We start from the raw sequence: 461,373 nt of genomic DNA on the forward strand, positions 1-461,373 counted from the left end.
GAGTTCGCGAGCATATGAAAAAAGGTTTAGTTGAATTCAGGTCCCGTCATCGTGTAGATCAACTATTAACACAAGATGGAGCTGTAGTTGGAGTAAGTGGTTCTTTATTAGAACCAAGTAAATCAGAGCGAGGAGAGGATAGCTCTCGTGAAGTAATTGGTGACTTTCAATATGGGGCAAAGGCTGTTTTAGTATCAAGTGGAGGTATTGGAGCGAACTTTGATTTAATACGCCAAAATTGGCCAAGTCGACTAGGTACCCCGCCGAAAAGGATGATATCTGGAGTACCAGCACATGTTGATGGTCGAATGCTTGCCATTACTGAAAATGCCGGTGGTCGAATTGTTAATCGTGATCGAATGTGGCACTATACTGAAGGGATAAAAAATTGGAATCCGGTATGGAGCAATCATGGAATCCGTATTCTTCCTGGACCTTCATCAATTTGGTTAGATGCACGTGGACAACGCTTTTCTGCACCAAATTTTCCTGGTTTTGATACTTTAGGTACATTACAAGCCATTCAACAAACTGGTTATGATTACTCTTGGTTTATTTTAACGAAAAAAATTATTCAAAAAGAGTTTGCACTTTCTGGATCGGAACAAAATCCTGATTTAACTGGAAAAAGCATAAAACAAGTGATGAAAAGGGCAACTTCAGGAATACCAGCACCTGTAAAAGCTTTTATGGAAAAAGGAGAGGACTTTGTCGTTGCAGACACGTTAGAAGAGCTTGTTGAAGGCATGAATAAGATAACCGGGGAAAATTTACTAAACTATGATAAAATCGAACGTCAACTGATCGCCCGTGATCGAGAGATGGATAATAAATTTACGAAAGATTTACAAATCACTGCCTTAAGAGGAGCGCGAAATTATATTGGTGATAAATTAATTCGTGTTGCATCTCCTCATAAAATTTTAGACCCAAAAAACGGTCCGTTAATTGCTGTTCGTTTAAATATTGTAAGTCGTAAAACACTTGGTGGACTTCAAACAAATTTAGATGGTAATGTATTAAATTCTTCGGGTGATGCAATTCCTGGACTATATGCAGCAGGTGAAGTTGCTGGATTCGGAGGCGGCGGTGTACACGGTTATCGTGCAATGGAAGGAACATTTTTAGGTGGTTGTTTATTTTCGGGTAGACAAGCAGGAAGAGCGATTAGTAGAGAATTAGATTAAACTATTGGAGAACTCTCGGTCATTAACTCAAATAGTAATAATGATACATTGATTAAGGTAGGGAAAAGCAAGAGGTTTAATTAGGCTTCTTGTTTTTCCTTATTTTTTTTCTATTGTTGACTTAAACCATAGTTTAAGTCGTATTATATTTTTGTCGGCAATAAATGATATATTTTGGGGGTATTCCAATGAAATATTGCTCAATTAGTGAAGCTGCAGCAAAGTTCAATATTTCTGAATCAACGTTACGTTATAATGAAAAAAAAGGATTATTACCATTGATTGAGCGTGATAAAGCAGGTAGAAGACCATCTATTTCAACAGTATAATTGATGAAAATAAAAAATGGGCAAATTCGTTAATTCGAATTTGTCCTTTTGTTGCTTTGTATTGGCTTTACATTATTCCTTATTCCAAACAACAGTATAGCCTGTTCAATGAAAGGGTACGAATAAAAAGGGTACTGGAAAATTGAACAAGCTATAGACTTTGGAAAAGGAGTGAGTGTGTAATGGATAAAATGAAGAATTCAGTCGGTTTCGATACACATGCTGGAATGGCCCAAAAAACAGTTGGGCAGTTTTTGTTTGATTGCTTGAAGCTAGAGGGCATTACAGAAATTTTCGGCGTCGCAGGGGACTATAATTTTTCACTACTTGATACGTTGGAGCGATATAACGGAATCCAGTTTATAGAAGGACGGAACGAACTAAACGCGGGTTATGCTTCAGATGGTTACGCAAGAATCAAGGGGATTTCTGCTCTTATTACTACGTTTGGAGTTGGGGAGTTGAATGCATGTAATCCGATAGCTGGAGCCTATAGTGAACACGTTCCGATAATCCACATTGTTGGTTCGCCGAAAGAAAAAGATCAAAAAGAGCACAAGCTGATGCACCACACTCTAATGGATGGGGATTTTAATAGATTTCGTAATATGTATAAACAGATAACTGCTTATAGTGCGGTACTCACACCTGAAAACGCCATGATTGAAATTCCAGCTGCTATTCGCATTGCAAAAGAAAAGAAACAGCCTGTTTACCTCGTTGTGGCTGATGATTTAGTGGATCAGCCGATTATGGAGCGGATAGAGCCAATACCACAACTAAAAACGTCAAACTTAAAATCTCTTCGGGCTGCGGCAGATCATGTCCGTCAGCTGCTAGAAGGTGCAAAGCGGCCGGTTATCCTAGTGGATGTAAAAACCATACGTTTTGGCCTTCAGGCTGCAGTTCTCCAACTGGCAGATGCTATGAATATTCCTGTTGCGTCCATGATGTTCGGTAAAGGGGCATTCGATGAAACCCATCCTAATTATATCGGAATGTACTTAGGCTCGTTTGGATGTTCTGAAGTCCAAAGTACGGTAGAAAATGCAGACTGTATCATTGCAATTGGCTTGGTATTGGCGGACACCAACACAGCGAATTTTACCGCAAAACTGAATTCAATGGTGACCATCAATATCCAATATGACCTAGTCAAGATTGCTGAGGCGGTATATCCGAACGTTTTTGCTACGGACATGCTTCAAGCAGTACAAAGTGTGGATTATAAAGGCCAAGAATTGCTCAAACAAGTTTCATTTCCATACAATCAATACATTGAAAGTACTGATGAACCAATTAAGGCGGTCGGCTATTATCCACTTTTTCAACGTATGCTGGAAAAGAACGACATTTTGATCGTCGAGATTGGTACACTCTACAATGGCATGGCAGAGGTGAAACTGCCTAGTAATGTTACATATATTGGACAAGGAGGTTGGGGGTCCATCGGATATGCAACCCCCTCGACGTTCGGTGCCTGTATCGCAGCCCCAGAACGTCGGGTGTTGCTGTTTACCGGAGATGGCTCACTACAGCTAACTGCACAAGAAATCAGCTCTATGCTCTATTATGGCTGTAAACCAATAATTTTCGTCTTAAACAATGATGGTTATACCATCGAAAAATATTTAAATGTTAAAACCAAAAATCAAAAATACAACAAAATTCCTAGGTGGTCTTACACTAAATTAGCTGAAGCCTTTGGAGGCAATGCGTTTACTGCTATTGTTCGTACCTATGGAGAGCTTGAACAGGCAATAAACCAAGCTGATATTGAATGTTCCGAAAGACTCTGTATTATCGAAATGATTTCCGAAGACCCATTGGACGCACCAGAAAATATGAAAAAGATGTACAAGTATTTGGAGAAACAGGCAAAGCAACGCAGCCAAAAATAGTCAGTATAAACAAAAAAAGTTGGAATCAATTAAAACGATGATCCCAACTTTTTTTGATTGTCATTGCTCTATATTTCTTATTACCATTTGTTCAACATACCGAGTGAAGAAAACCTTATTCTGCTAATTGTAGCATGTAGAAATTTATTTTGATTTTTCTCTTGACTTGAAATCCATTTCATAAATTAGATTGAAAGTAAGCGGACTTTCAACGAAATGTGAAAAAGATGAACTAAAAAAATTATTTTCAACACGATGAACATCCATTGTTGGAAATCTTTAAAGATTTGTTTTTAACTTATAAAAGATACAATAAACTATTAAATATGGAAAAATCTTTTTGGTTTGAAGGGGAAAAGAAAGATATTGAACTCTTTGTAGGAGAACACAGGATTACGATAAGATGGCCATGCAGTGGAAGCAAACTTTACTCTATAAACGGTTTTTAAGAAATTTTAATGTAAATGGGTAAAATTCCTTGAAAATTTTAATCTAGGTTGGAGGTGTAAGATGACAAATATTAACGATATTGCAAGATTAGCAGGTGTATCCGTCTCTACTGTTTCTAGAGTACTTAATAATTATAAATATGTTGCTAGTGATAAACGAGAGGCTGTTCTTAAAGTCATTGAAGAAATGAACTACACACCTAATAAAAATGCAATTGATTTAATACGAGGAGAAACAAGGGCAATAGGTGTTATTCTTCCATATAACAACAATCCAGCATTTGATCAAATATTAAACGGTATACTGAACAAGGCATTAGAGAAAGATTTTTTGATAACGGTACTTCCTTCAAATTATAGTAAAGAAAAAGAAGTGGAGTATTTGCAAAAATTAAAAAGCAAGCTGTATGATGGCATCATTATCACTTCACGAGCAAATGATTGGGAAACAATTATTCCGTTTAGCGAATATGGTTCAATCGTTGCTTGTGAATATACACAACACAAGGAAATTGGCTGTTCCTATATGGACCGCTATTCTTCGTATCTAGATACCTTCCAACTATTAAAAAACAAAGGGCATGATGTGGTAGCCTTCACAACTGCTAGGCTAGAAAGCAATAGCACGAATCAAATGATTGATGCTTATACTGAAATATTTGGTGAACTTCAACCTGAATACCATCTATCAGAATGTCATTGCTTAGAAGACGGATATGAAGCAGCAAAGAAATTCCTGCATTTACAAAAAAAGCCAACCGCTATCTATGCAAATGGGGATGAAGTGGCTGGTGGAATGTATTTATACGCAAAGTCGCAACAATTGAAAATCCCTACTGATTTAGCAATCATTGGTCAAGAAAATCAACCAATTGGTATCGGCATGGGAATTTCTACAGTGGATCACCAATTAACGAAAGTCGGTGAACAGGCTTGTAGCCTTGTAATAAAGAAATCTAGAGAAAAAGTAAAAATATCTTATCGCATTGTGGAAAGAGATTCTATTTAAAGCATAATCAAAGATAAAAAAAATAGAGAAAAATGTGGGGAAAGAAAATGAGTAAAAAATTTATTGTTTTTGACATTGATGGTACATTACTAACGACAGAAATGAAGTTTTTAGATAGTACGAAACAAGCTTTGGCTTCTCTTAAAGAAAATGGACATGAAATCGTAATCGCGACAGGAAGAGACTACACTTCTGCAATATCCATTGTCGACGAACTCGAAATTGATACGTATGTTTTATGCAATGGGTCAGTAGGGTATGTCCTTCATGAAATAGCTCATGAGGAAATATTTTCAAAAGAATCTATTATGAAACTAATTAAAATTGCGATGGAAAACAATGACCAGATTGTGTTCCAGACATTGAAAGGGGTAAAAAGACATTTTGAAGAACCAGGAGAGTCATTAACTAATGCCTATGAAAGTCTAGGATTGATTATCCCTGACTATGATGAAATGTATTGGAAAGAAAATTCCATTATTCAAGCTATGCTTTTTTGCAAGACTGAAGATCTTCACAAATATGATATCAACGAATTCCGATATGTGAGTTGGCACCAATTTGGCTCAGATGTCATCCCTAAAGAAGGTTCGAAAGCAAAAACTATATTGAAAATTGCTAAAGAAAACGGATTTAAGCAAGAAGATATCGTCTTTTTCGGAGATGGAATGAATGACATAGAACTAATGGAACTTTCAGGAATTGGCGTTGCAATGGGAAATGCTGAAACTGCGGTTAAAGAGAAAGCCAATCTAATCACAGATAGTTGCAATGAACATGGAATTTATAATGCTCTTAAGAAAATGTTATTAATCTAATACTTGAAAGAATTAAATCAACGTTGAAAATAGGGACCACTTTGTGAACTCGACTTTAATATTGATAATACTCAAATTTATAATGTCTTAATGTATGATAATTTTGGATAATCGAATAATAAGCTTCAGTTAGCTCTTTATCTGGAGGACAAATATGAAGCGCACTTTTAAAGTAATTGGAATATGTTTACTTTTAATGATCATAGTTGGTATTGGATCGATATTTCTATCCCCAAGACCTGTAACGTGGATTTTGAAAAAGTCTTTTGCCGGTGGTATGGAAGTAGAGGCAGCTAATTATGGTATAGCAAAACAAAAAACAACAATGGATACTGATATTGAGTATTCATCAAAATATAAAAGCAGTACGTTTGATTTGATTAAATATAAAGGTGACTTGAAATATGTCCCCACCATTTTTTGGATACATGGTGGTGCTTTTGTAGCGGGAGATAAAAATGATGTTCGGAAATATGCTACATATATAGCGAGTCATGGGTATAATGTAGTGAATATAAATTACCCTTTATCTCCGAGTGTTGCTTATCCAATACCTTTACAACAAATTGATCAAGCATACCGATTTGTCAAAAAAAAATGCTAGTAAATATGGACTGGATTTAAATAATATATATATAGCTGGAGATTCAGCTGGAGCTCAGCTTACGGCTCAATACGTCAGTATTCAAATGAATAAAAACTATTCAAATACAGCTAAATTAGGTCAAAGTATCGATCCAAATACAATTCGTGGTGCGATTCTTTTTTGTGGTCCTTATGATATGAAAGAAGTTCAGACACACGCTTCATCAAGGTTGAATAAATTTGTATTTAAGCGTGTTGGTTGGGCCTATTTTGGAAAATACAAGTGGGAAGATGAAAAGATGACAAAGGAATCATCCCTCTTAAGAAACGTACCAGAAAAATTTGTTTCAACATTTATAACTGACGGAAATACAGGTTCCTTTGAATCACAAGGTAAAAAATTTGCAACAATACTAGAAAAAAGAACAGGTGTTAAACAAGTCTTTTATAGTAAATCAGAAGGGAAATTAGGTCATGAATACCAGTTCCAGATGAATACGAAGGCTGCTCAAAATACATTTAATGAATTACTCAACTTCTTGAATGGTACGAAAGTTTCTCAATAAATAAGCGATGGAATTTATAAAGTTTAAAGTAAAAGAGATTTTAATTTTTTTAAGTCTCTTTTTTTTATGTTCTGTGTATTTCTAGGATCATTATCAACTAGGAAGAACGAGGGGGTTGCTGCTTCCATTAAAATCACAAAGAAAAGCCTCATAAGTACTTATACTTATGAGGCAATGTAATTTTATTTTACACCAACTGCATCAAATGCATTATTAACAGTTGTTACTTCAGCAGAACTTGCACCATATAGGTCAGCAGCAGATTGTACAAGTGCTGCACGAGCTTGACTAAATGTTGCTGAAGAAGTTAAGTAAACTGTATTTGCTCGATAGAAAATTTTAGCTAGTTTATCATTACCGATGCCTGTTACAGATACACCGTAATGTGTTCCACCTACTGCAATTAAGTAAGCAGCTTTATTGATAATACTGCTATTTGTATGAACGCCTCCATTATCAGAAGTTCCAGTGTAACGTTTTGAGTAGTGATCTGGATCACCATATTTAGTTGGATCACTCATTGAACGAAGTGAGTCACCAGCAATACCTGGTGTGTAGATATCCTCACCAATCTCGTAATCTGGATTGTTATTATTATAGAACTCAATAACAGTTCCAAAAATATCCGAAATAGCTTCGTTTAATGCACCAGATTCATTTTGATAAATTAAGTTCGAACTTCTTTCTGTAACAGCGTGAGTTAGCTCATGCGCTACTACGTCAAGTCCACCTGATAAGTAAGTGAATGTTGATCCATCACCATCACCATAAACCATTTGAGAACCGTTCCAAAATGCGTTGTTATAACTACGGCTATAATGGACAGTTGATTTTAAAGCAGCACCATTACCATCATATGAATTACGTCCAAAAACAGTTTTATAATAGTCAAATGTTTTTCCAGCATAATAATGAGCATCAACTGCTGCAGCTTCACTTGTGCTATTTAGTAGTGTGTCAGAGCTTGTCCAAAGCGTACCAGGAAGAGTAGTACGATTAGCCCCATTATATGTGAAAATACCGTTTCCTCTAGTATTGTCTTGTAAATAATATGTTGAACCAGATTGAGTCATATTTATTGTTTTTGTATCACCAAGTACACCTTTTCCTGTTGCAGTAACATTTGTACCAGTAACTGTTGGTTTAGCAACTGATGCTCCAACAGATTTACTAGCAGCATGGATACTGTCCATTGTATCAATACTATTGTATTTATTTAAAATTTTTCCTGTTGAAGCTTCAATGAAATAATTATAGTTTCCAGGTTTTGGAGATAGGAAGTTTAAGTTTACTAGATAAGCATACGTTGCATCATCACCATTTGTATAAACTACTAGTTGAGCTGTAGGGTCTTTTTCATAGTTAGGAGTATATCCGAGGTCTGCTTCTGCGATTTTGATAGATTTATTAGCGTTAACTTTTTTAGTAGATTTTAACCCTTTTTTAGTTTCTAAGTTTGGAATTACAGTACCAGAGAAAACTGATAGAACACCATTATCTCCAACTACTGCCGTTTGAGTTGATCCCCATACAGGAACACCGTTATAAACTTGTTGTAGATGAAGTGCGGTACCATAAGTATCTTTTTTGCTTGACTGAACTGTGAATGATTCTTCTGAAGACTTCGAACCGAGTTTGAACTTATCCTTGTTAGCATTTACATAAGAATATACAACGCTCTTTGCACTCTTAGCTGATGGTTTTGTCAGCTGTCCTGAAACGAACTCAGGTGATCCCACCGATTTGTTGTACTTGTATTTAGACAATACATTTTTTGGTGCAGCATATGTATTAGTTACTGATAAACTACTTGCCGCCAAACCTACAGATAATCCAACCGCTAAAACTTTTTTGTTCATTAAAAATTCCTCCCCTTGGTTAACAATGTGGTATTGAGGAATTCATCGTATCATCTAAAAAACTAGTTTATCAAACTACAAAATTCGGCAATTTTTGCATTTTGTGAAGAAAAAATAAGCAGAAATATCGAAGAAAAATAGATTTAGAATTTTTGAAATAGTTAAAAAGTATTAATTTTAGTTAAAAAATGGTAAATAAACAATCGAATTTTATTAAGAATATTTATGTTTTTGGTTAATTTTAACTCAAATAACTGGAGATTAATGAGAGGAAAAGTAATGAATATATTATTTTAGTAAATCATTTATATCGTTTTAAAATAAGAGGTACGCACAAACTTCAGGAAATTTTAACTTCGACAAAGTCTTCAATGCAAAAGATATGAATTACAATGGGAGAAACTATGGAGTAAGAAAGGCAGGAGTGACCTAGAACCTGCCCTTTCTTAAATACTGTTCTTAATTCTTGGCCTACTTTTTTCTCTTAACCCTTACATTGATAATCCTTTATCGACAATTATTACTTTTGCTTTCACATGTATTTTTGAGTTTTTAAAATCTTTGGGCCAGTTGGATTTTACCTTTTTCCAATGTTCATGTTGGTAAGAACTCGCTAAAATTCCTAAACCTAATGGATCGATTTCGTTCGTTTGAAATTTATGGACTAAGCCATTTAGTTCCTTCTCTAAAGATGATTCGATTTCTTTTCTTAATAGGCCGACTGTTTTGTTATCTAATTTAATCGGTGATTGTGAAATCGTTACAGGGACTTTTAAAGAAATTTCAAAATCGAATTGGTTATGATTGAATTTACAGTCTACTTTTCTTTTAATATTTCTTATAGAATAGCTAGATGTTTGAATGTTAAACAATTGGTTATTATCTTTTATTCCTTTTATAGAAGCTGTCAAACCTAATTGACCTTTTAATTTTCCTTGAAGCAGGCTAAATAACTGCGTTTCTTTTATAGAGAGTATTTGTTTAACGGAAAAATTTTTGTCTAATAAGACAATTCCGCTAACTTCAAGTTCTTCATTATTGATCGACATTTTAGGTAAATAGGGTGTCACTCCTTTTTCATATGTCATTAGATGAAACGTTCTAATCGATGTACGAAGCGTTACATTTCGAAAATCAGCTGTTTCTATTAGTTGCGGAATAAAAATTGATAATCTTGGTTTATCTTCTTCTTTTAGTTCGAGTAGCTCAGAAATATTGCCATCAAAAAAAAACAAGATCTGCATTTTGCCGTAGTTTCGGTTCTCGATATAAAAAATCTAAGAGAGACGCCCAGTTCTTTTGTTCAGCTAATTTACTACCGACTAATAAAGTTTGTAACTTTCCTGCAGTTGTAACACCGCTTAGCTTCGAATCAAATAAAGTACGAGCTTCTCGAATGGTTGAAGCATCAACCATACTTTGTTCATTTTTTTCTTTTGCCTCTTCACTGAAAACGGGACTAGACATGAAAACTTGGAGCTTTTTTTGTTTTGGATTATTTGTGTCAATTCCCAATACTAATCCCATTGTAATATCTTCAATATTGATTGTTTTTTTACAGCCTGATAAAAGAATTATAATAAAAAAACTAATGGTAGCAATTTTTAAACTTTTCATCTTATCACCTTATTTCCAATTGAGCGAAACCAAATGAAAACTAATAAAATAAAAATGACGATTACGCCATACATAGTTAGAAATTGTATTTGTTGATCATTTTGCTTGAATGTTGGTATGAAAAAGCTTGTAAGAAATAGAAAAACACAGGAAAATCCGATAAATAAATAATCAACTCGTTTAAGCCGAAACATTTCTGCTAAATTTGTTACACCAATCCATAAGTACATAATCCATGTTTTAGAAATGACTATTAGAAACAATGAAAAAAGAATGAAATCTAACCTTTCAACATATTGGAATTCAATCACGCTTAAAATATCTAAAACTGGTTCAAAGATTACGCCGATTTCATCAGGACTATAAATAACAAAACAGATAATTGACACGTATACATAAACAAATGTTGTTAGACTATTTGCAACTAAAACGCCTTTTAAAGCTTTTTCTTTTTGATCTAAATATGGATAAATAATAAAGATTATTTCAATTCCTAAAAAGGAACTAGTGGTAGTAGGAATGGCTTTAAAAATCGGTAACCATCCATCCTTTATTAAAGGTAAAATAAAATGAATATTACTTTGTTTTAATGTGAAGAGTAGCATAATTAACATAAAGATAATGATTGGAAAAATAATTTCAATATACTTTCCAAGCACTTGAATACCACCTGTCACGAATTGATAAGTTGGAATTAAAAACAATACTAACAAAATAAAAAGGGAAGCATCAGGTAGAATGTAAGATTGAATAAATAAAATGGAACGTAATATAATTGCGAAGCCGGTTCCAAGACAGTAAAGGGTAAAGAACAGTGAAAAAAATGTCCCAAGCACTTTGCCAAAGCAATGTGTAAAATACATGTTAAATGAACAAGAAGGATCTTTTTCCCTTAGTTTCACAATTGCAACACTAATTAGAAAAGAAAGTAATCCTCCAAACAAAAGAGAAACCCAACCACTCGTTCCAGCTTTATCTTCTAATATTCTTGGCAAAGAAATGACACCGATTCCAACTTGTACACCAAATATTAATAATACAAATTGAACATATGTAATTTTAGGTGAAATTTGTCTCATATCATTTCCTCTTCTTTTGACTCGTTATATGATGATTCCAAAGAATGGATAGAGCACTATTTTGATATTTTTGTTTTAATTTTTTTAAGTTTAAAGGAGAAAATGGCTGACTATAAGATTCATTATAGCTAGATAATTTTAAACCGTGGGCAATGATAATCATAGTACTCGCAATAATTCCTATAATCCCGAAAATTGAAGCCATTATCATAATGGGAAATCGTAATATACGTAAACTTGAAGCCATGTCGTAATTTGGAATAATAAAAGAAGAAATGGCAGTTAGAGCTACGACAATTACCATAATGTTGCTTACGATACCAGCGGAAACTGCAGCTTGACCAATAACAATCCCACCTACAACTCCTACGGTTGTACTAATTGGAGTTGGAAGGCGTATAGCTGCCTCCCTCAACATTTCAAGTGTTAACTCCATAATAACTGCTTCAACAAGCGGATCGAAGGGAACTTTTGCCCGTGATTCACCGATTGATATAATTAATTTTAATGGGACAACATCATAATTAAACGAGACAACAGAAATATATAACCCAGGTAAATACAGAGTAATGAATAGAGCGATTGTACGTAAAAATATATTAAAAAATGCGATGACAGGTCTTGTAGATGAGTCATCAATACTTTTAAAAAAAGAAACAAAAGATCCAGGCATAATAACGACTTCTGATGAACGGTCTAACAAAATTACAACTTTTCCTTTTTCAATAGACTGTGATGCAAGATCAGGTCGTTCAGTTGTGACAATTTGTGGAAAGAGAGAAAAAGGGTATTTTTCCAAAATGTGAGCTAATTGATTAGCGTTGAGTAAAGAGTCAATCGTAATAGCATTAAGCTTTGACTCGATCTCTTCAACTATCTCAGGTTTAGCAACACCTTCTAAGTAAGCTAGCGTTACATTGGTTTTATTTTCTTTTCCTATTTTAGTTTCTTTGAAAAGTAAATCTTTACTTTGAATATAGCGACGAAGTAAAGACAAATTGGCTTGTACCGTCTCGACAAATGAAATTCTTGAACCTTTGATTGAATTATCGATACTTGGTGGAGAATAGGCCCGCTTCGGATAATCTGCAACTGAGTAAAGAAATGCATTTGGTTCTCCGTCGATTAAACACACACATTTCCCTTCGAGGATTGATTGTTCTATATCCTCAATTTTCTTTGTTGCTGTTGTATGGTTATAAAGAAATTGAAATAATCCATCTTTATATTCGAGAATATTCGTCGTAAACTGATCTATTTTATCCTCATTTACTAAGCTATTAAAATATACGATGACACCTTTTTTCTCACTAAATAACACCTTTTTTATTACTAAATCTGAGGTTGGAAACAATGTAAGTAATAATTGAATATTCGAATCTAAGTCGCCTTCCTGATGAATAACGAATGATGGTTTTGATGTTTTATTCAATGTTTCTCACCTCTTTCCAATTTACATTTTTTACTAGTCTTAATGTGCACTTTATACGTGGATACTATTCTAATTTGGAAGTTTATAGTAATAAACCATAGCTATTTCAACATATTGAAGCTAACATGGAGTGTTTATGAGGAAAAATAAGTAATTTTTAAAACAAAGTACATATTTTGTTCGTATTTCAAACTAATTACTGTTTAAAAAAATAACAATCTAAAAAGAGAAGGCAGTAGTTTTGAAGGCTAAAAATAGATTGAATTTCGACAAAAATAGAATTTACAAGCTTACAATAAACTACAAACTTCAATTAAATACTTTTGTTATAATCTTTTTAATTAGTTTCAGTTTATATATAAGTAATACAGGAAAGTACTATTACTAATTGTATTATTTAGATAATAAGTTGTAGTTTTGTGTATAAAACTTGCAGTTTAGTTGCAGTTAATTATAAGATGGAGGTAAGAGGTGATGATTTTGTTTACTACATATGAAAAAAATAAATTTGTAGGGAAAAGTATCGAATCCTTAACCAATCATATTTTTTTGGACGATGAAGATAAGATTTTGTTTTTTAAAGTGCTGGTAAACTATTTGGATAAAAGAGAAGGAAACAAGCTGCAGTATAGTAAGCTTAGTGAACAAATTTTATCTGACTCAGAGTTGTTAAAAACTTATTACCGAGAAATATTAAATTTATTAGCAGATGTAGCTTCAAATCAAGATGAGTCCGTAAGTGAATATACTACAGGACAATTATCTACTTATTTTGGTGTAAGTATTACTACTATAAATAACTGGATTAATGACGGACGATTTATTGGCTATAAGAGAAAAGAAACAAACGAACAAGCTAGGATAAAAGGAAATACTCTTTGGAAATCAAGGACTGGTAAAGTCTATCCAGTTCAAGAAATTGTGGATGAATGGGTAAAAGACAATCCAGAATCGAATAATATGGCCAATGATGAAAAAGTATTCTTGATAAACCAAAACGCAGCTTTTGAAATTAAATATAAGGGTCCATATCGAGAAACATTAGGATCAAAGCCACTTTCAGAAATGACATCAATGGAAGAATCAGATGCTTCTGTTTGGAGGTATTTTATAAAGAGGTTGCAAGATGAGTACGGGTTATAAACCGACTAGCTGGGCTCGTATCGAAAGAGATTATGATGATATTATTCTAGAAATAAGAGGTTCACTGAACTCTGAACCTGGTTTTGTAGAAAAAGTAGTAATATTAGATGATTACTCTCGGTTAAAATGTCGTGAATTTATCAAATTAGGAATTATTGAATTTTTTCAATATGATTATTATGATGCTAACGGAAATATTATTATCAAGTATCATTCTGAACCACACTATGATTCAAAATACCAAACTGAAACTGAGCCTTTTCGTATGCACGTCAAAGTGAATGAAATGGATTTAGCCGCATCCAAAAGACTGCCACTACCAAAACAATTAAGAACAATTGATGATATTTTAATCAATATCGTTAATGGAAGGCATTTAAAATACGTTTTTATTAAGGAATAAAAAGATTTGTTTGAAAAATAATATAGAGTTAAATTAAGTGATCATTCATACCGAGTATAAGATCACCCTAAAATTACCAAAATAAATAGAAAAAGCTAGTAAAAGGGTGATTAATTTGAGTATCGAATTCCAAGTCGGAAAAGATTACGAAAATGGTTCAATTAAAGACGTTTTACACGATTTAGGTTTTCAAGAAGATGGTAGAGAATTTAAAAAAGACGGAAAGAGATTTAGGTATGAAGGCTGCGATAAATATCAAAGCTATATCTTTTCTGTGACGATGAATCAAATAAATTAAAGTATTTTCCAAAGACCTATCCATATAGATAAGGTCTTTTGTTTTGTCCTAAAAATTTATGAAATTTAATTTTAGTTTTAAGTAAAAAATACCGAAATTTATCTAATTAAAATAAGTAAGTATGTCTCAAGCGTAAATGATTAGGAACAGATAGAGTTAGCCAACACAATCGGATATTCAGGTGCACTTCCTAAAGTAGTTGCTGTCGCGGCCTTTAGTGCATTGTACTTTACTTTTTTCTCATAGTACCAATGAATCTTGAAGGATCAAATAAATAAAACTTTAGAGGTATAATTAGTAAACATGCTAAATAGAATGATACAAAGAACTAGTCCTAAGTAGGTTTTAATAATAGGACTAGTTCTTTTTACTAAAAATCGTTGTTCTATACAAGTAGGAGGGGCAATTATGAACTTTACAGATTATCTAATAAATGTAAAAAAACTAAATGAAGTAAAAGCGAGTCAATATAATCATAGACTTTCAACTTTAAAAAAATATAGAATTTATAACAATGAAAAAGTTTTAAGTGTTCATATGCTAAAGAGGATTAAAAGTCTTTCCAAAGATACAACAAAGCAATATTTAAGGACTATTAATTATCATATTGAATTTTTGAATGATCATTATAGGATGTAACAAATGTACATTACTTCAATACTTTGTTTATCTATGCAAAATAATGTTTGAAAGGACACTCTAAAGGATAAAATCCTGATAGATTGTCTTTTTTTATTAAACAGTTCTTGAAGGGGATGAGAGTAAATTTGAAGAATTTTTATAGAGGAAGTATTTTATTTATTTTAATGATTTTTATCATGACCGGATGTAATGGAAATACACTTAATACAACTAAAAATTCAGATGAGACAAAGGTGGCGAAGATTACAATGAACCCTTCTTTTTATGTAGATCCATCAATTGATTTTTCAACTAATCAAATGACTTCGATTATTATTGAATTTAAAACGAAGCCTGCTGTGGTAGCCGTAAAGGAAGCAGAGGCAGCGGGAAAACAACTTACTTTGGAAGAAGCGACTAAGCAAGTAGAAGAAAGTCATGCAAAATTTCAAGAAGAATTAAAAACTCTGCTAGAGGATCAACATGTACCGTATAAGATTAGGCATGTTTATAAGACTGCACTGAATGGCGTATCGATGGAAATACCTGGGAAGGATATTAAACGATTATCACAATCAACAGTGATTGCAAGAATCTATCCAAATAAAAAAGTACATATTATGCCTCCTGTTACACCGTATAATCAAAAGTAAATCAAAACAAGGTAGAGAAAAAAAGGACTTGGAGGGAGATTTATTAAAAAAAGAGTAATTGGTCAAAATGGTCCATTCGTTTCTGAGATAGGTCTTGGGTGTATGGGAATGTCTTGGCTCTACGGGGAAGTAGATCGTAAGGAGAGTATAGCGACAATTCAAGAAGCACTTGAAAGTGGAATTACACTTCTTGATACAGGAGATTTTTACGGTGATGGTCATAATGAATCGTTAATTAGAGAAGCTCTTCAAGGGTTTCGTAGAGAAAATATGTTTATATCAGTAAAATTCGATGGTATACATCGCTCACCGGATGACAAATATGGAGTAGAAGATAATAAACCTGAGGCTATTAGAGATTTTCTTAAATATACTTTGCAACGTCTCGGTGTAGAATATATTGATTTATATCAACCAGCCAGGATCGATCCAAAAATACCGGTTGAAGAAACGATTGGAGCAATTAGTGATTTAATTAAGGAAGGCTATGTACGACATGTTGGTCTTTCTGAAGTAGGAGCTAAAACAATCCGTCGTGCACACGCGACTCATCCGCTAAGTTGGGTACAGTCTGAATACTCACTATTTAATCGAGAAATCGAGCTAGAAATTTTACCGACTTTACAAGAATTGGGAATAACATTATCAGCATACGGAGTACTCTCAAGAGGATTATTGAGTGGGTCTTGGACTAAAGAGCGAATATTAAGTCCAAATGATAAGAGAATGAAGGCTCCAAGATTTACGAACGAAAATCTTGGAAGGAATTTAATGCTCGTAGAAGCTTTGCGAGAAATTGCACTTGAGAAACAAGTACCTGTTTCTAATCTTGCTATTGGTTGGGTACTCTCCAAACATGAAAACGTAATTCCTTTAGTAGGAGCTAGAAAAAGAACTCAGCTTAAAGAAACATTGGGTGTGACTAATCTAAATTTGAGTGCCGAGGATCTAGGACGAATTGAAAAAGCTGTACCACAAGAGTTTGTCGCCGGGGAATATTATGCTGTCCCGCGTAAAAAGTGGTTTTTTTAAAAATATTATTCTCTTTTTTAGACTATTACTTTTGTATAGTCTATTTTTTTGTATAAAACTCCAAAAACTATTCAGTGATTCTTTTATTAAAATTTGGTTATTAAGCGTTTTTAGTCTACAAAAACAAAATAAATTTGCTATTATGATATAAAAAAGCTAGAAGTGAAGGTGAAACAACACGATGGAAATTCATTTAGTTGCAAAAGATGAGTTAGAAGCTTCAGGAATTCGGTGGGTCGTGGAATCGCACTTTACTGGTATTAACCTTGTTTCTTGGGAAACGATGGGAGAATTTGAAAAGGCTATTCAAAAGCAGCAGCCCGACCTTGTAATATTTGATATGGACCATTGGAAAAATGAGAGTGAAAGATTTGGTGATTTAATCCAAAAATTTTCAATTCGTTGGTTAGGTATTTCATCCGAGCGAATTTTTCAAACTGCCTATCTAGCATTACAATATCGAGCGGAGGATGTATTGTTTCGCCCATTTTCTCCTACTGATTTAATTAAGCATATTCAACAATTACGCTATCAAATTCGTAATAAAGAACGATACTTTACTAGAAACATTAATGAAGAAATAAGCTCATTTAATATAGATTATCCTGACCTTTTTTTGAATGAACGAATGTATGATGGTCCGATTACGATGGTTGCATTTTTGACACCAAATTCAGGGACACTTCCTCTTGTCTATAAAGCATTAGAACGAAATCCCTTTACCGGGAAAAATCGTTTATTCGTAGGATCTGACTTTATTTTATGTGTCCATGAAGTTGATGAAGTGTTATTGCAGGACGAATATAATGCATTTCTTGCTCGTTGGAAAGAAATGATGGATGAGCCTCTTGCAATCGTAATGAAATTCGGAGCCGAGGAAGAAACATTAAAAGATATTTTCGAACAAACACTTCAGTTAACACGGAGAATCTTCTTTGAAGGTTATGATATTATTTTGGCAGAAAACGAACCAATGCCATATCAAGAGAAGGATCCATTCCTTACACCTCTAGAGCAACGTCACTGGATTGAAATGCTAGAAAGAAGAGATGCAAAAGCGATTCGAGACTGGATGGAACAAGAATTTTTAACCTTTCAGCAGCCTTACCCAGATCCAGAAATTGTTCGAATCCGATTAACGAGTGTACTTGCACAAATAAGAAGATATATGAAATCAAATAATCTTCAGAATGCATCATGGGAAGGTACCTATTATGATATTTTCCAAAAAATTGTACATGGACCGATCATCTATCAAATTGTTCAAGAATTGCTTGATTTTACAACAAGTTTATTGCTACAAGGATATGATTCTTCCCAAGAAGGCCATCGTACATTAGTTGAGAAAACAAGGGAGTTAATTGAATCGAATTATTGGGATGCCGGATGGAGCTTAACGGATTGCGCTGATGCACTACGGATTAATAAAAGTACACTTAGCCGTCGCTTTGCAGCCGAATCAAATCATTCGTTTAGAGAGACGCTTCATGAAGTGCGAATTAGAGAAGCAAAACGATTATTAGATGAAACAGACTTACCACTAGATGAAATTTCAAGATTAATTGGCTATTCTCACCAATCATATTTTAATGCAAAGTTTAAACAGCTTGAGGGGTGTACTCCTTTAGTTTATCGATCTGGATTGTAGGAAGTAGTTTAAAGCACTTTAATATTCCCCAAATTGACTGCTATTGCTATAGTAGTCTTTTTTTGTCATATTAGTATATTGTAACCGTAATAAAATTAAGATCGATAAATAACAGAGAATAGGCGGTAAAAATTAGTGAAACTACCAATTTTTAGTGTAATTGCTGTAAAAAGCATCGTCTTCATGCTGATGTATCATAATTAACTTTTTTCTATTAATTAATTAATTATTATAAAATTAAATTTTATGTAGAAAAAAATGAAAGGGGTTGCAACTATGTACGAATGGAACAAATTACTATTAGTTGGAGAACAAGATGGCGTAAAAGGAGATTTTAATACATTAATTTCTATGATGAATTATGTAAGATATACAACTTTGGAAGCTATTAAAGATATTACAGTGGAGGAGTTAGATTATTTGCACACCCCAACAGGTAATACAATTGGGATGTTGTTAACCCATATGGCAGGAGTTGAGTATTGGTATCAACTTAATACATTTGAAAATCGAGATTTAAATTCAGAAGAAGAAGAGAAATGGTTACCTGGTTTAGATTTAGATGATCATGCTAGAAAGACAATTAAAGGTAATGATGCAGACTATTATATTAATCTTTTAAACTCGGTTCGAGAAGAAACTTATGCAAAATTTAATACACTTTCAGATGAGTGGTTGTATGAGCAGACAGAGTTTGGTAGAGCAAAAGCTACAAATTACTTTAAATGGTTTCATGTATTTGAGGACGAAATCAATCACCGTGGACAAATCAGAATGATCCGTAAATTATTTAAAAATGCTTAAAAATAGCCTGTATCATCGAATTATATAAATCGATGATACAGGCTTATAATTTAGATTTTCCTCGACTATTCTCTCATATTAACTAGTACAGATCATTAATACATTCCCATCCAAATCTTCAAAGTTAAAATATGCAAATTCACCAATGCGTTCAATTTCTTTTACGATTGTAATATTATTTTTTTTCATAAAGTTATAAGCAGCGTCTATATCTTCAGTGTAGAAATTAAATAACACATTTTTTGAAGGTTCGAACTTAAAATTAGGATCAAAAGTATGGTCATCTAATGTAAGTCCAGTAGTACCTGTTACTGGGATGTTGAAAACTGGGGATTTAATCTGGCTACTATCGAACGTAATACCAAGGAGTTTACAATACCAATTAACTGATTTTTTTAGATCCTTAACATGGATAAAAACATAGTTAACTTTATTAACAATTGGAGAAACAGTTGATTTCATGACGATTCCACCTTTCGATTTAATCAATTAATGAATTCAACATCACATATTTTAAACCTCTTTTATATTCATAGTTTTCTTTTAAGATAGACTAATTAATTAATAGAAAATGAGATAGTTTATAAAAATACAAATTAAAGTTAAGTAATGTGAAATAAAATATAAAATAATCATTATTTTATAATAAAATATCGGAAAATTCGTGTTAGACTGAAAATATCACATCAAGGGGGTATTAAATTATGAATACGGTTACAGTTGATAAAGTAGTTAGATATAGAGGTACGGAATTAAATACAAAAGGTTGGCAACAAGAAGCAGTTCTTCGTATGTTAATGAATAATTTAGATCCAGATGTAGCAGAGCGTCCAGAGGATCTTGTTGTATATGGTGGAATTGGTAAAGCAGCTCGTAACTGGGAGTGCTTCGATGCGATTGTTGATTCATTAAAGAATTTAGAAAACGATGAAACATTATTAGTTCAATCTGGTAAACCAGTAGCAATTTTTAAATCTCATACGGATGCACCACGTGTTTTAATTGCTAACTCAAATCTAGTACCTGCTTTTGCTAATTGGGATACTTTCCACGAATTAGATAAAAAAGGTTTAATGATGTACGGTCAAATGACAGCTGGTAGCTGGATTTATATCGGTTCTCAAGGTATTGTTCAAGGAACTTACGAAACATTTGCTGAATTAGCAAAACAACATTTCAATGGCACGCTTGCTGGTACAATTACTGTTACTGCTGGTCTTGGTGGAATGGGTGGGGCTCAACCACTTGCTGTTACAATGAATGGCGGAGTTTGTATCGGGATCGATGTAGATGAAACTAGAATCGATCGTCGTATCGAAACTAGATATACGGATGTAAAAACAGATTCATTAGATGAAGCAATTCGTCTTGCTGAAGAAGCGAAAAAAGAAGGAAAAGCATTATCAATCGGTCTAATCGGAAATGCATCTGATATTTTACCAGAAATGATTGCTAGAAACTTTATTCCAGAAGTATTAACTGACCAAACATCAGCGCACGATCCATTAAACGGTTATACTCCATCGGGAATGTCTTTAGAAGAAGCTGCAGAATTAAGAGCCTCAAACCCAGAATTATATGTTGCTCGTTCTAAAGCTTCAATGGCAACTCACGTAAAAGCAATGCTTGAAATGATGGAAAAAGGATCTGTGACATTTGATTACGGTAATAATATCCGTCAAGTTGCGAAGGATGAAGGTGTAGAAAATGCATTTGACTTCCCAGGATTCGTTCCAGCATATATCCGTCCACAATTCTGTGAAGGTAAAGGTCCTTTCCGTTGGGTAGCATTATCAGGTGATCCTGAGGATATTTACAAAACTGACCAAGCTATTTTACGTGAATTTGCTGATAATGAGCATTTATGTAACTGGATTCGCATGGCTCAGGAAAAAGTTGAATTCCAAGGCTTACCTTCTCGTATTTGCTGGTTAGGTTATGGCGAGCGCGCTCGTTTCGGTAAAATCTTAAATGACATGGTTGCAAGTGGCGAATTAAAAGCTCCAATTGTGATTGGACGAGACCATTTAGATTCAGGTTCTGTAGCATCTCCAAATCGTGAAACAGAAAGCATGATGGATGGATCAGATGCAGTAGCAGACTGGCCGATCTTAAATGCAATGATTAATGCAGTTGGTGGAGCTACTTGGGTATCAGTTCACCACGGTGGTGGAGTAGGAATGGGTTATTCATTACATGCTGGTGTCGTAATTGTTGCAGATGGAACAAAAGAAGCGGAAGCACGTATTGAGCGCGTATTAACAACGGATCCTGGAATGGGTGTAGTTCGTCACGCTGATGCGGGTTATGAGCTAGCTAAACAAACTGCTCGTGAAAGAGGAGTAAATATTCCAATGCTTGATAAAGGGACTGATAAGTAATGACAAAACCAATTTGGATTAAAAATGCAGCTCAATTAGCAACGCTTGATTCTGAAGTTAAAGGCCCACGCTCAAAGGAAGCAATGTCAGTTCTTGGTTTAATTGAAGACGGAAGCTTATGGATTGAAGATGGAGTAATCAAAGCCGTTGGTACAACAAAAGAAATTCAAGATCGCTATGCAGAAGAAATTCATGAAGTAGAAGTAGTTGATGCAACAAACCATTTAGTAACTCCTGGACTAGTGGATCCACATACACATGTAGTGTATGGTGGAAGCCGAGAACGTGAATTTGAAATGCGTCTTGAAGGTGCAACATATATGGATATTATGAATTCGGGTGGCGGAATTCATGCGACTGCCCGTATGACTCGTGAAGCGACTGAAGAAGAATTAATGGAACAAACTATGCGTCGTCTAGATTCATTCATTGCACACGGTGTGACAACTGTAGAAAGTAAAAGCGGTTATGGAATGGATTTAGAAACCGAGTTGAAACAGTTAAGAGTGATGAAAAAATTAAAAGAAAAGCATGCAGTTGAATTAGTTCCTACTTTTATGGGTGCTCATGCAGTACCGAAAGAATTTAAAGGACGAGAAGATGAATTTGTTGATCACCTAATTAACGACATGCTACCAATCATAGCAGAAGAAAAATTAGCTGAATTTAATGACGTATTCTGCGAAAAAGGTGTATTTACGCCAGAACAATCAGAGCGAATTTTAGAAGCAGGAAAAAAATATGATCTAATTCCAAAAATTCATGCTGATGAAATTGAACCATATGGCGGAGCGGAATTAGCTGCAAAAGTTGGTGCTATTTCAGCCGAGCATTTATTAAAAGCTTCTGATGAGGGTATTTCTGCAATGGCTAAATCAGGTACAATTGCTTGTCTTCTACCTGCAACTGCGCTTTATTTACGTGAAGATGCTGCAAAAGGTAGAAAAATGATTGATGAAGGAGTAGCTGTGGCAATTTCAACTGACTGTAATCCAGGTTCTTCACCAACAACTTCGATGCCACTTGTAATGAATTTAGCTTGTATTTCAATGAGACTTACTCCTGCTGAAAGCTTAACGGCAGCAACATATAACGCTGCGTGTGCTATTAATCGCGAGGATAAAATTGGTTCTCTTGAAGTTGGAAAGCAAGCAGACATTGTATTATGGAATGTAAAAAACTATCAAGAATTACAATATTTATTTGGTGTTAACCATGTGAAATCTGTTTGGAAAAAAGGTATTAAGATTGTGTAATTAGTCGCAGAAAATGATAAAACAATGGGGGTCCCTTCTGATAAAAATTAAATAGGAGGAACTAGCTTTAATGAAAAATAATTATAGATTCTTTATCATTTTTATGATCATTATGATCACAATTGTTAATTATATCGACCGAGGTGCAATTGCATATGCACAGGCAGAGATAATTAAAGAGTTTGGTTTAAGTCCTATAAGTTGGGGTAAAATCCTAGGTTACTTCGGATATGGCTATATATTTGGAGCATTATTTGGTGGAGCTTTCGCCGATAAAAAAGGACCTAAATTTATGTGGATACTTGCCGCAACTGCCTGGTCAATTTTTGAATTAGGCACTGTATTTGCTGGTAATTTAGGTGCAACTTTATTTGGTGGATCAGCTTTAGCTGGATTTGCAGTTTTCCGAGTATTATTTGGATTTGCAGAAGGTCCTACCCTCTCAACAATGAATAAAACTATGGCCAACTGGGTTTCTCCGAAAGAAAGAGGGTTTGCAGTTGCGCTTGGTTTAGTAGGTACACCGGTAGGAGCACTTATTACTGCACCAATCGTAGTTGCTCTATTATCAGTTGCAAATTGGAAAGTGACATTTATTATTCTTGGGGTAGTTGGTTTAATTTGGGCATTTATTTGGTCTAAAGTATTTACAAACCTACCAGAAGAAAATCCAAACGTCACAAAACAAGAACTTGAGTTAATCCGTTTGAATAATCCGGTTAGTGGAAAAAGTGAACAAGAATCTACACCATGGTACTATTTTTTCAAAAATCCTACTCTAGTAATGAATGCAATTGGTTATTTCGCCTTTTTATATGTAAATATATTATTACTTACTTGGACGCCAAAATATTTACAAGATGAATTCGGTTTTTCATTAGCATCACTCGGATTCGTTGGAATGATTCCATGGATTGGAGCTATTTTTACAGGTTTACTAGGCGGAAAAATATCAGATTCACTTCTTAGAAAAACAGGAAATTTACGTATTGCTAGATCTTGGTTCACAGTTATTTCATTATTCTTTACAGCAATTTGTTTCATGCTAATTCCAACAGTTCACAGTGCTACAGCAGTCTTAATCTTAATGTGTATTGGTAATGCATTTAACTATTTACCAAACTCGATTTATTGGACAGTAGTATTAGATACAGAACCTAAAAAAGCTGGAACATTTGGTGGAGTAACACATTTCATCGCAAATCTTGCTACAATTATTGCACCAACCTTAACAGGGAGCCTAGTAGCAAAACACGGATATAGTGCAATGTTTATCGCAGCATCAATCGCAGTAACATTAGGAATGGTTGCAATGATATTTGTTAAACCAGGTAAACGAGAAAATACAGCTAGACCTTCGAATGATCTTGCTGGTTAATAACTTTTAAAAAGAGAAATTGTTTCGGCAATTTCTCTTTTTTCTATATTAAGGATAATTAAACCACCATAAATGATAAACCCTTTTTTCTATTGATGAAAGGGTTTTTAGTGTGGAGACAAGGTCCTATAAATCTGAGTACACAATATTACTTTATCAATGTTAATTTTAAAAAGAAAAAACTTGACGTAATTTTCGGAATATTAAAAATACATAAACTGCAAATATACTAAAAATGTAGTATTGAAAATGACAGGTTGTGATAAATGATTAAACAAATTTTCGTAATGGTGAGCTAATAGAAAGACGTACAAAACAAAAAGCAAATTTGAAACAAGGGAACATCATCTTAGCAGTTTTACACGAAAGGGAGAGGGAAATTGAAAAAATATATTGTAATGAAAGTCTCTACACTTACGCTCGGAGCAGGATTACTAACTAGCAGTTTGTATATCCCAAATAGTACAATACCAGCAAAAGCTGTTGGACCTACTTCCGCAGAGTCCATTTTAGCCAAAATGACTCTTGAACAAAAACAAGCAATCAACAAACTGCAAACAATGGAAGAAAGTGGGCTCATGTTGTCACAAGACACAAATTTAGACAGTGATGCAGAGCTATCCGTCATTGTCCAATTCAAGTCTGAGCCTGCTAAAACTGCGGTTGTAATGGAAGAACTGAAAGGGAAAACCCTCTCTTCTTCTGAAGCACAAACGAATGTGGAAAATGAGCATAAAAAATTTCAAACGGATTTACAAAATGTGTTTAAAAAAGAACTGGCTCAAAAGAAATCCCCATTCAAAATCACGAAATCTTACAAACGAGTATTTAATGGGGTTGCGATGACGCTACCTGCCAATAAGGTAAAAGAATTACTTCAATCAGATGCAGTAAAAGCAGTTTGGAGTAATGCGCAAATGCAAGCAGAGCCGCCAATCGAAGATCAAGTAACTAACGGTACATTCACAACAAAAGTATCCGAAAGCAGCGCAGTAATGGGTGTGGACAAGCTTCATCAGGAAGGATATACCGGCAAAGGAATCAAAGTAGGTGTGATTGATACAGGGATCGACTATAATCACCCTGATTTAAAGGCTGCTTATAAAGGCGGATATGATTTTGTGGATAATGATAATGACCCAATGGAAACCACATATGATGATTGGAATAAATCAGGGCAACCAGAAGATTCTAACGGCAGCAAGTACTATACAGTGCATGGCACTCACGTAGCAGGTATCATTGCAGGACAAGGAACGAATAAATCTGATTATGCCGTAACCGGAATTGCGCCTGAGGCAGATCTCTATTCGTACCGGGTTCTAGGTGCCTATGGAAGAGGGACGACAGATAACATTATCGCCGCAATTGATAAGGCAGTAACTGACGGAATGGATGTCATTAATTTATCTCTTGGTAGTTCAATTAACGATTCATTAGATCCCGCGAGTATCGCTATTAACAACTCTGTATTAGCTGGGGTCGTGGCAGTAGTTGCAGCTGGCAATAGCGGAAATGGTCTTTATACTCTCGGAACTCCTGGTTCGGCAGCACTAGCTTTAACCGTAGGGGCAAGTAGCGCACCTATTACATTCCCTACCTTTAAAGGTTCGTTGCAAGTAGGAAATGAGTCTACACCAGCTGATTTACGTTTTATGGGAAAAGGATTCCCAGATCACATCGAAAGTTTGAAAGGGAAATCCCTTCCAATTATGGACGTAAACTATGGATTTGAGCAAGACTATATTAATCAAGATGTAACGGGGAAAATCGTTCTGATGCGTCGTAATGATGGGACTCTTACCCAGAACATTAAAATTGCGATTGCAAAAGGAGCAGCCGCTATTTTCATTTGGAACGATAATCCAACAGAAGGACAAATTCCTATCCTTTTACCAGATAGCTACGATCTTGTTCCTGTCTTTTCAGTGAACAATGAACAAGGTCTGCAACTTAAAGAAAAAGCAGCAAGCAACAATGCGGTATTTTCCTTTAATGAAATGGGAAGCGTTAAGTCTATAGGTGATCTTCTTGCTGATTTCAGCTCTCGTGGTCCAGCCCGTCCATCATTCGATATAAAACCGGAAGTCACTGCTCCAGGTGTAGCAATCATGTCAACAGTCCCATCATATAACAATGGTCCGTCCCATATTGGCGATTACCAATATTCCTATGCAAGACTCTCTGGAACATCAATGGCAACGCCTAATGTAACCGGGGTTGCCGCGCTCATGTTGCAAGCGAATCCCAACTTACAGCCAGAAGATGTAAAAACAACACTTATGAATACTGCGGACCCATTAGCACAGTCATATAGTGTGTATGAAGAGGGTGCAGGCCGAGTAGATGCTTACGAAGCGGTACACGCTGATACACAAATCCAGGTGGAAGATAAAACCACAACATTGATCGATGGAAAATATAAGAAAATCAAAGAAGAAACAGGCGAGATCAGTTTTGGGCTGCTTACATACAATGGAGAGGACATACTAGATTCTCGTTCCGTGACCTTGCAAAATAATGGAAAACAGCAAAAAACTTTTAATGTAGATGTGCATTTCCAAACTAATGAAAGAGGATCAAAGGATGCTGTGAAGAATGGTGTGAAAATCTTGACAGATTCTACTGTTAAAGTGAAAGGAAATAGCCAAAAGAAAGCGACGTTATCACTCTTCATTCCTAAATCAGCTGAAAAAGGTCCATATGAAGGATATATTGTGTATACCAACCAAAACAACCCAGCTGAAACATACCAAGTTCCTTTTGCAGTTCGTTATGTGGAAGAAGGTATCGAAATTGATAATAGTGATCCAATCAATCCAATGTTTAGAACCCTTGATGGTATAACGGAATCTTTTGCACCAATAACCTTTAATGGAACTGGAGCATCGGTAATACTTAAATCACCTATGAAATCCATTGATTTGGTACTTGTTGATGCCAAAACAAATAAAGAGATTGGATATGTAGGTACTTTGGATGGCACAAAGATTGAGGAGAATGTAGTCCATGGAATAGGTCCTTTCATGGGTGCTGTTCCAGGGCAGTATGGTAAAGGGTACTATTATCCATTTACAAATAATCCAGATGAACCAATCTTATCGGAACCAACATTGGCAGAATCAGGACAGTATTACCTGAAATTCATCGCAACTAGTGAAAGTGGCAAAACGTACACTGCTAACAGAAATTTTTTAATTGATAATACACCTGTTCAATACAATCTAAATCAAAAACCTGGCATCATTGAAGTGGATCCGGAACAAACCAGTTATACATTCTCTGGCAAGGTATTTGACAAAGAGACGGAAGAGATGTTCGCAGCTGGCTTACTAGGAACAAAAAGGCAGTATTTGTATAATATACAAGAAAATACAATAGCTTCAAACGATGTTTATCCTTGGATACCGGGTGCATTTATTTATGCAGATGATAATGGATATTTTCAATACGAAACGCCGATTGATGGAAAAACTATTAAACGAGTTTCCTTATATTTAGGTGATTATGTAGGGACTGGGGACTATTGGTTCAATTCATTCACCTTTATTCCAAAGGGTACTTCTTATATCAAAGCATCTACTGACAAGCAAACTATTAATACAAATGATTCTACAATAGTCACGCTTACTTCAAAACATATGAAAAATTTTACTGGTAGTGAGTTTACAGTTCGTGTTCCAAAACAATTGAACGTGGAAGACATAAAAGTAAATACTGCTTTTGCCGATAAGGGACAAGTGAACGTAACATCACAAACAAGTGACAGTAGCTATAACTATATAACAATTACGGTCAAGCGTGATGGAAGTCAAATGATGTCTGATGATGAGCTTCCTTTAGTGGACTTAAAGGTGAAGGTTCCTACTGACATACCTATGAGTAATCTTTCAAGACCATTCGTAGTCAATGTGACAGCGGCGTACGGATTAGATAGCGATGGGAAGAAAGTACCGGTAACTAGAGATTTAGGTGCTGCAGGTGCCGCACAGTTTCTTGTACACCTAAGCTACTCCAAGCAGACGTTTTATAACCTAGTTCCAGAAGGGTTAGTTCCAGGGGTAGAAAACTACAATACGATTGGAGCAAACGTTAAATTAATTGATGCTTTTGGTAAAGAGTATCGAGGTTCATTCGATGCGAATGGAGCTCAAAGAAATGTTACATTCAATTATCTGCCATTAACTGAGAAACCATTCACCTTTGTAGAAGACATTCCAGGGCACTTTACAGTAACCAAACAAATCAAAGCAGGAAGATCTATCGACGATAAGTACGTGGGTACCAACCGTCCTGGTTTTGTTCGACCTATTGTTGCAGGGGATGTAAACAAGGACAACGTGATAGATATCCTAGATGCAATCTATATTCAAACTTATTGGGGAACAAATAAACGTAGCGCAGATATTAACTTTGACGGAACTGTAGATACAAAAGATCTAGCATTTGTGCAAAAAAACTTTTTACGTCAAAATGTAAGTGTGAATAATCCACCGACACCTAAGAAAAAGTATAAAGGCATTACATTAGAAAAGATTTTAAAAGAGTTACAACCTTAAAATCTGAAGCTAGAAAACTAGGCCGAATAGTCTAGTTCTAATTTCAGTAAAAGTATGAAGAGTTGAGTCTTAACAAAAAGGGTAAATTCAAAATATATGAATTTACCCTTTTTACTATTTAATTAGGATTTTTAAAAAGCTAAAACCTTTACTTATAAAAATCGAGTTAATATCCTGGTATACTTGACATGCAACTTATTTGTTGCATAATATATAAATAATGAGGAGGTTGAATGAGATCGATCAGGTTTTTAAAGCACTTGCCGATTCAAGTCGTAGAAAACTCCTTGACGAGCTTTTTATGAATAACGGCCAAACATTAAGTGAATTATGTCAACATCTTGAAATGAGTAGACAAGCAGTTACAAAACACCTAGTGATACTAGAAGAAGCGAATCTTGTTGTAGTACAGTGGCACGGGCGAAATAAACTTCATTATCTTAATTCGGTACCAATTAATGAAATTTCTAAACGATGGATTAACAAGTACGAAAAAAGTCAATTAGAAGCACTGAGTGAATTAAAAAATGAACTTGAGGAGGGCAATAAGAAATGAATAGACCACAATTTGTTTATGTTACATACATTGCAACTACACCTGAAAAACTTTGGGAAGCATTAACAAATACCAAATTTACTGAAAAATACTTTTTCGGAACTGCAATTGAATCTGATTGGAAAGTAGGGTCAACTGTTTCCTATTTACGAAATGGAGAGGTTACAGATTACGGAACGATATTAAAATGTGAACCAAATCGTTTACTTTCTTTTACTTGGAATCACACAGATGATCCGACGAACCGTACAGAACCTTCAATCGTCACATTTACTTTAAAAGAATTAGAGTCCACAGTTAGATTAACGCTAAAACATGAAAATCTAGAACCGACTGATTTAGTAGATCGTGATGACACATTTGAAGGATTAAACAATGGCTGGCCAGCAATTTTAAGTAACTTAAAAAGCTTGCTTGAAACAGGGGAAACACTGCCACCTATTTCTATTTAATTAAATATCAGTGACCCATAAGCGATCAGTACCACGAGGAATAAAATGCCTTGTGGTTTTTTGTCTTTATTTAATGAGTTCTGGGCTTTATCGATATATCAACGAAAAGCCGTATTTTATCAACGAGTTTAATTAATATCTCAACCAATTTCTGTATTATTTCAAAGTAGTTCATAATTTTATCAATACTGTTCAAAAGTGTTCGTTTGATTGGGAATAGCACCCATCTAAAGACAGCGATAACTTTTTAATCAATTCAATTTACATATATCTTATTATAAGATATATTCTATATATAAGATATAATCGTATTATACGATATAAGGAGAATCAACATGGATAAAGAAATTAAACAATTGAATCAACTATGGACCGATATTTACTATCTTTTACGATATAAGCATAAAGAAAATATTACGCACCAAAGCGTTCGGATTTTACAAATGATTGATAAAGAAGATGAGGTCGGGATAAAGGATATTGCTGAAGGGATTAAAGTCTCTCACAATACAGCATCAGAACATGTTAAACGTTTACTAGAAAAAGAATATGTTTATAAAACCCGTGGTGAGATGGATCAACGAAAAGTAATCCTAATGCTTACTGATTTAGGGAAACAAGTTTTGTTACAAAATTCAAGTTTAAATGAAGAAAAACTTCAACAGCTTCTTTTTGAACAGATGACAGAACAAGAAAGAGAAACGATTTTAATAGCCTTTAATTTAATGAAAGAGAGGGCTCAAAATGTACGCGATTATTAAAATATTAATTTCAGCAATTATAATCGGAGTTATTACCGAAATCGCACGTCGATTCCCTACACAAGGTGGATTAATTGCGGCATTACCTATTGTTAGTCTATTAAGTCTAATATGGCTTAATGTTCAAGGTGAACAAGTGCAAACATTAAGTAAATTTGCATATGGAGTTGTATTTGGCATTCCGGGTACGGTGGTTATGTTATTAATTATCGGAGTAGCGCTTCAGCACTCATTGCATTTAGTTGCTTCAATCGGACTTGGTATTATAGGATGGCTTGTTTATATTTTTGCCCAAGACTTAGTCGTAAAACATTTGTTTTAATTAAGAGACACTTTTGCGACTTAAATCAAAACTTCATAAATAAGTTTTAATTAAAATAAGTTGTAATTAAAGGAGAAAAAATGCTTAAAAAACTAAAATTATGGGCGAAGAAATTAAAGCGACAAGTCTTCACACTTTATTATGCATGCAAGGATGAACGTGTTCCATGGTATGCAAAAGTTTTCATTGCTAGTGTAGTTGCTTATGCTTTTAGTCCAATTGATTTGATCCCAGATTTTATTCCAATTTTGGGATATTTAGATGATGTTATACTTGTTCCTTTAGGTATTATTATTTCTTTAAAGTTGATTCCGAAAAATGTAAAAGTGGACTGTGAAATAAAAGCGGAAGAAATGATGAAAAATGGGAAACCAAAAAACTGGATAGTCGGATCATTCATATTGTTGGTTTGGGTAGTGATTTTTATTTGGGTCATTTTAAAGGTTTATCAATTATATAGTTAAAATTAATATGAGATTTAGTTTAAATGGAAAAAGTTATTTTACTAAAACGACTGTCCTGTTGGGAAGGCAGTCGTTTTAGTTTTTTTAAGGTATGTTTCAAAAAAATTAATTGACTTTAGGCTTCTGTGATTAATGTCACTCGTATAAATCACATTAGTCCATAAGCCACCTTGACAGTTTTTCATTAGAGCTTTCTAATTAATAGAGAAGAAATTTAATAATATGAAATTTACGGCAACTTTAAATAGATTTTCAAAATAAATGATGGAAGGAGGGTAAGTAAGTTGAATTTAAAATTGTTTCACAGGATTATGGATCATATGCACGAAAAAGACTGGAATATAACTCAGCTCGCTAAAAATTCTAATATTCATTTGACTGAAATAAGCCGAATTCTAAATCATAAACAATCCCTTTCATTACGTAATTTGGATGCTATTACTGAAGGCCTCAATCTGGAGGAAGGTACTTTTTATTCAGATTATATTGAAGAATGTTTTAATGAAAACAAGTATATGGATAAACGAAGAAGTATGGAATTTTTATATAAATGCGCATCACTTGGATACGAAGACTTGCTTCAAAATATGTTTAATAGAGTTTTAGATGAAAGGTCGAAACAAATTCTTAAGAAAAATTTACATTATATTTTTTTAGTTGCAGAAAGGCTTTTTGAGGAGAAAAAAGAGTTGCTTGCATTACCTCTATATGAGTGCGTAATTGAGAGTATGCCCGATTATCATTCCAGTCAATTAGCAAAAAGTATCTATAGGAAATATTTCATAGTTCGGTTGACTGAGCAGGGACTTGATACTGAAGTACATCTTTTAAGGCACTTACATAATTTGCCACGGGAAATGCAATTATCTACATATTTGTGGATTATGGCTACTTGTTATATTCGTCAGGATTGGCAAAAGGTAATGGATTATGCAAAGATTTTAGAGAAATTAGCTAAAGAAGGAGAATATTATGGTAGAGCACTTCTTTATCAAGGTTTCGCATTGCTTCGATTAGGTGGTTCATTGGAAGAAGTTTTATGTATAATAGACCGTTACTCAAAAGTAAATGATTACTATAGTGACTTAGCTGTTGGGAACAGATTTGTTGCGTACTTAGAATTTGGACATTTTGAACATGTAGATGCATACCTTAATTGGCTGGAAGATAGAGATGACATGTTAGTTGGTTTACCCAGAATTTTAGAAGTATATATAAAACTTGGTCGTTTAAATGATGTTGAAATATTGTTAAATCGAAATTTTCATCTTTTTGAGGAAATGGCTCTTAGTAAAGAGCCTTTCAAGCAACAAATATATTTACAATTCCGTTATTCACATGCTTTATACCAGTGTACTAGAAATAAAATTACTGAGGGCATACATGAAATTTTAGATGTTGCAATTACAGCAATAGAACTTGGTATTGCTAAAGGATATAAAAAATGTCTCTTGATGTACTGGAATTATAGACATAAAATTGATTCGGAGCATGAACGAAAATATTTAAAAATTCTAGATAGGTAACTTATTTCAATGAAATGAGAACGATGACAATTTTTGTTATCGTTCTTTTTTTATAAAAAAATAAATTTGACAGAATTTTCGAAATAGTAAAATTCCATAAAGTCTTTTTATAATAAAACGCGTAGGACTATTTAATTGAAGGGAAGAGAAGGATGAGAAAGATTAAAAATCATATCACTCCATTGACGCTAAGTATGGGGCTAATTTGTAGTACATTTGCACCAATATCTACTGTATCAAATGTACATGCTCAAACTAATTCATCAGTTGAGCAAGTACTATCAAAGCTTACTCCAGCTCAGAGACAAGCATTAAAGCAACTTCAAACAAGTGATCAAACTGGATTGCAAATTTCATCGGATGTCAATCTAGAAATTGATAAACCAATCTCAGTCATCGTTGAATTTAAAACAAAACCATCCAAGATTGCGATGCTTGAGTCTCAGCTTCAAGGTGAAAGCTTATCTTCATCTAGTGCTAATCATTTAGTTGAAGCCTCACATGAAAACTTTAGAAATGATGCAAGTAAGATCTTAAAACAAAAGCAATATAAAATTAAGCGTACATACAAAACAGCCTTTAACGGTGTTTCGATGACTCTCCCAGCAAATCAAGTTAAATCATTGCTGAAATCAAATACTGTAAAAGCAGTTTGGAGCGACAGTGAAGTACATATAGATCCACCTGTAGAAATGAAAGCTAATGCTACTAATGTTTCTAATGATTCTTCAAATATGCCAAGTAGTATGCCATTTTTAGGAATTGATAAGCTTCATGAAGAAGGCTACACAGGTAAAGGAGTTAAGGTAGGAATAATTGATACAGGTATCGATTATAATCACCCTGACTTAAAAGATGCTTATAAAGGCGGCTATGATTTTGTAGATAACGATTCAGATCCAATGGAAACTACGTACGATGATTGGGTTAAAGCAGGGAAACCGGCATCAGGTGGTAATACTTTTTACACTGAACATGGTACGCATGTTTCTGGGACAATTGCGGCAAGAGGGAAAAATAACTCGCCGAATGCGCTCGTAGGAGTAGCACCTGATGCAGATTTATATATGTATCGTGCTTTAGGTCCATATGGTTCAGGAACTTTGGATGCCATTATGGCAGGGATTGACAAAGCGGTTCAAGATGGAATGGATGTCATTAATCTATCGCTAGGAACAAATTACAACGATCCTCTTTTTGTGACAAGTGTTGCAATTAATAATGCAGTTCTTCAAGGTGTGACAGCAGTAGTTGCTGCAGGAAATGCAGGTCCAAATTCATATACAGTCGGTTCTCCAGGAGCGGCAGCTCTTGCCTTGACAGTTGGAGCAAGTGATGTTCGTACAACAGTATTGCAACCTAAAGGAACATTTCATACTAGTACAGGTGATTTGCCTGCATCTCAGATGGAAATAAACGCAGAGAACTTTGACAATCCTATATCTGGTTTTAAAGGACAATCCCTACCAATTGTTGATGTTGGTAAAGGCCTTGAAGCAGATTTTGCTAACAAAAGTGTTGCTGGAAAGATCGTCTTGACGAATATTTATTATGCAAATGTAAGTACAAAAATCGCTACCGCAAAAAAATACGGTGCAAAAGCTGTTATTCTTTATGATCCTGATAAAACTTATACTTCTTTAGGTTCTTTAGGGAAAAGTCCTAATTATCTACCTACATTTTTCATACCAAAACAGGAAGGGAATGCAATTTATAATCAATTAAAACAAAGTGGAGAGGCATCATTTACTTTTGATGATGTAAAGGAAGTGGTTTCTTCAGAAGGAGATCATTTAGCATCTTTCAGCTCAAAAGGCCCAACGAAAGTAACATATGATATTAAGCCAGAAATAACTGCACCAGGAGTACAAATTCTTTCCACAGTACCATCGTATATTAATGGCCCAAATTATATTGGAAACTATAATTACGCATACCAACAACTATCAGGAACATCAATGGCAACACCGCATGTCTCAGGTATTGCTGCTTTATTACTTCAAAAAAATCCTGACTATACACCAGCTGATATCAAAACAATTTTAATGAATACAGCAGATCCATTAAAAGATCCATACAGTGTTTATGAAGTTGGTTCTGGTCGAGTGGATCCTTATGAAGCAATTCATTCTGATGTTGAAGTTCAAGTTTCAGATGAAACACCAATGATTCGAAGCGGTAAGGAAAAGCAAATTAAAGAAAAGACCGGGGCAATTAGCTTTGGAACAGTGGCACCTAGTGGACAAAATGTAGGGGATAAGCGAACACTTACAATCTATAACAATAGCAAACAAGCTAAAACATTTGATGTAAAAGTAACGTTTCAAAAGGATCGATTAGGTTCAAAGGATGCTGATGCAAATGGAGTAGGAATTGTAACTGATAAAACGATTAAAGTAAATGCAGCTTCCAAAAAGCAATCTGTCGTTTCTATTTTTATCCCAAAAAGCGCCTCATTAGGAACATATGAAGGCTATATTACTTACACGAATCAATCGAATCCAGAGGAAGTCTATCAAGTACCTTTCGCAGTGCGTCTTGTTGAAAAAGGAGTATATGGGATGATTGTATCACCTAATGTCTTTACAACAGAAACTGATAGCTTCCACTTAGCACAAATTAATAATGCGAGCGTGATGTTCGAATTTAAATCTCATATGAGATATGTCGATTTAGTTTTAGAGGATTCTAAAACAAATAAAGAAATAGGATATATTGGTCAAATTGACGGTATCCCTTTAATGGATAATGTAACTTATTATTTACAAAAAGCATTTGATGGATCGTACTACCCGCTTACTGGTGACGAGAAAAATCCAATTGCAGATGAAAAAGTAGTGGCACCTCAAGGAGCATATAAAATTAAGTTAATAGCAACTGAAGATGATGGAACAACGTACGTAACTGAAAGCCCAGTCTATATCGATAATGAAAAGCCAACAGTCAAATTGGATAAGCCAGATGGAGTTTACGAATACGAACCTGGCCAGCAGACAGTTCAGTTAAAAGGGTCAATAGTTGATGGAGAGTATGCTGATATGAATGCAAATGGTATTAATCTTACTCAATCTTCTAACAAGCTGATGTACAGCTACAATGGAGGAACTAATCAGTCTAAGCCAGTAGCAGAAGATGGAACCTTCTCAGTTGATGTTCCTATGATTGAATCGAATCCTCTTTTAGCGGTGCAAATGTACGGACTAGATGCAGCTACAAATAAGGATTTCCGTAGCGTTAAGCAATTCTTCTTTGCGAAAAAAGGTACATCATATGCAATATCGAAACCGGATAAACAAGATGTCAAAATGGGTGAAACATTTAAATACACATTATCTTTAAATAATGTAAAAGATCTTCGCAAGGCTGACTTTGCTATTAAATATTTAAAAACTTATTTTGATTTAATTGATGTTAAACCAAACCCAGAAGCAAGTAAGTACGGGGAAGTTAACATTAATCAAGAAATAGCAGATAGTGGTACATTGAGAAATATGAAAATCACAGCAACTATACCTGAACAAGCAAACGTGTCGGGTAATATTCCATTAGTGGATATCACTTTAAAAGTTCGTGATGACAAATTCATGAAAGAACCTACTGCGCTTATTAGTACAAGTACATCTTATACAAATACTGCAAATAATGTAGTACAAGTAAAGTCTGCAGATTTTTATGTATCGATGATTCCAACTTATTCTGAAACGTTTGGCGATGTATTAGCAGAAGGGTTAATGAGAAATGGCGCAGCGTACTTTGGAATTGACCATACTGCAGTTGGTGGAACAATTAAAGCAGTTGATGTGAATGGAATTTCTTATAATGGGGTAATTTCAAAACAGCCATCTTTTACTTTAACGAAACTATCAATCACGAATAAGCCTTTAACATTCGTTATGGATATTCCTGGACATTTTACAGTAAGAAAACCATTTTTGATTAGTGATAACGATAATGGAAGTTTAATAGGGCAACGCATGAAGCTTAACTATAATCCTGCTATTGCTGGAGATGTAAATAAAGATGATGCAATCGATGTTCTTGATGCACTTTACATCCAAACTTATTGGGGTACAAGTAAGCGTGAAGCAGACATTAACTTTGATGGAAAAGTGGATGCTGCGGACATGGGATTTGTAAAGAAAAATTATTTAATGCAAAATCCGACAGCTACAAATGCTCCTAAACCTAAAAAGACTTATAAAGGTCAAACATTAGAGAGTGTACTAGACTCGCTTAATATTCAGTAATAAATTAGCAATCTATAGAAGATAATTCGTAGCAAATTTACTTACTTAAATGGAAAGGGAGAAAGAGAATGAGAAAAAACATTACGAAATCAGTTACTGCGCTTGCTATAGGAACAAGTTTACTTGCTGGGGGCTTTGTATCATCATCTGGAATTAAGCCAGTAAATGTACAAGCTGCCATGAATACAGAATCGATTTTAGCAAAGCTTACACCAGAGCAAAGAAAAGCTTTAACCCAATTAAAAATGAGCGATCAATCTGGTCTGCAAATTAGTCCTGACGTGAATTTGAACAGTGATGAAAACATCACGGTAATCGTTCAATTTAAAACTTTACCTTCTAAAACTGCAGTCCTGTCTGCAAAGGCTGAAGGAAAGACTTTAAGCGTGTCACAGGCTGATCAACAAGTTGAAGATTCTCATACAAATTTTCAAAAGGATTTAACATCAATTTTTAAAAATGATAAAGATAAAACGCCTTACACAATTAAGCGAAAGTACAAGCATGCTTTTAATGGCGTATCTATGCAAATTCCAGCTAATAAAGTTGAAGCTTTAATGCAATCAAAAGCTGTTAAAGCGGTGTGGGAAAGTAAAGAAATAACAGTTGATCCTCCGGTTGAACAAGAAAGTACTGAAACTGGTGCAGACTTACCCGAAGGAGATGTGAATCCATTTTTAGGAGTGGACAAGCTTCATGAAGAAGGTTATACAGGTAAAGGAATCAAAGTAGGGGTAATTGATACAGGTGTTGACTACAATCATCCTGATATTAAAGCAGCATATAAAGGTGGCTATGATTTCGTCGATAATGATAATGATCCGATGGAAGCAACGTATGATGATTGGAAAAAATCCAAACAATTAGAGTTTGTTTCAGGCGCATCATATTATACTGTACACGGAACTCACGTTTCTGGGACAATAGTTGGACAGGGCACAGCTGACTCTGAATACTCGGTGACAGGTATAGCTCCAGATGCTGATTTATATGTGTATCGCGTACTTGGTCCATACGGTAGAGGTTCATCAGATGCAATCATCGCTGGAATTGACAAGGCTGTAAGTGACGGAATGGACGTTATTAATCTATCACTTGGATCGGATTACAATGACCCGATGAATCCACTTGCTTTTGCAATTAACAATGCTGTGCTATCAGGCGTAACAGCGGTACTAGCTGCAGGAAATGCTGGAAATGGTATGTATACGGTTGGAACTCCGGGAAATGCACCATTAGGACTAGCAGTTGGAGCGAGCAGTGTACCGACTACAATCGCAGAGTTAAAGGGATCAGTTCAATCTGGTAGCGGCAAAACCGCTACGGATATTCGCCTAATGGCTAAGAGCTTTACAGATCAGATTCAAAACTTTGTTGGTCAAAATTTACCGGTAGTAAATGTAGGCTATGGAGCTTTTGCAGACTACAGTGGTAAGGACGTTAAAGGCAAAATCGCTTTAGTTCAACGTGGTAGCATTACTTTAAACGATAAAATTAAGTTTGCTAAACAAAAAGGAGCAGCGGCTTTATTCATCTACAATTCTGATCCAAAAGAAGGGTATGTGCCGAATTATTTTGGAGAAGGAGTTGCCAATATTCCAACCTTCTCTTTAACTAATGCTCAAGGATTGGATTTATTACAAAAAGTTAATGCAGGCGATACATCCTACTCATTTGAAAAATTAGGAGAAGTAAAAACAGAAGGTGACAAGCTTGCTCCGTTTAGTTCACGTGGTCCTGCACGTGTAACATATGATATTAAACCTGAAGTTACAGCACCTGGTGTAGATATTCTTTCTACTGTGCCTACGGACTTCGCTGGTAGTGCATCACTTGGTGACTATAAACACGCATATGCACGCTTGTCTGGTACATCAATGGCAAGTCCGCATGTAGCTGGTATTGCGGCATTATTATTACAGGCTCATCCGGATTACACCCCATTAGATGTGAAGGCTACCTTAATGAATACTGCAGACCCACTAAGTGATAAATATAGTGTTTATGAAGTAGGAGCAGGGCGTGTAGATGCATATGAAGCAGTACATGCAGGAGCAAATTTAGAGGTGCTTGATACTACTGACACAATGATTGGCAATAAAATGAAAACGATTAAAGAAACTACAGGCGCAATTAGCTTCGGTACATTTACTTCAACAGGAGTAAATAGAGAAGATTATCGTAATTTAGTATTAAGAAACGATAGTAAAGAAACGAAAACTTTTGATGTAAAAGTAGTTTACCAAACTTCTAGAATCTCAAAAGATGCCGTTGCGAATAATGTAAAGATAACAGTAGATTCAGAGTTGAAGGTAAAACCAGGTCAACAAAAGAAACATGCAGTATTTATTGATATTCCAGCAAATGCTGAAAAAGGGACATATGAGGGGTATATTATTTACACAAATAAAAAAAATCCTGATGAAACTTATCAAATTCCGTTTGCAGCACGTTTCGTTGAAGAAGGTATTGAAGAGCTAGGGGCATTTCCATATGCAATGACAAGTAATAGTTACGACAATCATCCTTTTACGAGATTAAATACGGATTTATACTTCCAGTTAAAATCTCATATGCGTTATATCGACGTAGTACTTACGGATGCGAAAACGAATGAAGACCTTGGGATTATTGGAACATTAGATGGAATTCAAGCCGATGAAAATGTATTGTATCGAGTGGCAAATGGATTTAGAGGAACTTATATTCCATTTTCTGCTGATCCAAATAGTCCACTAGTTTACAAGTATGTACAAGCAAAACCAGGCTTATATAAAATTAAATTTATCGGACGAAACGATCAAGGTAAAACTTTCAGTTCTGAAACAAAAGTCTATATTGAAGACAATAATCCTACCGTTCAGCATAGTTTACCGTTTGGCGTTTACGAATATGAAGATGCTCAGCAATCAATTCCGTTTTCTGGAAGAGTATTCGATAAAGATATCGAGGATATGAAAACAATGGGATTTGACATCGATCAATCATTTAACTCAGTTGTAGGTTATTATGATACATTTATGGGGCCTTATGGATGGTTAGCATCACCTTCAGAAGAGCTAACTGTTGATCAAAATGGACAGTATAAAGGTGAAGTTAAGTTAAATCCAGACGCTAACTTTACTCGTTATTACTCATTCGCAATGGATTCGGCGTCGAATGGTGATTTCGGTAGAATGAATGAAACACTTTTTGTTAAAAAGGGAAGTCCTTATGTAACAGGAAGCTTAAATAAAGAACAAATTAAGATGGGAGAAACTGTTTCAGCTACTCTATCTGGTCATAACTTAAATAAAACAAATAAAGTCGTATTCGAGTTTGATTATGCACCATATAATTTTGAAATCGTGGATATATTGAAAAATTCACAAACGAAAAGTCAAATTAGCGCGGTAACAACTGAAGAATCAAATTCAACGAGTGGAAAACATATGAAAGTGACAGTTGAGTTAACAAAGCCTGTATCTGGTGAAGTACCACTTCTTGATATTCAAGTAAAAGCTAAAAGTGATAATTATAATAAAGGCTGGTATGAACTACAGGACTTAAAGGCTAGTGTTACAAATAAATCTGGTACAACAGAAAGTGCGCCTGGATTTATGAAGTCATTCAACGTCATACCGACTTATTCACAAATGGCTGCCAAAATGAATCCAGAAGCTTACTTTACACCACAAGGAGTGCAGATTGCTCCTTACGATTACTCGAAAATCGGTGCTAAAATTAAAGTAATGGATGATCAAAACAATGTTTATACGAATGTAACAGTTCATCCCGAGGGTTTCTTTGAAGTATTCAATCTTCCATTAACTGATAAACCATTTACATTTGAAGTAGCTGTACCAGGTCACTTCACAACGAAAGGTACATTCACAATTGGAAAGTCAACCGGGAATGGTGTACTTGGAGAAGCAAAATTAATTGGTGGAATTAGTATCATCGCAGGAGACGTCAATAATGATGACGTTATTGATGTAAAGGATGTAATCATGATGAAATCAAACTGGGGTACAACAAATCGAGCAACTGATCTTAATTTCGACGGTACGACGGATGAAAAAGATTTTGCCTTCATTGAGCAAAACTATATGATGAAAAATCCAACCGTAACAGATGCTCCAAAACCAGTTAAGAAGTATCAAGGTACAACAATTGATCTTGTTAAAACTCAATTAGGAATTAACTAGAATCATATTTTTAAAAGACAATCAAATGGGAGAAATCCTAGTTGATTGTCTTTTTTTGTATACAGAACACTGAATTCGATATTCACTAAAGTCCACAAAGTGTTCGACTTAATCCAATTCTCTACAAAAAATAAAAAAATTGAAAAAAAGAATTAGTTATGAGATGAGAGCTTGCATGAATATAAATTTAATAAAACCTGTCTATGGAGGACTAATCATGGCTTACGTTGCAATCTATACAGTTGGTAGGCTAAAACACCCATATGACCACTCTGCCTCTCGTCAATTTTTTTCTGTAGGAAATGATATATTTCGTCAGGCTACGAAATCAGGACACATGATTGATGCGTTTTCATCTGATGGAATCTCTCTCCCAAAAGAAGCTAGTGAGGGGGACGGTTATCCTATACTTACACTAACGATATGGAGGAACCTAGAATCCTTATATCGTTTTACGTACACAGGTCACCATAAGCAAGCGTTGAGAGAGCGAAGCAAATGGATGGAACCTTATGAAGAGAAGCACCTTTCATATGTTGTGTGGTGGACCGAGAAGCAAAGTGATGTTTCGTGGGAAGAGGCCTTTAAAAGATATGACTATTACATTCAAAATGGAGCAACTCCTACTGCATTTGATTTTAAGCATGCATTTGATCAATATGGTGAAGCGCTAATAATTAAGTAGTAATAGATTGCTAGATAAATTGTATCTTAATGATAAAAAAGTAGGAATTTTACAAAAATATAACAATTCCTACTTGATTTATAGGAATACTTGTATTAGTATTTTCGTAAATTATATTATTAAAAGAAAAGGGGGAGAAAAATGAATAACTTTCTGATCTGCGTAAATGTCGCTATATTATTAGTACTTATGTATGGCTTGTATTTTATGCAAAAGAAGCATGTATCTTTTTCAAAACGTGTATTCACAGGTTTAGGTTTAGGTCTTATTTTTGGTTATATTATTCATTTAATTTATGGAACTGAACATGACGTTACAGTTGGAACAATTGACTGGTTTAGCATTGTTGGTAGTGGCTATGTAAAACTATTACAAATGATTGTCATGCCACTAGTATTCGTTTCAATTGTCGGAGCGTTTACAAAATTAAAATTAACTAAAAATATCGGTAAAATTAGTTTCTTAGTTATTGGAATTCTGCTAGGCACGACTGCTATCTCGGCGGCAATAGGAATTGGTTCTGCGTTAGGTTTCGGACTTGATGGCGTAAAGCTATCTGCTGGTGCCGCAGAGACTGCTAGAATCACAGAATTGCAAGGACGTGTACCAACTGTAGAAGCGATGACAATTCCAAAACAAATTCTTGAGTTAATTCCAAGTAATCCATTTTTAGATTTAACTGGTGCTCGTGAAACATCTACAATTGCAGTTGTAATTTTTGCAGCAATTGTGGGAATTGCCTACCTTGGCGTAAAACGTAAAGAGCCCGAGACTGCAGAGTTTTTTGCTAAAATAATTGATACGCTTTATACAGTAACGATGAGAGTCGTATCGTTAATTCTTCGTTTAACACCTTATGGAATCTTAGCAATCATTACAAAAGTAGCAGCAACAAGTGATTATGATGCAATTGTAAAATTAGGTAAGTTCGTAATAGCGTCTTATGTCGCTTTAATCGTAATGTTTATTGTGCATTTATTATTATTATCATTTGCAAAACTAAGCCCAGTAAGATATGTGAAAAAAGCCTTACCAACTTTATCATTTGCATTTACCTCACGTACAAGTGCTGGAACATTACCAATGACAATCAAAACACAAACAAAGGATTTTGGTGTTTCAGAAGGGATTGCAAACTTCGCTGGTTCGTTTGGACTTTCAATCGGTCAAAATGGATGTGCTGGTATTTATCCAGCAATGTTAGCGGTTATGGTAGCGCCAACAGCTGGTGTTGATCCTACAAGTGCATCATTTATTATCTCTCTAATATTAGTAGTAGCAATCAGTTCATTCGGTGTAGCTGGTGTCGGTGGAGGAGCAACTTTTGCAGCTCTTATCGTACTATCAGTTATGAATCTTCCAATTGCAATCGTTGGACTACTAATCTCAGTTGAACCTCTAATTGACATGGGCCGTACAGCTCTAAACGTTAGTGGAGCAATGACATCAGGTATTCTGACAAGTAAGGCTACAGGAGAATTCGAAAAAGAAGTTTATCAGCAAGCTAATGTTGTAGATGTTGTAGAAGCATAAAGTTAATTAGTTAAAATGGATAGCCCGAATTGGCTATCCATTTTTTTTTGAATAAGCCAAGATTTAAATTTGAGACCAATTTAAGAAAATAAAAGAAGATTGAAAGAAGTATCCTAGCCATAGTAGAAGAATATCAAACTTTACAAACTACGAATCTTACCTTTATACTTAAAGTAATTGGAATTTTCTTTCAATTATAAGTAATGTAATTTTGAATTTAATTTTCAAAAAACGAAACGATTAGGCCTAAGCAAGTTTGGATATTTTATCTTAATGGGAGGAGATTTAAATTGGCTCGAATGACTCGTAGTATTGTAACGTCAACACTATCACTTGCTTTGGTTATTACAACAGATTCTGTCAGCTATGCTCAAACAAATGTAGAGAAAACCTCAATCCAGGCAGAGGTGAATGGAATGAAACAAATCAAACATAGTGATAACTTTCCCGTGTTGAACAAAGTAAAATGTCCTGAGGAAGTTGGATTTTCATCTGAGAAATTAAAACAAGTAGATGAATTGATCCAGCAGGATGTAAACAATGGTTTTCCGGGTGCAGTTCTAATAATTATCAAAGATGGGAAAATTGTAAAAAACACTGCTTATGGATACTCGAAAAAATACGATGGGCTGTCACCACTGAAACATCCTCAGAAAATGAAGACTAATACAATGTTTGATTTGGCATCAAATACTAAAATGTATGCAGTTAACTTCGCTTTGCAACATCTTGTTAGTATAGGAAAAATAGACTTGAATTCAACTGTACAATCATACTTTCCAAATTTTAAAGACAAAACAACTGATATGATTAAAGGGAAGGATACCCTACGCTTAATTGACATTTTACACCACACTGCTGGTTTTCCAGCTGATCCGCAATATCACAATCCTACTGTAGCAGGTTCCTTGTATACACAAGACCGTAATGAAACATTTGAGAAAATCGCTGAAACACCTTTAGAATACGTACCTGGTACGAAAAACATTTATAGTGACGTAGACTATATGATCCTTGGTTTTATTATTGAGAAAGTAACTGGAAAGCGGCTAGACGACTATGTAGAAAATACGATTTATAAGCCGTTAGGTCTAAAACACACAATGTTTAACCCTTTGCAAAAAGGATTCAAACCGAAAGATTTCGCGGCAACCGAGTTAATGGGGAATTCACGTGACGGTGTCATCACCTTCCCAAATATTCGTACATACACAATACAGGGAGAAGTGCACGATGAGAAGGCTTACTACTCTATGGGTGGCGTATCTGGTCATGCGGGGCTTTTCTCTACGACAAGCGATTTGGCGGTTCTATTGCAAGTAATGTTAAACGGAGGTGGATATGGCAAAGTAAAACTATTTGATCAAAAGACGGTCAATCAGTTTTCAGCACCTTCCGATTTAAACCCAACATACGGCTTAGGGTGGAGAAGAAATGGCTCCCCAAGTATGTCGTCTACGTTTGGATTGTACGCAAGTCCAAATGCGATTGGACATACCGGTTGGGTAGGCACGCTGACCATTATAGATCCAGATAATAATTTAGGGATTGTCTTATTGACCAATAAAAAGCATTCACCTGTAATTGATCCACTAACAAATCCAAACAAATTTGAAGGTGATGACTTTGCTACGGGACAATATAAAGCTGTGGCGACTGCTGTATATGAAGCATTGATTAAGTAAATTTGGAATGCTTTGTTGATTTATTCTTGAACTAGGAAAGAGATTAGAGCACTTATCTTTAAAGGAAAGCAAGAAGCAATAAAATATGGTTTTAAAAAATGAAATTGAACTAGTACATTTCATTAACTGCATATAAATTATTAAAAGCTGTCTTTTTAGATAGCTTTTTTTGCTTCAAAAACAATTAGGTATGACAAAGAATTATCATATAAGGGATGTGAAAGTAGATGTTGATTTTGTTATTTACGATACCAATCATTTTATTAGGATTATTTTGTTTATGGGTTTCCATTTTCAATAAAAAAAAGCTTTTAAAAAGGATAATTTATTTCTTATTAGGAATAACACTGGTAATTATCGCGATTTATCTATTAGATTTCTATTTGTTTTTTCGCCTTTAGTGGGACCTTCGTTTTGTTTAAGAAAATGAGTTTCTATTCAACTCCTCAAATTATTTTAGACGAACAGAAATAGAACCTATGGTAATATTAAATTACATATCTTTCCAAATAAGTAAAAAATGAACTGTTTTTACTTCGGATCTAATGAACTTTCTTGAGGTAGCTAATAAAAAATATAAAAATACATAATATAAAAATACTAGTGAAGAGGAGTATAGAATGAAAGAATTTTTACAGCTTTTAAAAAAAGGTAATAAATCTGCATTATTAGCAGCAATTGTTAACGCTGTAATAGCGATAATAAAAGGAATAGGGTTTAGTATGACGGGAAGCGTTGCACTTTTTGCTGAGATGATGCATAGCGCCGCCGATACTGCAAACCAACTCTTTGTATTTAGCGGTTCAGCTTTAAGTAAAAAGGCACCAACAGATCGGTTTCCAAATGGATTTGGTAGACTTGTTAATTTAGTTTTGCTAGGAGCAGTATTAATAGTAGGAATAATGGCGTATGAAACGATTGTCGAAGGAATCCAGCATATCATACATCCAACTCACTCTTCAGGACTGGCTATTACCCTTGCTATTTTAGGTGCTTCAGTAGTGCTTGAAGCATTTGTCCTTTACAAAGCAATGAAAGAAATTAGTCATGAATTAGGAATAACAACAAGTGGTTTTGGAGTGGTTACCGAGGCAATTTCTAATTTAGGAAAAGCGAAACCAGCTACAAAATTAGTTTTCTTAGAAGATACAGTAGCAACTCTAGGTGGATTATTAGCGATGATTGCTGTAATCATTGCTTACTTTACACCACTTCATCAAGCGGAAGGTATTGCTTCTGTCATCATCGGTATTTTGATGTTCCTTGTTGTTGGAAAAGTATTTCTTGATAATGCTGCAGGGGTAATTGGTGAATCAGATGAAGAAATGGAAGACAAAATCGGTGAGATAGTAATGGAAGATCCAGATGTCAAAGATATTCAAGCTCTTACGGTTGTTAAAGAGGGTGAGGATTTACATGTTGAATTAGAAATTGAACTTGACCCTAATTTAACAGTAGCTCAAGCAGATGACATAAAAGACCGATTAGAAGAAAAAATTATGAAAGAAAAAGGTGTAACTGACGTAATTATTGAATTAGACGAAGATGACGGAATTCAGAATTGGACTGAAGATAATAAAACAGAATTAATCGAAAAATAGTAAAGTTTGAAACGGCAAATATCTTTTTTGTCGTTTCTTTTGTTAATTGGAGATGCTTGTTTAAATCTATTGAAAAATTGTCTAAGGGGATAAAACATAATGAATTTAGAAGAATTCAAAAAGCGTTCGTTAGAAGAAGATGATTGGGCACTGGGATGGGAAGCAATCGATGAAGTTTATATGAGGAAGGAATCCTAATTTGGTTACAGATATACATAGGATAAAATCATATTTGTAGATCCTTTTGAAGTGAGATTTATATAGAATGAAAAGGACCTGTAATTTCAAAGTCCTTTTCATTCTAGAATAACTAGACTCTAAAGTTACCCTTCTAGATCATCACTTAAATCAGAAACATCGTTATTTATTTCTAATTCTTTTTCTCTCTCCTTATTAGTTACCTGGTAAGGTTCGCCTCTTTTGTATTTTTTGGTTCTTTGATCATAAGTAAATCGACCTTTATACTCTCCTATAAATGAATAAAACTTGAAACCTGTACCCATAGAGTCCTTATCATCTGTTAAAAAAGCGACAATACTTTGTCCAGCTTTTGAATTTGATATACCTTCAATTGATATTTCAAGTTTTTCTTGTAATTCTAATTCTGTTAAATTATTAAACTTTTTATCTAGGCCAAAATCTTTTTTTGAGATTTCTCCACCATATTCTAATATTGTTATTGTTTTTCCTTTCATTTTTTTGTCACCAGATAGAACATTCCTTATTTTAAATGTTAATTTTGTATACGGTGTACCATGGCTCTCCTCATCCATATGCACATATGGTTCCGTTGCGATAACAGTACCTTTAACGACTAAATTAGAATCTTTCATTAATGCATTAGTACTATCAAAATCACCAAAAAGTAATGCACTTGAAATTACTTTATTATTACTTTTATTATTATCATTTTTGTTAATAGATATGTTATTTGATTGTAGTTTTGTATCCTTACTCGATATTGTAGTATTTTTATTATCAAAATCTTTTTTTATATCATTATTTTCTACTAAACCCTGAGTTGACTCAACTACTTTATTAGACTTCTGATTTTGATAAAAATAGAAAATTATCAAGCATATTGAAAACATAACAAAAATCTTAAAAATTATTTTTTTCTTAAACAAATTATTTTCCTCCTTATCGATAAATATAATTTATTCCATTGAATTGATCATTTAGGGGAATATTCGTAGTTGAAGAGTTACCATTAGCGTGCATTAAATTACCGGAGATATTTGTGTGATCTAAACCGAATGCATGTCCAATTTCATGGGCATGAACGAGTCTTTTTTGCCAATCGCTTAATTTATTATAGGTCAGAGATTGAATATCAATTTTTACCCAGTATCAATCAGTTTTTGAAGCATCCACGTTTTTATTGCCATACATAAAATATGTGTAGGCAGCTACTGTATTATTTACTGATGTTTTTTTATATACATCTATAACGGAAGACGATTGAGTAGTTGTTTCTCTAAAAGAAATAGGTGTTGTAATAGTTCCATAGATCCATTTATTCATAGCATCTTTAAATTTTTGTTTTTCTGAACCTAATGAACTATCTAGAAAATAATATTGTCTATTTTGTCCATAATGACCTACACCATTAACTAGTTTGTGGCCATAAGTATTATAGGCATACGACGTTTTGATCGGGATAGAGAAACTTGTTAATATACAAACTATAACAATTAAACTTGTAAATAATTTTTTCATACTCTCTCCACTTTATAAATTTATTTTCAAAATAGATGTGGAATTTATTTACTGTACATATATATATTACCAAATCATACTTGTAGCATCGTGCGAATAAATGAATTGTTTGTGAATGTTTTAACAAAAAAATGTGTAGTGTTTGTTTTCTCATAAATCAATAGATTCTTAAAGGATTCAATCAAAAAGGAAAGAATTATATTAATTGAACAAACTTTTTTGATGAAAGTTTGTTACGAAGTTGATAGAGATATTACATTAAGATGTTAAAATACATGTTTTAGTTAAAGGTATATTAAGGAAAAATTATCAAAAAGATAATAAGTAGTTTTCTTGTATAGTAGTGTTAGGGGAATTAGGACAATTCTATGTCTTAAAGTGAATTGGATAATTCTAATCTACTAAAACGTACATAAAAAGATAAATCTTAGAATGAAAATGAAGGGTTCTTTGAAAAACGTGAAATTATGTAATCGGTATGACGAGGAGGAATGATCATGTTTGAATTTGAGAATATAGAACAGTTTGCAAGAATAAAAGTTATTGGTGTTGGTGGTGGAGGAAATAACGCCGTCAACCGAATGATTGAAGACGGAGTAGAAGGCGTTGAATTCATTGCTTTTAATACAGATGCACAAGCACTAAAACAATCAAAAGCTGAAATTACAATGCAAATCGGTGCAACGTTGACGCGTGGTTTAGGAGCAGGTGCAAATCCTGAAATTGGAAAAAGAGCTGTAGAAGAAAGTAAGTCGCAAATTGAGGAAGTACTAAAAGGAGCAGACATGGTTTTCGTTACAGCTGGAATGGGCGGCGGAACAGGTACAGGGGCAGCACCTGAAGTCGCAAAAATTGCTCGAAAGCTAGGTGCTTTAACAATTGGAGTAGTAACTCGCCCTTTCAAATTTGAAGGGAAAAAGCGTGCAACAAATGCTGAAGGTGGAATTAAGGAACTTAGAGAAGCGGTTGATACATTAATTATCATTCCAAACGATCGGTTATTGGAGCTAGTTGACAAAAAAACACCGATGCTCGAAGCATTCCGTGAAGCGGATAATGTACTTCGACAAGGGGTTCAAGGGATTTCCGACTTAATAGCAGTACCTGGATTAATCAATCTTGACTTTGCTGATGTTAAAACCGTCATGTCTCATAAAGGGACAGCCCTAATGGGAATCGGTATTGCAAAAGGTAAAGATCGCGCTACGATTGCTGCTCAGAAGGCATTAAATTCTCCTTTACTTGAAACTTCAATTAATGGAGCTCATGGTGTAATTATGAATATTACAGGTGGACGTAACTTAAGTCTGTTTGAAGTACAAGAAGCTGCAGATATAGTTGCTTCTGCATCTCATGAAGAATTAAATATGATTTTCGGTTCGGTAATCGACGAAAACTTAAAAGATGAAATTATTGTAACAGTAATTGCTACAGGATTTGCGGATAAAGAAGAGAAAATGGTAAGAACTCCTTCTAGACCAATCGAAGAAGCACCTAGCTTATACAATAGAGAGCAACGATTCCAACAAGATCAGAGGTATCGTGTAGACCAACAGCAAGATTACGGCCGCTATAATGATCAACAAGACTCCGGTCGATACACAGAACAGCAAAATTATGGACGTTACAATGAACAAAAAGATCCTAATCGATATAATGATCAACAAGATTATGGGCGATATAATGATCAAACTGATTACGGCCGCTATAATGAACAGCAAGATTATAACCGTTACACAGAGCGACAAGATAATAATCGTTACACAGAACAACAGGATTACGGCCGCTATAATGAGCAACAAGAATATGGTCGATACAATGAGAAGGAAGATTCAACTTCATATATTCCGGCTTTCTTACGTAATCGAAAAAACAGAAATAGATAGATTTATAGATGTAAAGAAGGACATGAGTTTGTTGCTCATGTCTTTTTAATTTGGCTCTTTTGGTAGGAAAAGAGATGATATTTAAATTCTCATTCAACTCCATGGCTCTACAAACGTAAAACCATTCCATTTTACTCCGATTTACTGTTGATTTTTGCCCTATCTTTATTTCTTTTTTTCTTCCAATCTATAAATACTAATAATAATGGACCTGTACAAAAAAATAATACCTGTAACAAAAGAACATACAATTTATACTTATGAAACTCCGGTCCAACTATAATCAATACCGTAAACATTATGTAAGAAATTATAATTACTATTTTTTTGCTAATTTCATAATATTATCCTCCTGTTTCAAATTGGTTGTTGCTATGACACTCCCTACACCAGTTACCGTAGAAGTTAAAATTGAATTAATCTTTTTCAAAACTATCTCCTAATTTTTTTAGTAAACGTTTACGAAAATATGTTAACATCTAAAAAGGTAAAATTCACCAATACTCATTGTCATTTTTGTTAACTTTTTCACATTTTTCAGCAGTCATTCTGGAGATGTAAGCTTAGTAAAAAATGCATTATGAAATCGATTCAAAAAAATTAAAATTATTAAAACTTTTTTAGCTCTCAGGAGTCTAATGTATAGAACATCGAGATGGAGGGATTGAAATTGCAGAATCATAGTCTAGTGAAAAGGGCTATCAAAGGAGATGAGCAAGCATTTTTGGCAATTATGCATGAGCATAAATTGTCATTATATAAAACTGCATTAGCTTACTTGAAGAATAAAGATGAGGCAATTGAAGCAATTCAAGAAGTAACCTTTAGAGCTTATCAAAACATAAAAACATTGAGAGAACCAAATTATGTAAAAACATGGCTTATTCGGATTATGATTAATTACTGTCAGGATTATATAAAGAAGAATAATAGAGTAACCTTCGACGATGAATATATTTCACAGCTAGGTACGAATGAAGACTATAACTATATTGAAATAGAAGAAGCAATGTCACAGCTTGATGATACACAGCGGCAGTTATTACATTTAAAATATTTTCACGATGTCAAAATCAAAGATATTGCAATTATGTGGAATCGCCCGGAAGGTACGGTAAAGACTTGGTTAAATAAAGCATTGAGATCATTACGAGGAATTCTTGAAGAGAAAGGAGAAAATGGCAATGTTTGAAAAAGAAGAAAGAGAATTAAAAAATTTGAAAGAAAAATACGAAAACGTCGATATACCTTTTGATGAAATTGACGAGGCTATACAAATTGGTTTTCAAAATGCGAAAGAAGTTAAGATGATCACAGAACCGAAACAGAAATTTAGAATTTGGTCAATAGTTGCAGCAGCCATTTTTCTTTTTGGAATTCTAGCCAGTATACGTGTATCTCCTACGTTTGCTGATTATTTAACAAAAGTACCGGGAATGGAGAAAATTGTTGAAATGGTTCGTGTGCGTCAAGATAAGGGATTAATTTCAGCAGTAGAAAATAAATATATCCAAAAGATTGGCACATCACAAGAAAAGAATGGTATTAAAGTTACAATCGATTCTGTAATTGCTGATGAACAAGACATCGTTTTATTTTATACGATTGATAGTAAGTCAAAGCAGAAAAATTTCGTAATAAATGCAGCATATCTTAAACCGAGTAATGGAGAAAAATTACCAGAACACTCATTATCTTTTGGAGGTACTGTCGATAAAGTTAGAGGACAATATACAAGCACAGTTGAATACGATTTTAATAAACCATATGAACAACAAGATTTTAATTTAGTTTTAAATATTAAGAATGAAAAGCAATCAGCACAATTTTCGATTCCACTTTCAATAAAAAAGCATGAAAAAACGAATCAAATATATGAACTTAATAAAACGGTAATGATTGAAAATCAAAGGATTAAAATTAAAAAAGTTACAATCTATCCTCTTCGTGTAGCAGTGCAAGTTGAAATGGATCCAAGTAATTCAAAGAAAATACTAGATTTCACTGATATAAAACTTGTTGATCAAAATGGTGAGGTATGGTCTAAAATAACAAATGGTACTACTGCTAAAATTATTAGCGATAATGAAAGAATTGTCTTTTTACAGAGTAATTACTTTAAGGATCCAAAAGAATTATATTTTGTCATAAATAAACTTCAGGCAATTGATAAGGAAGATGAATACCTTATAGTTGATACAGAGAAACAAAAAATTCTGAAACAGCCAAAGGGTAATTATTTATCTGACCTAAAAAAAGAAGGAGATACTATATTTTTTACTTTGAATACAAAAAAGGAATTTAATTACGACATGATTGGATCAATCTTTGATGCAAACGGAAAAGAGATTGAAATTAATGAATCCTATATGGAAGGCAATGTTAGTAATAAGCAAAGAATAGGTTTCAAGATTTCATCTCGTCAAAAGTATATGAATCCGATAAAAATTAATCTTGTATCTTTTCCTTCATATATCGAAGGAGATGCTAAAATAAAGGTTAAATGATTTAACTTAACAGACCGATATAGGAAAAACAAAAACGCAATCTTTTCTATGAATATTTAGAAAAGATTGCGTTTTTAAGTTACTACAGACTATTCACCTTACAGTACGGTTCAGGTGGATAGTTATGTTTAAACTTTTCAAAATCCCAAGTTCCAAGGAATTTTTTTGCGGCTTGGTATCCATTTGTGAAAAGTGCTTCTTTTTCTTTTTTAGTTAAATTGAAATCTGTACTTGATATTTCAACAGTTGGGATTTTTATTGTTCGTTCATTTACTTCTTTAGTTAGATGTCGGATGTCGTGTGCTTGTCTCATCGTTATAAATATTGATTTGTAAAATGAAATTGGGTTATGACCATCCAGCGGTTTCCCAATTATTTCTTCATCTATTAATCGAAAACCAAAAGTCGGCCATTCTTGATGGTCATCGAAAATCCATATTGGAAAATTACTTAGAATTCCACCATCAACAATTAATATTGGATTATCATAAATAGGAGATTTTAGTTTAATTGGTTGAAAGAAAAAGGGAATTGTACCGCTCATTCTAACTGCTTGGGAAATTGTTATATCTTTTGCTGATAAGCCGTAATCAGGTAAATCGTCAGGTAAAACGACCATTTTACCATTACTAATATCTGAAATAATGATTTTTAATTTTCCTTCTTCTAAATCATCGAAATAGCGAATTCCTTTTTTGGATAATAAAGCTTCTAACCATTTTTCCTCAAAGTCATTTTTATATAACCCATTTTTAAATAAGATATTTAATCCTAATCCGATTAAAGGAATAAAGTGCAACCATGTTTTTGTAATAAATTTCTTATAATCTAGATGATCCATAATTTCCTTTAATTCTTTCCCTGTATAGCCACATGCTAGAAGAGTAGCAACAATAGCCCCAGCTGAAGTACCTGCCAAACGTGCCCATTCATAACCTTCTTCTTCTAAAGCACAAATAGCACCAACATGCCCAATTCCTCGAACTCCTCCTCCTTCAAAAATACCATCTACTTTCATTTTGTTACACCTACCTTTCAGGAAAATGAATTATACTAATATAATATATGGGAGTTCTGTTTAAGTGTGATTAGCTATTGATGCAGTCATATTTATCAATTAATTTATTTTTTGGGAAATAATCTGACAATCTTTGCAGATGAATTAATATTTCAAATAGCTAAGGAAACTTCATTTGATATAAAATTACGGATGAAACATTCAAAAAGTTGTAGAAATATTTATATGATGAATATTTTAAATTCAATATGAAATACTAACAGCAATCTGATAGTTTATATCAGAAAATTTTATTAAAAGGGGCTACATATCATGGCAAACAGATCTTCAAATCAATATGTTTCACCAAATGCTGAATCTGCAATCGATCAGATGAAGTATGAAATTGCAACAGAATTTGGAGTACATTTAGGTCCAGATTCAACAGCTCGTGCAAATGGTTCTGTAGGTGGAGAGATTACAAAGCGTTTAGTTCAAATGGCTGAACAAAGTCTCGGTGGCTATTCAAGATAAAAGGTTTAAGTAGAGAGATGAGTTAATTAAAGGTAATTCGTTACCGATTGATTAACTCATCTCTTTTTGAATCTTTTAAAAAATTTTATATAATTTAACTAACACTAAAACAAAAGATAGGGTAAAAAGGATGTTAACTAAAAAATATCAATAGAATTTTTTTAATTTGTATTAATATAAGTAAAAATGAGTCGATATAAGTAGAGAGAAAATTAAAATAATTTGGTATTATTAAACTAAACTCAATATAGCTATAGAGAGAATTATATTGAGTATATAAAGAGATAGAAATAAATGGGGAGTTGCAAGTATGAAATCAACTGGAATTATTAGAAAACTAGACGATCTTGGAAGAATTGTTCTACCGAAAGAGCTAAGAAATACAATGAATTTAGAGAACAATGCTCCATTTGAAATTCATTTTGAAGAAGGTATGATTATTCTTACAAAATATGATGAAAATTCCGGTCTAAGTGGAATTGTCAGAAGACTAGATGACTTAGGAAGAATTGTTTTACCAAAGGAATTAAGAAAAATGTTAAATCTAAATAAATATGAACCATTTGAAGTATTTATTGAGGAGCAAAGAATTATCCTTAAACAATTTGTTTCGAGTAATGCTTGTATGGTAACAGGAGTTATTGATGAAAATAATTTCTCGTTTGATGGAAAGATTGTAGTAAGTAAAAACGGTGCTGAAATTCTTATTAAGGAATTACAGGAATACATAGCTAAATAAAAAATCTCTAAAAGTGCTCTTTTATTTTTAAACAAAGTAGAAGAGCACTTTTTTGTTTGAATTTAGTTTTAAGGAATAAGAGTTTATCATTTCTAGAGTAATATAAAGAATCTCTTTTTTGTGTTCTCAACGATTTACTACAAATTTGTTAAAACCCTCTAAAATACACCAAGATAATAAGACACTACATAAAATGATAATTTCCATTTTTCACATCTCCTTATATTTGTTCTACTTTCGTTCTACTTTTTTAGCTTTCTAAGTTTTTAACTATTAAATATTAAGATTGTATGTTCTGTTTTGTTTGGATATTTTTATTATACACGAACACTTATTCTAATGTAAGTAGTTTTTTTAGAAATTATAAAGATTTTTTTGCGAACGTATAATCAGAGTAGGTCGTTTGTTCGTATCAGTGACAATCTACTTTAGCAGATAGCTTAGGATAAACCCCAAAAATACTCCTTTAATGCAAAATAACTAGTGATTTTTTGTGCTCATTTCTGAATTGAAAAAGTATGTTTCTTCCATAAATATGGTAGGATATGGTTATGGAAATGTTAGAAGGAGAAATCGTATGGGCCTAATAGAGAATCAAAAGCACTTCTTTGAAAAATATAAAATAGATGAACAGGATTTTGAAAAATACTGTTTAGACTGGTCGAAATATATTGAAATTTATAATGAATACATATCAGAAATACCGAATCTTGAAACGGTAGCCACTTTTATTTCGGAAATACTACGTAAAAATCCTGAAATTCATACAGTGAAATCGCGAATAAAATATCCTGACCATTTAATTGAAAAGATTATTCGAAAGACAATAAAAGGCAAAAAATCAGACTCATCATATGAAATCAATGTTTCGAATTATAAATCAGAAATCACAGATCTAATTGGTATAAGAGCATTACATTTATATAAATACCAAGCTGCAGATATAGACAAAACAATTAGACAAAATTGGAATTTACATGAAAAAGCGACTATTTACCATCGCTTAGGAGATATGACAAGTGAACAGCATATTGAAGAAGAAAAGTTCCAATTTTTAGTTCATGATGCTGGATATCGATCATGGCATTATGTGATTAAGTCGCAAATGACAAAAGTTAATTATTTAGCTGAAATTCAAGTAAGAACGATATTTGAGGAAGGCTGGAGCGAAATAGATCATCAACTAAGGTATCCTTATGATTTAGATAATGAGATATTAAATGAACAGCTTTTAATCTTAAATAGGCTTTCGGGTGGGGCAGACGAATTGGTCAATTCAATCCTTCATACTAAGATGACGATTTATCAACAAAACGAAGAAAAAGAATTTCGTGATGAAAGAATTCAGGAATTATTAGATGAAATTTCTAGTTTGTCAGAGGATGGAAAATTAACCTTAGCGGATAAGAAGTCATTAGAAGAAAAAATTAAGCAATTAGAAGTTAAAAAGATTAAAGTAAATTATAGTAATCTGTTTAATAATCGATCAGTTGAATATCACTTTAAAAGAAGAATATTTCCTAGCGATTTTTAAATAATTGTTATTAGAGGCCAAGGCTATATGCTTTGGTTTTTTTTGTATTTTTTTCCAAAAAAATTTCCTGATTTTATAGGTGCCATTTCTTTTTTCCTAACATTAAATGTAATAACAGATCTAGTTTAGATTTTAAAAAATATGAAACTAGGTGGAATCATGGTTAAAAGGCCGATTTATAAGCAGGAATTTCTAAACACATTTAATTATGCAGACAAGAATTTTGATATTGCTTCGCTTAAGAATCTAATTGAACAATCTTTTGGAGAAAATAATGCATTGGATTTTAAGGAAACATTCGTTAGAGAGGATCAAATTGCAAAATTAATAATTGCAATGGCAAATTCTGGTGGAGGATCAATTATTTTTGGCGTAAATGATGATAATCACCCAGTAGGAATCCTCAAAGAAGAGCTAAAGGATCCAACCGATTTTCAAAGAAAATTAAATGGCTATTTACCTTCTATTCTAATTTATCATCTTCAACAAATTGATTACGATGAGAATGAAATGTACGGATATTTCAGTGGTAAAACCTTCTTCATCATTTATATCCCCGAGCAAAATCGATATATCCCTTTTATTGCTAAAAGAGGCTCCGATAAATTATTTACAGATAAAATTTATATTAGAAAAAATACTTCAAATGAAACCGCCACAAACGATGACTTAGAAATTATTTTTAGAAAAAGGCTCATTGAACAATATGAGGACTTATCAAATATGAGTCTAAATGAGCATATGGAACAATTAAAGATCCTTTATCGAATAGCTGCAATTAGTGGTGATACTAATAAAAACCAAAAGAGCCATAAAGATGATTTTAGTGAATTTATTGCCAGAATGATTGAGAAGAAGAAGCGGAAGATTGAGATTGTTTTGGAGGTAAGTAATATTGAGTGATAGTGGTTAAGAAAAGGATAAAAATATTAAAATTATAGGAATGAAGATAAAACAAGGAGTACTGGATTATCTTGCATTCCTTTTTTGTGCCTTTATCAAAGTGAAGATAAGATGATGAGTTCAATAGGATTTAAGTTTGGGTCAATAGTTTCTATAGTTGCACTTATTTCACGTTTAATAACAGGTATTATAAAAGAAAGTTAAAATAAGTAGTCTAGTTGAGATTTAGAATTTATATATAAGTCTAATAAGCCATGGAGAAATTTGGGCTGTCCTTACGTCCGATAAGTTGATATAAGGAAAGCTCTTTTGATATTTTTAAACAATTGCTTATTTAAATAACAAAGACTAAAACATTTCCAGAATACATATATTAGAGAAGGTCTCGTAGTTTAATGACTTTTTTTATGAAACACCATAACGAGTTTTTACAATTTTTTTTAGATTACTAAAGTATAATTTCCTGTTAAAGAATAGCATGAGCTACTTAAGCTAATTAATATTGAATCTGTTGGACTTAAAGAAAGGATTGATTTCTATCCAACAAGTAACACTCGAGTTTCTAAATCAAACGGATAAAGCTACTTTTACTGAAACTGTTGGCTGGGTTTTTGAGCACTCACCTTGGGTGGCTGAACAAGCCTGGATCGAGCGACCATTTTCTTCTTTAGTTGAACTCCATGAAAAAATGAAGACAGAAGTCGAGAAATCATCTATGGAAGCAAAACTAGATTTGTTACGGAAGCATCCAGATTTAGCTGCTAGAGTTAAGATGGCTAATGCTTCTATTAAGGAGCAGGCTGATATTGGATTGAACAGACTTTCTCAAGAAGAGTATGAGGTTTTTTTATTGCTAAATCGAACCTATACACTGAAATTCGGATTTCCTTTTATTATCGCCATACGTGGTCATAGTAAAGATAGTATTCGGAATGCAATGTTAGAACGAGTTGAATACTCCTATAATCAAGAGCTGGAAGAAGCTTTGTGTCAGGTGTATAAAATTGCTCTTTTCCGATTAAGTGATTTAATTAGGAATGCTTGAGGAGGTAATTGTTATGAGCGGAGATAGAATCTTGTTTTACGGTAAAGGAGATGTATATGTTTACCGTACTTACGTAAAACCTCTTACTGGAGTTAAAATAATTCCAGAGTCTGGATTTAAAGGACGAGACAACATCATTTTCGGAATGAATGCTAAAATTGCTCTTAAAGGTGAAGCATTCTTAACTTCTTTTAGTGAAGGTGACAATAGCCTTGTAATTGCTACAGACTCTATGAAAAATTTTATCCAACAACTTTTGGCAAAATATGAAGGTGCGACGATGGAAGGATTTCTTGAATATGTTTGTAATAGTTTTCTAGAAAAATATTCTCATATAAGTGCTGTAGAGATTACAGGCAATGAGATTCCGTTTGATTCTTCACTTGTTCCTACACAAAATGGAATAGATGAGAGTAGACTTGTTTTCCGACGCTCTCGTAATGAATATGCAACAGCTACAATTGAAGTAGCCCGTATAAATAATGAAAATTCTTTAGTAAAACATAGTAGCGGAATGAACGATATACAATTGATTAAGGTACGTGGAAATTCTTTCTATGGGTTTATTCGTGACGAGTATACTACATTACCTGAAGCACATGACCGTCCTTTATTTATCTATCTAAATCTAAGTTGGCGATACAATGAAAAAGATGATTTCATTGGAACGGATGGGTCTCGTTATGTAGCAGCAGAACAAGTAAGAGACATTGCACAAACAGTATTTCATGAATTAGAAAACAGATCAATTCAACATTTAGTATGGGAAATAGGACTCCGTGTTTTACAGCGATTTCCTCAATTGTCTGAAATTCAATTTGAGTCTAACAACCGTACTTGGGAAACAGTAGTACAGTCGATTCCAAACTCAAAAGGATCAGTGTTCACAGAGCCACGACCACCCTATGGCTTTCAATGTATTGTTATAACTCGTAAAGACTTAGAAGGGGATGGAACGGTATGAAATGTTCTGATAAATTATAATGGGAGCTCTCACTACGCATGTTTTGGACATAAGTTGTGGACTGCCAGCAATTGGTATGAAGCTTGAGCTGTGGCGTTTAGGACCTGGAGACACTCGTATCTTAATTCAAACAATGCATACTAATAGTAACGGCCGGGTTGACTCTCCTATTATTTCTGGTGAAGAGTTTCATTCAGGAGTATATGAATTAGTTTTTTTTGTTGCTAGTTACTTTCGAACGCAAGGAGTAGAACTGGCTGAACCACCTTTTTTGGATCAAGTACCGTTGCGCTTTAGTATTGCAAATACTAATATGAACTACCATGTACCGCTTTTGATTACGCCATGGGGATACAGTACATATCGTGGAAGTTAAATCATTTTAAAATTTATTAACTAGACTTCTTTAGGTCGATTGTTAGTATAACAAGTACACACAAGATAAAAAAGACTCGTTTTTTAGGGCTAAAAATAAACACTTTAGGGTTTGGAAAGTTTCAAAAACATTTAATTGATAAGGTAACCACTCTTTTTTGGGTGGTTATTTTGTCATGACCACTATTTATTATCAAGTTGGGTTATTTTCAACTTAATTTGCAAGGGAAATTTGAAGGCTAATGAAAAACCATTAATATATCAGAGGTTAATTAACCCAATTGACCAAAAAATGAATATTCTTTATATTTTGATAATGTATAGAGCGTTTAATGAAGTGGTTTAAATATGATTATTAAAAATCGATTTTAATAGATTCATATGAGAAGTCGCTTTTTTTTATTTTATCAGAATTGGAGAGTGTAAGATGACAGGGAAGCCTAGGTTAAATAAGTATGTTACTGCGATGATGACGACAGCTCTTATTGCTGTTCCTACTTTTCAAGCGTTAGCTGCAGGGACAAGCAATAATGTTTCAAATTTAACAAATAGCAATGCTGTAGAAACGAATCTTCAAGGAATTAACGCAAAAGCAAGTACAGGGAAGCATGTGATTACTCTTATTACAGGTGATGTTGTTACTGTAACAGAGTTTGCAGATGGACAAAGTGTGATCAGTGTAGAGCCAGCGGATAAAGCTGAAGGCGGTTCACATATCATGACTGTCAATAAGGATACATATGTTATTCCAAAACAAGCGATGCCTTACTTAGCTTCTGGTGCATTAGATCGAGATCTATTCAATATCACTGCACTTATAGCGGATGGATATGATGATGCTTCTCAAAAGACGTTACCTGTTATCGTACAATATTCAGAGTCAAAAACTCGTTCAAGCGTGAAGCCTACATTAAAAGCTTCAAAGAAAACACATGAACTTGAAAGTATAAATGGGGCAGCGCTTTCTGCAGATAAGAAGGATTCGAAAGAGTTTTGGCAAGATATTAAGAAAAATATACAATCTGCGGATACTACAAAATCTACAAAATCATTAGTTTCACCTGGAATTGAAAAGATTTGGTTAGATGGACGTGTTAAAGCTACGCTTGAGCAAAGTGTTCCACAAATTGGTGCACCTACTGCTTGGAATGCTGGCTATAACGGAAGTGGCGTAAAAGTAGCGGTTCTTGACACAGGTATCGATGCACAACATCCAGATGTTGCTGGTCAAATAAAAGAAACAAAAAGCTTTGTTCCAGATCAAGATGTACGCGATTTACATGCACATGGTACTCATGTTGCATCTACTGTACTAGGAACAGGGGCAGCATCAGGTGGAAAATATAAAGGTGTAGCACCGGGAGCAAGTCTACTAGTAGGAAAAGTGCTAAGCAATGAAGGCTTTGGACTTGATTCATGGATTATTGATGGTATGGAATGGGCTGCACATAATGCCAAGATTGTAAGCATGAGTTTAGGAAGCGATGAGTCAAGTGATGGTACGGATCCAATGTCACAAGCGGTTAATAATTTAAGTGCTGAGACAGGCTCTCTGTTCGTTATTGCAGCTGGTAATACAGGGCGTGAAGGAATCGGTTCTCCTGGAGCAGCAGATGCGGCACTTACAGTTGGTGCAGTTGACAAAGCTGATAATCTTGCTTATTTCTCTTCCAAAGGCCCACGTTTTGGAAGCGAAGGGTTAAAACCGGATTTGACAGCACCAGGTGCAAATATAACTGCTGCACGATCTCAATATTCAACTCAAGGTAGTGGATCTTATCTTTCAATGAGTGGTACGTCGATGGCTACGCCACACGTGGCAGGAGCGGCTGCGATTCTTTCACAACGCCATCCTGATTGGTCAGGCGCACAGCTGAAAGATGCATTAATGAGTACGACTAAAAAATTAGATGATATTAAGCCGTTAGAAGGTGGTACTGGACGACTTGATGTTGCAGCAGCGACTCTTGGTGATTTGCGTGCGACAGGTTCACTTGATTTTGGTTTCTATGATTGGCCTCATGATAATGATGTATTGAAAGAGAAAACAATTACGTACACTAACGACAGTGATAAGCCTGTGACATTAGATCTATCAGCGAAAATTACTGATAATAGCAATGCAGATGCACCTGCTGGTTTGTTTAAACTTTCAACGAATAAGGTAACTGTACCGGCAAAAGGTAGTGCAAAAGTTACTGTTACACTTGATCCGAACGCAGGTGCTAATGGACAACGTTACCAAGGTCAGATTTCTGCAAATGTTGATGGTAAAACAGTTGTGCATACTGCATTAGCTATGATTAAAGAAGAGGAAAGATATCCATTAACTTTAAAAGCAATTGGACGCGACGGTAACCCTACTTTAGCGTATATCAATTTACTTGGTCCAGATGGTGTTCCAGAGTTTATTGCAATTAACGGTACAACAGAATTACGTCTAAAACCAGGAACTTATTCTGCAATGTCTATGATGGATGTTGATACTGATACTGACCACGCTGGCGTTGCACTTGTAGGAAATCCTGAAATCAATTTAAATGGTCCACAAACTGTTACATTGGATGCACGTAAAGCGAATGAAATTACAGCAAACGTACCGAATAAAACAGAAGCAAGTTTTAGAAAAATGGAATATTACCGTGAAATTGATGGCAACAATGTTGGTGACATCTATGTGATGCCGGTTACTGTTGATAAGATGTATGCTGAGCCAACTAAGAAAGTTAAAAATGGAAAGTTTACATTTAACACTCGTTGGAGATTGATTGAACCATTCATGTCAATTAATTTCAAAGGTAAAGAATTAGATGATATTCCACAAGCTGGAAGTACGTTACTAGATGGAAAATACAACTTAGACGCAGTTTATGTAGGTAAAGGGGCGCAAGCAGACTATAAAGGATTAAATGTTAAAGGTAAGGCAGTTATTGTTGATCGAAGTGATGAAGTAACAGGTATGGAGCGCTCTGCAGCAGCATATGCAGCAGGTGCAAAACTAGTTATTACTGTAAACGATGGACCAGAAGAGATTAGTGAATATGTTGGAGTTGAGAATGATGATTATACACTTTCAGATTCTCCAATCGCGGTTGTAGCAATCAGTCAAACAGAAGGTAAAAAACTGATTGATGCTGCGAAGTCTAAAAAGACAACACTTGACGTAAAAGGTACTCCTAATACGAAATACGTTTATGATCTTGTTGATAACCATGATAATGCAATTCCAAAAGATGTAACTTACTCACCTAAAGCGAACGACCTTGTAAAAATTAATGCTGAATACAAATCAGATCAGCCTACAGCAGGTGGTGAATTCCGTTGGGATATTCCTTCATATCGACCAAATGGAGTAGGTTTCCAATTTAAATTAAATCTTCCATCAGTTCGAACTGAATGGGTTTCTGCTCAAAAAGGCACTTCATGGTATCATCAAGCTAGTGTGCTAGATGCTGCTTGGGAAGTACGCCAACCAAAAGCAACATACAAACCAGGACAAACATTAGATGAAGAGTGGTTCTCACCAGTTGCTCGTCCTCGTTTAGGTGAGGGCTTCTGGAAACCTTATCGTACAGGAAACAACTTAGTGATAAACATACCTGCATGGGCTGATTCTGGAGTAGGAAGCACAGGTTCAGAATCTAATTATCCAGGTTCACAAACATTAAAACTATACCAAGGATCTAAACTAGTAAAAGAAGCGCAAGGACAAGCAATCTACTCATTTAACGAATACCCAACTGCAAATACGCAGTATAAAGTAGTTAGTGATGCTTGGCGCGACCCACAACGCTTCGATAATTCTGTAAAAACACATACAGAGTGGACATTCTGGTCTAAAGAACAAGAAGAATATAAAACAGAACTTCCATTAATCTCGCTTGATTATAATGTAGAAACTGACATGAATGGTAATGCCAAATCAGGCCGTTGGATCGACTTAGAAATGAAAGCTATCCAAGTAGCTGGTGCACCAGGAAACGGTAAAATGAAAGGTGCAACATTAGAAGTTTCATATGATGAAGGCAAGTCTTGGGAACTAGTCGATTTAAATCGTGAAAAAGATGGCTGGAAAGCTAGAATTGAAAACCGTAAGAAAGCATCTTCTGTATCATTAAGAGCAAGTGCTTGGGATGATGCGGGTAATAGTATTAATCAAGACATTATTAAGGCTTTTGGTTTGAAATAAATAAAGATTGAGAGGGCACCTTCCTTTTGGGAGGTGCCTCTTTATGTGCCAATTTTAGTGCCTTTGGTTAAAAAAGGAAGTCTTTAATAATGATTTTCTAAAAAAATAGGAAAAAAGTATCGGGTTGTAATGGTCGATACAAATATGTCAAAACCTGCTGCAAGTGGAACTGAATTCTTTGCAAACTGCACAGAGTTACGTAAAAAGTATCCGTCTGGTGTGCCAAAGAGCCATCCAGCATATCAAGCGAAAATGGATAGAGATCATGATAATTACGCTAGTGAGCGATAAATAAACTATTTTTAGTCCTTATAACTTATTTATTTAAATAAGTTTATAAGGGCTTTTTTATGTATGTACGAAATGATCAAACTATCCTAAAGATCAAAATTGAGAATAATCAATTCTTAGCGTCAAAAAAGGCATCTTCCATTTAGAAGATGCCTCTCAATTATTAACTATTTTGTTCAGCTTTTTCAGCGTCCAATAATTCTTGCATGAATTTAAGATTATATGTATGGCTTTCTTTAAGTCTACTATGTCTTGTTAGTTTAATTAGGTTTTGATAGTGAGCAATTTCTTCCTCTAATGATGAAATGACATTTGTACGATATTCTTTTAATTCTTGTTCGTTCATTTTGCATTCCTCCTATAATAGGGATTTAATAATTTAAGTATATCACTAATATGGAAAAATAAATCAAATTTCATTGTGAAAGGAGCACGATTACACAAAATTTACAAAAAATAGGTAAATCAATCAACTCATGGGTAGGCAAGAATAAGCAAGCATCTAAATTAGAAACAAACGATTAATTAAAGCGGGGGCAGATCCTAATAATCTTATCATTGTTGATATTGAGGATGTGCCATTAGCTTATTTGCCAGGTAATGCGACTCGTGTAGGAGTAAAAGCTGCTGGGAATTTGGCGCAGGTTGAAGATAATGAATTAGTTTAAAGAATGAGGCACTTTCCTTATTGGAGGTGCCTTTTTAGCATCTTGAGGAATGTACGTCTTATGGTTATGCGAATAAGAAGCCCAACTGTGCAAGTAAGAGGTGAACTGCAAAATTGCCCTAATTTTTCTAAGTAGATATCAGAATTGATGCAGAACGGCCAAACTCTACAAATGAGAAGTGTCTCCGAGATACCCACCTCTATGTTTCAAGAATACCTTTCACGAAATTCGTTCAAATATCGCTTAATAAATTCCTTAGTAATTAAAGAATGGCTCTTATTTTCAGTTTGAATCCAACCAACGGATTTGGACTCTTGAACAAAATCTTCTATTTCAAGGATGGCTAGATCGTGATTTTCATCGTTAGTTAATCCAAGGAAAGAAAGGTCATATCCTGCTGAGATTGCTAAATCATTTTTCAATGCTCTTACTAAAGCTCTAGTATTATTCGTTTTAAACCAAACATCAATTTTACCGATTGATTGATTAAAATGATTAACGAATTCATGAACATAATCCTCGTTATACAGCACAAATGGATACTTTAATAACTCCTTTGCAGAAACCTTTTTAAATGATGATAAAGGAGAGTTTTTTCCAACAAAAACTACAATGCGGCCTTCAAATATTTTAGTGAAAATAAGGCCTGAATTTTTTTTCAACAGATTATCATTTAATCCAATTAATCCTATATCAACTTTTTTGGCACTTATATCATTTAAAATATCTCCTGAACCTTTTTCAGAAATTTGAAATTGAACATTTGGATAATCTTTTTTAAACTTTGAGATTGTATTGATTAAAATGTCCATTCCAATGGGTATTGAAGCAATACTTAGTTCACCGACAATTACATCATTTTGACTATTGGCTTCTTCTTTAATTTCATCTAGTTTTGAAACTACGTCCAACATCTTTAATATGATATTTTGCCCTTCCGATGTTGGAATTGCACCGTGTCTTGATCTTGTAAATAGTTTTATCTTTAATTCAGATTCTAAATTAGAAATCGCTTGGCTAATAGCAGACTGGGTTACATGAAGATTATTTGAAGCTGTAGTAATTGATTTTGTTTTTGCAACTTCTACTACATATTGGATTTGTTCGATATTCATTTTGTCTCCTTTCCATTAGTATAGCTAATGGATACATAAGAATGTTTAAATATATCTTAACAAAAATTATTGATAAAATAAAAACGAAATAAGAATGAAGGGGGATGCATTAAATGAGGTTATTAAATAAAACAGCAATTGTAACTGGTGGAGCGAACGGTATTGGTAAAGCTACAGTTCAAAAATTTTTAGAACAAGGTGCTAAAGTCGTATTTACTGATATTAATGAAGAAGCTGGCCAAAAAACATTAGATGAAATGAAAGTGATTTCTGATACTGTTGTCTTCATTCAGCATAATGTTCAGCTGGAAGCAGATTGGATTAAAGTAGTAAACGAAACAAAGAAGCAATTCGGCACAATTGATATTTTATTCAATAATGCTGGTATTTTTAGTTCAAAGCCGGTAACTGAATATGAAACAGAAGAATGGAATCGCTTACTAAGTATAAATGTAACTGGTGTTTTCCTAGGAATGAAGCACACAGTGCCTTTTATGCGTGAACAAAAAGGTGGTTCAATTATTAATACTTCTTCAGTAGCAGGGTTAAAAGGTTCTCCAAATGCAACTCTTTACGGTGCAAGTAAAGGTGCTGTTCGTATTATGACAAAGGATTTAGCAAAAGAAGTTGCTGCTGATCAAATCCGTGTCAATTCAATTCATCCAGGTATCATTGAAACAGCGATGGGGGCTGAAGTTGGTACAAGCGTAAAGGCTTCGAAAGAACAATTAGCCATGTCAATTCCATTAAAAAGATTAGGTAAACCAGAAGAAATCGCGAACCTTGTTGTATTCTTAGCATCTGATGAATCTAGTTTTATAACTGGAACTGAAATGGTCGCAGATGGCGGAATGACTGCATAATAGGATGCTTCTATTTTAGTAAAAATATTAGGAGGTATTTACCATGTTATTAAAAGATAAAGTTGCAATTATTACAGGTGGAGCTTCAGGTATTGGTAGAGCCACTGCATTGAAATATGCAAAAGAAGGAGCAAAAGTAGTAGTAGCGGATTTTAACGAGGCTGGTGCTACTGAAACAGTTGAACAAATTAAGGTATTTGGTGGCGAAAGCGTAGTTTTTAAAGTAGATGCTTCAAAGTTTGCAGAAGTTGAATCATTAGTAGAATTTGCAGTACAAACTTACGGAACAATTGACGTAATGTTTAATAATGCAGGTATCGGCGGAACAAATCGAATTAATGAATTTAATGAAGAAATTTACCAAAAAGTAATTGCCGTCAATCAACATGGAGTTGCTTATGGAATTGCTAGTGCAAGCAAAAAAATGATTGAGCTTGGAGTAAAAGGTGTGATTATCAACACTGCTTCTGTATATGGTTACTTAGCAAACGTTGGTACATTTGCTTATAATGCTTCAAAAGGTGCAGTTGTCATGATGACGAAAACTGCAGCTCTTGATCTTGCTCCTTATGGAATTCGTGTTGTTGGTGTAGCACCCGGTTTTGTAAGAACACCAATAATTGATGGACTAAAAGATCGAGGATTGGAAGAGCTATATCGTAATTTCCAAATGAGAAAAGAATTTATTGAACCAGATGAAATTGCAGGAATGGTTTGCTTATTAGCGATGGAAGAAGCCAATGTTGTCAATGGTAGTACTGTCATGTTGGATGACGGGCTTGCTGGTTTTAAAGCGCATACTATATAAAATAATAGGTTTTCACCCTTAATAATAAACAACATTTTCTAACAATGCCCAAAATATCATGCAAATATATAAAAGTTAGCTAGTTTATTGAACAAGCAGCCAATACATTGTGGCTGCTTGTTCTTTTTATTTTTTAGCTAAATTTTTGAACTGTTGCATAAGGAAACCAATTTTCCCCATAAAAAAATCCCCTCCATAGAAAAGAACAATCTTTTCTTTAGACTGTCTCCTATAAGGGGATTCACACTATAAATATTCTTTTATATCGTTATTTTTTTTGCTTAAGTAAATCTCTAATTTCTGATAATTGATTTTCTATATTAGTTAGACGGCTTTGCATGTCACCAATCTCTTGTTCGGCTTTATAATTAATTGCAAAATCAATAACGGATTCATGCTTATCGCGTACTGCTTGACGGTTTTGACTCATCATAATAACTGGTGCTTGAAATGCCGCAATAAAAGATAGACATAAGTTCAACAAGATAAAAGGAGCAGAGTCAAAATGAAAAGCTTTCGTGAATGATAAGCTATTCCAAATCATCCAGGCAGCAAGTGTACAACTAAACCAAATAATAAATTTCCAACTACCACCAAATTGCGCAATTATATCTGCGATTCTATCAGACAATTTTGTTTTTTGAGTGTAATCACTATCTAAGTGATGTAGAATTTCTGACTCATAACGATCCACAAGTCGGTCAATTCGTGATAAGTTTTCTTGGTTTAAATCAATATCAAACCCCTGAATTTTTTGGGGTTTCTCAATTTGTTTTTTAAAATTAATTTGCTTCCAAATGTTGTGTACCATATTTCCAACCTCCTCTTTTCTAGAGGAAGCCTTCAAAAGCTTATTAAAGTTGGACTACATTTTTATGATGTAATCCTCCTCGGATATTCAATTGTATGACTTCCTCTGATGTCGGTAAATTATCCGACTCACCTATACTGGGACTACCCATAAAAATGTTCCACCTCACTTTTTTCGTATAAATAATATCTTTACTATTATATGATGACTTATCCGATAGGACTATACTATTTTTCAAATAATTTATTATTTTCCTTTATATAATCTTATGTATAATTCATATTCCATAAAAAAAGCCGTATCTACGATTAGGGAATTTGTTGAACTAATGTGTGTTAGTTGCATAAGATTTTAGTCTATTTTAGTGCTGAACTCTTCATGATTTTTAAGCTTGATACTTGATGACTAAAGTTACCTAATTCATTTACATCATTTGTAAGTACAATCGACGTTCCTTTATAATTTGCATCGGAAAATAAAGTGACTTGATAACCTGGTGCAATATGAATAGAAGAAATGGTATCATTGCCAATACCTTTTACAAGCTGGTCATAATCATAATTACCTGATCCTAGTAATTCTGATGCACCGCCAAAAGCATTTTCCTTGTATACCGTCACAGGCATTTCTACTCCGTTTACGCGAAAAAACATATCTATGAATCCAGCAGTCTCTCGTTCTGCTTGATTCAACTGAGCAAGAGTCGGATTTTTAACCTCGTTTTTCCACATGGCAGAATAATAATTACTGTAAGCTGCTTGCCAGAACCAATTAATGATCGTATCATTCCAAACTTGAGGTAAAACAGATTTTGCTTGTACCGCAGCTTGATGAATCCATGCTTCAGGATCAGTTGAACCGATCCAATTATATAAGCCTGAATCTGGCACTGTCATTTCATTTTGAATACTTTCGGCATAAGTTTCAAACTTCGAATGATAGCCAGGTGCGTGATGATCTAGATTGGAAATATTTGAAGCATGTAGAGGCTGTGTTACATCTGTAAAATAGTGCAAAGATACTCCTAAGTAGTAGAATGCATTGTTAAAATCACCTTTTTTATAGTAATCCGATGCTAGATTAAAATACTTCGCTCCTGATTGACGAGCTGTTGGATAAGAAGCCCCTGTATAATTTGTTTGTGTGTCTGGATCATAAAAGTGAGACATAAATGTGCCCGTATCATAGAAAGGATTAATGTGATCTGCATCGTATAAGCCCTGCTCCCAACGATCGCGAAACTGGTTAAGTAGAGTTGTAGGCTTGTTTATTGCAGGATTTGTATTATCGGCTATAAGTTTGACACTGCCATTTACGATAAAATGATGTGTACTATGATCTTGATTATGAACATCCTCGTCAGACCATGCGAATGCCTTCTGATCATTGCTGAATAACGATGTAATTGCAAGTGCACTTCCAGCAACTAATGATAATAGCTTTTTTGATTGAATACGTTTTTTCATGATACACCTTCTTTTTTGTTTTTTGTTGTCTTACAAGCAACAATGCTTAAGTATAATAAGTTTTTGTTAACGAGATGTTTCTGTTATGTGAAAATTTGTTAAATTTTGGAAACTATTTACCAATCATGGAAGTACTTAGTACTACATAGTTTTTTTAACAGAGCCAAATTTTAAGAATTAAAATAGAAAAAGTACATAATCCTGCTTGTGTTCCATATTAATTTAAAGACCTGCAAATTCATTCATGAATCTTTTCGGTGGTGATAAAAATATGGAGATTAGTACTAGTGCTAGAGTATCCCTTTCAAAAAAACTGTCCGAGGATGCAATGGTAGTAAACAACGAAATAAATGTATACGGGGTTTTTGATGGAGCAACACCTATTACTCCATTTAAGAATGCTGATGGCATGAATGGTGCATATATTGCTTCAAATTTATTTAGAAAGTTTTTTAAAAATCATTTTATGGCTGACATGACTTTATCAGAAGGAATTATTTTAGCAAATAGAAGACTGATGGAAGAAATGAAGTTAAATAATATAGATATAAACCGTTCAGAAGAACTGTGGTCAACATGCGTTGCCATTATAAAAATCGATAAACTTAAAGTGTCATTTGCTCAACTGGGGGATTGTATGATTTTAGCAGAATATCATAATGGAGAAATTAAAATCCTGACTAAAGATACAGTAAAGGATATTAGTATTAGGGCAAAAATGCGACGGGAAAAGGAGCGGAAGCAAGGAGTGATTTTACCAGATGAATCCTACTACCATTCTTTTAAAAATCAACTAATTTATAATCGAAGCATGGCTAATACAGTTGATGGTTATTCGGTTGCAAACGGAACGGAAGCTGTCGGGAAATATATTCAATCGGGATCTATAAATACAAAAAATTTAAAATCAATTTTATTAATCAGTGATGGTTTGTTTCATCCGAAGTTTGATTTGAAACATTCTTTCAAAGTAATTAAAGAGATTGGATTGGACGAATATTCAAAATGGTTAGAAAGGGAAGAGTTGAAAAGTAGGGTTCATTGTGATGATAAGACTGGGATACTTGTTCGCTTTTAATTTTAGATGCCATATTGGGTATCTTTTTTTATGTATAAATATTGTAACAAATATAAAAGCAATACTCATCAAACTAATGTTAGGGTACAGGTGATAGAAGGTTGCACGAATTATGATTCGAAACGGTTATGAGGAATTGAATAATAATTGATCATTCTCATTTAGTGGACGAGGGGTGATATCAAATGGATATTAAAAAGTACGTAATAGTAATGTTTCCGACATTTTTAATTGTTTTTGGTTTGTTTTTTATAATAGATAATCAATATAGGTATCTCTTGTACATACTCGTTATTATTGCATGGGTCATTTAGTATGTTTGGAAATTTAAAGATGAAAAAAGTATTAAGAATAAAGAAAACCTAAAGTCGTAAGTAAATTTAACTAATAAAGGATGAGATATAAGTATGGATGAAAGGGTGAATAAGTTTAAAGAAATCGCTAAGAAAAGGTGGGAATACCTTAAAAAGGATGATAGCAAAACGGGAAATAAATGTTACGATGAACTTCTATCTATTGCGATAGAATTACGTAATGAAAACCAACTTCACGAACTATGTGTACTTTTGGAAGACGAAAATGATGGAGTCCGATTTGAGGCTGCCTCCAAATTATTAACAATAAACATTGATAAAGCAGTCAACACATTAGAGAAATTAACTGAGAAAAAAGGGACATTGCCTTTTTCAGCTAAAATGACTCTGAGACAGTGGAGAGCGGGAAATCTAAAATTTTAGTTATTTGAATTTACAATAGGTAACCTTGTTTGTTTTTTTAGCCTTTCAAGGTTTTTTACATATTTTATTTTTGTATTTCTGTTTTGTAAACATATATCGATAAAAACACTCTTACTTAAATTGCGGTACAAAACAAACGATTCCAAAAGAAATTAATAGCCTTAACCCTTTAAAATACAGGGCTAAGGCTGCTTAATAAATACCTTTTTATTTACTATCTACTTAACTAATCTTTCTTTATATAATTAACATAGTCTTTTAATTAGTCAAAATATGGTTTTTATTTTATTAATCTCTTGCATCAATAACAGTACAACGCATTGCACCTCTTCTTATTGCACGTTCTGCTTCTTCTAATGAAATTCTTACAAAAACAGCTTGATCTATATCATTTTCCACATCAAAAAGAGCAAAAGCCTGACGGTTCGTTATAAAGATACACTTGAATTCTGCCGTTACGCCATCTTCATTTCTAGGAGCAGTGTTTCTTATTTCACAAAAATCAAGTCCTGCATTTTTAAGTCTTTTTGCTGTTTCCATATTAATACGAATGATAACAAATACCTCTAAATCTATTCCAGGAACTTCTGATTCTATTTCAACAACTGCAAAAAAACGGTTCCCTACTCTTAGAAGACAATTGGCACCTATTTCGAAAATTTCTTCTTCATTCATATATCCACGACCTTTTTTGAAGTTTTATCTAGTTCTTATAACTGATGTGAGGAGTAACTAAGTAACTAGTCTCTTTTCATCATATTCATTAGTGGATAGTAGGTTACGGATAGACAAACTGTGATATTACCCAATTTTATACAAGTAATGATAAGTCTATTGTTTCAATAAAAAGAATTATTGCACAAACTGGCAGGATTGATGAATAAGGAATGATATAATGGTGATAAAATCATTATTGTTTGAGTAGAATGAAATGTTAAAAAAATGAAGGATTGGGCGAGGGATTTAAAACGACAGATTTTTGTTCATTACCTTGCTTGTAAAGATGAAAGAGTACCTTGGTATGTGAAAGGATTTACAGCTTGTGTTGTAGCGTATGAATTTAAGTCTGATTGATCTCATTCCTGATTTTATACCCATTTTGGGCTACTTAGATGATGTAATGCTCATTCCATTAGGGATAATGCTTGCATTAAAGATGATACCAAAGAATGTAATAACTGACTGCGAAATGAAAGCAGAAGAAATGATGAATAACGGTAAGCCAAAGAACTGGATTGTAGGTTCAATTATCGTATTTATATGGGTCTTAATTCTAATATGGCTTTGTTTGATTAATTAAGAAGTTTAAAAAAATAGCCTGTATATATTTAAACGAAAAATAATGAACCTATTTTCTTGAATAATAAACACTATCATCAATTGAAAAAACAACTTCGAATAAGAAAAACATAGGGAGATTTTAGTCTACCTATGTTTTCGTTCATATTATTTATCTGTTGGTTTTTGCTTCTTTTTTAAATACTCCGCACGCAGTTTTTCAAGTTGCTGTTTTTTATCAAATTTGGCAGGCGTCTGTTTTTCATGAAACTTTGTCACAGCTTGCTGACCTTTGGTATCCAATTGATATTTTCCCACTTTGTTCACCTACTTTTCTTGTCTTTAAAGAGAGTCTATTCAACAAATAAAATATACATTATTTTACTGTAATGCTCTTTTCATGCGTTTATTTAATTGGGGATAATTTCTAAATTGTTCTTCAAGAAAATGCTTTTTCAGCTTTCGATAACTCAAACAATATAAATAACCTCAAATACATGGTAGTGTCATTATATCATTTTTGGCCATTAAGTTCCCATTTTTAAAGGAACTTTGAAATGATTGTTACTAATTGTAGAATAATTGTAAGAAATAATAAAACCTTTGTGACTCTTAATTGTTTAATTTGATTGTCTATTATCATATAGTATACCTCATGGAAAAATAAATATTTTATCAAGAAAACCACCTACTATAATAATGATCGGATAAATGCAGAAATATTTTATATCTTAATAATAAATAGTATTTAAGGGGAGAATTAATGAGTTGGTCAAATTATGAAAAAGCTTTAGCGCTCTTAGAAGAAAATAAAGTTAATTGTGATTATATTGGTGAATGTTCAGACCTATTAATTGAGAAAGCAGAAATAGCTTTAGGTTTAAAATTTCCAAACATCTATCGTCATTTTATTAGAAAATATGGTGCAGGTGTTTTTGCAACGTGGGATATATTAGGTATTACTAATGAAAACATTTACGAATCATACAATCCAGATTATCCAGATGCCATTAAGTTCACATTATTAAAAAGAAAAGAGAATAATTTACCTAAAAACTTCATTTCTATTATTGATTATGATTATGACATCTTATATTGTTTGGATTTTAATAAGCTCAATGACAAAAGTGAGCCAGCAGTTGTAAACTTTAATATAGGTGAAGAATTTGGTGAGCAAGAATTGATTGCTGAGGATTTTGGTGATTTTCTTTTAGATATTATTCAAGCTGAGATAGAAGCATTAAAATTATCTCCAATTAAAATTATTTATGATGTAGAGACACTAAAAGGTACATGTTATGTAGAAATTAAACCTGGAAAAGATACAGGTAGGCATTGGAATAAAGACTCTATTTATTTTACAGATGAAACTTTTACCTATTTGACTCGTGCCATTGAAAAGGAATTTAAAGATTATAGCAATTGGGGATTATGGGGAGTTTGTGAAATAGATAAATCTACTTGGAGTTTAATTTTAAAACAATTAGAAAATGTGAAGCTCTTTTTAAAGGACGATCCAAAAGTAGAAGAGATAAAAACTATGGTCGGTTTTTTGTGGGAAGATACAGAATCAAAATTTCAAGAAAATATTAATCAAAATATTATTAACTTAATAAACCTAATCTCTGAATTTCAATTATGGATTAGCGATCAATGCAAGAAGCATGAGTTTATCACAATTTTAGGAATTTAGACTTTAATTAAATGAATAATCTTGGCCTGTTTTCTTATTAAGATAGATGAAGTAAATGGCAGGATAGTTCAATAACGAATTCGCATTTTAGTAGTCTAAATTCCCTCTAGGCGCACACAAATGATTCGATTTTGAATTGTACCACTTTTTCGTGCTAGAATGTATACAACTTCAATTGAAAGAAAATATAAGTGTGTATACTCTTAGTCGAGGAGAATTTATGAATTTCGAGCAAATGGAATATATCGTAAAAGTTGCAAGCGAGAAATCAATCATTAAGGCTGCAGAAAAATTGCATATTACAAGTTCAGGTCTAAGTCAATCGATCTCCCAATTAGAGCATGAAATGGGAATAAGTATTTTTAACCGTTCAAGAAAAGGAACATTTCCAACAGAAGAAGGAAAGATTTTAATAAATAGAGCTAGTGAAGTATTAGAAATTATTAGTAAGTTAAATGAAGAGCTGTTTGATTATAAAAATAATAAAAAGGTTCATTTGAAAATAGTAGCTGCTCCTACTTTCGCAGCTGTACTTTTACGAGCATTGAACAGATTTAAAGATGAACATCCGAATGTAACGATTGAAATCGAGGAAAAAGATCCACCACTAATTATGGAAACAATTAAACACACTGAATATGATTTTTGCTTTTTCCCTCAAGATTTAGAGATACTAAAGAGTGAAAAAAATATTAGCTATGAATTAATTCGGACTGATCGTGTTCACGTTATTGTAGGAAAAAACTCCCCTTTATATCATCTAGACTACGTAACAAAAGCTGATGTATTAGATATGGATACAGCGTGCTATTCAATCTATTCTGATTATTATTATTCTAAGTTAATTAAAGAAAATAAAAATAAAATAAGAGTAACTACAAACAGTATGAATATTCTTACAGAGGCAGTTAGAGAGCATAATGTATTTGTATATTCTCATGAGTCAGGCGCTAAATTTCACCCGTACATTCTAAGTGGAAACTTAAGATCAATTCCTTACAAAGAAAATAATGAGTACGTTGTTAAGGATTTATGGGTAATCTATCCAAAAAACAAAAAGCTTTCTAATATAAGTAAAAAATTTATCGAAATCGTTAAAGAAATAGCCACTCAATGATGAGAGGTTATTTTTTTGCCACTAATATCAAGTTCAATAAACGTAAAGAAGGGATAGCAATTAAGCTACCCCTTAAATTTTCGATTGACTCTCGTTGACTGTTATTATTGAGTGTCTTCGTCGATTTTGTACTCCAAAATATCACCTGGCTGACAATCCAATGTCTTACAGATTGCTTCTAATGTTGAAAAGCGAACCGCTTTTGCTTTACCGTTTTTCAGAATGGAAAGGTTCGCCATCGTAATTCCAACTCTTTCTGAAAGCTCCGTTACGCTCATTTTTCGTTTTGCTAACATCACATCAATATTAATAATTATTGCCATACCATCCACCTCAGACCGTTAAATCATTTTCTGATTTTATGTTAATCGCTTCTTGTAGAAGCTGTTGGAGGATAGCAGCAAAAACGGCGATAACCAACGAAGCAAAAATGATGATCAGTCCCAAAAATCCAATAGGAGGATCAACTTTCTTCGCTATAAAATGAAAGAGTGGCATACCTAATACATACAAAGCACTGATTGTAATCGCACAGTACTTTATGTTCTTTAACGCCTTTACAGATAATTCCGAGAACGCTGTGTTATTGTCAATATACCGTAAAAGATTGAAAGCCTGATAGAGAGCAATATAAAAAGGCACAGCAGCTCCATACAACACGATGAAAACGAGATATTTCATTGAAGCAATATTTGGATACAATTTTGATGCAAAATTACCTATATTTGGTACCAAAAATATACATAAAGCAAGCACTGCAATTCCAGCGAGAAAAATAATTGCCTTTAAGAAAGTAGTTGAACCTCTTTTACCATTCATATTAAGTACCTCACTTATTTAATGACAATATGAATTTAACATATTATTTATCGTTTTACAATAAAATTGTATTGTTTTTTATTATATTATTATTGTTAAAGAAATATCCTTTTTGACAAAAATAAAAAGCATTTCTCATTACAAGAAATGCTTACTTTAAAAAGGTTAACAAACCCATTCTTTTAAGTTTTTTTATTTATTCACAGCGTTTATTACATTAAGAGAATGATTAATTGCTGATTTACATTTATTTGCATCTGGGGTTGATGTACGAGCTGCTGCTAAAACGACGTCAATCGTACCATCAATTTTAGTCCATGAAGTACTATCTATTTTTCTAAGTTTAGCCTCTGATGTATCCCATTGATGTTCCAAACTGTCAGCATCTTTTTTAGCTAAAATAAAGTTCTTCGAGTTCACATCTGACAACATTTTATTTTCTATTGTTACAAAATCTGTTAATTGACCAGATAATGTTGTTTCAGTAGAAGTTGCATTTGATGATAATTTAATATAACCGCCAATACTAACTGCTAAGAAAATACACAGTGCTAAAATAGTTTGTGTCATTATGTTATTCTTATTTCTATTTTCATCTATTCTTTCAATATATAATGAAATATCAATTTTTGTAACAGCAAGGAAAACAATAATGACTAAAATTGCGACTAGAAAAATAATACTTGTACTTGTTGTTCCTAAACCTAAACCACCATTCACTTTTGGTTGAGATAAGTAATCTCCTAGTGATGCCCCAAGTGGACGTGTAAGAATGTACACAATCCAGAACCCTAACATTCCATCTAGTTTTAAAAACTTCCACGCTAAAAATACACAAAGTATGATAACAATAACTGTTACACCAGTTTTAAAATACCCTAGTCCAAGTTGTTCAGAATATAAATCCCCAACAGCAGTACCTAGTGCAAAAGTGAAAAGAATCGCTAACCAATAAAATATTTCTCTTTTTCTTGTGAAAATTGAATGAATAGAAAGTGTTTTTTCACTAAGAAACCAAAAAAGAAACGTTAATGCTAGTAGCACTGAGAATACAATCGTACTTGTTTCAAGAGGTACTCCAATTGCGTCAGTCAAATTATCAGTTACCAATGTTCCGAATACACTTATTAGTACAACAGTGATCCAATAAATACTTGGAACATATTTCTTTGCCTTGAATTGAAAAAATAATGAGATAAAAAAAGCAACACCCATAAGGACCGTTGTAAGTCCTAAACCCAAACCAAGGTTAAAATTCAAGAAATCAGCAAATGTTTCACCAACAGTTGTACATAGAACTTTAATAATCCAAAAATAGATTGTAACTTCTGGTACCTTGTTAAGTAGACCATTTATTTTCATTTGTTTTGTCTCCATAAATTAATTCCTTTCATCGATTTATAGTACATTTGTATATTCACACATAATAATGAAAGGAAAATGAAAAACAGGAGAATTGAACAATTTATTTTTATAGATTGATAATTTCTTTACATTATTGATTTTGGTTTATTTAATAAAAAGTACAAAAAAACTGAGAACAAAGTAAAGGAGTAGGTCAAATTCCCACTCCTTTTTTATTGAATAAATAAAGATTACTTTGCTTTGTTAAAATCCTGTGTCGCTTCTTTGTTCATGCCTTTTTTAAGGTAAGCATTTCCGCGATCACTGTAAGCAAGTTTAAATTGGGGATTCAATTCAATTGACTTGCTGAAATCGGCAATGGCTTGATCATACATCTGCTTATAGTAATAGGCAAGCCCTCGGTCGTCATATACGAGGTAATCTTTTGAATTCAAATCAATGGCCTTGTTGTAATCGGCAATGGCCTGGTCATACATCTGCTTGCTGTGATAGGCAAGCCCACGGTTGTCATATACTAGATAATCTTTTGAGTTCAAATCAATGGCTTTGTTATAATCAGAAATGGCCAGGTCATACATCTGCTTATAGTAATAGGCAAGCCCGCGGTCGTTATATACAAGATAATCTTTTTGATTCAAATCGATGGCCTTATTGTAATCGGCAATGGCCTGGTCGAACATCTGCATATAATAATAGGCAAGCCCCCGGTTGTCATATGCCTGGTAATCATTTTGATATAAATCAATGGCCTTGTTGTAATCAGATATGGCCTCTTTATACTTTTGCTTTTCGTAAAAGATAAGTCCGCGGTTGTTATAGGCCAGGTAAAATTTTGAATTCAAATCAATAGCCTTGTTATAATCGGCAATGGCTTGATCATACATCTGCTTATAGTAATAGGCAAGCCCACGGTTGTTATATGCCTTATAATGTTTCGGATCTAATTCAATTGCTTTGTCAAAATCAGAAATAGCCACATCGTACATTTGTTCTTCCAGATAGACAAGCCCGCGGTTACTATATGATGTTGCATAATCAGGTTTTAATTTTATAGACTCGTTTAAGTCAGAAATGGCTTGATCATACATCTGCTTATCGTAATAGGTATATCCGCGATTGTTATATGACAAATAATCTTTCGGATTTAATTCAATAGCCTTGTTGTAATCAGAAATAGCCTGATCATACATCTGCTTATTGTAGTAGGCAAGCCCCCGGTTGTAATATAAAATGTAATCTTTTGAATTCAAATCAATGGCCTTGTTGAAATCGGCAATGGCTTTATCGTACATTTTCTTATGATTATACGATAGCCCCCGATTGTTATAAGCTTCCCATAAATTAGGATCATTTTTTATTGCCTTGTTTAAATGAGAAATCGCCGCGTCATACTTCCCTTGTTGTTCTTCTTTATAGCCTTTATTATTGTAATAAACTGCCAAAGAGCTACATCCGCCTAAAACCAGGCCAAAAGTTAATATTAAGATTAGTTTTAAAAATGATTTTATTGCACTCACCCTTTCATTGAATTTATAAATTCAAACAAAAGAATAGCTTATAAATGCCAAGATAATTTCCTCAAGAATAAACAGCCTTCTCCTTTTTAACTTTGTATCCATCAGAATCGCCGTTTTGATTATATGCTTATTATTGCATCACTAGGCTAGTTACATAGTCTCAAATACGAATTGGATTTTCGTATAAAAGAGAATGATAGGATAATATGGATTTTCAACTCTTTAAGTCTTAGAAATGATCCATTGGCAATGGTATTATTAGGAGAAGATACTCCGAAGGGATGAGCTTTATGAAGCGTTATTTCAGCTGGGAAGATGAATATACTAAAGGCACTACATATATTGAAGTAGAAAATGGCTATGCAATCAAACAAATTGCAGTTACACAAAACAAGTACATAGCGTCAAACCGTAAAGACAAAGAACATCATTATTTTTTAGCTGAAGGATTATTAGATGTAAATGAAATAATCGATGATGGTGGTAGTGAGATTAGCGAGAAAGAATTTTATGTAATATGGAATAAACATAGTGAGGTTCTAATAAATACTTGGAACATTACAAAAGAAAAATATCCAATTGGATTAGAGGTTGAAGGTAAAATCGAAGTCTTTTATCCACAAGGTGTAATAGTTAATTTTGCCGAAAATGTAATTGGTGTCGTTGACTATATTAAATGTAAAGAAAGTACGCAACCCGAAAATCTTTATCCCCATCACAAAATAACAGGAAAAGTTAATGGGTATGATGAAGAAAATATGTGGTTAATTATAGATAATCCAAAGGTATTTTAAAATACTCTTCATCCATTAGTTCAACTGCAATTAGGTCTGTTTCGGCAGACCATTTTTTATTGTTAAACTTGTTTTGGAATAAAAAGGAATAAATTAATGCATATCGAAATGTATTAATGAATTGCTTTCAAAAAAGTCTATATTGAGTAATTTGAGAAACCGTAAAAAGGTGGAATGAATTTGAGGAATCTTGTGTGTGCTTTGTATATTTTAGTTGGACTTTTATTTGTCTATATGACATATTTTAATACTTTTATTGGTCCTCATTTTTTTAGGGTTTTAGGATGGGGTTTATTTAGTGTAGGTGTGCTTTATCAATTATTTCCTAATTTCTATAAAAATTTTATTTCATTTATCGATTCTTTTAATATTGATGAGAGTAAAGAAATAGGGGAAGAGAAGCCTGTTACTAAAAATTAATTAACAATATTTGTAGGTGATTTTTTTGAAAAAGGTCATTGTTTCTTGCATACTTCTTGTCTTTTTAGTCGCTATTGGATTTGGTGTTCATTATTTCATTCCAAAAATTTTAAATGAGTCAATAAAGGGTGTTGAATATCAATTGGGTTCAGGTCATGATCAGGTAAATTCTGTGATGATAAAAATAAAGGGCAAACTTCATCACTCTTTATTAGGGAAAAGAAGGTTTATAGGGTCAATTGATGTAAAAGGTGCTAGTTATCCTAATCCAAATAAAGATCGTAAATTAGAAATAGCATTTGATCAAAATGGCATGGGGACAATAGTATATGGTTAATTTAAAAATGGAAAACCAAAAACCGATAGCTATGGTATTCTCTTTGCCAACAAGGATTTTACCAAAATGACGATCGCAGAACTTAGAAAAGATGATAATGGGAAAGGTTGGACAGGTAACTGAAGGATGGATGGTTACAGGTCCAGCGAATACCAAAAGTGAAGCTTTAATCATTTCAAATGAGTTAATGAAAAAATTTTTACACAACAAATTAAAATAATTACATCACAGATTCAACAAATTATTACTCTGTAGTTGAAGATCATGAGTCACATTTGTGGCTCTACTTTTACTTAAATAGCTTTGTTAATGTAGATTGTTGATTTTCTTATACAACCAACTGACAGAATAGTTGAACAAGGGAAGGGATTTTTTAAAGCATAAAAAGAATATTGTTTTAAGAGAATAAACATATTCGTGTTTCTCATTTGGAACTTTTTGGAGGGAATTTAAATGTCTTTTTGGATTTCAACAGTCGGTGGTATTTTAGCGTTGGGTGCATGGATTTGGTATTATGCATCTTTAGGAAAAAGAATTCACCAAGAAGAAAAAGAGGCTGGCAGAGATCTAACTTATGAAATTAATCCTTACAGGTTCAGCTAAATGCCTTCAAATGAAAAAAAGTAACTGCAAACTTACTATTTAACTAACTCAATAAACCATAAAACAGTTAGTAATTCCTTGTTTATATAAATATAAGAAAACAACTATAACTTAGTAAATAGGAGGATTTTATGAGAAATGTTATTTTATTTTTACATTCTTCTTTAGATGGCTTTGTAGAAGGACCAAAGGGTGAAATGGATATTGGATGGGTATCTTACAATGAAGAATTAGAAAAGCATGCTAAAGAAATTTTAAGTACTGTAGACACAGTGTTATGGGGAAGAGGAACATATCAAATGATGGAAAATTATTGGACTTCAGTACCTTCTAACCCTGCAGCATCAGAATATGAAATTGAACATGCTAAATGGATAGAAGAGACATCAAAGGTTGTTTTTTCTACGACACTTGAAAAAGCTGAATGGAATAATTCAAAATTAATAAAAGAAAATATTGAAGAAGAAATTAAAAACATAAAAAAACAGCCAGGTAAAGATATTATTATTTTAGGTAGCCCAAGGTTTGCACATTGTCTTATGGAACTCGATTTAATTGATGTAATTAAAATTACTATTTCACCAGTTATTATTGGAAGTGGTCTACCTTTATTTAAGGTCTCGGAATATAAACGCAACCTCTCACTTGTTGAAAACAAAACATTTAATTCTGGTGTAATTGGCCTTACGTATAATATTGTAAAATCGTAACTAAATCGGCTGAGAAGTCGATTTTTTTTTGAGCTATTTTAGTTATTTTCAATAAATATATTTAATTATTTTTGGTCACTTTTACTACCGATCGTTGTTAAGAAAGCAGAACATCTAGTAGGTCCAAAAATACTTAATATTTTTTCTTTTATTGCAGCTATTATTTTTCTTTACTTTGCAGGTCATGTATTCATGGATGGATACAAAAATTTATTAAATTAAATGAGACCAATTAAAATGTGAGGTGGAGTTTGGATATTAGATTTTAAAATTATTCCTAGATAAAATGAATGAGCCCCTAGTTTCCAAAACAATTGAACACTAGGGGCTTAGTTTTAAAGCTTGAGAAAGGCTTAATTACTATACTTGGGGTAAGAAAAATAACTTTTCAGAGGAGTTATTTAGAGTGTAATTAATTAACAGAATACACTTTCAGAAAATCTATTTTTTCTTATTATTTTTTTCATTTCTTTGAAAATTTATAACTAAATTCTTATTATTTTTATTAATCTCAACCAGTTCAGATTTTATTTGGTTAAGCTCATTGTATATTTTATCTAATAGCTCACTGGTCAGTGGCAACTCTATATTTTCTTTTTTTGGAGCGGATTTTGGAAATGAAATTGAATTAGCCTGATTGGTCTTTCCAAGATCCTGTACAGATTTCATTAGCGAATCATCTTTAAAAAGGTTTTGTGCCATCCTCATAATTGAACTCATATCTATAGTAGTTTCATTCGCCTTAAGATTATTTGCTAGTTTCATAATACTTTCTTTATTTAAATCATTAATATTACTTGATTGAGCGAGTTTTTGCTCATTATTCGCTTTATTATTATTCATTTAAAAAGCCCACCTTTATATAAATTTGAAAAAATTTGATTTTCCAAAAAATAACCTAGAAGATTATTAAAATTTATAAAAATCTTCTAGGTGTTTGCCCTCATTTAGAGGGGCTTGTCCTTACTTTTTGTACAATTGATTAACTGCATCCAAGTGTTGCACAGATAGCAGCTAAAATTGGTGCTTGGTCAATTCCTAGTAATGATGCTAAAAGTAATGCAACCAAAAGCACTACTACAACAAGAAAAGTTGCAAGATTGAATGACATTTCTTTTCCCCCTTTTATCGAAATATGAATTAAATGATCTCCCTAACAGGACTATCATATTTTATAAATATGCTTAATAGGATAAGCTTGTCTATGTCTAAAACCTATTTTAAATTTTGGTAATTTTTTACATTATTTTTTAACAAATCTATCTTTATAGTGAAAGTTCTTTGATTGTTTTAGAACTAATCCATGCATTCGTTGAAAAGTAAAATCGGAATAAAAATAGCGAGAAAAGTATAATGGGAATGGTAATTGGGATGAGGTTTGGATCATTTTGCAAATATATTTCGGATATTTAGAATGATAGTAAAACATTCGAAAGCAATTCTTTAGAAGAAATTAAATTTGATATAAATAGATTGCTTGATTAAGAGAATCCCTATCTTAAGGCCGATTTATATGATAGTTTAACTGACCGAATTGTAGAATGGAGTATTGCTCATAATGGTCCAATTAAAAGGGGAAAGGAACTGGTACAGTATAGATAGCTTATCTAAAAAGGGCTCCCCTTCCCCCTAAATCTTCTAAGGGCAAATGAAAATAATATCGTTTAATTTCTTTCTATTTTTCTTTTTAGCCAAAACGGACTGTACAGAAGATAAAAACTCACAATCATCACCAATTCCGACGAGAGAAGATACCATGGCCATGGTCCAAGATAATCTAATAGAGAAGCAGTTTTGGGCTTTTTCATGAGGTACATATAGTTTGCTCCCAACGTCTTATTAATGAAAAATATGCAAGCTGCATAAAGGTTAACAATAAGTATGGTCACCCACATGGAACGTATGGTTGGTCGATATTTGCTGGCAAACACCATAAATAAACAGGCAAGCACCACTCCTCCATGAGATACAAAAAACTCGAAATATCGAAAATGTGGAAACGAAAAATGGTCAAGATCAGGTGTCACGATGGCTTGAATAGAACTGCCTAACCCAGCAAAATACATGAATTGAAATAATCTGTAGCTATTTGTCAGTAACATTACAATAGCCAGAATAACAGCAATATCACTTAGTTCAAGTGGTAAAGCCGATTTAAGTGACCAAGAATTCTCATACACAAGCCATATATGATAAAAAGACTCAGAAGCCAATAATAGAAATGCTAAAGAAAAACGAAAAAGCCTTTCTTTTCCCGACTTTTGAATCTGCTTTCTAAAGACAAATAGAAGTACACCGAGAATCAAAATGATTCCGATCGTTAATAGGTGATCTAATGAAAAAAGGCGAAACGGCCCCAATTTTGAATGAAATTGAAAATATCTTTCCAAAATAATACCCCATTATCTGATTTGATTTTATAAGCGAGTATTGTTAGTTTGGGGCAAATTCTGCTAGTTCTATACAGGGTAAACGTTTCATATTTAACTTTGATGATTCCTTAGAAGAAAGGGTAAAATTAAAGGAGTATATTGAAGAATTATAAAATGATGAAAAAACGAGGTATTTATTTATGACAAGACAAAAGAAACTTCGAGGTGAACGAAGACGAATTCGTAACCTCAAAAGGGAAATAGCTGAACTTTCTAAAAAACTACCAACCCCTCGTTCAACAAGTAGTACTTATAAGGGATACGATGCTTTTCATTTTCGAATGTTCGAATTGATTGGTGAGTTTGATTTAATTCCTAGACGTAAAAAAAGAGATTTTTTACAAGAGATTATTAACTTAGTTAGTAATTTACATAATCTGAAAACAGCAAAAGAAAGTGAATATCGAGTAAAGTGTTTCTTCTTTCTTCCTCATATGGAGTATATTGTTGTATCCATTGGTTATACCAAAGCAGGGTTAGATGATTTCTATCGAGGACTTTATTATAATGGTAGATTCAAAAAAGAAATGATTCCAATTGTTGACCCTAATTACTTACAAAGAGAATGGCAAATAAATGTTCCACCTTACTTAGAAGTAAAGGGCTATCATTGCAATTTTAAAGCAAGAGAAAATGAAACGATGTGGCTTATTGGAAATTTATCATAAGAATAGATATAATGAGAAAACCCTTCAGCGAAAATGGAAATAAATGAAGTGAATCTCTTAATAATGGTTGGCTACGCAGTTGTATTGATTGACTGTTTAGTCAACTTTTTTTATTACGTAAAATGGAATTTAATACAATTAAATAGGATAATTTGCTTTGGAAACTTAAAGGAAATTATTGTTAAAATTAGTTGGAAACTAGATAACTTTTAGGGGGACTTAATAGTGAATAAAGCTCAATTAGCACAAGAAATTTATAATATTACCCATCTAACAGGTAAGTTTACATTAAGATCGGAATTAGTATCAAATGAGTATTTCGATAAATATTTGTTTGAATCAAATCCAACACTTTTAAGAGAAATAGCTGAGCAACTATCAAAGTTTATACCAAAAGAAACTGAAGTATTAGCAGGTCTAGAAATGGGAGGCATCCCGATTGCCACAGCTTTATCATTGAAAACAGGAATACCAGTAGTATTTGTTCGAAAAGAAGCGAAAGCCTATGGAACTTGCAAACTTGCAGAAGGAATCGATATTCAAAATAAGAATGTCTGTATTATTGAGGACGTAGTGACGGCCGGCGGACAGATTAAACTTAGTGCTGAAGATTTAATACAAGTTGGAGCCAACGTAAAAGATGTTTTATGTGTAATTGATCGTCAACAAAATGGTAAGGAAAACCTATACGAAGCCGGACTAGTTTTGCACTCATTACTTACAATGGATGAATTAGTAGCGGTCACGAAATAAATTAATTCGTCTTATTTATTTCATATAAAGTAGGATAAGTAGATAAATGAAACATTACTTAGAATTTACTGTAAATATAAAGCCAGTTCAAGCAACTCAACTTATTTTAGAGGATGCAGAATTAAAATCTAATTTGATTTTTCAGGATTATAAAGTTGCTGATGAAAAAGAAATTACTATTCTAGTGTTTGAAAAATTCTTTTTTAGAAACAATAGCACAGCAACATTGACAGTTACAATAGATAGCTTTAGTGGTGTGACTTATGTTAAGTGCATTTCCTCAGGTAATGGAGAAGGACTATTTGATTTTGGTTGGGGAGCAGGGAAAAGTTTTATTAGACCAATAAGAGAAAAGTTGGCAGCTAATATATTGGAAATAATTGAAGATAATTAATTTTAAGCACCCTTTCATTTATAAAATCTTTATAATAAAGATTGGAAAGGGTGTTATATTTATGAAAAAGGTAATTCTAGCAGTTGTTGTTTCTATTACACTACTTTTGTAAATTTTAATACCAACTGAAGTGAAAAGCACATTAATTCATACAAGATTAGGGGAAAGATTATGCTAGAAAAACCGATTTATTTAATTAAGCCTAGTATATTTACCTCAGATAAGTATTATAAGGTATATGTAAAAGGATCTAGTTTTATTTTTGTAAAATTAGGTGGACAATTTTATGTAGAAAATGCAGTTGAAGAACAGTACTTTATATTAGGGCTGGTATTTTCCTTTTTTAGGAAGAAAGTTTTTGCAAAAAAACGTTCAGTATTTGAAGCCAATATGGATAAAGAAATAGAAGTTAATCCAGATTCCTTATTAGCTAAAAAATCTAATTTTAAAATTGATCTAAATAGTTTAAAGTCTATTCAGGTCAACAAACATCCAACATTTCATTCAGGCTGGGATGATAATGGAAGTGTTAAAATGACATTAAACAACGGAAAAAATCTTAAATTTAATATTCCTAAGTCTGTTTCAACTAAGTCAATTAACGAGATGTTTGAATCTAAAAATTTACCAATACAAAATGTTTTTTAAAACTGATGTTGAACAAGTATCAAGGTATAAATATTTAAACAACTAAGAGGTGGAGAAACGTGGAGATTTCGATCCGAATTGCCAATCAAGAAGACTACGAGTCATTAATACCATTATTTAGACAAGTTCACGATTTGCACGTTTTTGAACGACCAGATCTATACAAAGAAAACCCAACTCCAGTAGGTGAAGAGGAGTTCAATAACCAACTAAAAGATGATAAACAACATATTCTAGTGGCTACTCTAGGTACTGAAATAGTAGGCGCTGCAGTTTTGATGGAAGAAGAAATACCTGAGAACTCTTTTGTTAATGCAAGGAAGATCTTACTGGTAAATAGTTTATGTGTTGATGATGCAAGTAGAAAAAAGGGTATAGGAAGAAAACTCATGCAATCTGTTATTGATTTCGCGAAAGAATTAGACGTTGATAGTATTGAGTTGGGAGTTTCGGAGAGTAATCAAAATGCAATCTATTTTTATGAGTCTATTGGAATGACGACAAAAAATAGAAAAATGGAGTTTCGTTTAAGTTAAGCAACTTCTGCATTTTGTACATATAACGTAGCAAGGATTGGATTCTGAACAAACAGAACTCAATCCTTTTTTATTTATCAAAAATCTACTGAAGGAGTCTCATTAGAGATTTCCCCTGTTTTATTTTAGGCAATGATATAATTATGGAAGCAATCTTTGAAAGGGAAGAAAACTAAATGCCTACTAAAAAAGCAGATATTACTACATTGGCTAGAATACTTTACTACATTTAATTTGTGACTATCCAAATCTTGACGTTGCAAGAGATTCTTTCAATATATAATTCACCTCGCATATTATTTTGTGAAATCTGTATGATTTACTGAAATCTTTACTAATCCTATTTAAAGTATAGCATGAAATAATTACCAATTTTTCCGTATTCTGTTTAGACACTAAAAGTTCAATTAATTCATGAATTGCAACATTCTAATCGTTGAATCAGTATCATTAAAACTTCAATAGTAGAAAAAATTTTTGAAAACGATGAATGACATCAAATAAAAATGGTGATAGGAACTTGCGCCAATTAAACTTAGGAGCCTAAAAGAGCGGTAAATCGTAAACTAAGATATAAAATAAAAAACCTTTATCATTGATTACTTGGTAATCGTGGATACAGGCTATTTTTTGTTTATTAAATCATTGTGGTTGAATATGTGGTTGTTCTTTTAAATGATCCGTCAGTTCATCTATTACGAATGCGAATTCATCGTAAGATACACATTCCAATGGGAATTCTAGTGTAACTTTGTTTTGTTTGTTGTAAATGGCTACAACTTTAGAACGGCGGTCAAGAAGTCTTGTTTTCATGTTAGACTTTTGAATTGTTATTTTTTTTATGTCTTCTAGTAAAATTTGAGAGTGAGCATCCTTTTCGGTATATCGGACAACATTGCCGACGATTTCGATTTTATTTTTTAATAGTTTGGTTTTATAGATTTGATATGAAACAATTAAAACTGCAAATAAAGTTGTTAAAGTGATGTATACTGGGTCCATTGTGGTAAATGCTCGGTATCCTCGTAAAGCTAGTAAGAGGTACCAAGTATAGAACCATTTACTTAATTTAGGCTTACTTTCGTAGTATTACGCACGATACCGAGCAGTTCAAAGGTAGTAGGTTTAATTTAATTTACCAGACTAAATGAACAACTAAAACCAAAAATGCAAAAAAAATTTTAACTTTAAAATAATTAAAAAATAGAAAAATTTTCTAATTTCCCCCAAATCAAACCTTAATATTAATCTAATAATTTATTAATAAAAAAATTTTTATATAAATTACAATAAAATATGTCAAATTCTAACATAAAAATATTAAGCTTTTTGGTCCTTTTTGTAGAAAAACAAGTCGAATTCTCTCGCGAAATTACCCCAATATGTCTCCAGTATTAATATGCTAGATTAAAAAGTAGATACAGTTTGAGGTATAGTTTTACGGTATTCATTATCTTGTTGGGTTAACCCAACAAATGCACTGCTGAAAATCTGTGACTATTTTCTTGATGTAGTAAAAATAAGCTTCTTTAAGTAGTATGTTTTATTCAAATCTATCTAAAAGCACTTATTCTAAAATGGATAGCGTGTATTAAATGTGAAGTTTAGAAATAAAACTACGCCTCACATTTTTACAAATATAATAAACTATTAATAGGAGAGGTTAAATGAAGAAGAATAGTAACAAAAAAATATTAAAAGTACTGTCAGCCGGGGTATTAACCACAAGTATCTTTTCACCTTATTTAATAGCTACTAACAAGTCCTTTGCTGCAACAAATTCCTTTGAATTGAATTCAAACAAAATTGATGATTTAGACAGTTATTTAAAAAATATTTCAGACACTGACAGAGATACAATCCACAGTATGCAGGAGATGAACTTCGAAGGGCTCAAGATCTCACCCGATGTAAACCTAAACGTGGACACTCCTTTAAATGTCATTGTCCAGTTTAAGCAGGATCCAACAGAGGCTGATTTAAATGCAAAGAGATCAAAAGGAATTAACGCCTCACTTGATGAGTCATTGAAAATAGTAAATGAATCCCATAAAAATTTTAAAGACGAGCTTAATAAAGATTCGAAAATAATCAATTCCTTTAAAATCAAAAGAGAATTTAAGCATGCGTTTAATGGGGTATCAATGACCTTACCTGCAAGTCAGGTAAAAGATTTATTAAATTTAGATACGGTACAAGCAGTTTGGGAAAATAAAGAAGTTTCTATCGATCCAGAGCAAGCTGTGGAAAAGGAAGTCGAATCTACTAATAGCTCAACCTTGACACAAGACAATATAGAGCAAATTGGTGCAAATAAATTACATAAAGAAGGAATAACTGGAAAAGGAATAAAGGTTGGTGTCATTGATACAGGGATCGATTATACTCACCCCGACCTAAAAGGTGTTTTTAAAGGAGGATATGACTTCGTAAATAACGATTCAGATCCTATGGAAACAACCTATCAGGATTTCTTGAATTCAGGATTGCCTCAGTTTAGTAAATTAACAGGCGGATCATACTGGACGGAACATGGAACTCACGTTTCTGGAATAATTGCTGGTACTGGAAAGAATAATTCTGAATTCGCAATAACAGGTGTTGCTCCAGAAGTAGAACTTTTTGGATATAAAGTACTTGGTCCGTATGGTGCTGGGTTCACTGACAGCATTTTGGCAGGAATCGAGCAGGCTGTAAAAGATAAGATGGACGTAATTAATTTATCACTTGGAAATGATATTACAGATCCACTAAATCCAATGTCAGTTGCAATAAACAATGCAACCCTAGCAGGAACAGTATGTGTTCTCGCGGCTGGAAATTTTGGAGCTCCATACTCGGTTGGAAATCCAGCGGCATCACCATTAGGTATTTCAGTTGGAGCTACTAGTTCTCCAGTTACAGCCGAAACGAGTAATGGTGTGATTCAATCATCAAATGAAACGCTTAATCTTAACAATATGAGGGTTATGGCACTAGACTTTCAAACTGATATTAAATCATTAAAAGGAACGTCTCTTCCAATCGTATATGTTGGAAAGGGAGATATTAAAGATTATTTTGGTAAAAATGTCAGAGATAAAGTTGTACTGATTGAACGTGGTACAACAACATTAAATGCTAAAATTTCATTAGCAAAGGCAAATGGTGCAAAAGCAGTTATGATGTACAATAATGTTCCAAATGAAGACTATATGCCATTCTATTTTGGCTACTCTTTTGAGTTCATCCCTACCTTCAGTATCTTAAATGAACAAGGTACCAAAATTGTAGACATGTTAAAAAATGGTGAAGTTAATTTAACGGTTAATGATTTTGGGAAAATGACGTTAGAAGGAGACAAACTGGCAGATTTTAGCTCAAGAGGACCATCAAGAAGAACCTATGATATTAAGCCAGAAGTTACTGCTCCAGGTGTAGGAGTGTTCTCATCAATACCAGCATATGCAAACGGACCAGGTCATAAAGAAGACTATCAACATGCTTATGCAAGATTTTCCGGAACTTCGATGGCATCTCCTCATGTTGCAGGATCTGTAGCTTTGATTTTACAAAGTCATCCGGAATATACTCCTGAAGACGTCAAATTAGCGCTTATGAATACTGCTCATGAATTAAGTGATTCCTATAGTGTATTTGAAGTTGGATCAGGAAGAATTGATACGTATGAAGCTGTACATTCTTCTATTAAAATAGGTGTAGAGGGAAAAGTTCTTACTTTAGAAAATGATAAAAAGGTTCTTATTCCTGAGATAGCTGGTGATTTAGCTTTTGGACGAGTTGCACAATCAAATAAGGATTATACAAGCAAAAGAAAAATTGAGATATCAAACGATTCAAATACTCGAAAAGGATTTGACATTAAGGTTATTTACAATAAGGAAGGTTCAATGACTCAAGATTCTGTAAAAAATGGTGTAAAATTGGACATCCCTTCTTATGTAACTGTAAATTCAAATTCTTCATTTCCTATTAAGGCAGACCTTACAGTTCCAAAGGATGCTAAACTAGGTTTATACGGTGGCTATATTTACTTTACGAATACGAATGATCCTAAAGAAGTTTACAAGGTTCCTTTTGGATTTAAGCTGTTAAAAAAGGGCATACAAGAACTTGAACTTCCATTTAAATCTTTTGCAACAAGAAGAGATTTAAATACTAACTATATAGGAAATACGCCAGTATGGTTTACTTTTAGTAGTCGAATGGAAGATGTTGATGTCGTATTAAAAAATGCTGATACTGGAGAAGCACTTGGCATTATAGATTCCTTCCATGGAGGATATTTTAATGAAGATTTTAATTGGGGAATAGAAGGTGGATTTAATGGACTGTATCTTCCATTTACAGGAAATGCCGATCAACCAGTAAATTATACAAAGTCACTTGCATCACCAGGCAGATATGAAGTTGAATTAGTTGCACAAGACGAATTTGGTGAGGTATTTAAAAAGTCTCAGCAAGTATTCATAGATAATACACTTCCAGAAGTTAAAATGAATATGCCTGGTGGCGTTTATGAAGTCGATGAAAATGGATTAAAGGTAAGTGGTAATATTACTGATTCAAACGTTGATGTAATGAATAAATATGGTTTTAAATTTGACCAATCTTCAAACAAAGTAAACGCATTAGGTAATTTCCCAAGTGAAACCATTCCACTCAAAATAGACAATAATGGTAATTTTGAATACCAAAGAAAAATTCAACAAGGTAATACTTCAACGTTTACACTTCAAACCTTTGATAATGCAATAAATGGTATGCAAGATCATCCTGACTTTACCTATACATTAGTGAAAAAGGGAACTCCTTACGTAAAATTAACGATGGATAAAAATAATGCAAAATATGGTGATACATTTAAAGTAACTTTAAGCGAGCACAATATTAAAGATTTTATGGGAGGAGAATATTCTCTTTCTTATTTAAATCAAGTATTTGAACTTAAAAATGTTGAATTAACCAGTGAATTGATTAACGCTGCGCAGGCTAAAGGACTTACTGCTAATTTAACAAAGGTAGAAACAACATCTAGCGAAATGAATAGTATTAAATTAATTCCACAATTAACTGGAACCAACCCAACTGCTGGAATTAATGAAAATATACCAGTAGTAACTCTAACTTTTAAAGTGAAAGATAATCCAGAAATGTACACAAAATGGATTCAACAATTTACGATCTCAACAGCAAAAGCATATATGTTAGGTCAATCTCCAACGTTTATTAACAAATTTGGTCGAGGTATTAATATACTTCCAACTACTTCAATACTAGAAGCTGGATTCTTGTGTGACGCCTTTATTGCTCCAGGCACATTATGGCATGATTATACTAAGGACTACTCAAAAGTAGGGGCAGAGGCGTATTTGATCGGCGAAGATGGAAAACGATATGATGCGACGATTAACAGGTCTGCAAGACTCTCAATTAAGAATCTACCTTTAATTAATCAATCATATGAGCTTGTTGTAAAAGTACCGGGACATTTTGAAAGACATACAAAGATTGATGAATTGGTAGATAGCTATGAAGGTCAGGCAGTAGGAAAACTAAAATATATCTTTTATGGAACTACAAGAGCTGGAGACGCTAATAATGACAATGTGATCGATGTACTTGATGCAATCTATTTACAAAAAAACTGGGGAACTAATAAGCGTGAAGCTGATATCAATTTTGATGGAGTTGTAGATGCAAAAGATATGGAGTTCATAAAAAAATATTATCTAATGGTAAACCCTAACAATAATGACTATAAAAAACCCATAGAAAAATATAAAGGACTCGTATTAGAAGATATTCTTAAACAATTAGGAATCAATTAATTTAAGCTTTAACTTTCCGCCAGCTTATGCTGGTGGTTTTTTTATATAAATTTATTATTCCCGTAGATCAGTACCGGTTCTTGTCGTAAATCCACTATTGCTTTTTTCAAGACTAGTTTACAAAAACATAGCAAAAAAATCTGTATTAAGAATTAAACTATTCATCCGTATGGTATATTCTTCTTCAATCGTCATATTATATTTAGTATTACATATTGATCACATGTTACTGATATGATCAGGCAGCGTGGTATGGTGAAAGAATTTATTCTTTCACTCAATACCACGCTGCCTTTTTTTATTTTAAATATAAAATTCAGTAGTAATGTAGATCAAAATTATTGTATAGGCGAGGAGGGGAAGTAGGTGGAAGTAGATTATAAAAATAAAAAACAAAGAAATCGAGGTGGAAAGTTGTCAAAAAAGAAGTTATTTACAAAAGTACTTTCAATTTGTTTGATAACAGGTTTGTATTTTCCTATGAATATTCATGAAACGAAAGCACAAATTCAATTTATTAATGAGGATTTTGGTTTTACAATTTCACCAACTCCAAAATCAATTGAAAAAACAGGTGATGGATTCCCTCTTACTACAAAGGTTGGGATTATTACTGAAAATGATACTGATAAAATGGCAATTAATGAGGTGAAAGAGACTCTAACAAAAGCTGGGGTTACAAAAATAATTGAGAGTGATATAAATGATCCAATACCTGATGCAACTGTGATAATATGGCTAGGAGAATTTAAGGATGAGTTAGACTTAAATAGATTGAAAGAAAACACTGGAATTGAAAAGGTTGAGATTGACCACAAAGAGGGCTATATAGTGTCTTCAGGAATAAGTAATGGAAATATTAATGAAATTGTCATTCTCGGAAATGATGCAGCAGGAACATTCTATGGTGCTGAAACGTTCAAACAAATGATTAGTAAACGGATTGGAAGCGGCTGGGTACCTGAAGTAGAAATTAGGGATTGGCCAACGATGCAAAGAAGAGGAACGATTGAAGGGTTTTATGGTGAACCATGGTCTCATGAAGATCGACTAAGTCAATTGGAATTTTATGGAGAACATAAAATGAATAGTTATATTTATGCCCCAAAAGATGATCCATATCATCGGGAAAAGTGGAGAGATCCATATCCACAGGAAAAAATAAATGAAATTAAAAAGCTTGTTGAAACTGCACAAAACAACCATGTTGACTTTACGTTTGCTATTTCGCCGGGTAATACGGTTGTATTTTCCAGTAATGATGATTTACAAGCTTTAATAAACAAGGCCCAAGCGATGTGGGATATCGGAGTGAGATCATTTGCGGTTTACCTTGATGATATTAACCCTACCCTCAGTTCTCCTCAGGATCGAGCGATGTTTGGAAAAGATATAAATCCATCTGCAGCCGCACAAGCTTATCTATTAAATCGATTTAATGATCAATTTATTAAAACTCATGAAGGTGCAGAACGATTAATTACAGTGCCTACAGAATATTATCAAGCTAATACTTCACCATACCGAAAAAGATTTGCTGATTTGGTCCAATCAGATATAATTGTTCAATGGACGGGAATTGGTGTCGTTGCACCTTCAATTACTATTGCAGATGCTGATAAAATAAACGGTATTTTCAAACACGACTTACTAATTTGGGATAACTATCCAGTAAATGATTTTGATCGGAATCGTTTGTTCCTTGGACCATTAGTTGGAAGGGATGCAAATCTTTCTATTGAACATGGTATTTTAGGATTAACAGCAAATCCGATGAACGAAGCTGAGGCATCAAAAATTTCATTGTTTACAGTGGCAGATTATACATGGAATCCAGAGGCCTATGATCCTAATACCTCATTAGAACTCAGTTTAAAGGAGTTTGCTGGAGATGATTCTGAAGATTTAAAGCTATTTGTACAATCCTCTTATTCTTCAAGTTTAAATAACAACCAAGAACCTTATTCAGAAAAATTAAAAATGCTAATGGATCAGTTCTGGCTTTCAATTGTAACCAATTCTGACCAAGAAGAAGCGAATGTACTTTTGCAAGAATTTACTAAACTAAAAAATACCCCATACAAGCTTCGCGAAAATTTAAGTAATCAAAAGTTCTTGTTTGAGGTCAGTCCTTATCTAGATAAAATGGAGCTATACGGTGTCGCAGGTGAAGCAGCGGTAAGAATGCTTTTAGCAGAACAAGAAAATAATGTTCAAGTTGCAGCAGAGAAAAGAGCCCTTCTTCAAAACACAATGACAGAAATCGGTAAAATACCACAAAAACTAAGCTTAGGTGTTATTCCAAACTTCCTTGACCAAGCAATAAATGGTGTAAATATAGCTGAAGGAAAAACAGCGAAAGCCTCTTCATCTGAGGTCAGCTGGCTGACACCTGATTTAGCAGTAGATGGTAATAGTAATACAAGATGGGCCTCTTTATATACAAATAATGAATGGATTAGTGTAGACCTAGGAAAGATTTATTCTATTAATAAAGTAATCTTAAACTGGGAAGCTGCCTATGGAAAACAATATAAAATCCAAGTGTCAAAGGATGGCGTTCTATGGACAGATCTGTATACAGAATTAAATAGTAATGGTGGAGTCGACGAAATTAAGTTTAATTCAACAGATGCAAGATATGTAAAAATGCAGGGCATAAAACGTGCGACAAGCTGGGGCTATTCTTTATATGAATTTAAAGTCTTTGAAACTCGAAACTATTAAAAAAAGCGTTTACATTTTTGTGTATTTATGATAATATTTTCTTAATATTTAGAATATTAATCACATGTTACTGATACGATCAGGCATGGTGGTAAATGAGAGGATAACTTTATCCTTTCGTATACCTCCATGCCTTTTTTATTTTGTATTACCGTTACTGTATTTAGGAGGTGATCGTCAAAGTTACAAGATCTTGAACTTATTATTACGTTTTATTTTTTAGGAATTATTCATCTTTTATTTATCTTATTTAATTAAATTTCAAAGGGGGTAATAGTAATGAAGAAATATTTACAGAGAATTGGTCGTTCATTGATGTTACCAGTAGCTGTTCTACCTGCTGCTGCAATTTTGATGGGGATTGGTTATTGGATCGATCCTACTGGCTGGGGTGCTGATAGTGCTTTAGCTGCTTTTTTAATTAAAGCTGGAGCTTCAATTATTGATAATATCCCAATTCTTTTTGCGGTTGGAGTCGCTTTAGGAATGGCTAAAGAAAAAGATGGTTCAGCGGCATTAAGTGGTTTGGTCGCTTTTCTAGTGGTGAAGACATTGCTTTCACCAGGTACAGTCTCGTTGCTGCAAGGGATTGATGTAGTAAAGGTTGACCCGGCTTTTGGGAAAATAGAAAATGCATTTGTTGGAATTCTGTCCGGGATTGTAGCTTCAACAATGTATAATCGTTTTAGTCAAGTAAAGTTACCGGATGCCTTAGCCTTCTTTAGTGGGAAACGTTTAGTTCCAATTATGACAGCAATTTCAATGTTAGTGGTTTCTGCAATTTTATTTTTCGTATGGCCAATTATTTATACTGGTTTAGTTTCATTTGGTAAAGGTATTAGTGATTTAGGTCCGGCTGGTGCAGGACTTTATGGATTCTTCAATCGCTTATTAATTCCAACAGGACTACATCATGCATTAAACTCTGTATTCTGGTTCGATGTTGCAGGAATAAATGATATTGGTAATTTCTGGTCTGGAAAAGGTACAAAGGGAATCACGGGTATGTACCAAGCTGGCTTCTTCCCAGTTATGATGTTTGGATTGCCTGCAGCTGGACTTGCGATGTATCATACAGCAAAAACAAAAAAGAAAAAGCAAGTTGCATCATTGATGCTAGCAGCAGGTTTTGCTTCTTTCTTTACGGGGGTGACAGAGCCAGTTGAATTTGCTTTCATGTTCGTTGCACCAGTGCTTTATTTAGTCCATGCGATCTTAACAGGAATTTCATTAGCCATTGCTGCAATGTTCCACTGGACAGCAGGATTTGGCTTTAGCGCCGGTTTAGTTGACTTTATTTTAAGCTCAAGATTGCCGTTAGCGAACCATCCTTATATGTTATTAGTTCAAGGTGTAGTATTTGGAGTTATTTATTATTTCATTTTCCGATTTATGATTACAAAGTTTAACTTAATGACACCTGGTCGTGAAGAAGATGAAGAAGAGTCTTCAGTTACAATCGTTTCAGAAGGTGGAAGCAAATTTTCCGTAATGGCAGCACAAATTTATGAAGGATTAGGTGGAGATTCAAATGTTACTTCTGTTGACAATTGTGTAACACGTTTAAGAATGGAAGTAAAAGACATGGACGCAGTAGACCAAAAGAAAATTAAAGCAACCGGAGTGCCAGGAATTAAGATCGTTGGTCCACAAAGTATACAAGTCATAGTAGGAACAAATGTACAATTTGTAGCAGACGAAATCTTAAAACTTCGTAAAAAATAAACAAATAAACGCTTGACGTTGTACTGCTTCCACTAATTAAAAAAACCTATGGAAGTACAGTTCACGTCATAGCGTTATATGATAACTTACTATTTTCGTAATCTTTCAATATGTAATGTTAAATACCCGAGTTCATGTTCTGGAAGTTGAATAGAATAAGTTTTGAAAAGGTCCAAGGCCACTATTTTTGCACAATTGTAAGCAGTAGGAAATTTAGCTATGAACATCTTTAGCATCTCATCATCAATCGACTGATTTTGATGGTTGCTAATCCTAGAAACAGCATAGCGAAGATGGGTCATTAATCTTTGGTAAGATAGCTCATCTTCGTCTATTTCAATGTTTAAGAACTCCTTTATTTTTTGTATTACATGACTAATCATGGCTGTTTGTCTAAGTGTTTGCTTCAAGTCACCACTATTTAATTTAGCTGTATGAATATGAAGAGCGATATAGGCTGCTTCATCAACCTGCATTTTCAATTTAGTTCGTTTTTCAATATACCTAATTGCCCACATTCCAATTTCAAATTCTTTTTTATAGAGAATCTTTATTTCATGCAAAAGCTTGTTTTGAAGATAAATCCCTTCTTTTATACGTTCAATGGCAAAAGATAAATGGTCTGTTAGTCCAATATGAATATGCTCATTTAATTTTACGCCAAGGTATTCTTCAGCATAAGTAATAATTTCCTCTGAGATGTCAAAATGTTCCTCGGGTATTTGGTGCAGTAAATGTTGGAGCTTTTCATTTTCTTTCATTATAAAAAGCTTTTCAATGTTGTGTGGACTAATAATGTCATTTCTCTTTTTATTGAAGGCGATTCCATTACCGACCGCTATTTTTTCTTTATTTTGATCTGTCACAACTACAGCGTTATTGTTTAGGATTTTTTTGATTTTCAACACAATACACTCCTTGTTTCTGTCTCTATCATAAAAGAAAAATGACTGAGACTTTCCAATTCATTCAAACAATCTCTACACGGAAAACAGTGTTCTTAATATAGAAAAACTTTCTACACCAACTATCATTTTCCTTCTTGGTTAGATGTGCTGAAAAGATGCTAATTTCGAACGAAATTCTTATATTCCCGAAAATCGGATGATAAGAAAAATACAAATAATGACACTATTTGAGGATATAATACTTTATTTTTTGTATAATTTTACGTTTAGAATCAATAAAGGTATTTGTTTGTAATTTTATGTCAAAAAAAGGCGCTAAGCTTTATCTGGAATTCCCCCAATTTACTTAAAAACTTTAGCTACTTATAATTTGGATTAATAGTTATTACTGAATATTCAGAATTTTTTATGGGAGTAAATAAGGGATTATTAACCTTTTAAAAAATGAATTGAATTTTTTAAACTCATTTGGGGTTAGTAAAAAAAGATTAATCGTAAGAGTGTATGTTATGTGAAGTTCAGTAATTGAGATTGCATTTTTACAAAATAGATAAAACTACTAAACACTAATGTAAAGGGGAAAATTGATGAGAAAAATGTGAAAAGATGCTTTAAATAATGGATTCTTAAAAACTTAAATAAAGGAGAAAATAAGGTGAAAAAATTAGTTCGAAATAAAACGCTCTCTTTAACGTTAGTAATGATTTTACTAATTAATTTATTTGGTTTTGGCTTAATTTTACCTAATAAAGTGAAAGCTGCTGCTCCTATTATCCCTTCATTATTGCCTAAACCTGTAAGTTATGAACAAGGCACTGGTCAATTTACTTTAACCTCAAACACTTCTATATACGTAGCTGGTAATTCACAAGATGAGACAGACGAAATATACAATATTGCTAAATTACTAGTAGAAAAGTTGAATTCTTCTACAGGATTTAATATTAACATTATAAAATCAAATAACCCTCAAGTAGGTAGTATGTATTTTACAACAATAAATGGAAATTCAGAGCAAGGAAATGAGGGATATAGTTTAGTTACAGAAACGGATAAAGTTACACTTTCAGCATATAAACCTGAAGGTATTTTTAGAGGTGAACAAACCTTAATACAGCTCTTACCAGCAGACATTTTAAAGAGTACAGCTGTTATTGGCATACCTTGGGTTATACCTAACTCAAGGATTAATGACAAGCCTTCTTATAGTTATCGAGGTCTCATGCTTGATGTAGCTAGACATTTTTTTACAGTAAATCAAGTTAAGCGTCAGATTGATCTAGCGTCACAGTACAAAATTAATAAACTCCATTTGCACCTGACAGATGATCAAGGATGGCGAATTGAAATTAAATCTAGACCGGATCTTATCACATATGGAAGTATTTCTGCAGTAAATCATGATCAAGGTGGATATTATACGCAAGAACAATTGAAAGATATCATAAGCTATGCTAATGCTAGATATATCGAAGTGATTCCTGAAATTGATATGCCTGGTCATACGAATGCAGCATTATCATCGATCCCAGAATTAAATCCTTCCGGAGTCAGAGCGCAGCCTAGATACGATACAGCTGTAGGTTATAGTTCACTAATGGCTCGATCTGAAGCAACGTATGCTTTTGTTGATGATGTCATAAGTGAACTGGCTGCTATTTCACCATCACCGTATATACATATTGGTGGAGATGAATCGAATTCAACAACAGCTGCAGATTACGATTATTTTATTGGAAGAGTCGCAAGTATAGCAAATAAATACGGAAAGAAAGTTGTAGGATGGGACCCATATGATACTTCTACAGGTATTACATCGAATGATTCTATTCTTCAAAACTGGCATTGTACTCCTACAACAGGCACTTCTGCCATTTCAAAAGGAATGAAGATGATATTATCTCCAGCAAATGCTTATATCGATCAGAAATACTATTCTAATTCTCCTTTAGGTTTAAGTTGGAGAGGATTTATAAATACAAATAAAGCATATACGTGGGACCCAACAGATTTTGCTCCTGCTGCATCAATTTATGGAATCGAAAGCACATTATGGACAGAAACCGTTGTTACAGGGGACAATATGGATTACTTGATTTATCCTAGATTAATAGCGAATGCTGAGGTTGGATGGACACCTAAAAATCTTAGAAACTGGAACGATTTCAAGACTAGACTTTATAACCATGCCCCAAGTTTGGAGAATAAGGGAATCAAGTATTTTGCAGATCCGATTGCCTTTACTCCGCCAGCACCACCAATTAATTCAAAATGGAAAATGGATGAGGGTACAGGAATTACTGCGGCTGATAGTTCAGGTAGATTTAATGCAACATTATTAAGTACGACAACATCTCTTCCAACATGGACAATTGGTAAATTTGGAAGTGCTGTTAGTCTTAATGGGACTTCTCAATATTTAAGTTTAGGAGGTACAGAGATTACCGGAGACTGGACATTAGGAATGTGGGTTAATGGCAGGTCCAATACTACCAAAAGTGCAGAGGCACTTGTTAGTGGACCAACCTCTAGTATTAAAGCTAACCAATGGAATAAAACAGGTAAAGTTGGATTTTCTGTATTTGGGGTGAAAGACAGTTCATTCAATTATAAGCTTCCGACTACAAACACATGGGTTCACCTAACCTTTGTTGGCACTAGTGCAGGGACATCACTTTATGTAAATGGTGTACTTCAACAAACCCTCCCAGATAAATTGAATTGTCCAATGTCGTATGTGGGAGCTGAAATACAACCTGGAACTGGTTCAAAAACTTCCTTCTTTGAAGGCAGCATAGACCAATTAACAATTGTCGATCGGGCTTTAAGTGCTAGTGAGATTGTAGCATTGACAAAATCACCAATAGCAACTTTAAGTTCGATTACATTAAATGGTAAACCTTTAAATGGATTTGCAACACAAACAACCGATTACAATGTAATGTTACCTGCAGGAACAACAGAAGTTCCAACAGTCGCTGCTACGGCATCAGATAGTAATGCAAAAGTAGAAGTGACAAATCCAATCGCATTGCCTGGTAATACAAGTATTAATGTAACTTCAGAGGACGGAACGACAACAAAGTTATACAATATTCATTTCTCGATCGATCAATTGAATGCTGTAACGATTACTGCTGACCAAACAGTGCTAAGCAAGTCAAATAAAGGGACGATTAGTATATCAGGGAAACTTGACAGTGGTTTGGATGCAGATTTAACAAAAGCTACCATACTATATAAAAGTAGTAATTCAGAAGTAGTAACTGTAGATGATAGCGGAAACATAATACCTAATAAAGAAGGAAACGCAGTTATTACAGCAAGCGTTAATCTATTTGGAACAATGATTGAATCGAATAATATCCCAATTGTAGTAGATAATACAGCACCTGTTACTACCGCAATCGTAAATGGAAGCGGGGCGAATGGTTGGTATCATTCGAATGTATCTGTTACGTTAAATTCAAATGATAATTTGAGTGGCAGTGAAAGGACCGAATATAGAATAAACGGTAGCGGAGATTGGATTCCATATATGAAGCCAGTTAACTTTGATCAAGAGGGAGTGTATACACTGGAATTTCGCTCAATTGACAAAGTTGGTAATAAGGAAGAGACAAATAAGCAAACTATAAAAATTGATAAAACGATGGCGCATTTTAACCTTACTGTAAATGGTCAACCCATAAATGATGGAGCTTCATTCGATGACTATTTACCACTTTCCTTTAATGCTTCAGATGATTTATCTGGAATTGCTTCAGCTAAAATTCAAATAGCCGGAGAGGTCTATAGTATTGACACTAAATCACAACAAAATATAGACATTGACATGGCAGGTAAACCAGGAAGTTTTACAGCACTAGTTATACTAGGGGATGTTGCAGGTAACCACCTAGAAACTTCAATTAATGTTAATGTCACTACTAATACTAATTCAATGAAGAAGTTAGTAAGTAGATATATAAATTCTGATGAACTCAACGGACCAATTATCGCACAACTGACGAATAAACTTGATCAAGTAGAGCATCAACTAGACAAAGGGATGCCTGATCAGGCAGCTAAGCATTTACAAGACTTTTTAGGCGCACTCAATAATAAAGCATTAGAAAGTTATAGCAGTGAAAATGCTAAAGCAGTTTTGAATACAGATGCACTAAATATAATAAATAACATTACGGTTACACCCGAAACTGATATAGAAAAATACAGTTATTAAACTAGTAAAATTATTAGTAATTGACACCAGCTTTTGCTGGTGTTTTTTTGTATGTCTATCTATATAAGATTTAAACCATACAGGATATTTTCATAATTAGATAAATAAATAGATGCCAATTTCTAAAAATATAAAGTAAAACAAGAATGAAAAAATAAATTGTAGAATAATAATGGGAAAATTTTCTGTTTGATATGTATTATTAAAAAAATAATTTATTTTAACAAATCGATCCTTAAGACTAAAGTAAATTAGGATATTGATAGGGGGAGAATTTGATTTTACTAAAGTTTTCATATTTTTTTATATTTCAAATGGTGAAATCTAATGTTATTTCAATAAACTTCCTCTTTATTTCAAATAAAAATTACTTAACAGGATATGAAGTAATGTTAAATAGACAGATAATTCTAAATAGATTAATTTTAATTCTTGAATAGGGTATGTCTTAAAAGGTTATCGACTACTAGCTTTTTATTCGCCCATTTATAGACTAATAGATTGGAAGAGGGGAACAACTTGAAAAACAGTAAGGTATTGCCGTACAAAGTATTAACAACTGTAGGTCTTGCAGCATTGCTCATATCATCAACAGCTTTTGCAGAAAGTCCAGCGGGATTTAGCGCAAATGATAATTCGATTGACCACTCATCAATTAGAGAGCGAGCAGAATTTTTTAAAAGTGGATTTTCGAATGAAGAAAATCAAAATACCGATAACGATCAAAATGGTCTTTCTAATTTATATGGTGAAAATAGTAATAAAATGGAAAATCAGTTTAAGCCAAATGATAAAGTTCGAATCATTGTTGAAGTTGATAGTTCAGTAGATTCATCTACTTCTGAAACAGCAAAAGAAAATAAATTTAAGGAAAATCAAGATGGAGTGATTGATAAAATCAAAAAATCAAAAGATCTTGATTTAAAAGTGAAGCACCGTTTCTTTAAAGGCCTTAATGGATTTAGTACTGAAACTGAATATAAAAATCTAAAAGATATTCAATCTACAAAAGGTGTAGTACATGTTCATATTGCTAGAGAATTCGAACCTTCTATGGCGGCTAGTAAAGAATTAGTACAAGCTCAAAAGGTTTGGGAATCATACGGATATCAAGGTGAGGGTCTTGTCGTAGGTGTAGTTGATTCAGGTGTTGATTGGTTACATAAGGATATGACAATAACCGACAAAGGTAAACAGCAAGAAAAATTGACAAAAAATAATATTCAAGGAAAACTTGATGGTACTGATGTAAATGAAATATGGTATAGCGACAAAGTCCCTACTGGCTATGACTGGGCAGATAATGATACAGATGTTGTCCCTCATGGATTATATGGAAGTCCTCATGGTACACACGTTGCAGGTACAGTTGGTGCAAATGGGGATGAAGCGACTGATGGTGTAAAGGGAATTGCTCCAGGTGTTCAGCTACTAGCAGAAAAGGTTTTTTCTGATAATGGTGGTGGGGCTTACGAGGATGATATTATTGCAGGTATACAGCACGCAGTAACGATGGGTGCAGATGTTATTAATATGAGCTTAGGAGTCGACTCAGGATATGTTGGAGAGGACTATGATCCAATCCAAAAAGCTATTAGAGAGGCAACTGAAGAGGGGACCTTAGTTGTTGTTGCGGGAGGTAATTCTTCTTATAGTACAAATAATATTAAACTTTCAAGGTCGTTGAAGCCATATGCAGATAATCCAGATATTGGTACAGTAGGCGCACCAGGGGTAAGCCCATTTGCTTTATCGGTAGCATCATATGAAAATTCGAAAATACATATGAATAGCTTAAAATCTACAACTGGTGATATTCTTCCATATAAAGATCAAGCTGGTAAAAAGCTTTCTGATGTATTAACTTCAGGGAAGAATTATGATTTAGTTTATGTAGGAGCAGGTAGAGCGGCAGATTATGCGAATAAAAATGTCGAAGGTAAAATCGTTGTAATGAAACCAGATAGTGAAACTGGATATTCTGCAAATGTTGTTTTCCAAAATGAAGCTCAGAAAAGAAAAGCAGTAGCAATCCTGCAAGTACCAGGTGCTAAAATGCCGGATTATCCTGCTATGGATTTCTCTCCTTATTACCTAACAGCTATGACGACAAGTAAAGCGGTTGGAAATGATTTAATTGCAAAACTGACAAGCGGACAAAATGTAAGTATGCAAATGTCGTCTATTGGTACTTATGTTGATAATGCAACTAAAGATAATATGTCATTTTTTTCATCTTATGGTACTCCGTCTACATTAGAGTTTAAACCTGAAATTTCAGCTCCAGGTGGTAGTATTTATTCTACATTACCAGGTAACAAATACGGCGTTTTTAGTGGTACATCAATGGCAACACCACATGTAGCAGGTGGTTCTGCATTAGTACTACAATCACTTTATCAAAAAGGAAACGCCCATTCAGAAGATACAGCTTTAAAAACAAAACTTGCCTTAATGAATACATCGAAAGTAATCATGGATCCGTCTACGGATTATACAATACCATATTCTCCTCGTAGACAAGGCTCTGGTTTAATGCAAATTGAAAATGCAATTAAAACGCCTGCAATTCTAAGAAGAACGAATGTACCACTTGAAGAAGCAGGTGCAGTAGCATTAAAAGAAATTAAAAATAAAAATTTCGTAACGTTCAATTTAAGTTTAGAATCATTAGAAGCTAATAAAACTAGTAATAAAAATGATTTAGAGTATTCAGTTTATGTAGATCTTTTAACTGATGGCACAGAAAACAAATCTTTTGACTATAACAAAGATGGAGTTGCAGATGAATCACACGACTATTTAACATTAAAGAGTAAGCGTGTGGAAGGAGCAAAAATCGTTGTAAATAATCAAACAGTTACTGCGTCTAATGGTGCGGTTGTATCTGTAAAACCAGGACAAAAGAGAGAAATTGAGGTCCAAATTAGTCTACCATCAGAAATGAAGGATAAACAATTTTTAGAAGGCTTTGTGCGCCTTGTTCCAACTGGTGTGAATAAGGATCAAGCAGTTCCGTTAACTGTTCCTTACATGGGCTTTTTCGGTGATTGGACTGAGCCAAATAACTTGGATCCAGTTGCTTGGAGTGATAAGGCATTCTTAGGCTATACTGCTCTTTGGGATGATATGAGCGACTATCCAATGGGATACAATCAAAAGACAGGAAAATTTAATATGAATGAATCAACTATTTCTCCAAACACAATTGCACCAGGTGTTTTCTCATCATTTACTGCATTACGTAATTTAAAAGAAACGGAAATGTATGTTGAAGATGCAGAGGGGAATAAAGTGAAATGGTTAGGTAACTGGAGTGAGTACACGCCAGACGGTACACCATATAAATTTAGAAAAAATATGATGTTCAACGGTGACTTCTTCTATCGATTTGATGAATTTGATGCACCAAATTATACATGGAATGAAAGAAATGAAAAAGGTGAAATTGTTCCAGATGGTACGTATTATTACGTGATTAAGACAACAATGGACTATCCAACTGCAAAGCCACAATATGTAAAACTACCAGTAAAAGTAGATTCAACCCTAGTGAAAATTTCTAATATTCAATACAAACCAACCACTAATGGAAAATTTGAAGTAACTTGGGATGCTGTTGATAGTGAAAATGGTAGTGGCTATAACAATGCAGTTGTTTATGTAAACGGCCAATACTTTGAAGCAAAAAATGGTTCAAAATCAATTATTGTTTCTAATGAGCCAAAAAGTATAGTGGTACAAGCTTATGATAAAGCTGGAAATATTAGCTATTCTTTATGGGGAGATCCATCATACATTAAAGAAAGTATGATGCTAATCACTTTCAGTGTTTCGGGTACAAATGTAAATGAAACTACTCCAGCAAGAATAGTAAGTTTTGCTAATAACCGCGTTAATTGGAAACTAATTATGAAAGATGCAAATGGAAATCTAATTGATACATTTGATGTGGAAAATGAGCATTCATTACGTGTAAGCTTTTTACCTGATTCAGATATTCCAGATGGTACGTATTATGTTTCAGCAGAGGTTACATCTTTAGATGGATTCAAAGTTACTACGAAACCTAAGTCGTTTACAGTGAAACATTAATTTGCAAGCATTTATATTTTTGAAAACCAAGGATTATTCCTTGGTTTTTTTATTTTCGCAAATTCGATATCTCATACACTAAATCTAGTTTTATCTAACAAATAATTTATGTATGTGATCAATTATATTAATCAAGTAATTTTTCATTTCTTCTATATTTAATATTGTTAGACTCTTGTATTTTGGTAATGGTTTTTCAAGATAAAATGATACTCTCCGTTACTAGATTCCCCCAATATATATGTCGAAAATTTCTGAAAATTTACACTTGATTAAAAGATCTTTTTTTATTTTTCATTTAAATCTATCGAAAATAGACTTTAAATTTAAATTTTGAACTGTTGGGGATGAAACGCTGGACACCTTCTTGCGTGCAATTCCCCCAATATACTTTAAGAATATCTTTAGCTATAATTCTAATTGATTATTCTGAAAATTAAAATTAAGAGTATTTGGAGGTTATAAGATGAAAAAGATGAGGGGAAAGTTTTTTCAAGCTACAGCCGTATTTGCTCTAGCTAGCAGTAGTATTCTCGGGTATTCAGTTGTTAAAGAGAGGCCAGCGTATGCAAGTTCAAATGAAGCTGAGAATATACTTCGAACGCTTTCAGATGAACAACGAGCGGCTTTGCAGCGATTAGATTCTTCAGAGATAAAGACTGGCTTACGATTAGACGAGGATATCGATTTATCTAGTGATGAAGAGGTAACGGTAATTGTTGAGTTCAAAGAACTTCCAGCTAAAGTGGCACAATTAGAAAAAGCGACAAAAGGAGAATCGATTTCGTTTGAAAAAGCGAAGGATAATGTAGAAAAGTCACATACTCAGTTTAAAAAGGAGTTACAAGAAAAACTAGGTTCAAAAGAGAAATCGAGTAAAGAGAACTTTCATATTAAATATACATATCAAAATGCATTTAATGGTGTGACAATGTCTCTTCCTGCAAATCAAATTAAGAAATTAATTGATTTTGATATGGTCAAGGCTGTTTATAGTGATACAACAATCCAAATAAAACCTCCAAAAGAAGAGGTAGAAGAACAAAAGCAAACAAAAGTTGATAGTATACCATTTTTAAAAATTGATCAATTACATAAGGAAGGCTATACCGGAGAAAATATAAAAATTGGCGTAATCGACACGGGTATTGATTATAATCATCCTGATTTAAAAGATGCATATAAAGGTGGTTTCGATTTTGTAGATAACGATAATGACCCTATGGAAACTACATATGCTCAGTGGAAAGCATCCAAAAAATCAGAATTTGTAAATGGCAGTTCGTATTATACGGAACATGGTACACATGTTTCTGGTACAATTGCGGGTCAAGCAAAAAATAACTCTGATTATAGGGTAACGGGCGTGGCACCTGATGCGGATTTATATGTATACCGTGTACTAGGTCCATATGGTTCAGGTTCAAATTCAGCCGTTATTGCTGGAATTGATCGATCTGTAGCAGATGGAATGAATGTAATAAACCTTTCGTTAGGCGCAACATTAAACAATCCTTTAGAAGCGACAAGCTTAGCGGTCGATAATGCCGTATTAAGTGGAGTTACTGCTGTCGTTGCAGCAGGAAACGCTGGAGAAAGTGGGATGTACACATTAGGCTCACCAGGTGCAGCAGCTCTTGCATTAACGGTTGGAGCGAGTTCCACGGCAACAAAGGTAACTACATTTACGAGTAAATTTGTGTCAAATGGTAATGACAGTGAAAGCACTTTACAATTGATGACAAAAAAATGGACAGATGATTTTAGTAGTTTGTCTGGAAAAACATTCGATATCGTTAATGTAGGTGAAGGTGGAGCAACGGATTACACTGGAAAGAACGTTCAAAATAAAATTGCATTTGTCGCTCGTGGTACGTATGCTTTGGTTGATAAAATGAAATACGCAAAACAAAATGGAGCAGTTGGAGTGATTATTTACAACAACAATGCTACTGAAGGACAAATCCCTTATTATTTGGGAGAAAGCAATGATAATATTCCAGTATTTTCAATGACAAATAAAGACGGATTAGCTGTCAATAACTTATTTGCTAATGGAACACCGACAGTTACGTTAGGAACAATAGGACAGGCTGAAATTCCTGGGGATGAACTAGCGAGCTTTAGCTCAAGAGGGCCATCTGGAACATTATATGATATCAAACCAGAAATTACAGCACCAGGTGTAGATGTACTATCAACGGTGCCTTCGTATATTAGTAACAAAAACGACGTAACTGATTATTCCTCTGCCTACTTAAGAATGTCCGGGACATCGATGGCAACTCCTCACGTTGCTGGTATTGCAGCATTACTTTTACAGGCACACCCAGATTATACTCCAGAAGATATTAAAACAGTTTTAATGAATACAGCGGATCCTCTAAGAGGTCAAAATAGTGTGTTTGAAGTGGGGGCAGGAAGAGTAGATCCTTACGAAGCAATTTATTCACGTACCGAGTTAGCAGTTCAAGATGAAACACCATATATAAAAAATAACCAAATGGAGATCATCAACGAACAAACAGGTGGCCTTAGCTATGGTTTTATTCCAATCGATCAAAACGACATCACAAAATCTACGAATCTAGTCATCACGAATCATACTGAAAAAATGCAAAAATATACAATTTCGGTTGAGTATAATGTTGGAGCACGTGGATCCTTAGATGCCTTGGAAAATGGTGTAAAAGTCACATTGCCTGAAGAGCTTAAAATGAAAAAGAATAGTCAGGAAACAATTCCTGCGTCACTTTTCATTCCATCTACTGCTAAAAAGGGAACTTATGAAGGCTATATTCATGTAGTGAATGATAAGGACCCAGAAGATAACTATCAAATTCCGTTTGGTTTCCGTCTAGTAGAAGAAGGATTGGAATATTTCAAGGCTCATTCACCAAGCATTTCGACTAATCGTGCAATTAACCCTTATAGTGTAAAGGGCACGGATTTAGATTTTAAACTAAATTCACCAATGAAAACATTAGATTTTATTTTAGTTGATTCGAAAACAAATAAAGATTTAGGTCTAATCGCGTCAATTGATAGTTCTAATGTAGGAATCGATGCTGATTATTACATTCAAAAAGGCTTTATGGGTAGGTATTTTCCATTTACAGGTAATGCTAAAAAGCCAATTGGCTATACGTCTGTTTTAGCAACGAATGGATTATACAAAATGAAAGTGATCGGTACTAATTTGGATGGTAAACAGTTTACAAAGACTGACCAAATATATATTGATAATAGTCGTCCAAGTTTCACGTTAGATGATACAAATGCTCTACCGAAAGGCGATTTACCATTTGTTGAATTAGCACCTGGCCAAAAAACAGTCACATTATCTGGAACTGTTGTCGATAATGAGGCAAAGGAAATGGAAGCTAGTGGTATGAGTGTAACTCAAGCCAATAATAAGGTTTGGTACGGTCCGAACTCTCCGGCTTATAGTATTGCTGTCGATTCTAATGGCAGATTTTCGAAAGAAATATCAGTGGATTCTTCAAATGCAGTCAACATGCTTCAATTTACTGGAGCGGACAGAGCTGGTAACTCAATGAATCCGAAAGTAATCTATTATATGAAATCAGGTACACAATACATTTACGCGAAACCTAATAAAGAATCCTTTACAATGGGAGATCAATTAACGTACACATTTTATTCCCATGGTTTACAAAATGCAAAAGATTTAACGATTAAATTTGACTATACATCAAGATTCTTTAATTCAGTCGTATTTAATAAAAATATCGCTTTATCCGATGATACAGAGTTTACAGCTACATCAACTGGAACTACAAGCAAAACGAATACAATTAACATAAAAGCACCAGGAAACGGACTAACTGGCGACCTACCGTTATTTGATATGAAAGTAGAAACAAACGCAAATGAATTTGTAAATGTAAATACGTTCTTTTTCTATGTCACTTCATCTACTTATAAAGATATTAGCGGTAAAACAATAAGCCCATATACTCAATTCGGATTAATTCCAAGCTATCCAGCTTATTCAACCGCAACAGCAAAGATCAATCCGGCAGGTTTATTAAATGCAAATGGAAGTTTTAATTTTGCCATCGACTACACTACCATTGGTGCACAAGCTAAAGCAAAAGACTTCAAAGGTCAACTATACAATGGTGAAATTCAAAAAAATGGAAACATCGTATTTAGTAATCTACCAATTACTGAACAAGTATATACCGTCATCATCGATGTTCCGGGTCATTTTACGACTTACACACCGATGGAAGTTGGAAGAAAAGATTGGGATATTAATATAGGAGAGAGTATTTCCTATCCTACAGTAAGAGAGAATGCAGGGGATCTAAATAAAGATAATGTAATCGATATTTATGATGTGATTTTTCTAGAACAATATTGGGGTACGAATAACCGAAATACTGATATAAACTTTGATGGTAAAGTTGATGCATTGGACTTCAAATTGCTTGAAGCAAATTATTTAAAAGAAAACGATTATGTATTGGATACTCCTACTGCTGTAAAGGAGTTTAATGGAAAAACGATTGAGTCTGTGAAGAAGAGTCTTGGGATTAATTAGAATTGGAGTTTAATTAGAGGATAATAGTTTAATAATATGATTAAAGCCAGGGGAGATTCCTTGGCTTTTTTTGTTTCTATGAGTATTGAACCTATGAAAACTCTCACCAAGTTTAACAAGTAATCGATCCTTTCATATTTTTGCCAAGAATCAAACCTCTCTAATAGAACTAATTTCCTGTTTTTCTTACAAAATTTTAATGTAAATTTTAAAAATAGTTAATAATTTACCATATTCCCCCAATAAATTATTTGCTAATTTGTCTATTTAATTGAAGCAAACATAATCTAACAACTTTAATTTTAAGGGATTACTAAATTCAGAGAAAGTTTAGTAAAAATGTCATATTTAAATGGTTTATAAATACATGAAAATCCCCCAATTTACTAATCGATAAGTTATTAGTAGAATCTGAAATGTGTTAATTTCCATTTTATTCAAAGTAGAAAGAGCGTAAGTATTAGAATTTTTGGTAGTACTACGAACTAGCAAAAAATTCACTTGTACAAATGTACATAGTGGAATATTCCATTTTTAGAGGAGGAAGTAAATTGAAAAAGCAAGTTACAACAGCGGTTTTAGCTACAGCTTTGGTTGCTGAATTGATTGCTCCAGCAGCAAAAAACACTCCAGTTGTGCAAGCAAGTAGCCAATCCCAAATCGACCAAGTGCTACAATCATTAACGGCAGAACAAAGAAGAGCCATTCAAGATTTGTCACAAACATCCACAGAAGGTCTTCAGTTAGCGCCTGAAACGGATTTAACAAGTGAAGAAGAGATTTCTGTCATCATAGAGTTTAAGAACAAACCTGCTAAAACAGCTAGTTTAATAGAAAAATCAAATGGTGGAGAACTAGCTTTAGAGGATGCAGAGAAATTGGTGGAAAATGACCATGCAGTCTTTAAGGAAGACTTAAGTAGACTAGGGATTAGAGGGAAAATCTCGAGATCATATAAACAGGTGTATAATGGGGTTGCTATGACTCTGCCTGCGAACGAAGTGAAGAATTTATTGAAATCGAAAGCGGTAAAAAATGTTTGGGAAAATCAAGTGGTTCAATTAGATGATCCTTCTAATTCAGAAGCTCAGGGGACAGCAGAAACATCTGCTTATACAGGAAGTGATCCTCATGAAACTATGGGGGTGGACAAACTTCAGAAAGAAGGAATAACAGGAAAAGGAATTAAAATCGGAGTAATAGATTCGGGAATCGACTATAATCACCCAGATTTAAAGGATGCGTTCAAAGGTGGATACGATTTTGTAGATAATGATGACGATCCGATGGAAACGACGTATGATGATTGGCTAAAGTCAGGTATGCCTGCAAACAATGGCCGCACTTATTGGACGGACCATGGAACGCATGTATCTGGGATTATAGCTGGTCGTCAGAAAAATAACTCGGTATATGCTATGAAAGGAGTAGCGCCAGATGCCGACTTATATGTGTATCGTGCGCTAGGACCTTATGGAAGTGGAACGGAAGAAAATATCATCGCAGGAATCGAGCAATCCGTAAAAGATAAAATGGATGTCATCAATCTTTCGCTTGGAAATAGTATTAACAGTCCTTTTGAGCCATCTGCTGTTGCAATCAATAATGCGGTTTTAGATGGTGTCACAGCAGTGTTAGCTGCCGGGAATAATGGGCCAGCTTTCTATACTGTCGGTTCACCTGCGGCTTCTCCATTGGCCATCACTGTAGGATCGACTAATACACAGGTATCTCTTCCTGGTTTTATGGGAACATTCAATTCTGCTACCAAACAAGTAACAGTTGAAACTCGCTATTGCACAACGGGATTTGGAATTGAATCAAGATTGCTTAAAGGTCAAACGATTGAAGTGGTAGATGCTAATACAGGAAAAGAATCTGATTACGATAGTATTAATGTCAAAGATAAAATTGCTCTTATCTCAACAGGTGATTTAACAATTACTCAAAAAGTGGCCATTGCAAAGGCAAAAGGTGCTAAGGCTGTACTCATTTATGATAAGTGGGGACCAGGTTATATATCGGATACGCTACAAGAGCTTCCAGGATTTATTCCGACTCAAATTATCACGACAGAGCAAGGGAAAGCAATGAAAGAGTTATTAAAAACAGGACCGGTTACATTTACATTCAATGAAATAAAAGAAAAGGTAACGGCGTTAGATGATACTTTATCCTTCTTCAGTTCACGCGGACCTGCACGAAGTACATATGATATTAAGCCGGAGATTGTTGCACCAGGTGCTTCAATTATGTCAACTGTATCTGGTCATTATCGAACGGATTATCCTGGGAATTATAACTATGCATACGACAAGTTTTCTGGAACATCCATGGCATCGCCACAAGTGGCTGGTGTAGCAGCATTATTACTTCAAGCTAATCCAAAGCTTTCACCGGGAGAAATAAAAAGCAGCCTAATGAATACGGCAGACTCAATTCAATCCAAGGATAGCGTTTATGAAGTTGGTGCAGGACGAGTAGATGCATATGAAGCAGTTCATGCTGTCTCATCCTTCAATGTTGCAGATGATACCCTGACATTATTTAAAAATGAAAAAGAAAAAACGATTAAGGAAATTACAGGCTCACTCAGCTTTGGAACTGTTTTTGCATCAGATAATGATCTCGAAGAATCGAAAGAAATAGACATTCAAAATAGAAGTAATGAAGATCAGCAGTATGATATCAAAGTGAACTATCAAGCTGTTAAAGGTTCTCTTAGCGCTGTTGACAATGGTGTTGCTTTGGAAACGGCTTCTTCTGTAACTGTAAAGGCTGGAGGGAAAGAAACACTATCTACTAAGATTAAAATACCTTCAACTGCTAATAATGGCACATACGAAGGATATGTCACATTTGTTAATAAAGCAAATTCGGAAGATACTTATCAAATTCCGTTTGCAATTCGAAAAAAGAAGTATGGTATCGCTTCTGTCAATATGACATCTTCATTAACCACAATCCAAGAAAACGGGATAACTAGAGCTGCTAATTCTATACAAGGTTCATTTATATTGAGCTCTCATATGAAAACGGTTGATTTATTCTTAAAAAATGCTGTAACTGGAGAAGATATGGGGTTTGTCGGCAATTTTGATGGTACATGGATCAATGAAAATCAATCTGTCACAGCTGGTTTTAGTGGAAGCTATTATCCATTGACAAACGATAAAGAAAATCCGGTTTCGTATGAATCACAAATGGCTGAGCCAGGTTCTTATCAATTAAAATTTGTTTTTACAGACGATCAAGGTAATGAAACAACAATTGAGAAACCTTTCATTATTGATAATGAAACGCCAACAATCGAAACAGAGATGGATCCTGGAATTGTCGAAATGGACCCAGCTTCAACTGTCATTTCAGTCAAGGGTAAGATTCATGATAAACAAATTGATGATCTGGTTGCATTAGGAGTACAGGCGAAGCAAGGAAATAACATTTTAAACTATCGCTATAACAATAATCCTTTTGGACAACAATACGCAGTTGATGAAATGGGCAACTTCAATTACACTACAAACTTCTCAAGCGGTCAAAAGGTTCTGCCAATCAGTTTATATAGTACTGACAAAGCCGGTCTTCCTTCTGTGCAAAAAGAATTCTTTTTTGTTAGAAAGGGGACGAACTATATCTCTACAGTTGCTGATCAAAAAGAAGTTAAAACAGGAGATGTCATCAACTTTATCTCAAAAGCAAACAATAGCACTAGCTGGAAGGAAGCAAAATGGAACTACCAGTTCAATAAAGATTATTTAGCACTAGAGTCAATTCAAGTATCTGATGAACTGAAAGATAAGGTTTCATTAGAAACGACAGAAACAAGTAACGGAATTTCTGTCACTTTAAAGGCTCTACAAGGATCCATTTCTGCAAGTGAAAAGCTTCCATTGCTGAATGTGAAAGCTAAAGTAAAAGATGATAAATTCATTGATACTTATTTAGCATTGGCGGTGACAAGCCCAACTTATACAGATGCGAATGGTATAAAAACACAACCGGCTGTTGCACATCCGTCTGTAAGAGTATGGCCGAAATATTCAAAACTTCAAGGAGATATGAATGGTGAAGCTGTTTATTTCAGAGATGGCTATGGCCAGTTGAAAACTACTTATGTCAACTATTTTGCACTAGGTGCGACAATTAAAGTGAAGGACGAAAACGGCAACAACTATGAGGGCAAAGTAATAAATGACGCTAAATTCATTGTAGAAGGATTACCTACAGACCGTAAACCTCTAACATTTTTGTTCGATGTACCAGGTCACTTTACAATTCAAAAAACGTTCACGATCGGTCGTGAAGGAGCTATTGGAGAACTACAAAAACTTAACTTCAAAGCTGCTTTAGCCGGTGACATAAATAAAGACAACTTGATTGATATTGATGACGCAGTTTACCTGAAAGATCACTGGAAGTCATCCGATCGCAAAGCTGATCTCAACTTTGACGGAATAGTAGATATGAAAGATATGGAATTTATCAAGAAAAATTATTTAGAAAAAAATCCAACGGTGAAGGCAGACAAAACGCCAAAAGAGAATTCACATGGTCAAACGCTTGAGGAAATTATTGGTGGATTAAACTGATTTTAGGATTAGGTAGAAATATTAATCTAACCTAATTGCGAAACAATAAGGCTTACTGCAAAAAAAAAAAAATTCCCCTATTTAGTGCACTTGAAAAAGTTCACTATAGGGGATTTTTTTTATATAATGAGAAATTTAATTACGGGTGAAAAAACAAGAATTTATTATAATCCTGATGCTTAACGCTTTTTTCAAAAAGAAAAGTAATAAAAATGGAGTTGTTTTTTGACAAGGTTCATTTTTATTTTCACCATTAACACAAGTCTAAAGACCTATTAATGTATAGTATATTTTTACTGTTTGTCTATCTTTGATATGACTAATAAATAATATTTTATGAAAATCGTCAAAATTCCCCCAAGTAAAAACCTTATAAATAATGATAATTTCGACAGTATTTACTATATTTCCTGTATTCCCTACATTTCCCGCATTTTCCCAAAAATGAAATTCCTTATTAATAGAATATGATAAATTTTAGAATATTTAATCTTTGGATAAAAAGTGTAACATTTCATGTAAAATCCCCCAATTTACTATTTTCAAAGATGTATGTAATTTAGTAGAAGGTACTAATTTTCGAAATATTTTTAAAATAAGAGGAGAGATAAAAGACAATGAAGAAAAAGCTTGTTAAAAAAGCGACAACCCTAGCTTTAGGGGTAGGGTTAGTTTCTAGCAGTCTATCAAATCCATACATAAGTTTCCCAGCCAAAGCACATGCTGAAACTATTTCAAATTCTGAACAAATCTTGGCTTCTCTGACTAAAGAGCAGCGAGACGCATTTGCAAACATTCAATTTACAGACAAACATGGGCTGCAAGGATTTAATGACGAAGACTTAAAGGGAGATGAAGAAATCCCTGTAATTGTTGAGTTTAAGACCATGCCTGAGAAAGTTGCTGTTTTGGATGCTGCTATTAAAGGAAAGAACCTGACAGCCGAACAAGCGAAAAACAAGATTGACCATGAGCATGCTACTTTTAGCGATGATTTAACTAGAATTATGCCATCCACTGTAGAAAAAAGCGGCAAAAGGTCTTATGAAATAACACGTTCATTTAAGTCAGCTTTCAATGGTGTTACTATGACTCTACCAGCGAACGAAGTAGAGATACTTCTTCAATCAGACTCTGTTAAAGCCGTTTATAAAAATACTACATTTAGTATCGAACCGCCAATCAGCTCAGATTCTAGTGTTGAAGAATCTACTAAACGAATAGAAAGTATTCCATTTCTAGGTGTAGACAAGTTACATAAGGAAGGAATTACAGGAAAAGGCGTGAAGGTCGGTGTCATCGATACAGGTATTGATTATCATCATCCTGATTTAAAAGATGCCTTTAAAGGTGGATATGATTTTGTGGATAACGATTCTGATCCAATGGAAACGTCATATGATGATTGGAAAAAGTCTGGGAAACCAGAGTCTAACGAAGGTGGGTCAACCTATTATACCGATCATGGCACCCATGTATCCGGTACGATTGCAGGTCGAGCAAAAAATACGAGCGGTGTAGCTGTAGAGGGAATTGCTCCTGATGCTGATCTTTATGGATATCGTGTTATGGGACCATATGGACAGGGCCAAGTGCAAGATATCTTGGCAGGAATTGATCGAGCAGTTAAGGACGGAATGGATGTGATCAATCTATCGTTAGGGATTGATGTAAATGATCCTAATTATCCTACGAGTATGGCAGTTAATTATGCTGTACTTAGTGGTGTAACGACAGTTGTTTCGGCAGGTAACAGTGGCTCTAATTCATATACACTTGGTTCGCCTGGTGCTGCTGCATTGGCATTGACAGTTGGGGCAAGCAGTACACCGATCCCTGTAGCAAAATATACAGGAACACTAGATGGTGTTTCAAACAAAACGTTTGATTTAAGCGAACTCTATTCAAACTTTACTTCAAATCTTAAATCATTTGAAAAGCAGTCTTTAGAAATTGTTGATTTAGGTGTAGGGACTGCATCAGATTACACGAATAAAGATGTTAATGGGAAAATTGTCTTAGTTAACACGGGAGGTATTGGAACGCAAACAAAAGTTGTTTATGCAAAAGAACATGGAGCGGTTGCAGTATTAAACTACAATAACACACCAGGTGCTGCTCCTACAAACTTTGTAAGAGAAGATCAAAATTTTATTCCTACATTTACAATGACTAATGAACAAGGTATGGATTTAAAAACACAACTGGCTGCAGGCTATAAAAAAATGACTTTCGGAGATTTTAAAGAAGTTTCCAGAGGAGGAGACGAGCTAGCTTGGTTCAGTTCTCGTGGACCTTCACGTACTAATTATGATATAAAACCGGAAATCACTGCACCAGGAGTAAGTGTCTTATCAAGCGTTCCAGCTTACAGCATTTATAAAAATGATCCATCAAATTATCAATTTGCTTATAATCGCATGTCCGGTACATCAATGGCTGCTCCTCATGTAACTGGAATTTCTGCTTTGTTACTACAGGTAATGCCTAATCTTCAACCAAGTGATATCAAGACGATTTTGATGAATACAGCTAAACCATTATCAGGCAAGAATAGTGTATTTGACGTTGGAGCAGGTCGTGTCGATCCATATCGTGCCGTCCATACAGGAATGGAACTTCAAGTTCAAGATGAAACTCCAGTTAACGTCAATAATGAAAACTACGTAATAAAAGATGATACAGGCGGACTTAGTTTCGGTAATCATTATGCAAACGAAGAGACTTATATTAAAAAGACTGTAAATATGACAAATCTAGAAGATAAAATGAAAAAATTTGATGTAGATGTTCAATTTCAAACAGATGTCAATGGATCACTAGATGCTAAATCTAATGGAGTGACGTTAGATATACCAAAAGTTATCCCTGTTCAATCCTTAAAAACAAAAAAGGTGCCAGTTACAATATTAGTTCCAGCAACTGCCAAAGCAGGCATTTATGAAGGCTATGTAACCTTAACAAATCAAGCTGACAAAAACGAACAATATCGAATTCCGTTTAGCGTTAGAACAATGGAAGAAGGAATTGAATCTACTTCCCTTTCTACAACTGCAATTGCACCTTACCATTTACAAGTGCTCCCATTTAGTGCTTCTACTTGGAATCAAAGATTGACTTTTAGATTAAAATCACCTATGAAATGGCTTGATGTAGTATTGCAAGATGGACAAACTGGGAAGGATCTTGGGTTAATCGAGACGATTTATACAGATGGATTATATGATAGTACGAATTATTATGTTGAAAGGATATTTGAAGGTAAATACAATGCGTTTACTGGAAATCCAGAAAACCCAATCTCCTCTCAACAAAGTTATGTAAAACCTGGATATTACAAAATTAAAGTTATTGGTACAAGTGAACGTGATCATACTTTTACAACGTATAATGATGTGTATGTTGATACCAACTTACCAACGATGACAACATCTTTAGATGGAAATGAATCACCAGTCTATGAGTATCAGCCAGGACAAAAAACGTTTCCTCTTCAAGTAAAGGTTACAGATGAAGAAGTAGGAAAAATGGTAGCATCCGGAATCGATGTAAAACAGTCGATCAACTCAGTCAATTATGCTATTAACGGAAGCACAAAGCCAGTCCTTCCTGTTGGCTCAGATGGCACAATCAATTTTGATGTACCGATAACTGAAACGATCGCAATGAATAAATTTACAGTAAGCGGATTTGACGGAGCGAAAAATCAGACTCCAAAGAAAAATTTCTACTTTGTTAAAGCAGGTACTCCGTACGGATATATGAAGTCTGATAAAACAAACGTAAAAATGGGAGATACAGTAAATGCTACTCTCGTACTAAATAACGTAGATAAATTAAAATCAGCAGAATGGACTCTAACTAACATCGGCAATAACTTTGAAATTGTCGACGCAAAAGCGAATAATGCTCTTGCGAATTACGGTACATCCGTGGTGAGTGTTGAAACGACTGGCAACACTTCCAAAGTGAAGCTAACTATGGATGGCACACAAACAGTGAGTGGAAATACTCCTGCAATCAATCTGACATTGAAAGTGAAAGATACAGCAGCATTTATAGTAAGTGCAGCAGTAAATCCAACGATAACTTACACGAATGAGCTAGGTAATAAAATAACCCTCTCTTCTGCGGGAATAGAATGGCAAGTTCAGTCAACTTTCTCAGAACTATCTGGCTCAATAAGAGGATATGCCGTATTACTCAAAGATTACACTAAACTTGGTGCATCTCTTCGATTAATCGATGCGAATGGCACTGTATATGATGGTACATCAACCATTGGTAGAAACGGAGATTACCGTATTTCCAAACTGCCAATTACGGATAAACCATTCACTTGGGAAATGAAATTGCCGGGGCATTTTATGATGAAACGCCAAGTTCAAATTGGGGTCGAGAAGAATGGAACCATTTTAGGACAGTCTCGTCTATACTATACTGGTATGGCTGGAACTTTTTATGAGTTTGCAGTTCCTGGCGATGTGAACCAAGATAATGTAATCGATGTTCAGGATGCACTAGCAATCCAAAAGGCTTGGAATACTAATAACAGAGACGCTGATATTAACTTCGACGGAATAGTGGATGCAAAGGATATGAAATTTGTTATCGATAACTATTTAAAACAAAACCGTGATGTGGACAATTCACCGGCACCTATCCAACAAATTGATGGAAAAACACTGCAGGATATTTTGAAAGATTTGCAAATCTAAGCCTAGATATTTATCCGAATAATAGTATAGTTTTAGTTCAACAAAAAAGTAGCTTAAAAGAGCTACTTTTTTCTTTTGAACGTAGATATGTAACAATATTCTTCTTACTAGACTGAAACAATTTAAAATAGCGGAGGTTAGCATCAAATTATTCAATGCTGACCTCCGCTATTTACTTATTAACAAATATTGATATACAGACAAATAATACAAAACTTAAAATAATATATTGATAATTTCGTTTAGTTTTAGGCATTATTATAAAAATAATTAAGTAACTTAAAAAAAATAAATATGTTACAACTACATTCACGATACTATCCATCATAAAACGAGTATTTAACATAAGAAATAAAGACTGCATCCCCGATGATATAGATAGTATTCTATATAAAGTAAAAGCTTTCTGATCCTTTAGAAAAACATTCTCATCCATAATCTTCAATTACTCCATTTTTAGTTTAATCTATCAAAAAAATAAAATTTTTCATTACTATATTTTGAATTGATTAGAAAACCTTATCTATCAAATCGATCCCCTCTTTATGTACTATAATGTTTTTAATTATAGTAATCTTCGGAATGAATTTAGTGGAATTTTTGTGAAAATTTTAGTAAAACGTTACAAATTTTTACTTTTAAAAGTACCTTTGTGAAGATTAAATAGTTTTTCAATATTTTCATAGAGTTTATTAATATGTATGTTCAATTCTTCCCGTAATAAATTAACTTATATGACAACGGAAAAAGTGATTCCAGAGGCGGCGGAATCACTTTTTCTTAAAATTTTGTAAATGAACTCCTTTGAGTAAGATACTATGACTTATATATTTTTGAAATAATCCATCCTTATATAATTCCAAAAACATTTAGTATTACATCTACAACATCAACGACTTTATTTGGATATTGTTTAATCTTCACAAAACTTTCTTATTTTAGGATAATTTACCAAGTGTTTTAGTTTACTATGAAATTGACTAATTGGTTAAGTCTAAAAGGTTGTAATCTAAATTAAAGGAGGAGTTTTTTTGAAAAAGTTAGTTGGTATTGCTGCTTTGTCTTCACTTTTGCTTTCTAGTTTTGGTCTACATTCTAATGTAAATGCTGCTTATGGTGGAAAAGTTTCTTTAAAAAACACATACGGAACATCTATTTCACAAACTGTAATGTATGGTCGTTCTGGGATTGATGTTAATTCATCAACAAATATTACTTATAAAGGTCAAACATATTCAAATAATACACTAGGTCCTGTAGTTGTTTATGCTACGGCAAGTTTATATAACAACTATGGTACTAAAATTTCATCAGTTAGTAAGGAAGCATCAAGTAGTACTACTGCTACTGCTACTGCTTCTAAGAATTTCACTGTTGCGAAAGGAACCTATACTACAAAAACAAATCATACTGTTGAAGTAATGAATTCTTATGGAAAAATTCCAACTTCAACTTATAGAGGTTCAAGTTCTTATAAGACAACGACTTAATTTATTAGGTAAAAATACAGTGTATAAAAAACACTGTATTTTTTTTAGGAAATTTATGAAAATAGGAGTATTTAAGTTGAATAAAAAATTTTTTTTGATTAAAACAATAGCAATATGTGTTAGTTTATTTTTAATTTATAGCTTGTATATTTATGGAATACGTGAGAATACAAATAATGTAGCTACAATACAATCTGTAAGCATTGAAAAAGAAACACCGCTTCAAACAAATGATAAATCATATGTGGTCCAGTCTATGACCCTGTCACCTAAACAGGGGTTAAACTCAAAGATTATACACAATCCAAAAAACAATGGAATTTTAAATTACTATTTATTAAAGAAGCAGATAAAAGAATTAGATACTCACTTTTTGGTGAACTTTAAAATGGAAAAACCAGAGGATATATATATATTAGGTTTAGTAAGTAATAAATTGCTAAAATTTAATATTGATAATTCTAATGCAAACTATTTTTTATTAAGAAACAATACAAATATTACTGGTAAGTTTGATGTATCTTTGAACATAAAATTTGTAAATAAAATGGACAATGGAGATTTAAGTTTCATAGCTTTGACCAGTTCAGATTTAAAAAATTCTGGATCGTTTATTCATTTTACTACTTTAAGTATAGTCAACAAATCAATAAAAACGAATTTTCCTGATATAAATTTACCAATTGAAAACGAGACATACCTTATCAAAAAATATCCAATTAAAATAGATCGGTTATCTGAAGAGATGGATAAAGTATTTCTATTATCTTCCAAAAATCAATATACATCTAACTTTGACAAAGCTACACAATTAGGAATTAATAACATTTCCAATAATTCAATGGTTTCTATTATTTTATTAAACGAAGAAATGGAAGCTATTTCTAAACCTTTATTGCTAAAAGGTTTAGTGGATAAGAGGGCTAATATTTTTAATTATAAATTTCCTGAAAAAACAAAGGCTCTTCTAGTGATAGAAGAACCTACAGAGTCAAAACTATTGAGTCGATATAATTTTATAATGGGTGAATCTACAGTACCAACAAGTATTGGTATGTTTATTGGTGAATAGATACTAGTTTACTTTTTTCTTTTTTTGATAAAAAGAAAAGTAAACTGCAATAGATAAAATACCACCATAAAAAGCCCAAATTGTTATAGCACTTTGCCACTCTCTTTGCATTAGAAAATAGGCACTTAGTATAACTACTAGAAGAAAACTAATTATTACTGCTGATTTAAACATAATTCAGCTCCTTAAAGTATTTTCTTTAAGCTTATCATATTTCAAAAGGTATATTATGGGAATAATCGAACAATATGTGAAGTTAACGGTAAAATTGAATGCCATAATATAGACGTTACTATAATTCTTCTAAAAAGGAGTTTCTTGAATGACGAAGATACCAGATAATGGAGGAATGGTTATTTTTTCTATTTCATTTAGTCATGAAGTAACTTTTATAAAAATATTCACAAAGATGACAAGGGGTTTTGATAAAATTTACTTTATTAATGCTAAGATAAATAAGTAAACGTTTACTAAAAATACTAGGAGATAATTAAGTTCGAGACATGAATAACAGAGAAATATTATTTATTTTTTTACCAATCTTTTTACTAGTTTTATTATTTACAGGACCTTTAATGTTCAATAAGAAAAGTAAATCATATCTAACTAATGAAGTTATAAGTAAACCGATTTCAAACACATTTCTTCCTATTAATGGGTCATATCAACTTAGAGTAGGAGAAGTTACGCCTCTAAATTTTACCTATATTTATTCAAATGATAAGAAAGATTTGTTTAATGAAATTTATTCAATCAATCTCAGTAATGAAGATTCAATAAGTATTGAAAGTTTTGAAGTAAACGGAAATGCTAAGATTGGAAAGTACCGTGTGAAAACTTTAGGTCTTCATATAATTGGACTATCTAAAGGTAAAACAGAAATAAGGGAATTAACAATACAAACTAATAGTGGATTAAAAAAATATGATGTTGGATCATTAGAAATAAATGTAATTGAAGATACTTCGGATAAGCCTCTAGAAGTAGGGAATTTTTATCCTATAAGAATAGGTGAAGAAAATAATTACATCTGTAGTTTACAAAATAACAGTAACAATAAAATTGTAATAAAAAAATTTGATTCGGAACTAAATGGTGAACAAGTATTAAATATTAAACCATTCGTTATCGATGTAAATAAACAAAAAGATGAAGAAGTTTCCATTAAATTTGATTTTCAAAAATCACCTTATGCAGTCAACGTGATTAGACCATCAATACATTATTCAGTTGTAAACAAACAAAGAGTTTTACTTCCACCACCAACATGGTATGGCTTGGGAATTACAGAAGAACAAATAGAAAAGACTATTGAGTATAATAATTAACTAATATAGTTCAGTGTAAGGTTTTTTACATGAACTCTAGTCAAAATTATTCATGACTCAATCTAGACTTTTCTTCTTAAATCAGCGAAACCGATAAAGATGTCATTAATCAATGATGAAGTTATTTACTTTTACGTTAATTGGAATTTTGTTACAGGATTAAGTGATAACAATCACATAATGAAATTAATTAAAGATAAAATCTATCAATAGATCCCTGCATGCATTCGAATAAAAGTTAGATGGTGACAATTTTTTATATGCAACATAGTTTTAGATGATAGGAAGAATTTGAAGACTGAAGTAGAAACTCTAAAAAATTACACTTTATGGACTATAATGGATAAATTATCCAAATTTGAATATTACTAGGAGGCTGTTATGATTAAATTAATTAAAAACGTAACTATAATAACAATAGCTGCAACGATACTAGGTTCCATTATTCCTATTAAATCCCATTCTAAAGAGATTTCGAAACCAAGTAACGAAAAAACTATTAATCAAGTAAGTACACAATCTAGTTTAACGGCACCGCCTATTATTCAAGGTAGAGCGGTAAATACTAAGTATACTCAGATGCCTATGCCTACAGTTGAAGCATATTCTAATGAAGATGGTACAGGGACAGGATATTTAGATATTTCTTAGGAGCCTATTGAGGGGGTTACAAAGTATCAAATTATATTATTTAACGGTTCTGTACACTCCTACTGGGATGTTCCTGCCGACCAAACAACATGGACAACTAAAGACAAAGGAATGTTTCCTACCACTGAACAAATTGAAGTAGGACAAGTTAATTTTAGAAGAGACGGAAAAGGGATAGATTTTGTAGCTGATCCTTCTATACTTTATAAAAAAGCGTTTGAAATTAATGGCGGACTTAATTACTCGGATAGTTCAGAGTATTATGTAAGGGTAACGGCAGTTCATGAAGATGGTGCAAGTCCTATTTCTTTTGCAGCAAATACAGTAATTCCGTTTTACGATCATAACCAAGAAGACGAAAATGTTGATTTTGATTCAAATAATCTAGATTTTGCTCAAACAAATCGATTACTAAATTTAGGATTTACTGATTCAGAAATCTAATCAATGTCTAATGAAGAGTATGAGATTAATAAAGACTTACAAGGTGAAGTTATTAGCACAAATACAAATTATATTAAAATTATCGAGCCTCGTGTGACTATTGCATATTCGATTTCAAATAATGAACCAATTATAATAGAATTAGACGAAGAAACCTATTATGATGAAATTAATAAATTAAACGACAATCTAAATTCTAGAGCAAGTAGTGATTTTTCAACTACATCTTATAAAAAAATGACTACTACTATTACCAAGTTATCATCAAAGGAATATAGATTAAAAAATAGTGTAGTCTGGTCTAAACTGCCAAGTCAAACATATGTAGATGTTATAGGTATAGGCATTAATTCATCTTTCTGGGCACCAAATCCAGGTACTCAGTATGGTCAACAGAATTGGACAACCAAACCTAGGAAACCCATCAAAAAGTAAAAGTGCTAAATATACCAAAGATAGTAATAAATGGAAAAAGGGAGCAGGGGGCTATGCACTAAAAATAAACCTTCCTGATAACAAGGATAAAGGTATTGATTCGGAATATTTAAAGACGTTATCAAGTTATATGTATTATTCTGTAGGTTCTCTTACAAACACTAGAAGACTAGATGCATACGGGAATTATGCACATCAAAACAGTACTTATACTTTAACACCTTCAATAGCTTTATCAGGGATTAGTTTTTCTGTATCACCGGCTAAAAAGTTTTCATTTCATCCGGATACCCACGCTAGTATAACTTGGTGATCACTATGAAAAAAACAATCTTCATATATATATAATAGCCGTTTGGATATCTTGGTTAGTTTACTATTTTATATATTTTAAAAACTCAATGCTTCAGGTTAGTCCTTGGGGGATGCATAATTTAGAAAATATTACTCTACAAATTGCATTGATATTCCTACCTTTAATCGGCTTTATATCAGCATTTTTAACAAGTAATAAAATTATATGTATTATTATTTTAATAATAAATTTATTTATTGTTTATTTTAAATCATTTCCATTATTTGTTAGTTGGTTACAATATTTCAATTTGTTATAGGTATCTACTTTGAGAGGTAGAAATCGTTGGTTAAAGTCCAGTTGTGAGAGCCTGACCGGTTGGGATTAGGCTCTTTTTGTGGACGGGCAGGCGTATAGGGTGCAGATGTAGTAGAACCCTTCAATCATTTTATCTAGACAGAGACGACACTTCGGTGTTTTTCATAAATAAATGGGGGGAACATAGATTTTTACTTTTGGAAAAACGGGGATAGAAAATTAAAAAGAAGCACTTAACAGCTATTGTTAAGTGCTCAGAGAACAATACTCTATACTTTGGACTTTTTAAATCAAGAATATCGCAACAACAGTAGTAACCACCAACCCAATCAAAACCGGCAATAAATTCCGTCTAGCCAACTCAAAAGGACTAACATTACAAATAGCCGCCGCAGGAATCAAAGCCCAAGGAATCAATGTTCCGCCACCAACCCAAATCGCCGCAATTTGCCCCATAGCAGTCAGTGTTGCAATTCCATGACCAATCGCCGTAGCAAATAACGAAGCAACCGAACCAGCAAGTGAAATTCCTGAGAATCCAGATCCATCCAAACCAGTAATTGCCCCAACTGTTGTCAATGTAACTCCCGCAACTCCAGGATTTACCGGTACTGCATGAGCTAAAGCAAAACCTAAATCATTCACAATTCCATTTGACCCTTTTGGCAAGTAATCTCCAATAATTGCCGTAAAACCACTATCCCCAAGATAGAAGAAAGCAGCAATTGGAATAACCGGACCAAACACTTTAAAACCGAATTTAAATCCATGAATTAAATAATTCGTTACTTCTTCAAATCCTTTGTTGTTATGTCCCAACATGGATAGGATCGAAAGGATTATTAGTGAAGTACCTCCGATTAATGCTGTAGCATCTCCACCTTGTAAATTAAAATGAAGCATCGCCCAAATATCCACTGCAAATAAAATGAAAACAAGAGCGGCCATCCATTTTTGTTGCGTAGAAGAAAGTAAATAATCCTCAGCTTTAGTATCTTCTTGAGGTAATTCTACTGTTAAAATTCCTCTTTTCATATCACGTTTCAAGAAATAGAAAGCAACTACAGTTGTCACGACACCCATTACGATAACAAGTGGAATACTTGCATGTAGTACTTCTGAAACAGGAATGCCAGCTGCGTCAGCTGTTAGTTTAGGGGCACCTTGAATTACGTAATCACTTGAAAGAGCAATACCATGACCGAATAAGTTCATTGCCATCGCAACACCTAAAGCAGGTAACCCAACTCTTAAAGCTACTGGAAGTAGAACCGCACCAATTAACGCTACTGCAGGAGACGGCCAGAAAAACCATGATACAACCATCATTACAATACCAATCGTCCAATAAGCAAGTGTGGCGTTTCTCATCACCTTTGTAAACGGACTGATGAGTGCCTGATGCACTCCACTATCAGTTAATGCTTTACTCATAGAAACGATAATCGAGATTACTAGAATTGTAGAAAGTAATTCGGTTATGGCATAAATGAAACTTGAAAACAGGATACTTACGGAACTTGAAAGTGACTCAGTTGCTACTAAGCCAAGAAGGAAAATTCCTGCGAGGCAGACTAGGCTAGTGTCACGTCTAAGAATTAAAAATAAAATAATTAAACCTATAAATGCTACATAAAGCCAATGTATGGCTGTTAAATCGACATGCATGAGAATAGCCCCCTTTCGTTACATATATTGGATAACAATATATGCATTCGCCCAGATGGGGGTGAATGGGTGTTGTTAATAAAAAGCTGTACAAAAAGGAAAATTAGTAAAATATAAGACTGGTAACATATTCTCCATAGAATAAAAAAATCAAAGAAATAGTGTTTTTTATCTAGATTCTTGTCCAAACACTTTGGCTATTCATTCATAAATTGACTAATGTATAAACTTTACAGATTGATGGAGTTGAGTATATGAATGGAGAAGACACCGTAATTACACTTTTAGGTAGCTCAGGAGGGGTAGCAAAGGCGGTAATTTCGATTTTTAATAAAGCCTACATGAACGAAAACGATCCAATACATTATTTTATAAAAAATTCAAAGCTACATTTAATTGATATTAAACAAAAAGATAAAAATTATTATGAAAATATTGCTCCTAATTTAAAAAATAATATGATTCTTCATGAAATAGATTTAAATCATATTCTTTTATTTAAAAAACATCTTCAAGAAACACAAACATCAATTGTTGTTGATGTTTCTTGGGCTGATACTGCGGAAATTTTGGGTTGCTGTAATGAACTTGGAGTAAAGTATATAGACACAGCTTTAGAAAATACATTTATAGATGAAAATGAAGATCTTTTTTCTGGATTTCAATTAATGGAACGTTTCAGAGTATTTGATGAAAAAAAACCTTCTTTTAAAAATACATCAGCGATTATTGGTTCAGGCATGAATCCAGGTGTCGTACAATGGATGGCAATCGATTTAATGAATCAATACCCTGACGAAAAACCTCTTGCATGTTATATTGTAGAGCACGATACCTCATTTTATGAAAACCCTAATTTGGCAAAAAAAAATACTGTTTATACAACATGGTCGCCAGAATGTTTTCTTGAAGAAGCGATCTCAAGCTATCCTATGTTTATGGCACAACATACTCCTATTTTTCTTGATCATGATGTGTATTCTGTTGAATTTAAAGTGACTTTAGGTGAAAAAGTATTTTACGGATCTTTAATGCCTCATGAAGAAGTTTATACATTAGGAAGTTTATTCAACGTTGAAAGTGGATTTCTTTATCGTGTTAACGAAAACACTACTAATTTGATTCGTGATAATTTAGACGATGTAGATGTAATTTGGGATTTTGATCAAATATTACTAGATCCGTCATATGCACCTTTAATAGGTGAGGATTTAGTTGGTGTCCTTCTTGTTTATGAAGATAAAGAACGATTTGTTTATAATGTAATGAATAATAAAGATGCATATGCAAACTATGGTATAAATGCAACTTATCTTCAAGTTGCTTGTGGAATATATGCTGGCGTTGCTAGTTTATTATTAGATTCGCTTAAAAAAGGTACCTATTATGTAGATGAGTTATTGGTAAATACGGATAGTATGTATGGATCGTATTTGAAATTTCATATGCCACATTTTGTATATGGACAGAATGAAAAAAGTGATGGGTTGCTACTGCAAAGAATGAAACCTTATGAAGACAGTGATATTTAAAAAAGAGATTTTATAATTAATATATCTTAAGGAGGATTTCGAAAATGATGCACCCTGATACAGAAATTCGATATGTAAGTGACCAAGTAGGCGTTGGAGTGTTTGCAACAAAAATAATCCCTAAAGGAACCATTGTCTGGATTAAAGATGATTTGGATTTGGTTCTTACAGTGGAATATATTGAAAGTCTCGATGATGTGCGAAAAGAGTATATATATAAATATTCCTATTTAGATACTGACGACATACATGTACTTAATTGGGATCACGCAAAATATATGAATCATAGCTTCAATCCAAATTGTGTAGATACAGCTTATGATTTTCTTTTGGCTGCGAGAGACATTAAACCTGGAGAACAATTAACAAGTGATTATGGAACGTTCGGTCAGAATGAAAAATTTGAATGTGTCCCTGAAGAAGGAACAACAAGAACAAAAGTGACTGAAAATGACTATTTAATCTGTTATGTTGAGTGGGATCGGATTGCAATAGAAGCGTTTAAGTTTTTCAATATGGTAGAACAACCGTTAAAACATTTAATTAATGAGGAATATCTTAATAAAGTAAATGCGGTTGCTAATGGAACAGAACCAATAGATTCTATCCTCACTTTATTTATTGATGAGGAAGAGGAAGACTAAGATTCTTTAATTCTTGTTTTAAGGGGAATATTCTACTTCATAAAACAAATTATCTTCTAATAGTAGACAAGGGAAAAGCCTATCCTTTAAAAATCGATTGGTAGTCTACAATGGAACCATACTTTGCCACATCATCGATGGTACAATATTTAGTCAGAATAAATTGCTTGATTAGATGCAAATTAATTTTGATAAAAAACACACTCCGTTTATCTCTGAATACAGATGAATGAGTGTTTTTTTATTGTCCTAAAAACTTGATTTCGATCCATCTAAATCTTTTTGAAATTCCAATATTAATCCATTTTTATAAACCTCAAATTGCTACATTAATTTCAGATATTCCTATAGTAATGAGGACATGACTCCAAATGGGCCAAGTTACAGGGAATTTTAAAAGTTTCTCTTGGTTGCTGTAGGGTGGTTCAATATTAACAATATATGCATTCGCCTAGTTTAAGCTGATTTGAAAGATTTGTAATATTGATTTCTGAAAATTGTCCTAAATTAGCTACATTGTCAACTCAAATACAAGAAAGAAAATTACTTAATGACGGAATAGTCAGAATTGTGTATAATGTTAATAAAATAGAAATGGTTTCCGCATTGTGGAAAAAGATGTTTTTATTTACTCGATGGGAGGGTTGAATGAATATGATTAAGATCAAAAGTGTAAGTAAATCATTTGGGCCTTTACAAGTATTAAAAGGAATTGATTTAACGATTAAAGAAAAAGAAGTGGTTGTTTTATTAGGAGCAAGCGGATCAGGAAAGAGCACTCTTTTAAGATGTTTAAACTTTTTAGAAATCAATGATACGGGAGAAATTTATTTTGAAGGTGAATTGGTTCAACCTAGTAAAACAGATTTGAATAAAATTCGGTCGGAGGTTGGTATGGTTTTTCAACACTTCAATCTCTTTCCGCATAAAACTGTTTTAGAAAATATAATTGAAGCTCCTATTCATGTTAAAGGAATGAAAAAAAGTGAAGCAAAAGAGATTGCTTATGTTTTGTTAGAGAAGGTTGGACTGACGGATAAGGCTGATGAATATCCAGAAATGTTATCAGGAGGACAAAAACAAAGGGTTGCTATTGCACGTGCACTTGCGATGAACCCGAGGGTAATGCTGTTTGATGAGCCTACTTCAGCCTTAGATCCCGAACTGGTTGGAGAGGTTCTTCAAGTTATGAAACAGTTAGCAAGTGAAGGAATGACAATGGTTGTAGTTACTCACGAAATGGGTTTTGCTCGGGGTGTAGCGGATCGAGTTTTATTCATGGAGGAAGGTCTAATTTTAGAGGAGGGTACACCTAAACAGTTTTTTGAAAATCCACAAAATGAAAGGACAAAACAATTTCTTAATAGTATTTTATAATTTAAAAAAATGATGGAGGTATGTGTAATGAAAAAGAATTGGCATGGTATTTTATTATCTTCAATGATAGCAGGGGCAATGTTTCTAAGTGGCTGTGGGGCAGATAAAACCAGTAATCAAGCGAGTTCAAAAGAATTTCATTATGCAATGAGTGGGTTATATAAACCATTTAACTTTAAGGAAGATGGCAAGCTTGCTGGATTTGATGTTGAAATCGGTAAAGCACTTTCAGAAAAAATGGGAATGAAAGCTGTACCTGTAACAAACCCATGGGAAACTATTGTACAAGGATTAGTATCCAATAAGTATGATGCGATTTTGGGTAGCATGACGATTACTGAAGAACGAGAAAAGGTGGTTGATTTCAGTAATCCATATTATATTTCAGGTTCTCAGATTTTTGTCGCTGATAATAATAAGGAAATCAAATCTGCTGAGGATTTAAAAGGGAAGAAAATTGGAGTTGTAAAAGCAAGCCCATATAAAGATTTAGCTATTAAGTATACTGGAAAAGAAAATGTAGTTGATTATGATAGTGATCTTACGGCTATAATGGATCTTCCAACTGGTAGACTAGATGCTGTAATTACGGATCAAATGGTTGGCTTTAGAGTAATTAAAGAAGGTAAGGCTAAGATTAAAGATGTAGGCACTCCACTAACTCACGATAATCAAGCAATTGCTGTAAGGAAAGATGATAAAGAACTTCAGAAGAAAATTAATAAGGCTTTAGACGAAATTATTAAAGATGGAACTTACGAAAAAATTAGTGAAAAGTGGTTTGGTCGCAATATTCTTGAAGAAAAATAATAATAGAATACTAGAGTAAAATAAAAGCCTAATATTTCTTAGGACAAGATGAGAGGTGAGGTTCATCATGCATATATTTTTAAATACATTTCATGTATTTTTAGTGGCAACTTTATTAACATTAAAATTAACAATCGTCTCTACTATTTTGGGAAGTGGAATAGGTCTTATATTTGCATTTTTCAGACTCTCACGGATTAAAGTGCTTAATTATATTGCTAATCTCTATATTACGGTCATTCGTGGGACACCGCTTATTGTTCAAATCGCAATTTTATACTTCGGACTTTCTAGTATTATTACATTTTCGCAGTTTTGGGCTGGTGCATTGGCGTTAGGTGTACATAGTGGAGCATATATTGCTGAAATCTTTCGTGGTTCAATTCAATCAATTGACCGAGGGCAATTGGAAGCTGCCCGTTCTCTTGGGATGTCCCAACCTTTAGCAATGAGAAGAATCGTGCTACCTCAAGCATTTAAAATTGCGATTCCTGCTCTTGGTAATCAGTTTATAATTGGATTAAAAGACTCTTCACTTGTAGCTTATGTAGGAATGCAAGATTTATGGGGAGCAGGACTAAGTGAGGCTGCCTCTAACTTTGAACAAATGAATACATATATTGTAGTAGGTTTATATTATCTTGCACTTGTATTAATTATTACGTTTGGAGTTAAAAAGCTTGAAGATTCTTTGGATGTGAGTCGTAATAAAAAACGAAAAATAAGAAAAAATAAGTCTAATGCATCATTAGAATCAATAAAGTTGTAAATTAATTGAAAAATCCTTGGAAAAACAGATTATAAACTTGTAAGATATATGTAAAAAATTACTCTCACAATTATTCATTTGCAAGTTCAAAATGGAAACAAGAAGAGCTGAGATATTCAAGTCAACGCATCCTTTAATAAACGTAACGTAAACTACCAGTACGTAATGATCGGGGAATCCACTAAACGAGGAATATTCCCAGACTTTTTGAACAGACTCCCCAAGATAAGAAGTGAAGAGTCATAGGAGTTATGATCATGGTCCAATCTATTGACCGAGCTATGCTTATTATCGATATTCTAAATTCGGATGAATCCAAAAGTAATTGGCAAATCACCGAATTGTCGGAAAAAACATCACTATCTCTTGGTACGCTTCACCGATTACTAAACGCTTTAATCAAACACGGACTTGTTGTACAAATACCTGAAACCAAGCATTACAAGTTGGGGTATAAATGGATGGAACTTGGCCTCCGTCAATTGGATAAAATGGATTTCAGATTAGTTGCAAGGCCAGTAATGGAGCGGTTGGCGAAACATGTAGAGGAAAGTATCTATTTAAATATTGAAAGTGGTATAGATGGAATTGTTATTGATAAAATTGACAGTCCTTTAAAAATTAGAATTGCTGAAAATCTGGGTATTCGAATTCCACTACATATTGGTGCTCCCAATAAAACCATTCTTGCTTATATGAAAGAGAATGAAATTCAACAAGTACTAGATCAGCTAAATCTTTCACCTAATTCAATATCGCTTTTAAAACAGCAACTGGTCGATATCAGACAAAATGGTTATGCAATCAGTCAAAGTGAAAAAACAGAGGATACGGCGGCTGTTGCGGCACCAATTACTGGATACAACAACAAAATACTTGCTGCTTTAAGCGTGAATGTACCAGGATTTCGTTTTACTCAGGATCGTATTCCGTTCTTGATAGAAGAAGTAATAAAAGCAGCGGAAGAAATTTCAAAGAAAATAGGGAAAATATAGTTCCCTTATAGACGCATTCCACTAACATGGGATGTGTCTATTTTTTTATAAAACCATACTTGGTTTTACTCCATCGGAAATTATCCTCATCCGAATTATCAATTCTCCCATATTAATAATTTTTCCTATTAATACCTTGTCATAAAAGAGATATCATTAGCGTAAAATTTAAAATAAAATTTCAAAAACTTTAATATTAAACTTGAAATTTAGTTTATGGTAAATATACCAGAAATTATGAATGTTACTTTTTAGGGTGCATTAATTGGACAAATACACTCGAGATTCTTTCGGTAAAGAACAAAAAGCTTTTAAAGTAGGATTCCTGTGCAGGAGCTGTCTGAAATTAAGTAGTTGCTGAATGTACATTTAAATAGTTAAAGAAGGGAGAGGATAAACGATTTGTAAAACTATCAATCTAGCAACACCGATTATTGTCATAATTAATTCAAATCTATTTCAAGAGGTAGGATTATATCTATTAAAATAGTCTCTTTAAAAGGAGTTGTAAAGATGGCAAAGGGGAATAGCAAATACTTATTAATTGCCGAACAATTATTAGAGCATTTGGGAGGAGTGGATAATATAACGACATCCACTCATTGTATGACAAGATTACGTGTAGCATCGAAGGATCGTACTTTAGTTGATATAGAGACGATTAAAAAGACAGAAGGGGTTTTAGGAGTTGTAGAAGAAGAAACGATTCAAATCATACTCGGACCTGGTGTTGTAAATAAAGTCGCAGCAGAGTTTGATAAATTGCTAGAAGCTGCTGATGATTTTGATCTGAAGGAAGTAGCTTCCAAAAACAAATCAGAGATTGATAGAAAGAATGCAAAACCGTTTAAATTGTTTTTACGTAGGATCGCAAGTATTTTCATTCCGTTAATTCCTGCCCTTGTAGCTTCAGGATTAATAACCGGTATTACAAAAGCAATTGTTCAAGCGGAATGGCTTGCAGCAGATTCAAAATTAGCTATTATTTTAACTGTTATCGGATCTGGTCTGTTTGCTTATCTTGGAATTTTAGTCGGAACAAATGCAGCAAAGGAATTTGGTGGATCACCAGCGCTTGGGGCATTGGCGGGTATTCTTGTCATTAACCCTGCAGTTGGAGATATCTCTTTATTTGGAAATAATCTTCTTCCTGGACGAGGAGGGTTAATTGGAGTTCTTTTCGCGGCAATCTTCATCGCGATTGTTGAAAGGCAAGTAAGAAAATTTGTGCCGCAATCTCTTGATATCATTCTTACACCAACTATTGCGTTATTAATTACTGGTATTGTTACTTATATTGTGTTTATGCCTGTTGGTGGTTATGTATCCGATGCGATCACAAAAGGCTTGCTAAATGTTCTTGATTATGGAGGAGTTGTAGCTGGTTTTGTACTTGGCGCAACATTCCTTCCATTAGTAGTTACTGGACTTCATCAAGGTTTAACGCCAGTTCATCTTGAATTAATTAACTCCATTGGAGATGACCCTTTACTTCCAATCCTTGCGATGGGGGGAGCGGGCCAAGTCGGTGCAGCATTTGCAATTTACTTTAAAACGAAGAAGAAAAGCTTAAAACGTGCAATTGGTGGGGGACTTCCATCAGGAATGCTTGGAATCGGTGAACCATTAATCTTTGGTGTAACGCTCCCGCTAGGGCGTCCATTCTTAACGGCATGTTTAGGTGCCGGAATCGGAGGAGCATTTCAGGCTCATTTCCATATCGCTACAATTGCAGTTGGCGTTTCAGGACTTCCATTATCATTTTTAGTTCATACAAATCAGATTTTATTATACCTAACTGGAGTTATTATCTCTTATGTAGCTGGCTTTATTTTTACTTACTTATTCGGATTTAAAGATGAAATGGCTGTTGAATTCAAGTAATTTAAGTTAACATGTAAACAGGAGAACTATCACTATTATAAAAGATTTGAAAAAGAAGGGCTGCTGGTTTAGCAGCCCTATTTGTCATAAAAGACGGGAAAATAGTGAAGAATGATAGCTACGGCTATAAGTAAAAATTTGAGCTTATCAAAATCTATATCAGTTACCCGATAAGTAAAGGAGGGGGGAGATTGAAACGAGTATTTTTGCTGATTATGATTCTAGTACTTGCCCTTTGTGCATGGCCTATCGAAAAAGATGTTTCTGCAAAGAAGAAAAAGAATAAAGTAACTCCTGGAATTGAAGTCCTTTTAGCTGATCAGAAAGAACTTTTAATAGGAAAAAAAGTTGGCTTAATTACCAATCCAACGGGTATTGACTCCAAACTAAACAGCATTGTCGATTTGTTGTACGAGGATCCAGATATTGAACTAACAGCTTTATTAGGTCCCGAGCATGGAGTTCGCGGTGATGCTCAAGCCGGAAGTTATGTGGAATCGTATATTGACGATAAAACAGGACTACCTGTTTACAGCCTCTATGGACAAACAAAAAAACCAACACCTGAAATGATTAAAAATGTAGATGTACTTCTCTTTGATATACAGGACGTGGGTACACGTCACTATACATATATCTACACAATGGCATATGCAATGGAAGCGGCTAAAGAAAACAACATACCATTTGTAGTACTCGATCGTCCAAATCCACAAGGCGGACTTTCAGTTGACGGTCCTATTCTTGAACCTGACTCCTTAACCTTTATTGGATTGTACCCAATACCAACTAAGCATGGAATGACAGTAGGAGAACTCGCTACTTTCTTCAATAAAGAATATAAAATTGGAGCAGATTTAAAAGTCGTCAAAATGAAAGGCTGGAAACGTTTCATGGATTACGACGAAACAGGACTACCTTTTGTTTTACCATCACCTAATATGCCGACAGTTTCAACAGCATTTATTTATCCAGCAACTGGTCTTATTGAAGGGACAAATGTGTCAGAAGGACGCGGATCGACCAAGCCGTTTGAAATAATCGGTGCACCTTATATAAATGGAACAGACCTTGCATCAAAATTGAACGCACTAAGACTTCCAGGTGTGAAATTCAGAGCGGCATCCTTTATACCAACATTCTCAAAACATGCGGGGATACTGAGCCATGGTGTTGAAATCTATGTCACTGATCGTGAAAAATTAGAAGCGGTGTCAACAGGACTTCATATCATTAAAACAATTCATGACATGTACCCGAGTGACTTCGAATTTCTATCAAACAACTTCTTTGATAAATTAATCGGAAACGACTGGATCAGACCAATGATTAATGAAGGAGCTTCCGTTACAGACATCATGAATAAATACCAGAGCGAACTGGATGAATTTAAGAAGGCTCGAAAAGAGTATTTGATGTATAAGTGATTTCCTTAAAAAGGATGAGATCAATTGATTTCATTCTTTTTTAGTTGCGATAATTATCGCTTTTACTTTTTTGTAAAATACAGAATAAACTAAAAAAATATTGACGTGCCGATATTATGATGATAGTATTTTTCTTCCAGTCAAAAAGTTAGGAGGCGAAAAAAATGATTACAGTAGATGGTTTAAGTAAATCTTTCAAAGTTGCGAAACGTTCTTCAGGAATTAAGCAGGCAGTGAAGGGGCTTTTTTATCGAGAGTATTCGATTGTCGAAGCGTTGAATGATATTTCTTTCTCTATTGAACCGGGGGAAATCGTAGGGTATATTGGTCCGAATGGCGCAGGGAAGTCAACGACAATAAAAATCATGAGCGGAATATTGGTTCCAGATCGAGGGACGTGTAACATAATGGGATACACTCCATGGAAGGAAAGAGCTTCCTATGTTAAACAAATTGGTGTTGTTTTTGGGCAACGTTCTCAATTGTGGTGGGATGTACCCGTCATAGACTCGTTTGAGCTTCTCCGTGATATTTATAAAATTCCTCAAAACGAATATCAAGATAATCTTGATCTACTTGTTGAAACACTCGATTTAAAAAGTCTTATTCACTCACCTGTACGGCAATTAAGCTTAGGACAAAGGATGCGTTGTGAAATCGCAGCATCATTGCTACATAGTCCTAAAATTTTATTTTTAGATGAACCCACAATTGGACTTGATGCCGTTTCAAAAATTGCTGTACGTGAGTTCATTAAAACAATCAATAAAGAAAAGGGCGTTACCGTTATCCTTACAACACATGATATGAATGATATTGAAGCTTTAGCTGATCGGGTTATTTTAATTGGTAAAGGAAGTCTATTATTCGATGGGAACTTGACTGAATTACGAAAACATTTTGGGACTCATAAAACGATTACGGTAGATTATAAGGAGGACCAAAATCCATTTAAAATTCCTGGAACTAAAATGATTACATGGTCTCCTGAACGGGCAATTTTAAGTATAGATATTGAACAAGTTAAAATATCCGATGTGATTTCCAGTTTATCCAGTAAGGTTGATCTACTTGATGTCACGATTGAGGCACAACCAATTGAAGAAATTATCGTAGATTTATATAAGGAGTTTCAAATATGAAGCCATATGTATCTGTACTAAAACTACGATTAATGAATGGAATGCAATATCGTTCAGCAGCATTGGCGGGGGTAGCAACACAGTTTTTCTGGGGATTTATGTACATCATGATCTTTGAAGCTTTTTATAGTCAAACAGTACAATCTCAACCACTCTCCTTAAAAGAAATCATTACATACTTATGGTTACAACAATCCTTTTTAGCTTTCATCATGCTGTGGTTTCGTGATAATGAGCTTTTCGATTTAATTACAACTGGGAATATCGCATACGAGCTTTGTAGACCATGTGAAATCTACGGATTTTGGTATTCAAAACTTTTAGCCCAACGCTTGTCGAGTGCAATTCTACGCTGTTTCCCGATTCTATTTGTTGCATTCTTATTACCTCAACCTTATAAAATGACGTTACCACCAAGTGTCTTAACCTTTGTGTTATTTTTACTTGCCCTGATTTTTGGATTACTTCTTCTTGTTTCAATTTCAATGTTCATTTATATTTCAGTATTTGTGACAATGTCACCTATAGGCTCTTTGCTACTGTTTGGGGTAATTGGTGAATTTTTCTCTGGATTAACAATTCCAATTCCACTAATGCCGGCATGGCTACAGACCTTTGCTTATTTCCTTCCATTTAGATGGACAGCTGATTTTCCGTTTCGGGTATACTCTGGTAATATACCTCAAAATGAAGCATTAATTGGTATTGTCATACAAATTTTTTGGTTAGTTTTACTTGTATGGCTAGGAAGAATCGCTTTTACTAAAGCTTTACGCAGAGTTGTGGTCCAAGGAGGGTGACATAATATGCGACTATATTTTAAATATCTTCTGATTCTCTTTAAATCACAAATGGAATACCGCACATCCTTTTGGCTTTTAACAGCCGGACAGTTTTTAATTCCTTTTTCGATGTTTGCAGGTCTTTATTTTTTATTTGAACGATTTGGACAAATTAAAGGATGGACTTTTTATGAGGTTGCGCTTTGTTTTGCCATTATCCATATGTCCTTTGCTATAAGTGAATGCTTTGCTCGTGGATTTGACTCTTTCTCTAGTCTAGTAACTAGCGGTAGTTTTGATCGAGTACTTGTTCGTCCAAGAAGTACAATTGTTCAAGTTATGGGTTCCAAATTCGAGTTTACTAGAATTGGTAGATTGCTTCAGAGTTTAATTGTTTTGATTTGGGCATTAAATAATCTCTCCATCGAATGGAGCAGTATGAAAGTAGTAACCATTATTTTGATGATTATCAGCGGGGTCTTTATTTTTACTGGTATCTTTATCCTTGCTGCAACGATGTGTTTTTGGACAATCCAGGGTCTCGAAGTAGTCAATATTTTTACAGACGGCGGAAGAGAGATGGCGCAATATCCATTAAATATTTATCAGAAATGGATAACTAAATTTTTTACATTTGTAATTCCTTTTGGATGCGTGAATTACTTACCTTTAATGTATTTGTTAGATAAAACGGAGGGAAATGCATATTTATATATGTTAGCTCCTATAGCGGGAATCATTTTTATCATACCTTGTTTAGTAGTATGGGAAATTGGTGTGAGACATTATCGATCGACAGGTTCGTAAAACTTTAAAGATGCAATCCGGTTATGAGGATTGCGTTTTTTAATGGAAGAAACAGTGTAAGTAATTTGGTATAACCTTTTGAAAGTAAACACGAGATGTTTAAAAAGTTCCCAATATCTCCTTAATTTTGCATAAATCTTTAGTTCTTCTTTGTTAAAATATAAAAAAATCATAAAGAAAGGAGGGGCATTACGGGATTAAAACGAAAAAATAAAAGAAAATCTAATCAGCCACATACAAAAGTAATCGATTTTGGAATGGGTAAGACGTTAGCTAAAATTGAAAAAGCAATTCGAATTTTAGAAAAGAAATAGAATAATGATTAATTAGATAGACTTTCAATGCACGGTGCAAATAATAACCATATAATTGAATAAAAAGGATATTAGAAAAGAATGAAAAAACAAATTAAAGTAGTTGGAGCTGTTATACGAAACGATCAAAACCAAATACTATGTGCCTTACGTTCACCTGAAATGAGCATGCCAAATAGCTGGGAATTTCCAGGAGGAAAAATTGAAAAGAACGAGAAACCTGAAGAGGCGTTGGTCCGTGAAATACAAGAAGAATTAGGCTGCGAAATATCTGTAGCTGATTTAGTTGAAGACGTCGTTCATGAGTATCCAAATATAATCGTAAATTTGATAACATATGAAGCCAAGATTATAAGCGGTGCGCCAGTAGCTAATGAGCATGCGAAGATAGAATGGAAAGAAATTTCTGATTTAAAAGAACTTGAGTGGGCACCAGCTGACCTTCCTACCGTTGAGAAATTGATCAGATAAAAAGTATATAAGTTATTGCTGATCGATTAACGATAAAACTAAGTAATTAAGAATGATGTCGAACAAATGATACAAGAAATATTTCTTTGTAAATTTGAATTTTTTTCCATATCCCATATAATAATAAATAAGCAACTAAAGTGTACATACTAGATGAGTTAAGGAAAATTCTTGTAAAACATAGGAGGAAAATATGGGAAGATTAATTCATTTCGAAATTCACGTTGATAACATGGAACGTGCTAAGAAGTTTTATGGAGAGGTATTTGGTTGGACGTTTCAAGATTGGAGTGAATATGCAGGAATGCCATACTTTGGTGCAGTGACAGGCAATGAGGGCGAAATGGGAATTAATGGTGCCTTAATGCAACGCCAAAGTGCTCCTCCTGAAGCAAACCAACCATTAAATGGATATGCATGTACCATGGGAGTAGAAAATTACGACGTTACGGAAGCTAAAATTGTTGAAAATGGTGGCAAAGTAGCAATGCCTAAATATGCACTGCCTGGAATGGCATGGCAAGGATACTTCATTGACACTGAAGGTAATATTTTTGGAATTCATCAACCTGATGCTAATGCAAAGTAATTATTTATGGGTTTGATGAATAATACAAGAGTTTGATTTGTCATTGATAGATGAAGGAACCTCTTATTTGTTGTGTGACATTGTTAAGAACGAAAACAAACCTATGTATATATATTTATAGAAAAAGAGAACAATTTAAAGTTGATATATTTTTTAATTATACTTACAGATAAAAGTCAACTGTTGGCAGTTGACTTTTTATTTTCGTTTCCACAATAAAAAAGAAGTAAAAAATAGTAAAAAATAAATTAAAGTAGTTGGAGCTGCTATCCGAAACGATCAAAACCAAATACTATGTGCCTTAAGAATGACATCTTAACTAATCCATTTACAGCTATGTCACAGCCTAATTCTTCTTTTTTTCACGAACTAATGCCTGTTGTGAAAAAATGAATTTATCCAAAAAAAATAGGACTACTCCAAAGCTATGCATACTAGCATTAGAGTAATCCTATTTTAGTTAAGTGATCCCTTTAAGTTTGTTCGGTAAAATAATGACGAACTCAGTTATATTCTTTTTGCTTGTTACATAAATCTCACCATTATATAAACTGACAAACCTTTTTACAACTGCAAGGCCTAAACCTGTACCAACATAATTTTTTTGGACAGCTTTTGCTCGATATGAATGTTCAAAAATTTTATCAATCTCATCTTTAGGTATTTCCACTCCTCGATTTCTTACTGAAATTTGGATTTTTGAATCAAAAGACGATAATTCAATATAAATTTTTTTAGGTTCAAATGAATATTTCACAGCATTTTCAATAAGGGAATCCATTATTTGAAGGATATTCTCATAAGGAATGAAAGTAGAGATACCTACTTGTATCGTTTGTTCAAAAATTACGTTTTCGTACAAAGTCTTATTCCTAGCAATGTATTGTTTGATATGACTAGATAAATCATAACTTTCTTGGTTTTCTGTTTGGATTTCTTCTAATTTAGATAAAGTAATAATTTTATTGATCATTGAAGCAATTCGTTCAACCTGGGATTCGATTATATTTAGTCTTTCTTCTCTTTTTTTTATATTATGAAACCCAAACATGCGAAAGTAATCTACTGATTGTTGAATTGACGTTAGTGGTGTTCGGATTTGATGTGTAATTTCACGTGCACTTTGTTCTTGAGATAGAATTGCACGTTCAGCACGGTGTAAAATTATATTAATTTGCTCACTCAATTCATCAACATAGTCATTTCTATGTTTTTCAAATAAAATCCTCTCATTAAACATTCCTTTGTTTACAACTACCAGTTTCTTTAAGGCACGGTCCAAAGGGACAAATACATCTCTCATAGCAAAAAAAGCTACGAAAAATGAAATAATACTAAGAATAACCAGAGAAACAACAAATGTAGTAACAGTAATTCGAAATAATGGTAGGAATTCTAGTGGGATATTCGTATAATAACTAGCTATTCCATTAAAATTATAGGATTCAGTTTTAACATTTTTAAATGAAACAACATAATAATTTTGGCCAACCTTCTTAACGCTTACATATTTACGATCTGTAAAGTATCCTTTCTTTACCAAATATGTATTTACCTCGACAGCTTTATTAATGACGGTTCTATAAAGCCTTCTCATTTTCTCATCATTTACTTTTGAAAATGCTTCTTCAGGAAGAATTTGTTCGTTTTTCTTTAAGAGCGGATTGAATGCATAAGTCGAATTAGTTTTGAAGTTCTTAAGTACAAGTACAGAGTTGGGTACAGTCAATGTGGAAAGATAAATGTTTTTCCCTATTTTTGTGTCAGGCGCCTGTAGTATCCAAGAAACTCTCTCTATGCGTTGCATATTTTTTTCACCCTCAGTTATGACGAATTGATGGATTCTAGAAATTAATGCAACAGGGGCCATGATACAAATTACCAAAGCAAGTAAAAATGATATTCGAGTACCGACATGGATAGTAGCTTTTAATGTTGAATTTGTTTTAATCTTCAATGATATATCCTATTCCACGTACCGATTGTATATATTTTGAGGGGATAATCTCACGCAATCTCTTAATTGCTACGTCAATTTTGTTTTTATCAGAATCTGTAATATTTTCATGTTGCCAAACCTCTTTGGCTAAATCCTCACGCGATACAGGCTGGTTTTTATTTTTAAGTAAACATACAAGAATATCGTAAAGAATTGGGCTTGGGGAAATAGTTTTCTGCCCAAGAGTTACTTTACGGTTAGATAAGAAGATAGTTATGTCTTTGAATGACAACGACTTAGTCATTGTAGATTTACCTAATCTTCGTAGCACGGTTTGGATTTTAGCGATTAATATCGGCAAAGAATAGGGCTTTGTAATATAATCTTCCGCACCTGAATATAACCCTTGAGTAACATCTGTTGGATCCGCCCGTGCAGTAAGATATATATATGGCGTATTCTTTTTTTCATTTATCAATCTGGATACATCAAAACCTGAGCACATTAATCCATATTGAGCAAATGGATCTAATGTTATATCTAAAAGCATTAGATCGTACTCATTTTCTAATGCTGCATTGTATGTATCCTTAGCATTATCAAAAAAATCTACTTCAAACGAAGCCTCTTGTAACATCTCCTGCAAAAAAGAGCCAATCTCTCGATCATCATCCATAATTAACAATCGCATATTCTCCACCTCTAATTTAATTTTTACAAATTGATGAAAAATATTAGATTGTTTTTTGTTTAAAAAAGATATTTCAAAATAATTTTTTTCTTACAATCTTGTCAGAAATAATTCAGCGAATAGTAAGTGGTTAAATGCTTGGTTACATGTTTTAATTAACTTGTAACAAGTTGATGTGATTTGAAATTCGTGGAACAAAATATAGAACAATAATAATTTGGGGGTATTCAAATGGCAGGATTAGTAGCCTGTAAAACTTGTGGTAAGGAAATCGCGAAAGGCGTTAAGAAATGTGTGCATTGTGGTAAAGATCAACGTAATTGGTTTAGAAGACATAAAATCATGTCGGCTTTAGGTGCCATAATTGTTGTATCGATAATTGGTAGTGCTCTAAGCGGTGGCGGAGATGGAGCTACAACTACAAATGGAAGTTCAAAAGTAGAGGTTGAAAAGAAAGAAAAAATCTTCAAAGTTGGAGATATTGTTAAAGATGATCAATTAGAAATCAAAGTATCAAAAGTCGAAGAGAAACATTCAGTGGGAGATCAGTATTATGGCAAAAAGGCATCTGAAGGTGGAGTTCTTGTGGCAATTCAATACACAATGAAGAATGTATCTGATGAGCCAGTTGGAGTCTTCGATTATCCTACTCTTAACCTGGTAGATGAAAAGGGTACTAAGTATGATTCTGATATTGATGCTAGTAGCTCATATGCAGTAGAAACAAAAATTGATGATTCAAAAATATTGTCAGATTTAAACCCAGGGATTACTGTAACTGGTACTGAAGTTTATGAGATTTCTAAAGACGCATTTGCTAAAGGTAAATGGTATATCCAAATAGGAAGTCAAAAAGTTCAAGTTAAATAATTTGATTAAAAAATCACCTTATTTTTGTACAAACAAAGATAAGGTGACTTTATTACCTTTTAATAAATTAAATTGTTTAATAAAGAGGTGAGTTAATTGAATAATCGAGTGCATGATTATTTGAAAAATGCGATGTTTGATAATCCTTTTTTCCTCTTAAAATTAGATCCAAGGGTTTCTCAAGATGAATTAAAGGGAATTTTAAACAAGTACCAAAAACGAGCCTCATTGGGTATACTAAAAGATCCCTATGGGAATGTTATTGATCTTCCTAGATTAAATCACTTAAAAAATATGTTGATTCAAAATAATAATAGAACTAGACATCGTTTTTTTTGTTTGTTTAATTTCTTAGAAATATCTAAATGTAACTTAGAGGAAGTTGTAGTATTTATTCAATCTTCCAATAGTAGTACTTCTTTTGAATCTTTTCATGACTATGTACTGTATGGTCTATATCTATTAAGTGAAGAAGGTATTTCACCTAAAAATGAGAAAAAGTGGATCTATTTTTTGAATAGTTATCACAAGGTATTAACCGAAAAAATTCCAGAAATTTTTAGCACATATGGTAGTGAAATGCAAGAGACTGTTAATAGCTCGAAGAATTACTTTCTCAAACTAAAGCAAGAACTTGAATCATCATTTACGGTTTCTATGTCTTTAGAAGACAATAAGATAAATCAAGATAGTTTAGTTTCAATTCTTAAAGTATTAGTATCATTAAAGTTTGATGTGGAGGATATTATTAAGGAGTTTGTTGAACAGTGTATTAATTATATTGAGGAGACAGCGGAAGAAATATATAAGATAATTAGTAATGTAGATAAAAGAGAAGACGTCGAAATTGATGTTAAAAGTAATTTATGTTTATGTCAAAACGCTTTTTCAATATATAAAAGTAATTTGAAACCAATATATATAATACTAAAACAAAATCTAAAAGGTATTAAATTAAATTATTTTCAAGAGTGTTGTAATGAAACTATTGGAAACGTTTTAAATAGTATAGCTATACACTTTACTTGGGCAAATGAACACTTAATATATAAAGAATTATTAGAACATATAGTTGAAGAGGAATATTTCAACGAAAATTCTCTAGAATTAAATAATATTGTGGGAAAATTAAATAAAATACAGGAAGAACTGTATGAACTTGAAAGTGATAACCTATTAAATAGTCTTTATTCGATATTTGAATGTGCAAAAAGTATATATGACAATTCACCTGAATCAAATTATATGTCATTAAATAAAAAAGAAAAAGAACAATTATTTCGTAAAATTGAACAGATGTATAAACAAGAGTTTCTAATTCATTATGAATCATGCATGAAAAAATATAAAAGTGATCAAGAAAAAAGAAAAAAAATAGAAAATTACAGAGCACGATGTCTATATGAAATTGCTTGTGCAGCTATTGAATTAAATAAATTAGGTATAGCCGAAAATTACCTAATACAGTCAGTCAAATATGTACAAAATCATGAATTATTGGATAGTATTGAATATCTATTAAGTTTAGTTAAGCATAAAAATAAAAATATGTTTGCTAAATTGTACGATAAATTAGGCATTCGTGGCATTATATTTCTAATTATCCTATCAATAATTATTTGCTCTTCCATATTTTCGGATAATGGAAGTAACGATCCAACCTCAAATGATGAGAATTCTACAATAATCCAAGATTCAACAACTCAAAAGGATTTGAAAAAAAAATTAAAAGAAACTAAAGAGCAATTAGACGATATAGATCAACAAATAGATGATTTAGATTATTTAATGGAACAGAAAAATGATGAAATTGATAGTATAGAAACAGATATAAATAATGGAATTGAAGTTGATAGGAATGATTACGAAAATAGAATTAATTCATATAATGCAGATGTGGAAAAATATAAATCTTTAGTTAAAGATTACAACGATACAAAAGATCTATATAATGAATACGTACATCATTATAATTCTTTAAATTGAGGTGATGTAGCTATGGAAAATGAATTTGAAGAAATTACGATTTCTGAGTTAATTGAATTAGGAACTGAGATATGGCGATTAAAAAAACATGTTTCAAACACTGAAAGTAGTGCATTGAGCATCAGATTTATTAGAAAATTGGAAGAGTTCTTAAAAATAAAGAATATAGTTGTTGAAGATCTCACAGGTGAAATATTCGATACGGGATTAGCTGTTAATGTTATTCACACTGAAAATGTCGAAGAAAGTGAAAGGCTTTATATTAGTGATACAGTATATCCTGCTATCTTTTATAAGAATAAATTAATAAAACAAGCAGTTGTAACCATTTCCAATAAAAGAATCGAGGGGCAAACATGCAAACCAAATATTTAAAATATGGAATTGACTTGGGAACTACGAATTCTTGTATTGTAACATGGGAAAACGAAGAGTTGAAAGTTTTTTTAAACAAGGAACAAATGGCTGTTACAAAGTCTGCAGTTTATTACGGTAAAAGAAAACGAACTATCGTAGGATATAAAGCTTATAATGTTTTAGTGACTGAACCTGAAAATGTAGCAATAGAGTTTAAACGACTAATGGGATTACACGAAAAAAAATATTTTCCGTTAGCGGATTATTCTGCTACTCCTGAAGAGCTATCCGCAGAAGTGTTGAAATCTCTTTCAAATAATGTAACTACACTTACAGGTGAAAATGTTACTTCAGCAGTAATTACTGTTCCTGCAGCTTTTAATACCATCCAGTGTGAGGCGACTATTGAAGCAGCAAAATCTGCAGGTATTGAACATGTACATTTGCTACAAGAACCAATTGCCGCAGCAATTGCGTATGGAACAGATCAGTCACTACATGATAAGACGTGGCTAATTTTTGATTTAGGTGGAGGTACATTTGATGTAGCTATTGTTTCATCAATGGATGGTCAACTACAAGTATTAAACCATGAAGGTGATAATTTCTTAGGCGGAAAAGATATTGATAGAGCACTTGTAGAAACAATTTTGTTCCCAGCTTTAATAGAATCTGGTTACAAAATTGAAGAAGGATCTACATTGCATTATCGTATTTTAGGTAGATTAATTTACGAAGCAGAAGAAATAAAAATACAATTAACTACAAATTCTAAAGTGGAGTATGATATTCAAATTGACGATGATGAATATGAAGAAGAATATGGAGAACCAATTCTGCTTCAAGGGACTATTAAGAACGAGAAATTACATGGTATTTTAGATGAAGTTATTCTTCCTAAATGCATAAGATTATGTAATAAAGCTATTGATGATATAGACTTACAATGGAGTGGTATTGATAGGATTTTATTAGTCGGTGGACCTACTCAAATTCCTTATATTCGAGAAGTATTAAAACAAACATTTAATACAGAAATTGATTATTCTCAAAATCCGTTGACTGTAGTTGCTGCAGGGGCTGCAATGTATGCATCTGTAACAAAAATATCAAATGTATCAGATAATAAACCTGTTTATTCAAATAATGACGCAATTAATGTAAATTTTGAATATGAAAATGTTATGTCTACATTGAATGGAACTGTTTACGGTACTTTCAAAAACACCTCAAACATAAAAGAAGTAATGTTATCAATGACTGATGGATCGTGGAATTCAGGTTGGATACCGTTAATTGATATAGAAACGGGATATTTTGAGATTGATGTGATTGTAAAAGAAAACAAGAATAATATATTTACTCTTCAAGTTAGGGATAATAGAGGTACATTGGCCACAGTTAACAATCCTTTAATAGAAATAAGACATAGTTATAATTATTTACAGCCTGCTAATCCGCCTTTACCTCATACGATTTCTATTGAAATTGAGACAGATGAAGGGGGAATGAAAACGAAATTAGAACCTATATTTAAAAAGAATTCAGTCCTTCCTTTAAGTGTAACTCGAAAGTTTTTTGTAACGAATACCTTACTTCCGAATGACGAAAATACTTTTTTTAGTATACGAGTTTATGAAGGTGAAACTTTAGACAACCCTTCAGTCAATACTCTAATTTTTACAATGAAAATTACTGGTGGAAGTTTTTCTTCATTGCTCCCAAAAAATGAGGAAGTTGAAGTGACTATAAGCATTTCAGAATCAAGAGAGATAGGATTGGAATTGTTTATACCAAGGCTTAATGAAGTATTCTCGAAAACACATATCTATTTCCCAGAAAAAAATCGAGCTAATACTATTACAGATTCGATAGAAGCTTCTATAAAAAGTGCTTATGAAGATATTTTCAATCTGCAAGAAGATTTTCTGTTAAGTAATCTAAAAAATGAATCATTACAATTATCAAAAATCGATGAAACCCTTGAACAGTTTGCTAATCAATTTTTCAAAAATATAGAAAGAATGAGAAATAGTGCTGATTTGGCAATGGCAGAGTTAACACGTTTTAAAGATTGCATTGTTATTCCACTTCATAAATTAAAAATGGACAATAATAATCGAATCAGTTCTTCTTCTGGAGGAATTAAAGATGAAGAAATAGAAAATTTAATAGAAGAAACTGAACGTTTAGTATTCGAATTCGATGATACTTCCATATCAAATAATTTTCTTTTTTTAAAACAAAACCTAATAAAAGCTACAGAATTTAAAAATGATCGATTAATTGAAAAATATTCTAATCAATTAAAAGATTTACAATCACATGTTGCACGAGAAGATCCTGCTTATTGGATGGACCTTTTTATTTACATTAGTAATTTTGGTACCTATACAGATCAAAATGCAGCTGAAAATTTTATTCAAATGGGAAGAGAAGCATTATACAATGATGATTTAGAAAAATTAAAAAGAGTAGTATATAGTTTGTATGGGCTGGTGCCAAAAGAAGTAGTAGAAACGATCGAAGAAGATAAACAGTTACCTGGAATACGTTTGTTACCTTAAAAATTGAAAAAGTAAGATAAAAAGGAAAATCAATATGTTGGTTTTCCTTTTTTAAATTTTATTAAGCATATTTTTGAGAGCTTCTAACTCATTCTAAGAAAAAAATCAAATAAATAAATTCAATTCAAATGAACAGTAAAGAAATGGATAAACTATTAGATTAACAACGACAATAGATTGATGATAGTGTGATACTAAATAAGTATGGAGTGTTATTATATAAGATTTGAGTAAATTATTATTATTTATTTATTTATTTATTACAAATAACATATTATTTTTAATATGAATAATTCTGTGTATTGAAAAACGGATGTGAATAAAACACTGTAATCCACCTTAGTTCACTATTTTTAAAGGTATTATAATTTTAATATTCAGTATATTTTATAAATTATATCTTGACTGATTATTATGAAATTAATTAGAATTAATACTCGTCAATAAGGATAAAATAAACATAACTAGAAATCTTTAAATTAAAGGGCTAAGAATGGAGATATTTGTGAATTATTTTTTTGTGTTTCAAAATAAAAGTTATTTAGAAGAAAGAAAAGGTGCCTTCTTATGGGCTCCTCAAAAAAATAGAAAAGGTCAAACTTTTCATCATTGGGAAGATATGAAGCTTATTAAAAAAGGTGATATTATCTTTAATAGTTATAATGGTGAAATGAAATCGATAATTGTAGCAAATGAAAATTGTAAAGAAATGCAAAAACCTAAAGAGCTGAATCAAGTTGATTTATGGGAGAAAGATGGTTGGTATGTTAATTGTACATATCACGATTTAAAGTATCCTATTGTGTATAAAGAGTTTATGGAAGAAATATTAAATAAACAAGACGATAAATATGCCCCATTTAATAAAGTGGGGCGTGGTAATACGGGGTATTTGTTTAGAGTCTCAACCCAACTTGCTGAATTCCTCTTAAACGTTATTGAACAAAGAAACGGCTCTTTTAATATTAATTCTATTAATACGAAGGACTTTATCATTGAGGTCGAAAGTAATTTACCATATAATATTCAAAAAACAGAACGTGAACAGATCATTAAACAAAGAGTAGGTCAATCCATATTCAAAAAATTACTATTAAAAATAGAAAGGAAATGTAAATTGTGTGGAGTTTCAAATGAAAAATTCTTAATCGCTAGTCACATAAAACCATGGAGTAAATCGAGTGATATAGAAAAGTTAGATCCAAATAATGGATTTTTATTTTGTCCAAACCACGATAAACTTTTTGATCGAGGGTTTATAAGTTTTAACCTAAATGGGGAGATAATAATTTCACGAGAGTTAGACGAGAATTCTAAAATATTTTTAAATGTAAACGAAAATTATATGATTCAAATGAATGAAGAACAATCAAATTATATGAATTTTCATCGAGAAAATATTTTTGAAATAGAAAAAATAAAATAATAAGGAATTGTTAAAAGCGAAAAAATTCTAAAAGTTATAGAATCGTTTATGGAATAACCAGAAAACATCTTCTATTATTTAGGATAAGCAAAAATGAACAGCTATTGTATTTGAATAGGTCGGAAAATAGAAAAAATATAGAATTAAGGAAGCTTTAGTACAGGAATTTATAAGCACCTGGCTAATAATTATTCAAACTTCTTTACAAATCAATCAAAGCCAACTGAAACAGATTGGACTTATTAAAAGGCACTTTTGCCGCAAATTCATCCACTTCTTTGGGATTGTCAAGAAAGACAACAGTTTCCCACTTTAATTCTCTTTTATACGTTTTGGGCTTGTTGTAATTTCTTTTCATTTTGAAATTTGATAATTAAAAACGAGAATTAATATTTAAGTGTAATATTTTATTATAATTTTTGTTAGAATTAAAAGCATGGGCTCGATAATGAATCGTTCTCATGCTTTTAAGTTTTGTATTTGTATTTTATATATAGAAGATAGAACAACAATTTAATATATAGAAAAGACATAGATAATTTAGGTGAAAAATAAAATGTAGGAAAAAGCTTTGAAAGGTTGACAGCAATGATACAAAAACTGGACTATTTGAAGGATCGCTTGAGTGATTTAAGTAAACGTAACCGTTCTATTCGCCTTATGAAGTTAGCAGATAAATGGGCGGTTGATTTAACAGAACTAGAATCTGTTTATCAAGATAAGAATCAAAATTCTTCTCTTCTTGATGATATTATAAAGAACAAGAAAAATGAGATTTTATTATTTAAAAGAGATATAAATGATGAAAAGAAAATGCTTCTATCACATAAATTAACTAGCTTACACCGTAATTTAAAAGGGATTGAAGAAGAAACTGGAATGTATGATTTATATTTAGGCTATCCATTCTTAACTGGAAAAATGATGGATGGTACTTTTTTTAGAGCACCTGTTTTCTTATACCCGATCAAGTTAGAAAAAAACGGTTTAACTTGGAATCTAGTTAAAGGTGAAGGAGAAAAATTAATTAATAGGACTCTATTCTTAGCCTTAAAAAAACTAAATGAATTTAATATAGAAGAGAAAATGTTAGATGAAGAGTATTTTTCTAATGTTACTTCAATTCAAGAACTTCATGAATGGTTTAAAGAATTCGATTATAATTTTCCAATTAAAAACACATTAATTCAAAAATTTCAAAACTATACATTAAAAGACATTCCTAAATTAAATGATGGAGAAATTGCACTTGAGAGTTTAGCAGTACTAGGTTGTTTTCCTCAAGGGAATTCTGCAGTAATAAAAGACTATGATTTATTAAAATCTATCCTAGAAGAGAATGGTGATTTAGGGTTTATTTCTGAATTATTATTTGAAGAAGAAAATATTATAAATGATTCATTATTATCACCAATTGTAGAAGAAGTTGAAAAAAATATTGATGAACGAGATAAAGTTTTTTTATTACCTACTGATGGTTCACAAGAAGAAATTCTTCAACTAGCTAGAAACCAAAAGGGTTTAGTAGTTCATGGTCCTCCAGGGACGGGAAAATCTCAAGTTATTGTTAATTTAATTACAGATGCAATTAATCAGAAGAAAAAGGTATTAGTTGTTTGTCAAAAAAGAGCAGCATTGGATGTAGTAAATCAAAGGCTTGATGGATTGGGTTTATCAAAGTTTGCAGCTCTAGTACATGATGAGAAGAACGACCGTCAAAAACTATATTCAAAGATTCAACAGTTGATAAATATACCTATTCAAATAAACGATTCAAACCAAAAAGAATTTGAGTTTGTAAGTTCCCAATTAAGAATGAGTGAAGGCCAGTTAAATGATATTTCAAAAGCGTTATTTGAAGTGCAGGATTTTGGTTATAGAGCGTATGATTTATATAGTATCTCTAAACCAAAGGATGAAATGAAGCGCCTTGTTAATGTTAAACCTTATTTAAATAAATTGAGTAGATACAATTTAGAGGATATTCTTGCGGAGGTTTATACTTACGGGGAATATTATGCAAGATTTGGAAATGAAAGTTATCCATGGAAACAAAGAAAGAGTTTTAAGGATTTAGAGTTAAAAGATCAATCGATAATGACAGATACTTTAAATGATTTAATTGAAAGCGCAAAAATTACTGTTTCTAAATTAGACGAGTTTGAACAAAATTTTGTTACTCCTGAATATGCAAAATTAGTTCAAGAAAAAATTGAGAAGATTTATGAGGATCTAGATGATAGTAAGAAACGCTCTTTTAAGAACATTAGATTATGGATTTGGACTTCTTTTACAGGAAAAAATATTATTGAAGAGCTATTAGAGGGTAATAAGTTTAAAGGAACAAGTTCAAAAGAATGGATTAGATTAAAGCAATGGTTAAAAACGCTTTATGACCTTTCAATAGAAACAGAAAAGTTTATGTCGAAGTTAAGAAATTTAATTCCATATGTAGCTGAAGAATGGATTACAAGTATGGAAAAGCTAGTTAATGATGGGAAGATACCATTAAATGAGCTTGAAAAAATGCATGAATATATTTTCTCAGATTTTGAAGAGCTAAGAAGAATGGACCGTTTCTATCATGATAAGGATGAAACAGTAGTTTCATTAATAGAACTAGCCATTAAAGAAGTACCTTTCGTAGAAAATAATCTAGCAAAAGAATGGATTGATTCTCTACAAGATTCGATTTATTTACATTGGATTGATGAAATTGAAAGAAAACATCCGATAATTGAAGCAATTAGTTCAGAGCAGTTTAATAGAATTCGTGATAAATTGAAAAATTTAATCGATCAAAAACGAAATATTGGTAAACTTATGCTTCAAAATAAATTATTAAGTTCAATCGAAGAAACTAAATTAAACTTTGGTAAAGCGATTAAAGAGCTTAGCCATCAAACATCTAAAAAGAGGCAATTATGGCCATTAAGAAAATTGGTAAGAGAGTTTTCAGATAAAGGACTAACAGAATTACTACCAGTTTGGTTATTGTCACCTGAGGTTGTATCATCAATATTACCTCTAACTGAAGGTTTATTTGATCTTGTTATTTTTGATGAAGCGTCTCAATGTACAGTTGAAAATGGACTTCCTTCTATCTATAGAGGGAAAACAGTAGTTGTTGCTGGAGATGAAATGCAATTACCACCATCTAATTTATTCCAAGGAAGCATGGAGGTAGATGAAGATGATGAAACAATGGGTGAAATTGAGGAATCAAAGAGCTTACTAAACTTGTCTAAGCGTCATTTTCAAGAAAGCATTTTACAATGGCATTATCGATCTAAGTCTGAGGAATTAATTAATTTTTCAAATTATGCTTTTTATAATTCTAATATTCAAATTGCACCAAACGTTGAACCTTTAAAACAACCTGCTGCAATAACTTGGAAAAAAATCGATGGATTATGGATAAATCAATCAAATCTTATAGAGGCACAATTTGTTGTATCAGAACTTAAAAAACAAATAATTACCTATCCAAATTTATCGGTTGGAATCATTACTTTTAATGCTAAACAGCAAGAAAAAATACTAGATGAGATTGAAAAACTTGCTGAAACAGATAAAGAATTTGAAGTGATCTATAATCAAATACAATCACGTGATTTGGATGAAAGAATATTTGTAAAAAATATCGAAAATGTACAAGGTGATGAGCGTGACGTAATTATCTTCTCAATTGGGTATGCTAAAGGAGAGAATGGTAAAGTTTATAATCGTTTTGGTACTTTAAGTCAATCTGGCGGAGAAAATAGATTAAATGTAGCAGTAAGTCGTGCAAAAGAAAAAATCCTAGTAGTTTCAAGTATTGAGCCAAATGAACTTGATGTATCAAATTCTAAAAATAGAGGTCCGAAATTATTAAAAGCATATCTTGAATATGCTAAGGCTACTTCTGAAAACAGTAGAGATCTAGTTACAAGTACGCTAAAAGATATTCAAGAAGGAAGCAATACTATGGTTAGCTCACCAGCATTACATTTTGATTCAGGATTTGAAGTTCAAGTTTATGATATGTTAGTTGAACTAGGATACGAAGTCCATACTCAAGTAGGTTTATCAGGATATCGTATTGATTTAGCAATTGTTGATCCAAATGATCCTTCTAAATACCTTCTTGGTATTGAATGTGATGGAGCTATGTACCATAGCTCACCAAGTGCTAAAGAAAGAGATGTTTATCGCCAAAGATTCCTTGAAGATAGAGGATGGAAAATTGAGCGTATTTGGAGTAGGAATTGGTGGAAAAACCGTTCTGGTGAAATTGAAAGAATTGAACATGTTATAAAAGATTTGATTAAGAAACAGAAAGTAACCGAGTTAATTGGATAAGGTTTTTATTTGCAGCTTATGTAGCTGCATTTTTTTATGGAAAATCCTGGCTCCTCCAAGGTATCAAATAACTTTCATGTGGAATTAATACTAAACTTTCATTGGCTCTCTAACCAATATACTGCATTCTGCGTCAGACAAAATTTGTGGTCCAAATCGATTACAAGATAGCCATAGTGAAATATGAAATTTAATAAAAAACTTAATCAGTAAGTTAGAACTAAAATTTAAAATTACCTGTTCAATTTTTTGAATATCCTTTGCGATACAATTAAGGCAGAATAAATCAGTTATTAAACAATATTAATTTATTCAAGGATTAGTAGAAAAAATTACTAACGACTATATAAATTTAAAATGTAAAAGTTAAGTTTTAAAAAAACGAGATTATTCTAATTACAAGATACATTACACTGATTTGGAATAATGCTGGTAATTTAATATTGATATTTAAATTTCAAGGGGGCTAAACAATGAAAGAGCTAGAAACAGTATATGTAATTGAAACATCTGAAGACTTATATGTAGTTGAGGATGATATTTTTGATGAAAAAGTATTAGATGGGGTTCTAGAACTAGCTACGAGATTTTACTCATATGAAGATGCAGAGGAGTTTCTAAAAGAGATGCAGAAGACAGGAAATGAAGGGAAAATGCGTGCTGCTAAAATCTTTATCGAAGTAATTAAGGAATAAGAAATGGTAAATTTTAAACATATATAAAGTTATCGACATAAAATTATTGTAGATATTGCATTTGAGCAAATATTTAATTACTCTTTGCTTTTTTTGATGTTACTTGTAACAGGTGAATACAATGGAAGTTCGAGTTTTGTTAAAAAATTTTTTCCAGCAACTGTATATAGAGTACTTATTTACAAGTTTTTCTAATAAAATATTTCTGATATGTTACATTTATATATGTTACTATAAATTAGATGACAATTATTACAATAGTAAGGACAAAGAACTAAAATTTTTTATGTTTTAATCTTTATTACATTTAAAAAGTGGTGACTAATAATTGAAATTTTTAGATAAAAATATTAAATCTGAGTATCGATCTACAAGGGATAACGTAGTAAAAGATTTTTATATTCCTCTACTAGGTGATGCTGTTTTATATAAACGTGCTGTAGGTTTCTTCTCATCAACAGCTTTAATTGAAATTTCTAAAGGAATTTCTGGATTAGTTAATAATGGTGGAAAGATACTCTTAATTGCTTCACCAAAATTATCTGAAGATGATCTTATTGCTATAGGCAAAGGATATGAAATGAAAAACAAAGTCATTGAAAGGGCGCTGATGAATTCAATCCTTCCACCGACTAATAATTTTGAAGAGAAAAGACTTAATCTGCTTGCAAATTTGATAGCTGAGGGTAGGTTAGAAATTAAGATTGCATTCATGGAAAACAATAATCATATTGGAATGTTCCATGAAAAAATGGGGTTAATGTATGACGAGGTAGGAAACGTGATAGCATTTACTGGGTCAATGAATGAAACGATGACAGCGTTTTCACATAACTATGAATCAATCGATGTTTTCTGTTCATGGACTCAGGATCAAGAGCGTGTAATAGCTAAGGAACGAAATTTCTATTCAATTTGGAATAATAATGAACCTAATGTACAGATTATAGACTTTCCAGAAATAGCAAAAGAGAAATTTGAAAGTTATAGAGTAAACAAAGTCAATGAAAATGTAGATGAATTAGAATATTTTAACACAGAAACTGAATCCCAGATAGGGAATAGTATAGGACCCAAAATCCCTACCAATGTAGAATTACATGACTATCAAAATGAAGCAATCAACAATTGGAAGGCAAACAACTTTATTGGCATATTCGATATGGCAACTGGTACAGGTAAAACTTATACGGGTTTAGGAGCTATAGCAAATTTATATGACAATTTACAAAATAATTTAGCAGTAGTTATTGTATGTCCTTATCAGCATTTGGTTGAACAATGGGTAGAAGATATTAAAAAGTTCGGAATGAGACCAATCATTGGTTATTCTGCATCTACACAAAGAGACTGGAAAAATAGACTTAAAAATGCAGTAACATCTTTTAATTTGGGAGTAAAAAAACATTTTTGCTTTATAGCTACAAATGCAACTTTTTCTTCTGCATTTGTTCAAGATCAAATAGATAAATTAAAAGGAAACATAGTTTTAGTAGTAGATGAAGCACACAACTTTGGTGCGGTACACTTGAGTAAAATGTTAAATCCTAAAATACCTTATAGATTAGCTCTTTCGGCTACTCTCGAAAGGCACGGTGATGAAGAGGGTACTGAAAAGCTGTTTAATTATTTTGGAGAAAAATGTATTGAATATACATTAAAGCAAGCTATTGATAGTAATAAGTTAACACCATATTATTATTATCCAATTCTGGTCTGTCTTAATGAAGAGGAGCTTGCTGAATATAAGGAATTGACTGCACAAGTAATTAAATATTGTACTACAGATAAAAAAGGAAAATTAAAATTAAGTGATAAAGCCAAAATGATTTTAATAAAACGGGCTAGATTAGTTGCAGCTGCACAAGAAAAGATTTTTAAATTAGCTGAGATTGTTAAAGATTATAAAAATGATACTCATATGTTAGTTTATTGTGGAGCAGCAACAATGCAAGATCCAGATTATATTGAAGGGTCAGTACAGGCTGATGAAAAGAGACAGATTGATATAGTAGCAAATCTTTTAGGAAATAAATATAATATGCGCGTATCAAAATTTACATCTGAGGAATCTGCAGAAGAACGAGAGGAACTAAAAACTGCATTTTCAACTGGCAAACAGCTCCAAACATTAATTGCTATTAGGTGTTTAGATGAAGGGGTTAATATTCCTAGTATAAAAACTGCTTTTATTTTAGCAAGTAGCACTAATCCAAAAGAGTATGTTCAAAGAAGAGGTAGAGTATTAAGAAAATATCCCGGAAAAAACTTTGCAAAAATCTATGATTTTATTACCTTGCCTGTTTCTGTAGCTGAGGCAGAAAGTATGTCTGAAGATGAAATACGTTCTCTGAGATCTTTAGCAATTAAAGAGATTGATAGAATGAAAGACTTTGCATCAATAGCAGAAAATCCTTCTGTAGCTGACCAATTAATTAATGATATTACCTATTCATATAGATTAAATGAGGTAGGAGGAGAAGATAATGACCTTATCTAATGGAGAAATAAAAATAGATGAGAAAAAATTAAATCAGATGAAACTTAGCATTATTAGATTAGAACATAAAAATCTAAAAACTAGAGAAAAATCTGATGCTGAAATGGTGGATATAATACGAAAAATTATTTCTGATGAGGTTAAGAAGAATTATTAAGGGGGGATTCGTATATGCTACTAAAATCTATTAAAATGAAAAACTTTAGGCAGTATCTAGGAGAACAGACGGTAGAATTCTCAGCCAATAATGACAGAAATGTAACTGTTATCCTAGGTAACAATACGAGTGGAAAAACAACTTTGCTTCAAGCCTTTAACTGGTGCTTATACGGAATTGCAGTTTTTGATACAAAAGATTTCTTACTTAACTTAGATGTTTCTCGTAGTTTGAACCTAAATGAAATAACAACTGTAGAAGTAGAAATTAATTTAATTCATGATAAAACTGAATATTTTATACTAAGAACTCAAGAGTATACATGTGAATCAAAAGGAACACGCCCTTCTCAGTTAAAACCTGTGAAAGTATCTTATAAACAACCTGATGGACAAATTGAACCTATTAAGCAAATCCATGTAGAACAAACAATTAATGAAATTTTACCAAAAAATTTATCTAATTACTTCTTCTTTGATACAGAGCGAATTGGAAATATTAGTTCAAAAGCTGATGTAACAGATTCTGTAAAAGGGTTATTAGGATTAACTGTTCTTGACAGCGCAATGAAACATTTAGGTAACAAAAACCTTAAGTCTAGTGTTATAGGAAAATTAACAGCTAGTATGGATGTCGGTGGAAATGAAAGAGCTGCACAAGCTCTTGCTCGAGTTCATAGTGAACAAAAGAAAAAAGAAGGTATTGCAGAACAAATAGAAACAGTGAAAAGTGAAATTAAACACTACGAAATCCGTAAAGAGCAATTAGACACAATACTAAGAGATAATCAATCAACTTCAAGCTTGCAAAGTAAAAAAGAAAAGATTGAAAAAGATATAAAAATTGAAGAAGGGGTATTAGAGTCAACTTATACTAATTTTATACAAGATTTTAATACTAACACAACGAACTTTTTTGCGCAACCATTAATGGAGAGAGCTTTAAATATGCTTAAGGAAGCCAAGATGGATGATAAAGGTATAAAAGATATGACTGCCCAATCAATTATTGAAATAATTAAACGTGGCAAGTGCATATGTGGTGTTGAAATCTGTGAGGGTAATGAAGCTTTCTTACATCTACAAAAAGAACTTGAATATTTACCACCTCAATCAATCGGAACAATAATTAGAAACTTTAAGGATAAGGTTAATACCTATAATAGTACAAATTTTTCTTACTTTAAAAGCTTACAATCAAAATTTGAGGACATTTACAGATACAAAGATCGAATTCAAGATTGGCAAGATGAGGTCAGCTATATAAGTGATCAAATAAAAGGTAAAGAAAATATGCAAAAGTACGAGACGGAGTTATCTGATGTAAAGCAACGATTAAAAAATCTAAATGACAAAAAAGATAGACTTATCAGGGAAGATGGTACCTGTACTAGTGACATAGAAAGATATCAAAAAATATATGATAGTCTTATTTCTGTATCTGAAAAGAATATTGAAATCATGACATATATTAAATATGCCGAAGAGATTTTTAAGTGGATCTCATCAACTTATAAGGAAAAAGAGTCTGACATAAGAGAAAAATTAGAAGAAAAAGTAAATAGTATATTTAATAAAATGTATCATGGACGTCGAAAAGTGGTTATAGATGAAAAATATCGAGTTTCACTACTAACTGCTTATTCAGATGATGAAGTGAAAACGGATGAATCTAAAGGATTAGAAACAGTTAAAAACTTTGCATTTATTGCAGGTTTAGTAGATTTGGCACGTGAGAAAATTGTAAGTAATACAGGAAATGACACTATGTCGTTAAGTTCAGAACCTTACCCACTTGTTATGGATGCACCATTTTCAAATGCAGATGAAAAACATGTAAGCAACATATCTAAAGTATTACCACAAGTTGCTGAACAAGTTATTATGTTCGTTATGGAGAAAGATTGGAGATATGCAGAAACAGTAATGGGGAAAAACGTCGGTAAGAAATATTACCTTGATAAAAAATCTGAAACACTAACCTATTTAAAGGAGAGTGAGGGTTAATGTTTGAAAATGATGTTACTATAAATGGAAAACATGCAACATACACAAAATTCTTAGTTAATGAAGCAGCAGTTTTTAAGCGTTTTATTGACGTTTATATGAATGGTGCTATCTTAGGTTTTTTATATGGGCGTAAAAGCGAGAAAGATAATGGGTCTACCGACAGAGCAAGAATCTATGCAGATGCATTTGCAAATGAGAGGCTGAGATGTGACTTTATTTATAGGTTAATTATGCTTCTTGATGAAACACCTGGGAAAACTGTAGAAGACAGAATTAATAGAGCTTTTAGAGATGATAGTAAAGGTAAAGAAAACGAAGCACATCAAATGAATATAAAGCTTTTTAATTCATATGTTCTTGGTGGAATAGAAGTTTTATATGAAAAATTTACTGAAGATTGCACAACTAAGGAAGATTATATTACTAGAGTTTATGAAGTCGTAGAAAATTTTAATGAAGAAATTCAGGGAGTTAAACATGATAAAATAAATGAAGTAATCGAAAATTATCGTTAGGTGAAGATTATGTCATTCTTAGATTCGGAAAAATACGATGTAGAGTATGTGCTTCAAAGTTTTACTAAATTTGATTTATTCACTAGTAGTTTAAAACTTTTTAAAGCTTTAGAATTTCCAGTTTATCAAAAAGCACATGGTGAAAATCTTGATATAACAAATTTTATATACTCATATGTAAACAAGAATATCTTGTTCAGTCCAAATGAATACGACTTTTTATATAAAATTAAAACTATTTCAATGCTATTTTCTCTAGATAATAAATTACAAGAGAAGAAAACGAAATTAATAGATTTGTCTACAAACCAAATATTATTTATGGCGATAGAACTAAATTCATCTTTACGAGATAGAAGTTATGATGCACATAATATTTCTAAGATAATAAACAAAATTTTTAAATGTCCCGTTTTTATTTTGTTTCACAGCGATAATAATATACTTTTCTCAGGAGTAGTAAATGAATCCTCATGTAAAGAATATAGCAACAATGTCTATTTATCGGATTGGTTTAATTATAGAAATGAAGATAATAAAATTTTCGAGATAATAAGTCAATTATCGTTTGGTAATCATGTTCAGACCACAATGTATAATTTTTACTATGATCTTCTTTATTCTATATCAAGGGAGTATTATGTATTTCCACTTTCAAAAGAATATTTCACTTATGGATGTTTAGTTAATGAATTTAATCCATTATCATTAGATGTAAATATTTCTATTGAAGTCAATTCTTATAAAAGAATTAAGGAGTACTCATCAGAATATAGTAATTACTATAGAGAAAAATACGGTGATGACTATGTGGATAATAGCGAATCGATTGAACTTTTATTAATTGATGAAGAAGAGAATTTACTATTGGAATTTGAGGAAGATTTATTTCTAGATTTTGAAATTGAAATAGAGCAAGAATCTAACTTAGAAGACGAATTAGATATTGAAGACAACGAGTATATGAATGAGCTAATGGAAGAAGCAGATGATGATCTTTTTGATGATCCTCTTAAACTACTAGAATGGATAGAAACTGAAAGTTAATTATAAATATTTAGATATAAAAGCATCTAGTTTTCTAGGTGCTTTTACATATAATAACTTTGCATCTAAATAGAACTTACGTTCTGTTTGAAGGTATTTTAAATTAACTTGATCTTTAATTTACCGAGATTATTGATTAAGTAATTAGAATTTTAACTAATATCAAGATGTAATAGTTTATAAATGAAGAAAATTCAACATAGAAGTTTGAAAAATATTTTTACACGAAGAGTTTTTTCTTTGTTTTAGTAAAAGTAAATAGTATATAATGTCATTGGAAGAGTTCTTCCAAAGGAATTATTTTCGAAAGGATGTATGAATGTGGCTTATGCACAACATCAAAGTTTTTACTTGCGTGATAAATGGACGAGTAAAGGATTAAAATTTTTAAAGGAAGATCCTAGATTCTTTCATGAAAAATTTGCATTTGAGCAAATTGGCCTAGGTAAAAATATGGTGCAGTCTTTGAAATTTTGGTTACTTGCAATGAACCTAATTGAAGAAGATAAAAAACTAAAGATCCATAATTTAACAAAATTGGGTGAAATTGTATTAAAACATGATCGTTTATTATTAGTTCATGATACTGCTTCAATTTTACATTATCAATTAGTAAAAAATGCGGAAAACCGAGCTACAATATTTGATTGGTTTTTTAATATATATAATGAAACGATCGTAAAAAGGGATGATTTAGAAGTTGCTTTTGAAGAATATGTCCACTCCGTAGAACCAAAGGAAATATCTGTAAAATCATTAAAAAAAGATATTGATTGCTTAATTCAATTATATACAAAAGATATGAATGAATTTGATCCTGAAGATGTGATTTATAGTCCATTTAAGAAATTAAATCTTCTATCTGAATACAAAAAAGTTATACGTAAGAGTGGTCCGGAAGTTAAAAATGTCGGATTAACTGCTTTATATTATGTCCTATTAAATTATATAAACCTTCACGAAATAAATACATTGAGTATTGATGAAATAATAAATAAAGAGTACTTATGGGGAAAGGTTTTTAATTTATCAAGAGGTGAAATAATTGAAGCTTTAAATCAGTTGACAGTGCACAAAAAATATCCGATTCAATTTGTTCGTACGAATAATTTAGATAGCGTTAAATTACTAGAAATAGATCCTATTGAATTTTTAAAAGAGGAGTACGAAGAAATGGAGTTGGTTGTTAATGAGTTTTAAGACAAGTGTAAACATAAAGTTTGATATTGGTAAAGAAGAGTTTTTGAATCGCTATTTACCAACTCCTTCTCATGCTTCAGCTTTAATGGGTCTACTACAGGGGTTCACAAAAGAATTAAATAGAGCCCATATCATAGTAGGACCTTATGGAACAGGAAAATCTTTACTAGCGACAGTCGTTGGAGGGATTGTTTCAAAAAAAGCAAGTAGTGATTCTGTAGATAAGCTAATAAAGAAATTTCAAAATGTCGATGATTTAATAGCAGATGAAATTAGCACTTCTAAACATCTTTCTAGTGAATTTATACCTATTCTTCTCACAGGCAATGAAGGTAGATTCCGTCAAACAGTAATAACTAATATTTTAAGAGAATTAGCTAAACATGGTATCAATGTAAAATTACCAGGGATGAGTTCTAAAATTCTAGATACAATTGAAATGTGGAAAGTGGATTTTCCATTTGCCTATAAGCAATTTCTCGAAATATTAGAAGCAGAAAATTTTAGTTATGAAAAATTTATGGCGAATGTAGAATATTTTGACGAAAGTACTATTCAGTTTTTTGCTGAAACTTATCCGAAACTAACAGCTGGTGCTACTTTTGTTATTGATTATAATACAAACTTTATTGCTAATTTAGAAGTAATTATTGAAGAATTACAAAAGAAAAACGTGGGACTATTTTTAGTATATGATGAATTTGGAAGGTTTTTACAAGGGCTAGATGGAGATAAGATTAATGAAACGATGCAGGACTTACAAGATTTAGCGGAAATTACCAATCGTTCAAATCTCCTTCATGTCCTATTAATTACACACAAAAGTTTAAGGCAATATTTTGGTTTATACAACGAAGAAGTCGCAAAAGAATTTCAAAGAATTGAAAAGCGTTTTTCTCAATATTATATCCAAAGCGATGCTACGACATTTAATCGAATTGCACAACAAATCGTTTTAGATAATCGTAGTGAACAAACTTCAATTACTGACAATATTTATGAATTTATATTAAATGGCCTAAGGAAATTCCCTTTATTTCCTAGTATGAACCAGACAGAAAAGGAAGAAATAATTGCGAAAGGTATGTATCCTCTTCATCCTGTATCATTGTTTATGCTTCCTAGCTTATCAAGTGTGTTTGGACAAAACGAACGAACACTATTTACTTTTTTAGAGAGTAATGAAACTGGTGGACTTAATAATCATATGAAAAAAAGTGATACATTGTTTTTCCCGCATCAACTTTTCGACTACTTCTTTCCTGAAATAGAGACCGTAGATATGGAAGAAACTTTTATAGAATATATGACAATTTATAAAAAAGTTATTAATAAGATTCCGCCTGAGTTTTTTAGTAATCAAAATGTAGTTAATCTAATTAAACTAATTACACTTTGGAATATAGGTGGTTTACAGAAGGAAGTAAAGTTAAATACAGAATTTTTGTCATATTGTATGTATATTGACATAAATGAATTAAATCATGTTCTAAGTGAATTAAGTCATATTAAAGTTGTAAGATACAATGTAATAAATGGCTACTGGGAGTTATTTTTAGGAAGTGCAATTAATATTTCTAATGTTGTAAATGAAGAAAAAAAAGTTACTGTACTTAATATAGAAAAAAAATTAGAAATTTTGAAGAGTGGATTTAGTAAAAAATACATTTTTGCAAATGAGTATAATGATGCAACGAGTATGACTAGGTTTGCAAATATTGAATTTGTAATTGCATCTGATATTTTAGAAAATAAACTTGATTTAATACCTACAAATGAATCGGATTTTACTATTTACTATGTATTTACAGATAACCACAATCAAAAGTTTGAGTTATTGCCAATATTAAATGCACAAAAAAATGATCGTGTCTTTATTGCTCTATTTAACAAACAAATAACTGATATAGAACAGCTTCTTTTTGAAAAGATAATCTATCAAAATTTAATGAATGATACCGATTTTATTAAACAAGATAATCATTTGAAAGAAGAGTTAGATATTCTTGATCAAGAAATAAGTTATCAAATAAAAAATTTCTTAAAAGGTTTAAGTAATTTCAGTTCAGAAATTGAGTGGTATTACAAAGGTGAAGAAATCAGTGTAAGAAATGAATACCAGCTAAGTAATCATTTGTCTAAAAATGCAGATAAAATTTATAATAAAACACCAGTAATAAATAATGATAATTTCAATAAAAGAAATATCTCAAATCAACAAAAGAACGCTGGTATTAAAGTAGTTGATTCAATTATTAATTATTACCGTGATGAAGATTTTGGAATTTCGGGAACTGGACCGGATTATCTTATTTATGCTACGGTATTTAAAAATAATAATAATCTAAATAAAAATGTGAATGATTTAAATTTTACTGAAATTACTTATGAACCTTATAAATTATTAAGGGATGCTCTAATTGACTTATTGGAAAATAAAACAAAAGGTACATTACAGGGAATTGTCAGTATTTTTACTAATCGACCATTTTCAATTAGAAAACCATTAATCCCAATATTATTAGTTTCTCTGTTAAGGGATCGTTGGGATGATTTAATGTTTTATAATAAGGATATGTTTATTCCAGGAATTGATGGAGATAAACTTTATCAAATGGTACAAGCTCCAAGTGAGTATGATTACGTGTATTATCATTTAGATGAGAATTATATAGATTTCTTTAATATTATTGAAGAAATATTTAGTGAATATAAGAACCCAAAGTTAGAAGGAAAACCAAGACTAATAGTTCTATGTGCTGCGATGAACAGCTGGTTAAAGAAATTGCCAAGAATTACTCAATTGTCCTCACTTGTAAATAGTAATTTTAAATGGTTACGTACTGAGGTTCGAAAAACTGAGATTTCTCCACAAGCAAGTATGCAAACTTTATTTGAAAAAATTTATGTTAAAGGTAAAATACAGACTTTACGTAACTTAGTAGATTATGGTGATAATTATTTAAGTGAATTTGAAAAACAAGTTGAGAATGATATTAGTGAAATAACGAATATAAGCGATTTAAAGCTTTTAAAAGAATGGGCAGAAAATCAATCAGATTATAATAAAAAAAATAACAAATTTGTTAACGCACTTTTGAAAACTTCAGAAATTGATGAATGGATTAACAAGTTTACTTATTACTACGTGGGTGTTAATATTAGAGACTGGTCTGATTCAACACATGACCTATTTAAGAAACAATTAAAATATGATTTTACACATTTAAATGAAAAGGCTGAAAATGATATTTCTATTGTTACTTTAAAAATAGGGGACCAAACAAAAGTAATTAAGCGTGTAAATCTATCGACAAAAGCACAAATGATATATAACAATGTGCAAAGAATGATGACTAATGCAGGTCGTAACGTTCCTCGTGAGGAAATTGAAAATATGGTTTATAAATTGATTGAAGAATTTGTGGAGTAGGGGGACGGAATAAATGACGGAACGTAAGCCAGTCCATGTAATAATGTTTAGCGGTGGTGCTGCTAGTGCTTATATTGCTTATCAAACGGTTAATACTTATGGAAAAGAAAATTGTAAATTATTTTTCACCAATACATTATGGGAAGATGAAGACAATTATCGTTTTATGAATGAAGTTTCCGAATATATTGGTATTGATATTACCGAAAGAATTGACGGACGAACGCCAGAAGAAGTTTTTTATGATTATCGTTTCTTAGGAAATGCTCGTATGGCAAAATGTTCAGAGGAATTAAAAGTACGTCAAACTTTAATTTATTTAGAAGAATTAAGGGACGAGCATAATTTAGAGCCAATTTTATATTTTGGGATTGGTCCACATGAAAAACATCGTGCTGAAAATTTAACAAGTTTTTATGAACATTGGCCATTAGAACCTGTTCAAACTCGTTTCCCTATGATTCATACATTCCGAGAAGATTTAGATGTAAAAGGAATTATTCAAAATGATTGGGGAATTAAGTTACCACGAATGTACACGATTGCTGAGGAGTTACGTCCAGATTTAGCAGCATTAGGGTTTAAAGGCTTTTCACATGCAAACTGTGGAGGACGATGTGTTCGAGGTGGTTTTCAACATTATGCAATGCTATATGCAATATGGCCAGAACGATATAAAGAACAGGAAGAAATGGAAGAAAACTTCCGTAAACATTTTGATAAAGATGTATCAATGATGAAAAAAGATGGAAAACCATATACTTTGAGACAATACCGTGAAATTTTAGAAAAAGAAGGTGTTGAAAAATACCTTTTTAAAGAAGATGTGGAAATACCATGTGTATGTTCATTCTCATAAAAATAATAGTAAAAGTATCTTATATTTAGAATGTTAGCTTTTTACTAAAAAAGATAATATCTGTAATTTTATTTATCCCATTCATATTTTTGAATGGGTTTTTTGTTATAATCAAATAGGATTAAGTAAAATCTATAATTTATATTTAATTATTTTTAACAAAAGGTAACAATAAAAATATTAGTGTAATAGAGGAGAGTAAAATGTACGGAAATCCATTTGTTGATTATTTAGATCAATATAACGTTTTATCACCTAACCATGCAAAAATATATGATGAGTATACTTATGACCCTGGTAAGGAATCTTACACGTTTAAAATTGATACAAAAATCGAAGAACACTTATTGAAATTGTATAGAGATAATCCTCATAGTATTATCCTTACAGGTAACGCTGGTGACGGAAAAACTAGACTTTGCCGATTAGTTCATGACTCATTAGTAGAGGAAGAATTAACTCAGTGGCCAAACTCTGGAATCATTGATATCACATTTGAAAAAGGAACAATTAGAATAGTTAAAGATTTATCTGAGTTAAAAGAAGATATAATTCATCAAGAACTAAGTAATTTACAAAATTATATTAATTCTAATCATGAAAGCCGTGTATATTATCTTATTGCTGCTAATGAAGGTAAATTAACTAAATTCTTATCTCAACATGAAGATTTATCATACTTACGTCAAATGGTTACAGCGAGGTTTAATGATAATAAATCAAATAATTCAGATTTTAGTATAATTAATCTATTAGACGTAACGTCTTCAGTGTATGTAGACAAAGTATTAACTGAATGGAATAAAGAAGAAAACTGGATTAGTTGTTCTAATTGTCCTATTAGAAAAAAGTGTATTATCCATTTAAATCACGATAGAACATCAAGGGAACATATTCAAAAGCGTCTTGTTGAACAATATCGTTTATTAGATTATTTAGGAACACATATAACGATGAGGGAAATGTTGATTCATATAAGCTACATTCTTACAGGGGGATACACGTGTAAAGATATTAACAATGCAGATTACAAGAAACTTGAAGAACAAAGTAAAAAACCATATTATCAAAATTTTTACGGTCATGAGATTGATACAGATGCATTTTCTGAAATGAAGGCATTAAGGATTTTTAGAGAACTAGATCCTGGTAATCAATCTATATCATTTATAGATGATTTTATTATGAATGGTGATATTTCTGGACAAGAAGAAGTTGAGAATTTGCATAATGACTTATTTGGCAATGATTTAGATATGCAATTTGGTTATTTTAAAAAGAGGCTGAATATATACCGTGATCATAATAAGGAAAGTGATGATAACTTAATTGATGAATGGATATATAAATTAAGAAGAAAGTTGTTCTTTGAGGTAGAAAATGAAAATTACCTGAAGAGGATTGCTCTTTTACCATTTCAATATGTTCAAGATTATGAAGAAATGATTCATAATGCACATAAAAAGGCACTAATTCGTAAAGATTTAATAAACGGTTTGAATAGAGCTTTTTCAAAGAAACTTGTAGCACCATTAAATGAATTGCATGCAACAACTGAAAATCTAATGATTCATTCCTCGTATAGACTTAGAGATGTTGAAATTGAAGACGAGAAAAAAAGAGAAGATATAGATCATTTGCCATCAAAGTTTTTCCTATTAGTCGATGATGAAGTAGAACTATCACTAGACCTTACTTTATTTGAATATTTAATGAGACTTAACAGTGGAGACACTCACAATGTTTTAAGAGAAGATGTTGAAATTCTTATAGATACTTTTAAAAATGAGCTAATTAGGGATAGTGAACCTGATCCATATTCATTAAACATATTGCGTTATGATAAAACAAAAGGCTTATTTATAGAAGATGAAATATTAATTCCTTAGGAGTGGGAGAAGAAAATGGTTGCAAACGTGGAGCAATATTCATCACAATTATCTGCAAAAATTTGGGGACATCGATTTACGGATGGACAACGTGGTCCGGAGTATGTATTAGAGTTCCTTAATGTACTTGTAGGAGCAAATTATAATCTCGATTCACCGTCTTATTCTAGAAGAAAAGCAATAGGATTGAGACAATTTATCTTTGAAGGAGTAAAAGAAGGTAGTAAAAGGGATATTGTTAAATTAGACGATAGTAAGAAGAAAAATTTATACGAAAAAATCCAGGACCCAGAAAAAGTTGAAGTAATTAGAGAGTTTTTTAGAAACTTAGAAGTTCCGTTAGTGGATGGAAGAGGTAAAGAGGCAGATAGATCGTGGTTTGCAAGGACACTTTACCCATTACATGAATGTTTACTCTTCTTCGAAGTTAGAAAAAAAGGAAATTCAATTGGATATGAGCGAAACTTCTTTTCTAGAGGAGGGGAGCTTTATTACTTAATGCTTTCATATGGAACTGAAGGTCATCCTAAATTAAGAAGTTCAATTGAAAATAAATTAAAAGTCTTATTAAAGAAAAATGTGTCATTGGAGAAGATAGTTGATTCAATTTGTAAGGTGTTAGGTGATGAGGAAAAAGAAAAAGATGAATATCCTTTAAAAGTCAGTGGAGATGTTGAAGCTGCACCAAGTTTGCCCAAAGATACTCATAATAACCCACTTTTTTATTCATTTGCAAAAGAATTAAATCAATTAATGGACATAAACGTTGATATATACGAAATGTTTAGACTACTTACTAGTTTAATTAATTTTCAAATAATGAGATATATTTATGACCGAGCTAAGAATGAAAAGAGCGAAAATATACTATTTTTCTTTGATTGTTTAGATGGTCAAGTAAATCAAATATTAAATATATCATCTAACACATTTAAAAATAATGAATTATTAATAAAGAATAAATTTGAAGATTATTTTAAAGATATTTTCAAGTCAAAAATTGGTGAAATAGAAAACATAAATGACAATCTAGAAATATGGAAAAAGGATCCAGAAAATTTTCTTGAATTTATGGGTCTTAGTAAATTACGTACTAGAAAACAACCAGTTATTAAGACATTAAAACAATGTAAAGATTATAATGACGTAATGACAAAGCTGTTTAATACAGTTAAGGAAGTAGTTTCAGATCAGTTAAAACGCCATCAATTAAGTATTGTTAGAATTCTCGCACGTGATGGTGGAATTGGTAATTATAAAACTGGAACAAATTACAGATATTCAATGACAGACACATTTTTACAAACTCTAGTATTTAGTAATGTTGAGCCAAATTGTTCAATTGAGTTTAGTGATTTCTTAGAAAAAATATATGAGTTATATGGTTTTGTAATTGGTGTGAAACAGGCACGTGAAAGTGAAATTTACGAAAACTCTAGATTAAATATAAGATATTTTCAGAAAAATGAATTAGCACTTCGTGAAAAACTAAAGAAAAACGGATTATTAGTGGAATATTCAGATGCAACAGCTATGATAAAAAATCCATATGATGCATCAGAAAGTGTGGTAATTTCATGAATGAACATCAATTATTAGGGAAATGGTTATGTCAATTATTAAAAAATCACTTTATAGAGCAAAAGAAAGATCATACAGAAAAACTTTTTATTAAGATTAATGGACTAACTAAAGAAAACTTTATTAATGTGTTAACGCAATTAGAAAAAGATTTCACTGAACTAAAGGCATATTATGAACCAATAATAAGAACGATGACACCAATTAAAGGGTTAGAAATTTTTTCATACAAGGAACACGAAACAAGTACTTGGTTACGAAATAATACAAAGACTAATCAAGCTTTGATCTTATTAATTAATGAAACAACACCTGAAGGTCAAAGCTTAGAAAATTTATTTACAATTGATGAAGCTTATTTGATGTCTAAACCTGGTTTAGATGCAATGTATGAAGTATTGTCACAAAACGGAGTAGTTGCATCTGAGGAAATTAAGACACTTAAAACTTTTCTTGAGTTATATAACAAGATATCTGAACCACAGCTTAGAAATGTATTAAGTTTTCTTGTTAATGTAGTTACTGATCCTTCTCCATCAATAATTGAAAAGATTCAAAAATATTTACCTTATGTGAATCTATTTTCAGATGCAAAGTTACAAATTAATACTACTAATATTAATAGGATGAAAAAGAATTTTTCATTGGCAAATCTGCGTGATGGAGCTAGAAGTTTAGATCAAGAAAAACTACAAAATAATCTCTATAGTTTCTTGGAAGAAGAAGAAAAAATTAATTGGGATGGCGAAGAGATTTGGACAAAGGTAGATCCTGAAAAATTTAGAGAAGAAGCTATTGATTTTATTAACCAAAAGAACAAAGAGTTTCTAAAATATGATATTGAACTTGCTGAGAAAATTTTTAAATTTACAATAAAACAACCCACTCTAATTAATCAACTTGAGAATGTCTTAGAGAATAATCAAACAGATGTTAATAACGATCAAGTTGAAAAATTTAAAGAAGGTATAGAAGAAATAGAGAATGGAACAGATGTTGAATTGATTCAAGATTTTGTTGATGAATTTGAAGAGATATTGGATACACAGCCGGGTCTGGTGAAGAAACTTAATCGTTTAATCGAAAAGCGAAGAAATCCTTCTGAATATGAAGATTTAACATTTGCTTTACTTCATGAAGCGTTTAGTATGATTGAAGAGGAAAGAGAGAACGAAAATATAAGGGAAGTACAATTTAAACTTGAAGTAAATAATACTAAATTACCTGAAAATATTATTAAGTTATTATATGTTTATCTAAATAATCTTTCATCAGTTATTCCTTTAATATCATTTGAATCAAATTCTATACCAAAGGAAGCAGATGATACTTCTAAGGACAATGATATAGTATTTAATTTATCGATGATTTTGAATGAAAATGAAATTAATAAAAGAAAATTTAAAGTATATTCGTTTAAACAATTATATCTGTACTCTCTTATTCAACAATTAGAAAATGATGAGTCTATACCTCATATAAACGTTTATGCTGAAAATGAGATAGAAACCCTAGATATAAAACATATATTAAATGATAATGTAAAGTACTATATATCTAGTAATGATTTAGATATAAAAAATAATGTGCAAACGATTAATCATTACTTAGAAGAGTACATGAAGATTTTACAATGCATGTGTAAAGATGGGATTTTCACATTGAAAGTTAATGAACTTGAAAATGACTTAAATGAAGTCCTTTCAAATATCTATACTTCTGTACCTGTAAGTAAACATATCTATCAAATTATCAATTTAATTGGCACCATTGATACGTATGAAAATCAAAAGAATGAAACTGGAATACCTTATGAAAGAATTGTAACTTTATTTAACCCAATTAGATTAATTTCATATATAAAACGTTTTTATTATATTCAAGATCAGTTATTCGATTGGATATGTAAGGCAGCTGAAGGAAATCTTGAAGTAGAAAAGCTAGAAGAATATCTAGAATTTGTAGTTGAAAAAACAAGTAGTCTATCCCCTCGTTACTTTTCGAGTAATGGAGACGATTCGTTTTTAATTGAAACAAAGGAAATCGGTGGAGAAGGTCGATTTATTCTAAATACTCACCCATCAGAAAACGCAGATTATTTAGCTAAAGAGTTTTCAGATGAATTAGTAAAAGTTGTAAAGAATTATTTTGAAGTATATCCGTATGCAAAAGATGGTTTAGAGGTTTTGTTTCTTTATTGTCAAAGTGCGGAACTAGTTACTAAATCTATAGATGAATTATTTAAGAAGACTAAGGTAAAGAAATTAAATTTAACAGTTCATAGTGAAAATGCTGCAAGATTACATGATAGATTAAATAAATGGATTGAACAAAGAGAAGAATTTAATAAACCAGAGATGGGTAAGAGATTTCCTAAGGTTGAAATTAATGTGATTTCAGGAAAAAATATTAATGAAATTGCTAGTCAAGCTGAAAAGAAGATGAGTGATTCTGATATAGTAGCTCTTGTTGATTATTTTGGACAAGGTAATCAGATTAAATATAATTTTGAGCGAACTAAAGTAAATGAATCTTCTAATTGGTTTGAACCAACGTTTAAAGAACCCTTAAAGGCTGACGAAGCAGTAAAAAGAATTAGCTATGTAAGTGAAAATATGCCTGAAGTACTTCAAAACTTCTATCAGCTCCAATATATCATTCAAAGTAATGTTATGCCTGATAAAGAAGAAATAAACGTGCTAAGGAATTTAATATCTATTTCAAATGTAGCCCACAGTTCCTTAATTGACTATATGCATAATAACTTTAATTGGTCTATGATAATGGATCGATATATTGATAAAACATTATTGCAGAAAACATCTTCGAAGGCTGAAATAGTACAATATAAATCTAAAGCGGGGTCTAATAAAAATTTTAAAGTAATCACTTCATCATCTAAATATATAAGAAAATTAACTGAGCAGACTCGTGACCACGCATACTACGATAGATTATATAAGAAATTAGGTTTAATACTTAAAAATCAAAATATTAACAGAGATAAAGTAGTAAATGCAGTTCAGATCGTTAAAGATATTTCTGGTGGATTGGTATTAAAAGTTATAGGTAGAGGAAAATATGCCCATGAAATGATGGCAACTTATTTTACATTAGAAAATCGTTCAGATACTGAAGAAAAATCACTTCAGAATTGGGCTGTTTGTGACGAACTTACATGGTTTGCAAGTAATAAACGTAGACCAGATATGGTTCGTACTACAATCAATAAAGTTAATGATAGAATTAGCATAAATTTTGAATTGGTTGAACTCAAGTTTATTAATCATCGTATTTTCGACCAAGAAAGATTCGATGCGATTAAACAGATAAAATCAGGTGTAAACCTTTATACTAAGTTATTTAATTTTAATAAAAATAAGCTTGATTCAGATTTTTGGCGTAATGAACTTGTCCATTACTTAATCGAAAGACAAGCATATTCACCTGATTGTGCTAAGTTAATAAAAGAATTACAGCATGTATCAATTGAAAATTTAGATGTAAATATAACAGGAGCGATTGATGTATATTGTTATACTTCAAATTTAACTGAGTATCAATTTGATAAGGTTAGTGATGGTGTGTTCTTAGATTACTTAGAAGAAGGTTACAAGAACAATATCTACACACGTTCATATATTTTATCGAAGTTAGGTGCAACTGAGCAATCAATGCCATCATATGAAGAATTAGAAGAAACTGAAGATAAAGATAATATATTTGGCTCGAATGAATTGTTTTTTGAAGAAGGAATAAAAAATGATGATTCAAACGATGCAGATGTAATAGATGTAACAAACGAAAATGATATAGAAGACGAAACAGAAAAAGATGCAGAAGAAGTAGATGAAGAAACCAACGATGAAGAGAATGAAGATATCAATAAAGACAATGATGACGTGGATGTTGATAACAAAGGTGATAAATTAGTTTCTAATGATTTTCCAGAAAAAAAAGCACTTATCAACCTTGAGCTTGAGTATGATACAAATGATTCATCCATTGAAGAATTAAAAGATAAATATAGTAGAAAACTTATAAATAACTTTAATCAAAATGGTGTTTTTATAAAAATTAAAGATTCCATCGTTGGTTCAAGTGTAATAAGGTTAATCTTGACTATTCCTGCAGATTTACCTCAATCAAAAGTTACTAGTCGTTCAAAAGATGTTCAATTATGGTTAGGTTTAAATAATGAACCACACATATTTATTAATAGTCAGGGTATAAACATTGATATAGTACGAGAAAACCCTGAAACTATTTATTTTGAAAATTTTATGGAATTAGTTAGAAAACAACATCAATCAAAAATAAATGGAACAAATCTTATAGCTCCATTAGGACTTGATCCATTAAATAATGTTATTACAATGGACTTTTCTAATTCTGTAACACCTCATTTACTAACAGGTGGAACAACTGGTAGTGGAAAAAGTGTTACTCTTAATTCAATTATCCTTGGCATGATGTGTTTGTATTCTCCGGAACAAGTAAGGTTTGTTTTTATTGACCCTAAAAAGGTTGAGTTTACAATTTATGAAAATAGAATCCATACTCAAAGTGTCATAACTGATATTAATGAAGCAGTTACAGTATTAAAAGGGTTAGTTGATGAAATGGAAGAGAGATATACTCTTTTTCAGAAAGAATTAGTTACAAACCTTGAAGAATATGTTACTGAAGTTGGAGAAAAAATGCATAGGATTGTAGTTGTCTTTGATGAATTTGCAGATTTTATGAGTCAAGAAGGCGATGTTAAAAAAGAAGTAGAAAATGCAATCCTAAGACTTGGGCAAAAGGCTCGAGCTGCTGGAATTCATCTTATTATCTGTACACAAAATCCTAGAGCAGATATTATAAATACAAATATTAGAAATAACTTAGGTGCAAGATTAGCTTTAAGGGCGACTGATGTACATGCTTCAAACGTTATTTTAGGACAAGACGGTGCAGAGAAATTAGCAGGAAAAGGTGACTTTTTAGCAAAAGTGTATGGTGAAACAATTAGAGGAAAAAGTCCTTATCTAACTCCAAAAGTACGAAGGGCACTTTTAAAATATTTTGAAGGTTAAACTTTAAAGTATTTAATACATCTAAATAATCAAATTGGTACTTATTATTGAAGACTCCTTTTAAGGAGTCTTTTTTTATTAATTAAATTCAATATATTGTTAATAACAAGGGAAGTATATTTATTGCATCCTTATCAAATAAATAATAAATGGTAAGTTCAAAAGTAAATTTTGTTTTTTGAGTATTGTTTTTACTAGCTGGAAATTGAAAAAGGTGGAAACATTAATGTCAGTATTTAAATATGCAATAAAAGAAATGATTCAAGAATCAAAAAGTATTTATGGACCGTGTTCATTTCAAGATTATTTAAAAAGTAACAATATAAACAATCAAAGGACAGCTTCCTTTATTTCTGTAGATGCTTACGAGGTTCTTAATAGAGAGTTGAGGGAAAATAATACAATGGTACTGAGGATAGGGGTATCATTGAGTAATAATACACAGTTTGCATTAGTTAAACCTAACTTACCGATAATTGATGAATACTTTCTAAGCGATGAGCAATTATTTACAGATATAAAAGGATCTACTTTTTTACCAACAGCAAGTTACAAACAACTTTTTGGTTTTAATCTTCTACCATCGTTATCAGAAACAACATTAGTAAACTTAGGTTTAGCTTCAGGTATTATTAGTGCTGCACTTAACTTAGATAATTACGAGATACCATTAGCACCTTCAACTGGTAAATCAACTTTCAGTTTTAATTTAAATTTACATAGTGAGTATAATTATGAAGTCTTACATAACAATGGGCAGGTTGAAGTGGACGCAATCTTTATTGAAAAAAGAAATGGTAAAGAAAGTGTATTTGTTTTAGAAGCAAAATCAAATAGTAGCTATAAATCATTAGCAAAGCATAAATTAGTTTATCCTATACTAGCAATTGCTAGTAAAGTACCAAAAGATATGGAAATTATCCCCGTTTATATTAAGGTATTTAATAATAGTGAAGGGCTACATTATCATATTCTTGAATGTAGTTTTCCTGATCCAAGAATTGAGACTAGAGCAATAAATGAACTAAAACCTGTTAAACATAATCATTTAATATTGCCTTTTTTTCAAGAGCTTTAAATTGACTTATAAAGTTTGGATTTATTGTTATAACCAATTAAAAAATCTATTTAAAAAATTAATATTAAACTGAGACCTACTCAATTTTCTGAGTAGGTTTTTTATTTTCAAGTTTAAATAATTAAGAAAAACACGAATTCCCCAAATAGAACCAATACTTTCAAACACCCACTCAATTTTCTGACCATCCCAACAGTTAAGATTAATCAATCAAACCCTATTCTAAAAAAACTGAAGGAGGAATTCCAATGAAAAAATTCACTTACCTATTATTAGCACTTCTAATTACTCTACAAGCAGGCTGTTCATCAAACAACCAAGCAAAACAAACAACAAAAAATTCAAAACCAAAAGAAGAATTAGCCGTCGATAAAGGCCTATTCAACGTAAAGCTAACTCTACCAGCTTCAATGTTCGAGGGTGACGACATCAACAAAGTCATTTCCGATGCAGAAAAAGAAGGAATCAAAGTAACAAAAAACACCGACGGATCTCTAACCTACAAAATGTCAAAGTCTCAACATAAAAAAATAATGAAAGGTATGAGAGAAGAAATTATTAAAACAGTCAATGAAACAAAAGAAAGTAAAGATTTTGCTTCACTAAAGGATATTACTTACAACAATGATTTTTCAGAGTTCACTATGATTGTAGACAAATTAACCTATGAAAATAGCATGGATGGTCTCGCAGCATTTACATTTGGAATGTCAGGAATGATGTATCAACTTTATAACGGAGTAAATCCAAATGAGTATAAAGTCACCATCTTAATAAAGGATCAAGCTACTCAAAAAGAGTTTGATAAAATCGTTTACCCAGATGCACTAAAGGATAAATAATGCTGAATTGATTTTTGAAATTAGTAAGGTTAACAAAAAATTAAAAAGCGAGGTTAAAATTATGAACAGAAAATATTCAAAGCTTGTAAGTTTATTAGGAACAACAGTATTAACAATGTCATTATTGTCAGCATGTGGGCAAGATACAAAAGATGTAACCGTTAAAGAAGACTCATCAAAAACAGAAGAATTAAAAACAACTAAAAAAGAAGTAAAACCAAAACAGTCAAAATTAGGTTCAAGAACGAATCCAGTTCCATTTAAGAAAACTGCTACTGTCGATGACGAATTATATAATGACAATGGAGATTCATTTCCAATTAAGTTTGACTTGACTGTAGAAGAAGTGGTACGTGGAGATGCTGCATACGCTAAATTAAAAAGTATGAACGAATTTAATGATCCTGCGCCAGAAGGTTATGAATGGATTTTAACTAAAGTAAAAGTAAAATTTGTAGAATCAAAGACAGAAGATTTAGCATTCATGATTGATGGAATTATGAATTTTAACGTGGTTAGTGAAAGTGGAGATATATACAGTGGCAATATTTTTGGAACAACAAATCCAGAATTCAGCTTCGAAATGTATGTAGGAAATGAAAAAGAAGGCTACATCGCAAAATTAGTAAAAAAAGGTGAAAAAGCACAACTAAGATATGAGGAATTAGTCGGAGGCCAAGTATTCTTTAATCTTCAATAACTCCAATATTAAATTAAAAACGTTATATATTGAGAACGAAATAATATACTTTTTAAGAAATGTGTACAGAGAAATCTGTACACATTTTTATAGAGCAATTTGGAAAAAATCGTATTAACGTTGAAGGTATTTTAAAAAGTTAAGTTAAATATCTTTTAAAGAAAATAGAAATATAAAAAAGACTATATAAAATTAGTAAAGGAGAATTTTTATTTTATGAAAAAATATATACTTCCGTTTTCAATATTTTTTACAATTGGGGCATCAGCTTGTAGTAGTGAAGAAGCTAATAAAGAAGACCGAAGTGATTGTAATATAAAAGGGAATATCAGTTATAACACAGGAGAAAAGATTTATCATCTAACAGAGGATCAATTTTATGATGTAACAGTCATTGATGAAAGTAAAGGAGAAGCTTGGTTCTGTTCTGAAGAAGAAGCTGAGAGTAAGGGATTTAGGAGATCTGAACGATGAAAAATAAAATATTAATTGGATTATTAACATTGAATATTTGTTTAGTGGGTTATATATTTTATTTTCACATTAAGACAAGCGAAAGAATTAAATATCTTGAAACAAATATTAACAATTTAGATGTATCTGACTCAATCAGTGATATTGAGTCTAGTGTAGAGGAAATAAATAGTGAAGTTGATTATTTAAATAATCATGTTGAAGAAATAGATAATAATATAAGTGATTTAGAGTCAGATCTAGATGAGATTTGGGGAGAATTTTTTTCTGAATAATTATTGAAACATTAGTAAAAAAATTTTAGTCAACCCTATCCAAATCCTAGTTGCTTTTTTAGTGATAAAGAGCCTCCAGATAAGTGAGAGGCTGGTAACAAATGGATAACAAAGAAAAGGTTTTAACCAAGAAAGCACTTGGAAATAGCAGCAAAGTAACAAATTCAAAAGTTGCTTACAAATTACACTCTAAATCAACCGCAGTCGATTAATGATGGAGAGGCATTACTTATTGTTTATCCAGAATCAGCTTTATCTCATGACTCGGGTCAAGACGGAAAAATTGATGCTTCGTATTTTAAGAACTTAAATTTTGATAATATGGAAAACTTTGCAATGAGCAAATTAAAGGAATCAAACCCGGAATATAAGGAGTACAAGAAAAATAGAGAGCCCTATGCGTTAACTTCTAATAACTGTGCGACTTTTTCTGAAAGTGTGATTTCTAAGGGAGGGGAACTATCAAAGCCTTATGTAATAAACCCTTCGCCAATTAATTATGTAGATGAGTATTGGGAGGAAAGGATATGATAAAGTAAGCTTTGATTTTAAAGGTAACAAGATCGAAGTAATAAAACAATAGGGCTGAATCTATCAATCCAGGTTAATTAGTGAAATGAACTTTTCCCTAATTTTCTTTTATTAATGTCCCAAATGAGTTAGTTTCAAAATTAATATTTCCGATTATAAACACACAAGTAGGTAGTCTTACATCATAAACAAGAGAATAACCATTCATAGTTATTCTCTTGTTTCATCCTTCAGCTTAATCAGTTGACTTAATTTCAACCCAAACTATTTGTTTTGATACAATACTATATACTACTTTGAAGATTATTTTCTGATTTTTATCATAGTAACTATGATACTTAAGTTCTTGTCCTCTATCTTCCCAAGCTTCATTGAAATTATTCTTAAGTAATTCAGTAATATCACTGATATATTTTAAATTAGATTTACCATTTATAATTACCTTGTTTTCACTATAAAAGCCAAATAAATAATTTACTTGATTTTTTTTATTTATATCGATTACTAAATTTTCAAAGCAATATTTTGCATTCTCTTCTGAAAATCGATTACTTTTAACATACCCACTTAGATCTACATCGTCGATATTATCATATATTTTTATATTATTTATCGTAATCGAATTTAAAGATGTGCTTTTTAGATTTTTTTCACTATTACATTCCAACAAAATCAAGATACTACTTAGAGATATAAATATAAATAACTTTTTCATTTTCCACCTCGATAACATGGCTTTAACATTAGGAATAGCTAGGAGAATCCATCTTAACCTTCCCACTGAGATTTTATATAGAGATAATGACCACTTCAGGCTAAATTCAATTAATCTATAAAAAAAATTTCTCAATTAATATCTCTATAAAATAATATTAACAGAGTGTAATCTGTATTTTTTCACTAAAATATTACAAAAATATGAAAATTTTACCACTTTTATAAAATGCGGTTATGCGAAAGACCTACTCAATTTTTGAGTAGGTTTATTAAAGTTAGTAAATACTCCCTAAATAAATCTGGTACATTTTAACTAAAATAACAAGGTTTTCTATGCTAAACTTATAAATAGATTAAGAGGTAGATTTGAAATCTATTAATCGTATTTATTTACTAAAAAATGTTTTAAATTAGGTAGCATTTGTTACAAAAAAATAGATTGGAGTTATTACAGATGAAAAAACTTGTTATTGGTATTCTTACAATTGGACTTATTCAAAGTTATTCAATTATTTCAACTGATGATGCTAGTGCAGCTGTGAAAACATTTAAAAACTGTACTGAATTGAACAAAGTATACAAGGGTGGAGTTGCCCGTAGTTCATCCGTTAAAAATAAAGGCGGTAAAACTAAATATAAACCGTATGCATCAAAAGCTCTATATGACGCTAATAAAAAAATGGATCGAGACAAAGATTTAATAGCGTGTGAAAGATAAGTTTAAGAAGTAAAAAATATTGGTTCTCAAGAAGGAACTAACTATCTCAGACTGTTGGCAAACTTGATTTTTATGGAGTTTGTCTACAGTGACCAATACTATTTTAAAGTATTATTGCAGTCTTCAAATTTTTGAAGACTGTATTTTTTTTTTTCTGAAATCTTCAATTTATTATCACATTTATAATGAATTTAATAGAATTTACTATGTTAATCTTTTCACAAGTTAGTAAAATTTTACTTAGGAGTGAGACTTTTGAAGAAAAGCTGTTATTTACTCAAACTAGTTAAATTGTAAAAATCATATGATACTTGCTATAAGAGAAGAAATAAAAAGAGCTACTAGTTTAATTGGTTATATGGTGTTAGAAGATGACTGGGATGATGATAGAAATCTAATCTTTGTGAGAATATATACTTTTGATAATTTAAGAGACGATAAACAAGATGCATTATTAGAACTAGCAGAAACTTTTATTGAGTTTAAACCGAGTGTAAATCTTAAAGTGGATTTTTTTGTTGCAAGTGAGGTTATAAAGTTATATGAGAAGAGTTGGGAAAATGATATGAATAGGATTCCTGTTTATCAATGGTTGATAGATGCTGATAGTGAAAATCCAATTAGTTTAGCAAAATTAAAAATTGATTCATTAAATCATCTATCACAAGATGAATAAATAAGAACTGAATGATGTGGAAGAGAGACTTTTAAAGATGACACTAAAAAAGTTCGTTCAAATTAAATATGCGAAACCCTCTAAGTTATATCCAGAAAGGCTTCGCTATTTTCTTGTAGTTAAGGGTCTGTAATACCTACATTTCGTAAAAGTTCGGGGGAATAAAAATGATATTAACAGTCTTATTTTTAATTTTATTACTTATTCTGGGGAACGTATTATTTAAAATTCTCCCCTGGAAGTATATTACTGCACTATTTGGAATTATTGTATTGCTATTAATAGGTTTTTTCATTGTTGAGCGTACTTCTATTTTAGTAAAAAATACACTACTAGAAAGTACTTCACTAAAAAGTGAAAGATTGAATGAAATTAAGATTGATAAACAAGTTACACCTGAACTATTGTTAGATCTAAAAAGTAAATATGGTAGAACAGTTAAACACACAGATATTGTAGTAATACTTTCTGTTGAAAATGATAGAAACTATCAATTTAAGAAATTATATATTGGAATTAAAAACAACAAAATTAATAGTATTATTTCTGAAGATCCTAAACTAAAAACTAATAAAGGTATTGGAATAGGAGATGATAAGTCTACTATTATGAATAAGTATGGTAATAACTACATTCACTCGCTTGAAGAAATAGGAGAAACGATATCGTATCTTGATAAAGAGAGAAATGTAAAATTGACTTTCATAATGTATAAAGAGAAAGTATTTCAAATTATTCTAACTAAATATTAAATTAAGGAGATAAATTATGGGCATTTCAATTGTTATTATTTTTATGTTTCTTTTTTCATTATTTTCTTTAGTTATTGGTTTAATGAGAAAACAAAAATATATTATAATTATTTCAAGTATAATATTACTTATATCTTTAGGATTAGGAGCATTTATAATCGTATTTATTTTTACATCAAAAAAATCCGGCCCAATAAATGAACCAGATTTCTCAAGTCTGCTTAATTTCCAATCTACGCGCAACCAACGACAAAACATAATTAACAATAAAATACATCAGCGAAACCATCACCATAACAGGGATTACATAAGATTCTTTCTGCGCATAAATAATTTGTCCATTGTGCAATAAATCGGGCAACGCAATAACAACAGCTAACGATGTATCTTTCAATAAAGAGATAAACTGACTAACAATCGGCGGAACCATTCTTCTCAATGCTTGAGGCAAGACAATATAACGTAATGTCTGAGTGTAATTGAGGCCGGACGCACGAGCTGCTTCAATCTGTCCTTTTTCGATCGAGTTTAATCCACTTCGAATAATTTCTGAAATCATAGCTGATTCAAAAATCGTTAATGCTGCGATGGCGGCTGTCGTTATTTTCATTTCAATCCCGATTTCAGGTAGGGCAAAGTACGTAAAGAAAATAATCAGTAACAAAGGCAAGTTCCGAATCGTCTCAACAATCGCGACTAGTAATTGAGTAACAACAGGAATCTTCGTATATCTAAGCGTACCAATAAGTCCACCAATAATGAAACTTAGTACAATTGAAATGGCAGCGACCTTAAGGGTGACCCAAAATCCTTCTAGCAAAAACTTGATATGATTTAGTGTGTATACATCAGAGAACGGCTGCAGAAAATCCATTCATCCACCTCCTTAATTACTTCTAGCCAAGCGTTTTTCTAAATATCCTACTCCAATACTTAAAGGAATCGTTAAGACTAAGTAAAATAAGGCTACGAAAATATAAGTATCAAACGTAACGTATGTCATTGCAGATATTAGATCGCCTTGATACATTAAATCTCCGCCAGCTACGACTGCTAATAATGATGAATTTTTTACTAGATTTAGAAATTGGTTGCCAAGGGGAGGGATTACGATTTTTATCGCCTGGGGAAGTATAATGAATCTCATTGCCTGTCCGTAAGTCAATCCTGTCGAGCGAGCGGCTTCCATTTGTCCTTTTGGAACAGAGAGGATACCGGCACGGATTGCTTCGGAAATGAAGGCTGCTGTATAGATGGTTAATCCAATTGTTCCTGCGATCATCCCACTAAAGCTTCCAGCTAAATAAGTGAAAAAAATAACCACTAGTACAGGGATATTACGGATAAACTCAACATAGATCGAACCTAACCAGTTAAGCGGTTTAATTGGAGCAATTCGCATAACAGCAATAATTGTTCCTAAAATAAAACTACATAATAAAGCTATTAAACTAGTTAAAATGGTTACTCTTAATCCTTCTAAAAAATACTCCATATGATCTGTTAGTATCGAGAAATCAATCAAAGGATTTCCTCCTAATTATCAGGAAAAGCAGGCCCGTAAAATTACGGACACTGCAGATCCCGACGATAAAATATTTAATTTTTAATCCATTTATTCTTAATTTCATCGTATTTACCTGAATCTTTCAGGCTTTTTAATGCCTTATTTAAGGCATCGACAAGCTCTTTATTACCTTTCTTAACAGCAATTCCATAAGGCTCTTCTGTAAAAGTTCCACCTACTAATTCAAAAGAAGGATCTTCTTCTTTCATCCCATAAAGGATTGAATCATCAGTCGTTAGGGCATCACCTTTACCAGCTTTTAAGGCTGTAAAAGCTTCTGCATAGTTTTCGAATTCAAGTACTGTTGTATCAGGAGCTTTCTGGCGAATATTTACAGCAGAAGTGGATCCTTTAACAGCAAGCACTTTTGTCCCTTTTTTCAAGTCAGCAAGTCCATGAACTTTACTGCCTTTTTTAACAAGCAATGATTGTCCCGCATTAAAGTAAACATCAGTAAAATCTACTTCCTTTTTACGTTCTTCATTAATGGTCATTGTAGCGACTACCGCATCAACTTTGCCATTATTTAAGAGACCAACCCTAGTTTTTGACGTAACCTCTATGTACTCAGGTTTAACATCATCGCCAAACATTTCTTTTGCCAGTGCTTTGGAAAGATCAATATCAAATCCTTCAACTTTACCTGTTGATGGATTTTTCAATCCAAATAAACGAGTGTCATATTTTACACCAAATACGATTTTCTTATCATCCTTAATACGTGCAAGAGCATCTTTGCTTTTAGAATCATCCTTACCACCACAACCTGCAAGAACTAAGGCGGCCGTAGTTGAAACTAATGCCATTTTCATGAATTTTTTTAGAAACATTCCATTACCTCCTATTAATGATTTAATATACGACTGAGAAATAAGCGAGCCCGTTCTTCACGCGGGTTCTCATAAAACTCAGCCGGAGTTGCTTCTTCTAATATGCGACCCTCGTCCATAAAGACGATTCGGTCGGCAACCTCTCTGGCAAAGCCCATCTCATGAGTCACGACAACCATCGTCATGCCTTCCCTAGCAAGAGTCTTCATAACATCTAGCACTTCACCAATCATTTCAGGATCAAGTGCTGAAGTAGGTTCATCAAAAAGCATAATATCCGGTTTCATCGCAAGCCCGCGAGCTATTGCCACACGTTGTTGCTGACCACCAGAAAGCTGGGAAGGATAAGATTTCGCCTTCTCTAAAATGCCTACCTTTTCAAGAAAATGTTTGGCTGTTTCATCAGCAACTTCTCTAGATTGGCCCAGCGCTTTCATAGGAGCCAGGGTGATATTTTCAAGCACAGTTTTGTGCGGATACAAATAAAAATGCTGAAAAACCATTCCAATATTGCGTCTTAGCTTATTGAGATCTGTTTTTTTATCCCCAACTGAAATCCCACTGACAGTAAGTGTCCCGTCATTAATTGCTTCCAGATGATTGATACAACGCAACAAAGTACTTTTACCAGAACCAGACGGACCAATCACGACAACAACTTCACCTTTATTGATAGTGAGATTAATATCTTTCAAGACTTGAAAATCGCCATAAAACTTATTTACATGTTTAAATTCAATCATTCCTGACCTCCTGTACAATTTTTTCGAATATGTAAATTGGAGAAATTTGGGAATCAATATTTTATATGTATGCTTGTTCACATTTTCATATCACGCTAAATTACTTTTTAGTCTTTTAGGACGAGTACTTGTGTACTAGACAAAAAATAAAGATAAACTGAATCAAAACAATAGCCGGAAGCACTATAGAAGTGTTTCCGGCTATTGTTTACTAAAATTTATTATGAAATAGTAAATTGGTTCAATGGAACTGCTAGTAAAAATAGACTAGTATTTTTTAACCATAATTTTTACCAATTAAATATGTTAAAATTAAAATTAGATTAAGTTACATATAAAATACATCTTATGAATTTTACTAAATAAACGGAGGATTCCATGGAAAAAAACCGTGAACGCTTTTATAATTTAATGAAACTTCTAGAAAGAAAAACAGATATTGATCATGAATTTACCTTTGATGAAATAAAGAAGAGATTAGCAGCAGGTGAAGATGATTTTAAGTATAGTAAAAATACATTTTTAAAAGATATATCTGTATTAGTACATGTAGGTTTTGATATAATTGAAAACGCTTCAGATGGAAAGGCAACAAAATATAGCCACCAAGAGAGACTGTTTGAACTACATGAACTCCGTTTATTAGTAGATGCGGTTACTGCTTCTAGATTTTTAAATAAACAAGAAACAAAAAAGATTATTGATAAATTAAAAAAGCTTACGAGTGATAACGAAGCTAAAAAGCTTCACAATGGTATTATCCCAGATACAGCCATAAAAAGTGAAAGCAACCGAATTCACTTTTCAATCGATCAAATTCACCAAGCAATTGCCGAGAAAAAACTACTTACATTTCAATATGGTCGATACAATATTAAGAAAGAATTTGAATTAAGCCATGATGGAAAAGAGTACTCAGTAAAGCCACTCGCAGTAATTTGGTCAAATGACTACTATTATTTGATTACTAAAAGCTTACCTGATGATAAACTGAGACATTTCCGTGTAGACCGAATGCGAGAAGTTAAGAGAACGGAAGATAAATTCCCTGATGATCGTTTTAATGTAGATGAATATTTGTCTACAGTTTTTAATATGTTCGCTGGTGAACCTGATTACGTAAAAATCAAATTCAAAAAAGGATTATTAAATGTCGTACTTGACCGTTTTGGATTAAAGGCCGATATTCAGCAAGTGGATGAGGAGCATTTCATTTTAACTACAAAAGCTGCGATTAGTGATGGATTGATTACTTGGATTTTAACATGGGGTAGAGATGCTCAGGTAATAAGTCCACCTTCAGTGATTGAGAAAGTACAGGAACAAATTTTTGAAATGAGCAAGTTGTATAGTATGAATTTACAACAATAAATCTTTACTAAATGGAGTATCTTTCTTGGATACTCTTTTTTCGTTTAACGAAGAATAAAATAGTAAGAGGTGAACAAATGAATATTGAACTAATTAAGCATTATATTGATTATTTTAGTAAAGACGATTTTGAATTTTTTACAATGAGAGGTCGCTCATTTACATATGATGAAGAAGTAAATGAGTTTATTAATGCGTTTTATAATTCTGATCTTAGTGATCCTAATTATTTAGGAAATTTGAATCATTATCAAGAACCTTATTTCGAATTAATAAAAACGGCTGATAAGGATTTAATCAAATCTATTTTTACATATTACGTTAGAGGAGAACGGTTTTGTGAAGGTATGTGGGCAGATGCAATAAGTGATAAGATATTTTTGAGTATATTAATTAAGTTAAAACAGCTTGAAGAAGAATCTTGAAGTAAAAATAATAGCTTCAAGTAGCCTTTTGCTACTTGGAGTTCTTATTCTATTTAACAAGTTTGTTTGATTACCATATTTTCTAAAACATTCATACTTATTTCATAATTACCTAAATTAATTTCTGTTTCTATATGTTACTATTTTCACAAGACAAGATAAAAGGATTTTTCTACCTATAAAGCGGGGGGATAAATGTTGAAGGGAATTTTCTATTCTATTGTTTCAATTATTGGTACAGGGTTAATAATCTGTTTATATGCATTGTTTTCCTTGCCAAACCCTGAAACAAAGACCAAAATCGAACAGCATGAAATAAGCACAAAACTATCTTCAATTAACCAAAAACTATTGATTCCAGCTGGATATAAAAAATCAAGTATCTATCTGGTAGACGATGGCTTTACTTCACCCCATGTTGAAGTGAAGCATTTAAACAAAATTAACATAAGGATTCATTCATCAAATGGCTTAGATTACGAAGGTGGGAAAAAGGTTAGAACTAAAATTCTAAACAATATAAAAATAAGAGAATATCAAACTAAAGATAAAAGAGTGATCTATATTTTTAAAGTAGGTCAACTTAATTATTTATATGAATTCCACGACCTTTATAGGGAAAGTATTGATGAGTATTTATCAAAAAATATACTTTAAATAGTGGGGTGATGCAATGTATTTTGGGGATTACTTATTTCAATTTTTTATTTATGGGATTCCATTATTGCTTGTTATAATTAGTATCTATTTTATTTTTAAAAAAAGAAGGAATTAGTGGGAAATCTGAATGCTTGTGATACATACTAAAAAAACAAAAACCAAGGAATTAATCCTTGGCTCAATCATCTGACTTAGTGACTTACAACTTTTAAAGTAGCTGCTTGGCTAGTATTTCCAGCAGCATCCTTTGCAGTTACAGCAATAGTGGTTCCTTTTTTCTGTGCTTTGATCTTAACAGTAAAGTTTCCTTTTGAATCAGCTTTGGCAGTACCTAGGACTTTACTTCCAACTTTCACGGTTACAGTTGAGTTGGCTTCAGCTTTTCCAGTTACTTTCAAATCGTTATCATCTACTCTATTAACCTTTGGCTTAGCTGGTGCAATAACATCTACAACGGTTACAGTTGTTGCTGCACTTACATTCCCAGCAGCATCTTTAGCGGTTACAGTCAGCTTTGTTCCTGCACTTTGAACGGCAATAGGAAGCGAATAGTTTCCAGAAGAATTAGCTTTTGCAGTTCCCAGTACTGTAGATCCTCTTTTAACAGTAACAGTAGAATTAACCTCAGCTTTACCAGTTACAACTTTATCATTATTATCAACTTTATTTACTATAGGCTTAGCTGGTGCGATAACATCAACAACTTTTGTAGTTGCTGCTGCACTTGTATTACCTGCAGAATCTTTTGCATAAACACTTAAAGTAACTCCTGCTTTTTGTGTTTTTATTGTTACAGAATAAGTTCCTTTTGATGATGCTTTAGCAGTACCGATTTGAGTACTTCCTACTTTTACACTTATAGTAGAGTTAGCTTCTGCTTTACCTGTAACAACTACATCATTATTATCCACTTTATTTATGATCGGTTTATTTGGAGCAACATTATCCTCGAAACCAGTCGCGATAGCATATAAGTCATCTTCTGTATTATTGTCAATATCGTCTGCATTATCATAATCCATAACTCCTACATAATAAGTACCAGCTTTTGCTTGATATGCTTGGTACTCAGTCCCATCATCGTCATATTCCGAACCTAAGTATACTAATTTATTACTCTCAACAAAATCCTTTTCTACAGCTGCAAATAATAGATCAATATTAATAGAGTTAGTTGCCCCAGCAACATATAAAAGTCCATCAGTCGGTACGACTACTTTATGTAAATCTAAATCATACAAAGGTAGTAACTGCCCAATCAAGATTTTGTCATATGATGTATTGTCTGCATAATTAAACTCATCATTATATTCAGTCTCATAAATAAAATCATCATCTGCACTAGTGACATTACCTTTATTCATAGTCCCCATTTTATTAAAGCTTTTTACAGAAAAGGATCGAGCATAGTTTACTTCTTTTCCAAGCTGATTAAACGTATGAAAATCTAGGATTCCTTTTTGAAGAGGCTTTTTAACCTGATGTTCAATCATCTTCTTTGAAAAATCGTACGCGTTTCCTTCTGCCTTAACATTTCCTAAAGACAATGGTGAAACTAATAATCCTAAAGTAACCAATGATAAGATTTTTTTATTAAGCACCAAATCACTCCTAATGTTTATTATTAAGAACACTGAGGTCTCTAATGCTACTATAAAAAATAAGTCATAACCATGGGCTTCAATACACATTTATTTTTCGACAATTAGAAAGACTATAGGCTTGTTTAATGAAAGTCTAATAATCGAATATTATAGTAATAAATCTAAATAAGACTGTCTGTGACGATTTCAAGTAAAGTTTAAATAAATGAATCAATATAATTTTTTAAGAATTTGGAATTACTCTGGTAAATTATCAAACTATTATCATATGCGAACAATCTGAGAATCATCATTAGGATTCTCTTTTTTTGATGTTCAATTTTTTGAACACCTCACTTTATATAATAAAGTCATCAAATGTAGGAGGTATAAATAGTAGAGTGTTTCTGTATGTGTAGTTTAATAAATTGAAAGATTTTAGGGGGTAAATCATGAAAAAAAGAAGTTTTATGTACTTATTTTTAACATTTATAATTATGTTTTCATTTTATTCAAAATCAGCTTTTGCTGAAATAGGAGATCGTAGCACTCCATATAGTGCATGGTTTAATTATAATTTTTTACTTCAAGAATATGAATGGGATACTCCTAAAGAAGTGGAATTGCAATTAACCGATATGTATACAGGTGAAGAAGCAAATGAAATTGTAGCAAATGAAAATATGTTTAATACTAAACCAGCAGAAGATGAAGAATGGATTGTGATGGGATTTAATTTAAAATATGTTTCAGGACCAGAAGAACCTTTATACGCTTATGATGTGGTTTATAGTTACGATAGTTTTTATACGAAATCTGGTCAAAAAGTTAACCCAATTGATACTGCTTCATTTTCAGGCCAGTTAGAAGGTTTAGATGAATACGATGTAGAGTTATATCCGGGTGCAGAATCTGAAGTTTATTACGGTATATTAGTGAAAAAAACAGTTGGCTATCCAATTATTCGAATTGGAATGGGTTATGATTCTCGTGCAGATCAAACGAAATACGGATGGTTTTCAACTGATCCAAATTATGTAGAGCCTATACTTTCACCAACTAACGTAAAGGCAGCAGCTAGTTCATATAATAGCGTTAAATTAAGCTGGACAAAAGCTGATGATGTGTCAGGTTATGAAATTTATCGTTCTACTTCTAGTACAGGTACGTATACGAAAATAGCAACTACTTCAAGTACTTCGTATACTAATACAACTTTAAATACAGGTACAACTTATTATTATAAGATTAAGTCTTATAAAACAGGAACAACTACACAATACAGTGATTATAGTAAGGCAGTATCAGCAAAACCGGTCCTGTCTACACCAACATCCGTAAAAGCAGTTTCATCTTCATACAATAGTGTGAAAACGAGTTGGGCAGCTGTAAGTGGAGCTAGTGGATATGAAGTTTACCGATCAACGTCAAGTACGGGAACATATTCACTTGCTGGTACAACTTCTTCTACAAGCTTTAATAATACAGGGCTTACTACAAATAAAACTTATTATTACAAAGTTAAATCTTACAGAATTGTTGGAAGTAAGAAAGTCTATGGAAATTATTCAACAGTAGTAAGCGCAAAACCAATTCCATCAGTTCCAACTAATTTCAATGTGGCAAAAGTAAATTCAACTAGTGCAAAAATATCATGGAGTTCTGTGAGTGGAGCAAGCGGTTATGAAATTTACAGATCTACATCAAGTGCTGGATCATATAGTTTAGTAAAAAGTACAACTTCAACGTCTTATACAAATAGCGGTTTAACAAAAGGAAAGACATACTACTATAAAGTAAGAACGTATCGAACAGTTGGAACTACTAAAGTATATAGTGGTTGGACAACAATCAAGAACGTTAAGCTTTAAGCATTAACAAATCATAATTGATATTAAGTAGAGAATCATTTAATGATTCTCTTTTTTTTAAGTATCGATGGTACTCTATTATTTAAATTCAAGATAACATCTAAAATAAAAGAGATTATGAGGAATAGTTACAATTTAAGGAACAAACCTTAATAATTAGTTCATCTTCATACATTATTCAAATTTAGAACATTTTACCAGAAATTAATATGTTAATATAATCAAAAAAAACAAAACATTTTCTCGGGGGTGGGTTAAATTTGAAAAGTTTCTACTATCTAATTTTTAGTTACTCAATTTTCATTTTAAATGTCACCTTCAACGGATTTAACAACTTCAATATATTTTTAAGTTTAAGTTGTATTAGTATTTTATTAAGTTTGCTTAGTTTTCTGGTTTCAATTATTTCATCAGATAGGAGATGGAAAGAAAAGATCAACATTGGTCTAAGTTTGAATTTAATTCTAGTATCATCACTTTGGATTAACATAGTATATGTTGGGGTTTAAATGGTTTTAAATAGTAATTTCAAGAAAAAGGTGAGTATAATGGGGAACTTTTTTAGAGTAATATTATTTCTTATTTTAACTTTTATTGTGATCGTTTTTTTGTTGATTTTCTTTTTAGCACCGGGACCAAAAAATGAAATTAGCGGATCTTCAAAAAGTGTCCACTTTATAGAAAAACAAAATTTTTTTAAAGGCTTTGTTGATAGAGATATCATTACAACTATTACCGTTGAAGAGCAAAACAGTTGAAAATAGTTCTGCACAGCAAGGTTTTGTTCCACAAAAAAATGGGACAGGATTCTATTTTGTAAAAGAAAAAAATAACTTCTATTATCAAAATAAAACGACTGACTAACTAATAGCAGTCGTTTTACCTTATTATCTAAAACTCACTTCTTACAATCATAAGCAACCAAAGTAATATCCAATTCCTCTTCCAAATTCTCAATCTTACTCTTCGCATCACTAGTTAAATCTGCAATAAAAAAGTCACTGTTATTTAAATCTTTATTCTCATTACTCATTTTCAAAATCCCCTTTACCAAAATTTTACCTTTTTATTATTCCCTGTGGTAAAAAAACTATCCAAGCTATAATTGGACAATTAAATAAAATTTTATTACGTAAAAAAGCAATAAGACGGATAACTTACTTTAGAAATTCATATTTGTTAAACTATTTATATTATTTAAACAATTTAGTGGGAATAATAGGCTTACAGAAAGGGTTGGATGTATGGATAAGGATACGGTATTTGCAATTGGAGATATACACGGCAGTATAAATGAATTAGAAAAATTACTTAAACAATGGAATGCAGATTATGAAAGGCTAGTGCTACTTGGAGATTTAGTAGATCGTGGTGAGAATCCATACGAGGTTTTGATAAGAGCGCAACAATTAGAAAAAGAATATGGAGCGGTTGTTTTACTAGGAAATCATGAGCAAATGTTATTGGACTGGCTTGAGCAACCTGAGTTTAAACAAGCGTATTATTACGGACAAGGTGGTTTAGAAACAATTAATTCATTTTTTAAATTTGAAATTACAAATAAAAGAGGTCCGAATGAAGTAGCGCAATTAATGAAAGAGCAATTTGAATCTGAACTACAATTTATTAAATCTAGACCATTGTATTTTGAATGGGAAAATTATGTTTTCGTACATGCCGGAGTCGATCTTAATCTTGATGATTGGAAAGAAACGACTGACAAGGAATTTTATTGGATTCGCGATGAGTTCCATTATGGAAAAAATGAAACAAATAATACATTTATTTTCGGCCATACTCCAACATCAATACTTCACAAGACTGAAGGCAAATTCGATATATGGTATTCACCTTGTAAAACAAAGATCTGTATTGATGGCGCAGCTGCATATGGTGGGATTTTACATGGGATTAAGGTTAATAAAGTTGGAATTCTATCAACATATTCAATTCCTTCTAAGACAAAGTCTACCAAGTATGAAATATAATTTTATAAAAAATTGAAGAGCTTCAGTAATTATGTATAGTAGAAAAAGACCAAATTTTAGTTGTCTTCTCAAAAAGGGACGTAACTGCTTAATTTTCAATTTAGTTTTCCAAGAAAGGTAGCCTTTATTTAAGAAAAAGGCTGCCTTTTTTGATAATAGCCAGGTCAAATTAATTGAATGTAAATGCAGTTGTGGGAATTGACATTATAAAAAAAAATAGGTACTATTATATGTTTTTGGATTATTATGATAAAATTAATCTTATTCAAGTTCATTTTGAGGTAAATGGTCATTTGAATAGGAAGAAGAGCTATCTATATGAGCTCTGACCTTTAATATTTCAGAGGTTGACTTTCCGACTACAAGAGAAGCCCATTGTGGCTAAGGAGGAATTAAAAATGACAAAACTAGACCTACTGAAAGATTTTATTCTTAACAAAGAATTAGACATTGATGTATCTTTACCTACTGAGGATTATACAAATTTTTCATACAATGGATTTGATGCGGGTACAGTCTATAATAATGAGACCTACAGAATTTCTGTAGCTCGTGGAACAAAGGTAGAACGACTATTCCGTAAACGTAAATACAAAATGAAGGTTTCTAAAGACAATAACAACAATCTAGTTGCAATCTTTGAACTAGAAAGTGCTGATGATTTTGTACAAGTTAAAACGCTGCTTTTAAATATGGATAAATTAGCTAGCAACGGACTTCGTGTAAACGTTGGTTAAATAATATGATCGAACCCACCAAAAGATGGTGGGTTTTGTTTCATCTGAGCAACTATATTTTCTAAAAGAGCCTATTTGATAAAAATTTAATTTACTTTAACAGAGCCATGATTAAATAAAGAAGTTGAATAAATAAGCAGGATAGAAATGCGTACAATGACATTATAATTAGTTAATTCTAAATATTTTAAAATTAGTTATTGACGTATGCGTAATTCGTTATTATGATTAACATATGTAACCGGTTACACATCAATGAAGATAAAATGCTATTGTAATGTAGCTTTTATTTTTTAAAGAGTATGTAACCGGTTACATATAAATAAAAATTGACTATGTTAGAAGGTAGAAATGATGTCAGAAGAAATTAAAATCTTGTCTCCATGTGGGATGCTTGGGTATGGATTTCCAGCCGCTTCATTTTTAAATGGACTAAAAGATAAAATACATGGAATCGTCGTTGATGCTGGTTCTACGGATGCGGGCCCTCATAAATTAGGGGCAGGTGTTTCAATCGTTAGTGAACGGGCGTTAATGAAGGATTTAGAATTAATCATAACAAATGGTGTTCCAAGAAAAATACCAATTATCATAGGATCTGCTGGTGGAGCAGGAGCGCGACCACATGTAGAAGCAACGATTTCAATTATAAAAAAGATATTAAAAGAAAAAGAATTAAGTGCTAAGGTTGCAGTGATTTGGGCTGATTTTACACAAGATCAAATTATTGAAGCGAATCGTGCTCATAAAATTAAACCTTTAAGTCAGAATATTCCTGAACTAGAGGAAGAGACGATTAAGGAAACTATTCAAATCGTTGCCCAAATGGGACATGAACCAATTTTAGAAGCTTTAGAGAATGATAGTGACATTATTATATGTGGCCGAGCTTATGATCCATCACCATTTGCGGCGATTGGAATTTATCATCAAAAAGATCCAGGACTAGCTTATCATTTAGGCAAAATTTTAGAATGTGGTGCACTGTGTGCGGAACCTGGAACGACAAAAGATAGTATTTTAGGTGTTTTAAAGGATGATTCTTTCACAGTTGAATCATTAAATCCTTTACGAAAGTGTACACCGATTAGCGTGGCAGCTCATACTTTTTATGAAAAAGAACATCCATACATATTACATGGTCCTGGATTCAGACTTGATCTAAGTGAATGCGAGTTTCATGACTTAGGAAATGGCGTTGTAGAAGTATCAAAAAGTCGATTTATTCCTGAAGACACTACCTTCATAAAGCTTGAAGGAGCAAAAAAGGCTGCCTATCGAACATTTGTAATGGCAGGCATCAGGGATCCAATTTTAATTGAAAATATTCATGAGATTGAGGACCGCGTAAAGGAACAAGTTTTTGAATACTATCCAGAAATTGACCGAAATGATTATAAAATTAACTTTTTAAATTATGGAATGAATGCAGTTCTTGGCTCAAAAGAAATAGAGTCATTTAAAGGCCATGAAATTGGCGTTTTATTTGAAGTTATTGCTAAGACTCAAGAACTAGCAAATAGTATTTGTGCAACAGTCAGATCTACTTTTCTTCACTTTGGCTATGAAAAGCGTAAGTCTACTGCGGGGAATCTAGCATTTCCATTTGCACCAAGTGATGTCGAATTTGGAGCGGTGTACGAGTTCTCTATTTATCATTTAATGGAAATACATCATAATCCGTTTCAAGTTGAGTACTTGTAGGAGGGCGAAGTAATGACTACATTGTTTGATTTAGCAAAAGTACTTAGAAGTAAAAATTCAGGACCATTTGAATTAACGTTGGATATATTATTTGATTCAGAACATGTCTATCAAATGGTAAAAAACTCAGGAAAGATTACGAAACAGACAATTTGTCACTTATATAATTTACGAGAAGAACAGATTCACCATTTTGTTTTCTTTGACCAAGCTTTGGGAATCAAAATTACGATTGAAAGAGATGTCTCTTCAGGTAGTGTAGGAGACAGAGATGTATATGGTGCGCAACAACATGCACCATTAATGAAGATTACTTTTGATGAGGCGGAGATGACTAGTGAGGAAGATTGCAGTTGTAGGTAGTATTAATATCGATTATTTTGTTGAAGCAGAAAAATTACCGGAAATAGGTGAAACCCTATTAGGGAATCATTTCTTTTTATCGGTAGGAGGTAAAGGCTCTAACCAGGCTGTAGCCGCTTCTCGTTTAGGTGCTGAAGTTGCTTTATTTGGCTCGGTAGGTAAAGACGAGATTAGCGAGATTTTTATCGAAAATATGAAAAATGAAACAGTAGATATAACGAATTTAAATGTAGTTGAAGGAAGTCATACTGGCGTTGCATTTATAGAAATTTGTAATAGCGAGAATAGAATTCTAGTTGTACCTGGGGCAAATGATTTTACCGATGTTAACTATATTACTAGAGTTTTAGACGAATTGCTCACTTATGATGTCGTTTTATTCCAAATGGAAACACCAATGGAGCTAATAGAATACTTGATTCCTATTCTACATGAAAAAGGAAAAATCATTGTCGTTAATCCTGCTCCTGCTCAAAAAATTAAAGAAGATTTACTAGAAAAGATCACCTATTTAACACCAAATGAGCACGAGTATGAAATCGTTTTTGATAGCAAACTTCCAATGGAAGAATTACTTAAGAACTATCCAAATCAATTAATTATTACATGTGGAACGAATGGCGTTGTTTATTATGATGGACAAGAAATTATTCGTGTACCAGTTATTAAAGTAGAACCAGTCGATACAACTGGAGCAGGAGATTCATTTTCTGGAGGGTTTGCTGTAGCAGTCTCAGAAGGAAAAAAACTTTATGACAGCATACGATTCGGAAGCGTCGTTGCTGGATTATCTGTTACGAAAAAAGGTGCTCAAACTGGTATGCCATATCGAAGTGAAGTAGACCTTTTATGGAAAGAGGAGTTGAAACATGAAGGCAAAGACCACGTTATCGAAAATTAAAAAAGATTGGGTCATTTATTTAATGCTTCTTCCGGCAATTGTTTATTTCATTATTTTTAATGTAATACCTTTGCTAGGAATGAAGCTTGCCTTTCAGGACTATCGGATTATTGGTGACAATGTGTGGGTAGGGATGAAGCATTTCAAAGTGTTGTTTAGCTCACCGGCTTTCTTAGATGTTTTAAAAAATACGGTTATTATCAGTACAATGAAAATCATCTTTATTTTTCCGATTCCGATTATTTTATCACTTTTAATCAATGAATTACGAACAGGGCCTTTTAGAAAGTATGTTCAATCAGTTGTTTATTTACCTCACTTTCTATCATGGGTTGTCATCGCCGGTATTTGGATCAGTCTATTAAATCCGCAAGATGGAGGCGTAAATATAATTCGTCACTTTTTTCATCTACCATCTATTGATTTTATGACTAGTAAGGACCATATTCGTTGGGTTTTAGTTTTTTCAGAAATGTGGCGTTCATCTGGATGGGACTCGATTCTTTATTTAGCGGCAATTATGAAAATCAGCCCATCACTATATGAGGCTGCGCGAATGGATGGCGCATCTAGTTTACAACAAATGAGGTATATTACTTTACCAGAATTAACAAGTACAATCGTTACTGTTTTTATCTTAAATTTAGGCTTCTTTTTAAACGCTGGATTCGATCAAGTGTTTAACTTAATTAATGACTCTGTTATTAGTAAAGTTGATATTTTAGATACTTATGTGTACCGAATTGGTATTTTAAATGCTCAATACTCTTATGCAACAGCGGCTAGTTTATTTAAGGGGGTAATTGGCGTAGTTTTAATTCTTGGAACACACTTTATCTCAAAAAGGATTTCTGGTAAAGGTGTTTGGTAAAAGGGGGGTGTAGATTTGAAGAAGATTAATTTGACAAGAACGGTTATCTATTTAGTGTTGTTTTTACTATCTTTATCAATATTAATTCCAATTTTAAACTTACTGGCAATGTCCCTTTCGGATCCATTAAAAGTCCATAAATTAAAAGGTTTAAGTATTTTGCCAGAAGGTTTTTCTTTGATTAATTATAAAATATTGCTTTCAAATCCACTAATTATACGTAGTATTTTCAACACGCTTTTAATCACAGTTGTTGGTACTGCATTAAACCTGTTTTTGACTGCAATGGCAGCCTATGTTTTAGCTAGAACGAACTTTGTAGGAAAAAAAGTGATTATGGTTTTCCTTATTGTTTTAATGGTTTTCGAACCAGGATTAATCCCGGAATTTTTGCTTGTTAAAAATCTAGGATTACTTAATACCTACTCTTCATTGATTCTATACAAGGCAATCAATGTATTCTATTTGTTCATCTTAATTAGATTCTTTGAAGATGTTCCAGATAGTATTTTAGAGGCTGCAAGAATAGATGGGGCGGGGCATTTCAAAATTTTCACTAAAATTATGCTTCCTTTATCCAAACCTGCACTTGCAACACTTGGATTATTTTACGGGGTTTATCACTGGAATGAATATTTCAGAGCGACCATTTATATTACGGATCCACATAAATGGCCATTACAAGTTGTTCTAAGACAATTTGTTGTAATGAGAGATAATACTTCAATGCTAGGAAACTTAACTGGTGGATCTTATAAACAAATTGCTAACCTAGATTTTACTTCCTTACAAGCGGGAACAATCATTATTTCAATGATACCTTTACTAATTTTGTATCCATTAATTTTAAAATATTACGCTAAAGGTGCGCTTGAAGGTGGGGTAAAAGACTAATCTCTAGTCTAATTTTTAAAAATAACACACATTAAATCAGGGGGTAAAAAAACAATGAAGAAATTACTTATGTTGATTTTTAGTGCATTATTAGTATTTACATCAGCTGCTTGTTCGAATGATAAAGCAACGAATGCAAATGACAAAACAGCCGATGGAAAAACAATTATCCGTGTGGTTGCAAAAGATGATTCACCATCAAATCCTGCTTCAGTAAAATATTACAATGAATTAGAAAAAGCCTTAAAAAGGGATGAAAACCTTAACGTGAAATTTAAACTAGTAGAAGTTCCACAAGGGGATTATGCTGAAAAATTAAATCTATTATTAACAGGTGGAGATATTCCAGATTTAATTTATTTCCAAGGTGGAGATCAGCAGATTTCACAACAACAACTTTTAGAAAAGTTAACTCCATATATTGATAAGTCTAAGTATATTAAAAATTTACTTCAACCTTATAACCAAGAAAGATTAAAAAATTATCCTTACTTATTATGGATTAAACCACTTGATAAAAAGACACCTGTCATTCGAAAAGACTGGTTTGATAAGATGGCTAGCTCTCAAGAATTAATGGCAAATCCAACAACAGATAATTATTATAAGTTTTTAAAAGAATTAGTTTCTACACATCCAGGAGGAGCTAACAAACCTGCTTATGGCTTAACAGCAGCAGGAGATATTTCAGAATTAGATTCTATGTTTAAAATGGCATTCGGAATGAATCAAACATGGTTAAAAAATAGTGATGGAACATATGTTTACTCAAAAGTATCAAATAATGAAAAAGAGTTATTAGCTTACTATAGCAAGCTTTATAAAGATGGAATCTTAGATCCTCAATACTTAACAAAACAATGGGATACAAAAGAAAAAGCTTTCTATGATGGGGAAGCTGCAATTATTACAGGAACAAATGGTAAAGTTATCGATCTTTACAATAGTAAAATGACTCAAGTAAACGGTAAGCAAGCTGAGTTAGTCGTTCTTCCAGCCGCTAAAGGAGTTTACCAAGGTTTCGGTGAGACAGATGTAACGAAAGAATCTCGTGGTTATGCGATTTCTTCTCAATCAAAACATAAAGATTTAGTGTTTAAAGTTTTAGATTACTTAGCAAGTCCAAAAGGTCAAATGCTAGATCGCCTTGGATATGAAAATGAAGAATATAAAATTGAAAATGGTCAGATTGCTTTAACAGATAAATATTATAGCGAATGGTTTGCTAGATATTGGGAACCAACAGAATTTAAAACAGAGCAACCATTAAAAACACCACTTTTAAGTGCGCCTGCTTTAAAATCACAAGATTTAGTAAAACAATCTTATACGGAAGATAATAGTTTTATCTTGCCAGAGAAATTCGTAGCAAATTGGGATGCGATGGAAAATCTTTATAAAGAGTACGCAACTGATATTATTACAGGAAAACGCCCAGTAAGTGACTTCGACAAGTTTGTGAAAGAATGGAAAAAAGCTGGTGGAGATGAGCTTACGAAATATGCAAATGACAAAATAAAGTAAGGAGTTCTAAAGTATGGTTTCGTTTCAGGATCGTGTAAGAGGTGTTATTCTTTCAACAGCCTTAGGTGATGCACTTGGGGCACCGATTGAAAAGTTAACCTATGAAGAAATAAAAGAGAAATATAGACGAGTAGAGTCATTGAATACAAGTTGGTATAAAGAAGATGCTCCATATGAAGTAACACTTGGTAAAATGCGTGGACAAGGTATCGTAACAGACGATACCTTGATGACCGCAGCCTTAATTAATGTTTATTTAAAGGAAAAAAGACATCTTGATGCTTACGATGTAGGGAATGAATTTGTGAAAGAGATTGCTTTTAAGAAGACGTATATTCCTGAATTTGGTCGCGAAGCATTAATCATTGACCGTCTATTTTATCCTGAAAAGTATATTTTCATGCGACATGTTTTAGCTAATTGTGAACCAAGGGAAGCCGGCATTGGAAACATGATTAATTGTGGAGCAGCTATGTATATTGCCCCTATTGGAGTTGTTAATGCAGGTAATCCGAAGGCAGCTTATGATGAAGCAATTTTATTTGCAATGGGCCATCAAAGTAGTTACGGGCTTGAAGCGGCAGGTGTTTTAGCTGCATGTGTAGCAAAGGCATTTGAAGAAAACGTGAGTATTGATGAAATTGTCGAGACAGCTATTTACTATGCAAAAGACGGTACAAAACAAGCGATTATGGAAATGACTGAAGCGGCAAGAAAACTTAGAGCAGAGCATGCAGAAATGGATCAAGTCATTGAAACTTTCCAAAACGTCATTGCTAAGTTTTCACCAATGAAAGATGATGTACATCGGAAAATTGAGAAAGTTGGCATTCCTTCAAATCATTATACACCGAGTAGACTGTTTTCAATTGAAGAGCTACCCATGGCGTTGGCATTTATCGTTTTAAATAATGGTGAATTCTATAAATCTATTTACGATGGTATAAATTCGGGACGTGATACAGATTCAATTGGCGTTATGATTGGCGTAATTCTTGGAGCAAAATATGGATCTGCGGTTATTAATCAAGAAGATATTCAACTTTTAGAATCGAAAAATAAAATGGATCTAACCGAATTATCAGATACATTTGCTGACCTTGCAAAAGAGATTATTTTACAAGATTTAAATCTAAATGAACAAAGAAAAAGATTACTGTGAGCAAAAGTGTAACCTGGAAGTGGAGTGAATGAAATGATTTCGAATGATTATTTAGAGAAGGTATACGCTGGATTTTTAGGAATGAATGCTGGAATCCGACTAGGTGCCCCTGTAGAACCTACTGAGTGGACACCGGAAATAATTCAAGACGTTTACGGCGATATAAACAGTTATTTAAAAGATTATAAAACTTTCTCAGCAGATGATGATGCAAACGGACCGGTATTTTTCCTTCGTGCATTATATGATGATGCGAAAGATCGTGAATTAACTCCAGAAGACGTAGGCCGTGCATGGCTTAACTATACACGTGAAGGAATCGGAATGTTTTGGTGGGGCGGAGAAGGTATTAGCACAGAACATACTGCCTATAATAATCTGAAAAAAGGCATTTCTGCGCCAAAATCTGGTTCCTCTGAAGTGAATGGGATTGTCCTTGCAGAGCAAATTGGTGGGCAAATATTCGTTGATAGCTGGGGGTTATTTTTACCTAATAATCCCAAAAAAGCAGCTGATTATGCTGAGATTGCAGCAAGTGTATCGCATGATAAAAATGGATTATTTGGGGCGAGATTTATTGCCGCATGTATCGCTCAAGCATTTTCAGCAAAATCGATTAAAGAGATTATTGAAGCCGGCTTAAAAGAAATTCCAGAAGAATCTACTTATGCTTTAGTTGTTAAAGCAGTTCTTGACTTTCATAAGCAGGTACCGAACGACTTCCGCCTTTGCCGTCAATATCTTGAAGACGAATGGGGATATGATAAATACCCAGGAATTTGTCATATTATACCAAATGCAGGTGTATGTGTCCTTTCTTTACTTTATGGAAATGGCGACTTTGCAAGAACAATTGAAATTGCAACAATGTGCGGTTGGGATACAGACTGTAATGCTGGAAACGTTGGAACAATTTTAGGTGTTTTCACTGGAATTAGCGGAATAGCTGATCGTTATCGAAAACCAATTAATGATTTTATCGCCACATCTAGTGTTTCTGGTTATTTAAATATTTTAGATATCCCTACATTCTCTAAATCTCTAGCTCTATTAGGATACAAGATGGCAAATCAAGAGCCACCTACAGAGTTAATCGATAGTTATCGAGAAGAAGAAATTTATTTTGATTTCACTTTACTAGGTTCAACACATGGATTCCGAACGGACTTTCCTTTTAAAACTTTCTTAAAACACAATTCTGAGCATGGGTATCAAAGGAAAGGATCACTTGAAATCTTTATCGACAGAATGGTAAAAGGTGAAAGTAGTAAAGTTTTCTATAAACCTTTCTACCGAAGAGAAGAATTTAATGATGAAAAATATAAACCAACCTTTGCGCCTCAGATTTATAGTGGACAAAACGTCTCTTTAAAAATTTATTCAGATAAAATTCAAGGTGAAGACTTTATTTTAACACCTTATATTCGAAATACTTATTCAAAAGAAACTGTAAAACTTAATTCTATTAAACTGATAAATGGTGAATGGAATTCGATCGAATTTATCGTGCCAAATACTGATGGTGATTTAATAGATGAAGTAGGTTTTATCATTGAAAGTCCGTCTGAATTAACAAAAAGAGCATTTGGTAAAATATATGTTGATGAATTCAGGATTTTTGGAAAGTCATGCTATTCAATCGATTTTTCTAAGCAAGCAATTGAATTTCTAAGTGTAACTCCATTTTCTCACCATAGAGGAGAGTGGACCCTTGAAAACGGGAAAATGAAGGTTAGTAGTTTAACAGACTGTGCAGCATTTACAGGAAACTATTATTCAAAAGATGTAATCATTAATGCATCCATTATCCCAAAGAAAGGTGACTCTCACAATCTACTATTTAGAGCATCTGGAGTAGAACGTCATTACCAAGTAGGTTTTGATGGGAAAAATCAGCTTTCACTCATTGTGAACGACTTTGGAATTGAACGGTTACACTCTGTTCCTTATGAATGGAAACATGAGGAAGAGTATCAATTTGAACTGAAGTGCAAAGGGAATGAAATCAGCTTATCTATTAATAATGAAGAAATTCTCTCATTTGAGGACGATCAATTTAATCGAGGAATGGTCGGATTTGCAATGATAGAACAAGGAGAATCAATTATATCTGATTTTTCTGTGAAGGAATTATAAGGATGAAGTTTATGAAAGGTAGCGTTTAGCTACCTTTTATTATACGGTCAATCACATTTTTGATTAATCTAACGAGGTGAATAGAATGAATCGGAAAGAAATTTACGATAAAGTATATGGGTGTCTGATTGGTCTTTCTGTTGGTGACGCACTTGGTGCGCCAACTGAGGGAATGACACTAGAAGGAATTAAAGAGAACTACAATTGGGTAGATGGATTTATTTCAGACGATCCTGTGGGGACAGATGATACAGAATACTCTATGTTAACTTCCCTAATTTTACTAAAATATGGTGAAAATTTAACTTATCGAGATATGACGTACGAATGGAGCCAATACTTATTAGACCAAAATGGTGGGTTTAAAGGCGGAGGTTTTAGTGAAGTCGATGCTATTTTTAATTTAAGAAAAGGTCTCGTTGCTCCTTATTCTGGTATGGATAATCATGAAATGTGGAGTGATGGTGTTGCCATGCGAATCGCTCCAGTAGGTGTTTATTTTGCCGGAGATCCAGAAAAAGCTGCGAAAATAGCAGAAATTGAGGCAAGAATCAGCCACGACAGAGATGGTGTCTATTGTGGAATGGCGATTGCTGCTAGTGTTGCTTATGCTATGACAGGGGATTCTTGGGAAAAGGTCATTCAAAATGGACTAGACGTATTACCGAAAGATTCATGGTCTTATCGTAAAATAAGTGAAGCCGTAAATATAGGGATGAAATATTCCAATGTACAAGAGGCAATGGAAGAGCTTTACAATAAAGTTTCAATTTTCTATTATCCATGGGCTGACGTTGCACCTGAAGCGACGGCCTTAGCGTATGGTGTATTTGCTGCGTCCAAAGGAGATTATAAACAAGCAGTTTTAGGCGGAACAAATATTGGTCGAGATTCGGATACGATTGCTTCTATGAATGGTGCATTATCTGGCGCATTAAACGGTGCTAGTGTGATTCCAGAGGACTGGAAGAACAGAATCAATGTCATTAAAGGAGTATGTGTAAAGAAAACTAAAGGAATCGATATTCGTGATTTAAGTGAAAAATTTACAGATGTCATAGTTGGGAGAGGGATCTAATGAATAACCAAACTTTATATAGCAAAGCATGTGGAGCATTTTTAGGACTCTCAGTTGGAGATTCATTAGGATTTCCCGCAATGTACCATCGTACCTCGGTTTTACCTACTAGAAGAAGGAATCGCCTTTGGGACTTTAGTAAACAGACTGATGAATATAGAATTAATAAGTTTTCGTTACCATTTACGCATGCAATGGATGAAAGTATTCTAGATTTTTCAGGTACTGATGATACTGAATTTGCGATGATTTCTGCACTTACATTACTTGAAAGCACTCAATATAGTGAAGAAGAATTTTTTAAACAGTGGAAAAAGCTTGTTGTTGATCACGAAAACGAAATTTGGAGCGGAATTAGTGAGCGTGCTTCGATTGAAAATATTAAAAAAGGTTTGATTCCACCTGCAACGGGAAATGACAATCCTCATCATTTCGATGATGGAGCTGTTGCTAGAGCAGTACCAATTGGTATTAAATTTAATGGAAACCCTGAAAAAGCAGCGGCTGTAGCAGAAAAAATGGCATCCATTACGAACGCAGAAGATGGAGTATATGCTGCAAAGGCTATGGCTGCTAGTATTGCAATTGCTCTTGATGGAGCTTCACCAAGGGAAGTTATTGACGCAGGTTTAAAACAGATCCCCGAGAATACATGGATAAGTAGAAAAGTAAGCCAAGCTTTTTCGATTTTGGATTCAACTAATAACGATGGATTTGCTGCGATCCCACTTTGGAATAATCAACTAGTCAACTCAATTTATAACTATGGAAATATTGCTCCTGAGACATTAGCAGTTGCCTATGCTATAATTCTTGCTACAGAAGGAAATTTTGAAAAGAGTATCATGATGTCACTTATGTTACCAAAACAAGCCGACAGTATGCCAGCAATGGTTGGTGCATTGGCAGGCGCAATGAACGGAATAGAATCAATTTCGAAAAGTTGGGTAGATAGTGTTGATACACTTAAAGGCTTCTGTGTCCCACATTTAAAGGGCTTAACGATTAAGGATACAGTAAAACGATTAATTGAATCAGAATAAGAAGATAATAAATATTAGAAAATATGTTACATTTTAGGGGAGTACAATCTAGTGAAGAATAAGAAAGCGACGATTCGAGATGTCGCAAAAGAAGCTGGTGTTTCTGTAGCTACGGTATCAAGATATATAAATAAAATAAGTTATATTAGTCCCGAAACCGAACAAAAAATTAAAGTAGTTATGAAAAAGCTTGATTATAAACCAAACGAGATTGCTAGAGGACTTGCGAAACAAAAATCGAAAACAATTGCCTTAATTATCCCTGATATTTCAAATCCGTTCTTTCCAGAATTGGTTGTTGCAATTGAAGAAGTTGCTAAGTTAAAAGGGTATGGCCTAATACTAGTTAATTCAAATAATAATGATCTAAAAAACCCTATGTTTTGGAAGGAATTTCAAAGCAGATATATCGATGGTTTTGTGTTGGCATCATTTGAATTTAATGAAGAGATTCTAAAAAGCTTACAGAATTTACAAATACCATTTGTTAGAGTGGACCGTGCAGTCGATACGCATACAGCTAATTCAGTAGGCGTGGATAATTACCAAGGTGCTGTAATGGCTGTTGAACATTTATATGAACTTGGATGTAAAAATATCGCTCATATTAGCGGTCCTGATGTTTTCATTCCTGCGAATGACAGGCAGAGAGGATATCTAGATACTTTGCAAAAATACTTCCCATTACAAGAACCAATTGTATACCAAGGGGATTTTGCGATGGAAAGTGGTAAGCAATTAACCCAAAAGTTGCTTGAGGATCATCCAGAAGTAGATGGTATATTTCTTGCTAATGACTTAATGGCAATTGGTTCTTTAAAGGCATTAAAAATGCTGAATATCAAAGTGCCTTCTGATATTGCCATTATTGGATTCGATGGAATTAAAATAGCTGAAATGGTAGAACCAGAACTGAGTACAATCGTCCAACCAATCTATCGAATCGGCGTCACTGCAACTAATAAATTAATCCATTTAATAGAAGAGACAGATGATACCGAAGAATATCAACTAGAAGTTGCACTAGTTAAAAGAGAATCTACTTTAGGTTTTTTGCCTAAGGGGTAACGATTCAAACTTTGCTTGGATATATTTGAATTTAAATTAGTAATAGATTTATCCCCATGTTCATAGAACAATGAGGGCAAAGGCTGTAGAAAAACTCGATGAAAATCGTGTATGCATACAGTCTTTTTTGTTTTAAACTAGAATTTATATTCAATCCAATGAGTTTAATTAGAAATAATCAGCGCTAAACTCTCTTCGTAAAGTAACATTTAATTGCTGTTATTAATTTCCTACTTTTCCAAAATAACTTCCCATCTAATAAAAGGCAATAAAACATCGTAAGAGACTAAATTAATAAAGCATCCTGACATAAAGAATAAAACATTAGTTATCTAGCACTGTTTATACACTTATTTTTAGGTACATCGTCACGATGAAATCTAGTATCCAGTTCTCTTTTGAATATTCAGATATTTTTGTAATATTAAATAAAAGTTGATGAAAAAAGGTGACTAAGATATGTGCAAAAATAATAAAACAATCATAACAATGAATAAATATTATGTTAGACCTGGTGACGAAATCGAATTTACGCCAAAAGAGGATAATGAGATCAAACCAAATTTAGTAAAAGGAATTGTAACAAAAGTTCTTTCAAACTCTGTAATTGTAGATATGAGAAGTGATCGTACCCACCGAAAATATTACGAACATGATCACACTGTAATCAACCACAAAAAGTATAAAATTTTAGCTTCTATTTCAAAAAGTTAACAAGCTTAATTTCCTAGAAAATAGCCTTAGCCCAAATTTAAGGGTTAAGGCTATTTTTAAATTTAGGTACAAATACACCTATTAAATTTCTGAAATAGTAAAAATTCAATATGTAAAACTACTTTAGATTTAAAAAGAACTTAACAAATTTTATTTCTGATGAAAGAATTAAGTACAAATTTTTGTTGTTATGATCTATTTATACAATCTATAAAAATAGTTTTTTAGGCAACATAAAATTTAAAGAAAAGAAAACAAGTGCCACTAATATCCACAATTTAACACTGTGATCCCTAAAATATTTCAGAAATCAGTTAAAAAACAGCGAAATATGTAATATTCTTCATATTTTTGTAACAATATCCTCCGGTTTTTAACAAACTCAGACTTTAGACTGTTTTGCTCTCCAATTAGTTTTGTTAAAATAGAATTAGAAATTTAGAAAATATTGGAAATAAGGAGGACGAAATGAAAAAGGCAATTGTACAAATTAAGAACTTATCAAAGGAAATAAAAGGGAAGAAGATTGTTTCTGATTTAAGCTTTGATATTTTTGAAGGCGAAGTTTTTGGATTCTTAGGTCCAAATGGAGCTGGTAAGACGACGACGATCAGGATGATGGTTGGTTTGATGAATATTTCTGAAGGTGACGTTGTCATTAATGGTCATAGTATTAAGTCCAATTTTGAAGATGCAATTAAGAATGTAGGGGCAATTGTAGAGAATCCAGAATTGTATAAATTTCTAAGTGGTTATGATAATTTACTGCAATATGCTCGAATGGATAAGAATGTGACAAAAGAGAAAATTGATGAAGTTGTTGAGCTTGTTGGTTTAACTGGAGCTATTCGTCAAAAAGTTAAAACGTATTCTCTTGGTATGAGACAGCGTCTTGGTCTAGCTCAATGCTTATTGCATGATCCGAAGGTTTTAATTCTTGATGAACCTACGAATGGACTTGATCCAGCTGGTATCCGTGAAATGAGGGATCACTTGCAGCTGCTTACGAAGAAAAAAGGAATGGCCATTATTGTATCGAGTCACTTATTAGCAGAAATGGAAATGATGTGTGATCGAATTGGTATTATTCAACAAGGTAAGCTTGTAGATGTACAAACTGTAACAGATCTTACAACTGAAGATGTACAAACATATTCAATTGAAGTGAATAATAATGAAACTGCACTTAAAGTATTATCTAAACATAATGCTCAATTAGTTGCTGGAGAAATACATATTGAATTAACGAGAGAAGATGTACCGAATGTAATTGAGTTATTGGTCGAAAATCGCATTCGCTTATATGGATTTAAGGCAAATGCAAAAACATTGGAAGATCGTTTCTTAGAAATTACGAATGTTTAACAACTCTTTAGAAGTCTTATTAGTTTGTTGATGCTTTAGAATTTCAAAAAGAAAGGAACTTAGGATATGTTAAAATTGATTCAAAATGAATGGATAAAGATTATTAAAAGACCAGGTACAATTGTGATGGTTGCTCTTATTATTATACTTGTAGGAGCTATGGGTTCATTTGTAAAATATAATGAACATAAAAAAGAGCAAAATGCAGATAAGAATTGGAAGCAAGCACTACAAGTGCAAACAGCAGAAGATAAAAAGCAATTAAAAGGTATAAGTGATAAAAATGACCTTCAAAGACCATTTTTAGAACGATCAATTGCAATTAATGAGTACAGAATAGAGCATAATATACCACCATATGAAAAGACGAATGTTTGGACCTTTATGGATACTTCATCAAGTTTAATTATATTAGTAGGACTATTTACGATTATCGTTTCTGCCAATATAGTGGCGAGTGAATTTAATTGGGGTACGATTAAGCTTTTATTAATCCGTCCGTTTTCTAGAAAAAAAATAATTATGTCAAAGTATTTAACTAGTATTCTATTTGGTTTTGCGATGTTATTTATATTATTTGTGGTTTCGAATCTATTAGGTTTAGCACTTTTTGGTACAGGAAGTGGGAATACTTCATATTTAGCATTTGTCGATGGCCATGTTGAAGAGCAAAGTAGACTTGTCTATTCTGCAAAGCTTTACGTCATGAGTTTCATCGAAACATTTATGCTTGCTACGATGGCGTTTATGGTTTCAACGGTATTTAGGAACAATACAATTGCGATTGGTATTTCAATTTTACTATTAACAGTCGGAAGTACGGTAACAACTATTTTGGCTGGATTCTTTGACTGGACAAAATTTATCTTATTTGCAAATACGAATTTAATGCAGTACGTAAATGGCACTCCAATGGTTGAAGGAATGACAATGACATTTTCAGTAATTGTATTATTAGTCTATTTTGTTATTTTCCTAGGATTATCATTAGTTGTATTTTCAAAACGAGATGTAACAGCTTAAGTTGTTAGAGTGTTCTTATTTAAGGACTAATCTCATTAAAAAAGCCTTATTCTAATTGTAGAATAAGGTTTTTTATTTCTAAAATAATGATTGTATTTTTTCTTTCATCATTTCATTATATAGTTTCAATGCTTGGTCATACTCTTTTTCTTCAAAAAATTTAGTTAATTCTTCGTACATCTTAATATGATTTTCAACTGAACTTCTTCTATAGGAATAATATTTACTTGCAATAATTTCAAATTTATTTTGTAAAGTTCCGATCGTTTCCATCATTAAATCATTTTGGCTTGTTTGTAAAATAAGATTATGATAGCGATTTGCTTCTACGTAATATAATTCATGCTCTTCTTCAGCAACCGCATTTTTCAATAATTGAATGCATTCATTCATTTCATTAATTGGAAAATCAAGCATTTTTCTTTTAGCCTTTTCAATGCTTCCAATTCCTAAAAATAATCGAAATTCTAAAAAATTTACAATATCAATCATTGTAATTTGGATATTTTGCACCATTGAGCCCTGATTTTTAAAATGTTTAACCAAACCAGTTGCTTCCAACTTGACTAGTGCTCTTCGAATAGGAGTTCTACTCATACTTAAATCCTTTTCAAGTGATGCTTCAGTTATATATGTTCCAGGAGAATATTTACCTTGTATGATAAATTTTTTTATTTCTTCATATGCTTTTTGTTCTAATGTTATATTATTAGGCAAGTAATTCACCATCCTACTTTCTAGTGTTATTTTTGTACACAGCTAAACAGGAGTGCGATTTTATCTAAATCCACTCAAGTTTCTTTAATGAGCAACTAAACTCATAATTCTAATATATTGTCCTACAGATGTCACTAACCTTTTTTATCGAAGAAAAGTAAAACTGTGTTAATAGAACAAGTATTATACAAAAAGTATACAATATAATTGATTAAATAGTATAGAAAATAATTATTACTATAATATGGTATTAAATGAAATTATTTAACGGATTAATCAAAGTGATAAAATAGTAGGAGAATGTTTAAATGCATTCTGAAGTAAACAATACGAAGTATGATGAAATTTAGTGTAAATATTGTATACAAAAATAATCTTTATTAATAAATTCTGGGGTAATCAATAAAAAACATCTAAAGCCTTAAAAGTCTTAGATGTTTTTTATTGAATATATATTAGAACATTAAATCCATAAATGCTTCTTCTTTAAGTTGAGTTAAAATTTCAGTCGCTTTATCAAATTCCGATTTTTCAACCTGATCAACAAGAGAATTATATAATTCTAATGTGTGTGGAATTCTATTTTTTCTTACATTAAATACATTAGATGACGTTGCTTCTTCAGTAAATCTTTTCCATAGATTATCAAGCATTTCAATGATTAAATTGTTTTGAGAATTTAGTAAGAATGTTTTATAAAACTCTGTCAACGCTCGGTGATAATTGCGGGCATCATCTTGATTGTATGCTTTTTCCATAGAGGCAGTAATTTCTCTAAGTAGTTTTACATTAAATGGAGTACGCTTCCTTTGGGATTTTTCTACACAAAATACAGCAAAGCACCATTGAATTTCAATCATATTTATAATTTCGTGTAAAGTAAAATGAGTATATGTAACAGTCGTTCCATGAAAGTTATTGTGTGATAACAACCCTTCGGATACAAGTCTTCCAAGTGCTCTTCTAATCGGTGTTCTACTCATTTGTAGTTCAGATACAAGTGCAGTTTCCTTCAAATGCATACCAGTTTGATACTCACCTGATAGGATTAAGCTTTTTAATTTTTCATATGCAATTTGTTCTAATGTTTTCTCTTTTGCCATTTTACTCTCCTACCAAAAATGTATTAGCTATTTCAAAAAAGGTCTCCTTATTGAATTCTTTAATTAGTATACAATAAAAATCTAATAGATAAACTTTTGAATAAAATATTTCATTATTTTAATAAAGGAACGTAGGGGGATGAGAATATAAACAGATTAAATATTAACTAAATTCAAGTGGAGCAAAGAGTTTAAATACAAATTTAGGGAATTTAGTTTAAGTTGATTAAATGTATATAATTCATAAAAGTTACTGTAAAGCATTAAAAATGCAATACAGTAACTTTTTTATGTTCTAATAAGACAGGATGTAATTTATTTCCATTAATTAGAATAATTTCCATCCCCATTTCAAATCATAAAATAAAATCAAAATAGGGGAATGGTATGAGAACTTATAAAGATGGTATGAAAAAAGATTCCTCAAATGAAAATTGGATTGATGAATTATCGAAATCAAATGATTTTATTAAATTTAAAACTTCAAGTGATCTTGAGAATGATAGTTACTATAGTATTTATTTTTACCGAACGTTAATTAGATCTGAGATAATGCATGATCAAGTACTTCCATATTTGTCAAAGAATTATACTCTTGAAGATTTGATGTCGCAGCTTCCCGTTCAACAACTTACGATTACTTCAGATAGTTCTAAAATCAAAAGTAAACTGCTAAAAGGCTATACGGCAATTCAGTATGGTGATAATTTAACTGATTGTTTATTGGTTAATATTTCGAATAATGTTTCCAGAACAATTGGTCCTCCTATAATGGAAGCTACTACTTTAGGTCCGCAGGTTGGATTTGTAGAAGATATGGATGTAAACATAAATTTAATTCGAAATAAACTACCAATTTCTGATCTTCATATCGAGGAATTGGTAGTTGGAAAGCTATCAAAAACGAGTGTTGCTGTTATCTATATTAGTGGAATTGCTGATGATGAAAATGTTAATACGGTTACACAGAGGATAAAAGATATTCAATATGATCATATTCCTGATAGTTCTTTTATTTCGTCTATGATCGGGGATAACACGCATTCTATTTTTCCACAATCGATTCCAACTGAAAGACTTGATCGTACAGTCGGAGGTTTAACTGAAGGGAAAATCGCCATTGTTGTGGACGGTTCACCAAATGTTCTTCTTACACCTGCTTTAATTGACGAAACTTTTATATCGATGGAAGACTATTATGTCAATTGGGTGCTTGCAACTTTTTTCCGTTTTCTTAGAATGTTTGGTTTTGCACTATCGATTTTCATAACGCCCTTTTATGTTGCAGTTTTGACCTATCATTATGAGCTTATTCCACCTCGCTTACTTGAATCATTAGTAATATCTAGAGCATCTGTACCATTTCCTCCAATTTTTGAGGTGTTATTTTTAGAAATTACTATTGAGCTAGTAAAGGAAGCTGGACTTCGATTACCATCAAAAATTGGACAAACACTTGGTATTGTTGGTGGTATTGTAATTGGGCAAGCTGTTGTAGAAGCTAAGCTTACGAGTAATATTCTCTTAATCTTAGTAGGACTTGGTACACTTGCATCCTACACATCTGCAATCTATAAATTTAACAATACAATTCGATTTATAAAGTTTCCAGTAATAATAATGGCTCAGCTAATTGGACTTTTAGGGATTTTTATGGGATTTATCTTTTTAATTACGCATTTGCTTCGTTTAACCTCTTTAGGGAGACCATATATTGGATCGTATCCGTTTAGGAAAACGTCATTTAATGATTTGTGGATCAGATTACCATTTGCAAAGCAGAAAAAAAGACCTACGAATTTAAGACCAGCTACACTTTTTCGAGCAACAAATGATATAAAACGTCCAGGTCCACCGAGTGATTTTGATGAATAAAAAGGGGAGAATTATTAATGGCATCGTATAGAAGACAACAAGTTTCACCGTATCTCCTATTTTTTATTATTACAAGCTCTCAAATAGGGGTAGGTGTTTTAGGATTTCAACGAATCATCGCAAAAGATGCTGGTTATGATGCATGGATTAGTGTCATAATTGCTGGGTTTATTGTTAATATAATTGTATGGTTTATGTATAAATTATTAATGAATGCGAAGGGGGACATTATTGATGCTCATAAGCAATTTTTTGGTAATATAGTTGGTTCAGCTTTAAGTTTACTTATTCTAATCTATTATGTAATATTAAGTATCTCTGTTTTAAGATTATATATTGAAATCGTTCAAGTTTGGATGTTTCCGTCTATATCAACGTGGCTATTATCGTCTATCATTTTATTATTATGCTATTACATCGTATCAGGTGGGTTTCGTGTAGTAGTTGGAATTGCATTTCTATCTGGAATCTTTACGGCATTGCTTTATGCTTTGCTATTTCATTTGCCACATAAATATATACATATGGATAATATTTTACCTATCCTTGATCATTCGTTTAAAGATTTGTTATTGTCTGCAAAAAATTCAATCTATACAATGGCGGGATTTGAAATATTACTTATGGTTTTTCCATTTATTCGGAATGGAAATGCTTCTCAAAAGTTTGCTCAATGGGGAACCGCTTTTTCAACTTTAGTCTTCACTTTATCGGCTTTTACAACATTTTTACTTTTAAGTGAAAAACAAATTGAACATGTAATCTGGGCGAGAATCTATATAGCCAAATTAATTCATTTTCCATTTTTAGAAAGATTTGAATATATACTAATTTCCAGTTTTTTAATTAAGGTTATTTCAATTTTAGCTCTATTATTATGGAGCTCAAGTAGAGGCTTAAAATTAATTTTTAAATGGAAGCAAAAGTATACATTAATATTGATTAGTGTAATTAGCTTTATCGTTTGTCAATTACTTGAAACTCGATATCAAATTAATGCATTTGCAGATTATACCAGTAAAATTTCTCTATACATTTTTTATGTTTATATACCACTCTTTTCAATCATTTTTATGATAACGAAGTCTAGGAAAGCAAAATGAAAAAATATCTTCTATTTTTTATTATTTGTATTGCATTATCTTTAAATGGATGTGCACTTGTTCCGTCTGCGAATGTTAATGAACTAAATATTATTGAAGCAGCTGGGTTCGACCTTCCAAAACCGAAACAACTGAAAGGGACTGTTGTTTTCCCTGTGTTTCGACCATCTGGACAGATCGAATTTAAAGTGTCTTCTGCAAATGGAGAATCAATAAAAAAAGTAAGGGAAAGATTAGATAGTCAAATGAGGTATCGGCTAATGGCAGGTCAGATGCGGGTTGTAACATTTAGTATGGACTTAGCCAAAAAAGGTTTTTTTCGCATTGTTGATACGTTTAATCGGGACCCGGCCGTAGGGAATATCATACAATTAGCTATAGTTGATGGTGAAACAAGTGATTTACTTTCATTAAAACAATATAAAGATGAAAACATAGCTTTATATCTTTACGATCTCCTTGTACACAATTCAGAGACTGGACCTTTTCCCTACACCGATTTCTCAACGTTTGTCTATCAATATTTTGAAGTAGGGCAGGATCCGTATTTACCGGTATTAAAAATAGTGAATGACAAGATTAAATTAAATGGCATTGCAACTTTCAAAAGAGATAAACTCATAACAATTATTCCATGGAAATATGCTTTCATTTTTAAAGGGATGAAAGAAAATTATAAACAAGGTTTACATCAGTTCAAAATTGATGGAGATTATGTAGCAATCGATAATATAAAATCTAAAAGTAAATATGATATCAAAATAAAAAAAGGAAAACCAGAGTTTATAGTTCATTTGAAGATGAATGCTAGAATTCAAGAATATACTGGTGATAAACCAATCGTATTTCCAAAGCATATTAAAGAAATAAGAAAAGCAATTGAGAGGGATATTGAAAAAAATGCACAGGAGCTTATTTCACTCCTTCAAAAAAATAATGTAGATCCAATTGGTTTCGGCTCAAAATTAGAAGCACATCAAAGGGACTTTGATGGGAAAAAATGGAGGAAACAGTATTCTAGTGCAAAAATTAAAGTAAAGGTTAATTTAGATATACTTCATACTGGAATCGTTGAATAGTCTTTAGCATGAAGGCACAAAAAGGACTATTAAAAAGTAAATATAATTAAAAAGGGGACGTCTGGAGGTCATATGTTGACTGAAAGACGCCTATTTTTTATATCGTCCATATTCAAAAAAGCGTATGTAAATTGTATACAAAATGTGTTTTGAGTATGTTAATATAATATTGCGGAAAAATAAACTATATTAATAAAGCAAAAATGAATTGCGAAAAAGTCTAACATTTTCAAAAAAATTCATATTTATTTTAAGGTAATTCCTGGAGGGATTATGCTTTTTAAAAATATTTTTATAACCCTTACAATCATCATTAGTTTTTTCTATTTAACATCCTCCATCTTATGGGGAGAAGCAAGAAAAAGGTTTGCAGGAAAATCGATATTACAAGAATTTTTTATCGGTGTTCTATTAAGTGTATTAACGATTTTATTAATTAATTTCCCGATTGTCACAGATCTTGGAATGAATATTCAAATTAAAACGCTAGGAATGGAAATTGCAGCAATCTTTTTTGGTAATATTACTTTAGTTACAATTTTTTTCTTCGATATTATTGGGTTTTATTTTATAAATGGATTTAACTTTATTTACCTAATAGATGCGGCATTGCTATTGTTTATCTTATTTTTTGGTTTCTTTATGAATTATCAAAAATGGGATGAAAAGAAAAGTATTCTAATTTTGACTCCTTTGATCATTTTGATTAAATGTTTTGGTTTTTATTTAATCGATAAATGGATGCTAAGACCTATTGGTGACATTGTAGTAGGAAGGTTATTCCAAACGATTGGATATTGGATCTTAATGTTTATTCCAGCATTATTATTAAGTTACTTTATAGCCTATCAAACACGTAATACAGAAATAAAGTTAAAGAAAATGGAAAATCGCAAATGTTGACAGTCTAACCGGACTATATAACCGTAGATACTTTGAAAAACAACTTTTAAATGGATGTTCCAAATCCTATGAAACATCAATACCAATGACATTATTAATGATTGACGTGGATTATTTTAAAAAATATAACGATTTATATGGTCACCCAAAAGGTGATGAATGCCTAAGAAAAGTAGCAACAAGTTTGCAATTAGAGACGACTAGCTCATCAGGTATTGTTGCACGGTATGGAGGAGAGGAATTCTCAATTCTGTTACCGAAAGCTGATCTGAATGATGCAATTAAAATAGGTAATCGATTATGTAAAAATATAAAAAAATTAAAGATTGAACATGAGCAATCTGAGAAAAAAATGGTTACATTGAGTATTGGTGTAGCATCATTGATTGCTGAAACTGAACAAGATTACTTAAAATTAGTTAAGCAAGCTGATCAGGCATTATACAAGTCGAAGCATAATGGAAGAGATCAAGTGAGTTGCTAAAATATGGAATATTGTTAAATGAAAAAACATCTATTAATCACTTTTGAAAAAGGTGATTTAAGATGTTTTTTATTTATTTTGCTGCTTTATTTTATTAGTGGATTTAAATTAAAATGGTTCAATGCTTCGTTGACTAAATCGATATCATAAATGTTCTTCTCTAAGAAAAATCTTATTACTAAATCATTTGAATCGCTGTCTGATAATGTATAGCCAGCAGAACTTAAGAGTTCGCTGGTTTCAATTTTATCTAGTTCAAGTGCTAGTGATAAAGCAATTATTGTATTTTTCTTTGGATGGTAATTAGGAATGGAGCGGATTTTTGAAAAGTGTTTTCGGTCAATTCCCGCCTTTTTATAGATTAATGGGTCACTGACATTTTTTTTATCAATAAAGTTAAATAAGAGCTCTCTAAATGTTGGTTTCAGTTTATTTTTAATAAATGCTTCAATCTCTAAATTTTCTAAAGGCTCAGCAGCATACATTTCATTCTTACTAAAATGTAATTCTTCTATTTTTACTTCATCTAAATGGCGTTTTACATATATTTGTAATTCAATCAAGAATTCTTGGCTAAGCATTTTTAAAATCCCCCTTTCAAAATGTCTCTTTCAAGGCGACCTATCTACTAATTAATTCAGTTACTATTATAACATCAAGAATGAAGGGGCTGGATTAAATGAACAGTAATAAAACAGAAATTATATTTTTAATAGATAGAAGTGGTTCAATGGGTGGACTTGAAAGTGATACGATCGGTGGATTTAACGCCTTTATTAAAAAACAAAGTAGTTTTGATGGAGAAACGAATGTAACTACAGTGCTTTTTGACGATCAATATGAAGTCTTATGGACCGGGATTAATGCACATGAAGTAAAATTAACGGATAAAGAGTATTTTGTAAGAGGCACTACTGCACTTTTAGATGCAGTAGGTAAAACCATCTTAAATGTAGGCAACAGATTGTCTTTATGTAACGAGATGGAAAGACCTGGTAAAGTCATTTTTGTTATTACTACTGATGGGTTAGAGAATGCGAGTGTTGAATTTACGTATAGTAAAGTGAAGCATCTTATCCATCACCAACAAGAAAAGTATAAATGGGAATTTATTTTTATGGGAGCAAATATGGATGTAGCAAAAGAAGCAAGTAGCCTAGGAATTTTAAAAGAAAATGCTTATACTTTTGAATCTTCTAATGAGGGTGTTGATCATATGTATAGTGTAATATGCGAAGCAGTGTCAGAAAAAAGGATATAATTTTGATTCAAATCTAGTAAGCCCTTTTGACTTACTAGATTTTTTTATTGTAAATAAAAATTCTTTAATGATAAAAAAGAAGTTAGAATAATAATGTTAGAATAGGGACATAAAACATATTTAGAGGAGAGATGTACATATGAAACAGCAAAGCTTAGATCATCACGTTAGATATCATCCAGTTTTCCACTTTTTTGGAGCACCATTAGCGTTAATCACGATCATTGGTTCAATCGTTAACTTATGCAGCGCGATAAAAAATAGCGATCATATTTGGTTAGCAGTATTTATTTTAGTCACTTCGCTTTTATTAGTTGTTTCGTTTTTGTTAACAAGACTTTATTCCAACAAAGTGCAAGACCGTGTCATTCGAATGGAAGAAAATTTTCGTCATTTTACGCTAACTGGTAAACCGTTAAATCCTCAATTAACAATGGGGCAAATCATTGCATTACGATTTTCAAGTGATGAGGAATTTGTAGCGTTAAGTGAAAGAGCGGTAAATGAAGGACTGAGTTCGAAAGAGATTAAACAAAATATTAAAAATTGGCGTGCGGATGAGTATCGCGTTTAATTTTAGTTTAAGGACCTTACTTAGTATTGGTCCTTTTTTTATGGGAAAATTTTTGGGAAAAATAAAGATGTCATTGAATTATTTGGAATATATCATTTAATATATGTAATTTTTTCGTCTTATTGTAATATTGATTTCAAAAAATGAATGGTGGAGCTCAGTACCGAATATTACGGGGAATTCAACTTGAAAAGAGGCTGAGGAAGTACCTTTTTTTACCGATAATTCCATAATTTTAGTTATATTACTGTAACAAACATACCATTAAAGTAAATGATTTATCATCTCCCTGTTACTTTTTCCTGGAAAATCTATGTTACGATTAGTGAAAATTAGCAAATGAAGGAACATGGAGGGTAAAAGAAATGCTTAAAAAAATAATGACCATTACAGCAGCTACTGTACTCTCAGTAACTGTAAGTGCTAATGTACAGGCTGCAACGATCACAGTAAAAAAAGGGGATACCCTTTGGGACCTATCACGCACAAATAATACTACTGTAGAAAATACTAAAATGTTAAACGGTTTAACTACAGATCTTATTCATCCTGGTGATGAACTAACCATTGCACCAGAAAAACATTATCTAGTTGAAGAAGGTAATACCTTATGGGATATTGCGAAAAATCATGATACAACAGTTTCACAAATTAAAGAATGGAACAACTTACATACGGATCTCATTCACCCTGGATTAAATCTATTAATCTTTGAAGGCGTAAAAAATACTGTTCGATCTGAAGTTACAAATACAAGTACTGTAACAAAAACAGAAACTACTTCAAATGTGCCGGCAGAAACAGTGTCACCAAAGACTGTAGCTGCACCGAAAGAAGAAGTATCTACACCAAAAGAAAGTGTATCTACTCCAAAAGAAAGTGCACCTGCACCGAAAGAAGATGTATCTAAACCTAAAGAAAGTGCATCTACAACAAAAGTAACGGGCTCAAAAGTAGTTACAGTGGAAGCTACTGCATATACAGCTTCTTGTAAAGGGTGTTCCGGGGTTACTGCTACTGGAATCAACTTAATAAAGAATCCAAATACAAAAGTGATTTCCGTTGATCCAAATGTTATCCCACTTGGCAGTAAAGTGTATGTAGAAGGTTATGGTGAAGCAATCGCTGGAGATACTGGTGGAGCCATTAAAGGAAAACGAATTGATGTCTTTATAGCAAATAAACAAGATGCGATTAATTTTGGAAGAAAACAAGTGAAAGTAACTATCTTAAACTAATCATAAAAAAACACTGAAACGTTACATGTTTCAGTGTTTTTTATGATGCTATTTTTTAGTAGATGACTACCGGCTCATATGTGCTGAGGTTATCAAATACGGTTTTCATTACATCAGGTGGTGTGTTGACGCAACCCCCAGATCCTGCAGTTAGATAGGCATTGCTTGACCAGTTGCTTCGCCAGCTAGCATCGTGGAAACCTTGTCCGCTGTTTGTGAATGGTGCCCAATAATCGACTTTCACTTCATAAGGCCCAAGACCAACATGGGAGCCCTTTAGGATAGATGGAGTCCGTTTATAAAGGATATACCACACACCTTTTGATGTGTCTTCACCGGTAATGTGTTTTCCTGTAACGACACTGGTTGTGACAACCAATTTGCCATTTTTATAAAGCCAAATACGTTGCTCTGCAATCGATACTTCAGCATATGTATCGCCAATGCCATTGTTTGTGGTCGTCTTATAACCATACCCCTCATTATTCCAGCCATTTCCGAAAATATGAGTAGCAGAAATAGATTTTTCTCCTGTTTCAAAAGCCTTCTGAACTAGTGTTGATTCTTTATCGACATCTAATGCCCACCCATAGCCTTCTCCTTTAACTGAAATGACTGATCCTGAATGTGTCTTAAATGTAAAATTTTTATGTAAAGTAGATTGAGAGTTATTTACTTCAGCAATCTTGTTTTTAAGATTACTTGAGTCAATCGTAACTTTCATATCTTTTGACACAGTGGCATTTTGAATTAATTCACTCGCTTTTAAAGAATAAACTTTATCCTGAACCTTGTACTGAACTGTCCGCCCAAGTAGTTCTTGAAGTTTTTTCTTTTCACTTTTCACAATTTGATTGTCTTCTTTGATTGCTTGTATGTATACAGGGTTTAGACGGATTGTACTAGTATATTCTTGTCCCTTATAGTCTTTTAATAGACGATCGACATCATATTGCTCACCGCTAATGCTTTTAGAGACAATAATTTTACCTTGTTTCAATTGAACAGTCGCATCTTTTGGAGCTTTTAAGCTCTTATTAAGAGTGAGAAGCTTATCATTAATCTGTTTTTTCATTGTGTGAATTTGATTTTCATCACGTTTACTCGGCACTAAAGAATAATTTTTTTCTTTTGAAGAAGGAAAAAACGTCCGCTGGCTTTTTACTATTTCTTTTATAGCCGGCAGATCATTTTCCGTAAAGCCCATCTTTGTATCTTTTCCATCCAAAATTTGCAAATCACCCACATAAACGATGTTTTTAAGTTCACTTGTTTTTAATTTTTTTAGTGCTTGCTTTGCGCTCAGTCCACCTATATTTATGCTGTTGATCTTGATTTGAGCATTAAAATGGTTAGCCTGATAGCTGAATGCAATGATGAGTGCGATAATAATAAGGATTCCAACCGTAATGAAATGCCAGGGTAAAGACCGTTTAAATGATCTTCTTTGTCGAATATTATTTCCTTTAATATTTAAAGTGCTTTCCAAAACAATTCCTCCCATAACCAAGTAGTCCATCTATCAATGTTTACTGAAATTCAGATTAGAATATTACAATTATATTACATTATTTAATTATATGTGACTATTCTACAATTTTCTACGGTCGAACTCTGTCACAATTTGTTTAGATGTAGAAATTTTTTCCTTTTTTTATTTTGAACATGCTAAGAGAAAGTATAGATTTAAAAAGTTTAAATTAATTATGTAATGGTTTACTGGAATTCTAATAATATTTTTCTATCTATTATTGAAGAATAAGATTGTTTAATTTACGAATCTATTAATGTATTGAGTAAATAAGACTCTTTATTTATTATTCACTATATTATATTTGTATATCAAGTTTAGCAGAGTGGCTATTTCTTATAGCCTTCAAAAAGCTTTTTAACAGAGACAGAGTTGAAAATAATAGTTTACTAATGTATCATTAATAATAATCAGAATATTCCGTAAAGAAAAGAGGGACATGTAAATGAGTAAACAAATTCCTGAAAAATGGTGGAGTCAACTGAGGGTGCCGGCTATTTCTGCACCTATGTTTTTAGTATCTGGTCCTGAGCTAGTAGAGGCAGCATGTTTAAATGGTGTAATTGGGTCATTTCCAGCACCGAATGCTCGCCCAATTGAGGTACTTGATCAATGGATGGGTCAATTAAATGACCAGCTTGCTTTGGCACGCGCAAATGAGCCGGAGCGTAAAATTGCACCATGGGCAATGAATATGGTCGTTCATAGCTCTTATAGCAGATTACAAGAAGAGCTTGAGCTGTTGAAAAAACATAAGCCTGAACTTGTCATTACTTCATTAGGTTCTCCAAAAGTAGTGGTTGATATTGTACATAGTTATGGCGGACTTGTCTTTTCTGATGTTAGTGATATTAAGTTTGCTAAAAAAGCAGCAGAGGCAGGTGTAGATGGACTAATTTTAGTTTCATCAGGTGCCGGTGGTCATGCTGGAAATTTAAATGGTTTTGCGTTCGTTGATAGTGTTCGTACGTTCTGGGACGGCATTATTGTGTTAGCAGGTGGTATTTCAACTGGTAAAAGTATATTGGCTGCACAAGCTGCGGGCGCTGATTTGGCTTATATGGGAACACGCTTCATTGTTGCGAAGGAAAGCTTAGCAAATGATGAATACCGTCAAATGTTAGTTGATGCAACGCAAGATGATATCGTCCTGACTGATGCATTCTCTGGCGTTAAAGCGAATATGTTAATTCCTAGTATTGTGAAGGCTGGTCTTGACCCTGAAACATTGAAAAAGAAAGATAAAGTCGATTTCGATGGAATGAAAAATGAATCGAATGCAAAGGCTTGGAAAGAAATATGGTCTGCTGGTCATGGTGTTGGGGCAATTACAAAAATCAGTTCAATTGCCGACATTATAGATGAACTGGAAGAAGAGTATAGTGAAGCTGTTAATAAACTAAATAAACATGCAGAGAAATTAAAATCAACTGTAAGTAAATAAATAATAATGTAAGCGTTTTACTTTCATATCGTGAATCTATTGTTTAATTATCATTTTAAGATTATAATTAATTTATTGAGATGGAATCATAGTATGGGAGATGTTATGACTCTATCAATTTAGTAAACAAAAAAATGGATTGGTATGTTAGTACGATTTGCTAATAAACTATTCCACCATGAAAACATTGAACCTATTTATCGGGTATGTGTATTTCATGGTGGATTTTTTTATGTGAAAAAGGGGAGGAAAACCGTGAAAAATAACATGGTTACAATCACGCTTGACGGGAAAGAAGTAATCGCAAAGCAAGGTTCTACAATCTTACAAATCATCAATCAAAATGAAATTAGTCATCCACAAATTTGTTATGTTCCTGAAGTCGATCCAATTCAAACTTGTGATACTTGTATTGTAGAAATTAATGGTGAGCTAAAGCGCTCATGTTCAACTGTAGCAATGAGCGGAATGAATATTCAATTGACTTCACCTAAAGCGAAGGAAGCTCAAACTGAAGCAATGGATCGTTTATTAGAAAATCATTTATTATATTGCACAGTTTGTGATAATAACAATGGAAATTGTAAGCTACATAATACAGTTGAAGAAATGGGCATTGAACACCAAAAGTATCCTTATCAGCCAAAGGGTGCTTCTTGTGAAGTAGACTTGACACATCCTTTTTATCGATATGATCCAAATCAATGTATTGCGTGTGGACAGTGTGTGGAAGTATGTCAAAATCTTCAAGTAAATGAGACATTATCAATTGATTGGGAAGCTGAGCGTCCACGTGTTATTTGGGATAAGGGTGTTTCGATTAATGATTCTTCATGTGTAAGTTGTGGACAATGTGTAACAATTTGTCCTTGTAATGCATTAATGGAAAAATCAATGCTTGGTGAAGCTGGTTTTATGACTGGATTAAACGACGAGTTACTTGATCCGATGATCGATTTAGTAAAAAAAGTAGAGCCTGGATATAGTGGTATTTTCGCAGTTTCAGAAGTTGAGGCAGCAATGCGAGAAACACGAACGAAAAAGACAAAAACGGTTTGTACATTCTGTGGTGTTGGTTGTACATTCGAGGTTTGGACGAAGGATCGAAAAATCTTAAAAGTTCAACCAAGCTCTGATGCACCAGTCAATGCTATTTCGACTTGTGTAAAAGGTAAATTTGGTTGGGATTTTGTAAATTCCAAAGAACGAATTACAAAGCCATTAATTCGAAAAAATGGCGTATTTGTTGAAGCGAGCTGGGATGAAGCCCTTGATTTAGTTGCAAGTAAACTTGGTTCCATTAAACAAGAATATGGTAAAGGCTCTGTAGGATTTATCTCCTCTTCGAAAATTACAAATGAAGAAAACTATTTAATTCAGAAGTTAGCACGACAAGTATTTGAAACAAATAATGTTGATAATTGCTCACGTTACTGTCAATCTCCAGCAACAGATGGATTATTCCGCACAGTTGGTATGGGTGGAGATGCAGGAACGATAAAGGATATCGCAAAAGCTGGACTAGTTATAATCGTCGGTGCGAATCCAGCAGAAGGTCATCCTGTACTTGCGACAAGAGTTAAGCGAGCACATAAACTACATGGACAAAAACTAATTGTTGCCGATCTTCGTAAAAATGAAATGGCAGAACGCTCTGACATCTTTATTAGACCAAAGCAAGGTACAGACCAAGTATGGTTGATGGCTGTAACCAAATATATAATTGACCAAGGCTGGCATGACTTAAAATTCATCTATGAAAATGTCCATTTCTTTGAGGATTTTAAAGCTGTTCTTGAGAAATATACACTTGAATATGCCGAAAGTGTAACTGGAATTTCAAAGGAAACGTTAATTCAAATAGCTGAAATGATTCATGAAGCAGATGGAACTTGTATTTTATGGGGCATGGGCGTTACACAAAACACTGGTGGCTCTGATACATCTGCTGCGATTTCGAACTTATTACTTGCTACAGGAAACTATAGACGCCCTGGTGCTGGCGCTTATCCGCTTCGTGGTCACAATAATGTACAAGGTGCATGTGATATGGGTACTCTACCTGGCTGGCTTCCTGGTTACCAACATGTAACGGATGACGCGGCTCGCATGAAGTTTGAAAAAGCGTGGGGCGTTGAAATCGGAGGGAAACCTGGTTTAGACAATATCCAAATGCTTCAATCAATCGAAAAAGGTGAAATGAAAGCTATGTACTTAGTTGGTGAAGATATGGCGCTTGTCGATTGTAATGCAAACCACGTAGATGAAGTTTTATCAGATTTGGACTTCTTTGTCGTACAAGATCTCTTCTTCTCAAAAACAGCGCAATATGCAGATGTTATTTTACCTGCTGCGCCATCACTTGAAAAAGAAGGAACATTTACAAATACTGAGCGTCGAGTACAAAGATTATATCAAGCATTACCAACTCTTGGTGAATCGAAGGCTGACTGGTGGATTGTCCAAGAAATTGCAAACCGATTAGGTGCAAACTGGAAGTATCAACATCCAGGTGAAATATTCGCTGAGATGGCAAGTTTAGCGCCACTATTCTCACAAGCTAGCTACGAAGTGATGGAAGGCTGGGATAGTTTCCTTTGGGGAAGCTTAGACGGAGCAAGTACGCCACTGCTTTATGAGGATGGTTTTAATTTCCCAGATAAAAAAGCAAGATTTGCTTTAGCTGATTGGTCGGAACCAACTGAGTTTGCAGAAGAGTTTGACCTATTAATTAATAATGGTCGTATGCTTGAGCATTTCCATGAAGGGAATATGACGAATAAATCATACGGTATTCAATTAAAAGTGCCTGGAATTTTTGTGGAAGTGTCACCTGAGCTTGCGAATGAACGTGGCATTAAAGATGGCTCATTAGTTCGATTAGTATCACCTTATGGCGCGCTGAAATTACCAGCACTAGTAACAGACCGGGTACAGAAAAATGAGTTGTTCTTACCGATGAATTCAACAAATAAAGAATCTGCAATTAATTTCTTAACAGGTCCAGCTAAAGATCACCGTACAAATACACCAGCTTATAAACAAACGAAAGTACGGATGGAAGTATTACGTGTAGAAGGTGAAAGTCCGTTGCCAAAATCGAACCCACGTAATAAAAAGCGAAATCCTCAAAATGGAGTTGAGGTACAGCGCAAATGGGAACGAGAAGGATACGTCCACTTAACGACAAAATAAAGGGGAATAAAAATGGCACAACCAATCACGACGATTCAAAAATACGTACCAACCAAAGAAGAGCAAAACCAACAGAAACTAGAGGATTTGAAGCTTTTATTAGCAGAAAATGAAGATTCCTTAAATAAAATATTAAATATCGTTTCTGAATTAAATGATACTGGTGTCCTTGAAGCTGCAAATTCAATGCTACAATCTAAAGAGAAGATTACAAAAATTGCTTTAGGACAAATGAACCGCGAGCCAGTCACAAATATCATCAATAACATTATGGGAGCTGCTGGAGCACTTTCAAGTGTAGACCCAGAGTTAACTACAAAGCTAATCAATTCCGTAACAAAAGGAATCGATGAAGGAAATAAACATCTTGAAAAGGATGATAAAGTAGGAATTCTTGATTTAGTAAAAGTTTTAAAAGATCCTGATGTAAATCGTGCAGTTGGTTTTGGTATTAATTTTCTAAAAGGTATGGGAAAAGGACTAAAAGAATAATAGAAAAAACAATTTGTATTTAATAGAAAAGAGTTTAATAATAAGAGATGAACCTTTTAATAAATCAATTAATTGAATGGTTCATCTCTTCATGAATATTTTTTTTAAACATATTAAAAATATTTCAAAAAGAAGGGAATCTAATACGATGCTACCAACTGAAGTGAGAAGAGGAATTCTCCGCTTTGAAAATGGTGAAACAAACTATATTGAAGACAGCGTTGTCACAGAATTTCCCGTCACGGTAAAAATCAATGGACAAGAATTTGTTACGATGGTCAGTACCCCAGAATATATTGAGGATATGGTCGTAGGATTTCTAGCATCCGAAGGGGTCATCCGAAAATACGAGGATATTGAGAACATATGGTTCCAAGAAAAAGAAGGCTTTGTCCATGTAAAAACAAAGAATATTAATCCATATTATAAAGATATTCAAAGTAAAAGATATATTACATCATGCTGTGGAATGAGTAGACAAGGTTTTGTTTTTGTAAATGATGCATTGACTGCAAAAAAAATGAAAGAAGTAAATGTTCAACTATCATTTCAAGATTGTTTTCGATTAATGAATGAGATGCAACAGTCCGCATTTTTGTTTCAAGAAACAGGTGGAGTCCATAATGCTGCTTTATGTGATTTAAATGGGATTGTTTTGAATAGAATGGATATTGGCAGGCATAATGCATTAGATAAAATCTATGGTTATTGTCTTAAAAATAATATAAGTATTTCAGATAAAATAATTGTTTTTAGTGGGCGGTTATCTTCTGAAATTTTACTAAAAGTAGCTAAAATAGGTTGTGAGGTCATACTGACTAAGTCAGCTCCAACAGAATTAGCTCTTCAATTAGCTGAAGAATTAGGAATTACGACAGTGGGATTTATTCGAAATCAATCACTTAATGTTTATACTCATTCAAAGCGTATTGTGAAATAGAAACTTAAACAGATCATTTATGAAATAAAAGAAGTGAGGCAATGGTTATGAAAAATGTTGCATTGGATAAACATCATCGACCTTTACAGGATTTACGTATATCTGTTACCGATCGCTGCAATTTTCGTTGCCGTTATTGTATGCCGGAAGAAATTTTTGGTCAGGACTATTCTTTTTTATCACAAGATAAAATACTATCTTTTGATGAAATTGAAAGATTAACGCGTATTTTTGTATCTTTAGGGGTAAGAAAAATTAGAATTACTGGTGGAGAACCTTTATTACGTAAAAATTTACCTAAACTGATTGAACGATTAAATAAAATAGATGGTGTAGAAGATATTGCTTTAACAACAAACGGTACTTTACTTAAAAAGTTTGCAAAAGATTTATATGAAGCCGGTTTAAGAAGAGTGACCGTCAGCATAGACTCTTTAGATGAAGAACGATTTTCATATATGAGTGGTAATCGAGGAAATGTAAAGTCTGTGCTTGAAGGAATACAAGCCGCTTCTGATATTGGGATGAAGGTTAAAATCAATATGGTTGTTCAAAAAGGAAAGAATGAACAAGATATTATCCCGATGGCACAATATTTTAAAGAGAAAAAACATATTCTTCGTTTTATTGAGTATATGGATGTTGGAAATTATAACGGCTGGAGGCTCGATGAAGTAGTAGGAAAACAAACAATCATCGATATGATCAATGAAGTCATGCCTTTAGAATTTACAGAAGCTAATTATGTAGGAGAAGTTGCTAATCGATATCGCTACAAAGATAGTGATGATGAAATTGGAATTATTTCATCAGTGACCGATTCATTTTGTTCAACTTGTACAAGAGCACGTATATCTGCAGAAGGAAAATTATATACTTGTTTATTTGCAACAAAAGGTTTTGATCTAAAAGAATTGGTAAGGTCTAACCAAGATGATGAACAAATAAAAGAAACGATTCTTTCGATATGGAGCAACCGAACTGATCGTTATTCAGATGAACGATTAAGTCATACGAAAAAAATGAATGATAAATCATCACATAAAATTGAAATGTCACATATAGGTGGTTAATCATCACCAATAATAGAAGGTTTGGAGTTTATGCAATTTCTGTGTAACGCTCTAACTAAAAATTAGAAAGTGATGATTGGTATCTCTGTTCGTTTAGCAGGGAAATTAAGCAGCATTCAGAACTCCTTATATGATGAGGATTTCTTAATGCTGCTTTATTTAATAGAGGGAAAACAAGAAAAGCAGAAAAATTGGTGAGGATACCCGGAGAAAACTTTTTATCTATTTCGCTAGGTCCTGCTCTTTAATGGAGGATATCTTATGTCAGAACGTTATTCACGTCAGCAACTTTTTACTCCGATCGGTGAAAAAGGACAAGAATTAATTAGAAAGAAACATGTTTTAATTGTTGGGGCAGGCGCGTTAGGAAGTGCTAGCGCCGAGGCACTTGTTAGAGCTGGAATTGGAAAGTTAACTTTAATTGACCGAGATTATGTTGAAATGAGTAACTTGCAAAGGCAACAGCTTTATACCGAAGAAGATGCATTTGAGAAATTGCCGAAAGTAATTGCCGCTAAAGGGCGTCTCCAAAAAATAAATTCAGATGTGAGCATCAATGCGCTAGTAATGGATGCAAGTGCAGATAATATGGAAGTCCATTTGAAGGACACTGATGTTTTGATTGATGCAACAGATAATTTTGATATTCGTTTTATCATTAATGATTTATCACAGAAATATGAAATTCCGTGGGTTTATGGCTCTTGTGTCGGGAGCTTTGGTATGTGTTGTACGATTCTGCCTAATAAAACTCCTTGTTTAAACTGTATATTAAAAAGTTTACCAGTACCTGGTGTGACATGTGACACAGCCGGAGTCATTAGTCCTGCGGTACAATTAGTGGCGGCATACCAGGTTGCTGAAGTATTAAAACTATTAGTTGAGGATTATTCAGCTATTAATTCAAAATTCCTTACATTTGATTTATGGAATAATCAACATTTTTCTTTTAAAGTGTCGAAACTCAAATCAGATGATTGTCCTTCATGTGGAACAAATAGGACGTATCCTTATTTAGCATTTGAAAATCAAACAAAAACAAGTACACTTTGTGGGCGAAATACAGTCCAAATCAGACCTTCAACGACTAAAAATTACGACTTTAATGAACTAGAAATTCAACTAAAACAACACGGAAAAGTCCAACGAAATCCTTATTTGATTTCTTGTCAGATAGAAGATTATCGATTTGTTATTTTTCAAGATGGTAGAGTTTTTGTTCATGGCACAAATGATATACAGGAAGCCAAAAAACTATATTATCGTTTATTAGGTTAATAGAGAGAGGATGAAAAGAATGGTTGAAAAACGAGTACCACTACCAATCGAAGAAGCAGTTCGTAAAGTGATGGATTTTGCCAAACACGGATCACAAGAAATGGTATCAATCGATTTAGCATATGGACGAGTATTAGCTGATGATCTAAAAGCTGATCAGGATATACCTGCTTTTGACCGCTCTCCTTATGATGGTTTTGCGATTCGGGCTGAAGATACTATTCTTACAAGCAATGAAAATCCAACAATCTTTGAAGTAGTTGGAGAAATTGGAGCTGGTTCAGTTTTTCCAAATGAAGTAGTACCATTGCAGGCCGTTCGTATTATGACCGGAGCTCAAATACCTCAAGGTTGTACAGCTGTTGTCATGCTTGAATTAGCGAAAGAGATTAAAACTGAAGGTAAAACTTTTATTGAAATTAAACGTTCGTATCAAAAAGGCGATAATATTTCATTCCAAGGGGAAGAAACGCATAAAGGTGATATTCTTGTCAAAAAAGGAACTGAAATCAACCCTGGAGTGATTGCTTTACTTGCTACATTTGGATATAGTCAAGTTCCTGTAGCGAAGAGGCCAGTCATCGGAGTCATTGCGACAGGGAGTGAGCTTCTAGATGTCGATGAACCACTCGAACCTGGTAAAATTCGCAATAGTAATTCCTATATGATTCTCGCTCAAATTCAAAAAGCAGGTGCAATCCCTAAATATTTAGGAAAGTTTAGCGATGATTTGGATACTTGTTTTTCAGAAGTTCAAAATGCGTTAGAGCAAGTTGATATTCTAATTACGACCGGTGGTGTATCTGTCGGTGATTATGACTATTTACCAGATATTTACGCAAGATTAGGAGCTACAGTTTTATTTAATAAAATTGCCATGCGTCCAGGAAGTGTAACAACAGTAGCGCATTTTGAAAATAAATTATTATTCGGTTTATCTGGAAATCCATCCGCTTGTTTTGTTGGATTTGAGCTATTTGTTAGACCGATTATCAAATCTTATTTATTTAACGAAACACCACATTTAAAAAGAGTAAGTGCCATTTTAGGAGAAAACTTTCCAAAGCCAAATCCATTTACAAGATTTGTAAGAGGTAAAATTGTTTATCATGAAGGTCAATTAACAGCAATTCCAGCAGGTTTTGATAAGTCCAGCGCAGTATCTTCATTAGCCTATACGGATGCTTTTATTGTTTTACCTGGAGGAACTAGAAAATATGAAAAAGGTATGTCGGTTGACTTATTATTATTAGAAGATTATGAAGGTAGTAAATGGCCTTGGTATGATTTTATACCTGCATATAAGTAAATAAATAGAACGCTATTAATTTAAGAAAAGTGAAGTGGTTTACTTGGAACAAACATTATTTAATATTGTCGATACACCTATTGTTGTTGAGGAAGTTTCAAACAAAGTAAAAAGTAGAAATGCAGGAGCAATTACTGTTTTTATTGGTACAGTTAGAGAGTTAACAAAAGGAAAAAAGACTTTGTCGCTAGAGTATCAAGCATATGAATCAATGGCCGTAAAAAAACTTGCCCAAATTGGTGATGAAATCAAGCAAAAATGGCCGGAAGCAATTGTTGCAATTACTCATAGAGTTGGAAGATTAGAGATTAGCGATATTGCCGTTGTTATTGCAGTTTCCTCTCCGCACCGTAAAGTGGCTTACGAAGCAAATGAATACGCAATCGAACGAATTAAACAAATCGTTCCAATTTGGAAAAAAGAGTTTTGGGAAGATGGTACGATGTGGATCGGTGACCAATTAGAAAATACACCATACCAAGAAGGAAAACCAAGTGTGGAGGAATCAAAATGATTAAAGTGTTATTATTTGCTCATTTACGTGAGAAAGCCGGAACTGATGAATTCACAGTGACCGATAAAAATGGAATAAACGTAAAAGAGTTAAAAAACTGGCTTATGAATAACTATGATTTACCACAACTGAATCAGATTATGACTGCAATAAATGAAGAGTTTGTAACAGATGAAGAAATTGTAAATGATGGAGATACTGTCGCATTTATTCCACCAGTAAGTGGGGGCTGATGGATTCCATAAAGCTTGAAAGTAGGTAGAATGATGCATAAACATAATGAAAAAGCGATTGTTAACGCAGCGGTTTTAACAGTTAGTGATACTAGAACTATTGAAAATGACGAGAGTGGTAAATTAATTAAATCTTTATTAGACGAGCAAAAACATATCGTCCATGATTATAAAATCACAAAAGATGAAATAGCATTGATCAATTCGATTGTTAAATCATGGAGTGAAGATGAAACGATTCAAGTTATTATTATAACAGGTGGTACTGGTTTTACGAAAAGAGATGTTACATATGAAGCAATTTCAAAAATGCTCGATAAAGAAATGCAAGGATTTGGAGAATTGTTCCGTTCATTAAGTTATTCAGAAATCGGTCCAAAGGCTATGTTTAGTAGAGCAATCGCAGGTAGCTTTCATGATAAAGCGATCTACGTAATTCCAGGTTCAAAGAACGCAGTAAATCTAGCAATGACAAAACTAATTTTACCGACATGCCAACATTTTGTTGAAGAATTAAATAGGCAATGAACATAGCTGGCGTCGTTTTAGCAGGTGGAAAGTCATCCCGTTACGGTAAACCAAAAATGTTTGAAACGTATAAAGACAAATTATTGTATGAATATAGTGTAGAAGCCTTAAAGGAAAATTCGATTTCTCCAATTATCATTTCAACGAACGAAAAACTAGTTCCGTATTTTCGTAAAAATGATCTAGACTTTGTCATTGAAGGAGAAGCCAAAGAATACCAAGGACCTCTGTATGCGATGTACAATGCATTTTCCAACATACCAAACAAAGACTGGTATTTTGTCCTAGCCTGCGACACCCCTTTTATTACAGCTGACTTTGTAAAAAACATGATTGAAAGGGCAGAAAATACGAATGTTGATGCAATCGTCCCAATCCAGTCCGATAAACTTCAACCACTATTTGCGCTCTATCATCGAAATTGTATCGAAAAAATGAAAGAGATTTTAGATAAAAACAATCGAAAAGTTCAGTTATTATTTAAGGAAGTGAATGTAATGACTGTCCAATTTTCAAGTGACGATATCGTCTTTAAGAATATAAATAGTCAGATTGACTGGATTTAATTTATCAAATTTAAGAATTACCTGGAGGTACTCCCATGAGTGAATTTTCACATTGGAATGAAGAAGGAAGACCTAAAATGGTCGATATATCAGAAAAAGACATCACTACAAGAGTTGCAATTGCGCAAAGTACAATTTCGATCTCAACGGAATTATATGAAGCAATTCAAAATGGATTAATTAAAAAAGGTGATCCACTAAATGTTGCACAAATTGCTGGAATTATGGGAGCTAAAAAAACTTCTGACATTATTCCAATGTGTCACCCAATCGCACTTTCAGGAACTGACTTTACATTCGAATATGTAGAAGCACCTAATGGATATGATTTAATCATTTGTGCGACAGTGAAATGCAGTGGAAAAACTGGAGTTGAAATGGAGGCACTTACAGCTGTAAGTGTAGCTGGCCTTACATTTTACGATATGTGTAAAGCCGTTGATAAAAGTATGGTCATAAAAGAAACGTTTTTAGTTCAAAAGAAAGGTGGGAAAAGTGGCGACTTTTTCCATAAATAAGGTCGAATATAAACTTAATTGATTAGTAGCTCTACTAACTAATCAATTAAGTTTTCCAATTTTTTATCAAACACAAAAACTGAAATCGCAATATCTTCTTCAACTTTCATATCCGAGAAAAGATTGATAAACTTTGCATCAACGATTTCTTCTAACTTAACTGGATGATTCTTCGCATATACATCTTGAATCATCTTAGTTCTAGCATTATGTACGATATCACGCCCTTCAGAAGTTTGAGCGATAAATAGCTCAGTAGGTGTAAGATTTCCATACAAAGTTGAAACAGCCATATTTTCAACAAAAACAGTATGGATTCTTTCAGGGCCTTTACCAAATAATTCTTTACGCAGTTTTCGTATATAGTCATTAAATTCATGGATGACTTTAGACATTACATATACCCCTTAACTTAATTCTGTTTTTCTTATCATAAAACAATGATTAGAAAATTTAAAGAAAAAAACTAAAAGTAAACATCTTCTTAAAGACTTTACTAAGTGTAAAAATTAATGCAAGTAAAAGTAAGCGATAATAGTAATTTAACTAACTGCTCCACCATCAATACAAGAATCTATTAAATTGATTTTTGAATGAATGGTGTTTTTTCTGTAGGCTCCTTATAATAATAGTATTTAATAAAAAGGAATTGAGAGCGATGAAAAAGAACTATTCCATTTTGCAAATTGTAGGCTATCAAAATAGTGGGAAAACAACACTTACTGAAAAACTCATTAAACAGGCCAATCACCAAGGATTATTAGCTGCTACTATAAAACATCATGGTCATGGCGGTGCGCCTGATCTAGAAATAGAACGTAAAGACAGTAGTCGTCACTTGGATGCAGGAGCAATCGTTTCTAGTGTTGAAGGTGATGGAGTCTTGCAATTAAGAACAAATTTTATCAATTGGGATTTAAAGAAAACAATTGAATTATATCGTTTTTTTTCAACTGATATTATTTTTATTGAAGGTTATAAAAGGGAAAGTTATCCAAAAGTAGTATTAATAAGAAGTGAGGATGATCTAAATTTACTCGATTCATTAACGAATATTATCTGTGTAATCAGCCATTTTGAGATTGAAGAGGGTAGATTGAATGATTATCAATATTTCCATCTTTGTGATGAAGAAAATTATCTAGATTTTTTGATGAATGAAATGTCAAAAGGTAATTTCATAGAGAAAAAAAATAGATGAAAATATGGTTTTTTTTGAAATGAGGAATTTAATTGTTTGAAGAGTTTTTAATTCCCCTTAAGATTTCCCTTAAGGTTACGATCGTGGCAGGAGTTATCGTTATTATTTTAGGGACTATAGCTGGAAGAATTCTCTCTATGAAATCCTTCAAAGGTAAGACACTTCTAGAAACAATTTTAATGTTACCTTTAGTTCTTCCTCCTACAGTCGTAGGATTTTTACTATTAGTCATTTTCGGAAGACAAAGCTTCGTTGGAAAAATGATCGAATGGTTAGTTAAACAGCCAATTGTTTTTACATGGTGGGCTGCTGTAATTGCATCAATTGTTGTAGCATTTCCCCTCATGTATCAATCTACAAAAACTGGATTTCAAGGTGTAGACAACGAGATTGAAGAGGCAGCTAGAGTTTGTGGGGCAAATGAATGGAATGTTTTTTTCTTGATTTCAATTCCACTTTCATTAAAAGCTATTATCTCAGGAAGTATATTAAGCGTTGCAAGAGTACTAGGCGAGTTCGGTGCTACACTTATGTTTGCTGGAAACATTCCAGGAAAAACACAAACTGTCCCGACAGCAATTTATTTAGCAATTGATGCTGGAAATATGAAAATGGCTTGGTTATGGGTGCTTTCAATGGTCTTAATTTCTTTTATTATGCTGTTCGTTGTACAGTTGAAACAAAAATGATTTTGTAGATTTGTATCATCTTTAATTAGTATATAATGCTCCAAAATTTTAGTTTACATAAAATAAAACCCAGTTTTACAATTAGAAACTTAAAAAAGAGAGGGTGGAAGGTATGGCAAATAAAGTTGAGTTAATTAATCTAGCAGTAGGATTACCGAGTAAAATGGAATACGGCGAAAACAAAGAAATGATAACGGGGATTTGTAAAGAAGGAATAGAAGAAGTTTACTTATCAAAAGAAGGCTTTAAAGGTGATGGAGTAGCTGACTTAAAACATCACGGTGGACCAGAACGAGCTGTATGTGTGTATCCATATGAACACTACGCACTTTGGGAAAAAGAGTTTAATATAAATTTACCACTTTCAGCATTCGGAGAAAATATTACTGTCACAAATATGTTAGAAAAAGACGTATGCATTGGCGATGTTTACCAAATTGGCGATGCAATTATACAAATTACTCAAAGTAGAATACCTTGTGACACAATTACAAGGAGAACGAATGTAGCACTTAAGAGAATCGTAGAAACTGGTTTTACAGGCTACTTATGCCGTGTATTAAAAGAGGGAACGATCAGAAAAGATTCGAACATAGAATTAATCGAAACTCAAAAAAATAAAGTTTCGGTTCTTTATTGCAACGAGATTTATTTCCATGATCCAAAAAATGTTGAAGGAATAAAAGCGATATTGGAAGTTCCTGAGTTAGCTGAGGATTGGAGAATTCGGTTAAATAAGCGTTTGGAGAGTTTAGTTTAAAATATTATTAGTTAACGGGAAGTCGCTTGAATTAGAGTGGCTTCTTTTTAAATTAAAATGCTTTTTTGAATTAAAAAAGAATGCCTAATTAGACATCCTTAGGGGACTATGAGAATAAATCATTTCAAATTTATCTTTAATTATTTAAAATTCTTAAGCAAATATCCTGCAATTTAGTTCAATAAAAAAATCGACTATTCTTCCGATTGTCTTGTTCAACTAAAGAATTACGTAAGCTGAACAACTTAATCATTAAGGTTCAATATGATTCCTAAAACACCTGAAATAGTGATACCTAACGAAATAGTGATCCAAGCAATCATTTTTGAAAAAACAAAGAACATCTATCCTATTTAAAGGCAGGGACAGATGTTCTCGTAAAAGAAATTGAAGAATATACTATATTTCATTCAATTCTTAATATAGAAAAAAATCGAATTTCCTTTTATTTGCTTTTTGAACTTAAAAGTTCCACCATCTGTCACTACGACGATCGTTATCGCGTCTGTCATCGTCACAACGATCTACTGCACGACAGAATTCTTCTTTATCAACCGTGATTTTGGCATTAAACGTAATATCTCTATCTCTTCTGTTATTTCTATTATTATTTCTTTCATTATTTCTTTCGTTATTTCTTTCATTGTTACAGTTGCAACCCATTATAACAACACCTTTTCTTTTTAATTTCATCTCAACATCCTATGATTGGACAAGTAAAAAGAAATGGACAAGTGCTTAATTTTAATGAAAATGTTATGCAATTCTTGTTTACATAATGAACATTAGAGGTATATCAAAAAGGATTTTCTTCGTAATTCCTTTTTTGCTGCTTATGCAACTAATGCATGTGTTAGTTGCATAAGATTTATGATTTCTTTCACCATTTAGTAATCGCATAAAGTATTTCTTTTGGGTTTGGATCGTGCTCTAAATATCCACCATAACGAGATACAAGTATTCCGTAACTGTAATCTTGACTAACAATCCATATGTCCTCATTGTCTATAAATTGCCATAAAATATCAAAGTTTTTTATTACCCATTTACCGTTAATAAGAAATATAGGACTATCTACTATACCCAAAAATAAGTATACTAATTGCTCTTCAATATCTATTCCTTGCACATACTGAACTACTTCTCTTTCCCAACTAAATTCATTTCTAAAATTACTATAATTTAATATAAAATCTACTTTATGTAAATCATAGTTCCACTTCGCATGTACCTTATCTAGGATTATTTCTAATTCTGGTGAAGTGATAATTTCGCATTTTTCTATAACGGATGCCAAATCTTTAGGTAGAATATTCATTAATTCTTTTCTCTTATATTTTTGCTTTGTAACTTTTATTTTTTGCTGCAATTGTATTTTACGTTCGCTCATAAAATCACCACATTACATTTTTTCTTTAATAATACCATTGAATAAATTGCCAGTTAATACACAAAAGGACCGATTAACAGTCCTTTACGTTCTTCAACTAACGCATGCGTTAGTTGTATAAGTTATTTACTATATGATGTTTTTCTTATATCTAAAACTTCAGCTTTCGAACAATAAAAATGCAACCTATCGTCTTCATAATCCGTCACTTCAAGACTTAAGTTCTCCCATCTCCGTTCGCTAATGTCTATTATATCTAATGATATTTGGTGATAGTTTCCACCAGATTCAAATTTGATTTCTTGTGGATCATGAAACCTAATAATTGTTTTAAACAAAGATCCAGTTCTTTCAATTACAAATTCAATATCAAGAACTGCTTTCCTTTCAAATGCTTCTTCAAACATTTTTAAATGAAAATCAGTAATTAATTTAACATCAAAAAAAGAAAAATCGCTTATTTTCCTTTTTTCTAAGTCTATATTCTTATCCATTTTTACCCCTACTTGAACCACTCAAATAATAACATCCATGATCAAATCTTATGTAACTAACGCATGCGTTAGTTGAATAAGAATCCTTGTATTGATACAACGAACACAAACAAAGATACAAAAAAATTAATATAAGCAGTTCTTTTTCTTTTTAATCGAAATTCTGATATACCTGTCACCAAAAACATTGAACCTAAGAAAAAGAACATATATGGCATTAATACCGTCTTATTAGATATTAAGCCATAGATAGCCAAAGCGAAGGCTATCACACCAGGTATTATTCTTAATAACTTCAACATGTTTTCCTCCGTTACTTAGTGGATAGATTCATTATTTAATAAGTAAACATTCATAATTAAGACAAAATTAATAGTTGCAACTATTAATTTAATTATTGAACTATCGCACTGCGTTAGTTGTATAACAAATGTCTCTAATTGTCCCACACGAAATTAAAATGAAAGGTTTAGTTGTAATAATTAAATCTTCAATTAAACATGTTTACTCCACCTTCAATTCACTTTCTTCTTTAAATGCAATGTGAAATTTTATGCTATCAGCCAACTTTTGCAAATCATCCGGCAATTCACTGATTAAGCGCGGTTTTATAGGTACCTCATATAATTTATAAGAATTAGAGTGGCTCCAGTCGTATACAAAGAAACCACGATTTACCAGTTCAATAAATCTATCTTGGCTTGGCAATTGGGGAAGTAGATGAGTGCCAGAATTGTATGATAATCGGAGCACTGCTTCCTCAATGTCTTCAAATGGAAAATTTAGCGCTTCACATGGAACAGGACCTCCTCCGAAAGTATTAAATGCGCCAAGTTGACCATTTATATCAGATGCAATCCATACCATGTCAAAACCATCATAATCATTTGTTAGTTGCATTCTCATAATCACTCCTTTTTTCACTCCATTTTTTAAAAATTGTTGAATTTTATTAAAAAATGAACGCATGAGATAGCTCCTTTAAAGGTTTTATTTATCTGAATTTTACCATGATTTTTCAGATATTATTTATAAAATAAACCTTTTTCTTATTGAACTAAACTGCCATTTACTTCAATAAAAAAAGAGTCATAAATATGACTCATGATCTTCAACTAAAGCATGTGTAATTGCATAAGAACTTTATTTATTGCTATTTATTAAACACTTTTCATTACTAGAGTAATTGAAAACGTTTACTTTTTAGTCTTAAAAAATTTCGCAAACTGGCCCAATTCTTTTCTATTAATTCTTCATAATGTCCATTAATCCCTTTTTTCAACTTAACTTCATAACATTAAATTTTCATTAAGTAAATTAGGCTAGAGCCGTTTCCATCCTTCATTTGCCTACATATTTTATCTTGTTATCTTAAAAGGAAGGAGCGAGATATTATGTATTACTATGGTAATTATTACACTTATCCACCTCAATCTTCATACTTACAACATCAATATTATCAACCAACCTATCATGATGAGTATGACGTAGATAGACAGCAAGGACAATTTCAACAAATTCAATCTTTTACAAGACGAATAAATGAGTTAGAAAGACGAGTAAATCAGCTAAACAGGGAAGTAAATCAACTTCAACAAACTTCAGAACGTCATACTAGACGCTTAAATAGATTAAATCAGCGACTTCGTGTGGTTGAGCAAAGACTTCATATACCTTTTTCATCTCAAGATGAAGGATTTTAGTAAAATTAAAACTTTGAAAAAAGATTGGGAAAATACTTTATTGAAAGTCAAGTAAATGAAAAAAATATGTATATTTAAGTGTTTTTATTTAAAGTCATACATGATATGACAAAAAACGAAGGATAGAAAAACAGATATGATATCTGCTATTTCTATCCTATTTTTGTACTACAATGGACCTCATTTACTACAACAACATTTTTACCTTATTGAACTAACGCATGCGTTAGTTGAATAAGGATGAATCTTCGTTGATTTATTTTTTTATTAAAATACAACTAAATTTCCTTTTGGAGGTTTTCCACCTTCCCAACCACATGGGAAATTTCCACCCTCGTAAATACGAAGTAACTCTAGAAAAAAAGTAGGTCTATTTTTGCAGTTTTTATATGTATACTCCATGATTGCTCCTAAGATGTCCCATGATACATTACCAACAAAATCTTGGTCCAACTCATTTTGTTCTTTAACTACATTAAGTTTAGGAACTAATTCGTTATTTATAAAACTACGACCCTCGGCTGCAATACTGTTCCAATTTGAGTATTCTCTGGAATATTTATTTCGTAGAAATGCAGCAAGGTCATTATTTGCATCTAATGTAAAGTTCTCCCATGATAACTTTTTGTAATGCTTTTCTGCCTTTTTCCATGAATCGATAAAAGATATATTTAAATGAACATCATATTCTATTGTTTTCCCACAGTTTACGAACCATTGAATATTATTAATACGATTTAGGATATCACTTTCTATTTTCATAAATTCTAAGATTCCCCCATGATTAACTATTTGACTAACGCACTGCGTTAGTTGTATAACTACTCGTTTTCTTCAACATACTCCAGAAATAAATCTTGTAAATCTCTATTTAAAAGTTCTGCTTTCCCGTTAATCTTAATTTCAATTTCATAGTCGTCATCAGAAATAGAAACTACTCCATCAAATATTCCTAAAACAGTGGATACAGTATCAACCTGAACTTGTTCTATAATTTTAAAAAGCATCTTTTTATTATCATCTGTGAGCTCCGCATAGAAATTTAGTGCATCTTTCCAATAAGGATCTGTTGCATCTTTAATTTCAGTATTAACAAATAAATCTTCATACAAAGTAAGGTCTTCCTTAACTACTATTTGATATAAATTTTTAACGAACTCTACATTGTTCATGTTTGTTCTCCTTTTTCAAACTTTGTCCTCTAAATTTTATAACATTTTACCTTTTTTAACTAAAGAAATCATGACAATTCTTATTCAACTAAACTGCCATTATGTTGAATAAGAAAATCAAACCAAGTAAACGTGTCAAAACAGCAAAACATTTGTATTCTTTTAGTTTCCATTCTTCTAAAATCCTATCATTCCTGCTTTCCTAGTTCACCAGTAGATTCCCTAATAACCAGTCTAGTAGGCAATAAAATTTCATGTATTGGCTCGCTGACCATTTGTCAAAGCTACATACAGATACATCATCTGGTACATTGAATCCTCTTCGGAGTAATTCAGTTTGAACTAGAAAACCAAGTCCATCATTTACACAAAAATAGGCTAATGAGAATTATTTCCATGATCCAAAAAATGTTGAAGGAATTAAAACTATATTGGATATTCCTGAGTTAGCTTAGGATTGGAGAAATCGGTTAAATAAGCGTTTGGAGAGTTTAGTTTTAAATTTAAGGAAAAGGAAGTCGCTCGAGGTAGAGGGGCTCCTTTTTTATTTTGTACATGAAAAGAGTCTTATTTTTATATAGCTTTCATAAGTATATATGGATTAAAAAATATATTTCGTCCAATAAAATATGTGAAATTAATCACATGATTTCTCTTTAAAAATGTTTCTATATACAAAAAAAGTAAGGCGAGCTTATAACTACTTTAAATAATGTAAGGTTTAATTAGTTTATTTTAACTGGAGGTAATGGCAAATGTTAGGTGCAATCGAAGCAGGTGGAACAAAGTTTGTATGTGCTATCGGAGATGAAAATGGCAATTTTATTGAACGTATTCAATTCCCGACAACTGTGCCAGATGAAACGATTTCACAAGTAATTGAATTTTTTAAGAACTATCCCATAAAAGCAATTGGTATCGGATCATTCGGTCCGATTGATGTAAACGAAGCGAGCTCTACTTACGGATCGATTACATCAACCCCTAAATTGGCTTGGCAAGGTTTTCCTTTCGTACAAGCAATTAGTCAGCATTTTTCTGTTCCAATTGGTTTTAATACGGATGTGAATGCAGCGGCACTAGGTGAAGCTACTTTTGGTGCAGCAAAAGGGTTAGATAGCTGTTTATATATAACAATTGGTACGGGTATAGGAGCTGGAGCTGTCGTAAATCGTAATTTACTTCAAGGAATCACACACCCTGAAATGGGACATATATTAGTAAGACGTCATCTGAATGATGAGTTTGTAGGGAACTGTCCATACCATCGTGATTGCTTAGAAGGCTTAGCCTCTGGACCTGCAATTGAAGCGCGATGGGGGAAAATAGGTTCAAATCTGATCGATCGAAAAGAGGTTTGGGATTTAGAAGGATATTACATTGCCCAAGCACTTATGCAATACATATTAATTCTTTCGCCTAAGAAAATCATTCTTGGTGGGGGCGTAATGAATCAAATGCAAGTTTTTGAAAGTGTTTACAAATATTTAAATGAGCTAGTTTGTGATTATGTTAGTTTACCAGAATTGAATGAGTATATAGTACCACCTGGTTTAGGTAATAACTCTGGAATTGTTGGAGCTCTTATGCTTGCACAAAATGCATTAAATAAGAATGCACTAGTTTAAATAGCCTATAGGAGGAAATTAGCATGCAACCATTATTTTTAAAACCAGTATTTAAAGAACGAATATGGGGTGGAACAGCTTTAAAATCAGATTTTAACTATAATATACCAAATGATAATACAGGTGAATGCTGGGCAATTTCAGCTCATCCTAATGGTGCATCCATTATTGAAAATGGCCCATTTGCAGGTATTGCATTAAATGAATTATGGAAAAAGCAACCGGAGTTATTTGGTCACCCAAACGAGGAAGTTTTCCCGCTATTAACGAAAATATTAGATGCAAATATGGATTTATCTGTTCAAGTACATCCTGAAGATTCTTATGCAAAAGTTAATGAAAATGGTGATCTCGGGAAAACAGAATGTTGGTATATTCTTGACTGTAAAGAAGACGCACATATGATATTTGGCCATAATGCCAAAACAAAAGAGGAACTAATTAGCCAAATTAAAGAAGGCGATTGGTCAGATTTACTTCGCCGAGTAAAAATTAAGCCGGGTGATTTTTTCTATGTCCCAAGTGGAACAATCCATGCATTATGTGAAGGAACTCTCGTATTAGAAACACAGCAAAGCTCTGATACAACTTATCGGGTATACGATTATGATCGAAAAGACCATGAAGGAAATTTAAGAGAGCTTCATTTAAATAAAGCAATCGATGTAACAACAGTTCCTCATCAAGAAACAGAAGTGGAATTTAAGACGGAGGAAAAAGAAAATATAAAGATTAATACATTTGTAGATTCGGAATTTTTCACCGTATATAAATGGGATATTACTGGTAAAGCTTATTTAACCTATAATGATCAATATTTACTTTTAAGTGTAATAAACGGTAATGGAAAACTAATCCATAGCGGAGAAGAATATAATTTATCAAAAGGCTCGAACTTCATCATTCCTGTTGGATTTGGGGAATTTATTTTAGATGGTGATTGTGAAATAATTGTTTCGCATACTTAAGCATTAAAGGGAAATAAAGGCATCCTTTCAGAAGATTTTCAAACTGAATGCAAGCTCTTGTCTTTCGAGGCGCGAAGTTACCTAAGTTGTAAATTAGCTCCGCAGATAGGGGAAGCAAAGAAGAAAACGAGCATTTGTTAAGAAGAAAAGGCAGCTTATTAGCTGCCTTTTAAAATTCAACTTCACTAGTAGTTTTAGGCTCAGCTAACCAGCGCAGTGTCTGATTATGATGTTTAATAATTTGCTCAGCCGTAAGCTCATCTGAATTCCATGTACTATGAGCGTCCGTAACAAGTGTAACTTCATAGCCATTTCCAAAGGCGTTTCTAGTGGTAGTATCAACACAGATTTCCGTTTGAATTCCCGCCATGACTAAATGATTAATTTCCTGTTTTGTCAGCTCTTCTTTTAAATTCGTCTTAAAAAATGAGTCGGGTGTTGTTTTATGTATAATTATATCTCCATCAATTGGAGCAATATCTGACTGGATTTCCCAACCAGGTGTACCATATTCAAGTGGAGAACCTTCTTCAGAATGCTGTATATAAAATATTGGAGTATTCGTAGCCCTTGCTTTATCGATCAATTTGTTTAGATTATTTAATAATGTTTCACCGTTATATACCGGATCAGATTCGGAGAACATAAAAGCCTGTACATCAATTACTAAAAGAGCTGTTTTTTTCATTTATAAATCTCTCCTTAGAAAATTGGATATTTTTTACACCTTAAAAACTATTTTGCAGATAGTTGGATATCTTGCCAGCTGCTTATATCACATTGGCCAAATTCATTACTACCTGCAGCTACAACCGTGCCATCTGATTTAAGTCCGAGAGTATGTGTGCAACCCGCCGAAATCGCTACAATATCGCACCAGTCACTTACATTACATTGGCCGTGCCTATTCAACCCCGTAGCAATGACAGAGCCATCCGATTTAAGTCCAATCGTATGATTACTACCAGCCGATATCGCTACTATGTCGTGCCATTCGCTTACATCGCATTGACCATCCTTATTTAATCCGACAGCAACAACCGTGCCGTTCGATTTAAGCCCGACGGTATGAAGATAACCCGCCTCAACCGCCAGAATATCATGCCATTCACTTACTTTGCATTGGCCATACCGATTGTTACCTACAGTTGTGACAGAGCCATCCGATTTAAGTCCGACAGTATGCCAGTCACCTGCCGTAATCGCCACTATGTTGTGCCAATCACTTACATTGCACTGACCATCGTTATTTCGACCTACAGCTACCACCGAACCATTTGATTTAAGCCCGACGGAACGACGCCAACCAGCCGTAATCGCCACAATATCATGCCAGCTACTCACATTGCATTGTTCATGCTTATTCCATCCCACAGCCACAACAGTTCCGTCTGATTTAAGTCCAATGGTATGGGAATTCCCCGTGTGGGCGTTACCCGCTGCAACCGCCAAAATATCGCGCCAATCGTTTACTTCTAGTTTGCCATATTTATTATCACCTACAGCTGTAACAGTACCATCTGATTTAAGCCCGACGGTATGACGGTAACCTGCTGCTATAGAATCTTTAGGCCAGATTTTCACTTTTAACTCCGCTTCGTTCGGTGAACTATAATCCATATTTTTATCACTCCAATAACTGACAGGATTTAAATAGTATTTCTAATTAAAAATCTTTAGATTTAATCAAATACTTAACTTCTAATCTACTATCTTTAGTCCCATCAATGTTGCAAATTGAACGGCTTGATTTGATGAAACTTTACAACCATTTAAATTACTAATTGAAACTGTTAATTCATTAAAAGTAGAACTACTAATATCTATACCATTGAGAGAAGTTTGTTCAAAATTTGCTCCATCAATATTACATCTATTAAAATCAACTTTTTTGAATTTACAATCATAAAAATCAGTACTTTTTAGAACAGAGTCTCGAAAAATTACTTTTTCTAGTTTTGAATCTCCGAATAGTGACAAATTCAAAACAGAATTTTCAAACTGTACATTACCAATGCTAGATTCCGTAAAATTTGCGCCTAATAATTTACAATTTTTAAAGATAACTTTGTGGATGGAAGAATTTCTCATATTGCAATTTGATAAATCACAATCTTCAAAATATACATCAGTCATACTGATATTTCTAAAATCTGTATTAGTAAATTTACAATTCTTGATGACCGCTTTATATAAAAATACTCGATCTACAACTTCATTTTCAAAAACAGAGCCAGAGATCTCACACATTCCCAATTCTGGGTCTTCTTCATAAAAAATATCATAAAAATTTCTAGCTATTAACTCTTTGGGGATAGTAGGTGTATCGATTTTCATAGTGATTCCTCTCTTTAAATAAGTTGGATGAAATTTAATCCGTTTGATTAGTCACTCATTACTATAAAGATTTTTGGGTTTTAAAAAAAGACTATTAATTTTATATGGTTTGTGTACAAAATAGTTGTAAAAAAGAAGAAACTAAATTGTCAATCAGTGGGTAAAGAAAAACTTTCTTATATTTCATCTACAATTAATTCTTAAAAATAAAAACAAAAATATCGCTTCACGCTACATACTCTTTGTTTTAAAATAGTAGAAATAATAGATACTTTGAAAAGGGGAAGAGTAGATGAATATAAAAACAACAGAAGTAAATGAAAAGATAATTACAATCGCCAATGCAGATTCAGTAATACTTATGGATGAACAAAGTGCTTTAGATCTTATTATGACAATAAGTTATGATCATAAAAGTAATCGTATAGCACTTAACAAAGAAGCAATTTCAGAAGATTTTTTCAATCTTAGTACGAAACTTGCAGGTGCGGTGCTTCAAAAGTTCGTTAACTACAATATTAAGTTTGCGATTATAGGTGACTTTTCTCGTTATACTAGTAAGGCTCTAAATGATTTCATTTATGAGTGTAATAAAGGGAATAATGTATTTTTTGTGTCATCAGAACAAGAAGCAATTGATAGTCTATCTAAAGCAAAATAATCACTATTTTTGACAAAAGATAAAATGATCATCGTTATTCCAAACGTGGAGATGATCGGCACGATATCCACGAAGCCATAGTACACCGTTTATTCGTCTAATGTAAAATCCTTTCGGAAAATCTTCATCTTCAGATAGTGCCTCAGAAGCAATTGTAATCGAACCGGATGGAGCTTGATGTTGCTTTACAGAATTCCCTGAAAAACCTTCTGGTTGATCTAAATACGATAGTCTTATGTAAGGTCCTAGCTCAAGAGGGCATAATTCCAAATTTAGTTCCATCGCTTTTTTATAAATTTGAGGTGTTGTAGCTCCCTCTAAAAATCCAAGATCGCCAACTGTTAGTTCAACTGTTTGAAGGCTGTACTTTGTATTTGATACTGTCAAGTGATCATCTTTTAATAGCATCTCACCATATTCATTCATCGAGATAGATGATTGTTGTAATTTCTCGATTAACTGAGATTTCGTAAGGCCGCCAATTTCTACTACTCTAATAATAAATGGACAATTAGGGTATATTTTTTCTTTTTCAATATGCATTTTGTTCTCTCCTACAACATTTTATTGTGCTTAAACTATTCTATAGTTCTCGTTAAATTTCCTTGTTAAACTAAGAGTTAATAATAGGTATTAAATTTACATAGAAGCTTTTAATTCATATCTTGAATTTTTTGATCAACAGATGAGTAAAAATTTAAAAAGAAATTGGAGTTGATGATGATGAAAACAATTGGGCTGATTGGTGGTATGAGTTGGGAGTCTTCTTTACTGTATTATCAAATTATGAACGAACGTGTGAAAGAAAAGCTTGGCGGTCATCATTCCGCAAAAAGCTTACTGTATTCAGTCGATTTTCAAGAAATTAAAACGCTTCAGTTTGAGGATCGATGGGATGAGTTAACGAAAATAATGATTGAAATTGCTAAAAAGCTTGAGACAAGTGGAGCAGATTGTCTTGTTATTTGTACGAATACAATGCATAAGATGGCAAAGGAAGTTGAAGAATCGGTCAAAATTCCTCTATTACATATTGCTGATGCAACTGCTAAAGAAATTGTAAATAATGAAATTAAAAAAATTGCTTTGTTAGGAACAGCATTTACAATGGAGCATGATTTTTATAAAGGAAGATTAATTGAGCAGTTTGGTTTAGATGTTATTGTCCCAAATGAAGCTGAAAGAAAACTTGTACATAATATTATTTATGAGGAACTTTGTCTTGGAATTGTGAAAGAGGAATCTAAGCAAGTTTATTTAAACATAATCGATCATTTAATTGAACAAGGAGCGGAAGCTGTTATATTGGGATGTACTGAAATAACGATGTTAATCTCTCAGGAAAATTGCAGTATTCCTGTTTTTGATACGACAAGAATTCATGCCGAAAGTGCTGTGGATTTTGCTTTAGGTATTAAATAATAAAAGAAACCCACAAGGTAATTAAATTTCCTTGTGGGTTTTCATATTTCACCATTCAGAACAATTAACCTTCAACTTTTTGAATAATGAATAAGTTGAAGACAATATAATAGGCAAACATGATTAGCATTAGCCCAGCAGACCATCCAGAAGCCATGCTTTGTAATCTGTTAGATAAAGCATCATTTTGTAATCCATTAAGTTTTTCAATTGAATAGATATCATAAATTCGATAAACTAAGCGACCGAAGAATAGTAGTGTAACAGTACTGCTAATCCAAATATTTGTATTATAGAACCATGCTCCATTTCTATTTTCAAAATTTGTTTTGATTGAAGCGAAATAAGCAAGCCCGATTCCGATTAAAATACCAATAACATCTGATGTTAATATAATTGGTTTTAAACCACCTTGAAATAGTATTAATGCTCCAATTATAAAGAAGATAACTGTACTTATACGCATTCTCTTCTTATTCAATTGCTGCCATCCGATACTTCGACGGACTCTTTTAAAGATGCGATAAACTAAAAGTAAAATTATGATTCCGATAAAAATATATTGTTGATTCATTGTTTTTCTCCTTAATTTGTATTGTATGTTCATATGATATTCTTTTATTTATTTTGAACCGACTTCTATTTGATAGAAATTTATTCATAAAGTCTATAACTAGAGATAGAGGAAAACAGGAAGAATATTGATTAAAATTAAAAGTGAATTTTTTTAAAGGGTAAATGAGAGGAGTAAGTTTATTTTGAAGGAGAACAAAGTCTTCTTATTAAGACCAATTATAGGTGCTACTATTATTTTAATTTTCATGAGCACCGGGAAATTATTTAGTGGGCCACCTCTTAAAACGGCACTTTTTTTAACTATTTGGGTTACGTTAACATGCATTTTATTAATTCCTAGAGATAAATGGTCGAATGTAAATTTGGTAGGATTAATTATGTTTAAAGAAATAAATGTGTTGTATTTTTTAGCATTTATGTTTCATATAACGATTATTCGGTCATCTTTATCGAGAACTCCGATTACATCAATTATCGTTATGATCGTCATTGCTTTAATCTATACGCGATTCGGACACCAAGATTTATTAAACGTTTTAACCTATATTTTAATTTCAATTATTATTTATTTAAATATTCGAAGTAGAATGCAGCGAAATGAAATGTATGAATTGAATAAACAGCATGTCGTTAATTTAGAAAAAGCGTATAGTCAGCTACAGGAAGCGTCTTCTACTGTAATGCAAAATGCAATTCTAGAAGAGAGAAATCGAATTGCAAGGGATATTCATGATGCAGTGGGACATAGTTTAACTTCAATCATCGTTCAAATGCAAGCTGTACAATATATGATAAAAAAGGATCCAAATCAAGCTGAACAAAGTTTAAAGGATATGTTAGTAGTTGCTCGAAAAGGTTTAGATGATATACGAAAATCAGTTCATTCTCTTGCTGATGATCTTCCTCAATCTGCAATTGGCACATTAGAAACTTTATTGACACATATGGAGTCCTCATCAACTATTCAATATTCCTTTAAAGCGGAGATTGGTGATGTTGAATTAGATGTCGAGGTATACAAAATACTGTTTAGAATTATACAAGAATCAATTACAAATGTTATACGTCATTCTCAAGCTACAAAACTAGATGTTGTACTGAAAAAGGAATCTGAAGGCATCAATATGACCATTAGGGATAATGGGGATTTAGAAAATGCTCAAAAAATTAGTGAAGGATTTGGATTAAAATCAATGAGAGAAAGACTAGAGAAAATGAATGGTAGTCTTTCCTATTCAGTTATTTTTCCACATGGCTTTGAAATCGTTGCAAAAATACCATTGTGACGAAGGAAAGGGTGAGAAAGTATGTCATCTGAAAAAATAAAGGTCTTATTAGTTGATGACCAAACGATGATTAGGCAGGGCTTTAGTTATGTAATAAATCTACAAGATGATATGAACTTAATTGGTGAGGCATCCGACGGAATAGAAGCAATCAAGTTAGCAAAAGAAAAACTCCCAGATGTCATTCTGATGGATATACAGATGCCAAATCTTTCAGGAATAGATGCTACAAAAGAAATAATGAAACAATTACCTACGACGAAAATTGTTATTTTAACTACATTTGATGACCAAGAATATATTTACCAAGGAATTCGATCAGGAGCTGTGGGATTTTTATTAAAGGATGCTGAAGTTGAGGAAATGCTTGATGCAATTCGCTCAGCCTTTCGAGGTGAAGCTATTTTTAAAACAACTCTTGCAGCAAATGCACTTTCTAGAGCGATTGTTTCTGGATTTGCTGTTCCAAGTAAAAAAGGTGAATCAATACTAATCGAAAAACTAACGGAACGTGAACAAGAAATCCTCCAGGAAATGGCCTATGGACTTCGAAATGATCAAATCGGTAAGAAATTATTTATAACGGAAGGTACTGTTAAATCACATGTCCATCGTATATTACAAAAATTTGGCTGTGAAGACCGAACACAAGTAGTCGTAACGGCTCTTAGGAATGGAATGGTAAAGTAACAAGGAAAGGATTTAGGAAAGAAATTTAAAAGTAGATGTTATTTCTATCTGAGATAACACCTACTTTATTTGGACCGAAATCTACATAAATGAAATTTTTCATAATAGCTTGTATTACTTTTAAAATCAATTCGGAGGAAAAAGTGGAAAGGGTAGTTTAGGAGAAGAAGTTTCGAATTGAATAGTACTAATTTTTGATTAAACATAAGGCTAGAAGAAGTAATTATAAGGATGACTTTAGAATCAGTAATAAAAATGTTGTAGAAAATCTTCGTTACATAGACTCGGTAATAAATGTGATCATAAAATACATCTAATTAAATAGATATAATATTAAATGGTCGAATGGAAGAGTTTGTTCTAGACGAAGAACTATTTTGTACAAGATTTTTTATGATAAAAAAGAGGAAAAAATAAAAAAACTACGAACTATTATTATAATTAATTCATTCAGTTAATCGAAGTACTTCTTTCATAAAAAATTGGATATGTATTTTATTAAGTAAGTTTGTTAACAATACAAAAATTAAATAAAATTTACTAAAGAGGTGTAGTCAATGAGCGTCCATGATCCAAACGAATTTGATGAATTGATACCAAATGATACCGATTTAAATTTTATTAAGAAATTTCCAGAAGTTGAAGAAGCGATTGGAATTGATGAAATTCTGAAGTGGTTAGAAGATTAACAAAATAAGATTAATTAAGCACTTTCTAGATTTATAGAAAGTGCTTTTTTCATTATCGACTAAGAAAAAGAATCAACCTTGTTAAAGAGGATGATTCTTTTTTTTTTGATAATTACAGTCTGAATATTATGAAATTCAAAATGACTGTTGTAAAGATTTGGTTGTAAATAATTCAAATAAGTCTGATAAAAGAATTCTGTGTTTAAATTTAGAACTCTATCGAACGAAAAAAGTAGTAGGAAAAAAGTTAGGTAGAAAATTTTAGTGAATAAATAGAAAGAACTAATACAAAAACGAATATTTTGCTACTTTCTATTTTTTATTTTAGTCTTATATTAGATTAAGAGTATGTAATTTTACCTATAGTATGATCTGTTAAAAGGTATTACTTTCCTATACATAGAAGTAGTCTAAGTGAACAATTTGTAAGGGCTTTCATTTTATGTTTTTGCTTTAATTAAAGTTTGATCAACACACACATAATTAAGGAGGCTAATTAGAAATGAAGAAAAATCAGTTTGATACAAAATTGATTCACGAAGGCTACAAAACTAGTGAGTATCACGGGAGTTTAACTCCTCCATTATTTCATACGTCTACCTATACATTTCCAACTGCACAACATGGAGAACAGTCCTTTGCTGGAGAAAGAGATGACTTTATTTATTCAAGGTTAGGAAATCCAACAGTTCAAATTTTGGAAGAACGAATGGCTGCGTTAGAAGAAGGAGAAGTAGCGTTAGCGTTTGGTTCTGGAATGGCTGCTGTGTCTGCTACAATTTTCTCTTTAATTAGCACCGGAGACCATATTTTATGTTCAAAAGGCATATACGGATGTACGTATGGCTTTTTAGAAATTCTAGAGAGCAAATTCGGCATTGAACATAACTTTTGTGAAATGGATACTGAAGAAGAAATCCAAAACTTAATTCAAGAAAACACAAAAGTTATCTTTATTGAAACACCAATCAATCCTACTATGAAAGTCATTGATATTGAAATGGTTGTCGAAGTTGCAAAGAAAAATAATATTACCGTAGTAGTTGATAATACATTTTGTTCACCTTATTTACAAAAACCATTAACACTTGGCTGTGACATTGTGCTACATAGTGCAACGAAATATATTAGTGGTCACGGTGATGTGGTTGCAGGAATTGTTGTTTGCAAAACAAAAGAGCTAGCTGATCGAATGATTCCTATCCGAAAAGATATAGGAGCGATTATGTCTCCATTTGATGCATGGCTATTGCTTCGAGGATTAAAAACATTAGCAGTTCGAATGGACCGTCAATGTGAAAATGCAAGAAAGGTCGTTTCATTTTTACAATCGCATCCATTGGTAAAGGATGTATTCTACCCTGGAGATTTTAAAAATCAAAATTATTTTATTGCAAGTAAGCAAATGAAAAAAGGTGGAGGAGTTTTCGCATTTACAATTGATGGGACAAAGGAAGAAACACAGGAACTCATTAACCATCTGGAAATGATAAAAATAGCGGTAAGTCTAGGTGATACAGAAACATTAGTTCAGCATCCGGCGACGATGACACATGCAGTCGTACCAAAAGAGTTACGAGAAAAAATGGGCATCACAGATAATCTGCTACGCATGTCAGTTGGATTAGAAGCATGGGAAGATATCGTAGCGGACTTACAACAAGCTTTACTTAAATCTAGTAGCAATACATTATGTTAATCTCGAGTTGATAAAAAAGTACTTTCTAAATTTTTCTTAGAAAGTACTTTTTATTTTAGCTATAAAATTAAAATATGAGTTCTATTCTCCGGTGAAGTGCTTTTAGCTATGCTAATTCCATTTTGTTCCGACAATATTAGTTAACATCCATAAGTTTGATACTACATTTTATGAAACGAATCTTACTCATCGAAACGGTCAATTTCATTAGTTAAAAAATTTTATAGGACGAGCAGTCTTTCAAAGGGAAGATTTTTAAGAGCTTTGACATAAATAGGGGGTATATCTAGTCAAAATCGTAATATTTATATAAAAATGTCGATGTGAAAATTGCACTTGCTTGAATAATTACCTTCCAATTCAAATTCCAATCAATAAAAAAAATCCAGCAAGTCCCCATAAAAATGGACCACTAGATTTTTAAACAAAACCTACTTATTCAAAGAATCAATAATCGGATAAAGCTCTTCTAAATGAGTAATTTCATATGTAGGTACAACTTCATTTCGTTCTTTATTATGCCTGTTAATCCATATGTTTTTCATACCAATTCGGCTTGAGCCTAGAATATCAGTCATAAGATTATCTCCGACCATAATAACCTCATCTTTTGAAAGTTCCATTAATGATAAGGCATGTTCAAAAATACTTGGATCAGGTTTACCTTTTCCGAAGTCTCCAGAAATTAGTATTTGATTAAAATATTCTTTAATCTTTGGTGTAATTGAAAGCTTCGTATGTTGTAAATCAGGGGAGCCGTTTGTTAGTAAAAGTAGTTTATACTGTCCATTTAATCGATCAAGCACATCAAATGTTTCATCGTATACAAAAGGGTTTCCTTTGCGTTCTTCAGGGAATGTTTCGGCTAATAAATGACCAAATTCTGGATCATCTATTCCAAATGCTTTTAAGCCAAGTGTCCATGCATTTTTTCGATAAGAAGGCGAATTTACCCTCATTTTTGGAAATTGATCATGATCATCTAAAAAATTCCCCCATAGTCCTTCGAATGGATTTATACCAATTAATTTTGTGAATTCGTATGTATCGTATGATTCATAAAGCTTTTTAGCCGAATCACGAACGGCATTTTCAAATTCAGCTGGATCGATACCGTATTTTTCTGTAGCTAGTTTACATGTATTTGCAAATGCAACTTGAACGCTTTTTTGGTCCCAAAGTAATGTGTCATCCAAATCAAAAATGATTCCTTTAATCATAAAAAATAGCCCCTTCCTAATATGAACTGTATAAATTATCCACTATCGTACTAGGAAAATATGAATTAGTAAATAGGAAGCTACTAAAATTTTACTTTTTTTTAGATACAATGTAGTGATTATTTATTTTAAATTAATAATATAGTACAAATGACGATTAAACGGAATATAATACCTTGTTGATTTTGTTTTAATTAATGATGAAAAGAGTGAGTATATGTCATTTGAGGATTTTGTAAACTGTCATTCAATGCAGATTAATACGAAGGCGGTCTTTGATAAACAAAATAAATTAATGCGATATTCGCTAACAAGAACTTGGGATGAATCAAAAAAGAAAGCTACTCTTGTATTACTTAATCCTTGTCGAGCAAATCATCTAAAGAGTGATTATATATTGGCGAGATGTCTTAACTTTTTTATAGATTATAAGAAAGGTAACTTCGGATCGCTAGAACTAGTAAATCTTTTTGCATTAATGGAACCGGATTCAACAAAGCTAAAAGGGAAAGAATGCGAAGTTGGCGAACATAACGATGAAGCAATAAAATTAGCGATTAGTGACGCAGACATTATTATAGTAGGTTGGGGTTCAAGTAAACGATTTAAATGGCGAATAAAAGAAGTTCTAGAGCTGCTAGAACCTTATAAAGATAAATTATTTAATTTTTGTGACGATTCAAATCGGAAAGATATATTGATTCACCCAGTTATTTTAGCGGAACGACATTGGTTAGAAAAATTAAATTTTGAAGCACTTTACGAATGGACTACAAAAGAATAATCTTTATGATATTTCTGAAGACAACTCATTTTGGGTTGTTTTTTTTATTGATTGAAAATTCAAATACTTATATGTATAAAAATTGTTATAATAAATTGAGCATTTAGTTAAGCTCAAGCCAGATAGCTACATCTTAATTTAAATACTAAACTTTACTAAAATTGCAGACTTTTTAGAAACTCAATTATTACTTGAGTCCATTTTTCATCAATTCAAGTAACACTTGATTTTATCTATTCAATTAACTAGATACAATGAAATTAACTTTTAAATAGAGGTGATATAAATGTTTGATATGAAAAAAGTAGGTAGACAAATCGCTCAATTAAGAAAGGCAAACAAGATTACACAGATGAAGCTAGCTGATCAATTAGGTGTTAGCTTTCAAGCAATAAGCAACTGGGAACGTGGAGAGACAATGCCTGATATTTCAAAATTACCCGAGCTTGCAGAGATATTTAATGTAAGTATTGATGAAATTTTAGGGAATGAAAAAGGAGTTAAGTTGATCAATAATTTAATTGAAAAAGATAATCCTGATTCTTCAATTGAGTTAGAAGTTAAAAAAGAAGAATTTTTAAATGTTGCACCGATTCTTAATATTGATCAAGCAGATTTAGTTTTTAGAAACATTGAGAATGATCTTACGATTATTGATACATCCGATATTGCTCCATTTGTTAGTGAAGATATAATCGATGAATGTGCAAAGAAAGAATTTGATTCGAATGGAATCAAAGAATTATCACGGATGGCACCTTATATAAGTAACGATGTAATTGATGAATTTGCGAAGAAAGAGTTTGAGTCCAATGGGATTGAAGAATTAACTAGGGTTGCACCGTTTATTAGTAATGAATTAATTGACGAATTAGCGAAGAAAGAGTTTGAAAAGAATGGAATAAAAGGATTAACAACTTTGGCACCATTTATCAGCGAAGAAGTAATAAATGAATGCGCAAAGAAAGAGTTTGAAAAGAATGGAATAAAAGGATTAACAACTTTGGCACCATTTATCAGCGAAGAAGTAATAAATGAATGCGCAAAGAAAGAGTTTGAAAAGAATGGAATAAAAGGATTAACAACTTTGGCACCATTTATCAGCGAAGAAGTAATAAATGAATGCGCAAAGAAAGAGTTTGAAACAAATGGTATAAAAGGATTAATGTCAATGGCACCATTTATTAGCGATGAGATCATTGATGAGTGTGCAAAGAAAGAGTTTGATTTGAATGGCATAAAAGAAATAACATCAATGGCAGCATTTATCAGTGACGAAATAATCGATGAATGTGCAAAGAAAGAGTTTGAAACAAATGGTATAAAAGGACTAGCATCGATGGCGCCATTTATTAGTGATGACATAATTGATGAATGTGCAAGAAAGAGTTATGAATTAAATGGGATCAAGTCATTAGCACCAATCTGTCCATTTATTGAAGGTGACCTACTTAATGAACTTGCTTTAGATGCTATATCAAAACATGGCATTAATGAAATTTTTTCAGTGATTCCATTTTTAGATTCAAAAATTGTAAAAAGTGCTGTAATTAAATAAGTTTCAAACTGAAAATTTTTAAACTTGATTTTACTTTCTGGGGTCGCAATTAGGGCCCTTTTTTATTTTTTCTAGACATTTTATTAATAAAAAAGGATATTTTCTGGACAATTCAGTAATATCCTTTATCATATAATTAGTAAAAATAATGAAAAGGTGACTTTATGAAAAAATTATTTGTTATCGGTGCTTTCGCAATCTGTTTAATTATTTCTGCACAAACGAATCCATCTAAGGGAGAGTTTGTCACTTGGGCAAAGGATCAACTTAAATTAGAATCAAAAAATAAATATCTTGATTTCGGGATTGACTTATTAGGGGAAAAACTTATTAGTAAGGTTACAACTAAAAAAGATTATGTCTTTTTTTCAGTTTACGAGGTTAAGGCTTTAGACAAGGAAATAAAAGTGGTCGGTTTATTTAATCACTTTATTCCAATTTCAAAAAAATAAATGATGAAGTGGTGGAAAACTTTGAAAGCATGTATATAATAGAAGAATAAAGTTAAAAGAGGTGGAAAGAATGAGCAAATCAAAAGCAAGAAAATTACGAGACAAACTAATTAGAGAAGGTAAACGAAATCCAGAATTAAGTAGAAGTGCATTTGCGATGTTAGATTTAAATACGCGTAGAACAAAAACGAAACAAGAAAAATTAAATCAAGTTAAGCACAAAAAACAGTCCTTTGGAAAAGATGATTTTCAAACAAAGGACTGTTTTTATTTAGATGCTTATCTTATTGTTGTGTAGCAGGTGTTGCTTTTACTTTATTAGCGAATTTAACTGTTAAATTTGATTTATATGCGTTGACCGCAGCTTCAAATTGATTGTAAGTATTATTAAACTTTTTAAGAACTGCAGTTGAATTTACAAGAACAACTTTTGCTTTTGCTACATCTCTTTTTTGAATTGCATTATCTAAGCCTTCATTATCTTCAATATCATAGATCTCATCAAAACCATCTTTAAAATACTTATCAAACATAGAATCTAGATCTTTTTCAATTTGACGATGTGTTGTGTAATCCATATCAAGAACATCATAAGCATAGCTAATAACTTCTTGTTCTTTAGCTGTCATCCCAAAAAAGTGTTGTGATACTAAAGTATCTTCAGCTTCATAGTTTTTATATTCAACAGGTAACTGCTTACGAATATAAATTTCATTTTCAGTAAAAATTTGGTCTTCGATATCGTATACATATGACTCAATCGTATCATATGTGTGGTTTTGGTAATTTCTAATTGCCGTTAATTTATTTTTTTGAGTTGTAAAGTATGTTTTAGCATTCTTTGAATCTACTTTTTTGATATATGTATTAAACTGTGCTGTTATTTTTTTCATATCTACTGCTGCATTGTCTTTACGAGCTTTATCAATTCTTGTTTTAAAGTTCGCTGTTTTTTTCACTAGTTCGTCTTTACCTGTATATCCGTACTTATTAAATAAAGTAACATCAGTTTGTAGTTCTTTATAATAATCATAAACATCCTGATCTGTATAATAGATTTCACTTTTTAAGTTGTTAAGTACTTTAATGTAAGTGCTTACTTGTTTTTTTAAATCATTTTGAGCTTGGACAATTTTAGTATTAGTTGCGGCTTGGGTTTCAGTTGGTAGCATACCTAATAGAATACCCGCTGATAGAGTTGTTGCAGTTGCTATAGTGGCGATTTTCTTAAATTTATTCATTTCGGTCTCCTAATAATATAATATTAAAATTTTTCATACTATTAGTATATTACATGTTACAAAAATATTAAATATATATTAATAGGATTAAATCTGTTTTAAATTACCTTTAAATGAAGTTATAACAGTTCACTTCACTTAAAGGTAAATAAATTAAGTGTTACAATCATAAACTAGTAAAATCTATTTTTAGTCTCGTGAGGCATTTACAATTAACTGTGCCATTCTTCTTGGGTATATTTTTGCTGTTGACATATGATCGCCACTTCCTTGTATAAAACGATATACACCTAATCTACTAGCCATATGAGGGTACCAACCAGAATTTTCGCCTGCAGGTACTACTGTATCCTCTTGTAAATTAATAAAGCTTCTTGGAGTAGATAATTGGTAAAACGTTTTTAAATCTAGCTTTTCGACAAGGGGCGTTGCTGGTTCAGGTGTTGTCGCACTATAAATTTGCCGCGCCGTTTGTAAATCAGCCAAGTTAACAAACACATCTCGGAAGTATTGAAACGGTAGTTTAATTGTATTATCAGAAGATTGCCCAGCTAAGTCTAAAAGGAATTTTTGTGCTTGTGGTGGAAATTGATCAGCCAGGCTTTCACCGTCATTTAAAACAAAAGCATTCCAAAAAACTAATCTTCTAATTCGGTCGTGAAGCTGTTCAGCGACTTTTTGAATGACAGTACCACCAAAGCTGTGACCTATCAAAATAATATTATTAAGCTTATTAGACGTTATATAATGAACAACTTGTTTTGTAATCATCTCATGGTTTACATTTTTATCTTTATCTGTACCATGCCCAGGCAACTGTGGTGTGTGAACAATATGTCCCATTTTTTGTAGTTCTCGTGTGATCCCGTGCCAGAAGAATGGATCAACCCATGAGCCGTGAACTAAAACGAAAGTGCTTTGAGCATGCTGACGATAAAAAATGTCAGATTGGTCAATTGAATGATGCTGTTGATGAAAAGGATATGATTGATATTCGTTATACCAATATTGGTGATAACCATAGTAAGGATTACTCTGATTTGGATTTATATTTTGATTTCTGCAGTTTATAGGTTGAATCATTTCATGGGCTTTTTTACTGGTCATGCTAATTAGTCCCTCCTCATTTAATCTTTCTCATCGTATGCACCTATTCGTTAGAAGGTGCCCACTTAACCAATGGAAATATGAGTAAGTAAAGAGGGGAAAATAATATTTTAGGAGGAGATATTATCAAAAAAACTGTTTTTTTATTAATACTATTGTTAATTATTTGTACAAGTGTTTACTTTGCAGTGAAAGATAAAGTTTTCCAAGATTCATCAAATTCGCATCCAAATAAAAATACAAATCATCAAACGGAAACTAATCATTCGAGTCAACTTTCAACGGAAGAAATTTTAAATAATATAATTTCAAGCGCTAAACAAGGAGAAATTCCAAACCAAAAAAATATAGAAGTAGGGAAGACTTTTTTAAAAGATATAACGGAGCAGTTTGGGGAATCTACCCAAAAAGATCAGGTTGCTAATGGTACGTACTTAACTTATCAAAAACAGGGATTTGCAGTAGGATATGATCATCAAAACCGAATTTATGAAGTAAGATCATATGATTCTAACTTACAACAAATTCACTATGACGATATTATGAAACAATTAAAAAAGCCAAGTAAGATTAAATATTATAAAGATCAACAAGTTGATCAAATTATTTTAGTTTATGAACTGCCAAATCGCATTGAACTGAAGTTTATCTTACCAAGACCAACTAGTGAAAATAATAATCCAATATTGCATCATACGTCAGTATCTATTATTGACCAGCTTATTCCTAGCACGGGCACTAAAATAGATCAGCTTTTGAATGCGATGACACTTCAAGAGAAAATAGGTCAAATGATTATCTCAGGTTTTTACGGACCGAATTACTCAATTAGTTTGAAAGAACTAGTTGAGCAATATCATATTGGTGGATTTATTTTTTACAATGAAAATCTAACGAATAACAATCAAACGCTTAAACTTGTAAATTCAATAAAGGCTGCTAATCGAAATAATCATTTACCAATCTTATTCGGAGTTGACCAAGAAGGTGGAAGGGTATCACGTTTACCAGGAAATCTTGGTCAGATACCGTCAAACGAAATAATTGGAAAGAAAAATAATGGACAATTCTCATTTGAAATTGGTCAAATACTAGGGGAGCAGCTACAAGCTTTTGGTTTAAATATGGACTTTGCACCTGTTTTAGATGTAAATAGTAATCCTAAAAATCCGGTCATTGGTGATCGTTCATTTAGTAATAATCCAGTAACTGTAAGTAAGTTAGGAATACAAACAATGAAAGGGATTCAATCAGAGAAAGTCATTCCGGTTGTAAAGCATTTTCCAGGACATGGTGATACTTCGGTTGATTCCCATTTAGAATTACCTGTTGTAAACAAATCGTATACAGATTTAAAATCGTTAGAATTAATACCGTTTAAGGACGCTATCAATCAAAACGCAGATGCTGTTATGATTGCACATATTTTATTACCAAAAATCGATCATAAATACCCTGCTTCAATGTCTAAAATGGTCATTACTTCAATGTTAAGGAATGATTTAAAATATGATGGAGTGGTTATGACGGATGATATGACGATGGATGCAATTGGAAAAAATTATAATTTGGAAAAAGCAGCGGTTACTTCCATTTTAGCTGGAAGTGATATCATTATGGTTGCTCATGATCCTAACAAAGTAAAAGCTGTTTATAAAGAAATCGAAACAGCCGTGAAAAACAAAACAATTTCAGAAGAACGTATAAACGAGAGTGTAAAAAGAATCATTTTACTAAAACAAAAATATAAACTAGTTAATAATCAAGTAAAGCCGATGGATCTTCAAAAGCTCGTTGAAAAAACAAATAAGTTATTAAATAAGTAGAAAAATTAGCAAAAAAAGGAAATTACCACCTTTTGTCGAATAAATAGTCTGAAAGGTGGTGTTCTTTCTGGCTAGTAAGATTTCAGATGCAGGATTAATGCTATTGGCTATTTTTAAAGAACTTCAAGAAAAAGAGCCAGACTTTGAAAAAGGGCTTCATAATGAAGTAGGAGTAGCTATTGATGATGTCGAACCTGCATTAATTGAATTAGAAATGCAAGGATTTATAAACGGTTTAACTTGGATTAAGAGTGATGTAGATCAAAAAGAAATTGCTTCATTATTTAATATTTCAATAACACCTACAGGATTAGCTAGAGTAATAGAATTATTAAGATAATATGTATACATATAAAATGACTACCTCAAATGTTTAAGACATTTGAGGTTTTTTGAAAGAAAAAAGGAGGATATAAAAATGAAAATTAAAAAAGTAAACCCCGAAACTGTTGCTGCACCTGTTGGCCAATATAGTCATGTCACAATTGTCCCAAGACATGCAGAACTAGTTGTTTTATCAGGTCAAGTAGGAAACGACAAAAACGGAGTATTTCCAAATGATATCGAAAGTCAATTTGTCAATGCACTTGAGAATATAAAAAACATCCTTGAGAGTGAGAAAGTCGAGCTTAATAATCTTTTTAAACTAAACTTTTGGCTAACGGAGAAAATCGATCGTCAATTCTTTCTAGACTGTTGGAGCCAATTTCATTCTGGAAACCCACCTGCAACGACTTATGCTTATGTATCAGCATTAGCAAATCCAGACATTAAAATAGAAGTAGAAGCATGGGCAGCAAGATAATCAACTTAGTTCGTTACGAACCATCAATCGCTATTGATACAGGAACCAAGGATGGTAGTGATCGGTATAACATAGCGACCTTTGGGAAACTTAAGTGGAGGTAATTCGGTTCGAAAGCGAGATGAAAAATTGAAATGGATGAATTCGAGTCTCAATTAAATCCTAGTATAAGAAAAAATATAACAAAAACACTAACTCAACTTAATTTAAAAATCGAAGGCATGATTGGAAGAATTGAAAATAAAGGATGCGGCATATTAACTGAATTTGAAAATATCCATCGCGTCTTTAATAATTTACAAATGGATGCAGCCTCATATTATTTAAATTCATATCTATCTCCGTATACTGATATATTTGATGAATTGACAATCACAGTTCAACACTTATCCGAACGAAAACATGGTGGATTAATTGTTGTAAAAAGAGACGACTCACTTGAAGAATTGATGAGTTCAGGGATCCACGTCGGTGCAAAACTATCACCTGCATTACTAGAATCAATTTTTTATCCAGGTAGCCCGTTACATGACGGAGCAGTACTGGTTGAAAATAACATGATCATTTCAGCAGGTAATGTACTTCCACTTTCTAAAATTACATACGATAATAAAAAACTTGGAACAAGGCACCGAGCAGCAGTTGGAATTTCAGAACAAAGCGATGCACTTGCTCTAGTTGTATCAGAAGAAACAGGAAATATATCTTTCGCTTATAAAGGCAGCTTATATCCTGTTAAATATGGAGCACCTATTAATTAAAACTGAAACGATCATTTTGATCGTTTTTTTGTTTTTATAATAATTTTACTTTTTTCAGATTTTATGGATTGTATTGTTTTTGAAATCATATTATGATTATACTTAATTATTCCGATACGAAAGGTTGGTTTTTGGTATGTCCAATCCAAAAATAAATACAATTCCATTACCTTTAGTTCGTACAAATCAATGGACGATCTTTATTTCTGTTATATTAACTTGGATCACTGGTCAGTACTGGCTACTACTTATTCCTTTAATAAGTGGACTTAGTGGATTACTTTTTGATTTCCATCCAATCATAAAATTTGCTAAACGGTTTTTAAAAAAGAAACCATCGAGCTATCCGCAAGAGGATAAAGGACAACAAAATTTTAATCAATCTATTGCAGTAACCTGCTTATCTCTAGAATTTATTGGTGCATTAGTTGGTTGGAACGTATTATTTTATGTGTTTTCAATTATGGTCGCATTAGCATCGTTTATCGCAATCAATGGATTTTGCATTGGATGTTATATTCATTTTCAATGGAACCAATATAAATACCGAAAAAGCTTAAGGTAAATTAAATAAAAATCAGAGTCTTCTCATTAAAAGAGAGGGCTTTTTTTATGATATGAAAACATATTTCGGTATAATAGAAATAGTATTTGAAATTATGGTGTTCTCCAAGTTTTTTAAAGAAATTTAATCGAAAAAAAATAGAAATTGATTAACTTTAAAATTAAACGAAATAGATAAACTTATTGCTCCAGGAAGGAAGAATAAAAATAATGATTAAATGGAAAGAAGACATTGTTATTAATACAAATATCGAAAAAGTATGGAGTCTATTTTTAGATAAAAATATTAAGAAAATAATGCCAAAAGTTGAAGAGCATAATTTAATCGATAAAAACGAAAACGAAGCAGGTGCAAAGCATCAGCAAAGTTATAGAGAAGGAAAACGTGTAGAATCTTATATTGTTGAAACTTTAGCATACAAAGATACTGAATCATATAAAAAAAAGCAAATCCATTTTGTTTTAGCAAATGCATTTGAAACGAATCTGACATTTACATTAGAAAAAATAGATGATAAACATACAAAATTTATTTATGAAGGCACGAATGCTGGAGTAAATTTTATCGGACGTGCAATGTTAAAGCTAGCTAATCCAAAGGGGAATAATTTAAAAGCAGTACATGAATTTTTACAAAGAGTTGAACAAGAAGCTTTAAAGGAGCAGGATTAATAGGAGCTTCTATACAAAAAAAAAGGAGAGCATCTTATACCCTCCTTTTTTTTTATTTATTTGATACTTTACTTAATAATTCATATGAATATAAACGCGCCGCATGATCGAAAACAGAACCATTTACCATAATCTCATCAGCTTTTGTTATATTTAAAACTGTTTGTAGCTTTTCAGTAACGGTTTCGATTGTACCAATAGCCGATAGTTTCATTTGATTTTCAAGTGTTTCTTTTTCATATGGACTCCAAATTTCATCCATATCGTCAACTGGTGGTTTTAAAAGAGCTGGTTTACCACCTCGAACTAAGTTTAAAAATGATTGTTGCTGTGTTGTGAAAAGTCTTTTTGCTTCTTGGTCCGTGTCAGCAACGACAACATTTAAGCCAATCATTGCATATGGTTCATCTAAAGTTTTAGATGGTTTAAAGTTATTGTGATACAACTGCATTGCTTGGACTGTATAGTCTGGGGCGAAATGTGCTGCAAATGCAAATGGTAAACCTAATTCAGCAGCTAACTGAGCACTAAAGCCACTTGATCCTAGTAGCCAAATTGGTATATTTAAACCTTCACCAGGTACAGCTTGAACCGTTGAACTGCCTAATCCACCTGGCGGATTAAAGTAATTACGTAATTCTTCTAATTGAGCAGGGAAGTCTTCATGGCTGCGTAAATCCCTACGTAACGCTCTCGTTGTTGACATATCACTACCAGGGGCACGACCTAATCCGAGATCAACACGACCTGGATGTAGTGATTCTAATGTACCAAATTGTTCTGCTATGACTAAAGGAGCGTGATTTGGTAACATGATTCCTCCAGAACCAACTCGAATAGTTGATGTTCCACTTGCAATATGTCCAATTACAACTGAAGTAGCTGAACTTGCAACTGCTGGCATATTATGATGTTCGGCAAACCAGTAACGGTGATATCCCCATTTTTCAGCATGCTGTGCTAAATCAAGACTATTTTTAAAGGCATCAGCAGGAGTACTTCCTTCAACAACTGGTGCTAAGTCTAATACAGATAAAGGTATTTCACTTAAATTCTTAGAAACTTTATCTTGGAAACGATTATTCATCATAAATTTTTCCTCCTAAAAAACATTTTACAATATATGGAAATAACGAGACGTTCTCATTTAATAAACTGTGTTTTAATTATATACAGTATGCTAAGATTATAGAAAATATAAAGACATAATACAAGTTTTTGAACTTGGAAATATTTATACAGGAAAACTTCATATGGTAACAAGAAGTACTTTTGGTAAAAAGAAAAAAATTTGTAAATAAATGTATAGAATAAATTTTTAGAATCATACTATCTTTAATCTGATAAACAACATCAGAGCATCCAAAAGACAAAGGAGTCGACAACATGGCAAACAGAAGATCTTCAAATCAATATGCTTCACCTAATGCAACTTCAGCAATTGAGCAAATGAAGTTCGAAATAGCTTCTGAATTTGGAGTGCACTTAGGACCAGACACAACTTCACGCGCTAACGGTTCAGTTGGTGGGGAAATTACGAAGCGTCTAGTTCAAATGGCAGAACAAAGCCTAGGCGGATATGCTCGTTAAATAAAAAATGAGGATGGAAAGCAAACTTTCTATCCTTTTTTTTATTGTCTAAAAACAACTATATCCATCCAGTAAATCGTTATCTACTCATATTTAAACAAGACTAAAAACTACTATATACTTGCAAGGGATACAAAAACGGGAGATAATAATATCACTGGATGGTGATAAATTATGTCAAGTTGTAAAAATTCCGTTACACCTAAGTGGTTCGGATTTGCTATTCAGGCATTAGTTTTACTAGCAACAACAGAAGGGGTTACACCAAGTAAAGCAATCGCAAAACATATTAGATCAGGTGTTTCATTTATGAGAAGAATCATGGCTCCCCTCGTAAAAGAAAAAATAGTAGAAGCAAGAGAAGGACGAGATGGCGGCTATTTATTAGCTAAGTCAGCTGAGGAAATTACCTTAAAACAAGTCTACATTGCACTACAAATGACAGAACCTCTATCAACCGCACTAATTGAATCCACATCTGACTGTACTAGTGGACGTGTAATGAACAACGTATTTTCAGACTTTGCAATTGAAGCAGAAGAACACTTACTTGGCTTTTTATGTAACTATACTTTGGCGGATTTTGTAAGACGTGCCAGTCATAAAACGATCGAATCACTTTGAAAATATCGTACATTTGGATGTACGATATTTTTATTTTGTTGGGGATGGTGGGCTGTAAGAAGATGAGCACAAATAAAATTTGGATTCGTAATTAAATTAGTCATATCCCAATTAAATTTTAAGAATCACAAATAAAAATAACGAAATCGCTAATAAAACATAAAAGAGTATAAATTACGTGAAAAAATATCAAATTTTGGTATCGATTGAAGTGATTTTGTTCAGATTCATGATCGATTGGACTTTTTTAATGAATTAATGTGAGGTGTTCTATTTGAAACAAAATGATTATTTTCAAAATTTATTAAAAAGGCTTTGTAAAGCAAATAATATCTCTCCAAGTACCAAAATTTTAGCTTTGGGTACTTAGTTAATTAAAATTTAAAAAATGCACTTGAAATGAGAACAGTTATCGCATATACTGTACTTAAATCAAAGGTACTTACAAAAAGTAACCAACTAACTTCAACCACACTATTTTTTTAAGTATTACTGTTTCCGAACTAAGAACAGTAAAAATTCAGTAAAAAAACTCTAAAATTAACTGTACTTAATATAAGTTCAGTAAAAAAACAAAAAAAGGGGAGAGGTTTTGAATGAAATGGTTTACGCGAATTATTCAAGGGATTTTAATTATTGCATTTCTAATGTCCGGATTTGTGAAATTAAGTGGCAATACTCAAATGTTACATGATTTTAAAGAGGTTTATGGGTTTTCAAAAGGTATGATGTATACGATTGGTTCATTTGAGGTGTTAGGTGCAATTGGTTTATTAGTTGGTTATTGGAAGTTGATATTAGGTAAGCTTGCTTCAGTCGGATTGGCAATTATTATGGTAGGAGCAGTATTTACTCATTTACATGCGGGTCAAGGCATGAGTGTTGCAATGGCTCCATTCATTCTGTTAGTGTTAACATTAATTGTACTATTTTCTAGAGGAGGTAAATTAAAATGAATTTTCATCAAAAGCCAAAAGTTTATGCTCCATCACTTGAATTAAAAGTTGCAAATTTAGAGCGTTCATTAGCCTTTTATCAAGAGGTTATTGGTTTAAAAGTTTTGGAACATTCAACTACAAATGCTAGTTTAACAGCAGATGGGGTAAATGTTTTAATTAAATTAGAGCAGCCAAACAATGTTACACCTAGAAATGAGCAAAATACAGGATTATATCATTTTGCGTTATTAGTACCTACTCGAAAAGATTTAGGTATCGTGCTTAAGCATCTGATTGAAACTAGAAATCCGCTTCAAGGTGGTTCGGATCATTTAGTCAGTGAAGCAATCTATTTAGCGGATCCAGATATGAATGGTATTGAAATTTATGCAGATCGTCCATCAGAAAATTGGGAATGGCATAATGAGTATGTCGTTATGGATAGTAAACGATTAGATGTAGAGGGGCTTTTGGCACTTGCTGAGAATGAAGCTTTTACTGGACTACCAAAAGGAACAATTATGGGGCATATCCATTTACAAGTTTCTGATTTAAAAAGCACAGAGAAGTTTTATTGTGAAGGGCTTGGATTTGATGTTGTAACGAAATATGGAAGCCAGGCATTATTTATTTCAACTGGACGTTATCATCATCACATCGGTTTAAATACTTGGCATAGTGCAGGAGGAGTTACACCTTCTGATAGCAGTGCAGGATTAAAGAACTTTACATTGCTATATCCAAGTGAAGAAGAAAAATCGGTGGTAGTAAATCGTTTAAAGAATATGGGAGCTTTTGTTTTTGTAGAAAATGGAGTTACATTTACTAAGGACCCTTCAGGCATAACAATCCAACTATTAGTTGGTTAATGAATTTAAATTATAATGAGAGACATTTTCAACTACTAAGTTGTGAATGTCTCTTTTTTTCGTTTCTCATTTTTTAGTTGCATTCTATCATATTTTTTAAATAAAAATAATATATTTGAACAACATGTACATTTACTAACTATGGGAGACGGGAAGAAAAAGGGAGAGTGAAAAAGTGTTACATATTGTGGTTTGTATAAAACAAGTGCCAGATACGAAGATCATTAAGATGAATCCTAAAACGAATACGATGGATCGTGCTAGTGCTCCAGCAATATTAAATCCGTATGATGCTCATGCTGTAGAGGAAGCTGTTCGAATTAAGAATAAATATGGTGGAACAGTGTCAGTTATTACAATGGGACCACCACCTGCTGTAAAAGCTATAAGAAAATGTATTGAAATCGGTGCAGATGAAGGGTATATGATTTCAGACCGTGCATTTGCTGGGGCAGATACTTTAGCGACAAGTTATGCTTTGACAAAGGCGATTGAGAAAATAGGACAAATTCAAGCGATTGATTTAATCATTTGTGGAAAGATGACAATTGACGGTGATACTGGACAAGTTGGACCTGGGATTGCACGTCGTTTAGATATACCACCGTTAACATCAGTTAAGAAGGTTCAAGAAATTAATAAAGATGAAGGGTATGCAATTGTTCATCGAAAAATAGAAGATGGCCATGAAGTGATTAAAACGAGTTTACCTTGTTTATTTGCAGTTGAGAAGGAAATAAATGAAGTTCCATATTCATCACTCACAAATATGATAAAAGCTGCAAGGTATAACCCGACCATTTGGGCCGTGAAGGATTTAGAAGATATTGATATTAAACAATTAGGTTTAAAAGGTTCACCAACAATTGTATCGAAAGTATGGGCTCCACCAAAGGCTAAAGGTGGAACGGTTTTTGAAGGAACTTCATTAGAAAAAGTAAATGAACTGATGAAGATTTTAAATGAGAAGAAAGAGTTATTTGAAGTGAAAGGAGGGGTATAAATGGATTTCTCAGAGTACAAAGGTATTTGGGTGTTTATTGAAGAAAACGATAAAGTCATAGCACCCGTTTCAATTGAATTACTTGGAGCTGGTAAAGAATTAGCAGAAAAACGTGGTTGCGAATTAGCAGGATTATTAATTGGTGAAAATGTGAAATCATTAGCCTCTACGTTATTTGAATACGGTGCTGACATCGTTTATGTATATGATGATCCAATTTTTAAGGATTATCGTACGGAATCTTATATGAAAGCAGTTCTTGAATGTTGTAATAAATATAAGCCCGAAATCTTATTATATGGTGCAACTTCCAAAGGGAAGGATTTAGCAAGTGCAGTTGCAACTGACTTACCTACAGGTTTAACAGCCGATACAACTGTATTAGATGTTGAAGAAGATACAGGACTATTATTAGCAAGTCGACCTGCATTTGGTGGAAATATAATGGCAACTATTCTTTGTAAGAAATATAGACCTCAAATGGCTACTGTTCGTCCAAAGGTAATGAAAGCGCTCGCTCCTATTCCTGGTGCTGAAGGAGTTGTGATCGAAGAGGAAATTGATTTAAAAGAAGAAGATATTCGTACAAAAGTATTAGAGATTGTACGTGCAACAACTAAGAAGGTTCGCATTGATGAAGCGGATATTATCGTAGCGGGTGGCAAAGGATTAGGTAGTAAAGACGGATTTCAGTTGATTCATATGTTTGCTGAATCGATTGGAGCGGCTGTTGGAGCAAGTCGTGATGTAGTTGAAGCTGGCTGGGTCGAACATCATCATCAAGTAGGTCAGACTGGCGTAACGGTTACACCAAAAATTTATTTTGCAATTGGGATATCTGGTGCAATACAACATATTGTTGGGATGCAAAATTCAGGTCTCATTATTGCGATAAATAAAGATCCGAATGCGGCAATTTTTCAATCTTGTCATTACGGCATCGTAGGAGACGCATTTGAAATTGTACCAATGCTGATTAACCAATTCCAAGAAAGTTTTTCTTTAAAGGAGGAAAATCACGATCATGCCGGAAAAATTTGATGTAATTGTCGTTGGAGCAGGCCCAGCAGGAATTTCATGTGCATACGAGCTCGCAAAAAATGGTGTTAATGTTGTCCTTATTGAAAGAGGAGAGTATCCTGGTTCGAAAAATGTTATGGGTGGCGTATTGTATCGTAAAATGATGGAGGACGTTATACCTGAATTTTGGAAGGATGCACCAATTGAGCGTGTGATTGTAGAGCAACGAGTTATGATGCTTGATAAACAATCCGCTACAACCTTTGGATATAAAGGTCTTGAATTTGCTGAAGAACCTTATAATAATTTTACTGTTCTTCGCTCAAAGTTTGATCAATGGTTTGCTCAAAAAGCAGTAGAGCAAGGTGCATTATTAATCAATGAAACGGTTGTTCTCGAGTGTATTGTTGAAAACGATATGGTAGTTGGGGTAAGAACAGATCGACCAGATGGAGATTTATATGCCGATGTTGTAGTGCTGGCTGATGGCGTAAATTCACTTTTAGGAAAATCTTTAGGTTTCCATAAAGAATGGAGACCAGATGAAGTCGCTTTGGCTACAATGGAAATTTTAAAGCTGGATAGTAAAATAATTCAAGATCGATTTGGTCTTGAAGGTAACCAAGGGGTAGCAATCGAGCTATTTGGAGATGCGACAAAAGGCATAGTTGGCACAGGATTTTTATATACAAATAAAGATTCTCTTAGTATTGGGGTCGGTACATTATTATCAGGAATGATTGAAAACAAATTAAAACCTTATGATTTACTTGAATACGTTAAGAATCATCCGATGATTAGACCGTATATTCAAGGAAGCGAACCGCAAGAATACCTTGCGCATTTAATTCCTGAAGGTGGGTACAAATCGATTCCTAAATTAGTAGGAAACGGAGTATTGGTAATTGGTGATGCAGCACAGTTAGTAAATGCAATTCATCGTGAAGGCTCAAATATGGCAATGACATCTGGAAGATTAGCAGCAGAGACCATTATCGAAGCAAAAGCAATTGATAACTACTCTGATGTTGCTTTAAAACCGTACGCTGATAAATTGCTAAATAGCTTCGTAGGACAGGATTTGAAAAAATATAAAGATGCAACACATCATTTTGAAAAATTCCCTCAATATTTCGAGCAATATATTCCACTATTAAATAAATCTGCCAGCCAAATGTTTACAGTAGATGGTAAATCTAAATGGGAAAAACAAAAGAATATTATGAGTAACATAGGAGGAGCAAAGGCTAAGCTTAAGCTTGCGAAAGATGTATACAAAGCATGGAAGGTGATGAAATAAATGAGTGAGACAAAAAAAGAAAGTACAATCGAAGAAAAGCAGTATCTCGTTCGTTTTAATGCCGATACAAAATCGCACTTAACTGTACTAGATTCCGATATTTGTATGACAAAATGCCCCGATAAGATCTGTACGATATTTTGTCCAGCAGAAGTTTATAAATGGGAAAATATTCGAATGCATGTTGGATACGAGGGATGTCATGAATGTGGAAGCTGTAGAATAGGCTGTCCTCATCAAAATATTAAATGGGAATATCCGAAAGGTGGGCACGGAATTATATTTAGATTGGGGTGATTGGAATGTTCTCGATAGGCAACTATGTTATGTTTAGCTTAGATGGTGCTGTGGGAACGGTTATGGAAACTAAAGATAATCATTGCTTAGTAGCTTGGGAGGATCGTGTTTGTAGTTGGGCAAGTTTCGATCTACTAAGGAAGATTAGTTGCACAGAATTAATTCAACTCTTCACTCCAAAATAATTTATCTTTTTTAAATAGATCGATATAAGAATAAAAAAACGTATAAAATATGGGGGCTATATGGGAGGTTTTAGTTACCTCTCATATAGCCCCCAATTACATTTAATAACTGATTTAGCCTCAAAGTAAGACAGCTTCTACTATAATAAAAAAATTTTCAGAAACAATTAAAAACACTGAAGAATTATATCACATTAACTCGTATACCATAAAAACAATTCTATATGTTCCGTTTTCTATTTTCGTTTTTTGGGGTTCTAAAATAGCACCGGTACTGAATATATTCCTTCTACAAAAAATAGCCCACTAATATGATCTTTTCTTCAATACATTCATACAGTTCGTCCACTCTAACATTTAATAGGAAGATTTAGTTAAATTTTCATTAAGGGTTGTCCACTTTAATTAAAAAGTTCCCTAAATTGTACACAAGTTTTTAAATTAGAATACATTATTATATAAATCTAGGGGACAATAAAGGTAGTAATAAATGTTGATGTGCCTGCAATTCCAAACTGTATACTTTTAAATATTAATGTTATTAATAGGTATAGTCTCTAACAACTATATCTTTTTTATTTTGAGGTTTAAGGGAAACGTCGAAACGGACATTAAGGTTAAAAGAATTAAAATTTACCAAAACTATACAATTCGAACCTAATAAGTAAAGAAAAGCAAAGCTATAATTAATTTCATTCAATAAAATACGAATAATATCATTGACTAAATAATAGATTGAATTTATATTTGATTTTAAATATTCAAACAATTAGGGGTGTTTAGATGGGAAATGCATTAGTGTTTCAGTCAGATTTTGGATTACTAGATGGAGCAGTTAGCGCTATGTATGGTGTTTCTTGTAGTGTAAATCAAGATATAAGGATTTACGACTTGACCCATGATATACCTCAATACAATATTTGGGAAGCTTCTTACCGACTTGTACAAACAATGAATTACTGGCCAGTTGGAACAGTATTTGTTTCAGTTGTAGACCCAGGTGTAGGCTCAGATCGTAGAAGTATAGTGGCTCGAACAAATACAAATCACTTCATTATAACACCTGATAACGGAACATTAACACATGTTGGCAAAATATATGGAATCAACCAATTAAGAGTCATTGACGAAGAAATTAATAGACTACCAAATTCAAGCGAATCTTATACTTTCCATGGGAGAGATATATTTGCTTTTACAGGTGCAAGATTAGCTTCTGGTGTAATCGACTTCGAAAATATAGGTCCAGAAGTAGATTCAAATTCTTACATAAAATTACCAATTAAAGAATGCCATAGTGAAAACAATTCGATAACCGGAACAATAGATATACTTGATGTTCGTTATGGTAGTATTTGGACGAATATTGGTCGAACAGATTTTCTTAAACAAGGCGTTTCTCATGGGGACTTTGTTGAAGTACTAATTACACATCAAGGAAGAAAAGTATACAAACAAGCCGTAAAATATGGAAAATCATTTGCTGATGTAGCAATTGGAGAACCAATCCTATATGCAAACAGTCTAGATCAAATGGCAGTTGCTGTAAATCAAGGCTCGTTTACCGATGAATACGGAATTGATACAGGTATAGAATGGGAAATAACACTTAAAAGTAAGTAGGGAAAGCTTGAGAGTTTCAAATAATTTGGGGTTAGTAGAAAAAGACATAGTTTTCCTTATTCCCAAATTTTAGTAATTAATCAATAAAATTTTAACTTAGAAGTTTACTTATATTTAAGTAGGCTTCTTTTTTTGCAGTGAATTTTAATCGGAAAATTGGAGCTTTCGAATTAGAATTTATAATTTTACGTGAAATATTTCACGTAAAATTCATTTTTGACTCTATTAAATTTCTTATATTTAGGGGATTTGTAAAATTAAAGGTAAAAATTTAGTGAACGTTTTCACAAATTATTCACAGACAATTGAATTTTACTTTACTATAATTGGCAGTAACTTCTAGATAGATGTTTAGTTCTTTGAAAGCATCTTTTTTGAAGAATTTTTTTAAGGGGTTTTGATTAAATGAAGGTTAAAAAAATTGTAGCAATTGGCGTAGTAAGTTTTTCAACACTTGTTGGTGCGGCAAACACATCTTTTGCAGCTGTTACGTCTCAAGCAAATTCAAAAGCAGGTATTAATTTTACAGAAGGTTCAGGTCCAGTAACACCAGTAGATCCAACCGACCCAGCAACTCCATTAGAGCCAATTGGTCCTACTGATCCAACAGATCCTCCTACAGGTGAGACAGGTCCGTTAACTTTGGACTTTGTTTCTTCAGTTCAATTTGGTTCGAAAGAAGTTTCAACTAGTGATCAAGTTTATTCTTCTACATCTAAAAAGCCTTTTATCCAAGTTTCTGATCGCAGAGGTACTGGTGCAGGGTGGAAAGTGACAGCAAAAGCTAGTAAGTTTACAAACGGTGCAAGTGAATCACTACCTGGAGCGGTACTTACATTTAAAAATGGATCAGTAGTAACACCAGGTAGTGGAACTGGTCCAACGCCTGCTCAAACGATTACATTAAATACAGATGGATTAACTGAATCATCAGTTGTAACTGCAGAACCTGGTACGGGACTTGGTACTTGGTTAACAAGATGGTTAGGCCCAAATCCTGATGTTAATGATGGTGCAGTAAATAATAATGTTACCTTGCAAATTCCTGGTGGCTCAGCAACAATAGGTAATCATGAAGCAATTGTTACTTGGACATTAGTCGATGCTCCAGGTGTATAACCTGAATCTACATAAAAAGTTTAATCAAGATTTATTAGCCTGATAGGTACTTTCTATCAGGCTTTTTATATTTTTCCAATTAAAAATTCTGTATAATTTAAACTGTCGTTAAGGACATCTTAGAAACTAAAGGTGGAGATTTTATTGGAATCATATTCTAAATTAGCAAGTAGATCAAGTAGGTTATTAGCAATATTGGTTGATGGATTTATAATTTTTCTTTTTATTTTTGCCATTTCTATTATTACTGGAATGACAAAGTTTTCAACATTTTTTAATCCTACTAGAGGGTCTTCTCTACTATCCATTATTAGTGTTATTATATTTTATATTTTGATCCCTACATTTGTTTGGAAAGGGCAAACATTAGGAAAGCGTTGGTTAAAAATTGCAATTGTTAAGAACAATGATCAAGAAGTAAATTTAAAGACGATGATTATAAGAGAAATTTTTTTCCTTTTAGGATACATCAAAATACCATATTTTTCATTAGTTGTAGGTTTTGTTGCATTTGTTGATCCGTTTTTCATTTTTTCTGCAGACCGAAGAACATTACATGATTTAATTGCAAAAACAAAAGTAATTGATGTTTAAAATAAAAAGAAAGCTCACTGAGCTTTCTTTTTATTTTAAAATTTTCATCTGGCGTATATGGGCACGTGTTTCTTCAGTACCTAATTCATAAATCATTGCATAGGCTTGTTTTAAAAAATAGTCATAACCATCGTTGTTTTCTTGGCTCCAATTCGTGATTGGAATGATGAAAGCAGTTTGAATACCTGCTGCTTCATCATAACTGTCAATCTGATGGAAAATTCTTTCGAGTCTATGTTTTTCATCGATCGTAGCATCGATTTCTAACTCATATGGTGCGTCCCCTTGATTTGGAACAATTGTTTTTGCTTGAACGGATACATAATATCTCCTTTTTTCCATATAGATCTCCCTTTTACGTATTTTTGGTTATCATTTTTATTATCCTCACCGACCAGTGCTTTATTCAAAATTAATAATCAGCTCGAATAGAACTTTAAAAGGAATTTCATAAATAATATTGAAATATAAATTTGATATTAAGATAATTTATGTATAGATAAGGGGGGGAATTATGAAGGGACTATATCGAGAATTTTTTCTTCATTTCGATATTATTGTGATGGGGGTACTTTTTTTAGTTGGAATTATTTATTGTATAGGATTTCATTTATCGTGGATTACTGTCTTAATTTTCATTATAGGATTAATCTTTTTTATGTTTAGTGAATATATAACTCATCGTTTCGTTTTCCACATAAAGGCACCAAAAAATAAACTATTTCTTAAATTTATGAAAAGAATTCATTATGATCACCATACGTATCCTGATGATTTAAAATTGTTATTTTTACCGATATGGTATAGCATTCCGAATTTAGGATCACTTTGTATCATTTATTTTTTGATATCGAAAGATCTAATACAAACGATCGCATTTGGTTCAGGTTTAGTTTTTATGTTACTAGTGTACGAATGGAAGCATTATGTAGCTCACAGACCAATTAAACCAATAACGAAAGTAGGACGACGAATTAAAAAGCTACATATCCTGCATCATTTTAAAAATGAAAACTTTTGGTATGGCGTATCGACGCCTATTTTTGACGGGATTTTTGGTACGTTGAAGGATGAGAAGGAAGTAGTAACAAGTAATACGGCGAAAGCCTTAGAAGAAAGAATGTAAACTGCAAGTAATGAGGTATCTTGGATGAATAATGATTTACTATTATCTTTTTTAATTGGTGGTTGCCTGAGGCATTATTGCCGGTTGTACTTTATATATTATTAAAATGATTAAAGAAAATGCCTAGTGTTTACGCTAGGTATTTTTGTCGGTTTAAGGCTCCATTTTTTTAATGAAACAGCCTATTTTATGAACTTTTATTAATAAATTAATATTTTATAAAAATTGAAAAAAGGGTAAATATTTGATTGTGTTGCCTACTATACTGAGGATAAGGGGGGATGATTGTGTCATTGGATCGAACTCATTTAGAAAATATTTTTAGACAGATAATAGAAGAGAGAAATTCGAATGACTAAACTAAATTACAAAAAAATTATGCTTTTAGGATTTGGATTTTTTGCAATTAGTCTTACATGGTCCGTATATAATGCTTTTATGCCAAAACTTTTAAGCGATTATTTAAAGTCATCTGCTTTAATTGGTTTTATTATGACGTTTGATAATTATTTTGCATTATTTCTACAACCTGCCGTTGGAATGTATAGTGATCGTTTAGACACACGATTTGGTAGAAGAATGCCATTTTTAATGGTCGGAATGCCTCTTGCAGCATTATTTACCTTTTTAATTCCAGTGCATAAAACACTTTTTATGCTAATTTTTTTTATTGTGTTTATGAATTTAAGTATGAGTATTTTCCGTTCTCCTGTTATAGCACTTATGCCCGATTTAACACGAGTTGAACAAAGAAGTAAGGCGAATAGTGTCATTAATTTTATGGGTGGAATTGGTGCTTTAATTGCATTCTTTGTAGGTTCTATTTTGTGGGATCTAAATAAAGGATTTCCTTTTTACTTGGCAGGATTTTTAATGTTATTTAGTTTTTTAATTCTTTTTTTCTTTATTAGAGAAAAAAGAGATGTTTTAATTTATGAGCATGCTGAAGAAAAGGTAAAATTAAGAGAAGGTTTTCGTTCAGCCATTCAGAATAAAAGTGCATTATTTCTATTATTAGCAATTCTAAGTTGGTTTACGGGATTTAATGGGATTGAAACCTTTTTTACACGTTATGGGGAAGTTTATTTAGGGGTAAAAGTTAGTGCAGCGGCGTTTTCATTTGCTTTCATATCATTAGCATTTTTAATCTTTGCAATTCCTGCTGGGTTTATTGGAACAAAAATTGGTAAGAAACGCAGTATATTAATTGGAATATTTGGAATTATGATTGGGTTTATTGTTTTATTTTTCTTAAAGGACTTATTATTCATTCGAATAGTCTTTTTGATTATGGGATGTTTTTGGGCATTAGTAAACATTAATTCATATCCTTTCTTAGCTGAGATGGCACCGCTGGGATTTATTGGAACTTACACAGGCTTATATTATTTATTTTCATCGATTTCCAATATTGTATCACCACCATTATTAGGTGCAATTATGGATCTAATTGGATTCAAGTTCATGTTCTTGTATGGTTTTTTCTTTATTACAATTTCATTCTTCATGATGCTTAAAGTAAAAGACAATCATAAAACAGTCGAAAAAAATTCAAATGCATCTATATAAATTTGATGCTTTGAATTTTTTTTTGCTGAGTTAGTAAATTTTAAGTACAGGTTTCACATAATTAAAATTAAAAAACAAATAATAATAAATGCTGATATTTCAGTGTCTATTAAAAGGGTATTTTTGAAAAAAACATAAGTTAGGAGCACTACAAAATGACAACTAATATCAATAAATTGATTGATCATACAGTTTTAAAACCTGAAACAACTAAATCTCAAATTGAAAAATTATGTCAAGAAGCAAAAGAACATAATTTTGCTTCGGTTTGTGTGAATCCAACTTGGGTGAGTCATTGTGCAAGTTTGTTAAAGGACTCTGAAGTTTTAGTTTGTACTGTAATTGGGTTTCCTTTAGGTGCGAATACAAAAGAAACGAAAGCGTTTGAAACTAAGAATGCAATTGAAAATGGAGCCGGGGAAGTCGATATGGTGATCAATATCGGAGCTTTAAAAGATAAGGACTATGATACTGTTGAACAAGATATAGCAGCAGTTGTAAATGCAGCAAAAGGTAAAGCATTAGTAAAAGTAATTATTGAAACAAGTCTTTTAACGAATGAAGAAAAAGAAATGGCTTCTAAGCTTTCTGTAAAAGCCGGTGCAGATTTCGTTAAAACATCAACAGGATTTTCAACTGGTGGTGCAACTGTAGAAGATGTAGCATTAATGAGAAAAACAGTTGGACCTGATATTGGCGTTAAAGCATCTGGCGGAGTTCGTGATATAGCAAGTGTAAATGAAATGGTTAAAGCTGGAGCAACTCGAATTGGTACAAGTAATGGAATCACGATTGTCCAAGGAAACGTAGCAACAGAAGGCTATTGATTCCTTTTAATGGCAAAGGGTGTTAAGTTTCAAACTTGACATTTACCTGTTGACCTATCAATAGTTTATGTATTATAATCGTAAAAGACATGTGGAAAAGTGTTCTTTTTTGCAGTGTTTTATTGATTGTAAGTGGTAGCTTGGAGGGAGGGAAAAGTAAGATGTCTAAAACAGTCGTTCGTAAAAACGAATCTTTAGAAGATGCTCTTCGTCGTTTTAAACGTTCAGTTTCTAAAACTGGTACGCTACAAGAAGCAAGAAAACGCGAATTTTATGAAAAGCCAAGTGTAAAACGTAAGAAAAAATCAGAGGCAGCGAGAAAACGTAAATTCTAAGAGAGGGTGTTACTATGAGTCTTCTCGAACGTTTGAATTCAGATATGAAACAAGCGATGAAGGAAAAAAACAAAGACAAGTTAGCAGTTATTCGAATGGTGAAAGCGTCATTACAAAATGAAGTAATTAGCTTAGGGAATAATGTGACATTGTCAGCTGATCAAGAGTTAACAATTTTAACTCGTGAAGTGAAACAACGTAAAGACTCCCTCCTGGAATTCGAAAAAGCTGGTCGTCAAGACCTTGTGGATAAATTAAAGCAAGAGTTACTGATTCTAAAAGAATACTTGCCTCAACAATTATCTGAAGAGGAACTTCTTGAAATTGTACGTGTTACAATTTCAGAAGTCGGTGCTACATCAAAAGCTGACATGGGGAAAGTAATGAGTGCAGTTATGCCTAAAGTAAAAGGACAAGCTGATGGCTCTTCTGTGAATAAAGCTGTAGCAAGTCTGTTAAAATAAACGTCTATTTATAGACGTTTATTTTTTTGTTTTTTAATTGCGTGGTTCTGGATGAATTATGTGATAATGATTGCTTCACTTAAATGTCTTGGTGTAAACTTTATCCTTCAATTGAGCTCCATACAAATCAAATTTGGTTGTAAACTGCTTCAATTAATTAAGATCCGCACTTAACCATTTTGGGTGTGAATTTCTACCCTTAATTGAAATCTGCATAATCCAGTCTGGAGAAAACTACAATCAAAAGTTCGTATGAACAAATAAGTAAGTAAATAAAACATTTCAACCGAGAATAGCTATATGTTCTCGGTTTTTTTGTACTATATGTCAATGGGAAAAAATTTAATATTTTAGTCTATATTTGACTAAATGTGTGATTTAAATCACATATAGAAATAATGTTACTCGGTATGATGAATATAGATGAACAATGCATTTGTTTATCGTCTACTTGTAAAGGAGAGATGAGTAATGACACCGTTCGGAGATTTACATAATGATTTCGGTGGAATAGCATTTGCTTTAGGTTGGTTAATAATTGTCGTACCATTCGCATTTTCATTAATCTTTATTACGAAAGAGATGGCAATAGGTGACGAAGAACGACTACAAGATGAGATTAAGCAAGGGGTTCATGACTATGCTAGATCCTATAAAAAGCCATTCATAACAGAAACAAATGATTCACCACAAATGGATACATCTATGGCTAAAAGGCCGTTACTAATTAAGTTGATAGGTTTGATAATGAGTGGACTCATCACTTATGTTACAGTCAAAGGGATATACGGTGATGGGAATCGTGATATAACTTCAATTGGTCTTGTAGTAATGTGGAGTCTTTTCTTTCTCACACAAGGGGTTCTTTGGTGGGTTACTACTTCACAAGGAAAACAAGATGTTTATCAAGATGTTACAAACCAAAGAAGATTGTAAAAACGTATATAAATTTCAACCGAGAATAGTCAATTGTTCTCGGTTTTTTTGTATCAAAAGTTTATAATAAACGAAAAAAGTTTCTACCCACTCGCTCATTATAAGATTTTGCTACTTGCCAAAAAATACTACTCAACCATACACGAATGATATAGAGCATCTTTGACATAACTGAAAATCAACAACAAAAGGGCTCTTGATAAAGAAATTTGACCCCTTAATCATTTGATTGCCGCACCACATCCAGACGACAGTACCCATAGATCGCATTCCTCAACATAATCTAAAATCAATAACCCCCACTTTTATAAAATCCAAATATTCATCTTTAATTTCCTTTACCTTTTTCTTTTTATATCATACCTTCTCAAAATTCATCATAAATATGATATGAAAGGGGGAGGAGTCTATCTTGAAAAGATTAGCGCATAATTTAAAAACATGGATGTCAAGTAAGATGGACTTACCACCAGATGTATTATTGGAATTACCACGTATTACTATGTTAGGTCAACTACATATTTATATTGAAAACCATAGAGGGTTACTCGTGTATTCGGACAATGAATTGCGTTTGTTAATGAAGCAGGGGCAGTTGTTGATTAAGGGCAAAGATTTTGTTTTGAAGACGATGTTACCTGAGGAGATTTTGTTAGAAGGCGAAATTGAGCATGTGTATTTTATTAATGAATAGCATCTAGAACTTACACCATGATCAGTCTAATGAACATGGGGGATTAGGATGAAAAACCAATGGACTTCAAATCTTACAGGGATGGTTCAAGTAAAAGTGATTGGGCTTGGACCAGAACGTTTTTTAAATGAATGTATGCGTAAGGGTATTCCACTTCGTGATGTGAAGAAAAGTGGAACAAATTCGATTACTTTTACAATTGAGCTGAAAGATTATAAACGGATTAAGAATATTCCTCGGAAAAAAGAATATAAGGTTTATTTTATTGGCAGGAAGGGGCTGCCTTTTGAAGTTAGACGAGCTTGGAAGTATTTTGGATTTGTTGTAGGGGTTGTTGGCTTTTTAGTTGTGTTATTTTTGCTTTCAAATATGGTTTGGAGAATTGATATAAAAGGTGCTTCACCTGAAGTTGAGTATAAACTTCGGAAAGATTTAACTGGGATGGGAGTTAAGACTGGCGCATCTCAATTTACTTTACCTAGAATGCAAACAATCCAGAAAAAGTTACAAGATGAGAATCCAACATTAACCTGGATTGGTGTACAATTAAATGGGACTACCTTTCATTTTGAGGTAGTTGAAAAGCACATACCTAAGCCTGAGAAGGCGTTAAGTCCGCGTCATATTATTGCAAGTGAAGAAGCAGTTATTTCAAGCATGTTTGTTGAAAAGGGGAAACCACTTGTAGTAAAGAATGATTTTGTGAAAAAAGGTCAAATATTAGTATCCGGAATAATCGGGACGGAAGATCATCCTATTTTAGTCCCAGCTGTTGGCAAAATCATGGGAGAAGTTTGGAGAGAGGAAATTATAAGTGTTCCTTTAGATACTCCGTTTACGGTGCTTACAGGAGAGAGAAAAACTAGTTATTATATTGGAACTAAGGAAAATAAAATAAAATTTTGGGGTTTTGATAAGAATAAATATAAGTCTTTTGAAGATGAAAGTAGTTCGTATCAATTTAAATTTTTAAAATGGAAATTGCCGATTTTTTTCAGTAAAAAAACAATTCTGGAAAGTGAAAAATATGTTAGAACATACTCTAAAGTACAGGCTGCTCAACTTGGAAAACAAATTGGTAAGAAGGAATTAATGAAAAAGTTAAGTCCAGATGCCAAGATTTTACAAGAAAAAGTTTTGCACGAGTCAATAGACAATGGTAAAGTTAATTTAAGAATGTATTATAAAGTTTTAGAAGACATCACAAAAACGAAAACTATTGTTCAAGGGGACTGAGTAATGCCAGAACAACTACTAACGATCAATCAACAACTAGAGGATCCAAACGAAGCAATTGCCTTATTTGGTACAAACGATAAGCATCTAGAAATAATTGAAAATTTGCTTGATGTTAAGATTGTGTCACGTGGTCAATCTGTACAAGTTTCAGGTACGAATGAAGATGTGAAAACTGTTGAGCAAATCATTCAAGCTCTTTTAGAGGTTATTCGAAATGGAGTGAGTATTACATCGAGGGATGTTACGTACTCAATTCAGATGGCTAAAGAAGGAAGGCTGTCATCATTTGCAAGGTTGTATGACGAAGAAATTATTAAGAATTCAAAAGGAAAACCAATTCGAGTTAAAACTTTTGGACAAAGACATTATCTTCGTGCAATTCAATCAAATGATTTAGTATTTGGAATTGGTCCTGCTGGTACAGGTAAAACATATCTTGCAGTTGTCATGGCTGTTCAAGCATTAAAAAATAATAAAGTAAGTAAAATTATTTTAACAAGACCTGCTGTGGAAGCTGGAGAAAGTTTAGGATTTTTACCAGGAGATTTAAAGGAAAAGGTCGACCCATATTTAAGACCATTGTATGATGCTCTACACGATGTTTTAGGGCAAGAGCATACAGTGCGTTTAATTGAAAGAGGAACAATTGAAATTGCACCTTTAGCTTATATGAGGGGACGTACTTTAGAAGATGCCTTTGTCATTTTGGATGAGGCTCAAAATACGACTATGGCTCAAATGAAGATGTTTTTGACCCGTTTAGGATTTGGCTCTAAAATGGTTATTACAGGTGACCCTTCACAAATTGATTTACCTAAAGGAGTAAAGTCTGGTTTAATATCAGCTCAAAATACACTTAAAGGTGTTGAGGGTATTGGTATGACGATCTTGGAACAAACTGACGTAGTTCGTCACCCGCTAGTACAAAAGATTATTCAAGCTTATGATTTAGCAAAAGAATGATTCGTAGTGACCCTACATTGATAGGGTCATTTCGTATTTTTATGATGAGGTGCATTTCTAGAAAGGGGAAACAATGAATAGTTTGCAAGCTTTAATTCAGCGTTTTAAGAATCAAACTCTTGTCATATTACTATGTACCATTGCATTCAGCTTATTAAGTTTTCTTCTTTTAGTTAGTCATGTTAGACCGGTAAAATACGACATTCAGCTATTATCAATTGCTGATGATAATATTTATTCACCTATCACGATTGAGGATAAAGGAGCTACTGCTAAAAAGCGACTTGAGGCTGCAGCAAGAGTTGAGGATGTATATAAATATGAGGAAAGTTATACACAAAAACGTATAGATATAGTAAATTCAATTTTTGATATTGTAACAGAAGTGAAAAATGAAAATGCAAAGAGTGATAATCCTACAGGACAAGCATTAATTGATAAAGAAACTAGTGATGTTAAGAAAAAACTACCTGACGATATTCGTAAAAACTTAGAAGATAGTGTATTTAGCACTTTAGTTAAATCGTCAGAAGAACAGTTAAATATTACTAAAGCTTCGTTAAATACAGCTATTAACAATGTAATGTCTGAGGAAATTACTACGAACCAAATCGAAGAATCTCGTGGAAAGCTAAGAAATGAATTATCATATGTAAGCGTTAATCCTTCACTAAAGGATGCGATGATCTCAATTGGTGAATTTGCGATTGTGCCAAACTACTTTTTTGATGCTGAGGAGACAAAAGAGAGAAAACGTCTAGAAAGTGAAAGTGTAGATAGTGTCTATATTTTACAAGGACAAGTCTTAGTAAAAGCCGGAGAAACAATTACAAAGGAAAAATATGATCAATTAAAATTAGTTGGCTTAATAAAAAACAAACAGTCGATCCAACCGTATATTGGATTAATTTTATTAATTGGAGTTTTGGCGTACTTCGTATTGAAGCAAACGGCAACTTTAAAAGAAAAAGGGAATATATACATCGTTACATATTATAGCATTGTAATTTTTACAATCTTAATTTTGAAAATTGTAAGCTTGTTTCAAAAGGTTGAGTTCTCAGGGCTTGTATATGTAGCCCCAGTTGCGATTGGGACTTTATTGATAAAGTTTTTATTAGGTAATCGATATTTAATGGTTTCGTCGATTATTTTCTCTATTTGCGGCAGTTTAATGTTTAATGAAGATGTAAATGGCGCAATTAATTACTCGACTGGAATCTATATTTTATTTAGTTCAATCGCTGTTTTATTTTTAAATGAGGTTAAAAATAAGCGTTCAATGATTCTCCATGCTGGATTTTTAATTTCACTTGTTAATATTGCTACTCTGTTTTCTTTGATCTTAATTCGGAATGGTCAATATTCATCTGTAGAAATTGGGATTTATTTATTAATGGGACTTACTTCAGGAGTTTTATCAAGTGTCATTACGATGGGGATTTTACCTTTTGTAGAAGATTCATTTGGAATGGTGTCCTCGTTTAAACTTGTTGAGTTAGGTAGTCCAAATCATCCTTTATTAAGAAAAATTTTATTAGAGGCTCCGGGTACATACCATCATAGTATAATGGTTGCAAATTTGGCTGAAGGTGCTTGTGAAGCGATTGGTGCAAATGGCTTGTTAGCTAGAGTAGGAGCATATTATCATGATATAGGTAAAACGAATAATCCAGGATTCTTTATAGAAAATCAAATGGGTGGTCATAATCCTCATGATCGTATTAAACCGATTCAAAGTAAAGATATCATTTTAAGGCATGTAAGTGATGGTGTAAAAATACTAAAAAAATATAATTTGCCAAAAGATATTATTGATATTGCAGCAGAGCATCATGGTACAACTTTATTAAAGTATTTTTATTATAAGGAAAAAGAGACAAATCCTGATGTTAAAGAAAGTGATTTTAGATATCCTGGTCCAAAAGCTCATTCAAAGGAATCGGCTATTGTAGGAATTGCTGATAGTGTTGAAGCCGCAGTTCGTTCGTTAAAAGACCCTGATATGGAAAAAATCGAGATATTAGTTTCATCAATTATGAATGATCGTTTGAACGATGGTCAGTTTGCAATGTGTGAATTAAATTTAAAAGAATTACATATTGTTGAGAAATCATTGTGTGAGACTTTAAAAGGAACTTTTCATTCAAGAATACAGTATCCAGATGAAAGATAAGGTGAGAAAATGGTTCAATTAGAAATTGATTTTATAGATGAAACAAATGAAGTGACTAAAGAACAGCAATCTGATATAAAAGGTTTACTAGAGTGTGCACTTGAATATGAGGGTGTAACGGGTGAAGTTGAAATTGCAGTTTCATTTGTAGATGATGAAAGAATTCATGAAATTAATAAAGAGTATCGTGAGAAAGACCGTGCTACTGATGTTATTTCATTTCCAATGGAAGAATTAGGAGAAGGCGAAATTGAAATCATTGGAGTTGACTTACCACGTACCTTAGGTGATATTGTCATTTCGATTCCTACTACTAAGAGACAAGCTGAGGAATATGGTCATTCGTTCCGCCGTGAATTAGGTTTTTTAGCAGTTCACGGATGTTTACATTTACTTGGTTATGATCATATGAATGAAGCCGATGAGAAAGTGATGTTTACAAAACAAAAAGAAATATTAGAAAAATATGGCCTTGAAAGACTCTAAAAAAAGAGCGCCATTATTTAAATCTTTTGGTTTTGCATTTAGTGGTATTTTTAAAGTCATAAAGGATGAAAGAAATATAAAAATCCACTTATTTGCAGCACTCATTTCAATCGGCCTTGCGTTTTATTTACATATTAGTCGAATAGATTGGTTAATCCTTTTGCTTATTATTACAATTGTTATTTCGCTAGAGCTTGTAAATTCTTCAATTGAAGCAGTTGTAGATTTAGCTTCACCTAATAAACATCCTTTAGCAAAAAAAGCGAAGGATGTTGCAGCTGGTGCGGTGTTAGTCGCTGCAATCGTTTCAATCATTATAGGTGCTTTGCTATTTTTTCCGTATTTTACTATACTACGTTAATAAGACCCCACTTGCGTGTTCGGGCTTATAATAGGAGGCTACATAAATGGATAAACAACAACTTATAAATGAAGCGATAAAAGCAAGGGTAAACGCGTATGTACCATATTCGAAATTTCAAGTTGGTGCAGCATTGCTTACAAGGGATGGTCAAGTTATTCGTGGTTGTAACATAGAAAATGCATCATATGGTCTAACGAATTGTGCAGAACGAACAGCATTATTCAAAGCATATTCAGATGGCATTACGGAGTTTTCAGCAGTGGCGGTAGTCGCTGATACCGAAGGACCTGTTGCTCCCTGTGGAGCATGCCGTCAAGTTTTATTTGAACTTAGTGGTCCAGATACAGTCGTATATTTATCAAACTTAAACGGAGCAATTCAAGAAACAACAGTAAAAGAATTATTGCCAGGAGCATTTACATCGGAGGATTTGAATGAATAAAGAAAGTTATAAATCAGGTTTTGTCTCAATTATAGGTAGACCAAATGTAGGGAAAAGTACATTCCTAAATCGAGTAATTGGTCAAAAAATAGCTATAATGAGTGATAAGCCTCAAACTACTCGTAATAAAATTCAAGGCGTTTTTACAGAAGATGATGCACAAATTGTCTTTATAGATACGCCAGGAATCCATAAACCAAAACACAAACTTGGTGATTTTATGGTAAAGGTAGCTCAAGAATCAATTAAGGATGTTGACGCTACGTTATTTATGGTAAATGCCAATGAAGGATTTGGTCGCGGAGATGAATTCATTATTGAGAAGCTGCAAGGAAGTCGTAGTCCAGTAATTTTAGTCATTAATAAAATTGATACAATTCATCCTGATCAGTTATTTGAATTAATCAATAAATACAAAGATTTATTCCAATTTGCTGAAATTGTTCCAATCTCAGCATTACAAGGGAATAATGTCGATCGCTTATTAAAAGTTATTAAAACTTATTTACCAGAAGGTCCGCAATATTATCCTGCAAATCAAGTAACAGATCATCCTGAAAGATTTATCATTTCAGAATTAATAAGAGAAAAAGTATTGCATTTGACTAGAGAAGAGGTTCCACATTCAATAGCTGTTATTATTGAGCAAATTGAAAGAAGACCAGAAGGAAATGCAATATACGTGAATGCAACAATTGTCGTTGAAAGATCCTCCCAAAAAGGAATTATTATCGGTAAGCAAGGTAGCATGTTAAAAGAGGTTGGCAAGCGTGCCCGTTTAGATATAGAAAACTTACTTGATACAAAAGTATTCTTAGAGTTATGGGTTAAGGTTCAAAAAGATTGGCGTAACCGTATGTCTCAATTAAGAGATTTAGGTTTCCGTGAGGATGAGTATTAAGAGACAAAATTCAAGGGATTGTGGCTTAAAATCAGGGGTCTAGTTATATCACCATTTGTTCAAAAAAGCCCATCATATTTCTTTTGATTTTGCAAGCTTTTTATTTGTTATTTTAATAAATTTTATACACATGAAATTCGGGAGAGAAGGTCACATTATAAGTAAGCAGGGAAAGTAATTGGCTATAGGTAATGAGCAATGAGTCGTAGCTATTCTTGAAAGGTGGTTTCTCAATGTTGAATTTTACCTGGGATGTCTTTTCTAAAACTGGAAATGTTGAGACATATTTATTGTTTAAGCAGCTTGAACAGGAACATGTGGATCAGAAAAGTTACATTGATGAAGAAATAGCTGATATTGATTCCCTACATACTTAACCTTCATCCAATTGGATGGTGAGTTAAATGTTACAGCGTGTAGAAGGAATTGTATTAAGGGCAAACGCATATGGAGAATCAAATGTTATTATTACTCTCTTAACAAGAGAATTAGGTAAGATAGGAGTTGTGGCAAGAGGAGCAAAGAAGACGAATAGTCGACTTGCTTCTGTTACACAACTCTTTACATATGGGTCGTTTTTAATTCAAAAAGGATCTGGTTTAGGTACATTAAGTCAAGGAGAACTGATTGATTCATTTCGTGAATTAAGAAGCGATTTAGTTGCAACTGCGTATGCTTCGATTGTTGTAGAACTTACAGATAAAGCGGTAGAAGAGAAAAAAAATAATCCGTATTTATTTGAATTGGTCCTTCAATTACTACAGCACATGAATGAAGGTGCAGACGCTGAAGTTTTGACTTATTTATTTATGACGAAAATGATACCTGTATTAGGATATCACCCATTTTTTGATCAATGTGTGAATTGTAGATGTAGTGCAAATGAAAATATATTTGTAGCCTTTTCAGTTAAAGAAGGTGGGTTCTTATGTCAGCGTTGTAAACATACTGATCCATATGCTTTTTCAGTTACTGAAAAGTCGGTTAAGTTAATGAGATTATTTTATCATTTTGATGTAAATCGACTTGGCAAAATTGAAGTTAGTGAAGCAACAAAGAAAAACTTACAACAAATTTTATTTTCTTATTATGATGAATATAGTGGAATCTATTTAAAGTCACGCAAGTTTTTAGAACAATTAAAAAATATGGATAATTTTCTGAAAACTAATAAAAATTCAGAAACCTAAGGAAGGAAATAGGCTACCTATTTCCTTCTTTCTTTTTTAAATTGTAAAAATAGTATATAATATTTATTAGAGAGTATAACATATTGGATAGTTAGGGGTGAGGGAAATAGAACTGACAAAGAGACAAACTCAAATACTTGAAATTGTAAAAAATAATGGACCAATTACAGGTGAACATATAGCTGATAAGCTAGCACTTACAAGAGCTACGCTTCGCCCGGATTTAGCTATTCTTACAATGACTGGTTTTTTAGAGGCAAGACCACGAGTAGGATATTATTACACAGGAAGAACAAGCGGTGCACAGGTTATAGACAGAATTAAAAAATTGACTGTAAAGGAATTTCAGGCGATTCCTGTTGTAGTAGATCGAAGTTCATCAGTGTATGATGCGATAGTTACAATGTTTCTTGAGGATGTAGGAACGTTATTTGTTGTTGATCAAAATTCGGTTTTAACAGGAGTACTTTCGAGAAAAGACTTACTCCGTGCAAGTATAGGAAATAAAGATTTGCATACATTACCCGTAGATATTATTATGACGAGGATGCCAAACATTACAATTTGCTATAAAGATGATACAATTTATAATGTAGCTAAGAGTTTAATTGAAAAACAAATTGATGCTGTCCCTGTTGTTCGTGAAAGTGAGCATGGACTTGAGGTAATTGGTCGATTTACAAAAACAAATTTTACTCGTGCGATTGTAGACTTAATGAACAATGATATGTTTTAGTAAAGTTAAGAGGTGAACATATGGGCAATTCAATCGTTTATGTTGTATCAGATTCTGTTGGTGAAACAGCAGAGCATGTCGTAAAGGCGGCTATTAGTCAATTTCATCAAAAATTCGAGATTAGACGTGTACCATACGTTGAAGATAATGCAACATTAATTGAAATAGTTCAAGTAGCAAAAGAAAATAATGGTATTATTGTATTTACATTAGTAAAACCTGATATGAGAAAGAAATTATTAGAGGAAGCGCAAAATGCTGGTGTAATCGTATATGACTTAATCGGTCCATTAATCGATAAAATTTCAACGATTCATAAACTTGAACCTAGAAATGAACCTGGTGTTGTTCGCAAACTAGATGAAGATTATTTCCAACGTATAGAGGCAATTGAATTTGCGGTTAAATATGATGATGGAAGAGACCCAAGAGGTATTGAAAAAGCTGATATAGTCTTAATCGGTGTGTCTAGAACATCAAAGACTCCTTTATCACAATATCTTGCTCATAAAGGATTTAAAGTTGCCAACGTGCCTTTAGTTCCAGAAGTAGATCCACCAGAACAACTACTTAAAGTTCCAAAAGAAAAGTGTATTGGGCTAATGATTTCTCCAGAAAAATTAAACCATATTCGAAAAGAAAGATTAATTTCATTAGGACTTCACGACGGAGCTAGTTATGCTAATATTTCAAGAATTGAAGAAGAGCTAAAACATTTCAATAATGTTGTTAAACAAATTGGCTGTAAAGTTGTAGATGTTTCAAGTAAGGCAGTAGAAGAATCCGCAAATGTAATATTAAATTATTATTACCAAAATAAGCAGATTAGATAATTTTTTTGAAATTAAAAATGATGATCGAACTTTTTAGACTGACACATTAGAGTAATCTAATGTGTTTTCAACTTTTTAAATAGGAATTTCAATAAATTAGCAAAGTTGAAATTCTTTAGTACTTATTGCTAGATTTCCTAATTAAAATAGATTATAATAAAAAATTGTATGAAATGAACTAATAATAGGTTTAACTTTTTATACTTACGAATAAACTATGAATATGTGCTTCCTAGTTTATTGAAGATGGAAATAAAACTACATAAATCGATACATGTTTTGAAGGAATTACAAAAGACGTGTAGAAATTAATCATAAGCGATAAATAAATGGGTTTAATGAAAGCCAGAACTAGCAGTTGGATGCAATGCTTATGAACTACTGTTTAGCACTTCTTTTTTAGATAATTATTAATTCATATATGACTTATAAAGTGAATTAACTTAAGTTTAAATATATGGAAATATTTTTGTCGAATCATGAAGGAATACAGTGAGTTTTATCGAATAAAATAGTATATGGAGCTGTCAGTATGGGAAACAGAATTCCCGATGAACTTGTCGAGCAGGTTCGTCAGTCAGTTGACATAGTTGATGTAGTAAGTGAGTATGTTCCTCTGAAAAAACAAGGAAGAAATTATTTTGGACTTTGTCCTTTTCATGGAGAAAGCACACCATCTTTTTCTGTGTCTCCTGAAAAACAAATTTTTCATTGTTTTGGATGCGGTGCTGGAGGAAATGCGATTTCTTTCATTATGCAGCTTGAAGGACTTAACTTTCAAGAATCTGTCCATCAGCTTGCAAAAAAGACAAATATCACTTTACCTTCAGATACAGTTGACACAGTCAAGAATCCACAAGCTACTGAGCAAGGCATTATGCTTGAAGCTCATGAGTTTGTCAAAAAGTACTATCATCATCTATTAGTTAACACAACAGAAGGTAAGCAGGCATTAGAATACCTACTTAACAGAGGAATTTCTAAAGAGGAAATAAAGCATTTTGAGCTTGGCGTTGCTTTAGATTCTTGGGATGCTGTTACTAAGGTGTTAGAAAAACGTGGCTATCCAATGCCAATCATGGAGAAAGCTGGTCTAGTTGTTCGAAGTGAACGGGATGGTAATTACTATGATCGATTTAGAAATCGATTAATTTTTCCAATTCATAACCATCAAGGAAAAATTGTTGCATTCAGTGGAAGAATAATGGGTGAAGGGTCACCAAAATATTTAAATAGTCCTGAATCTTCAATTTTCCATAAAGGAAAATTATTATATCAATTTTACCAAGCAAAGAATGTCATACGAAAGCAAAATCGGGCAATCTTGATGGAAGGTTTCGTAGATGTCATTTCTGCGTTTAGAGCTGGTGTCCATGATGCAGTTGCAACCATGGGAACTTCATTGACAGAGGATCAAGCGAAAGTCTTGAAAACAACTGTTGATCAAATTATTATATGCTATGATTCAGATCAGGCTGGTATTAACGCAACTGAAAAAGCAGCTAAAATTCTTCAAAAAGAAGGATTTACAATTAAAGTTGCACAAATGCCTGATGGCTTAGATCCCGATGAATATATAAGAAAATTTGGTCCAGAAAAATTTAATACCTCTATTATTGAAGCTAGTGTATCATTAATGAGTTTTAAAATGCAATATCATCGAAAAGGAAAAAATCTTTTAGATGAAACTGTTAAATTTCAGTATATAAAAGAAATGCTACAAGAAATTGCTAAGCTAAGTCAACTGATCGAACAAGATTATTACTTAAATCAACTCTCAAAAGAGTTTACTATCTCGATTGAAGTACTTAAGAAGGAATTTGGACAATATAGTAATCAGGCAAATCGTATATCTAATGTAACAGAAGTAAAAACTGATATCAAACGCGATATTACTACTAAGACACTTCTTCCTGCACATGTTAGAGCTGAACAACTACTTTTAGCTCATATGTTAAATAGCAGTGACGTGGCTGAAAAAGTAAGACAGCAATATCAGGGTCTATTCTACAATAATGATTATTCCGAGATTATAATCCATCTTTATGCTTATTATGAAGAGGGCAATGAGTCTAACATTAGTAAATTTATGAATTACCTTCCTTCAAAAAGGTTACTTGAAGTAGTTTCAAAAATTGTCAATTTACAGATAGCACCTGAACTAACAGAGCGAGAGTTAAAGGATTATTTAGATGCATTAAACAACTATGATAAACAACAACGTATACGTGAAAAAGAAATAGATCTGAAAAAAGCTGAACGTGAAGGAGATTTTGTAAAAGCTGCAACGATTCTCCAACAAATCACACAGCTAAGATCTAGTATGAAATATGTTAAATGATTCGCGAACTTTTCGAAGGAGGGGAACAGATGGCTGATAAATCGGCTCGTTCTAAAGATACGGAAACAGAAGTAACACTTGATCAAGTAAAAGCATTATTAATTGAAAATGGTAAAAAACGTGGTGTAATTACATATGAAGAAATTGCAGATCGTTTAAACGGATTTGAAATTGATTCAGATCAACTTGAAGAATTTTATGAGCAACTAGGTGAACAAGGTATTGATATTGTTGGTGATGCTGATGATGAACCTAGAGGAACTCAATTAGAGAAGGAAGAAGAATTTGACTTAAATGATTTAAGTGTTCCTCCTGGAGTAAAAATTAATGACCCAGTACGTATGTACCTTAAAGAAATTGGCCGAGTTGATTTACTTTCTGGACAAGATGAAATCAATTTAGCGAAACGTATTGAAGAAGGCGATGAGGAAGCTAAACGACGCCTAGCGGAAGCGAACTTACGATTAGTAGTAAGTATTGCAAAACGTTATGTAGGACGCGGTATGCTTTTCCTAGACCTTATTCAAGAAGGTAATATGGGATTAATCAAAGCCGTTGAAAAGTTTGATTATCGTAAAGGTTATAAATTTAGTACATATGCTACTTGGTGGATTCGTCAAGCGATTACTCGTGCAATTGCTGACCAAGCAAGAACGATCCGTATTCCAGTTCATATGGTGGAAACAATTAACAAATTAATTCGTGTTCAACGTCAATTGCTTCAAGATCTAGGTCGCGAGCCATCTCCTGAAGAAATTGGTGAAGAAATGGATTTACCACCAGAAAAGGTTAGAGAAATCCTTAAAATTGCTCAAGAGCCAGTTTCATTAGAAACACCAATTGGTGAAGAAGATGATTCACACTTAGGTGATTTCATTGAAGATTCTGAAGCAACCTCTCCAGCTGAGCATGCAGCTTATGAAATGCTAAAAGAGCAATTAGAAGATGTTCTTGATACATTAACAGATCGTGAAGAAAATGTTTTACGTTTACGATTTGGATTAGATGATGGACGTACTCGTACTTTAGAAGAAGTTGGTAAAGTATTTGGAGTTACACGTGAGCGTATTCGTCAAATTGAAGCAAAAGCTCTACGTAAATTACGTCATCCAAGCCGCAGCAAACGTCTAAAAGATTTCTTAGAATAGGATGTTTAAAAAGAGTTTATCCTTTATTGGGTAAACTTTTTTACTTATATTAAAAATGAAAACGTTTTAATTAGTAAATAAGTCACGATAAAAGTTTTGTCAAAATATATCGAATGTCCGTACTAAATAAATAACTGTAGTGCTATGCTACATACTGTAATACTGAACTGGATGACCAAAGATAGTGATGGAAACTAGATTCTCTTAGAACAATATTAAAATGATCTTTTAACAATTTATTCTGAAGACGAATCAAAGGATAATTTAAGCAAAAATGGTTATTATAAATTATGGAGACGCTAGTAGTAATTCCATCATTTTATACAATTGGATACCTATTTACTTTATTTTACAGAATTGTCTTTAAATTTGCAAATACTCATTTTCCCTACTTTTTTAATAAATTTTATAATTAGTTCAATACTACTAAATATAAAATAAATGTTTTGAAGACATATTACCTATATCGTATTAGCAATTATTTTATTAGAGTTTCATAATAGAATGGGATGAATCTTTTGCTTAAGCTTTTTTGTGAAAATGATTAAAATCAAATTAAAAGTTTAATGGGTGATGATTGTTTTAAATGGTTTCTTAAAAAAACTTACTTATTTCATTTATCAAGAGGTGAGTTTATACAAATATAATTTGCAATTATGCTATATCGAATTTAATTCTTTATAGTAGGAAGGTTTATTTAATTTTGAAATCGTTTAACAATTTTTAAATTTATCCAATATAATACTTTTTTTATTGTTTTTAATCGTATACAATAATAATGTTATAGTAATTAATTTTATTTTTTTAAGGGGTTACATAAGGGGGATCATAATGAAACGAAATCCATTAATTCCTTTTGCTCTAATTGCAGCACTAGGAATCGCAGTCATGCTAATTATTTCATTAAAAGGAGCAAAACAGGCTGATGAAATTGCTAACGGTGATAAAAAACCGGCGCAAACAGCATCAACTAAGCCAGATGAAATATATGCTCAAACATGTGTTAGCTGTCATGGTGATCAATTACAAGGGGTTGTAGGACCAAACTTAACTAAAGTAGGTTCAAAATACTCAGAAGATCAAATCAAAGACATTCTTAAAAACGGTAAAGAAGGCGGAATGCCAGCTGGTTTACTACAAGGACCACAATTGGATGCTGTTGCTAAATGGTTATCTGAGAAAAAATAAACAAGCATATAAAATGACCTCTTCGATTGAAGGGGTCATTTCACTGTTTGGTCAAAGTACAAAAATTTGATTTTCAGACTGATTGAAAACGCTTGTCTTTCGAGGCGCGAAGGTCGAAGAGGAGCGGAGTTACCTAAGACGGTAATGAGCACCGCAAGCGGCCGAAGCAACAAAGAAAGCGAGCGTTTGGCAATCAGTCTGAAATGACCTCTTCGTTAAGAAGGGGTCATTTTGGTTTCTAGACTACTATAGTGTAAAATGATGATATGAAAATAAAATGAAATGGTGATTTTGTTATGAATGAAGTTAATTTATCAAAGCGTTTAAAAAGAGTATTTGATTACATACCAGAGGGCACAAAATTAGCTGATATTGGATCAGATCATGCTTATTTACCTTGTTATGCAGTTTTAAATAAAAGATGTACCTCAGCAATTGTTGGGGAAATTACTGAAGGTCCATATAATTCAGCACGTTCTACAATTCGTCAAAGTGGGCTAGAAGGAATTGTAGAAGCAAGAATGGGAGACGGATTGGAGGTTTTAGTACCAAACGAAGTAGATGTCATAACAATAGCTGGAATGGGTGGTTCTTTGATTTCTAGCATATTAGAAAATGGTAAAGAAAAACTTCAAGGTGTTGAAACATTAGTGTTGCAACCAAACATTGGTGCACATCAAATTAGAAATTGGCTTGATAAAGAAGGATATTCTCTTGTGGAAGAAGATATATTAGAAGAGGATGGAAAAATCTATGAAATTCTAGTATCTTCTAAATCGAATCCAAATAGTGCTTACAGTGAAAAGAAAGATATGGAACTATTTATAGGTCCCTACTTATTAAAAAACAAAAATGATGCATTTAAGAAGAAATGGGAACATGAAAAAAATAATTTTGAAAGAATCTTAACTCAACTTGAATCTGCAAAACAAACAGAGGAATCAGTTCAGAAAATTAAAGAAGTCGAACAGAAACTTGAGTGGATAAAAGAGGTGCTTTCATGAAATCGGTAAATGGTTTTCAGGTAGTACAACATTTTGAAGAACTATTCCCTAAGCATTTAGCTGAGGAAGGTGATCCAAATGGTCTTCAAATAGGTACATTATCAAAACAAGTGTCAAAGGTATTAATCGCATTAGACGTCACAAAAGAGGTGGTAGAAGAGGCAATTTCAATAGGAGCGAACCTAATTATTGCTCACCATCCTATTATTTATCGTCCTTTAAAAAAGATTGATACAGACAGTGAACCGGGTAAAATTGTTGAACTTTGTATTAAACATGATATCGCTGTTTTTGCAGCACATACAAATGTTGATATTGCAGAAATCGGTGTGAGTGATTTTTTAGCCGAAGCTTTACAATTAGAAAATACGAGTGTTCTCGCTCCTACATATGTAGAAAAATTAATTAAGTTAGTTGTATTTGTACCGAAAACTCATGCAGAAATTGTATTAAATGCAATTTGTGATGCTGGGGCAGGTCATATTGGTGATTACAGCCATTGTAGCTTTAGTTCGAATGGAACAGGGACATTTATGCCGTTAGAGGGGACAACACCTTTTATTGGGCAACAGGGTCAATTAGAAGAAGTTGATGAGGTAAAGCTCGAAACAGTTGTTCCCCAATTAAAATTAAAACAAATTCTAAAAGTCATGCAAAAAGCTCATCCGTATGAAGAAGTAGCATATGATACACACATACTAGAAAATGAAGGCAAAACATTTGGGATTGGAAGAATCGGAAGCCTTAAAGAAGAAATTTCATTAGAAGAATTTGCGCATTATGTGAAAGAAAAATTAGATTTACAAGGTGTAAGAGTGGTAGGGAACTTAAGAGATCGAGTAAAAAAAGTTGCAATTGTAGGTGGAGATGGAAATAAGTTTGCCTATCATGCAAAAAGAAATGGTGCAGATGTTTATTTAAGTGGTGATATATATTACCACGTGGCACAGGATTGGAAAATGCTTAATTTAAATATAGTTGATGCAGGTCACAATATTGAAAAAGTAATGAAATTAGGTGTTAAACGTCTTTTAGATAATAAATTAAAAGAAAAAAACATGGCTTGTGAAATTATCGCTTCAACGATCCACACTGATCCATTTACATTTATTTAAAAGTTTTTTTTACAAATAAACAAATAGGACTTCTGGGTTAAAAATCCAGAAGTCCTATTTGTTTAGTCTTTTATTCTAACTTTAGGTAGTATTTTACTTAATTCTACTCCTGATTTTGTATCCCAAGTGCTTTCATCGTTTGGATCATATTTCTCTAAAAATGCGATAACCTCACGAGTTATCGGTGTTGGAGTAGAAGCTCCAGACGTAACTGCTACAGTCTCAACGCCCTCTAACCATTTTAATTGAAGTTCAGTAATATCTGAAATACGAAATGCCTTTGTTCCTGCAATTTCATGCGAAACTTGAGCAAGTCTATTTGAGTTATTACTCATCGGGTCACCTACGACAATTGTTAAATCTGCTTGGCTTGCTTGATCTGCAATCGCTTCTTGACGTACTTGAGTTGCCATACAAATTTCTTTATGAACATGAGCAGTCGGATACTTTTTAATTGCGTATTGAATTAATTCTACTACGTCCCATTGGCTCATAGTTGTTTGGTTTGTAATGATAATTTTATCAGTAGGAATTTCTAATGCATCAATATCAGATTTATTTTGAATTAGGTGAACAATCGAAGGGGCGATTCCAACTGCGCCCTCTGGTTCCGGATGTCCTTTTTTACCAATATAAATAAAGTGATAGCCTTCAGCCATTCGTTCTTTAATTAAATCATGTGTTTTCGTTACATCTGGACATGTCGCATCAATCGTCGTAAGCCCTTTTTTAATTGCTTTTGATTTTACTTCTGGAGAAACTCCGTGAGCTGTAAAAATAACAGTACCTTTTTCAATCTTATCTAGGATATCTAATCTGCTTGGACCATCTAAAGTAATGATCCCTTCTTCTTCAAATGCGTCTGTAACATGTTTATTATGAACAATCATACCAAGTATGTAAATTGGTCTTGGTAGTGATGGATCTTTAGCTGCATTTCTAGCAATGACCATTGCATCTACAACTCCGTAGCAATAGCCTCGTGGGGTAACTTTAATAACTTTCATGGAGTAGCCCCTCCTTTATAATATTGTTGTCATTTTTTATTATAAAGGAGGAAGATACTACTATACAAAGAAAAAGAAAATTTACATAAACAATTTTGGTTTTGGATTTACGTTTGATGCAGTTTCTTCAATATTATGAGATGGTTCTACTTCTTCTGACTTAATAGGAGCTTTTTTTCTTTTTTTTGTTTTTGTTTCTTGTGTTTGCTCTACATCAATGATTCCATTAGCCTCATTTTTACTTTTTTTTGTATCAATCGGGTCATCGGTATTTACTGCTTTAAATATTTTATAGATTGAAGGGAAATTTTTAATAGCAGGAGCGTATTGTTGAATCATTGGCGTGACTTGTTGTGCTGCTTGAACAGCTTTTTGCATACTACCGATGACACCTGTAATAGAAGTGTCTCCTCCCATTAAACGCGAGAAAAATCCTGGACTGGCATCATCATCTTTTTCGGGTGGTTGCCCAGTCATTGGGTACTGATTTTGTGATCCTTGTTGCTGAAAATTACCACTGCCCTGTGCCTGCATTACTGGCTGATTTTGAAAAGGAACAGGTTGTAAAATTTTATTTTGGCTTATATATTGTTGATGTGCGTTTAACTGCGGTTGATATGCAATTGGTTGATGATAATGACCTTGTTGCCCAATAATTTGTTGGACTGGTGGATAAAACTGTTGTTGATGTTGCTGATAAGGTTGCTGCGGTGTTTGAGGATATGGATATCTTTGATCAAAATTTGGTCTTGCACCGTATGGATTTTGTAAATTTTGATAAGGCTGTTGATAACTATTATAAAAATTTGGACCGTTCATCGGAAAAGGCTGTTTATTTTTTTTCTTAAACTTATCAAGTAATCCCAATATAATACCTCCTTTCAAAAATGCTCTTTATTACTTAGGCTATGCACATAATTTGAAATGGTTAGTATAGGACAGAATAAAAATTAAAATGCTACTAAAGAAGAAAGAAAAATTAGAATTAGCTTTATTGGGCAAATCTATTGTATAATAAATAATTGTAGCTATTTTGTACGAGGAGATAGATTCCTCATTTCATAGAAAGTTTAAATTAAGAAGGTGAGTTATATGGCAATTTCATTTAAAAATTTTCAATTAAAACCATTTATTTTGGAAGCGATAGAGAAGAAACACTTTACAGAACCAACAGAAATTCAACAAAAGATAATACCTCAAGTTAAAACTGGACGTAGTGTAATCGGTCAATCGCAAACAGGGTCAGGAAAGACTCATGCATACCTAATTCCGACAATTAATACATTAGATCCATCTGTAGATCAAGTGCAATTAGTAATAACTGCTCCAACTCGTGAATTAGCAACTCAAATTTATAATGATGTTCAAGCGATCATTGAATGTTGTCCAGAAGATGAGCAATTAACTGCAAAAAACTTCGTTGGAGGAACCGACTACAAACGTACTGTTGAAAAACTAAAGAAACAGCCACATATCGTAATCGGAACTACTGGACGTATTAAAGATTTAGTAAATGATAATGTATTATTAGTTCATACTACGAAGTATTTAGTAGTGGATGAAGCGGATTTAATGTTAGATATGGGATTTATCCATGATGTGGACCAAGTTGCATCAAAAATGCCTAAGAAACTACAAATGCTTGTTTTTTCAGCGACAATTCCTGAGAAACTTAAACCGTTTTTGAAAAAGTATATGGAAAATCCTGAACATATTCATATTAATCCACAACAACTTTCAGCTCAGAAAATTGAACATATTATTGTTCCAAGCCGCCATAAGGACAAAGTTAAAATGGCTAAAGATATTTTATTAAGTTTTCAGCCATATTTAGCAATAGTCTTTACAAATACGAAGAAAAAGGCTGAAGAAGTTGCGAGTCAATTATCATCATATGGCTTAAAAGTTGGTCAAATTCATGGAGATTTAAGTCCTCGTGAACGTAAAAAAATGATGAAGCAAATTCAAGATTTAGAGTTCCAATATATTGTTGCTACTGACTTAGCTTCCCGAGGCATCGATATTGAAGGGGTAAGTCATGTAATAAATATTGAACTACCAGCAGATTTAGATTTTTATGTCCACCGTGTAGGTCGTACAGGGCGTGCAAACTTCTCTGGAACTGCCATCACAATTTATGATCAAGAAGATGAACAAGCATTAGACAAACTTCAAGATCGTGGAATTACATTTGAGCATCGTGAACTAAAAAAAGGTGAATGGGTTGATTTAGGACCTCGCTCAAAACGTAAGCTACGTAAAAAAACTGATCGAAATTTAGATGCAGTTGCTGGTAAAGCTATTAAAAAGCCATCTAAAGTTAAACCTGGCTATAAACGTAAACTGAATGAACAAAGAGAATCATTTAAAAATAAAGTGAAAAGAAAAACGAGTAGATAGTTTGAAAAAAGAAAGGAAGAATATTCCTTTCTTTTTCTTTTATAACCAGGCGAACCATTTAACCATGATTGATTTTCATGTTAAAATGGTAAGTATGATTAATTAAGGTAGGAGCTGAAAGAATGTTACGAATTGGATCTCATGTTTCAATGAGCGGTAAGAAGATGTTTTTAGCCGCAAGTGAAGAAGCTGCAAGCTATGGTGCTAATACATTTATGGTATATACAGGTGCGCCTCAAAATACACGTCGTAAAGCAATTGAAGATTTAAATATTGAAGCAGGTTTAAAACATATGGCTGAAAATGGAATTGCTGATATAGTAGTCCATGCACCATATATTATCAATATTGGAAATACTACAAATCCAGCTACCTATGAATTAGGTGTTGAATTTTTACAAAAAGAAATAGACCGTACAGCAGCATTAGGAGCAAAGCAAATCGTATTACATCCAGGTGCTCACGTAGGCGCTGGTGAAGATGCTGGTATCGACAGAATTATTCAAGGTTTAAATGAAGTATTAACAGCTGAAACGCCAGTACAAATTGCGCTTGAAACCATGGCTGGAAAAGGTTCAGAATGTGGTAAATCATTCGAAGAAATAGCGAGAATTATGGAAGGTGTACACTACAACGATAAATTATCAATTTGTTTTGATACATGTCATATTAATGACGCTGGATATGATATCGTTAATGACTTTGATGGTGTCTTACAGCAATTCGATCACTTAATTGGGATCGATAAAATAAAAGTACTTCATATTAACGATAGTAAGAATCCAATGGGAAGTCGAAAAGACCGACATGAGAACATTGGCTTTGGGTCGATTGGATTTAAAGCATTAAACTATATTGTTCATCATCCACAACTAATGGACATCCCTAAAATTTTAGAAACTCCATATGTTGGTGAAGATAAAAACAACAAGGTTCCACCGTATAAATTAGAAATTGAAATGTTACGCAATCAAGAATTCAATGAAAACCTAATTCAAGATTTATTGAAAGCATAATTCAATGAAACCAGTTCAATTTAAATAATGGGCTGGTTTTCTTTACTTTCTTATTCGATCGTTCGAACTTTATCTTCGCTCTTGATGAAATTGGAAAAAAAATGGACTGCAAATAAAATCTGTAAATCGCAATTAAAATAGGTAAAACTGCAATTAAAATTAGAGAATCGTAAATAAATTTATCAAAACTGCAATTAAATTCCAAAGAATCGCAAATAATGTCCAAAATTACTCATACCCCTTAAAGTATTACGACTTAAAAATCTGATAAAAGTAGATACTTTCAAATGAAAAACTAGCAAATATGCTCTTATTCTTACTAAATTGAATAAAAAACTGTTAATTATTTTTAAATTATCAGTTACAAATAATAAGCGCTGTAGAGGTACTCCCCTACTAGCGGTTAGTAATAAAAAAAGGCACCCATAAGTCAGTTAATCCGACTTATGAGACAGCCCCATTCGATCTTCTTATAATTCTATTTCTACAACCTTCTTTAACTTACTATCCAAATATGAAGCAATTATCTTTCCGTCCTTAATTCTTTTCACAGTGACAACATTACTAACTAATTCGTGATCATGTTCGTCTAAATGCATTAATTTAATATAGACCACATGTGCCTTGTCACGTTCGATTAAACTACTAGCGATATTAAGAGCTAAGTTATGGCTTAAATCATCCATATGAAACATGTGTTTGAATTTCACTTCGTCATCTGTTTCTTTGTCTAAATAAATAATTTCATAATGTAGCTCATGCAAATCCATATTAATCCCTCTCATTTCGTTTTAGAATAGTTAGGTGATTCTTTGTATGAGCATTATATGATTTGTGAAATGAGTAGAGTTATAAATTAAAGCTTTTTAATGAACATTTTAACCAAGCTTAAGTTAGCTTTTGAAAAATAATATCAACTTGTTGTGCAGTGGCTTTAGAGGTAACATTTGCAATTTGGGAAAGAATTTGTTTTTTATGTTCAGCGTCATAAATATTGTAATTTTTCCCGTTTAATATTGCAGCCACTTTATTGGCTTGATCTGGAGTAATATACACTTGATATTGTTGGCTTAATTTTAATAAATCCTTTGGTGTTATACTATTAACTTTTTTATTTATGAGAGTTTGGATAATATTCATTCTGAACCTCCTCTTAGGTGAAATATTACATCAATAAATTTTATGAGAGGTTGTTATAAATAATGAGCACAGGACACTAAACACAATTAATTTTTCAAAAATAATGTAAAACAGTGGGAGGGAGCGTTAGAAAACTGTGACATTTCTATGCTTTCACGTGGAGATTCAGAACCAACATTTGAATGATGAAAATCTAAAAGCGAATTAAATTAATAACTCAATTAAACTATTAAAATAGAAAAGCTTGAATTCATGATAGAATTCAAGCTTAATTGTTTACTATTAATGGATTGCTTTCTTCTTAAACTTTCCACCTTTAACATCAGCTATATTTCCGATTGCTACAAAGGCATTTTCGTCATAGTCTTCAACAATCGATTTTAATTTTGCTTCTTCAAGTCTTGAAATGACTGTAAAGATGATTTTTTTATCTTCACCCATAAAGCCACCTTCGCCATGAAAATATGTAACTCCTCGACCTAATCGGGCATTTAAAGCATCGCCGATTTCTTTATCATTATCACTAATGATCCAAACAGATTTAGTATCCTGGAATCCTTCAATTGTTAAATCAATTGTTTTAAATGCTACATAATAGGCAATTAATGAATACATAGCATTATCCCATCCGAATACAAATCCTGCACTACCAAGAATAAATACATTAAATGCCATAACAACCTCACCAATTGAAAAAGGTGATGATTTTGTTAAAAGTATTCCTATAATTTCAGTCCCATCAAGTGAGCCACCATTACGAATTACTAAGCCTACGCCAATTCCTAAACCTAATCCACCAAATAATGCAGCTAGTAAAGGGTCATTAGTTAAATGAGGAATGTCCTTAAAAAGAGAGGTAAATACTGATAGTACAGTGATACCAAATAAAGTTGAGATAGCGAATGTTTTACCGATTTGCTTATAACCTACTATTACAAAAGGTAAGTTTAACAAGAATAGAAAAATACCGAGATTAATCGAAGTAATATGGGAGAGGATCAAAGAGATACCTACGATTCCACCATCAATGATATCAGTTGGAATAAAGAATGCTTTTAAGCAAGCTGCCATCAAAGCAGCTCCTAATGTAATAAAAAACCCCCGTCTAATAATCTTAAAGTTTGAAAGCTTACGATGTGTAATTGCGTTCAAAAAACCACCTCTTTATCTATATTTATATATTAATTGTAACACATTGTATTTTTCGTCACAAAGTGATAAGACTCATTTATTAAAAATACATTAAAGATTTTTTCGGAAAATTAAGGGATTTAAAGTTTTGATAAACCATGAAATTAATTAAAAACGAATATATATTTTGCCGAGTTTTCTTTGTTTACAAATAAGAAGTATTCTCTTATACTAAGAACTTGAAGTAAAACGTAATTATTCCTAAATAGATGAAGGTGTTTTAATAAATGAGTCAAAATATCATAAAAATTGAAGATTTGTCTTATAGCTATGAACGTCAAAAGGTATTATCAGACATTAATCTTCTAGTAAAAAAAGGAGACTTTTTAGGTCTAGTTGGTCCAAACGGTAGTGGCAAATCAACTTTACTAAAATGTATATTAGGTATCCAACAACCAGATGAAGGAAAAATAGAGATATTCGGTACAGATATTCGAAAAATGAAAAGTTGGGATAAGATTGGTTATGTATCTCAAAAAGCGAATAGTTTTAATTCTGGATTTCCGGCATCAGTTTTTGAGGTAGTTTCATTAGGTCTTGTATCTAAAATTGGATTGTTTAACGGTTTTAAAAATTCGGATAAACAAAAAGTCGCTGAAGCCTTAAAATCAGTTGGAATGTATGAATTTGCAAATCGTAATATCGGCGAACTTTCAGGTGGACAACAACAGCGTGTCTTTATTGCACGAGCACTTGTAAGTAATCCCGAACTATTAATACTCGATGAACCAACCGTTGGGGTAGATGCTGAAAATGTAGAAAGCTTTTATCAATTACTTAGCGATTTAAATACTAAGCTTGGTATTACTTTATTATTAGTTTCGCATGACATAGGCATTATTACTGATAAAGTATCACATGTTGCATGTTTAAATAAAAGACTACACTTCCATGGTAGTCGAGATAAGTTTAAAGATGCTACTGAGAAGGATTTGTCTCTGCTATATGGACATTCTGTGCATGTACTATCTCACAATCACGAGAATGGAGGAGATAGAATATGATGGATTTTTTTCATTATGATTTTCTGAGAAATACATTAATCACTGGTATGATTATTGGAGTTATGGCTCCATTATTAGGTGTATTTGTTGTATTTAGGAGATTATCACTTATTTCTGATGCATTGAGTCACGTGACATTATCAGGAGTTGCAGCAAGTCTTTTACTAGAAAAGTTTTTCTTTACATCTGGCTTTATTAGCCCTTTATTTATGGGGATGACATTTTCAGTTGCAGGAGCATTTTTAATTGAAAAATTAAGAAGTGTTTATAAACATTATCAAGAGTTAGCCATTCCAATTATTCTTTCAGGAGGAATGGGATTAGGTGTCATTTTAATTTCATTAGCTAATGGATTTAATACAGATCTATTTAGTTATTTATTCGGTAGTGTTAGTGCCGTGTCACAAGAAGATTTAATTACTGTCATAATTATAGCTGTTTTTGTAGTAATATCTATCATAGTACTTTATAAAGAATTGTTCCTATTATCATTTGATGAAGAATATGCAGTTGCTTCAGGTATTAATGCAAAATGGATTCATTATTTGTTTATCTTATTAGTTGCTTTAGTAGTATCAATTTCTATGAGAGTTGTAGGCGTTTTATTAGTATCTTCTCTAATGACTTTACCAGTAGCAGCGAGTATACGAATTTCGAAGGGGTTTAAGCAAACAATTTTCTTTTCAATTATTTTCGGAGAGTTTTCAGTTGTTGCAGGTATTTTGCTTTCTTATAATTTAAATCTCGCGCCTGGTGGTACGATTGTGATCCTGCAAATCCTTATTCTTATTTTTACTTTAAGTTTGAAGAAATTAAGAACAAGTCAAAGGTAGTGATTAAATGAAATTAGCAGATGCATCAAAATTATTAAAAGAAAGAGGCTTCAAAAATACGCCTAAACGATATGATATGCTTGAGTATATTTTTAGGCAAAATAAATATGTAACTGCAAGAGATATTCAACAAGCATTAAAAGATAAATACAAAGGACTTAGCTTCGATACGATCTATCGTAATTTAACTACATTTATTGAAGTAGATGTAGTGGAAGTTACAGAACTAGATGGTGAAAAACGTTTTCGATCGAAGTGTTCTTCTTCAGAGCATCATCATCATTTTATTTGTTTAGATTGTGGTAATACAAAAAGTATTTATCGATGCCCTATGGACAATTTATCTGTTGATTTACCTGGCTATACAGTACAAAGTCATAAATTTGAAATATACGGTCTTTGTCCAGAATGTAGTTGAATTCTATCCACTTTTAGAGAGTACAAATGGTACTCTCTATTTTTGTTTTAGGAATAAGTAATCTAATATTTTAGAATATATTACATAATTTTCCAATTTCGTTTATACTGTAATTAGAAGTGAGCAATTATTTTAATACACTTAAAAAACAAAGGAGTATAAAAATATGGCTATAGGAGATTTAATCTTTCAATTGATTGTATTTTTAATACCAGTTGCTATTATTATTTTGGTTGTATTTATTTTTCGATCTATTAGGAAAAATAGGCTTCAAATGCAGAGACTTGAGGCAAAGCTTGATAAAATAAACGAAAACTTAATAAAAGATTAGTAGACTCTCAAGTTGAAATAGAAACTTGATAAATAAGCTAAGTATGCTTGCTTATTTCAACATTCTTAAAGGCAATATATTATTGTCTTTTTTTCTTTTATAAGGTATAGTAAATTTCATCATATAAGTTTAAATGTTTAAACGTATAATCATAATTGGAATTAAATGATAAAAAATATAAGTGGGAAGAGTAGGGAGAAAAAAATGAAGTCAAATGAGACCGTATTAATTACAGGCGCATCTGGAGGAATTGGTAAAGAATTAGCTATTTTATTTGCAAAGGATGGATTCGATTTAGTTTTAGTAGCAAGATCGATCGATAATTTAATGAAAGTAAAAAGTGAAATTGAATCGAAGTCGAAAGTAAAGATTCATCTATTTTCAAAGGATTTATCGAAGGAAGAGGAAATAGTTTCTTTACAAAAGGAATTAAATGCCAAAAATATTCAAGTTGATTATTTAGTGAATAATGCTGGGTTTGGATTATTTGGGGAGTTTGTAACTACAAATTTAGACGAAGAGTTAAACATGATTGATTTAAATATACGTACAGTTACACATCTTACAAAACTGTTTTTAAAAGGGATGATTGAACGAAATAAAGGTGGAGTAATGAATATTGCATCTACAGCAGCATTTCAACCTGGGCCTTTAATGGCAGTTTATTATGCTACAAAGTCTTATGTTCTTTCTTTTACTGAAGCACTTTCGAATGAAATGAAAGGAACAAATGTTAAAGTAACAGCTGTTTGTCCTGGTGCAACAGAAACGAATTTTGGAAAACGTGCCAATATGCATGAATCAAATTTATTCCAAAGTGGAGTAGGGAATGTAAAAGATGTTGCTAAAGTAGCATATAGGGGATTTAGAGATGGAAAGACAATTGTGATTCCTGGAATGACGAATAAAATACTAGCAAATTCTGTTCGATTCATGCCAAGAAAATTAGTTACCAACGTTGTAAGGTATATTCAAAGAAGAATATAATTTATCAAAACGACTCAGTCATATTTGACTGAGTCGTTTTTTAGTTGCTTAATTATGTATGAATTTCTAACTAAGAATTTGAATTTTTTGGAATATGGAAGTTTAGAACTATGTAAAATTAAACAAGCAATGTATTCACGAATAGTTGTTGAATTAATAAATGAAATTATTGCTGCCCGGCAGGGTGTGTAAATACTTGAAATAATACGCCAAATTTGTCGACTACTTTACCATAACATGGGCTAAATCCAGTATCTTGTAATGGTAACTCTACTTCGCCGCCATCTGAGAGGCCTTCAAAAAATCGTTTTGAAATTTCAATTTCATTTGTAGAAATACAAATTGTTACTTGGTTTCCACTTTGGAACGGGTAACCAGGATAAGTATCTGAAAGCATTAATACTGATTCTCCGATTTGGATCGTTGCGTGCATGATTAAATTCTTAGCATCTGACGGTATCTTTCCTTCTGAATCGCCTTCAACTTCTCCATAAGTTTGACTAAATAATACCTTTGCATCAAGGGCTTTTTCATAAAAATTAATTGCTTCTTGAGCATTTCCATCCATGATTAAATAAGGGATTAATTCTAATGACATGTCCACTTCACTCCTTGTTTAAAAATTAATTTTGTTAAGTTGAAAGAAATATGACTTAAATATTCTGAACGCTTGTCTATCCATTATCATATTCTATTCTTTCCATATCTAAATTATAAAATAAAGAACATATGTTTGCAATGTCGACTACTTTAAATTTTTTCGACATAAAACGGGAACTTTTGTTCTTTTTTGAATTGTTATTTTATCCGTTTAATAGAGGGGAATTCCCTCAATTGTTGAATAGTATGCATTAGGGCAAGATGTTTAATAAACTTATAGCCTAGGAGGCTGAGTGGTTTGCAGGAGCTCAAAAAATATAGAAGAAATGTCTTCTTATTATTATTTGTTATATTTATTTCATTTATAGGACATTTTGCTAAGCCGTTGCCAATTGTTAGTAGAAGAATCTTAGAAGGGATTTTTTGGTTTTCCCTAATTAGTTGTTTTGGAATTATTACAAACGGAGTAATAAAGTTTAGCCAAAAAATCGGTAAGTTAGCATACTTTTTTGTTTTAGGTAGTTTAATTAGTGCGATTTTTGCATTTACAATCGAAACATTAAATACAATAAAGGTTTTATCATTTTATATTTATTATATTTGCCTTTTTGCGAGCTTAATTACTGGTGTAATAGCAATTATAAAAGAAGAAAAAGGGCTAGCAAAATTATCGGGATTTATATTGATGTTCTTATTTGGATTAATCTTTGTGTGTACTTTTATTGTGTGGAATATAAATGGTGCTCAATATTAAGCGTCAGACTGTCTGGCAAGCCCTTTAAATCAGTCTGCGATCAAGTTTTAAGGAATAATTTGACTATAGACTGTTTCTATTTTCATTTAGTATATTAATAAGCCAATTTTTCCATCTAGAATTAGATGGTTTTTTATTTTTTACCACCGTTTCTACTATTTAAAAAAGGTATTAAGTTATATTTCTAGAATAGGTGAGATATTGATCGAATTACCCATTTTTACAATTAGAGATATTGAAACTTAAACTACAGAATGATTATGGGGGACAAATATGAATAAGATGTTATGGAATTCACCTGAAAACTTGAAAACATTACTTACAGAGCTAGTAAGCTGGAAAAGTATAACGCTAACAGAAGGAGAACGGCAATTTCCAATTAATTTATTTAACAAGCTATCTGCTTTACAATATTTTAAAGACTTACCACATCAACTTAAGTTACATGATTCAGATAAAGGTCGGAAATTTTTAACTGCATTGTATAAACGGCCAGATGTAAAAGATACGATTTGTCTTATAAGTCATTTTGATACGGTAAATACAGAAGAATATGGTGAGCTTGAACATTTGTCTACAAAAACAGAGGATTTAACAAATGCTTTTCATAAACGGCTAAATGAATTATCAAAAGAAGTTCAAAGTGATTTAAATTCAGGTGAATATTTATTTGGTCGTGGTTCGATGGATATGAAAATGGGACTTGCGATGCATATGAGTATAATTGAGAAAGCTAGTATTGAGGAATGGCCAATTAATCTTTTATTATTAACCGTCCCTGATGAAGAGGTAAATTCGGCTGGAATGCGTGACGCAATCTCAACACTTGTAAATCTTCAGGAAGAATATGATTTAAATTATAAATTATTTTTAAATGGTGAGCCCGTATTTTCACAAGAACCAGGAGATCCAAAGTATTATATTTACTCTGGTACAATCGGTAAAATAATGCCAGCCTCATTATTTTATGGTAAAGAAACTCATGCTGGAGAACCATTAAGTGGCATAACATCTCCATATATTGCATCTTTTTTAACTAGAAAAATGGAGTGGAATGACGAGTTTCAAGAGATTGATTTTGGTGAGAAGACTCCGTTACCTGTTACATTACAGCAGAAGGACTTGAGATTAGAGTATTCAACTCAAACACCTTTTCGTTCATGTGCGCTATACAATGTGTTTTTAATGAAAAGAAATGCTTCTGAAGTTTTTAATTTATTCGAAAAAATAGCTCACGAATCTGCTGAAGAATGTAGTTTTGAATATGAAAATATTTGTAAAAAACATAACGTAAATCCAGTTGGAAAAGTAAAAGTTATCCAATATACAGACTTGCAGCAATATGCTATCAGGAAGCTCGGTGAGGATTATGTATTGAACCTTAAAAAAGAAATTCATTCGCACAGTGAGTGGGATGATCGTGAGAAGTCATTTAGAATTGCAGACAATTTGATGATTGAATGTCAGGAGCTTGCACCTGCTATTATCATTTTATTTGCACCACCTTACTATCCAGCAATAAATTCTACTGGAGATGATTTAGTGGAGCAGTGTATTAAATTTTCATCTGATCTTGCTAGTAACCAGTTTAATTTACCCGTAAAACGTATTCACTATTTTAATGGAATAAGTGACTTAAGTTATGTTAATTACAGTGATTCGCCTAGCGGATGGAAAGCATTCGAGTTGAACACACCAGTATGGGGAGACAGTTATACTTTACCTTTTAGTTTAATGGAAAAATTAAATGCCCCTGTTTTAAATATCGGACCGTTCGGAAAAGATGCTCATAAGTTAACTGAGAGGTTACATATGAGAAATGCATTTGAAGAAGTGCCTTATATAGTAGAAGAAGTGATTCATATGATTAGTAAAATAAAATGAGAAAAATAAAACCTTCTAATATTAATTAGAAGGTTTATTTTTTTAGTATTCTATTTCTTCAATATCCTTTGGCTGAGGAAGAGGTTGGTTATTTTTTTTGCTTTGAGTTATATTATTTATTTCGTCTTCTCTTCTTTCTCTTATAATGCTGTTTTGCTTTTCGCGATTTTTCAAATTATTTGCTCCCTTCACTTCGATTACAGTTAATTTGTGCAAAATTAACTAATTTATTAGAAGTTTGAGGAGTAAAGTGGGGAAAATTGTTCAGGGAATGGGCAAATCGTTTAACCTTTTATTTCTGCTTTTTGATTAAATAGATTATTAAAAATTGATTGCCACTCATCTTGATTTTTTATTTCAGTTATACAGATTCTATGATTTTTGGTTACTTTTAATTGGTGATCTGATAATGAAATTCTTCCCTCTTTCGTTAATAAGTTGACGATTTTATATTGGGTGAAAATTGTTTCATTACTAGTTTGGAAGTAGTTAAATTGTTCTTCGAATTGTTGGAGCTGTTTTGGAATAATTGAAATGAGTAGTAAAACCTTCCAAGTTCCATTGAATTTTTGAAGTATGAAATTCGAATCGTCTTGTTCGATTATTCGATAGGATCCATTTGGATCTGAGTATTCATAATGGTCATGAAGCAAGAGTGGTTCTAAAAAACCGCCACCAATTCCTACGTCTGCGAGGTAGTTTTGATCTTCAATTTTTACTAATATAGATAAATGTGAGAATTCGGGATTCCAACACTGTTTTTCTTCATTCCAAAATTTAGTTGAAATAAATGATACATTAAAACCCAATTCCTGTAAGACTGAAAAAAGTAATGAATTCGTTTCAAAACAAATCCCACCCCGCTTACCTGTAGCTATTTTTTTCATAATTTCAGAAGGATTCATTGAGAGCGGTATTTGAGAAATAATATCGATATTTTCAAATGGTATTGAAAGTAAATGGTGCTTATGAATTTGTTTTAATGAGGAATATGAAATTGTTTGGGTTTTATTTAAACGGATGTGTTTAAAATATGACTCGATTAGCATGAAATCCTCCATAAAATTTAATGTAAATAGTAAATATAATGAGTATACAATGAGGATTGTATAAAAAGTAAATAATAAGAGAAATAATTTGAAATTTTCCAAAATCATAGTTGACACATAGGAATAGTGTGTTTATTATTAAGCTTATATAAAAAAATCAATATGGCTGATTGGAAGACCAAAGGCCCTTAACTATTTTCAATAGTTAAGGGTCTTTTTGCACTTTAAAAGGATAAATTGGCATCAATGATGAGTACTCAACACGTAGCTGTCAATTTTAGGAGTAAAGTATAAGTGCAACTACGTCTCTGCCTTCACCTAAAAGGCTAGGCAAACGACGAGTTTTCTTTATATTTGTGCCTTAAAGGGGAGATTTTAATGTGTTGAAGTGTAGAGATGGGTACAAATAAAAATCGGAAAATTGAAATTGAGAGGGGCAGATCATTGTGGGGGCAAAGAAATGGATTATTAGCTCGGTAGTTGTTGTATTAGCAGTTTCGGGTGTATTGTATGCGACTTTGAAAGACGATAAATCTGAGGCTACTAATACTGAAGCAGCAAATAAAAAAGTGGAATTGTTAAATGTTTCTTATGATCCAACTCGTGAGTTATATGAAAATTATAATAAAGCTTTTAGTAAATATTGGGAAAAAGAGCATAACCAAACTGTAACAATTAAACAGTCTCATGGTGGCTCTGGAAAACAAGCTAGAGCAGTAATCGACGGTTTAGATGCTGATGTAGTTACACTAGCTCTTGGATATGATATTGACTCGATCAATGAAAAGGCACAACTAATATCCCCTAATTGGCAAAAAGAATTTGAATACAATTCAACTCCTTATACATCAACAATTGTTTTTTTAGTAAGGAAAGGAAATCCGAAAAATATTAAGGATTGGGATGATTTAACGAAAAAAGGAGTTCAAGTAATTACTCCAAATCCAAAAACTTCGGGTGGTGCAAGGTGGAATTATTTAGCTGCTTGGGGGTATGCAGACAAAAAATATAATGGTGATGAGAAAAAAGTAAAAGCGTTTATGAAGAAATTATATAAAAACGTTCCAGTATTAGATACTGGCGCACGTGGTTCAACAACTACATTTGTTGAAAAAGGAATAGGAGATGTATTAATAGCATGGGAAAATGAAGCATTACTGTCTGTGAAGGAATTAGGTGAGGGGAAATATAAAATTGTTTATCCTTCGATCAGTATTCTAGCTGAGCCACCTGTTGCGGTTGTTGATAAAAATGTGAAGGAAAAGAAAACTGAAGAAGTGGCAAAGGCCTACTTATCTTATCTTTATAGCAAAGAAGGTCAAAAGATCATTGCAGAAAATTATTATCGTCCGAGAGATCAAGAGATTCTCGCTAAATATAGTAAACAATATCCTAGCCTGCCATTGTTAACAATTGATAAAGATTTCGGAGGATGGGGTAAAGCTCAATCGAAGCATTTTGATGACGGCGGAGTTTTCGACCAAATTTATCAATAATCACGTAATTGGAAAATAAGGAGGACATTGGACTTTATTGGGCGTTTTAGAGCTTAAGCCAAGTCTTCTTTATTTGATTTTTATTTTAAGGAGGATTGACAGAATTTGTTTAAGAAGCGAAAAAGAATCCTACCTGGATTTGGATTAACGTTTGGATTTTCAATATTATATATAAGTTTTTTTATTTTTCTTCCGGTATCGATGCTGTTCTTACATTCTTTCGATATAGGTTGGTCAAAATTTATTAAAATTGTTAGTGAACATAGAGTATTAATGTCTTATAAAGTAAGTTTTGGAACTGCCTTTATTGCTGCGATAATTAATGCTGTTTTTGGTTTATTAGTAGCTTGGGTGCTTGTACGTTATCGATTCCCTGGAAAACGAATTGTAGATGCATTCATTGATTTACCATTTGCATTACCGACTGCAGTTGCAGGTATTACTTTAACAACATTGTATTCTTCTGATGGTTGGGTTGGAAGATTTTTCTCCTTCAAAATTGCTTATACACCACTCGGGATTATTATAGCTCTTACATTTATCGGGTTACCATTTGTAGTTAGAATGGTTCAACCTGTTCTTGAAAATTTTCAAAAAGATGTTGAGGAAGCAGCTGCCAGTCTAGGTGCAAACCGTTTTCAAATTTTTTGGAAGGTAATTTTTCCAGGGATTTTACCAGCATTATTGACTGGATTTTCTTTAGCATTCGCAAGATCATTAGGTGAGTATGGGTCTGTCGTGTTTATTTCTGGAAATATGCCAATGAAAACTGAAATTACTCCCTTGTTAATTATGACAAAATTGGAGCAATATGATTACTCGGGTGCAACCGCACTTGCAGTTGTGTTATTAGTAACTTCTTTCTTACTCTTATTGATCATTAGTATTTTTCAAAGATACGCAAATCGTGCTTTTGTTCAAGGGGGGAAGGGGTAAGAATGGAAAGAGAATTTAAGATTGAAAGAAAAATAGAAGTGAATGCTAGTACTGAGAAAAGAGCAAAATTACGCGTCAATACTGTTCCAATCATCTTAATCAGTATTGTCATACTCTTTTTAGCGCTATTTTTATTTCTTCCATTAGTTTCAATTTTTATAAAGGCTTTACAAGATGGGTTTGGAGTTTATAAAGAAACGATTGTAAACGAAGAGACATTAGCCGCGATTAAATTGACGTTTTTAGTAACGATTATTACATTACCGCTTAATGCGATTTTTGGTGTTTCAATTGCATGGGCTACAACGAAATTTAATTTTAAAGGAAAAAATATATTAGTAACTTTAATTGAACTACCTTTTGCAGTGTCGCCAGTTGTAGCAGGATTTTTGTTTGTTCTATTATTTAGTCCGAATAATGGGATTTTTGGTGGTTGGTTAAAGGAACATAATTTGAAAGTCATTTTTTCAACCCCAGGAATTGTTTTAGCAACAATTTTTGTCACATTGCCTTTTGTAGCGAAAGAATTAATTGCGGTTATGCAGGCAACAGGGAGTGCTGAAGAAGAAGCTGCACTAACTTTAGGTGCGAACGGTTGGCATATTTTTTGGAAGGTGACACTTCCGAAAATTAAATGGGGACTATTGTATGGCGTTATATTATGCAATGCAAGAGCCGTTGGAGAATTTGGAGCTGTTTCAGTTGTATCTGGACATATTCGCGGAGAAACAATTACAATGCCACTTCATATTGAAAATTTATATAATGAGTACCAATTTCCACAAGCATATACAGTTGCGTCACTTATGTCCATTTTTGCGATTCTGACATTAGTTATTAAAAATATAATTGAATGGAAAGTTCTAAAGGAAGAGAAACAATAGGAGAGGATTGTATGTCAATTAAAGTTTCAAATGTAATAAAAAGTTATGAAAATGAAACTGCCTTAAAAGGAATTGATTTAAATATAAAAAAAGGGGAATTAGTTGCTTTATTAGGTCCATCTGGGTCGGGTAAAACAACATTGTTGCGAATAATTGCTGGTTTAGAAAATCCAGATTTGGGTGAAATATTTTTTGAAGATCAGGATGTAGCAAATGTGCAGGTAAAGGAAAGAAATGTAGGATTTGTATTCCAGCATTATGCCTTATTTCAGCACATGACTGTTTTTGAAAATATTGCATTTGGTTTAAAAGTTAGACCAAGGGCTACACGGCCTTTAAAAAGAAAAATTAATGAAAAAGTCATGGAATTACTATCATTAGTAAAATTGGAAAGCTTTGCTAATCGGTTTCCTTCTCAATTATCTGGTGGACAAAGACAACGTGTTGCATTAGCTAGAGCATTAGCTGTTGAACCAAGTGTATTATTATTAGATGAACCATTTGGGGCATTAGATGCAAAAGTTCGAAAAGATTTAAGAAGATGGTTACGTAAACTCCATGATGAAATTCATATTACTAGTATATTTGTAACACATGATCAAGAGGAAGCACTAGAAGTTGCAGATCGAGTTGTCATTATGAATGGCGGGACGATTGAACAAATCGGAACACCTGAAGAAGTTTACCATACGCCAGCAAGTCCGTTTGTTTATGATTTTCTTGGCAAAGTAAATTTATTTCATGGAAGGATAAATAAGGGAAGCTTAATAAGTGGAGGATTAGAAATCCCATTACCAGAATTTGAACAAGAACATAAAGAACATAAAGAGGTTACGGGTTATGTTCGTCCTCATCAAATCACAATCGAAAAATTTGAAACAAATCAGACTTCGATCAGTGCAATCGTAACCCATATTCATGCTGTAGGACCTATAGTATATGTAGAAGTCCTTCGGGAGGATACAAATGATTATGTTGAAATCGAGCTCATGAACGAATTATTCTACGAACTAAATATTCAACTTGGAGAAAGGGTGTTTGTCCGTCCTAATGAATTGAAGGTATTTATTCCTCAGGATTATTCGATATGACAAGATAGGAAAAGAATAAAAAAGGTTAAGGAGCAGTGTCCTTAACCTTTTTGTTATTATTAACCTTTTGCTGCTTCTAGTTCAGCTAGTTTTTCTTTTGCAATGATGTCGATTTCGCGTTTTAGTTCTTCAACCATTGTTGCTTCTGGTACTTTACGCACGATTTCTCCGTGACGGAATAGTAATCCTTCACCACGAGCTCCAGCAATACCGATGTCTGCTTCGCGTGCTTCACCAGGACCGTTTACTGCACATCCAAGTACGGCAACTTTAATTGGTACTTTTAAAGTTGAAATGTACTCTTCAACATCATTCGCAATACTAATTAAGTCAATTTCGATTCGACCACATGTAGGGCAAGAAATTAATGTCGCAGCATTTGAAGATAAACCGAAAGATTTAAGTAATTCTCTTGCAACTTTTACTTCTTCAACTGGATCTGCGCTTAATGAAATACGCATTGTATTTCCGATCCCTTTACTAATGATTGCACCTAAACCAGCGGCACTCTTAACTGTACCAGCAAACAAAGTACCTGATTCAGTAATACCTAAATGTAAAGGATAATTGAATGCTTTTGAAGCTTTTTCATACGCCTCTATTGCTAGGTTTACATCTGATGCTTTCATCGAAACGATGATGTCATGGAAATCTAAATCTTCAAGAATTTTAATATGATGCAATGCACTTTCAACCATTCCATCAGCAGTTGGGTAACCATATTTCTCTAAGATTCGTTTTTCTAATGAACCAGCATTAACACCGATACGAATAGGAATTCCTTTAGCTTTAGCAGCATTTACTACTGCTTCAACTTTTTCTTTACGACCGATATTACCTGGATTAATTCTTATTTTATCTACTCCGCCTTCAATTGCTTTTAAGGCTAATTTATAATCAAAGTGTATATCTGCAACAAGTGGTATGTTAATTTGTTTTTTTATATCAGCGATTGCATTTGCAGCTCTTTCGTCTGGTACTGCAACTCGAACAATCTGACATCCAGCTTCTTCAAGTCGTTTAATTTCTGCAACTGTTGCTTCAACATCGTGTGTTTTTGTTGTTGTCATACTTTGGATTGAAATTTCATTTGCTCCACCAACAACTACATTACCTACTTTAACTGCACGTGTTTTACTTCTATGTGTAATTTCGTTCACGAGTAACTCGCTCCTTCAAATATAACTTTATTTCTATTTTGTATAAATCTACATTATCATATTTTCTTCATGATTACTCATTTTATCAACTGGTTCTAAAGAAATATATCACAAATTTTATTTTTGTGAAGAGTAAATAGGGAATTTATATGATTTTCCACTTTGAATTTTAGTAGGTGAAAGTCCATTGTTTAATGCACTAAAATCTTTTGTAATTTGGCTAATTGGCTGGTTAAAATCAGGGTTAAGATCTTCGATAATTCCTAAAACAGTGTCACCATTTTTAACTTGAATTTTTTCATATTTTGGAAGTGAGGTTGATTTTATTTCTGATTTTGTTGCTTTTGCCACTGTAGCGATATGTTTAGTTGGGATCGTCCCAACTTGTAGGTCAAAGAATATTATATATGCAAGCAATAAAGAACCAAGTAAAAAAGCTATTTTTTTCATTAATAATCACTCCTTTTGTAGACTATATGCTTGTCCACAACGAATATTCCTACTAGGAGCTTGGACTAATAAATATTTAAGCAAAAAAAAGAAGTGTGAAACACACTTCAGTAAACATTATTTTTTAGAAGGTAAATTTTTAATTGTTAATGTATACATAACAATTGTTATTAAAATAAAAATTAAAGTTTGGAATGGAATATTTATTTTCAATAATCCTAGCAATAAATAGATAACAGTAGGTAATGTTAAGCTATACGAAACCATTGCAAAGCGTTGTCTAAAAGGTAGGTGCTTAGTCGACTTAAATAAAGCTGTTAAAAACGCTAATATTGTAGCAATTATAAATATGAAGATACTGTAACCTAAATAAAATAAGAAAAATAACGCGATTAAGACTACTGGTAGAGCTTCTTTTATATTTTCAATAAATTTCGAAACATCCGCTTTATTTATTTCTCTAGATATTAATGAAGGGTAAGGGTAATCTTGCTCGCCTTTATCATTTTTAATGACTAATCTATTTTTTAATACAACAAATGCATACTGTTCATTTTTTAATTTTGTAGGTATAACTGTTTTATTTGGATAAAAAGCATATTTATATTCACCAATATTTCGTTCGAATGGCGTATTGTCGTTTATTGTTAAAGCTCCTTTGTTTAAAGAAATTGACTGAATATTATCTTTTAGCAAATCAGAAACATTGTTCACCTGAAGCCTCACATCTTTTACTAATGAAAAGAAACCCGGAAGAGTATATAAAATTGCTAGTAGGAAAAGAAAAAAGATTGTTTTACCGATTTTTTGGAGTCTATATCTTGATATTGTTTTTGGAGAGTATAAACTAAACCAAAATTGTTTAAATATATTCATAAACTCATCCTTTCTTATATAATGTTATTTCACTTCCCGAAATTTATTATGTAACTTTCGGGCTATTTTGTATATTATAATCTTTTTTTGGAAATTGAATATTAAACTTTAATTAAAATGATAAGAGTAGGTTAGGAAGTGATAGTCAATAGTTTAAGGAAAGAATTTGAGTTTTGCCTTAAAACTCGAAAAAACAATTTATTTTCACTGAAAAATAGTTATAAAAAATTAAAAATCAAAAAAATAATAAAAAGTGTTGACGTTTAATTTGAAACATGATAAATTAAATATTGTCTTAAGGACAACAAAAATTATTCCGCAGTAGCTCAGTGGTAGAGCACTCGGCTGTTAACCGAGTGGTCGTAGGTTCGAACCCTACCTGCGGAGCCATTTAAATAATTTGGCGGTGTAGCTCAGCTGGCTAGAGCGTACGGTTCATACCCGTGAGGTCGTGGGTTCGACTCCCTCCGCCGCTACCAATATTTTATTATGGAGTAATACCCAAGTCCGGCTGAAGGGATCGGTCTTGAAAACCGACAGGGGTGTAACAGCCCGCGGGGGTTCGAATCCCTCTTACTCCTTAATTAGTGAAAAAGTCTTCAACTAAAATGTTGAAGACTTTTTTCGTTTTGGAGTATTGGTATTAATTTTTTTATGAAACACTACCCCTAAATACATTGACCCTAATCAAAATTTTTCTTCCAAAAATTAATCTTTTTTACTTTCTTTCCCTTTTGTGAGCATTACTATTGAAATCTTTCGGTTTATTTGATAACTTTAAATTGAAATTCACTATTATCTTTGGGAGGAAATTAAAAATGTCAAAATTTGAATTACCACAATTACCTTATGCTTATGATGCATTAGAGCCACACTTTGATAAAGAAACAATGAATATTCACCACACTCGTCACCACAATACATATATAACAAACTTAAACGCTGCTTTAGAAGGTAAAGAAGTAGCTGCTTCTTCAATTGAAGAATTAATTTCAAACTTAGATGCACTACCAGAAGGTATCCGTACAGCTGTACGTAACAATGGTGGTGGACATGCTAACCATAGCTTATTCTGGACTTTATTAACTCCAGAAGGCACTGGCACTCCAGTTGGTGAAGTTGCTGAAGCAATTAACGCTAAATTCGGTAGCTTAGATGAGTTAAAAGCTGCTTTCACTCAAGCTGCATTAACTCGTTTCGGTTCTGGTTGGGCTTGGTTAGTAGTAAACAATGGTGAGTTAGAAGTGACTAGCACAGCTAACCAAGATTCACCTTTAATGGAAGGCAAAACGCCTATCTTAGGTTTAGATGTATGGGAGCATGCTTACTACTTAAACTACCAAAACAAACGCCCTGACTACGTTGGTGCATTCTGGAATGTAGTAAACTGGGAAAAAGTAGAAGAATTATACCAAGCTGCTAAATAATTTATAAAAAATGAACACTACTTAATTTATTTAAGTAGTGTTTTTTTTTATGTTTAAAAAAGGATAAATTTTCATTTACTCGGAAAACTAGTTCATGAGACAAAGGAGAGTTTATTATGAGTAAGTGGAAATTTTTATTAGGTGACGTTGATTTAAATAAAGACTTAATTCTTTTACTGAGTGTTGGTGGATTGTTTACTTTTGCGACAGCTTTATCAAGCACATTTGTTAATGTTTATTTGTGGAAGCAATCAAATAATTATTTACCAATTGCTTCATACCAATTTTCGATCGCATTTTTTCAAGCTCTTACATTCGTAATAGCAGGTAGATTAGCTAAAACAATTGATCGAGTTGTCATTTTAAGAGCGGGTATTTCTTTTTTGGCAATATTCTACATAGTCGTTTTACTATTTGAAACGAAGACATTATTAGCAACAATTTTGATAGGAGCGATTTTAGGAATTGGGAATGGCTGTTACTATTTAGCGTTTAATTTATTAACGTTCGAAGTTACTGAACCTGAAACTAGACAATTTTTTAATGGTTTTTTAGGGCTAATTAATTCGTTCACGGGAATGCTTGGCCCATTCATAGCTGGAGCGATTATTTCTTCAATGATCGGAAATAAAGGTTATCATTTTGTGTTTCTAGCTGCAGTTATTTTATTCATATGTGCAGTGGTCTTAAGTTGTTTCTTAATTAGACGGGAACTTGATAGTGAGTTCAATATTAAGCGCGTCATTCAAGAAAGAAAATTAAATGAAAATTGGAAAAGAGTAACATATGCTAATTTCTTTCAGGGGATTCGTGAAGGGATTTTTATGTTTGTTATTTCAATTTATATTTTCTTATCTACAGGAAGTGAATTTGCATTAGGGAAATACGGATTAATTACATCGTTAATTAGCTTTATTACCTATTATATTGTTACAAGGATTATAAAAGAAAACATTAGGATGAAAGCTATTTTTATTGGCGGTTTTCTACTATTCTGCGCTGTTTTTGTAATCGCTTTTAAAGTTTCGTTTCCTTTATTAATAATTTACGGTGCAATAATTTCTTTGGCATATCCAATCATTTTAGTACCTTACTTATCTTTAACATATGATATAATAGGAAAATCGTATAAGGCCAGGGAATATAGAGTGGAATATATTGTAATACGTGAAGTGTATTTAAATAGCGGTAGAATGTTTTCTATTGCAGTTTTCATCGTATGTACATCGATATTCCAGCCAGAACAAGTTATTCCATTTTTAATGTGTTTATTTGGTGCAGGACACTTTTTGGTCTATCTCGTAATGAGGAAATTAGAATATAAGCATGCTTAAGTATTGTCACTAAATTGTCAAAAACTTAACAGTGATTCCTTTTCCAAATCATTAAAATATTAATATGTAGAATTAGTAATTGTAAAAAAAGAGGAGAAAAAATGAATAAGCCTAAGAAATATAAAATCACATTACCAACGCGACTGAATACACTATTTTTTCTTGTGTTTGTCTTATTTTCTTTTTTAATTCTAAGATTAGGTGTCGTACAAATTGTTAAAGGTGAAGACTATAAATTAGAATTAGAGCGTACAGAAAATATGACAGTCGATCAAGCTGTACCAAGGGGAAAAATTATAGATCGTAACGGAAAGGTTGTTGTAGATAATACGCCTTTACGTACAATTACGTACACAAGAAAAAAAGGGACAACTTCAGGTGAGTTATTAACAATGGCTAAAAAGTTAAAAAGTTATCTTAAGATGCCAACTAATAAAATAACTGAACGAGATAAAAAAGATTATTGGTTATTAACAAATCCTAAAGATGCAAAAAAACTAGTATCAAAAGAAGAGAATAAAACACTAAAAGCCCAAAATAAAGATGATGACCCTGCTTACAATAAAGCTTACTATAATTTACAGCTTGATAAAATTACAGCAGATAATATCAATTCACTAAGTGCAAATGATTTACAGATACTTGCAATTTACAAGCAAATGAGTGCTGGTTATGCACTAACTCCACAAACAATTAAAAGTGAGGGAGTTACTGAAAAAGAATATGCAACTGTTAGTGAACATTTGGACGAGCTTCCAGGTGTAGATGTAACGACAAATTGGGAAAGAAAATACGTTTATGATGATACGTTCCGAACAATTTTAGGTAATATTACTTCTGAAAAAGAAGGATTACCTGCTCAGAATGTAGATTATTATTTAGCGCGTGGTTATGACCGTAATGATCGTGTAGGAAAAAGTTATATAGAAAAGCAATATGAAGATGTTTTACGTGGTACAAAAGGTAAAGCACAAAATGTTATTGATTCAAATGGAAATGTTGTTGATACGAAAGTGATTACAGAAGGGGAACCTGGAAGTGATTTAGTACTATCAATTGATATTGAACTTCAAGGTAAAGTTGATGAAATAGTAAAAAGAGAGCTTTTAAAAGCTAAAGCAACGTCAAATGGTCGATATTTGGATCGTGCATTTGTTACGATGATTAACCCGAATACGGGAGAAATTTTAGCAATGTCTGGTAAGCAAATTGTTAAAGACAAAAAGACAGGAAAAAATAAAGTTGTAGATTACGCAACAGGAAACCTTACTTCATCTTATGAGATGGGTTCAACTGTAAAAGGTGCAACTCTTTTAACTGGTTATCAAACAGGGGCAATTACTCCAGGGCAAAAGCAATTCGATACACCGATTAAAATTGCGGGTACACCAGTAAAAGCGTCATATAAAAACTTCGGATGGATTAATGATTTAGATGCGCTAAAGTATTCATCAAACGTTTATATGTTCAGAACGGCTATGGCTATTGGACATGCACATTACGTAGAGAATAGGCCTTTAGATATCGACGTAAAAGCGTTTGATACATTCCGAAATAGTTTCAGTCAATTCGGTCTAGGTGTTAAAACGGGAATTGATTTACCGAATGAAGCAATTGGATTTAAAGGTGTAGACAAAAGCCCAGGTTTCCTACTAGATATGGCGATTGGGCAATATGATACTTATACGCCACTTCAATTAGCTCAATATGTATCTACAATCGCAAATGGAGGTTACAGAATTCAACCACATGTTGCGAAAGAATTGAGACAACCTTCAATCGGTGAAGATAATGGTGTCATTAGACAAGAAATTAAGCCTAAAATATTAAATCGAATTGATATGAAACAATCATACATCGATCATGTTAAACAAGGTTTTATCAAAGTATATAATGAGACTGGTGGTACTGCTCGCAAATACTTCTTAGGAGTAGACTATAAAATAGCCGGTAAAACAGGTACAGCCCAATCTGTATACGACGGACCAGATCGTAAAAAATACAATGGGCCACAAAAAACTTATAATGAAACATTGATGGGATATGCTCCTTATGACAATCCTGAAGTTGCCTTTGTAGTAGTAGTTCCTTGGTTACAAACTGACCAAGCGCCAGTAAATAAATACATTGGCCGGGATATTATGGATGAATACTTCAAATTGAAAAAAGACAGACAAACAATTTATAATGACGAACCAAAAGACATTTTAGATAACCAAGACAATCAAAATAGTCAAGATAATCAAGATACTCAAAATAAAAATCAATAAGTAGAGAAGGGGTTAAACCCTTCTCTTTTTTTTATTTGGAAAACTCCTTTTTAACACCATTCCTTCACCTTCTAAACTTATTTACATAATCTTTACATTCGGTTAAAACAGGTTTAATAGTTTGAGAATATGATTATTCATGTAAGTATTACTGAATTTTAACGATTATAAATTTTATCTATTGTTTAGTTAATATTTTATATATTAAAAATAGAAAGCTTCCTTTAGGATGAGAGGGGATCGAAAGTTATGACAACGACAATAAATAGAGAGAATAAAATTAATAACGATGATAATGAAGAGACAAATACAATGAAAAAATCAATTGTTTATGATACTCAAGATTTAAATTTATGGTATGGACAAGATAAAGCATTAAAAAATATAAATTTAAGTATTTATGAGAATGAAGTTACTGCGATTATTGGACCTAGTGGATGTGGTAAATCAACCTATTTAAAAACGTTAAATCGTATGGTTGAGTTAGTTCCTTCAGTTCGAACGGAAGGAAAGATTCTTTACCGCGAACAAGATATTTTCGATAAAAACTATCCTGTTGAAGAATTAAGAACACACGTAGGAATGGTATTCCAAAAACCAAACGTATTCCCTAAATCAATTTGGGAAAATGTTGCATATGGACCAAAAATACATGGAATTAAAGATAAAGCTACATTAAATCAGATTGTTGAAAAAAGTTTAAAAGGCGCTGCAATTTGGGATGAGGTTAAAGATCGTTTACATGAGAATGCTTTTGGTCTTTCAGGAGGGCAACAACAACGTTTATGTATCGCACGCTGTTTAGCAATCGAGCCAGATGTTATTTTAATGGATGAACCAACGTCAGCACTAGATCCTATTTCAACTTTAAAAGTTGAAGAGTTAATTCACGATCTAAAGAAAGACTTTAGTATTATTATTGTTACGCATAATATGCAACAAGCAGCTCGTGTTTCTGATAAAACTGCTTTCTTTTTAAGCGGTGAAGTAGTTGAGTTCTCAGATACAAATAAACTGTTCTCAACTCCTAAAGATAAACGTACTGAAGACTACATTACTGGACGATTCGGATAATAGAAGGGAACAGGTGAAAAGAGATGAGAAATCAATTTGAAGCAGACTTAAAATCATTACAAGAAATGATTATCGAATTGGCTGAGAAAACAAAAAAAGCAGTTATTAAAAGTATGGATGCATTTCGTACTGAAAATATTGAACTAGCTTTAGAAGTAATTGACGAAGATGATCGCATCAATAAATTAGAAAAAGAAGTTAATGAATTAATTTTAGTGATTATTACAAGACAACAACCAGTTGCTGTTGACTTAAGAAGAAATTTAACTGCTATAAAGATTGCACATGATCTTGAACGAGTTGCAGATTATGCTGTAAATATTGCAAAATCGACAATTCGTATTCGTAGTCGTCAAGAAAACTTACCTATAGAGAATATCGAAAAGATGCATGAACTGGGCTTAGACATGTTAACAAAAGCAGCAGAAGCATACCGAACAGAAGATTTACAAGCTGCAAAAGAGATTGGTGAAATTGACGATCTTGTTGATGAATTGTATGGAACAACTGTTAGAACGCTAATGTCAAGTATTGCAAATTCTCCTGAGCATGTATCCAATATTATGCAAATGGCATTTATTTGTAGATATCTTGAACGAATTGCTGATTATGCAACAAATATTGCAGAGAATATTTATTATTTAGTTAAAGGTAAACATTATTTATTAAATCAATAAAAATAAGACGATATAGTTTATAACAGTCAAATAAGTTAAAAGGGTGTTCAGACAAAATTTACCTGAATGCCCTTTTGTCATATTTATGTAATATTAAGCATACTTCTTTAACTAGTAAAAGATATTGAGGTGGTAATAAATGAAGGTTGTTATTTTAGCTGGAGGATACGGTCAAAGGCTTTTACCAATTACTAACAACATTCCTAAGCCACTATTACCAATCGCAAATAGAGCGGCAATTGAGCATTTAATATTACATTTAACAAGACTTGGGTTTAATGAATTTATCATTCAGCTTCATTATATGTCCCAAGCAATAATTCAGACGATCAATGCAATGAAATTAAAAAATGTTTCAATTGATTATATTATAGAAGAAAAAAGTTTAGGGTCAGCAGGTTGTTTAAGACTATCTAAGCATTTTCTTTATGAACCCTTTCTATTAGTGAATGGTGATATTTTATTTGACGGTGATATTAGAGATGCATTAAAAACTCATTTTGAAAGTAAAAGTAGATTTTCTATGTTTGTAAAACAAGTTGATAAATGTGGGTCATACGGAAATGTAAAAGTAAAAAATGGACAAATAATCGATTTTATTGAAAAGCCAAATGTGGGTAGTGAAATTAGTAAATTAGTTAATACTGGAATTTATATTATGAACCCTGAATTATTATTTCAAATTCCAGAAAATCGTTATTTTGACATTAGTAATGATCTAATTCCTTTAATGTTGAAAAATAATATTAGTTTAAATGCTTTTCAATTAGAAGGTTATTGGATTGATTATGGAACACCTAGAAGGTTTGCAAAGCTGAACGTAGATTGGATAGAAGAGAAATTAAACTTACCTATTCCTGCTGTACAAATATTACCTAGAATCTTTTTAGGTGAGCATGTAACGATAAATAATAATGTTAAGATTGTTTCTCCAGTTATTATTGGGAATGATGTTACGATTGAAGAGAACTGTGTAATTGGCCCATATGTGTCGATTAGTTCTAATATTCGAATCGATCAAGGCAGTGTATTACATCACCAAGCTGTCTTTCAAAAATATACTCTGAATTATGAGAATAAGTTTGTACATAATTCAATAAAAAAAATATCAAAAGAAATAAATTGAATCAATAAAAACTATGGAAATTATCGCGAAAGAATGTTATTATATACAAGTCTGATTATGTCACTATGTCAGGAGGGAAAATAAAATGCGCGTAAATATTACATTAGCATGTACAGAATGCGGAGATCGTAACTACATCACTACTAAAAATAAACGTAATAACCCAGACCGTCTTGAGCTTAAAAAATATTGCCCAAGACTTAAAAAAGTTACAGTTCATCGCGAAACAAAGTAAACAGTAGGAATTTTCCTACTGTTTTTTTTATATTTAAATTATAATTTTAATTGGAATACATTTTTTACTTTAATAAAACTTTTACTATAGAAAATTGATCCTGACCTAAGGAGGCCGTTATTATGGAAAAAAAAGAAATTAGAAATTCTATGATGAAAAACTTGAAAAATATTTCAATTTCGGACCGAGACGATAAGTCAAAACAAATTATAGAAAAATTATTAAGTACAGAACAAATGAAGAGTGCAGATATTATAGCAACAACGATGCCAATGGAACATGAAATAAACACTAAGTATTTAATCACTGCTTGTTGGAAAATGAATAAATCAGTTGTCGTGCCTAAATGCAACCATGAAACTAGAGAAATGCATTTTTACAAAATTAATTCATTTGATGATTTAAAGAAGGGTTATTTTGGAATAAACGAGCCAATTGAAGAAAAATGCGAGAAAATTAGAAAAGAATTTATTGATTTAATAATTGTTCCTGGCGTAGCATATACAAAAAATGGTGAACGACTAGGTTATGGTGGTGGTTATTATGATCGCTACTTAGAAGATTATAATAAACAACTATTAGCCTTAGCATATGACATCCAAATCATTGATGAACTACCAACAGAAAAACATGACATTAAAATGCCGTTAGTTTTAACAGAATCAAGAATAATAGAGGCGATTTAATAAGTGTATAATGTGACAAGATTTGTTTGAAAATAGATAAGACTTAATTAGGTCTTATTGTTTAATAATCAAATTTGTACACAATGTATTTGCACACGACTAACATTGTAACAAATTTGTAAAATGTTTCACAAACTTTGAGTGGATATACATATATAATATAGAAGTCCCAATTACTTACACTTTTATAATACAAATGAGGTGGATATTATGTTACACAAAGAAGTAAATCGTGTCGCACTTATCGGAACAGGCGCAGTTGGAGCTAGCTATGCTTTTGGTATGTTAAATAAAGGTGTTGCCGAAGAACTAGTTATGATTGATTTAAATAAGGATAAAGCGGAAGGAGACGCAATGGATTTAAGCCATTGTCTACCTTTTGTAGATTCTAGAACAAAAATTTGGGCTGGAGATTACAGTGATTGTAAAGAGGCGAGTTTAGTCGTCATTACAGCTGGAGCAGCTCAAAAACCAGGAGAAACTCGCTTAGATTTAGTTGCAAAAAATTGCGCTATCTTTAAAGGAATCGTTGGAGATATTATGGCTTCAGGATTTGACGGTATCTTTTTAATTGCTACAAATCCAGTAGATATTTTAACTTATGCGACTTGGAAATTTTCAGGTTTACCAAAAGAAAGAGTAATCGGATCTGGTACTAGTTTAGATACTGCACGTTTTAGATATATGCTTGGTGATTATTTTAATGTTGATGCAAGAAATATCCATGGTTATATTATCGGTGAACATGGTGATAGTGAACTACCAGTTTGGTCTAAAACAACTGTTGGTACGTCACCTATACACCATGTATTAAAGAAAAATCCAAAATATAGTCAAAGAGAACTTGATGAAATCTTTTTAAATACACGTGATGCTGCATATCACATTATTAAGAAAAAAGGTGCAACATACTATGGAATTGGAATGGGCTTAGTTAGATTAACAAAAGCGATTCTAAAAAATGAAAATAGTATTATTACTGTTTCTGCATATTTAGATGGACAATATGGAGAACATGATCTCTATATTGGTGTTCCAGCAGTAATTAATCGTGGTGGAATTCGTGAAATCGTTGAACTAGATTTAAATGAGTTAGAGCAACGCCAGTTTAAAAACTCTGTAGACACATTAAGAAAAACGATGGAACCTATTTTATAAACTTGTACAACTAAGACCTCTTTCTATTTGAAAGAGGTCTTAGTGTATAGATTATTTGAAAAATATGCCATCTTTTAATATTGTAAAGGTAACAAATAGAAGTTAAGGAGGTAATTTTGAAAAAAATAAATAGTAAGTACGCATGGGTTTTAATAATATTATTTATTATTGGACTAGCTTTATTTTTTGAAAAACAAAATTTTTTTAATAATCATCTAAAAAAACCTAAAGAGACTTCGCTGAAATTTCCTAATTATGATGATACAGCTATCGAAGCTGAGAATGGATTATTAGCTGTAACGAATCCTACATCTAATTTAGTATTAGTTAATAAAGAAAGAAAGCTTCCAGATGGGTATGAACCGCCAGATTTAGTTTATCCGATTGTTCCTTTACATGGTGCAAACAAAGATAAGACATTAATGAGGAAAGAGGCAGCTCATGCTTTAGAAAAACTATTTGAAAAAGCAGAGTCAGATGGCATAAAGCTTACTCCAGTATCCGCATATCGCTCTTTTGATCGACAAAAAAGCTTGTATAATTATTATGTACAAATTCATGGAGAAGATTGGACTCAATCTTTTAGTGCTGTTCCTGGTACAAGCGAACATCAAACTGGTTTATCAATAGATGTATCATCTCCAAACTTCGGTAACAAGCTTGAACAAGAATTTGGAGAAACGAAAGAAGGAACTTGGCTTGCAGACCATGCACATGAATTTGGATTTATCATTCGATATCCAGAGGACAAAGAAGATATTACTGAATACAATTATGAACCATGGCATATAAGATATATCGGAATAAAATACGCTACATATCTCTATGAAAATGATTTAGCTTTAGAAGAAGTAATGAAGCCTAAAAAATAAATGGTTTGTTTGGTATTTCACATTGACGAGTAATCGTTTCCAACTTATACTTATTACATATTTAGAAAGATTAAATAATAGGAGTTAAGTATGAAATCCGTATATGATATTCAACAATTTCTAAAGATTTATGGCACCATTATTTATACAGGTGATCGATTAGCTGACTTGATGTTAATGCAAGATGAGCTAAAGGAATTATTTTTAGCGAATATACTTGAAATTAAAGATTTACAAGTTGCAACCATGATATTAAAAAAAGAGATGGATGAAATAAAAAATAAAACGGTTTGAAGAAATCGTTTTTTTTTAGAATCTATTGCAAACGATTTCACTGCGAAGGGAGAAGGCATTGTGGCTAAAATGATTGTAGGTGTAGATTTAGGTGGTACAAGCATTAAATTGGCATTATTAACGAATAACGGGGAATTCATCGATAAATGGGAAGTACCAACAGATAAATCTGATAGTGGTAAGCATATTCCTAAAACAATTACAATTGCAATTGAAGAAAAGCTTAAACAGATGGATAAAACAAAGGAAGATATCGCTGGAATCGGTATTGGAGCTCCAGGTTCGGTTCGATTAGAAGATGGACTTATATTTGCAGCAGTAAATTTAGGTTGGGTTAATTATCCTTTAAAAGAAATTTTAGAAAAGGAATCAGGCATTCCTGTAATCGTTGATAATGATGCAAATATAGCAGCTGTTGGCGAAATGTGGAAAGGTGCTGGAAATGGAGCAAAAGATGTAGTAATGGTTACGCTAGGAACAGGAGTAGGTGGAGGCGTAATTGTAAATGGAGATGTTGCGCATGGAATTAGTGGATCTGCAGGTGAAATTGGCCATATAACAGTACAACTTGAAAATGGAGTATTATGTAACTGTGGGAAAACGGGATGCTTAGAAACAATTTCTTCAGCTACAGGAATTGCAAGAATCGCAAACGAGAAATTACAAATTACGACAAAAGAGACAGTTTTAAAAGAAATGTCGAATGATTCGCCAATTACAGCAAAAGATGTTTTTGAAGCCTACTCAAATGGAGATGAAGTTGCAGAAGAAATCGTTAATCATGTAATGAGATATCTTGCTTTAGTTTTAGCCGGAGTTGGAAATACATTAAATCCTGAAAATATCATTATTGGTGGCGGAGTATCAAATGCTGGTGAATTGTTATTAAAACCACTAAAGAAATATTTTGACGAATTTGCTTTTACTACTGTGCGTGATTCGACAAAACTTTCAATTGCCAAGTTAGGGAATGATGCAGGAGCAATTGGAGCTGCATATTTAGTAAAAAAATTTATTACTAATGAAATTTAACTTAAATTTAAGGTACTTCTAATTGAAGTACCTTATTATGTTTATTGTATTGAATTGAAAAAAAAATTAGTTATTTGACGAAGGAACTAGTTTATGATAAATTGAATGACGTTAGAAAAAAACCTAAGGTTACGTCAAATAAATTTTTTTGATCCATACATTTAGTAGCTAAAAATTGTATGAATCATTTCAAAAATTCTTGGTATAAAAATGCCAATAAAATAGATATGTGAAATGCCAAACATTGTTTTATAATAGATAAAATAGATTAATAGTCTTAACAAGAGGAGGAACAGAATATGTGGAAAAAGTTTATTAAAAACTTTGGATTCCCGTTACTTGCTGTATTCCTTTTATGGATTAAAGCAACTATTCTAAGCCAATTTTATTTTGATTTAGAAATTGAAAATTCAATGCAAGAATTTATTTTAATAATTGCTCCTATATCTTCATTATTAATATTTATAGGTATAGCTCTTTTTGCAAAAGGACCAAAACGAAATAGAGCAGTTATTTGGATTACTGTAATCATGTCCTTTATACTAGTAGCTGATACAGCTTATTATTCATTCTTTGACGATTTCGTAACGATTCCAGTTTTATTTATGACACGAAACTTTGGGGATCTAGGTTCAAGTGTTAAAGCAATGATCAGCTATAAAACAATCTTAGCTTTTTCTGATATTTTTATCTTAATTGCGGTTAATTATTTCTGGGGTAAAAAATTCTTTACTACTGGTAACATCAAAGGGAAAGCTAGAACAGCTTATTTCTTAGCAGCGGTTGCTATTTTCTTAGTTAACCTTGGTTTAGCAGAAACTGAACGTCCACAATTATTAACACGTTCATTTGATAGAGAATACATTGTTAAATTCTTAGGATTATACAATTACCATTTATATGATATGGTTATTCAATCAAAAACATCTGCTCAAAAAGCGATGGCTGATGATAGTGAATTAGCAGGAATTGAAAACTTTATTCGTGCTAACGATACTGGTGTGAATGCACAATTACATGGTAAATATAAAGGTAAAAACGTAGTTGTAGTTTCATTAGAATCATTACAAAATTTCGTAATTGGACGAAAAGTTAATGGACAAGAAATTACTCCTTTCTTAAATAAATTTACGAAAGAAAGTTATTATTTTGATAATTTTTACCACCAAACTGGACAAGGTAAAACATCTGATGCTGAATTCTTAATTGATAATAGTTTATTCCCATTAGATCGTGGTGCTGTATACTTTACAAACAGTAGTAATACGTTTACTGCTACACCAGCAATTCTTAAACAGGATCAAAATTATTACACTTCAGTAATGCATTCAAATAATAAATCGTTCTGGAACCGAGATATGATGTATCCAAGTCTAGGCTACGATCGTTATTATAATGAAGTTGACTTTAAAGTAACTGCAGCTACTTCAATTGGCTGGGGACTAAAAGATAAATATTTCGTTGAACAAGCAGTAGACAAAATGGCATCAGAGCCTAAACCGTTCTACAACCGTATGATTACACTAACTAACCATTATCCATTCGAATTAAATGATGAGGACTTAATGATCCCTCGTTTAAAAACTGGAGACCAAACTGTTGATAATTATGTAACAACAGTACGTTATTTAGATGAATCAATTAAACATTTCATTGAAGAAATGAAAGCAAAAGGTTTATATGATAATACAATCATTGTTATGTATGGTGACCACTATGGTATTTCTGAAAACCATAACCGTGCAATGAGTGAAGTATTAGGACAAGACATTACACCTGCAGAACATGTTAAATTACAAAAAGTACCTTTCTTTATCCACTTACCTGGACAAACTAAGGGTGAAACAGTTCATAAAGTTGCAGGTCAAATTGATGTTAAACCTACAATTTTAAACTTATTAGGTGAAGATCCAAATAAAACATCTATCAACTTTGGTAATGATATTTTCTCTCCTAAACACAAAAACTTTGTAGTTTTCCGTGATGGAACAATTGTTACTGATAAATATATTTACACTGGTGAGAAGATGTATGATCCAAATACTGGTGAAGAATTAAAAGGACAAAAACCACCTAAAGAAGACTTAGCAAAAGCAAATAAATCACTTGAGTATTCAAACTCAATTATTTATAAAGATTTACTTCGTTTCTATGAAGTTAAATATAAAAAAGCTGATACGAAGTTTGAATAAACATGAAAAGCACTTCCTTAATGGGAGTGCTTTTCTTTTGTTACATAAAAAGTAGTTTGTCTTATAAAAAAGTAATATCATGTTAATTTCCACTACAGGATGTTTGATTTTAAGTGGGGCGAGATTGAGCTCCCTTGACACATTCGAACTGCAGCGTCTTTTAGCACCATCTCCCAGCCATCCCGCTAATCCCACAGGACTCGAGAACTCACAAACTTTAATATATCAATATGACCATGTTAAAACGCTATAGAAAGCACTTCCTAAACGAAAGTGCTTTTCTTTATTTTAATTACATACAATTAACTAGAAAATAACTGATGAGGTGAAAATTTTGTATAAAAACGATCAGCCTTTATCCTTTCATCCAAGAAGATACGATTTTAATGAACTTTCGAAAGATATTCGTTTATTAATTCAAGAATTTCCTTTTCTTCGTTTAAATACAATTGGGCACAGCGTATTAAATAAGCCTATATATGAGATTCAAATTGGAAATGGACATAGAAAAGTACATTGGAATGGTTCATTTCATGCAAATGAATGGATTACAACCTGTGTAATCATGAAAATGCTTTATTGGATATGTAACACTTTAACAACTGAGGAGTTGCCTTTTCATAAAGAATTATTAGCTTTATTAAGTGAAAATACCTTGTCGATTGTTCCTATGGTTAATCCTGATGGGGTAAATTTAGTTATAAATGAAGTTGTTGATCAAAGCGATTATATGGAATTTGTTTATAAAATTAACGAAGGAAATGACGGTTTTACTGGTTGGAAAGCGAATATAAGAGGTGTTGATTTAAACAATCAATTTCCTGCAAATTGGGAGTTAGAAAAAGAAAGAAAGAAACAAAAAACATACTCTCCTAGAGACTACCCAGGAGATGCTCCATTAACTGAACCAGAAACAATTGCAATGAGTAATTTAGCAATCGAAAGGAAGTTTGATCTTATTTTGGCTTTGCATACTCAAGGTAAAGAATTTTATTGGGGTTATGACAATCTTGAACCGCCTATCTCGGAAGTCTATGCTAACTATTTTTCTAGTGTCAGTCCCTATAAGGCAGTAAAAACAATTGATAGCCATGCAGGTTATAAGGATTGGTATATACAAGATTTTCGGAAACCAGGATTTACACTTGAATTAGGTAAAGGAATAAATCCATTGCCACTCTCTATGTTTGAATCCATTTTTTCCGAGACGTTTCCAATACTGTTAGCGTCATTATTTAATTTAGAAAATTTCAATCCAATTCAATCATCTGCAAAATAAAAAAGCTGACAATTTTGTCAGCTTTTTTATTTTAGAACATGTTTTCTATATGTAGAAATTTGCTCGTTACATAAGGAAATAAATTTTATAAGTGCGCTGGTGGATAACCGTTATGTAAAATTGTCATAATGGCAAACCAAGCAAATAAAACTAATGTAACACCAGACCAAAAAACGGCTAAAAAGTTCTTATTCTTTAATGATCCTATTAAAGCTGGAACACATAGAATAGCTACTAGTATAAAAATAATAACTGTACCCATTGTAAACCCCCTATAAATTTCTTCAAGCAACCCCTGTTTGCTATCACATCATTATTATTGTAAAACTTTTGTGAACAATTGTCTATTTGAAATTAAGTGCTAAAACAAAATTATGATATAGTATTATATAGATTAAAAAAGAAAGCAGGGTATGAATATGAATGTTTTACAATTACCATTAGGTCCATTACAAACTAATTGTTATATCTTAAGTAATGATATGAATGAAGCGGTTATTTTTGATCCGGGCGAAGAAGCACATGTAATCTTTAATGTTATTGAAGAAAATAAATTAAAGCCATTAGCGATCCTTTTAACCCACGCCCATTTTGATCATATTGGGGCTGTTGACGATGTGCGTGATGAATATAATATACCCGTTTATATTCATAAATATGAAGCAGATTGGTTAACAGATGGACAAAAAAATGGTTCTGAATTATTTATGAGAAATCAGTCAATCTTTGCAAGAGAAGCAGATCACTTGATCGAAAAAGAAGGCAAAATGGAAATTGGTCGTTTCTTATTTTCAGTTTTTGAAACTCCAGGCCATTCACCGGGAAGTGTTTCATTTTATTGTAAAGAAATAAAGACAGTATTTTCTGGTGATGCATTATTTGAAGGAAGCATTGGACGAACTGATTTACCAGATGGTGATCACGACCAGTTGATCAGAAGTATAAAAGGTAAGCTTCTTTCTTTACCTGATGATGTCGTTGTATGTAGTGGTCATGGAGAAACTACAACGATTGGTGATGAGAAAAGGCATAATCCATTTTTATAATAAGGTAATATGATGAAAAACAATATTATTAATGCGATAAATAATAGCAAAGAAGGTTTTATTACATACGAACAATTTATTTCGTTAGTGCTTTATGATCATGAAAAAGGTTATTATCAAAAGGCAAATGAAAAAATTGGACGAAAAGGTGATTTCTATACTTCAAGCTCAGTAGGTTCAGTATATGGAGAAGTAATTGCAGCTTCATTTTGTCGGTTTGTTAAGAATAAGCTAATCGAACCACTTTTTGTTGAAATTGGTGGTGGAAATGGCAGATTCGCATCATCCTTTCTTTCGTACTGTGAAAAAAAAGAGCCTGAAATATATCATAATTTAACTTACTATATTATTGATGCAAGTCAATTTCATCGTAAATTACAAAAAGAATTATTGGCGAACCATTTGAATTGTAAATACTTCTCAAATATATTAGAAATCGAGCAAATCAATAATGGAATGGTATTTTCAAACGAATTGTTTGATGCTTTACCTGTTCGAGTAGTTGAATTTTATCAAAACGAATGGCATGAGGTAGTCATTATAATTGATGAACTAAATAATCTGAAAGAAAATCACGTTAAAATACAAGATAATGAAATCAGTGATTTTCTAAGTAGATACAATTTTGTAGGAAAAAATGGGCAAAGAGTTGAAATTCCTGTTGGTATGGAAAAAGTTTATGATCTTTTACAGTCGAAAATTAGTAAAGGAATCATTTTAACTGTTGATTATGGTTTTACTAGGGAAGAATGGGATGCACCCCATCGAATTAAGGGAAGCTTGCGCGGTTATTACAAGCATGAAATGAAATCAAATATACTAGAGAATTTAGGACATATGGATATTACAACTCATATTCACTGGGATGAATTAAAAAAGTTCGGATTACAGAATAATATCGAAAATCTATACTTTTCTAGCCAAAGAGATGCAATATTAGATTTTGGTATATTAAATTGGCTTATTCCGCATGCTCAGTCAAATCCATTTTCAAACGAATATAAACAAAATAGAGCTGTACAATCTTTAATTATGCCAGGAGGAATAAGCGATTCGTTTCAATGGCTATTACAAACAAAAGGTATGTCAATAAACGATCATATTAAGTTGAATGAATTGATTTCATTAAATGAATACAAATAAAAAAACCAGTCATATGACTGGTTTTTTTATTATTCACTAAAGCCAGGTACTAATAAGAAAGTACTATAATATGTAAATCCAATAAAGAACACAGTTAAGTATGCGCCAAAGATATAGATGTACATACGCTCAGAAAGCTTTAGATAGCCTAATACTACGAAAAATGCTGTTTGACATGCGAAAATAAGTGCAGCTGCTGACATATGTCCAACAAAGAACATTACCGTAAATATAGCTGTCCAGAATCCTAGAACGCGGAACATTCGATCCATCCTAAATCCCCCCATAAAAAATTTCTACCCATTCATTATTATAAAATAAGAAAGTTACAATTGTAAACAATGTATTAATACAATTCTAAATTGATTCAAGAGATAATGAAATTAACTATATCTGATATTATTTTTCTTATTTAATGATTTTCTATACATTGATTTGAAAACATACTTTTTGATTTACGATATAAATTTGATTTTCTGGTTCGTTATTTCAGTAAATTACCTTTAGTTTGTAAATAAATTTTAGCTAAATTTTATATTTTCGTTCCGTTTCATAATTATCATGATTTGATTGAAAAGGAAAACAAAAATATAATAGCTCATATAGAAAGGGGGAATAAAAATGGTATCAGTAGAAAAAATGGTCGAAGAACTTCTAAAAAAAGCTTGCCATTTTGGAGCATCGGATATTCATTTATTACCAAAAAAGGATGATGTACAAATTTTTTTTCGTGTTGATGGTGAATTGAAACTTATTCAGCGAATAAATAAAGAGAAGTCTAAGAGGATTATCATGCATTTGAAATTTTTAGGAAGTATGGATATAGGAGAAATTAGACGACCACAGACTGGAATTTTAGTTGTTAACATTAATGAAATTTTATTATCACTTCGTTTGGCGACTTTACCAACGATTATCGATGAATCTATGGTTATTCGTATTCATCCCCAACAAAAAATTGCTCCAATAGAAAGTCTTTCCTTATTCCCATCTACAACTCGTAAGCTTTTGTCTTTATTACATCATTCACATGGGCTAATGATGTTTACAGGACCAACAGGCTGCGGGAAAACGACAACGTTGTATTCCTTATTACAGTCAGCTAAAAAGGACATAGCACGAAATATTATCACTTTAGAGGATCCGATTGAAAGGAAATCTGATGAATATTTTCAAGTCCAAGTTAATGAAAAAGCAGGCTTAACATATGCAACAGGATTAAAAGCTATTCTTCGGTCTGATCCAGATATAGTAATGGTAGGAGAGATTAGAGATGAAGAGACTGCAAAAATTGCCGTTAGGGCAGCATTGACCGGTCATTTAGTATTAACGACAATTCATTCTAATAACACCAAAGGTGCATTATATCGAATGTTAGAGCTTGGAATTCCAAAAGAAGAATTATTTCAGGCAATGGTTGCAATCGTTTCTCAAAGATTAGTTCCAATAAAATGCCGTTATTGTGAGGGTGAATGTGAACCAAGTTGTTTTGTTAATCGAAGTCACAGAAGATTAGGGGTATATGAATTGCTATATGGTAATGCTCTAAATTCAGTTATTAATGAATTTAGAGGGATACAAGAAGAAGTTCAATTGTCTACATTAAATAGTCAACTCATTAAAGGATATGCCTTAGGTTTTATTGATAACAAAAATTTGGACCGAAGTATAATCTATGGGTAAATTTTTTAATAAAAGAAAATTAACTTATATTGAACAAGCTAAGCTATTAAAAATATTAGGAGAACTTTTACAAAAAGGTTATCCTCTAATTCAAGCAATTGAATTCTTAACGATTCAATTCCCAGATGACCTAAAAGAATTGATTTATAAAGCTAACATAGCTTTGGTGGAGGGAAGATCATTTATCGATTTTGCTAAAATGCTTGGCCTTCACCAAGATGTACTTGTTTACTTGTATTATGCAGAAAAGCATGGTGATTTGTCCTTAGCGCTAGCTGAAGGCAGTTTTATGCTTACAAAAAAGATTCAACATAGAGCTTACATAAGAAAAATCATGGGATATCCTATTTTTTTAATCACAATCTTGTTGCTAATTTTGTTTTTGTTTAAAAATATAATCATTCCTCAATATGAAATGTTATTTTCAACATTCCATTCTAATCAGAACTCTTTTATTTTTATCTATCTACAAGTTATAAAAAGATTACCTTCAATTATGTTTTCTACTCTTTTCCTAATTGGATTGATTGCTTTTGGATACTTATTTACAATTAATAAATTAAATTCAATAGAACGGATGAATAAATTAGTTCAAATTCCGTTAGTTAGTAAGTATTTAATAACAATGAATACTTATGAGTTTTCAATGCAGTTAAGTATATTATTACATGCTGGTTTTCCCATAGTTGATGCACTAAAAACAATGCAGAATAATGATAGTAGGACATTTATAAAAGAAAAAGCAGTAGTTTTCTACAATCAAATTTTAAACGGAATTTCTATGCAGGAAGCATTTAAAAATGAACGTGCATTTCATAGAGATATTATATTTGTGATTGAACATGGCATGAACAATAGTACTCTTAGTAAAGAACTTGCTGATTATGCTGATTATTTAAAGGAGAGTATTGAAGCTTACTTTCACCGATCGATAAGGATCATTCAGCCGATTATTTTAATCCTCATTTCATCAAGTATTCTATCACTGTATATAGCCATCCTGTTTCCTATGTTTCAATTGATGAACAATATCTAGGAGGAGTTATTTTGAATGAAAAAGGGTTTACTTTAATTGAAATGTTAATTGTTTTATTTATCATTTCACTTCTTTTATTGCTAGTGATACCCAATTTAGGAAAACAGCAACAGTCGATTCAAACGAAAGGATGTTCTGCACTTCAAAAAATGGTTCAGTCAAGTGTTGAATCGTATCGATTAGAAAATGAACAATTACCCGAAAGTTTATCAGTTTTAAAAGAACAGGGCTATATAACATCATATAAATGCAATAACAAAGTTGAATTATCGTATGATAAAGCAACTGGCTCTGTATCAATACCTTAAAAAAAGGTTGGGTAATTCGTTTGGTTTTACATTTGTTGAGATGTTATTAGTCCTTTCAATAATGATATTGTTACTAATTTTACCTATCAATCAAGTTAGGAAGATTGAAGATGAACAAAAGTTAACATTATTTATTCAAATGCTTCAAAATGATATTTTTCTTGCACAAAGGAACGCAATAATAAAACAAATTCCTACTAGGATTATCTTTTATCAAAATAAATATGAATTGGAAGATAATTTACTAAATCCTCCTGTAGTCATTCGAAATTTTGACAAATCAATTAACATAACTTACCTTACTTTAAAACCTCCGTTAAGATATAACTCCGACGGTAATATCTCTAGCTCTGGAACGATTTCAATTAAATATAAAAAAGCTGAATATATTGTTACTTTTTATATAGGAAGTGGTCGATTTAAATATGATCGGAAATGAAAAAGGGTTTACATTTATCGAGGCAGTTATTTCTTTAAACTTACTGATTATTTTTTGTATTATGATCGTTCCTTCTATGTCATTACTTTTACAAAAAAAAGATAAGTTAACGATTAGCAATTTGGCAGATGACTTATTAACAAATATGGTTCATCTTTATTTTATTAACAGAGAAGATTTTAAAGAAGGTTTCTATACAAAGAATGGGAGAGAGTTTTTAGTAAAAATAAACTCTAGAAATAATTTTAATTCGATTTGTGTAACTTGGACTGATCGAGATAAGGAAAGTGAAATATGTGAAGAAATTACAGAATGAAAAGGGATTTACTTTACTAGAAACACTTTTTTCACTTGTTTTATTTTTAATGATTATTTCTATATCGACTTCAAGTATAAAAAGCTTTGTTAAACGAAATTACAGTTATGAATCCGTAAATAGGTTAGAATTAGATAATTTTATAAAAGAAGTTCAAAAAGAGGCAAACAAGAGTATAAGTTTTACAGTGCATTCCGACCTTCTTCTCTTTGAAGAGTTTAATCAAGTTACGATTAGTTATCGCAAATACGCAACGATTATTCGACGACAAAGGCTTGGATTAGGACATGAAATTGTACTTCAGAATATAAAGGATATAAAGTTTGTACAAATAAGCGAAAAGCAAATCCTAGTAAAAGTAATCGATTTAAATGGTGGAATTTATGAAAAAACTATTCGGATGTTTATCAATTAAATTTAAAATGCTTGGTGAAAATGGAGTATATTTACCTTACACGATCTTTATGATAAATATTTTACTAATTTTTTTTCTAATACAAATAGATATCTTTCATTCGTTTAATACCTTTTATTCTTATACGAGAAATCAAAACGAACTAGACCGTGTACATTCACGAGCAATTTACGATTTAAAGCATGGTAATTTACCACTTCAAGGAAATACAATAAAGTATTATAATAATACAAAAATTATATTGAATACTTCTTTAATAACAAATGATGAATATCATGTAACTTTCACTAGTAGTAATTCAAAAATAAAAAAACATGTAGTTCAATTTAAATATAAAAAAAGTACAAACCAAGTATCTGATTGGATCGATTAAGTTGGAGGATGAAATGGAATCAATTTATTTAGTAGGATTTATGGGGTGTGGAAAGACGACTGTTGGTAAGGAATTAGCTAAAAGAGTAAACAAAAAATTTATTGATTTAGACGAGGAAATTGTTTCTCAAACAGGCAAAAGCATACCAGAATTGTTTAATGAGTTTGGTGAAAGCGGTTTTCGCGATATAGAAACGCAAGTATTAAAAAATTTGCCATCAAAAAAAAATGATCACTTCAACAGGTGGTGGAATCATTCTTCGTGATGAAAACATTTGGTATATGAAAGAAACTGGCAAAATAATTTATCTTGAAACTCCAATTGAAATAATTTACGAAAGAATCCATTTGGATTCTAACCGACCCAATGCTGTAAATCGATCAATAGAAGAATTGACGGAACTATTTCAAGGGAGAGAATCACAATATAAAAAAGCAGATTATGTAATTTCAACGAATAATTTAACACCAATTGAAATTGCGTTGGAAATCATTGACTGTTTAAATTATTCAAAAGGAGGAGATAGTAGAAATAAGTGATAAGAAAGTAAGGTGATTTCTTTTGAAAACAAATGATTATGTAAAATATATGACAGAACAATTTATTAATTATATCGATCAACCTAAAGAGAAACGTGACTCAATAAAACAAGAAAAAGAAGAGTTGAAAGCTCCATTTTCTACTAACATGTTTGGTATGTTACCATTAAGTCTAGCTTTATTGATGAAAAAAATTCAAAATCGTAAAGACAAAGAAAAGAAAAGTATTTAGTTAATAAGACTGATTTCAAATATAGAAGTCAGTCTTTATTTTTGGGCTATAAAATTTTTAATAGTAGGAAGAACAGGAAAGAGGAACAATCTTTTTTAGATCTCCCTCTATACTTAATCCCCACTTAAAAGCCTTTAATTTAATTTATTCATTGTGTTTGGTGATAGATAAAAAAGTCCACCATTAATAGCATCAACATGAATAATTGGCTCATAAAGTTCTTTAAGTGCATTAAATTCTACATGATAATTTTCAGGTTTTTCTTCATCATCTTCATAAAATTGATTTAATAAATCTAAATCATGTTGCCATCTATTCCTTGCTTCTTCAGCCCATACCGTATCTTCTTTTTCAATTTTGTTTCGAAGTAATTGTTCCATTCGATTTAAACCACTTATTGGTTTAATCAAAGGTGACATGGAATAGCAAAAATCAGGTATTTTAGAGTTGAATTGGATTTTTTCAAGTTTTGTATGAAAATCCTCAATAATCTTTCCGGAAATTAAATGGATTCCAAAAGAATATAAATAATCTTTTTTATGATCACAAGTAAAAGATACCTGATAGTTAACAGCTAACCAAGGGTGTAATGGAATTTGTTGGCCCATAGGTGCTTTTGTGTCTTCATAAAGTCTAATTGACTGTCCTAGTTCATTAACGATTGAGAAAATTTGGTGAAGTCGTGGCGAGCCAAAATGAATTTGTTCACCTTTAAGATCTTCAGGTGCATTATCACTATCTGTGATAAGTGTTAACTTCATTGGATTTGGGATACCGCCTGTTTTTTCTAAATAATGCCAATAGAAAGGACGATTCATTAATTTTTTATCCATCTCAATTGTTAATTGTATTTCTAAATATGTCGGAGTTTTCTTTATGATTTCACAATCATTATGCCTGAAAAAGTATTCGATATAATCGTGGATTTCATGTTGCTGCATAACTATCACCTGCTTGCTTATGTTGCTGTAATTGAATGATGGACGTTAAATTTTCCATTTTAATTTTCATTTCACCTTCAGTTTTAGAGTTAATAAATATTTCATTCATATGAGCTTCAAAATCTTTATAAGGAATTCTAGTTAGAATATCATCCAGTTCACCAATCACACGCTCAAATAAATTGATTTTTTCATAAAGTAGTCTTAGTATGTGTTCTTCAATTGAGCCAACAGTCGCAAAGTTATAGATACTTACATCCTCTGTTTGTCCAAGTCGATGTATACGTCCTATTCTTTGTTCTAGTCTCATAGGATTCCAAGGAAGGTCATAATTAATCATGTTTGAACAAAATTGTAGGTTAATACCTTCACCACCAGCTTCGGTTGCTATTAGGACCTGTACACGATTTTTAAATAATTCTTTCATCCAATCTTTCTTACCACGTTTAAAGCCACCTCGAAATGGCACTGATGTAATACCGTTTTGCTTTAATAACCATTGTAAATATAACTGTGTTGCGCGATATTCAGTAAAAATAATGACTTTATCATTTATTTTTTTAATTATTTCAACTACTTTATTTGCTTTTGAATTAGATGTAATTTGATTAATTTGATGAAAAATTTTCTCGATATAAGGATCGTTAATATCAATATTTTCTTTTTCAAATCTTTGAAGCATTTTTTTCATTGATACATAAACTGCTTCACGACTACTACAAGCTTCACGCTTAAATGTTAAAAATGAGAATGCTGAGGTTACCCCAGTATATTGTGATTTCTGCCATTCATCGATTAAATCATATAGTTTTTGTTCTTCCTCATTAAAATTAATTAGTACTGTTTCTACCTTTCGCTTTGTCCACTCGATGCCTGTATCTTGTCTACGATTTCGAACCATTACTTTTCCAATTAGTTCTCGTAATAAGTCTTCATGCTCTAATGAGCGGTTCTTAGCAGAAAAATATTCTTCAAAACTAGATTTATTACCTAAATGGCCAGGTTTTAATAAAGAAACTAAATGGAAAATTTCTTCTATGTTATTTTGAACAGGTGTAGCAGTAAGCAGTAAACAATATTTCTTTTTAAGATGTTGTACAAACTCATAGTTTTTTGTTTTATTATTTTTAAGTTTATGAGCTTCATCGATAATGACGAGATCATAATTGATACTTAATATTTTTTCTCGATGAGGATCTCTTTTTGCTGTATCGATTGATGATACAACAACATCACAGCTATCCCACACATAATTCTTTTTTTGTTGTGCGATTGCTGGAATATGGAATTTTGTATTTAATTCAAAGGTCCATTGTGATACAAGTGATGCTGGAACTAGTATAAGCACCTTATTAACTAAACCACGAATCATGTATTCTTTTAAAATTAAACCTGCCTCAACTGTTTTACCTAATCCTACTTCGTCAGCTAAAATTGCTTTTCCATTCATTTTTTCAATTACAGTCGTAGCTACATCTAATTGATGAGGCAATGGAGTTAAATTTGGTAAATGAGTAGGAGCAATCATACCAGTAAAAGATGGAATTGCTAATTTTGTAGAAGTATGATAGGCAAGCTTATAATTCTCCCAATTTGACCATGGTCCATCATTTTCAAGCTTCTCTAAGAACTCTTCTTGCCACTCTGTATGGAATTTAATCTCAATTGACATGTAAACTTCACCTATTTCTTTTTTATATTGGATAATCATGAACGTTATTGTAAAATAATAGGTATAACGTTCGTTATTTTATTTTTAAAAATTTTCACTTGGATATTGATGAAACTTGTCGTTTAATGTTAGGATAATAGTGTAGAAAAAAAGTAAAAATTTATTATTCTTTTATTAAACAAAAAACTTTTATTGTTAAGAAAAAACAGTTAACTAATATAGTTTGATAATATTTTCTTGTTTTCTACTAGTTTTTCCGAAAATAAATAAAATATGTAAATTATTTAATGGTTAGCTGGACGAACTATTAATTTAGTTTTCCATCATGCTAGCATGTAGATAAGGGGGAAATGGCTACATGACGACTTTATTACGCACACCTTTGTTTGAAGATTACAAAGTGTTAGGTGGTAAAACAATTGATTTTGGTGGCTGGGAGCTACCTGTACAATTTTCGAGCATTAAAGAAGAACACGAAGCTGTTCGTACAGCAGCTGGTTTATTTGATGTTTCTCACATGGGAGAAATTGAAGTAACTGGTAAAGATAGTCTTAAATATTTACAAAAAATGATGACAAATGATATTTCAAAATTAAATGAAGAAGGCGCATTATATACAGCAATGTGCTATGAAAATGCTGGAACGGTAGACGACTTACTAGTTTATAAGTATAACGATGAACACTATTTATTAGTTGTAAATGCGTCTAATATTGAAAAAGATTTCTCATGGTTAATTTCACATGTTGAAGGTGATGTAAAAGTAGTTAATAAAAGTAATGAAGTTGCACAATTAGCTCTTCAAGGGCCAAAATCTGTTGCAATTTTACAACGTTTAACTAATGAGAACGTTACTGATATTAAGTATTTTACTTTCAAAGATAATGTATTAATTGGTGATCTAAATGTTTTAGTTTCACGCACAGGTTACACTGGTGAAGATGGATACGAGCTGTACTTAGCTGCTGAAGATGCGTCTAAGCTTTGGACTTTACTTTTAGAAGCAGGTAAGGAAGACGGTTTAAAACCATGTGGATTAGGTGCACGTGATACACTTCGTTTTGAAGCGGCTCTAGCATTATATGGTCAAGAACTAACTAAAGACATTACTCCATTAGAAGCTGGTATTGGCTTTGCTGTGAAATTAAATAAAGAAGAAGATTTCTTCGGTAAAGAAGTTCTGAAAAATCAAAAAGAGCAAGGTGTACCTCGTAAACTTGTTGGAATTGAAATGATTGACAAAGGTATTCCAAGAACTCACTATCCTGTATATGTAAACGGGGAAGTAATTGGTGAAGTAACAAGTGGTACGCAATCTCCAACGTTAAAGAAAAATATTGGACTTGCATTAATCAAATCTGAATTTTCTGCTTTAGGTACTGAACTTGAAGTTGAAATTCGAAATAAAAAATTAAAAGCAGTTGTAGTTTCAAAACCATTTTACAAAAGAGAGAAGAAGTAACTAGGGGGAGAAAGGGGATTACCTTAATGCATCGTTATTTACCAACGACAGAGCAAGATCGTCAAGAGATGTTAAAAGTAGTAGGTGTTTCATCAGTTGATGAATTATTTAGTGATATTCCTGAAAATGTTCGTTTTAATGGCTTATTAAACATTAAAAAGGCAAAATCTGAATCTGATTTATTAAAAGAATTAACTGAATTAGCTAATAAAAATGCCAATTTAAGAGAGTATGTATCTTTCTTAGGAGCGGGTGTTTATGATCATTACTTACCAACTGTAGTAGATCATGTAATTTCACGTTCAGAGTTCTATACAGCTTATACTCCATATCAGCCAGAGATTTCTCAAGGTGAGCTTCAAGCAATCTTTGAATTCCAAACAATGATTTGTGAATTAACAGGTATGGATGTTGCAAACTCGTCAATGTATGACGGTGGTACTTCTTTAGCAGAAGCAACTACTTTAGCAGCAGGTCACAATGGTAAAAAACGTATTTTAGTTTCAAAAGGTGTTCATCCACAATCACGTGAAGTTATCCTATCTTATGCAAAAGGTCAACATTTAGAGGTTGTTGAAATTGGCATTAAAGATGGAAAAACTGATATCGAAGAATTAAAAAATGAAATGAATGACAATGTAGCATGTGTTGTTGTTCAATATCCTAACTTCTATGGACAAGTAGAAGAATTAGCTGAAATCGAACCAATTGCACATACTGGTAAAAGTTTATTCGTTGTTTCAAGTAATCCATTAGCATTAGCAGCATTAACTCCTCCAGGTGAATTCGGAGCTGATATTGTTGCAGGTGATGCTCAAACATTTGGTATTCCAACTCAATTTGGTGGACCTCACTGTGGATACTTTGCTACAACATCTAAATTAATGCGTAAAATGCCAGGTCGTTTAGTTGGACAAACGGTTGATGGAGAAGGACGTCGCGGATTTGTATTAACTCTTCAAGCTCGTGAACAACATATTCGTCGTGACAAAGCGACTTCAAATATTTGTTCTAACCAAGCATTAAATGCATTAGCAGCGTCTGTTGCTATGACAGCTCTTGGTAAAAATGGTGCTGTAGAAATGGCAATGCAAAATATTTCTCGTACTCAATATATGAAGAAAAAATTAATTGAAAACGGTATCTCAGTTGTATTCCAAGGTGCTGCATTCAACGAACTTGTTATTGATGTGAAACAAAATGTTTCTGAGATAAATAAACAATTATTTACTAAGAAAATTATCGGTGGTTATGACTTAGCAAAAGTTGAACCTACTATGGAAAATCATATGTTAATCGCAATAACTGAATTACGTTCTAAACAACATATTGATACATTTGTAGAAGAATTAGCATTATTAGTAGACGGAAAGGGGATTCAACATGCTGAAGGATCAACCGTTAGTTTTTGAGATTAGTAAAGAAGGTCGTATTGCATATAGTCTTCCTACAATGGATGTAGAAGAAATCGATATTAATGAAGTTATTCCAAGTGCTTATATTCGTAAAGAAAAAGCAGAATTACCAGAGGTTTCAGAATTAGATTTAATGCGTCATTATACTGCATTATCTAAACGTAATCATGGTTTAGATTCAGGGTTCTACCCACTTGGATCTTGTACAATGAAATACAATCCAAAAATCAATGAAGCTGTTGCACGTTTCGCAGGTTTTGCACATATTCATCCACTTCAAGATGAATATACAGTGCAAGGTGCTCTTGAATTAATGCATGAGCTTCAACAAGAATTAAAAGAAATTACTGGAATGGATGAAGTAACTTTACAACCAGCTGCAGGTGCACATGGTGAGTGGACTGGATTAATGATTATCCGTGCTTATCACGAAAGCCGCGGTGACTTCAACCGTACTAAAGTAATCGTACCTGACTCTGCTCACGGTACAAACCCAGCATCTGCAACTGTTGCAGGTTTCGAAACGATCACGGTTAAATCAAATGAAAAAGGCTTAGTTGACTTAGAAGATTTACGTCGTGTAGTTGATGGAAACGTTGCTGCATTAATGCTTACGAATCCAAATACATTAGGTCTATTCGAAGAAGATATTTATGAAATTTCTGAAATCATACATGCTGCAGGCGGAAAAGTTTATTATGATGGAGCGAACTTAAATGCTGTATTAAGTAAAGCACGCCCTGGAGATATGGGATTTGATGTAGTACATTTAAATCTTCATAAAACATTCACTGGTCCACACGGTGGCGGTGGCCCAGGTTCTGGTCCTGTAGGTGTTAAAGCTGATTTAATTCCATACTTACCAGCACCAATCGTTGAAAAAGTTGGAGAAGAATATGTTTTAAATTTCGATCGTCCAGAGTCAATAGGTCGTGTAAAACCTTTCTTTGGGAACTTTGGAATTAATGTTCGTGCATATACTTACATTCGTTCAATGGGTCCAGAAGGTTTAAAACAAGTAACAGAAGATGCTGTTTTAAATGCTAACTATATGATGCGTCGTTTAGAACCATATTTTGACCTACCATTCGATCGTCATTGTAAGCATGAGTTCGTATTAAGTGGAAAACGTCAAAAGAAATTAGGTGTTCGTACTTTAGATATCGCTAAACGCCTATTAGACTTTGGTTACCACCCACCAACAATTTACTTCCCATTAAACGTGGAAGAATGTATTATGATTGAACCAACTGAAACTGAATCAAAAGAAACATTAGATTCATTTATCGATACAATGATTACTATTGCTAAAGAAGCTGAAGAAAATCCAGAAATCGTACAAGAGGCTCCACATACAACTGTTGTAAGTCGTCTTGACGAAACTTTAGCAGCTCGTAAACCTGTATTACGTTATATTAAAGCATAAACCAAAAAGTTCCCTCATCGAAGGGAACTTTTTTTATGTTCGAATTTCTGAATAGTATTATAGAATCTTATCAAAATGAAACTCGTTTTTTTGGACCCTCTTAAAATCTATTTAATCCGATTAATCCGACCATCAAATGCCTGGACCAATGGTTGCTTTTGTTCCTTCACATAATCTTCAAATGCATCAAAATCTGTTGGACCTTCCACTTTATTTTTCCCTGCTAGTAATACCGAGAAATTGTCACCGCCATTTGCAAGATAGCTATTTGTAGTGACAGTATAACTAGTTTGTGGGTTAATTGGAGTACCATCTGTTCGCATGATTTTAACTACTTTTTGCCCGGAATCTTTCGTACTATCCCAAGTGTATTTTAAACCTGATATTTGTAGCATTCGTACACTTCCATGTTCCTGCCATTGCTGATTGAGAAGTTTTCGGATTTGTTCACCAGATAATGTCATTTTAACGAGTTTAATTTTAAATGGTTGGATCGTGAACAATTCATCCAAAGTTACATCCCCTTTTGGAAGATCACCACGTATTCCACTAAAGTTCATAAATGCGAAATCGGACTTCATAGCTATTCGTTGTGAATCTGCAATCATATTTCCTAAACTAGATTCTCCATTATGATTCTTCTTACTTAAAATGTCGTTTGCAGCTTTTCCAACGACTTTATTTACGATCGGTTCAATTTTAGATTCATAATTTTGTATCATTTTCTTTATTTCAGGATCTGGTTTTATATTATCTTGGTAGACCATCTGTATACTTGCCTTTTTGTCTACGATATCTTTCGTATTAGGATCAATTGTTAACTGAATGTCGGAGAAAGATGTTCCATAAGAGTAGGATTGAACAATCAGCTTTCCGTCTACTTCTTTGTTAAGATAAGTATGTGTATGTCCAGAAATTATTACGTCAATTTCATCATCCATTTCTTTGGCCATTCTAACGATTTCACCTGTCGCATTTCCGTTTGCTTTGGACTGATTTCCACCATTATGTGCGAGCACCACGATTGATTTTACACCTCGTTTTTTAAGTGTTTTTACTGAATTATTGATTGCTTTTACTTCATCAATAAACTTTACTCCATCTGTTTTGTTTGGTGGTGCTATCTTTGGTGTATCTTTTATGACGACGCCGATAAATCCAATCGGTACGCCATTAATATTTTTTATACTGTATGGAGGCAGAATGGTCTTACCAGTATTGTCGTCGATTACGTTGGCGCATATATATGGAAAGTTTGCCCCAGAAAAATAACCAGTTTTTTGATTGTTTCCTCCTTGGATTAACCTCATCATTTCATTCACACCACGATCGAATTCATGGTTCCCTAGAGTCCCATAGTCAAACCCCATCTTGTTTAATACTTCAATTGTAGGCTCATCCTGAAGAAATGAAGAGATTGGAGGACTTCCACCAATCATGTCACCAGCATGAACTAAAATAGTATTTTTATTTTCTTTTTTCTTTTGAATCAAATATGCGGAAAGATATTCTGCTCCGCCAACTTTCCTGCCGTTAAATTTTCGGGTCGTATCTAATTGTCCATGAAAATCATTAATGCCAAGTAATTGTACCTGAATGAAACGGTTCTTATCTTTCTTGGTGTTAATAGGAATAATTCTAGCAGCCGGTTTACCAGAAACCATTAATACTCCTACAGATAATGTAGTCGTAAGAACAAAAGCAAGAACTGCTTTTTTCAATGCGTTCCAATTCAATATATTCTCCCTCCTAATTCGCTAGTAGGTTACTTACTAAGCATAGGGAAGGATTGTTAAAGCTTCTTTACTTTAGTGTGAATTTTCAGTTAAATTTAAAAGCCGATTATCAATAAGCTCCTAAGAAAAATTAATAGTATTGAGCCGTGTATAACAAGCAAGCTATGTTAGTCAATGGTTAGTTAAATAAAAGCAATTTTAAGAAATATTAAACCGTTAAAGGTTCGTTAAAGGTCTGTCTGCTACTATTATTATTGTAAGACAGCTGCTTACATAAATTTGAATTTAGGAGGAAATAAAAATGCAAGAAAAAATTTATAAACTGTTAAATACAACAAAAAAGAAGGCAGTTGCAGCATCGGTTTGTGGTGCGTTAGTTCTAGGTATCGGTTCAGGAGCTGCATACGCTGCAAATAATGATGGATCCCAAACAAAACATGATCAAGCTTCTGTTACTCAAGTAAGTGAGAAAATTAAAACTAAAATGTTAGTTAAAAATGAAAATGGTGTTATTAGTCACTCAACTGATGATGGAAAAACTTGGATTCCAGGTGCTCCTGAAGGGGGAAAAGTCATCCAAAATGCAGATGGCAAGGAATCTTTTATTTTTAGTGATTCAAATGCTACACCTTCTGGAGGTTTAAAGGTAAAGAAAGAGGAAGGTAAGCTTATGTTCTCAAAAGACGGTGGAAAGACTTGGAGTAATAAAGCTCCAGATAATTTCAAAATGGTAGAAAAAGGCAATAAATCAGTTTTTGTGAAAGACAAGCTGATTGTTAAAAAAGAAAATGGTATAGCTAAATTCTCAAAAGACGGTGGCAAAACATGGATTAATGGTGAGCCAGAAATGAAAAAACCATTTATGACGAAAAAAGAAAATGGAAAAGTGAAGTTTTCTATAGATGGAGGGAAAACTTGGACTGAGAAAGCTCCAGAAGGTGTAACAATAATAAAAAATAATCATGGTTCGATCAGTGTAAAAAAGAAAATTGATTAATGAACATCTTATTTGACAGAAGTATAAAGATACACTTAATTATGTAAATGAATTTAGTAGTATATACTTAGAGCATCTCCAACGAATGAGAAGTGTACAGCTCATTTGTTGGAGATACTTCGGATAAAAGAATCCAAAGTAAAGAGGTTTATTATGAGAATATTAATGGTTGAAGATGAAATTTATATTGCTGAAGCGATTGCACAAGTTTTAAGGAAGAATCACTACAGTGTTGATTTAGCTGGTGATGGTGAGTTTGGGCTAGACTGTGGTATGTCAAATATATATGACATTATTATTCTAGATATCATGCTTCCAAAAATGGATGGCATCCAAGTTTTAATAGAATTACGAAATAATGGAATCGAGACTCCTGTCATTTTGTTGACAGCTAAGGGGGATATTACTGACAAAATACGAGGTTTAGACAGCGGTGCAGATGATTATTTAGCAAAGCCATTCCATACGGATGAACTACTAGCACGACTAAGAGCATTAGGACGACGAAAAACAGAATTAATAAGAGATGGTATTCTTACTTATGAAGATATTTCGCTTAATCAAAAGATGTTAGTTTTATGCTGTAGAGGTTATGAAGTTAAGTTGACTTTAAAAGAATTTCAACTATTAGAAATGCTCATTAATCGAAAAGATGCAATTAGTTCAAAAGAAACAATTATCGAGAAGCTATGGGGCTACGATACAGATGCCGACGATCGTCATGTTGAGGTACAAGTTTCACTTTTACGAAAAAAACTAAGACAGGTTGAATCAAATGTTTTAATTGGAACGGTTCGAGGTGCAGGTTATTTTTTGAAAAATGGTAAAGCTGGGGAAAAATATGTTTAAGAAACTTCGTAATAAATTTCTCCTTATTAATATGTCGGTTATTTCATTGGTAATGGTTGTGGCTTTTACAATCATCTACATAATGACTTACAACAATATTCAAAATGAAAATAAAAAAAAACTAGATGCACAGACTGAAAAACTAATTACGATTCAAAGAGAGATAAAAAATAAAGAAATAGGTTCCGAGCTAAAAAATAATAAGGATATAAAAGGTAAGGTCGAAACCAAGAAAGAAATAACGAATATAATTGGTACCGGTGGAATTGTTACTCAAAAAATTTCGCTTGGAGATTCAGTGTCTTTTAGTGTGGAAGTTGATTCAAATGGAAATGTTGTTGAGGGTCGTTCATTTATTTCAATGCCTACGGAGACATTTAAAAAAGCTACAGAAATTGCTTTGGAAAATAAAAAGAACTTTTCAACTTTCACATTAGATGGGAAAAAGTGGCAGTATGTAATCAAACCATCAGAAAAGATTGTTAATCAAATGAATGAACAACCACAAATTATAAATAAAGTGACTTTAATAAATTTTTTAGACGTTACCGAATCTCATAAAGCATTATTTAAACTTCTAACAACATTAATAAGTGTTGGACTAATCACGCTTTTTGCTATTTATTTTATCAGTCGTTATTTTGCAAATCGAGCAATTGAACCCATTGCCGAAGCTTGGAAAAAGCAAAATCAATTTGTAACAGATGCATCGCATGAATTAAAGACACCTTTAGCAATTATTAATGCGAATTATGATGTGCTTATGGCTAATAAGGAAGAAACAATTGAAAATCAGCAAAAATGGTTCAACCATATAAAAGTGGGCTCCGATCGAATGACAAAGCTGATTAATAACCTATTAACTTTAACAAAAATGGAAGAAGCAATAGATGAGATTAATATAAAGCATTTTGATCTCAGTACAGAAATACATGAAGTAATGATGTCAATGGAAACGGTATTAAAGGATAAGAAAATTATATTAAATCATTCTATTGAATCGAATGTTATGATAGAAAGTGATCCAGACAAGATTAAGCAGCTAATGATGATATTATTTGATAATGCAGCCAAATATACTAATGAACATGGACAGATTGAAGTAACACTTACAAAATTAAAACGACAGGTGAAGTTCGCTATAAAAAATAGTGGAAAGGGTATTCCTGCTAAAGATTTGCCAAAAGTATTTGATCGATTCTACCGTTCGGATCCATCAAGAGCAAAAAAAACGGAAGGGTATGGACTTGGTTTATCAATCGCTCAGTCAATAACGAATCGTTTAGGTGGGACGATATCTGCTTCAAGTATTGAAAACGAGTATACAAATTTCATTGTTTTACTAGATTTATCATAAAAAGCTCCCTGTTTGCTAAAATAGGGAGTTTTCTTATGATTACAGCTATTTTTGTTTGTTGTCTTGATTTATTTATTTAATATTTTTAAAATTATTTTTAATTGTATTTTTATACAATACATAAAATGGACCAACAGTAATACAAGTCATAAAAGAAAAAAGGAGAGAGCAGGATGAACTAAAGAGAAATAGAGCATTTAAAACTACTAGTATACCTTTACCTGCTTTCTTCATTTCCTACATTTAACACCTTGCTTATATAAACCTAAACTCTGCCCTATAGAATCTACATATTCTTAACGCTATTCTTTTCACTTGATTGAATAAATACCCACAACAACATCAAATTCTTTTTGTAAAATACTAAAATTTCCCAAAAAACTTATTAAAGGGTGTTGATTTTTTCTCGCATAAGGAGGATAATTGTAACATTATTTTTAACTGAAAATTAACTAAATTAGGGGTAATAAAAATGAAAATCGTAAAATTTGGTGGGTCTTCATTAGCCACTTCTGAACAAATTGAAAAAGTATTTCAGATTGTTACATCAGATGTTGAACGTAAAATTATCGTTGTATCTGCACCGGGCAAAAGATTTCCAGATGATATTAAAGTTACCGATTTACTAATTAGTTGCGCACAACTTGCTCTACAGGGAAAGGATTATTCGAAGGAATTCAATCAAATTATTCAAAGGTATTCTGAGATTGCAAATGGATTAGGTTTATCTGAGGATATTATGAATGAAATTTCACTGGGTATCGAACTTTCAATAAGTAGTAAAAAGGATCATCCTGCAAGATATATGGATGCTGTTATGGCATGTGGGGAAGATAATTGTGCTAGATTAGTAGCGTCATATTTTCAGTTAAAAGAACTTGAGGCGAGTTATATTAATCCAAAAGAAGCAGGTTTATTTGTTACAAATGAACCAGGACATGCCCAAGTTTTAGCGAAAAGCTATGAGAACTTATTTGAATTGAGAAAAAAATCTGGAATACTTATTTTTCCAGGGTTTTTTGGATATTCAGAAGATGGACATATCGTTACATTTTCTCGCAGTGGCTCAGATATTACTGGCTCTGTTGTTGCTAACGGAGTTAAAGCTACTTTATATGAAAACTTTACAGATGTTGATGCAGTTTTTTCTGTAAATCCTGCGATTGTTCATAATCCAAAGGAAATTAAAGAATTAACTTATCGAGAAATGAGAGAGTTATCTTATGCAGGCTTTAACGTATTTCATGACGAAGCATTGATACCTGCCTTTCAAGCTGGAATTCCAGTAAACATTAAAAATACGAATAATCCAACTGCTCCTGGTTCACGAATTGTTAAGGAACGTACGTTATCAAACGGTCCTTTAATTGGGATCGCGAGTGATAATGGATTTTGTAGTATTTATATAAGCAAGTATTTAATGAACAGAGAAATAGGATTTGGGCGTAAATTATTGCAAATACTAGAAGATTATCAGATTTCATATGAGCATCAGCCAAGTGGAATCGACGATATTTCAATTATTATTCGCCAAAATCAATTACCAGTTGAATTAGAATTTCAAATAATTAATCGGATTCAAGATGAATTAGATGCAGACCATGTAGTCGTTGAAAGAGACCTTGCTTTGATCATGTTAGTAGGTGAGGGGATGCGTCATAATGTTGGTACTACTGCAAGAGCGAGTAAAGCGTTAGCAAATGCGGGAATAAATATTGAAATGATAAACCAAGGTTCTTCAGAAGTAAGTATGATGTTTGGAGTAAAATCATGTGATGAGAAAAAAGCAGTACAAGTTATTTATGAAGAATTCTTCTCAAAAAGTGTCATCTAACTAAATTACTAAAATATAGATGAATAGAATGAATCTAACGTAATTCCAGAAAATGGAATACATAAGGAGTATATGAATATGACGGAAAAAGAAATACAATTACTTCAGTGTATTGAACAAAATGGACGCTTAAGTAATGACGTAATAGCAAAAATGATTGGAGCTACAGAAGAAGAGGTAGCTGATATATTAACAAAATTTGAAAACGATCGTGTTATTCTTCAATACATTACGCTTATTGATTGGGGGAAAGTGCCAGTTCAAGAAAGTATAACTGCTATGATTGATGTAAAAGTTGCTCCAAAACGTGGGGTAGGGTTTGATGAGATTGCTGAAAAAATCTATTTATACCCGGAAGTTAAATCAGTTTATTTAATGTCAGGAACATATGACTTATCAGTTGTAGTAGAAGGAAAAACAATGACATCAATTGCTTCATTTGTATCCCAAAAACTATCGACTTTAGAATCTATTTTATCTACGACTACCCATTTTATTTTAAAACGTTATAAACATGATAGTATCGTATACGGTCAAAAACAAAGTGATAAGCGTATGGTGATCACGCCATGAGTAAATTTAATTTATCAAATACAGTAACTACACTACAACCATCAGGGATTCGAAAGTTTTTTGATTTAGCGGCTAGTATGGATAATGTCATTTCACTTGGGGTAGGTGAACCTGATTTTGTCACGCCTTGGAACGTGAGAGAAGCAAGTATTTATTCGTTAGAAACAGGACATACAGCATACACTTCAAATGCTGGACTGTTAGAATTACGTCAAGAAGTAAGTCGGTATTTTGCTAAGAAATTTGATGTGCATTATAGTTCAGAGGATGAATTAATTATAACTGTAGGGGCAAGTCAAGGGATTGATATTGCTTTAAGAACAATTTTAAATCCAGGAGACGAAGTAATCGTTATTGATCCATGCTTTGTTTCATATGCTCCTTTAGTTTCACTAGCGGGCGGTGTTCCAGTTCATTTAGCAACGACAGGAGAGGAAGAATTTAAAATCAATCTTCAAGCGTTGAAAAAGAAACTTACACCGAAAACTAAGGCGATCTTACTTTGTAATCCTAATAACCCAACTGGTACTTTACTGGAAAAAGAATTATTAGAGGATTTAGCCGTATTTGTTAAAAAACATAATTTAATTGTCATTTCTGATGAAATTTATGCTGAACTTGTTTATGATGGCGAATATACAAGCTTTGCAAATATCGATGGAATGCGAGACCATACAATTTTAATTTCTGGATTTTCTAAGACATTTGCAATGACAGGCTGGCGACTTGGAATTGTTGCAGCACCTTCGGACATTATTTCCCATATGCTTAAAGTTCATCAATATGCAATTATGTGTGCACCAACTATGTCACAGCATGCTGCAGTTGAAGCACTTCGAAATGGAGATCATGATGTAGAAGCAATGCGACGCAGTTATATGCAACGTCGTAATTTCCTTGTGCAATCTCTTCAAGAAATTGGATTATCATGTCATCTTCCTGGTGGAGCTTTTTATGTATTCCCATCAATACAGAATACTGGCTTAACATCAGAGGAGTTCGCTGAACAATTATTATTAAAAGAGAGAGTAGCGGTCGTCCCGGGAAATGTTTTTGGAGATTGTGGTGAAGGGTATATTCGATGTTCTTATGCAACTTCATTAAATCAATTAATTGAAGCTACAAAAAGGATTAATCGATTTTTACAGACGCTTCCAACTTACCAGCCAACAAATTTTATAAAAGTTGAAAGTAAATAAACGAAAAATAAAGCTCTTGTTTTCTATTTGAGGAAACAAGAGCTTTTATTTTATTGCATTATATAATTCCTTTGTTTGAGCTTCAAGTATTCTTTCAGTAAAAATTGATGTAATTAAGTGATCATACCCTAAGGTTTCACATAATATCCAGTTATTTTGCATTTCTAGAGGTAGCGATTTTATTTTATCTTTTAATTCATTCATAAGAGTTCCGGAAAAAAATAAATACGGAACGATTATTACTTGTTGATTTTTTTCAGTCAATAGTTGATTCCAAGCTTCGTGAATCGACGGCTTTGAAACTGCCATAAAAGCAGGGAGTACAGGATGCTTTAAACTTACTTCAAGAAGTTTAACGATTGAAACGAAATCATTTATCGTTAATGGATCACTACTTCCTCTTCCAACTAGCAGAATTTTAGTTGGTTTTATTAAATGCTTAACCTTTTCATTTATTCGCTTTTGGATTAATTCAATCATATTTTTGTGAATTCCGATTGGAGTGGCAATTTTTATTTTTATGTGTGGATATTCCTTTTGAAATTTTGTGATTTCAAGAGGAATATCCACCTTTGCATGATTTGCAGAAAGGAGTAAAACCGGCAATACTGTTACCGATTTTGCTCCTTTACGCAAACAATTCTTTAATCCTACTGAAATTGATGGTTCTACGAGTTCAATAAAACTAATTTCTTGAATAGGGCAATCGATTTGTTTTTGTACTTTTTTAACAAATTGTATGGCTGAATGGACAGCCGATTTTACACGGCTTCCATGACATACATATAAGATTGCATCCATTCTAAAGCACCTCATTCCATTTTAAGGGAGAATTTATAGACTTGAATAATTAATGTTTTTATGTTCAGTGATCGCGTTATAGTCAGTCTCAAACCATTGTAATTGATGGTGTAATTTAACTACTTCTCCTACGATAATCATACTAGGATTGGTTATTTTTTCTTTTTCAACGTCTGATATTACATTTTTTAATGTACTAATGATCGTTCGCTGTTGTTCAGTAGTACCATAATGAATCAGCGCAACAGGGGTGTCTTGATGTTTTCCATTTGAAATTAGTTGATGACGAATATATGGTAAGTTATTAACTCCCATATAAATTGCTAGTGTGTCAATGCCTTTTGCTAAAGAGGCCCATTTAACCGTATCCTCTTCTTTGCAATGACCTGTTACAAAAGCAAAGGAACTACTATAATCACGATGGGTGACAGGGATACCAGCATAAGCTGGAGCTGCTATACCTGATGTAATGCCAGGAACGATTTCAAAGGAGACACCACGTTCTACAAGATAAGTTGCTTCTTCACCACCACGACCAAAAATGAAAGGATCTCCACCTTTTAATCGAACTACGTTTTTCCCTTTTTTTGCATACTTCACTAAGAAAGCATTTATTGTTTCTTGTTTTAATGCATGGTAGTTTGGTAGTTTACCAGCGTATATTAACTCGACGGATTCTTTTGCATACTCTAATAGTTCCTTATTAACTAGTCGGTCATATATAATGACATCTGCATTTTGAATGCACTTTAGTCCTTTTATTGTAATTAGATCAACATCCCCTGGTCCAGCACCAACTAAATAAACTTTTCCAATCATTCCACACACCTCATCATCATCGTTTACTTAAAACTTCTAAATCTAAAATAAAGCCACCACTTTGACTAATTTTCTTTTTTTCATACATCAGTAGTTCATTAACTTCCGGTTTCTTAACATAAAACTTTTCAAGTTCTGTATCAACTAATTTAAATGCTTTTTCATCATCACTTGCTAATATAACAATAGGAACGATACGGCTTTCGATTGATGCTTCAAATCGATATAAAAACATATGTCACCGACTTTCTTTAAGATGCATTAACAGTTTCAAGAATGGAAGTTAAATAGGTTTGTAATTCTTCAATACCAACTCTTGATACATAATCTAAATAAGGCTCTGAAGGTAGTTTATTTTCACTAAAGTGCTGTAAGAATTTTTCTAATACTAGGTGAAGGGCAGGGGATTCAACCTTCCCTTTTAATTTTTGATTTAATTTACCACCGTTGGCTAATGTACCACCTACATAGATTTCAAAAGCCTCAACTAATTCTTTTTTCTCATTTCGAGCCTTGATTCCTTGAAGTCCTATATCAGCGATTGCTCTTTGACCACAAGAGTTAGGGCAACCAACCATATGAATTCTAACAGGTACATCTAAAGTAATTTTTTCATCTAAATAAGAAGCTGTTTCCTTCATACGAGCCTTCGTTTCGACTAAAGCTAAATTGCAGTATTCATTTCCTGTACAAGCAACAGAATAACCAATAAATTTTGGCGGTATTGGTGTGAATTTTTCAAGTATTGGTTCTTTTAATAATTCTTCAATATTTTCTGCTGGAATATTTGGCAAAATTAAATTTTGTGAATTACAATTACGTATTTCACCATTACCGTATTTTTTAACAATTCTAGCTAACTCAAAAACATCCTTAGAATGCAATCTTCCAACAGGTATACTTAATCCGACATAATTTAGTCCTTCTTGCTTTTGTGGATGAACTCCATAAAAATATCCTGCATTCCATGATTCTTCATAGCCAGTTCCTTTTGTTAATAGCTTACCTGTATATCCTTCTAAAACTTCTTTAAACTTTTCAACGCCCCAATCAGCGACTAAAAACTTTAAACGAGAGTGATGGCGTTTCTCACGGTAGCCATAATCTCTAAAGATTGTTGTAACGGCGATTGCAACTTCCTTCACTTGATGTGGTAACAAGAATACATCAAGTTCTTGAGCTAAATGTGGAGCAGAAGAAAGTCCGCCACCTACTTTTAAATGGAAACCAGAAGTTTCCTTGCCGTTAATTTCTTTAATAGCCGGAATAAATGAAATGCAGTTAATTTCTGCATTTGATGCATTATTTTTATTTGTACTGATCGACATTTTATATTTTCTTGGTAGATTAGAGAATTCTTCATTAAACTGAAAGAATTCATAAACTTCCTTCACGATAGGTGTAGTATCAAATAATTCATTTGGATCGATCCCTGCAAGTGGGTTTCCAACGATATTACGTGTAATATCACCACATGCACCAGCACTAGATAGACCAACTTTTTCTAAACGAGTGAAAATATCTGGTATTTGTTCAATTGTTAGCCAATGAAATTGGATTGCTTGACGAGTTGTAATATCATATACATCTCGACCATAATCACGAGCGATTTCTGCTAATGTTTTAAGCTGTTCATGTGTTAATATGCCAGACGGAACATTAACTCGCATCATAAAATATCCGGCTTCTTTTGGTTTTTGTAAATAGCATCCAGCCCACTTGAATAAATCCCATTGATCTTTTGGAATTGATTCAAACCCATTTTTAGCATAGTAGGGGATGTCATCATAAATTTTAAGTCCATCCTTAACGAGTTTCTTTTTTTCAGTTTCATTTAGCTTAAGATTGTCTTTCCATATTTTTTCAAATGCCATCGAACATCACCTTACCCAATATAATTTTTACTCTTTAAAAATTGAAGTATTGTTTCAACACATTCTTGTACAGATTGCTGATCAGTATTTAATGTAATTTCTGGCTTTATTGGTGCCTCATACGGAGAGCTGATGCCAGTAAAGTTTTGAATTTCACCATTTTTTGCTTTTTTATAAAGTCCTTTCGGATCTCTACTCTCACAAGTTTCAACGGAGCATTCTACGTAAACTTCAATAAACTCGTCTTGTTCGACTAATGACCTAACGATATTTCGATCAGCAATAAATGGGGAGATAAAAGCCGTTAAGACAATTTGCCCATTATCAACAAAGAGTTTTGCTACTTCACCAATTCGTCTTATGTTTTCAGTTCTGTCATAATCAGTGAATCCTAGATCTTTGTTCAAGCCGTGACGAATATTATCACCATCTAGTACGTATTGTTGAACATTAAGATGGAATAATGCTTTTGCAATCTCGTTAGCAATCGTCGATTTACCTGAAGCAGATAAACCAGTAAACCATAAAATACAGCTGTGGTGCTTGTTTTTTTGACGACGGTCTTCTTTTGAAATACTAGCCTGATGCCAAACGATATTTTTAGACATTTAACGTTTCTCCTATTCTACAGAAATTGATTCAGGTTCTTTTAAACCTTCAATTAGTACTTCAACAACTTCTTTTCTACTAAAAGCAGAAGGAGGAATTTCACCTTTTTTTAGCATTTCACGAACCTTCGTACCAGATAATGTTACGTGATGCTCACTACCATGCGGGCATGTTTTGGTCGATGCCATATTCTCGCACTTTGAGCAATAGAAACTATTTTCAAAGAATAGGAGAGAGATTCCTAATTCATCTTGTGAAAACTTTTGAAAGATTTTTTGTGCATCATAAGTTCCGTAGTAATTGCCAACGCCAGCATGATCACGACCAACAATAAAATGTGTGCAGCCGTAATTTTTTCTAACAATTGAATGGAACACAGCTTCTCTTGGTCCTGCATATCGCATTGCGGCAGGGAATACGGCTAAAAATACACGGTCTGTAGGATAATAGTTTTGGAGTAATACTTTATAGCTTTTCATTCGGACTTCTGCAGGAATATCGTCCGATTTTGTCTCTCCAACTAATGGGTTTAAGAACAAGCCATCTACAATTTCAAGTGCGGTTTTCTGAATATATTCATGGGCACGATGAACTGGATTACGAGTTTGAAATCCAACTATTTTTTTCCAATTTAATGATGCAAATTTTTCTCTCGTTTCTTTTGGACTTAAATAATGTTCAGTGAATTGAGTACGATTAATTTGTCTAATAACAGTTATTTCGCCACCTAAATAAACATCACCACGGGAATACATTTTTGCTACTCCAGGGTGGTTTGTGTCAGTAGTACCATAAACAAACTGTGCCTCAGGTAATTTGTTAGGTGTATAAATATCATCAATCTTTAACAAGCCATACACATTATTTTCCCAAGTTAGTTTAACTAGTTCACCTAGTTTTAGATTGCTAGCTATTTGTCCACTCACAGGAAGGGTAATTGGAATACTCCATACAGTCCCGTCTTTTAATCTCATTGTGCTTACGACTTGCTCATAATCATCTTTTCCTAAATAACCAGTAAGTGGACTATAAGCTCCATTTCCAATTAGCTCTAGATCACTTAATGCAATTAAATCTAAGGGAATTTCCTTCAAACCATCTTTAATAGTAACTTCTGGATTAAATCGATTAATTAAGACTCCACCATGAGGGGGTAAACTCATTTCTAAACACTCCTTAAATTTTCCTATTTTAATAGTTAGTAAGAATAAATTTTCGTTTTTTAGCATCTAATATAGACAACTAATCATGTAATCCACATTCAGTTTTTTGTGATCCAGACCAACGACCAGAGCGACTATCCGAAGAATTTGAAGCAGGTAATGTACATACCTCGCAACCTATACTCGGGTACCCAATATCGTGTAATGGATTGTATGGGAGATTTTTGTAATATACATATCGCCAAACTTCCTTCCAAGTCCAATGGATTAAGGGACAAACTTTTACCAGGTTGAACTTATTATCTAGATTAAGAAATTCTGTTTTTTGCCTTGAAGGAGATTGTTCCCTTCTTAAGCCTGAAACCCAAGCATTTGCACCTTTTAGAGCTTCTTGAAGTGGTAAGATTTTGCGAATATTACAGCATTTATTTGGTTCACGCTTCCATAACTCATCTCCATGAATACTTGCTTGCTCTTCTAAAGTCAGACTTGGTGTTTTCTTTTCTATTTGTAAGCTTGGATATTTAGCTTGCACGCGGTCTATTAATTCATAAGTTTCCTTGAAATGTAGGCCGGTCTCTAAGAAAACAACCTTTGCATCAGGCTTTACTTTTGAAATTAAATCAATTAATAAGATTCCCTCAACTCCAAAGCTACAAGCATAAATTAGGCCATCACCATAGGTTTTGTAGGCCCACTCTAGTACTTCAAGTGCACCTTTTGTTTCATTATCAATCGAAAAGTCAGGAATGCTTTTCACGTTCCAATTTTCAAATCTCATTTTCTTTTCCTCCAATTGACTAAAGAAGCCAAGTTATCCTAAAAAGAAAAGGCAGCTCAAATCTACATTTTTCATACGTAGACTTGAACTGCCTCTAGTTTTTCTAGTCAGCAGGAACATATTTACTTTAATCGTATTTTTTCTTGCTTTTCTACTTGAATAATTCTCCCATCTTGAACGACTAATGTGATTGTTCCAAATCTTAAACCATTAAGTAACGATTCCACGACCTCAATGATGGGTTTTAAGTCGTTGGTTTGGCTCATGAGCTTCCTCCTAGAATTTAATTACAACTAAGTCTATCAGAATTATATGGATTGTCAATTTCAAAAATGATAATTTATTAAAAATTTATATATTTCTTAATTTTGTATAATGTGATTGAAGCTCTCCAATATATGTCAAATGTTGAAAATTATAAGTAAAAAACAATATTATAAATAATTCATTAAAAATCTGTTTTGCATTTTAATATTTAGAAAAAATTATTTTGTTCTTATAAGCTATTAATGAATATACATTTATTTAAGAAAGATAATAATGGAATAATAATTATTTACACCTAAAGGAGGTTCCTTTTGACGATATTTCATAACGAACCATTAATTTCAGCTGTTATAGCGTGGTTTATTGCGCAGTTTTTAAAGGTCATTATCCATTTATTTAAAGAAAAAGAATTTGATATATCTAAGTTTTTTGCTTCTGGTGGTATGCCAAGTTCACATTCCTCAACAGTGACTGGATTAGCATTAAGTGTTGGATTAACAGAAGGATTTGAAAATGTTACTTTCGCAATCTCAGCAATTTTTGCTACGATTATTATGTATGATGCTTCAGGTGTAAGATTGGCAGTTAGTAAACATGCAAAGTTATTAAATGATTTTTTTCATGGAAGAATTAAAAATTATAAAGCCTTAAATGAACTAGTAGGTCATACTTCATATGAAGTTGTTGTTGGAGCATTAATTGGAATCATCATTGCAATCATAGTTTCAAAATTTTAACGCTCTAATATAAATCAATTGATTTATATTATGGGCGTTTTTTTACACATTAAGAAAAAGTAAATTAGCATCGAGGTAGTTAATTCGACTTGGTGGTAAAATGTTACATTTTCTGACTCAAAATATATATCAATAGGCGAATTTACATCAGTTTGATAAGATATTGGTAGGATATGTAAATAAGGAGTGGAAAAATGAAAAGTACAGTAAGTGAAAATAGTGCTTGGAAAAAGGTGGGTCGATCGATTTATCAATTCCGATATATTGTAATTGCAATTTTAGCTGTATTTTCAATCATTCTAGGTATTTATTCGAAGCAATTACCTGGCATTTTAGATGGAGATGGTTTTAGGACACCTGGAGAATATGAAAAAGCTAAGAATGTACTAGAAAAAGAATTTGAACAATCGCCAGATTCACTCATCATATTACTTGAGAGAAAAAAGGGTGCCTCTAACGCCGAATTCCAATCTGATATTGAACGGATTGTGAAGGAAGTTCAAAAAGAAAAAAATATAAAACAATTTCATCACCCTCTAATGAATCCGGGTATGAAAAAAGATAATATTGCCTACTTATCTCTTTTATACAATGAGAAAGATCACGATAAACTTGTTGATCTAAACAATAAATTTGCAAAAAAAGTAGAGTCATTTTCAGACGATACAGTAAAGGTAGGAACAACTGGATTTACAATCATTAGTGATGTAATGAATAAAACTAGTCAAGAAGACTTAAAGAAAGCAGAAATGATTGGTGTACCGATTGCATTTATCGTTCTATTTTTTGCATTTGGAAGTTTAGTCGCATCTGCTATTCCAATCATAATCGGTATGATTAGTATATTAAGTACATTTGGTATTTTATTCTTTATAGGTAAGCATGTTGATTTATCAATCTTTGTCTTAAATGTTGCACCGATGATTGGATTAGCATTATCAATCGATTTTGCCCTATTATTCGTAAGCCGTTATAAAACTGAATTACAGAATCATTCATCAGTGAAAGAGGCAATTAGCGTAACGTTTGCAACTGCAGGTAGAGCGATTATTTTTTCTGGTATTTGTGTATTTATCGGATTATCAGCCCTGTACATTATAAATATTGATCTATTTAGAAGTGTTGCAATAAGTGGTGCAGTTGTTGTATTAGTTAGTTTATTTTTATCATTAACTCTATTACCAGCAGTACTTTCAGCTCTTGGTAAAAATATTAATAAAGGTACGTTAAAATCGATTGCGAATCGAAGCCAAGAACAGCAACAAGCAGTTTGGAGAAAATTTGCAAATTTCGTTATGAAAAGACCAATCATCATGGCACTAACATCATTAATCATTTTAGATCTTTTCGTCATTCCAATCAGGGATGTGCACCTAAATATACCGACAATTGATGCGTTACCAAAGGATGCAACGTCGAGAATTAATTATGAAAAATATCAAAAAGCTTTTCTTCCGGAAGCTCAAAAACATGGAACGATCTCAATTGTACTAGAATCCAATAATAATTTTTTAAAGCAAAATAATGTAAACGCATTAGATAAGATACAGAAAAAGCTTGAAGATGACAAAAATGTTTATGAAGTTAAAAGTGTGTTGAATGCAGTTAATTTAAACGCTCAGCAATTATTACCTGCTTTGAAATCTCCAAACGCATCAAAAATTCAGCCTGCGATTGATGCCTATATTAAAAAGAATAAAACTTATATTCAAGTATTCTTGAATTCTGATCCTAAATCAGAAAAAGGTAAACAATGGGTAAGAGATTTTGAGGATAAATATAATGGGAAAATTGAAGGACTTGATTATACTGTCGGTGGTCAAGTGAAATTTGAACAAGAATTATTTGATGAGATTTCAGATAATATGGTATACGGTTTACTTGTGATTATGGTTAGTACTTTTGTCATATTAATGATTGCGTTTAGGTCCATTATCATTCCAATTAAAGCGATATTAATGAATGTATTATCTTTAAGTGCAACGTTTGGAATCATTACTTGGCTATTCCAAGGTGGTAATTTTGGTTTACCTCAATCTGATATCATGTTGATTTTGCCAGTGTTTGTTTTTGGATTAGTTTTCGGTTTAAGTATGGACTATGAAGTATTTTTAATGTCGAGAATGCAAGAGCTATATTATGAATCGGGAGATAATACTTATTCAACAAGAGAAGGGTTAGTATCGACGAGCCGTATTATCACATCAGCGGCATCCATTATGATTGTTATTACAGGAGCATTTGCTTTTACGGATATGGTACCTGTTAAACAGATGGGAATCGGCATTGCTATAGCCATTTTCTTGGATGCCACAATCGTTCGCTTAGTTTTAGTTCCTAGTTTAATGCAATTATTTGGAAAATGGAATTGGTGGTTTCCATTTGCAAAAAATAAAATCGAGGAACCATCTAAACGAGTTGGATAAATCAATTAAAGGAAACTGTTATTCAATTCTAATTTGAATAGCAGTTTATTTATATTTAAGTGAACTAACTCGGTCTGTGTAAAAATTCCCAATTTTTCGAAACTATAGAAAATACATGGTCAAATTTGGTAAACTAAAAAATGAAAGAGGGGAGAAGAAAAAATGTTAAAAAGATCGATTAGAGCAATTTTAATAAGCTGTCTTGTATTAACAATCAGCTTATTAGCAGCATGTGGTAACAATAATGAAAAATCTGCAAATGGTAAAAAACATGGGAAATTACCAATAGCAACAATAAAGGTAAAGGATTATGGTGTCATTAAAGCTGAATTATATCCTAATATCGCACCAAACACAGTAGATAATTTTATTTCACTGGCAAACAAAGGATTTTATAATGGATTAACATTCCATCGAGTTGTTAGAGACTTCGTAATTCAAGGTGGTGACCCTGAGGGAACTGGTGGCGGTGGTCCAGGATATGCAATTGATGGAGAATTTACGTCAAACGGCTTTAAAAATAACTTAAAACATACAACAGGTGTACTATCTATGGCACGAACTGGTGATCCAAATAGTGCTGGAAGTCAATTTTTCATAATGGCAAACGATACACCTGACCTTGATGGGCAATATGCTTCATTTGGTAAAGTGACAGAAGGAATCGATATTGTTAAGAAAATTGACGCAGTGGAAGTGGATTCAATGGAAAAACCTGTTACTCCAGTTATCATCGAGTCAATAAAGGTAGATACAAAAGGCGAGAAATACGCTAAACCAAATACTCATAAAGAATAGTGAGTATTAGATTTATCTTGGTTTTTATGACTTTTACATAAAACACAAAAAACTACTTCGCAAAATGAAGTAGTTTTTTCATTTGAATTAAAATGTGGATTATAATCCTTTTTTTATTTTACCAGACCAAAGTTTGTAGCCGCCTTTAAGTTGGTAAAGTTCTGTTACACCTTGTTTACGTAAAATACGTGCAGCTTGTCCTGGACGTACGCCCATTTGATCATATAAATAGACTGCCTGATCTTTACGAATTTCTTTTGAACGCGTTTTTAATTGTGCGAACGGAATATTACGAGCACCTAATATATGGCCGTTCTTAAAATCTTCTTGATCACGTAAGTCAATTAGCTGAGCTTTACGGTAGCCAGCACGAAATTCTTCCTCAGATAACGTTTTAATTAAACGTTTTTGGTAGAAATACATAACTGTTGAGTATACAATGATACCTAGTACGACAAAAATTATTGGTAAAAACTGACTCAAATTTTTCAACACCTTTCAATTACCTACTTATCTTATTATAATTCTCTAGTAGGATTGTGCAAGAAACTTTCATTAAAAAAGTAAAAATTTATCGAAAAATGAGGAGATTTTCAACATGACAAAGACAAAGTGGAATTTTATTAATAGCGGAGTAAAATCAGGTAGCTATAATATGGCTCTTGATGAATGCTTAATCAAGTGGCAAAGTGAAGAAGGTTTTCTTCCGACACTGCGTTTCTATGAATGGGAAAATCCTACTGTAACCATCGGATATTTCCAAAAAAACCAAGAAATAAGTTTAGAAGCATTAAAAAAATACAATGGTGATTTCGTAAGACGCCAAACTGGTGGAAGAAGCGTACTTCATCACGATGAATTAACTTATAGCGTAATTGTCCCAGAAAGCTATCCAAATATGCCTGTGTCAGTTACAGAAGCATATCGAGTGATTTCAATGGGAATTTTAGAAGGGTACAAGCTACTTGGTTTAGATGCTTCTTTTTCTGTACCAAAAACTGCTGAAGAAAAAAATCAATTAAAAAACCCAGCAAGTGCCGTTTGCTTTGATGCGCCTTCATGGTATGAAGTTGTTGTAAATGATAAAAAAATTGCTGGAAGTGCTCAAACGAGACAAAAGGGCTCAATTCTTCAGCACGGTTCAATTCCTTTAAATATTGATGTTGATATGTTATATGACTTATATATTTTCTCTTCAGACGCAGTGAGAGAGAGAATGAAAAAACGATTCTTAGATCGTGCAACATGGATCAATGCAGAAAGTAATACTCCTAAAACAATGGCTGACTTGTATGAAGCATTTGAAAAAGGCTTCGAAATTGGCTTAGATATCGAGTTGGTGCCTTATGAATTAACAGAGGCTCAAGAGAAGGAAGTACAGGATTTAGCTGCTACAAAATATAGTACTGAGGAATGGAATTTACGTAAGTAGTATATAGTTTTTTATTGAAAGCCTTTATGGCTTTCTTTTTTTTGCATTGAGTGTGGGTGAAGATGTTTATAAAAGATGTAAGAGTGCAAATGAACCGGTCTATAGTAGGCATCAACGGAAAAAATTTCGATGTCCTAAAGGAGTATCATAAGAGAACTTCCTACCTTTTCCACTGTTTTAATTATTATCGGGGTTAATACTAATCAAAATGTGGAGAAGGAGTAGATTATATGAAGCCTTTTTTACCAAAGCTTGTTTATTTCGAGCCCCAAGCTTTAGAGTATCCATTAGGTAAGGAATTAAAGGAGAAATTTGAGCAGATGGGTTTAGAAATAAGAGAAACAACATCTCATAATCAAATTCGAAATTTACCAGGTGAAAATGATGTGGAAAAATATCGGATTGCCAAGTCAACTTTAGTTGTTGGGTTGCGTAAGACTTTAAAGTTTGAAACATCTAAACCTTCAGCGGAATATGCAATTCCTCTAGCTACAGGCTGTATGGGGCATTGCCATTATTGCTACTTACAAACAACCCTTGGTTCTAAGCCATATATTCGGGTATATGTAAATTTAGAAGATATTTTTGCGCAAGCCCAGAAGTATATGAAGGAACGCGAGCCTGAGATCACAAGGTTTGAAGCTGCCTGTACTTCTGATATTGTTGGCATAGATTATTTAACACATTCACTTAAGAAAACGATTGAATTTATTGGTGAAACAGAATATGGTCGATTACGATTTGTAACGAAATTTCCACATGTAGATCATTTACTTGATGCAAAACATAATGGAAAAACAACATTTAGATTCAGTATAAATTCTAGGTATGTTATCAAAAACTTTGAACCTGGAACTGGTTCATTTGATGAGAGAATAGAAGCCGCGAAAAAAGTTGCATATGCAGGATATCCATTTGGATTTATTGTTGCACCTATTTATATGCATGAAGATTGGGAAGAGGGCTATGAGGAGCTTTTTATTCGATTAAAGGATGCATTAGGTGAATTGGCAAATGAGAAGATGACATTTGAACTTATACAGCACCGTTTTACTAAGCCTGCCAAAAAGGTGATTTTAGAGAGGTATCCTAATACTAAACTTGAAATGGATGAAGAGAAAAGGAAATATAAATGGGGGAAATATGGAATTGGAAAATATGTTTATCAAAAAGAAGAAGCTGCTTCAATTGAAGAGACCATTTCGGGTTATATAAAAAAGTATTTTCCTAATGGAGAAATTCAATATTTTACATAATGAAGTGTATCTATTTTATAGGTACACTATTATTATTTTCATCATACTCTTATACAGAATGATGATCTATTAACATTTAAATGAGTTCATGTTAATTGCACTTTTGGTTTATGTGTTGTATCATTTTAATTGATGCTTATTGTAACGGAATAAAGTTTGAATGAGTGTATTGGAGGAAGAACATGCCCACACCTAGTATGGAAGATTATATTGAACAAATTTACCTTTTAATTGAAGATAAAGGGTATGCTCGTGTATCTGATATTGCCGAAGCATTATCTGTACACCCATCGTCAGTAACCAAAATGGTACAGAAACTAGATAAAGACGATTACTTAATTTATGAAAAATATAGAGGATTAATCCTAACGCAAAAAGGTAAAAAGATGGGAAAAAGACTTGTCTATCGCCATGTATTACTTGAGCAATTCTTAAGAATTATTGGTGTGGATGAAAACTTAATTTATCAAGATGTTGAAGGAATGGAACATCATATGAGTTGGGAAGCGATTGATCGAATTGGAGAACTAGTTCAGTTCTTTGAAGAAGATAAAAATCGAATCGAAGCATTAAAAGATATTCAAAAGTCGAATGAAACCCAATCGAATTCAAATAATTAAAAAGACCGTGCTTAGTAGGAAGCACGGTCTTTCTTTTTGCCCTTTTCACCCTCAATCACAGTTAAGTGACTTGCATCCTTTGTTCGTTTTTTTAACAAAGGTGTGGAGGTACTTTTTCTTGAAGTGGGCTTTGATTTGTTAATCGATTTTTTAAACGAGCTAGATTTTTGTGTGTTATATTTTTTTATAGTTTGTTTTGCAGCCTTACGATAGGAGTCTTGCTGGCTTCTTTGGCTGTTTGAAGATGAAAAAACTCTATAAATAAAATAAATAATTAAAAGGATTAATCCAATAAACAAAAACCGTTGTAATAATTTTGCTGGATCGTTTATCAACTGAGCAATTAAGCCAAAAAGTGCTAATGCTATTATTCCATAAAATATTGATGTGTACACTTTTTGATTCACTTTTAAGCACCTCCTATGTGAAGAGTAAATTAGTTATTAAATGTATTAGAAAAAATATTGTTTCTTATAGTTTATTACATTTTATCCAATAAGTTGATATTTTTTACAAAATTCTGTCAATTATATCTTGTTATTTTTTTCCACTTCTAAAAGTCGGTTAAATGAAGCGATTGAAACTTCAACTTGATCATCAGATGGCTCTTTAGTTGTTAATAATTGAAGCCATAATCCAGGGTAACCTACCCATCTTAATATAGGAATATTTCGAACTTTATTTGTTAATTGTAGAACTTCGAACGAAACGCCTATAACGACTGGAATTAATAAAAGTCGATCGACAATTCTTAGCCATAGTGGGCTTGTTGGAACTAAGAAGTATATGAACATACCAACAATTACAGTAAATAGGATAAAACTACTTCCACAACGATAATGAAGTCGAGATTGTGATTGTACTCCTTCAATCGTTAAAGGAATATTGTTTTCATATGCATTAATCACTTTATGCTCGGCACCGTGATACATAAATACTCTTTTTATAAATGGAGTCAAGGAGACTAAGTAAATATAAATTAATAAAAAAGCTAGTTTTAAGATACTTTCTATTATGACTTGTTGAAAATCGGTTTCAAATATTGGTTTCAATGTTGCTGCCAGTAGAACCGGTACAAGTGTAAAAATAACTTTACCAACTAAAAAGGATAAAACGGCTAGTAATGAAAGTCCGAGATAAGTTGCAAGCGTACCTTTTTGTTTTTCACGCTCAATTGCAATTTTCTCATCATCTTTTGGATCAATCCCGTATCTTTCAGTTGAGTAATTTAAATGCTTGGATCCATTAATACTTGCTTGTATAATCGCGACTACACCACGGACAAAAGGAATTTTCTTTAATTTTTGCATTGTCCGATTTATATGTATCGGTTCTTCATAATATTGTATTTCTTCATTTGACCTGCGGATAGCAGAGACTGTATGTGTTTTGCCACCAAACATTACGCCCTCTACGATTGCTTGCCCCCCATAAACTGCTTTATTTTTCTCTCTCATGTTGCACCAACCTAAACTTGTTTTTTATCTATTACTATCTATTGTAAATGTAAGCATAATAATGGTGCAAGTAAGAAGTAGGAAAATCTAAATAATAATCATAATATTTTTAATTTTCTAATAAAGATTTGAAATCACATTAAAAATTTCTTTGTTGGACATAATACTCAGAGATATTTAGCAATGTATGGAAAGGGAAATGTTAAATGCAGGAAAAAGATAAAGAACAAGAAAAGAAGCAAGGTCAGGATCAAGAACAAGAAAAGGATATGCAGGGTAAAGAAAACAATCAAAACCAAGTTCAAAATCAAGATGATCAAAGTCAAAATCAAAATGAAAATCAAGTGCAAGGTGGTCAGACTGGATCGAGCGGGAATAAGCACTTTAATAAGATTGTAAGTATTGGGTTTTTCGGTGGTATATTTTGGTCTACTGTTTTGTTAGTTCTTAGTTATTTTGACTTTACTCAAATTGGTCCAAATTTTGTTTTTGAAAGAATCAAACTTGGAAAATGGGCAAATGGTAATGTTGAAAACTTAATTTCTATAGTTGGTATAGGGATTATTTCAATCATTATTGCGTTTATATTTTATTTTATCGGTAGAAAATTTAACGGAGTTCTTCCAGGTATATTTTTTGGATTGCTCCTTTGGGTTATTGTTTTTATTCTTCTTGGTAAAGTAGCATTCGATTTAAAAGCAATTAAGGATTACTCGTCTGATACGACAGTTACTACAATCTGTTTATTCATTTTATACGGAACTTTTATTGCATATTCTGTTTCTTTTGCATTTCAAGAGCAAAAGGCATATTTGCGTGGCTATTCAAAATAGTCTGGCCTATGATAAAATAAACCTTGGGTATTCCAAGATATGTTTGTTTGGGATAAATATGCAAAAAATGATGGGTGGAGACTTTTAAAATGGCTAAGTTTTTATTATTGAATGGACCTAATCTAAATATGCTCGGTCAGAGAGAAGTTTCTATCTATGGTTCAACTACATTAAAGGATATTGAGGATCATTTATCATCGGTTGCACATGAAAATGGGGATACGATTGATTGCTTTCAATCGAATCATGAAGGTGAATTAATCGATAAACTGCATGCTGCAAATAATGTTTATGATGGGATTCTGTTTAATCCTGGCGCATTTACTCATTACAGTTATGCAATTCGTGATGCAATTGCAAGTATTACCGTTCCAACAATTGAAGTACACATTTCAAATATACATAAAAGAGAAGAGTTCCGACATACTTCAGTTTTAGCTGCAGTAACTGTAGGGCAAATCGTTGGTTTAGGTGTGTATGGATATGATTTAGGTTTAAGTGCGTTAAAAAAGATTAGTAGGGGAGAGAAAAACAATGGAAAAAATTAAAAAGTTACGTGAAGCTTTAGTAGAAAAAGGATTAGACGCATTATTAGTTACTAGTACATACAACAGACGTTACATGACGAACTTCACAGGTTCTGCTGGTGTTGCATTAATTACTCAGGACAAAGCTTTATTCATTACTGATTTCCGCTATATTGAACAAGCTACTAGCCAATGTGAAGGTTATGAGATTGTTAAACATGAAGGTTCAATTCCAGCTGAAGTTGCAGCTTTAACAGATAAATTTGGCGTATCAAAACTTGGGTTTGAACAAGATCATGTTACGTTTACAGAATTTGGTTCTTACCGCAAAGTAGTAAAAGCAGAATTAGTTCCTGTAAGTGGTTTAATTGAAAAATTGCGCTTAATTAAAACTGATGCAGAGATTTCAATCATTAAGGAAGCTACTAAAATTGCGGAATCTGCTTTTGATCATATTTTAGGTTTTATCCGTCCAGGTGTTACTGAATTAGAAGTATCGAATGAATTAGAATTTTTTATGCGTAAATTAGGAGCTACTTCATCATCATTTGATACAATCGTTGCTTCTGGTACGCGTTCTGCTCTTCCTCACGGTGTAGCATCTGAAAAAGTAATTGAAACAGGTGATTTTGTAACGTTAGATTTTGGAGCATACTATAAAGGTTATGTATCAGATATGACTAGAACAGTTTCTGTTGGTGAGCCTCATTCTGATTTGAAGAAAATTTATGATATTGTTCTTGAAGCTCAATTACGTGGTGTTAACGGGATTAAAGCAGGAATTACAGGTAAAGAAGCTGATGCTTTAACTCGTGATTATATTACGGAAAAAGGTTATGGAGAATATTATGGACATGGAACTGGCCATGGTATTGGTTTAGAAGTACATGAGGGACCTGGCGTATCATTCCGTTCTGATACAGTATTAGAGCCAAATATGATCGTAACTTGTGAACCAGGTATTTATATTCCAAATCTAGGTGGAGTTCGTATAGAAGATGATTTAATCGTTAAAACTGGTGGTAACGAAAACTTAATGTCTTCACCAAAAAATCTAATCATTTTATAAGTTTTCATTAGATTAGAAATTAGAACTACACAAAAAGCGTATTTTACTTTATGATATAAAGTTGTAAAAGAAATTCATGGTAAGAGAAATGGTTCTTTTTTTACACAATACATACTTATAGAATCATTTCATTTTTTAGGAGGATATTTAATGATTTCAGTAAACGATTTTCGTACAGGTTTAACAATTGAAACTGACGGTGGACTTTGGCAAGTAATCGATTTCCAACACGTTAAACCGGGTAAAGGTGCTGCATTCGTACGTTCAAAACTTCGTAATCTACGTACAGGTGCTGTACAAGAAAAAACATTCCGTGCTGGTGAGAAAGTAGCAAAAGCACATATTCAAAACCGTAAAATGCAATATTTATATGCTAATGGTAACCAACATGTATTCATGGACAATGAGTCTTATGAGCAAATTGAATTACCAGAAGCAAATATTGAACGTGAATTAAAATTCCTTAAAGAAAATATGGAAGTTTATATCATGACTTTTGAAAGTGAAATTTTAGGTGTTGAATTACCAAACACAGTTGATCTAAAAGTAGTTGAAACTGAACCAGGTATTAAAGGTGATACTGCTTCTAACGTTACAAAACCAGCTACAATGGAAACTGGTTTAGTAGTACAAGTACCAATCTTCATTAATGAAGGCGAAGTTTTAATTATTAACACAACTGAAGCTAGCTACGTTTCACGTGCAAAATCTTAATTAAATGTAAAAATGGAGGCACTTATTTAAATAGTGTCTCTTTTTTCTTATTAACAAATTTAAACAAGTAAGGGTGATTAAATGGTTACATCAATTGTTCTTTGGACATTGATTATCATTTGTTTTGCATTGGCGTTTATTGCGCTAATCAAACCAATAATTCCAGGTGTACCAGTATTATGGGTAGGGTTTTTAATTTATTACTTTGGTATTAATAAAAGTAATTTAAATATGTCGTTTTGGATTATTATGCTGATTTTTACAGCTGTTATTTTCTTAGCGGATATTTTGGCTAATAAATATTTTCTTAAAAAATACGGCAGTACAAAAACTGGTGAAAGAGTAGGTTGCTTAGCTGTAATCGTTGGCTCGTTTGTTTTTCCTCCCTTTGGCTTAATTATTGTCCCATTCATTTCTGTTTTTATAGCTGAGAAATTACAAGGGAAGAATACGAAAGAGTCGATAAAATCTGCATGGGCAACAGTTGTTTCTTTCATTAGTAGCTCATTAGCAAAAGCGGTATTGCAAGTTATTATGGTTATAATCTTTTTTGTTTATATTATATTTTAATCTGGCTTGAGAATCTTATATTTAAACAATGAAGAAAGTTTGTCTGCCTTAATATTAGGTATAGTCATATTGATTTCCATTCAGGATGCTCGCTATCCATGGAGCCGGTCCTGAGCCTCCTCGTTCCTGCTTTGATAAATACTCATGAACCCTTTATGAGTAAGTGATTGTCAAGATTATTCTTAATAATTACTCATGAACCTGTCATGAGTAAGTAATTTTCATATTTTTACTTTTTCAATTACACATCAACCATACATAAGCAAGTCTGAAGAGAGAAGTTATACGGCTTCTCTCTTTTTTGTGCCTTCTAATTAATGTTTGTCTTCTGAAATGGACATGTTCAGCATATTAGTAATAAAAAAGAATGAAAAAAGGTGTGTAGCTATGAAGGATTGGATTGACTCAATGGATCGAGCCGTTCTAAGTATGGGAATGCTCAGAGTTTTTGGTGGAAGTGTAGAATTGATTGCTGCTTTTACAATTTTGTATTTAAACGACATTAAGAAAGCATTAGCAGTAAATAGTGTTTTGGCAACTGTCGGACCTATTATCCTCATTTCAACAATGGCTATTGGAATTATAGGTGTGGCATCTAAATTAGATCCTATTCGATTAGTTTTAGTAGTTTGTGGTGTGTTTTTAATATTGTTGGCAGTTTTTAAATGATAGGATGTGACCTTTTATGGAAGAGGTTTTCAACGTATTGCCTACATTAATAAAAGAAAAGCTACAGCGTTCATATGGAGACCTACATCAAGTAGAGGAATTAAGGTTAAGGATCGGGCGTCCAGTTGAAGTGATTTCTAATAATCAGTCAAATTTTATACCTTATATCCTAACAGAAGAAGAAGGCGGGCAAATTCTTGGAAAGTTAAGTCAATTTTCAATTTATACGATTGAGGAAGAATTGAAAAAAGGCTATATCACAATTAAAGGTGGGCATCGAGTCGGGTTAGCTGGTCGTGTTGTAACCGAAAACGGAATGGTTAAAATGATTCGAGATATTAGTTCTTATAATTTTCGTATTGCAAAAGAAAAAGTAGGAATAGCTAGTCCATTTGTAAAGTATGTTTATGAAGGAAGATGGAAAAACACGATGCTGATTGGCCCGCCACAAGCAGGGAAAACAACATTACTTAGGGATTTTGCAAGAGTGGTGAGTCAAGGTGATGCCATAAGGGGAATAAGACCTGGGAAGGTTGGTATTGTTGACGAGCGATCTGAGATAGCAGGTTCAGTTAAAGGGGTACCTCAATATACATTTGGTGAGAGGATTGATGTATTAGATGCGTGTCCAAAGGCTGAAGGAATGATGATGCTTGTAAGGTCGATGAGTCCTCACGTCATTCTTGTGGATGAAATTGGAAAAAAGGAAGATGTAGATGCAATTTTAGAAGCAATCTATGCCGGTGTTCAATTAATAGTGACAGTCCATGGCTATTCACTAGAAGAAATAAGAAAACGCCCTTCTCTTTTGCCTTTGTTTCAAAATGGGACATTTGAACGATTTATTGAAATTTCAAATTTCCCGTCACCTGGTACTGTTACGGATATTAAAAATAAGGATTGTACTAGTTTATTTCATCCGAGGGCGGTGCTTTAGATGAGGTGGATTGGAGCACTTATTATCATTTTTTCAACAAGCTGGCTTGGATTTTATTTTGCAGGTAGATTATCAGAACGGACAAAAGAATTAAGGGGCTGGAAGTTAGCTCTCCAATCTCTTGAAGCAGAGGTCATGTATAGTCAATTGCCACTGCAAGAAGCGTTTAGAAGAATTTCGAGTCAATTAAAAGGACCGATTAATAGTTGTTTACAGGATTTTGCAATTCAACTTGAAACGAGTGCATTTTCAGCGAAAGAAGCCTGGGAAAATTCATTACTGAAATATGCTAAAACTGTCTCGATTAAAGAGTCTGACTTACAAGTATTATTACAGTTTGGTGAGACGATTGGTATGCATGATAAATATTCACAACAAAAACAAATCATTTTAGCATTAAAACATTTGGAAAGAGAAGAGCAGGAAGCAATCGATTCGCAGGGCAGTTATGAACGAATGTCTAAAATGCTAGGCGTTTTAAGTGGAATATTAATCGTTATATTACTCTTGTAGGAGGAATTTAAATTGATTACAAATTATGCACTGATGTTTCAAATAGCTGGGATTGGAGTAATTGCTGCAATTATCCATGCGGTCTTAAAAAAAGCCGGACAGGAAGAGTTTGCTACTTGGACGATTATTACTGCATTCATTATCGTATTTCTTCAAGTTATCACTAAAGCTGGTGATCTATTTAATAAAGTTAGGGATGTATTTCTATTTCATTAGATTAGGGGTGAGAGTCTTTGGAAATCATCCAAATTGTTGGCATTGGGTTAGCCGCTACATTTGTCATTCTTTTATTAAATCAATTTAAAATGAATAATTTTACTTTAGCAATAACTGTTTTTATAAGCTGTGTCTTATTTTTATTTTTATTAGATAAGGTGCAATTCTTATTAGATCAAATTCAAAAACTAGCAAATCAAGCGAGTATTAAAAATGTGTATGTTGAAACTTTATTAAAAATAATTGGGATCGCATACATAGCTGAATTTGGAGTTCAAATTACGAAAGATGCAGGACAAGGGGCAATTGCTTCTAAGATTGAATTAGGGGGCAAAGTACTCATTTTGGTTCTTGCAGTACCGATTTTAACAGCTTTAATTGAAACAATTTTAAGTTTTTTACCAAAAATTTCTTAGATGTAAGGAAAGGAGGACATTATGTCAAAAAGGATGAAAGTTTTTCTTCTTTTCTTTACTCTCTTTTTTTTAGTACCAAGAATTGTACAAGCTGCTCCTCCACCTGCTGAAATAGTAAATGAACAAATACAAAAGTTAGGGATCGATGAAGTTCAACAGTATTGGGATGAAGTTGTTCATCAATATGGTGGTTTTTTACCAGAAAGTCAAAAAGGGGACTTTATCCAATTTGTTAAGGGAGAAAAGAAATTTTCATTGCAAGAATGGTTTATTGCATTTGCTAAATATATATTTTTTGAGTTATTAAGTAATGGAAAAATATTAGGGATCTTAATTATGTTAGTAATTTTTAGTTCTTTACTCCAATCATTACAAAATGCATTTGAGAAGAGTACGGTCAGTAAGATTGCTGATAATGTTGTTTTTTTAGTATTAGTAGTTTTTGCATTAAATAGTTTCTATGTTGCCACGCAGGCCACCCAAGATGCAATTACAGTCATGATTGATTTTTTACGAGCATTAATACCTATTTTACTAGCTTTGATTGCGACATCAGGTGGTGTCATATCTGTTGGCGTTTTCCATCCAATCTTAATATTTTTAATGCATACAAGTGGATTACTAGTGACGTATTTTGTACTACCTTTAATTCTTGTATCTACAATTTTAAGTATTGTAAGCATTATAAATGATGAGTTAAAGGTGACAAAACTAGCTTCTTTAATAAGAAATGTTGCTGTAGGTGTACTAGGAATCTTTTTAACTATTTTTTTAGGGGTATTAAGTGTACAAGGTCTAACGACTGCAGTAACGGATGGGGTAGCAGTAAAAACAGCTAAATTTGTAACAAGTAATTTTGTTCCGGTAGTTGGGAAAGTTTTTGCAGACGTTACAGATACAGTTATTAGTGCATCTTTATTATTAAAAAATACAGTTGGGATTGTAGGGTTAGTAACTTTATTAGCAATCGTTGTATTCCCAGCTATTAAAATATTAGTTTTAGCTTTAATTTATAAATTCTCAGCGGCGATTTTACAACCAGTTGGAAGTAAAAATATCATTAGCACGATTGATACGATCGGAAAAAGTGTAACTTATTTATTCGTTTGTTTATCAATTGTTTCATTAATGTTTTTCTTAAGTATGACTTTAATAATAGCGGCAGGAAACATTGTCGTCATGTTTAGGTAGGTGGAAAAATGGGGTTCTTTATACACTGGGTTTCAAATATTATCGTCTATATATTAGTTGCAACCGTCATTATGATGTTAATTCCAAATACCGGCTTAGCAAAATATGTACGATTTGTAGCCAGTCTATTATTAATTGTCATGATGCTCCAACCAATTTTTCAATTATTCAGAGTAAATATAAAAGAAGTGCTAGCTGGGTACCAGTCTAAAACGTATGAAGCAAATGGCGAAATAAAAAATGAAATAAATAATAAGAAAAATGAAATACAAGAAGCAGAACGTGCATATATATTAAAACAAATGGCTGTCCAAATGAAAAAGGACGTTGAAAAAAGCTTTACAAAAGAATTTGAACAGGTCATTACAAATGTGGATTTACAAGTAAAAGATGGAGTTAATACAGTAAAAACAGCTCAAGATCTTTCTAAAGTAATCGTTTACGTAGGACCTAAAAAAGATGAGACAAGCAATGTAGAACCTGTTCAAGAAGTATCAATTAATACCGATCAGCCAGTTCAGACAGACGATGAAAAAATTAAACAACAAGAGTTACAAACTTTTTTAGCAAATAAATGGGAGCTTGAGGACAAGCAAATCGAAGTCAAAATGGAAGGAGGGGAGTAATGACAAATGAAGAAAAAGATTCCACCAATAAAATTAGCAGACTTTCTAAAAGGAAATGGCGATGACAAAACCTCTTCTGACAAAGAAAAAAGTCCATTTAAACTGACGAGAAAATATGTACTAGCTCTACTGGGACTCGGGATTTGTTGGATGATTGCAAGCAGTCTATTTGCTAATACAAATCAAAAAACGAATTCAATGCTTTCACCTATTTCGACAGAAACGAGTGGAACACCAAAAAATAATGAACAAGCTGTTGAGACTCTTGGAAGTGGTGGTGGAAAATCCTCATCGAACAAAATAGAAGAAATTGAAAAAAAATACGAGCAGCAGCTTACAGACACATTAAATAATATGGCTGGTGTAAGTAATGTAAAAGTAGAAGTAAATCTTGAAGGTAGTGAAAAGAAAGTCTACCAAACAAATAAAACAAACCGTACTCAAGAAACTGATGAAACAGATAAACAAGGTGGAACACGAAATATTGATGATCAATCTCAAGAAGAGCAAGTAGTCATTATTGATAACGGAGATAAACAAGAACCAGTAGTAGTCGAGACTGAAATGCCAAGAATTAGAGGAGTCTTAATTGTAGCCAAAGGTGCACAAAATCTAGAAATTAAACAAATGATTAGAGAAGCTGTTACACGATTACTTGATGTTCCAAGCTATCGTGTCTCTGTACAACCAAAAAAATAAGAGGAAGAAGGTAAAAGTTAAATGAAAAAACAAACAATTTGGTTATTAACAATGTTAAGTTTAGTAGTTGTATTATCAGTTTATTATGTTACGACACCTGATAATTTAAAAACAACAAGTTTTATGAACATGAATAATAGTACAAATACAGATTCTTTAGACTCAACTCCTAAAGATACTAAGAAAACAGATTCTAAAACAGATACTTCTAAACAAAACTCAGATACTTCTAAACAAAACGATAAAGAAACTGCTTCTCAAGAAAATTCTACTAGTGAAGTATTCTTAAAACAACGTATGGAACAAGAAGATCAAAGAAGTCAATTAATTGATGAATATAAAGCTACTGTTGACTCAGCAACTGCATCAGCACAAGAGAAGAGTGAAGCATTCACTAATATGAACGAACTTCAAAAATTAACTGCATTAGAATCAGATGTAGAAACTATGATTAAAGAAGCTGGCTATAAAGATGCACTAGTTCGTTCTGACAAAGATGAAGTAAAAGTAGATGTAACATCAGCAAAACCAAGCAGAAAAGCAGCGAATGACATCATTCAAATGACAAGAAGTGTCTTAGGTGAAAAATTAGTAGTAGTAAAATTCCAAGTTAAATAAGTTGATGAACAACGAGGGTGTCTCATGGACCCCTCGTTTTTTAATGGACATACATAGTTCGGAGTTTATATATAATGTTCTCAAAGTGTTGGTTATTCTAGTGATTCGAATTTAGGACAGTCCCTCTTCATTTTTTTTAATAAGCTTATAAATAATTAATGTGAATTTTAGGATTATTCCTAATTCCTATTCACTTTCTGTCTTTGGTTTTCCCTGTTATAATAGTTTATATTAAATTATTTTTGGTAAGGAATAATATATAAATATTCCTTGTAAAATGGCTAAAAATAATTAGGAATTACTTTGGTTAAAATAATTTGTTGAAAAGTTTAGTATTAGGTTATAAGATTAGACTATATGTCTTAAGGGGTGAACAGAATGAAAATTCATGAAATTAGAGAGTTAATTAAGTTAATCGATCAATCAACAATAAATGAATTCGAATTTGAGGATAATGGTGCTATCGTTAAAATTAAAAAAGGTGGACAAACAACTGTAGTTACATCTCCAGTTGCACACCAAGAGTTAGCTCCTGTAGTTACATCTGCTCCAGTTGCTACTTTAGAAAGACCAGTTGCTGCAGAAGTTGCTGCACCTGTAGAGGAAAAAGAAGATACAAGTAACTTACATAAGATTACATCACCGATGGTAGGTACATTCTACGCATCTCCATCTCCTGATGCAAAAGAATACGTATCAATAGGCGATCGTATTAAAAACGATTCAATCGTTTGTATCGTTGAAGCAATGAAGCTATTTAATGAAATTGAAGCTGAAATTGAAGGCGAAATCGTTGAAGTACTTGCTAAAAATGGTCAATTAGTAGAATACGGTCAACCATTATTCTTGGTAAAGGCCTAATATCTACAAAATTAACAGTACTTTACTAGAGAAGGTGAAGAAATGAAAAAGGTTTTAATAGCGAATCGAGGAGAAATCGCCATTCGAATTATTCGAGCATGTAAAGAATTAAATATTGAAACAGTTGCTATTTACTCTGAAGGAGATAAAGAAGCATTACATGTTCAAATGGCTGATGAAGCTTATTGTGTAGGTCCTAAATTATCAAAAGATAGTTATTTAAATATGACTAATATCATTAGTATTGCAAAATTAACTGGTTGTGACGGAATCCATCCTGGTTATGGTTTCTTATCAGAAAATGCTAGTTTTGCAGAATTATGTACAGAGTGCAATGTGAAATTCATTGGACCAACGGCTGATTCTATTTCTAGAATGGGTACAAAAGACGTTGCTCGTGAAACAATGAAAGAAGCAGGAGTACCTGTTGTACCTGGTTCACAAGGTATTATTCAAAGTATAGAAGATGGTAAAAAGATTGCTGCAGAAATCGGTTATCCAGTTATTATCAAAGCTACAGCTGGTGGCGGAGGTAAAGGAATCCGTGTAGCAAAAGATGAAATCGAACTTGAAAAAGGTATACAAATCACTCAACAAGAAGCTCAAACAGCTTTCGGTAATCCGGGTGTGTATCTTGAACGATATATAACAGATTTTAGACATGTTGAAATTCAAGTTTTAGCAGATGAGCATGGTAATACGATTCATCTTGGAGAACGTGATTGCACAATTCAGCGTCGTCTTCAAAAATTAGTAGAAGAAGCTCCATCTCCTGTTTTAGACGAAGAAACTCGTCAAAAAATGGGTCAAGCAGCTGTTCGTGCAGCTGAAGCAGTAAATTACTGGGGTGCTGGTACTGTTGAGTTTATTTATGAACCACATACTAAAAACTTCTTCTTTATGGAGATGAACACACGTATTCAAGTTGAGCATCCTGTAACTGAATATATTTCTGGTATTGATCTTATTAAGCAACAATTATTAATTGCTAAAGGTCATCCATTAAAAATAACTCAATCAGACGTATCTTTAAAAGGATGGTCAATTGAATGTCGTATTAATGCTGAAAATCCAGATAAGAACTTTATGCCGTCTCCTGGTAAAATCATTACGTATTTACCACCAGGTGGTCCGAATGTTCGTGTTGATTCTGCTGTATATAGCGGGTACACAATTCCGCCATATTATGATTCAATGATTGCGAAAGTTATCGTGCATGGCAAGACAAGAGAAGAAGCAATTGCTATAATGATAAGAGCACTTGAAGAATTTGTGGTAGAAGGAATTTACACAACAATTCCATTCCATTTAAATTTATTGCAAAATGAAATCTTCGTAAAAGGGAAGTATAATACTAAATTCCTTGAGGAGCATGCGCTTGTTAAAGGATAAAGTGGAGGGATCTGTATGAACGAAAATCAAATTTTAGAAATGGGTACTGCGACATTAGGTCGAGTAGAAATCGCACCTGAAGTAATCGAAGTAATTGCTGGTATTGCAGCTGCTGAAGTTGAAGGTGTTTCAAGCATGCGTGGAAACCTAGCATCTGGTATTTCTGAAATTATCGGTAAGAAATATCACGGTAAAGGTGTCCGAGTTGATTTATCAGAGGATCGAATTACAATCGATGTATACATTCTAGTTAAATTTGGTAAGTCAATCCCAACTGTAGCAGGTAATGTACAAGACAATATTCGTCAAGCATTATTAACGATGACAGGTCTTGAATTATCTGAAGTAAATGTTCACGTAGTAGGAGTTCAATTCGATACGAAACCTGAGCAAGAAGCTCCAATTGAACTTTAATATTATAAAAAGAGTCTCTATCTAATAGAGGCTCTTTTTTTGTTTTGCTAGATAAGAAGTAAGGACAGTCTTTAAAGTTTTATGAAGTTCTTATGTAACTGTTTTTATTAACTATTTTGAATTGTGTTAAAATTTATTTATAAATGAAATAGAAATAGGTGACGATATGATTTTAAATTTGAGCACAAATAGAACAAACTTACGCGAATTTGTTGAAAGCGATTGGCAACAAGTACATAAATATGCATCGCAATTAGTTGTATGTCAATTTCAGCCTTGGGGACCGAATACAGAAAGTGAGACTAAGGAATTCATTCAAAACATACTAGAAGATATGAAACAAATAAATAGGACTAGATTTGCATTTGCAATAATAGAAAAGGAATCCGATGAATTAATAGGATCAATCGAGTTTAATATTAGGGATGAAATTAATCAAATAGGTGAAATAGGGTATATAATTCATCCGAACTATTGGGGGATGGGATTTGCTAGTGAAGCAACTAAAGAAGTAATTTCATTTGGATTTAAAAATTTTAAGCTTCATCGAATATTTGCGACATGTGATGTTAGAAATATTGCATCAGCAAAAGTACTTGAAAAATGCGGATTAAATTTAGAAGGTAAAATGCGTGAAGATTTATTATTAAGAGACGGCTGGAGAGACACTTATTTATACAGCATACTGGAACATGAATGGCTTGGGAGTCAGGAAGGACAGGAAAGACAATAAAATATGGTTTTAGTTATAAAGTTTTTTTATTTCTTAAAAATCTTTTACACCCCCTTTAATCCCGCATTTTCTTAATCTATCTATTTTAATGTTCGTGTTTTGGTGTATAAATATTATTTTAAAGTAAGAAAAAGGAATTTTTTTTTAAAAAACACAAACATTATTCTGTTATTTTATTGGATTTTAAGTTAAAATGTAGAAAACAGTTTAAAGTATTGAGTTTGCTTAGAAACGTTAATAATAATAAAAATTGGAGTTAATACAGACAGTCGTTGGAACTTATTAAAAAAAATGGTAAAATAACGTGTTACTAAACAAATTAGAATTCGTTATTACCTATGCAACGAATGATGAATTTAGCTTAAAGGAGTTTATTATTTTGATGAAACGTAGAAAAGCAAGGGAACTTGCATTACAAACATTATTCCAAATGGATTTAAGTGAAGCGAATGCTTCAGATGCATTAGAGCATGTATTAGAAGAAGCTGAAGAAAAACAAGATGCATTTTTAGAGGCGATTGTAACAAATTTTGTTAGTCATAAAGAAGTGATTGACGAGCAATTAGCTTCAAATATCGAAAGCTGGACGATTGATCGTTTAGGCAACGTTGATCGCAATATCCTTAGAATCGCTCTAGTCGAAATAAAATACTTAGAGGATGTTCCAAAAAGTGTAACAATCAATGAAGCGATTGAAATTGCTAAAGTTTACGGTGATGATGATTCTAGTAAATTTATCAATGCGGTATTATCAAAATTCTAAATAGATAGATTGTTTATATGCATAGGGGGAAACTAAAATGGTAGCAACATTAATTAATGGTAAAGAAGTTTCAGTATCAATTCGTGAGGAATTAAAGAATGGTGTTTCAGAATTAAAAAATCAAGGTGTTACACCAGGTTTAGCAGTTGTTTTAGTTGGAAATAATTCTGCTTCAAGAACATATGTGAATTCGAAGCATAAAGCATGTAATGAATTAGGGATGTATTCTGAAGTAATTGAATTACCTGAAACAGTTACTGAAGATGAGTTATTATCCGTAGTAAACAAATTAAACGATGATCAGTCAATTCATGGTATTTTAGTTCAGTTGCCATTACCTGCTCATATCTCAGAAAAGAAAGTAATTGAAACAATTTCTCCATTAAAAGATGTTGATGGATTTCATCCAATTAATATTGGAAGAATGATGACTAATCAAGATTCATTACTACCTTGTACTCCTTTTGGTATATTAAAATTAATAGAAAATACAAATATTCCGATTAGTGGTAAACATGTCGTTGTTATTGGACGTAGTAATATTGTAGGGAAACCAGTTGGGCAACTATTCTTAAACGAAAATGCTACGGTTACTTATACACATTCACGTACAACTAATCTAAAAAATATTACAAAGCAAGCTGATATTTTAATTGTTGCAATTGGTGTAGCTAAATTAATTACAGCTGATTATGTTAAAGAGGGAGCAATTGTGATTGACGTCGGCATGAATAGAGACGAAAATGGCAAATTATGTGGAGACGTAAATTTTGAAGATGTAAAAAATATTGCTGGTTATATTACTCCGGTACCAGGTGGGGTAGGTCCAATGACAATTACAATGCTACTTCATAATACGTTAAAAGCAGCTTCTCAAATTGATAATAAGTTAAATTTGAGTACTAAACTTTAATCTTATTGCTTTGTATGAATGAAAGAAGGGCTATGCATGACGGAAAAGCTACCAGTTACTGTTACCGCATTAACTAAATATTTAAAAGCAAAATTTCAAGCGGATCGTAATTTACAAAATATACTTCTCCGTGGAGAAATCTCAAATTTTAAACGTCATTCATCTAGCGGTCATTATTATTTTACGTTAAAAGATGATGGTGCTAGAATTGCAGCGGTCATGTTTCAATCCTATAATGCAAATATCGCATTTCAACCAACCGATGGTATGCAGGTTATTGTACAAGGGGAAATAAATGTATACCCAGGATCTGGTAGCTATCAAATCTACATAAGAGACATGCAACCTGATGGTGTTGGCGGTCTCTTTGTAGCTTATGAACAATTGAAGAAAAAACTATTAGAAGAAGGACTCTTTGATCAGAAATTTAAGAAAAAGATTCCTTCTTTTCCTAGTGTAATCGGGGTTGTTACTTCCCCAACTGGTGCGGCAGTTCGAGATATTATTACTACGATTCAACGAAGATACCCGATTGGGAAAATAGTTGTAATTCCGACTCTTGTACAAGGTGAAGGGGCAAAAGCATCGATTGTAAAATCAATTGAAACTGCCAATAAAATGAAAGAAATAGATGTGTTAATAGTCGGACGAGGCGGAGGGTCAATTGAAGAACTCTGGGCCTTTAACGATGAAAAAGTAGTGAGAGCGATCTTTGAATCAAAAATCCCGATCATTTCCGCAGTGGGTCATGAGACGGATACGACAATTGCGGATTATGTCGCTGATCTGAGGGCACCAACACCAACAGCTGCAGCAGAATTAGTTTCGTTAAGCCAACGAGAAATACTTGAGCAATTTTCTGTTCGAATATCAAGACTTAATAAAGCGATGGGTACGATTATTGAACGAAAACAAGCGCAATTAAAGGCTGTTCAAGATGCTTATGTTTTTAGATATCCAAATTCACTATTCCATCCAAAACAAGAGCAATTTGACCGGATTAATGAGCGTTTACATACATCAATAAATGAAATTGTTAAGTCTAAAATAAACAAGCATAAAGAACTAAATTCGTCACTACTTATTCAACATCCAAGTAATAGAGTTCAGCTTGAGAAGCAAAAGCATCAGCAATTACATATGGCTTTACAAAAAGAATTTAATCGCCTAATTACCCAGAAGAAATTTGAAATGGAAAGAATAATTCATACACTTGATGCACTTAGTCCATTAAAAGTTATGGCCAGAGGTTATTCATTAGCATATAAAAATGATAACGAATTGATGAAATCGGTTAAACAGGCAAAAAGCGGAGACCGATTCCAATTACAAATGACTGATGGGAAATTAAATTGTGAAGTGCTTGAAGTAAAAGGAGAGTGAATCAATTGTCACAAAATGAGCGTTCTTTTGAAGAAGCAATAAAAGAAATTGAAATAATAGTACAAAAATTAGAACAAGGTGACGTACCACTTGAAAAAGCGATCGAATACTTTCAAGAAGGTATAAAACTATCTCAAATTTGTCAAGAGAAGCTTACTAAAGTTGAAAAACAAATGACTTCTATATTAAATGAACAGGGTGAGCAAACTCCTTTTACTGTTGAGGAGGAATAATATGAACACTTTCAAAGATTTTATGGAGTATTCCAGTAGAATAGTAAATGATGAAATGATTAAATCGGTTGAAAGATTAAAAGCACCAGAAAAATTAAAAGATTCTATGTCCTATTCATTGCAAGGTGGAGGGAAAAGAATTAGACCGCTTTTACTTTTTGCAACTCTAGATGCATTTGGGAATGACCCATTAATAGGGATAAAACCTGCATGTGCTTTAGAAATGATTCATACTTATTCATTAATTCATGATGATTTACCATGTATGGATGATGATGATTTTCGAAGAGGAAAACCGACAAATCATAAAGTATTTGGTGAAGATCTTGCGGTATTAGCAGGTGATGGCTTATTGACATACGCATTTAAACTAATTACGGAAATGAATGATTTTCATGTGTCTGATCAAGTGAAACTACAATTGATAAGTGAATTAGCGATTGCTGCAGGTCCAGAAGGCATGGTTGCCGGTCAGGTAGCTGATATGGAAGGTGAGAGTAAAGAGCTAAGTGGAGAAGAATTGCAATATATCCATGAAAGAAAAACGGGTAAAATGCTAATGTATCCAGTAATTGCAGGTGCAATTATTTCAAAAGCAACAGCCGAACAATTATCTCACCTAACGCAATTTGCTTATAAACTCGGTATCGCATTTCAAATACAAGATGATATTTTAGACGTAATCGGTGATGAAGAAGTACTTGGCAAGCCAGTTGGTAGTGATATAGAAAATGATAAAACTACTTATGTTAAGTTATATTCAGTCGAGGGTGCTAAAGAAAGGCTTCATACATTTATTACTGAAGCTAAACAACATGTTCGAGCATGTGGAATTAAAGATGACTACTTAATCTCAATTTGTGATTTTGTTGAAAATCGTAGTTTTTAAACTTTGATTATATAATTAATTCCATGTCCATTGAATAGATTTATTCATTTATGTATAATGTAACTACTTTATAACCGTGTTAATGTTGTTAATAAAATATACAGAAATGTAGGCCGTTAACACATATGTGCTAGCGGCTTTCTTTTCTTTTTGAGGAAAAATATCTATAATTTTGTTCTATAAAAATAAAAAACATTAAACAGATTTTAATAAAAATGGTATTATGATACATGGTGTTAAGAGTTAGTCATTTAAGAAACTAGCGTTTAACTACAAGTATGGTAAAATCATTTTATAGATAAAATTACATAATAATGAATTATTTATATAGATTTAACATCTAGGAAGGTGAGTGATCCAAGATGGATCTTACGACAATTGAAAATCCGAGCTTTTTAAAAAATAAAACGAACGGTGAATTAGAAGTATTAAGTGAAGAAATCCGTAAATTTCTTATTCAACAGCTTTCTGAGACTGGTGGTCATATTGCGCCAAATTTAGGAGTTGTTGAATTAACGATTGCATTACATAAAGTCTTTGATTCGCCTAAAGACAAATTTTTATGGGATGTAGGACATCAATCATATGTTCATAAAATATTAACTGGTCGAGCAAAAGAATTTACAACCCTAAGACAATTTAAAGGATTATGTGGCTTTCCTAAGCGAATTGAAAGTGAGCATGATGTATGGGAAACTGGACACAGCTCGACTTCACTATCTGCGGCAATGGGGATGGCTATTGCTAGAGATATTAAAAAAACTGGTGAATACATTATTCCAATTATCGGAGATGGTGCATTAACTGGTGGGATGGCTCTTGAAGCAATGAATCATATTGGACATGAGCAAAAAGATGTGATCGTTATTTTAAATGACAATGAAATGTCTATAGCTCCGAACGTAGGTGCTTTACATAGCATTTTAGGAAGACTGAGAACAACTGGGAAATACCGTTGGGCTAAAGGTGAACTTGAAGGTGTGATCAAAAAAATTCCTGGAATCGGGGACAAACTATCAAGTACATCAAAAAAATTAAAAGATAGCCTTAAATACTTAGTTACACAAGGAATGTTTTTTGAGGAAATGGGATTCACTTATTTTGGACCAGTTGATGGACATAATTTTGAAGATTTATTTGAATCACTTGAATATGCTAAGAAAACTAAAGGGCCGGTATTAGTACATGTACTAACGAAAAAAGGAAAAGGATATAAGCCAGCAGAAAGTGATGATATTGGAACTTGGCATGGCACAGGTCCTTATAAAGTAGAATCTGGGAAGTTAATTAAGCCGGATAAAGCACCACCAGCATGGAGTAAACTTGTTAGTGATACTGTATTAAAATTAGCTTTAAAAGATGAGCGAATCGTAGCGATTACTCCTGCAATGCCAGTCGGTTCAAAATTGGAAAATTTCCAAGCTCAATTACCTGACCGAATTTTTGATGTCGGTATTGCAGAGCAACATGCGGCAACAGTAGCAGCTGGTTTAGCAACTCAAGGAATGAAGCCGTTTTTAGCAATTTATTCAACATTCCTTCAAAGAGCATATGACCAAGTATTACATGATATTTGTAGACAAAATTTAAATGTATTCATTGGAATCGATCGTGCAGGATTAGTAGGTGCTGACGGTGAAACTCATCAAGGTGTGTTTGATATTGCCTTCCTACGTCATATACCAAACTTAGTTTTAATGATGCCTAAAGATGAGAATGAAGGCCAACATATGGTAAAAACTGCAATTCAATACGAAGATGGTCCAATAGCGCTGCGTTTCCCTAGGGGGAATGGTATAGGCGTACCAATGGATGAGCAATTAAAAGAAATTCCGATTGGATCATGGGAAGTATTAAAAGAAGGTTCTGATGCAGTTATCTTAACTTTTGGTACAACAATTAAAATGGCACTAGATGCAGCGGATGAGTTAGAGAAGGAAAATATTACTGTTAAAGTAGTAAACGCGAGATTTATAAAACCAATGGATACTGCAATGTTAAATGATATCTTTAAGGACGGAAAACCGATTTTAACGATTGAAGAAGCAGTATTACAAGGTGGTTTTGGAAGTGCTGTTTTAGAATTTGCAAGTTCAAATAATTTTCAAAACGTCCGCGTAGAACGTATAGGTATACCAGATTTATTTGTTGAACACGGTGATGTGGATAAATTACTTGATGAAATTCATTTAACAAAAGATGAATCGGTTAAGAAAATACGTGAAATGGTTTGTAATAAATAAGAGGATGACATTTAAATGGCAAAAAAGGAACGAGTAGACGTACTTTTAGTAGATCGTGGTTTAATCGAAACACGTGAAAAAGCTAAACGAGCAATTATGGCAGGACTTGTCTATACAAACGAACAAAGATTAGATAAGCCTGGAGAAAAAATAGATATCGAACTCCCTTTACAAATCAAAGGTGAAGTTATGCCTTATGTGAGCCGTGGAGGGTACAAATTAGAAAAAGCTATAAACACATTTGATCTATCAGTAAAAGATAAAATTATGATTGATATTGGATCTTCGACAGGTGGATTTACGGATTGTGCACTTCAAAATGGGGCAAAAAAATCATATGCACTTGATGTTGGATACAATCAACTTGCATGGAAATTAAGGCAAGATGAACGTGTTATTGTAATGGAACGAACAAATTTTCGTTATGTTAAACCAGAAGATTTAATTGAAGGGTTACCTCAATTTGCTTCAATTGACGTATCCTTTATTTCGTTACGTTTGATTTTACCGGTCCTAAAAACATTATTAGTACCTTCAAGTGATGTTGTCGCGTTAATTAAACCACAATTTGAAGCTGGTAGAGAGCAAGTTGGTAAAAAGGGTATTGTACGCGATCCAAAAGTGCATGAACAAGTTATCGAAATGATGATTGATTTTGCGCTTCGCCAAGGATATGATATAAAAGCTTTAACTTTTTCACCTATCACTGGTGGAGACGGTAATATTGAATTTTTAATTCATCTTCATTGGGAAGGTTCAAAGGAAGTTGGAAATAGCGAGTTAAATCAATTACCAATGGAAATTGTAAATGAAGCACATAGTGAACTAAAGAAGGTTAAATAATAAAAAGGAAACCAAAAAGGTTTCCTTTTTCTCCTTTTTTCAAATTATGTACTAAATTGGATCTCGAAATAAGTAAAAAAATGACAAGAAAAAAATATGCAGAAAAATGCATTTTATGAAAACGATTAAAAAAATATATACAATAACCAGTAGATTAGATAAGATAATCTTTAAGTAAGATATTTGTCGGAATTTGCAAAGAGGTGTATTATGAATAAAGGTCAGCGTCATATAAAAATACGAGAAATTATCGCAAAAAATGAAGTCGAAACACAAGACGAATTAGTACAATCACTAAGAGACTTAGGGTTTAAAGTAACCCAAGCAACGATTTCACGTGATATAAAAGAACTGCATTTAGTAAAAGTACCGTTATCTGATGGTCGATATAAATATAGCTTACCTGCAGATCAAAGATTTAATCCGTTACAAAAATTAAAAAGACTTTTAATCGATTCATTTATTAAAATTGATAGTTCAAGTCATTTAATTGTAATGAAAACTTTGCCAGGTAATGCAAATGCAGTTGGTGCATTAATTGATCATTTAGATTGGTCAGAAATTATGGGTACAATCTGTGGTGATGATACGATCTTAATCATTTGTCGTACACCTGTAGATGCTGAGGATTTAAAAGAAAAATTTATTGACATGCTTCAATAGGAGAATGGTTTTAAAAAGAGGAGAGAAACTCATTGTTATCTGAAATTATCATTAAAAATTTTGCAATCATTGAGGAAGTTTCCATTTCATTTGAAAAGGGTTTAACTGTACTAAGTGGTGAAACAGGAGCGGGGAAGTCGATTATTATTGACGCCATCGGTCTGTTACTTGGTGGTCGTGGATCTGCAGAATTCGTAAGATATGATACTGAAAAAGCAGAAATTGAAGGCTTATTTCATATCGAAAATGAGAATCATCTAATTTATTCTAGATGCAGAGAATTAGGCTTTGACATTGAAGATGAAATGATCATCTTAAAAAGAGATATTACTTCATCTGGTAAAAGTGTATGCCGTATCAATGGGAAATTGGTGACAACTTCTATACTTAAGGAAATTGGTGGTTTACTTGTTGATATTCATGGTCAACATGAGAGCCAAGATTTAATGGACCAAGAACATCATTTGCCGATGTTACAACAATATGATGAAAAAGCAATTGCTCCTTTGTATACTGAATATCAAAATATATTTAATAACTATACAGACTTAAAAAAACAGTTAAAGCAATTAACTGAAAACGAACAACAAATGGCTCATAGGTTAGATTTAATTCAATTTCAGCTAACAGAAATACAAAATGCGAATTTGCAAGAAAATGAAGACGATCAGTTGATGGAAGAAAGACTCAAAATTTCTAATTTTGAACGCATTTATAAATCTTTAGTTGAGGCATATCAAAGTTTATCGCAAGATGGATCAGGTTTAGATTCCGTCAGGTCGAGTATGTATTCTTTAGAGTCAGTAACGAATATTGATAATGACATTAAAGAAATGCATGAAGGAATCAGTAGTAGTTATTACTTATTAGAGGATATATCGTATCGATTACGTGACTCTATTGAACAAATGGAATATGATCCAAATAGATTAAACGAAATTGAAACTCGTTTAAGTGAGATCTCTATGTTAAAAAAGAAGTATGGGCACAGTGTTGCTGATATCTTAAAATATGCAGAAAATATCGAACAAGAGTTGGATACTATTCAACATAAAGATATGCACATAGAGAAGATACAAAAAGACCTAGATAATGTTACAATCAACCTAATTAAAGCGGGTAAGACTCTTTCAAATAAAAGAAAAGAATTAGCAATCAAATTGACTGCTGATATACATAAAGAATTAAAAGAGCTTTATATGGATAAAACAACCTTTGAAATTATGTTTGAGTTTGAAGGAGGACAAGAATCAGATCCAATAATGGATGATAAACATGTAAAGTTTAAAAAAGATGGATTTGATTTTGTTGAATTTTATATTTCAACAAACCCAGGTGAGCCTTTAAAGCCATTAGCAAAGGTTGCTTCTGGTGGAGAACTTTCAAGGATGTTCCTAGCATTAAAGAGCATTTTCACGAAACATCAAGGGATTACGTCAATTATATTTGATGAAGTTGATACAGGGGTTAGTGGAAGAGTAGCACAAGCAATAGCAGAAAAAATACACAAGGTATCTATAGATTCTCAAGTACTTTGTATAACTCACTTACCACAAGTTGCTTCTATGGCAGATACGCATTTATTTATCGCTAAATTAATTGATGGAAATCGAACGAAAACTTCTGTTACACCATTACGAAATGATCAAAAAATAAATGAAATTGCAAGGATGATCGCTGGAGTTGAAATTACAGATGTAACGATTCAACACGCTAAAGAATTGATCGATCAGGCAGCTTCTGCAAAATACCAATCTCAATGAACTAAAAAGAGAATGTTTGATGATAGAAATTTTTTTCTATACATTAAATATTCTCTTTTTTTTATGGGAATTATTGATAAATTAGTAATTGGAAAATGCTAAATGAAACATACTAATACAACATTATACGTTAAAGAATCTATCATATTTTTACAATCATATTTTGCTTTTACAAAGCTAACATTAACTACATAGCCACGAATTAAAAAAATGAAATTTGGCGCTAAGGAGAGTGATTCGCTTGTGAAAAATATAAATGTTCAACGAATAATAAAAATTCTTCTCCTTTTATTTATAGTTGGTATTGGCGTGTTTAATATAAATCAAAATAATGTGTTTTCATCTACCATAAAAAATAAAGATCAACAAGAAATTGTTAATGTAGCACTTGGTATGAATGAATTACCAAGTAAAAAGGTAGATGTTAAAGTATTAAACAGTTTAAGAATAATACCAGGGGGACAATCAATAGGAGTAAAGCTTAACTCAGTAGGTGTCTTAGTCGTTGGACATCATTTAGTAAATACTAGTTCAGGACAAAAGTCTCCAGGTGAAATTGCCGGTATTAAAGTTGGAGACATGATTATAAAAATGAATGGTAAACAAATCGAAAAAATGTCAGATGTATTACCGTTTATTCAAAAAGCAGGAAAGTATGGAAAGCCTATAAAAATCACTGTAAAACGCGAGGGTAAGTATTACACAAAAATGTTACAACCTATTCGGGATCAAGGTCATAATAGCTATCGAATTGGATTATATATAAGAGATTCAGCTTCTGGTATTGGCACGATGACATTCATTGAACCTAATTCATTAAAATATGGTGCACTAGGACATGTTATTTCTGATAGCGATACGAGAAAAGCCATTGAAGTAGAAGATGGGCATATAGTCTATTCAACAGTTACTGCAATTGAAAAAGGAGCAGATGGTTCACCAGGAGAAAAAATTGCGCATTTTGCTCTAGATCGTGGAACGATTGGTAATATAACGTCAAATAGTCCATTTGGCATATTCGGTAAGGTTAACAATAAAATAGACAATGGGATCATGTCTCAACCATTACCAATTGCATTATCAAATGAAGTGAAAAAAGGTCCCGCTAAAATACTTACCGTTATACATGATAATAAAGTAGAAGCATTTGACATAGAAATAGTAAGCAGTATTCAACAAAAGTTTCCATCAACTAAAGGAATTATTCTAAAGGTTACTGATAAACGATTACTTAAAGAAACAGGCGGGATTGTACAAGGAATGAGCGGCTCACCAATCATTCAAGATGGAAAATTAATCGGAGCAGTTACACATGTTTTTGTAAATGATTCGACTAGTGGATATGGAGTTCATATTGAGTGGATGCTTGATGAGGCTAAAGTACCGATTTATGACTATCAAAATAAAAAGGCTTCTTGATTTAAAAAATACACCTATCAAATTATGTAGGTGTATTTTTCATGTTCTTAAAACGTTTTATTTCCACTACAGGATGCTTGATTTCTTGAGGTGATACTTCCTACTCGATACTTCTGTATAAGGGGCTTAGGGGGCCGCCCTGCATCTCTCACGGGTATTAAGTACCTTTTATTCAAAGAACTTAATGAATAGTACTTCAGGACACTCTAAAATACCATTTTGTATTTTAGCTAAGATAGAGATGAAAATTCAAAACGGAAAAATCCATCTATTAAATTTGTAGTGTATTTTTGTTAAAAATAAGTCAAAATAGGAAAAAAATGGTAACATACTATTGGCAACTTTGAAAAATTAAAAAAATTTTAATGTAGAGGATGGTTGATATGACGGTTAATGTTACAGAATTGTAAATGTATATTAAAAATTATAAATTTACATACTATTTCATTTTTTATATAATGAATTATATGTATAATTCGACTTAATACATAGTGGTTTTTAATCCAATCGTCGAATGCTAGAAGAAATTGAAGAAAACTATCTATATTAATAAAAATATTCAGAATTTATAATAAAAACAGGAAATAAATTTTTATTGTCGAAATTATCGGTAATAAGTAATGTAAATTCACTATAGAGGATGTAGGGAGGAACGGGCGTGGAGAAAATTAAAGTATTATTAGTTGATGATAATAAAGAACTTGTTATTATGTTAGAAAACTACATTAACGCACAAACAGATATGGAAGTGGTTGGGGTAGCGTTTAATGGACAAGACTGCTTACCTCTAGTGAAGGATAAAAAGCCAGATGTACTAGTCCTAGATATTATTATGCCTCATTTAGATGGATTAGCGGTTTTAGATCGTTTACGCGCTGGCTTAGTTGAAAAAATTCCAAACGTTATTATGCTAACAGCATTTGGTCAAGAGGATGTTACAAAAAAAGCTGTTGACCTTGGTGCATCATATTTTATCTTAAAACCATTTGATATGGAGCATTTAATTAGCAATATCCGTCAAGTAGTTGGAAAGGGTAGTGCGGTAACTAAACGTAATGCACCTTCTTTAGTTTCAAATTACGAAAGCAAGCCACGTAACTTAGATGCTAGTATCACAAGTATCATCCATGAAATTGGGGTACCTGCCCATATTAAAGGATATATGTACTTACGTGAAGCGATTTCGATGGTATATAACGATATTGAGCTTCTAGGTTCAATTACAAAAGTTTTATATCCTGATATCGCTAAAAAGTTTAATACAACTGCTAGCCGAGTTGAACGTGCTATCCGACATGCGATTGAAGTAGCATGGAGCCGTGGAAATATCGATAGTATTTCTACATTATTCGGTTACACAATTTCAATGTCAAAGGCAAAACCAACAAATTCAGAATTTATTGCAATGGTAGCTGATAAATTACGTTTAGAGCATAAAGCTTCTTAATTTATAATTACTCAAGAAAAATTCAATTCCGATTAACTTCTGACAGTGATTCCACAGACATTTCTCTTAGCGAATAACTTCTTTGAGATCTTCGGTACTTTTTCGCATTAGCAATTATATTTGTACAATTATATTTGTAATATGAAAACGTTGTCTATAGTAGACAACGTTTTCTTTTGCTCAATTAAATTGTTGGATTGATCATTGATAAGTAAGTTGTGTCATATTGATTTCCACTACAGGCTGCTCGCTTTCCATAGGGCGAGATTCTTTAGCCTCCTCGGCTCCCCCTGTGGGGTCTTTAGCCTTCCCGCTTCTCCCATAGGAGCCTGGCACCCTTTCGTTCCAATCAAGTTCTTTATAAAAAAATAATAATCTTAAAAACAATAGATGAATTACCCTCTAAAAGACGACTTACACATCTTTACAAATATTGAGCGTCAAAAAAGAAGAAATTTTAATTTTTGCAAGTTAGTTAAAACATTTATAAATCAACCAAAATCACTTGTTTATCAATAAGATGACAGATAAAACAATAATAAATATACTATTTTTTCATAAAAATTCATTTAATGTTTGTATTTTTCAGGAGTTATTTCAATAACAATTATTTATCAAAAAAATTACCGTATTTCAACAATAAAAAGCTCTATATCAACGAAGGTTCAATATTTTAATTTTACTTAAGGACAATGAAAGGTAGTATCCATTGAATTTATACTTTATAAAAATTAGTTTGTCTAATAATTTGTAGTATGCTATAATATTAATTGCGCCACTGAAACATTTAGAAACACGATATTATTACTACGAAATTTGGAAGAAAATTGGACGTATTCCATGACGCGTCAGCTATTTCAACCTAATTTAAACATTAGTAGTAGTGTCTGTTAGTGAAGATTGTTGTGAAACAAGCTGCCTAATGGAACGGCCCTGGAGCCGAATTGCGAAAGAGAGGTAGGGCTTTCGCCAATAGACAACAATTTTAAATTTAAATAACTAACATATATATTACAAAGGCTATTCGTATACGTTGTACGAATAGCCTTTTCCATTTGTAAAATAAACTGATTAAAACGGATGAATAGATTAATGTTGTATAGAAATAAAAAAGATAGGACTACTAATACGGTTGTCCTATCTCTTTATAGTTTTTAATTAGAATATAAATACAATCGTGAAAACAATCGCTACAATAAAACGATAAACAGCAAAACCTGTTAGTTTTACTTTCTCTAATAGTTTTAGGAAGGAAACGATCGCAAGTAATGCAACTACGAATGCAGTGATGAATCCAGTTGCGAATAATGGTAGATCTGAAGCACTTAAAATATCGATATTTTTAATAAAATCTAATCCACTTGCAGCGATCATCATCGGTACTGCTAAAATAAAAGTAAATTCTGCAGAAGTTTTTCGATCTAGACCAAATAATAATCCCCCAGCTATTGTAGACCCTGATCGTGAAAATCCTGGCCATAGAGCTAGCATTTGGAAGCATCCAATAATAAATGCTTGTTTATATGAGATATGATCTAAATCAGATGATTTAGGATGTTTAGAGACTTTTTCAGCAACAATTAATAAAATACCGCCAGCTACTAATCCGATTACAACAGTTTTAGGTGAGAATAAAACATCTTTAATGAAATCATGGAATATAAGCCCTACAATACCGGCTGGAATAGCACCGATAATAATATGAATTAAGTTGAGGTTCGTTTGTCTATAACCATCTGATTTTACTCCTAGTACTGACCATAGTCGTTTCCAAAAAACAACAACTACTGCTAGAATTGAACCAAGTTGAACAATTACTTCAAAAAATGAAGCCTTCTCACCTGTGAAATTTAATAAATCAGCAACTAAAATCATATGACCAGTAGAAGAAACAGGTAAAAATTCTGTTAATCCTTCTACCATCCCCATGATCAAACCAATTAACCAATCAGGTAACATTTAAAAATACCTCCATAAATACTTTTCGTTATAAAATATACACAATACATTACATTTTACTTGAAAACTAATTAATATGAAAGGAAGTTTAAATTAAAATTAGCTCATAATTGTTAATTAATTGTACAATTTTACATAAAAATGTAATTTAAGGTTAGAATTAATAAAAAAAGAAGTAGAAAAACTACTTCTGCCATTTTTATTGACGCTATTTTACTATTTAGATTCGTTATCCTCAGAAGCTTCTTCGCTTTTAGACAAATCCAATTCCATCAACTTTTTCATTAATATATGCTGTGGCATATGCATAATTTGTTCTAAAGGAACGTTTAATTTCTTAGAAAGTAAAATTGCCGTTTCAGGCGAAATTTGCAATGGTCGCATAATAATCCTCCTTAGTTTCGTAAAAATAGTATACAATAAGAAAAAGAAGAAAGTACATATTTTCTCACGTGGGGGGAATTTGAGTGGTCGATATTATAGGTCATAGAGGTGCTGCAGGAACCTACCCAGAAAATACAATGGTTTCTTTTATGGCATGTGAAGATTTAGGGGCAGACGGAATAGAATTAGATGTACACTTATCAAAAGATGGTGAAATCGTTGTTATTCATGATGAAACAATAAATCGCACAACTAACGGAAAAGGTTTCGTGAAAGATTATACTTTAGCTGAATTAAAGCAATTTGATGCTAGTTATCGATTTAAACGCCAATTTAAGGGATGCACGATTCCAACCTTAAAAGAAGTATTTGAATGGGCCAAAGGAAATAGCTTTAGTATCAATGTTGAATTAAAAAATGATAAAATCGAATACCATGGACTAGAGGAACGAGTAATAAATTTAATCCGTTCATATGAATATGAAAAAAGAATCGTTTTATCTTCCTTTAATCATAAAAGTATGCTTAAATTCCACTTAATGGCACCAGATATTGAAACAGCAGTTTTATTTAATAGAAGAAGTAAAGAACCTTGGAAAATTGCTGAAGATTATAAAGCAAATGCAATTCATCCTAATTATCGCATTATTTCTGATAAACAAATAGAAGAAACAATGGAACATCGGATAGCCGTAAGACCGTATACAATCAATGAACCAGCTGTTATGAAACGATTAATCGAAGTCAATTGTACGGCGATTATTACAGATTATCCTGAGTTAGCTTTCCAAGTTAGAAGTCAGCTTCTTAGTAAATAAAAAAAGTGCTCTCATTAGCACTTTTTTTGTTTTGTTATTTATCTTTTGGTTTTAATGAGACCCCGAATAAGTGAATTTGCAAAGCTATACTCCCACAAAAATTATCTTTTTAAAAATCTACCTTGAACTTTGCTTCGTTTACGATCTCTAAATAATACAAAGCTTCCGACTAAATAAAAACCGACACCCAATGAAACAAGTCCGATTAATAATTGCAATGGAAGATTTGGAATGCCAAAAGAATGGATTAGAAATACCGTATCACGAAGTAATTTAATTCCGATAACTGCTAAAGCTATTGGTACAACAATCACAACGAATGCTAACATACGTGTAAATGATTCTTTCATGTTTATTAATTCCTCCGATAAAAGTAACAATAAATTATAAAATTACGTAATTCTCTTTCTTCATAATCTTATACAAGGATAGTGTTGTCAAGACTTATAAAACATTTGAAATAGACGAAAGAATGACTTTATATATATAATAGTCTAATGTGTTTAATAATTTGTTGAAATTAGTAGGTGAACTAAGATGAAACAAAACGTAATGATCGTTGGAATGGGAACAGGAGGCACAGCTGTATTAAAACTTCTATCACATTCTGATTTATTTCATGTTGTTGCAGTAGTAGATATGATAAAAGAGGCTAAAGGCTTAGAATTTGCTAAAAGCTTACACATTCCAATACTTAAGGATTGGAAGTCGAATTTAAACGATGAGATTGATGTTGTCATAAATACTACTGGAGATGAAACTATATACCAGGAAATAAACGAATATAAAGCTAAGCATACTTTAGTGATCCCAGGTTCTGTTGCAAAAATGATATCTGATCTTGTTCAAGAAAAAGAATCACTTTTTAATTTAATCAATAATAAAAAAAGGCAACAGGAACTAATTTTGGACAACACTCACGATGGGATGATTGTCGTTGATAAATGGGGAAAAATTCTTTTATTTAATCGCTCTGCAGAAAGAATGCTACATACTGATAAAGATGCTGCGATTGGTAGGTATATATTGGATGTTGTCCCGACTAGTAAATTACCCCGAGTTCTTCAAACGAAAAAGAAGGAAATTAATCAAGAGCATATTTTAATTAATGGAAGTAAGATTTTTACGACTCGTATTCCAATCTTTCGAGAAGATGGTGAACTTGAAGGTGCAATTTCTGTTTTTAAAGATGATACTGAGGTAATAGATTTAGCAGAAGAGGTTACAAATTTAAAAGAAGTTTATAGCATGCTTGAAGCAGTCATTCAAAGTTCGGATGAAGCAATTTCAGTTGTAGATGAAAAAGGTAATGGAATTATTATTAATCCGGCATACACAAGATTGACTGGATTATCGAATGAACAAGTTATTGGTAAACATGCAACGATTGATATTACTGAAGGTGAAAGTGTTCATTTAAAAGTGTTGAAAACAAAGCAAGCAGTTCGTGGAGTACGCATGAAAGTCGGAAAGCAAAATCGTGATGTACTAGTTAATGTTGCTCCTGTAATCGTAGACGGAAAATTAAAAGGCAGTGTTGGAGTAATCCATGATGTTTCTGAAATTTCACAGTTAACGAATGAACTACATCGAGCACGTCAAATCATTAGAACATTAGAGGCGAAATATTCATTCGAGGATATAGCTGGTGAATCTGAAGGAATCAGTTTAGCAATCATGCAGGCTAAATTAGCAGCGAGCACTCCTGCTACCGTATTACTTCGTGGGGAATCTGGAACTGGTAAAGAATTGTTTGCTCATGCGATTCATAATGAAAGCGATCGCAAATATAATAAATTCGTTCGAGTGAATTGTGCTGCGATTTCTGAAAGTTTATTGGAAAGTGAATTATTTGGTTATGAAGAAGGTGCTTTTTCTGGCGCAAAACGTGGTGGGAAAAGAGGGCTATTTGAGGAAGCTAATAATGGTAGTATTTTCTTAGATGAAATTGGAGAATTATCACCTGCGATGCAAGCCAAACTATTAAGGGTCCTACAAGAGAAAGAAATTAGACGAGTTGGTGGGACAAAGTCTATTCCTATAAATGTGCGAGTGATTGCTGCGACGAATGTTCATCTGGAGGAAGCAATCATTGAAGGGAAGTTTCGAGAAGATCTTTATTATCGATTAAATAAACTTCCTATTATTATTCCTGCGTTAAAGGATCGAATTGAAGATATTTTACCGATTGGCGAAAGATTATTAGCAAAAATTAATCAAGACTACGGTCGAAATGTTGAGGGAATCTCATTATCAGCATTAAATAAATTAAAAAGTTACAATTGGCCTGGTAATGTTAGAGAATTGGAAAATGTGCTAGGAAGAGCTGTCATATTTATGAAATTTAATGAAAAGCAAATTCTACCTGAACATTTATCAGCGATTGTACAAGTTAAGCAAGAACAATCTGCTAATCATAACGAAGTTCATACTGAAGATATAAGCTCCCTTGACGAAATGGTTATAAATTATGAAGGTGAAATTATTGAAAAGATATTAATGAAAAATAATGGTAATAAAACAAGGTCAGCAAAAGAGCTTGGAATATCAGTAAGAAATTTGTATTATAAATTGGAAAAATACCACACTGCAAAAAATAGCACGCAATAATTTGCGTGCTATGAATATTTTTGCATACAATTACTGTCATTTTTCAAAATATTGTTGTAGAATAGATTTATTGGTGTTACTAGTACCTGGTACTAGAATGTAGGTTATGTAAGGCTTTTCAACTATTTTTAAAATAGTTTTTCCTTTTTGAAAAGTTGGCACGCTAATTGCTTTATATAGTGCAGGGGGATGAAAGGAAGGGCTTTCAATGAATTTAACAGATATAATGTTACGCGCAAAAAATCATTCTAGGCAAACTGTTGCTGTAGCTGTTGCTGAAGACTTTGAAGTAAAAGAAGCAGTTTCAATTGCGTTAGATAATGATTTAGCAAACTTTTTACTTTTCGGAAATGAGCAAGCGATCTATGAAATGTATGAAGATTTATTAAAAAACGAACAATTTGCAGAAAGACTAAAAATTGTTCATTCTCATACAAACAAAGAAGCTGCTAAAAATGCAGTTGTAGCTGTTCGTTCTGGTGAAGCTTCAATTGTAATGAAAGGTAATCTTTCATCGTCAGTTCTTCTAAAAGAAGTATTGAACAAAGAATATGGTTTAAGAGATAAAAGTGTTTTATCACATGTTGCAATATTCGACGTACCAGGTAGAGAAAATGCAGTAATCGTAACGGATGCTGCGATGAACATAGCACCTACGTTAGAACAAAAGGTGAAAATTATTGAAAACAGTGTTGAAATTGCAAGGAAAGTAGGAATAGAGACCCCTAAAGTTGCTGTACTAGCAGCTGTTGAAGTAGTAAATCCTGCAATGCAAGTAACACTAGATGCAGCAACACTAACTGTCATGAATACAAGAGGACAAATTAAAAATTGTCTTGTTGATGGACCATTAGCGCTTGATAATGCCATTTCTGTTGAAGCAGCAAAACATAAAGGCTTAACTGGAGAAGTTGCTGGGCAAGCTGATATATTATTAGTTCCTACAATAGAAACTGGAAATATTTTATATAAATCTTTAGTCTTTATGGCAAACTCAGAAGTGGCTGCACTTATTGCTGGAGCAAAGGCACCGATTGTTTTAACATCGCGTTCTGACTCTGCAATGACAAAATTATATTCATTAGCATTAGCTATATGTAATTCTAAAAACTAAACTTACACATATTAAGGGAGCTGTTATTACATGGAAATCTTCAAATACTTAGAAACTTATGATTATGAGCAAGTTGTTTTCTGCCAAGATAAAGAATCAGGATTAAAAGCAATTATTGCGATCCACGATACTACATTAGGTCCAGCTTTAGGTGGAACAAGAATGTGGACTTACGAATCAGAAGAAGCTGCAATTGAAGATGCTCTACGTTTAGCGAAAGGTATGACTTATAAAAATGCTGCTGCTGGCTTAAACTTAGGTGGAGGAAAAACTGTAATCATCGGTGATCCACGTAAAGATAAAAACGAAGCAATGTTCCGTGCATTTGGTCGTTATATCCAAGGCTTAAATGGTCGATATATTACTGCTGAGGACGTAGGTACTACTGTAGCAGATATGGATTTAATCCACGAAGAAACTGACTATGTAACTGGTATTTCACCATCATTCGGTTCTTCAGGTAATCCATCTCCAGTTACTGCATTTGGTGTTTACCGTGGTATGAAAGCTGCAGCAAAAGAAGCGTTTGGTACTGACAGCTTAGAAGGTAAAAAAATTGCAATCCAAGGTGTTGGTAATGTTGCTTACAGCCTTTGCGAGTACTTACATGAAGAAGGTGCTCAATTAATCGTAACGGATATCAATAAAGAAGCTGTACAACGTGCAGTAGAAGCATTTGGTGCTACAGCAGTAGATCCAGATGATATTTATGGAGTAGAATGTGATATTTATGCACCATGTGCATTAGGTGCAACAATTAACGATAAAACAATCCCACAATTAAAAGCAAGAGTTATTGCAGGTTCTGCAAATAACCAATTAAAAGAAACTCGTCATGGTGATTTAATCCATGAATTAGGAATCGTTTATGCTCCTGACTATGTAATCAATTCTGGTGGAGTAATCAACGTTGCAGATGAGTTATACGGATATAACTACGACCGTGCAATGAAAAAAGTTGAAGGCTTATATGATAACATTGCAAAAGTTATCGAAATTTCAAAACGTGACGGTATTCCAACATATTTAGCTGCAGACCGTTTAGCTGAAGAGCGTATTGCTACAATGGCAAAATCTCGTAGCCAATTCTTATCAAATGGTCACAACATCTTAAGCAGAAGATAATTGACTAAATAAAATTTAATTAAAATTCCTTTATTTTTTAGATGGAAAGAAAGAGTGAAGTAATAGTACCTCTTTCTTTCTAGTTATAAAGGTAAGGTAAACTTAGAAGGGAGAGTGTTGACAATGCATCGTATTTTAGTAATTAATCCTGGCAGCACATCCACAAAGGTTGGTGTATTTGATGATGAAAAACCAATTTTTGAACAAACAATACGCCATGACGATGAAGAATTAAATAAATATAAAACAATAATTGATCAATATGAATTTAGAAAAAATGTTATTTTAGAGGTATTACACAAAGAAGGTATTAACATTTCTAAATTAAGTGCTGTTTGTGGTCGAGGTGGACTACTTAGACCTATCGAAGGTGGAACTTATGCAGTAAATGAAATCATGTTAGAAGATTTGAAAATTGGTTATAGTGGTCAGCATGCTTCAAATCTTGGTGGGATCATTGCTAATGAGATTGCACAAGGATTAAACATCCCAGCATTTATCGTTGATCCAGTTGTTGTTGATGAATTAGATCCGGTAGCAAGAATCAGCGGACAATCAATTATGGAAAGAAGAAGTGTTTTCCATGCTTTAAACCAAAAAGCTGTAGCACGAAAAGTGTCAAAACAGTTAGAACAGTCATATAACGATTTAAACCTTATTATCGCCCATATGGGTGGAGGTGTGAGTGTTGGTGCCCATAAAAAAGGACGCGTAATTGACGTAAATAACGGTTTAGATGGTGAAGGACCTTTCAGTCCAGAGCGAGCTGGAACTGTACCAATTGGTGATTTAATAAAACTTTGTTACTCTGGTGACTACTATATTAACGAAGTTCAAAAAATGATGGTTGGTCAAGGTGGATTAGTTAGCTATCTTGGAACGGCTGATGCAATTAAAGTCGAAAACATGATTGAAGATGGTGACGAAAAAGCTGCATTAGTATATGAAGCAATGGCTTACCAAGTCGCAAAAGAAATTGGAAGTGCGGCAGCAGTTCTTGAAGGAAATATTGATGCAATTATATTAACAGGTGGAATTGCTTATAGTGATTTTATTGTTAATGAAATAACTAAAAGAGTTAAATGGATGGCACGTGTAATTGTTTTACCAGGTGAAAATGAACTTCAAGCTCTTTGTGAAGGTGCACTGCGCGTACTTCGAGAAGAAGAAGAAGCAAAAATCTATCCTGGAGAATTTGCAGTTAAATCTTTAGTATAAATGTGAGGAGAATTTCATCATGGCAACAGAATATGATTTAGTCGTACTCGGTGGCGGTACAGGTGGCTATGTAGCTGCTATTCGTGCTTCTCAATTAGGATTAAAAGTAGCGGTAGTAGAAAAAAATAAACTAGGTGGAACTTGCTTACATGCAGGCTGTATCCCAAGTAAAGCATTATTACGTAGTGCAGAAGTTTTTTCAACTGCTAAGAAAAGTGAAGAGTTTGGTGTTGAAACATCAGGCGTAACATTAAATTTTAGCAAAGTACAACAAAGAAAAGAAAATATCGTTGCCGGGCTTCATAAAGGTGTTGAACACTTAATGAAACAAGGGAAAATTGATGTATACAATGGTTTAGGACGTATTTTAGGACCTTCAATATTCTCTCCAATGCCAGGAACAATTTCAGTAGAAATGAACGATGGTAGCGAGAACGAAATGCTAATTCCTAAGAACGTATTAGTCGCAACTGGTTCAAGACCAAAGTCTTTACCTGGATTAACAATTGATGGTGAGCATGTAATGTCATCTGATGAGGCGTTAAAAATGGAGTCACTTCCAGAGTCAATTATTATCGTTGGTGGCGGTGTAATCGGTATTGAGTGGGCTTCAATGTTAGCAGATTTTGGTGTTGAGGTAACAGTAATCGAGTATAGTAAAACTATTTTACCTTTAGAAGACGAAGAAATTTCTAAAGAAATGACTAGATTATTAAAGAAAAAAGGTATTAAATTAGTTACTGATGCGAAAGTTTTAGCTGAAACTTTAGTAATCGATAATGGTGTAAGAATTAATGCACTTCATAAAGATACTGAAAAATCTTTCACTGCTGAAAAAATGTTAGTATCTGTTGGTCGTCAAGCGAATGTTGAAGGAATCGGATTAGAAAATACTGACATCGTAGTTGAAAATGGTTTTATCCAAACAAATGCTAATTACCAAACGAAAGAATCACATATTTATGCGATTGGTGATGTCATTGGTGGCTTACAATTAGCACATGTTGCATCAAGAGAAGGTACAATTGCAGTTGAGCATATTGTAGGTAATTCACCACTTCCATTAGATCCAACAATGGTTAGTAAGTGTGTTTATAGTAATCCAGAAGTTGCATCTGTTGGTTTAACTGAGCGTGAAGCAAAAGAAAAAGGTTATACAGTTAAAAAAGGGAAATTCTCGTTCCGTGCAATCGGTAAAGCTTTAGTTTACGGTGAGCATGATGGGTTTGTTAAAATAATTGTTGATGAAGAGACTAATGATCTTTTAGGTGTCCATATGATTGGACCACATGTAACTGATATGATTTCTGAAGCAGGTTTAGCACGAGTATTAGATGCAACTGCTTGGGAAATTTCTCATACAATTCATCCACATCCTTCATTATCAGAAGCTATTGGTGAAGCAGCACTTGCTGTAGAAGGATTAGCAATTCACTCTTAATTTAAAAAAATGAAATGTAGAGAGCAAATCTCTACATTTCATCACTATAATGATTTAAAACGCTTCCACACATGTATGTGGTAAAAGGGGGATATTTATGGAAAAGGTTACAACTTCAAACCGTCATGAACAGCTTGGTCTATCAAATGATGACGTTCTTAGTATGTATGAAACAATGCTAATGGCACGTCGTATTGATGAGCGTATGTGGTTATTAAATCGTGCTGGTAAAATTCCGTTCGTTATTTCTTGTCAAGGTCAAGAAGCAGCTCAAGTAGGATCAGCGTATGCATTAGATAATACAAAAGATTACGTATTACCATATTACCGTGATATGGGTGTTGTTTTACAATTCGGAATGACAGCAAAAGAATTAATGCTTTCTGGTTTTGCAAAAGCAGAAGATCCAAACTCTGGTGGACGTCAAATGCCAGGTCATTTTGGACAAAAGAAAAATCGTATCGTTACAGGTTCATCTCCAGTTACAACACAAGTACCACACGCTGTTGGTGTATCTCTAGCTGCAAAAATGGAAGGTAAAGATATTGTCTCTTGGGTTTCATTTGGTGAAGGTTCTTCTAACCAAGGTGATTTCCATGAAGGTGCAAACTTTGCTGGTGTACATAAGTTACCAGTAATTTTCATGTGTGAAAATAACAAATATGCTATCTCAGTACCGATTGAGAAGCAATTAGCATGTGAAAAAGTATCGGATCGTGCAATTGGATACGGCATGCCTGGTTTCACTGTTGATGGAAATGATCCTTTAGAAGTTTATCGTGTAACAAAAGAAGCAGTTGACCGTGCTCGTCGTGGAGAAGGTCCAACATTAATCGAAGCTGTATCTTATCGATTAACTGCACACTCTAGTGATGATGATGATCGTATTTACCGTTCTCGTGAAGAAGTAGAAGAAGCAAAAAGCAAAGATTGCTTATTTACATTTGCTAAATACCTTCATGAAGTTGGTGTGTTAACAGAAGAAATAGAAAAAGAATTAGATACAAAAGTTCGTGCGATCGTTGATGAAGCAACTGACTACGCAGAAAACGCTCCATATGCAGCAGCTGAGCATGCATTGAAGTTTGTTTACGAAGAATAAGAGGGGGTAGGACAATATGGCAGTAATGTCTTATATAGATGCAGTAACTTTAGCGTTAAAAGAGGAAATGGAACGCGATCCAAAGGTATTTGTATTAGGGGAAGACGTTGGATTAAAAGGTGGAGTATTTAAAGCGACTCATGGTCTGTATGATCAATTTGGTGAGGATCGTGTATTAGATACACCACTTGCAGAATCTGCAATTGCGGGTGTTGGTATTGGTGCTGCAATGTACGGACTTAGACCAGTAGCTGAAATGCAATTTGCTGATTTCATTATGCCTGCAGTAAACCAAATTATTTCTGAGGCATCAAGAATTCGTTATCGTTCAAACAATGACTGGACTTGTCCTATTACGATTCGTGCTCCTTATGGAGGCGGTGTACACGGTGCACTTTATCACTCTCAATCTGTTGAAAAGGTATTTGCAGGTCAACCAGGTTTAAAAATTGTAATGCCTTCTACTCCTTATGATGTTAAAGGTTTATTAAAAGCAGCAATTCGTGATAATGACCCAGTAATTTTCTTTGAGCATAAACGTGCTTATCGATTAATTAAAGGTGAAGTACCTGAAACTGATTATGTACTTCCAATTGGTAAAGCTGATGTAAAACGTGAAGGTGAAGATATCACAATCATCACTTACGGACTATGTGTACATTTTGCTCTTCAAGCTGCTGAAAAATTAGCTCAAGATGGTATTTCTGTACATGTTTTAGACTTACGTACAATTTATCCATTAGATAAAGAATCTATTATCGAAGCTGCATCTAAAACAGGAAAAGTTTTATTAGTAACTGAAGATAATAAAGAAGGAAGTATAATGAGCGAAGTTGCAGCAATTATTGCTGAAAATTGCTTATTTGAATTAGATGCGCCAATCGCACGCCTTGCTGGCCCTGATGTTCCGGCAATGCCTTATTCTCCTACAATGGAAAAATTCTTCATGGTTAATCCAGATAAAGTAGAAAAAGCGGCTAGAGAACTTGCAGCATTTTAATGGCACTGTTTGAAAAAGGGGGACATAATGATGATCGAAAATATTAAAATGCCTCAATTAGGTGAAAGTGTAACTGAGGGTACAATCAGTACTTGGTTAGTAAAAGTAGGAGATCGTGTAAATAAATACGATCCACTTGCTGAAGTTATGACAGATAAAGTTAATGCTGAAGTACCATCTTCATTTTCTGGTGTGATTAAAGAATTAATCGCAAATGAAGGTGAAACTTTAGCTGTTGGTGAAATCATTTGTACGATTGAAGTTGAAGGAGCTTCTAGTGAAGTAGCTGCTACAACAATCGAAGAAACTAAACCAGTTGAAAAAGCTGCACCTGTAGCACAAGCACAAACTCCTGTAGCTGCTGCACCGGTTCAAACTATTGCTAAAACTGATGAGTCAGGTAAAGTACGTTATTCTCCAGCTGTACTTCGATTAGCACAAGAAAATAATCTTGATCTTTCATTAATTCCTGGTACAGGAAATAATGGTCGAGTTACTCGAAAAGACGTTTTAAATGCGATCGCAAATGGTGTACCTCAAGCGGCACCAGCACCTGTTGCAGTTGAAACTCCTGCTCAACCAGTTGTAGCACAAACTGCTCCTGCTACCCAAGTAGCTAAAGTACCTGCTGCAGCACCAGCACCTGTTATTCCTACAGCAGTTGGCGATATTGAAATTCCAGTTACAGGTGTCCGTAAAGCAATTGCTGCAAATATGTTACGTAGTAAACATGAAGCTCCACATGCTTGGATGATGATCGAAGTAGATGTTACAAACTTAGTTAATTACAGAAACAGCATTAAAGATTCTTTCAAGAAAAAAGAAGGTTTCTCTTTAACATTCTTCGCATTCTTTGTTAAAGCTGTAGCGCAAGCACTTAAAGAATACCCAATGATTAATTCAATGTGGGCTGGAGACAAAATCATCCAAAAGAAAGATATTAACTTATCAATCGCTGTTGCAACAGACGATGCATTATTTGTTCCAGTAATTAAAAATGCTGATGAGAAAACAATCAAAGGTATTGCACGTGAAATTACTGAATTAGCTACAAAAGTTCGTACTGGTAAATTAAAATCAGACGAAATGCAAGGTGGCACATTCACAGTAAATAACACTGGATCATTTGGTAGTGTTCAAAGCGCGGGTATCATTAACTACCCACAAGCTGCAATTTTACAAATTGAAAGCATCGTAAAACGTCCAGCGGTTGTAAACGGAATGATTGGCGTTCGCGATATGGTTAACCTATGCTTATCACTTGATCACCGTGTACTTGACGGATTCATTTGTGGTAAATTCTTAGGAAGAGTAAAAGAAATCCTAGAAAATACAACAAAAGAAAATACGAACGTATATTAATTCTTAAACGAAAGAGGTTGTCCCAAGGGCAACTTCTTTTTTTGTTATTTTGTAAAAATGCGATTTAAAAATAGAGTGATTGAAAGGCTGAGGTAGTGAAAATTAAAATCGTAGTGCAAATAAAATTGTGAAACGTACAATTAGAAATCAGAAACTGTAATTATAAACTGCTGTAGGTGCAAATAAAATAGTGAATCTGCAATTAAAATTAGTAAAACTGCAAATAAATCCTTTAGTATCCCAAATAAGATAAGATATTACCTATACCGGTTATAGTATAACGCTAATTATCTATAAAAATGGCCACATAAAAGAACGCATAATGAAAAACACCGCCGAGATACCCCCCTCAACCATGTTACAGGTAATAAAATCAATTATTTTATCAATAAAAAAAGGAGTATATGTGTGTCCTCATTCCTGAATTATAAAATAGACCTTTTTTAGTGACTTGTGATAAAATTAAATAATTATAAAATTCTGTATTTTTTATAAAAAGGGGTGGAATTTATGCTAGTTGAACAAAACGGCTATTACATATCAACTAATAAAGAATTATTAAACAGAGAAGTTATTTATAACTTTTTAGACAAAGATTCATATTGGGCAAATGAAATTCCTTATGAATACATTGATCGATTTATCAAAGGGTCTTTCTGTTTTGGTGTTTACAAGGGGAATCCAGAAGAAAGTGAACCAACTCAAGTAGGCTTCGCAAGAGTAGTATCAGATGGCGTCACATTTGCTTATTTAGCAGATGTATTTATTCTCCCAGAATATCGCAAACAAGGCTTATCAAAATGGCTAATGGAACAAATCATGAGTTATGAAAAACTATCAACCGTACGAACATTCATGCTTCGCACAAGAGATGCTCACAACTTATATCGCAAATACGGCTTCGAAGTGATTGATAATAGTAACAACCGATTCATGGCTATTTTAAAAGAAAATCTGTATCGAAATATGAAAAATAATAGGGAATAGGATGCCATTCCTCTTCTCTATAGCCCTCTTTTCCACGCCTTCATGCTATACCATTTTCGTAAAATACCTCTAGAATTGACTTTATTCAGAGATTTAGACCTTTTCCTAAGTCCTTTACTCAACCTCCATTTCACTTTTAGATCCCTAAACTAAAACCTTTACAAACTGTAATATTTGTAAGATAATTTACAAATATGTGACATCTTAGAGAAATAGGGGGGATAAGATGTTTAAAAATTTATCTGCCGTACATCCTGTTGCTTGGAATATCGTTATTGGAACTTTATTCGTTAGATTTGCTAGCACAGTAAGTATGCCATTTTTAGCTATTTATTTAACTTCAGTTAAACATATCTCACCTGCAATGGTTGGGATTATGTTAACGGTTTCATCTTTTTTAGGGGTGTTTTTTAGTTTTATTGGAGGAACTCTTTCTGATCGTATTGGAAGGAAAACTATTTTATTATCGAGTATTTTCTTATGGTCTATTACATTGGTTGGATTTGGACTAGGAAATTCATTCGCCTGGTTTTTCGTGCTGAACTCGATCTTAAATATTTGTTCATCATTTTTCGAACCTTCTTCAAGGGCATTACTTTCTGATTTAACCGACGAGAAATCAAAACTGTTAGTCTTTAATTTGCGATATGCTGCGATTAATGTTGGGGTTGCAGTAGGTCCTTTAGTAGGTTTATATCTAGGAAGCTCTAAAAGCACATTGCCATTTGTATTATCTGGAATTGTGTACTTTTTTTATGGTTTAACATTATTATTTATGTTATCAAAGTATAAAATTGGAGAAGGAAAGTCTGCTTCAGCAACTAACAAAGTTTCGATGAAGGCGTCGTTTTCAATTTTACGTAAGGATATCATCTTTGCTTTAACGATTCTAACAATCTGTTTTTATGGTCTTGGTTATTCACAAAGCTTTTCAACAATGTCTCAATATTTTGCGAATGCACCACAGTTTCATAATGGCGTTAAACTGTATGCGTATTTAACAACAATTAATGCAGTAACTGTAGTAATACTTCAATTCCCAATTGTAAGTAGAATGAAGAATTTTTCACCTACTGTATCTATGATGATCGGGAATGTGATTGTTAGTTTAGCTGTTGCTGGATTTGGGTTATTTACTAACTTTTTCTTATTAGCAATCGTAATGATTGTGTTAACTGTAGGAGAAATATTTGCATTTACATTTACAGATGTATTTGTCGATCAGCTTGCTCCTGAAGAATTAAAGGGAACTTATTTTGGGGCAATGGGATTCTCAAAACTCGGTTTCGTTTTCGGTCCAGCGCTTGGTGGAAGTTTATTAGCTTACTTCGGATATGAAAATGGCGGCCGTGGATTTGTTATTATTAGTGCAATCGCTTTTATAAGTTTTCCAATGATGTTTTTTGTAAATCGACTTTTTCAAAAAAGAAAAGAAGTCAAGGTTGAATCGGATACAAAATTAACTGTTAATTCATAAAAGAACGCTTTAAAAGCGTTCTTTTTTCTTTCAGAGTGTTAAAGTTATTACTTAATTATTTACATTCCTAGTACTTTTTTTAATATTGCCGTTCGGTATAGGAGAAGCTTAAATATTAGAGTTTATTCATTTCATACTAAAAAAGTATGCTTTCGTTCATTTCCTCATATATTTGTATAAACAAGCGATATGGAGGGAGAGATATGGACGAACTTCTTTTTGATCAGCTTAAGTTATTAAGTTGGGACTGTATAATATTAGAAGGTGCTAGTGAGCAAGAAGAAGAGCTAATGAAAAATGTATTATCCACATTACATTCAATCGGATTAAAAAATAAAATTGATGCAAAAGTTTTATTTATTGCAGGAGATGTGGAAAAGATTGATCAATTTGTCATGAAAAATCCATTCGTAACCGTTATACGAGTTGTTGAAGAATTAAATGAAGATTACCAATACGCCATATCTACTTTAGCTCATTTACCGAATGTAATCGTAGAGCTAGTGAATGAATAATTATGACGATAAAAGTTTAATTTGAAATAATAAAACTAGCAGGTTCAAAAGCTTGAATTAATAGCCGCTAAATTGGTAAGATGAAAAAAAGCATGTAAGGAGTAGATGAAATGAATATGAATTTTAATTTTTTTATGAATGATGTTGTCCATACTGCACGTCAAGAGATCGTAGCGGCTGGTTATGCAGAGTTAAAAACACCAGAGGAAGTCGAGCAAGCATTAGAAAAGAAAGGCACTACACTTGTAATGGTAAACTCAGTATGTGGTTGTGCTGGTGGTATTGCTCGTCCTGCAGCAGCACATTCAGTGCATTATGATGCAAGACCTGACCAATTAGTAACTGTGTTTGCAGGGCAAGATAAAGAAGCTACAGCGAAAGCTCGTGAATATTTTACTGGTAAAGCACCATCATCTCCGTCATTTGCTCTTTTAAAAGACGGTGAACTTGTTGCGATGGTTGAGCGTCATGAAATAGAAGGTCATGATCCAATGCAAGTCATTCAAAAACTTCAAAATTACTTCGATCAATTTTGTGAAGAAATTTAAATAAAAAGTACAAAAATTTATGGGGGGAATTCCATAAATTTTTGTACTTTTTTTGTGCATAATATTATTATTATGTAAACTGTGTTTTAAATGAAGCGTTTTAATTAATTATTTTGTAAATAAAATAAAAGATAAAAAAGAAAGATAATGCAGCTAAAGAGCAAGTAAAAATTAATAACATTAATGCATCTTTATATGCTGTTTCATCATATTTTACTCGAAAAGCGAAGGATTCTAATCTATATTTTTTTAATTTTCTATATTGGTTTAAATCGATAATGTTTGATTGATCCACAACACACCTCTCCTTTGTAGTACTAATATATTAATTAAATTTTAAAATATTCTAAATAATTAGTAAAGTTGTTTTGCAAACAAATTAATAGTAAATTATGCCATAATTAATAGAAATAAAATTTCTAATATGCTTGAAAGGTAAGTGGGATTTTGTGAAATATACTTTATGCTTTATCAAACGAAATGATGAACTATTAATGTTAAATCGTATAAATGCTCCAACAATGGGAATTTGGAATGGTGTTGGTGGAAAAATAGAAAAAGGAGAAACAATCGAAAGATCAGTTCAAAGAGAGATTGCAGAAGAAACCGGAATCCATATTGAATTGAAAGATATAACTTATAAAGGTAAAGTGACCTGGCATGAAGAAGATGTGGATTTCGGAGGTATGTATTTATTTTTGGCCGAGGTTTCAAATAGCTTAACATATGATACGCCTTTAAAAACAGATGAGGGAATTTTAGATTGGAAAAAAATTGATTGGGTAATAGATGAAAAAAATCAAGGAGTAGGAGAGTGTATTCCTTATTTTCTTCCTATACTATTAAATAATGAGCGGAATCATCACTATTCCTTTTATTATAAGGAGAATACGGTAGTTGATGTAGTAATAGAAGAAGAAATTTTAATATTATAAAATAATTTATAAATGAATAATGTAATCATTTTTATGAAAATACCATTTCTAAAGTGGTATTTTTTTTATGAATAGGTGTGAAAACGCTTAAATTTGGGGGAATTTAAGTATTCGGTAATGAAAAATGTAGTGGTTTGCGAGATTTGTCGAAAACTTTTTGAAAGATTTGAAAAGTATGATAACAAGACTCTTATTCAACTGGTTGAATAAATATATAAATATAATGAATATTAATGTAAAAATATTATTTATAATATCCTTGTAAAATTAAGGTTTATCTAATTTTTTTGTCGAAAACCTAAAAAATATAGTTGCATATTTATTAGTATGTGTTAAAATTCATTTTGTGGAATAATTATTCATTCAAAAAAAATGGTTGTTTAATAGAATACTAAAAAAGATAATATAAATAATAAGTTTGAATTTTTAAAAAATTAGGGGGAAGCATTTATGAAAAAAATAGTCGGAGTTTTAGCTGCATCAGCATTATCAATTGGAATGTTATCTGCTTGTAACAAGTCAGATGATAAAACCTTAATCTTAGGAACAAGTGCGGATTATAAGCCTTATGAATTTATTGACACAAAAAATGACAAAATAGTAGGGTTTGATGTTGATTTAGCTAAAGCGCTTGGTAAAAAAACTGGTTACACTGTTAAAGTAAAAGACATTGATTTTAACTCACTAATTACTGCAATGAATGCAGATAAAGTAGATTTTATAATGGCAGGTATGAAAAAGACACCTGAGCGTGCGAAAAATGCAGATTTCACTGAACCGTATTTCACAGATCAAAATGAAATAATTGTAAATAAAGATTCAAACATTAAAAGTGTTGAAGATTTAAAAGGAAAAACAGTCGGTGTACAAGCTGGTTCAATTCAAGAAACAAAAGCAATTGAAGTTTCTAAAAAGGTTGGATTTAAAGTTGAAAACCGTAATCGTATTCCTGAGATGGTAGAAGAATTAAAAGCTGGACGATTTGATGCTGTTGTTATCGAACAATCTGTAGCAAGTGGTTATCTAAATAAATTACCAGAAATGCAAGGATTATTAATTCAAGATTTCTTTGAACAATCTGGTTCAGCAGTAGCTCTTCCAAAAGGTAGTAAATTAACGCCTAAATTTGATAAAGCACTAGCTGAATTAAAAGAAGATGGAACTGTTGATAAATTAATTAAAAAATGGTTCGGTGAATTGAAGTAATTTGTAAGATTTTAATAGATTAAAAGATAAAAATATAGGGTATGCCAAAAGATATAGAAAATGATAAGTTTTGTTGTAATCAGGGGAGGAATTATTGATGGAGAGAGATTGGAGTCACTTATTGGAAAAAATGCCTTTACGTCTTGCGCCAAGCATGGCAAAGGATCATCCTAACCTACCGGTTGTAAAGGAAGAAGGCTGTTACTATTATGGTGTAGATGGTAAAGAGTACTTAGACTTTACATCTGGTATTGCTACTACAAATGTTGGACATCGTCATCCAAAAGTAGTACAGGCAATTAAAGATGGCGCTGACTCTTTAGCCCATGGTCCGTCTGGTGTTATTATTTACGAATCGATTTTAAAGCTAGCAGATGAGTTGGCTGAAATTCTTCCTGGTAACTTAGATACTTTCTTTTTTGGTAATAGTGGAACTGAAGCGATTGAAGGTGCTATTAAGCTAGCAAAACATGCTACTAAACGTCCATATATTGTTTCATTTATTGGTTGTTTCCATGGCCGTTCTATGGGAGCATTAAGCGTTACAACATCAAAAAGTAAGTATCGAAAATTTTTACAACCAATAGGCTCTTATCAAATACCTTATGCAAATGTTTCAGAATGCCCTGAAGGTTATGATGAAGAACAATATGTAGTAGAGCAATTAGAAAAAGATTTTAAACGTTTATTTAATCATCAAGTTACACCAGAAGAAGTAGCTGCAGTTATTGTAGAGCCAGTTCTAGGTGAAGGTGGATATGTAGTACCACCTAAAGCATGGTTAAAGAAAATACGAGAAATCTGTGATAAAAATAATATTTTACTAATTTTTGATGAAGTTCAAACTGGATTTGGGCGTACAGGAGATTGGTTTGCTGCACATACTTTTGATGTAACGCCTGATATTATGGCAATTGCAAAAGGTATTGCAAATGGCATTCCCTTAAGTGCGACTGTAGCATCAAATGAACTAATGAAACAGTGGCCACTAGGTAGTCATGGAACAACATTTGGGGGAAATCCAATAGCTTGTTCAGCTGCACTGGCTGTTTTAGAAATTATTAAAGAAGAAAAGCTTTTAGAAAATACGAAAGAAGTTGGAGCTTACGCAGTAGAAAAACTGAATGCATTAAAAGAAAAGCATTCGGTAATTGGAAGCATTCGCTCAATTGGTTTAATGATCGGCATTGAAATCATTAATCCTGCTACAAAAGAACCAAACGGTGATGGATTATTTAAAATTCTTGATCTTGCTTTGGAAAAAGGTGTTTTATTCTACTTCTGTGGTAACAACAGTGAAGTAATTCGAATGATTCCACCATTAACAGTAACGAAGAATCAAATCGATGATGGGTTAGCAATCTTAGATGAAGCATTAACAGAATATGAGCAATCCATTGGATATGAATTATATGAAACAAAGGGCATTGGTTTCTAAACCAGTGCTCTTTAACTAAACAGACTTTGTCGAATAAACTTTGCAATTTAAAAGACAAATAGTAAAGGAGTACTACAATATGAACTTAGATTTTTCTCAAATTGTTCCTTCAATTCCATATATATTGGCCGGATTAAAATTAACATTACTAGTAGTTGTTTGTTCAATTTTATTAGGTCTTGTTTTAGCAATTTTACTTGCATTAATGAAAATTAGCCGTGCAAAATGGTTAGTTGTAATCGCTGATTTTTATACATCAATTTTTCGTGGAACACCGATGGTTTTGCAATTAATGATTATTTATTATGGTTTACCACAATTAATTGGATTCGATATCGAAAAGTTTCCAGCAGCGGTGTTAGCCTTTGGATTGAATTCAGGAGCTTATGTATCAGAGATAATCCGTGCAGGTATACTAGCAGTTGATAAAGGACAACAAGAAGCTGCTTCAGCTTTAGGAATCCCTTACCGTAAAATGATGTCAAAAATTATTTTACCCCAAGCATTTAAAAATATTTTACCAGCATTGATGAATGAGTTTATTACATTAACGAAGGAATCAGCAATGGTAACAGTAATTGGTGCATCTGATTTAATGAGAAGAGCATTCTTAGTAGGTGGAGAGACGTACTCGTTTATGGAGCCACTTATTTTTGTAGCTGCAATCTATTACATTATCATTATGATACTGTCACTTCTAGGTAAATCTGTTGAAAGGAGAATGCGTACAAATGATTAAAATTACTGATTTAAATAAAAGCTTTGGAAACGTTCATGTATTAAAAGGAATAACTACTACAATCGAGCAAGGTTCAGTTGTAGCTGTAATTGGCCCATCTGGTTCTGGTAAATCTACATTTTTGCGTTGTATGAATTTATTAGAAACTCCTTCATATGGTGAAATTTGGATGGACGATATTGAAGTAACGAATCCTAAATGTAATATAATGAAAATCCGTGAAGATGTAGGTATGGTATTCCAACATTTTCATTTGTTCCCACATATGACAGTTTTAGAAAATATTACGTATGCTCCGATTAATGTAAAAGGTATGAGTAAGGCTAAAGCAGAAGAAAACGCAAAGTCACTTCTTGAAAAAGTTGGCCTTCTTGAAAAAGCAAACGTATACCCTCCTAAGCTTTCTGGTGGTCAAAAACAACGTGTTGCGATTGCAAGAGCACTTGCAATGGAACCAAAAGTAATGTTATTTGATGAGCCAACATCAGCATTAGATCCGGAGATGGTAAAAGAAGTACTTGAAGTAATGAAATCATTAGCTCATACAGGAATGACAATGGTCATCGTTACACATGAAATGGGTTTTGCAAAGGAAGTTGCAGATCGAATTCTATTCTTAGACGAAGGAAATCTAGTTGAGGATGCAACTCCAATCGAATTATTCACAAAACCAAAAACAGATCGTGCAAAGTTATTCCTTGAGAAAGTTTTATAAGTCATTTAATCAATAATGTGTAGAATCCCTACTTTTCATCTGAAAAGAGGGATTTTTTTATTGACAAAAAATTCATTGGTTTACGTTGAAATTGTCTAAATATGTTTTAGGTTTGTAAGTCAGCGGATGTTTTTTGTATTTCAACTTCAGCTCGTAATCAAATTCTACAAAAAAATTTTTTAATAATTAGAACTTGTTAATTCTTGTCTATCGAAAACATTTATTAAAGCGGATCAAAATGAAATAAAATTATCTTAGTTTCTGAATATTCTTTCATTTTTATTTGCAATAATATCTTTAATTTTTCAAGAAATAAAAACTTGAAAGGAGAGTATTACAATGGAATTGGACAAAAATTCTAGTACGAGTATAAGTCAGAGCAAATACTCGGAAGTTGCAAAATCACATGAGTTTAAACAGTTACTGAAAGCAAAAAGAAAGTTTATTCTACCAATGTCTTTATTCTTTTTTTGTTTTTACATTGCATTACCTTTAATGACTTCTTATTCTAAAGCACTTAATACAAAAGCAATAGGAGAGGTAACATGGGCTTGGTTGTTTGCATTCGCTCAATTTGTTATGACATGGGTATTATGTATGATTTACAGTAAGAAAGCTGAATCCTTTGATAAAATGGCAGATGAAGTACTGGAAAAGTTAAATAAAGGAGGGGAGGAAATTTGAATACGACGGCATTTACATTATTTTTAATTATCGTACTAGGAACGCTAGTTATTACATATTTCGCTTCTAAAAAAACAAAAGATGCGAAAGATTTTTATACAGCAGGCGGTGGATTGACTGGTTGGCAAAATGGATTTGCAATTGCAGGTGACTATATGTCAGCAGCATCCTTTTTAGGAATTGCAGGTGCGATCGCTTTAACTGGATTCGATGGATTTTTTTATAGCATCGGATTTTTAGTTGCCTATTTAGTCGTTTTATATTTAGTAGCAGAGCCTTTACGAAATCTTGGAAAATACACGTTAGCAGATATGATTGCTGCGCGATTTGATCAAAGAAAAGTAAGAGGGGTAGCCGCGTTAAACACAATGACGATTTCAATCTTTTATATGATTGCACAACTAGTTGGTGCTGGTGCACTGATTAAATTATTACTTGGAATTGATTATACGACTGCTGTTTTAATAGTAGGTATATTAATGACTGTTTATGTAATATTTGGAGGTATGAGGGCTACTAGTTGGGTTCAAATCGTAAAGGCAATACTTCTTATGCTTGGAACATTAGTCATTTCAATCATCGTATTTGCTAAATTTAATTTCAACATTAATGAAATGTTTAGTCAAATGAGAACGGCAACTCCTTTAAAGGACTCGTTTTTAAATCCAGGTGTAAAATACACAAATGGATTAGATACAATTTCACTTAATTTAGCTCTTGTTCTTGGAACAGCCGGATTACCTCATATACTGGTCCGTTTCTTTACAGTGCGTGATGCGAAAACGGCTCGAAAATCAGTCGTATATGCAACTTGGTTAATCGGAGCATTTTATATCATGACGATATTCCTTGGATTTGGGGCAGCTGCATTTGTTGGAAATTCTGAGATTATAAAAGCAAATCCAGCAGGAAATATGGCGGCGCCACTTTTAGCTGAAGTATTAGGTGGTAACTTTTTATTTGCTTTTGTTTCAGCTGTAGCATTTGCAACTATACTTGCGGTAGTAGCAGGGCTAGTATTAACTGCTGCATCTGCCTTTGCACATGATTTTTACAATGAAATCTTAAAACAAGGTAAAGCTACTGAAAAAGAGCAAGTTTCAATGGCTAGATATGCCTCGATTGGAGTTGCTTTAATCTCGATCTTACTTGCAATATTTGCACAAACATTAAATGTTGCCTTTTTAGTATCCTTAGCATTTGCAGTTGCTGCAAGTGCGAACTTACCAGTCATACTCTTTACAATTTATTGGAAACGTTTTAATACGACTGGCGCAATTACTGGTATGTTAACTGGATTAATCTCTGCCATCATATTAGTAGCAATAAGTCCAAATATTTGGAGTCCAATTGAAGGAAAAGCCATCTTTGTTGGGGATCCATTAATTAATTTAACGAATCCAGGGATTATATCAATTCCTTTAGGATTCATAGCTGCTTATTTAGGTACAATTCTTTCAAGTAAAAAAGAAAATGAAGCTAAATTTGATGAAATTCTCGTGAAGTCTAATACTGGTCATGGTGTATCTGGTATTTCTACGCATTAATCATAATTAGAAAAAAGAAACTGAAGAAATTTCTCAGTTTCTTTTTTCTGTAGGGCACAAATTTATTTGTCAGTTTTTTTTTAGGAAACAAATTAATTTACTCATCATTTTGTTTTAACTTTAAAGGTTTCGTAGAGATAATCGTTTCAATGTTTTTACTGATTAATTTATTATTTTTACGATTTTCGATTCTTGCTTTTGCTATTTCAGCAAGTTCTCGTTCTTCTTCAGTTTCAAGAATGATAGATGGAACTGGTACAGTTTTATTATCCTTCATTCCAACAAATGTTAAAAATGAAGTTGCAGCAACTCGGCGATTGCCTGTAATCAAGTTCTCTGCAATTGCTTTTACGAAAATTACGATAGATGAGGTTCCTGTAACGACGACAAAGGATTCATATGAGATACAATCCTCTTCTGTAACTGGGTGTAAGAAGTCTACATGGTCAATCGAAGCAGTTACACATTTCAATCTTGAATGTTTAGAAGCAGTAATAGAAGCAGTCATATCCATATCAGCAAGAATTTTTCCACCAAATAAAGTTTGGTGATTGTTCAAGTCAGTAGGAAAAACTCGAACAGTTAAAGCTGAACGTGATTCATGGCAATATTTTGAACTCATAAATTCACACCTTTTATTAGAATAATGATATTTTTACCAATCTATTAATTATTAAGCGTAAATATGAGATGAAATATTTTCATTAAATAGATGTGAGAATGTGACCTATTATCGTAAAGGTAGAAAGTACGCTTAGTGGAGCTCAACAAGGTTGATTTCTTATCAATCCTGATCTTATTTTATCTTTTCTTAACTTTACCCTATTCAATGAATCAAATAGCTCATAAAGTAAAACATACATAATAGGTGATATTATGTATAGAATTGGTTCAAGGATTGTTAAAACGGCGTTAGGGAGTGCGGTTGCAATTTTTATCGCACAATCGGTGGGAGTTCATTTTTACTCGTCTGCTGGAATATTAACAATATTATGTATACAACCAACCAAAAAGCGTTCATTAGATACAGCATTGAGAAGGTTTTCTGCATGTGTGCTGATCATAATTTTTTGTATTTTTTTCTTTCATATTTTTGGTTATACACCTTTAGCGATTGGATTATTACTATTATTTTTTATTCCAAGCTTAGTAAAGCTTAAAATTCAAGAAGGTGTCATTTCTAGTGCAGTGATCATGCTACATCTATATGGTCTAAAAAAAATTACAGCTCCAATAATAGTAGATGAGTTAACTGTAATTGTAATAGGAATTGGTGTAGCTTTACTTTGTAATTTATATATGCCTAGTTTAGATGATCAAATAAAAAACTTTAAAGTTCAAATTGATTCTAAATTTTGTTTTATTTTTGAGAAGATTTCTATTTATTTAAAAGAACCAGCTAATAAGTGTTTTTTAGAAGAATATGATGAAACAGTAAAATTGCTTCAAGAAGCGAAAAGAATTTCAAAATTAGAAATCGATAATCATTATTTTAAATCCTCGAACGATGAAGATTATGAATACTTTTTATTAAGAGAGCGGCAACTTGAAATTATTCACCGTATTATTGACACGGTTTGTGACATTAAAGTGAGTAACGAACAATCACATATTTTATCCAAATTTTTTAATGATTTAAGCTTTTCTATAAATCCAATTATAAGTGGCGTTATATGCTTACATCAGTTAGAAGAAATCTATCACATGTTTCGTGCAATGCCACTTCCACAAACATCTGATGATTTTGAAACTAGAGCAGCAGTTTTAACAATCATCAATGAAATGGAAAGTTTTTTGATTATGAAATCAAAGTTTAAGGGAAAATACGCTAAGTGAAATTAAAAAGGAGTTGCTTTATTTGCTTAAACTAGTTCTATCACTACTTTTAGTAATTGGTCCTGTATGGCCACTTGGACAAAACCCAAGGGTAGGCGAACCATTTATTATCATTAATAAAGAAGTAAATAATTTGGCATATATAGAAGATGGAAAAGTCCTAAGGATTTATCGAATTGCTACCGGAAAAACAGCAGATTTAACTCCTGAAGGTATTTTTAATATTACATATAAAGCCAAAAATCCATATTGGCGTAAAAAGAATATTCCAGGAGGGGATCCTAAAAATCCTCTCGGAACTAGATGGATTGGTTTTGACGCATTAGGTACTGACGGTTCGATTTATGGTATTCATGGAAATAATGACCCTTCAACAATTGGTAAATATATATCAAATGGTTGTGTAAGAATGTACACAAATGATGTGAATGAACTTTTTGATAAAATCCCATATGGAACGAAAGTGTTAATCACAACATCATCAAGTTCATTTGAACAACTAGCTCGTGAACAAGGTGCAATTAGATAATAAAGAGGATTCACCATCAAAATCTCAAGATCTTGATGATGAATCCTCTTTTTCCATTTTATTTGTCCTTTTATAACATAGCAGCGATACCTGCAAGTAAAGTAGTAGCAAGCATTGAAATTAACATAATCATAACGACTACTTTTTGTGTTTTTTTTCTCATGTGATTACCACCTTATATTAAAGTATTACAATTTATTAATTATTTATTAGAATAATACAAGTGGTCCTATTTTAGCATATGTAGGATAATTTTTACAGTATAAGCTTCTTTTTTAATAACTCTCTTGATTAAACGTGATTCATCAGTTACAAACAAATATGTAGTTAGCAATGTACTAATAAAAATCACACTTTTACCAAAATAAAAAAAGGTCTCATAAGCATTTTTAGCTTACGAGACATCCATTTTTTACTCAAAATATGTTTAAAATTTTACTTAACTCCAACCGCATCAAATGCCTTATTTACTGTAGTTACTTCAGCGGAGCTGGTACCACCGAAAAGGTCAGCAGCTGCTTTCACACATGCTGCTCGTGCTTGACTAAAAGTAGAGGAAGCTGTTAAGTAAGTTGTATTTGCACGATAGAAAATTTGAGCTAGTTTAGTATTACCAATCCCCGTAACAGACACGCCGTAAGCAGTTCCACCTTGAGCAATTAAGTAAGCAGCTTTATTAATAATACCGCTATTTGTATGAACTCCTCCATTGTCAGATGTTCCAGTGTAACGATTTGCATAGTTATCTGGATCTCCATATTTAGTTGGATTACTCATCGAACGAAGTGCATCACCTGCAATTTTTGGCGTATAAATATCTTCACCAATCTCGTAATCAGGATTTTTATTATTATAGAACTCTATTAAAGTACCAAAAATATCAGAAATTGCTTCATTTAGTGCACCAGATTCATTCTGATAAATTAAATTTGAGCTAGTCTCTGTTACTGCGTGGGTTAACTCATGTGCTACTACGTCAATCCCCCCTGATAACGAAATAAATGTTGTACCATCACCATCGCCATAAACCATTTGCGTACCGTTCCAAAACGCATTGTTGTAATTACGGCCATAATGGACACTCGATTTAAGTGCACCGCCTTTATTATCATAGGAATTACGTGCAAAAACATTTTTATAATAATCAAATGTTAATCCAGCAAAATAATGTGCATCAACTGCAGCCCCATCATAAGTGCTATTTAGAAGGTTATCAGGACTTGTCCAAAGTGTACCAGCAAGACGTTGTCGGTTTGCTGCATCATAAGTGAAAATGCCACCTTGGGCTCTAGTATTATCTTGTAAATAATAAGTTGAACCCGATACGGTCATATTTAGTGTTTTTGTATCACCAAGCACGCCAACTCCTGTTCCAGTTGTATTCGTACTACTTGTTGTACCGCCCGGTTTTGCAGCAGGGGCACTACTATCTGCTTCATCTAAATTATTATAGCTATTTAATATTTTTCCTGTTGATGCATCAATGAAATAATTAAAGTTTCCAGGTTTTGGAGAAAGGAAGTTTAAGTTTACAAGGTAAGCGTAAGTAGCTTCATCACCATTTGTGTAAACTACTAAATCAGCTGTAGGGTCTTTTTCATAGATAGGAGTATAACCAAGGTCGGCTTCGGCAATTTTAATTGATTTGTTGGCATTTACTTTCTTTTCAGATTTAAGTCCTTTTTTCGTATCTAGATTAGGAGCTACCGTACCAGAGAAAACTGTTAGAACACCATCGTCCGCAACTAATGCTGTTTGAGTAGAACCCCAAACAGGTACACCATTATATACTTGTTGTAGTCGAAGAGCGGTACCTAACATATCTTTTTTGCTAGACTTAATAATGAATGATTCTTCTGAGGATTTTGAACCGAGTTTGAATTTATCTTTGTTAGCATTCACATAACTAAGTACAATGCTCTCAGGACTTTGATTTGATGACTTTGTCAGCTGTCCTGAAACAAATTCAGGAGATCCTACAGACTCATTGTACTTATAGCTAGATAACACATTTTTTGGTGCAGCATATGTATTTGTTACTGAAAAACTACTTGCTGCTAATCCTAAAGATAACCCAACTGCTAAAACTTTTTTGTTCAATTAAATTCCTCCCTAGTTAACAAATAGTGATAACGAGCTAATATTATCATGTAATCTAGTAGGTTTACAAACTACAAAAAACTGCAATAATTGCATTTTTTTTTGAAAAAATAAGTCTTTTATATCAAGTCTATTTAACCACTCGATTGTTAAGTAGTCATATTGTTTTGTTAAATGAGAAAAGTGAGGGGAATGCCGTCGAACTTTTTTAATTGCTTGTAATTTTCTGTTTAGTTTAAATGAGGGGCGTTTCAGAATCACCTCTTCGTTTTCATTGTCATCTCTTGAAATACGGTTGTATTAGCTACGTTTTTAATCATGTTTGTCCACTTTCTTGAATATTGTTTAAATAATAGCTTATGTACTTTTCAATAGATTACAGTACAAAAAAATCTCATATGTTTCTAAAAAAGCATTGATTTGAAGGAGAGGGCAAAAAATGTTCACAAATATAGATCATATGGCAATCTGTGTAAAAAATTTAAACGAGAGTATTAAAAAGTATGAAGAAGATTTAGGTTTATCATACTCATATCGTGAAATAGTAGATGATCAAGGTGTAGAAGTCGCGTTTTTTAAAACAAATAAAACTAATATCGAATTAATCCAACCACTTACAATAACGAATCCTGTACATAAATATATTGAAAAAAAAGGGGAAGGACTGCATCACATTGCTTTTCAAGTTGATGACATTGAGAAATCACTATTAGAACTAAAAAAACGCCAATTCAATTTAATCCATCACTCACCACGAAATGGAAGTGAAGGTTCAAAAGTTGCCTTTATACACCCTAAACAATTTGGAGTATAAATCGAAATTGTTCAAAAAAGGGGGGAGTTTAATGAGCAAGTATGATGATCTTTATAAACTATATGAAAAGAAATCTGAAATAGAGCAAGGTGGAGGATTTGAACGGATTGAGAAACAACATGAACGTGGAAAGTTTACAGCACGAGAAAGAATAGACATGCTATTAGATGAAGGGAGTTTTGTTGAGTTATTTAGTTTTGTCCAGCATCGTTGTTCAGATTTTGGAATGGATGAACAAAATGGTGCATGTGATGGAGTTGTCACAGGTTATGGGAAAATTAACGATCGAACGGTCTTTGTCTTTTCGCAAGATTTTACTGTGTTCGGTGGTGCATTAGGTGAAATGCATGCAAAAAAAAATAAGTCAATTAATGGACATGGCAGTACAGTGTAAGGCTCCGATTATTGGATTAAATGATTCAGGTGGAGCGAGAATTCAAGAAGGTGTCCTTTCTTTAGATGGTTATGGACATGTTTTTTATCGAAATACGATTTATTCTGGGGTAGTACCACAAATTTCAGTTATTATGGGGCCTTGTGCAGGTGGTGCTGTCTATTCTCCAGCAATTACAGATTTTGTCATAATGGTTAAAGGAACTAGCCAAATGTTTATTACTGGACCTAAGGTAATTGAAAGTGTAACAGGTGAGAAAATCTCTGCAGAGGATTTAGGTGGAGCTAAAGTCCATAATGAGATAAGTGGTAATGCTCATTTCCAAGCTGAGTCGGAAGAAGAAGCCCTTAAGATCGTTAGAAATTTAGTGGAGTATTTACCGGCTCATTGGGAAGAAAAAGCACCTACTAAAATGAAAACTGAAAAAGATATTGATGATTTAATGGAGCTAATACCTGATGAAAGTAGTCGACCTTATGATGTTAAAAAAATAGTAGAAATGATTGTAGATGATGATTCCTTTTTTGAGGTTCAAAAAGAATTCGCTAAAAATTTAGTTGTAGGATTTGCTAGATTAAATGGTGAAGTAGTAGGACTCGTTTGTAATCAACCTAAATTTATGGCTGGAGGACTAGATTTACATTCAGCTGATAAAGGGGCAAGATTTATTCGTTTTTGTGATAGTTTTAATATACCAATCATTACTTTTGTTGATGTGACAGGCTTTTTCCCTGGTGTAAAACAGGAGCATGGAGGTATAATAAGGCATGGCGCTAAGCTTTTATATGCGTACTCTGAGGCAACAGTTCCAAAAGTTACAGTCATTACGAGAAAAGCATTTGGTGGAGCATATGTTGCATTAAATAGTAAATCGATTGGAGCGGATTTAGTATTTGCATGGCCAAACGCTGAAATCGCAGTAATGGGTGCTGCAGGTGCTGTAAACATCTTATATGGAAAAGAAATTTCTCAAAGTAATCGACCAGATGAGTTAAGATCAGAATGGATGGACCAATATAAAGAGAAATTTTCTAATCCTTACGTTGCTGCAAAATACGGTTTAGTTGACGATGTAATTGATCCAAGGATGACTAGAAAAAAGCTTATTCAATCATTAGAAGTATTAAAAAACAAAAATGAAAAGCGCCCAGCTAAAAAACATGGTAATATACCTTTGTAGACATTTTTTTACATATACAATATGGAGGCATGACACAAATGATTAATGAACAACGTATAGTCGAAGAATTTTTAGAATTAGTACAAGTAGACTCTGAAACTAAGTTTGAAGCTGAAATTGCAAAGGTTTTAAAACAAAAATTAGAAGCCCTTGGAATGAATGTTTTTGAAGACGACACGATGGGTGTTACAGGTCACGGTGCTGGAAATATTGTTGCTACAATTCCTGCTACTAAAGAAGGCGTTGACGGTATTTTCTTCTCTTGTCATATGGATACAGTTACTCCAGGTAAAGGAATCAAGCCATCAATCAAAGATGGATACATCGTTACTGATGGAACTACAATTCTAGGTGCAGATGATAAAGCTGGTATCGCAGCATTTTTAGAAGCTGTAAAAATCATTAAAGAACAAAATATTGAGCATGGTGAAATCCAATTCATTATCTCAGTTGGTGAAGAATCTGGATTACATGGTGCGAAAGCAATGGATCCAAAATTAATCACAACTAAATTTGGATATGCATTAGATAGCGATGAAGAAGTAGGTAACATAATCGTAGCAGCTCCAACTCAAGCTAAAGTAATTGCTACTATTTATGGTAAAACTGCACATGCAGGTGTTGCACCTGAAAAAGGCGTTTCAGCGATTACGATTGCTTCTAAAGCAATTGCAAGAATGCCACTTGGGCGAATTGACGAAGAAACGACTGCTAATATCGGACGTTTCGAAGGTGGTAGTGCAACAAATATCGTATGTGATCAAGTGAATATTTTAGCTGAAGCTCGTTCATTAATCGGTGAAAAAATGGAAGCTCAAGTAGCTAAAATGAAAGCTGCTTTTGAAGAAGCAGCTACTGAAATGGGTGGACGTGCTGAAGTAGAAGTTCAAATTATGTACCCAGGATTTAAATTTGGTGAAGGAGACCACGTTGTTGAAGTTGCAAAACGTGCAGCAGAAAAAATTGGACGTACTCCTGCATTAAAACAAAGTGGTGGAGGATCTGATGCGAACGTATTCGCAGGTCACGGTTTCCCAATTGTAAACTTAGCAATCGGTTATGAAGAAATCCACACTACAAATGAAAGAATGCCAATTAAAGAGTTAGTAAAAACTGCTGAAATGGTCATAGCAATTGTAGAAGAAGTTGCAAAATAATTAAGTACAAAAAGACGAGACATTTAGTTGTCTCGTCTTTTTAATAGTTAAGAAGTCTAAAACTTAAATCTCATAATGCCAACTCTAATTTGTAGTTAATCGTTTTTTAAATAGGAAAAAGAATATAATCAGAATCAATAAGGCAGTTGGAAATATGACTAAACTATACTTTGCAAAAATAGACGCCACTTTATCCCATTGTTCACCTAAAATTTTTCCTAATGTTATAAAAGTGAATCCCCAAAGGATTGCTCCAACAAATGCAAACGTTGCAAATTTTCTAAAAGAATATTTATTAATAGCAGCGAAATAAGCAGTTAAATGCCTAACTCCAGGAATGAAAAATCCTATAATAAGAATATATGGTCCAAATTTTGAAAATAAGCTTTTTGTCATTTCAATTTTTTTCTCTGTAATATAAACTTTTGGTCCATATTTATTTAGTAAAGGTAGACCAAATATGTATCCAAGCAAATAGCTTAAAGATATTCCACAAATGATTCCGATAATCGCACAAGCTAATGAAGGTAAATATGACAATCTACCTTGAAATACATTATAACCTATGTATGTTAATAGAATTTCATCTGGTAATGGTAATCCAATAATTCCTCCTATTAATGCTAAAATGATGCCTAAATAACCATAGTGACTAATTAGTAAGTTTAAATGTTGAACCATTGATCATACACATCCTCGATTTTTTCCGCGTGAAGTAGATAGGCTAAAAAATTATTTTAAAGATAATATCATTGTATACAAACAAAAGTATTTTATAGCATTTTCTTTAATATGGCAATTCAAAATTCAAAAAATTTTGTTATTATTAGAATGATTTAATATTACTTGGAAAATAAAGAAATTTAGGTGGAAAAAATGATTAATTATTATGAAATAATCCCAAATATATTTAGTAGAAAAGAATCAATCATTATGTTTCATGGCTGGGGTTCAACGATTGAATCACAAATACAACTTGGTAAAGAGCTATCTGAATTAGGATTTAAAGTTGTTATTCCCGAAATTAAATACCATGATTCGAGACAAGCTCTGAATAACCATTTTGATCAAAAGATTTTACAAACATATTTTTGGAAAACAATATTTGAAACAATTGATGAAGAAGATGAAATAATTCATCAGCTTAATTTACAAAAAGAAAATACAATTCTGTTAGGAAGTTCAATGGGTGGTTTTATTGCAAGTGGAATGTTTTTTTCAAATACTAGTTATGCCGGATTAATTAATATTAATGGATCAAGTTCTTATATTTATTCTGAGAAGGATTTTCGTAAAAAAGATGGAAGAGTACTATTAAACGATAAGGAATTGGAAACGTTTGTAAAATATGATCCTAAGTTTAAATATAGTACTATAAGAAATCCTATTTTATTCTTACACGGAGAACAGGATCTAGTTATTCCAATTGGTGGGCAACTAGATTTTTTAACAACAAAACATAATTATTATATAGATTTTCTTAAATATAAGGATGTAAATCATACGATCACAAATAGTATGAAAAACGACATATTCAATTGGCTTAATAAAAATTTTAAATCGGAGGGGTTTTAATTGAGTGAAAATTCACTACCAAATGGATTAGCTAAACCCGCTATTAGAGCCCTAACTTCAGCTGGTTACTTAAATTTGGAGCAATTCACACAATTAAGTGAGGCAGAAGTATTAAAATTACATGGGATGGGTCCTAAGGCGATTACGACAATTAAAAATGCATTGGAAGAGAAAGGATTATCTTTTAAGAAATAATATTGGCTAGATCAAGAACTGATAGAAATTCAGTTCTTTTTTATTTGGTAATTATTAAGTAATGAAAGTGTTATAAATAAGCTTTAATTAATTCATTTTTACCAGAAGTTGGTAGGATATTAAATCAAATTATAGTGATATAATGAATCTTATCGATTTAATTTCATAAAAAAGGGGGAAGGCTATGAAACCCAACTTGTCTCCTATACAAAAAAAAAGAAACCGATATTATTTAACTGTAAATAAGAAATTTTGGTTTAGCCATTTTATTTCATTTTCTTGGTTACTTTTTTCAATTTATTTATCAATTCCTTGGGTAAACGATTTATCTGATGTTGTTACTACACCAGTAGCAATTATCATAATAGGTGGTATTGCCTATATTCCGGGCTATATGAGCACTTTTTTAGTAGTAAGTTTACTACTCGATAAACAACCGAATTTTAAAAATGAATTTCCAAATGATTCGGTTACTGTATTAGTGGCTGCTTATAATGAAGAAGGCGCTATTTTTAATACGTTAAAATATATTTCAGATCAAGATTATACTGGTGAAATAAACGTTATCGTTATTAATAATAATTCTACCGATGGTACAGATCGTGAAGTAATGAGAGCGAAAAAAGAGTTAAGTTCAAATATTACTTTATTACATCAACCAAAGCCAGGTAAGTTTCATGCACTTAACTTGGGATTGGAGTATGTAAAAACACCATATGTTATTACGCTAGATGCAGATACATTAATTCATCCTTCTGCAGTAAGATACTTAGTTTCAAGAATTAAAAGTAGTCCTTCTGATGTTTGTGCTGTTGCTGGCTCAATGTTAGTTCGTAATAGTCGTGAAACATTTTGGACTAAGATTCAAGAGTGGGACTACTTCTTAGGAATTGCTTCCATAAAAAGACTTCAGGGATTATATCAAGGAACTCTTGTTGCACAAGGGGCGTTTAGTTTATATAAAACTGATTGTGTAAAGGTAGTTAAGGGTTGGCCAGATGCAATTGGAGAAGATATCGTTTTAACATGGAGACTTTTACAGAAGCAATGGAAGGTATACTTTGAACCATTAGCAGTAGCATTTACCGACGCACCTACAACATTTGGACATTTTGCTAAACAAAGATCAAGATGGGCAAGAGGTATGGTTGAAGGACTGATTGAAATAAAACCGTGGCAACAACCACAAGTTTATACAAAGTATTTAACGGGTATTAATCTCATGATGGTTTACTTAGATTTTATTTACACTGTATGTTGGATTCCTGGATTGATTTTAGCGTTTTTTGGAATCAACATCATTGTTGGCCCAATGACTTTATTAGTTCTCCCATTAACATTTATTAGCTATTCAATCCTTTATTTTTACCAGAAAAACTATGTGTTCCGTAATTTAAATTTAAGAATAAGAAATAATCGTATAGGATTTATATTCTTCCTATTATGCTATCAAATGATTATGTCACCAGTTTCACTTTATGGCTATATTCAAGAATTTTTTAAATTAAAACGAGTTTGGGAATAAAACTTTATTATCATAAGGAAGGGGATCACAAAAGTCAATGTACTTTTTGTGATCCCCTTTTTGTTTTTATAAACTATTTGTTTCTTTCTTTGTTGAACTATCTAACTTCATCTTTAATTGAATTTCTTGATCAGCGATAATATCATCATCTTCAGCATTATCACGAACAACCTTTTGGGTTAAAATTGAGCCCACTGCTACTAACAGCATAACTGCAATATAATAACCTTTTTCGTTTAATTGCATATCTGCATTGTAAAGTCCGATACAAAACAAAAATACTCCTGCAACTAATGTAAAGTATGCTAAAACAGTAAATGCTGGTGTGTTTCTACGTCTGTGCTTCTGCAAATTTAATCACGCTCCGGGTAAGATTTTACTTAATTGTCAGACGTTAAAAAATGCTATTAAGAAGGTATAAATGATTTCAAAAAAATTCTTAACGTCTGATATTATTATATAAAATTTGTTGTTAAATAGTAACAAAATTCTAATAAATTAGTAAATTGGAAAATATTACTGTAATTTTTTAGGGAAATGCTAAATAAAAAATAGAGAAATACAAAAAGATGTCTAATCACAAATAGATAGGAAATATTTATTTGGAGAGGATGGTCAGATTTTGAGTAATAGAGGTGCTGGTATTGGAGGAATCGTTTTTGTAGGTTGTATGTTTCTAGGCGGAGGAATTGGAAGTTTATTACATGAATCACATTCAGGTTGGCTAATCGGGATGGGTGTTGGATTTATAGGGCTCGCTTTAACAAGATTTCTAATAAAAAGTTAATGCAAAAGGAAACTAAAAAAGAACCACAAGGGGGAAAATGATAACCTTTGTGGTTCTATAAATTAAAGAGGACTTTTTGTTGATCATAAATAAAATCGATCCCTAATTTCTTTTGATGGGATCATACACGATTCGTTTTTTCCAAAGAATTTAAAACGATTTCTTGCGATCAGTCTATATACATAGTCACGTATAGTAGTTGGGATTATCATAAAGGCATAGAATAATTTTGGCCAACCTTCTAAATTTTTTGCAATAGAAAGTGCAGCTGAAGATTCAATTTTTATTTTTCCATTTTGTACAAGAATAATTGAATCAATTGAACCAAGTTTGGGGTGATCCTTCTTAAGCTTTTCGCCAAATGTGGATTGTAGTGCGGCAAAATGAAAATAACCTTTTTGGTCATGTTTAATAATAAATTGAACAGCACCATTGCATAAAATACATTCACCATCAAATAAAATAATTGGCCTCTCGCTCATAATATATCCCCTAAAGATTATTCTTGGTTCACCATATGGTAAGCAACATTTCTTAAATGTTGTAATAATGGCTCTTTAATTTCTTCATCTAAATCGACATCATCCATTGCTTTTCCCATGCAATCTAACCAGTCATGAGCTAATTCAATTGTAATTGGAAAAGGTAAATGACGCGCGCGCATCCTTGGATGACCACGTTCCATACTATAATATTGTGGTCCACCTAAAAACTGTGTTAAAAATAGCTTTTGTTTACGTGCTGTTTCCTCCCAGTCACCAGGAAATATTGGTGAAAGTCTCTCATGCTTTGAAACATAAGAATAAAAAGTATCCACTAGCTCTTCTAATTTTTCTTTCCCTATATAATCATACATTGATTGATTTTCGTTACTCAAAAGAAAATACCTCCATTAATTTCAAAAAATACAATATAGATAGGTATATTTTATCTCTTTTTGGACTTTATGAGAAGTAAATAGGAACCTTAGGTAATGTAATTTATTATTAAAACCCCTATTCTAATTAGAAGAGGGGTTTCCTTCATAAGCTTCAATTAAATTGTTTATATTGATTTTATTCTTAGTTTGGAGAACTGCTTTCATTACTCGTTCAGATTTTTCTGGATTGGAGTCATTTAATAGTTCAGGTAAAATGGTTGGAACAATTTGCCATGAGACGCCAAATTGATCTTTTAACCAACCACATGCTTGTGCATTTTTATCTCCATCCTTTGATAACTTTTCCCAATAATAATCTAATTCTTCTTGGGAGTCACAATGAACGATGAATGAGATTGCCTCTGTAAATTTAAAGTAAGGTCCTCCGTTTAACGCAACAAAATCTAGCCCTTCTAAGCTAAATTGGATGGTCATAACAGCTCCTTCTTCCATACTGTTTGGGTCATGTCTTTCTTTTCCATAACGTGTAATTCTTTCAATTTTTGAATTCTTAAATATAGAAGTGTAATAATTTACGGCTTCTTCGGCTTTTGTATCAAACCATAAATTCGTTGATATTTTTTTAATTTTACTTTGCATAGCTTTTCTCCTTTAATACAAAAACGTTTATAATAATTAGATATTAGTTTTAGAATTGATTCAAACTTTATAAGTTTTAACTATATTCAACATTAATACACGTAAATAGGAAATATAAAAAAATGATATTATACTAGCATAGGAGGTGTAGCAATGAATCAATGGGCACCAAAGAGCGGAAGAGTAATTTTACATGTTGATATGAATTCATTTTTTGCTTCAGTTGAAATAGCGAATGATCCATCATTAAAAGGTAAACCAGTAGTTGTGGCAGGCAATGAAAAAGAGCGCAGGGGAATTATCGTAACTGCAAGCTATGAAGCTCGAGCTTATGGAATTCGGGCGACAATGCCATTATGGGAAGCGCGAAAAAAATGTCCTGAGATGATTGTGAAAACTCCAAATTTTGAAGCATACCGAAAAGTCTCAAGGCAAATATTTGAAAAATTAGGTGCAATAAGTCCTAAAATTGAAGTGGCATCGATTGATGAAGGATATATTGATATAACGGATTGTGATGAAAAACTAGGTCATCCAATTAAAATAGCTGAATTGATCCAGTCAATGTTGTTAGAAGATCTGGACATGCCATGCAGTATCGGTATTGGTCCAAATAAATTTCTTGCGAAAACAGCTTCAGATATGAAAAAACCACTTGGAATTACTGTTCTTCGTAAAAGAGATGTTCCTACTATTTTATGGCCAAGAAAAGTAGGAGAGATGCATGGTGTTGGTAAGAAAACTGAAGAAAAGTTAAATGAAATAGGCATTATTACAATAGAAGATTTAGCAAATAGTAATGAAAAACAAGTACAAGAATTATTAGGTATAAACGGTAAATCTTTAAGAAATAAGGCTAATGGAATAGATGAGAGAGAAGTAGATCCTAGTCGTATGCTTTCACATAAGACAATTGGCCAATCAACGACATTTTCATTTGATGTTTTTGAGGAACCAATGATTGTAGAAAAATTTGAAGCTCTATCTAAGCGGGTAGCTGAACGTTTAATTAAGAAAGGTTTAGTTGCAGACACTGTGACAATTACACTACGATTTAGTGACCGAAAAACAATAAATCGTAGTAAAAAACTTTCTACACCTGTACAACAAGCAAATGAAATCTTTAAAGAAGCATTTGATCTATGGAAAAGAAATTGGAACGGAGAACCATTACGTTTAATCGGAGTAACAGCATCACAATTAAATCCAAAAGATGAAATATCAAAGCAATTGGACCTATTTTCTTTTGAAAAGGATGCCAAACAAGAACCATTGTTTGAAACATTACATAAATTGCAAGATAAATATGGAGAACAAGTTATTAGTTTAGGTAGACAAAAAAAGAAAATTGACTCAAACAATATATTAGATATATTGAAATCTACAGAATAAACAGCTGCTGGGCTTTCAATCGAAGGTCTTTTTCAAGTTGCCTAAAATTTTTTGAACAAAAAAAGACAGTCTATTAAATAGACAGTCTTCAAATAGTTAATATAATCGTTTAAACTTTCTCAATAATAATTTTAGTTGCTGTTGGAAGATGTTGTGCCACAGCATTCAGTACATTTTGATCATCTTGATATGCTCCGATTTGTACTCCGTCTACGATTACTCTATGCATTTCAGACTTAGCCTTAGGTGTTAAGTTAAATGCTTTTACTAATCCATTTACATGCCCTTGAGCTACTTTTTGACGCCAATTTGGGTCTTTCAGTTTTGCAGCATCACTTGCATTATCAATGAATCCATTTTCAGTCAGAATCGCTGGCATATTTGATTCACGTAATACATGAAAATTAGCTTTCTTTTTTCCACGATCAGTTAGACCATTTACCTTTACGATCTCCTCATGTAAATCGTTACGATATTTAGCAGCAGTAGATGTATCTGACAAACTATCATGTATATAATCCTCGTAACCAGATGCTGATCCATTAAATGAATTGATATGAACAGCTAAAAAGTAGTTGGCACCCCATGAGTTGGCATCGTTCGTACGTTCAGTTAAAGAACGATCAGTGTCTGTAGATCTGCTCATTCTAACCTCAACATCATTATAGTTATTCAATAAATCTCTTATTCTTAATGCGATATCTAAAGTTAGGTCCTTTTCTTTTAATCCATTGCCTACTGCACCTGAATCAGTGCCTCCATGACCTGGATCTAAATAAAGTTTCAACATTATACTAATCCCGTTGCCACAATCTATAAAAATCTATACATTGATGTTTGCTTATCATGAATTGATTATTTTATAGCAAACAATAAGGCAACGTTACCTCCTTTCTTTTATAAAGTTTTAGAAGTTTTACAGAATTTTATTGCGTTTTAACTGCAACTGACCCTCCTAATGATAATGTATTCAAAGTAGCCATTAGTTGAAATGGACAAGCATCTAATGTATATAACCAAAATTAAGAGATTTAATTGAATTAGGCATCAATTTTAATAGATTCTTTTATTTAAATTGATCGTAAGTAGGGGAATCCTAAAATATTGTCGAATTTAAAGATTAAGTTATTTTGTTATCCAATATAACTATTGCAAAAAGCCAAGGAGGAAAGTGTATGTATACAAAAATGAAGGCGAATGAACACGTTTACTCATCACATCGTAATGTGGTGTATGCTAGAAATGGAATGGTCGCTACTTCCCAACCATTGGCTGCACAAGCGGGCCTAGATATTTTAAAAAAGGGTGGTAATGCAGTAGATGCTGCTATCGCTACAGCTGCTTGCCTAACAGTAGTAGAGCCTACTTCAAACGGTATTGGTGGAGATGCTTTTGCATTAGTTTGGATGAACGAAAAGATATACGGTTTAGATTCAAGTGGACCAGCACCTAAAAATATATCGATTGAAAAAGTAAAAAATTTAGGTTATGAAAAAATGCCTAAATATGGTTGGATACCAATAACTGTCCCTGGTGCTCCTGCTGCTTGGGCAGAACTATCGAATCGGTTTGGAAGACTTTCGTTAAAGGAAGTGCTAGAACCGGCAATTGAATATGCTCGTGAAGGTTTTCCGATTTCACCAACATTAGGTAAGTTTTGGAAAAAGGCTTATGAAATATACAAAAAAGAGTTAAACTCTGAGGAGTTTGCTGCTTGGTTTGATACGTTTGCTCCAAATGGAAGAGCTCCTGAAGTAGGAGAAATTTGGTCGTCACTGGACCATGCAATAACTTTAGAAAAAATAGCCGAAACAAATGGAAAAGATTTTTATAAAGGTGAAATTGCAGATAAAATTATTGCTTCTTCACATTAATATGGTGGTTTTTTAACAAAGGAAGATTTGGAGTCTTATAAACCGGAATGGGTAAATCCAATTAGTATAAATTACAGAGGCTATGATGTATGGGAAATTCCACCTAATGGTCAAGGAATTGTCGCACTGATGGCTTTAAATATATTGAAAAATGATTTGTTTGATGACAAAGAGAACGCAACTACATATCATAAACAGTTTGAAGCAATGAAGTTAGCTTTTGCTTGCGGAAGGGAATATGTAACAGATCGAAAGTTTATGAAGACTTCAGTTGAAAGTCTATTAAGTGATCAATATGGAAAAGAACGCTTTTTAGGGATTACGGAAACTGCTCATACACCATTACCAGGAAGACCGCCTAGTGGAGGCACTGTATATTTAGCAACAGCTGATGGAGATGGAAATATGGTCTCCTTTATTCAAAGTAATTATATGGGCTTTGGGTCAGGTATAGTAATTCCTGGAACTGGAATTGGATTGCAAAATAGGGGTTATGATTTTAGCTTAGATGAAAAACATGCCAACGCTTTAATTGGTGGAAAAAAATCATATCATACGATTATTCCGGCATTTTTAACAAAAAATAATAAAGCAATTGGACCATTCGGTGTAATGGGTGGTTATATGCAGCCTCAAGGCCATGTTCAAGTAATCATGAATAGCATTGATTTTCATTTAAATCCACAAGAAGCATTAGATGCTCCTAGATGGCAATGGATTGAAGGGAAAATAGTTGAAGTCGAACCTAGTTTTCCTCAAGAGATTATAAAAGAGTTACAGGCTAAAGGTCATGAAATTAAAGTTGCAAAGGATACTGGAAGTTTCGGACGAGGCCAAATTATTTGGAGAAATGAAGATTCTGGTGTTTTAATGGGTGGTACAGAATCAAGAACGGACGGTTGTATAGCAAGTTGGTAAATATGAGAAGGACTTGATTTAATGAAACAATTAGAAATATTCATTGCGTTTTTTCGAAGTAGTATTTTAGGATATGGTGGTGGACCATCTACGATTCCACTAGTTTATAAAGAAGTCGTCGATACGTATAAATGGATGAAAGACGAAGAGTTTTCTGAAATATTAGCAATTGGTAATATGCTCCCAGGTCCAATTAATACAAAATTAGCAGGTTACATCGGTTATCGTATTGGTGGTATTATCGGAATGCTTAATGCGATTATTGCAACGATCTTACCGACAATTCTCTTAATGATTATACTTTTAACATCATTATCGTCTTTTAAAGATATTAAATGGGTTAATGGGATGAAGGAATCAATTGTACCTGTTGTAGGGGTAATGTTAGGTGTATTAACATGGCAATTTTATCAAAGTTCAAAAAAAGGATTGAAAACACCAACAATATTAATTCATTTAGTTGTCGGTTTGTTTCTAATACAATTTTTACATATACACCCTGCGATCATAATTGGTGGTTTACTAATATTTGCAATCTTCCAACCAGTAAAAGCAACTTCCTCAAATGACCATCAGACGAGGAAGGGGAGTACAAACGAATGATTTATTGGAAATTATTTCTTTCATTTCTTATAACGAATCTTTTAGGATATGGTGGTGGGCCAGCTACGATCCCATTAATTCAAAATGAAGTTGTTACACAAAAACATTGGTTAACTCAGCAAGAATTTCATGAAGCGTTTGCAATGGGGAATGCCTTACCAGGGCCTATCGCCACAAAAATGGCTGGATATATTGGATATAAAATTGGCGGAATTTTTGGTTCCTTTATAGCGGTCTTTGCAACGGTATTCCCTTCTTTATTACTAATGATTCTATTAATTGGGTTACTTTATAAAAATCGTGACTCAATTCGAGTGAAGAGAATGACAGCATATGTAAAACCGACAATTGTTGTACTATTAGGCCTACTTACATATCAATCTTTTTCTGATTCGTTTCATGATATTGGAGTATTTCAAGTTATTTTTATTGCCGTTTGTACATTTTTCTTAATGGAAAAATTTAAAATTCATCCTGCTTTTGTAGTACTTGGCGCATTAATTTATGGTGCCATTAATCTTTAAAAATAAAAAAGAAACCAATTACTTGGTTTCTTTTTCTTTTTCCTTGCTCATTACTTCTTCATAATCTTTGTTAAACCAAAGTGGATCCATATTATCTACTTCACCATTATAATTAATCAAAATTTCTTCGCCAGCTTTAATGTCTTTGTAAGCGAAAAAATCAAATGTGTGATTATCAAAGTTAATATCGTAAGTTGCATTTGCATCATAAGAATGGTTGAATAGCATTCCGTATCCTAGAAGAATAGCTGAATGATTAATACCATATTCAAATGCATAGTCTGCTAATAAAGTTTTCTCGATATGCTCATGTTCCTCGTTCGGGTATGAAATAACTGGCGCCTCGTGTATTAACTCACCTTTTGCAATATCACGTGTTGCAAAGACACCTCGATTAAATTCACCGTCACTCAACGTAGAAGTTTTAATTTCAATCATAATTACACCTATAATTCTCTCTTAAGTCTTATAGATAGTTTGCCACTATTTTAGATATAAATCAATTTTTTTATCTAATTAGCGATATTCACATAAAAGAGCGCTTCTTTTCGATCTAAAGAGGTAGTTTAACTGGGCCTAGTCAATTATTTGAAGAAAGACTGATTAAATTAAAAAAGTCTAAGTATATTTTTTGCTAAAACATCAAATTATAACATTGTTATATATATATAGGGAGGCAGATTATAATGAAATTTTTTTATAAGATTATGATTTTATTGATTGTAATGTCTTCTATTCTTCCAGGAAATAAGCAGGTAAATGCAACTAGCAAAAAGGAATTTCTGCGAATTGAAGGATATAAGCCAAACCAAACTGTAAACCAAATTCCTTATCTAGCTAATATTTTCCAGGTTTCAACGAATCAGATCCTAGTAACTTTTGATTCACAAGTTGATATTAATTTAGGAACAAAAGCATCATTTTATTGGATTCAAAGCTTATCTGATACAATTCCTACCGGTATTGCATCACTCGGAAGCAAAAGTCAATTTAATGCAAGGAATGCTTTATCAAATAACCAAGTTACAATTACAAAGGTACAAGGAGATAATAATTCATTCTTGTTAACTTTTAAACAAGAAATACCTTCAAATAAGCGATTTAAACTAGCAGTTCGTCATTTACACGCTCCTGGTGGAAAACCATTTGATGGTATAAATGGTATGAAAGTATTTACAGGTAAATAATTATATTGTAGTTTGTCTACACGATGTAATCCCCTAAAGCAGAGGGGATTTTTTTATGCCTTGTAAAGAATGTTGCCAAACAATAGGTAGGGAATTTTAATGCAAATGTAAGTTGTATTAAGCTGTCGCTTTATGTGGGATATGTAGCTTGCTTCGAAAAAAATTTAATAAAAAAAATAAAATTATAGAATTGACTTTAACGTTGCGTAAAGGTGTATTGTAAAGATGTCAGGAGGTAGTCGCAATGGAATATACAGTTCAAAAGCTTGGACTTCTAGCAGGGATCAGCACTAGGACTTTAAGATATTATGATGAGATTGGAATTCTTAAGCCGGCAAGAATTAACTCATCAGGTTATCGGATTTATGGTCAAGCGGAAGTAGATCGCTTACAGCAAATCTTATTTTATAGAGAACTAGGTATGAATTTAGAAAACATTAAAGAAATTATTACATCACCTGATTTTAATAGTGCCAAGGCATTAAACGAGCATCGTGAGCAGCTTCTTGATAAAAGAAAGCAATTGGATTTATTAATTTCAAATGTTGAAAAATCAATTGCTCTAGCAGAGGGGAGAATTACAATGTCAAATAAAGAAAAATTTGAAGGCTTTAAGAAAGATATGATCGAAGAAAATGAAAAAAAATATGGAAAAGAAGCACGTGAAAAATATGGAGATGAAGCTGTTAATAAAGCAAATCAAAAAGTAATGAATATGACAGAAGAAGATCATAAAGAAGTAACGAGACTTGCTGATGAATTAGCAAAAACATTAGCTGAAGCATATAAAACGGGTGATCCAGCAAGTGAAATTGCACAAAAAGCAGCTGATTTGCATAAACAATGGTTAACATTTTATTGGAGTAAATATAGTAAGGAAGCGCACGCGGGTTTAGCACAAATGTATGTAGACGATGAGCGCTTTAGAGCACATTACGATAAAGAACAACCTGGAACTGCTGAATTTTTAAGAGATGCAATTCATATTTACACGCAACATAAAAAATAAGTCTGATATATTGTGTGTACTTTGACTAGTTCTAAGTACACTTGCTCATAACTTATGAAAGGTTCATGAGTAAGTATTACAGGGAAAAAAAGAAAATGGGTTACTCATGAAGGATTCAAGTGACTCTTGTCTCATGGAAAACAGCATACTGTAATGTAAATCAACCTAAACCAAAAAGTGTACTTAGATTTGTTTTGTTCTAAGTACACTTTTTTTATATTTTATTGGAAAAAAATAGTAATTGTATTCAATAAATTTTGGTATAATTATTTTTAAGATTCATTAATTTGATGTAAATTTTATAGAGAAGTATTATAAATTTTTAAATAATGGAATGATTATGTACAATATAGGTAAGAATTTGATTTAAATAATTCAATTTTTAAACTAAGGATGTACTAAAATGGACGAACAATTTATACCGAGGAAAGAGCGACATAAGAAGCGCTTTATTAGAAAACGCCAAAATATTGAGCGTGAAAAAATAAAATTTAGTACTTATATATTAAGTGTATTTTATTATTTTTTATTATTTTTAATTTTTAATCTTGTACAATTTTATATATTTCAGCATGTTAATCACAACATTAAATCACTTGGAAATTTTGATTTAGCTAGAGCAATCATATCAGGATTAATCTATTTACTATGTATTATTTGTATAGAGGATACTTATAGAAGATATCGAATGCCTTCAACTTTTATCCGAATATTAATACCAATTTTAGTGTTTATTTTAGCAATCGTTGCTATGTATACTTTAATAAAAGTATTTTTCTAAAACGATTTGTTAAGCGAAAACAACCAAAAAGTATTACTTCATTAAATGATGTAATACTTTTTTTGTTGAACTTAAATAGTAGCTTTGTTAGAGAATGGATAGGGTAGGTAGGAAATTTTTAGCTTATGCTGTGTAAAGGCTAAAAGATGGGGGATTAAATCGTTTGTCTTTGTAAGTTGTTTATGAGTCTTTTACACTCATTTCTAATAATCTTTTTTGAATCCAAACAGCTGCTTGGGTACCATCACCCATTGCTATTGTGACTTGTTGGGAATGAGCTACTAAATCGCCGGCTGCCCATACATTTGGAACATTCGTCTCCTTTGTTCGTGGGTCTACAATAACATGCTTATTATTTAAAAGATTTACTCCTAGTTGGATAGCAAGATTATTTTGTACTTCATTTCCACCAAAACCAATAAAAGCACGGTCCCCATAAATTATTTCACCACTTTGTAAACAAATTCCTTTAAAATTAGAATCCTCTTCTTTAAGTACTTCCTTAATTTTTTCTTTTCGATAGTGAATTCCAATTTTTTGTAGTTGGTCATTTAATTTGGAATCAAGGTCATGTCCGTCGTGATTAATATATGTTATTTGTTTTGACCAATAAGCTAATGTTATGGCAAGATTTGCACCAACTTTACCAGATCCAAGTATTAAAACACTTTTATTTAAAATTTCATATCCATCACAGTCTGGACAAACAAAAATTGTCGATCCAAGACAATCGACTAGGTTTTTAATTGGAGGAATTCGATCGATTAGTCCAGTTGCCAATAAGACTGTTTTGGCAGAATAAGATTTTCCTGCTTTCGTCTCTATTAAGAATTGATTGTTTACGTTTTGTATACGTATTACTTTATCTTGGGTGAATGATACGCCATAAACTTCAGCATGGTTTCTTCCTAGTTGTCTTAGTTTTTGCCCACTTATACTATTCGGCCAACCTAAAATATTACGATATGTTTTACATAATGTTGAACGTCCGTAATTTGAGTCAATTACGAGTACATTCCTTTGATATCGACCAAGCTGAATTGATGCCTGTAAACCTGCGAAACCTCCCCCAACTATTATACACTCATAAAATTCATTCATAGACTTGTCTCCTAAATCAATTAATACAAAATCATATATGTTCAATTTTTCCAATTAAGCAATTTCTAATCACAATTTCTCAATTAATCTAATTGTTGAAAATTAAAAGATTTTTGATTGATATATTCTGAATATTTAGGTACGATTCTTCTATTAACTTAATTTGATTTATTGTTTTTTGTGGAGGGAGTAAAAATGAGTGCAGATAAGATTGCTTTATCTAATTCTAGAACGAAGGGAATTATTCTCGTATTAACTGCGGCAATATTATGGGGGATATCAGGAACTGTAGCACAGTTTGTATTTCAAAGAAATCATTTTAGTCCAGAATGGTTAGTCGTTATTCGATTATTGTTTTCAGGGATCATACTATTAATTTTTGCTAGTCTGAAAGAAAAGAGGGATATAACAGCAATTTGGAAGGAAAAGAAGGATGTCTTAAGTTTATTGTTATTTAGTATTCTTGGGATGTTAGCAGTTCAATATACATACTTCGCCGCAATAAAAGCTTCAAATGCAGCTACAGCAACAATTTTACAATATTTGGCACCTGTCATTATTACATGCTATTTAGCAATGCGTTTCAAAAAAGTTCCAACTAGAAAAGAAGTACTGGCTGTCATATTAGCGCTTGCAGGGACATTTTTGTTGGTAACACATGGAACGATTAAAGGATTGTCTATTACTGGATGGGCATTATTTTGGGGGCTAGCTTCAGCTTTTGCTTTAGCATTTTATTCGATACAGCCTCAAAAACTTTTAAAAAAATTTGGGTCGACAATCGTAGTAGGTTGGGGAATGCTAATCGGTGGAATTTGTTTTAGCTTCATACATTCACCTTTTAATTTTCAAGGTCATTGGTCGATGAGTGCATATTTTGCAGTAATTTTTATTGTTATATTTGGAACGTTAATTGCTTTTTATTGCTATTTAGAGAGTTTAAAGTATATTAATGCTTCTGAATCTAGCTTACTTGCATGTGTGGAACCATTATCAGCAGCTGTACTATCTGTAATTTGGTTAAGAGTAAATTTTGAAATGCTAGACTGGATTGGTAGCTTATGTATTATTAGTACAATTGTCATTTTATCATTGGCTGATCGAAAAGAGGCTAATTGACTATTATCTGTCACAAAAGAGCATAAAAAGACAGGACTGAATAATTTTAACTTGTTAGGATGTAATTAAGGGAGGAGTCATATGGCTTGGGTTGAATCTTTACAAAAGGCAATTGATTATATTGAAGACAATTTATTAAACGAGTTAACGATTGAAGAAATTTCTAAACAAGCTAATTCATCTGTTTTTCATTTTCAGCGAACATTTTCAATTTTAACTGATATTAATATAGCTGAATATATAAGACGAAGAAGATTGACACTAGCGGCCAATGAATTAACAACTACTGATCTTAAAATAATTGACATTGCCTTGAAATATAGGTATGACTCTCCTGAGGCTTTTGCAAAAGCGTTTCGAAGACAGCATGGTGTAACACCAAGTGAAGCAAGAAAGTTTATTGGGAATCTAAAATCATATAACCGCCTCGTGATTCAGGTGAGTTTGAAGGGAGCAGAACCAATGCAATTTAATATTGTTGAAAAAAGTGCTTTTCAAGTAGTTGGAGTGAAAAAAGAGTTTTCTTATTTGAACGATCAACAACAGCAACTGATTCCTAAAATGTGGGAAGAGGTTAATGAAAATGGTACGAGTGACCGCTTGTATGAAATTAACAATTGTGACATTAAAGGTGTTTTAGGTGTGTGTATGATGAGCGAGGAGCAAAAATCAAAAAATCTACTAGAATATTGGGTTGCAACCGAATACGAAGGAGATGCACCAGAAGGGTTTTATCATCATGAAATTCCTGCATCAAAATGGGCTGTATTTGGTGTTCACGGAGCAATGCCACATGCAATGCAATCGGCATGGAAGAAGATTTTTTCGGAATGGTTTCCTTCAAGCGGCTATTCACATGCAGGAATCCCAGAATTTGAACTTTATCCAGAAGGAAATCCATTTAGTGAAGATTATTATACTGAAATTTGGATTCCGGTAAAATAAATCCGATCTTTTAAAGCGTTATAAAAGGTGCTTCTCAATTAAGAGAGCACCTTTATCTTTATGTATAAATTTATCCTCTTAATGCTTCTAAAACTACTTGTGCTTTGTAGCCTTCAGAGAAATCTATGATTGTTGCTACTTCACCTTTTAGAGCCTTTACTAAATGATCAATTAATGAATCAGCTAAAGATTGATCGCCTTCAATTTGCCTAATTGGTTCGCCAATCTTTCCTCCTTCTAAATTAGCCCAATTTACTAAAGAAAGAGTTCCTTTCGAGCCGTATGCTGTAAATTTAATTTCTTCTTCACCTGCAATTTGGCTTAAGCCATCTATTAATATAGGAGTACCATCTTCTAATTCTAAAAAGGCGATAATTCCATTTTCGGATGCAAGAGGGTCAGCGGGATATTGCATATGTTTCGTATTGACTTTCATGTTACCAAAAATCTTTTGAATTTGTTGAATATAATGCACACCAACCTCTAGTACGTAACCTCCTTGTTCTTTTGTAGCAACCCATTCATTTTGTTGCCATAGTCTCGGCCAATTTGGAAAACGCATCTTTAATTCGATTCTTCTTAAGTCACCAACATATCCAGATCTAATGAGGCTAGCAAAAGACTCACTACCAACATTGTAGTTTAATGGAAAGTTCATAGCATGAAAAATACCTTTTTCTTTTGCTTGAGTATAAAGTCCTAGAGCTTCCTCTGTTGAATTTGCCAAAGGCTTTTCACATAACACATTAATTCCTTTTGCGATTACATCAGATACTACCGAATAATGATATTTTGGAGGTACTGTAACATAAACGAGATCAAGTTCAGCATTTTCAATCATCTCAATATGATTTGTAAAAGTTAAAACTGATTCTAATTGGCTACTTGTTTCTTGAACTCTTTCTTCTAATGTGTCACATATTGCTACAATTTTTGTTTCTTGATGATTTGAAAATAAAGGAATTAATCTTTGGCCAATTGCGCCAAGACCAATAATACCAACTTTTATCATGAGAAAAACACCTTTCGAAATAGATTTATATTGTAATTATAGTAAGAAAAATTAAATAATTAAAGAAATAGATACGATGCTCTTAGCTTAAGATATTTGAGGTGCTACAAATTGCTCATGGAAAATTATTTTTTAAGTAGAAAGTTTTGTGAATTACCAATTTCAAAAAGGGGTTTTAGACACAGAAAGAGAATATTATTCATTGATAAGTAATGGAGGTGACATCATGGATAAGAAGCCATTGTATTATGATGGTAGTGGGGATGGAGAAAAATTAATTCAATCAGAAGTTGTAAAAAAGCCAATGAGTATTGTTACTGAAGTAAGAAAAAATTTAACTGGTAATCCGTTTGTGATCGATTGGAGTCAAGTTAATGTAGCTGGGAAATGATTTGTTATTTGTGTTTATTTGTTCTTTATTGAGAACGAATTATAGAACGTTCAATAAAATAATGAATTATTATTAAAATTAAAAAGGATGTCCTATAAGTTAGTAATTAAAACAAACTTAAGGGACATCCATTTAATTTAAAATATTAACAGTTTCCATCAATATCGCAACTTAATGAAGACTGCTCAACTAGTTTTTGGTTGTTTAAAGCTTGAATAAATGCTTCTTTACTTTGAACACCTTGTAAAACTTGATCACCAATTATGAAGGTTGGTACTGCATTAATAAAATTAGGGTTTTGGATCGATGAGTCATACTTTGTATTTGAAACAGCTTCTATGAATTGAGAACGGTCTAAGCCAAGATTTTCAGCGATATCTGCAAGTACGTTTACATCACCAATTTCTTTGCCTTCTGTCCAAAAGTCTGCTAAAACTGCTTGAGCATATTCAGGACCTTTTCCATTTTCCTCTGCGAATAAAAAGCCTCTATGAGCTTTTTTAGTTGAAGGATGGGGATCCATTGTTGGTAAAATCATCTCAACACCAAGTTTTTGCGCAAGTGGTTGAACGCCGAATTTCCATCCTTGTTGGATATAAGAACTATTTGGACTTAATGGTTCAGCTCCCTCAGGTCTTAATTGGAATGGTTTCCATTCAAGCTCTACATCGCTAACTTCTTTTATAGCGTCCTCAAGTGGTTTTTTACCTAAATAGCAAAACGGACAAACATAGTCCGAATAAATTGTAACTTTCATTATGAAACCTCCTAAATCAATTAAAGAAAGTATAAACAAAATTAGATCTAAATCTCAATTTATTAGCTTCGAATTACGAATTTTTTTTAGTGAAATAACTGATTTACAAGTAAAAAAGAAATAGAGCATGAGAGCTCTATTTCTTAAAATCATTGGTAGAATGATCATCGGGTGGTCGGTTCGTTTCGATTCTAGCAGTGTTAAGATCAACAAATGAGTTTAAAAAATATTTTCTTCTTAAAAGTAAAACGGATAATAGTAATAGGCCACAGATTGATGTGAAAATCATTCCAGTAAGTAATCCTCCTATATACATGAATGTATCCATTTGTGATGTAAATAGTGACCAAACTAATATTGAAAGGATTCCGTCCGCTAAAACAATGGCAAGCGATACTACTAAATACGGTAAAAATTGTCCAGTTTCTTTTGTTTTCTTTGAGGTATACCTATACCCAATTGGTACAGATAAAAAGATGATAAAACAATAGAAGAGTAATATGAAATCTCGAATTGACATAGTATCACACCTAACTTTTTTTGTTGGTACTATACTATATGCAGAATATTCATATAATTGGACAAGATTTTTTTATTTACCAATTTTTACTTTTTTCTTTTTAATTTCGGCTTTTTCAGGCTTTGTAGGAGAGAAGTTTTCAAAATCTTTTTTTGTTTCTGGTACTTCGATATGTCCTGTTCTTATATTAGCTTTATATAAATCAACTTGTTCTTTTGTATCTTTATTTAAATTCTTATCTGTTTTTGCAAGATCAACACCATTTTCTTTTATGCCCCATCTCAAAATGCGTCCACCTTGAAAGTTCCCTTTTAATTTCTTTGTGATTACTTCATCTACACCTTTATCAATTCGTTTGATCGCTGACGTTAGTGTGACATTTTCCGGTAACCCTTGTTTATATTGATCTCGGTCAACACCAATTACCCAAACTTTTTTACCATTTTTCTTTAATTTTTTAGCTTCAGTAAATACACCTAAGCCAGTTTTCCCAGCTACTTGAAAAATGATATCTACACCTTTATCCTTGTATAAGGATTTTGCTAATTTACTTCCCTCTGCAGGTTTATCATATGAATTCGCAAATTTCGTCAATACTTTTATTTTTGGATCGACGGACATAACTCCTGCTTTAAATCCGTATTCAAACCTTTTTATAAATGGATCCTTTGTACCTCCGATAAATCCAATCTTATGCGTTTTAGTGTTCATCGCTGCTACAATACCAGCGAGGAATGCTGATTGCTCTTCACGATATGTAACACTTACGACATTTGGTTTTTCAACAATTCCGTCAATTATGACAAAGTCAGATTTTTTTTCTTTACTCGCAACTTCAGAGATGGCTTTTTGAAATGAATAGCCTATTCCAAATGTTAAATCATATTTTTTCTTTGCATACTTCATTAATTCTTTTTTTGCTGCTTTGTCTGTTGGGGCATCTGTTTTTACATAATTTTTATTTTCCTTCCAACCATGTTTCTTTCCAGTTTTTTTAATCCCATCCCAAACTGCTTGGTTAAATCCTTTATCGTGTATTTCAGTTTTACCCATAACTATTCCAATTTTAAAATCATTTTCTTTTTCTTTCTCTGATGCACTTATATTATTATTTCCATTAGCACAGCTGGTCAAAATCAGGCTAGCAATTAGTGAGATTGTGGCGATTTGGAAAAAACGTCTTCGCATTGTTTTCCTCCATATATTATATTTAAAAAACTAAGCTCTATTGTGTAAATTTCCCAATCAATTCATAAATCATTCTTTAAAGTGTTGGCAATTTAATATACAAGTGGTACTGTAACAATTAGAAATGATTAAGATGGAGGCATTAACGTGAAGCTTGTATTTTTAGGAACGGGAGCAGGAATGCCATCAAAAGGTAGGAATGTAACAAGTATTGCATTACAGCTTTTAGAGGAAAGAGGAGCGACTTGGCTTTTCGATTGTGGTGAAGCAACACAGCACCAAATATTACATACGTCAATTCGACCACGACGAATCGAGAAAATTTTTATTACTCATTGCCATGGCGATCATATCTTTGGATTGCCTGGATTATTAAGTAGTAGAACTTTTTTAGGTGGAGAAGATTTATTAACAATTTATGGACCTAAAGGAATAAAGGATTATGTAGAGACTAGCTTTAAGATTAGTGGTACTTATTTAAAATATCCGATTCATTATGTTGAAACTTCTGAAGGTATTGTTTTTGAAGATGACCAATTTATTGTTCAAGCAGTAGAACTTGAACATGGAATTCAATCATTTGGTTATCAAATTATTGAGAAGGATTTACCTGGAGAATTGAACGTAGAGGAACTGAAGAAAATTGGTGTAAAACCAGGGCCAGTTTATAAATTCCTAAAAGAAGGGAAAACAGTAACTTTAGAGGACGGAAGAATTTTAAATGGTAAGGATTTTATTGGACCTTCAAAAAAAGGTCGACGCATTGCAATAGCAGGGGATACTCGTATAACTGATAAAAGTAATTTACTTGCAAGAGGTATGGATGTATTAGTTCATGAATCAACTTTTGCAGATGATGAAATAGCTCATGCATATGATTATTTCCATACTACAAGTACTCAAATTGCAAATGTTGCTAAATGTGAGGGAATTAAAACTCTCTATTTAACGCATATAAGTGCAAGATATCAAGGGGAAGCTTCAAAAAAATTATTAGATGAAGCACGTGAAATCTTTGATCATACATATATTGCGAATGATTTTGATGAATACGAAATCACAAGAAACGATTGATTTTCACGAATGAAATTTTCAGTTAAGATGCAGCGCTTTTAAAAAGTTGAGAAGTTTACATAAAAGAATAGTTTAGAGACATGATATAAGTATTCTGTGTAAAAGGAAGGTCATGGCTTTGAAACAGTTAAAAGTTATCCTTTTATTTATTTTTAGTTTCCAATTTATTTTTTACAGTTCTATTAATGCATCAGCTGAAAGTAAAAATCGATATTACTACGAAAAGCAAGGTACTGCTATTTGGGAGGTACCTGTAAAAGAAAAAGTAATAGCAATTACATTTGATGATGGGCCGAATGATGAATATACCCCAGCAGTATTAGATTTATTAAAGAAGTATAATGCTAAAGCAACATTTTTTTTAGTCGGTGAGAGAGTTGCGAAATACCCTGAAGTTGCATTGAGAGAAATAGAAGAAGGACATGAAGTTGCGAACCATACATTTACGCATGCTAGACTTCAGTATTTAACTGATGAACAAATAAGAGATCAATTACATAAAACTCATGATGCAATTATAGCTGCAACTCATGTCGAACCTGTATTATTTAGACCACCATTTGGTTACTATAGTGAGCGTTCGATAAATACTGTGCATGATCTTGGCTATTTAACTGTTATGTGGTCTTGGCATCAGGATACATTTGATTGGCAAAATCCTGGAGTATATAAAATCGTATCAAATGTATTAAAAGATACTAGAAAAGGAGATATTGTTCTTTTTCATGATCACGGAGGGGACCGTAGTCAAACTATCGAAGCACTGAAACAAATCTTACCGGCTCTTCAAAAGCAAGGCTATCAGTTTGTAACGGTATCACAACTATTACAATTAAAAGCAGGAGTTAAACTTCCTAATTTTTAGTCAAAACCAGATCAATGGATTATCCAAATTGATCTGGTTTTTTGTTTGTCTTGTTTTTCTCCTTCTTAAGTCTGATATAAAACCATTCCTCAGGCCATTATTCCGATATAGAAACTTGTATAAGATAAGAGTATAAGTTGAAAGGAGGCGACGAGGTCATGAAGAAGTTCTTAACTTTTATCCTCGTACTAATATTAATTGGAGTTGCTTTAGCGAATTTAGGTGGCTTGATTACTTTAGCACTTGGGTTAGTAATCACATATTTCGGTTTTAAAAAGTTTATGAAAACAGATTCGATTTTTATGAAAATCATCTGGACAATTATTGGATTAATCGGTTTATCGATTGCAATAAGTGGTCTTCCTTCTTTAATAGGTGCAGCAGCAGCAATTTTGCTTTATTACCTATATAAAGATTATAAAAATCAAAAAAAACTAAAAGATGATGAATTTAATATTTATGATGAAAATTTCAACCCTATAAAATAAGAGGAGTGTATGACTATGAAAAACTTATTTACTCGTATTAAAAATCAAATCTCAGCGGATTTACATGGCTTATTAGATGAGAAAGAACAACAAAATCCAATCTCACAATTGAATTACTTCATCAAACAATCTGAAAGTGAATTAGGTAAAGTAAGGGGATTACTTGAAAGACATTATTCATTACGTACGAAATTCCAGGTCGAACGTGAGGGAGCACTTCAAATGGTGCAAAAACGTGAAGAGCAATTAAAGGTTGCAAATGAAGCAGGTGCAGAGGATCTAATTAAACGTGCTACTGAAGATCTAGCTTTTTATAAAGAACAAGCTGAAAAGTTTGTTACGTTAATCGCTAAAACAGAAGAAGAAATTAGCTTTATGCATGAGCAAGTTAATCAAATTGAAAAAAAGTTAAAAGAGCTTCATACGAAAAAATATGACCTAATGTCACGTCAAAACATGGCTCACGCGACAAAAAAAATAAATGAAACTCACCATTTACTAAATAGTAAAATGCCATCAATTGACTTTAACTACTTTGAAAAACAAATTCGTGATTTAGAGCTAAGAGTACGTTCAGAATTTGATCTTCAATCATTTGATTACAAAATTGACTTATTAAAAAAAGAACTGACAAATAAAGTAAAGCAAGAAGCATAATCGTTTCGAGAAGAAGAGATCACACCAATCTCTTCTTTTTTTCATGGAGTTAAAAAGGAACTAATCAACTAAATTTCAATTTTTTATGTAAAAGAATAGGAGTGTAACCTGTTTTTAGTAAGTTATTTTCGATTGCTAGCTTTTTTACCAACTCATGAAACTATCTTTGAAAAAGAAGAGATGTAATTCTCTTCTTTTTCAGATTGTTGAAATATATTGTAGTCAATAGTGGAAACGTATTTTTAGCGAACATAATTATGTTAAATCTATAATTTTTTTGATGATATATTAATGATTTTAAATATTAATTTTTTTTGAGAATTATTATAATGCCATCAAACTCAAGTAAGTCGTTATTTCTTTTTCAGAAGTTAAAGTCTTTAAGTAATACAAGTTCAAATTATTTGTTTATAATTCAATGCCTATCGTATTTTCCTTTAATAAATTGCTTTTTTACTCTAAGTAAAGGATATTTAAACAGAATTTGATTGTAGACTTTTTTATTTGAATTAGGTGATTGGAACGGAAGGATGATCGACTCCTATGGGAAATGCGGGAAGGCTGAGACCCCGCAGGAACGAGGAGGCTCAGGTCTCGCCCCATGGAAAGCGAGCATCCTGAAGTGGAAATCAACTAACAGGGCTCCCTTTACGAAAATTTGGTTATTAATTGAGAGGTTATTTTTCAGCAGCATGAAAAAGAAAAGATGTAATTCTCACCTTTTTTTTGATTATTTTGGAATGAATTTCTCTTTTAAAAGTATAGATATGATGTTGACTTTAAATAGGGTGATAAAATTATTTGAAAATTTTGAATTAGTTAATGAAACAAAAAAAGGTACATTTTGAGAAAGGGCGAATTAATTATGAAAGGCTTCGAGATTGTTTTAAAAGACATTGTTATTTATTAACGTAAGATCCGTAAGATTCCCACATTAATAAACATTCAAAGATTCTACACTGAAGAACGAATAAGGAGGTTTTTAGAGTTTCAATCTTTGGGAAGAGCGGCTTTTTAATCGAATCTATTTATGTTAACAGTGCTTTTAATCAAATTATGCGACTTGATGGAGTTTTTATTTGAGTAAATGTGTTTATAAAAAAGAAAAATTAAGAATGATTAGTAAAATAAATTTTGAAAGTAGGGTTATTATTGAGAATTAAAGGTAATATCGTAAAAAAACATGATGTAGTTCACTGTATGGTTTCGACTGAGGCGCAGTTTGCATGGGATCTTTTAAAGAAATCAAAATATCGATGTATTCCAGTTTTAAGTGAAAACGATAAAGAGTATGTTGGAAATCTTTATCGTGTTGATTTAGCTGAGTATTTAGTAGATAACGATTCTTTGCAAGGCAAAACAGTAAATGATTTTGTGCGCAAAGAATGTCCACCAATACAGGAGGATTCACCATTTTTCAAAGTATTCTTTACGATTAAACGTTTTCCATATTTAGCAGTAGTAAACGATCTAAATGAATTTGTAGGAATTTTAACGCATAAAACAGTTTTTGAATTATTAGAAGAAGCATGGGGACTGAAGGACGGCGGTTACTCATTAACTGTGAGTACGATGGAACATGAAGGTGCATTAGCAAGATTAGCTAAGCTTGTAAATAAATATTCTAATTTGAAGAGCTGTATTACACTAGATAGTGATTCGGTTTATAGAAGAATTTTAATTACTCTACCACCAACTATTAGTGAAGACGATTATATTAAGTTGAAAAAAGATATCATTAAAAAAGAGTTTCATATTATGCATGAAGAAGTTGCAACAAGTCATGCTACTCAAAAATGATTAAAAAGAAGAGCAAGGGGGTCGATATAAAATCCCTTGCTCTTTTATTTAATAAGCTTATTTTTAATTTGATTTGTATTTTTAGGTACCAGTTTAACAGGTTTGGACTTAGTTAAACCCTTAATTTAGCTTTTTATGTACTTCATGATTTGATTCTTTATTTTTCTTCAATGAATCGAATTTTAATAGTAGGAGAGTTGATACTTTTTGAGTGTAGCTAAGTGGTTTGCCCTTTGCTTCTACCATTGAATTGCCAACAACATAACTGATTGTTAGAAAGCCAACAATTAAAACTAATGTGACGATTAAAGCAATTGTGATGAGAATACGCTTAATACTTGCTCGTAATACTCTACTGTTTGTTATTTTCATCAGAAAACTCTCCCCCTTAGGACAACACAGTTACCTGTATCATTTTATTACCTAAAGAAGAGAGTCATGACAAGCTAATTAAACTTTATTAATTTTTTCATATTCCTCTTGGATCTCACGTGATCGAACTGTTGCTTCAATAAAGCAATTTAAAAATGAATTAGCAACTTCACGGTCTTCAAGAACAGATATTCCAGCTTGAGTAGTGCCATTTGGGCTTGTAACCTTCTTCCTCAATGTCAATGGAGATTTATTCGTTTCTTGAAGCATTGAAATCGAACCCATTAAAGTTTGTTGAATAAAAGGTTTGGCAATATCACGATGGATCCCTAGTGCCATTGCAGCTCGTTCAAATTGTTCAATGACATAATATATATAGGCTGGACCACTACCAAATAATCCAGTCATTGCATGTAATTCGTCTTCTTCAACTTTAGCGACAATACCAACACGCTCAAATAATCTTTTTGCTGTTTGCACTTTTTCAAAAGGAACTTCATCTGGATAAGCAAGTGCTGTAGCAGATTTTCTGACGAGTGAAGACGTAGTTGGCATTGCACGAACAATATTCAGATTTTCATTTCCTAGTAACTGCTTAATTGTACTGATTGAAACACCTGCAACTAAGGAAATAATTAATTGTTTTTCATTGAAAAAACTTTTAATTTGATCAAGAGCGACTGCAACATCTTTAGGCTTCATCGCTAAAAAAATTACACTTGAACCAGAGATTGCTAGCTGACGGTTAGTAGTAGCTAATACACCATATTTTGTATGTAAACTATCTAAACGCTCTAAATCCTCCCTATTAGTGATCGCAATTTGATCACTCTCAATATACCCACTATCAATTAATCCTGCAATTAATGCTTCCGAGATACTACCTGCACCAATAAACGCAACTTTTCCTAGAAACATTACATTCACCTCACATCTATTGTAATAGATATTTATATTAGAGAAATAAATGCTATATTCCTTGTTGACATATTGCTTTTATATAATTTATTAAAAATATTTTTAAATAATTTTTAGGTGCAGGCAAAATATTAAGAAGAAAAGAAGTAATTGGGAAATTTTTTTTTAGTTTTGTAACGATTAATCCCTTTTCCGATCCCCTTGTTCTTTGCACTTTCTAGATTCCGATTTTACGTTAATATAAATTTCTAATGCATCTTTGTTTGTATTTTTTAAAATGTATATTAAAATTAACTGTAAGAAGATTCAGATAAGGAGGAATTAACTTGATCCCTGAAGATAAGATTTACCAAATTACACTCCCGGTACCTTATGCTATGAATACAGTAAATGTTTTTTTAGTTGAAGGAGATTTATTGACATTAATAGATACGGGAACGAATACTCCAGATACATTAGATGCACTTAAAGGTGAATTAGATAAAATAGGGTATAAACTAGAAGATATTGAACAAGTTATTTTAACTCATCATCATCCAGAC

At 32.6% G+C, this 461,373-nt stretch carries 440 protein-coding genes, 3 tRNA genes and 10 pseudogenes (2 of these 453 cut by a window edge); 346 read left to right on the forward strand and 107 right to left on the reverse strand.

Going from position 1 to position 461,373, the window contains the following annotated elements:
* From EP747_RS01370 to EP747_RS01400, 7 genes and pseudogenes are all read left to right on the forward strand, one after another.
* Positions 1-1,187, forward strand: partial view of an FAD-binding dehydrogenase gene (locus EP747_RS01370; RefSeq protein WP_129688187.1) — the 3' portion only. 472 nt of this gene lie to the left of the window's left edge; only the last 1,187 of its 1,659 coding nucleotides appear in the window; the start codon falls outside the window, past its left edge; its stop codon occupies positions 1,185-1,187.
* Between the two features lie 188 nt (positions 1,188-1,375).
* A pseudogene (locus EP747_RS01375) lies at positions 1,376-1,495 on the forward strand (MerR family DNA-binding transcriptional regulator); the annotation flags it as partial.
* Between the two features lie 203 nt (positions 1,496-1,698).
* Positions 1,699-3,417, forward strand: a complete 1,719-nt coding sequence (locus tag EP747_RS01380) for an alpha-keto acid decarboxylase family protein (RefSeq protein ID WP_129688188.1) — start codon at positions 1,699-1,701, stop codon at positions 3,415-3,417.
* A 510-nt stretch (positions 3,418-3,927) separates the two neighbouring features.
* Positions 3,928-4,875 carry a LacI family DNA-binding transcriptional regulator gene (locus tag EP747_RS01385; RefSeq protein ID WP_129688189.1) on the forward strand — a complete coding sequence of 316 codons (948 nt, stop codon included), beginning with the start codon at positions 3,928-3,930 and terminating at the stop codon, positions 4,873-4,875.
* Between the two features lie 47 nt (positions 4,876-4,922).
* Entirely contained in the window at positions 4,923-5,693 is a 771-nt protein-coding gene (locus EP747_RS01390; RefSeq protein WP_129688190.1) for a Cof-type HAD-IIB family hydrolase, read from the forward strand.
* Positions 5,694-5,847: 154 nt separating this feature from the next.
* Entirely contained in the window at positions 5,848-6,297 is a 450-nt protein-coding gene (locus EP747_RS01395) for an alpha/beta hydrolase (RefSeq protein WP_129688191.1), read from the forward strand.
* The gene (locus EP747_RS01400; protein WP_165346768.1) at positions 6,278-6,844 is read left to right on the forward strand and encodes an alpha/beta hydrolase; all 567 of its coding nucleotides are present in this window, start codon (positions 6,278-6,280) and stop codon (positions 6,842-6,844) included. The genes EP747_RS01395 and EP747_RS01400 overlap by 20 nt, the downstream gene beginning before the upstream one ends.
* Positions 6,845-7,026: 182 nt before the next feature.
* On the opposite strand, the gene EP747_RS01405 is transcribed toward EP747_RS01400, so the two are convergent.
* The 5 genes from EP747_RS01405 to EP747_RS01425 form a co-directional block, all read right to left on the reverse strand.
* Positions 7,027-8,703 carry a M4 family metallopeptidase gene (locus EP747_RS01405; protein ID WP_129688193.1) on the reverse strand — a complete coding sequence of 559 codons (1,677 nt, stop codon included), beginning with the start codon at positions 8,701-8,703 and terminating at the stop codon, positions 7,027-7,029.
* 491 nt (positions 8,704-9,194) lie between these two features.
* A complete protein-coding gene (locus EP747_RS01410) occupies positions 9,195-9,947 on the reverse strand; it encodes a Ger(x)C family spore germination C-terminal domain-containing protein (RefSeq protein WP_129688194.1) in 753 nt (250 codons plus the stop codon).
* Entirely contained in the window at positions 9,925-10,320 is a 396-nt protein-coding gene (locus tag EP747_RS01415) for a spore germination protein (RefSeq protein ID WP_129688195.1), read from the reverse strand. Before EP747_RS01415 ends, EP747_RS01410 begins: the two co-directional genes overlap by 23 nt.
* The gene (locus EP747_RS01420) at positions 10,317-11,399 is read right to left on the reverse strand and encodes a GerAB/ArcD/ProY family transporter (RefSeq protein WP_129688196.1); all 1,083 of its coding nucleotides are present in this window, start codon (positions 11,397-11,399) and stop codon (positions 10,317-10,319) included. The genes EP747_RS01415 and EP747_RS01420 overlap by 4 nt, the downstream gene beginning before the upstream one ends.
* Position 11,400: 1 nt before the next feature.
* Complete coding sequence (locus EP747_RS01425; RefSeq protein WP_129688197.1) at positions 11,401-12,831, reverse strand: spore germination protein; 1,431 nt, start codon at positions 12,829-12,831, stop codon at positions 11,401-11,403.
* Between the two features lie 474 nt (positions 12,832-13,305).
* On the opposite strand from EP747_RS01425, the gene EP747_RS01430 reads away from it, so the two are divergent.
* The 8 genes from EP747_RS01430 to EP747_RS01465 all read left to right on the forward strand — a co-directional run bounded on the left by EP747_RS01430 (position 13,306) and on the right by EP747_RS01465 (position 19,433).
* The gene (locus EP747_RS01430) at positions 13,306-13,974 is read left to right on the forward strand and encodes a packaged DNA stabilization protein (RefSeq protein ID WP_129688198.1); all 669 of its coding nucleotides are present in this window, start codon (positions 13,306-13,308) and stop codon (positions 13,972-13,974) included.
* Positions 13,958-14,377, forward strand: coding sequence for a toxin-antitoxin system TumE family protein (locus EP747_RS01435; protein WP_129688199.1), 420 nt, complete (start codon positions 13,958-13,960; stop codon positions 14,375-14,377). Before EP747_RS01430 ends, EP747_RS01435 begins: the two co-directional genes overlap by 17 nt.
* A gap of 115 nt (positions 14,378-14,492) precedes the next feature.
* Positions 14,493-14,675 carry a hypothetical protein gene (locus EP747_RS01440; RefSeq protein WP_129688200.1) on the forward strand — a complete coding sequence of 61 codons (183 nt, stop codon included), beginning with the start codon at positions 14,493-14,495 and terminating at the stop codon, positions 14,673-14,675.
* 408 nt (positions 14,676-15,083) lie between these two features.
* Entirely contained in the window at positions 15,084-15,314 is a 231-nt protein-coding gene (locus EP747_RS01445; RefSeq protein ID WP_129688201.1) for a hypothetical protein, read from the forward strand.
* 128 nt (positions 15,315-15,442) lie between these two features.
* Entirely contained in the window at positions 15,443-15,949 is a 507-nt protein-coding gene (locus EP747_RS01450) for a protease inhibitor I9 family protein (RefSeq protein ID WP_235832722.1), read from the forward strand.
* A gap of 87 nt (positions 15,950-16,036) precedes the next feature.
* Positions 16,037-16,981 (forward strand): aldo/keto reductase, encoded by a 945-nt coding sequence (locus EP747_RS01455; protein WP_268895573.1) that lies wholly within the window; start codon positions 16,037-16,039, stop codon positions 16,979-16,981.
* Between the two features lie 181 nt (positions 16,982-17,162).
* Positions 17,163-18,629 (forward strand): response regulator transcription factor, encoded by a 1,467-nt coding sequence (locus EP747_RS01460; RefSeq protein ID WP_129688203.1) that lies wholly within the window; start codon positions 17,163-17,165, stop codon positions 18,627-18,629.
* A gap of 276 nt (positions 18,630-18,905) precedes the next feature.
* Entirely contained in the window at positions 18,906-19,433 is a 528-nt protein-coding gene (locus EP747_RS01465; RefSeq protein ID WP_129688204.1) for a DinB family protein, read from the forward strand.
* Between the two features lie 78 nt (positions 19,434-19,511).
* Here EP747_RS01465 and EP747_RS01470 read toward each other — a convergent pair whose 3' ends face one another.
* A complete protein-coding gene (locus EP747_RS01470) occupies positions 19,512-19,895 on the reverse strand; it encodes a VOC family protein (RefSeq protein WP_129688205.1) in 384 nt (127 codons plus the stop codon).
* 242 nt (positions 19,896-20,137) lie between these two features.
* Between EP747_RS01470 and hutU the strand changes: the two genes are divergently transcribed.
* The 16 genes from hutU to EP747_RS01550 all read left to right on the forward strand — a co-directional run bounded on the left by hutU (position 20,138) and on the right by EP747_RS01550 (position 47,026).
* A complete protein-coding gene (hutU, locus tag EP747_RS01475) occupies positions 20,138-21,814 on the forward strand; it encodes a urocanate hydratase (protein WP_129688206.1) in 1,677 nt (558 codons plus the stop codon).
* Positions 21,814-23,070 carry an imidazolonepropionase gene (gene hutI / locus EP747_RS01480; protein WP_129688207.1) on the forward strand — a complete coding sequence of 419 codons (1,257 nt, stop codon included), beginning with the start codon at positions 21,814-21,816 and terminating at the stop codon, positions 23,068-23,070. Before hutU ends, hutI begins: the two co-directional genes overlap by 1 nt.
* A gap of 70 nt (positions 23,071-23,140) precedes the next feature.
* A complete protein-coding gene (locus EP747_RS01485) occupies positions 23,141-24,448 on the forward strand; it encodes an MFS transporter (RefSeq protein WP_129688208.1) in 1,308 nt (435 codons plus the stop codon).
* Between the two features lie 380 nt (positions 24,449-24,828).
* Positions 24,829-29,007, forward strand: coding sequence for a S8 family serine peptidase (locus tag EP747_RS01490; protein ID WP_129688209.1), 4,179 nt, complete (start codon positions 24,829-24,831; stop codon positions 29,005-29,007).
* A gap of 229 nt (positions 29,008-29,236) precedes the next feature.
* Entirely contained in the window at positions 29,237-29,563 is a 327-nt protein-coding gene (locus EP747_RS01495; protein ID WP_205753795.1) for an ArsR/SmtB family transcription factor, read from the forward strand.
* Positions 29,560-30,015 carry an SRPBCC family protein gene (locus EP747_RS01500; RefSeq protein WP_129688210.1) on the forward strand — a complete coding sequence of 152 codons (456 nt, stop codon included), beginning with the start codon at positions 29,560-29,562 and terminating at the stop codon, positions 30,013-30,015. Before EP747_RS01495 ends, EP747_RS01500 begins: the two co-directional genes overlap by 4 nt.
* A gap of 335 nt (positions 30,016-30,350) precedes the next feature.
* Positions 30,351-30,776 carry a MarR family winged helix-turn-helix transcriptional regulator gene (locus EP747_RS01505; RefSeq protein WP_129688211.1) on the forward strand — a complete coding sequence of 142 codons (426 nt, stop codon included), beginning with the start codon at positions 30,351-30,353 and terminating at the stop codon, positions 30,774-30,776.
* Positions 30,760-31,098: a DUF3147 family protein gene (locus tag EP747_RS01510; protein ID WP_129688212.1), complete on the forward strand. Its 339-nt coding sequence runs from the start codon at positions 30,760-30,762 to the stop codon at positions 31,096-31,098. Before EP747_RS01505 ends, EP747_RS01510 begins: the two co-directional genes overlap by 17 nt.
* 80 nt (positions 31,099-31,178) lie before the next feature.
* On the forward strand, positions 31,179-31,562 hold the full coding sequence (locus tag EP747_RS01515) for a YkvA family protein (RefSeq protein ID WP_129688213.1): 384 nt from the start codon (positions 31,179-31,181) through the stop codon (positions 31,560-31,562).
* 284 nt (positions 31,563-31,846) lie between these two features.
* Positions 31,847-33,088, forward strand: a complete 1,242-nt coding sequence (locus tag EP747_RS01520; protein WP_129688214.1) for a helix-turn-helix domain-containing protein — start codon at positions 31,847-31,849, stop codon at positions 33,086-33,088.
* A 152-nt stretch (positions 33,089-33,240) separates the two neighbouring features.
* The gene (locus EP747_RS01525; RefSeq protein ID WP_129688215.1) at positions 33,241-37,335 is read left to right on the forward strand and encodes a S8 family serine peptidase; all 4,095 of its coding nucleotides are present in this window, start codon (positions 33,241-33,243) and stop codon (positions 37,333-37,335) included.
* Positions 37,336-37,403: 68 nt separating this feature from the next.
* Positions 37,404-41,522, forward strand: coding sequence for a S8 family serine peptidase (locus EP747_RS25020; RefSeq protein ID WP_129688216.1), 4,119 nt, complete (start codon positions 37,404-37,406; stop codon positions 41,520-41,522).
* Between the two features lie 217 nt (positions 41,523-41,739).
* Complete coding sequence (locus EP747_RS01535; RefSeq protein ID WP_129688217.1) at positions 41,740-42,207, forward strand: DUF3291 domain-containing protein; 468 nt, start codon at positions 41,740-41,742, stop codon at positions 42,205-42,207.
* 141 nt (positions 42,208-42,348) lie between these two features.
* Entirely contained in the window at positions 42,349-43,740 is a 1,392-nt protein-coding gene (locus tag EP747_RS01540) for an L-cystine transporter (protein ID WP_129688218.1), read from the forward strand.
* 416 nt (positions 43,741-44,156) lie between these two features.
* Positions 44,157-45,425, forward strand: coding sequence for a penicillin binding protein PBP4B (gene pbp4b / locus EP747_RS01545; RefSeq protein ID WP_235832749.1), 1,269 nt, complete (start codon positions 44,157-44,159; stop codon positions 45,423-45,425).
* A 620-nt stretch (positions 45,426-46,045) separates the two neighbouring features.
* Positions 46,046-47,026 carry a cation diffusion facilitator family transporter gene (locus tag EP747_RS01550; RefSeq protein ID WP_129688219.1) on the forward strand — a complete coding sequence of 327 codons (981 nt, stop codon included), beginning with the start codon at positions 46,046-46,048 and terminating at the stop codon, positions 47,024-47,026.
* A gap of 323 nt (positions 47,027-47,349) precedes the next feature.
* Here the strand turns inward: EP747_RS01550 and EP747_RS01555 are convergent, their stop codons facing one another.
* Genes EP747_RS01555 through EP747_RS01565 form a run of 3 tightly spaced genes read right to left on the reverse strand, consistent with a single transcriptional unit; the run spans position 47,350 to position 48,745 of the window.
* Positions 47,350-48,153, reverse strand: coding sequence for a hypothetical protein (locus EP747_RS01555; RefSeq protein ID WP_129688220.1), 804 nt, complete (start codon positions 48,151-48,153; stop codon positions 47,350-47,352).
* A 13-nt stretch (positions 48,154-48,166) separates the two neighbouring features.
* Positions 48,167-48,364 carry a matrixin family metalloprotease gene (locus tag EP747_RS25280; RefSeq protein ID WP_129688822.1) on the reverse strand — a complete coding sequence of 66 codons (198 nt, stop codon included), beginning with the start codon at positions 48,362-48,364 and terminating at the stop codon, positions 48,167-48,169.
* Between the two features lie 12 nt (positions 48,365-48,376).
* Complete coding sequence (locus tag EP747_RS01565) at positions 48,377-48,745, reverse strand: hypothetical protein (RefSeq protein ID WP_129688221.1); 369 nt, start codon at positions 48,743-48,745, stop codon at positions 48,377-48,379.
* Positions 48,746-49,242: 497 nt separating this feature from the next.
* Between EP747_RS01565 and ftsZ the strand changes: the two are divergent.
* The 3 genes and pseudogenes from ftsZ to EP747_RS01580 form a co-directional block, all read left to right on the forward strand.
* A pseudogene (gene ftsZ, locus EP747_RS01570) lies at positions 49,243-50,191 on the forward strand (cell division protein FtsZ); the annotation flags it as partial.
* Between the two features lie 1,110 nt (positions 50,192-51,301).
* On the forward strand, positions 51,302-51,823 hold the full coding sequence (locus tag EP747_RS01575) for a sigma-70 family RNA polymerase sigma factor (RefSeq protein ID WP_235832723.1): 522 nt from the start codon (positions 51,302-51,304) through the stop codon (positions 51,821-51,823).
* On the forward strand, positions 51,816-53,138 hold the full coding sequence (locus EP747_RS01580; protein ID WP_165346770.1) for a DUF4179 domain-containing protein: 1,323 nt from the start codon (positions 51,816-51,818) through the stop codon (positions 53,136-53,138). Before EP747_RS01575 ends, EP747_RS01580 begins: the two co-directional genes overlap by 8 nt.
* An 82-nt stretch (positions 53,139-53,220) precedes the next feature.
* Here EP747_RS01580 and EP747_RS01585 read toward each other — a convergent pair whose 3' ends face one another.
* Entirely contained in the window at positions 53,221-54,156 is a 936-nt protein-coding gene (locus EP747_RS01585; protein WP_129688224.1) for a patatin-like phospholipase family protein, read from the reverse strand.
* Positions 54,157-54,468: 312 nt separating this feature from the next.
* Here EP747_RS01585 and EP747_RS01590 point away from each other — a divergent pair, with 312 nt between their 5' ends.
* The 8 genes and pseudogenes from EP747_RS01590 to EP747_RS01630 all read left to right on the forward strand — a co-directional run.
* Positions 54,469-54,669 (forward strand): alpha/beta-type small acid-soluble spore protein, encoded by a 201-nt coding sequence (locus EP747_RS01590; RefSeq protein ID WP_088013782.1) that lies wholly within the window; start codon positions 54,469-54,471, stop codon positions 54,667-54,669.
* 310 nt (positions 54,670-54,979) lie between these two features.
* A complete protein-coding gene (locus tag EP747_RS01595) occupies positions 54,980-55,408 on the forward strand; it encodes an AbrB/MazE/SpoVT family DNA-binding domain-containing protein (protein ID WP_235832724.1) in 429 nt (142 codons plus the stop codon).
* Positions 55,409-55,985: 577 nt separating this feature from the next.
* Positions 55,986-56,942, forward strand: a complete 957-nt coding sequence (locus tag EP747_RS01600) for a hypothetical protein (RefSeq protein WP_165346772.1) — start codon at positions 55,986-55,988, stop codon at positions 56,940-56,942.
* A gap of 159 nt (positions 56,943-57,101) precedes the next feature.
* Positions 57,102-57,845 (forward strand): helix-turn-helix domain-containing protein, encoded by a 744-nt coding sequence (locus EP747_RS01605; protein WP_165346774.1) that lies wholly within the window; start codon positions 57,102-57,104, stop codon positions 57,843-57,845.
* A 538-nt stretch (positions 57,846-58,383) separates the two neighbouring features.
* A pseudogene (gene pucL, locus EP747_RS25285) lies at positions 58,384-59,854 on the forward strand (factor-independent urate hydroxylase).
* A 19-nt stretch (positions 59,855-59,873) separates the two neighbouring features.
* A complete protein-coding gene (gene uraH / locus EP747_RS01620; protein ID WP_129688228.1) occupies positions 59,874-60,230 on the forward strand; it encodes a hydroxyisourate hydrolase in 357 nt (118 codons plus the stop codon).
* A 426-nt stretch (positions 60,231-60,656) separates the two neighbouring features.
* The gene (locus EP747_RS01625; RefSeq protein WP_129688229.1) at positions 60,657-64,418 is read left to right on the forward strand and encodes a S8 family serine peptidase; all 3,762 of its coding nucleotides are present in this window, start codon (positions 60,657-60,659) and stop codon (positions 64,416-64,418) included.
* A 162-nt stretch (positions 64,419-64,580) separates the two neighbouring features.
* Positions 64,581-64,709, forward strand: a pseudogene (locus EP747_RS01630) (excalibur calcium-binding domain-containing protein); the annotation flags it as partial.
* 163 nt (positions 64,710-64,872) lie between these two features.
* Here EP747_RS01630 and EP747_RS01635 read toward each other — a convergent pair.
* Positions 64,873-65,055, reverse strand: coding sequence for a hypothetical protein (locus tag EP747_RS01635; protein WP_129688230.1), 183 nt, complete (start codon positions 65,053-65,055; stop codon positions 64,873-64,875).
* A 528-nt stretch (positions 65,056-65,583) separates the two neighbouring features.
* On the reverse strand, positions 65,584-66,492 hold the full coding sequence (locus tag EP747_RS01640; protein WP_129688231.1) for a LysR family transcriptional regulator: 909 nt from the start codon (positions 66,490-66,492) through the stop codon (positions 65,584-65,586).
* A 113-nt stretch (positions 66,493-66,605) separates the two neighbouring features.
* Here EP747_RS01640 and EP747_RS01645 point away from each other — a divergent pair, with 113 nt between their 5' ends.
* Together EP747_RS01645 and EP747_RS01650 are read left to right on the forward strand one after the other, a co-directional pair.
* Entirely contained in the window at positions 66,606-67,355 is a 750-nt protein-coding gene (locus EP747_RS01645) for an SDR family NAD(P)-dependent oxidoreductase (RefSeq protein ID WP_129688232.1), read from the forward strand.
* Positions 67,356-67,398: 43 nt separating this feature from the next.
* Positions 67,399-68,163 carry an SDR family NAD(P)-dependent oxidoreductase gene (locus EP747_RS01650; protein WP_129688233.1) on the forward strand — a complete coding sequence of 255 codons (765 nt, stop codon included), beginning with the start codon at positions 67,399-67,401 and terminating at the stop codon, positions 68,161-68,163.
* A gap of 268 nt (positions 68,164-68,431) precedes the next feature.
* Here EP747_RS01650 and EP747_RS01655 read toward each other — a convergent pair whose 3' ends face one another.
* Positions 68,432-68,974, reverse strand: a complete 543-nt coding sequence (locus EP747_RS01655) for a DUF1003 domain-containing protein (RefSeq protein WP_129688234.1) — start codon at positions 68,972-68,974, stop codon at positions 68,432-68,434.
* 356 nt (positions 68,975-69,330) lie between these two features.
* A complete protein-coding gene (locus EP747_RS01660; RefSeq protein WP_129688235.1) occupies positions 69,331-70,440 on the reverse strand; it encodes a zinc dependent phospholipase C family protein in 1,110 nt (369 codons plus the stop codon).
* A 271-nt stretch (positions 70,441-70,711) separates the two neighbouring features.
* Here EP747_RS01660 and EP747_RS01665 point away from each other — a divergent pair, with 271 nt between their 5' ends.
* Together EP747_RS01665 and EP747_RS01670 are read left to right on the forward strand one after the other, a co-directional pair.
* Positions 70,712-71,518, forward strand: coding sequence for a protein phosphatase 2C domain-containing protein (locus EP747_RS01665; RefSeq protein WP_165346776.1), 807 nt, complete (start codon positions 70,712-70,714; stop codon positions 71,516-71,518).
* Between the two features lie 419 nt (positions 71,519-71,937).
* The gene (locus EP747_RS01670) at positions 71,938-72,255 is read left to right on the forward strand and encodes a DUF2019 domain-containing protein (RefSeq protein ID WP_165346778.1); all 318 of its coding nucleotides are present in this window, start codon (positions 71,938-71,940) and stop codon (positions 72,253-72,255) included.
* 288 nt (positions 72,256-72,543) lie between these two features.
* Here EP747_RS01670 and EP747_RS01675 read toward each other — a convergent pair whose 3' ends face one another.
* Positions 72,544-72,930 carry a hypothetical protein gene (locus EP747_RS01675; RefSeq protein WP_129688238.1) on the reverse strand — a complete coding sequence of 129 codons (387 nt, stop codon included), beginning with the start codon at positions 72,928-72,930 and terminating at the stop codon, positions 72,544-72,546.
* 267 nt (positions 72,931-73,197) lie between these two features.
* Between EP747_RS01675 and EP747_RS01680 the strand changes: the two are divergent.
* Positions 73,198-73,555, forward strand: a pseudogene (locus tag EP747_RS01680) (YkvA family protein).
* Positions 73,556-73,701: 146 nt separating this feature from the next.
* Here the strand turns inward: EP747_RS01680 and EP747_RS24100 are convergent.
* Positions 73,702-73,851: a hypothetical protein gene (locus EP747_RS24100; protein WP_165346780.1), complete on the reverse strand. Its 150-nt coding sequence runs from the start codon at positions 73,849-73,851 to the stop codon at positions 73,702-73,704.
* Positions 73,852-74,296: 445 nt separating this feature from the next.
* Between EP747_RS24100 and EP747_RS01685 the strand changes: the two genes are divergently transcribed.
* Both EP747_RS01685 and EP747_RS01690 read left to right on the forward strand, forming a co-directional pair.
* Entirely contained in the window at positions 74,297-75,226 is a 930-nt protein-coding gene (locus EP747_RS01685; RefSeq protein ID WP_129688239.1) for an SMI1/KNR4 family protein, read from the forward strand.
* Between the two features lie 220 nt (positions 75,227-75,446).
* Complete coding sequence (locus EP747_RS01690) at positions 75,447-76,343, forward strand: LysR family transcriptional regulator (RefSeq protein ID WP_129688240.1); 897 nt, start codon at positions 75,447-75,449, stop codon at positions 76,341-76,343.
* Between the two features lie 104 nt (positions 76,344-76,447).
* Here EP747_RS01690 and EP747_RS01695 read toward each other — a convergent pair whose 3' ends face one another.
* From EP747_RS01695 to EP747_RS01710, 4 genes are all read right to left on the reverse strand, one after another.
* A complete protein-coding gene (locus EP747_RS01695; RefSeq protein WP_088011347.1) occupies positions 76,448-76,666 on the reverse strand; it encodes a helix-turn-helix domain-containing protein in 219 nt (72 codons plus the stop codon).
* 10 nt (positions 76,667-76,676) lie between these two features.
* Entirely contained in the window at positions 76,677-77,162 is a 486-nt protein-coding gene (locus tag EP747_RS01700) for a DUF2975 domain-containing protein (RefSeq protein ID WP_129688241.1), read from the reverse strand.
* A gap of 192 nt (positions 77,163-77,354) precedes the next feature.
* Positions 77,355-78,524 (reverse strand): hypothetical protein, encoded by a 1,170-nt coding sequence (locus EP747_RS01705; protein ID WP_235832726.1) that lies wholly within the window; start codon positions 78,522-78,524, stop codon positions 77,355-77,357.
* Positions 78,525-78,757: 233 nt separating this feature from the next.
* Complete coding sequence (locus EP747_RS01710; protein WP_165346782.1) at positions 78,758-79,969, reverse strand: tetratricopeptide repeat protein; 1,212 nt, start codon at positions 79,967-79,969, stop codon at positions 78,758-78,760.
* 365 nt (positions 79,970-80,334) lie between these two features.
* On the opposite strand from EP747_RS01710, the gene EP747_RS01715 reads away from it, so the two are divergent.
* From EP747_RS01715 to EP747_RS01730, 6 genes are all read left to right on the forward strand, one after another.
* Positions 80,335-80,838 carry a hypothetical protein gene (locus EP747_RS01715; protein ID WP_129688244.1) on the forward strand — a complete coding sequence of 168 codons (504 nt, stop codon included), beginning with the start codon at positions 80,335-80,337 and terminating at the stop codon, positions 80,836-80,838.
* A 180-nt stretch (positions 80,839-81,018) separates the two neighbouring features.
* Positions 81,019-81,258 (forward strand): hypothetical protein, encoded by a 240-nt coding sequence (locus EP747_RS01720; protein WP_129688245.1) that lies wholly within the window; start codon positions 81,019-81,021, stop codon positions 81,256-81,258.
* A 25-nt stretch (positions 81,259-81,283) separates the two neighbouring features.
* Positions 81,284-81,595, forward strand: a complete 312-nt coding sequence (locus EP747_RS01725; protein ID WP_129688246.1) for a hypothetical protein — start codon at positions 81,284-81,286, stop codon at positions 81,593-81,595.
* A 91-nt stretch (positions 81,596-81,686) separates the two neighbouring features.
* Complete coding sequence (locus EP747_RS25025) at positions 81,687-81,815, forward strand: hypothetical protein (RefSeq protein ID WP_268895564.1); 129 nt, start codon at positions 81,687-81,689, stop codon at positions 81,813-81,815.
* Positions 81,816-82,048: 233 nt separating this feature from the next.
* Positions 82,049-82,198: a hypothetical protein gene (locus EP747_RS24105; RefSeq protein ID WP_165346784.1), complete on the forward strand. Its 150-nt coding sequence runs from the start codon at positions 82,049-82,051 to the stop codon at positions 82,196-82,198.
* Between the two features lie 131 nt (positions 82,199-82,329).
* Complete coding sequence (locus EP747_RS01730) at positions 82,330-82,908, forward strand: dihydrofolate reductase family protein (RefSeq protein WP_129688247.1); 579 nt, start codon at positions 82,330-82,332, stop codon at positions 82,906-82,908.
* A gap of 441 nt (positions 82,909-83,349) precedes the next feature.
* Here the strand turns inward: EP747_RS01730 and EP747_RS01735 are convergent, their stop codons facing one another.
* The 3 genes from EP747_RS01735 to EP747_RS01745 form a co-directional block, all read right to left on the reverse strand.
* Positions 83,350-83,751, reverse strand: a complete 402-nt coding sequence (locus EP747_RS01735; RefSeq protein WP_129688248.1) for a hypothetical protein — start codon at positions 83,749-83,751, stop codon at positions 83,350-83,352.
* A 139-nt stretch (positions 83,752-83,890) separates the two neighbouring features.
* Entirely contained in the window at positions 83,891-84,019 is a 129-nt protein-coding gene (locus EP747_RS25030) for a hypothetical protein (RefSeq protein ID WP_268895565.1), read from the reverse strand.
* 553 nt (positions 84,020-84,572) lie between these two features.
* The gene (locus EP747_RS01745) at positions 84,573-85,298 is read right to left on the reverse strand and encodes a TIGR02206 family membrane protein (RefSeq protein WP_129688249.1); all 726 of its coding nucleotides are present in this window, start codon (positions 85,296-85,298) and stop codon (positions 84,573-84,575) included.
* Positions 85,299-85,480: 182 nt separating this feature from the next.
* Between EP747_RS01745 and EP747_RS01750 the strand changes: the two genes are divergently transcribed.
* The 5 genes from EP747_RS01750 to EP747_RS01770 all read left to right on the forward strand — a co-directional run bounded on the left by EP747_RS01750 (position 85,481) and on the right by EP747_RS01770 (position 88,339).
* The gene (locus EP747_RS01750; RefSeq protein WP_129688250.1) at positions 85,481-86,008 is read left to right on the forward strand and encodes a DUF3916 domain-containing protein; all 528 of its coding nucleotides are present in this window, start codon (positions 85,481-85,483) and stop codon (positions 86,006-86,008) included.
* 225 nt (positions 86,009-86,233) lie between these two features.
* Positions 86,234-86,761, forward strand: coding sequence for an orotate phosphoribosyltransferase (gene pyrE / locus EP747_RS01755; RefSeq protein ID WP_129688251.1), 528 nt, complete (start codon positions 86,234-86,236; stop codon positions 86,759-86,761).
* 46 nt (positions 86,762-86,807) lie between these two features.
* Entirely contained in the window at positions 86,808-87,155 is a 348-nt protein-coding gene (locus EP747_RS01760; RefSeq protein ID WP_129688252.1) for a DUF6054 family protein, read from the forward strand.
* A 171-nt stretch (positions 87,156-87,326) separates the two neighbouring features.
* Positions 87,327-87,803, forward strand: coding sequence for a hypothetical protein (locus tag EP747_RS01765; protein ID WP_129688253.1), 477 nt, complete (start codon positions 87,327-87,329; stop codon positions 87,801-87,803).
* 59 nt (positions 87,804-87,862) lie between these two features.
* Positions 87,863-88,339, forward strand: a complete 477-nt coding sequence (locus EP747_RS01770; RefSeq protein WP_129688254.1) for a GNAT family N-acetyltransferase — start codon at positions 87,863-87,865, stop codon at positions 88,337-88,339.
* A 642-nt stretch (positions 88,340-88,981) separates the two neighbouring features.
* Here the strand turns inward: EP747_RS01770 and EP747_RS01775 are convergent.
* Complete coding sequence (locus EP747_RS01775; protein ID WP_129688255.1) at positions 88,982-89,341, reverse strand: hypothetical protein; 360 nt, start codon at positions 89,339-89,341, stop codon at positions 88,982-88,984.
* 665 nt (positions 89,342-90,006) lie between these two features.
* Here EP747_RS01775 and EP747_RS01780 point away from each other — a divergent pair.
* The 3 genes from EP747_RS01780 (at position 90,007) to nagE (ending at position 98,622) form a co-directional block, all read left to right on the forward strand.
* On the forward strand, positions 90,007-94,170 hold the full coding sequence (locus tag EP747_RS01780; protein WP_129688256.1) for a S8 family serine peptidase: 4,164 nt from the start codon (positions 90,007-90,009) through the stop codon (positions 94,168-94,170).
* A gap of 366 nt (positions 94,171-94,536) precedes the next feature.
* On the forward strand, positions 94,537-96,897 hold the full coding sequence (locus EP747_RS01785; RefSeq protein ID WP_129688257.1) for a beta-N-acetylglucosaminidase domain-containing protein: 2,361 nt from the start codon (positions 94,537-94,539) through the stop codon (positions 96,895-96,897).
* A gap of 279 nt (positions 96,898-97,176) precedes the next feature.
* Complete coding sequence (nagE, locus tag EP747_RS01790; RefSeq protein WP_129688258.1) at positions 97,177-98,622, forward strand: N-acetylglucosamine-specific PTS transporter subunit IIBC; 1,446 nt, start codon at positions 97,177-97,179, stop codon at positions 98,620-98,622.
* Positions 98,623-98,711: 89 nt separating this feature from the next.
* Here nagE and EP747_RS01795 read toward each other — a convergent pair whose 3' ends face one another.
* Entirely contained in the window at positions 98,712-99,527 is an 816-nt protein-coding gene (locus EP747_RS01795; protein ID WP_165346786.1) for a PRD domain-containing protein, read from the reverse strand.
* A gap of 658 nt (positions 99,528-100,185) precedes the next feature.
* On the opposite strand from EP747_RS01795, the gene EP747_RS01800 reads away from it, so the two are divergent.
* The 7 genes from EP747_RS01800 to EP747_RS01830 all read left to right on the forward strand — a co-directional run bounded on the left by EP747_RS01800 (position 100,186) and on the right by EP747_RS01830 (position 124,292).
* The gene (locus tag EP747_RS01800) at positions 100,186-103,755 is read left to right on the forward strand and encodes a family 20 glycosylhydrolase (protein WP_129688260.1); all 3,570 of its coding nucleotides are present in this window, start codon (positions 100,186-100,188) and stop codon (positions 103,753-103,755) included.
* Between the two features lie 519 nt (positions 103,756-104,274).
* Complete coding sequence (locus tag EP747_RS01805; protein ID WP_129688261.1) at positions 104,275-107,850, forward strand: S8 family serine peptidase; 3,576 nt, start codon at positions 104,275-104,277, stop codon at positions 107,848-107,850.
* A gap of 466 nt (positions 107,851-108,316) precedes the next feature.
* Positions 108,317-112,420: a S8 family serine peptidase gene (locus EP747_RS25165; RefSeq protein ID WP_129688262.1), complete on the forward strand. Its 4,104-nt coding sequence runs from the start codon at positions 108,317-108,319 to the stop codon at positions 112,418-112,420.
* A gap of 551 nt (positions 112,421-112,971) precedes the next feature.
* Positions 112,972-117,012 carry a S8 family serine peptidase gene (locus EP747_RS25170; RefSeq protein WP_165346788.1) on the forward strand — a complete coding sequence of 1,347 codons (4,041 nt, stop codon included), beginning with the start codon at positions 112,972-112,974 and terminating at the stop codon, positions 117,010-117,012.
* A gap of 617 nt (positions 117,013-117,629) precedes the next feature.
* Positions 117,630-121,730, forward strand: coding sequence for a S8 family serine peptidase (locus tag EP747_RS01820; protein WP_129688264.1), 4,101 nt, complete (start codon positions 117,630-117,632; stop codon positions 121,728-121,730).
* Positions 121,731-122,761: 1,031 nt separating this feature from the next.
* The gene (locus EP747_RS01825) at positions 122,762-123,220 is read left to right on the forward strand and encodes a hypothetical protein (RefSeq protein ID WP_129688265.1); all 459 of its coding nucleotides are present in this window, start codon (positions 122,762-122,764) and stop codon (positions 123,218-123,220) included.
* 76 nt (positions 123,221-123,296) lie between these two features.
* Entirely contained in the window at positions 123,297-124,292 is a 996-nt protein-coding gene (locus tag EP747_RS01830; RefSeq protein WP_129688266.1) for a hypothetical protein, read from the forward strand.
* A 3-nt stretch (positions 124,293-124,295) separates the two neighbouring features.
* Here EP747_RS01830 and EP747_RS24110 read toward each other — a convergent pair whose 3' ends face one another.
* Positions 124,296-124,466: a hypothetical protein gene (locus EP747_RS24110; protein ID WP_165346790.1), complete on the reverse strand. Its 171-nt coding sequence runs from the start codon at positions 124,464-124,466 to the stop codon at positions 124,296-124,298.
* Between the two features lie 148 nt (positions 124,467-124,614).
* Between EP747_RS24110 and EP747_RS24115 the strand changes: the two genes are divergently transcribed.
* From EP747_RS24115 to EP747_RS01855, 6 genes are all read left to right on the forward strand, one after another.
* The gene (locus tag EP747_RS24115) at positions 124,615-124,755 is read left to right on the forward strand and encodes a hypothetical protein (RefSeq protein ID WP_165346792.1); all 141 of its coding nucleotides are present in this window, start codon (positions 124,615-124,617) and stop codon (positions 124,753-124,755) included.
* Between the two features lie 40 nt (positions 124,756-124,795).
* Positions 124,796-125,620, forward strand: coding sequence for a hypothetical protein (locus tag EP747_RS01835; protein ID WP_129688267.1), 825 nt, complete (start codon positions 124,796-124,798; stop codon positions 125,618-125,620).
* Between the two features lie 381 nt (positions 125,621-126,001).
* Positions 126,002-126,271 carry a hypothetical protein gene (locus EP747_RS01840; RefSeq protein WP_129688268.1) on the forward strand — a complete coding sequence of 90 codons (270 nt, stop codon included), beginning with the start codon at positions 126,002-126,004 and terminating at the stop codon, positions 126,269-126,271.
* Between the two features lie 111 nt (positions 126,272-126,382).
* Positions 126,383-126,715, forward strand: a complete 333-nt coding sequence (locus EP747_RS01845; RefSeq protein ID WP_129688269.1) for a hypothetical protein — start codon at positions 126,383-126,385, stop codon at positions 126,713-126,715.
* Positions 126,716-126,718: 3 nt separating this feature from the next.
* Positions 126,719-127,150, forward strand: a complete 432-nt coding sequence (locus EP747_RS01850; protein WP_129688270.1) for a hypothetical protein — start codon at positions 126,719-126,721, stop codon at positions 127,148-127,150.
* Positions 127,101-127,463 carry a hypothetical protein gene (locus tag EP747_RS01855; protein WP_129688271.1) on the forward strand — a complete coding sequence of 121 codons (363 nt, stop codon included), beginning with the start codon at positions 127,101-127,103 and terminating at the stop codon, positions 127,461-127,463. The genes EP747_RS01850 and EP747_RS01855 overlap by 50 nt, the downstream gene beginning before the upstream one ends.
* 585 nt (positions 127,464-128,048) lie before the next feature.
* Here EP747_RS01855 and EP747_RS01860 read toward each other — a convergent pair.
* The gene (locus EP747_RS01860) at positions 128,049-129,431 is read right to left on the reverse strand and encodes a hypothetical protein (protein WP_129688272.1); all 1,383 of its coding nucleotides are present in this window, start codon (positions 129,429-129,431) and stop codon (positions 128,049-128,051) included.
* A gap of 254 nt (positions 129,432-129,685) precedes the next feature.
* Here EP747_RS01860 and EP747_RS01865 point away from each other — a divergent pair, with 254 nt between their 5' ends.
* The 13 genes from EP747_RS01865 (at position 129,686) to EP747_RS01925 (ending at position 142,974) form a co-directional block, all read left to right on the forward strand.
* Entirely contained in the window at positions 129,686-130,963 is a 1,278-nt protein-coding gene (locus EP747_RS01865; RefSeq protein WP_129688273.1) for an S-adenosylmethionine decarboxylase related protein, read from the forward strand.
* A gap of 44 nt (positions 130,964-131,007) precedes the next feature.
* Complete coding sequence (locus EP747_RS01870; protein ID WP_129688274.1) at positions 131,008-131,607, forward strand: SET domain-containing protein; 600 nt, start codon at positions 131,008-131,010, stop codon at positions 131,605-131,607.
* Positions 131,608-132,261: 654 nt separating this feature from the next.
* The gene (locus tag EP747_RS01875) at positions 132,262-132,984 is read left to right on the forward strand and encodes an amino acid ABC transporter ATP-binding protein (RefSeq protein ID WP_129688825.1); all 723 of its coding nucleotides are present in this window, start codon (positions 132,262-132,264) and stop codon (positions 132,982-132,984) included.
* A 78-nt stretch (positions 132,985-133,062) separates the two neighbouring features.
* Positions 133,063-133,794: an ABC transporter substrate-binding protein gene (locus EP747_RS01880; RefSeq protein ID WP_235832752.1), complete on the forward strand. Its 732-nt coding sequence runs from the start codon at positions 133,063-133,065 to the stop codon at positions 133,792-133,794.
* Positions 133,795-133,861: 67 nt separating this feature from the next.
* Positions 133,862-134,563 (forward strand): amino acid ABC transporter permease, encoded by a 702-nt coding sequence (locus tag EP747_RS01885; protein ID WP_129688276.1) that lies wholly within the window; start codon positions 133,862-133,864, stop codon positions 134,561-134,563.
* A gap of 257 nt (positions 134,564-134,820) precedes the next feature.
* Positions 134,821-135,558: an IclR family transcriptional regulator gene (locus EP747_RS01890; protein WP_129688277.1), complete on the forward strand. Its 738-nt coding sequence runs from the start codon at positions 134,821-134,823 to the stop codon at positions 135,556-135,558.
* A gap of 513 nt (positions 135,559-136,071) precedes the next feature.
* Complete coding sequence (locus EP747_RS01895; protein WP_129688278.1) at positions 136,072-137,442, forward strand: PTS transporter subunit EIIC; 1,371 nt, start codon at positions 136,072-136,074, stop codon at positions 137,440-137,442.
* 215 nt (positions 137,443-137,657) lie between these two features.
* A complete protein-coding gene (locus tag EP747_RS01900; protein ID WP_129688826.1) occupies positions 137,658-138,869 on the forward strand; it encodes an exo-beta-N-acetylmuramidase NamZ domain-containing protein in 1,212 nt (403 codons plus the stop codon).
* A 164-nt stretch (positions 138,870-139,033) separates the two neighbouring features.
* Positions 139,034-140,011 (forward strand): ABC transporter ATP-binding protein, encoded by a 978-nt coding sequence (locus EP747_RS01905; protein ID WP_129688279.1) that lies wholly within the window; start codon positions 139,034-139,036, stop codon positions 140,009-140,011.
* On the forward strand, positions 140,008-140,811 hold the full coding sequence (locus tag EP747_RS01910) for an ABC transporter permease (RefSeq protein ID WP_129688280.1): 804 nt from the start codon (positions 140,008-140,010) through the stop codon (positions 140,809-140,811). The genes EP747_RS01905 and EP747_RS01910 overlap by 4 nt, the downstream gene beginning before the upstream one ends.
* A 6-nt stretch (positions 140,812-140,817) precedes the next feature.
* Positions 140,818-141,600 carry an ABC transporter permease gene (locus EP747_RS01915; RefSeq protein ID WP_129688281.1) on the forward strand — a complete coding sequence of 261 codons (783 nt, stop codon included), beginning with the start codon at positions 140,818-140,820 and terminating at the stop codon, positions 141,598-141,600.
* Positions 141,601-141,995: 395 nt separating this feature from the next.
* A complete protein-coding gene (gene mutT, locus EP747_RS01920; protein ID WP_129688282.1) occupies positions 141,996-142,385 on the forward strand; it encodes an 8-oxo-dGTP diphosphatase MutT in 390 nt (129 codons plus the stop codon).
* Positions 142,386-142,578: 193 nt separating this feature from the next.
* Positions 142,579-142,974 carry a VOC family protein gene (locus EP747_RS01925; RefSeq protein ID WP_129688283.1) on the forward strand — a complete coding sequence of 132 codons (396 nt, stop codon included), beginning with the start codon at positions 142,579-142,581 and terminating at the stop codon, positions 142,972-142,974.
* Positions 142,975-143,434: 460 nt separating this feature from the next.
* Here the strand turns inward: EP747_RS01925 and EP747_RS01930 are convergent, their stop codons facing one another.
* Positions 143,435-144,931 (reverse strand): sensor histidine kinase, encoded by a 1,497-nt coding sequence (locus EP747_RS01930; protein ID WP_129688284.1) that lies wholly within the window; start codon positions 144,929-144,931, stop codon positions 143,435-143,437.
* Positions 144,921-145,589, reverse strand: a complete 669-nt coding sequence (locus EP747_RS01935; protein WP_235832753.1) for a response regulator transcription factor — start codon at positions 145,587-145,589, stop codon at positions 144,921-144,923. Before EP747_RS01935 ends, EP747_RS01930 begins: the two co-directional genes overlap by 11 nt.
* Positions 145,590-145,835: 246 nt before the next feature.
* Between EP747_RS01935 and EP747_RS01940 the strand changes: the two genes are divergently transcribed.
* The 24 genes from EP747_RS01940 to EP747_RS02050 all read left to right on the forward strand — a co-directional run bounded on the left by EP747_RS01940 (position 145,836) and on the right by EP747_RS02050 (position 182,014).
* Positions 145,836-146,474, forward strand: coding sequence for a DUF4352 domain-containing protein (locus EP747_RS01940; protein WP_129688286.1), 639 nt, complete (start codon positions 145,836-145,838; stop codon positions 146,472-146,474).
* A 96-nt stretch (positions 146,475-146,570) separates the two neighbouring features.
* On the forward strand, positions 146,571-148,460 hold the full coding sequence (locus EP747_RS01945; protein ID WP_129688287.1) for a hypothetical protein: 1,890 nt from the start codon (positions 146,571-146,573) through the stop codon (positions 148,458-148,460).
* A gap of 12 nt (positions 148,461-148,472) precedes the next feature.
* Entirely contained in the window at positions 148,473-148,835 is a 363-nt protein-coding gene (locus EP747_RS01950) for a hypothetical protein (protein WP_129688288.1), read from the forward strand.
* Entirely contained in the window at positions 148,817-151,384 is a 2,568-nt protein-coding gene (locus tag EP747_RS01955) for an Hsp70 family protein (protein ID WP_129688289.1), read from the forward strand. Before EP747_RS01950 ends, EP747_RS01955 begins: the two co-directional genes overlap by 19 nt.
* Before the next feature lie 505 nt (positions 151,385-151,889).
* A complete protein-coding gene (locus EP747_RS01960) occupies positions 151,890-152,810 on the forward strand; it encodes an HNH endonuclease (protein ID WP_129688290.1) in 921 nt (306 codons plus the stop codon).
* Between the two features lie 588 nt (positions 152,811-153,398).
* The gene (locus EP747_RS01965; RefSeq protein WP_129688291.1) at positions 153,399-157,151 is read left to right on the forward strand and encodes an AAA domain-containing protein; all 3,753 of its coding nucleotides are present in this window, start codon (positions 153,399-153,401) and stop codon (positions 157,149-157,151) included.
* Between the two features lie 473 nt (positions 157,152-157,624).
* On the forward strand, positions 157,625-157,846 hold the full coding sequence (locus EP747_RS01970; RefSeq protein ID WP_129688292.1) for a hypothetical protein: 222 nt from the start codon (positions 157,625-157,627) through the stop codon (positions 157,844-157,846).
* Between the two features lie 328 nt (positions 157,847-158,174).
* Positions 158,175-160,346: a DEAD/DEAH box helicase family protein gene (locus EP747_RS01975; RefSeq protein WP_129688293.1), complete on the forward strand. Its 2,172-nt coding sequence runs from the start codon at positions 158,175-158,177 to the stop codon at positions 160,344-160,346.
* Positions 160,333-160,503, forward strand: coding sequence for a hypothetical protein (locus EP747_RS24120; protein WP_165346796.1), 171 nt, complete (start codon positions 160,333-160,335; stop codon positions 160,501-160,503). Before EP747_RS01975 ends, EP747_RS24120 begins: the two co-directional genes overlap by 14 nt.
* A gap of 14 nt (positions 160,504-160,517) precedes the next feature.
* A complete protein-coding gene (locus EP747_RS01980; RefSeq protein ID WP_129688294.1) occupies positions 160,518-162,509 on the forward strand; it encodes an AAA family ATPase in 1,992 nt (663 codons plus the stop codon).
* Positions 162,509-163,027, forward strand: coding sequence for a hypothetical protein (locus EP747_RS01985; RefSeq protein WP_129688295.1), 519 nt, complete (start codon positions 162,509-162,511; stop codon positions 163,025-163,027). The genes EP747_RS01980 and EP747_RS01985 overlap by 1 nt, the downstream gene beginning before the upstream one ends.
* A 9-nt stretch (positions 163,028-163,036) precedes the next feature.
* Positions 163,037-164,074: a hypothetical protein gene (locus EP747_RS01990; protein WP_129688296.1), complete on the forward strand. Its 1,038-nt coding sequence runs from the start codon at positions 163,037-163,039 to the stop codon at positions 164,072-164,074.
* 321 nt (positions 164,075-164,395) lie between these two features.
* On the forward strand, positions 164,396-165,274 hold the full coding sequence (locus EP747_RS01995; RefSeq protein WP_129688297.1) for a DUF4007 family protein: 879 nt from the start codon (positions 164,396-164,398) through the stop codon (positions 165,272-165,274).
* Positions 165,264-168,707, forward strand: coding sequence for a hypothetical protein (locus EP747_RS02000; RefSeq protein WP_129688298.1), 3,444 nt, complete (start codon positions 165,264-165,266; stop codon positions 168,705-168,707). Before EP747_RS01995 ends, EP747_RS02000 begins: the two co-directional genes overlap by 11 nt.
* A 13-nt stretch (positions 168,708-168,720) precedes the next feature.
* The gene (locus EP747_RS02005) at positions 168,721-169,566 is read left to right on the forward strand and encodes a hypothetical protein (protein ID WP_129688299.1); all 846 of its coding nucleotides are present in this window, start codon (positions 168,721-168,723) and stop codon (positions 169,564-169,566) included.
* A gap of 203 nt (positions 169,567-169,769) precedes the next feature.
* Entirely contained in the window at positions 169,770-171,455 is a 1,686-nt protein-coding gene (locus EP747_RS02010) for a hypothetical protein (RefSeq protein WP_129688300.1), read from the forward strand.
* A gap of 15 nt (positions 171,456-171,470) precedes the next feature.
* Positions 171,471-173,036: a hypothetical protein gene (locus tag EP747_RS02015; RefSeq protein WP_129688301.1), complete on the forward strand. Its 1,566-nt coding sequence runs from the start codon at positions 171,471-171,473 to the stop codon at positions 173,034-173,036.
* The gene (locus tag EP747_RS02020) at positions 173,033-178,114 is read left to right on the forward strand and encodes an FtsK/SpoIIIE domain-containing protein (protein WP_129688302.1); all 5,082 of its coding nucleotides are present in this window, start codon (positions 173,033-173,035) and stop codon (positions 178,112-178,114) included. The genes EP747_RS02015 and EP747_RS02020 overlap by 4 nt, the downstream gene beginning before the upstream one ends.
* Before the next feature lie 226 nt (positions 178,115-178,340).
* Positions 178,341-179,192, forward strand: coding sequence for a DUF6997 domain-containing protein (locus EP747_RS02025; protein ID WP_129688303.1), 852 nt, complete (start codon positions 178,341-178,343; stop codon positions 179,190-179,192).
* A gap of 248 nt (positions 179,193-179,440) precedes the next feature.
* The gene (locus tag EP747_RS02030; RefSeq protein WP_129688304.1) at positions 179,441-180,034 is read left to right on the forward strand and encodes a hypothetical protein; all 594 of its coding nucleotides are present in this window, start codon (positions 179,441-179,443) and stop codon (positions 180,032-180,034) included.
* A 61-nt stretch (positions 180,035-180,095) separates the two neighbouring features.
* Positions 180,096-180,734 carry a hypothetical protein gene (locus EP747_RS02035; protein ID WP_129688305.1) on the forward strand — a complete coding sequence of 213 codons (639 nt, stop codon included), beginning with the start codon at positions 180,096-180,098 and terminating at the stop codon, positions 180,732-180,734.
* Positions 180,735-180,950: 216 nt separating this feature from the next.
* Positions 180,951-181,208 carry a hypothetical protein gene (locus tag EP747_RS02040; RefSeq protein ID WP_205753796.1) on the forward strand — a complete coding sequence of 86 codons (258 nt, stop codon included), beginning with the start codon at positions 180,951-180,953 and terminating at the stop codon, positions 181,206-181,208.
* A complete protein-coding gene (locus tag EP747_RS02045; protein ID WP_129688306.1) occupies positions 181,205-181,483 on the forward strand; it encodes a hypothetical protein in 279 nt (92 codons plus the stop codon). The genes EP747_RS02040 and EP747_RS02045 overlap by 4 nt, the downstream gene beginning before the upstream one ends.
* Before the next feature lie 171 nt (positions 181,484-181,654).
* On the forward strand, positions 181,655-182,014 hold the full coding sequence (locus EP747_RS02050; protein ID WP_129688307.1) for a hypothetical protein: 360 nt from the start codon (positions 181,655-181,657) through the stop codon (positions 182,012-182,014).
* 235 nt (positions 182,015-182,249) lie between these two features.
* On the opposite strand, the gene EP747_RS02055 is transcribed toward EP747_RS02050, so the two are convergent.
* Positions 182,250-182,729 (reverse strand): hypothetical protein, encoded by a 480-nt coding sequence (locus EP747_RS02055; protein ID WP_129688308.1) that lies wholly within the window; start codon positions 182,727-182,729, stop codon positions 182,250-182,252.
* Positions 182,730-183,185: 456 nt separating this feature from the next.
* Between EP747_RS02055 and EP747_RS02060 the strand changes: the two genes are divergently transcribed.
* The 3 genes from EP747_RS02060 to EP747_RS02070 all read left to right on the forward strand — a co-directional run bounded on the left by EP747_RS02060 (position 183,186) and on the right by EP747_RS02070 (position 184,877).
* Positions 183,186-183,449, forward strand: a complete 264-nt coding sequence (locus EP747_RS02060) for an excalibur calcium-binding domain-containing protein (RefSeq protein WP_129688309.1) — start codon at positions 183,186-183,188, stop codon at positions 183,447-183,449.
* Between the two features lie 304 nt (positions 183,450-183,753).
* Positions 183,754-184,125, forward strand: a complete 372-nt coding sequence (locus EP747_RS02065; protein ID WP_129688310.1) for a hypothetical protein — start codon at positions 183,754-183,756, stop codon at positions 184,123-184,125.
* Positions 184,126-184,292: 167 nt separating this feature from the next.
* Positions 184,293-184,877 (forward strand): hypothetical protein, encoded by a 585-nt coding sequence (locus EP747_RS02070; RefSeq protein WP_129688311.1) that lies wholly within the window; start codon positions 184,293-184,295, stop codon positions 184,875-184,877.
* Positions 184,878-185,088: 211 nt separating this feature from the next.
* On the opposite strand, the gene EP747_RS02075 is transcribed toward EP747_RS02070, so the two are convergent.
* The 4 genes from EP747_RS02075 to EP747_RS02090 all read right to left on the reverse strand — a co-directional run bounded on the left by EP747_RS02075 (position 185,089) and on the right by EP747_RS02090 (position 188,017).
* Positions 185,089-185,751, reverse strand: a complete 663-nt coding sequence (locus EP747_RS02075; RefSeq protein WP_129688312.1) for an amino acid ABC transporter permease — start codon at positions 185,749-185,751, stop codon at positions 185,089-185,091.
* A 12-nt stretch (positions 185,752-185,763) separates the two neighbouring features.
* Positions 185,764-186,402, reverse strand: coding sequence for an amino acid ABC transporter permease (locus tag EP747_RS02080; RefSeq protein WP_129688313.1), 639 nt, complete (start codon positions 186,400-186,402; stop codon positions 185,764-185,766).
* A gap of 74 nt (positions 186,403-186,476) precedes the next feature.
* Positions 186,477-187,274: a transporter substrate-binding domain-containing protein gene (locus EP747_RS02085; protein ID WP_129688314.1), complete on the reverse strand. Its 798-nt coding sequence runs from the start codon at positions 187,272-187,274 to the stop codon at positions 186,477-186,479.
* Between the two features lie 14 nt (positions 187,275-187,288).
* Complete coding sequence (locus tag EP747_RS02090; protein ID WP_129688315.1) at positions 187,289-188,017, reverse strand: amino acid ABC transporter ATP-binding protein; 729 nt, start codon at positions 188,015-188,017, stop codon at positions 187,289-187,291.
* Between the two features lie 378 nt (positions 188,018-188,395).
* Here EP747_RS02090 and EP747_RS02095 point away from each other — a divergent pair, with 378 nt between their 5' ends.
* From EP747_RS02095 to EP747_RS02105, 3 genes are all read left to right on the forward strand, one after another.
* A complete protein-coding gene (locus tag EP747_RS02095) occupies positions 188,396-189,388 on the forward strand; it encodes a helix-turn-helix transcriptional regulator (protein ID WP_129688316.1) in 993 nt (330 codons plus the stop codon).
* A gap of 77 nt (positions 189,389-189,465) precedes the next feature.
* The gene (locus tag EP747_RS02100) at positions 189,466-189,813 is read left to right on the forward strand and encodes a DUF6508 domain-containing protein (protein ID WP_129688317.1); all 348 of its coding nucleotides are present in this window, start codon (positions 189,466-189,468) and stop codon (positions 189,811-189,813) included.
* A gap of 195 nt (positions 189,814-190,008) precedes the next feature.
* The gene (locus EP747_RS02105; protein WP_129688318.1) at positions 190,009-190,470 is read left to right on the forward strand and encodes a hypothetical protein; all 462 of its coding nucleotides are present in this window, start codon (positions 190,009-190,011) and stop codon (positions 190,468-190,470) included.
* A 194-nt stretch (positions 190,471-190,664) separates the two neighbouring features.
* Here EP747_RS02105 and EP747_RS02110 read toward each other — a convergent pair whose 3' ends face one another.
* A complete protein-coding gene (locus tag EP747_RS02110; protein ID WP_129688319.1) occupies positions 190,665-192,074 on the reverse strand; it encodes an Ig-like domain-containing protein in 1,410 nt (469 codons plus the stop codon).
* A 434-nt stretch (positions 192,075-192,508) separates the two neighbouring features.
* Between EP747_RS02110 and EP747_RS02115 the strand changes: the two genes are divergently transcribed.
* Both EP747_RS02115 and EP747_RS02120 read left to right on the forward strand, forming a co-directional pair.
* Positions 192,509-193,927, forward strand: a complete 1,419-nt coding sequence (locus tag EP747_RS02115; RefSeq protein ID WP_129688320.1) for a fibronectin type III domain-containing protein — start codon at positions 192,509-192,511, stop codon at positions 193,925-193,927.
* A gap of 509 nt (positions 193,928-194,436) precedes the next feature.
* A complete protein-coding gene (locus EP747_RS02120) occupies positions 194,437-194,685 on the forward strand; it encodes a hypothetical protein (protein WP_129688321.1) in 249 nt (82 codons plus the stop codon).
* 140 nt (positions 194,686-194,825) lie between these two features.
* On the opposite strand, the gene EP747_RS25035 is transcribed toward EP747_RS02120, so the two are convergent.
* Positions 194,826-194,960, reverse strand: coding sequence for a hypothetical protein (locus EP747_RS25035; RefSeq protein WP_268875887.1), 135 nt, complete (start codon positions 194,958-194,960; stop codon positions 194,826-194,828).
* A 211-nt stretch (positions 194,961-195,171) separates the two neighbouring features.
* Here EP747_RS25035 and EP747_RS02125 point away from each other — a divergent pair, with 211 nt between their 5' ends.
* The 16 genes from EP747_RS02125 (at position 195,172) to EP747_RS02200 (ending at position 212,498) form a co-directional block, all read left to right on the forward strand.
* The gene (locus EP747_RS02125) at positions 195,172-195,915 is read left to right on the forward strand and encodes a metallophosphoesterase (protein WP_129688322.1); all 744 of its coding nucleotides are present in this window, start codon (positions 195,172-195,174) and stop codon (positions 195,913-195,915) included.
* 398 nt (positions 195,916-196,313) lie between these two features.
* Entirely contained in the window at positions 196,314-196,652 is a 339-nt protein-coding gene (locus EP747_RS02130) for a hypothetical protein (RefSeq protein ID WP_129688323.1), read from the forward strand.
* 354 nt (positions 196,653-197,006) lie between these two features.
* Entirely contained in the window at positions 197,007-198,356 is a 1,350-nt protein-coding gene (locus EP747_RS02135) for an acyclic terpene utilization AtuA family protein (RefSeq protein ID WP_129688324.1), read from the forward strand.
* 12 nt (positions 198,357-198,368) lie between these two features.
* Positions 198,369-198,719, forward strand: coding sequence for a DUF4387 domain-containing protein (locus EP747_RS02140; RefSeq protein WP_129688325.1), 351 nt, complete (start codon positions 198,369-198,371; stop codon positions 198,717-198,719).
* Positions 198,694-199,620: a ribokinase gene (locus tag EP747_RS02145; RefSeq protein ID WP_129688326.1), complete on the forward strand. Its 927-nt coding sequence runs from the start codon at positions 198,694-198,696 to the stop codon at positions 199,618-199,620. Before EP747_RS02140 ends, EP747_RS02145 begins: the two co-directional genes overlap by 26 nt.
* Complete coding sequence (locus tag EP747_RS02150; RefSeq protein WP_129688327.1) at positions 199,589-200,491, forward strand: ABC transporter permease; 903 nt, start codon at positions 199,589-199,591, stop codon at positions 200,489-200,491. Before EP747_RS02145 ends, EP747_RS02150 begins: the two co-directional genes overlap by 32 nt.
* A gap of 15 nt (positions 200,492-200,506) precedes the next feature.
* Positions 200,507-201,385 (forward strand): carbohydrate ABC transporter permease, encoded by an 879-nt coding sequence (locus tag EP747_RS02155; protein WP_129688328.1) that lies wholly within the window; start codon positions 200,507-200,509, stop codon positions 201,383-201,385.
* Positions 201,386-201,439: 54 nt separating this feature from the next.
* On the forward strand, positions 201,440-202,909 hold the full coding sequence (locus tag EP747_RS02160; protein ID WP_129688329.1) for an extracellular solute-binding protein: 1,470 nt from the start codon (positions 201,440-201,442) through the stop codon (positions 202,907-202,909).
* Between the two features lie 13 nt (positions 202,910-202,922).
* Positions 202,923-204,071 (forward strand): ADP-ribosylglycohydrolase family protein, encoded by a 1,149-nt coding sequence (locus tag EP747_RS02165; protein WP_129688330.1) that lies wholly within the window; start codon positions 202,923-202,925, stop codon positions 204,069-204,071.
* A gap of 33 nt (positions 204,072-204,104) precedes the next feature.
* Positions 204,105-206,207 carry an ADP-ribosylglycohydrolase family protein gene (locus tag EP747_RS02170; RefSeq protein WP_129688331.1) on the forward strand — a complete coding sequence of 701 codons (2,103 nt, stop codon included), beginning with the start codon at positions 204,105-204,107 and terminating at the stop codon, positions 206,205-206,207.
* 85 nt (positions 206,208-206,292) lie between these two features.
* The gene (locus EP747_RS02175) at positions 206,293-207,285 is read left to right on the forward strand and encodes an ADP-ribosylglycohydrolase family protein (protein WP_129688332.1); all 993 of its coding nucleotides are present in this window, start codon (positions 206,293-206,295) and stop codon (positions 207,283-207,285) included.
* Complete coding sequence (locus EP747_RS02180; protein ID WP_129688333.1) at positions 207,285-208,328, forward strand: ADP-ribosylglycohydrolase family protein; 1,044 nt, start codon at positions 207,285-207,287, stop codon at positions 208,326-208,328. The genes EP747_RS02175 and EP747_RS02180 overlap by 1 nt, the downstream gene beginning before the upstream one ends.
* Positions 208,329-208,379: 51 nt before the next feature.
* Positions 208,380-209,396: a LacI family DNA-binding transcriptional regulator gene (locus tag EP747_RS02185; protein ID WP_129688334.1), complete on the forward strand. Its 1,017-nt coding sequence runs from the start codon at positions 208,380-208,382 to the stop codon at positions 209,394-209,396.
* A gap of 459 nt (positions 209,397-209,855) precedes the next feature.
* Positions 209,856-210,110 carry a DUF2187 family protein gene (locus EP747_RS02190; RefSeq protein WP_129688335.1) on the forward strand — a complete coding sequence of 85 codons (255 nt, stop codon included), beginning with the start codon at positions 209,856-209,858 and terminating at the stop codon, positions 210,108-210,110.
* 468 nt (positions 210,111-210,578) lie between these two features.
* Positions 210,579-211,475: an ABC transporter ATP-binding protein gene (locus EP747_RS02195; protein WP_129688336.1), complete on the forward strand. Its 897-nt coding sequence runs from the start codon at positions 210,579-210,581 to the stop codon at positions 211,473-211,475.
* 66 nt (positions 211,476-211,541) lie between these two features.
* Positions 211,542-212,498: an ABC transporter permease gene (locus EP747_RS02200; RefSeq protein WP_129688337.1), complete on the forward strand. Its 957-nt coding sequence runs from the start codon at positions 211,542-211,544 to the stop codon at positions 212,496-212,498.
* Positions 212,499-212,576: 78 nt separating this feature from the next.
* On the opposite strand, the gene EP747_RS02205 is transcribed toward EP747_RS02200, so the two are convergent.
* Both EP747_RS02205 and EP747_RS02210 read right to left on the reverse strand, forming a co-directional pair.
* Complete coding sequence (locus EP747_RS02205) at positions 212,577-213,215, reverse strand: GntR family transcriptional regulator (protein ID WP_165346798.1); 639 nt, start codon at positions 213,213-213,215, stop codon at positions 212,577-212,579.
* A gap of 455 nt (positions 213,216-213,670) precedes the next feature.
* The gene (locus tag EP747_RS02210; RefSeq protein WP_129688339.1) at positions 213,671-214,318 is read right to left on the reverse strand and encodes a GntR family transcriptional regulator; all 648 of its coding nucleotides are present in this window, start codon (positions 214,316-214,318) and stop codon (positions 213,671-213,673) included.
* Positions 214,319-214,705: 387 nt separating this feature from the next.
* On the opposite strand from EP747_RS02210, the gene EP747_RS02215 reads away from it, so the two are divergent.
* The 5 genes from EP747_RS02215 (at position 214,706) to EP747_RS02235 (ending at position 219,762) form a co-directional block, all read left to right on the forward strand.
* Positions 214,706-216,193, forward strand: coding sequence for a spore germination protein (locus tag EP747_RS02215; protein ID WP_129688340.1), 1,488 nt, complete (start codon positions 214,706-214,708; stop codon positions 216,191-216,193).
* Between the two features lie 17 nt (positions 216,194-216,210).
* The gene (locus tag EP747_RS02220; protein ID WP_129688341.1) at positions 216,211-217,296 is read left to right on the forward strand and encodes a GerAB/ArcD/ProY family transporter; all 1,086 of its coding nucleotides are present in this window, start codon (positions 216,211-216,213) and stop codon (positions 217,294-217,296) included.
* Positions 217,293-218,375 carry a Ger(x)C family spore germination protein gene (locus EP747_RS02225; RefSeq protein ID WP_129688342.1) on the forward strand — a complete coding sequence of 361 codons (1,083 nt, stop codon included), beginning with the start codon at positions 217,293-217,295 and terminating at the stop codon, positions 218,373-218,375. Before EP747_RS02220 ends, EP747_RS02225 begins: the two co-directional genes overlap by 4 nt.
* A gap of 273 nt (positions 218,376-218,648) precedes the next feature.
* Positions 218,649-219,278 (forward strand): hypothetical protein, encoded by a 630-nt coding sequence (locus tag EP747_RS02230; RefSeq protein WP_129688343.1) that lies wholly within the window; start codon positions 218,649-218,651, stop codon positions 219,276-219,278.
* Complete coding sequence (locus tag EP747_RS02235; protein ID WP_129688344.1) at positions 219,265-219,762, forward strand: GGDEF domain-containing protein; 498 nt, start codon at positions 219,265-219,267, stop codon at positions 219,760-219,762. Before EP747_RS02230 ends, EP747_RS02235 begins: the two co-directional genes overlap by 14 nt.
* A gap of 86 nt (positions 219,763-219,848) precedes the next feature.
* Here EP747_RS02235 and EP747_RS02240 read toward each other — a convergent pair whose 3' ends face one another.
* Positions 219,849-220,343, reverse strand: coding sequence for a hypothetical protein (locus tag EP747_RS02240; protein WP_129688345.1), 495 nt, complete (start codon positions 220,341-220,343; stop codon positions 219,849-219,851).
* A gap of 98 nt (positions 220,344-220,441) precedes the next feature.
* Here EP747_RS02240 and EP747_RS02245 point away from each other — a divergent pair, with 98 nt between their 5' ends.
* The 3 genes from EP747_RS02245 to EP747_RS02255 all read left to right on the forward strand — a co-directional run bounded on the left by EP747_RS02245 (position 220,442) and on the right by EP747_RS02255 (position 222,835).
* Positions 220,442-221,023, forward strand: a complete 582-nt coding sequence (locus EP747_RS02245; RefSeq protein ID WP_129688346.1) for a vWA domain-containing protein — start codon at positions 220,442-220,444, stop codon at positions 221,021-221,023.
* Between the two features lie 139 nt (positions 221,024-221,162).
* Entirely contained in the window at positions 221,163-221,597 is a 435-nt protein-coding gene (locus EP747_RS02250) for a DUF6526 family protein (protein WP_129688347.1), read from the forward strand.
* 365 nt (positions 221,598-221,962) lie between these two features.
* Positions 221,963-222,835 carry a 3D domain-containing protein gene (locus EP747_RS02255; protein WP_129688348.1) on the forward strand — a complete coding sequence of 291 codons (873 nt, stop codon included), beginning with the start codon at positions 221,963-221,965 and terminating at the stop codon, positions 222,833-222,835.
* A gap of 55 nt (positions 222,836-222,890) precedes the next feature.
* Here EP747_RS02255 and EP747_RS02260 read toward each other — a convergent pair whose 3' ends face one another.
* Positions 222,891-224,339, reverse strand: a complete 1,449-nt coding sequence (locus tag EP747_RS02260; RefSeq protein ID WP_129688349.1) for a L,D-transpeptidase family protein — start codon at positions 224,337-224,339, stop codon at positions 222,891-222,893.
* Between the two features lie 472 nt (positions 224,340-224,811).
* Here EP747_RS02260 and EP747_RS02265 point away from each other — a divergent pair, with 472 nt between their 5' ends.
* The 12 genes from EP747_RS02265 (at position 224,812) to moaC (ending at position 236,456) form a co-directional block, all read left to right on the forward strand.
* A complete protein-coding gene (locus tag EP747_RS02265; RefSeq protein ID WP_129688350.1) occupies positions 224,812-225,810 on the forward strand; it encodes an NAD(P)H-dependent flavin oxidoreductase in 999 nt (332 codons plus the stop codon).
* A 267-nt stretch (positions 225,811-226,077) separates the two neighbouring features.
* The gene (fdhF, locus tag EP747_RS02270; protein ID WP_129688827.1) at positions 226,078-229,005 is read left to right on the forward strand and encodes a formate dehydrogenase subunit alpha; all 2,928 of its coding nucleotides are present in this window, start codon (positions 226,078-226,080) and stop codon (positions 229,003-229,005) included.
* Positions 229,006-229,017: 12 nt separating this feature from the next.
* Positions 229,018-229,497 carry a DUF1641 domain-containing protein gene (locus EP747_RS02275; protein WP_129688351.1) on the forward strand — a complete coding sequence of 160 codons (480 nt, stop codon included), beginning with the start codon at positions 229,018-229,020 and terminating at the stop codon, positions 229,495-229,497.
* 148 nt (positions 229,498-229,645) lie between these two features.
* Positions 229,646-230,437: a formate dehydrogenase accessory sulfurtransferase FdhD gene (gene fdhD / locus EP747_RS02280; RefSeq protein ID WP_129688828.1), complete on the forward strand. Its 792-nt coding sequence runs from the start codon at positions 229,646-229,648 to the stop codon at positions 230,435-230,437.
* Between the two features lie 47 nt (positions 230,438-230,484).
* Complete coding sequence (moaA, locus tag EP747_RS02285; RefSeq protein ID WP_129688352.1) at positions 230,485-231,510, forward strand: GTP 3',8-cyclase MoaA; 1,026 nt, start codon at positions 230,485-230,487, stop codon at positions 231,508-231,510.
* 261 nt (positions 231,511-231,771) lie between these two features.
* The gene (locus EP747_RS02290; RefSeq protein ID WP_129688353.1) at positions 231,772-232,788 is read left to right on the forward strand and encodes a molybdopterin-synthase adenylyltransferase MoeB; all 1,017 of its coding nucleotides are present in this window, start codon (positions 231,772-231,774) and stop codon (positions 232,786-232,788) included.
* Between the two features lie 19 nt (positions 232,789-232,807).
* Positions 232,808-234,097 (forward strand): gephyrin-like molybdotransferase Glp, encoded by a 1,290-nt coding sequence (gene glp / locus EP747_RS02295; protein WP_129688354.1) that lies wholly within the window; start codon positions 232,808-232,810, stop codon positions 234,095-234,097.
* Between the two features lie 43 nt (positions 234,098-234,140).
* Positions 234,141-234,611: a molybdenum cofactor biosynthesis protein MoaE gene (locus EP747_RS02300; RefSeq protein WP_129688355.1), complete on the forward strand. Its 471-nt coding sequence runs from the start codon at positions 234,141-234,143 to the stop codon at positions 234,609-234,611.
* The gene (gene moaD, locus EP747_RS02305) at positions 234,608-234,844 is read left to right on the forward strand and encodes a molybdopterin converting factor subunit 1 (RefSeq protein ID WP_129688356.1); all 237 of its coding nucleotides are present in this window, start codon (positions 234,608-234,610) and stop codon (positions 234,842-234,844) included. Before EP747_RS02300 ends, moaD begins: the two co-directional genes overlap by 4 nt.
* 33 nt (positions 234,845-234,877) lie before the next feature.
* Positions 234,878-235,372 (forward strand): MogA/MoaB family molybdenum cofactor biosynthesis protein, encoded by a 495-nt coding sequence (locus tag EP747_RS02310; RefSeq protein WP_129688357.1) that lies wholly within the window; start codon positions 234,878-234,880, stop codon positions 235,370-235,372.
* Positions 235,369-235,938: a molybdenum cofactor guanylyltransferase gene (locus EP747_RS02315; RefSeq protein ID WP_129688358.1), complete on the forward strand. Its 570-nt coding sequence runs from the start codon at positions 235,369-235,371 to the stop codon at positions 235,936-235,938. Before EP747_RS02310 ends, EP747_RS02315 begins: the two co-directional genes overlap by 4 nt.
* A 35-nt stretch (positions 235,939-235,973) precedes the next feature.
* The gene (gene moaC, locus EP747_RS02320) at positions 235,974-236,456 is read left to right on the forward strand and encodes a cyclic pyranopterin monophosphate synthase MoaC (RefSeq protein WP_129688359.1); all 483 of its coding nucleotides are present in this window, start codon (positions 235,974-235,976) and stop codon (positions 236,454-236,456) included.
* Positions 236,457-236,494: 38 nt separating this feature from the next.
* Here the strand turns inward: moaC and EP747_RS02325 are convergent, their stop codons facing one another.
* On the reverse strand, positions 236,495-236,851 hold the full coding sequence (locus EP747_RS02325) for a DUF2294 domain-containing protein (RefSeq protein ID WP_097974143.1): 357 nt from the start codon (positions 236,849-236,851) through the stop codon (positions 236,495-236,497).
* Between the two features lie 263 nt (positions 236,852-237,114).
* Here EP747_RS02325 and mobB point away from each other — a divergent pair, with 263 nt between their 5' ends.
* The 3 genes from mobB (at position 237,115) to EP747_RS02340 (ending at position 239,106) form a co-directional block, all read left to right on the forward strand.
* Positions 237,115-237,657: a molybdopterin-guanine dinucleotide biosynthesis protein B gene (mobB, locus tag EP747_RS02330; protein WP_129688360.1), complete on the forward strand. Its 543-nt coding sequence runs from the start codon at positions 237,115-237,117 to the stop codon at positions 237,655-237,657.
* Positions 237,658-237,689: 32 nt separating this feature from the next.
* Positions 237,690-238,346: a molybdate ABC transporter permease subunit gene (gene modB, locus EP747_RS02335; RefSeq protein WP_129688361.1), complete on the forward strand. Its 657-nt coding sequence runs from the start codon at positions 237,690-237,692 to the stop codon at positions 238,344-238,346.
* 112 nt (positions 238,347-238,458) lie between these two features.
* Positions 238,459-239,106 carry an MOSC domain-containing protein gene (locus tag EP747_RS02340; protein WP_129688362.1) on the forward strand — a complete coding sequence of 216 codons (648 nt, stop codon included), beginning with the start codon at positions 238,459-238,461 and terminating at the stop codon, positions 239,104-239,106.
* Positions 239,107-239,568: 462 nt separating this feature from the next.
* Here the strand turns inward: EP747_RS02340 and EP747_RS02345 are convergent, their stop codons facing one another.
* From EP747_RS02345 to EP747_RS02365, 5 genes are all read right to left on the reverse strand, one after another.
* Complete coding sequence (locus tag EP747_RS02345) at positions 239,569-239,769, reverse strand: hypothetical protein (RefSeq protein ID WP_129688363.1); 201 nt, start codon at positions 239,767-239,769, stop codon at positions 239,569-239,571.
* A gap of 217 nt (positions 239,770-239,986) precedes the next feature.
* The gene (locus tag EP747_RS02350; protein WP_165346800.1) at positions 239,987-240,496 is read right to left on the reverse strand and encodes a hypothetical protein; all 510 of its coding nucleotides are present in this window, start codon (positions 240,494-240,496) and stop codon (positions 239,987-239,989) included.
* Positions 240,497-240,618: 122 nt separating this feature from the next.
* A complete protein-coding gene (locus EP747_RS02355) occupies positions 240,619-240,990 on the reverse strand; it encodes a hypothetical protein (RefSeq protein WP_129688364.1) in 372 nt (123 codons plus the stop codon).
* A gap of 68 nt (positions 240,991-241,058) precedes the next feature.
* Complete coding sequence (locus EP747_RS25175) at positions 241,059-241,292, reverse strand: DUF3953 domain-containing protein (RefSeq protein ID WP_328590700.1); 234 nt, start codon at positions 241,290-241,292, stop codon at positions 241,059-241,061.
* 202 nt (positions 241,293-241,494) lie between these two features.
* Positions 241,495-241,959: a hypothetical protein gene (locus EP747_RS02365; RefSeq protein ID WP_129688365.1), complete on the reverse strand. Its 465-nt coding sequence runs from the start codon at positions 241,957-241,959 to the stop codon at positions 241,495-241,497.
* Between the two features lie 425 nt (positions 241,960-242,384).
* Between EP747_RS02365 and EP747_RS02370 the strand changes: the two genes are divergently transcribed.
* On the forward strand, positions 242,385-242,693 hold the full coding sequence (locus EP747_RS02370; protein ID WP_129688366.1) for a hypothetical protein: 309 nt from the start codon (positions 242,385-242,387) through the stop codon (positions 242,691-242,693).
* Positions 242,694-242,960: 267 nt separating this feature from the next.
* On the opposite strand, the gene EP747_RS02375 is transcribed toward EP747_RS02370, so the two are convergent.
* The 3 genes and pseudogenes from EP747_RS02375 to EP747_RS25290 all read right to left on the reverse strand — a co-directional run.
* Positions 242,961-243,455 carry a hypothetical protein gene (locus EP747_RS02375; protein WP_129688367.1) on the reverse strand — a complete coding sequence of 165 codons (495 nt, stop codon included), beginning with the start codon at positions 243,453-243,455 and terminating at the stop codon, positions 242,961-242,963.
* A gap of 59 nt (positions 243,456-243,514) precedes the next feature.
* Positions 243,515-243,865, reverse strand: coding sequence for a transposase (locus tag EP747_RS02380; RefSeq protein WP_129688368.1), 351 nt, complete (start codon positions 243,863-243,865; stop codon positions 243,515-243,517).
* Positions 243,866-244,067: 202 nt separating this feature from the next.
* Positions 244,068-244,232: pseudogene (locus tag EP747_RS25290) on the reverse strand (hypothetical protein); the annotation flags it as partial.
* 43 nt (positions 244,233-244,275) lie between these two features.
* On the opposite strand from EP747_RS25290, the pseudogene EP747_RS25295 reads away from it, so the two are divergent.
* From EP747_RS25295 to manA, 3 genes and pseudogenes are all read left to right on the forward strand, one after another.
* Positions 244,276-244,320 (forward strand): annotated as a pseudogene (locus tag EP747_RS25295) (hypothetical protein); the annotation flags it as partial.
* Between the two features lie 300 nt (positions 244,321-244,620).
* Complete coding sequence (locus EP747_RS02395) at positions 244,621-245,493, forward strand: ROK family protein (protein WP_129688369.1); 873 nt, start codon at positions 244,621-244,623, stop codon at positions 245,491-245,493.
* 23 nt (positions 245,494-245,516) lie between these two features.
* Positions 245,517-246,461, forward strand: coding sequence for a mannose-6-phosphate isomerase, class I (gene manA / locus EP747_RS02400; protein WP_205753797.1), 945 nt, complete (start codon positions 245,517-245,519; stop codon positions 246,459-246,461).
* Positions 246,462-246,630: 169 nt separating this feature from the next.
* On the opposite strand, the gene EP747_RS02405 is transcribed toward manA, so the two are convergent.
* The 3 genes from EP747_RS02405 to EP747_RS02415 form a co-directional block, all read right to left on the reverse strand.
* Positions 246,631-247,149 (reverse strand): cysteine hydrolase family protein, encoded by a 519-nt coding sequence (locus EP747_RS02405; RefSeq protein WP_129688371.1) that lies wholly within the window; start codon positions 247,147-247,149, stop codon positions 246,631-246,633.
* A gap of 47 nt (positions 247,150-247,196) precedes the next feature.
* A complete protein-coding gene (locus tag EP747_RS02410) occupies positions 247,197-248,081 on the reverse strand; it encodes an RCC1 domain-containing protein (RefSeq protein ID WP_129688372.1) in 885 nt (294 codons plus the stop codon).
* Positions 248,082-248,162: 81 nt separating this feature from the next.
* Positions 248,163-248,798 (reverse strand): pentapeptide repeat-containing protein, encoded by a 636-nt coding sequence (locus tag EP747_RS02415; RefSeq protein ID WP_129688373.1) that lies wholly within the window; start codon positions 248,796-248,798, stop codon positions 248,163-248,165.
* Positions 248,799-249,090: 292 nt separating this feature from the next.
* Between EP747_RS02415 and EP747_RS02420 the strand changes: the two genes are divergently transcribed.
* Positions 249,091-249,459, forward strand: coding sequence for a DUF4180 domain-containing protein (locus EP747_RS02420; protein WP_129688374.1), 369 nt, complete (start codon positions 249,091-249,093; stop codon positions 249,457-249,459).
* A 3-nt stretch (positions 249,460-249,462) separates the two neighbouring features.
* Here the strand turns inward: EP747_RS02420 and EP747_RS02425 are convergent, their stop codons facing one another.
* Positions 249,463-250,002, reverse strand: coding sequence for a helicase (locus tag EP747_RS02425; RefSeq protein ID WP_129688375.1), 540 nt, complete (start codon positions 250,000-250,002; stop codon positions 249,463-249,465).
* Positions 250,003-250,182: 180 nt separating this feature from the next.
* Between EP747_RS02425 and EP747_RS02430 the strand changes: the two genes are divergently transcribed.
* Positions 250,183-250,881, forward strand: a complete 699-nt coding sequence (locus tag EP747_RS02430) for an aspartate/glutamate racemase family protein (RefSeq protein ID WP_129688831.1) — start codon at positions 250,183-250,185, stop codon at positions 250,879-250,881.
* Positions 250,882-250,945: 64 nt separating this feature from the next.
* Here EP747_RS02430 and EP747_RS02435 read toward each other — a convergent pair whose 3' ends face one another.
* Complete coding sequence (locus EP747_RS02435; protein WP_129688376.1) at positions 250,946-251,455, reverse strand: hypothetical protein; 510 nt, start codon at positions 251,453-251,455, stop codon at positions 250,946-250,948.
* Between the two features lie 184 nt (positions 251,456-251,639).
* Between EP747_RS02435 and EP747_RS02440 the strand changes: the two genes are divergently transcribed.
* The 4 genes from EP747_RS02440 to megL all read left to right on the forward strand — a co-directional run bounded on the left by EP747_RS02440 (position 251,640) and on the right by megL (position 255,821).
* Entirely contained in the window at positions 251,640-252,743 is a 1,104-nt protein-coding gene (locus EP747_RS02440) for a sensor histidine kinase (protein ID WP_129688377.1), read from the forward strand.
* A gap of 21 nt (positions 252,744-252,764) precedes the next feature.
* On the forward strand, positions 252,765-253,433 hold the full coding sequence (locus tag EP747_RS02445) for a response regulator (RefSeq protein WP_129688378.1): 669 nt from the start codon (positions 252,765-252,767) through the stop codon (positions 253,431-253,433).
* 557 nt (positions 253,434-253,990) lie between these two features.
* The gene (locus EP747_RS25045; RefSeq protein WP_268875886.1) at positions 253,991-254,122 is read left to right on the forward strand and encodes a hypothetical protein; all 132 of its coding nucleotides are present in this window, start codon (positions 253,991-253,993) and stop codon (positions 254,120-254,122) included.
* A gap of 502 nt (positions 254,123-254,624) precedes the next feature.
* On the forward strand, positions 254,625-255,821 hold the full coding sequence (gene megL / locus EP747_RS02450; protein WP_129688379.1) for a methionine gamma-lyase: 1,197 nt from the start codon (positions 254,625-254,627) through the stop codon (positions 255,819-255,821).
* 431 nt (positions 255,822-256,252) lie between these two features.
* Here megL and EP747_RS02455 read toward each other — a convergent pair whose 3' ends face one another.
* Entirely contained in the window at positions 256,253-257,041 is a 789-nt protein-coding gene (locus tag EP747_RS02455; protein WP_129688380.1) for an HAD family hydrolase, read from the reverse strand.
* Positions 257,042-257,258: 217 nt separating this feature from the next.
* On the opposite strand from EP747_RS02455, the gene EP747_RS02460 reads away from it, so the two are divergent.
* From EP747_RS02460 to EP747_RS02475, 4 genes are all read left to right on the forward strand, one after another.
* The gene (locus EP747_RS02460) at positions 257,259-257,825 is read left to right on the forward strand and encodes a DUF1643 domain-containing protein (protein ID WP_129688381.1); all 567 of its coding nucleotides are present in this window, start codon (positions 257,259-257,261) and stop codon (positions 257,823-257,825) included.
* A 286-nt stretch (positions 257,826-258,111) separates the two neighbouring features.
* Positions 258,112-259,383, forward strand: a complete 1,272-nt coding sequence (locus EP747_RS02465; protein WP_129688382.1) for a helix-turn-helix domain-containing protein — start codon at positions 258,112-258,114, stop codon at positions 259,381-259,383.
* A 164-nt stretch (positions 259,384-259,547) separates the two neighbouring features.
* Entirely contained in the window at positions 259,548-259,835 is a 288-nt protein-coding gene (locus EP747_RS02470) for a hypothetical protein (protein WP_129688383.1), read from the forward strand.
* 70 nt (positions 259,836-259,905) lie between these two features.
* Positions 259,906-260,133 carry a hypothetical protein gene (locus EP747_RS02475; protein WP_129688384.1) on the forward strand — a complete coding sequence of 76 codons (228 nt, stop codon included), beginning with the start codon at positions 259,906-259,908 and terminating at the stop codon, positions 260,131-260,133.
* Here EP747_RS02475 and EP747_RS02480 read toward each other — a convergent pair.
* Both EP747_RS02480 and EP747_RS02485 read right to left on the reverse strand, forming a co-directional pair.
* On the reverse strand, positions 260,120-261,076 hold the full coding sequence (locus tag EP747_RS02480; protein WP_129688385.1) for a hypothetical protein: 957 nt from the start codon (positions 261,074-261,076) through the stop codon (positions 260,120-260,122). The two genes, EP747_RS02475 and EP747_RS02480, sit on opposite strands and share 14 nt — an antisense overlap.
* 189 nt (positions 261,077-261,265) lie before the next feature.
* Positions 261,266-262,183, reverse strand: coding sequence for an alpha/beta hydrolase (locus EP747_RS02485; RefSeq protein WP_235832728.1), 918 nt, complete (start codon positions 262,181-262,183; stop codon positions 261,266-261,268).
* 188 nt (positions 262,184-262,371) lie between these two features.
* On the opposite strand from EP747_RS02485, the gene nagZ reads away from it, so the two are divergent.
* The 6 genes from nagZ to EP747_RS02515 all read left to right on the forward strand — a co-directional run bounded on the left by nagZ (position 262,372) and on the right by EP747_RS02515 (position 266,811).
* Complete coding sequence (gene nagZ, locus EP747_RS02490; RefSeq protein WP_129688386.1) at positions 262,372-264,009, forward strand: beta-N-acetylhexosaminidase; 1,638 nt, start codon at positions 262,372-262,374, stop codon at positions 264,007-264,009.
* A 103-nt stretch (positions 264,010-264,112) separates the two neighbouring features.
* Positions 264,113-264,349 (forward strand): hypothetical protein, encoded by a 237-nt coding sequence (locus EP747_RS02495; protein ID WP_129688387.1) that lies wholly within the window; start codon positions 264,113-264,115, stop codon positions 264,347-264,349.
* A gap of 78 nt (positions 264,350-264,427) precedes the next feature.
* Entirely contained in the window at positions 264,428-264,814 is a 387-nt protein-coding gene (locus EP747_RS02500; RefSeq protein WP_129688388.1) for a RidA family protein, read from the forward strand.
* Between the two features lie 134 nt (positions 264,815-264,948).
* Positions 264,949-265,575, forward strand: coding sequence for a sporulation-specific diadenylate cyclase CdaS (gene cdaS, locus EP747_RS02505; protein ID WP_129688389.1), 627 nt, complete (start codon positions 264,949-264,951; stop codon positions 265,573-265,575).
* 136 nt (positions 265,576-265,711) lie between these two features.
* Complete coding sequence (locus EP747_RS02510; protein WP_129688390.1) at positions 265,712-266,140, forward strand: DUF4395 domain-containing protein; 429 nt, start codon at positions 265,712-265,714, stop codon at positions 266,138-266,140.
* A 209-nt stretch (positions 266,141-266,349) separates the two neighbouring features.
* Positions 266,350-266,811, forward strand: coding sequence for an SRPBCC family protein (locus EP747_RS02515; RefSeq protein ID WP_129688391.1), 462 nt, complete (start codon positions 266,350-266,352; stop codon positions 266,809-266,811).
* A gap of 52 nt (positions 266,812-266,863) precedes the next feature.
* On the opposite strand, the gene EP747_RS02520 is transcribed toward EP747_RS02515, so the two are convergent.
* Positions 266,864-267,901, reverse strand: coding sequence for an LLM class flavin-dependent oxidoreductase (locus EP747_RS02520; protein WP_419179237.1), 1,038 nt, complete (start codon positions 267,899-267,901; stop codon positions 266,864-266,866).
* A 296-nt stretch (positions 267,902-268,197) separates the two neighbouring features.
* On the opposite strand from EP747_RS02520, the gene EP747_RS02525 reads away from it, so the two are divergent.
* From EP747_RS02525 to EP747_RS02580, 12 genes are all read left to right on the forward strand, one after another.
* Positions 268,198-268,401, forward strand: coding sequence for an alpha/beta-type small acid-soluble spore protein (locus EP747_RS02525; protein WP_129688392.1), 204 nt, complete (start codon positions 268,198-268,200; stop codon positions 268,399-268,401).
* 174 nt (positions 268,402-268,575) lie between these two features.
* Complete coding sequence (locus EP747_RS02530) at positions 268,576-269,025, forward strand: RrF2 family transcriptional regulator (protein WP_129688393.1); 450 nt, start codon at positions 268,576-268,578, stop codon at positions 269,023-269,025.
* Positions 269,026-269,621: 596 nt separating this feature from the next.
* Entirely contained in the window at positions 269,622-269,981 is a 360-nt protein-coding gene (locus tag EP747_RS02535) for a DoxX family protein (protein WP_129688394.1), read from the forward strand.
* Entirely contained in the window at positions 269,978-270,832 is an 855-nt protein-coding gene (locus tag EP747_RS02540; protein WP_129688395.1) for a VOC family protein, read from the forward strand. The genes EP747_RS02535 and EP747_RS02540 overlap by 4 nt, the downstream gene beginning before the upstream one ends.
* Positions 270,833-271,007: 175 nt before the next feature.
* Positions 271,008-271,835, forward strand: coding sequence for an electron transfer flavoprotein subunit beta/FixA family protein (locus tag EP747_RS02545; RefSeq protein WP_025568183.1), 828 nt, complete (start codon positions 271,008-271,010; stop codon positions 271,833-271,835).
* Complete coding sequence (locus EP747_RS02550) at positions 271,836-272,876, forward strand: electron transfer flavoprotein subunit alpha/FixB family protein (protein WP_129688396.1); 1,041 nt, start codon at positions 271,836-271,838, stop codon at positions 272,874-272,876.
* Positions 272,860-274,155, forward strand: a complete 1,296-nt coding sequence (locus EP747_RS02555) for an FAD-dependent oxidoreductase (protein ID WP_025568181.1) — start codon at positions 272,860-272,862, stop codon at positions 274,153-274,155. Before EP747_RS02550 ends, EP747_RS02555 begins: the two co-directional genes overlap by 17 nt.
* Positions 274,156-274,452: a ferredoxin family protein gene (locus EP747_RS02560; protein ID WP_025568180.1), complete on the forward strand. Its 297-nt coding sequence runs from the start codon at positions 274,156-274,158 to the stop codon at positions 274,450-274,452.
* Positions 274,453-274,457: 5 nt separating this feature from the next.
* Entirely contained in the window at positions 274,458-274,637 is a 180-nt protein-coding gene (locus tag EP747_RS02565) for a hypothetical protein (protein ID WP_129688397.1), read from the forward strand.
* Positions 274,638-275,420: 783 nt separating this feature from the next.
* The gene (locus tag EP747_RS02570; protein ID WP_129688398.1) at positions 275,421-276,260 is read left to right on the forward strand and encodes an SAM hydrolase/SAM-dependent halogenase family protein; all 840 of its coding nucleotides are present in this window, start codon (positions 275,421-275,423) and stop codon (positions 276,258-276,260) included.
* 405 nt (positions 276,261-276,665) lie between these two features.
* Positions 276,666-277,379, forward strand: coding sequence for a WxL domain-containing protein (locus tag EP747_RS02575; RefSeq protein ID WP_129688399.1), 714 nt, complete (start codon positions 276,666-276,668; stop codon positions 277,377-277,379).
* Between the two features lie 144 nt (positions 277,380-277,523).
* Positions 277,524-277,973, forward strand: a complete 450-nt coding sequence (locus tag EP747_RS02580; protein ID WP_165346802.1) for an RDD family protein — start codon at positions 277,524-277,526, stop codon at positions 277,971-277,973.
* 30 nt (positions 277,974-278,003) lie between these two features.
* Here EP747_RS02580 and EP747_RS02585 read toward each other — a convergent pair whose 3' ends face one another.
* Positions 278,004-278,315, reverse strand: a complete 312-nt coding sequence (locus tag EP747_RS02585; protein ID WP_098233197.1) for a hypothetical protein — start codon at positions 278,313-278,315, stop codon at positions 278,004-278,006.
* A 172-nt stretch (positions 278,316-278,487) separates the two neighbouring features.
* On the opposite strand from EP747_RS02585, the gene EP747_RS02590 reads away from it, so the two are divergent.
* The 23 genes from EP747_RS02590 to EP747_RS02700 all read left to right on the forward strand — a co-directional run bounded on the left by EP747_RS02590 (position 278,488) and on the right by EP747_RS02700 (position 300,050).
* Positions 278,488-279,099: a sterol desaturase family protein gene (locus EP747_RS02590; protein ID WP_129688401.1), complete on the forward strand. Its 612-nt coding sequence runs from the start codon at positions 278,488-278,490 to the stop codon at positions 279,097-279,099.
* Positions 279,100-279,450: 351 nt separating this feature from the next.
* Positions 279,451-280,668, forward strand: coding sequence for an SLC45 family MFS transporter (locus EP747_RS02595; protein ID WP_129688402.1), 1,218 nt, complete (start codon positions 279,451-279,453; stop codon positions 280,666-280,668).
* 155 nt (positions 280,669-280,823) lie between these two features.
* Positions 280,824-281,495, forward strand: coding sequence for a deoxyribose-phosphate aldolase (gene deoC / locus EP747_RS02600; RefSeq protein ID WP_129688403.1), 672 nt, complete (start codon positions 280,824-280,826; stop codon positions 281,493-281,495).
* A gap of 161 nt (positions 281,496-281,656) precedes the next feature.
* Positions 281,657-281,830, forward strand: a complete 174-nt coding sequence (gene rpsU, locus EP747_RS02605; RefSeq protein WP_003152957.1) for a 30S ribosomal protein S21 — start codon at positions 281,657-281,659, stop codon at positions 281,828-281,830.
* Positions 281,831-281,844: 14 nt separating this feature from the next.
* Positions 281,845-282,294, forward strand: coding sequence for a GatB/YqeY domain-containing protein (locus EP747_RS02610; RefSeq protein WP_069034181.1), 450 nt, complete (start codon positions 281,845-281,847; stop codon positions 282,292-282,294).
* A gap of 471 nt (positions 282,295-282,765) precedes the next feature.
* The gene (locus EP747_RS02615; RefSeq protein ID WP_129688404.1) at positions 282,766-283,230 is read left to right on the forward strand and encodes a hypothetical protein; all 465 of its coding nucleotides are present in this window, start codon (positions 282,766-282,768) and stop codon (positions 283,228-283,230) included.
* Between the two features lie 445 nt (positions 283,231-283,675).
* Complete coding sequence (yqfC, locus tag EP747_RS02620) at positions 283,676-283,924, forward strand: sporulation protein YqfC (protein ID WP_088011443.1); 249 nt, start codon at positions 283,676-283,678, stop codon at positions 283,922-283,924.
* A 48-nt stretch (positions 283,925-283,972) separates the two neighbouring features.
* Positions 283,973-285,160 carry a sporulation protein YqfD gene (gene yqfD, locus EP747_RS02625; protein ID WP_129688405.1) on the forward strand — a complete coding sequence of 396 codons (1,188 nt, stop codon included), beginning with the start codon at positions 283,973-283,975 and terminating at the stop codon, positions 285,158-285,160.
* 3 nt (positions 285,161-285,163) lie between these two features.
* Positions 285,164-286,126, forward strand: coding sequence for a PhoH family protein (locus EP747_RS02630; protein WP_097974242.1), 963 nt, complete (start codon positions 285,164-285,166; stop codon positions 286,124-286,126).
* Positions 286,127-286,199: 73 nt separating this feature from the next.
* Positions 286,200-288,302 (forward strand): HD family phosphohydrolase, encoded by a 2,103-nt coding sequence (locus EP747_RS02635; protein ID WP_129688406.1) that lies wholly within the window; start codon positions 286,200-286,202, stop codon positions 288,300-288,302.
* Between the two features lie 9 nt (positions 288,303-288,311).
* Entirely contained in the window at positions 288,312-288,788 is a 477-nt protein-coding gene (ybeY, locus tag EP747_RS02640) for an rRNA maturation RNase YbeY (RefSeq protein WP_025671608.1), read from the forward strand.
* The gene (locus EP747_RS02645) at positions 288,769-289,149 is read left to right on the forward strand and encodes a diacylglycerol kinase family protein (protein WP_129688407.1); all 381 of its coding nucleotides are present in this window, start codon (positions 288,769-288,771) and stop codon (positions 289,147-289,149) included. The genes ybeY and EP747_RS02645 overlap by 20 nt, the downstream gene beginning before the upstream one ends.
* A 46-nt stretch (positions 289,150-289,195) precedes the next feature.
* Positions 289,196-289,594: a cytidine deaminase gene (locus EP747_RS02650; protein ID WP_129688408.1), complete on the forward strand. Its 399-nt coding sequence runs from the start codon at positions 289,196-289,198 to the stop codon at positions 289,592-289,594.
* Complete coding sequence (gene era / locus EP747_RS02655) at positions 289,587-290,495, forward strand: GTPase Era (protein WP_129688409.1); 909 nt, start codon at positions 289,587-289,589, stop codon at positions 290,493-290,495. The genes EP747_RS02650 and era overlap by 8 nt, the downstream gene beginning before the upstream one ends.
* A gap of 233 nt (positions 290,496-290,728) precedes the next feature.
* Positions 290,729-290,872 (forward strand): YqzL family protein, encoded by a 144-nt coding sequence (locus tag EP747_RS02660; protein WP_069034173.1) that lies wholly within the window; start codon positions 290,729-290,731, stop codon positions 290,870-290,872.
* 27 nt (positions 290,873-290,899) lie between these two features.
* Entirely contained in the window at positions 290,900-291,685 is a 786-nt protein-coding gene (gene recO, locus EP747_RS02665; RefSeq protein ID WP_097974253.1) for a DNA repair protein RecO, read from the forward strand.
* A gap of 97 nt (positions 291,686-291,782) precedes the next feature.
* Positions 291,783-292,421 carry a helix-turn-helix transcriptional regulator gene (locus tag EP747_RS02670; protein ID WP_098844945.1) on the forward strand — a complete coding sequence of 213 codons (639 nt, stop codon included), beginning with the start codon at positions 291,783-291,785 and terminating at the stop codon, positions 292,419-292,421.
* Between the two features lie 20 nt (positions 292,422-292,441).
* Positions 292,442-293,254 (forward strand): pyruvate, water dikinase regulatory protein, encoded by an 813-nt coding sequence (locus EP747_RS02675; RefSeq protein ID WP_129688410.1) that lies wholly within the window; start codon positions 292,442-292,444, stop codon positions 293,252-293,254.
* A gap of 532 nt (positions 293,255-293,786) precedes the next feature.
* On the forward strand, positions 293,787-295,595 hold the full coding sequence (gene dnaG, locus EP747_RS02680; protein WP_129688411.1) for a DNA primase: 1,809 nt from the start codon (positions 293,787-293,789) through the stop codon (positions 295,593-295,595).
* Positions 295,596-295,624: 29 nt separating this feature from the next.
* The gene (rpoD, locus tag EP747_RS02685) at positions 295,625-296,743 is read left to right on the forward strand and encodes an RNA polymerase sigma factor RpoD (protein ID WP_069034168.1); all 1,119 of its coding nucleotides are present in this window, start codon (positions 295,625-295,627) and stop codon (positions 296,741-296,743) included.
* 831 nt (positions 296,744-297,574) lie between these two features.
* Entirely contained in the window at positions 297,575-297,931 is a 357-nt protein-coding gene (cccA, locus tag EP747_RS02690; protein WP_129688412.1) for a cytochrome c550, read from the forward strand.
* A 296-nt stretch (positions 297,932-298,227) separates the two neighbouring features.
* On the forward strand, positions 298,228-298,935 hold the full coding sequence (locus tag EP747_RS02695) for a tRNA (adenine(22)-N(1))-methyltransferase (protein WP_129688413.1): 708 nt from the start codon (positions 298,228-298,230) through the stop codon (positions 298,933-298,935).
* Positions 298,932-300,050: a Nif3-like dinuclear metal center hexameric protein gene (locus EP747_RS02700; RefSeq protein WP_129688414.1), complete on the forward strand. Its 1,119-nt coding sequence runs from the start codon at positions 298,932-298,934 to the stop codon at positions 300,048-300,050. Before EP747_RS02695 ends, EP747_RS02700 begins: the two co-directional genes overlap by 4 nt.
* A 62-nt stretch (positions 300,051-300,112) precedes the next feature.
* Here EP747_RS02700 and EP747_RS02705 read toward each other — a convergent pair whose 3' ends face one another.
* Together EP747_RS02705 and vrrA are read right to left on the reverse strand one after the other, a co-directional pair.
* Positions 300,113-301,057: a 4-hydroxy-3-methylbut-2-enyl diphosphate reductase gene (locus tag EP747_RS02705; RefSeq protein WP_129688415.1), complete on the reverse strand. Its 945-nt coding sequence runs from the start codon at positions 301,055-301,057 to the stop codon at positions 300,113-300,115.
* Positions 301,058-301,138: 81 nt separating this feature from the next.
* A complete protein-coding gene (vrrA, locus tag EP747_RS02710; protein WP_129688416.1) occupies positions 301,139-301,924 on the reverse strand; it encodes a VrrA/YqfQ family protein in 786 nt (261 codons plus the stop codon).
* 225 nt (positions 301,925-302,149) lie between these two features.
* On the opposite strand from vrrA, the gene EP747_RS02715 reads away from it, so the two are divergent.
* Entirely contained in the window at positions 302,150-303,457 is a 1,308-nt protein-coding gene (locus tag EP747_RS02715; protein WP_129688417.1) for a DEAD/DEAH box helicase, read from the forward strand.
* A 122-nt stretch (positions 303,458-303,579) separates the two neighbouring features.
* Positions 303,580-304,473 carry a deoxyribonuclease IV gene (locus tag EP747_RS02720; RefSeq protein ID WP_129688418.1) on the forward strand — a complete coding sequence of 298 codons (894 nt, stop codon included), beginning with the start codon at positions 303,580-303,582 and terminating at the stop codon, positions 304,471-304,473.
* A 470-nt stretch (positions 304,474-304,943) separates the two neighbouring features.
* Here EP747_RS02720 and EP747_RS02725 read toward each other — a convergent pair whose 3' ends face one another.
* The 3 genes from EP747_RS02725 to EP747_RS02735 form a co-directional block, all read right to left on the reverse strand.
* Positions 304,944-305,243, reverse strand: a complete 300-nt coding sequence (locus EP747_RS02725; RefSeq protein WP_129688419.1) for a hypothetical protein — start codon at positions 305,241-305,243, stop codon at positions 304,944-304,946.
* A gap of 118 nt (positions 305,244-305,361) precedes the next feature.
* Complete coding sequence (locus tag EP747_RS02730; protein ID WP_097974270.1) at positions 305,362-305,613, reverse strand: DUF2624 family protein; 252 nt, start codon at positions 305,611-305,613, stop codon at positions 305,362-305,364.
* 282 nt (positions 305,614-305,895) lie between these two features.
* Positions 305,896-306,765 carry a YitT family protein gene (locus EP747_RS02735; protein ID WP_069034159.1) on the reverse strand — a complete coding sequence of 290 codons (870 nt, stop codon included), beginning with the start codon at positions 306,763-306,765 and terminating at the stop codon, positions 305,896-305,898.
* 266 nt (positions 306,766-307,031) lie between these two features.
* Between EP747_RS02735 and EP747_RS02740 the strand changes: the two genes are divergently transcribed.
* From EP747_RS02740 to EP747_RS02760, 5 genes are all read left to right on the forward strand, one after another.
* Positions 307,032-307,808 (forward strand): metal ABC transporter ATP-binding protein, encoded by a 777-nt coding sequence (locus EP747_RS02740; RefSeq protein ID WP_129688420.1) that lies wholly within the window; start codon positions 307,032-307,034, stop codon positions 307,806-307,808.
* The gene (locus EP747_RS02745) at positions 307,805-308,641 is read left to right on the forward strand and encodes a metal ABC transporter permease (RefSeq protein ID WP_129688421.1); all 837 of its coding nucleotides are present in this window, start codon (positions 307,805-307,807) and stop codon (positions 308,639-308,641) included. Before EP747_RS02740 ends, EP747_RS02745 begins: the two co-directional genes overlap by 4 nt.
* Before the next feature lie 7 nt (positions 308,642-308,648).
* The gene (locus tag EP747_RS02750; RefSeq protein WP_129688422.1) at positions 308,649-309,059 is read left to right on the forward strand and encodes a Fur family transcriptional regulator; all 411 of its coding nucleotides are present in this window, start codon (positions 308,649-308,651) and stop codon (positions 309,057-309,059) included.
* Positions 309,060-309,225: 166 nt separating this feature from the next.
* Positions 309,226-309,390 carry a DUF4083 family protein gene (locus EP747_RS02755; protein ID WP_129688423.1) on the forward strand — a complete coding sequence of 55 codons (165 nt, stop codon included), beginning with the start codon at positions 309,226-309,228 and terminating at the stop codon, positions 309,388-309,390.
* A gap of 204 nt (positions 309,391-309,594) precedes the next feature.
* Positions 309,595-310,377 carry an SDR family NAD(P)-dependent oxidoreductase gene (locus tag EP747_RS02760; protein WP_129688424.1) on the forward strand — a complete coding sequence of 261 codons (783 nt, stop codon included), beginning with the start codon at positions 309,595-309,597 and terminating at the stop codon, positions 310,375-310,377.
* A gap of 166 nt (positions 310,378-310,543) precedes the next feature.
* On the opposite strand, the gene EP747_RS02765 is transcribed toward EP747_RS02760, so the two are convergent.
* On the reverse strand, positions 310,544-310,975 hold the full coding sequence (locus tag EP747_RS02765; RefSeq protein WP_129688425.1) for a VOC family protein: 432 nt from the start codon (positions 310,973-310,975) through the stop codon (positions 310,544-310,546).
* Between the two features lie 300 nt (positions 310,976-311,275).
* Between EP747_RS02765 and EP747_RS02770 the strand changes: the two genes are divergently transcribed.
* Together EP747_RS02770 and EP747_RS02775 are read left to right on the forward strand one after the other, a co-directional pair.
* Positions 311,276-311,731 (forward strand): hypothetical protein, encoded by a 456-nt coding sequence (locus tag EP747_RS02770; protein WP_129688426.1) that lies wholly within the window; start codon positions 311,276-311,278, stop codon positions 311,729-311,731.
* Between the two features lie 273 nt (positions 311,732-312,004).
* The gene (locus EP747_RS02775) at positions 312,005-313,615 is read left to right on the forward strand and encodes a M20/M25/M40 family metallo-hydrolase (RefSeq protein WP_129688427.1); all 1,611 of its coding nucleotides are present in this window, start codon (positions 312,005-312,007) and stop codon (positions 313,613-313,615) included.
* Between the two features lie 42 nt (positions 313,616-313,657).
* Here the strand turns inward: EP747_RS02775 and EP747_RS25050 are convergent, their stop codons facing one another.
* Entirely contained in the window at positions 313,658-313,789 is a 132-nt protein-coding gene (locus EP747_RS25050) for a hypothetical protein (RefSeq protein WP_268895566.1), read from the reverse strand.
* Between the two features lie 110 nt (positions 313,790-313,899).
* Positions 313,900-314,664 carry an arylamine N-acetyltransferase family protein gene (locus EP747_RS02780; protein ID WP_165346804.1) on the reverse strand — a complete coding sequence of 255 codons (765 nt, stop codon included), beginning with the start codon at positions 314,662-314,664 and terminating at the stop codon, positions 313,900-313,902.
* A gap of 443 nt (positions 314,665-315,107) precedes the next feature.
* Here EP747_RS02780 and EP747_RS02785 point away from each other — a divergent pair, with 443 nt between their 5' ends.
* The 4 genes from EP747_RS02785 to EP747_RS02800 all read left to right on the forward strand — a co-directional run bounded on the left by EP747_RS02785 (position 315,108) and on the right by EP747_RS02800 (position 319,071).
* Positions 315,108-316,160 carry a sulfate ABC transporter substrate-binding protein gene (locus EP747_RS02785; RefSeq protein ID WP_129688429.1) on the forward strand — a complete coding sequence of 351 codons (1,053 nt, stop codon included), beginning with the start codon at positions 315,108-315,110 and terminating at the stop codon, positions 316,158-316,160.
* 105 nt (positions 316,161-316,265) lie between these two features.
* Positions 316,266-317,096 carry a sulfate ABC transporter permease subunit CysT gene (cysT, locus tag EP747_RS02790; RefSeq protein WP_129688430.1) on the forward strand — a complete coding sequence of 277 codons (831 nt, stop codon included), beginning with the start codon at positions 316,266-316,268 and terminating at the stop codon, positions 317,094-317,096.
* 2 nt (positions 317,097-317,098) lie between these two features.
* Positions 317,099-317,980 carry a sulfate ABC transporter permease subunit CysW gene (gene cysW / locus EP747_RS02795; protein WP_129688431.1) on the forward strand — a complete coding sequence of 294 codons (882 nt, stop codon included), beginning with the start codon at positions 317,099-317,101 and terminating at the stop codon, positions 317,978-317,980.
* Positions 317,981-317,991: 11 nt separating this feature from the next.
* Positions 317,992-319,071, forward strand: coding sequence for a sulfate/molybdate ABC transporter ATP-binding protein (locus EP747_RS02800; protein ID WP_129688432.1), 1,080 nt, complete (start codon positions 317,992-317,994; stop codon positions 319,069-319,071).
* Between the two features lie 59 nt (positions 319,072-319,130).
* On the opposite strand, the gene ispG is transcribed toward EP747_RS02800, so the two are convergent.
* From ispG to EP747_RS02815, 3 genes are all read right to left on the reverse strand, one after another.
* On the reverse strand, positions 319,131-320,231 hold the full coding sequence (ispG, locus tag EP747_RS02805; protein ID WP_098233313.1) for a flavodoxin-dependent (E)-4-hydroxy-3-methylbut-2-enyl-diphosphate synthase: 1,101 nt from the start codon (positions 320,229-320,231) through the stop codon (positions 319,131-319,133).
* 117 nt (positions 320,232-320,348) lie between these two features.
* Positions 320,349-320,681: a hypothetical protein gene (locus tag EP747_RS02810; RefSeq protein WP_129688433.1), complete on the reverse strand. Its 333-nt coding sequence runs from the start codon at positions 320,679-320,681 to the stop codon at positions 320,349-320,351.
* Positions 320,682-320,798: 117 nt separating this feature from the next.
* Positions 320,799-321,557 carry a DUF1189 domain-containing protein gene (locus tag EP747_RS02815; RefSeq protein ID WP_129688434.1) on the reverse strand — a complete coding sequence of 253 codons (759 nt, stop codon included), beginning with the start codon at positions 321,555-321,557 and terminating at the stop codon, positions 320,799-320,801.
* Between the two features lie 315 nt (positions 321,558-321,872).
* On the opposite strand from EP747_RS02815, the gene EP747_RS02820 reads away from it, so the two are divergent.
* The 17 genes from EP747_RS02820 (at position 321,873) to EP747_RS02900 (ending at position 337,213) form a co-directional block, all read left to right on the forward strand.
* Positions 321,873-321,947: transfer RNA gene (locus EP747_RS02820), tRNA-Asn, on the forward strand.
* 12 nt (positions 321,948-321,959) lie between these two features.
* Positions 321,960-322,036 (forward strand) — tRNA-Met (locus tag EP747_RS02825).
* A 12-nt stretch (positions 322,037-322,048) separates the two neighbouring features.
* Positions 322,049-322,138 (forward strand) — tRNA-Ser (locus EP747_RS02830).
* Between the two features lie 237 nt (positions 322,139-322,375).
* A complete protein-coding gene (locus EP747_RS02835; protein ID WP_129688435.1) occupies positions 322,376-322,984 on the forward strand; it encodes a superoxide dismutase in 609 nt (202 codons plus the stop codon).
* Positions 322,985-323,100: 116 nt separating this feature from the next.
* Positions 323,101-324,318, forward strand: coding sequence for an MFS transporter (locus EP747_RS02840; protein ID WP_129688436.1), 1,218 nt, complete (start codon positions 323,101-323,103; stop codon positions 324,316-324,318).
* Between the two features lie 101 nt (positions 324,319-324,419).
* Positions 324,420-326,588 carry a peptidoglycan D,D-transpeptidase FtsI family protein gene (locus EP747_RS02845; protein WP_129688437.1) on the forward strand — a complete coding sequence of 723 codons (2,169 nt, stop codon included), beginning with the start codon at positions 324,420-324,422 and terminating at the stop codon, positions 326,586-326,588.
* A 312-nt stretch (positions 326,589-326,900) separates the two neighbouring features.
* The gene (pstB, locus tag EP747_RS02850) at positions 326,901-327,662 is read left to right on the forward strand and encodes a phosphate ABC transporter ATP-binding protein PstB (protein ID WP_235832755.1); all 762 of its coding nucleotides are present in this window, start codon (positions 326,901-326,903) and stop codon (positions 327,660-327,662) included.
* A 23-nt stretch (positions 327,663-327,685) separates the two neighbouring features.
* Positions 327,686-328,339: a phosphate signaling complex protein PhoU gene (gene phoU / locus EP747_RS02855; protein WP_129688439.1), complete on the forward strand. Its 654-nt coding sequence runs from the start codon at positions 327,686-327,688 to the stop codon at positions 328,337-328,339.
* 139 nt (positions 328,340-328,478) lie between these two features.
* Positions 328,479-329,465 carry a sugar phosphate nucleotidyltransferase gene (locus tag EP747_RS02860; protein ID WP_129688440.1) on the forward strand — a complete coding sequence of 329 codons (987 nt, stop codon included), beginning with the start codon at positions 328,479-328,481 and terminating at the stop codon, positions 329,463-329,465.
* An 85-nt stretch (positions 329,466-329,550) separates the two neighbouring features.
* Positions 329,551-329,700, forward strand: a complete 150-nt coding sequence (gene rpmG, locus EP747_RS02865) for a 50S ribosomal protein L33 (RefSeq protein ID WP_056475024.1) — start codon at positions 329,551-329,553, stop codon at positions 329,698-329,700.
* A gap of 122 nt (positions 329,701-329,822) precedes the next feature.
* Positions 329,823-330,386, forward strand: coding sequence for a 5-formyltetrahydrofolate cyclo-ligase (locus EP747_RS02870; protein ID WP_129688441.1), 564 nt, complete (start codon positions 329,823-329,825; stop codon positions 330,384-330,386).
* A 210-nt stretch (positions 330,387-330,596) separates the two neighbouring features.
* Positions 330,597-331,544: an L-lactate dehydrogenase gene (locus tag EP747_RS02875; RefSeq protein WP_129688442.1), complete on the forward strand. Its 948-nt coding sequence runs from the start codon at positions 330,597-330,599 to the stop codon at positions 331,542-331,544.
* A gap of 125 nt (positions 331,545-331,669) precedes the next feature.
* Positions 331,670-332,416 carry a M15 family metallopeptidase gene (locus EP747_RS02880; RefSeq protein WP_419179264.1) on the forward strand — a complete coding sequence of 249 codons (747 nt, stop codon included), beginning with the start codon at positions 331,670-331,672 and terminating at the stop codon, positions 332,414-332,416.
* Positions 332,417-332,506: 90 nt separating this feature from the next.
* Entirely contained in the window at positions 332,507-332,710 is a 204-nt protein-coding gene (locus EP747_RS02885) for a YqgQ family protein (RefSeq protein WP_129688444.1), read from the forward strand.
* A gap of 57 nt (positions 332,711-332,767) precedes the next feature.
* The gene (locus tag EP747_RS02890; protein ID WP_129688445.1) at positions 332,768-333,742 is read left to right on the forward strand and encodes an ROK family glucokinase; all 975 of its coding nucleotides are present in this window, start codon (positions 332,768-332,770) and stop codon (positions 333,740-333,742) included.
* Between the two features lie 299 nt (positions 333,743-334,041).
* On the forward strand, positions 334,042-335,934 hold the full coding sequence (locus EP747_RS02895) for an LTA synthase family protein (protein WP_129688446.1): 1,893 nt from the start codon (positions 334,042-334,044) through the stop codon (positions 335,932-335,934).
* A gap of 334 nt (positions 335,935-336,268) precedes the next feature.
* Positions 336,269-337,213: a M14 family metallopeptidase gene (locus EP747_RS02900; protein ID WP_165346806.1), complete on the forward strand. Its 945-nt coding sequence runs from the start codon at positions 336,269-336,271 to the stop codon at positions 337,211-337,213.
* A gap of 85 nt (positions 337,214-337,298) precedes the next feature.
* Here the strand turns inward: EP747_RS02900 and EP747_RS02905 are convergent, their stop codons facing one another.
* On the reverse strand, positions 337,299-337,475 hold the full coding sequence (locus EP747_RS02905; RefSeq protein WP_097978526.1) for a DUF2759 domain-containing protein: 177 nt from the start codon (positions 337,473-337,475) through the stop codon (positions 337,299-337,301).
* Between the two features lie 157 nt (positions 337,476-337,632).
* Here EP747_RS02905 and EP747_RS02910 point away from each other — a divergent pair, with 157 nt between their 5' ends.
* Entirely contained in the window at positions 337,633-338,259 is a 627-nt protein-coding gene (locus tag EP747_RS02910) for an MBL fold metallo-hydrolase (protein ID WP_129688448.1), read from the forward strand.
* 12 nt (positions 338,260-338,271) lie between these two features.
* Positions 338,272-339,402 (forward strand): SAM-dependent methyltransferase, encoded by a 1,131-nt coding sequence (locus EP747_RS02915; protein WP_165346808.1) that lies wholly within the window; start codon positions 338,272-338,274, stop codon positions 339,400-339,402.
* Positions 339,403-339,431: 29 nt separating this feature from the next.
* Here EP747_RS02915 and EP747_RS02920 read toward each other — a convergent pair whose 3' ends face one another.
* Positions 339,432-339,674, reverse strand: a complete 243-nt coding sequence (locus tag EP747_RS02920; RefSeq protein WP_056475051.1) for a DUF2626 domain-containing protein — start codon at positions 339,672-339,674, stop codon at positions 339,432-339,434.
* A gap of 349 nt (positions 339,675-340,023) precedes the next feature.
* On the opposite strand from EP747_RS02920, the gene comGA reads away from it, so the two are divergent.
* From comGA to EP747_RS02970, 9 genes and pseudogenes are all read left to right on the forward strand, one after another.
* Positions 340,024-341,085: a competence type IV pilus ATPase ComGA gene (gene comGA, locus EP747_RS02925; RefSeq protein WP_129688450.1), complete on the forward strand. Its 1,062-nt coding sequence runs from the start codon at positions 340,024-340,026 to the stop codon at positions 341,083-341,085.
* A complete protein-coding gene (gene comGB / locus EP747_RS02930; protein WP_129688451.1) occupies positions 341,078-342,121 on the forward strand; it encodes a competence type IV pilus assembly protein ComGB in 1,044 nt (347 codons plus the stop codon). The genes comGA and comGB overlap by 8 nt, the downstream gene beginning before the upstream one ends.
* An 11-nt stretch (positions 342,122-342,132) precedes the next feature.
* The gene (gene comGC, locus EP747_RS02935) at positions 342,133-342,429 is read left to right on the forward strand and encodes a competence type IV pilus major pilin ComGC (protein WP_098233287.1); all 297 of its coding nucleotides are present in this window, start codon (positions 342,133-342,135) and stop codon (positions 342,427-342,429) included.
* Complete coding sequence (gene comGD / locus EP747_RS02940; protein WP_129688452.1) at positions 342,395-342,868, forward strand: competence type IV pilus minor pilin ComGD; 474 nt, start codon at positions 342,395-342,397, stop codon at positions 342,866-342,868. The genes comGC and comGD overlap by 35 nt, the downstream gene beginning before the upstream one ends.
* Positions 342,855-343,184 carry a hypothetical protein gene (locus EP747_RS02945; protein ID WP_129688453.1) on the forward strand — a complete coding sequence of 110 codons (330 nt, stop codon included), beginning with the start codon at positions 342,855-342,857 and terminating at the stop codon, positions 343,182-343,184. Before comGD ends, EP747_RS02945 begins: the two co-directional genes overlap by 14 nt.
* Positions 343,165-343,599, forward strand: a complete 435-nt coding sequence (comGF, locus tag EP747_RS02950; RefSeq protein ID WP_129688454.1) for a competence type IV pilus minor pilin ComGF — start codon at positions 343,165-343,167, stop codon at positions 343,597-343,599. Before EP747_RS02945 ends, comGF begins: the two co-directional genes overlap by 20 nt.
* Positions 343,568-343,972: a hypothetical protein gene (locus EP747_RS02955; protein WP_129688455.1), complete on the forward strand. Its 405-nt coding sequence runs from the start codon at positions 343,568-343,570 to the stop codon at positions 343,970-343,972. The genes comGF and EP747_RS02955 overlap by 32 nt, the downstream gene beginning before the upstream one ends.
* A 13-nt stretch (positions 343,973-343,985) precedes the next feature.
* Positions 343,986-344,511: pseudogene (locus EP747_RS24645) on the forward strand (shikimate kinase).
* Between the two features lie 22 nt (positions 344,512-344,533).
* Entirely contained in the window at positions 344,534-344,743 is a 210-nt protein-coding gene (locus EP747_RS02970; protein ID WP_129688458.1) for a YqzE family protein, read from the forward strand.
* Positions 344,744-344,877: 134 nt separating this feature from the next.
* Here the strand turns inward: EP747_RS02970 and EP747_RS02975 are convergent, their stop codons facing one another.
* Positions 344,878-345,684 carry a YqhG family protein gene (locus tag EP747_RS02975; RefSeq protein ID WP_129688459.1) on the reverse strand — a complete coding sequence of 269 codons (807 nt, stop codon included), beginning with the start codon at positions 345,682-345,684 and terminating at the stop codon, positions 344,878-344,880.
* Positions 345,671-347,356 carry a DEAD/DEAH box helicase gene (locus EP747_RS02980; protein WP_129688460.1) on the reverse strand — a complete coding sequence of 562 codons (1,686 nt, stop codon included), beginning with the start codon at positions 347,354-347,356 and terminating at the stop codon, positions 345,671-345,673. The genes EP747_RS02975 and EP747_RS02980 overlap by 14 nt, the downstream gene beginning before the upstream one ends.
* Positions 347,357-347,714: 358 nt before the next feature.
* Here EP747_RS02980 and gcvT point away from each other — a divergent pair, with 358 nt between their 5' ends.
* Genes gcvT through gcvPB form a run of 3 tightly spaced genes read left to right on the forward strand, consistent with a single transcriptional unit; the run spans position 347,715 to position 351,659 of the window.
* Complete coding sequence (gene gcvT / locus EP747_RS02985) at positions 347,715-348,818, forward strand: glycine cleavage system aminomethyltransferase GcvT (protein ID WP_129688461.1); 1,104 nt, start codon at positions 347,715-347,717, stop codon at positions 348,816-348,818.
* Positions 348,819-348,844: 26 nt separating this feature from the next.
* Positions 348,845-350,230, forward strand: a complete 1,386-nt coding sequence (gcvPA, locus tag EP747_RS02990; RefSeq protein ID WP_129688462.1) for an aminomethyl-transferring glycine dehydrogenase subunit GcvPA — start codon at positions 348,845-348,847, stop codon at positions 350,228-350,230.
* Positions 350,202-351,659, forward strand: coding sequence for an aminomethyl-transferring glycine dehydrogenase subunit GcvPB (gene gcvPB / locus EP747_RS02995; protein WP_129688463.1), 1,458 nt, complete (start codon positions 350,202-350,204; stop codon positions 351,657-351,659). The genes gcvPA and gcvPB overlap by 29 nt, the downstream gene beginning before the upstream one ends.
* Positions 351,660-351,766: 107 nt before the next feature.
* Here the strand turns inward: gcvPB and EP747_RS03000 are convergent, their stop codons facing one another.
* Positions 351,767-353,323: a 5'-nucleotidase C-terminal domain-containing protein gene (locus EP747_RS03000; protein WP_129688834.1), complete on the reverse strand. Its 1,557-nt coding sequence runs from the start codon at positions 353,321-353,323 to the stop codon at positions 351,767-351,769.
* Between the two features lie 373 nt (positions 353,324-353,696).
* On the opposite strand from EP747_RS03000, the gene EP747_RS03005 reads away from it, so the two are divergent.
* From EP747_RS03005 to EP747_RS03030, 6 genes are all read left to right on the forward strand, one after another.
* Complete coding sequence (locus EP747_RS03005) at positions 353,697-354,392, forward strand: sialidase family protein (protein WP_129688464.1); 696 nt, start codon at positions 353,697-353,699, stop codon at positions 354,390-354,392.
* Positions 354,393-354,545: 153 nt separating this feature from the next.
* On the forward strand, positions 354,546-355,241 hold the full coding sequence (locus EP747_RS03010; RefSeq protein WP_129688465.1) for a response regulator transcription factor: 696 nt from the start codon (positions 354,546-354,548) through the stop codon (positions 355,239-355,241).
* Positions 355,234-356,598, forward strand: coding sequence for a sensor histidine kinase (locus EP747_RS03015; RefSeq protein ID WP_129688466.1), 1,365 nt, complete (start codon positions 355,234-355,236; stop codon positions 356,596-356,598). Before EP747_RS03010 ends, EP747_RS03015 begins: the two co-directional genes overlap by 8 nt.
* Before the next feature lie 472 nt (positions 356,599-357,070).
* A complete protein-coding gene (locus EP747_RS03020) occupies positions 357,071-358,432 on the forward strand; it encodes an aspartate kinase (RefSeq protein WP_129688467.1) in 1,362 nt (453 codons plus the stop codon).
* A gap of 72 nt (positions 358,433-358,504) precedes the next feature.
* Entirely contained in the window at positions 358,505-359,005 is a 501-nt protein-coding gene (locus EP747_RS03025; protein ID WP_205753798.1) for an Lrp/AsnC family transcriptional regulator, read from the forward strand.
* Entirely contained in the window at positions 359,002-360,204 is a 1,203-nt protein-coding gene (locus EP747_RS03030) for an aminotransferase (RefSeq protein ID WP_129688469.1), read from the forward strand. The genes EP747_RS03025 and EP747_RS03030 overlap by 4 nt, the downstream gene beginning before the upstream one ends.
* Before the next feature lie 45 nt (positions 360,205-360,249).
* Here EP747_RS03030 and EP747_RS03035 read toward each other — a convergent pair whose 3' ends face one another.
* The 8 genes from EP747_RS03035 to EP747_RS03070 form a co-directional block, all read right to left on the reverse strand.
* The gene (locus tag EP747_RS03035; RefSeq protein WP_165346810.1) at positions 360,250-361,005 is read right to left on the reverse strand and encodes a sirohydrochlorin chelatase; all 756 of its coding nucleotides are present in this window, start codon (positions 361,003-361,005) and stop codon (positions 360,250-360,252) included.
* Positions 361,006-361,038: 33 nt separating this feature from the next.
* Positions 361,039-361,824 (reverse strand): uroporphyrinogen-III C-methyltransferase, encoded by a 786-nt coding sequence (cobA, locus tag EP747_RS03040; protein ID WP_129688471.1) that lies wholly within the window; start codon positions 361,822-361,824, stop codon positions 361,039-361,041.
* A gap of 16 nt (positions 361,825-361,840) precedes the next feature.
* Positions 361,841-362,059, reverse strand: a complete 219-nt coding sequence (locus EP747_RS03045; protein WP_129688472.1) for a DUF3906 family protein — start codon at positions 362,057-362,059, stop codon at positions 361,841-361,843.
* A 16-nt stretch (positions 362,060-362,075) separates the two neighbouring features.
* The gene (locus EP747_RS03050; RefSeq protein WP_129688473.1) at positions 362,076-363,698 is read right to left on the reverse strand and encodes a nitrite/sulfite reductase; all 1,623 of its coding nucleotides are present in this window, start codon (positions 363,696-363,698) and stop codon (positions 362,076-362,078) included.
* A gap of 11 nt (positions 363,699-363,709) precedes the next feature.
* Positions 363,710-364,306 carry an adenylyl-sulfate kinase gene (gene cysC, locus EP747_RS03055; RefSeq protein WP_129688474.1) on the reverse strand — a complete coding sequence of 199 codons (597 nt, stop codon included), beginning with the start codon at positions 364,304-364,306 and terminating at the stop codon, positions 363,710-363,712.
* Between the two features lie 12 nt (positions 364,307-364,318).
* Positions 364,319-365,470 carry a sulfate adenylyltransferase gene (sat, locus tag EP747_RS03060; RefSeq protein WP_129688475.1) on the reverse strand — a complete coding sequence of 384 codons (1,152 nt, stop codon included), beginning with the start codon at positions 365,468-365,470 and terminating at the stop codon, positions 364,319-364,321.
* A 79-nt stretch (positions 365,471-365,549) separates the two neighbouring features.
* The gene (locus tag EP747_RS03065; protein ID WP_129688476.1) at positions 365,550-366,251 is read right to left on the reverse strand and encodes a phosphoadenylyl-sulfate reductase; all 702 of its coding nucleotides are present in this window, start codon (positions 366,249-366,251) and stop codon (positions 365,550-365,552) included.
* Positions 366,252-366,373: 122 nt separating this feature from the next.
* Positions 366,374-366,517 carry a YezD family protein gene (locus EP747_RS03070; protein WP_056475111.1) on the reverse strand — a complete coding sequence of 48 codons (144 nt, stop codon included), beginning with the start codon at positions 366,515-366,517 and terminating at the stop codon, positions 366,374-366,376.
* Between the two features lie 312 nt (positions 366,518-366,829).
* On the opposite strand from EP747_RS03070, the gene EP747_RS03075 reads away from it, so the two are divergent.
* The 3 genes from EP747_RS03075 to EP747_RS03085 all read left to right on the forward strand — a co-directional run bounded on the left by EP747_RS03075 (position 366,830) and on the right by EP747_RS03085 (position 370,479).
* Positions 366,830-367,255 carry a divergent PAP2 family protein gene (locus EP747_RS03075; protein ID WP_235832732.1) on the forward strand — a complete coding sequence of 142 codons (426 nt, stop codon included), beginning with the start codon at positions 366,830-366,832 and terminating at the stop codon, positions 367,253-367,255.
* A 194-nt stretch (positions 367,256-367,449) separates the two neighbouring features.
* On the forward strand, positions 367,450-369,681 hold the full coding sequence (locus EP747_RS03080) for an MMPL family transporter (RefSeq protein ID WP_129688477.1): 2,232 nt from the start codon (positions 367,450-367,452) through the stop codon (positions 369,679-369,681).
* Between the two features lie 162 nt (positions 369,682-369,843).
* Positions 369,844-370,479, forward strand: a complete 636-nt coding sequence (locus EP747_RS03085) for a peptidylprolyl isomerase (protein ID WP_129688478.1) — start codon at positions 369,844-369,846, stop codon at positions 370,477-370,479.
* Positions 370,480-370,578: 99 nt separating this feature from the next.
* On the opposite strand, the gene EP747_RS03090 is transcribed toward EP747_RS03085, so the two are convergent.
* Positions 370,579-370,902, reverse strand: coding sequence for a rhodanese-like domain-containing protein (locus tag EP747_RS03090; RefSeq protein WP_082459617.1), 324 nt, complete (start codon positions 370,900-370,902; stop codon positions 370,579-370,581).
* 175 nt (positions 370,903-371,077) lie between these two features.
* On the opposite strand from EP747_RS03090, the gene EP747_RS03095 reads away from it, so the two are divergent.
* The 3 genes from EP747_RS03095 (at position 371,078) to mntR (ending at position 373,787) form a co-directional block, all read left to right on the forward strand.
* Positions 371,078-371,911, forward strand: coding sequence for a lipoate--protein ligase family protein (locus tag EP747_RS03095; RefSeq protein WP_129688479.1), 834 nt, complete (start codon positions 371,078-371,080; stop codon positions 371,909-371,911).
* Between the two features lie 230 nt (positions 371,912-372,141).
* Entirely contained in the window at positions 372,142-373,167 is a 1,026-nt protein-coding gene (splB, locus tag EP747_RS03100) for a spore photoproduct lyase (protein ID WP_129688480.1), read from the forward strand.
* Between the two features lie 182 nt (positions 373,168-373,349).
* On the forward strand, positions 373,350-373,787 hold the full coding sequence (mntR, locus tag EP747_RS03105) for a transcriptional regulator MntR (protein WP_129688481.1): 438 nt from the start codon (positions 373,350-373,352) through the stop codon (positions 373,785-373,787).
* Positions 373,788-373,798: 11 nt separating this feature from the next.
* Here the strand turns inward: mntR and EP747_RS03110 are convergent, their stop codons facing one another.
* A complete protein-coding gene (locus EP747_RS03110; RefSeq protein ID WP_129688482.1) occupies positions 373,799-374,194 on the reverse strand; it encodes an SA1362 family protein in 396 nt (131 codons plus the stop codon).
* A gap of 120 nt (positions 374,195-374,314) precedes the next feature.
* The gene (locus EP747_RS03115) at positions 374,315-375,244 is read right to left on the reverse strand and encodes a DUF1385 domain-containing protein (protein WP_129688483.1); all 930 of its coding nucleotides are present in this window, start codon (positions 375,242-375,244) and stop codon (positions 374,315-374,317) included.
* A 206-nt stretch (positions 375,245-375,450) separates the two neighbouring features.
* Between EP747_RS03115 and EP747_RS03120 the strand changes: the two genes are divergently transcribed.
* From EP747_RS03120 to spo0A, 29 genes and pseudogenes are all read left to right on the forward strand, one after another.
* Entirely contained in the window at positions 375,451-376,077 is a 627-nt protein-coding gene (locus EP747_RS03120) for a YqhR family membrane protein (RefSeq protein ID WP_129688484.1), read from the forward strand.
* 89 nt (positions 376,078-376,166) lie between these two features.
* Positions 376,167-376,625, forward strand: coding sequence for a type II 3-dehydroquinate dehydratase (gene aroQ, locus EP747_RS03125; protein WP_129688485.1), 459 nt, complete (start codon positions 376,167-376,169; stop codon positions 376,623-376,625).
* Complete coding sequence (locus EP747_RS03130) at positions 376,612-377,673, forward strand: M24 family metallopeptidase (RefSeq protein WP_129688486.1); 1,062 nt, start codon at positions 376,612-376,614, stop codon at positions 377,671-377,673. The genes aroQ and EP747_RS03130 overlap by 14 nt, the downstream gene beginning before the upstream one ends.
* A gap of 150 nt (positions 377,674-377,823) precedes the next feature.
* A complete protein-coding gene (gene efp, locus EP747_RS03135; RefSeq protein WP_056475139.1) occupies positions 377,824-378,387 on the forward strand; it encodes an elongation factor P in 564 nt (187 codons plus the stop codon).
* A gap of 81 nt (positions 378,388-378,468) precedes the next feature.
* Positions 378,469-378,957, forward strand: coding sequence for a DUF456 domain-containing protein (locus tag EP747_RS03140; protein WP_069034083.1), 489 nt, complete (start codon positions 378,469-378,471; stop codon positions 378,955-378,957).
* 387 nt (positions 378,958-379,344) lie between these two features.
* Positions 379,345-379,626, forward strand: coding sequence for a YqhV family protein (locus EP747_RS03145; RefSeq protein WP_025672203.1), 282 nt, complete (start codon positions 379,345-379,347; stop codon positions 379,624-379,626).
* 16 nt (positions 379,627-379,642) lie between these two features.
* Complete coding sequence (gene spoIIIAA / locus EP747_RS03150; RefSeq protein ID WP_129688487.1) at positions 379,643-380,563, forward strand: stage III sporulation protein AA; 921 nt, start codon at positions 379,643-379,645, stop codon at positions 380,561-380,563.
* The gene (gene spoIIIAB / locus EP747_RS03155; protein WP_129688488.1) at positions 380,564-381,076 is read left to right on the forward strand and encodes a stage III sporulation protein SpoIIIAB; all 513 of its coding nucleotides are present in this window, start codon (positions 380,564-380,566) and stop codon (positions 381,074-381,076) included.
* 12 nt (positions 381,077-381,088) lie between these two features.
* Positions 381,089-381,292, forward strand: a complete 204-nt coding sequence (spoIIIAC, locus tag EP747_RS03160; protein ID WP_088072847.1) for a stage III sporulation protein AC — start codon at positions 381,089-381,091, stop codon at positions 381,290-381,292.
* A 26-nt stretch (positions 381,293-381,318) separates the two neighbouring features.
* A complete protein-coding gene (spoIIIAD, locus tag EP747_RS03165) occupies positions 381,319-381,708 on the forward strand; it encodes a stage III sporulation protein AD (protein ID WP_069034314.1) in 390 nt (129 codons plus the stop codon).
* 21 nt (positions 381,709-381,729) lie between these two features.
* Entirely contained in the window at positions 381,730-382,899 is a 1,170-nt protein-coding gene (gene spoIIIAE, locus EP747_RS03170) for a stage III sporulation protein AE (RefSeq protein ID WP_129688489.1), read from the forward strand.
* A gap of 8 nt (positions 382,900-382,907) precedes the next feature.
* A complete protein-coding gene (gene spoIIIAF, locus EP747_RS03175; protein WP_129688490.1) occupies positions 382,908-383,525 on the forward strand; it encodes a stage III sporulation protein AF in 618 nt (205 codons plus the stop codon).
* Positions 383,526-383,531: 6 nt separating this feature from the next.
* Entirely contained in the window at positions 383,532-384,224 is a 693-nt protein-coding gene (gene spoIIIAG, locus EP747_RS03180) for a stage III sporulation protein AG (RefSeq protein ID WP_098428801.1), read from the forward strand.
* A gap of 21 nt (positions 384,225-384,245) precedes the next feature.
* Positions 384,246-384,842, forward strand: a complete 597-nt coding sequence (locus tag EP747_RS03185) for a SpoIIIAH-like family protein (RefSeq protein ID WP_129688491.1) — start codon at positions 384,246-384,248, stop codon at positions 384,840-384,842.
* Between the two features lie 378 nt (positions 384,843-385,220).
* Positions 385,221-385,703, forward strand: coding sequence for an acetyl-CoA carboxylase biotin carboxyl carrier protein (accB, locus tag EP747_RS03190; RefSeq protein WP_129688492.1), 483 nt, complete (start codon positions 385,221-385,223; stop codon positions 385,701-385,703).
* Positions 385,704-385,745: 42 nt separating this feature from the next.
* Positions 385,746-387,095, forward strand: a complete 1,350-nt coding sequence (gene accC, locus EP747_RS03195; RefSeq protein WP_129688493.1) for an acetyl-CoA carboxylase biotin carboxylase subunit — start codon at positions 385,746-385,748, stop codon at positions 387,093-387,095.
* Positions 387,096-387,110: 15 nt separating this feature from the next.
* Positions 387,111-387,509 (forward strand): Asp23/Gls24 family envelope stress response protein, encoded by a 399-nt coding sequence (locus tag EP747_RS03200; RefSeq protein ID WP_056475162.1) that lies wholly within the window; start codon positions 387,111-387,113, stop codon positions 387,507-387,509.
* 166 nt (positions 387,510-387,675) lie between these two features.
* Positions 387,676-388,242 carry a GNAT family N-acetyltransferase gene (locus EP747_RS03205; RefSeq protein ID WP_129688494.1) on the forward strand — a complete coding sequence of 189 codons (567 nt, stop codon included), beginning with the start codon at positions 387,676-387,678 and terminating at the stop codon, positions 388,240-388,242.
* Between the two features lie 382 nt (positions 388,243-388,624).
* Positions 388,625-389,005 carry a transcription antitermination factor NusB gene (nusB, locus tag EP747_RS03210; RefSeq protein ID WP_129688836.1) on the forward strand — a complete coding sequence of 127 codons (381 nt, stop codon included), beginning with the start codon at positions 388,625-388,627 and terminating at the stop codon, positions 389,003-389,005.
* A gap of 37 nt (positions 389,006-389,042) precedes the next feature.
* Positions 389,043-389,918 carry a bifunctional methylenetetrahydrofolate dehydrogenase/methenyltetrahydrofolate cyclohydrolase FolD gene (folD, locus tag EP747_RS03215; RefSeq protein WP_129688495.1) on the forward strand — a complete coding sequence of 292 codons (876 nt, stop codon included), beginning with the start codon at positions 389,043-389,045 and terminating at the stop codon, positions 389,916-389,918.
* 36 nt (positions 389,919-389,954) lie between these two features.
* Complete coding sequence (gene xseA, locus EP747_RS03220) at positions 389,955-391,301, forward strand: exodeoxyribonuclease VII large subunit (RefSeq protein ID WP_129688496.1); 1,347 nt, start codon at positions 389,955-389,957, stop codon at positions 391,299-391,301.
* Positions 391,302-391,306: 5 nt separating this feature from the next.
* Positions 391,307-391,534, forward strand: a complete 228-nt coding sequence (locus EP747_RS03225) for an exodeoxyribonuclease VII small subunit (protein ID WP_419179245.1) — start codon at positions 391,307-391,309, stop codon at positions 391,532-391,534.
* Position 391,535: 1 nt separating this feature from the next.
* Positions 391,536-392,423: a polyprenyl synthetase family protein gene (locus tag EP747_RS03230; RefSeq protein ID WP_129688497.1), complete on the forward strand. Its 888-nt coding sequence runs from the start codon at positions 391,536-391,538 to the stop codon at positions 392,421-392,423.
* 362 nt (positions 392,424-392,785) lie between these two features.
* Positions 392,786-394,666 (forward strand): 1-deoxy-D-xylulose-5-phosphate synthase, encoded by a 1,881-nt coding sequence (gene dxs / locus EP747_RS03235; RefSeq protein ID WP_129688498.1) that lies wholly within the window; start codon positions 392,786-392,788, stop codon positions 394,664-394,666.
* Between the two features lie 15 nt (positions 394,667-394,681).
* Positions 394,682-395,509 carry a TlyA family RNA methyltransferase gene (locus tag EP747_RS03240; protein WP_129688499.1) on the forward strand — a complete coding sequence of 276 codons (828 nt, stop codon included), beginning with the start codon at positions 394,682-394,684 and terminating at the stop codon, positions 395,507-395,509.
* Between the two features lie 210 nt (positions 395,510-395,719).
* On the forward strand, positions 395,720-396,172 hold the full coding sequence (gene ahrC / locus EP747_RS03245; protein WP_069034068.1) for a transcriptional regulator AhrC/ArgR: 453 nt from the start codon (positions 395,720-395,722) through the stop codon (positions 396,170-396,172).
* Between the two features lie 32 nt (positions 396,173-396,204).
* Complete coding sequence (gene recN / locus EP747_RS03250; protein ID WP_129688500.1) at positions 396,205-397,935, forward strand: DNA repair protein RecN; 1,731 nt, start codon at positions 396,205-396,207, stop codon at positions 397,933-397,935.
* A 309-nt stretch (positions 397,936-398,244) separates the two neighbouring features.
* A pseudogene (spoIVB, locus tag EP747_RS03255) lies at positions 398,245-399,354 on the forward strand (SpoIVB peptidase); the annotation flags it as partial.
* A 658-nt stretch (positions 399,355-400,012) separates the two neighbouring features.
* Positions 400,013-400,801: a sporulation transcription factor Spo0A gene (spo0A, locus tag EP747_RS03260; RefSeq protein ID WP_069034065.1), complete on the forward strand. Its 789-nt coding sequence runs from the start codon at positions 400,013-400,015 to the stop codon at positions 400,799-400,801.
* A 1,158-nt stretch (positions 400,802-401,959) separates the two neighbouring features.
* Here spo0A and bacA read toward each other — a convergent pair.
* The gene (gene bacA, locus EP747_RS03265) at positions 401,960-402,760 is read right to left on the reverse strand and encodes an undecaprenyl-diphosphate phosphatase (RefSeq protein ID WP_129688502.1); all 801 of its coding nucleotides are present in this window, start codon (positions 402,758-402,760) and stop codon (positions 401,960-401,962) included.
* 216 nt (positions 402,761-402,976) lie between these two features.
* Complete coding sequence (locus EP747_RS03270) at positions 402,977-403,144, reverse strand: YycC family protein (protein ID WP_098428787.1); 168 nt, start codon at positions 403,142-403,144, stop codon at positions 402,977-402,979.
* Between the two features lie 83 nt (positions 403,145-403,227).
* Between EP747_RS03270 and EP747_RS03275 the strand changes: the two genes are divergently transcribed.
* Complete coding sequence (locus EP747_RS03275; protein ID WP_268895567.1) at positions 403,228-403,962, forward strand: glycerophosphodiester phosphodiesterase; 735 nt, start codon at positions 403,228-403,230, stop codon at positions 403,960-403,962.
* 101 nt (positions 403,963-404,063) lie between these two features.
* Here the strand turns inward: EP747_RS03275 and EP747_RS03280 are convergent, their stop codons facing one another.
* On the reverse strand, positions 404,064-404,312 hold the full coding sequence (locus EP747_RS03280; protein ID WP_129688503.1) for a DUF2627 domain-containing protein: 249 nt from the start codon (positions 404,310-404,312) through the stop codon (positions 404,064-404,066).
* 187 nt (positions 404,313-404,499) lie between these two features.
* Between EP747_RS03280 and EP747_RS03285 the strand changes: the two genes are divergently transcribed.
* The 12 genes from EP747_RS03285 to EP747_RS03340 all read left to right on the forward strand — a co-directional run bounded on the left by EP747_RS03285 (position 404,500) and on the right by EP747_RS03340 (position 418,461).
* Positions 404,500-406,572, forward strand: a complete 2,073-nt coding sequence (locus EP747_RS03285) for a sigma 54-interacting transcriptional regulator (protein ID WP_129688504.1) — start codon at positions 404,500-404,502, stop codon at positions 406,570-406,572.
* Between the two features lie 208 nt (positions 406,573-406,780).
* Positions 406,781-407,686 carry a phosphate butyryltransferase gene (gene yqiS / locus EP747_RS03290; RefSeq protein WP_129688505.1) on the forward strand — a complete coding sequence of 302 codons (906 nt, stop codon included), beginning with the start codon at positions 406,781-406,783 and terminating at the stop codon, positions 407,684-407,686.
* A gap of 30 nt (positions 407,687-407,716) precedes the next feature.
* Positions 407,717-408,811, forward strand: a complete 1,095-nt coding sequence (bcd, locus tag EP747_RS03295; RefSeq protein WP_056475213.1) for a branched-chain amino acid dehydrogenase — start codon at positions 407,717-407,719, stop codon at positions 408,809-408,811.
* Between the two features lie 117 nt (positions 408,812-408,928).
* Complete coding sequence (gene buk, locus EP747_RS03300) at positions 408,929-410,029, forward strand: butyrate kinase (protein ID WP_129688506.1); 1,101 nt, start codon at positions 408,929-408,931, stop codon at positions 410,027-410,029.
* Positions 410,030-410,048: 19 nt separating this feature from the next.
* On the forward strand, positions 410,049-411,470 hold the full coding sequence (lpdA, locus tag EP747_RS03305) for a dihydrolipoyl dehydrogenase (RefSeq protein ID WP_129688507.1): 1,422 nt from the start codon (positions 410,049-410,051) through the stop codon (positions 411,468-411,470).
* A 97-nt stretch (positions 411,471-411,567) separates the two neighbouring features.
* Positions 411,568-412,572 (forward strand): thiamine pyrophosphate-dependent dehydrogenase E1 component subunit alpha, encoded by a 1,005-nt coding sequence (locus EP747_RS03310; RefSeq protein ID WP_129688508.1) that lies wholly within the window; start codon positions 411,568-411,570, stop codon positions 412,570-412,572.
* Positions 412,573-412,588: 16 nt separating this feature from the next.
* The gene (locus EP747_RS03315; RefSeq protein WP_025671106.1) at positions 412,589-413,572 is read left to right on the forward strand and encodes an alpha-ketoacid dehydrogenase subunit beta; all 984 of its coding nucleotides are present in this window, start codon (positions 412,589-412,591) and stop codon (positions 413,570-413,572) included.
* A 27-nt stretch (positions 413,573-413,599) separates the two neighbouring features.
* Entirely contained in the window at positions 413,600-414,934 is a 1,335-nt protein-coding gene (locus EP747_RS03320) for a dihydrolipoamide acetyltransferase family protein (RefSeq protein WP_129688509.1), read from the forward strand.
* Positions 414,935-415,444: 510 nt separating this feature from the next.
* Positions 415,445-415,921: a GNAT family N-acetyltransferase gene (locus EP747_RS03325; protein ID WP_129688510.1), complete on the forward strand. Its 477-nt coding sequence runs from the start codon at positions 415,445-415,447 to the stop codon at positions 415,919-415,921.
* 226 nt (positions 415,922-416,147) lie between these two features.
* Entirely contained in the window at positions 416,148-417,398 is a 1,251-nt protein-coding gene (locus tag EP747_RS03330) for an MDR family MFS transporter (protein ID WP_129688511.1), read from the forward strand.
* Between the two features lie 203 nt (positions 417,399-417,601).
* Complete coding sequence (locus EP747_RS03335; RefSeq protein ID WP_129688512.1) at positions 417,602-417,913, forward strand: hypothetical protein; 312 nt, start codon at positions 417,602-417,604, stop codon at positions 417,911-417,913.
* A gap of 110 nt (positions 417,914-418,023) precedes the next feature.
* Positions 418,024-418,461, forward strand: coding sequence for a BrxA/BrxB family bacilliredoxin (locus tag EP747_RS03340; protein ID WP_129688513.1), 438 nt, complete (start codon positions 418,024-418,026; stop codon positions 418,459-418,461).
* A gap of 100 nt (positions 418,462-418,561) precedes the next feature.
* Here EP747_RS03340 and EP747_RS03345 read toward each other — a convergent pair whose 3' ends face one another.
* Complete coding sequence (locus EP747_RS03345; RefSeq protein WP_129688514.1) at positions 418,562-418,756, reverse strand: hypothetical protein; 195 nt, start codon at positions 418,754-418,756, stop codon at positions 418,562-418,564.
* Positions 418,757-418,910: 154 nt separating this feature from the next.
* Between EP747_RS03345 and EP747_RS03350 the strand changes: the two genes are divergently transcribed.
* The 7 genes from EP747_RS03350 to EP747_RS03380 all read left to right on the forward strand — a co-directional run bounded on the left by EP747_RS03350 (position 418,911) and on the right by EP747_RS03380 (position 425,725).
* On the forward strand, positions 418,911-419,396 hold the full coding sequence (locus tag EP747_RS03350; RefSeq protein WP_129688515.1) for an NUDIX hydrolase: 486 nt from the start codon (positions 418,911-418,913) through the stop codon (positions 419,394-419,396).
* Positions 419,397-419,846: 450 nt separating this feature from the next.
* Positions 419,847-420,602, forward strand: coding sequence for a transporter substrate-binding domain-containing protein (locus EP747_RS03355; RefSeq protein WP_129688516.1), 756 nt, complete (start codon positions 419,847-419,849; stop codon positions 420,600-420,602).
* A gap of 97 nt (positions 420,603-420,699) precedes the next feature.
* Complete coding sequence (locus tag EP747_RS03360; protein WP_129688517.1) at positions 420,700-422,040, forward strand: aspartate aminotransferase family protein; 1,341 nt, start codon at positions 420,700-420,702, stop codon at positions 422,038-422,040.
* A gap of 79 nt (positions 422,041-422,119) precedes the next feature.
* A complete protein-coding gene (locus tag EP747_RS03365) occupies positions 422,120-422,779 on the forward strand; it encodes an amino acid ABC transporter permease (protein WP_069034049.1) in 660 nt (219 codons plus the stop codon).
* Complete coding sequence (locus tag EP747_RS03370; RefSeq protein WP_129688518.1) at positions 422,772-423,494, forward strand: amino acid ABC transporter ATP-binding protein; 723 nt, start codon at positions 422,772-422,774, stop codon at positions 423,492-423,494. Before EP747_RS03365 ends, EP747_RS03370 begins: the two co-directional genes overlap by 8 nt.
* 339 nt (positions 423,495-423,833) lie before the next feature.
* On the forward strand, positions 423,834-424,178 hold the full coding sequence (locus EP747_RS03375) for a DUF485 domain-containing protein (protein ID WP_129688519.1): 345 nt from the start codon (positions 423,834-423,836) through the stop codon (positions 424,176-424,178).
* A complete protein-coding gene (locus tag EP747_RS03380; protein ID WP_129688520.1) occupies positions 424,175-425,725 on the forward strand; it encodes a cation acetate symporter in 1,551 nt (516 codons plus the stop codon). The genes EP747_RS03375 and EP747_RS03380 overlap by 4 nt, the downstream gene beginning before the upstream one ends.
* Before the next feature lie 97 nt (positions 425,726-425,822).
* On the opposite strand, the gene EP747_RS03385 is transcribed toward EP747_RS03380, so the two are convergent.
* Positions 425,823-426,347, reverse strand: coding sequence for an acyl-CoA thioesterase (locus EP747_RS03385; protein WP_129688521.1), 525 nt, complete (start codon positions 426,345-426,347; stop codon positions 425,823-425,825).
* A gap of 254 nt (positions 426,348-426,601) precedes the next feature.
* On the opposite strand from EP747_RS03385, the gene EP747_RS03390 reads away from it, so the two are divergent.
* Together EP747_RS03390 and EP747_RS03395 are read left to right on the forward strand one after the other, a co-directional pair.
* Positions 426,602-427,561 carry an aromatic acid exporter family protein gene (locus EP747_RS03390; protein ID WP_129688522.1) on the forward strand — a complete coding sequence of 320 codons (960 nt, stop codon included), beginning with the start codon at positions 426,602-426,604 and terminating at the stop codon, positions 427,559-427,561.
* Positions 427,562-427,574: 13 nt separating this feature from the next.
* Positions 427,575-428,090, forward strand: coding sequence for a L,D-transpeptidase (locus EP747_RS03395; protein WP_025671086.1), 516 nt, complete (start codon positions 427,575-427,577; stop codon positions 428,088-428,090).
* 70 nt (positions 428,091-428,160) lie between these two features.
* On the opposite strand, the gene prli42 is transcribed toward EP747_RS03395, so the two are convergent.
* Complete coding sequence (prli42, locus tag EP747_RS24125) at positions 428,161-428,253, reverse strand: stressosome-associated protein Prli42 (RefSeq protein ID WP_156339731.1); 93 nt, start codon at positions 428,251-428,253, stop codon at positions 428,161-428,163.
* Positions 428,254-428,525: 272 nt separating this feature from the next.
* The gene (locus tag EP747_RS03400; RefSeq protein WP_129688523.1) at positions 428,526-430,190 is read right to left on the reverse strand and encodes a M4 family metallopeptidase; all 1,665 of its coding nucleotides are present in this window, start codon (positions 430,188-430,190) and stop codon (positions 428,526-428,528) included.
* 439 nt (positions 430,191-430,629) lie between these two features.
* Here EP747_RS03400 and mce point away from each other — a divergent pair, with 439 nt between their 5' ends.
* Genes mce through EP747_RS03415 form a run of 4 tightly spaced genes read left to right on the forward strand, consistent with a single transcriptional unit; the run spans position 430,630 to position 433,735 of the window.
* Positions 430,630-431,004: a methylmalonyl-CoA epimerase gene (gene mce / locus EP747_RS03405; RefSeq protein WP_129688524.1), complete on the forward strand. Its 375-nt coding sequence runs from the start codon at positions 430,630-430,632 to the stop codon at positions 431,002-431,004.
* A gap of 31 nt (positions 431,005-431,035) precedes the next feature.
* Entirely contained in the window at positions 431,036-431,398 is a 363-nt protein-coding gene (locus EP747_RS25300) for a carboxyl transferase domain-containing protein (RefSeq protein ID WP_419179246.1), read from the forward strand.
* Positions 431,382-432,578, forward strand: a complete 1,197-nt coding sequence (locus tag EP747_RS03410) for an acyl-CoA carboxylase subunit beta (protein ID WP_419179265.1) — start codon at positions 431,382-431,384, stop codon at positions 432,576-432,578. The genes EP747_RS25300 and EP747_RS03410 overlap by 17 nt, the downstream gene beginning before the upstream one ends.
* Positions 432,579-432,616: 38 nt before the next feature.
* On the forward strand, positions 432,617-433,735 hold the full coding sequence (locus EP747_RS03415) for a M20/M25/M40 family metallo-hydrolase (RefSeq protein WP_129688525.1): 1,119 nt from the start codon (positions 432,617-432,619) through the stop codon (positions 433,733-433,735).
* An 84-nt stretch (positions 433,736-433,819) separates the two neighbouring features.
* Here the strand turns inward: EP747_RS03415 and EP747_RS03420 are convergent, their stop codons facing one another.
* Entirely contained in the window at positions 433,820-434,416 is a 597-nt protein-coding gene (locus EP747_RS03420) for a DedA family protein (RefSeq protein ID WP_129688526.1), read from the reverse strand.
* A 195-nt stretch (positions 434,417-434,611) separates the two neighbouring features.
* Between EP747_RS03420 and EP747_RS03425 the strand changes: the two genes are divergently transcribed.
* The 3 genes from EP747_RS03425 to EP747_RS03435 all read left to right on the forward strand — a co-directional run bounded on the left by EP747_RS03425 (position 434,612) and on the right by EP747_RS03435 (position 437,030).
* The gene (locus tag EP747_RS03425; protein ID WP_129688527.1) at positions 434,612-435,310 is read left to right on the forward strand and encodes an alpha/beta hydrolase family protein; all 699 of its coding nucleotides are present in this window, start codon (positions 434,612-434,614) and stop codon (positions 435,308-435,310) included.
* Positions 435,311-435,505: a DNA-binding protein gene (locus EP747_RS03430; RefSeq protein WP_129688528.1), complete on the forward strand. Its 195-nt coding sequence runs from the start codon at positions 435,311-435,313 to the stop codon at positions 435,503-435,505. It begins immediately after the preceding gene.
* 184 nt (positions 435,506-435,689) lie between these two features.
* Positions 435,690-437,030 (forward strand): glycosyltransferase family 2 protein, encoded by a 1,341-nt coding sequence (locus EP747_RS03435; RefSeq protein ID WP_129688529.1) that lies wholly within the window; start codon positions 435,690-435,692, stop codon positions 437,028-437,030.
* Positions 437,031-437,096: 66 nt separating this feature from the next.
* Here the strand turns inward: EP747_RS03435 and EP747_RS03440 are convergent, their stop codons facing one another.
* Complete coding sequence (locus EP747_RS03440) at positions 437,097-437,381, reverse strand: YiaA/YiaB family inner membrane protein (protein WP_129688530.1); 285 nt, start codon at positions 437,379-437,381, stop codon at positions 437,097-437,099.
* 271 nt (positions 437,382-437,652) lie between these two features.
* Here EP747_RS03440 and EP747_RS24130 point away from each other — a divergent pair, with 271 nt between their 5' ends.
* Positions 437,653-437,817, forward strand: coding sequence for a hypothetical protein (locus tag EP747_RS24130; protein ID WP_165346738.1), 165 nt, complete (start codon positions 437,653-437,655; stop codon positions 437,815-437,817).
* Between the two features lie 83 nt (positions 437,818-437,900).
* Here EP747_RS24130 and EP747_RS03445 read toward each other — a convergent pair whose 3' ends face one another.
* From EP747_RS03445 to EP747_RS03455, 3 genes are all read right to left on the reverse strand, one after another.
* The gene (locus tag EP747_RS03445) at positions 437,901-438,299 is read right to left on the reverse strand and encodes a thiol-disulfide oxidoreductase DCC family protein (RefSeq protein WP_129688531.1); all 399 of its coding nucleotides are present in this window, start codon (positions 438,297-438,299) and stop codon (positions 437,901-437,903) included.
* Positions 438,300-438,316: 17 nt separating this feature from the next.
* Positions 438,317-438,694 carry a hypothetical protein gene (locus EP747_RS03450; RefSeq protein ID WP_025672250.1) on the reverse strand — a complete coding sequence of 126 codons (378 nt, stop codon included), beginning with the start codon at positions 438,692-438,694 and terminating at the stop codon, positions 438,317-438,319.
* A gap of 123 nt (positions 438,695-438,817) precedes the next feature.
* Positions 438,818-439,336: a VOC family protein gene (locus EP747_RS03455; protein WP_129688532.1), complete on the reverse strand. Its 519-nt coding sequence runs from the start codon at positions 439,334-439,336 to the stop codon at positions 438,818-438,820.
* A gap of 153 nt (positions 439,337-439,489) precedes the next feature.
* Between EP747_RS03455 and EP747_RS03460 the strand changes: the two genes are divergently transcribed.
* Positions 439,490-440,728, forward strand: coding sequence for a DNA polymerase IV (locus tag EP747_RS03460; protein WP_129688533.1), 1,239 nt, complete (start codon positions 439,490-439,492; stop codon positions 440,726-440,728).
* A 109-nt stretch (positions 440,729-440,837) separates the two neighbouring features.
* Here the strand turns inward: EP747_RS03460 and EP747_RS03465 are convergent, their stop codons facing one another.
* Positions 440,838-441,518 carry an N-acetylmuramoyl-L-alanine amidase family protein gene (locus tag EP747_RS03465; RefSeq protein WP_165346814.1) on the reverse strand — a complete coding sequence of 227 codons (681 nt, stop codon included), beginning with the start codon at positions 441,516-441,518 and terminating at the stop codon, positions 440,838-440,840.
* 397 nt (positions 441,519-441,915) lie between these two features.
* Here EP747_RS03465 and ggt point away from each other — a divergent pair.
* The 3 genes and pseudogenes from ggt (at position 441,916) to EP747_RS03480 (ending at position 444,647) form a co-directional block, all read left to right on the forward strand.
* Positions 441,916-443,520 (forward strand): annotated as a pseudogene (gene ggt, locus EP747_RS03470) (gamma-glutamyltransferase).
* A 21-nt stretch (positions 443,521-443,541) separates the two neighbouring features.
* Positions 443,542-444,123: a chromate transporter gene (locus EP747_RS03475; RefSeq protein WP_129688534.1), complete on the forward strand. Its 582-nt coding sequence runs from the start codon at positions 443,542-443,544 to the stop codon at positions 444,121-444,123.
* Positions 444,120-444,647: a chromate transporter gene (locus tag EP747_RS03480; RefSeq protein ID WP_129688535.1), complete on the forward strand. Its 528-nt coding sequence runs from the start codon at positions 444,120-444,122 to the stop codon at positions 444,645-444,647. Before EP747_RS03475 ends, EP747_RS03480 begins: the two co-directional genes overlap by 4 nt.
* An 18-nt stretch (positions 444,648-444,665) precedes the next feature.
* Here the strand turns inward: EP747_RS03480 and EP747_RS03485 are convergent, their stop codons facing one another.
* Positions 444,666-445,085 (reverse strand): SET domain-containing protein, encoded by a 420-nt coding sequence (locus EP747_RS03485; RefSeq protein ID WP_129688536.1) that lies wholly within the window; start codon positions 445,083-445,085, stop codon positions 444,666-444,668.
* Between the two features lie 248 nt (positions 445,086-445,333).
* Here EP747_RS03485 and EP747_RS03490 point away from each other — a divergent pair, with 248 nt between their 5' ends.
* The 3 genes from EP747_RS03490 (at position 445,334) to EP747_RS03500 (ending at position 447,624) form a co-directional block, all read left to right on the forward strand.
* Complete coding sequence (locus EP747_RS03490) at positions 445,334-445,834, forward strand: hypothetical protein (protein ID WP_129688537.1); 501 nt, start codon at positions 445,334-445,336, stop codon at positions 445,832-445,834.
* A gap of 244 nt (positions 445,835-446,078) precedes the next feature.
* The gene (locus EP747_RS03495) at positions 446,079-446,843 is read left to right on the forward strand and encodes a MerR family transcriptional regulator (RefSeq protein ID WP_129688538.1); all 765 of its coding nucleotides are present in this window, start codon (positions 446,079-446,081) and stop codon (positions 446,841-446,843) included.
* A 403-nt stretch (positions 446,844-447,246) separates the two neighbouring features.
* Entirely contained in the window at positions 447,247-447,624 is a 378-nt protein-coding gene (locus EP747_RS03500; RefSeq protein ID WP_129688539.1) for a hypothetical protein, read from the forward strand.
* 180 nt (positions 447,625-447,804) lie between these two features.
* Here the strand turns inward: EP747_RS03500 and EP747_RS03505 are convergent, their stop codons facing one another.
* Positions 447,805-448,725: an NAD(P)/FAD-dependent oxidoreductase gene (locus EP747_RS03505; RefSeq protein WP_129688540.1), complete on the reverse strand. Its 921-nt coding sequence runs from the start codon at positions 448,723-448,725 to the stop codon at positions 447,805-447,807.
* Between the two features lie 195 nt (positions 448,726-448,920).
* On the opposite strand from EP747_RS03505, the gene EP747_RS03510 reads away from it, so the two are divergent.
* A complete protein-coding gene (locus EP747_RS03510; RefSeq protein WP_129688541.1) occupies positions 448,921-449,844 on the forward strand; it encodes a DMT family transporter in 924 nt (307 codons plus the stop codon).
* Positions 449,845-449,925: 81 nt separating this feature from the next.
* The gene (locus tag EP747_RS03515; RefSeq protein WP_129688542.1) at positions 449,926-450,789 is read left to right on the forward strand and encodes an AraC family transcriptional regulator; all 864 of its coding nucleotides are present in this window, start codon (positions 449,926-449,928) and stop codon (positions 450,787-450,789) included.
* Positions 450,790-450,859: 70 nt separating this feature from the next.
* Here EP747_RS03515 and EP747_RS03520 read toward each other — a convergent pair whose 3' ends face one another.
* Entirely contained in the window at positions 450,860-451,801 is a 942-nt protein-coding gene (locus EP747_RS03520; protein ID WP_129688543.1) for a Gfo/Idh/MocA family protein, read from the reverse strand.
* 226 nt (positions 451,802-452,027) lie between these two features.
* On the opposite strand from EP747_RS03520, the gene EP747_RS24135 reads away from it, so the two are divergent.
* On the forward strand, positions 452,028-452,192 hold the full coding sequence (locus EP747_RS24135) for a hypothetical protein (RefSeq protein ID WP_165346816.1): 165 nt from the start codon (positions 452,028-452,030) through the stop codon (positions 452,190-452,192).
* Positions 452,193-452,337: 145 nt separating this feature from the next.
* Here EP747_RS24135 and EP747_RS03525 read toward each other — a convergent pair whose 3' ends face one another.
* The 3 genes from EP747_RS03525 to EP747_RS03535 all read right to left on the reverse strand — a co-directional run bounded on the left by EP747_RS03525 (position 452,338) and on the right by EP747_RS03535 (position 454,657).
* Positions 452,338-452,949 (reverse strand): DsbA family oxidoreductase, encoded by a 612-nt coding sequence (locus tag EP747_RS03525; RefSeq protein ID WP_129688544.1) that lies wholly within the window; start codon positions 452,947-452,949, stop codon positions 452,338-452,340.
* A gap of 136 nt (positions 452,950-453,085) precedes the next feature.
* Positions 453,086-453,469, reverse strand: coding sequence for a hypothetical protein (locus EP747_RS03530; protein ID WP_129688545.1), 384 nt, complete (start codon positions 453,467-453,469; stop codon positions 453,086-453,088).
* 72 nt (positions 453,470-453,541) lie between these two features.
* Positions 453,542-454,657, reverse strand: coding sequence for a BMP family lipoprotein (locus EP747_RS03535; RefSeq protein WP_129688546.1), 1,116 nt, complete (start codon positions 454,655-454,657; stop codon positions 453,542-453,544).
* Positions 454,658-454,804: 147 nt separating this feature from the next.
* Between EP747_RS03535 and rnz the strand changes: the two genes are divergently transcribed.
* From rnz to cbpA, 5 genes are all read left to right on the forward strand, one after another.
* A complete protein-coding gene (gene rnz, locus EP747_RS03540) occupies positions 454,805-455,731 on the forward strand; it encodes a ribonuclease Z (RefSeq protein WP_129688547.1) in 927 nt (308 codons plus the stop codon).
* A gap of 112 nt (positions 455,732-455,843) precedes the next feature.
* Complete coding sequence (locus EP747_RS03545; RefSeq protein ID WP_129688548.1) at positions 455,844-456,596, forward strand: polysaccharide deacetylase family protein; 753 nt, start codon at positions 455,844-455,846, stop codon at positions 456,594-456,596.
* A gap of 158 nt (positions 456,597-456,754) precedes the next feature.
* Positions 456,755-457,084, forward strand: a complete 330-nt coding sequence (locus tag EP747_RS03550; protein ID WP_129688549.1) for a flagellar basal body rod protein — start codon at positions 456,755-456,757, stop codon at positions 457,082-457,084.
* A 15-nt stretch (positions 457,085-457,099) separates the two neighbouring features.
* Positions 457,100-457,741 carry a PspA/IM30 family protein gene (locus EP747_RS03555; protein WP_049819743.1) on the forward strand — a complete coding sequence of 214 codons (642 nt, stop codon included), beginning with the start codon at positions 457,100-457,102 and terminating at the stop codon, positions 457,739-457,741.
* A 1,152-nt stretch (positions 457,742-458,893) separates the two neighbouring features.
* The gene (cbpA, locus tag EP747_RS03560) at positions 458,894-459,541 is read left to right on the forward strand and encodes a cyclic di-AMP binding protein CbpA (protein ID WP_129688550.1); all 648 of its coding nucleotides are present in this window, start codon (positions 458,894-458,896) and stop codon (positions 459,539-459,541) included.
* Positions 459,542-459,661: 120 nt separating this feature from the next.
* Here the strand turns inward: cbpA and EP747_RS03565 are convergent, their stop codons facing one another.
* Positions 459,662-459,913, reverse strand: a complete 252-nt coding sequence (locus EP747_RS03565) for a hypothetical protein (RefSeq protein ID WP_129688551.1) — start codon at positions 459,911-459,913, stop codon at positions 459,662-459,664.
* A 78-nt stretch (positions 459,914-459,991) separates the two neighbouring features.
* Positions 459,992-460,831, reverse strand: coding sequence for a pyrroline-5-carboxylate reductase (gene proC, locus EP747_RS03570; protein WP_129688552.1), 840 nt, complete (start codon positions 460,829-460,831; stop codon positions 459,992-459,994).
* Between the two features lie 377 nt (positions 460,832-461,208).
* Between proC and EP747_RS03575 the strand changes: the two genes are divergently transcribed.
* Positions 461,209-461,373 carry the 5' portion of an MBL fold metallo-hydrolase gene (locus EP747_RS03575; protein ID WP_419179266.1) on the forward strand. The gene runs 765 nt beyond the window's last position, so 165 of the gene's 930 nt are visible here — the first part of the coding sequence; it begins with the start codon at positions 461,209-461,211; the stop codon falls past the right edge of the window.

This window comes from Gottfriedia acidiceleris, from assembly GCF_004138285.1.
Taxonomy (GTDB): domain Bacteria; phylum Bacillota; class Bacilli; order Bacillales; family Bacillaceae_G; genus Gottfriedia; species Gottfriedia acidiceleris_A.

Coding starts and splice junctions, on each gene's coding strand:
- EP747_RS01875 (WP_129688825.1), top strand. CDS start 132,262: ATGATTAAGATCAAAAGTGTAAGTAAATCATTTGGGCCTTTACAAGTA.
- EP747_RS02975 (WP_129688459.1), bottom strand. CDS start 345,684: ATGCAGCAACATGAAATCCACGATTATATCGAATACTTTTTCAGGCAT.
- EP747_RS02055 (WP_129688308.1), bottom strand. CDS start 182,729: ATGAAAAAGTTATTTATATTTATATCTCTAAGTAGTATCTTGATTTTG.
- EP747_RS02345 (WP_129688363.1), bottom strand. CDS start 239,769: ATGGGTTGCAACTGTAACAATGAAAGAAATAACGAAAGAAATAATGAA.
- EP747_RS01635 (WP_129688230.1), bottom strand. CDS start 65,055: ATGAACGAACAAGAATTAAAAGAATATCGTACAAATGTCATTTCATCA.
- EP747_RS02150 (WP_129688327.1), top strand. CDS start 199,589: ATGAAGGCAAAGACCACGTTATCGAAAATTAAAAAAGATTGGGTCATT.
- EP747_RS02565 (WP_129688397.1), top strand. CDS start 274,458: ATGTTCTCGATAGGCAACTATGTTATGTTTAGCTTAGATGGTGCTGTG.
- EP747_RS02780 (WP_165346804.1), bottom strand. CDS start 314,664: ATGCTAATCGAGTCATATTTTAAACACATCCGTTTAAATAAAACCCAA.
- spoIIIAE (WP_129688489.1), top strand. CDS start 381,730: ATGTCAAAAAGGATGAAAGTTTTTCTTCTTTTCTTTACTCTCTTTTTT.
- EP747_RS03460 (WP_129688533.1), top strand. CDS start 439,490: ATGAATCAATGGGCACCAAAGAGCGGAAGAGTAATTTTACATGTTGAT.
- EP747_RS02075 (WP_129688312.1), bottom strand. CDS start 185,751: ATGGATTTTCTGCAGCCGTTCTCTGATGTATACACACTAAATCATATC.
- EP747_RS01855 (WP_129688271.1), top strand. CDS start 127,101: ATGGTCAACAGAATTGGACAACCAAACCTAGGAAACCCATCAAAAAGT.
- EP747_RS02485 (WP_235832728.1), bottom strand. CDS start 262,183: ATGACCAGTAAAAAAGCCCATGAAATGATTCAACCTATAAACTGCAGA.
- EP747_RS02455 (WP_129688380.1), bottom strand. CDS start 257,041: ATGATTAAAGGAATCATTTTTGATTTGGATGACACATTACTTTGGGAC.
- EP747_RS03205 (WP_129688494.1), top strand. CDS start 387,676: ATGATTTTAAATTTGAGCACAAATAGAACAAACTTACGCGAATTTGTT.
- EP747_RS02190 (WP_129688335.1), top strand. CDS start 209,856: ATGTGCAAAAATAATAAAACAATCATAACAATGAATAAATATTATGTT.
- moaC (WP_129688359.1), top strand. CDS start 235,974: ATGAGTGAATTTTCACATTGGAATGAAGAAGGAAGACCTAAAATGGTC.
- EP747_RS02245 (WP_129688346.1), top strand. CDS start 220,442: ATGAACAGTAATAAAACAGAAATTATATTTTTAATAGATAGAAGTGGT.
- EP747_RS03360 (WP_129688517.1), top strand. CDS start 420,700: ATGGAGAGAGATTGGAGTCACTTATTGGAAAAAATGCCTTTACGTCTT.
- fdhF (WP_129688827.1), top strand. CDS start 226,078: ATGGTTACAATCACGCTTGACGGGAAAGAAGTAATCGCAAAGCAAGGT.
- EP747_RS02630 (WP_097974242.1), top strand. CDS start 285,164: ATGCCAGAACAACTACTAACGATCAATCAACAACTAGAGGATCCAAAC.
- EP747_RS02175 (WP_129688332.1), top strand. CDS start 206,293: ATGAATCGGAAAGAAATTTACGATAAAGTATATGGGTGTCTGATTGGT.
- mce (WP_129688524.1), top strand. CDS start 430,630: ATGTTCACAAATATAGATCATATGGCAATCTGTGTAAAAAATTTAAAC.
- EP747_RS02350 (WP_165346800.1), bottom strand. CDS start 240,496: ATGAGCGAACGTAAAATACAATTGCAGCAAAAAATAAAAGTTACAAAG.
- mutT (WP_129688282.1), top strand. CDS start 141,996: ATGAAAAAACAAATTAAAGTAGTTGGAGCTGTTATACGAAACGATCAA.
- deoC (WP_129688403.1), top strand. CDS start 280,824: ATGACAACTAATATCAATAAATTGATTGATCATACAGTTTTAAAACCT.
- EP747_RS03455 (WP_129688532.1), bottom strand. CDS start 439,336: ATGCAAAGTAAAATTAAAAAAATATCAACGAATTTATGGTTTGATACA.
- uraH (WP_129688228.1), top strand. CDS start 59,874: ATGGGAGCTCTCACTACGCATGTTTTGGACATAAGTTGTGGACTGCCA.
- EP747_RS01985 (WP_129688295.1), top strand. CDS start 162,509: ATGTTTGAAAATGATGTTACTATAAATGGAAAACATGCAACATACACA.
- EP747_RS02575 (WP_129688399.1), top strand. CDS start 276,666: ATGAAGGTTAAAAAAATTGTAGCAATTGGCGTAGTAAGTTTTTCAACA.
- EP747_RS01900 (WP_129688826.1), top strand. CDS start 137,658: ATGATTCTAGTACTTGCCCTTTGTGCATGGCCTATCGAAAAAGATGTT.
- EP747_RS02025 (WP_129688303.1), top strand. CDS start 178,341: ATGTCAGTATTTAAATATGCAATAAAAGAAATGATTCAAGAATCAAAA.
- EP747_RS02035 (WP_129688305.1), top strand. CDS start 180,096: ATGAACAGAAAATATTCAAAGCTTGTAAGTTTATTAGGAACAACAGTA.
- EP747_RS02085 (WP_129688314.1), bottom strand. CDS start 187,274: ATGTTTCTAAAAAAATTCATGAAAATGGCATTAGTTTCAACTACGGCC.
- EP747_RS02870 (WP_129688441.1), top strand. CDS start 329,823: ATGGAAAAAAAAGAAATTAGAAATTCTATGATGAAAAACTTGAAAAAT.
- EP747_RS01835 (WP_129688267.1), top strand. CDS start 124,796: ATGAATAACAGAGAAATATTATTTATTTTTTTACCAATCTTTTTACTA.
- EP747_RS25045 (WP_268875886.1), top strand. CDS start 253,991: ATGAGCGTCCATGATCCAAACGAATTTGATGAATTGATACCAAATGAT.
- EP747_RS01880 (WP_235832752.1), top strand. CDS start 133,063: ATGTTTCTAAGTGGCTGTGGGGCAGATAAAACCAGTAATCAAGCGAGT.
- EP747_RS25035 (WP_268875887.1), bottom strand. CDS start 194,960: ATGAGTAATGAGAATAAAGATTTAAATAACAGTGACTTTTTTATTGCA.
- prli42 (WP_156339731.1), bottom strand. CDS start 428,253: ATGAGAAAAAAAACACAAAAAGTAGTCGTTATGATTATGTTAATTTCA.
- moaD (WP_129688356.1), top strand. CDS start 234,608: ATGATTAAAGTGTTATTATTTGCTCATTTACGTGAGAAAGCCGGAACT.
- EP747_RS02220 (WP_129688341.1), top strand. CDS start 216,211: ATGGCATCGTATAGAAGACAACAAGTTTCACCGTATCTCCTATTTTTT.
- EP747_RS02860 (WP_129688440.1), top strand. CDS start 328,479: ATGAAGGTTGTTATTTTAGCTGGAGGATACGGTCAAAGGCTTTTACCA.
- EP747_RS02845 (WP_129688437.1), top strand. CDS start 324,420: ATGAATAAGCCTAAGAAATATAAAATCACATTACCAACGCGACTGAAT.
- gcvT (WP_129688461.1), top strand. CDS start 347,715: ATGACGACTTTATTACGCACACCTTTGTTTGAAGATTACAAAGTGTTA.
- EP747_RS02645 (WP_129688407.1), top strand. CDS start 288,769: ATGGCCTTGAAAGACTCTAAAAAAAGAGCGCCATTATTTAAATCTTTT.
- EP747_RS03315 (WP_025671106.1), top strand. CDS start 412,589: ATGGCAGTAATGTCTTATATAGATGCAGTAACTTTAGCGTTAAAAGAG.
- EP747_RS01705 (WP_235832726.1), bottom strand. CDS start 78,524: ATGAAAATAAATGGTCTACTTAACAAGGTACCAGAAGTTACAATCTAT.
- EP747_RS01535 (WP_129688217.1), top strand. CDS start 41,740: ATGGCTTACGTTGCAATCTATACAGTTGGTAGGCTAAAACACCCATAT.
- EP747_RS24105 (WP_165346784.1), top strand. CDS start 82,049: ATGTCTTTTTGGATTTCAACAGTCGGTGGTATTTTAGCGTTGGGTGCA.
- EP747_RS02700 (WP_129688414.1), top strand. CDS start 298,932: ATGAAATCGGTAAATGGTTTTCAGGTAGTACAACATTTTGAAGAACTA.
- EP747_RS01405 (WP_129688193.1), bottom strand. CDS start 8,703: ATGAACAAAAAAGTTTTAGCGGTTGGATTATCTGTAGGTTTGGCGGCA.
- gcvPA (WP_129688462.1), top strand. CDS start 348,845: ATGCATCGTTATTTACCAACGACAGAGCAAGATCGTCAAGAGATGTTA.
- EP747_RS01775 (WP_129688255.1), bottom strand. CDS start 89,341: ATGGACCCAGTATACATCACTTTAACAACTTTATTTGCAGTTTTAATT.
- EP747_RS03015 (WP_129688466.1), top strand. CDS start 355,234: ATGTTTAAGAAACTTCGTAATAAATTTCTCCTTATTAATATGTCGGTT.
- phoU (WP_129688439.1), top strand. CDS start 327,686: ATGAGAAATCAATTTGAAGCAGACTTAAAATCATTACAAGAAATGATT.
- EP747_RS02425 (WP_129688375.1), bottom strand. CDS start 250,002: ATGCATATTGAAAAAGAAAAAATATACCCTAATTGTCCATTTATTATT.
- EP747_RS03550 (WP_129688549.1), top strand. CDS start 456,755: ATGAAGAAGTTCTTAACTTTTATCCTCGTACTAATATTAATTGGAGTT.
- EP747_RS02955 (WP_129688455.1), top strand. CDS start 343,568: ATGAAAAAACTATTCGGATGTTTATCAATTAAATTTAAAATGCTTGGT.
- efp (WP_056475139.1), top strand. CDS start 377,824: ATGATTTCAGTAAACGATTTTCGTACAGGTTTAACAATTGAAACTGAC.
- EP747_RS02015 (WP_129688301.1), top strand. CDS start 171,471: ATGGTTGCAAACGTGGAGCAATATTCATCACAATTATCTGCAAAAATT.
- EP747_RS01645 (WP_129688232.1), top strand. CDS start 66,606: ATGAGGTTATTAAATAAAACAGCAATTGTAACTGGTGGAGCGAACGGT.
- EP747_RS24135 (WP_165346816.1), top strand. CDS start 452,028: ATGGATAAGAAGCCATTGTATTATGATGGTAGTGGGGATGGAGAAAAA.
- EP747_RS02465 (WP_129688382.1), top strand. CDS start 258,112: ATGTTTGATATGAAAAAAGTAGGTAGACAAATCGCTCAATTAAGAAAG.
- EP747_RS01895 (WP_129688278.1), top strand. CDS start 136,072: ATGGCAAAGGGGAATAGCAAATACTTATTAATTGCCGAACAATTATTA.
- EP747_RS02310 (WP_129688357.1), top strand. CDS start 234,878: ATGCATAAACATAATGAAAAAGCGATTGTTAACGCAGCGGTTTTAACA.
- yqfD (WP_129688405.1), top strand. CDS start 283,973: ATGAAAAACCAATGGACTTCAAATCTTACAGGGATGGTTCAAGTAAAA.
- EP747_RS01665 (WP_165346776.1), top strand. CDS start 70,712: ATGGAGATTAGTACTAGTGCTAGAGTATCCCTTTCAAAAAAACTGTCC.
- EP747_RS01840 (WP_129688268.1), top strand. CDS start 126,002: ATGATTAAATTAATTAAAAACGTAACTATAATAACAATAGCTGCAACG.
- EP747_RS02065 (WP_129688310.1), top strand. CDS start 183,754: ATGATACTTGCTATAAGAGAAGAAATAAAAAGAGCTACTAGTTTAATT.
- accC (WP_129688493.1), top strand. CDS start 385,746: ATGAAAAAGGTTTTAATAGCGAATCGAGGAGAAATCGCCATTCGAATT.
- spoIIIAB (WP_129688488.1), top strand. CDS start 380,564: ATGAGGTGGATTGGAGCACTTATTATCATTTTTTCAACAAGCTGGCTT.
- EP747_RS01550 (WP_129688219.1), top strand. CDS start 46,046: ATGAAAGAATTTTTACAGCTTTTAAAAAAAGGTAATAAATCTGCATTA.
- ybeY (WP_025671608.1), top strand. CDS start 288,312: ATGGTTCAATTAGAAATTGATTTTATAGATGAAACAAATGAAGTGACT.
- EP747_RS02415 (WP_129688373.1), bottom strand. CDS start 248,798: ATGAAAATCGATACACCTACTATCCCCAAAGAGTTAATAGCTAGAAAT.
- EP747_RS01655 (WP_129688234.1), bottom strand. CDS start 68,974: ATGGTACACAACATTTGGAAGCAAATTAATTTTAAAAAACAAATTGAG.
- EP747_RS03005 (WP_129688464.1), top strand. CDS start 353,697: ATGCAAGAAAAAATTTATAAACTGTTAAATACAACAAAAAAGAAGGCA.
- EP747_RS03230 (WP_129688497.1), top strand. CDS start 391,536: ATGAACACTTTCAAAGATTTTATGGAGTATTCCAGTAGAATAGTAAAT.
- EP747_RS01590 (WP_088013782.1), top strand. CDS start 54,469: ATGGCAAACAGATCTTCAAATCAATATGTTTCACCAAATGCTGAATCT.
- EP747_RS03320 (WP_129688509.1), top strand. CDS start 413,600: ATGATGATCGAAAATATTAAAATGCCTCAATTAGGTGAAAGTGTAACT.
- EP747_RS25025 (WP_268895564.1), top strand. CDS start 81,687: ATGATAATGGGAAAGGTTGGACAGGTAACTGAAGGATGGATGGTTACA.
- EP747_RS02815 (WP_129688434.1), bottom strand. CDS start 321,557: ATGAATATATTTAAACAATTTTGGTTTAGTTTATACTCTCCAAAAACA.
- EP747_RS02130 (WP_129688323.1), top strand. CDS start 196,314: ATGACAAAACTAGACCTACTGAAAGATTTTATTCTTAACAAAGAATTA.
- EP747_RS03510 (WP_129688541.1), top strand. CDS start 448,921: ATGAGTGCAGATAAGATTGCTTTATCTAATTCTAGAACGAAGGGAATT.
- spoIIIAG (WP_098428801.1), top strand. CDS start 383,532: ATGAAGAAAAAGATTCCACCAATAAAATTAGCAGACTTTCTAAAAGGA.
- EP747_RS02530 (WP_129688393.1), top strand. CDS start 268,576: ATGTCAAGTTGTAAAAATTCCGTTACACCTAAGTGGTTCGGATTTGCT.
- EP747_RS02705 (WP_129688415.1), bottom strand. CDS start 301,057: ATGAAAGTTATTAAAGTTACCCCACGAGGCTATTGCTACGGAGTTGTA.
- EP747_RS02250 (WP_129688347.1), top strand. CDS start 221,163: ATGAAACAGCAAAGCTTAGATCATCACGTTAGATATCATCCAGTTTTC.
- EP747_RS01585 (WP_129688224.1), bottom strand. CDS start 54,156: ATGAAAGTAGATGGTATTTTTGAAGGAGGAGGAGTTCGAGGAATTGGG.
- EP747_RS02210 (WP_129688339.1), bottom strand. CDS start 214,318: ATGGCAAAAGAGAAAACATTAGAACAAATTGCATATGAAAAATTAAAA.
- EP747_RS02800 (WP_129688432.1), top strand. CDS start 317,992: ATGTCAATTAAAGTTTCAAATGTAATAAAAAGTTATGAAAATGAAACT.
- glp (WP_129688354.1), top strand. CDS start 232,808: ATGGTTGAAAAACGAGTACCACTACCAATCGAAGAAGCAGTTCGTAAA.
- EP747_RS03140 (WP_069034083.1), top strand. CDS start 378,469: ATGGTTACATCAATTGTTCTTTGGACATTGATTATCATTTGTTTTGCA.
- cysW (WP_129688431.1), top strand. CDS start 317,099: ATGGAAAGAGAATTTAAGATTGAAAGAAAAATAGAAGTGAATGCTAGT.
- EP747_RS01415 (WP_129688195.1), bottom strand. CDS start 10,320: ATGAAAAGTTTAAAAATTGCTACCATTAGTTTTTTTATTATAATTCTT.
- EP747_RS01950 (WP_129688288.1), top strand. CDS start 148,473: ATGGAAAATGAATTTGAAGAAATTACGATTTCTGAGTTAATTGAATTA.
- rpsU (WP_003152957.1), top strand. CDS start 281,657: ATGTCTAAAACAGTCGTTCGTAAAAACGAATCTTTAGAAGATGCTCTT.
- comGA (WP_129688450.1), top strand. CDS start 340,024: ATGGTATCAGTAGAAAAAATGGTCGAAGAACTTCTAAAAAAAGCTTGC.
- EP747_RS01395 (WP_129688191.1), top strand. CDS start 5,848: ATGAAGCGCACTTTTAAAGTAATTGGAATATGTTTACTTTTAATGATC.
- EP747_RS02885 (WP_129688444.1), top strand. CDS start 332,507: ATGAAATCCGTATATGATATTCAACAATTTCTAAAGATTTATGGCACC.
- EP747_RS02920 (WP_056475051.1), bottom strand. CDS start 339,674: ATGGATCGAATGTTCCGCGTTCTAGGATTCTGGACAGCTATATTTACG.
- EP747_RS03555 (WP_049819743.1), top strand. CDS start 457,100: ATGAAAAACTTATTTACTCGTATTAAAAATCAAATCTCAGCGGATTTA.
- EP747_RS02740 (WP_129688420.1), top strand. CDS start 307,032: ATGAGTCAAAATATCATAAAAATTGAAGATTTGTCTTATAGCTATGAA.
- era (WP_129688409.1), top strand. CDS start 289,587: ATGAATAAAGAAAGTTATAAATCAGGTTTTGTCTCAATTATAGGTAGA.
- EP747_RS25165 (WP_129688262.1), top strand. CDS start 108,317: ATGAAAAAGATGAGGGGAAAGTTTTTTCAAGCTACAGCCGTATTTGCT.
- EP747_RS03145 (WP_025672203.1), top strand. CDS start 379,345: ATGAAGGATTGGATTGACTCAATGGATCGAGCCGTTCTAAGTATGGGA.
- EP747_RS02365 (WP_129688365.1), bottom strand. CDS start 241,959: ATGCGTTCATTTTTTAATAAAATTCAACAATTTTTAAAAAATGGAGTG.
- EP747_RS01870 (WP_129688274.1), top strand. CDS start 131,008: ATGATGCACCCTGATACAGAAATTCGATATGTAAGTGACCAAGTAGGC.
- EP747_RS01885 (WP_129688276.1), top strand. CDS start 133,862: ATGCATATATTTTTAAATACATTTCATGTATTTTTAGTGGCAACTTTA.
- EP747_RS02195 (WP_129688336.1), top strand. CDS start 210,579: ATGAAAAAGGCAATTGTACAAATTAAGAACTTATCAAAGGAAATAAAA.
- EP747_RS02835 (WP_129688435.1), top strand. CDS start 322,376: ATGTCAAAATTTGAATTACCACAATTACCTTATGCTTATGATGCATTA.
- EP747_RS02100 (WP_129688317.1), top strand. CDS start 189,466: ATGAATATTGAACTAATTAAGCATTATATTGATTATTTTAGTAAAGAC.
- EP747_RS01955 (WP_129688289.1), top strand. CDS start 148,817: ATGCAAACCAAATATTTAAAATATGGAATTGACTTGGGAACTACGAAT.
- EP747_RS01505 (WP_129688211.1), top strand. CDS start 30,351: ATGGATAAAGAAATTAAACAATTGAATCAACTATGGACCGATATTTAC.
- EP747_RS03435 (WP_129688529.1), top strand. CDS start 435,690: ATGAAACCCAACTTGTCTCCTATACAAAAAAAAAGAAACCGATATTAT.
- EP747_RS02470 (WP_129688383.1), top strand. CDS start 259,548: ATGAAAAAATTATTTGTTATCGGTGCTTTCGCAATCTGTTTAATTATT.
- hutU (WP_129688206.1), top strand. CDS start 20,138: ATGAATACGGTTACAGTTGATAAAGTAGTTAGATATAGAGGTACGGAA.
- pstB (WP_235832755.1), top strand. CDS start 326,901: ATGAAAAAATCAATTGTTTATGATACTCAAGATTTAAATTTATGGTAT.
- EP747_RS02170 (WP_129688331.1), top strand. CDS start 204,105: ATGATTTCGAATGATTATTTAGAGAAGGTATACGCTGGATTTTTAGGA.
- EP747_RS03530 (WP_129688545.1), bottom strand. CDS start 453,469: ATGTCAATTCGAGATTTCATATTACTCTTCTATTGTTTTATCATCTTT.
- EP747_RS01465 (WP_129688204.1), top strand. CDS start 18,906: ATGTACGAATGGAACAAATTACTATTAGTTGGAGAACAAGATGGCGTA.
- EP747_RS03415 (WP_129688525.1), top strand. CDS start 432,617: ATGATTAATGAACAACGTATAGTCGAAGAATTTTTAGAATTAGTACAA.
- EP747_RS02755 (WP_129688423.1), top strand. CDS start 309,226: ATGGCTATAGGAGATTTAATCTTTCAATTGATTGTATTTTTAATACCA.
- EP747_RS02395 (WP_129688369.1), top strand. CDS start 244,621: ATGTTAGGTGCAATCGAAGCAGGTGGAACAAAGTTTGTATGTGCTATC.
- EP747_RS01820 (WP_129688264.1), top strand. CDS start 117,630: ATGAAGAAAAAGCTTGTTAAAAAAGCGACAACCCTAGCTTTAGGGGTA.
- EP747_RS03410 (WP_419179265.1), top strand. CDS start 431,382: ATGGCAGTACAGTGTAAGGCTCCGATTATTGGATTAAATGATTCAGGT.
- EP747_RS01650 (WP_129688233.1), top strand. CDS start 67,399: ATGTTATTAAAAGATAAAGTTGCAATTATTACAGGTGGAGCTTCAGGT.
- EP747_RS01385 (WP_129688189.1), top strand. CDS start 3,928: ATGACAAATATTAACGATATTGCAAGATTAGCAGGTGTATCCGTCTCT.
- nusB (WP_129688836.1), top strand. CDS start 388,625: ATGAAACGTAGAAAAGCAAGGGAACTTGCATTACAAACATTATTCCAA.
- EP747_RS03375 (WP_129688519.1), top strand. CDS start 423,834: ATGGAATTGGACAAAAATTCTAGTACGAGTATAAGTCAGAGCAAATAC.
- EP747_RS02165 (WP_129688330.1), top strand. CDS start 202,923: ATGGTTTCGTTTCAGGATCGTGTAAGAGGTGTTATTCTTTCAACAGCC.
- EP747_RS03310 (WP_129688508.1), top strand. CDS start 411,568: ATGGAAAAGGTTACAACTTCAAACCGTCATGAACAGCTTGGTCTATCA.
- EP747_RS02430 (WP_129688831.1), top strand. CDS start 250,183: ATGAAAACAATTGGGCTGATTGGTGGTATGAGTTGGGAGTCTTCTTTA.
- EP747_RS02160 (WP_129688329.1), top strand. CDS start 201,440: ATGAAGAAATTACTTATGTTGATTTTTAGTGCATTATTAGTATTTACA.
- EP747_RS02480 (WP_129688385.1), bottom strand. CDS start 261,076: ATGAATAAATTTAAGAAAATCGCCACTATAGCAACTGCAACAACTCTA.
- EP747_RS03065 (WP_129688476.1), bottom strand. CDS start 366,251: ATGAGATTTGAAAATTGGAACGTGAAAAGCATTCCTGACTTTTCGATT.
- EP747_RS03340 (WP_129688513.1), top strand. CDS start 418,024: ATGAATATGAATTTTAATTTTTTTATGAATGATGTTGTCCATACTGCA.
- EP747_RS03185 (WP_129688491.1), top strand. CDS start 384,246: ATGAAAAAACAAACAATTTGGTTATTAACAATGTTAAGTTTAGTAGTT.
- EP747_RS01410 (WP_129688194.1), bottom strand. CDS start 9,947: ATGCAGATCTTGTTTTTTTTTGATGGCAATATTTCTGAGCTACTCGAA.
- EP747_RS02030 (WP_129688304.1), top strand. CDS start 179,441: ATGAAAAAATTCACTTACCTATTATTAGCACTTCTAATTACTCTACAA.
- EP747_RS01605 (WP_165346774.1), top strand. CDS start 57,102: ATGGTTAAAAGGCCGATTTATAAGCAGGAATTTCTAAACACATTTAAT.
- EP747_RS03545 (WP_129688548.1), top strand. CDS start 455,844: ATGGCTTTGAAACAGTTAAAAGTTATCCTTTTATTTATTTTTAGTTTC.
- EP747_RS02355 (WP_129688364.1), bottom strand. CDS start 240,990: ATGGATAAGAATATAGACTTAGAAAAAAGGAAAATAAGCGATTTTTCT.
- EP747_RS03115 (WP_129688483.1), bottom strand. CDS start 375,244: ATGAGAGAGAAAAATAAAGCAGTTTATGGGGGGCAAGCAATCGTAGAG.
- EP747_RS03500 (WP_129688539.1), top strand. CDS start 447,247: ATGGACGAACAATTTATACCGAGGAAAGAGCGACATAAGAAGCGCTTT.
- EP747_RS02910 (WP_129688448.1), top strand. CDS start 337,633: ATGAATGTTTTACAATTACCATTAGGTCCATTACAAACTAATTGTTAT.
- EP747_RS02060 (WP_129688309.1), top strand. CDS start 183,186: ATGAAAAAACTTGTTATTGGTATTCTTACAATTGGACTTATTCAAAGT.
- EP747_RS01915 (WP_129688281.1), top strand. CDS start 140,818: ATGCGACTATATTTTAAATATCTTCTGATTCTCTTTAAATCACAAATG.
- EP747_RS02765 (WP_129688425.1), bottom strand. CDS start 310,975: ATGTCATTAGAATTAATCCCTTATTTAATCATGGATGGAAATGCTCAA.
- EP747_RS25300 (WP_419179246.1), top strand. CDS start 431,036: ATGAGCAAGTATGATGATCTTTATAAACTATATGAAAAGAAATCTGAA.
- EP747_RS03535 (WP_129688546.1), bottom strand. CDS start 454,657: ATGCGAAGACGTTTTTTCCAAATCGCCACAATCTCACTAATTGCTAGC.
- EP747_RS03070 (WP_056475111.1), bottom strand. CDS start 366,517: ATGAGCCAAACCAACGACTTAAAACCCATCATTGAGGTCGTGGAATCG.
- EP747_RS03045 (WP_129688472.1), bottom strand. CDS start 362,059: ATGTTTTTATATCGATTTGAAGCATCAATCGAAAGCCGTATCGTTCCT.
- EP747_RS02435 (WP_129688376.1), bottom strand. CDS start 251,455: ATGAATCAACAATATATTTTTATCGGAATCATAATTTTACTTTTAGTT.
- EP747_RS02715 (WP_129688417.1), top strand. CDS start 302,150: ATGGCAATTTCATTTAAAAATTTTCAATTAAAACCATTTATTTTGGAA.
- EP747_RS03270 (WP_098428787.1), bottom strand. CDS start 403,144: ATGCGACCATTGCAAATTTCGCCTGAAACGGCAATTTTACTTTCTAAG.
- EP747_RS02340 (WP_129688362.1), top strand. CDS start 238,459: ATGGCAAATAAAGTTGAGTTAATTAATCTAGCAGTAGGATTACCGAGT.
- EP747_RS03515 (WP_129688542.1), top strand. CDS start 449,926: ATGGCTTGGGTTGAATCTTTACAAAAGGCAATTGATTATATTGAAGAC.
- EP747_RS02515 (WP_129688391.1), top strand. CDS start 266,350: ATGATTAAATGGAAAGAAGACATTGTTATTAATACAAATATCGAAAAA.
- EP747_RS02265 (WP_129688350.1), top strand. CDS start 224,812: ATGAGTAAACAAATTCCTGAAAAATGGTGGAGTCAACTGAGGGTGCCG.
- EP747_RS02115 (WP_129688320.1), top strand. CDS start 192,509: ATGAAAAAAAGAAGTTTTATGTACTTATTTTTAACATTTATAATTATG.
- EP747_RS03490 (WP_129688537.1), top strand. CDS start 445,334: ATGAAATTTTTTTATAAGATTATGATTTTATTGATTGTAATGTCTTCT.
- EP747_RS02020 (WP_129688302.1), top strand. CDS start 173,033: ATGAATGAACATCAATTATTAGGGAAATGGTTATGTCAATTATTAAAA.
- EP747_RS03475 (WP_129688534.1), top strand. CDS start 443,542: ATGAAACAATTAGAAATATTCATTGCGTTTTTTCGAAGTAGTATTTTA.
- EP747_RS02560 (WP_025568180.1), top strand. CDS start 274,156: ATGAGTGAGACAAAAAAAGAAAGTACAATCGAAGAAAAGCAGTATCTC.
- sat (WP_129688475.1), bottom strand. CDS start 365,470: ATGAGTTTACCCCCTCATGGTGGAGTCTTAATTAATCGATTTAATCCA.
- EP747_RS03120 (WP_129688484.1), top strand. CDS start 375,451: ATGCAGGAAAAAGATAAAGAACAAGAAAAGAAGCAAGGTCAGGATCAA.
- EP747_RS02005 (WP_129688299.1), top strand. CDS start 168,721: ATGACGGAACGTAAGCCAGTCCATGTAATAATGTTTAGCGGTGGTGCT.
- EP747_RS03465 (WP_165346814.1), bottom strand. CDS start 441,518: ATGTTGAAACTTTATTTAGATCCAGGTCATGGAGGCACTGATTCAGGT.
- recO (WP_097974253.1), top strand. CDS start 290,900: ATGTTACAGCGTGTAGAAGGAATTGTATTAAGGGCAAACGCATATGGA.
- EP747_RS01860 (WP_129688272.1), bottom strand. CDS start 129,431: ATGCATGTCGATTTAACAGCCATACATTGGCTTTATGTAGCATTTATA.
- EP747_RS02475 (WP_129688384.1), top strand. CDS start 259,906: ATGAGCAAATCAAAAGCAAGAAAATTACGAGACAAACTAATTAGAGAA.
- EP747_RS02290 (WP_129688353.1), top strand. CDS start 231,772: ATGTCAGAACGTTATTCACGTCAGCAACTTTTTACTCCGATCGGTGAA.
- EP747_RS02720 (WP_129688418.1), top strand. CDS start 303,580: ATGTTACGAATTGGATCTCATGTTTCAATGAGCGGTAAGAAGATGTTT.
- EP747_RS01990 (WP_129688296.1), top strand. CDS start 163,037: ATGTCATTCTTAGATTCGGAAAAATACGATGTAGAGTATGTGCTTCAA.
- EP747_RS02460 (WP_129688381.1), top strand. CDS start 257,259: ATGTCATTTGAGGATTTTGTAAACTGTCATTCAATGCAGATTAATACG.
- EP747_RS02230 (WP_129688343.1), top strand. CDS start 218,649: ATGCTTTTTAAAAATATTTTTATAACCCTTACAATCATCATTAGTTTT.
- EP747_RS03200 (WP_056475162.1), top strand. CDS start 387,111: ATGAACGAAAATCAAATTTTAGAAATGGGTACTGCGACATTAGGTCGA.
- EP747_RS03505 (WP_129688540.1), bottom strand. CDS start 448,725: ATGAATGAATTTTATGAGTGTATAATAGTTGGGGGAGGTTTCGCAGGT.
- EP747_RS03365 (WP_069034049.1), top strand. CDS start 422,120: ATGAACTTAGATTTTTCTCAAATTGTTCCTTCAATTCCATATATATTG.
- EP747_RS01420 (WP_129688196.1), bottom strand. CDS start 11,399: ATGAGACAAATTTCACCTAAAATTACATATGTTCAATTTGTATTATTA.
- EP747_RS03280 (WP_129688503.1), bottom strand. CDS start 404,312: ATGAAAGAATCATTTACACGTATGTTAGCATTCGTTGTGATTGTTGTA.
- EP747_RS02540 (WP_129688395.1), top strand. CDS start 269,978: ATGAATTTTCATCAAAAGCCAAAAGTTTATGCTCCATCACTTGAATTA.
- EP747_RS02315 (WP_129688358.1), top strand. CDS start 235,369: ATGAACATAGCTGGCGTCGTTTTAGCAGGTGGAAAGTCATCCCGTTAC.
- EP747_RS01430 (WP_129688198.1), top strand. CDS start 13,306: ATGATTTTGTTTACTACATATGAAAAAAATAAATTTGTAGGGAAAAGT.
- moaA (WP_129688352.1), top strand. CDS start 230,485: ATGAAAAATGTTGCATTGGATAAACATCATCGACCTTTACAGGATTTA.
- EP747_RS02980 (WP_129688460.1), bottom strand. CDS start 347,356: ATGTCAATTGAGATTAAATTCCATACAGAGTGGCAAGAAGAGTTCTTA.
- EP747_RS03370 (WP_129688518.1), top strand. CDS start 422,772: ATGATTAAAATTACTGATTTAAATAAAAGCTTTGGAAACGTTCATGTA.
- EP747_RS01565 (WP_129688221.1), bottom strand. CDS start 48,745: ATGAAAAAATTATTTACAAGTTTAATTGTTATAGTTTGTATATTAACA.
- EP747_RS01695 (WP_088011347.1), bottom strand. CDS start 76,666: ATGGCAATAATTATTAATATTGATGTGATGTTAGCAAAACGAAAAATG.
- EP747_RS01735 (WP_129688248.1), bottom strand. CDS start 83,751: ATGAATAATAATAAAGCGAATAATGAGCAAAAACTCGCTCAATCAAGT.
- EP747_RS01970 (WP_129688292.1), top strand. CDS start 157,625: ATGAAAGAGCTAGAAACAGTATATGTAATTGAAACATCTGAAGACTTA.
- EP747_RS01940 (WP_129688286.1), top strand. CDS start 145,836: ATGGCAGGATTAGTAGCCTGTAAAACTTGTGGTAAGGAAATCGCGAAA.
- fdhD (WP_129688828.1), top strand. CDS start 229,646: ATGCTACCAACTGAAGTGAGAAGAGGAATTCTCCGCTTTGAAAATGGT.
- EP747_RS01540 (WP_129688218.1), top strand. CDS start 42,349: ATGAATAACTTTCTGATCTGCGTAAATGTCGCTATATTATTAGTACTT.
- EP747_RS02240 (WP_129688345.1), bottom strand. CDS start 220,343: ATGCTTAGCCAAGAATTCTTGATTGAATTACAAATATATGTAAAACGC.
- EP747_RS01715 (WP_129688244.1), top strand. CDS start 80,335: ATGAAGCGTTATTTCAGCTGGGAAGATGAATATACTAAAGGCACTACA.
- EP747_RS01965 (WP_129688291.1), top strand. CDS start 153,399: ATGATACAAAAACTGGACTATTTGAAGGATCGCTTGAGTGATTTAAGT.
- EP747_RS02810 (WP_129688433.1), bottom strand. CDS start 320,681: ATGAAAAAAATAGCTTTTTTACTTGGTTCTTTATTGCTTGCATATATA.
- EP747_RS01865 (WP_129688273.1), top strand. CDS start 129,686: ATGAATGGAGAAGACACCGTAATTACACTTTTAGGTAGCTCAGGAGGG.
- yqfC (WP_088011443.1), top strand. CDS start 283,676: ATGTCAAGTAAGATGGACTTACCACCAGATGTATTATTGGAATTACCA.
- pbp4b (WP_235832749.1), top strand. CDS start 44,157: ATGAAACAAATCAAACATAGTGATAACTTTCCCGTGTTGAACAAAGTA.
- EP747_RS01510 (WP_129688212.1), top strand. CDS start 30,760: ATGTACGCGATTATTAAAATATTAATTTCAGCAATTATAATCGGAGTT.
- EP747_RS01750 (WP_129688250.1), top strand. CDS start 85,481: ATGACAAGACAAAAGAAACTTCGAGGTGAACGAAGACGAATTCGTAAC.
- EP747_RS02650 (WP_129688408.1), top strand. CDS start 289,196: ATGGATAAACAACAACTTATAAATGAAGCGATAAAAGCAAGGGTAAAC.
- EP747_RS25020 (WP_129688216.1), top strand. CDS start 37,404: ATGAGAAAAAACATTACGAAATCAGTTACTGCGCTTGCTATAGGAACA.
- EP747_RS02585 (WP_098233197.1), bottom strand. CDS start 278,315: ATGGAAAAAAGGAGATATTATGTATCCGTTCAAGCAAAAACAATTGTT.
- EP747_RS01435 (WP_129688199.1), top strand. CDS start 13,958: ATGAGTACGGGTTATAAACCGACTAGCTGGGCTCGTATCGAAAGAGAT.
- EP747_RS02140 (WP_129688325.1), top strand. CDS start 198,369: ATGACTACATTGTTTGATTTAGCAAAAGTACTTAGAAGTAAAAATTCA.
- EP747_RS25175 (WP_328590700.1), bottom strand. CDS start 241,292: ATGTTGAAGTTATTAAGAATAATACCTGGTGTGATAGCCTTCGCTTTG.
- EP747_RS02725 (WP_129688419.1), bottom strand. CDS start 305,243: ATGGATTTGCATGAGCTACATTATGAAATTATTTATTTAGACAAAGAA.
- EP747_RS03525 (WP_129688544.1), bottom strand. CDS start 452,949: ATGAAAGTTACAATTTATTCGGACTATGTTTGTCCGTTTTGCTATTTA.
- EP747_RS02225 (WP_129688342.1), top strand. CDS start 217,293: ATGAAAAAATATCTTCTATTTTTTATTATTTGTATTGCATTATCTTTA.
- megL (WP_129688379.1), top strand. CDS start 254,625: ATGAAGAAAAATCAGTTTGATACAAAATTGATTCACGAAGGCTACAAA.
- mntR (WP_129688481.1), top strand. CDS start 373,350: ATGCCCACACCTAGTATGGAAGATTATATTGAACAAATTTACCTTTTA.
- dnaG (WP_129688411.1), top strand. CDS start 293,787: ATGGGAAACAGAATTCCCGATGAACTTGTCGAGCAGGTTCGTCAGTCA.
- EP747_RS01765 (WP_129688253.1), top strand. CDS start 87,327: ATGCTAGAAAAACCGATTTATTTAATTAAGCCTAGTATATTTACCTCA.
- EP747_RS03050 (WP_129688473.1), bottom strand. CDS start 363,698: ATGGCATTTGAAAAAATATGGAAAGACAATCTTAAGCTAAATGAAACT.
- ahrC (WP_069034068.1), top strand. CDS start 395,720: ATGAATAAAGGTCAGCGTCATATAAAAATACGAGAAATTATCGCAAAA.
- EP747_RS03030 (WP_129688469.1), top strand. CDS start 359,002: ATGAGTAAATTTAATTTATCAAATACAGTAACTACACTACAACCATCA.
- EP747_RS02410 (WP_129688372.1), bottom strand. CDS start 248,081: ATGGATTATAGTTCACCGAACGAAGCGGAGTTAAAAGTGAAAATCTGG.
- EP747_RS03495 (WP_129688538.1), top strand. CDS start 446,079: ATGGAATATACAGTTCAAAAGCTTGGACTTCTAGCAGGGATCAGCACT.
- EP747_RS02095 (WP_129688316.1), top strand. CDS start 188,396: ATGGAAAAAAACCGTGAACGCTTTTATAATTTAATGAAACTTCTAGAA.
- EP747_RS01730 (WP_129688247.1), top strand. CDS start 82,330: ATGAGAAATGTTATTTTATTTTTACATTCTTCTTTAGATGGCTTTGTA.
- EP747_RS01525 (WP_129688215.1), top strand. CDS start 33,241: ATGAGAAAGATTAAAAATCATATCACTCCATTGACGCTAAGTATGGGG.
- gcvPB (WP_129688463.1), top strand. CDS start 350,202: ATGCTGAAGGATCAACCGTTAGTTTTTGAGATTAGTAAAGAAGGTCGT.
- EP747_RS24110 (WP_165346790.1), bottom strand. CDS start 124,466: ATGTTTAAATCAGCAGTAATAATTAGTTTTCTTCTAGTAGTTATACTA.
- EP747_RS02745 (WP_129688421.1), top strand. CDS start 307,805: ATGATGGATTTTTTTCATTATGATTTTCTGAGAAATACATTAATCACT.
- nagE (WP_129688258.1), top strand. CDS start 97,177: ATGAAGAAATATTTACAGAGAATTGGTCGTTCATTGATGTTACCAGTA.
- EP747_RS02875 (WP_129688442.1), top strand. CDS start 330,597: ATGTTACACAAAGAAGTAAATCGTGTCGCACTTATCGGAACAGGCGCA.
- proC (WP_129688552.1), bottom strand. CDS start 460,831: ATGTTTCTAGGAAAAGTTGCGTTTATTGGTGCAGGTAGTATCTCGGAA.
- folD (WP_129688495.1), top strand. CDS start 389,043: ATGGTAGCAACATTAATTAATGGTAAAGAAGTTTCAGTATCAATTCGT.
- EP747_RS02945 (WP_129688453.1), top strand. CDS start 342,855: ATGATCGGAAATGAAAAAGGGTTTACATTTATCGAGGCAGTTATTTCT.
- EP747_RS02180 (WP_129688333.1), top strand. CDS start 207,285: ATGAATAACCAAACTTTATATAGCAAAGCATGTGGAGCATTTTTAGGA.
- EP747_RS01470 (WP_129688205.1), bottom strand. CDS start 19,895: ATGAAATCAACTGTTTCTCCAATTGTTAATAAAGTTAACTATGTTTTT.
- EP747_RS01500 (WP_129688210.1), top strand. CDS start 29,560: ATGAATAGACCACAATTTGTTTATGTTACATACATTGCAACTACACCT.
- EP747_RS02760 (WP_129688424.1), top strand. CDS start 309,595: ATGAAGTCAAATGAGACCGTATTAATTACAGGCGCATCTGGAGGAATT.
- comGD (WP_129688452.1), top strand. CDS start 342,395: ATGATAAAGCAACTGGCTCTGTATCAATACCTTAAAAAAAGGTTGGGT.
- rpmG (WP_056475024.1), top strand. CDS start 329,551: ATGCGCGTAAATATTACATTAGCATGTACAGAATGCGGAGATCGTAAC.
- EP747_RS02550 (WP_129688396.1), top strand. CDS start 271,836: ATGGATTTCTCAGAGTACAAAGGTATTTGGGTGTTTATTGAAGAAAAC.
- EP747_RS03385 (WP_129688521.1), bottom strand. CDS start 426,347: ATGAGTTCAAAATATTGCCATGAATCACGTTCAGCTTTAACTGTTCGA.
- EP747_RS02555 (WP_025568181.1), top strand. CDS start 272,860: ATGCCGGAAAAATTTGATGTAATTGTCGTTGGAGCAGGCCCAGCAGGA.
- dxs (WP_129688498.1), top strand. CDS start 392,786: ATGGATCTTACGACAATTGAAAATCCGAGCTTTTTAAAAAATAAAACG.
- manA (WP_205753797.1), top strand. CDS start 245,517: ATGCAACCATTATTTTTAAAACCAGTATTTAAAGAACGAATATGGGGT.
- cccA (WP_129688412.1), top strand. CDS start 297,575: ATGAAACGAAATCCATTAATTCCTTTTGCTCTAATTGCAGCACTAGGA.
- EP747_RS01700 (WP_129688241.1), bottom strand. CDS start 77,162: ATGAATGGTAAAAGAGGTTCAACTACTTTCTTAAAGGCAATTATTTTT.
- EP747_RS02675 (WP_129688410.1), top strand. CDS start 292,442: ATGGGCAATTCAATCGTTTATGTTGTATCAGATTCTGTTGGTGAAACA.
- EP747_RS24120 (WP_165346796.1), top strand. CDS start 160,333: ATGACCTTATCTAATGGAGAAATAAAAATAGATGAGAAAAAATTAAAT.
- EP747_RS02695 (WP_129688413.1), top strand. CDS start 298,228: ATGAATGAAGTTAATTTATCAAAGCGTTTAAAAAGAGTATTTGATTAC.
- bcd (WP_056475213.1), top strand. CDS start 407,717: ATGGAAATCTTCAAATACTTAGAAACTTATGATTATGAGCAAGTTGTT.
- EP747_RS02255 (WP_129688348.1), top strand. CDS start 221,963: ATGCTTAAAAAAATAATGACCATTACAGCAGCTACTGTACTCTCAGTA.
- EP747_RS01850 (WP_129688270.1), top strand. CDS start 126,719: ATGTCTAATGAAGAGTATGAGATTAATAAAGACTTACAAGGTGAAGTT.
- EP747_RS02750 (WP_129688422.1), top strand. CDS start 308,649: ATGAAATTAGCAGATGCATCAAAATTATTAAAAGAAAGAGGCTTCAAA.
- EP747_RS02405 (WP_129688371.1), bottom strand. CDS start 247,149: ATGAAAAAAACAGCTCTTTTAGTAATTGATGTACAGGCTTTTATGTTC.
- EP747_RS02615 (WP_129688404.1), top strand. CDS start 282,766: ATGACACCGTTCGGAGATTTACATAATGATTTCGGTGGAATAGCATTT.
- EP747_RS02840 (WP_129688436.1), top strand. CDS start 323,101: ATGAGTAAGTGGAAATTTTTATTAGGTGACGTTGATTTAAATAAAGAC.
- EP747_RS02200 (WP_129688337.1), top strand. CDS start 211,542: ATGTTAAAATTGATTCAAAATGAATGGATAAAGATTATTAAAAGACCA.
- EP747_RS02570 (WP_129688398.1), top strand. CDS start 275,421: ATGGGAAATGCATTAGTGTTTCAGTCAGATTTTGGATTACTAGATGGA.
- EP747_RS01445 (WP_129688201.1), top strand. CDS start 15,084: ATGAACTTTACAGATTATCTAATAAATGTAAAAAAACTAAATGAAGTA.
- EP747_RS03485 (WP_129688536.1), bottom strand. CDS start 445,085: ATGATTGAAATTAAAACTTCTACGTTGAGTGACGGTGAATTTAATCGA.
- EP747_RS03020 (WP_129688467.1), top strand. CDS start 357,071: ATGAAAATCGTAAAATTTGGTGGGTCTTCATTAGCCACTTCTGAACAA.
- EP747_RS01675 (WP_129688238.1), bottom strand. CDS start 72,930: ATGAATGAAGAAGAAATTTTCGAAATAGGTGCCAATTGTCTTCTAAGA.
- EP747_RS03425 (WP_129688527.1), top strand. CDS start 434,612: ATGATTAATTATTATGAAATAATCCCAAATATATTTAGTAGAAAAGAA.
- EP747_RS01460 (WP_129688203.1), top strand. CDS start 17,163: ATGGAAATTCATTTAGTTGCAAAAGATGAGTTAGAAGCTTCAGGAATT.
- EP747_RS02905 (WP_097978526.1), bottom strand. CDS start 337,475: ATGGGTACAGTTATTATTTTTATACTAGTAGCTATTCTATGTGTTCCA.
- EP747_RS03035 (WP_165346810.1), bottom strand. CDS start 361,005: ATGGATGCAATCTTATATGTATGTCATGGAAGCCGTGTAAAATCGGCT.
- EP747_RS01925 (WP_129688283.1), top strand. CDS start 142,579: ATGGGAAGATTAATTCATTTCGAAATTCACGTTGATAACATGGAACGT.
- EP747_RS02895 (WP_129688446.1), top strand. CDS start 334,042: ATGTGGAAAAAGTTTATTAAAAACTTTGGATTCCCGTTACTTGCTGTA.
- cysC (WP_129688474.1), bottom strand. CDS start 364,306: ATGTCTAAAAATATCGTTTGGCATCAGGCTAGTATTTCAAAAGAAGAC.
- EP747_RS01660 (WP_129688235.1), bottom strand. CDS start 70,440: ATGAAAAAACGTATTCAATCAAAAAAGCTATTATCATTAGTTGCTGGA.
- accB (WP_129688492.1), top strand. CDS start 385,221: ATGAAAATTCATGAAATTAGAGAGTTAATTAAGTTAATCGATCAATCA.
- hutI (WP_129688207.1), top strand. CDS start 21,814: ATGACAAAACCAATTTGGATTAAAAATGCAGCTCAATTAGCAACGCTT.
- EP747_RS01890 (WP_129688277.1), top strand. CDS start 134,821: ATGGTCCAATCTATTGACCGAGCTATGCTTATTATCGATATTCTAAAT.
- EP747_RS03000 (WP_129688834.1), bottom strand. CDS start 353,323: ATGGTTTCTGGTAAACCGGCTGCTAGAATTATTCCTATTAACACCAAG.
- EP747_RS02090 (WP_129688315.1), bottom strand. CDS start 188,017: ATGATTGAATTTAAACATGTAAATAAGTTTTATGGCGATTTTCAAGTC.
- EP747_RS03330 (WP_129688511.1), top strand. CDS start 416,148: ATGTTTAAAAATTTATCTGCCGTACATCCTGTTGCTTGGAATATCGTT.
- EP747_RS02125 (WP_129688322.1), top strand. CDS start 195,172: ATGGATAAGGATACGGTATTTGCAATTGGAGATATACACGGCAGTATA.
- EP747_RS03085 (WP_129688478.1), top strand. CDS start 369,844: ATGTTAAAAAGATCGATTAGAGCAATTTTAATAAGCTGTCTTGTATTA.
- EP747_RS25030 (WP_268895565.1), bottom strand. CDS start 84,019: ATGTCATTCAATCTTGCAACTTTTCTTGTTGTAGTAGTGCTTTTGGTT.
- cobA (WP_129688471.1), bottom strand. CDS start 361,824: ATGATTGGAAAAGTTTATTTAGTTGGTGCTGGACCAGGGGATGTTGAT.
- EP747_RS03325 (WP_129688510.1), top strand. CDS start 415,445: ATGCTAGTTGAACAAAACGGCTATTACATATCAACTAATAAAGAATTA.
- xseA (WP_129688496.1), top strand. CDS start 389,955: ATGACGGAAAAGCTACCAGTTACTGTTACCGCATTAACTAAATATTTA.
- spoIIIAF (WP_129688490.1), top strand. CDS start 382,908: ATGGGGTTCTTTATACACTGGGTTTCAAATATTATCGTCTATATATTA.
- EP747_RS02590 (WP_129688401.1), top strand. CDS start 278,488: ATGAAGGGACTATATCGAGAATTTTTTCTTCATTTCGATATTATTGTG.
- EP747_RS01380 (WP_129688188.1), top strand. CDS start 1,699: ATGGATAAAATGAAGAATTCAGTCGGTTTCGATACACATGCTGGAATG.
- EP747_RS03130 (WP_129688486.1), top strand. CDS start 376,612: ATGGAAAAAATTAAAAAGTTACGTGAAGCTTTAGTAGAAAAAGGATTA.
- EP747_RS02135 (WP_129688324.1), top strand. CDS start 197,007: ATGTCAGAAGAAATTAAAATCTTGTCTCCATGTGGGATGCTTGGGTAT.
- comGB (WP_129688451.1), top strand. CDS start 341,078: ATGGGTAAATTTTTTAATAAAAGAAAATTAACTTATATTGAACAAGCT.
- EP747_RS02520 (WP_419179237.1), bottom strand. CDS start 267,901: ATGATGAATAATCGTTTCCAAGATAAAGTTTCTAAGAATTTAAGTGAA.
- EP747_RS02660 (WP_069034173.1), top strand. CDS start 290,729: ATGTTGAATTTTACCTGGGATGTCTTTTCTAAAACTGGAAATGTTGAG.
- EP747_RS01760 (WP_129688252.1), top strand. CDS start 86,808: ATGAAACATTACTTAGAATTTACTGTAAATATAAAGCCAGTTCAAGCA.
- EP747_RS02260 (WP_129688349.1), bottom strand. CDS start 224,339: ATGGGAGGAATTGTTTTGGAAAGCACTTTAAATATTAAAGGAAATAAT.
- EP747_RS01485 (WP_129688208.1), top strand. CDS start 23,141: ATGAAAAATAATTATAGATTCTTTATCATTTTTATGATCATTATGATC.
- EP747_RS01845 (WP_129688269.1), top strand. CDS start 126,383: ATGTTTCCTACCACTGAACAAATTGAAGTAGGACAAGTTAATTTTAGA.
- bacA (WP_129688502.1), bottom strand. CDS start 402,760: ATGTTACCTGATTGGTTAATTGGTTTGATCATGGGGATGGTAGAAGGA.
- cdaS (WP_129688389.1), top strand. CDS start 264,949: ATGGATGAATTCGAGTCTCAATTAAATCCTAGTATAAGAAAAAATATA.
- spoIIIAA (WP_129688487.1), top strand. CDS start 379,643: ATGGAAGAGGTTTTCAACGTATTGCCTACATTAATAAAAGAAAAGCTA.
- EP747_RS03420 (WP_129688526.1), bottom strand. CDS start 434,416: ATGGTTCAACATTTAAACTTACTAATTAGTCACTATGGTTATTTAGGC.
- EP747_RS02445 (WP_129688378.1), top strand. CDS start 252,765: ATGTCATCTGAAAAAATAAAGGTCTTATTAGTTGATGACCAAACGATG.
- EP747_RS02500 (WP_129688388.1), top strand. CDS start 264,428: ATGAAAATTAAAAAAGTAAACCCCGAAACTGTTGCTGCACCTGTTGGC.
- EP747_RS03565 (WP_129688551.1), bottom strand. CDS start 459,913: ATGAAAATAACAAACAGTAGAGTATTACGAGCAAGTATTAAGCGTATT.
- EP747_RS03480 (WP_129688535.1), top strand. CDS start 444,120: ATGATTTATTGGAAATTATTTCTTTCATTTCTTATAACGAATCTTTTA.
- EP747_RS01625 (WP_129688229.1), top strand. CDS start 60,657: ATGACAGGGAAGCCTAGGTTAAATAAGTATGTTACTGCGATGATGACG.
- yqiS (WP_129688505.1), top strand. CDS start 406,781: ATGAATTTAACAGATATAATGTTACGCGCAAAAAATCATTCTAGGCAA.
- EP747_RS02730 (WP_097974270.1), bottom strand. CDS start 305,613: ATGAATATTATCCAAACTCTCATAAATAAAAAAGTTAATAGTATAACA.
- EP747_RS02380 (WP_129688368.1), bottom strand. CDS start 243,865: ATGAACAATGTAGAGTTCGTTAAAAATTTATATCAAATAGTAGTTAAG.
- EP747_RS01905 (WP_129688279.1), top strand. CDS start 139,034: ATGATTACAGTAGATGGTTTAAGTAAATCTTTCAAAGTTGCGAAACGT.
- EP747_RS03355 (WP_129688516.1), top strand. CDS start 419,847: ATGAAAAAAATAGTCGGAGTTTTAGCTGCATCAGCATTATCAATTGGA.
- EP747_RS02610 (WP_069034181.1), top strand. CDS start 281,845: ATGAGTCTTCTCGAACGTTTGAATTCAGATATGAAACAAGCGATGAAG.
- EP747_RS01980 (WP_129688294.1), top strand. CDS start 160,518: ATGCTACTAAAATCTATTAAAATGAAAAACTTTAGGCAGTATCTAGGA.
- EP747_RS02215 (WP_129688340.1), top strand. CDS start 214,706: ATGAGAACTTATAAAGATGGTATGAAAAAAGATTCCTCAAATGAAAAT.
- EP747_RS01515 (WP_129688213.1), top strand. CDS start 31,179: ATGCTTAAAAAACTAAAATTATGGGCGAAGAAATTAAAGCGACAAGTC.
- EP747_RS03285 (WP_129688504.1), top strand. CDS start 404,500: ATGAAACAAAACGTAATGATCGTTGGAATGGGAACAGGAGGCACAGCT.
- aroQ (WP_129688485.1), top strand. CDS start 376,167: ATGGCTAAGTTTTTATTATTGAATGGACCTAATCTAAATATGCTCGGT.
- EP747_RS02595 (WP_129688402.1), top strand. CDS start 279,451: ATGACTAAACTAAATTACAAAAAAATTATGCTTTTAGGATTTGGATTT.
- EP747_RS02420 (WP_129688374.1), top strand. CDS start 249,091: ATGAATATAAAAACAACAGAAGTAAATGAAAAGATAATTACAATCGCC.
- EP747_RS03390 (WP_129688522.1), top strand. CDS start 426,602: ATGTATAGAATTGGTTCAAGGATTGTTAAAACGGCGTTAGGGAGTGCG.
- EP747_RS03010 (WP_129688465.1), top strand. CDS start 354,546: ATGAGAATATTAATGGTTGAAGATGAAATTTATATTGCTGAAGCGATT.
- EP747_RS02775 (WP_129688427.1), top strand. CDS start 312,005: ATGAATAAGATGTTATGGAATTCACCTGAAAACTTGAAAACATTACTT.
- EP747_RS01935 (WP_235832753.1), bottom strand. CDS start 145,589: ATGGATGATGATCGAGAGATTGGCTCTTTTTTGCAGGAGATGTTACAA.
- mobB (WP_129688360.1), top strand. CDS start 237,115: ATGAAAAAGAACTATTCCATTTTGCAAATTGTAGGCTATCAAAATAGT.
- splB (WP_129688480.1), top strand. CDS start 372,142: ATGAAGCCTTTTTTACCAAAGCTTGTTTATTTCGAGCCCCAAGCTTTA.
- EP747_RS02535 (WP_129688394.1), top strand. CDS start 269,622: ATGAAATGGTTTACGCGAATTATTCAAGGGATTTTAATTATTGCATTT.
- EP747_RS02000 (WP_129688298.1), top strand. CDS start 165,264: ATGAGTTTTAAGACAAGTGTAAACATAAAGTTTGATATTGGTAAAGAA.
- EP747_RS03335 (WP_129688512.1), top strand. CDS start 417,602: ATGGACGAACTTCTTTTTGATCAGCTTAAGTTATTAAGTTGGGACTGT.
- EP747_RS01910 (WP_129688280.1), top strand. CDS start 140,008: ATGAAGCCATATGTATCTGTACTAAAACTACGATTAATGAATGGAATG.
- EP747_RS02010 (WP_129688300.1), top strand. CDS start 169,770: ATGTACGGAAATCCATTTGTTGATTATTTAGATCAATATAACGTTTTA.
- EP747_RS02105 (WP_129688318.1), top strand. CDS start 190,009: ATGTTGAAGGGAATTTTCTATTCTATTGTTTCAATTATTGGTACAGGG.
- EP747_RS03240 (WP_129688499.1), top strand. CDS start 394,682: ATGGCAAAAAAGGAACGAGTAGACGTACTTTTAGTAGATCGTGGTTTA.
- EP747_RS01580 (WP_165346770.1), top strand. CDS start 51,816: ATGTTTGAAAAAGAAGAAAGAGAATTAAAAAATTTGAAAGAAAAATAC.
- EP747_RS02070 (WP_129688311.1), top strand. CDS start 184,293: ATGATATTAACAGTCTTATTTTTAATTTTATTACTTATTCTGGGGAAC.
- EP747_RS24115 (WP_165346792.1), top strand. CDS start 124,615: ATGACGAAGATACCAGATAATGGAGGAATGGTTATTTTTTCTATTTCA.
- lpdA (WP_129688507.1), top strand. CDS start 410,049: ATGGCAACAGAATATGATTTAGTCGTACTCGGTGGCGGTACAGGTGGC.
- EP747_RS01390 (WP_129688190.1), top strand. CDS start 4,923: ATGAGTAAAAAATTTATTGTTTTTGACATTGATGGTACATTACTAACG.
- EP747_RS03095 (WP_129688479.1), top strand. CDS start 371,078: ATGACAAAGACAAAGTGGAATTTTATTAATAGCGGAGTAAAATCAGGT.
- EP747_RS02915 (WP_165346808.1), top strand. CDS start 338,272: ATGAAAAACAATATTATTAATGCGATAAATAATAGCAAAGAAGGTTTT.
- EP747_RS01600 (WP_165346772.1), top strand. CDS start 55,986: ATGGGCCTAATAGAGAATCAAAAGCACTTCTTTGAAAAATATAAAATA.
- EP747_RS01685 (WP_129688239.1), top strand. CDS start 74,297: ATGAGTTGGTCAAATTATGAAAAAGCTTTAGCGCTCTTAGAAGAAAAT.
- EP747_RS01595 (WP_235832724.1), top strand. CDS start 54,980: ATGAAATCAACTGGAATTATTAGAAAACTAGACGATCTTGGAAGAATT.
- EP747_RS02375 (WP_129688367.1), bottom strand. CDS start 243,455: ATGAAAATAGAAAGTGATATCCTAAATCGTATTAATAATATTCAATGG.
- EP747_RS02635 (WP_129688406.1), top strand. CDS start 286,200: ATGAATAGTTTGCAAGCTTTAATTCAGCGTTTTAAGAATCAAACTCTT.
- EP747_RS02525 (WP_129688392.1), top strand. CDS start 268,198: ATGGCAAACAGAAGATCTTCAAATCAATATGCTTCACCTAATGCAACT.
- EP747_RS02120 (WP_129688321.1), top strand. CDS start 194,437: ATGGTTTTAAATAGTAATTTCAAGAAAAAGGTGAGTATAATGGGGAAC.
- EP747_RS03520 (WP_129688543.1), bottom strand. CDS start 451,801: ATGATAAAAGTTGGTATTATTGGTCTTGGCGCAATTGGCCAAAGATTA.
- rpoD (WP_069034168.1), top strand. CDS start 295,625: ATGGCTGATAAATCGGCTCGTTCTAAAGATACGGAAACAGAAGTAACA.
- EP747_RS02275 (WP_129688351.1), top strand. CDS start 229,018: ATGGCACAACCAATCACGACGATTCAAAAATACGTACCAACCAAAGAA.
- EP747_RS01690 (WP_129688240.1), top strand. CDS start 75,447: ATGAATTTCGAGCAAATGGAATATATCGTAAAAGTTGCAAGCGAGAAA.
- EP747_RS01640 (WP_129688231.1), bottom strand. CDS start 66,492: ATGAATATCGAACAAATCCAATATGTAGTAGAAGTTGCAAAAACAAAA.
- EP747_RS03080 (WP_129688477.1), top strand. CDS start 367,450: ATGAAAAGTACAGTAAGTGAAAATAGTGCTTGGAAAAAGGTGGGTCGA.
- EP747_RS03445 (WP_129688531.1), bottom strand. CDS start 438,299: ATGAGCGAGAGGCCAATTATTTTATTTGATGGTGAATGTATTTTATGC.
- EP747_RS02325 (WP_097974143.1), bottom strand. CDS start 236,851: ATGTCTAAAGTCATCCATGAATTTAATGACTATATACGAAAACTGCGT.
- EP747_RS02510 (WP_129688390.1), top strand. CDS start 265,712: ATGTCCAATCCAAAAATAAATACAATTCCATTACCTTTAGTTCGTACA.
- EP747_RS02040 (WP_205753796.1), top strand. CDS start 180,951: ATGAAAAAATATATACTTCCGTTTTCAATATTTTTTACAATTGGGGCA.
- EP747_RS01780 (WP_129688256.1), top strand. CDS start 90,007: ATGAAGAAGAATAGTAACAAAAAAATATTAAAAGTACTGTCAGCCGGG.
- EP747_RS02370 (WP_129688366.1), top strand. CDS start 242,385: ATGTATTACTATGGTAATTATTACACTTATCCACCTCAATCTTCATAC.
- EP747_RS03090 (WP_082459617.1), bottom strand. CDS start 370,902: ATGTATTTCTACCAAAAACGTTTAATTAAAACGTTATCTGAGGAAGAA.
- EP747_RS02045 (WP_129688306.1), top strand. CDS start 181,205: ATGAAAAATAAAATATTAATTGGATTATTAACATTGAATATTTGTTTA.
- EP747_RS03025 (WP_205753798.1), top strand. CDS start 358,505: ATGAATATGACGGAAAAAGAAATACAATTACTTCAGTGTATTGAACAA.